This window comes from Halomonas sp. S3-1-1, assembly GCF_023757625.1.
Classification (GTDB): domain Bacteria; phylum Pseudomonadota; class Gammaproteobacteria; order Pseudomonadales; family Halomonadaceae; genus Vreelandella.
The window spans coordinates 506,100-962,520 of sequence record NZ_JALGBZ010000001.1; the positions used below are offsets into that span (position 1 = coordinate 506,100).

Sequence of the window (456,421 nt, forward strand, 5' to 3'; positions counted from 1 at the left end):
GCAGCTCCTCGGCTTCGAGCTGGGCGCTGATTTCGCGCTGCATGCCGGATACCGTCCGCTTGATTTTACCGATCCACATGCCGGTGGTGCGCGCCGCCTTCGGCAAACGCTCGGGGCCGAGCACTAACAGCCCGACGATGCCGATCAGCATGAGTTCGAGAAAGCCGATATCCAGCATGGCTTATGGGCGCTCGTCGCGCTGCTGCTCGGCCTTGCGCTTCTCTTCGGCCTGCACGTCGTAGGTGTTGCCCGGCTCTTCGTGGGCGACCTTGGCGGCATCCTTTTCAGAGGCTTTCTCTTTTTCCTTGTCCTCTTCGCTCATTGCGCTTTTGAAGCCTTTCACCGCGCCGCCCAGGTCGGTGCCGACGTTGCGCAGTTTTTTGGTGCCGAAAATCAAAATGATGATGCCCAATACAATCAAGAGCTGCCAGATACTGATGCCACCTAACATGGTCGTTTCCTCATAAGGCCTTGGCGTAGAACGCGTGGAAAGGGCGTGGGCGGTGCTAACGGGACGCTTTTTCGTCGTGGCCGGAGACCCCGAAGCGCCGCGCCAGCTCGTCGAGCACGCGCTGATGGTCGAGCTCCAAATGCGAGAGCATCACCATGCTATGAAACCATAGATCCGCGGTTTCGGCGATAAGTGCCTGGCGCGCCTGCTCGTCGCCGTGTTCGGCGTCTCTAGCGGCCAGCACGGTTTCGAACGCTTCCTCGCCCACTTTCTCCAGAATCTTGTTGAGCCCCTTGTGATGCAGCGAGGCCACGTAGGACGCCTCGGGCGCGGCGTGGCGCCGCTCGGCAAGAACCTGGGCCAGGTGATCCAGAACGGGCGTGGTCGCGGTAGTGCTCATCGAAATCCTTGGCGTTGGCGCGAATCGAACCCGCAAAAGAGGCGCGGGCGTGTTGTTGAGAATGTCGTTGAGTGTGCTGTCGAGTTAGCGTATCACAAACGCCGTCACTGCCATAAAAGCAGTGCCAGCCCGGCAGCGGCCGCGGCCAGCACCTGCCAGGGCTGCGCCAGCGCCCACTCGCTCAGCGGCTGCCAGGCAAGTGCTACGGCCACCAGCGCGATGCCAACGCGCAGGCGGTGGTGGCGCTTTTTCTGCTGGGTGAATTTCTCGTCGAGCCGGGTGATGGCGTGGGCCTGCTGGTGGCGCTGACGGTGCTCCTGCTCCATGCGTGATAGCGCCTGGTGGGCCAGCACCGGAAGCTCGGGCAACTGGTGGGAAAGCTCCGGCGCTTGGCGCTTGAGCGACTCCCAAAGCCCGCCAATGCCGGCGCGCTCTTTCATCCACTGCTCGAGATAGGGCTTGGCGGTGCTCCATAGATCGAGCTCCGGGTAGAGCTGGCGCCCCAGGCCCTCAATGTTGAGAAGCGTTTTTTGCAGCAGCACCAGCTGCGGCTGGACTTCCATGTTGAAGCGGCGAGCGGTCTGGAAAAGCCCTAAAAGCACCTGGCCAAAAGAGATGTCCTTGAGCGGCTTTTCGAGAATCGGCTCGCACACGGTGCGAATGGCGGCGGCGAACTCGTTGGCGCGGGTATTTTCCCCGACCCAGCCGGATTCGATGTGAAGCGCGGCCACCTCGTAATAGTCCTGATGGAAAAACGCCAGCAGGTTGCGCGCCAGGTAATCCTGGTCTTCCCGGGTAAGGCTGCCGACGATGCCGCAGTCGATGGCGATGTACTGCGGGTCTTCCGGGTTGTCGGCGTTGACGAAGATGTTGCCCGGGTGCATGTCGGCGTGAAAGAAGTTGTCGCGGAACACCTGGGTGAAGAAAAGCTCGACGCCGCGCTCGGCGAGTTTCTTGAGGTTGACGCCTTGCTTGATCAGCGTGTCGAGATCCGCCACCGGCACGCCGCGAATGCGCTCCTGAACCATGACGTGGCGCCGGGTGAAGGGCCAGTAAATGGTGGGCACGAAGAGAAGCGCCGAATCCTTGAAATTGCGCTTGAGCTGAGAGGTATTGGCGGCTTCCTTGTATAGGTCGAGCTCGTCGAACAGCGTCGATTCGTAGTCGCGAATGACCTCGACCGGGCGCAGACGCTTGGCCTCGGGCACCCGGGCCATCAGCTTGGCGGCTCTGTACATCAGCGCCATGTCCTGGCGCATCACCGCGTCGATACCGGGGCGGATGATCTTGACCACCACCTCTTCGCCGGTGTGAAGCGTGGCGGCGTGAACCTGGGCGATCGAGGCGGAGGCGAGAGGGGCGCGATCAAACCGGGCAAAGGCCTGCTCGAGGGACATCTCGAGCTCACGCTCCACCCGCGCCACGGCGAGCTCGCCGGGAAATGGCGGCACCTGATCCTGCAAACGTCTAAGCTCATCAGAAATGTCGTCGGGCAGAAGATCGCGCCGGGTGGAGAGCATCTGGCCGAACTTGATGAAGATCGGCCCGAGTGACTCCAGCGACAGACGCAGGCGCTCGGCGCGGGAGCGCTTGCCTACCGGAATCAGGCGCAGCGGTAAAAACCACATCATCACGCGCAGCCAAAGCGGCAGCCGCTCCATGGGAATCAGCGTGTCGAGGCGGTGGCGCGCGATAACCCACAGAATCTTGAACAGCCGCAGGCTCATGTAAAGCGCTCCCGAGCCGGGTCGGCGTTCTTGTTGAGCCCCGCGTTCAAACGCCGCGTCAGGCGATCGAGGCGCGCTTCCAGCCGGTCGGTGGCCATGTCCAGATCGGTTAGGGCGTCACGTAGCACGTCGCGCTGCGCCCGTCCCGGCAGCATCCGCGCCTCTTCGAAAACGAACTCGGAGAGATCCTGTAAAAGCTCATCTTTTGCACGCAGCCCGAAACGGTTCAGGCGGCGAACGCCTTCGGCCAGCGAGTGGGCGGGCGTGGCGCCGATCCAGCCGGCAAGCTCGCCTTCCCAGTCGAGCTCCAGATCGAAAAACAGATCGCGGGTCGCTTCCAACAGGCCAATACGCCCGCGCACCGCGAGCTTGCCGTCGAACATCAGCCGCTCGATCGAGGCGCCGCTGAGCCACTCCGAAAACGTTTCCGGGGTCAGCTCGACGGTTGCATCCGCCTCGGCTTCATCCACCTCGTCACCGGGGAGCAGGTCGACGCCGGTTTCATGGTAGGCGAGCAAAAGCGCCAAGTGCGGTTTTTCTAGCCGGACCAACAGCCGGCTGCCCGCGAGGGCCGCCAGCCGGTTGGGTGCGGCCGGGTCGCGGGCGAGCAGGGCATTCAGCGTGCGTTCGCATCCAGCCAGAAGCAGGGGCGGGGTCAATCGCATGCGCGCCTCGATTGTCGCGTCAATGGAGCAAAAAGCGTTGCGCTGCCAGGTGTCATAGCTTGATGCCGCGGTGAAGCGCGACGATACCGCCGGTGAGGTTGGTGTACTCCACCCGCTCGAGCCCCGCGGCTTCCATCATCGCCTGCAGCGTCGGCTGGTCCGGGTGCATGCGAATCGATTCGGCCAGGTAGCGGTAGCTCTCGCCGTCTTTCGCCACCAGCTCACCGATTTTCGGCAGAAAGCGAAACGAGTACTCGTCGTAGGCCTTGCTTAGAAGCGGGTTGCCAGGCTTGGAGAACTCCAGCACCAAAAGCCGCCCGCCGGGCTTGAGTACCCGCGCCATGGATCGCAGCGCGGCGTCCTTATCGGTGACGTTACGAAGGCCAAAGGCGATGGTGATGCAGTCGAAGTGGTTGTCCGGGAAGGGCAGGTTCTCGGCGTTGGCCTGCACGTACTCGACGTTGCCGCCCACGCCCTGGTCGATCAGCTTATCGCGGCCGACGTTCAGCATCGAGGCGTTGATATCGGCCAGCACCACCTTGCCGCGCGGGCCGACCATGCGCGAAAACTTGAGCGTCAGATCGCCGGTGCCCCCGGCGATGTCCAGCACCCGGTGACCGGGGCGCACGCCAGAGCGCTCGATGGTCAGGCGCTTCCATACCCGGTGAATGCCAAAGGACATCAGGTCGTTCATCACGTCGTAGCGCGCGGCCACCGAGTGAAACACATCCGCGACTCGCGAGGCTTTCTCGTCGAGCGGGACTTCCTGATAGCCAAAATGGGTGGTGCGCTTTTCCGTGGGGCTCATGAGGCGACGGGCTCCCGAGTTCGAGGCGGATATCGATGACGTTGCGATCATCGCTGGTTTAGGTTGGCTGTATTGTAGCCTTCTCCCGGCGGTTTTGTCTGCGCCCGGGTCACTTAACCGCGGCGCACGCTTCTCGCCGCAAGGCGGGCTTTCAGTACGTTAGCGCCTCAAAGCTGTTTGAACTGAATGCCCGCCGGCTCGCGAGAGGCGCCGGCGTCGCTGAGCGCCTGCAGATACTCCGCCCAGTAGGCATCCTGCTGGGTGGCGAGTTCATAAAGGTAGTCGTAGCTGTAGAGGCCGCTGTCGTGACCGTCGTCGAAGTGCAGCTTGAGTGCGTAGTGGCCAACCTGGCTGATGTCCATCAGGCCCACGTCGCGCTTGCCAGTTTGCAGCACGGCGGTGTCGGCGCCGTGGCCGCGCACCTCCGCCGACGGCGAGTAGACGCGCAGAAGCTCGATCGGCACGCGGTAGTGCCGATCCCCCGGGTAGGTGAGCTCCAGCAGGCGGTTTTTCTTGTGGTAGTGCACGTGGGTGGGAATCGGGCTATCCATCGGGTGAACTCCCCAAAGCGGTTATCGACACGGTAATGAGCAAACGGGCGAGTGAATCACCCGCCCGTTTGCGTTGTTGGTTTTAACGACGGCATGTGGCCGTCAGGCCTTGCAGCGCCGTTATAGAATGTAGCGCGACAGGTCCTCGTCAACGGCCAGCTCGCCCAGCTGTGCGTTGACATAGTCGGCGTCGACCACCAGTGGGCTATCCATATCGCCGCCCTTGAACGAGGCCTCTTCGAGCAGGCGCTCCATCACGGTGTGCAGCCGGCGGGCGCCGATGTTTTCGGTGCCTTCGTTGACCTGCCAGGAGATCTCGGCGATACGCTCGATGCCGTCCTGAGTGAAGTCGACGTCCAACCCTTCGGTGGCGAGCAGCGCCTGATACTGCTTGGTCAGCGAGGCCGAGGGCTCGGTCAGAATGCGCTTGAAGTCGTGAGGCGTGAGCGCATCGAGCTCGACGCGAATCGGCAGGCGGCCCTGAAGCTCCGGAATCAGATCCGATGGCCGCGAGAGATGAAACGCGCCGGAGGCGATGAACAGGATATGGTCGGTCTTGACCATGCCGTACTTGGTGGAGACGGTCGAACCCTCAATCAGCGGCAGCAGATCGCGCTGCACGCCTTCGCGGGAGACTTCGCCACCGCTCGACTGGCCGCTGCCCTTGGCCACCTTATCGATCTCGTCCAAAAACACGATGCCGTGCTGCTCGACCGACTCCACCGCGCGGGCCTTGATCTCTTCCTCGTTGACCAGCTTGCCGGCTTCCTCGTCGCGCAGCAGCACTAGCGCCTCTTTCACCGTGACCTTGCGATGCTCGCGCTTTTGCTGGCCCATGTTGGAAAAGAGACTCTGCAGCTGGTTGGTCATCTCCTCCATGCCCGGCGGGGTCATGATGTCCACGCCCTGGCCTTGAGAAGACACCTCGATCTCGATCTCCTTGTCATCGAGCTGGCCTTCGCGGAGCTTCTTGCGAAACGACTGGCGGGTGGCGTTCTCTTCGCGCGGCTTGTCTTCCTGGCCGCGGGGCGGCGGCAGCAGCGCGTCGAGTACGCGATCCTCCGCGGCGTCCTCGGCGCGGTGGCCGACCTCTTCCTTGGCGTGCTCGCGGACCATCTTGATCGCCGCTTCCATCAGGTCACGAATGATCGACTCAACGTCGCGGCCGACATAGCCGACCTCGGTGAACTTGGTCGCTTCGACCTTGATGAAGGGCGCACGGGCGAGCTTGGCCAGGCGCCGGGCGATTTCGGTCTTACCCACGCCGGTCGGGCCGATCATGAGAATGTTCTTGGGCGTGACTTCCGGGCGCAGATCCGTGTCGAGCTGCATGCGCCGCCAGCGGTTGCGAAGCGCAATGGCCACGGCGCGCTTGGCGTCCTGCTGACCAATAATGTACTGATCGAGGGCGTGAACGATTTCGCGGGGTGTCATCTGGGTCATGAAAAAAGCCTCAACGGTCGTCAATGTTCAGCTCTTCGAGCGTGACGTGGTGGTTGGTGAATACGCAGATGTCGCCCGCGATTTGCAGGGATTTTTCGGTGATTTCTCGCGCGCCGAGCTCGGTGTTCTCGAGAAGGGCGCGGGCGCTGGCCTGTGCGAAGTTGCCGCCGGAGCCGATGGCGATGATGCCGCGCTCTGGCTCAACGACGTCGCCGTTACCGGTGATGATCAGGGAGGCGCTGTGATCCGCCACGGCTAACAGCGCCTCGAGCCGGCGCAGCGCGCGGTCGGTACGCCAGTCTTTCGCCAGCTCCACGGCGGCCTTGGTCAGATGGCCCTGGTATTTCTCGAGCTGCGCTTCGAAACGCTCGAACAGAGTGAAGGCGTCCGCCGTGCCGCCAGCGAAGCCCGCAAGCACCTTGCCCCGGTAGAGGCGGCGCACCTTGCTGGCATTGCCCTTCATCACGGTGTTGCCAAGCGATACCTGGCCGTCGCCGGCGAGGGCGACCTGGTTGCCGCGGCGTACGGATACGATCGTGGTCATGGAGATGACTCCTTGAGGGAGAAAAGACTCCCGATAACTTATCGGCCGCCTTGCGGCCGCAACTAAAGCGCGTAAAAACCTGAGCGATTCACCACAAAATGCGGGCGGTCGATAAAAAATCAACCGCCCGCTTAGGGTTCTGCTTGGCTTTTATGACCGCGCCCACGCGGGGCGCGTTAGTTTTGCAGCTGAATCAGCAGCGGCTCGATGCCCTGGGTGGCCATCAGGTCCTGGGCGCGGTTGAGCTCGCGGGTGTCCTCGTAAGGCCCCACCTGAACGCGGTGCCAGATATCGCCGCTGGCCTGCACCTCGGTGATCTGCGCCAGCAGGCTCAGGTTGCGAAGCCGCGAGCGCAGCTGCTCGGCGTCCGCAAGCTCCTTGAACGACGCCGCCTGCAGCATGTAGCGGTTGGGCGTGGCGGGCGCCTGCGCCGCGGGCTCGGCCGGCGTTGCCGGAGCGCTTTGGGCCTGATCCTCGGGGCGAGTGTTGGCGGCGATCACCTGGGCGATCGGATCGTCGCCGGAGGCGCCGTCATTCTCGGCGTCCGCCGGCGGCGCTTCCGGGCGATTGACCGTCGAGGGCAGCGCTCCGCCCGGGGCGATGACTTCGGTTTCCGGAAGCAGGGTGTAGAACTCGAAGGTCGGCATCGAGGGCTCGGCGTCACCTTCGGTCTGGCGCGCGGCGCTGCGCTCGTCACTACCCGGCGGCTTTGGCAGCACCGTCGCCTCGGGCGTGGCGTTTTGCTCCTGCCAGGGGGCGGTGCCGTGCTGATGCTGGGCTAGAAAGAAACCCACGGCGATACCGGCCAGCGCCCAGAGCCAGCCCGGCAGACGAAAACCGCTGCCGGGCTCTTTCGGCGTTTTACGCTGGCTGGTTGCTCCGCGGCGGCTGGGCCGCTTGCGCGCTTTGGCCATGGTTTACATCTCCTCCGGGGCGCTGACCCCCATTAGATCGAGCCCGTTGCGCAGCACCTGGCGGGTGGCCAGGCCCAGCGCCAAACGCGCGTTTCGAGTCGCGTCGTCGTCGACCATCACTTTCACCGCGTTGTAGCAGGTGTGAAAGTCCGCGGCCAGATCCAGCAGATACTGGGAGATCTGCTGCGGCTCGCGGGCGCGGGCGGCCTGCTCGACCACTTCCGGGTAGCGCGCCAGGCGATTGAGCACCGCCTTCTCCTGGTCGCTATCAAGGATCGCCAGATTCGCCATCGCCTGATCGAAATCGAAGGCGCGAGATTCGGCGTCGGCCTTTCGCATCATGCTGCACACCCGGGCGTGGGCGTACTGCACGTAGTAGACCGGGTTGTCGTTGGACTGCGAGCGGGCCAAATCGATATCGAAGGTGAGCTGGGAGTCCGCCCGGCGCGCGGCGAGGAAGAAGCGCGTGGCGTCGCGCCCCACTTCGTCGATCAGATCGCGCAGGGTGACGTAGCTGCCGGCGCGCTTGGAGAGCTTCACCTCGACGCCGGAGCGGGTCACCATCACCATCTGGTGCAGCACGTAGTCCGGGTAGCCCTTTGGAATGCCGACTTCCAGCGCCTGAAGCCCGGCGCGTACGCGGGTGACGGTCGAGTGGTGGTCGGCGCCCTGCTCGTTGATTACTGTCTTGAAGCCGCGGTTCCACTTGTTGTGGTGATACGCCACGTCCGGCAAAAAGTAGGTATAGCCGCCGTCCTGCTTTCGCATAACGCGGTCCTTGTCATCACCGAAATCGGTGGTGCGCAGCCACATCGCGCCATCTTCCTCATAGGTGTGGCCGTTGTCGATCAACTGCGCGACGGTCTCCTCGACCTTGCCCTGCTCGTAGAGCGAGGATTCGAGGAAGTAGACGTCGAACGCCACGCCGAAGGCCTTGAGGTCCAAATCCTGCTCGCGGCGAAGCCAGGCGACGGCGAAATCGCGAATGGCGTCGAGATCTTCCGGGTCCGCCTTGCCGGTCACTTCCCGGTCGTCGGCAGAGACGGTCTTGCTGGCCAGATAGTCCTGGGCAACGTCATTGATATAGTCGCCGCGGTAGCCGTCTTCCGGCCAACTGTCGTCGTCCGGGCCGAGCCCCCTGGCGCGGGCCTGTACCGAGAGGGCCAGGTTCTGGATCTGGGCGCCGGCGTCGTTGTAGTAGAACTCACGGGTCACTTCAAAACCGGTGGCCTCCAGCAGTCGGCTCAGGCAGTCGCCGATCGCGGCACCCCGGCCGTGGCCTACGTGCAGCGGGCCGGTCGGGTTGGCGGAGACGAACTCGACCTGCACCTTCTCGCCCTGGCCGATGAGGCTTCGCCCGAAGGCGTCGCCGGAATCGAGCACCTGCACGATGATCTGCGCGGCGGCGTCCGTGGCGGCAAAGAAGTTGATGAAACCGGGGCCGGCGATCTCGGTGTTGGCGATCGCGTCGCTTTCGGGCAGCGCTTCGACGAGCTTCTCGGCGAGCTCACGCGGCTTCATGCCGGCGGGTTTGGCCAGCATCAGCGCCAGGTTGGTGGCGTAGTCTCCGTGGGCCTTGTCCTTGGTCGGGTCGATCTTGATCGTCGGGGTCAGATCAACAGGCAGCACGCCCTGGTGCTTGAGCGCGTCGATGGCGCCCTGGAGCAGGGAAGTGATCGTTTCTTTCATTTGAATATCCGAAATTTTGGGTGGCGGCGTGTGCGTCTAATCGTGCGCGTTCGGTAAAAAGGGGCGGTCGATGTTGACGTTTGAAAGCATCGACGCAAAAAGGCCCGGTACACGTAAAACCGCCATTATCGGCAATTGGCGCCCACTTTCAAAGCCGTATCGGGTTCGAAAGCGAGCACTCGCCGTCTTGCCTGAGCTTTTGGGCGCTTACGCCAGCGTCTGCGGGTCGATGTCGATCGACCAGCGTACGCTGCGTGCCTCGCGGTGAGCGTCCAGCCACTGGACCAGATAGTTGGCCGCAGCGTGGCGCTGGCTGCGCTTGTCCGCGGCGATCAGCACGTGCACGTGGTAGCGGTTTTGACGCCGCTCCATCGGCGCGGGCACCGGCCCCAGGCAGCGCGCCTGCACGCTGGATACTTTGAGCCACTCTCTCAGCGCCTGGGCGGCGCTTTGGGCCAGCGAAAGCGCAGCCTGCTCCTTTGGGCTCTCCAGACGTAGCAGCGCCATGAAGCCAAACGGCGGCAGTTTGGCTAGCCTGCGCTCCTCGAGCAGGTTGCGCGCAAGCGCCCCGTAGCCGTGCTCGGCCAGCTGGCCCAAGTGCGGGTCGTCCGGATGCAGGGTTTGCACCAGCACCCGGCCCGGATGGGCAGCGCGCCCGGCGCGCCCGGCCACCTGTTCGAGCAGCTGGGCGCTGTGTTCGAGCGCGCGGAAGTCCGCGCTGTAGAGCCCGCCGTCGGCGTTGATCACCACCACGAGCGTGACGTGGGGCAGGTGATGGCCCTTGGCGAGCATCTGGGTGCCGACCAGAATGCACGGCTCGCCGCGGTGAACCTCCTTGAGCACCTGGTCGAAACTGTCCTTGCGCCGTGTGCTGTCGCGGTCGATACGGTAGATCGTGGTGTCGGGAAAAAGCCCCGTCAGCGTCTCCTCGGTGCGCTCGGTGCCGGCGCCGAGCGCGCGTAAATCGCCGCTGCCACATTCGGGGCAGGCGTCCGGCAGCGCCCGCCGGCTGTCGCAGTGGTGGCAGGCCAGAAGCGGCGGCTGGCGGTGCAGCGTCATGCGCGCGTCGCACTGGTCGCAGTCCGCCATCCAGCCGCAGCCATGGCAGGCAAGGCGCGGGGCGAAGCCGCGCCGGTTGATGAACACCAGTACCTGCTTGCCGGCGGCCAGCGTCGACTTGATCGCCTTGAGCGCGCCGGGCAGAAGCCCGCCCTGGCGGCGCTGATGGCGAAGGTCCAGAAGTTCGAGTTTGGCCGGCGGGTGGCGGCTCGGGCGCTGGGTGAGACGCAGGTGGCGGTAGTCGCCGCCCAGCGCGCGCTGAAGGCTTTCGAGTGACGGCGTGGCGCTGCCCAGCAGAAGCGGTATCTGGTGATGGTGGGCGCGCGCCACGGCCAAATCGCGGGCGTGGTAGCGAAGCCCGTCGTGCTGCTTATAAGAGCCGTCGTGCTCTTCGTCGACGATGATCACCCCGGGTTTGGCCAGCGGCGTGAAGATCGCCGAGCGGGTGCCGATCACGATCAGCGCGCGCCCGTCGGCGGCGGCTTCCCAGGCGTCCATGCGCTCGGCGTCGTTGAGCCCGGAGTGCAGCGCCACCACCGGCACCTTGAAGCGGCTTTTAAAGCGCGAAAGCGTCTGCGGGGTCAGGCCGATCTCCGGCACCAGTACCAGCGACTGCTTGCCCTTGGCGGCGACCGCCTCGATCAGCTGCAGATAGATCTCGGTCTTGCCGCTGCCGGTAACGCCTTCCAGCAGGCAGGGGTGGTAGCCGTTCAGGTTTTCGTGCAGCGCGGCCAGCGCCGTTGCCTGCTCGCGGTTGAGCGCAAGCGACGGCGAGGCGAGCAGGCCCGATGCGGTGTCGACCCGCCGGCCCGCCTGGCGGGCGAGCTCCGTTGAAGTGATCAGTCCCTTGCGGGCAAGCGCGCTGAGCTGCTCTTTGGTATAGCCGTGGGCGCTGATCGCCTGGGTCGGCAGGCCATGGGCGTGCTGGCGCAAAAGCGCGTAGAGCTCGGCCTGTTTGGGGGCGTTTTTAAGCGAATCCGGCGTCTGCTCGCCGACGGCCTGCCACTGGGTGACGGTGCGTCCGGCCATGGGGTAGCCCTGACGGAGCCTTGCCGGCATGGCCAGCTGCATGGTGTCGCCCAGGCCGTGCTGGTAGTAGCGCGCGGTGAAGTGGCAAAGCCACTGCCAATCTTCTGGCAGCGGCGCCTCATCGAGCACCTCGGAAATCGGCTTTAACTTTTCGCGGGGCAGCGCGCTTTGCGCGAGCAAATTAATGACTACGCCCACCACGTCGCGCCGGCCAAACGGTACGCGCACGCGAAGCCCCGGCTGCCAGCCGCCGGCCGGCGGCTGGCAGCCGGGCAAATAGTCGAACAACTGACGCAGCGGCGAGGGCAGGGCCACCTGAAGCGCGCCGGGGGCCGTGGGCGCCTTTGGAGCGGGCGTTGAAGAAAAGAAAGCGGGCAATTGGCCTCCGGCGTAAAAGTTGCTAGAATATGCGCCCGCTACACGTTTTACCAACCCGGTTTTATGTGAGCGACTATCCGGTTAAGCAGTTATTTCAACCCCCTATGCGGTGCCTGGCAACGGATCAGGTGGCGGCATAAGCGAGTGAGGTTCACGATGAAACAAGGTATTCACCCGAATTACAACACGGTCACCGCGACGTGTTCTTGTGGCAACGCCTTCCAGGTGGGTTCTACCTCCGGTCAGGACTTTTCTCTGGACGTGTGCTCCAACTGCCACCCGTTCTACACGGGCAAGCAGAAGCAAGCGACCACCGGTGGCCGCGTAGAGCGCTTCAACAAGCGCTTTGGCGCTGCCATGAAGCGCGGCTAAAACGCCCGCTTGCCGGCACACACGTGCCGGTGCCAAAAACCCACGCCTCGGCGTGGGTTTTTTTATACCCATGAAATAATGGAAAGTTTTTCCATAAATGCTGCGGCGCATCAATAAGCAAAGCGTTATGGCTCGAGCGCTTTGCTATAAGTTCTACCAAATAGAGGCTAAAAGTTTTTATTTTTAAGCAACGTGACGTCAAATGTCGATATTCGTGTTTAGGTTGACGGCGCTTGAGGCTCTTCGGCTTTTTCTATACTCTTGAGTCACTTTTCAACTTTAGGATGACGGATTTGACCATGACAGATGCGAACCGGCAGGCAGCGCTCGACTATCACGCTAACCCCATTCCAGGAAAGCTATCGGTCGAGTTGACCAAGTCCACCGCCACCGCTCGTGATCTGTCGCTGGCTTACAGCCCGGGCGTGGCGGAGCCGGTACGCGAAATCGCCGCCGATGCCGAAAACGCCTACCGCTACACCGGCAAGGGCAATCTGGTCGCGGTCATTTCAGACGGCAGCGCCATTCTGGGCCTCGGCAACCTGGGGCCGCTGGCCAGCAAGCCGGTCATGGAAGGCAAGGGCGTGCTGTTCAAGTGCTTCGCCGGCATCAACTCGGTCGATATCGAGGTCGACGCCGAGAACCCGCAGGCGTTCATCGACACCGTGGCGCGCATTGCCGATACCTGGGGCGGCATCAATCTTGAAGACATCAAGGCGCCGGAGTGCTTCGAGATCGAAAAGGCGCTGATCGAGCGCTGCCGGGTGCCGGTCTTTCACGATGACCAACACGGCACCGCGATCGTCACCGCCGCGGGCATGCTCAACGCCCTGGAGATCGCCGGCAAGCGCATCGAAGACGTCAAAATCGTCTGCATGGGCGCAGGAGCGGCGGCGATCGCCTGCATGCGCCTTCTGATCAGCTGCGGAGCCAGCGCCGAGAACCTGGTGATGCTCGACCGGCGCGGCGTGATCCATAGTGGGCGCGAAAACATCAACGAGTACAAGGCGGAATTTGCCCGCGATACCGAGATGCGCACCCTGGATGACGCCATCGACGGCGCTGACGTCTTCATCGGCCTCTCTGGCCCTGGCCTTTTGAGCGCCGAGCAGGTCAAGAAGATGGCCAAGGATCCGGTCATCTTCGCCTGCACCAACCCGGATCCGGAGATCCACCCGGACGTCGCCCGCGAGGCGCGCCCGGACGTGATTATGGCGACCGGCCGCTCGGACTTCCCTAATCAGGTCAACAATGTACTGGGCTTTCCGTTCATCTTCCGCGGCGCTTTGGACGTGCGCGCCACGCGCATCAATGAGGCGATGAAGCTCGCCGCGGTGCACGCGCTGAAGGACCTGGCCCGCGAGCCGGTGCCGGAAGAGGTATTGAACGCCTACGAGCGCACCGAGATGAGCTTTGGCCGCGAGTACATCATCCCCACGCCGGTAGATGTACGCCTGCTCGAGCGCGTCTCCTCCGCCGTCGCTCAGGCCGCCGTGGACTCCGGCGTGGCGCGCAAGCCGTATCCGGCCCACTACCCGCTGAAGACGATCAACAACGTGTACGGCGGCTGATCCTCGACCTGAGAAGCTCCGTCGCAAAAATGCCCGCCCAAGCGGGCATTCGAGTTTAGCCACTAACGTGAATGCTCGTTTGGGTGCGGTCTCGGACTGCCCTACGCGGGGGCGCTATGAATACCTCCCTGTACGCTACTTTCGCCATCCCTGGCGAAAGACCCCCGCTACGGGCAGTCCGAGACGCGATATCCAGCGTGCTTTAGAAGTGACTGCCAATCTGAATAACAGCAAATTCAGATATTTTGAAGTCTCAACTCAAGCCTGTGGGTAGCGCGTCAGACCTTCCTGAGCGGTGGAGGCGATCAGCCGCCCTTGGCGGTCGAAGATGCTGCCGCGGGCAAGTCCTCGGGCGCCGCCGGCCCAAGGCGAGTCGATGGAGTAGAAGAGCCACTCGTCGACGCGGGTGTCCTGGTGCAGCCATAGCGCGTGGTCGAGGCTTGCGATGCGAAGCTTCGGGTCGCCGAACTCGACGCCATGGGGAATCAGCCCGGTGGTCAGCAGGTTGAAGTCCGATGAGTAGGAGAGCAGGTGGCGGTGAAGCGCCGGATCCTCGGGCAGCTCCCCTTTGATGCGAAACCAGAGCCCGCGTCCAGCCGGGGCGGCGGGAGTCGGGTTTTGGTCGAGGTGCAGAAACTCGATCGGGTGGCCGGGAAAGCGCTCGTGCTTGACGTTGCCTTCTTCGATCAGCGCTTCCGGGGCAGGCACGTCGGGCATGGTGAGCTGGTGCTCGAACCCCGGCTCCGGGCTTTGAAACGAGGCGCTGCAGAAAAAGATCGGCCGGCCCTTCTGGATCGCGGTGATGCGGCGGGTGGTGAAGCTTTTGCCGTCGCGTACGTTGTCCACCTGATAGACCACCGGGCGATGTGGATCGCCCGGGCGCAGAAAGTAGCCGTGCTGGGAGTGGGGCAGACGCTCGGGTTCCACGGTGCGCGACGCCGCTGCCAAGGCCTGGCCGAGCACTTGGCCGCCGTAGAGCTGGGGAAAGCCCAGATCCTGGCTCTGGCCGCGAAACAGCGTCTCCTCCAGGGTTTCGAGATCCAGTACGTTCAATAGCGTCTTCAGCGCGTCGTTCATTCTCGGTATCCTATGGCGTTTAGCCGCTTTCTCGATCGACTGGCTACCTTAGCGGAGTTCGCCCCGATGCGCAGCGACGAATTTTACATGTACCGGGCGCTGGATCAGGCGCACCGGGCCGCCGCCACTGGCGAGGTGCCGGTGGGGGCGGTGGTTGTCGACCCCAAAGGCGAGATCATCGGGGCCGCTCACAATGCCCCGGTCGAAAGCCGTGACCCCAGCGCCCACGCGGAAATTCGCGCGCTGCGCGCGGCGGGCGAGGCGCTTGGCAACTATCGCCTTGACGGCTGCACCCTGTATGTCACATTGGAGCCCTGTATGATGTGTGCAGGCGCCATGGTCCACGCGCGCATCGCACGGCTGGTCTACGCCGCCGCCGAGCCGCGCACTGGCATGGTCGAATCGAAGGCCAATCTGCTCGCCCAGCCCTGGTTCAATCACCGCGTCGAGGTCGAGGCCGGCGTACTGGCAGGGGCTTCGAAAAAGCTTTTGAAGGCGTTCTTTGCAGAGCGCCGCTAACCCAAAGAAGGAGCCGCGATGCACGTGCTGCTCAATACGCTGATCGTAGTGCTCACCGTCGCCTCCATGGAAGTGGTGGCGACACTGGCCCACAAGTACATCATGCACGGCTTTGGCTGGGGCTGGCACCGCTCTCACCACGAGCCGCGCACTGGCTGGTTTGAGCGCAACGACCTTTATGCGGTGGTGTTCGCGCTACTCGCCATCGTGCTGATCGCTTACGGCACCGCCGGCGCTTGGCCACTGCAGTGGATAGGCGCCGGCATGACCGCCTACGGGGTGATCTACTTCGTGCTTCACGACGGGCTGGTGCACAAGCGGTGGCCGTTTAGCCTCATCCCGCGGCGCGGCTACATGAAGCGCCTTTACAAGGCCCATCGGCTGCATCACGCGGTGAAAGGCCGCCACGGCGGCGTGTCGTTTGGCTTCATCTACGCCCCGCCGGTGGAGAAGCTCGAGGCCACGCTGCGACGGCGCAAGGCCGCTAACGCGGGCGCTGCCAAAGGCTCAATGAGCGCGGAGTCGAGCTCCGCCGAGCCCGAGACCCCAGCGCGCTAGCCCCGCCGGCCAGCAAAAGCGCGACTTTTTCACTTCGTCCGGTACTTTGACGCCCGTTCCAAGCGAGCTTGCCCGCTCGGGTCACCTTCACGCCGATTTTGCGATACGCCCCGAGCGCGGTGGCGATCGCCCAGGCCGAGCGTAGCGGCAACTGCTCGATGCCGATGCGCGCCGATGCGTAGTAGGGCTCCGCCGCCTCGATCAAGCGCGCCGAGACGCGCGCGAGCGCCTCGCGCTGATTCGGGTCGAGAATGTCTTCGACGCTCAAGCCTTCCTCACGCAGCCACTCGCCGGGCACGTAGCAGCGGCCCACTTCGGCGTCCTCGACGATGTCCCGGGCGATATTGGTGAGCTGAAACCCAAGCCCCAGATCGCAGGCACGATCGAGCACCGCCTCGTCGCGCACGCCCATGACGCGGGCCATCATCAGCCCCACCACCCCCGCCACGTGGTAGCAGTAGCGCAGCGTGTCCTCAAACGTTTCATAACGCTCGTCGCGCACGTCCATGGCGTAGCCTTCCAGATGATCGAACGCTTGAGAGGGCGGAATGGCGTGGGTCAGCGCCACCTCCTGAAAGGCGGCGAAGGCGGGCTCCTCCATCGGCTCGCCTTTGAAGGCGCGCGCGGTTTGGGCCTTGAGCTCGGCCAGGCGCGCCTCGCTCTGCGCTTTTTGCTCGCCTTCCGAGGGCGCGTTGTTGAAGCCCAGGGTTTGATCGTCGATCACATCATCGCAGTGGCGACACCAGGCGTAGAGCATCAGCGCGGCCCGGCGCGTTTGCCGGTCGAAGAGTTTCGAGGCGCTGGCGAAGCTCTTCGAGCCCGCCGCCATGGTCACGGTGGCGTGATCGAGCAGCGCCTCGCTCATGCGTTTTCCTTCTCTGACGTTAACCGCTCCACCATCAGCCCGGCGGTCGCCTTGGCAGAACCGATCACGCCGGGAATACCCGCGCCCGGGTGGGTGCCAGCGCCGACCAGATACAAATTGTCGATCTGGCTGTCCAGGTTGTGCGGGCGAAACCAGGCGCTCTGGGTCAGAATCGGCTCGATCGAAAACGCCGAGCCCTGATGGGCGCCGAGCGTATCGCGAAAATCGAAGGGTGTGAACGTGCGGTGGGTGACCAACTGGCTGCGTAATCCCGGCATGTAGTGCTTCTCCAGATAGTCGAAGATGCGCTCGCGCAGTTTCGGGCCTTCGACCTCCCAATCGAGCGCAGCGGTGCCCAGGTGCGGCACCGGGGCCAGCACGTAGTAGCTGCCGCATCCTTCCGGGGCAAGCGAGGGGTCGGTGACACACGGCGCGTGCAGGTAGAGCGAGAAGTCCTCGGCCAGCCCGTCGCTATTGAAGATTTCGTCGATCAGCTCGCGATAGCGCGGCCCAAAGCAGACCGTGTGGTGGGCGAGCTGGGTGTGGTTATGATCAAGGCCAAAGTAGAGCACGAACAGCGAGTTGCTCATGCGCTTGCCCTTGAGCTTTTGGGCCCGCTTGGCACCCACCGGGTGGTGGCCGAGAAGTTTTTCGTAGGTGTGCACCACGTCCGCATTCGACGCGACGGCCCGCGCCGGAATCTCGCGGCCATCATGGAGCGTCACGCCGCGGGCGCGGTTACCCTCCATCTCGATACGCTCGACCTTGGCATTGACCAGTATCTCGCCGCCCAGGTCCTCAAACAGCTTTGCCATGCCCTTGACCAGCGCGCCGGTGCCGCCACGGGGAAACCACACGCCCCATTTACGCTCCAGCGCGTGGATCAGCGTGTAAATCGACGAGGTGGCAAACGGGTTGCCGCCGACAAGAAGCGAGTGAAACGAGAACGCCTGGCGCAGGTGCTCGTCCTCGATGTACTGCGATACCTTGGCGTAAACGCTCTTCCAGGCCTGCAGCTTGGCAAGCTGGGGGGCGGCGCGCAGCATGTCGCGAAAGCTCAAAAAAGGCACCGTACCAAGCTTGACGTAGCCCTCGTCGAACACCGCCTTCGAGTAGTCGAGAAAGCGGTGATAGCCCTCGACGTCCTTGGGGTTGAAGTGTTCGATCTGGCGCTCGAGGTTGGTTTGGTCGTTATCGTAATTAAAGACCTCGCCGGACTCCCAGCAGAGCCGATAAAACGGCGTAACCGGCAGAAGCTCGACGTACTGGTCGATACGCTTGCCGGCCAGTTCGAATAATTCCTCGAGGGCGCTGGGGTCGGTGATCACCGTGGGGCCGGCGTCAAACACGAAGCCTTCGTCTTCGTAGACGTAGGCGCGCCCGCCGGGCTTGTCGCGGCTTTCCAAAAGCGTGGTCGGAATGCCCGCGGCCTGCAGCCGGATGGCCAGCGCCAGGCCGCCAAAGCCCGCGCCAATTACGATCGTTTTACTCATCTTTGAAGGCTCGCAGCCGAGGGGTTTGTTTAAGCACGGCCGGAATGGCCTCGCGCACCGGTACCGGGGGCTTGCCGGAGACGATGCGCGCCTTATCCAAAAGCGTGGGTCGACCGGCGTAGAAGCGCTCGATCAGGCCGTCGTTCAGCGTGTAGAAGCGCTGCATGACCTGCCAGCGCCGGTCCGGTTTGCCTGCCAGAAACAGCATGCGGTTGAGCATGCGAAAAAACCGCTGCTCACGCCAGCGCCGCCGAGCGAAATTGTCGATCAGCTCGAACAGCGACGCGGCATCAAAATGCGTCTGTGCGGCGATCGCGTCCGCCAGCGCCACCGCGTGGGGCAGCGAGTAGCCGGTGGTGGCGTGAAAGAGCCCGGCGCGCAGACCGCTTCTCGGCTGGCCCTGGGCGGCCTGCCAGAAGGCGTCGATGTCGCCGTCCAGAGTGATCGGCAGGTGGCCGTGCTCTTCGCGCTCAAGCGCTTCGAGCGCCCAGCCCTGGCGTTCGGCGTAGGCGGCGATGTTGTTGCGAGCTCGCGCCGGGTCCAGATCCGCCGCGTCGACGTAGTGGGTATCCTCGATCAACAGCGTGTACTCGTCGAGCGGCAGGCTGTAGACGAAGCGGTAGCCGCCCTGCTGGTCGACGGTAGCGTCCATCATGATCGGCCGGGTCAGCCCGTGGGGCGTTTTGATCCGCCACTGCTGGCCCAGAAACGACTGGTAGCCGATGGTCAGGTGGGGCGACGTGTCCGGGCCGCGCCCGTCGATCACCGCGCCCGCCGTGAGCGCCGTGCCGTCCTCGAGCGTCACGCCGGTCGGGGTGAGGGCGGCTACACGGGTATCGGTCAAAAGCCGCTCGCCGAGACTCTCTTCGAGTACCTCGGCGAAGCGCTCGGCGGTCACGCTCAGGTAGTCGCTTTCCAAATGCCGGTTGAACGCGGGAAAGCGCACCTCGTAGCCGGGCCAGCGGTGGGCCACCAGCGGCTCGACCCAGGCGTGCTGCTCAGAACTCAGGTCGTGCTGGTGAAACGACCAGGTGTGGTTGCCGCCGGGGCGGGGGCCGGCTTCGATCACCAGCACGTCGAGGTTCGGGTGGCGCTTGCCAAGCCGCCAGGCGATCAGGGCGTTGGCAAGCCCCGCGCCGACGAGAATGAGATCATACGACTGCTTCATGGGCGCTCTCCGTGTAAACCGGGCGGTGCGTGGTCAGCGCCTGCTCGGCGATCGCGGCGGCGCGCTCGGCCCCGCCGGCGGCGCGAAGCGGCGCCTGGAGCGCGGTGAGCCGTTCACGATAATCAAACGCGTCGAGCCGGGCGAGCTTTTGCGAAAGCGTCGCCGGGCGCGAGAAACTGAAGGCGCGCTCGCCAAGGCCGTGATACAGCACCCGGGCCGCCACGCCCGGCTGGTCGAAGGCCAGCGGCACGACCAGCATCGGCGTGGCGGTATCGATGGCATCGACCACGGTGTTGAGCCCGCCGTGGGTGATGACCGCCTCCGCGCGGGTAAGCGCTTCGCGCTGGTCGACGAAATCCACCGCTACTGTGGCCCCGGCGCGCGTAAGCGCCGCCTCTTGCGCTGCGTCCAGCTTGCCACAGTGGGCGATCAAAAGCGCTTTGCCTTGGCGTTTGCACGCCCGGGCGATTTTCTTGAAAAGCCCAAAGCGGTGGCCCTGCAGCGTGCCGAGCGAGGCGAACACGAAGCGCTCGGGAAGCGGCAGCTCCTCCAGACGCCGGTGGCGGGCGCCGGCGCCTGGCAGGCGTAGCGGGCCGACGGCGTGGAAGGTGTCGGGAAGGCGTGTACGGGGAAAGTCGAAGGCGAGCGGCGTCTGGCTGATCTGGGCAAGCGGTGACAGGCACTCGTGAAGCCCGCGGCGCGGCGAAAGCCCGAAGGCGAGGGCGTGGCGCTCGACCATCTGCGCGTGGCGGCCCATCATTCGATCATAAATGCGCTCGCTGGTGGCGTACATGCCTTGAGCGCGCTCAGACTCGGCAAGGCGAAACGGCATCACCGGCAGCGGAAGGCCTGTCTCGCGGTTGACCGGCAGCGCGCAGGCCACCGACACGAAGGGCAAGCCGAGCCCCTCGGCGACCAGGGCGCCGGCGGGCTCCATCTGATCGGCGATCACGCCTTCGATGCCGAGCGCCTCAAAGGCGGCAGGAAGCTCGCGACAGAGCATGTCGGTGGTTTCGGCCAGATCGCGAATCATGGCGAAGAGTCCGGCCCCTGAAGGGGTTGCCAGCCGGTCAAGCGTACGCGCCAGGCGCCCCTCGGGGTGGCTTTTTTGGTCCGCCGCGGAAAAGCCGATGCGCGGCTCGCTGACAAGCGGCCGAGCGTCGGCCTGGTGGACGAACGTGACCCGGTGGCCGCGGGCGATCAGGCAGGCGGCGAGCGCCTCGAGCGCCTTGACGTGGCTGTAAAGCGCCGGGGCCACGATGGCGAAGTGGCTCATAAGGGAATCCCTGTTGACCGGCTCAAGGCGCGCCGATCACGGCGAGCTGCTGGCGAAACCAGCCCTGCACGAAGGCGCGAGTGCGCCCGCCCCGGGGGCAGGCGGTGGCCAGGTGCGTGTCGGCGCGGGCCAGGTGCGCGTCCAGGCGCTCGCGCACGGCGCGCTCGCCAAGCGTTGCCACCAGCGTCGACTTGCCGGCGTCCTGGTGAAGATCCTTGCCCGTGCCCATCACGCCGTCGGCCAGGTCGTCAATCAGTTGAAAGGCCTGGCCGAGGTCCTCGGCGAACAGTGCAAGCGCCTGTTGAGCCTGCGCGTCGGCGTTGGCCGCCAGGCCCGCCAGTGACAGCGTGGCGCTAAAGAGCTTGCTGGTTTTAAGATCGTTGGTGGCGAGAATCGCATCGACGCTACGCGCGCCGGCGCCTTCGCTCAAATCCAGAAACTGCCCCTCGACCAGCCCCTGAAGGCCCACCGCGCGGGCAAGCGTGGAGACCGCCGTCGCGCGGCGCTCGCTTTCAAGCCCGGGCGCCTCGGCGGCGATGGCGTAGGCGTGGCTCAACAGCGCCACCGAGGCCAGAATGGCGACGCTTTCGCCGAACTGGCGATGAATGGTGGGGCGGCCGCGGCGAAGTTCGGCGTTATCCATGCAGGGGATGTCATCGAGAATCAGCGAGGCCGCGTGGATCATCTCCACTGCGCAGGCGAGATCGAGCAGGCCGTCGGTGTCGGCATCGGCCGTAAGGTCCTGGGCGGTCAGCAGCAGCAGCAGCGGGCGAATCCGCTTGCCCGGGGCGAGGGTGGCCTCGCGCATCGCGCGGGCGACCCGCTCGGTTTCGGGGGCCGCCGGCAGGCGCTCGTCGAGTCGCCGCTCCAGGGCCGCGCGCAGCGCCTCGATTGGGTCTCGATGGCTTGTCAGTTGGTCGGCGTCGGCATTCATTAAAGCGGTCCCTGGCATTTCGTTGTTCGTGGCCATCGTTGCACATCAAGCGGCGAGCACGCGGCAACGCGCGCGCAAAGGCCTGCGCGCCCGTGGCCATTATGAAAAAGGTTTTAACATCAACGGGCAGTGCTTGAAAGCCACCGCGCGTGAAAGTCACGGTGCTTGAAAGTCAATGTCCGTTCTGGCCGAGCACCTGGGCGTCGAACCCGCTTGGCTCCGGCGCGTTTGAATCGAGCATCGCGTGGAGAAGCTCCATGACGTGGTTGACCTCATAAAGCGTCAGCGGGCCGTCCTTGGCAAAGCGTACGCGCCCGGCGGCGTCGTGGACGACCACCGCCGAGCCGCCGCGCTCGAGATTCCAAGCGCTCTGTACCGCGCTTTGATCGTCCACCACGAACTGCACCTCGGGCACGTCGCGCTTGCTGCCCTCGACGCTTTTGCGCACGAACATCGCACTGCCGAAGACCGCATCGTCGGTGTTGACGATGGTGGTGGTCTGAAAGCGCTCGTCGGGAAAGTGGGCCGCCTCGATTGCTTCGATGATCGGCGCGTTCAGGTCCTTGGCCGAGAGCCGCCCGGCGACGTGCAGCACCACGCCGACGCTGCCGGCAAGCGCGCTGGTATCCCAGGGTTGGTAGCGAAGCGCGCCCTCCTCGAGCACGACTTCTCCGCGGTCCGCTACGCGCACCGCGGCCGGCGGCTCGCCGGTTTCAAAAGCGGCGGCGGGGGTGAGCGCTGACGCTACCCAGAGCGCGGCGGCGGCTAGCCCGGCCGCGGTTGACGTGAAGCGGTCTCGCATTGTGCTCTCCCTGGGGCAAGCGGCCCCGGTCAGGTGGTCGGTGTCGTCAAGGCGGCGCGCCGGCCTGGGCAAGGCCGGTCTGGCCGAGCTGGAAAAACTGCTGGCGGCTGCGCTCGACGTAGCTCAGCATTTCGTAATAACGGCGAATGTTGCGCACGTAGATCACCGGCTCCCCGCCGCGAGCGAAGCCGTAGCGGGTCTGGCTGTGCCAGCGGCGCTGCTGTAAAAGCGGCAGCGCCTCGCGCACGTCCGCCCACAGGTTCGGGTCGCCGCCGCGCATTTTTGCGATATCGCGGGCGTCATATAGATGCCCAAGCCCCACGTTGTAGGCGGCCATGGCCATGTAGAGGCGGTTGTCGCCGATGATCTCCTCGGGCAGGCGCTCCTCGAGGCTTCTCAAATAGCGCGCGCCGCCGTCGATGCTCTGCGCCGGGTCGCGGCGATTGCTCACGCCCAGGTCGCTGGCGGTGGGTTGGGTCAGCATCATCACCCCGCGCACGCCGGTGGGCGACACGGCGTCCGCGTCCCAGTGGGACTCCTGATAGCCCACTGCCGCCAACAGCTTCCAGTCGAAACCGGTCGCCAGGGCGGCGCGTTTGAAAAGCGGCGCGAACTCGGGCAGGCGCTGGTCCAGGTGGCTCAAAAAGGTCCTCGTGCCGACGTATTCTAGATAGTCGTCGTGGCCGAAGTAGCGGCTGATCAGGCGCTCGAGCGCGCCGTTTTCGCGCTGCTCGTCCAGAAAGCGGTCCGCGGCTTCCAAAAGCCCAAGCCCCTGGCCCGAGGGCAGCGCCCAGACCAGCGAGCGCGGCTCGCCCAGAGCGAAGCCACGCTCGACGTTGGGGAAAAACAGCCGGTTGACGCGAAACTGGTGGTCGAAAATCACCGCGGCGTCGAGCTCCTCGTTTTCGACCATCGCCAGCAGCTCGGCGATTTCGCTGCCCTCCAGCGCCTGCCACTCGAGCTTGGGAAGCGTGCCCTTAAGCGCTTCGAGCATCTGCTCGGTGCCCGAGGCGCTGAGCGTGCCGACCTTGAGCCCTTCCAGGTCGGCGGGGCCGTTGATGGCGTAGAGCCCGCGGCGATACACCACCAGCGGCTGCATGTCGATGATCGGCCTGGTGTAGTGAAGACCCGGCGTATCCGGGGCGAGCGGCAGGGCGGCGGCGCCGATGTCGCCCTGTTCGCGCACTGCGTCGAGCACCTCTTCCGGGGAGTGGCGCGCGTCGAGATTCAAGCTCACGCCAAGATACTCGGCGAAAAGGTGTAAAAGCTCGTACTCGAAGCCGGTCGGCCCCTGGCGGCCTTCATAGTAGGTGGTAGGCGTGGTGCGGGTGTGGGCGGTGATGAAATCCTTTTCCAGCACGCGGTCCAGATGCTCACGCGGCGTTTTGCCGGCGCCGGCGGGTACCAGCGTCAGCCAGACAATGCTGATGACGGCCCAGTAAAGGCGGTAGTGGGCGAGAAAATGTCGGCAGTACAGTGTCGGCATGGCGCGGGGTCGGTGTAAAACAGGCAGTCACCATACCCAGCCCGGTAGACGCTGTCACCTTGTCGATTTCGTATCAAAGCCGCTTTCCAGTATCATGTGCGCCTGTCGCACTGCGGCTTGGTGATTTCCCGCTCGAACTCTCTTAGCTTTAGAGGCCCCAGATATGCTCGAACTGCGAGGCGCGCCCGCCCTTTCTGCCTTCCGTCATGACCGGCTTTTAAAAGCGCTGCGTGAACGCGTTCCCGAAGTGACGGCGCTGGACGCCCACTACGTTCATTTCATCGACTGTGCGGCAGCACTCGACGACACCGCCCGCGCGCGGCTGGCCGAGCTTCTGGCGTACGGAAGCTTCGAGCCCCAGGACACGATCGAAAACCCGACCCGCCTGTGGGTGGTGCCGCGTCTGGGCACCCAGTCGCCCTGGTCGACCAAGGCGACCGATATCGCCCATAACTGCGGGCTTGGCAGCGTTCGCCGCATCGAGCGCGGCATCGAGTACCGGGTCGGGGGCGAACGGCTCGACGAGCAGCAGCGGGAAATCATCGCCGCCGAGCTTCATGATCGCATGACCGAAACCGTGCTGTGGGACGACGCCGAGGCCGAAAAGCTCTTCACTCGCCTGGAGCCGGCGCCGCTGGGGTCGGTCGATATCCAGCAGGGCGGGCGCGAGGCGCTGGCGGTGGCCAACGATGAGCTGGGGCTGGCGCTGACCGACGACGAGATCGACTACCTGGTCGATGCCTTCGGTGAGCTTGGCCGCAACCCAAGCGACGTCGAGCTGATGATGTTCGCCCAGGCGAACTCCGAGCACTGCCGCCACAAGATCTTCAACGCCGACTGGGTCGTCGACGGCGAGGCCACGCCGCAGTCGCTGTTCAAGATGATCAAGAACACCTTTGCAAGTTCGCCGGACAACGTGCTCTCGGCCTACAGCGACAACGCCGCCGTGATCAAGGGTAGCCAGGCCGGGCGCTTTTTCCCTCAGCCTCTGACCGGCGCTGCCGGCGAGCGCGCCCTGTACGGCGCCCATCAGGAGCCGATCCACATTCTGATGAAGGTGGAGACCCACAACCACCCCACGGCGATCGCGCCGTTTCCCGGGGCGGCGACCGGCTCCGGCGGCGAGATTCGCGACGAAGGCGCGACCGGCATCGGCGGCAAGCCCAAGGCGGGCTTGGCGGGCTTCACCGTGTCGAACTTGCGTATCCCCGAGTTCGTCCAGCCCTGGGAGGCGTTCGACTACGGCAAGCCCGAGCGCATGCAGTCGGCGCTTTCGATCATGCTCGACGGCCCCATCGGCGGCGCGGCGTTCAACAACGAGTTCGGCCGCCCGAACCTGACCGGTTATTTTCGCACCTACGAGCAGGACGTGCTCAGCGGTGACGACATCAAGCGCCGGGGCTTTCACAAGCCGATCATGATCGCCGGCGGGTACGGCAACATTCGCGCTCAGCACGTGCAGAAGGGCGATATCCCCATCGGCGGCAAGCTGATAGTGATGGGCGGGCCGGCGATGCTGATCGGGCTTGGCGGCGGCGCGGCGTCGAGCGTGACCTCCGGCACCTCGAGCGCGGATCTCGATTTTGCCTCGGTGCAGCGCGAAAACCCGGAAATGGAGCGCCGTGCTCAGGAAGTGATCGACCGCTGCTGGGCGATGGGCGACAAGAACCCGATCCGCTTCATCCACGACGTGGGCGCCGGCGGGCTTTCCAACGCCTTGCCGGAACTGGTCAAGGACGGCAACCGCGGCGGGCTTTTCGACCTGCGCGCGGTACCCAACGCCGAACCCGGCATGAGCCCGCTCGAGATCTGGTGCAACGAAGCCCAGGAGCGCTACGTGCTGGCCGTCGCCCCGGAAGACCTCGACACCTTTGATGCCTTCTGCAAGCGCGAGCGCTGCCCCTATGCGGTCGTCGGCGAGGCGCTCGAAGAGCACCATCTACAGGTGCGCGACGGCCACTTCGAGAGCAAGCCCGTCGATCTGCCCATGAGCGTGCTGTTCGGCAAGGCGCCGAAGATGGAGCGCGCGTTCACCCGCGAGCACCCGGAACGTTCTGGCGTGATGCTCGACAACCTGGATCTGCGCGAGGCGCTGGATCGCGTGCTGCGCCTGCCGGCGGTGGCCTCGAAAAGCTTTTTGATCACCATCGGCGATCGCTCGATCACAGGGCAGGTGGCGCGCGATCAGATGGTCGGCCCCTGGCAGGTGCCGGTGGCGGACGTCGCCGTGACCACGGCGAGCTTCGATACCCACGCCGGCGAAGCGATGGCGATGGGCGAGCGCCCGCCGGTGGCGCTGATCGACCCGGCGGCCAGCGCCCGTTTGGCCGTGGCCGAGACGATCACCAACTTGGCCGCCGCGCCGATCGCCAAACTCTCCGATATCAAGCTCTCCGCCAACTGGATGAGTGCGGCGGACCGCCCCGGCGAAAACCAGGCGCTGTATGACGCGGTCTACGCCGTCGGCATGGAGCTCTGCCCGGCGCTCGGTATCGCCGTGCCGGTGGGCAAGGACTCGATGTCGATGCACACCGCCTGGCAGGGCGAAAACGCTAAAGGCGAAGCTGAGGAGAAGAGCATCACCTCGCCACTGTCGCTGATCGCAACCGGCTTTGCCCCGGTGATCGATGCGCTCGCCACCCTTACGCCGCAGATCAACATGGAGCAGGAGGAGTCCGACCTGATCCTGATCGATCTGGGCGGCGGCAAGAACCGCCTCGGCGGCTCGGCCTTGGGCCAGGTGTACGGCCAGCTCGGCGACGAGTGCCCAGACGTCGACGACCCGGAGGACATCAAGGCGTTCTTCGAGGTGATCCAGGGGCTCAACCGTGACGGCAAGCTTCTGGCCTATCACGACCGAAGCGACGGCGGGGTGCTGGTCACGCTGCTGGAAATGGCCTTCGCTGCCCACGCGGGTCTGGAGATCAAGCTCGACTGGCTGATCGACGAGCCGGTCGAGGCGTTCAGCGCGCTGTTCTCGGAAGAGCTTGGTGCGGTGATCCAGGTCAACCGAGCGCACACCGAAGAGGTGCTGACCCAGTTCGCCGTGGCCGGTATCGAAACCTGCGGCGTGATTGCGCGCCCGCGCTACGACGATCAGGTGCGCGTCACGCTGTTCGAAGAGCCGCTGCTGGAAACCACGCGCCAGCTGACCCAGCGCACCTGGTCGGAGACCAGCTACCGGATGCAGGCGCTGCGCGACAATCCTGAGTGCGCGAAGAACGAATTCGACAACCTAATGGACCTGCGCGACCCGGGCCTTTCTGCGGCGCCGAGTTTCGATGTCAACGAGGACGTCAGCGCGCCGTTCGTCAACACCGCCAAACCGGCCGTGGCGGTGCTGCGCGAGCAGGGCGTCAACGGCCAGGTCGAAATGGCTTGGGCGTTCGACAAGGCGAATTTTGACGCCGTCGACGTGCACATGAGCGACATTCTCGAAGGGCGCGTGTCGCTCGACGAGTTCAAGGGGCTGGTCGCCTGCGGCGGCTTCTCCTATGGCGACGTGCTCGGCGCCGGCGGCGGCTGGGCGAAGTCGATTCTGTTCAACGAGCGCGCCCGTGAGCAGTTCCAGGCGTTCTTCACCCGCGACGATACGTTCAGCCTGGGTGTGTGCAATGGCTGCCAGATGCTCTCGCAACTGAAGCCGCTGATTCCCGGCGCCGAGAGCTGGCCCGAGTTTCTGCGCAATGAGTCCGAGCAGTTCGAGGCGCGCGTGGCCATGGTGCGGGTCGAGAAGAGCCCGTCGATTCTGCTCTCCGGCATGGAGGGATCGACGCTGCCCATCGCCGTGGCCCACGGCGAAGGCCGCGCGGCGTTTCGCGACAGCGCCCATCTGCGCAGCATGCAATCAAGCAGTCAGATCGCGCTTCGCTACATCGACAACTACGGCCAGGTCACCACGCGCTACCCGGCCAACCCCAACGGCTCGCCTTCGGGCATTACCGGGCTGACCACGCCGGATGGCCGGGTCACCATCATGATGCCCCACCCGGAGCGCGTCACTCGCGCGGTGACCAACTCCTGGCGGCCAAGCGATTGGACCGAGGATGGTGCCTGGCTGCGGCTTTTCAGAAACGCCCGCGTCTGGCTGGGCTGATACGCGGCTCGCGTTCTGGCGTTGGGCCTAGCGCATAAAAAAAGCGGTGGCAGGAAAGCCTTTCCTGTCACCGCTTTCGTTTGCAGCATGCTGGCTACTCGCGGACGCGAAGCTCGGTCTGATCGCGCCTTGGGGCGGTGGGCACGTTGAGTTCGCTTTCGAGCTCGCTGAGGGTTTGCTGGTAGCGCTCGACCAGCGCCTCATAGCGTCCAAAATCGTGGCCGCAGTCCATACAGTAAACGTGAACTGAGTCGCGGCGGGTGGCGGGCAAGCGTTTCAAGCGGCTTCCGCAGCTGGGGCAGTCGGCGCTAAAGTGATTGGCAGGCATATCGCACTCCTTAAACGTTCCGGGTTCCCCAGTATTTAAAAAATGTTAAACCATCTCTCCCTAATCGTGTGAGTCACACCCTTTTTAAAAGTTCAATAGCAGGCTAGCGACGTGATCGAGAACAATGGCGTACCTCTGCCCGAACTTCGCGATTACCAGCGCCAGGCGGTAACGCGGGTCATCGAGCATTTTCGCGCCGGGAGCGACCCCGGGGTGGTCGTACTGCCTACCGGCAGCGGTAAATCCCTGGTGATCGCCGAGCTCGCCCGCCTTGCCCGGGGGCGAGTGCTGGTACTGGCCCACGTGCGCGAGCTGGTCGAGCAGAATCACGCCAAGTACCAGGCCTACGGGCTAAAGGCGGATATCTTCAGTGCGGGCTTGAAGCGCAAGGAGGCGAGCCGCCAGGTGGTGTTCGGCTCCGTTCAATCCGTGGTGCGCAACTTGGCGGCCTTCGAGGACGATAACTTCACTTTGCTGGTGATCGATGAATGCCACCGGGTGTCGCTGGAAAAGACCTCGAGCTACCGCCAGGTGATCGAGCATCTCAGACGCCAAAACCCGTCGCTCAAGATTCTCGGGCTGACCGCCACGCCCTATCGGCTGGGGCAGGGCTTTATCTACCATCGCCACTACCACGGCATGGTGCGCGGCGACGCAGAGAGCTTTTTCACCGACTGCGTGTTCGAGCAGCCGCTGCGCCTGATGGTCAAAAAGGGCTATCTCACCGCGCCGGAGCGCCTCGATATGGCGGTTCAGGGCTACGATTTCTCGCGTTTGGTGCCGGCCCAGGGCGGCCAGTTCGCCGAGCGTGAGCTCAACGAGGTGGTGGCCAAAAGCCGCGCCACGCCCGGCATCGTCGAGCAGATCATCGAGCGCGCCCGCGAGCGCCACGGTGTGATGATCTTCGCCGCCACCGTGGCTCACGCCGAAGAGATCACGGGGTATCTGCCGGACGGCGAAGCGGCGCTGATCACCGGGGAAACGAAGGCGGTCGAGCGCGAGCGGCTGATCAACGCGTTCAAGGCGCGCGCGCTCAAGTATCTGGTCAATGTCTCGGTGCTGACCACCGGGTTCGATGCGCCCCATGTCGACGTGATCGCCATTCTGCGCCCCACCGAGTCGGTGAGTCTTTACCAGCAGATCGTTGGCCGCGGTTTGAGATTGTCGCCGGGCAAAACCGACTGCCTGGTGCTCGATTACGCCGGCAATCCCTGGAATCTTTACGCCCCTGAAGTGGGCGAGCCGCGCCCGGATAGCGATTCTGAGCCGGTGCAGGTGGTGTGCCCGGCCTGCGAACACGCCAACCTGTTCTGGGGCAAGCGCGACGGTGAGCTGGTGCTCGAGCACTTCGGTCGGCGCTGCCAAGGGCTCGTCGAGAACGAACAGGGCAAGCGCGTGCAGTGCGATTTTCGCTTTCGCTTCAAGGTGTGCGATCAGTGCGGCGCCGAAAACGACATCGCCGCTCGGCGCTGCCACGGCTGTCAGACGCTTCTGGTCGACGCCGACGACAAGCTCAAGGATGCGCTGAAGCTAAAGGACGCGAAGGTGCTGCGGGTCAGCGGCATGGACGTCGAGGCCACCATCAACGGGCGCGGCCTGCCCCGGCTCAAGGTCACCTATTTCGACGAGGACGGGACGAGCTTGAGCGAGTGGTTCGCGCTGGAAACCGCCGCCCAGCGCTACGCTTTTTACCACGCGTTTCTGCAGGACCACGCTCGCGCCCCGGGCGTCGAGTGGAAGCCCACCTCCGCCGACGAAATCGTGACCGAGCGCTGCCGGCTGCGCCGCCCGGACTTCGTGGTAGGGCGTAAAGTGGGGCGCCACTGGCAGCTTCGCGAGAAGCTCTTCGACTACCAAGGGCGCTACCGCAAGGCCTTCGATGCCGGCGGCGATGTCTCGTGAGGCGTGCGCTGTTACACTGGCGCCTGATTGAACCACCGCCTTTGCGCCAACAAGGAAAGCCACCCGCGTGAGCGAAACGCTGGAGCCTGATAACGAGATCGAATCCGCCTTCGACGAGCCGGTGGTGGAGGCGCTTGGGCGGCTGTTCGATGAGCCGATCACGAAGCTCCCGGAAGATCTCTACATTCCGCCGGAGGCGCTGCGCGTGTTTCTCGAAGCCTTCGAGGGGCCGCTGGATCTGCTCTTGTACCTGATTCGCCGCCAGAACCTGGACATTCTCACGGTCAACGTCGCCGCCATCACCCATCAGTACATCGAGTACGTGGAGCTGATGAAAGCGATGCAGATCGAGCTTGCCGGCGAGTACCTGCTGATGGCCGCGATGCTGGCCGAGATCAAATCGCGCACGCTCTTGCCGCGCCCGCCGAAGGAAGAGGGTGAGGACGAAGAGGATCCGCGCGCCGAGCTGATTCGCCGGCTACAGGAGTACGAGCGCCTAAAAGAGGCCGCCGAAACGCTGGATACGCTGCCGCGGGTGGGGCGCGACTGGTTCAGCGCCCAGGCGGGCCTGCCGCCGATCGAAACCCGGGTGATCCACCCGGATGTGGAGCTCGATGAGCTGCTCGGCGCGCTCTCGGGTATCCTCAAGCGCGCCGAGCTGACCCAAAGCCACCAGGTGAGCCGCGAGGTGCTCTCGACCCGCGAGCGGATGCTCAAGATCATGGAGGTACTCGCAAGCGACGAGGCCCAGGGGCGCTACACGCCGTTCGAAGCGCTTTTCACCCTGGAGGAGGGGCGCGGCGGCGTGGTGGTCACCTTCATGGCGATTCTTGAGCTTGCCAAGGAGGCGATGATCGACATCGTACAGAACGCACCGCTCTCGCCGATTCACGTGCGCGCCCGGCCGGCGGCGCTGGCCGATGACGACAGCGCCTTCGAACTCGAGGAGGACGAAAGCGACGCCTTCGAGGACGCCGAGGCCACTTTCGGTGCCGACGACGACCCTTTGAATGCCGGTGAGGACGAGCCGTGAGCGCTACCCCGATGAACAGCACCTTTGATAAAAGTACGACGCTGGACGAGATTCTCGAGGCGGCGCTTCTGGCCGCCGGCGAGCCGCTGTGCCTGGAGCGACTGGAGACGCTGTTTCTCGACGGCGAAAGCCCCGGGGTCAAAACGCTTCGCGAGGCGCTCGGACGTCTTTCCGAGCGCCACGAGAATGGGGCGCTGGAGCTGGTCGAAACCGCCTCGGGCTTCCAACTGCGCATTCGTCCACGCCTTTCCCAGTGGGTCTCCAGGCTTTGGGACGAGCGTCCCCAGCGCTACTCCCGAGCGCTTTTAGAGACGCTGGCGCTAATAGCCTACCGCCAGCCGGTCTCACGCGGCGACATCGAGGAGGTGCGCGGGGTAAGCGTGTCGAGCTCGATCATGCGCACGCTGATGGAGCGCGGCTGGATTCGCGTCGTCGGCCATCGCGACGTGCCGGGCCGCCCGGCGGTGTACGCCACGACGAGAAGCTTTCTCGACGATTTCGGCCTGAAAACGCTGGACGCGCTGCCGCCGATGCACGAACTGACCAGCCAGGAAGAGCTCGATATCGATGATGAGGCGCCCGCGACTCGCGACGAGATGGAATCTTCATCGGCTGAAGCGGTCGAGACACTGGACGAAAGCGCCGAAACCGGGCAGGATGCGCCCCCCGATATGGGCGACGCTTCTCATGAAGACGACGCCCAACCCCACGCCGAGACGGCGTTAACCCCGCCGCTGAGCTTTGCCGATCTTGAGGCGCGGCTCGCGGCGCGCGCGGCGGAACAACGTGACCCGCCCGCGTCGACAGACAAGAGGTCCGACGACCATGAGCCAGAATAACCAAACCCCACCCCCCGGTAGCGAAAAGTTGCAGAAAGTGCTGGCCCGCGCCGGCTTCGGCTCGCGCCGGGAGATGGAAACCGTGATCAGCGATGGCCGCGTCAAGGTCAACGGCCAAATCGCCAAGCTCGGCGACCGGGTCGAGGAGCGCGACAAGGTCAGCTTCGACGACCGCCCTGTGTCGCTGCGCCCGGAGGCCGAGGTGCCGCGCCGCGTGCTGATGTACAACAAGCCCGAAGGCGAGCTTTGCACGCGCAAGGACCCGGAGGGCCGGCGCACGGTATTCGAACGCCTGCCGCGCCTGAAAGGCGAGCGCTGGATCGCGATCGGGCGGCTGGACATCAACACCAGCGGCCTTTTGCTGTTCACCACCGACGGCGAGCTCGCCAACCGTCTGATGCACCCCTCCACCCAGGTCGAGCGCGAGTACGCCGTGCGCGTCATGGGCGAAGTGAAGCAGGAGCACATCAAGGCGATGGTCGACGGCGTCATGCTCGAGGACGGCCCGGCGCGCTTCACCGACGTGCAGGAGTTCGGCGGCGAAGGAATCAATACCTGGTTCCACGTGGTGATCATGGAGGGCCGCAACCGCGAGGTGAGAAGGCTCTGGGAGTCGCAAAACCTCACCGTGAGCCGCTTGAAGCGCGTGCGCTACGGCAACATCTTCCTCGACAAGCGGGCCAAGGCCGGCGAGTGGATCGAGCTTAGCCAGGACGAGATCGACGATTTGGCAACGCTTGCCCAGCTCGAGGCGCGCAAGGTGCCGGAGCTCACCCCGGACGAGAAAAACCGCTGGAGCCGCGACAAGCACAAGCGCCGCCCGGTGCAGGCGATGCGCAAGCCCAAGCGCCGCTGATACCTCGGCGCTGGCGCTCGCCCTCGCCCTTCACGCCCCGCCCGGGGCGTGAAGGGCGTATTGATTCGATACCTTTACCCAACTCCTTATCGAAAGCTGTCCACGATCGTCTCTTCCCAGCGTTTGGCGACGCTGGCCGGGGAGAAGTACGTTTTGAAGCGCGTCTGCGCGTTGTCTCCCAAGCGGCGGGCAAGACCGGGCTCCACCACCAAACGGGTCAGGTGTTCGGCAAACGCGGTCGTGTCATTGGGTGCGACGAGAAAGCCGGTCTCGTTGGAGGCGATCATGTCAGACGGGCCGTAACGGACATCGAAGGCGACCACCGGGCAGCGAAAGGCCATCGCCTCGAGCAGCGTCAGCGGGAACCCCTCCATCACACTGGTCAAAATGGCGCACTGCGCGTCACGATAGATGCTCGCGATGTCGTTGCAGTAGCCTTCGAGCACGACGTGACGCTCGAGCTTTAATGCCTCGATACGTGCTTTGATTTTGTCGCGCTCGCCGCCTTCGCCGTAAAGGTGAAGGCACGCCTGCGGCGCGTGCTTCACGACCTCGGCCAGTATCTCGAGCGCCTTTAGGTGCTGCTTTTCTGGCGACAGGCGCGCCACGTAAACGATTTTACTCCGCTGGTTGGGCAGTTCTTCACCGTCGGCGCTTTTCAGTGCCTTGTAGGAGGCGCTGAGCGTGTGCGGCACCGTGACCACGTTTTGGTCCGGGAAACGGCGCTCGACGTCCCGGGTTTGCGTTTGGGTCAGCGCTACCACGCCATCCGGCGTATCGCCGCCTTCCAGCAGGTCCCGGTAATGGGTCTTGAGCCGGGTGTCGGGTTCTTTACCCTGAAAGTGCGTGCTGTGCAGCGCGCCGAACACACGAATCTGCTTTTTCCGGTTTTCGCCTACCGGCGCGTTGCGCAAAAGCGCGGAGGCCTTGAAGGTAAACTTGTTCTTGTCGTTGAGCAGCCAAAGCTTATTACCCTTCAATCGGGTCGTCAGGGCATTGAGCGCGTAAAGCGAAAAGTCCGTACTGTCGCCCAAAAACGTGCACTGACCGAGGAGGTTGTCGATCGCCCCCAAGCCGGTGGCGGTGCTCTCGAAAGAAATATGAGTGGCCTGAAAAAATGACTGCCCCGTCGTGAGCGAGGCGTGTAGATAAAAGCCGGGTGCGAGCCCTTTTTCTGGCGAGGGTTCGGCTCCTTCTCTTTCGAATACCCGGAAGAACAGCGGCGTGCCCCAAGGGCTGTAGTGAATTTCGTGAGTTCGCTGGCGGGTGTGAGGATCATAAAGGCGGTGGCTACTGCGATGGCCCGTGGCGTGGTAGATATCCGCCGCGACCTTCTGGCCCTTGTCGAAGTAGTTAATGTGGATCAGCTCGCCGTGCTCTTTCGAGTAGACCTTGTAGGCAAAAAGCCGGCCCTGGCCGTTGAGGTAGCGCACGTCCTTGTGCCCTTCGACCGGGGCGGCGGTGTAGCCAGTAAAGCTCGGGTCGATCACCGGTGGGAGCGTGTCCTTGAGGGCGCTTGACGGCAGCGCTGGGTCGTCGAACCCCTGCAGGCAGTCGTAGAGGCCCTTGATACGCGTAGCGCTGTGATAACGCTCGCTACTCAGAAGTGCAGTGACGTTGCGTTGAAGCTCCGGGCGATACTGGAACGTCACGATCAAGGGGTGGACGCCCAGCTCATCGATGAACAGCGACGCCCTGGCCAGCGCCGAGTGTTCGATGCCGGTGAGCATTGTGCCCATGTCCAGGTTGAGAAACAGGATGTCCGTATCGTCCAGCAGGGGCTGTGCCATGGTGGGTCGCCTTGTCGTCAGTAGCCTAAGCTTGAAACACGTATTGTCGTGAACCGGCATCGCTGCGACAAGACTAGAACAGGCTTCCATCGAGCGGCGTTAATATTTTAAAGGGTGTTGTCAAAAAGCCTTGCCAGACATCGGGTTGATCTGTACTATATGCATCCGTTCGAGGGGGTCGTTAGCTCAGTTGGTAGAGCAGTTGACTTTTAATCAATTGGTCGTAGGTTCGAATCCTACACGACCCACCACCGACGTTTACGACGTTGGCCCTCAAGACTCGAACGCGATGCCCGCATGGCAATAACCGTGCAACAAGGCAATCTGGGTCGTTAGCTCAGTTGGTAGAGCAGTTGACTTTTAATCAATTGGTCGTAGGTTCGAATCCTACACGACCCACCAGATTCGGCGCCCCTAACAGTCACCTGTCAGGGGCGTTTTCGTTGATCTTGATGTTCCTCTCTCAGCCCGCAACGCTATCGGCGAGCGCGCGTTGCATTGTGCTCGCGCGCCTGGCCGGCTAGTTGAACGACGACAGCGCCTCACGGTAGTCGAGAAACGCCTCGCGGCGCTGGTCGATCAGTGCGACCAGCGGCGTGTCACCTTCCTGCTGGGCCACGTTTTTGGCGATGCCGAGCTGCTGAATGCCGCGGTCTACCCGGCCGGTCAACTGAAGGTACTCCGCCTGGGCCAGGTGCCCCCAGCCGTTGTGACCGCTGCGCCCGGCGGCGGTGGTCAGCAGGTTGAAGCCCTGCGGATTTTCCGGATAGCGCTCGGTGACGCGGCGTAGCAGATCGAACGCCGCCTGCGGGTCGCGCTGCAGCTGCGCTTCGGCCAAAATCAGCTGAGCCGGCAGGTAGTTCGGCATGACGCGCAGCCAGCGCTCGGCCCGCGTGATCGCCTCGTCGATGCGGTTGGCCTCGAGCGCGACCTGGGCGGCGGAGGCGGGAATCATGGCGTAGTCCGGAAGCTCGGTGGCCAGCGCGTCGAGGCTTTGGAGCGCCGAGTCTACCTGGCCGCGGCGAGCGTCGATCAGCGCGCTTAAATAGCGCCGCGCGGGCTCTTCGGCACCGCCCTGGGCCAGGCGCGACTGTGCCTGCTCCGGGGCGTTTTGATAAATGCTCAGCAGTGCCCGGGCGCGCATCAGGTTGTAGAGGGTGTTGCTTTGGTAGCTGTCCGCCACGGTGAGCTGGGCCACGCGGGCCTGGGCGTCGCTCAGGCGGCTGTCCGATACCGGGTGGGTGAGCAAAAACTCCGGCGGGGTGCCGCCCTGTAAGCGCGCCAGGCGCTGCATCGAGGCGAACATGCGCACCATCGCCTCCGGATCAAAACCGGCGGCGGCCATGGCTTGAAGCCCGACTCGGTCGGCCTCCTGCTCGAAGCGCCGCGAGTAGGCGAGCTGGTCCTGAATCAGCGCCGCTTGGGAGCCCATGGCGGTGGCGATGCCCGCATCGCCACCGCCGCTGGCGGCGATCAGCATGCCGGCAAGCAGCCCCGCCAGGGCGGGCAGCTGGGTTTGGCCGGCGCGCTCGCTGCCGCGGGCATAGTGGCGCTGGGACAGATGGCCAAGCTCGTGTGCAATCACCGACACGAAAGCGCCTTCGTCCTCGGCAAAGGCGAAAAGCCCCGAATTGATACCCACTACGCCGCCGGGCACGGCGAAGGCGTTGAGCGCGCGGTGATCGACCATTACCGTGGTGGTGTCCAGACCGCCCAGCTGGCTATAGGGCGTGAGCCGGGTCACTACGCCTTCCAGATAGTCGTGGGCGATGGCGTCCTGCCACTGGGGCGCCTGGGCGCGAAATTGCCTGAGCCAGGCACGGCCCAAACGAAACTCCTCGAGGCTCGCCGAAGGCGAGGCGCCGCCCAGACTCGGCAGATGGCTGTTGTCGAAGCCCTGACCCTGGGCGGTGGGAAAAGCGCTTGCCAATACCAGCGTAAACGCCAGGGCCGAGCGCTGCAGAAAACGACGGTGCGACATGGCATCCTCTTGTGGTCTTGCGGCTTGAATCATGGCCACGGCCCGTTGGGCGGTGAGACGTTGATTCGAACCGGGAAGTGCCGTTAAATCAAACGCGAAAGCGCATCGGTGAACACCAGGTTTATGTCACAATGCCAGCTTTGCCCAGGCATTTTAAGGGAGTCACCATGACCGATGATGAAGGGTGTGATCAAAAGGCGCCAGCGCCGCTTGCGCCAGATGCGGTCGTCGACGCCTGTGGGCTCGCCTGCCCGCTGCCGCTTTTGAAAGCCAAACAGGCGCTGGCGCCGCTCGGCCCGGGAGGGCTTCTGGAAGTCGTGGCTGACGACCAAGGCTCGTGGCGCGATATTACCTCGTTCGCCGAGCAAAGCGCGCACACGCTCGAAAGGCGCGAACACGAAAACGGTCGTTACCATTTCTGGATACGCAAGGCGGGAGGTTCGTCCTTATGACCGTGCGCAGCATCCTGAAAAGCTGGGTAGAGCGCTACTTTTCCGACGAAGAGGCGCTGATTCTGCTGCTCGTGCTGGTGGCCGGGTTTGCCGCGATCATCTGGTTTGGGCGCATGCTGGCGCCGTTTTTCACCGCGCTGGTGCTGGCCTTTCTGCTTCAAGGGGTGGTGAATATTTTTACCCGCCGCGGCGTCCCGCATCTGCTGGCGGTGATCCTCGTTTTTGTGGTTTTCGTCGGGGCGCTTTTGACCCTGGCGTTCTTTTTGATGCCGCTGATCTGGAACCAGCTCGTAGGGCTGGTGCAGGAGTCGCCGCGCATGTTCGCCAGCGGCCAGGCCTGGCTCGACGATCTTCAGGCCCGCTACCCCAACCTGATCACGCCGGATCAGATGCAGAACTGGGTGGGCGTGGCCAGCCGCGAGATCAGCCAGCTGGGTCAGCGCGCGCTGACGCTGTCGCTGACCTCGCTTGGCAACGTGATGTCGATCATTATCTACCTGGTGCTGGTGCCGATTCTGGTGCTGTTCATGCTCAAGGACCGCGAGCAGCTGGTGGGGTTCATCCTCTCGCTTTTGCCGCAAAAGCGCACGCTTTTGACGCGCATCTGGCGCGAAATGGATCATCAGATCGCCAACTACATTCGCGGCAAGTCGATCGAGATCATCATCGTCGGCACGGTGGCGTTTTTCACCTTCACGCTGTTTGGGCTGCCCTACACCGCGCTTTTGTCCGTGCTGGTCGGTTTCTCGGTACTGGTGCCGTTCATTGGCGCCGCGGTGGCTACCCTGCCCGTAGCGGCGGTGGCGGGCTTTCAGTTCGGTTTGAGCGAGCAGTTCGCCTACGTGATTCTGGCCTACGGCATCATTCAGGCGCTGGATGGCAACGTGCTCTCGCCAATTCTGTTCTCCGAGACCAATAACATCCATCCGGTCTCGATCATCGTCGCCGTGCTCTTTTTCGGCGGTATCTGGGGCTTCTGGGGCGTGTTCTTCGCCATTCCTCTGGCCACACTCTTGAAAGCACTGGTCTACGCCTGGCCGCGCCGCGACGACCCAAGCCACGCGCCGATGGATAACGCGATTTTGACCGAAGACCGCACGCCGCTGCGCTAACGGTAAAACGCCAAGCGCCCGTCCTGACAGGGCGGGCGCTTGGCGTTTGGGCGCTCTTTTTCAAAGGGCATTTAAGCGCTTTGCTGGTCGAGCGCCTGGGCCTTTTCAAGCACCTCGTCTACGTGGCCGGGCACCTTGACGCCGCGCCATTCGTGGGCCAGAACGCCGTTTTTGTCGAGCAGGAATGTGCTGCGTTCGATCCCCAGGTGCTCCTTGCCGTACATCTTCTTGAGCTTGATGACGTCAAAAAGCTGGCACACGGTTTCGTCCTTATCGGAGATCAGCTCGAAGTTGAAGTCCTGTTTGGCCTTGAAGTTCTCCTGGGCGCGCAGGCCGTCGCGGGAGACCCCGATGACGACCGTGTTGGCCGCCTTGAAGTCCTCCATGCGATCGCGAAAGTCGCCGCCTTCGGTGGTGCAGCCCGGCGTGCTCGCCTTGGGGTAGAAGTAGATCACCACCTGCTGGCCCTTGTAGCTCGAAAGCTCGACGGTGCTGTCGCTGGTGGCGGGGGCGCTGAAATTCGGGACGGGTTTACCTAATTCCACGGCCATGAGCGTGCTCCTTTTTTTCGTGAAGTGAGTGTTATGAAGTATATATCGAGAGGTGAGTGTCGTGAGATGAGCGCTCGATTACACGCAACGCGACGCACCGTGTCAAAGCCTGACCGGGCTTTGGAGCGCGGCTCGTACAAACTCGACGCGCTTTACGCTGTACAGGCTCGAATCCGCTGAGTACCATTTGGCCCTTGAGCGTGGCGGTCGAGGGCAGGGCGCAGTTAGTGCGATGCGCCGTGAAACGACGATCGATTCAACACGACGATTTTTGCAACGATGCGCCCGGGCGACCGGGCGCCGCTATCAGGTGAGGAATAGACGGATGATCACAGGCAGCATAGTCGCCCTGGCGACGCCAATGAAGGTCAATGGCGATATCGACTGGGAGGCGTTACGTCGTCTGGTGAACTTCCACCTTGAGAACGGCACCGACGCCATCGTCGCCGCGGGCACCACCGGCGAGCCGACCACCATGTCCTTTGCCGAGCACTTCGACGTCATCCGAAGCGTGGTGGAAGAGGTCAACGGGCGTATTCCGGTCATTGCCGGCACCGGCGCCAACGCCACGTCCGAGGCGGTCGAGCTTGCCCGCTACGCCAGCGAAGTCGGTGCGGACTACTGCCTGTCGGTCTGCCCTTACTACAACAAGCCCACCCAGGAAGGTCTGTACCAGCACTTTAAGGCAGTGGCCGAGGGCAGCAAACTGCCGGTCATCATGTACAACGTGCCGGGGCGCACCTGCTCGGATCTCTACAACGAAACCGTGGTGCGGCTGGCCGAGGTCGACAATATCATCGGTTTGAAGGACGCCACGGGGAACCTTGAGCGTGCCGAGGATCTAATTGCCCGCTTGAAGGGCAGCGATTTCATGCTCTACTCCGGCGACGACGCGACCGCCTGTGACTTCATGCTGATGGGTGGTCACGGCGATATTTCGGTCACCGCCAACGTGGTGCCCAACGCCATGCACGAGCTGTGCACCGCGGCGGTCAACGGCGATAGCGAGAAAGCGCACCAGATCAACACGCGCCTGATGCCGCTGCACACCAACTTAGGGATCGAGGCCAACCCGATTCCGGTCAAGTGGTCGCTCAACCGCATGGGCTACATGGACGCCGGGATTCGCCTGCCGCTGACCTGGCTTTCGGAAAAATACCACGCCACTGTGAGTGAAGCGCTGCAGTTGGCAGGCGTCGTCGAGGAGTAATCCGCGGCGCCCGACCCTTGGGCCCGGCCAGTGCCGGGCAAGAGAACTGTTGACTTAAGGTGGCTTGATGAGCTCCATGCTTGAAAGACCCGCGCTGAAATGGATACCGCTGACGCTCGTAATGGGGGTAGCGCTTGCCGGCTGCGCCCGCGAAGGCTTTTACGACGACCGTAACCTCGACTACACCGACGTGCGGCCCGCTCCGCCGCTGGTGTTGCCGGAGAGCCGCAACGAGCAGCGCTATAACGACGCCATGCCGGTGCCTCAAGCCGCGCTACAGGGAAGCCAAGTCGACGGCGCCGCCGATGTCGCGCCGCCACCGTCGCTTGCGATGGGCAGCGGCCTGCAGCCAGAGTTCGTCGAGCGCCGCCAAGTCGGAAGCGACGTCTGGCTGGTGGTCGCCGCCGATACCGGCGCGGTCTGGCCGCAGCTGGAAGCCTTCGCTCAGAGCCGGGGCCTTGGAATTCAGCGAAGCGACGCCAACCAGGGCGTGATCGAAACGCGCCAAGGGACGCTGTCGCTTCAAAGCGCGCTGCGCGCCGGCAGCAGCGAAGTGCGCTGCGAGCAGGGCGGTCGCGCCGTGGGTAACTGCCTCAACGCGCTGGAAGAGTACCTGGGCGCGCGCAGTGCGACCGCCAGCGCTTCTTCCTGGAACGCCCAGCGCCTTGCCAACGCGCGCACCGTCGAGATCCGCCAGCAAAACGGCGCCTGGGAAGTGGCCATCCCGCAAACCGCCGAGCGCGTTTGGGCCGAGCTCGACCACTACCTGACGCTCGATTTCACCGTCGAGAACCGTCGCGAGCTGCTCGAAAAATCGCCGGAAAACTATTCGTTTTTGGTCAACTACATGACCGCCTCGGAAGAGGGCCGCAACCCGATCGAGGTCGTTTTCAGCCGGGACGTTCGCCGCATGACCCAAAACATTCGCCTAGTGCTTGAGCCTCAGGGTAATCAGAGCGTGCTGCGCGCGATCAACGAAAGCGATCGCGAGCTAAGCGCTGAAGACCAGCGTGAACTCCTCGAGCGCGTTTCCGGCTACCTGCGCTAACGTTTTTATTCTATTTCGGAGCTTGTATGGAAAAGCGTGACGAACTCTACGCTGGCAAAGCAAAATCGGTTTACACCACCGATGACCCGGACCTGCTGGTTCTGACGTTTCGCGACGACACCAGCGCCTTCGACGGCAAGAAAAAGGAGTCGCTGGCGCGCAAGGGCATGGTGAACAACGTCTTCAACGCCTTCATCATGGAGCGTCTGGAAGAAGCCGGTATTCCCACCCACTTCGAAAAGCAGCTCTCTGATACCGAGAGTCTGGTCAAGAAGATGGACATGATTCCGGTGGAGTGCGTGGTGCGCAACGTCGCCGCTGGTGGTCTGGTTAAGCGGCTGGGCATCGAAGAGGGCAGTGAGCTCACCCCGCCCACCTTCGAGCTGTTTTTGAAAAACGATGAGAAGGGCGACCCGATGATCAACGAATCATTGGCGGAAACCTTCGGCTGGGCCACGCCTGAGCAGCTCGCTCAGATGAAAAAGCTCACCTTCAAGGTCAACCAGGTGCTCAAGCAGCTTTTCGCAGAAGGCGACATGATACTGGTCGACTACAAGCTTGAGTTCGGCGTGTTCAAGGGCGAGGTCGTGCTCGGCGACGAGTTCTCCCCGGACGGCTGCCGCCTGTGGGACGCCAACACCCGCGAGAAGATGGACAAGGACCGCTTCCGCCAGGGCCTGGGCGGCGTGATCGAGGCCTACGAGGAAGTCGGCCGCCGGCTCGGCATTACCTTTCCCGCCTAAGCGCTGACGCCCAGGGGCGACCCTGTGCTATTGCCTGTACGGCTCGATCGCCACCACCTCCAGGGTGGTGGCGTCGTCTTTACAGCCGCGAAATTTCACGTCCACATCGCGAAGGCGCACCCCGTAAACACGCGCCATGTCGGCGTGGTAGGCCGGGCGCGGGTCCTGGCCGATCACCTGCTCGATCAGCGCGTGAAGCGAGGCGCTGTCTTCGCGGTGGGCAAGCGCCTCCTGCGCCGCCCCGCTAAACACCACCCGCTTTAGCGCCGGCGCCTCGGGCGCGAAGCCCGCCCGCGCCTGGGGCTGCGACTCCGCCCAGGGCAGGTAAGGTTTGATATCCACGACAGGCGTGCCGCTGACCAGATCGCACCCCGTGAGGTACAGGCGCACGCCGCCGTCGAGCTCGATGCCTGCCAATTCGACCAGCGAAAGCCCCAGCCGGTTGGGGCGGTGGGTGCTGCGGCTAGCGAACACGCCGACCTTCTGGTTGCCACCAAGGCGCGGCGGGCGCACCAAAGGCGTCCAGCGTTCCGGGCTCTGGTGGAACACGAAGCTCAGCCACAGGTGGCTGAACGCCTCGAGTCCGCGCACTGTCAGCGGGTCGTTGTAGGGCGGCAAGAGCTCGAGACTTGCCCGTGCCGCGGGGGCCAGCCCCGGCTGGCGCGGAATGCCGAACTTGTCCGGATAGTCGCTGGTGATGACCCCTAGGGTCGCAAGCGAAAGAGGCGCGGCGTTGTGCATCGCGTAACCTTGTGCTGAGATGAGCGCTTGAAAGAAGGCAGGCGAGCGCCTGCCCGCTGCAAGCGACCCAGTATAAACCCTGCCATTTTATCGCGCGCGTTTGGCGCCCCGTCTGCCCGAGGTAGTGCATGTCGACCCATAACGAGCTCTCATCCTCGAAGCCCGCCGCCGCCCGAATCACCTACCGTCAGGCGCTATCGCGCGACGCCGCGGACCAGGCCGAGGTGTTTTATCATGCGGTGATGCAGGGCGCTGCCAGCCACTATGGCCTGGCCGAGCGCGAGGCCTGGGCCTGTGCGCTGCCGCGAGAGGCGAGCGCCTGGGCGGCGCGCCACGCTTTCTACACCACGATCGTCGCGGTATGTGACGGACGCTGCGTTGGCTTTTTGGAGCTCGACGTCAAAAACGCGCTCATCAATACGCTCTACGTCTGGCCCTCGCTTGCCGGGCGCGGCATCGGCAGCACCCTGCTGATTCACGCCGAGCGGCTGCTGCTCGAGCAAGGCGCCGGGCGGGTCGATATCGAGGCGAGTCTGGTGCTGTTCGAGCGTCTGGAGCGCCGCGGGTTCGAAAATCACGGCGAGCAGTGGGTCGAGCGCGGTGGCCAGTGGCTCAAGCGCTACCGCATGAGCAAGGCGCTCAGCGCCGTCGAGACCTGAGTCGCCGATTTTTAGCTCATCAAAGGAGAAAGCCCTGGTGGCTCAGTCCAGCAAGTCGGGCGTCTGGCCCGGCGCCCGCCCCATCGATTCACCCAACCAGGACGCCCGGCCAGAAGGTGAGGTATCGCTTCTCGTCGTTCACGCCATTAGCCTGCCGCCCGGCGAGTTCGGCGGCCCGGCCATCGAGGCGCTGTTCACCAACACGCTCGACCCGGGCGAGCATCCGTTTTTCGAGACGATCGCGCACCTTCGCGTCTCGGCGCATTTTCTGATTCGCCGCGACGGCGCCTGCGTGCAGTTCGTCGATACCGACCGGCGCGCCTGGCACGCCGGCCGCTCGCGTTGGTTCGACCCGCGCTTAAGCGCCGCGCGCCAAGCGCTCAACGACTTCTCCGTTGGCGTCGAGCTCGAAGGCGACGGTGAAACCCCGTTTACCCGCGCCCAGTACGAAAGCCTGGTGGCGTTGACGCGCTGGCTGATGGCGCGCTACCCGCTTTTGGATGAGCAGCGCATCACCAGTCATGCCCACGTTGCTCCGCTTCGCAAGGAGGACCCGGGCCCGGCGTTTGATTGGGCCTACTACCGCCAGCGCCTCGCACTTTCGCGCAGTGTAACGTAGCGCTGAGCGCATGAAGGCGTGAAAAAGGTGCGAGCGCACCAAAGTGATTCATTCCCAAGAGAATAAAACGGTAGTTTGACTACATTCGTGGACTTAAAATGCTTTGGAAATGCCTTCCAAAACAGCTATGTTGCGGTGCAATATGTTGTTTTGGATGGAATTTCCATTGCGCGAGAATTGGCAGAATAGCGACTTTGCGGTATCTTCTATATACAAAAGGCTAACCTGCATGGCCCCTGTGTAACTCCCCTACATTTGAAGGCGCCGTTTACCTCGCAAGCGCTTTGAATGTAGAACCAAAAACCTGTTAGACGCGCAAGCTCGGCCTCACTATCGGCCCTGGCGGCTCAACGTCGCAGCCGCCCCATCCCCAAAAGGGTAGCGGGCGTATTGTCATTTATCGTCATTCGGAGAGACCTCTATGAGTCTGGAGACAAGAGAAGATCTCGATCCGGTCGAAACCACGGAGTGGCTTGAATCCCTGGAATCGGTTCTGGATCGTGAGGGCGAAGATCGCGCCCGCTACCTGATGACCCGCCTGGCGGATCGTATGCGTCGGGACGGGATGAAGGTGCCCTTCTCGGTGACGACCCCGCACCGCAACACCATTCCGGTTCATCGCGAAGCGCAGATGCCGGGCGACTTGTTCATGGAGCGGCGCATCCGCTCGCTGATCCGCTACAACGCGATCGCTCAGGTCATCCGCAACAACCGCGCAAACCCTGGGCTGGGTGGCCACATCGCAAGCTTCATGTCCTCGGCCACGCTCTATGACGTGGGCTTCAACCACTTCTTCCGCGCCGCAAAAGACGACTTCGCGGGAGATCTGGTCTACATCCAGGGCCACGTGGCACCGGGCATCTACGCGCGCTCCTATCTGGAAGGCCGTCTCTCTGAAGAACAGATGGACAGCTTCCGCCAGGAAGTCGACGGCGACGGCCTCTCATCTTATCCGCACCCTTGGCTGATGCCGGAGTACTGGCAGTTCCCGACGGTTTCCATGGGTCTGGGCCCGATTCAGGCGATCTACCAGGCGCACGTGATGAAGTATCTGCATCATCGCGAGCTCAAGAACATGTACGACCGCAAGATCTGGTGCTTCATGGGCGACGGCGAGTGCGACGAGCCGGAATCCCTGGGCGCGATCTCGCTGGCCGGGCGTGAAAACCTCGACAACCTGATCTTCGTTATCAACTGCAACCTGCAGCGCCTCGACGGGCCGGTGCGCGGCAACTCCCGCGTGATGGACGAGCTCGAAGGCGTTTTCCGCGGTGCCGATTGGAACGTGATCAAGGTCGTCTGGGGCCGCCACTGGGACCCGCTGTTCGAAAAGGACAAGAAGGGCGTTCTGCAAAAGCGGATGGACGAAGCCGTCGACGGCGAGTACCAGAACTACAAGGCCAACGGTGGCGCTTATACTCGCGAGCACTTCTTCGGCAAGTACCCGGAGACCGAGGAGATGGTCAAGGACCTCTCCGACGAGGACATCTGGAAGCTCAACCGCGGCGGCCACGACCCGTTCAAGGTCTACTCGGCCTACCACGAAGCCGTGAACACCCAAAACGGCAAGCCCACCGTCATCCTGGCGCATACCGTCAAGGGTTACGGTATGGGTAGCGGCGACGGCGAAGCGGCCAACGAAGCCCACCAGGTCAAGAGCATGGAGTACGAAGCGCTGAAGAAATTCCGCGACCGCTTCGGTATTCCGCTGTCTGACGAGCAGCTCAAGGAAGTGCCGTACTACAAGCCCGAGGAGGATTCCCCGGAGCTCAAGTACATGCACCTGCAGCGCGAGCGTCTGAACGGCTACCTGCCGGCGCGCCAAAGCGATTTCGAGGCGCTCGAGATCCCGAGCCTCGAAGACAAGACCTTCGCCTCGCAGCTCGGCGGCTCCAAGGGCCGCGAAGTCTCCACCACCATGTCGTTTGTGCGTGTGTTGAACGGCCTGGTCAAGGACAAGAAGCTCGGCAAATACGTCGTGCCGATCATCCCGGATGAAGCGCGTACCTTCGGTATGGAAGGCATGTTCCGCCAGCTCGGTATCTACTCCGCGGCGGGGCAGAAGTACGAGCCGGTCGATAAAGGCCAGATCATGTATTACCGCGAGGACCAGAAAGGTCAGGTTCTCGAGGAAGGTATCACCGAGGCGGGCGCGATGTCGGCCTGGATGGCGGCCGCGACCTCCTATAGCAACAACCACGTCACATTGCTGCCGTTTTACATCTACTACTCGATGTTCGGCTTCCAGCGTATCGGGGATCTGGCTTGGGCGGCGGGCGATCTGCAGGCGCGCGGCTTCATGGTCGGCGGCACCGCCGGGCGCACCACGCTCAACGGCGAAGGGTTGCAGCACCAGGATGGCCACAGCTTGATCCAGGCCTCGACCATTCCGAACTGCCGTAGCTACGACCCGACCTACGGTCACGAGGTTGCGGTCATCGTTCAGGACGGTTTGAAGCGCATGTTCACCGACAAGGAGAACTGCTTCTACTACCTGACCGTGATGAACGAGAACTACGAGCATCCGGAATTTGAGGACGTGCCCACCGAGGATATCGTCAAGGGCATGTACCTGCTGCGCGAAACGAAAGGCGACAAGGGCCGCGTTCAGCTTCTGGGCTCCGGCACGATCCTGCGCGAAGTCGAAGCCGCCGCCGAGCTTCTGGCCGAAGACTGGCATGTGGGCGCCGACATCTGGAGCGTGACCAGCTTCAACGAGCTGCGCCGCGAAGCGCTGACGCTTGATCGCGAAGCCTTCCTGAACCCGGATGCCGAGGCGCAAAAGCCGCACGTCACTAAGTGCCTGGAGGGGCGCGAGGGGCCGGCCATCGCCTCGACGGACTACATGAAGCTTTACGCCGACCAGGTGCGCGCCTGGGTACCCACTGAGTACACCGTGCTGGGCACCGACGGGTTCGGCCGCTCCGACACCCGCGAGAAGCTGAGAAGCTTCTTCGAGGTGGATCGTCACTTCGTCGTCGTCGCCGCTCTGCGCGCACTTGCCGAGCGTGGCGATATCGAACGCAAGCTGGTGGGAGAGGCGATCGCGAAGTACGGCATCGACGCCAGTAAGCCTAACCCGCTGATCAGCTAAACCGCAGCCCGGCGGGTTTACCCGCCGGCTCGATCCGATTTGGAAGGAGCGCGACCTTGAGTAGCGAAATCATCAAAGTTCCCGATATCGGTGGCGATACCGATGTCGAAATCATCGAGATTGCGGTGTCAGAAGGCGACGTCATCGAAGCGGAAGACGCCCTGATCACGCTGGAATCCGACAAGGCCAGTATGGATGTGCCCTCGCCCAAGGGCGGCAAGGTCGTCAAGGTGCTGGTCAAGGAAGGCGATAAGGTCTCCGAAGGCGACGACATCCTCGAGCTTGAAGTCGAAGGTGACGGCGACGATAGCGACGACGCCGAAGAGCCGGAAAGCGCCGACGAATCAGAATCGTCAGACGAGCAGGAGAGCGCTGACGAGCCGGATAGCCAAAAGAGCGAGAAGAGCAGCTCTTCAGCCAAAAAATCCGGTGGCGGCAAGCAGACCGTGGACATCGTGGTCCCGGATCTGGGCGGCTCGGAAAACGTCGAGATCATCGAAGTCGCCGTAAGCGAAGGCGACAGCGTCAGCGCTGAAGACGCGCTGATCACGCTGGAGTCCGACAAGGCGTCGATGGACGTGCCGAGCCCGCACGGCGGCAAGATCGTCAAGTTCACCGTCAAGGAAGGCGACACCGTCTCCGAAGGCGACGTGATCGGTCAGATCGAGATCGAAGGCGAAGGCAGCGATGACGACGACACCGCTGATGAGAGTGCTGGCGATAGTGCCGACGACGAGCCCAAGGCCTCCGCCGATCAAAACGACGTTGCCACGCCGGACGATGAAGAAAGCGACGACGAGGACGATGGCGACGACGAAAGCGGCGCTACCGAGCGCAAGGAAGTCCGCGTACCGGATCTTTCCGGCTCCTCGGACGTGCCGGTCATCGAGATTGCGGCGTCTGTTGGCGACGAGATCAACGAAGAAGACGCGCTGATCACGCTGGAGTCCGACAAGGCGTCGATGGACGTGCCGAGCCCCTATAAGGGCAAGCTGGTCGAAATCAGCGTCAAGGAAGGCGATACCGTCTCCGAAGGCGACGTCATTGCCTACATCGAAGTGGCGTCCAGCGGCGGCAAAAAATCTGCCAAAAAGCAGGAGAAGAAAGCCGCTTCTGATAAGCAGGCCGAGGGCAGCGCCAAAAAGTCCGAAGCGAAGGCCGACAGCGGCAAGAGCAAGGGCGGCGACAAGGGCGGCAAGAGCGAGAGCCCCGGCGGCTCGCCGAGCCCAGAGGCGGCCATGGCGGCGCACAAGCCCCGCGATGGCAAGCTCGTCCACGCCGGCCCCGCAGTGCGCATGCTCGCTCGTGAGTTTGGCGTCGACCTGGAGCTGGTCAAGCCCAGCGGCCCGAAAGAGCGCATCCTGAAAGAGGACGTGCAGGCTTACGTCAAGCAGGCGCTGTCTCAAAAAGAGAGTGCGCCGGCTCAGTCCGGTGCTCAGGCCTCAAGCGGCGGCGCGGGTATTCCGGCGGTGCCGGAGGTCGACTTCAGCCAGTTTGGCGAAGTGGAAGAGAAGCCGATGGGGCGTTTGCTCAAGATGGGCGCGACCAATCTGCACAGAAGCTGGCTCAACGTGCCCCACGTGACCCAGTTCGACGAGGCGGACATCACCGAACTCGAGAACTTCCGCAAGTCGATGAAGGCCGAAGCCGAAGCCCAGGGCGCAAAGCTCACGCCGCTGCCGTTTTTGGTCAAGGCGTGCGCCTTTGCGCTGCGCAAGTTCCCGCAGTTCAACGTCAGCCTCAAGGGCGACGGCGAGACGCTGGTGTGGAAGAAGTACGTCCACATCGGTATCGCCGTGGATACCCCGGAAGGGTTGATGGTGCCTGTGCTGCGCGATGCCGACAAGAAGTCTCTGATCGACATCGCCAAGGAGATGGCCGAGCTTGGCAAGAAGGCGCAGAGCAAGAAGCTCAAGCGTGACGAGATGACCGGCGGCTGCTTCACCATTTCGAGCCTCGGCTCGATCGGCGGCACGGCGTTCACCCCGATCGTCAACGCGCCGGAAGTGGCGATCCTGGGCGTGTCGAAGTCGCAGATGAAACCGGTCTGGGACGGCGCTGCCTTCCAGCCGCGTTTGATGATGCCGCTGTCGCTCTCCTACGATCACCGTGCGATCAACGGTGCCGACGCTGCGCGCTTCACCGCGTTTTTGGCCGACGTACTGACCGACATCCGCCGCCTGCTGCTCTAAGCACGCAGCGACGGATGGCCAGCGGCGCCCATTTTTATGGGCGCCGCTTGCGTTTTGATTCTTCCAGCGGTGACCCGGCGCCGTTCAGGCGAAAAAAAGCCGCTCTCTGAGGCTTTTGGAGAGTTGTGCCGCTGGGGTCGCCCGGTTATTGTCTTTGCATTCTCTTTTTACTTTGAATGCTATCCACCTTTGCACGTTTTACGACTCGAGGAGCAGTGCCATGCGTTTGATCTTGTTGGGTGCCCCAGGCGCGGGTAAGGGAACCCAGGCCCGATTCATTTGCGAGCGGTTCAAGATTCCGCAGATCTCTACCGGCGACATGCTCCGCACGGCGATCAAGGACGGCACCGAGCTCGGTTTGAAAGTCCAGGAAATCATGAAGACCGGGGGCCTGGTGTCTGACGACATCATCATCGCGCTGGTGAAAGAGCGCATCAGCCAGCCCGACTGCGAGAACGGCTTTCTGTTCGACGGCTTCCCCCGCACCATTCCCCAAGCGGATGCGATGCGCGAAGGCGGCGTTAAGATCGACCACGTACTCGAAATCGCCGTGCCGGACGAAGAGATCGTCGACCGTATGGCCGGCCGACGCGTGCACTCGGCCTCTGGCCGCGTCTACCACATCGACCACAACCCGCCGAAAGAGCCGGGTAAGGACGACGTCACCGGCGAAGCTCTGATCCAGCGTGAGGACGATCAGGAATCCACCGTGCGCAACCGCCTATCGGTCTATCACGATCAGACCGAGCCGCTGGTGGACTACTACCAGCAGTGGGCCGAGGCCGAGCCGGACGCCGCGCCGCAGTATCACCGTGTGAAAGGCGTGGGCAGCGTCGCCGATATTACCCAGCAGGTGAAAGACGCGCTAAGCTAACCCTCACTAAGCGCCGACGCTCGCCGCCGGCGCCGCTTCTTTTTCGAGTGTCGAAGGCCGGGCGTTACGCGCTCGCGCCTTTTGCCGTTTGGAGTATCTAGTCGCCATGTCGTCATACCTTCTCGCCCTGGACGCCTCGTCGAGCGCCTGTTCAGCGGCGCTGATTCGCGCCGAAGGCGAGCACCGCGAGTGCTTGGCGCGCTTCGAGCACACCCCGCGCGCGCATACCAGCCGGCTTTTGCCGATGATCGACGAGGTGCTGGGGGAGGCCGGTATTACACCGAAGGAGCTCGACGGCGTCGCCTACGGCCAGGGGCCGGGGTCGTTCACCGGCCTGCGAATCGCCGCGGGGGCCGCCCAGGGGCTCGCCTTCGGGCTCGACTGTCCGCTGGTCGGGGTATCGACGCTCGAGGCGCTGGCACTCCAAGCCCATCGGCGCTACCACTTTCGCCACATCGTCACCGCGCTAGATGCGCGCATGGGCGAGGTCTACACCGCCGCCTGGCGCTGCCGAGAGGACCAGGCGAGCCTTTGCGACGAAGAGGTGGTGATCGACCCCGCACGCGTCATGTTACCGGACCAGCAAACCGACTGGATCGGCGTCGGCTCGGGCTTCGCGCTATGGGCGCAGTTCGACGATCTTTTGAAGGCGAGCATGACCCAGCACCTGACAGATCTCGAACCCCGGGCCGAGGAGATGGCCTGGATTGGCCTGCGCGGGCTGGAAGCCGGCGCAGGACGCGCGCCCATCGAGGTGCAGCCGGTGTACCTGCGAAACGACGTTGCCTGGAAAAAGCCCGCGTGAGCGCAGGCTTGGCGCCGGGCGATCCCGTACTGCCCGAAGGGCTTTCGCTTCAAACCGTGGACGGACGTTTGGCGCTTTGCGGCGACCCTAAGGTGTTTGGCCACCCGCTGAGCGTGGACTTCGTTGGTGGCAAGGCAGGACACCGGCGCCAGTTCGGCGGCGGGCGCGGCCAGCTCGTGGCCAAGGCGTGCGGGCTCGCTAAAGGCGTGACGCCGAGTATCGTGGACGCTACCGCCGGGCTTGGCCGCGACGCTTTCGTGCTGGCGAGTCTCGGCGCGCCGGTGCTGCTCATCGAGCGGGTGCCGGCGATCGCCGCGCTGCTGCGTGACGGCCTAGCGCGGGCGCTGTTGGATACCGAGGTGGAAGAGATCGCTGCGCGCATGTCGCTCAGCCACGGCGACAGCGCCACGTCGCTTGCCGCACTGATCGACGAGGCGGCGTTCGAGCCTCAGGTGATCCATCTCGACCCGATGTTCCCCCACCGCGACAAGTCGGCGCTGGTGAAAAAGGAGATGCGTCTTTTCCAGCGCCTGGCCGGCAGCGACGACGACGCGCCCAGGCTTTTAGAGCAGGCGCTGGACGTTGCCACCCACCGGGTGGTGGTCAAGCGCCCGCGCAAGGCGCCGCCGATCGAGGGGCCGGCGCCCAACCATACGCTGGCGGGCAAGACCAGCCGATACGACCTCTACGTGCACCGTTCGCTCGCCAAATCACGTTAACGCCCAAGGAATCGCCATGTCGCCTCTATGGCGCGACGGTAATCGCTTCACCCTGCTGCCGGAAGCGGCGGTATTTCTGCCTGACATGCTCGAGGCGATCGATACCGCCGAGCACTACGTGCTGGTCGAACTCTATCTGATGGAGTCCGGCGAACTCGCTGACCGACTGAGCCAAACGCTGATCGATGCCTGCGCTCGCGGCGTGCAGGTGTATCTGCTGCTCGATGGCTACGGCGCCATGGGCCTTGAAAACGCGGACCGCACACGGCTGATGCAGGGCGGTGTGGCACTGGCGTTTTTCAACCCGCTGGGGCTTCACTCGCTGGCGCGCAATTTAAGCCGCGATCATCGCAAGATCGTGGTGGTCGACGGGCGCGTGGCGTTCACCGGCGGCTTCGGCGCGGTGGACGAGTTCCTGAACGCCTGGTACGAGATCGCCGTGCGGGTAGAAGGCCCGGCAGTGGCAGACTGGGAGGCGCTGTTTCGACGGCTTTGGCGCTCGAAGCTGACCCGCCACGACAAACAGAGCCCGCGCCCGGCGCTCGCCCCGCGCTTGGCGCCGCCGCACTTCGAGGACGGCGCCCCCGGGCGGGTGATGCCGGCGCGCGGCTACCGCTACCAAGCGATTCGCCACTCGCTGCACGCTCAGGTGCGCGCCTCGAACACCAGGCTCTGGCTCTGTACGCCGTATTTTGTGCCCACCTTTGCGCTGCGACGGCGGCTGGCCCGAGCGGCCAGGCGCGGCGTCGACGTGCGCCTGCTGCTGCCAGGGCAAAAGCACGACCATCCGGGCGTGCGCTACGCGGGCCAGCGCTTTTATCAGGCGCTATTGAAAGCCGGCGTGCGAATTTTCGAATTCCAGCCGACCTTCATTCACGCCAAGTTCGTGCTGGTGGACGACTGGGTCAGCATTGGTTCCTGCAACTTCGACCACTGGAATCTTCATTACAACATGGAGGCGAACCAGGAGATCCGCTCGCCCGCCATGGCGAGCGAGGTGCAGGCGCTTTTTGAGCGCAACTTCGCCGCAAGCGACGAAGTGGACGCCCGCGCCTGGGCGGCCAGGCCCTGGCCCCAGCGCGCCCGCGAGTGGCTTTACGGGCTGCTGGACGCGGTGGTAACGCGCTTGAAATAGTGGCCTAGCGCTTTGGGCCCCTGGGCGGTTTTTTGCCGCCGGCTGGCTTTTTTGGGCGCGGCTTGGGCTTGGCGGTTTCTGGCGGCACGCGGTAGTGCAGGTACAGGTCGAGCACGAGTTCCGGCAGTTGGCCGACCAGCTCCTCCTGGCGGGCGGTATCCTTGGAAAGCTCTGCCATGTCCGGCTCGTCGTCGAAAAGCCCCGAGAGCAGCATGAAGGGCAGCAGCAGCGTGGCGGCGGCCTCTTCATCGTCCTGAAACCAGGCCGCTTCGTCGCTGAACACCGCTTCCATGAAGCCGGCGCACCAATCCCCGATCGGCGTCTCTTCCGGAGCGATGCCGTCAAGGGTCAGCTCGAACGGCAGCTCCGGCAGCCCACCCTGCTCCAGCACGCTAATCGCGTTGTCGCGAAGCCGGGTCAAAAGCGCGGTGATCTCCTCGCGCTCGGCGTCGCTCTGGTAGTTGGGCTCGCCCTGAAACAGCTCTTCGAGCCAAGTCTCGGCGGGTTGCTCGCTAGGGGCCACGGCCAGCGCCACCAGAAAGCCGTGGGCGGAGATCAAGTCCAGCGCATCCTCGTCCACCTGGTCGGAGTCGAGGAAGTCGTCGAGCCGGTCGAGCTCGTTGTCGGCCAGCAGCGGCTCCGGTGGAAGCTGCTCGGCGTGGTCACTGCTCGCATCAGAAGGCGGCTTTGCCATAAAAGGCCTCGTTCGATCGGTTTTGAGAAATTCGGCGCGAGCACTCACACTCATGAGCGTCACTTCAAGGGTCAGTTTATCATCAATGAGCCGTTCACCACTGCCCGCCTGGCCGCCGGAGCGATTAAACGCGCTGAGCGCCTCCGAGCTGCTCAAGGCCGCCCAAACTCGCGTCGACGAAGCGCTTGCCTGTGCCCGTGACGTCCATCCGGCGCTGCCCGCCCCGACGGTGTGGTTCGATTTGAAAGGCGCCAGCGCCGGCCAGGCGCACCTGGGCCGGGGCGGCCTGCGCTTTAACCAGGCGCTGCTGCTGGATAACCGCCAGGCGTACTTCGACGAGGTCATTCCCCACGAAATGGCCCACTGGCTGGTGTTTCACTTGGAAAACGGCCCGCGGCTCAAGCCCCACGGGCGCGAGTGGCAAACCGTGATGCGCGAGCTTTATTGGCTCGTGCCGCGAGTTACTCACCGCTTCGATATCGCGCACAGCCAGCGCCGGCCCTACCACTACCGCTGCGCCTGCCAGAGCCACTATTTTACCGGCCAGCGCCACGCCCAGACGCGCCGGGGGCGGCGCTATGCGTGTAAAAAATGTGGCGCAGCGCTTCGCTTTATTGCCGAAAGTGAACCAAAATAGAGCATTAAGCATCTGTTTTATATGGCAAAATGGCTACTACCAATGTCTAAGAGGAAGGGGCCTTAAGTAGGTTTATGCTGAATCATCAATAAAGGTAAGCCACGCTCCCGACGCTGTGGCTTAACGTTTTAAAATCACTGCATTTTCACGGATCGAGGCTGTGTCATGAGCGAGCATAAAAACGTCTATCCGGTGCGCGATCACATCGCTTCCAACGCGTGGGCCGATCAGAAAACCTATCAGGCTCTCTATCAGCGCTCCATCGATGACCCGGAAGGCTTCTGGGCCGAACAGGCCAAGCGGCTCGAGTGGATCAAGGCGCCGAGCACGATCAAGAACACCTCCTTTGCCCGCGACAATGTCGATATCCGCTGGTTCGAGGACGGCACGCTCAACGTCGCCGCCAACTGCCTCGACCGTCATCTCGAAAAGCGCGGCGACCAGACCGCGATCATCTGGGAAGGCGACGACCCGAAAGATTCCAAGCACATCACCTACCGCGAGCTGCACGCGCGCACCAATCAGCTCGCCAACGCGCTGAAATCGCTCGGGATCGAGCGTGGTGATACGGTGACGCTCTACATGCCGATGATCCCCGAAGCCGCCATGGCGATGCTCGCCTGCGCGCGCATCGGCGCGGTGCACTCGGTGGTCTTCGGCGGCTTCTCGCCGGACGCGGTCGCCCAGCGCGTGATCGGCGCCGATTCCAAACTCGTCATCACCGCCGACGAGTCCGTGCGCGGCGGCAAGCAGGTGCCGCTGAAAGAGAACGTCGACGCCGCGTTGACCCGCGACGGCACCGATGTGTGCAAGAACGTGCTGGTGGTCAAGCGCACCGGCGGCGATATCGAGTGGAATGAAGGCCGCGATCTCTGGTTCGATGACCTGGTCGATCAACAGTCCACCGAGTGCGAGCCCGAGGCGATGGGCGCGGAAGACCCGCTGTTCATTCTCTATACCTCCGGCTCCACCGGCGCGCCGAAGGGGCTCAAGCACACCACCGGCGGCTACCTGGTCTACGCGTCGATGACCCACCAGTACGTGTTCGATTATCAGGAGGGCGAGGTTTACTGGTGCACGGCGGACGTCGGCTGGGTCACTGGCCACAGCTATATCGTCTACGGGCCGCTGGCCAATGGCGCGACCACGGTGATGTTCGAAGGCGTGCCGAGCTACCCAAGCCACGGGCGGATCGGCGAGATCGTCGACAAGCACAAGGTCAATATCCTCTACACCGCGCCGACCGCGGTACGCGCGCTGATGGCCCACGGCGATAGCGTGATGGATTCGAGCTCGCGGGAGTCGCTGCGCATTCTTGGTTCGGTAGGCGAGCCGATCAACCCGGAAGCCTGGGAGTGGTTCTACCGCGTGATCGGCGACGAAAAATGCCCGATCGTCGATACCTGGTGGCAGACCGAAACCGGCGGCATCATGATCGCACCGCTGCCAGGCGCCATGGATCTCAAGCCCGGCTCCGCGACACGGCCGTTTTTCGGTGTCCAGCCGGCCCTGGTCGACAACGAAGGCAACATTCTCGAAGGAGCCACCGAAGGCAATCTGGTGATTCTGGACGCCTGGCCGGGGCAGGCGCGCTCGATCTGGGGCGATCACGAGCGCTTCGTGCAGACCTACTTCTCGACCTACGACAACATGTACTTCACAGGCGACGGCTGCCGGCGCGACGAAGATGGCGATTACTGGATCACCGGCCGGGTCGACGACGTGCTGAACGTCTCCGGCCACCGCATGGGCACTGCCGAAATCGAATCTTCGCTCGTGGCGCACAGCGCCGTGGCCGAAGCCGCGGTCGTGGGCTTCCCCCACGACATCAAGGGCCAGGGTATCTACATTTACGTCACCGTCAACGACGGCGTCGAGCCCAGTGAGGAGCTCAAGAAAGAGCTGACCCAGTGGGTGCGCAAGGACATCGGCCCGATCGCCTCGCCGGACGTGATCCAGTGGGCGCCGGGGCTGCCCAAGACCCGCTCCGGCAAGATCATGCGCCGGATTCTTAGAAAGATCGCCGCCAACGAGTGCGACGGTCTGGGCGACACCAGTACGCTGGCCGACCCCTCGGTCGTGGACGATCTGATCGAGCACCGCGCCTCGAAGTAGCGTTTCAAAAAGTGCGTCGATTCAGGCGCCAGGGAATGCACGCGTTAAAGTGTCAGCTATGGTAAGTTGAGCGCAGGTCATAACCGCTCGGGTGCCGGCTTCACGCCGGCACCGCTTTTTTAGCGCCAGACCACCTGTGATAAATTGTGCGTGGTGGTGCTTTTGTATCTCAAAGCCCATGGGGTACCATGCTTCAACCGAATGAGCCAGTCGCTGCGGCGAAGACTTCCCGCGCTCGTGGAACCGGAGGAATATCATGGCAGTAGCCCATAAGTTTATCGTCGCAGACGATCATCCGCTGTTTCGGGCAGCGCTCACTCAGGCGTTGCGTCAGTTGGCTCCCCAGGCCGAGATCGTCGAAGCCGATACCATGGACGCTACGACCGAGGCGGTTAGCCGCCACCCCGACGCCGACCTGATCCTGCTGGATCTGCACATGCCCGGCGCCCACGGCTTTTCCGGGCTGATCCAGCTGCGCGGCCATATGCCGGACGTGCCGGTCGCGGTGGTCTCCGGCAGCGACGAGCCCTACGTGGTTCGCCGCGCGATCGACTACGGCGCCTCCGGCTTCATTCCCAAGTCGTCGTCACTTGCGCTGATCGCCGAAGCGGTGGGCGAAATCCTGCAGGGCGAGGTGTGGCTGCCGGAAGCGCTGGCGGGGATTCTGGAAGAGACCAGCGAAGAGGAGTCACGCTTTGCCGAGGCGATCGCCTCACTCACGCCGCAGCAGTTTCGCGTGCTGAACATGCTCACCGAAGGGCTCTTGAACAAGCAGATCGCGTTCGAGCTCAACGTGTCGGAAGCCACCATCAAGGCGCACGTTACCGCGATCCTGCGCAAGCTCGGCGTACACTCGCGCACCCAAGCCGTCATCGCCGCCCAGAAGCTCGAGGTCGAGCCGCCGAAAGTCGAATCCTGAGCCCGTACGCTGTTAGAGAGCCTCGCTTATGGCCGCCATAAGCGAGGTTTTCTTTTGAGCTTTCAATGTCTTGGCCGTTACTTCGATACTTGCCGCGGGCTCGAGTGACCCGTAGCAGGGGTCTTTCGCCAGGGATGGCGAAAGTAGCGTACAGGGATGTATTTACAGCGCCCCTGCGTAGGGTTACTCGAGCCCGCTCGCTAAAACCCTGAAACTCAATCCCGCGCTCGACTCGCCTGCAGCGTCCGCGTCAGAAGCGCTCTGAGCGCCGCGGGTTTGACCGGCTTCAACAGCAACTGATAGCCCGAGCGCTTGATCAGCTCCGCCACCTCTTCGGTACGATCCGCGGTGATAACGATGCCCGGTACCGCGCCGATCAGCCGCTCGGAGAGCGCCTCCAGCGCCATCAGGCCGGTCACTTCGTTATCCAGGTGGTAGTCCGCCAGAATCGCGTCCGGATCGCCGTCCATGTTGCGCAAGATAGACTTCGCCCCGCCGATGCTGGTGGCGGTGAACACCTCGCACCCCCAGCCGCCAAGCATCGCGCTCATGCCCTCGAGAATCAGCGTCTCGTTGTCGATACACACGATCCGCGCACCGGCTAGCTTGTTGCCGCCGCGTCGGGCGGGCGCCTCGCTCGTCTCCGGCGCGGCTTCCTTGGCGGCCACGATCGGCACGCTCACCGAGAACACCGTGGCCACGCCCGGCCAGGAGCGCACCTTGATCGGATGATCCAGCACCCGGCTCATTCGGTCGGCAATCGAGAGCCCTAGCCCCAGACCTTTTTCGCTCTCCTTGTGGCGCGTGACCTGATCGAGGCGGCGAAACTCCTGGAAGATTTCGGTGAGCTTGGATTCGGGAATGCCCGGGCCGCTGTCCCACACCTCGATGTTGATCCGCTCACCCTGGCGGCGACAGCCCAGCAGCACACGCCCCTGCTGGGTATAGCGCAGCGCGTTGGAGAGAAAGTTCTGCACGATCCTTCTGAGCATCTGCGGGTCAGAGTCGACCCAAAGCGCGGTTCCCACCACCTTCAAATCCAGGCCTCGTTCGTCGGCCATGACGTCGAACTCGGCGCGCAGCGGGCGCACGATGTCCGCCAGCGCAAAGTGGCTGCGCCGCGGGGTGAGGGCGCCGGCGTCGAGCTTGGAGATGTCCAGTAGGGTGCCCAAAAGCTCCTCGGCGGCCTGCAGCGAGTTATCGATATGGCCAATGGTGCGCTGGGTGGTGCTTTCGGATTCGTTTTGCATCAGCGCCGAGGTGAACAGGCGCGCGGCGTTCAACGGCTGCAGCAGGTCGTGACTCGCCGCGGCCAGAAAGCGCGTCTTCGAGGCGTTGGCGTCCTCGGCGACCTGCTTGGCCTGGCGCAGTGCCTGCTCTGCCTCGGCGCGCACGCGGTTCTCCTGGCGCAGCGCCGCGTTGGCCTTGGAGAGGGCCTGGGTGCGCTCGCGCACGCGCTCCTCGAGCGTCTCATTGGTCTCCTTGAGCGCAATCTCCGCCTGGCGGCGCTCGGTGATGTCCTGGTAGAGCGCGAAGAAGCCGAGAATCGCCTGGCTGTCGCCGAAGTGGGGCGTGTAGGTCACCAGCATGTAACGCATGCTCGATTCCACCCGCATCGACACCTCGAAGCTGACCCGCTCACCGCCCAGCGCCCGGCGTACCCACGGAATACGCTCCTCGGCCTGTTTGACCGGCAGCACGTCCTCGAAGCGCTTGCCGATCACCGCATTGCGGTCGATGCTAAATGCCTGCTCGTAGGCGCGGTTGGTAAAAAGATACCGGCTCTCCTTGTCGAAGTAGGCGATCAGCGCCGGCACGTTGTCGGTGTAAATGCGGATGTTGTTTTCCGAGCGGATCAGCGCCTCTTCGATGCGCTTTTGCTGGGTGATGTCCTGGTAGGTGTAGACGAAGCCGCCCCCGGGCATCGGCGTGCCCTGCACCTCCAGAACGCTGCCATCCTGGCGGTAGCGCACGTAGCGGTGGGGCTGGCCCTTGCGAATATTGGCCATCAATAGCTCGACGTGCTCTTCCGGGTCGCCGGGGCCGTACTCGCCGTTGTGGGCGTTGTAGCGAAAGATGCGATCGATCGGGGCGCTGACGCGGATCAGGTGGTCGGGAAAGCGGAAAAGCTCCAGATAGCGCTGGTTCCACACCACCAGGCGCAGGTTCTGATCCACCACGCTGATACCCTGGTTGATGTTCTCGATGGTCGCCTGCAACAGTGCGCGGTTGAACTCCAGTACCTGGGAAGCCTCGTCGACGATCGAGATAACATCCGAGATCCCGATGCCGCGGCCCTGCAGCGCCGAGTTCACCACGATGCGCGCCGATGACGCGCCGAGTACCGACGCCAAAAAGCGCTCGGTGAACTGGATCACGTCGATCGAGGCGCGGGTGCCGTTGTCCAGCGGCTTGCCGGCGCGCTGGGCGTAGTCCTCGAAGGCGCGCTCGACCTGGCCGGCGCCGAGAAAGCGCTCGCACAGCACTTTCAGATCGCCCACCGTGGTCGCCCCGGTCCAGGGGCGGTTGACCGAGGTCTGGCGGGTCTCGACGCTGTCGACGAATAGCGAGGCCTGAATGCGTTCGACTACCCGCTGGGAGCTCACTTGAGAGACGAAGATGTAGCAAAAAAGATTCACCCCGAGCGAGAGCATCACGCCGTGGGTAAAGCTGTCGCCCAGGTTCAGCCCGAAAAGCGCCACCGGCGAGAGCCAGGCGATACCCAGCGGCCCGCCGGCAAGCCAGGCTTCTGGCAGTACGCCAGCGTTGATCATCGCCGGCATCAACAGGCTATACGCCCAGATCGCGAAGCCCGCGTTCATGCCCACGATCACGCCCAAACGGTTGCCGCGCTTCCAGTAGAGCCCGCCGATCACCGCCGGGGCGAACTGGGCGGCGGCGGCAAAGGAGAGCATGCCGATCGAGGCCAGCGACGTGAATTCGACGATCAGCTGGTAAAACCCGTAGGCCAGCGCCAAAACGGCGACGATGGTCAAGCGACGGGCGCGCAGTACCAGCCGGCCGTAGTCGCGGGCCTTGGTATCGAACCAGCGCAGCCGGAACAGCGCCGGAATGACGATCTCGTTGGAGATCATGATCGACACCGCCACCGCCGCCACGATCACCATGCCCGTGGCCGCCGAGAAGCCGCCGATGAAGGTCAAGAGCGTTAGCCACGTGTGGCCGGAGGTCATGGCCAGCGACAGCACGTAGGTGTCCGGCTCGACGCCGGTGTCCGAGAACAGATAGAGCCCGGCGGCGGCCAGCGGCACCACGAAAAAGGCGAAGGCCAGCAGGTAGAGCGGAAAAAGCCAGCGCGCCTTGTTGGCATCGTCCGGGTGAATGTTTTCGACCACCGCGACGTGGAATTGGCGCGGCAGGCAGAGAATCGCCAGCATCGCCAGCAGCGTTTGCGCCCAAAAGCTTTGGCCGAAATCCTGGTTGGCGAGCTGGCGCTGAAGCGCCAGCTCGCTCTCGGCATGGCTCATCAAGGTCCCAAGACCGTCGAACATCCCCCAGGTAACGAAGGCGCCGAGCACTACGAAGGCGAAGAGCTTGACCAGAGACTCGAAGGCCACGGCATGGATCAGCCCTTCGTGGTGCTCGGTGGCATCGGTATGGCGGGTGCCGAACAAAATCGCGAACACCGCCATGACGATGGCCACGTAAAAGGCGGTGTCGTTAAAAAGCGCCCCGGACGGGGCGTTGTTTTCGGTCAGCACGCTGAACGTGGTGGAAACGGCTTTTAGCTGGAGCGCGATATAGGGCAGGGTGCCGACCAGCGCTACCAGGCTTGCGAAAGCGGCCAGCGACTGGGTCTTGCCGTAGCGCGAGGCGATGAAGTCGGCGATCGAGGTAACGTTTTGGTGCTTGGCCACGCGGATCATCTTGGCCAGCACCGGCCAGAAGAGCAGAAAGGTTAGAATCGGGCCGACGAAAATACTCGCAAACGACCAGCCCGCGGTGGCTGCCTGGCCTACCGCGCCGTAAAACGTCCAGGAGGTGCAGTAGATGGCCAGCGCCAGACTGTAGATGAACGGTCGGCGGCGGCTGGCGCCTCGGGTGCGCGCCCGGCGGTCGCCAAACCAGGCGATGCCGAAAAGCACCGCAATGTAGAGTAACGAAACCGCAACGAGAAGCCCGCCGTGAAACATGCCTGTCTCCTGCCGTAAGCCCGTCCCCGGGCCTGCCTGTAGAGCCGCCCAGTTTAAGTCAAATACGCCAAAGCGTCAGGCAGTTGCGCCGTTGCAGGCGCTTTGCAGCAGCGTGGAGTCGGCGCGCAGGGTGCGAATGCCGTCGAGATCCGGTTCGCGGCGCTCGGCCGCCACCGGTACCAGCTCGCGGCTTTGGCAGTTGAGAACGTAGGCTTGAGGGATGACCAGGTCGGTGTAGTGGCGCTCGAAGTGATAGAGCATGAACTCGGCCACGTCGCCGCTGCGCGAGAGGCTTTCGCGGTCGAGCACGCTAAACTGCGTGGTCATCGGAAACACGAAGGTCCAGGGGCGCCAGATTTCGGTGCCGGTGGCGCTGTCCACGACCTCGGTGGAGGGGGGCAGCTGCGCCTTTTTATGCTCGAACCAGCTGTACTCCACGTGAATTTGATAGCCGAGCATGCCAAGCCCCGCCATGACTGGCACGATCCATTTGGGCAGCCGGTTGCCCGTGGCCTTGCGCAGAATCAAGCCGATGCCCGCCGCGGCCAGCGCCGCGAACACCGCCGCAATCAAGTGCCAAATCATAAAGAAGTTCCCAGGGTTGGTTGAAGCGCACGTTGGTGAGCGTAATAGGTCGTCAAAACAAGCGGGCTTCCCGTGGGAAGCCCGCTTGCACGCGTTGTAGTGAAGCCCGGCTATAAAGCTCGATCGCAAGACCGGGGGCAGGCTTCGATTATGGCTTAGTGGTCGACGGCAATACCAGCCCCTTTCGGGTAGCGCACGCTTTCGACCAGCTCCTGGATTTCGCGCGGCGGTGCGGCGGTGACGCTGGAGACCGCGAAGGCGACGGCGAAGTTGATCATCGCACCCACCGCACCGAAGGACAGCGGCGAGATGCCGATGAACCAGTTATCCGGTGTGTTGGCCAGCATGTTGGTGCCGGGAATGAAGAACCAGCCAAGGTAGGTGAAGATGTAGAGAAGCGTGGCCACCAGGCCCGCCAGCATGCCGCAGATCGCGCCGGTGCTGTTCATGCGGGTGGAGAAGATGCCCATCATCAACACCGGGAACAGCGACGCCGCGGCGATACCGAAGGCCAGTGCCACCGTTTGCGCCGCAAACCCGGGCGGATTCAGCCCCAGATAGGTGGCCAGCAGGATCGCGCCGCCCATCGAGATCCGCGCGGCAAGCATCTCACCTTTCTCCGAGATGTTCGGGTTGATCGTGTTCTTGATCAGGTCGTGGCTGATGGCCGACGAGATCGCAAGCAGAAGCCCCGCCGCCGTGGAGAGCGCGGCGGCGATACCGCCAGCGGCGATAAGGCCGATGACCCAGCCGGGCAGGTTGGCGATTTCCGGGTTGGCGAGTACCAGGATGTCGTTGTTGACGGTCAGCTCGTTGCCGGCCCAGCCGCGACCTTCGGCGGTCTCGGTGAAACCTTCGTTGGTGTCGTTGTAGAACTGGATGCGGCCGTCGTCGTTGGCGTCGTTGTAGACGATCAGACCGGTGTCTTCCCAGGTCTGGAACCAGGCCGGGCGGTCGGCGTAGAGGATCGGCTCGGCGGCAGCGACCTCGTAATCCTCGACCTGGCCGGTCATTTCCGGGTAGACCGTCGTCATCAGGTTAAGCCGCGCCATGGAGGCCACGGCCGGGGCGGTCAGGTACAAAAGCGCGATGAATACCAGCGCCCAGCCCGCGGACCAGCGCGCGTCGGCCACCTTCGGCACGGTGAAAAAGCGGATGATGACGTGGGGAAGACCGGCGGTACCGATCATCAGCGACAGCGTGAACAGCACCATGTTGAGCTTGTTGTCCACATCGGCGGTGTAGTCCTGGAAGCCCAGGGCGTTGACCACATCGTCGAGCTTTTGCAGAAGCGGCACGCCGGACTCGGTGTGGGTGCTGAACATGCCCAACCCAGGAATCGGATTGCCGGTGAGCTGCATGGCGATGAACACCGCCGGAATGGTGTAGGCCACGATCAGCACGATGTACTGCGCCACCTGAGTGTAGGTGATGCCCTTCATGCCGCCGAACACGGCGTAGAGGAATACGATGGCCGCAGCGATCCAGATGCCCCAAGTGCTGGGCACTTCCAGAAAACGCGAGAACGCCACGCCCGCACCGGTCATTTGGCCGATAACGTAGGTGACCGAGGCGATGATCAGGCACGCCACCGCCACCACGCGGGCGGTGCGGCTGTAAAAGCGCTCGCCGATGAAGTCCGGCACGGTGAACTTGCCGAACTTGCGCAGGTAAGGCGCGAGCAGCATGGCCAGAATCACGAAGCCACCGGTCCATCCCATCAGGAAAGTGGAGTTGGCGTAGCCGCCGGAGGCGATCAAACCGGCCATGGAAATGAACGACGCCGCCGACATCCAGTCCGCGGCGGTCGCCATGCCGTTGGTCACCGGATGAACGCCGCCACCGGCGACGTAGAAGTCCTTGGTGGAGCCGGCGCGCGCCCATATCGCGATGCCGATATAGAGCGCGAAGGAGGCGCCGACGAACAGTAAGTTGATGGCAAACTGGCTCATTGGTTTACTCTCCCAGGCCGAATTTCTTGTCGAGCTGATTCATTCTCCAGGCGTAGAAGAAGATCAGCGCGATGAAGGTCAGAATCGAGCCCTGTTGGGCGAACCAGAAGCCCAAATCGGTACCGCCTACGGGAATGGATGCCAACAGCGGGCGAAAGAGTATGGCGCAGCCGTAGGAGACGAACGCCCAAACGACCAAACAGCCAGCGATCAAGCGAACGTTGGCCTTCCAGTAAGCAGCAGCATTGGATTTGTCATCTGCTATCATGGTGCTCTCCATTTATGATTTTAAGGTTGGAAAGTGTCCAAAAGCGGCCGGCGCAAAAGTGCCTGCCGCATCGAGCGTTTAAACGGTTCCCTTCAAAGCGATTTGTATGGCGGGTTATTGCCCGCTACTTTGCGTCAGACACTCCCTCCTCGCCACCTGACGCGATAAGTCGTACGCCCTAAGGCAATGTTATCTTCAAAACTCAGGCTAATACTGGCCAATAAATGGAAAAAAGAAATCCAGACTTTGGTATCACGGACTAAAGGCGCTATTGGCAACCTGCCAAATAACGCTAAATTACTCTATACAATGGCGTTTTAAGTCGCATTGAGTACGACTTTGGTAAGGAGTCGACGATAGTCTATAAACCGAATTGACCTCCTTTTTTATTATTGCTGGCCGATGGTTGAGACTCTTTTTTAGCGTGTTTTACTAAAAGTCGATGCCTTTTTAAAAAGCAATTTATAGGCGCCGCTTTTATAGACTTTAGTGACAGGAACTCGCAACAAGAGCCAGTAATAAGGGCTAGTTACAAGAACAAACAGCTAACTTAGCACTATCCACGGATGAATACGTTTTAATCAGCTCGCGCCCATTTCCAAACGTTTTATTGCCGGATTCCGCGCGAGCGCGGCTTTTTTAAGCAGGTGACGCATGATCGAGGTCAATCTTTCAAGGCTGCCTTTTTCCCTGCTCGACGAGGCGGGCACGGCGCGGGTGCGTGACGGGCTCGATCTCGCCTACTTCGACACTGGTGACGTCATTCTCGACGCCGGCCAGCCTGGCGAAGGCGTTTTCATCATTCACAAGGGCGAGGTCGCCGAGCTCGACCCGGCAGAACCCAACGCCCAGGCGCGTATCGGTCACTACACCGAAGGCGATTTGTTCGGGGCGATCAGCCTTTTGAACGGCAAGAGCCGCTACCGCTTCGAAGCGGAGCAGGAAACGCTTTGCTACGTGCTGCAAAAGCAGACGTTCAGCGCACTTTGCCAGCACTATCCGGCCTTCGAGGCGTTCTTCAGGGAATCGCTCGCCCACAAGACCAGGCTTTTGGCCGAGCGCCGCGCGGTAGACGGCATCACCATGGCCGGCTTCATGCTGGCGCGAGTGGGTGAGTGCATGCGCGCGCCGCTTTTAGTGGATGCACGGCAGACGCTCGAGCACGCGGTGCATACGCTGCTGGAGCAGCAGGCCGATAGCCTGCTGGTGAGCGCAAAAGGCGGCTACGCCATGGTGACCAAAACGGATCTGCTGCGCGCGTTAGCGGTAGAGAAAACGCCGGCATCGACGCCGCTTATGGCGCTGACGCCGACGGGGCTGGTCACCGTTACCCCGCAGCAGTACCTGTTCGAGGCGCTGGTGCTGATGACGCGCCACCAGATCGCGCGGGTGGTCGTGATGGACGGCGAAGCGCTTTCCGGCGTCGTCGAGCTGACCGATGTACTGAGCTACTTTTCGAGTCGCAGCTACGTGGTGGGGCTTCAGATCGAAAAGGCCGGTGACTTGAAGGCGTTGGCCGAGGCCAGCCGACGCACACCGGAGCTCGTGCGGGCGCTGATGGCTCAGGGGGTGAAGCTGCGTTTCGTCATGGAGCTTCTGGCGGCGCTCAACGCCCGTATCGTGCACAAGGCCTTCGGCTTTGGCGCGCCGAACGCTCCAACGCAGCGGTGCTGCCTGGTGGTGATGGGCAGCGAAGGCCGCGGCGAGCAAATTCTCAAAACCGACCAGGACAACGCTCTGATTCTCGAAGACGACGCCAGCTGGCCAGATGCTCCAGCGGCGATGGAGGCGCTCACCCACACGCTTGTCGAACTGGGCTACCCGCCTTGCCCGGGCAACATCATGGTCTCCAACCCGGAGTGGGTCGGGAGCGTGGCGACCTGGCAGGCGCGAATCGAACGCTGGGCCGAGCGGCGCGACGGCGACAGCCTCATGAAGCTTGCCATCATGCTCGACGCCCGGGCCGTAGCAGGCAACGCCGAGCTTGCCCGCCGCGTGCGCCAGGCGCTCTATGCGCGCTGCGCCGACGATGAGCTATTGCTGAGCTATCTGGCGCGGGCGGCGCTGAGTTTTTCCACGCCGCTGACGCTGTTCGGCTCGCTGAAAAAGCGCGAGCACGGCATCGACATCAAAAAGGGCGGTATTTTCCCCATCGTGCATGGCGTGCGCACCATGGCGCTGGAGCGGCGCATCGACGCCGAAAGCACCTTCGAGCGCCTCGAGGCGCTGGTGGCCGACGGCCGTCTGGAAAGCCGCTTCGCCGAGGACCTGAGCGAGGCGCTGGCGCTTTTTACCGAGCTCCGTCTGCGCCAGCAACTGGCGGCCCAAAACGGCCAGATCGCGTCGGCCAACCACGTAGTGGTGCAGAATCTGTCGTCACTCGAGCGCGATCTGCTGCGCGAGGCGCTGCACATCGTCAAGGAGTTCAAGGCGCGCCTGACCCACCGATACCACCTGGAGTACTCATAGCGGTATGCAATTAACGAATCGACACTTTTCACTAATCAAAGGCTCGCTGCGTGGTTTGTTCAAACGCGAAAGTGACCGCCGACGACTGACTGGTTCGCCCTTCGAGTGGCTGTTTCACCCCTATCTTGGCGAAGAGCTGGTGGCGCTGGCGTTTCGCTTCGCCCCTGCCGACCCGATCCTGAGTGTGGCGGCGGTGGTGTTCAACGAGCGGCGCGTGCAGACCCAAAGCGCCTGGGTGGCAACGCTTGCCGATCGCCACACGGTGGCCAGCCGTGCGCTGCGCCGCCATCAGGTGGAGACGCCGACTCCGGCGCTCATGGCGCCCACGGCGGAAAACATCGCCACGCTTGCCGAATTCATCGGCAATCGCCCGGTGGTGGGGTGGGGGCTTGATCAAACGCTGGGGCCGGTCAACCGGCTGTTTGACCAGCGGCTGGGCTTCGAGCTGCCCAACGCCCAAATCGATATCGAACGCCTTTATCAGCGCCGTCAAAAGCGCTCACCGATCGACCCTCGGCTGGCGCCGGATCTCGACCAGGCGCTTCGTCAGGCGCGGCTGGCGCCCCCCGGTGCGGCGTCGCTTCTGGGCGAGGCGAGCGCCTGCGCGCTTTTATACATGCGCCTGACCCGCGACTCAGCGCTAGAAGCGTGAGCGGCGCTCGACGTTATTGGGTGGGGGAGGGAGTCTTGTTAGAATGAGCGCCTTATCCTCATCACCGGCAGTGCGTACATCATGCAGCAACCCGAACATTTCGACCCCGTCGCTTTGGAGGCTGTCGCGTCCAACGGTTCAGCCGACCTTCACGACGTCAAACAGAAGCGCGAATTCAACAAGTTGCAGAAAAGGCTTCGGCGCGAGGTCGGCAACGCCATTCTCGATTACAACATGATCGAGGAAGGCGACCGGGTGATGGTGTGCCTGTCCGGCGGCAAGGACAGCTACACCATGCTCGAGATTCTGCGCAATTTGCAGCGCAACGCCCCGGTGAACTTCTCGCTGGTGGCGGTGAATCTCGATCAGAAACAGCCGGGGTTCCCCGAGCACGTGCTGCCGCGCTACCTGGACGGCCAGGGCGTGGAGTACCACATCCTCGAGCGCGACACCTACTCGGTGGTGAAGGAGAAAACGCCAGAGGGCAAGACCACCTGCGCGCTCTGCTCGCGGCTTAGACGCGGCTCGCTCTACGGCTTTGCCGAAGAGATCGGCGCGACCAAGATCGCGCTGGGCCATCACCGCGAAGACATTCTCGAAACGCTTTTTCTGAACATGTTCTTCGGCGGCACGCTGAAATCCATGCCGCCGAAGCTCTTGTCCGACGACGGCAAGAACATCGTCATCCGCCCGCTTGCCTACTGCAAGGAGGCGGACATCGCCGAGTTCTCGCGGCTGATGGAATTTCCGATCATTCCCTGCAACCTATGCGGCTCGCAGCCGAACATGCAGCGTCAGAACGTCAAGGCAATGCTGGCCGAGTGGGACAAGAAGTACCCGGGCCGGCTCGAGAGCATGTTCCGCGCGATCACCAACGTCGCCCCTTCACAGCTGGCCGACCGCGCGCTGTTCGACTTCCATGGCCTCGAAGCCAAACAGGCCGAGCTCAAGGCCGGGCGCATTTCGGCGCTCAATGTGGGCTAGCCAGGCTTTATTACACCGCTTCCTCGTCGGCCAGGGTGATGAGCCTGGCCATATCCAGAATGTTCACTTCCCGCCCGGATACCGCGACCACCTGCTGGCTTTGAAGGCGGCTAAGTATTCGGCTGACCGTCTCCACCGCCAGGCCTAAGTAGTTGCCGATATCTGCCCGCGCCATGGAAAGGCGAAAGCTGTAGGGCGAGTAGCCGCGGCGGCGAAAGCGATCCGAGAGCGTGGTGAGAAAGGTCGCCAGGCGCTGGTCGGCGGTCTTGCGCGAGAGTAGGCGCATCATGCGCCGGTCATCGCGCAGCTCCTTGCTCATGCTGCGATAAAGCTGGGTGCGAAGCTCGGGCAGCTCCTCGGAAAGCGTGTCCAGATGCTTGAAAGGAATTTCGCACACGGTGGTGGTTTCCAGCGCAATCACGCTGCCCGGGTAGGTCTCTTCGTCGATGCCGTCGAGGCCCACCAGCTCGCTTGGCAGGTAGAAGTTGGTGAGCTGCTCGAAGCCCGAGCCTTCGCTGGTGATTTGCTTGAGGCTTCCCGAGCGCACCGCAAAGACGCTCGAAAAACGCTCGCCCTGATGAAACAGCGCCTCGCCTTTTTTGAGCGGCGCGCGGCGGCGGATGATCGCGTCGAACTGGCTGACGTCCTCGATCTGCAGCGCCAGCGGCAGGCACAGCGAGCTGAGACTACATGTCTGACAGCGTGGGGCCTGCAAAAGCGCCGAGCGTTGGCGGGCGGGAGTCGACATTACCATCTCCTTATAAAGCGTACGTGCCCATTATAGGATTTTTGAGTAGCGCTGGGCGAGCGGTGCCGAAAGATGAGCATCGAAAGCCATCGCCAAATGGCGGATCAACAGCCGCCCGATCGGCGTGACGCTCAGCACCGCGCCCGTGCGCTCGATCAGACCGTCACGTTCGGCCTGGGCAAGCCGTGAAAGCGCCTCACTAAAGTAAGCCTCGGCGTCGATATCAAAGCGCTCGCCGATCACAGCCAAATCCAGGCGCATATCGCACATCAGCCGCTCGATCACCGCGCGGCGAATCAGATCGTCCTGGCTTAAGCGAAGCCCCTTGCAGGTCGCCAAGTGCCCACCGTCGAGCGCTGCGGCGTAGTCGTCGAGCTTGACCGGGTTCTGGGCATAGACGTCGTCGATGCGCGAAATGGCCGATACCCCCAGCCCGATCAGATCGCACTGGGCGTGGCTCGAATAGCCTTGGAAGTTACGCGTCAGCGACCCCTCGCGCTGGGCGACCGCCAGGCTGTCCTCGGGCAGGGCGAAGTGATCCATGCCGATATGCACGTAGCCAGCGCTTGCCAGCATCTCGATGCTTTTACGCAAGATGGCGAGCTTCTCCTCGGCACCGGGAAGCTCGGCCTCATCGATGCGCCGCTGCGGCGCGAAGCGTGCGGGCAGGTGGGCGTAGTTGAAAAGCGACAGCCGGGCCGGGCCCAGCTCGATGACCTGGGAGAGCGTATCGGCAAAGCGGCGCTGGCTCTGGCGCGGAAGACCATAAATCAAATCCACGTTGAGCGAGCCGAAACCGAGCCGGTGCGCTTCGTCCATCAGCGTTTCGGTCAACTGCCTTGGCTGGACGCGGTTGATCGCTCGCTGCACGTCCGGGTCCAGATCCTGCACGCCCAGGCTCAGCCGGTTGAAGCCGAGCGACTGCAGGTGGCGCAGGGTGAACACGTCCGCCTCGCGCGGGTCGATCTCGATGGCGTAGTCGCGGTGCGGGTCGCTGGAGAGTCCGAAGCGCGCATCGAGGCGGTCGATCAGATCGCCCATTTGCGAAAGCGTCAAAAAGGTCGGCGTGCCGCCGCCCCAGTGAAGCTGCTCAACGGGCCGCGAGGTGTCTACGTGGCGCGCGGCGAGCACCATCTCCCGGTCGAGCCGCGAAAGGTACGGCTCGGCGAGCTGGCGATTCTTCGTGGCGATCTTGTTGCAAGCGCAGTAGAAGCAGATCTTCTCGCAAAACGGGATATGCACGTAGAGCGAAAGCGGGCGGCGGCTTTGGTTGCTGCGCTCGAGCGCTTGGGTGAAGTCTTCCGACGAGAAGCCGTCGTGAAAGGCCAGTGCCGTTGGGTAAGAGGTGTAGCGCGGCCCGCTCGTGTCGTAGCGGCGCACGAGCGCCTCGTCCCAGATGGGGGCAAAGGGGGCAGCGGTCACGTGGGCACAGGTCGGCATAGGGGCTCCCGGGCAGAGAAACGAACGCCAGGTTCGTTCGATGGCGGCCTAAAGAGTAACCCGAGGCGTTTGGCGGCTTCTTGCGTCAGGTCAATAAAGCTCGTTCAGCGTCAAATAAAGGCGTGACCGTCTTGCCGCAGGTTGCCCACCAGGGCGCTATTGACGCTTCCAATTCCGTTGCCCTATAGTTCGATGTTTTTAAAAATCGATTTTTCTTTCGATAAACGATAAGAAAACGATTGGCGAGACATTTAAAGATAGTGGCGAAAAGATAGTGGCGAGACATTTCCGAACGGATCATCGATCACTGCCTGCTTTGCTCCCGGATCCTGAGTTCCTGCCAACCCCTTGGCCAACTCTTCTAACCGCTCTTAAAACCAACTTGTCAGGAAACAAATGCATGAAACTTAAAACGTTGCTGACCCTGTCCGCGCTCTCTGCTGCGATCACTCTGCCCGGCGTGACTTTGGCCGCCGATAGCTACCCGGACCGTCCGATCGAATTTATCGTGCCTTGGGGGCCAGGCGGTGCCAGCGACCTGCTGATGCGTCTGGTAGGGCGCCACTTGGAGCAGGAGCTGGACACGCCGGTGCCGATCATCAACATGCCCGGAGCCAGCGGAACCGTGGGCCTTCGCGAAGCATCGCGCCGCGACCCGGACGGTTACACCATCACCCAGATCCACGAGGGGCTTTTGATGGCGCACCACGCCGGTGTGACCGATCAGAACTGGGATACCTTCGAGCCCGTCGCCATGATGACCAGCGACAACTCGGTGATTCTGGTCAATGCCGATAGCGGTTGGGAAACCCTGGACGACATGCTCGAGGCCGTGCAGGCGAGCCCGGGCGAATACCGTATGGGCGTGACGCTGGGAGGCATTCCGCATCTTTGGGCGGTGCAATTCGAAAACGCCACCGATACCGAATTTGGCTACGTCGGTTACGAGGGTACCGGTGAGCGCCTGCGCGCGTTGGCCGGCGGTCATATCACCGTGGCGATCGAGGATTATCAGTCGGCGGAAGCCTTTCTCGAAAACGGTGATATGACGGCCTTGGCCGCTGCCACCGACGAGCGTCTGGACGAGCTGCCGGACATTCCCACGCTCAAAGAGCTTGGATATGACCTGGAGTTTCTGGTGACTCGCGGCGTCGTGGTACCCAAGGGGACACCCGACTCGATCATCGAGACGCTGGAAAGCGCCCTGGAAGCCGTGGCAGAAAACGACGCGTTTGTTAATGACGTGGCCAATGCCGGCGGCACCGTACGTTTCATGAACCGCGCCGACTACACCGACTATCTCGAGCGCAACGACCAGTTCATCGAAGACAATGCCCATCTGCTCGACTAAGGTCGGCCAATACTGCATAGGACGACATCATGGAGCGTAAGAACCCCGACGCTGCGCTGCTGCCCACGTTGCAGCTGGCATCGTACGCGGTGTTTGCGGTCGGTGCGCTACTCATGGCTTCGAAGGCCGGCTCGTTGCCGGCCTCTCGCTGGGAGCCCATGAGCGCCGGTACCTTCCCGCAACTGGTCTTCTTTTCGATCGCCGTGCTCAGCGGCGCCGCGTTCGTTTTCGAGATCATCAAGCGCGGCATTCCGCGCACCTCGTTCAAGACGGCGTGGCAGCGCTTTGCAGGGCTTCAACGGGTATGGATCAACCTGGCGTTGTTCGTTGCCTACATGGCCGCCATGCCCAAGGCCGGTTTCATCGTCAGCACCTTCTGCTATCTGTTCGCGGCCCAGCTTTATTTGGCGCCCAAGCGCCCGCTGACGGTGGTGGTCGCGCTGGGCGTGGCGCTGCTGTTCTCGTTCGGGCCCTACTATCTCTTCGCTGACGTGTTCAGTATCTACCTCCCCCGCGCACGGTGGTAAGGGTGACCTCATGACAGATGCATTTCTCGCCGCCCTGGGGGGCGTCACCGAGCCCTATACACTGCTGTTGATGGCGATTGCCACCTTTGCTGGCATCATCGCCGCGGCCATCCCCGGCTTCACCATTACCATGGCGATCGTGCTGACGCTGCCGCTCACTTTCTCGATGCCGCCCATGCAGGGCATCGCGGTGATGCTGTCGGTGTACGTGGGGGGCTTGAGCGGCGGGCTGTTCAGCGCGGCGCTGCTAGGTATTCCCGGCACGCCCTCGGCGGTGGCCACCACCTTCGATGCCTTTCCCATGGCGCGAAGCGGCCAGCCCGGTCGCGCGCTCTCCCTGGGTCTGTTCGCCTCGTTCATCGGCTCGCTGATCTCGATTGCGGTACTCATCGTCGCCGCGCCGCCGCTGGCACTGCTGGCGGTGAAGCTCGGCCCTTGGGAGTATTTCGCGCTCATCGTCTTCGCGCTGACGATCATCGCGAGCCTGGTGGGGGATTCGGTCTTGCGTGGGCTGATCGCCGGATTGGTCGGTATCGCCATTGCCACCCTCGGCCCGGACCCGATCATGTCGCGCGAGCGCTTCACTTTCGGTTTTGAGCTCTTGACCGCTGGCATTCCCTTTCTGGTGGTGCTGATCGGCATGTACGCCATGAGCCAGCTGCTCTCCGAGCTCGAGCCGTCACCCGCGCGCCAGGAAGGCGCCTCCGAATCGCTCATCGGCGGTGACATGCGCCCCCACTTGCTGGAGGTGATGAAGAGCACGCTGCTCAAGCCGGTCAACGTGATTCGCTCATCGCTTCTGGGCGTTTTCATCGGCGCCGTGCCCGGCGCCGGCAGCTCGATCTCCAACCTGGTGGCCTACGACCAGGCCAAGCGTGCTTCCAAACATCCGGAAAGCTTCGGCAAGGGTGAACCGGAAGGCGTAGTGGCCTCCGAGTCCGGTAATTCGTCCACCGTGGGCGGTAGCCTCATTCCGCTCATCTCGTTGGGTATTCCCGGCTCGCCGGCGGATGCCGTGCTGATGGCGGCGATCATGGTGCACGGTATCAGCGTCGGCCCACGCCTGATTCTCGATCACCCGGATCTGGTCTACAGCATGTTCATTGCCATGGCCGTGGCCTCGGTCTTCATGCTGGTGATCGGCGTGGTGATGATGCGCGCCTTCATGCGTATTCTGAACGTTCCCAAATACATCGTCGTGCCGGTCGTACTGGCATGCTGTGCCATCGGCACCTACACCCTGAACAACCGCTTGTCGGATCTCTACCTGCTGGCGGCGATCGGCTCCATCGGCTATCTGCTCAAGAAGCTTGAATACCCGTTGGCACCACTGGTGCTGGGCGTGGTCCTGGGGCCGATCGCCGAAACCAACTTACGCCGCGCGTTCCAGACCAGCGCCGACTGGACTCTGTTCTTTACTCGTCCTATCTCGGCGCTACTGCTGGCGCTGGCGGTCGTCTCGGTGGTGTACAGCGTTTACAGTTACGTACGCCAGCGCCGGCTAATGGCCCAGCGAGCTGCCGAGGCCGACCAGAAAGGTCCTTTCCAGGACAGTGCGTCTCAAGAATGAGGACTTTTGCATGAAACTCGACCCGTATTACTACCCCGCCGCCTCTCGGCGGACCGTCACCTTCGGTAAGCGCGGCATGGTGGCCACTTCGCAAACGCTGGCCGCCCAGGTCGGCGCCGATATCCTGCGCGATGGTGGCAATGCCATCGATGCGGCCATCGCCACCGCCGCCGCGCTCACCGTGGTGGAGCCGACTTCCAACGGCATCGGCAGCGATGCCTTCGCACTGGTCTGGGTGGATGGCAAGCTTCACGGCCTGAACGCCAGCGGCAGAGCGCCGATGGGCATATCTGCCGAAGCGGTCAAGGAGCAGGGCAACGAGAACATGCCGGCCCACGGGCTGGTACCGGTGACCGTTCCCGGCGCTCCCGGCGCCTGGGCCGCGCTTTCCGAGCGTTTCGGCAAGCTGGCCTTCGAGGCATTGATGGCACCCGCCATTCGCCTGGCTGAAGAGGGCTACGCGGTACTGCCCACCGCTAGCCGCCTCTGGGAGCAGGCGCACGCCCGCTATCGCCAGTATGACCGTCCGGAGTTTGCCCCCTGGTTCGAACACTTCGCCCCCCAGGGCCACGCCCCTCGGCCCGGTCAGGTGTGGCGCTCGCCGGAAATGGCCAGCACCCTGCGCACCATCGGCGAGACCCGTGCCGAGGCGTTCTACAAGGGCGAGCTGGCCGATGCCATGGACGCCTTCTCGCGCCAGCACGGCGGCTTTCTGCGCAAGGAGGACCTGGAGGCGTTCACGCCGGAGTGGGTCGACCCGATCAGCGTTCGCTACCGCGACCACGATATCTGGGAAATTCCGCCCAACGGCAGCGGCCTGATCGCGCTGCAGGCGCTGGGCATTCTCGAAGCGCTGGGCGATGAGCCCCATGACCCGGTTGAGTCGCTGCACCGGCGTATCGAGGCGACCAAGCTGGGTTATGTCGATGGGCTTCGCTACATTACCGAGCGCGAGCACATGAGCCTCACGGTGGATCAGATGCTCTCGCCCGAGTACCTGCAAAAGCGCAGCGAGCTGATCGCGTTCGACGCCATCGACCCCACCCATGGCAACCCGTTGCTGGGCGGCACCGTGTATCTCTCGACCGCGGACGACGAAGGCAACATGGTGTCGTTCATCCAGAGCAACTTCGAAGGCTTCGGCTCAGGGATCGTCGTGCCCGGCACCGGCATCAGTCTGCAAAACCGCGGGTGGTCGTTCTCGCTGGATGAAGAGCACACCAACGTACTGCGCCCGGGTAAACGCACCTACCACACCATCATCCCCGGTTTCATCACCAAAGATGGCCAGGCCGTCGGTCCCTTCGGCGTAATGGGTGGCTACATGCAGCCCCAGGGCCACGTGCAGGTCGTGGCCAACATGCTTCAGGATCACCTCAACCCCCAGGCGGCACTGGACATGCCGCGCTGGAAGTGGACAGAAGGCAAGACCGTCGAGGTCGAGCCCGGCTTCCCGGATCACCTCATCCAGGCCCTCGAACGTCGCGGTCATCGCATCGTCAAGTGTGTCGACGGCCTCACCTTCGGCCGCGGTCAGATCATCCTGCGCGATGGCGAAAGCGGCGTTCTCCAGGGCGGGACCGAACCCCGCGCCGACGGCGCCGTACTGCCGGTGTAAGCGCGCAGCCCTCAGGCCTTGTTCTGCAAGAGATTGGCACCTGCGTCACTCTAAAACGCTCAATGCGCGCATTGAGCGTTTTTCTTTGAGCAGCCTGCGGTTCTGGGCTATTGGCTGGCCTACGCATGCTTCTCTTCAAACAGGCGGCCAAAGCGTCCAGAGCTGGTAGAGCGCGAAGCCGATGATGACGACCGCGGCCAGGGTGCGGGTGGCGGGGTGGCGAATAAGCCCGGACAAAGCTTGCGCGGCCAGGCCGGTGGCCAGAAGCGCCGGCAGCGTTCCTAAACCGAAGGCGCCCATCAAGAGCGCCCCTTGGGCCGGGGCGGCGGTGGCCATGCTCCAGGCGAGCATCGAGTACACCAGCCCGCAGGGCAGCCAGCCCCAGAGCGCGCCGAGCGCCACCGCTTGGGGCAGGTGCACTACTGGCATCAGCCGCCGGCCCAGCGGCTCGATCACGCGCCAAAGCTTTCGCCCCAGCCCTTCCAGCGTTAAAAGCCCCTTCCACCAGTTGGCGATATAGAGCGCCATTAGAATCAGCATCACTGCGGCAAAGGCCTCGAGTACCACCCGCGTCGCGGGGGCGAGGGTGATCAGCGTGCCAAGCGCGGCCGCCAAGGCCCCGGCCAGCATATAGCTTGCGATGCGCCCGAGGTTGTAGCCGAGCAGCAGCCCGGCCATGCGCGCGGGGCGGCGCATACTCGGCGGCACCGCAAAGGCCAGGGCGCTCATGATGCCGCCGCACATGCCGATGCAGTGCGCTCCGCCAAGCAGGCCGAATACCCAGGCGGCAAGCAGCGGGGGCAGGTCGAAGCCGGTCGGGTTCACGGGCGCGGCTCGTCGCGCTCGGCGGGCGCTTTCCCCGGGCGGCGTTTAGGGGGCTCGGCCAGGTCGTCGTCAAACAGGATGCGGTGGGCGGGGCCGTCGAGGTCGTCGAACTGATCGTTGTTCACTGCCCAGAAAAACGCCCAGACGGCCAGCGCCAGTAGCAGCAGCGACAGTGGAATCAAAAGATAAAGACTCGTCATGCGGGCTCCCAGTGATGCGCGGGCAGATGCTGACATTTACCGCGCGGACCCCGTTTCAGCCGCAGGGCGTTTCCCACCACTACCAGCGAGCTGAGCGACATGCCGAGCGCGGCAAGCCAAGGCGGCACAAGGCCAAGTGCGGCCAGCGGCAGTGCCAGGCCGTTGTAGGCGACCGACCAGGCGATATTCTGGCGCATCACCCGGCGGGTGGCGCGGGCAAGCAACAGCGCCTCGACGATGCGGGTCAAACGCGGGCTTAGCAGCAGCGCGTCGGCCCGGGTTTGGGCAAGATCGATGGCGCCGTTCATCGCCAGCGACACGTTGGCCCCGGCCAGCACCGGCACGTCGTTGATGCCGTCGCCGACCATCAACACGCGCTCGCCGTCGGCCTGTAACGCCTGGATGCGCGCTAGCTTCTCTTCCGGCGTGGCGCGGGCCTGCCAGGTCGCGATACCGAGCGTGTTGGCCAGCTCCTCGACGGGGGCACGCTCGTCGCCGGAGAGTAGCTCCACGTCGATACCGAGCGCCTGGAGGTTTGCCACGGTGTCGGCGGCGTCGTCGCGCAGGGTGTCTTCGAGGCGAAACCAGGCGCCCGGGGCGAAAGCGCCATCGGCGCCTTGTCGACTGAGTAATAGCCACTGGCCGGGCCCGGGCGGTGTGATGGCGTCGTTTGCTGCGAACGCCGCCCGGCCGAGGCGCCAGCGTTCGCCGTCGAGGGTAGCGCTCAGGCCCTGACTTGGGTGGCGCACGACGTCGCACGCGGTGAGCGCCGGCTCAAGAAACGGGCGAAACGCCGAGGCGATCGGGTGCTCCGAGTGCGCCTCGATGGCGGCGGCGATCTGCCGGGCGCGGGGTTCACTGAGCGCGCCGAGCGGTTGGGTCGCGGCCAAGTGCATCTCGCCGCGGGTGAGCGTGCCGGTCTTGTCGAACACCACGCGGGTCACGCCGGCAAGCGCTTCCAGCGCGTCCGCGCGGGTGATCAGCACGCCGCGCCGGTAAAGCTCGGTGTGCCCGGTGGCCAGCGCTGTGGGGGCGGCCAGCGCCAGCGCGCAGGGGCAGGTGACCACCAGCACCGAAAGCGTGACCCAGAACGCCCGGTCAGGGTCGATGAATAGCCAGGCGGTGGCCACGCAGAGCGTGACCAGTAAAAGGCGCAGCACGAAACGGTGCGCCATGGCGTCGGCAAGCCTTGCAAGCCGTGGGCGGTTTGCCGACGCCCGGTCGGTCAGATCGAGCACGCTAGCGATCGTCGATTCACGCCCGGCGTGGGTGACGCGCACGGTGAGCGCGTTCTCCACGTTCTGGCTTCCACCGATGACGCGCCCGCCGGGGCGTCTGGTCACCGGCAGAAACTCGCCGGTCAGCATCGACTCAATGAGGCTCGATTCGCCCTGCTCGATGATGCCGTCGGCGGGCACCGTGGCACCGGGTTTCACCAGAATGCGGGCATCGGGCCTGAGGTGGCTGGCCGGCACCACGCGCTGCGCGCCGTCGTCGTCCAGCCGCAGCGCGGCGGCGGGCAGGGCACGGCTCAGGGCGTTGCCGCCGGCGCGGCGGGTGCGCGCTTCGATATAGCGGCTGAACAGTAAAAAGAAGGTGAACATGGCGATGGAGTCGAAATAGACGTCGCCCTGGCCGTTGAGCACCGCGTAGACGCTGGCGCTATAGGCCAGGCCGAGGGAGAGCGCCACCGGCACCTCCATGGTCAGCCGCCGGTGGGCAAGCGCGTTGGCGGCGGTGCGGAAAAACGGCCAAGCGGAAAACGCCACCACCGGCGTGGTCAGCATAAGCGACAGCCAGTGAAACAGCGCGAAGAAGTTATCACCGAGCTCGGTTGGCCCCGCCACGTAGAGCGGGATCGAGAACATCACCACCTGCATCATGCCTACGGCGGCCACGATCAGCCGGCGAACGAGCATGCGAGCCTCCCGCTGTTGGCGGGCCAGCGCCCGGTCCGGCTCGAAGGGTATGGCCTCGTAGCCGATCGCGGCAAGCTCGGCAAAAATTTGCGAAGGCGCGAGTATGGCCGGATCCCAGCTTATCCACAGGCGGTGCTCGGTCAGATTCACCGCGCTGCCAGTAACGCCTTCCAGTGCGTTCAGGTGGTGCTCGATCAGCCAGGCGCAGGCCGCGCAGGTGATGTTCTCCACCGCCAGGGTGGCGCTGACGTCGCTTTCGCGCGGATGAACGAACTGCGCCTGCAGCTCGGGGTGATCGAATGCCGACCAGGTCTCGGCTTTGGCATGGTCGTCCGCCGGGCGGGGGGAAAGCTCGGTGCGGTAGCGGTAGTAGCTTTCGAGCCCGCCTTCGACGATGGCGTGGGCCACCGCCTCGCAGCCGGGGCAGCAAAGCGGTTTGGCCGCGCCGTCCAGGGTGATCGTCCAGGGGGCGCCAGCGGGCACCGGCGCTCCGCAGTGGTAGCACGGCTCGGTCATGGCGCCCCCGCGCGCGCCGGGGCCAATCGCACCGCCCCGTCACTTGGCAGGGTAATCTCGCCGTTGAGCCGCCAATCCGGCGCCTGGCTCGGCGTAAGCGTCACGTAGCGCCGGTAGGCAAGCCCGGTGGGGGCCTGGCCAACGTAATGGCCGCCCCGGCGGTGGGTCAGCGTCAGGCGCACGTCGCGCTCGTCCCGGGTGGGGTGAATCAGGCGCAGAGCAAGCGCCTTCGGCCGTGCCTGGCCTTCGAGTTCGAGCACCACGTCCTGGGTCACCGGGTCGACGTAGAGCGTCGCAGAAAGCCCCAGCGCCTCGGCGCGCTCGACTTTTTCGAGCACCGCGTTGATCGCTTTGCCGTGTTCGAAATAGTCCTCCTGCACCACCATGCCGTCGAAGGTTTTGAGCGCCACGACCGCAAAGCCGACGCTCATCAGCATCGACGAGAGCAGAAGCGTCAGCAAACACCAGGGCCAGAACTGACGATACCAGGGCGGCGGCGCGGGCTCGAACATGGCTTATCTCCTCTCGCCGCTCAAAAAGCGCGCTGGCCGACGCGCCAGGGGCTCGCCGGACTCGGAGGCGAGCACGAAGCTGAACGGCTGGCTGGGGGAGACACCGGCGGGCGCGCTCACGCTGATGACTTGGCTTGTGGAGCCACCGCCGGGCACCTGGATTGTGCGGGTGTCGAGCCTGGCTCCGGCAAGCGCCTCGACACTCAAGTGATAGGTGTGTGCCTGGCGGTCGCGGTTGCGCACCGTTAGCCGGTAGACGTTTTGGACCTCGCCGCCTTCGGTGACGCTGTAGAGCGTGCCGCGCTCGCGTTCGGCCTCGACGCTGACCGGCGCGCGCTGAGTAAGCGCCCACCCCAGCACGGCGAGCGTGAGCGCCAGCAGCGCAAGCGCCCCCGTTCGGTAGCGCCAGGCGCGCGGCGCTGGGCGACCCTCGAGACGGTTCTGGGTGGTGTAGCCGACCAACCCGGTGGGGCGGCCCAGGCGCGTCATGACCGTATCGCAGGCGTCCACGCAGGCCGCGCACTGGATACAGGCGTACTGCAGCCCGTCGCGGATGTCGATACCGGTGGGGCAGACCTGCACGCACAGGTGGCAGTCGACGCAGTCGCCTCCGGAAGTACGCCCACCGCCCCGCGGCTCGCCACGGGTCGCGTCATAGGCCACGGTGAGCGTGTCGCGGTCGACCATTACCGACTGAAAGCGCGCGTAGGGGCACATGTGAAGGCAGACCTGCTCGCGCAGCCAGCCGGCGTTGAGGTAGGTGAAGAACGTAAAAAAGCCGACCCAGAACAGCGCCCAGCCCTCGACCTGGAGCGTCATAACGTCGAGCGTGAGCGTTCGGATCGGCGTGAAGTAGCCCAACACCGTGACGCCGGTGGCCAGCGCCATCAGCGCCCACAACGCGTGCTTGGCGAGTTTTCGCGGGACCCAAACGGCCGGGCCGTTTTTATCGCGACGCAGGCGGCGATGGCGCGAGCCCTCCAGGCGGTGCTCGACCCACATGAACAGAAACGTCCAGACGCTTTGCGGGCAGGTGTAGCCGCACCACACCCGCCCCCAACGCCGGGTGACGAAGAACAGCCCGAAGGCGGCGGCGATGGCCAAAAGCGCCAGCAGGATGAATTCCTGTGGGTAGAACGTGGCGCTCAACAGGTGAAACTCGCGCCCGGGAATGTCGAACCAGAGGGCCGGGCGGCCCTGAACATTGATCCAGGGTAGCAGAAAAAAGCCGCCCATCAACAGCATGTTGAGCCGCCGGCGAAGCGCCTGGAACCCCCCTTTGCTCTCGCGCACGTACAGACGCCCGCGCAGGCGCGTACCGGCTTCACCGGGCGTAGCCGGTGGCGGGGTAACGTCCTGTAAGGGGATCGGCTGCATCAAACTCGGTCTCGCGAAAAGGGCTCGAAGGGCGCTTGGCGTTTGATGATAACAACAATCGCGGGCGCGTTCGTTGTTCTGGGTGATCAAGGCCCCAACGCTTATGCGACAAATGCGCGCCTAATCGCCGTCGGCGTTTTTAAACCGTAGGCTGTAAACGTAGGCGGCGACCAGGTGAACGCGCGCCTCGCCGATGAAGGGCGCCTGGGCGGGCATCACACCGCTTCGGCCTTCGGTCAGGCTCTGGCGGATGGCGTCCGCCACGCTCTGGTTGGGGGCACGGTAGAGCCAGATATCGTTGGTCAAATTCGGCGCGCCGAGTGCCAGGTTACCAGTGCCGTCTGCGCCGTGGCAGGCGACGCAAAAGCTGGCGTAGCGCTGCGCGCCGCTTTGCGCGCGGGCGGCGTCGTGCTCGCGATTCGAGAGCGCGAGGACGTGCTGGGTTAACTCCTCGATGGCCTCCTCGCCCAAGTGCGCCCAAGCGGGCATGACGCCGCGCCGGCCTTGGGTGAGCGTGGTCAGCAGCGCCTCGGGCTCGCCGCCGTAGAGCCAGTCGTCATCGGTCAGGTTGGGAAAGCCGTCGCCGCCCTGGGCGCCCACGCCGTGGCACACGGCGCAGTTGTTGGCGAAGAGCCGCCCGGCGATCTGCATGGCCTGGTCATCTCTGGCAAGCTCGGGAATCGGTACATCGTTGTAGCGGTCTAAGACCGGGCCGAAGCGCGCCTCGGCGGCGGCCATTTCCTCTTCCCACTGCGCCTGCTGGCTCCAGCCCAACAGGCCCTTGAAGTTGCCAAGGCCGGGGTAGAGCGCCAGGTAGCCAAGGGTAAACACCACCGTGGCCACAAACAGGTAGAACCACCACCGCGGCATGGGGTTGTCGAACTCCTCGATGCCATCGACCTCGTGGCCAGTGGTGCTACCAGCGGGCGCCTCGTCATCCGATTTCGCGTCGCGCCCGGCGTTGGCCGCCACCACCCAGACCACCAGTACCAGCGTGATCAGCGTCAAGGCGATCACCCAGATGCTCCAGAAGCCGGGCAGGGCGTTGTCCCATAGATCACTCACCGGCGGCCCTCCCGCTCGTCGTGCGGCTCGTCGTCGGCGAAGGGCAGGTTCGCCGCCTCATCGAACGCCTCGCGCCGGCGACGGGAGTAGGCCCATCGCACGATACCGAGAAAGGCGATGATCAAAACCAGAGTGATCAGCCCGCGAAAGGTGCCGGTCGTCATTTAGCGCGTCCCCTCCAGCACCGTGCCGAGCTGCTGCAGATAGGCCACCAGCGCGGTGATCTCCGGGGTGCCTTCGACTGCCTCGCGGGCGCCGTCGATCTGCTCGTCGGCGTAGGGCACGCCCAAACGCTTTAAGGCGCGCATCTTGGCCGGCGTGGCGGCGCCGTCGAGCTCGCGCTCGAAAAGCCAGGGGTAGGCGGGCATGATCGATTCCGGCACCACGTCGCGCGGGTTATAAAGATGCGCCCGGTGCCAGGCGTCGCTGTAGCGCCCGCCGACCCGGGCCAAATCCGGCCCGGTGCGCTTGGAACCCCAGAGGAAGTTGTGCTCGTAAAGACCTTCGCCGGCCACGCTGTAGTGCCCATAGCGCTCGGTTTCGGCGCGAAACGGGCGGATCATCTGCGAATGGCAGCCTACACACCCTTCGCGGCGGTAGATGTCACGCCCTTCGAGCTCGAGCGCGGTGAGCGGCGTAAGCCCCTCGACGGGCTCGGTGACGTCCTTTTGGAAAAACAGCGGCACGATTTCGGCAAGCCCACCAAAGCTGATCGCCACCAGAATCAGCGCCCCCAGAAGCCCGGCGTTTTTCTCGACCAGCTCATGCTTCATGGCGGGCCTCCTGATGGCGGGCTTCTTCGAGCTCGGCGCGCGAGGACTCGTTATAGGCAGCCCTGATCGTCATGTAGACGTTGAACGCCATGACCAGCGTGCCAGCCAAAAACAAAAGCCCGCCCAAAAGACGCACGAGATAGCCCGAATGGCTCGCCTCGACCGCGTCGACGAAGCGGTACATCAGCGTACCGTCGGCGTTGACCGCTCGCCACATCAGCCCCTGGATGACGCCGTTGGCCCACATCGCGATGACGTAGAGCAGCGTGCCGCACAGCGCGAGCCAAAAGTGCAGCGTGATCAGCGGTGTCGAGTACATGCAGGTGCGCCCGTAAAGGCGCGGAATCATGTGATAGAGCGAGCCGAAGGTAATCATCGCCACCCAGCCAAGCGCGCCTGAGTGAACGTGGCCGATGTTCCAGTCGGTGTAGTGGGAGAAGGCGTTGACGGTCTTGATCGCCAGCATCGGGCCCTCGAACGTCGCCATGCCGTAGAAGGTGAGCGCCACCACCAGAAAGCGCAAAATCGGATCGGTGCGCAGCTTATGCCAGGCCCCTGACAGCGTCATAATGCCGTTGATCATGCCGCCCCAGGAGGGCACCAGCAGAATGATCGACATCACCATGCCCAGCGACTGCGCCCAGCTCGGCAGCGCCGTGTAGTGAAGGTGGTGCGGGCCAGCCCACATGTAGATCATGATCAGCGCCCAGAAGTGGACGATGGAGAGCCGGTAGGAGTAGATCGGCCGCTCGGCTTGCTTGGGCACGAAGTAGTACATCATGCCGAGAAACCCGGCGGTGAGGAAAAAGCCCACCGCGTTGTGGCCGTACCACCACTGCACCATGGCATCCACCGCGCCCGCGTAGAGCGAGGTGGAGTACATTGGCGTGACCGGTAGCGCGGCGTTGTTGACGATATGCAGCACCGCGATGGTGAGAATGAACGCGGCGTAAAACCAGTTGGCGACATAAATATGCGAGGTTCTGCGCCGCTTGAGCGTCATCAAAAACACGATCGCGTAGCAAATCCACACCGCCGCCAGCAAAAGGTTGATCGGCCACTCGAGCTCGGCGTACTCCTTGGTGGTGGTGTAGCCCATCGGCAGCGATATCAGGGCCGAAACGATGACCGCCTGCCAGCCCCAGAAGGTGAAGGCGGCGAGCCGGTCACTAAAAAGCCGGGTCTGGCAGGTGCGCTGTACGATGTAATAGGAGGTAGCAAACAGCGCTGAGCCGCCGAAGGCGAAGATCACCAGGTTCGTGTGCAGCGGGCGTAGCCGGCCAAAGCTCGTCCAGGCAAGCCCCATATTCAGCTCCGGCCAGATCAACTGGGCGGCCAGCAACAGCCCCACGCTCATGCCAACGATCGCCCACAACACGGCCATGATCGCGAACTGGCGAACGACCTTGTAGTTATAGACATCGCTGTAAACGCCGCTGTAAGCGGGCGAGGCGATGCGGGGTGGCGCTTTTTGCATAGTGGATTCCATCGAACGCGAGAGGACATCAAAGCCCTGGGCGAGTCTAGCCTGGCCGGGCGCCGAGCTAAATAGCGCAGGGAGGAAAAGCCTGGTTCGGGATTCGGGCCAGATTATGACAGTTTTGATTGACGCACCGGGGGCAATTACGGCATTCTTCGACGGCGCTTTCGCAGGCCCCAAGGCCTTGGTCGCCAACACGCTAATTTGAATCAAAAATTCTTCCAGCGTATTGACACCCAACCCGAACCCTGTAGAATGCAGCGCCACGTGACCAGCGGGTGGTTAGCTCAGTTGGGAGAGCACCAGCCTTACAAGCTGGGGGTCACTGGTTCGAACCCAGTACCACCCACCATTTTTTAATGGGTTGGACACGTGTAGCAGTAATGGTTGATGTAATGCGGACCGGTAGTTCAGTTGGTTAGAATGCCGGCCTGTCACGCCGGAGGTCGCGAGTTCGAGTCTCGTCCGGTCCGCCATCATCGCTTTTATTGCCCAATGTTATCGCTATTCGGACCGGTAGTTCAGTTGGTTAGAATGCCGGCCTGTCACGCCGGAGGTCGCGAGTTCGAGTCTCGTCCGGTCCGCCATCGATAACAGCAGTAGATAAAATGTGATTAAACGTATCATACGTTAGATCATGGGTGGTTAGCTCAGTTGGGAGAGCACCAGCCTTACAAGCTGGGGGTCACTGGTTCGAACCCAGTACCACCCACCATTTAAAAGCGCATCTGAACCGCAATTAAATGGTCGTTTTAAAAGTGGACCGGTAGTTCAGTCGGTTAGAATGCCGGCCTGTCACGCCGGAGGTCGCGAGTTCGAGTCTCGTCCGGTCCGCCATTGATGTTCCCTCCTGCTTTGCCTTTTTCCCCTTTTTGTTGTCTCTATTGGCTTGAGCCTTTTTGCGCTCGAATAGCCTCTATTCACGCTTCATGCATAAAAAAACCCCAAGCCGTGGCCCAGGGTCATCGTTTTTGCGTGCCTGACGTTTAGCCGATTGCGCTCACGCCGGCTTTCGCGACTTCCACGTCCTGATCGGGTTTCACGCCAGAAACGCCGACGGAGCCGACCACTTGGCCGTCCACCATGATCGGTACGCCGCCAGAGAGCAGGCCCTTGAGCGGCGCGGAAACAAACGCCGTGCGGCCGCCGTTGATCATTTCTTCGAAGACCTGGGTCTCCTTGCGCCCAATGGCGGCGCTGCGCGCTTTCTGAGTGGCGACATCGGCGCTGAAGGGCGCTGCGCCGTCAAGACGGCGAAGGCCCAGCAGATGGCCGCCGTCGTCGGCTACGGCGATGGTGACGGCAAAGCCTTGGCGCTCGGCCTCTTGTTGCGCGGCGTCGAGCACGCGGTTGACATCGGTGTGGCCCAGTACGGCTTTGGTTTTCATATGGCGTTTCCTTTTGCGTTGTCGTGTAAGTGGTTGTCCCGGCACCCAACTGCGTGAGCGGACGCCGGATGATGAATCAGACGAGCGCGGCGTCGACGATCTCGACCCAGTGGCGAACCGGCGTACGGTTGGCGCTCGCCAGATGGGTTTGGCAGCCGATATTGGCGGTGACGATCATCTCCGGGTCACCTGCTTCCAGCGCCGCGAGCTTGTTGTCGCGAAGCTGTGTCGCGATCTCCGGCTGGGTGATCGAGTAGGTGCCTGCCGAGCCGCAGCAGAGGTGACTATCCTGCACCGGCGTGAGCGTGAAGCCAAGCCGGGTCAGCACGCCTTCGACCGCGCCGTTAAGCTTTTGGGCGTGCTGCAGCGTGCAGGGACAGTGAAACGCCAGGCGCTTTTGTGCTTGAACGCTCAGTTTCTCCAACGGCTCCTCGCGCAGAATCTCGACGATATCCCGGGCCAGGGCGCTTACGCGCTTCGCCTTTTCAGCGTAGGCCGGGTCGTCTTTCAGCATTTCGCCGTACTCCTTCACAAACGCCCCGCAGCCGCTGGCGGTTTGTACGATCGCCTCGATGCCGCGTTCGACGTGGGGCCACCAGGCGTCGATATTGGCGCGCATGCGCTCGCGCCCCGCCTCCTGGGCGTTCAGGTGGAAGTCGATCGCTCCGCAGCAGCCCGCTTCCTGAACCGGTGTTAGGCCGATATCGAGCCGGTCGAGTAGCCGTGCCGTGGCGGCGTTAGTGTTGGGCGAGAGCCCGGGCTGCACGCAGCCTTCGAGAATCAGCATCTGGCGCGTGTGGGCGCTCGCAGGGCGCTTGCCGGCATCCACCGGGGGCGGCGGCATCTTGGCTCTGAGCGGGCCCGGCACCAGCGGTTTGAAGGTCTGGCCGAGTTTTAACAGCGCCTGGAAGCGCTTGGGCTCGACCATCATCTTTCTAAGCGCGAAGCGGGTCGCGCGCTCGGAGGCTGGGCGCGGCACCCGGCGCTCGATCTCCGCGCGGCCAATGTTCAAGAGCTTGTGGTACTCGACCCCGGACGGGCAGGTGGTTTCGCAGTTCTGGCAGGTCAGGCAGCGGTCCAGGTGAAGGCGCGTCTCCTCGGTCACCTGAGTGTCGTCGTCGGCGCTCTCCAGAAGCTCCTTCATCAGATAAATGCGCCCGCGCGGGCCGTCGCGCTCGTCGCCCAACAGCTGATAGGTCGGGCAGGTGGCGTTACAAAAACCGCAGTGCACGCAGGTACGCAGAATGCGCTCGGCTTCCTGAATATGGGGTTTCTGGCGATCGGCATCGGTAAAGTGCGTTTGCATGAAAGCTCTCCTTAAAGCCCCGCGTACAGCCGGCCCGGGTTGAAAATACCGTGGGTATCGAGCTCGGCCTTGAGCCTTTTGTGATACTTCTCGACGACTGGGTCGAGGGGCGTGAACGGCGAGTCCGTCCCGCCCATGGCCGCGGGCGTAAAGCAGGTGGCGTGGCCGCCGGCCTGTTGGCAGGCGCGGCGCAGCGCCTCACCGTCACGGGTCTTGATCCAGCGCTGGCTACCCGCCCAGTCGTAGAAACTATCCGCCTCGTCAACGTCAATATCGAGCGGCGCGGTGTGGGGCGGGAGCGAGGCGCGCCAGAGCGCCTGGCCGGATTTCAGGGTAAAGAAGTCGTGTTGGTGATCGCGCAGCTGAGTCCAGAAATCATCCGCCAGCGTCTCTCCGCCCAAGCGCTCCCGTGTCGCCTTCACCGAGCTTTGGCCGCCTTCCAGGCGAAGGAACAGCGCGTTCTGGTGCCAGGCCGCACCGGTGATCGGCAGCGGCTCGCGGCCCAGTGTGGAGAGCGTCTTTAGCGCGTCATCGATACCAATGTCATCCAGACGCAGGCTGTCGGTGGCCGCCGGTAGAGGCAGCACCTTGAAGGAGATATCCGCCAGCACGCCGAGGGTGCCCTGGGCGCCGGTCATCAGCCGCGAGATATCGTAGCCGGCGACGTTTTTCATCACCTCGCCGCCAAAGCGCAACAGTTTGCCTTGCTGAGTGATGACATGAGAGCCGAGCACGAAGTCCCGCGCCGCGCCCGCCCAAGGGCGGCGCGGGCCGGAAAGCCCGGTGGCGACGGCGCCGCCAATGGTGCTGGCCTGGCCAAAACGCGGTGGCTCGAAGGGCAGCATCTGGTGCTGCTCCTTGAGCGCGGCTTCAAGTGCCTCCAGGCGCGTGCCGGCGCGCACGGTCACCACCAGCTCCACCGGGTCGTAGGTGATGATGCCGCTGTGCTCGGCCATATCGAGCGTGATGCCTTCAACCGGGCGGCCGTAAAACGCGCGGGTGTCGCCGCCCTTGATGCGTAGCGGCGCGCGGCTCTGGTAGGCGTTGGCCACCTGCTGGCAAAGGGCCTCGCTGATATCGCGATCCGGCGCCCGTGTCGCTGGGTCAGTCGCTGGTTCAGTCATGGTCATTCCTTTCTCTCGTTCGCGGCGGCCTTTTTAAAAACGCGGCAGCTCCGGGTGGGGCAGGTCGTTGTTGTGCACGTGCATGGCGCCAAACTCGGCGCAGCGCGCAAGCGTGGGGATGTTCTTGCCCGGATTGAGCAGGCGCTTGTCGTCAAACGCTGCCTTCACCGCGTGAAACACCGTGATCTCATCGGCCTGGAACTGGCTGCACATCTGGTTGATCTTCTCGCGGCCCACGCCGTGCTCGCCGGTAATCGAGCCGCCGGCGGCCACGCACAGCTCCAGGATCTTGCCGCCCACGTCCTCGGCGAGTTCGAGCTCGCCTTCCTTGTTGGCATCGAACAGGATCAGCGGGTGCATGTTGCCATCACCGGCGTGGAAGACGTTGGCGACTCTCAAGCCGCTCTCTTCAGAGAGCGCGGCAATGCCCTTGAGCACCCGGGGGAGCTCCTTGCGCGGAATGGTGCCGTCCATGCAGTAGTAGTCCGGCGACATGCGGCCCACGGCGGGAAACGCGTTCTTGCGCCCGGCCCAAAATTTGGCCCGCTCGGCTTCGTCTTTTGCCTGCTGGATGTCGGTGGCGCCGGCACGCTCCAGCACCCGGCGCACGGTCTCGCAGTCGTCGTCCACGTCCGCCTCGACGCCGTCGAGCTCGCACAGAAGAATCGCCTCGGCGTCCAGCGGGTAGCCCGCGCGCACGAAGTCCTCGGCGGCCTGAATGGCAAGTTTGTCCATCATCTCGAGCCCGCCGGGCACGATACCGGCGGCGATGATGTCCCCCACCGCGCGGCCAGCCTTCTCGACGTCGTCGAAGCTCGCCATCAGCACCTTGGCGACGGTGGGCTTGGGCAACAGCTTCACGGTGATCTCGGTGACCACGCCGAGCATGCCCTCGGAGCCGTTGATCAGCGCGAGCAGATCGAAGCCCGGCGCGTCAAACGCTTCCGAGCCGAGCGTCATGTGCTCGCCCTCGATGGTCAGCACGTCGACGCGCAGCACGTTATGCACGGTCAGCCCGTACTTCAGGCAGTGCACGCCGCCGGCATTTTCCGCCACGTTGCCGCCGATCGAACAGGCGATCTGCGAGGAGGGGTCCGGTGCGTAGTAAAGCCCGAAAGGCGCGGCGGCCTCGGAGATCGCCAGATTGCGCACGCCGGGCTGCACCCGGGCGAGCCGGGCGTCCGGGTCGACGTCGATGATTTTGTTGAAGCGCGACATGACCAGCAAAACGCCCTGCTCGAGCGGCAGTGCTCCGCCGGAAAGCCCGGTGCCCGCGCCGCGGGTCACCACCGGCACGCCGAGTTCGAAACAGCACTTCAAAAGCGCCTCGACCTGCTCGAGGTTTTCCGGCAGCGCCACCAGCATGGGCAGTACGCGATACGCCGCCAGGCCGTCGCACTCGAACGGGCGGAGATCCTCTTCGCGAGAGAGCAGTGTGAGCGTTGGGGCGGCGTGCTCGAGAGCGTCGAGCACCTCGCGCTTGTCACGGTCGATCAGCTCGCCGTCGAGGCGCGCGTCATAGAGGATATTCATATCCCCTCCTGTTATTAGGGTACTGATTTTTAAAAAACGCTACGTCACGGTATAGCCGCTAATCTGAGCTTTTTTTGTGTACCTGTCCAGCCTATGGTGCAATGGTCTGACCAGTTAATGGCTGCCCCCTTTACCGTTGGAGATACCCGCGTGACACCCTCATCCATGGAAACCTCGCTTGGCCGGCGTGCACCGGAGCACGTGGCGGCGAAAATCGAAGAGCTGATTCTTGAAGGAGTGTTTCGCCCGGGCCAGCTGTTGCCTTCCGAGCGTCGTCTGTGCGAGCGCTTAGGCGTTTCTCGCGCCTCGCTGCGTGAAGGCCTTCGCATTTTGCGCAGCAAAAGCATCATCGAAACTCGCCAAGGGCGTGGCTCCGTTGTCGCCTCGCTGCTTCCCATGCATCAGCAGGGGCCGCTGATGCACCTGTTTCGCGACCATCCGCGCACGCTGTTCGATTTGCTGGAGGTGCGCGCGCTGCTGGAAGGGGAGTCAGCGTACCTGGCCGCCCGGCGCGGCACCTCGATGGACCGCGTGCTGATCACCCGCCGCTACCAGGAGATGGCCGAGTACGTCGAATACGCCGAGCCCATCGACGTGGAGCAGCTGGCGCGCTTTGATCACGCTTTCCACCTAGCGATCTCCCAGGCCTCACACAACCCGGTGCTGGTGCACACGCTGCAAAGCCTGACGGATCTGCTGCTAAGCTCGGTGTTCGCCTCGGTCAAGCATCTTTATCACCGCCCGGCACCGCGCGCGATGATCAACCACCAGCACCAGCAACTTTTCGAAACCGTCCTCGCCGGCGACGCCGACGGCGCCCGACGCGTCGCGCTCGAGCACCTCTCCAGCATCACCGAGCTCTTGCGCGAGCTGGATCTCGAGAGCGAGCGGTTGGAGCGCTCGGCGATGCGCCTGGAAGAGTGGCGTTGATTCAGGCGGTGGCCGCGTTTTGGCCGTCGTCGCCTATGACGCCGGCCAGCGTCGCCACCTCGATTTTATTGCAGAGGTGTTCGCGCAGTACTTCGCCCAGTTTTTGACTATCGCGATTTTCCAGCGCCGTGATCATCTGTTCATGGTCGTCGACGGCAAGACGCCAAAACTGCTCGGTCATCTTCTTGGAATAGCGTACGCGTTTGACCCGCTGGCTCAGGTTGTTGTAGGTCTCCTGCAGCACCGGGTTGTCGGAAGCGGCCAGAATACGTTCGTGAATCTGACGGTTCATATCGAAGTAGTTGTTCAAATCGCGCGCGTGGTAGTACTCGAGCATGGCATCGTGAAGCGTGCGAATGTGTTTGATTTCACTGTCGTCGATATGTCGGCAGGCAAGTTCACCCGCCAACCCCTCCAGTGCCGCCATCAGATCGTAGGTATCCTTCACGCTCTTGAAGGTCAGGCGTACCACGCGCGCGCCGCGATTGGGCAGAATCTGAATTAGCCCCTCGGCGGCCAGCACCTTGAGCGCTTCGCGAAGCGGCGTACGCGAGACGCCGAACTGCTCGCAAAGCTCTTTTTCCGAGATACGTTCTCCCGGCGCGAGCTCGCCGTGTTCGATTAAATCACCGATGCGGTCGGCCACCTCTCGATACAAGTGGCGCTGTAGAATTTTGGTCATGGCACGCTCCTTTATTCTGACTTACGCCTTTCTAGCGGCCCTGTGAAAGCGTCAATCGGCGAATGGTGATTTTTTCTATAGTGGCGATGCGGTTTCTGTTCTGCAAAGATAATTATGAATTCATCGTACTGCTCGTGACAAATAACGATCCGCAAAAACCTGATTCACTCATCCCATCACAATGATAAAAGAGAGTTTTTTATGCCCATCAACGTTTATCTCGCTAGCGTTCAGCTTACCCGCTCCCAGGCAAAACGCATTCTCGAAGGCGCCGTCGATAAAGCGCGTGAGTTCGATTTACCCCCTCTCACGCTGGTGGTATTGGACGGCGGTGGTCATCTAGTGGCCGCTGAGCGAGAGGACGGCTGTGGGCCGTTACGCTTTCCAGTGGCCAATGGCAAGGCGTTTGCAGCGCTTGGTATGGGGATTGCCAGCGGCGTGATGGGGGCGCGTAATCAGGAGCGTCCCGCATTTTTGGCAAGCGTTGCCGCCGCTTCCCAAGGGCAGGTAGTGCCGGTAGCCGGCGGCGTACCGATTCTGGACGATCAGCAGCGTGTTATCGGTGCCGTTGGGGTGAGTGGCGCATCGTCCGATGAGGATCAAAGCGTCGCGATCGCCGGTATCGAAGCTGCCAATCTGGCGTTTGGTCTCGAACCCTGACGTCGCCTACGCAGGTTCATCAAGCAAACGGCGCCGAATTCGGCGCCGTTTTTGTTTTTAAAGCATTGAATTTTTCATGAAAAAAATAAATCAGGCACTCCAAAGACGAAAGTTTAATACCTAATTTTGAATTTTGAATTCAAATTGTAGGGGCTGAACGAGCAAGAACATCTAACTAATAACGCGAAAGTACGCTTGCTGAGTCTCATGGCTATCAGCGAGTGCTCGCCAGGTGCCGCTGACGCCTTGCTGCGACGGCACCGAGACAAAAACAATTATTCACTCGGAGTGCTCTATGAAATTCCTCAAACCTGCGTTCATGGCTGCGGCCATCTCCTTAAGCCTTGGTGCGTTTGGCGCATCTGCCGAAACCGAAATTCGCCTTGGCCACGTTGGCGGGCCGGGCTCGCTTTTTGAAATCACCGCCAACCGATTTGCCGAACTCGCCAACGAGCGCCTCGACGGGGTGGCCGAGGTAAGCGTTTATGGCAATAGCCAGTTGGGTAGCGATGAGTCGATGCTTCGCCGGCTACGCTTGGGCTCACTGGATTTGACCATTCCTTCGACGGTCATGAGTTCTGAAGACGCGCAGTTCGCTCTGTTCGAAATGCCTTATCTGATCGAAAACCGCGAGCATATGAAGCGCGTGCGCGACGAGGTCGTTCGTGGCCCGCTGGCGGAGGCCGCCCAAGCGCGTGGGTTCAGGGTTCTTGGCGTATGGGAAAACGGTTTTAGACAGATCACCAACAACGTTCGCCCGATCGTGGTGCCGGAGGATTTGGACGGCATCAAGCTGCGTACTCCGAGCGGCGTTTGGCGTATCGAGATGTTTAGAAGCTATGGCGCGGCGCCGTCTCCCATGTCGCTTTCCGAGGTGTTCGTCGCGCTACAGACTGGCGCGATGGATGGCCAGGAAAATCCCTTGATTCAGGCTTACTCCTCGCGCTTCCAGGAAGTGCAGGAGTATCTCTCCATGTCGAACCACGTCTACACACCGGCTTATCTGGTAGCGGGTGCGAGCTGGAATCGTTTGCCCGAAGAGGTGCGCACGGTGTTGGAAGAGGTCGCGGTCGAAGTGGAAGACTTTGCACTCGAGGAAGGCGCTCGGTTGGACGAAGAAGTTCTGGGCCTCATGGAAGAGGCGGGTATGGAAGTGAACGAAGTAGACTTCGAAGCGTTTTCCGAGGCCTCCCAGCCGATTTATGAAAAGTTCGCCAACGAGGTGGATAACGGCCAGGAATTGATCGATCAGGTTAACGCGCTGCGCGAATAACCATCATCACGCGAGGCGCCTCTCAGCCAGGCGCCTTCGGTCTCGGAGGTTTCGATGAGTACTTTTGACAGGTTCAGGAACGCCTACTCTGTCTTTCTTGAAGCGATCGTGGTGGTGCTGGTGATTGCGCTTGCCGGGGTGGTGACCATTGGGTTCGTTACCCGCTACTTGGGCTCACCACTTAGCTGGTACGACGAATTGGCGGCGGTTCTGCTGGCCTGGGTCACCTACTACGGCACGGCCCTGGCCGCCGCGAAAGGCGCCCACATTACTTGCCCCAGCGTTCTCAACATGTGTCCACCCTCCATCCGAGTGCCCGTGGCGCTGCTGGCAGAGGCGATCACCATTGGGTTCTTCGTCTTTTTGGGGCTTGCGAGCTACCAGGTCATTCTGATCCTCGACGGAGTGAATATGGTGAGCCTTCCGTCGATCTCGATGCAGCTCACTCAATCCGCCATTCCGGTAGCGTCGGTGCTTTTCATTATCGCCGAGCTGCTGCGCCTGCCGGAGATCGTCAAACACGCCCGTGGCAAGGGCTTCATCGATCACGAGCTCGAAGAAGCAGGGCTCGATGCCGATGAGGTCGAGGCCGTCAGCACACAGCATCGAGGATAGGTAATCACCATGGTTATTCTCTATATATTTCTGGCGCTGATCGTGCTGATCTTGATCAATGTCCCCGTGGCGGTCGCCCTTGCGTTGGTCGGAACCGTAGCTACGTTCATGACCTACGGCAGCATGGCGATGCCCACCGTGGGCATGACGATGTTCGAAGGCGCGACCAACTTCCCACTTATTGCAATACCGCTGTTCATTCTCGCCGGCGCCATCATGAACGCTTCGAGCATTTCCCGGCGGCTGATCGATCTGGCCATGGCGATGGTCGGCTTTATCAAGGGTGGGCTCTCAATGGTGACCATTGGGGCCTCGGTGTTTTTTGCCGAAATTTCCGGCTCGTCCGTCGCTGGGGTCTCGGCGATCGGCAGTATTCTGATTCCCGCCATGCGCAAGAAAGGCTATTCGAAAGAATTTGCCGCCTCGATCTCATCGTCGGCGGCGAGCCTAGCGATCATTTTGCCTCCGTCGATTCCGATGATTCTCTACGCGGTCATGTCGGGGGAATCGGTGGTTCAGATGTTCGTTGCGGGCATCTTCCCGGGGCTTCTCGGAGCGATGGGCCTGGCGGCGATGTGCTACTACCTGGCGCGCAAGTATAACTTCCCGTCGGAGGGGCGTTTTCGCTTCTCTCAACTCTGGCTGGCGCTGAAAGAAGCCGTTTGGGCACTATTGATTCCGGTCATCATTCTGGGCGGTATCTTCGGCGGCTTCGTCACCGCGACCGAAGGCGCGGCGCTCGCTGTGTGCGTGGCCATCTTCATCAGCGCCGTGGTGTACCGCGAGTTTACGCTCAAGAACTTCATCGATTCCTGCAAGAGCGCCGGGATACAGACCGCAGTGGTCATGCTGCTGGTCGCGGCGTCCGCCGTGGTAGGCGGCTATCTGACCGAAACTCGGGTGCCTCAGGAAATCGCCATGCAGATCAGCGAGCTGACGGACAACCGCTACGTGATACTGGCGCTTTTGAACGTCATCTTCCTGATTCTCGGCATCTTCTTGCACTCTGCCGCGGCCATCATTTTGGTGGTACCGATCGTGCTGCCGCTGGTCATCGAAGTCGGTATCGACCCGCTGCACTTTGGTTTGATCGTCACGCTCAACCTGGCCATCGGCCAGCAAACCCCGCCGGTTGCGAGCGTACTGATCGCATCGTGTTCGATCGCCAAATCGGATATTTGGGCGACATCGAAGACCAACCTGTGGTTCATCGCGGTGCTGTTCACCATTTTGATGATCAACACCTACATTCCCGCCTTCGCGCTGGCGCTGGTCAACTTCGTCTACGGCTAACCACCGACTCTGGGAGAAAAGACAATGACGCAGAAGACAAAAAAGCCTACGACTGACAGCGTGCGTTTCGAGATCAAGGAGGGCGTGGCGTGGCTGGGTTTCAACCGTCCGCAAAGCCGTAACGCCATGACCTGGGACATGTACAACGCGCTTGAGTACTACTGCGATACGCTCGCCGAGAAGAGCGGGGTCCATGCGCTGGTCTTGCACGGTATAGGGGGGGAGGCCTTCGTGGCCGGCACCGACATTACCCAGTTCGCCAGTTTCCATAAACCCGCAGACGCCATCGACTACGAGCGCCGCATCGACCGGGTGGTTGGAAAGTTGGAAAACTTTCCCAAACCGACGCTGGCGCTCATCGAGGGCGCCTGCGTCGGCGGGGGCGCCGCGCTTGCCCTGGTGTGCGATTTTCGTTACGCCACTGAGTCGATGAAATTCGGCGTACCCATCGCCAAAACGTTGGGCAATACGCTTTCGATCACCAACGTTTCGCGGCTGGTGGAAATGCTGGGCACGGCGCGGGCCAAGGAGGTGTTGATGTTGGGCCGACTCGTCACCGGTCATGAGGCGCTGTCGTTGGGGCTGGTCAACGAGTTGTTTTCACCGGATAGCATTTACGACGATGTTAAAAGCCGAGCGGCGGACTTTTTGAAACGCGCGCCGCTGACCCTTCAGGCAAGTAAGGCGTTGATCAACCGCATGCAGCAGAGCCACAGACTGGCACCGGATGCAGGCGATGATTGGGTCAGTATTTGCTACATGAGCGAAGACTTCGCCGCGGCGGTGGACAAGTTCGTCAACAAGACGCCTTTTGAGTGGTCTGGCCGCTAACGTTTTAGGGAGACACGCGCATGCAAGCGTTACACAACATGAAAGTACTCGATGTCTCGCAAATCATGGCAGGGCCTTATTGCACCATGGTGCTGGCCGATATGGGCGCCGACGTCATTAAGGTAGAAAAACTCAATGGAGGCGACGATAGCCGCCAGATGGGGCCTTACGTCAACGGCGAGTCCACCTGCTTTTCGCAAATCAACCGCAACAAGAAAAGCATCTCGCTCAACCTGAAGGACGAGCGGGGCCGCGAGATTTTTTATCAGTTGGCCGCGGATGCCGACGTCATCGTCGAAAACTATCGCCCAGGGGTTACGAAGTCGCTATCAATCGACTATGACACGATCAAGGCTATCAACCCGAGTATCGTCTACTGCTCGATTTCCGGTTACGGCCAAACCGGGCCCTACAGCCATAAAGGCGGCTTCGACCTGGTAGCCCAGGGGATGACGGGGCTCATGTCGATGACCGGCGAGCCCGGGCGCCGCCCGCTCAAGACCGGTATCGCGGTCTACGATATCGGCGCCGGCATCACCGCCGTCTACTCCATTCTCGCCGCCCACATTCACAAGATGCAGACCGGTGAGGGCCAGCACGTCGATATCGCCATTACCGAATGCGGCCTGCCCTGGTTCACCTGGGAGGCTGCCGCCTACTTTTCCGAAGGCACCGTGCCCGAGCCTACCGGCTGGCGCCATCGGGTATCGGCTCCTTATCAAGCGGTCAAGGCGAGCGACGGTTATCTGATGCTGGGCTGCGCCAACCAGCGCACTTGGGAGCGCTTTTGTTCCGACGTGCTGAAAACACCCTCGTTAATGGAGGACACGCGGTTTTTGACCAACTTCGACCGCGGCCAACACGTCGACGAGTTGGAAGCCGTTCTGGAAGCGATGATGGCCGAGCGTACTGTGGATGAGTGGCTCGCGCTTTGCGATAGCGCTGGCGTTCCCGCCGGCCCAATCAATAATTTTGCCCAAGCGCTGGACGATGAACACTATCTGGCACGCGGTATGGTCCAGGAAATGGAGCATCCGGTGATTGGTAAGATGAAAACCATCGGTTTTCCTAGCAAATTTTCCCGAACCCCGTCGGAAATTCGCTCTTCGGCACCGCTTTTCGCCCAGCACACCGACGAAGTGTTGGGAGAACTCGGCATGAGTCGAGAGCAACTCGATAACCTGCGGGAGGCAGGTTGTATCAAATAGCGTTTTTTTAAAGCCGACGTTTGAATTCATTATTCAAAGAGTGCGGCGTCGACAAGCACAGCGTTATCGACGCCATTGTTACCACGGCAGCGAGATCAACAATAAAAGGATCTATTCCATGCTCAACCTCGATTTTCATCCCACCGGCCGCCATTTTTTGCAAATTCCAGGACCGTCACCCGTGCCGGACCGAATCCTGCGCGCCATGAGCTTGCCCACGATCGACCACCGTGGCCCGGAGTTTGGCGCGCTGGGACTCGAGCTTCTCGAGAAAATCAAACGCATCTTCAAGACCGAACACCCGGTCATTATTTACCCGGCCTCGGGGACCGGCGCTTGGGAAGCCGCACTTGCCAATACGCTCTCACCTGGTGACCAGGTATTGATGTTCGAAACCGGCCACTTCGCAACGCTTTGGCACAAGATGGCGCTCAGGTTGCAGCTTGAGCCAGAATTCATCGGCCTGCCGGACTACGAGGGTTGGCGGCAGGGCGTACAAGCGGACATGATCGAGGCGCGGCTCAAGGAGGATAGCAATCACGCCATCAAGGCGGTGTGCGTTGTGCATAACGAAACCTCAACCGGCGTGACCAGCGACATCGCCTCGGTGCGCCGCGCCATCGACGCTGCCAGCCACCCGGCCCTTTTGATCGTCGATACCATTTCCGGGCTTGCCAGTGCCGACTATCGCCACGATGAATGGGGCGTTGATGTCACCGTATCAGGGTCCCAGAAAGGCCTCATGCTGCCGCCGGGCATTAGTTTCAACGCGCTGTCGCCCAAGGCGATAGAAGTGAGTAAGGGCGCGACGCTGCCCAGAAGCTTCTGGGCCTGGGATGAAATACTGGAGGCCAACAAAAACGGCTACTGGCCTTATACGCCGAGCACCAACCTGCTTTATGGGCTGAACGAGGCGCTCGACATGCTATTGGAAGAGGGCATGGAGCAGGTGTTCGAGCGCCATGCGCGCTGGGGAGCTGGCGTACGCGCGGCGGTCCAGGCTTGGGGGCTGGAGATCCAGTGTCAGGATCCAGCGCTCTATTCACCGGTATTGACGGGAGTCGTCATGCCAGAGGGGATCGATGCCGACGCGGTACGCAAGATCATCTACGAGCGCTTCGATCTCTCACTGGGCATGGGCCTTGGTAAAGCGAAGGGCAAGATGTTTCGTATCGGTCACTTGGGCGACTGTAACGACTTGACGCTCATCGCCACCCTTGGTGGCTGCGAGGCGGGCATGAAGCTTGCCGGTGTCGAGCTCAAAGCCAGCGGCGTTACGGCGGCGCTCGACTATTTCGCCGAGCATCCACACCGGTTTTCCCGCGATCAATCAGGCCAATAGGCCGGGGGGCGCCATGACATCGCTGACTCAGCCGCCACGCTCTGCCGACGCCAAAATCAAGCCGGTGAGTGAGTTCGCGGCCAGGCTTTCTCGTGAAATAGCCGGCGACGTACTCTTCGACCACGCCAGCCGCGGACGCTACTCCACCGATGCGTCGATCTATCAAATCACGCCGGTGGGGGTGGTCATTCCGCGCCACCAAGAGGATCTCACCTTAGCGCTGGATATCGCGCGCGACGCCGATGTACCGGTGCTGGCCAGGGGAGGCGGCACCAGTCAGTGCGGGCAGACCGTGGGAGAGGCACTGGTACTCGATACCACGCGCTGGCTCAACCAGGTGGTGGAATTCGACGAACAGGCACAAACCGTGGTGGTCGAGCCAGGCATGGTGCTTGATCATCTCAACGCTTGGCTCAAGCCTTACGGGCTCTGGTTTCCGGTGGATGTATCCACCAGCGCCCAGTGCACGATTGGCGGCATGGCAGGTAACAACTCCTGCGGTTCACGCTCGATCTATTACGGCAACATGGTACACAACGTGTTGGGGCTCGACGCGGTGTTGGCCGATGGCAGCGAGGTGAGTCTTGGATTCGTCGATCAGTTTGCCAGCCGTAGCCGGGAGCAGGCGCTGGCCGAAAAAGTCAGGGCCATCGCCGACAAGGTCGGCCCGGAGATTCGCGAACACTTTCCCAAAGTGCTGCGCCGGGTCGGTGGCTATAACCTGGACCTTTTCGACTGTCAAAACCCAATTCCCTACGACCCTGATCACCGTCCTAATCTATCGCACCTGCTGGTGGGCTCGGAGGGCACGCTGGCGGTCAGCCGGCGTATCAAGCTAAGACTTTCACCGCTGCCGGAAAAGAAGGTGCTGGGCGTAGTCAATTTCCCCACTTTCTACCAAGCGATGGATCTCACTCAGCACATTGCCAAGCTCGGCCCCATGGCCGTGGAGCTGGTTGATCGTACGATGATCGAGCTTTCGCTCGAGAATCCGGCGTTTCGCCCGGTCATCGAGAAAGCGTTGATCGGCCGCCCCGAAGCGATGCTGCTGGTGGAGTTCGCTGGCGCCGACCAGGCCACGCTGGTGCAAAAACTCGACGAACTCAACGATTTGATGGGCGAGCTGGGCCTTGGCGGCAGCGTGGTCAACATGATCGATGCCAGCGAGCAGAAGGCGCTTTGGAACGTGCGCAAGGCCGGGCTCAACATCATGATGAGCATGAAAGGGGATGGCAAACCGGTATCGTTCATCGAGGATTGCGCGGTACCGCTGGAACACTTGGCCGAATACACCGACAAACTGACCCAGGTTTTTCATCGTTATGGGACGGAAGGAACCTGGTACGCCCACGCCGGTGCCGGCACGCTTCACGTGCGCCCGATCCTCGATCTGCGCCGGGGCGGGGCCGAGAAGATGCGGGAAATCGCCGAGCATGCCTCGAGCCTGGTGCGTGAATACAAGGGCGCCTATTCCGGTGAGCACGGCGACGGCATCTGCCGGGGCGAGTGGGTCGCTTGGCAGTTCGGCGAAACCGTCAACGATGCGTTCAAGGAGATCAAAGCGCTCTTCGATCCCCATAATCGTTTTAACCCTGGAAAGATCGTCGATACCCCGAAAATGGACGATGAACGCTATTTTCGCTTTCCCACATGCTACGATCGCATTCCACTTACGCCAGTATTTGACTGGTCCGCCTGGAACGTTGAGCGTGATCCACTCACCGGCGAGCAGAGCCCTCCGGGGACGTCGGGCGATGCCACCCATGGTCTCGCGATGGCGGTCGAGATGTGCAACAACAACGGGCATTGCCGCAAGTTCGATGCGGGCACCATGTGCCCAAGCTACCGGGCGACTCTGGATGAGAAGCATCTGACCCGGGGGCGAGCCAACACCCTTCGGCTGGTGCTTTCCGGTCAGTTGGGGGAGGAGGGGCTGGCCGATGACAGCGTGAAAGAGGCGTTGGATCTCTGCGTCTCCTGCAAGGGCTGTAAGCGTGACTGCCCCACGGGGGTCGACATGGCCAAGTTCAAGATCGAAGCGCGCACGGCCCGAGCGCGGCTCAAGGGGCTTTCGCTTCGCGATCGCATGGTCGGTGAGATGCCGCGCTACGCGCGCTGGGCTCACCGCTTAAAGGGCGTAACGCGAACTATCGAGCGCATTCCGCTGATCGCCTCGCCGCTCAAGCGCTCGTTGGGGCTCGCGCCGCAGCGCGCCTTTCCCGTTTTCGATGGCAACTTTCTGGCAGAGCCTCACCAAAACGCACGCGAAAGCGGCCAGCGCGACGTGCTGCTATTCGTGGATACGTTCAACAACTACATGGAAAGCGACAATGCTCGAGCGGCCAAGCGTGTTCTGGAGGCTGCGGGCTATCATGTGCACTTGAACGTGCAGAAAGGGCAGCGGCCGCTTTGCTGTGGGCGCACCCACTTGGCGGCCGGTCAGTTCGACAAGGCCAAGGCTGAAGCACGGCGAACGCTCGACTACCTGATGCCTTTCGTTCAGCGTGGCGTGCCGGTGGTCGGGCTCGAGCCGTCGTGCCTTTTGACCCTACGCGACGAGTTTTTGCAGTACGGCTTTGGCGATGAGGCTCGGGCACTTGCCGACTCTGCTTACCTCTTCGAGGAATTTCTGGTCAAGGCAAAGGCTGCCGGCGAGCTTACGCTGTCGCTCCAGCCGTTGGCGACGTCTCACGCGCTGCTTCATGGCCACTGCCATCAAAAAGCGTTCGATGCGCTACGCCCGGTCGAGGAGGTGCTTGGCTGGATTCCCGGTCTCGGCGTTGAAACCGTCGAGTCGTCCTGCTGCGGTATGGCGGGGAGTTTCGGTTACGAAGCGGAGCATTTCGACGCCTCGATGAAAATGGCCGAACTCAGTCTGCTACCCGCTGTACGCGGCGCCGACGCCGATACGCTGGTAGTCGCCGATGGCACCAGCTGCCGCCACCAAATTCATGATGGTGCTCAGCGTAACGCCATTCATGTTGCCCGGGTGCTGGAGCAAGCGTTATCCTGGCATGATCGCGCGAACGGGTGACAACAATCAAAAGGAGCCTTGCATGGCCATTTATCAACTGGGTGAGCACAAGCCGGACATTGCCGACGACGTCTACGTCGCCGAGACCGCCGACGTGATCGGGCAGGTGACGCTAAAATCCCGCGCCAGCGTTTGGTATCAGGCGGTGCTGCGCGGCGATACCGAGCGGCTGGAAGTGGGCGAGCAGAGCAACATTCAGGACGGCGCGGTGCTGCACGCCGACCCCGGCTTTCCCTTGACCGTGGGTAACGGCGTGACCGTGGGTCATCAGGCGATGTTGCACGGCTGTACGGTGGAGGATGGATGTCTGATCGGCATTCAGGCGGTGATTCTCAACGGCGCGGTGATTGGCGAGAACAGCCTGGTCGGCGCCTGCGCCTTCGTGAAGGAGGGCGCGATGTTTCCGCCCAATTCATTGATCGTCGGCTCCCCAGCGCGTGTGGTGAAAACCCTGCAGGAAGGCGCGATCGACAAACTCCGGCTCAACGCCCAAAGCTACGTCGAGCGCGGCCAGGCGCACGCACAAGAGCTCAAGCGTATCGACTAGCGCTTGATGGCAATCTAAAACGCGCGCATAAAAAACCACCCCGAAGGGTGGTTTTTCGCTTTAAGTGCATCGCTTTATGATAGCAGCGGGTCGGTCAGACCGAGCAGGTAGAACGCGATGAGGCCGATGGTGCCGACAAACACCAGGTAGTAGATCGTCGGCAGAATCGTGATGCGGATCGTCGCGCCCTCGCGGCCCAGAAGGCCAACGGTGGCGGAAGCTGCCACCACGTTGTGAATGGCGATCATGTTACCCGCCGCGGCGCCAACGGCCTGCAGCGCCACCATCATCGCCGTGGAGATGCCCAGCGTCTGCGCAACGTTGAACTGGAACTCCGCCAGCATCAGGTTCGAGACGGTGTTCGAGCCGGCAATGAAGGCCCCCAGTGCGCCCACGGCGGGGGCGAAGAACGGATAGATCCCGCCCACGCCGTTGGCGACGGCTTGGGCCATCATGACCGGCATGGACACGAGATCCGCCCCGTTCACGCCGGAGTTGATCAGAATACGCACCATTGGCACGGTGAAGATCAGCACGAAGCCCGCGCCGAAGATGGTTTTAGTGGACTCCGATACCGCCGCCTTCAACTGGCCACCGTTCATCCTGTGCAGGAAGTAGGTGATCAGCACGACGGCCAGAATGATACCGCCAGGCAGGTACAGCGGCTGCACGCCGCCGCTAACACCGGCTTCGCCCAGGATGTCGGTCCAGCTCAGGTTGATCGAGGTCAGCGCGACACGTAGCGGCTCGATAGTGCGCGAAGCAACCAAAAAAATCGCCAGCAGTACGTAGGGAATCCAGCCTTTGAAGGTCGACATCGGCGCACGGCCCGCCACGTCGTCGAGTTTGATCTGCAGCTTACCGACCCACTCATCCGGCCAGGAAGTGGTCTCGGGAAAGTCCCAGGTATCCTTGGGTAGCAAAAAGCCCTTGCGCGCCGCCGGTACCACGATGGCAAGCCCCACCATGGCGCCGATCATCGAGGGAAATTCCGGGCCGAGGAAAACGCCGACCAGCATGTACGGCACAACGAAGGAGATACCGGTGAAGATGGCAAACGGGGTGATCGACAGGCCCTCTTTCCAGGACTTGTTGGCGCCGAAGAAACGCACCATCACGGTGACCAGAATCAGCGGCATCAAAAGTCCGACAATGCCGTGAATAATGGCGACTTCGCTGGTGATCAGACGGAAAAACACCTCCCAAGAGGAGCCGTTGGCGACGAGCGCGTCGGTGATGCCGTTACGGTCGAGCCCGGTGCCCACGCCCACGATGATTGGTGTACCCACCGCGCCAAAAGAGACCGGCGTGGACTGAAGCATCATGCCCACGACCACCGCGGCCAGCGCCGGAAAGCCCAGTGCGACCATCAAGGGGGCGGCAACGGCGGCGGGCGTACCAAAGCCCGAGGCGCCTTCGATGAAACAGCCAAACAGCCACGCCACGATCAGCGCCTGCACGCGGCGGTCCGGGCTGATGCCGGAGAAGCCGTTGCGAATCGCCATGATGCCGCCGGAGTGCTTAAGCGTGTTGAGCAGCAAAATCGCGCCGAAGATGATCCACAAAAGCCCGGCGGTCTGAATCAGGCCCTGAATGGTCGAGGCGGCCACGCGGGTAAAGCTCATGTCCCAAGCCGTCAGGCCAATCACGGCAGCGGTGAGAAAGACCAGCGGCATGGCGATTCTGGCGGGTACTTTAAAGCCAATCAGCAAAATACCCGCAAGCAGTAGCGGCATGAACGCCAGTAATGCAAGTATCGTTTCACTCATGGAGGGGAGCCCTTGTTTGTTCGACGGTGCTTTTATGAGTAGTCAATGCTCGGTGCTTTTGGCGCGCGAGCAGTCCCGACTAACGATACGACCAGCTTAAGGCGCTGACTACATTGGAAAATTGGTCTTACCAGTCATCGTCCGAGTTTTATGTCGTCCGGAACCTCGTGTTTTTAAATCAAGTCATTGTTTTTATTAGATCTATCCTCAGAGGCGCCAATGAGAAGTGACGTTTTTCATTAGACTAATAGATAGGGCGTCGAACAAGCGGTTGGGCAAGCATTAGGGCTTGTTTGTGGCGCGGGGAGCGACCATGCTGAACACGTCGTCTTTCAAGCGAGGTGAACCGATGGATCGTATCGTTTATGACCTGTGCGGGCGCGATGAACGCCTGCGTTTTTCGCCTTACTGCTGGCGCGTGCACCTGTCGATGGCGCACAAGGGGCTCGCCTATCGCACCGAGCCCTGGCGCTTTCAGCAAAAGGAGAAAATTGCTTTTGCCAATCACGATAAGGTGCCGGTGCTGGTCGACGGCGACACGGTGGTGACCGACAGCTTCGAGATCATGCGCTATCTGGATAAAACCTACCCGGACGCGCCGTTGCTTGGCGAAGGACAGAGCTACCAGCGCGCGCTCTTTTTCAAACTCTTCGTCGAACGCAGCGTTACTCCGGCCCTGTTTCGCATCGTGGTGATGGACTTGCTCGAGGCCATTCACCCCGACGACCGCCAGTATTTTCGTGAAACCCGCGAGGCGAACTTCAAGATGCGTCTCGAAGACCTTCACAACCCGACCCAAGGGCGTGAGCAGCTCGACAAGATGTTGGCGCCGGTGAACGCGCTGCTAAAAGAGAGCGCCTTTCTCGACGGCGACGCACCGGCGGGCGCCGACTACCTGCTGTTTGGAAGTTTCATGTGGGCCCACGTCGTATCACGCGAGGCGCTGTTCGACGAGCACCAGCCCATCTCCCGGTGGTTCGAGAAAATGCTGGCCATTCATGACGGTATGGCAGGCCAAGCACCCACGGTGCGCGAGGTATAGGTCATATCCAAACGGTAAAATGGTGCAGTGCGGCAAAAATCATGTTGCGCTGCACAAAAAGCGCTGCTAGCTTAAGGGGACACAAGGCAAATGCTTTGGTATCGACCGCCCCACATGCGCGTCGAATCGCTAACTGGCAGGAGGTTACGTGATGGATAGGACCGCAGAGAACACCAAGCAGCAGTTCGAGTCGATTTTTGTCTCGCCCATGCGCTCATACACCCTGGCGGCGCTCGATTACTACGAGCGTCTCGTCGGCGCCCAGATGGATGCCGCTCGTGCCTACTCGGACATGAGTCTCGCTCAAGCGCGTACCTGGCTTGACGTGAAGGACGCCGAAGGTTTCAAGCGTGCGATGCAGTCCCAGCAGAAAACCGCGTCTGACTTCATGGAGCGCGTCAAGGGCGACTCCGAGAAAGTCACTTCGATCGGTCAGGACTTCATGCAGGACAGCCAGAAAATGGCCGAAGAGCAGACCCAGAAAGCCGCTGATACCATCAGCCGGTAATCACTCCGATCGCTTTCGAAGCCGCGCCCTCGGGTGCGGCTTTTTCGTGGGCGAAACAAACGTAAAAGGCGCCTCAGGTTTCGCTTTTGGCGATCAGACGAAAGCGCGCGATATGGGCGATCTGCTCGACGGCAGTTTCCCGCTCCTCGTCTGGCGTATTGTTGAGCCGCGTTTCAAACGCCGCCAAAATGTCGTGGCGGTCGAGACCCTTGACCGCAATCACGAACGGAAAGCCGAACTTCTCAAGATAAGCGCCGTTTAAGGACTTAAAGCGCGCCAACTCCTCGACCGAACACTGATCGAGCCCGGCGCCGGCCTGCTCGCTTTTCGATGCGTCGGTCAATTCATCAGCTAGCGCCGCTTTGCCGGCCAAGTCCGGGTGCGCGCGGATCACCTCGATCTGACGCTCCCGTGGGGCGGCTCGCAGCACCTCGCTCATCGTTTGCGCAAGCGCGGCCGGATCGTTGTGGCGGGTATCCAGTCCCTGGCGCCAGGCCTGTTCGGCGATCCAGGGCGAGTGTTCGAACACGTCGCCGTAGGCCGCTACAAACGCGTCCAGCGAGCATTGGCTGGGAGCCGGGGTGAGCGAATCGAAAGCCTCTTGATGCGCGTTTGGCACGGCGTCTTCTCCTTGGCGTAGAGCGAATGGGCGGTGTATACAATCGATGGTATCACCACTAAGCTTTGATCAATACAAGGTGTTGACCGATAGGTCAAACGCACCGCCGATAACAGGAGAGAGGCTATGGGACGGCTGACGACCCACGTACTGGATACCGCCCGAGGCGCGCCTGGCGCGGGCATCACTATCGAGGTGTTTCGGCTTTCCGCCGGCTCTCGCGAGCACTTGGGAAGTGCGGTGACCAATGCCGACGGCCGCTGTGACGGCCCGCTTCTCGAGGGCGAGCGCTTTCTGGCCGGGGAGTACGAGCTGGTGTTTCACGCCGGCGACTATCTGCGCACCCAAGGGGTCGAGGCCACGGAGCCGCGCTTTCTGGACGTGATTCCGCTGCGCTTTGGCGTGGCCCGCGCCGACGAACACTACCACGTGCCGCTGCTGCTATCCCCCTATGGCTACTCGACCTATCGCGGCAGCTAAATACGTTAAAATCGGCACCCGATTTATTTTTGCAAGGAGAGGCCATGAGCGACGAGCAGGCCGCCATGAAACGCCGCGTGCCCGAAAGCGACGGCGACGCGCGCCACGAGTCGATTTATCGTGCGGTGAGCGACGCGATCGTCGAGCAGCGCCTAAAGCCTGGTGCGCGCCTTCGCGAGGACGCGCTATCAGAGGTGTTTGGCATCAGCCGGACCGGCATTCGCAAGATTTTGCAGCGCTTGGCGCTGGAGCAGCTCGTTACCCTGACGCCGCGCCGCGGGGCCAGCGTCACCCGCCCAACCGCGGAAGAGGCGCGAGACGTGTTCAACGCGCGTCAGCTGGTCGAGTGCGGGCTGATGGCGGACGTGGCCAGGCATATGGCCCCGGCGGATGCCGACGCGCTTCGCACCCTAGCCCACCGCGAACGCCAGGCGCTGCGTGAAGGCCAGCAGAGCGTGGCCATTCGCCTCTCGGCAGATTTTCATGTGCAGCTGGCACGCCTTTCCGGCAACGCCACGCTTGCCGACTTCGTCGAGCGGCTCTGCTCGCGCTCGTCGCTGATTCTGGCGGTGTACGGCCATCGCGGCCATCTGGGCTGCGAGTCCCACGACCACGACGACCTGATCGGTTATCTGGAAGAGGGCAAGACCGAGCGTGCCACGGCGTTCATGAGCCGCCATCTGAAAGCGATCGAAGCGTCGCTTTCGATGGTGGAAGAAGAGGAGAGCGTACCGGACCTGCGAGAGATTTTTGCCGGTTGAACGAGCAAGCGCCGGCGTCGCCAGCAGGCTTACATCAGGCTCCAGAACGCCTCGACCAGCGGGTTTTTCAGGTTTTTCTTCAACGTAAACAAGCCAATATCGTAGGGTTCAAGCGTTGGCGCCACGTCGAGCACGCGAATGCGCTCCCTGAGCGGGCTGTTATCAAGCACGATTTTAGGCACCACGCCAATGCCGAATCCCAGGCTTACCATGCTGACGATCGCCTCGTTGCCGGTGACCTGGGCATAGATACGCGGTGAAATGGCGAGCCTGCGAAACCACTCGTCCACCCGCGCGCGCGATACGCCGCTTTCCGACAAAATCATGGGAATACTCGCCCACTGTTCTGGCGTGGCCGGCGTGCCGGTGGGGGCGTTCGGCCCGGGCGGCTCCAGCGGCGCAATGAACAGAAGCGGTGAGGTGGCGATCGGCTTGAAGGCCAGCCCCCGCGGCAGGTGCGCGGGTTTGGCGGCGATGCTTAAATCTTCCTTGCCATCCAGCACGTGGGCGATGGCGTGTTCCGGGTCACCGGTGCGCAGCTTGATCTCGATCGCCGGGTAGGCGATACGAAAGCGGCGCAAAAGCTCGTGTAGAAAGCTGTAGCTGGCGGTTACCGAGCCATACAGGCTGACCTCACCGCTCAACTCCCCGGGGTTGTCGGTGAGCTCGTGGCGGATCAAATTCCACTGGCTGCTGGCCTCGCGGGCGTACTCGAGGAATTTCTGGCCTTCCCGGGTCAGCATCACGGTCCGGTTGTCGCGATTGAAAAGCGCCACGCCGAGCTCGTCTTCCAAATAGCGGATGTTGCGCGAAAGCGCCGAGACGCTCACGAAACACGCCTCGCTTGCGCGGCCAAAGTGCAGCGTCTCCGCCAGCGCCAGAAACTGTTTGAGGAGTTTGAAGTTCATCGCGCCATCATACCCCCGTTTTGTGAAAAACGGGATGTGCTGTTGCAAATATATCAATTTAAGAAAGAATCGTTTTTGGGTAGATTGGTCTTACCCACTCGGCGCTGGCGCTAACAGCGAGCGGCCGGGTCACTTTTCGTGTCGGTGTGGCTACATCGACCGCGCTTGATCACTTATCGGGATATCCAGAATGGCTAACTATTTCAATACCCTGACGCTTCGCGAACAGCTCGAGCAGCTCGCCAAATGCCGTTTCATGTACAGCTCTGAATTCGACGAGGGTGTCGAGGCGCTGAAGGGCAAGAAAATGGTCGTCATCGGCTGTGGCGCCCAAGGCCTCAACCAGGGCTTGAACCTGCGCGACAGCGGCCTGGACGTGGCCTATGCGCTGCGCCCGGACGCCATCGAGCAAAAGCGCCAGTCCTGGAAGAACGCCACGGAAAATGGCTTCACCGTGGGCACCTACGAAGAGCTGATTCCGACCGCGGACGTGGTCCTGAACCTGACCCCGGACAAGCAGCACACCTCGGTGGTCAACGCCGTCATGCCGCTGATGAAAGAAGGCGCGTGCCTCTCCTACTCTCACGGTTTCAACATCGTCGAAGAAGGTATGAAGATCCGCGATGACCTGACCGTCATCATGGTCGCGCCGAAGTGCCCGGGTTCTGAAGTGCGCGCCGAATACGTGCGTGGTTTCGGCGTACCCACCCTGATCGCCGTTCACGAAGCCAACGACCCGAAAGGCGAAGGCCTGGCGCTGGCGAAGGCCTACGCTGTGGGCACCGGCGGTCACAAGGCGGGCGTGCTGATGTCCTCGTTCATCGCCGAGGTCAAATCCGACCTGATGGGCGAACAGACGATTCTTTGCGGCATGCTGCAGACCGGCTCGATTCTGTGCTTCGACAAAATGATCGAAGAGGGCATCGATCCGGGCTACGCCTCCAAGCTGATCCAGTACGGCTGGGAAAACATCACCGAGGCGCTCAAGTACGGCGGCGTGACCAACATGCTGGACCGGCTCTCCAACCCGGCCAAGATCAAGGCGTTCGACCTGGCCGAAGAGCTGAAAGAGATCATGCGTCCGCTCTACAACAAACACCAGGACGACATCATGAGCGGGCACTTCTCGCACACCATGATGGAAGACTGGGCCAACGACGACGTCAACCTGCACAAATGGCGCGACGAAACCGCAGAAACCAACTTCGAGAAAACGCCCGCCGGCGACATGGCGATTTCCGAGCAGGAATACTTCGACAACGGCATCCTGATGGTCGCCATGGTGAAAGCGGGCGTCGAGCTTGCGTTCGAGACCATGACCGCGGCGGGCATCATCGCCGAGTCCGCCTACTACGAGTCGCTGCACGAAACGCCGCTGATCGCTAACACCATCGCGCGCAAGAAGCTCTACGAGATGAACGCGACGATCTCCGATACCGCTGAGTACGGCTGCTACCTGTACAACCACGCCTGCGTACCGCTGCTGGCGGATTTCATGAAGGGCATCAAGTCCGACGTGATCGGCAAGGGCCTCGATGTCGACGATAACGGCGTGGACAACGCGCGCCTGATCGACGTCAACGAAGCGCTGCGTGCCCACCCGGTCGAAGCCGTTGGCGCCGTGCTGCGTGGCCACATGGCCGACATGAAGAAGATCGTTTAACCCCGGGTTAAGCGTTCGTTAGTCGAGAAAAGCCGGGCTATCTTTTTGATACGCCCGGCTTTTTTGTCGCTGAATATGTCAACTCGGACTTTGTTTTCCACTCAATAAGGAATACGTTCATGGAGCCCTCGACCCGTTTGGCGAAGATTGCCTTCAACAGTGCAACGATCAGCTTCGACGATCGCTTCACCCTAAGCGAGGTCGACTGGACCATCGAACCAGGCCAGCACTGGGTCATCACCGGCGCCAATGGCGCCGGCAAATCGGCGCTGGCGGCGGCGCTGGCCGGCGTTGGAAAGCTCGAGACGGGCAGTATCGACGGGCTTCCCGCGCGCGTCGGGCTGGTCTCGTTCGAGGCGCAGGCCGAGCTTATCGCCGCCGAGCTTAAAAAGGACGATGCCGACATCATGGATGTAGTGTCGCTCGGCACGCCGGTCAGGGAGATGATTTTTGATTACTGCAGTGACGCTGAGCTTGCCGGAGAGCTGGTTGAGAAGTTCGGCCTGACGCCGCTGCTGGAGCGCGCTTTTCGCAAGCTCTCGACCGGCGAAACCCGCAAGGTCATGCTGATTCGCGCACTGGCCAACGAGCCGGCGCTGTTGATCCTGGACGAGCCGTTCGACGGGCTCGACGTCGACACGCTCGCCATGCTCCAGGCACACCTGGCCGCCATCGTCGAACGTGTGCCCATGGTGTTGGTGCTCAACCGCTTCGACGAAATGCCGGATTTCATCACCCACGTGGCCTACCTGGACAAGGACCGTCCTGAGCCGGTGAAAGGCAGTAAAAAGCGTAGCGAAGGCGGGCGGCTGGCGTTCACGGTCGACCGTCAGGATGAGGCGGCTTACAACGAGCTTTATCAGCTACTGCATTTGAAAACCAGCGACCTGCGCGTGCCCGACGCCGACCCTGCCAGCCAACTGCCGGCGCTCGACCCGAGCCAGCCGCTGGTCAAACTCACCCAGGCGACGATCCGCTACGGCGATGCGCTGATCGTCGACCGCCTCGACTGGACGATCGAGCGCGGCCAGCACTGGCAGCTGAGCGGCCCGAACGGCAGCGGCAAGACCTGCGTGCTCTCGCTGATCACGGGCGACCACCCGCAGTGCTACACCAACGATATTTTCGTGTTCGGCTTTCAGCGCGGCAGCGGCGAGAGCATCTGGCAGATCAAGCAGTTCATCGGCTACGTCTCTACGGCCCTGCAGTGGGAGTATCGCGTTAGCACCAGCTGCAGGAACGTCGTCATTTCGGGCTTTTATGACAGTATCGGCGTCTATAACAAGGCCACCGATCAGCAAAAACGAATCGCCGATCAGTGGTTGGCGCTGCTGGGTATGAGCGCGCGGGCCGACCAGCCGTTCAACAAGCTCTCCTACGGCGACCAGCGGCTGTTGCTGATTGCCCGCGCGATGGTCAAACACCCGCCGCTTCTAATCCTCGACGAGCCCTGCCTGGGCCTTGACGACATGAACCGCCAGTTGGTGCTCGCGCTGATCGAGAAAATCTGTGAAGGCGGCGAAACCACGGTGCTCTACGTCAACCACCACACCGAAGACCGGATCAAGGAGATCGACAATCACCTGACGCTGGAGAAACTCAGCGCACTTTGATAAAGGCCCGCGTAGCGCCTCGTTAAGCAGGGTAATAAGCAACGCGGGGCGGCGCGTAAATTTTCAGCGACCAAAAAAGCGGCGCCAAAAGCCGCGTCTTGGTTCCGGGTGCTTTAGCGTGCGCCGCGCGAGGTACTCGCCGTAGCAGTCAGGGAAGTGCGTTTGGCACCAGTCGGCAAGCTCGGCCGCGGTGGTGGGATGGCGCGTCGGCGCCGAGTTTGAATAAAGCGACAGCGCCTCGTTCGCCTCGAGCGCCTGCCAGAGTAGCGCGATGCACGCGCTCCCCGCGCCAACGCTCGAGGCGGCGCCGTAGCCTTCGGCATCGCTCAGGGCGCGATAGCCCGAGCGCGTGACGACCCCTTTGGCGAATTCCTGCTGGTGCGATGGCAACGTATTCATGCGAGTGATAGCGTTCTTAAGCAATGTTCTAAAGCAATGTTCTAAAGCAATGTTCTAAAGCAATGTTCTTGAGCGATGTTTTGAAAAGATGCTCTTAAGCGATGGCGCCAGCTGAGGCGATGCGTAAAGGCGTTGCAGAGCATAAATCGATCCGTAAAAAAGCGCCACCGGCCCGGGCCGGTGGCGCTTTTGCGCTTACCCTAACGCGCAACGTGTGCGTCTTAGGTGGTCTGGTGGGCGCCGATGGCAGGCGCCGCCTTGAAATTGCGCATCAGCGCATAGTAAATCAGCCCGCCCAAACCGGCACCGATCAGCCAGCCGTAGCCGCCGAGCCCGGAAAGCGCGGGTACCAGCACGGTGGAAAGTGAGAACGCCGCCGCCCCCACGAAGGCGATCAGGGCGCGCTTGTTCCAGCCCTTGGTGTAGTAGTAGGCGCTGTTTCGCTCGGAAGAGAAGAGCTCCTCCATGTTCAGGTGCTGGCGCTTAATCAGGTAGTAGTCCACCACGATGATCCCGTAGAAGGGCGCCACCACCGCGCCAAGCGCGTTCACAAAGCCCGGCACGCCGATCTGGCTGATCACCGAGACCCATAGCGCGCCCACGAAAAACGCGATGATCGCGGTGATCAAACCGCCGGTCTTGAAGCTGATCTTGCTGGGAAACAGGTTCGCCAGGTCATACGCCGGCGGGATGAAGTTCGCCACCAGGTTGATACCGACGGTTGCGGCGAAGAAGGTCAGCGCGGCGACGATGGTCAGCGGCAAGGAGTCTACCCGCTCGACGATATCCGCCGGATTGGTCAGCGCCTCGCCGAATAGCACCAGCGTGCCGGCGGTAATGATCAGCGCGATGAAGGAGAAAAACGCTACGTTCAGCGGCAGGCCCAGAAGGTTACCCAGCTTCATCTGGCGCTCGGTTTTCACGAAGCGGGTGAAATCGCCGAAGTTGATCACCACTGCCGCGAAGTAGGCGATCATGGTGCCGACGATGGCGAAAAACGCCGCCACGGCGCCGCCGTCCGGCTCGCCGCTGCCGCTGAAAATGGTGCCGATGGCGGGCAAAAGCTCATCGCCGGCCTGGTACCAGACCACGCCCATCAGCACCAGCATGACCACGTAAACGAGCGGCCCCGCCCAGTTCAAAAAGTGCTTGATGCGCTCGATGCCCTGCCAGAAGATCGCGATTTGAAACACCCACACGATCACGAACGACACCCATGCCACCGGGGAGAGCCCCAAAAAGCTTGCCCCGCTCGGCTCACCGATGAAGGCGGTGATCAATAGCGCCACCGCCGTCGAGGCGAAGTAGGTCTGCACGCCGTACCAAAAGATCCCGACGATGGCGCGCAGGATGGCGGGCAGGTTGGCCCCGCGCACTCCCAGGCTCGCCCGCACCATGACCGGAAACGGAATGCCGTACTTCACGCTCGGTTTGCCGGTCAGGTTGACCAGAAACATCACCACCACCCCAGCCAGGATGATCGCCGCCATCACCGCCCAGCCGTTCAGGCCATAGGTCAGAAAAAGCGACGCGGCCAGGGTGTAGCCGAACAGACTCTGAATGTCGTTGGACCAGACGTTGAAGATTTCGAAGGCGCCCCAGCTACGCGCCTCGGGCTTTAAAGGGGCGAGGTCTTCATTGTAAAGGCTTGGGTCGATGCGCTTTATATCGAGTCCACTCGGGGACGGTTGCTCATGCATGGTGACATCCTGTGCGGGTATTTGGCGTTGTGATTGAAACGATATAAAAAGGCCGCCCGAGGGCGGCAGTGGAACAAACGGTTATTGCGTAAAGCGCTGGCAAACGGACCAGCGCGCCATGAGCAGGTAGTACACCGCGCCCGCCGGAATCAGGCTTGCGTACCAGGAGACCGCCGAGAACATGAGTGCGGCGACGATGCCTACCGCCATGGCGATCACGGCGGCCAGGTTGACGCCTTTGTAGGGGCCTTGCGGGTCGTAGAGCTTGTCGAGATCCAGCGTGCGCCGGCGAATCAGATAGTAGTCCACCACCAGAATCGCAAAGATCGGGCCGAGAAAGGCGGAGTAGGTCTGCACGAACAGCTGAAGTCCGGCGGCGGATTCCGGCTGCACCAGCTTCCAAGGAAAGGTGGCGAAGGCCAGCAGACCGACCAGAATGGAGGCCGTTGGAAAGCGCATCTTGAACACGTCCATCAGCACGTAGGTCGGCGGCACCACGTTGTTGAGCACGTTGGTGGTCACCTGGGCAAAGGCGATGAACAACAGCGTGGTCATTAGAAGCGGCGTGTTGTCCACAGCGTTGGCGAACACCTGGATGGGGTCGGCGGTGCCGGTCGCCTCGGATACCATGTAGCCAATCAAGCCCATGAACAGCGTGCAGGGCAGAATCGACATGGCGTAAATGGTGGTCAAAAGTCCGCCGCCTGTGCCTTTTTTATGCTCGCGCGAGTAGTCGCTGACGTTGAGCATCATGGTGCTGTAGATGCCGAGAAACAGCATCGTCGCGCCCCAGAACGGCATGCCCCAGGAGCCCTCCATGGTGAACAGGCTTGCCGAAAGCTCGTCGCCGTAGCGCTGCACCGTGGCGTAGAACATGTAGGTCAGCGAGCACAGAATGAAGGCGCTACCGATATTCTCGAGCCACTTGATGCCCTGAAACCCGGTCACCGACAGCGCGATCTGCAGAAACTGAAAAGCGATGAAGAAAAATACCAGGTTGTCGAAGCCGAACAGCGTGGCCGACACCATGTTCAGCGCACCCGCGCCGATCCAGCTCTGAAAGCCGTACCACACCACGGCGGGCACCGCGCGAACGAGCCCCGGAATGCGCGTGCCGGTGAAGCCAAAGGCGGAGCGCGCCTGCACCATGAAGGGGATGCCGTACTTGTAGCCGGCGGCACCGTTGATGGCCAGCGCCACGCCGATGACGAAGCAACCGATGGCGATGGCAAGGGTGGCCTGTAGAAGGTTGAGCGTACCCACCACGCTCGAGCCCATGGCGAAGGTGCCGATCGACACGCAGCCGCCGAACCAGGCCAGAAAGTAGGAGCCGCGCCCCATGATGCGGGTTTGCTGCGGCGCCAGGCTCTCGGCGCCCATCGCTTTTTGAGCGGCGTCCACCGGCGGGTGTGACGCCTCTGAGGTCAATCCAGACGTGTTCATCGTACCGTCCTCGCAAGATATTCGACGTTATAGTTTTGCCCGATTTTCGGGCGACGCTTGCGGCGTGGCGTGCTAACGGTGTTCGTATTGTCGTTATGGGTGCTGCTTTTTATCGATCGAACGGTACTGCTTACTCAGTAATGCTGTCTGGTTGTCAGCGCTAAACGCCCGGCGACAGCTCGAGGTTCGAATAGTCGCTGAACCTGCCGGTAAAGGTTTTCGGGCGCGGGTAGTCCAGATCTCCGTATTTACTGGTTTGAAGGCCAAGCCCGACCAGCGACTCGGCAAGCTTCAACGCGGCGCTGACACCTTCGACGACCGGAAGGCCCACCTCGCGGCTGATCGCTTGGGTCAAGTTGGCCATACCGCCGCAGCCAAGTACGATGGCGCCGATACCGTCCTCGTCGCGAGCACGGCAGCACTCGGCGACGATGCGCTTGAACGCCGCGTCCGGGTCGTGTTCGAGATCGAGCACCGGAATTTCCGCGGCGCGGATACGCCGGCAGTGGTGGCTGAAACCGTACTGCTCCAGAAGGTGCTCAGCGATGATGCCGGTGCGCCCCAGGGTCGTGACGATCGAAAAGCGCGTGCTGATCAGAGTCGCCAAGTGAAACCCGGCCTCGGCGATGCCGATCACCGGCGCGCGAGTCAGCTCGCGGGCGGCCAGAAGCCCCGGGTCGCCGAAGCAGGCCACGATATAGGCATCGATCCCGCCTTCGCGCTCGCCCTTGAGCACTTCCTCGGCCACGCCCACGGCGCTCACCGCCTCGTCGAAATGGCTTTCGATCGATACCGGCCCGGCTTCGGGCTGCGTGGCGCTCAGCGTCGTGCCCTCGCTTTTCAGCGCCTCGGCGGCGCGATGAATGGCCTGGGTCATCGAGGCGGTCGTGTTGGGATTGATGATGCGTATATGCACGTTGAGCGACTCACAGGTAAACGATTAAAAGTCATCTTGTATACGAAAATAAGGCGCTTTAAATCACGGCGCAACCCTTTTAACGTTGAACCATAGTGTAAGACCCAAACGCCCTAAAGCACGGTATAAGCGCTTCGATAAGGCGTTAAAACCAGACGTATAAAAGCCGACGGGCCGCCGGCGCGTTGCGAGCGGACGTCGAACTGTTTACCTTGTATACAAAGAAGTCCCGCCAACAATCAGGGAGATACCACGATGTCCACGAAAGAGCAGACCGCCAGCTTCTATCCGCGCGATCTGGTGGGCTACGGGCAAACGCCGCCCCACGCCAACTGGCCCGGCAAGGCGAAAATCGCCGTGCAGTTCGTGCTCAACTATGAAGAGGGAGGGGAAAACTCGGTGCTGCACGGCGACGTCGGCTCCGAGCAGTTTCTTTCCGAGATCATCGGGGCGGCGAGCTATAGCTCGCGCCATCTCAGCATGGAATCGATCTACGAGTACGGCTCGCGCTCGGGCGTCTGGCGCATCCTGCGCGAATTCGAGCGCCGCGGCCTGCCGCTGACCGTATTTGGCGTGGCCATGGCGCTGGAGCGTCACCCGGACGTCGCCCACGCCTTCAAGGAACTGGGCCACGAAATCGCCTGCCACGGTTACCGTTGGATCCACTACCAGGAAGTGCCCGAACACATCGAGCGCGACCACCTGCAAAAGGCGATGGATATCTTCGAGCGCCTGTACGGCGAGAAGCCCGAAGGCTGGTACACCGGCCGCGACAGCCCCAACACCCGGCGGCTGGTAGTCGACGAAGGCAGCTTTTTGTACGACAGCGACTACTACGGCGACGACCTCCCGTTCTGGAGCCGCGTGACCGACAGCCAGGGCAGCGACCACAATCACCTGATCGTGCCCTATACGCTCGACACCAACGACATGCGCTTCGCCTCGCCTCAAGGCTTCAACACCTCGGATCACTTCTTTAGCTACCTGCGCGACGCCTTCGATGTCCTCTACGCCGAAGGCGACGAAGCGCCTAAGATGCTCTCCGTCGGCATGCACTGCCGCCTGCTGGGCCGCCCCGGGCGCTTTCGCGCGCTGCAGCGCTTTTTGGACTACATCGAAGCCCACGACCGCGTCTGGGTGACGCGCCGCGTGGACATCGCCCGCCACTGGGCCGAGCACCACCCGGCACCGGCGCTTTAAACTTGGCCGCCTGGAGAGCTATGACACCCCATATAGGACAGCGCATCACCGCCCAGTTCGAATCGCTTAGCGCACAGGAGCAGCGGGTGGCGAGCTTTATTCTGGATCACTTCGACGATCTGGCCGTCTACAGTGCGGCGGATTTGGCGCGGCTGACCGGCGTGTCGAAATCCACCGTTAGCCGCTTGTTCAAGCGGCTGGGATTCGAGAGCTTTCGCACCGTCAAGGCGCACGCCCGTCAGCTTAGAAACCTGGGTGTGCCGCTGGTCATCGAATCTGATGCCATGGCGGAAGAGGGAGGTGGCGCTCTAGCGCGTCACCTTCAGCGCGAGCAGGAAAACCTGCAGCGCGGGCTAGGCCGGTTGGATACGGACGATATAGCAAGCGCAGTCGACGCGCTCTGCTCGGCGCGCCAGGTAGTGGTGATGGGGTTTCGCAACAGCTACCCCTTGGCGCTGCATTTTCGCCAGCAACTGATTCAGGCTCGCGCTCAGGTGCGCTTGGCCCCGCAGCCCAGCCAGTCGCTTGCCGAGGAGATCGTCGATCTCACCGCTGATGACGTCGTGGTGTTGTTTGGTTTTCGCCGACGGCCTCGCGGGCTGTCCAAACTGGTGGAAGCGTTGTTACGCTCACCGGCCCGCTGTTTACTGATCGGTGACCCGACCGCTGCAGGCATGGCCGCTCGCGCCAACTGGTTTTTCGAAATTCCGCTCGAAAGTCTTTCGGCTTTTGACAGCTACGCTACAGCCAACAGCCTGATCTGCCTGCTGGCCAATTCAGTATTGCATCAGCGCCTCGCTCAAGGACGTGAACGCATCAGCCAGATCAGCGACGGTTATAGTGAACTCGATGAGCTCGAGGCTGCGGTGATGAGCGTCGATTGGGACGCGTGTCAATAATAGTGCTTGGGCATTACACGATGCACCGTTTACTGGCATCGATGCGATGGCATTTCGTATTTAATGACTTAAAAAACCGTTCTTTTTGCTCTTAACTAATTAATTAAATAATTTTTTGTTTCGACTGGTCTCCTTATTGCTGCATGTGAAACGAAAGTTTCTTTAACTCGTTCATGAAACGATTTTTTCACCGTAGCTTTAGCGACTCGACGTTAAAGGGGACCGGTACATGAGGAGAGCAGCGTGAAAGCGATTCAGCAGAGCATCCAAAATGGTGGGCTAAGCCTAGTCAAGCGTCTTCAGTCCGGTATCGTCGCTACCGGCGTGGCGACAGTTCTAGGGCTTGGCGGCCTGGGGGGCAGCGCCACCGCAAGCGCCGATGCGCTCGAAGACATCGAATCCCGTGGCACCATTCGGATCGCGGTGCCCCAGGATTTTCCACCTTTCGGCTCGGTTGGCCCGGATCTTCAGCCGCGCGGCTATGATATCGATATGGCGAATTACTTGGCAGACGAGATGGGGGTTACGCTCGAACTGATCACCGTGACAAGCGCCAACCGCATACCCTACCTGCAAACCGGCCAAGCCGATCTGGTGATTTCAAGTCTCGGTAAGAACGCCGAGCGTGAAGCGGCGATTGATTTCTCGGATGCCTACGCGCCTTTTTTCCTGGGCGTTTTCAGTGCCGACCCGGATGAGCGACTCGATACGCCGGAAGAACTTGCCGGCATGACCATAGGCGCGACGCGGGGCGCGGTAGAAGACATGGAACTCTCCAATATTGCCCCGGACTCCACGACTATTCAGCGCTTTGAGGACAATGCGACCACTATTTCGGCGTTTTTGTCCGGACAGGTCGACTACGTTGCCACGGGGAACCTGGTCGCCGCCGAAATCGCCGAACGCAATAGCAACCGCGCGCCTTCACTGATCTATCAGCTCAAGGATTCTCCCTGCTATGTAGGCATGAACAAAAACGAGCCGGCGCTTCAAGCCGAGGTTAATCGCCTGATCGACCAAGCGCTTAAGGACGGTACTCTAAACGAATTTTCCCAGCGCTGGCTCAGCGCCGATCTGCCTGATGGTTTCGGTAGCTGAGTGGCACCATGGGATCCTTGGATTTTCTCACGCTTTTGCCCTACACCAGCGACTTGCTGAAAGGGCTTCTCACGACGGTCGTATTGACCGTCGTCACCACGCTGGCGGGGATCATGCTCGCCGTAGTGGTAGCTTACTTGAGAGCGCACGGTCAGATTTGGCTTCGCCGCGGGCTAGGCACTTACGTCGAAGTCACTCGGAATACGCCGTTCATCGTGCAGCTTTTTTTCATTTTTTTCGGCCTGCCTGGGCTGGGCATTAAGATCGATGCGATCACTGCGGCGTTCATCGCCATGACACTTAATCTGGCCGCTTACAGCGCCGAGATTCTGCGTGCGGGTATTAGCGCTACGGCCAAAGGACAGCTCGAAGCCGGTCGCGCGCTAGGCATGTCGGCGCTGCAAAGCTATCGCCATATCGTGCTGGTGCCTGCGTTCGCACGGGTTTATCCATCGCTAATCAGTCAAGCGATCATCGTGATGCTCGGCTCGGCGGTAGTATCGCAAATTTCGGTGTTCGATCTGACCTACGCTGCCAACTTCGTTCAGTCGCGTAACTTCAGAAGTTTTGAGGTTTATCTGCTGATTACGCTGGTCTATCTACTACTTGCCTTCGGCCTGCGCCGCGCCTTCATGCTGGTAGGTAGCCGGGTATTCGCTTATCAGCGAGGAGAAACTCGGTGATCGAATTTACCTTTTGGGACATTCTGCGCAATCTTCTGCTGGCAGCGCGCTGGACCGTGGTGCTGTCGCTGATCGCGTTCGCCGGTGGCGCTGTGGTCGGGCTCATCTTGACCTTTCTGCGCTTGTCGAGCCAGCGCTGGCTTCAGTATTTGACGGCGCTGTACGTCGATTTGTTTCAAGGCACGCCGCTTCTGATGCAGCTGTTTTTGATCTTTTTCGGTGCCGCGGCGCTGGGCCAGCCGATTTCCGCTTGGCTTGCCGCCTCCATTGCGCTGACGCTTTTTACCAGCGCATTCTTGTGCGATATCTGGCGCGGCTGTCTGGAAGCGGTCGCCAAGGGGCAGTGGCATGCCGCTCGGGTACTCGGTATGAACTACTACCAGAGCATGCGCCACGTGATTCTGCCACAGGCACTGAGGTTGTCGGTCCCGCCCACGGTGGGGTTTTCGGTCCAGGTCGTTAAAGGCACGGCGCTTGCCTCGATCATCGGTTTCGTCGAGCTGACCAAGGCCGGCACTATGCTCAACAATGCCACTTTCGAGCCCTTCACCATTTTCGCGCTGGTGGCCCTTCTTTATTTTGCGCTCTGCTTCCCTCTGTCCTGCTACGCGCGCTATCTGGAGAAAAAGCTCTATGACGCTGGTTTGCGTTGATAACGTTCATAAAGCCTTTGGCGACCTGCAGGTGCTTAAGGGTATCGACCTCGATGTCGCACAAGGCGAAGTCATTGCCATCATCGGTCGCAGCGGTTCGGGTAAGAGCACGCTTCTGCGCTGTCTCAATCAGTTGGAGCAGCACGACCAAGGGTCTATTACGATTGCGGGAAAGGAGCTCGACGCGGGCTCCATGTCGCCCAAGGCGCTGAGCGAAAACGTCGGGATGGTGTTTCAAAGCTTCAACCTTTTCCCTCATAAAACAGTTGGGGAAAACGTCTGCCTGGCGCCGATCGTGGTGCGCGGTCAAGCGCGTAGTGATGTCGAACCCCTGGCGCGCGAAGTGCTCTCCAAGGTGGGATTGTCCGACAAGTACGACGTCTTCCCGGCCCAGCTTTCCGGTGGTCAACAGCAGCGGGTCGCCATTGCGCGCGCGCTCGCCATGCGCCCCAAGGTATTGCTGTGCGACGAAGTGACTTCGGCGCTCGACCCGGAGCTCGTGGGTGAAGTGCTGCGCGTGCTGGAGGCGCTAGCGGCGGAGGGGATGACGCTGATTCTTGTCACCCACGAGATGGGCTTCGCCCGAGACGTCGCCGACCGCGTAGTCTTCATGCACCAAGGGCGCATTCACGAGCAGGGCGTACCGGCCGAGCTGTTCGCCGAGCCGAAAACCCCCGAACTCAAGCAGTTCATCTCCGCTGTGCTTTAAATTTTCATACCCTCGATAAACGGCACTGAAGGCGACAACTTTTAAGCGCGCAGGCTGGAGGTGCCCGAACGCTTCACTACGGCGAGCAAATCTTGTATACAAGATGAGTTCGCCGTTTTCCTGTTAAAAAGAGTCAACAATGTCCAATAACTACTACGCCCCCAAGGGCGGCCATCCGCCGCAAACTCAGCTCACTGCCGACCGGGCGGTGTTCACCGAGGCGTTTGCCCTGATCCCGAAAGGGGTGATGCGCGATATCGTGACCAGCAACCTGCCGTTTTGGGAAAGCACCCGGGCCTGGGTGCTGGCGCGCCCGCTGTCGGGCTTCGCCGAAACGTTCTCGCAGTACATCATGGAAGTACAGCCGGATGGCGGCAGCGACAAGCCCGAGCTCGACCCGAAAGCCGAAGGCGTGCTGTTCGTGGTCGAAGGCGAGCTCACGCTGACCCTCGAAGGCGAGCGCCACGTCATGGCGCCCGGCGGCTACGCCTTCATTCCGCCGGCCAGCAGTTGGCAGGTGCGCAACGAGACCCGGGAGCCGGTGCGCTTTCACTGGATTCGCAAGGCATACGAGTATGTCGAGGGGATCGACGTGCCCAACGCGTTTGTGACCAACGAGCAGGAGATCCTGCCCAATGAGATGCCGGGCACCGACGGGCGCTGGTCGACCACCCGTTTCGTCGACCCGGCGGATATCCGCCACGACATGCACGTAACCATCGTCAATTTCCAGCCCGGCGGCGTCATTCCCTTCGACGAAACTCACGTCATGGAGCACGGCCTCTACGTGCTGGAAGGCAAGGCGGTGTATCACCTGAACCAGCAGTGGGTCGAGGTGGAAGCTGGCGATTTCATGTGGCTGCGCGCCTTCTGCCCGCAGGCCTGCTACGCCGGTGGCCCGGGCCCGTTTCGCTACCTGCTGTACAAGGATGTGAACCGCCACGCGGCGCTCAAGTTTTAATTCATCCGCCCCGGCTAAAGGAGCCCGATATGCTCGAACTGACCGCCGCGCCGCTGACCGCGGAAACCTTCGCCCCGTTTGGCGAGGTGATCGACGCCCGAACGTCGCCCTCGTTTGCGATCAACGCCGGGCGCACCCAGCGCCACCACGACCTGGCGCGGGTACAAACCCTTGGCGAGAACGCCCACACGTTGATCAATATTTTCGTCAGCCAGCCGGTGACGCTGCCGCTAAAGCTCACCTTTCTGGAGCGCCACCCCCAGGGCAGCCAGGCCTTTATGCCGCTGCACGGCGAGCGCTTTATCGTCGTGGTGGCACCCAAGGGTGAAACGATCGACCCGCATGATGTGCGCGCGTTCGTGACCGACGGCCGCCAGGGGGTGAACTACGCTGCGGGCACCTGGCACGCGATCAACTCGGTACTGACCCAAGAAGGCGAGTTCCTGGTGGTCGACCGGGGCGGGGAGGGCGATAACTGCGACGAATTTGCCCTCGATATCGTCGTGAGTCTTGATGAATAGCCCCGATGACCAGCCCCGACGAATAGCTGCGGGGCGTTTGGCTGTTCGTCACATTAATTTGCTAAGCTGTTAGCCAACTTCACCACCGAACAGGACTTCCATGAGCCAGCGCACTGCACCGCCCATTCGCCGTACCAAGATCGTCGCCACGCTCGGCCCCGCCAGCGACCGGGAAGGCGTTCTCGAAGCCATGTTGAAGGCGGGGGTGGACGTGGTGCGCCTCAACTTCTCCCACGGCACCGCCGACGATCACCGCGCCCGGCTGACGCGCGTGCGCGATATCGCCGCGCGGCTGGGTCGAAGCGTGGCTGCCCTTGGCGATTTGCAGGGCCCGAAGATTCGCATAGCGCGCTTCAAGGAAGGCAAAGTTGTGCTCCAGGAGGGCCAGTCCTTCGTGCTCGATATGGCGATGGACAGCGACGCCGGCGACGCGGACCGGGTGGGCTGCGATTACAAGACGCTTGCCCAGGACGTGGCGACCGGCGACCGGCTACTGCTCGATGACGGCCGCGTGGTGCTCGATGTCACCCGTGTCGAGGGCCAGCAGGTGCATACCGAGGTCGTGGTCGGCGGCAAGCTCTCCAACCACAAGGGCATCAACAAGCAGGGCGGCGGGCTCTCGGCGCCGGCGCTGACCGATAAGGACAAGGAAGATCTCAAGACCGCCGTGGAGATCGGCGTCGATTATCTGGCGATCTCGTTTCCGCGCTCGGCCGCGGACATGCAGGAAGCCCGGCGTCTGCTGGGTGACGAGGGCGCCGAGATCGGCCTGGTCGCCAAGGTGGAGCGCGCCGAGGCGGTGGCGGATGAGGCCACGCTCGACGGCATCATCGAGGCCTCGGAAGCGGTGATGGTCGCTCGCGGCGATCTGGGCGTGGAGATCGGCGACGCCAAACTTGTTGGCGTGCAAAAGCGCATGATCAAGCGCGCCCGCACGCTCAACCGCGCGGTGATCACCGCTACGCAAATGATGGAAAGCATGATCGCCGCACCGCTTCCGACCCGCGCTGAGGTGTTCGACGTGGCCAACGCCGTGCTCGATGGCAGCGATGCGGTGATGCTCTCGGCCGAAACCGCCGCCGGCGACTACCCGGTCGAAACCATCGAAGCGATGGCGCGCGTGTGTCTGGGCGCCGAGCGCGAGCGCACCGTTCAGGAGTCTGGCCACCGCATCCACGAAGGCTTCACCCAAGCCGACGAGACCATCGCACTTTCGGCGATGTACGCCGCTAACCATATGAAAGGCGTGGTCGGGATCGCCTGCATGACCGCCTCTGGCTATACGCCGCTAATCGCCTCGCGCATCAGCTCCGGTCTTCCGATCGTGGGCCTGGCCCACAACCCGGTCGCCCAGCGGCGCATGGCGCTTTACCGCGGGGTGGTTTCGCTGCCGTTCGATACCTCACAGATGAGCGCGACCGAGCTCAACGACCGCGCGCTCGAGATGCTGGTCAGCCACGGAGTGGCAAGTCCCGGCGATCACGTCATCCTGACGCGCGGCGATCACATGAACGCCCACGGCGGCACCAATACCATGAAGGTGATGTCGATCACTGACGAGCATGCGCGTACTAACGGGAGCGCCTCATGAACCTGTCGCGTCGTAAGCTCATCAAGGCCGCGCTGGGGGCGGCGCTCGTCGCCGGCGTGGCTGCCCCCGCCCTCAACGTCTTCGCCGCCGAGCCCGACACCGCGAAAGCGGCGGCAGAGGAGGCCGGGACGCTTCCGCTAACCATTCACACCGAGCAGGGCCCGCACCGCCTGGATGTCGAAGTGGCGGAGACGATCTCGCAGCGCCAGAAAGGGCTAATGGGGCGCGAGCATCTGCCTGAGGAGCGCGGCATGCTGTTTCGCTTCGAGCGTGAGCAGCCCGCGGGCAACGCCTTCTGGATGTTCCATACGCTGATCGCGCTGGATATCGCCTTTATCGACGGTGAGGGGCGGATCGTGGCGATCAACACCATGCCGCCATGTGAGTCCGAGGCTGCCCGCGAGTGTCCGGCCTATCCGGCGGGCGCGGCGTTCACTTCGGCGCTTGAGGTCAACGCTGGCTACTTCGAGGCGCGCGGTATTGAGGTGGGCGACTGCGTTTCTGTGCCGGCGCTGGCCGGTTTCTGCCGGCCCGACGCCTGATCGACCGCCCGGCGAGGTTTTAAGGCGCCGGGCGGCGCTTTTGGAAACGCAGCAGAATCAATCCCACCCCGGCGACCACCAAGCCGCCGCCGGCAAGCTTGTGCACGCCCAGGGGGTCGCCCATCAACAGTGCTCCCAGCCCTACCGCCAGCACCGGTACCAATAGCGTCATCGGCACCACCTTGTTGACCGGGTGGCGGCGTAGCAGCGCGTACCAGATGCCGTAGGCGAGAATCGACGACATCACCGCGGTGTAAAACACTGCCCCCCAGCCGGCGAGCCCTGCCGCGCGAATGGCCTGCCACTGCCCGCTCTCAAAGAGCCAGGAGCCGAGCGCGACCTGGGGCACTGCGAACAGCGCGATCCAGCCCGCCAGCGCCAGCGGTGCGATGTTTGGGCCGCGCTTGATCAAAAGCTGCGACACGGCCCAACCCAGCGCGCTCAACAGCAGAATGCCCAGCGGCAGCGGAGCGGGCAGCGTGGGGCCACCCGCCAGCACCACCACGCCGGCAAACGATAGCAGCAGTCCCGCCAGCCGCTTCGGCCCCAGCTTCTCCTTGAGAAAGATGACCGCCAGAATCGTCGCAAACGGCGTGCCCATCTGTACCAAAAGCGCCCCGGTGCCCGCCTCGGACTGGCCCAAACCGATGAACAGCATGGCAAAGTGCAGCGTGCCGAAGGTGACGGATAACAGCAGCAGAAACGGCAGTTGGGCGCGCGGCACCGGGTAGAAGGGCACCAGAATGAGCGCCACCAGCGCAAAGCGCAGCGTGGTCATGAAAAGCGGCGGGAGTTCCGCCACGCCGACCTTGATGACGACGATATTGAGCGCCCAGATGGCAATGACCAGAAGGCCCAGAAGTAAATCGCGTAGCGGCACGGCAGTGTCCTGTCGTTGAAAAGAGGGTGATTAAAAGAGGCTTCACCATCATAACAGCCCGGCTCTCTTCCCTTCGCCCTTCAAGTGCCTACAATAGGCGAGGCGCTGCGTGGGCCAACGACCGCCGCGCCTCGTTCACATCCCCTATAAAAACCAGATAAAAAGGAATCCTCATGACGCTGACACGCCACCTCTCCCGCGCAGGCCTGGGCCTGACCGGTGCCGCGCTTTTGACGCTGGCCGTTTCCGCCCAGGCGCGCGAGCTTTCCGTTTCTACGGTGCTATCCGACGCCTTCCCCTGGGGGCAGGCAGCAGAAAAGTGGGCCGAACTTTTGGAAGAGCGCAGCGACGGCGAGCTGACGCTGCGGGTTTACCCCAACTCGCAGCTGGTCTCCGGTGATCAGACCCGCGAGTTCTCCGCCATGCGCTCCGGGCTGATCGACGCCGCGGTAGGCTCGACCATCAACTGGTCGCCCCAGGTGCCAGAGCTCAATCTGTTCTCGCTGCCGTTTTTCATCCCCGATGTCGCCGCCGTCGACGCCGTGACCCAGGGTGAGGCGGGGGAGATGGTGTTCGAGGCGATCGAGTCTCGCGGCATCGTGCCGCTGGCCTGGGGGGAGAACGGCTTTCGCCAGGTTTCCAACTCCAGTGGCCCGATCAGCGCCCCGGACGACCTCGACGGGCTGAAGATCCGCGTGGTCGGCTCGCCGCTGTTCCAGGACACCTTTGCCGCGCTCGGCGCCGACCCGACCCAGATGAGCTGGACTGACGCCCAGCCCGCGCTGACCACCGGCGCCGTCGACGGCCAGGAGAACCCGCTGTCGGTGTTCGACGCCGCGCGTATCGACCAGGTCGGCCAGGAGTACCTGACGCTCTGGAATTACATGAATGACCCGCTGATCTTCGCGGTCAACCAGCAGGTGTGGAGCTCACTCAGCGAAGAGGAGCAAACCATGCTGCGCGAAACTGCCCAAGAGGCCGGTGCCTGGGAAATCGATATGACCCGCGAGCAGGAGAGCGAGCGTTTGGCGGCGATCGAGGAGCGCGGCGTCACCGTCACCGAGCTAAGCGATGACGAGTACCAGGCGTTTCGCGAGGCGACCCAAAACGTCATGGAAAAATGGGCGCCGCGCATCGGCGAGGAGCTCATGGAGTCGGCGCAGTCGGCCATCGATGCGCGCTAAGCGCCTGATCCGCTACCGGCTGTAGCCGGTAGCGCTACCCTTTAGAGGCTACCATGCAAGAATTTTCCGATGCGCGCCTCGAGCGTTGGCTGGGCTCGCTATCGTTGATCGTCATTTCGCTCATCAGCCAGGGTAACGTGGTAACGCGCTACCTGACCGGCGGCTCGTTCTCATTTACCGAAGAGTTTTCCGTATTTTTGCTGGTGGTGCTGACCTTTGCCGGCGCCAGCGTGGCACTCCGGCGCAACCGTCATATTCGTATCAGCTTTCTCGAGCGCATGCTGCCCGAAAAATGGCGCGGCGCGCTGATTCTGTTTCAGGGCGCCTGCGGGCTGCTGGTGCTGGCGCTGATCACCTGGTACGGCGGCAAGCTCGCCTTTCAGGAGTATCAGTGGGAGTCGCTCTCGCCCGGGCTTGGCCTGCCCCAGTGGTGGTATCTGGTGTGGCTGCCGGTGCTCTCGGCGCTGATGCTTTGGCGCCTCGTACAGCAGACCCGCGAGCGGCTGAGTGGGAGGCTGCGCGATGACCCCTGATATCTGGATGCTGCTCGCCTTCGCCGGGCTCCTGATCGCCGGGGTGCCGGTGGCCTTTTCGCTGGCGCTGGCGGGCTCGGTCGGCATCGTCACTGGGCTCTCGCCGGATATGCTGGCAACGCTTGGCACCAACACCTACAACAGCATCGCCAAGTACCCGCTGATCGCCATTCCGCTGTTCATTTTGACCGGGCTGATCTTCGAGCGCTCCGGCGTGGCGCTGCGCCTGGTGCGCTTCGCTCAGGCGCTAATTGGCCCGCGCCACGGCGGCCTGGCGCTAGTGGCGGTGCTAGTGTGCATGATCATGGGCGGCATGTCCGGCTCAGGGCCTGCCGACGCCGCGGCGGTGGCGATGGTAATGCTGCCGAGCATGACGAAAGCGGGCTACCCCAAGCCGTTTTCCGCCACGCTGATCGCGGCGTCCGCCTCCACCGCAATTCTGATTCCGCCGTCGGTGGCGCTGATTCTCTACTCGATCGTGGTGCCCGGCGTGGATCTTCGCGCGCTGTTCGCCGCCGGGCTCTTCCCCGGCATTCTGGCGGGGCTTTCGCTGCTGATACCAGCGATGCTGCTGGCCAAACGCTACGGCTGGGAGGGCAGCACGCCCGAGAGCGACGCCGAGCGCCTAAGCGTGGGCGCGGCGTTCAAACAGGCGCTGCCGGCGCTGTTCGCCCCGGTTTTGATTCTCGGCGGGCTGCGCTCGGGGCTGTTCACGCCGACCGAGGCGGCGGTGGTCGCGGTCGCCTACGGCACTCTGGTTGGGCTCTTTCTCACCCGAGAGCTCTCACTCAAGGATCTCTGGGCGCTTTTGGGCGAGGCGGCGATCATCTCTGGCGTAGTGATGCTGATCATCGCGCTGGCCGGCGTGTTCGCCTGGGCCGGCACCATGCTCGGTACCTTCCGCCACCTGGCGGAGTGGATGATCGGGTTGACCGACAACGGCGCGCTGCTGCTGGTACTGGTAATGCTGGCGGTGCTGATCGCCGGGATGCTACTCGATGCCATTTCGATCTATTTGATCCTGATGCCGATTCTGATTCCGGTCATGCAGCACTTCGAGTGGAACCCGGTGTGGTTCGGCATTTTACTGGCCATGAACATCGCCATTGGTCAGTTCACCCCGCCGGTGGCGGTGAATTTGATGGTCACTACGGAAGTGGCGAAGATCCGCCTCGAGCACACGCTGGGGTGGGCGCTGGTATTCGTTGCCGCCATGGCCTGCGCGATGGCCATCGTGGCGCTGTTTCCCGGTATAGCGCTTTGGCTGCCGACGGTGCTTGGCTACAACGTATGACGCGGCGTCAGCGCTTGGAAACGCTAGCGTTTAAAATGCGCGCGGCGCTAAACGTGCGTTTGTAAGCAGACTTCATATACTCAGTGAAAGCGCTGGCTAAAAGAATTTCAGGCGCTAAAAGCCAACGCAAGGGGCTGCGCCTGGTGGAATGTGTGGGGCGCACGGGGTAGGCGCTGGTCGAGGCCGCCCGCGCTCTTTTTTCGCCAAGTCGTTATTTTTTCGCTAAAGTAAACGAGCCTCGGCCGCAAAACGGCAGAGTGACTGCAAAGAGTTAAACGATTGACGCTCAAGCGTTTTGAACGGAAACACTCAGGGGACCCCGAACGGGTGGTTCAACGCGCACAGTGTCATGTAAGACGATGCTCATAAAAGACGATCTCACTCAAGACGATCTCATAAAAGACAACGAGGTGTGCCCATGAAGCGCCATGTATTTTCGACCGCTGCCTTTTCAGGCGCGCTGATTGCCGCGGCAAGCTTTGCAAGCCCGGCGGTTGCCCAGGAACGCTACATCACCATCGGTACCGGCGGTCAGACCGGCGTTTACTACGTCGTCGGCCAGTCGGTGTGCCGCATGGTCAACCGCGGCAGCGAAGAGCACAACATTCGCTGTAACGCGCCGTCCACCGGCGGCTCGGTCGCCAACGTCAACGGCATGAAAAACGGCGACCTGGACATGGGCGTCGTGCAGTCCGACGTGCAGTACCGCGCTTACAATGGCGAAGCCAACTTCGAAGAAGAGGGTCCGTGGGAAGACATGCGCGCCGTGTTCACCATGCACGGCGAGCCGCTCACCGTGGTCGCCCGTGCCGACGCTGGTATCGAGAACATCAGCGATTTCCCGGGTAAGCGTGTGAACATCGGTAACCCCGGTTCTGGTCAGCGCAACACCATGGACGTCGTCATGGACGCCTTTGGTTGGGACGAAGATACCTTCGCGCTCGCCTCTCAGCTCGACGCCGCCGAACAGGCCGCCGCGCTTTCCGACAACAACATCGACGCCATGGTTTACGTCGTCGGCCACCCCAACGGCTCCATCCAGGAAGCGACCACCACCATTGATGCCAAGCTGGTCTCGGTCACCGGTGACGAGATCGATGGGCTGATCGAAGAGTATCCGTACTACACCCGCTCCGTGATTCCGGGTGGTCTGTACCGCGGCAATGACGAAGACGTCGAAACCTTCGGCGTGGCGGCGACCTTCGTCTCCTCCACCAACGTCGACGAAGACGTGATCTACGAAACCGTGAAGGCCGTGTTCGAGAACTTCGACCGCTTCAAGCGCCTGCACCCGGCGTTCGAGAACCTGAACGAAGAAGACATGATCTCCGATGGCCTGACCGCGCCGCTGCACGCCGGCGCCGAGCGCTACTACCGTGAGCGCGGCTGGATCGAGTGAGCCGACAAGCGCTAGGCGGTAGGTACCGATAGCGCCTTGAGAAGACGATAAGCGCGGGCGCCATGGGTGTCCGCGCTTTCGTTGGAAGCGACGTTATACATCACGTCGAAAGCGTCGCTTAAGGCGCGATCGACCGGCGCGGATCTTGAAAAGGACAAGCGTATGCAAGACGAAAAAACAGCCTTGAGCACCGCGCAGCACGACCTGGACGATATGGTCGCTGCAAGCGATACCGGCGCGCGCAAACCTCTAGGGGCGCCGGGCAAGCTTTTGGTGGGTATTGCCGCCGTCTGGTCGGTGTTCCAGCTTTGGATCGCCTCGCCGCTGCCTTACATGCTGGGGTTTGGCGTGTTCAGCGCGACCGAAGCGCGCTCGATCCACCTGGCCTTTGCGCTCTTTCTGGCCTTTATGGCCTACCCGGCGCTCAAGCGCTCGCCGCGCGACCGCGTGCCGCTGCAGGACTGGGCGTTCGCCGCCGTGGCCGCGTTCTGCGGCGCTTATCTGTTCATCTTCTATGACGACCTTGCCACCCGAGCCGGGCGCCCGATCACCCAGGATATCGTGGTCGGCGTGGTGGGCATCGTCATGCTGCTGGAGGCGACCCGGCGCGCGCTCGGCCCACCCTTGATGGTGGTGGCGGCGATATTTATCGCCTATTCGCTTTTTGGCCCTTACATGCCCGGCATTCTCGCCCACCGCGGCGTCAGCCTGGGTGGGTTGATCAACCACCAGTGGCTAGGCACCCAAGGTGTGTTCGGTATCGCGCTGGGGGTATCGACCAGCTTCGTGTTCCTGTTCGTACTGTTTGGCGCGCTGCTCGATAAAGCGGGCGCCGGCAACTATTTCATCAAGGTGGCCTTCTCGATGCTGGGCCACTTCAAGGGCGGCCCGGCCAAGGCGGCCGTTGTAGCCTCGGGTATGACCGGCCTGATTTCCGGCTCCTCCATTGCCAATACCGTCACCACCGGTACCTTCACCATCCCGATGATGAAGCGGGTCGGTTTTAGCGCCGAGAAGGCCGGGGCGGTGGAAGTGTCGTCATCGGTCAACGGTCAGATCATGCCGCCGGTCATGGGCGCGGCGGCGTTTTTGATGGTCGAGTACGTGGGCATCTCCTACGTCGAGGTCATCAAGCACGCCTTTCTGCCGGCGCTGATTTCCTATATCGCGCTGATCTACATCGTACACCTGGAAGCGCTGAAGGCGGACATGCGGGGCCTGCCCTCGGGCAACCCGCCGCGCCCGCTTTTGAACAAGGTGATCGGCTTTTTGACCGGGCTTCTACTGTTGATGGCGCTCTCCATCGGCGTCTATTACGGGCTGGGTTGGCTCAAGCCGGTCCTGGGCGAGGCGACGCCTTGGGTCGTGTCGGTAGGGCTGGCGGTGATCTATATCGGCCTTTTGAAGATCGGCGCTCAATACCCGGAGCTCGAGGTCGACGACCCCAACCAGGCGGTAGTGAAACTGCCGCAAACCCGGCCGACGGTGATGGTGGGGCTGCACTACATTCTGCCGGTCGTCGTGCTGGTGTGGTGTCTGATGGTCGAGCGCCTGTCTCCCGGGCTTTCGGCGTTCTGGGCGACGGTGTTCATGATTTTCATCATGGTCACTCAGCGCCCGATCATCGCGCTCTTTAGAGGCCGCAGTCAGATGGCCACCGATATCAAGGAGGGCCTGTGGGATCTGTGGGACGGCCTGGTGACCGGTGCGCGCAACATGATCGGCATCGGTATCGCCACCGCCACGGCGGGCATCGTGGTCGGTGCCGTCTCGCAAACCGGCGTGGGCCTGGTACTGGCGGACGTGGTCGAGATTCTCTCCGGCGGCAACCTGATGGTAATTTTGCTGCTGACCGCGGTGCTGAGTTTGATTCTCGGCATGGGGCTTCCCACCACCGCCAACTACATCGTGGTCTCGGCCTTGATGGCGCCAGTGATCGTGATGCTCGGCCAGCAGAACGGGCTGATCGTGCCGCTGATCGCCGTGCATCTGTTCGTGTTCTATTTCGGTATCATGGCGGACGTCACGCCGCCGGTGGGGCTGGCCTCCTTTGCCGCGGCGGCGGTCTCCGGGGGCGATCCGATCCGCACCGGCTTCCAAGCGTTCTACTACAGCCTGCGTACCGCCGCGCTGCCGTTTCTGTTCATCTTCAATACCGACCTGCTCCTGATCGATGTCACCGTGGCCCAGGGGATCGTGGTCTTCATCGTTGCGACCATCGCCATGCTGATCTTCGCGGCCGGCACTCAGGGGTACTTCATTACCCGCAACCGCTGGTACGAGTCGATCCTGCTGCTGCTGGTCGCGTTCACGCTGTTCCGCCCGGGCTTCTGGATGGATCGACTCCACGACCCCTACGCCTCGATCCCGCCGGCACAGTTCGCCGAGGCGTTGGAGCGAGTCGATGAAGGCAGCAACCTGCGTATTCAGATCGCCGGCGAAGACGCCTTTGGCGCGCCGTTGACCACCTACATGCTAATACCGGTACCGGATGGTGAAACCGGCGAAGAGCGCATGGAGAACCTGGGGTTAGAACTCTACACCGACGGCGATCAGACGCTGGTGGACATGGTCGAGTTCGGAAGCCCCGCAGCGGATCTGGGTCTCGATTTCGATCAGGAGATCATCGAGGTGCTGGCCCCGGTGGATCGCTGGACGAAAGAGTGGATGTGGCTGCCGGCGCTGGGGCTGTTCGCGCTGGTCGTACTGCTGCAGCGCGGCCGTCGGCGAAAGGATGAGCCGACAACCGCGGCGACGTAAAACGTCAGGAGACTGCCATGTATCAGAAAATTCTGCTGCCCGTGGATCTCAACGAAGAGAGCTCGTGGAAGAAGGCGCTGCCGGTGGCCGTAACGCTGTGTCAGACCTTTGGCGCGTCGCTGCATCTGGTGAGCGTGCTGCCGGAGTTCAAGATGCCGATGGTCGGGGCGTACTTTCCGAAAAACTTTTCGCAAAAGGCCCACGAGGGGATGAAGGAGGCCCAAGCCGCCTTCATCGATGAGCACGTGCCGAGCGATATTCCGACCCAAAGCGTGATCATCGACGGCTCGCCTTGGGAGGCGATCATCAAGGTCGGCAAGAAGATCGACGCTGACTTGATCGTCATGGCCTCGCACACCAAGCGCAAATTCGCCGATTACGTGCTCGGTCCCAACGCCGAGCACGTGGTGCACCACGCGAAAATCTCGGTAATGATCGTGCGCTAAAGCATGCGTTTCACGCAGTAAGGCGGCTTCGGCCGCCTTTTTTTGTGCCAGTGACGGCAACTGCGACGTTTGGCTAATGTCGTTCCCGCGCCGGGTGACCAACACTGAGCGAGCGGTTTCAAACACCATAATGCTTAGGAGCCTTACCATGATCTACGCCAATCCGGGCGACAGCGGCGCCGTCGTCACTTTCGAAAAGCGTTACGGCAACTACATCGGCGGCGAATTCGTGGCGCCGGTAAAAGGTGAGTACTTCGACAATCTCAGCCCGGTCAACGGCCAGGTGTTCTGCGAGATTCCCCGTTCGAGCGCCGAGGATCTGGAAAAGGCGCTCGACGCCGCCCACAAGGCCGCCCCCGCCTGGGGCAAGACCTCCGCCGCCGAGCGCAGCAACATTTTGCTCAAGATGGCGGATCGCATCGAGCAGAACCTGGAGCTTCTGGCGGTGGCGGAGACCTGGGACAACGGCAAGGCGGTACGCGAGACCCTGAACGCCGACATTCCGCTGGCCATCGATCACTTTCGCTACTTCGCCGGCTGCATCCGCTCCCAGGAAGGAAGTGCGGCGGACATCGACGCCAACACCGTCTCCTACCATTTCCACGAGCCGCTGGGCGTGGTGGGGCAGATCATTCCCTGGAACTTCCCCATTCTCATGGCGGTGTGGAAACTGGCGCCTGCGCTTGCCGCCGGTAACTGCGTGGTGCTGAAGCCCGCCGAACAGACCCCGGCCTCCATTCTCGAAGTGATGAAGATCGTCGGCGACCTGCTGCCGCCGGGCGTGGTCAACATCGTCAACGGCTTTGGTGAGGAGATCGGCCAGAGCCTTGCCACGAGCAAACGCATCGCCAAGATCGCCTTCACCGGCTCCACTCCGGTGGGCTCGCACATTTTGAAGTGCGCCGCCGAGAACATCATTCCCTCCACGGTGGAGCTTGGCGGCAAGTCGCCGAACATCTACTTCGCCGACATCATGAACGCCGAGCCGAGCTTCGTCGACAAGGCCGTCGAAGGCCTCGTGCTGGCGTTTTTGAACCAGGGCGAGGTCTGCACCTGCCCGTCGCGCGCGCTGGTGCAAGAGAGCATGTACGACGAGTTCATGGCGAAGGTGCTCGAGCGCACCAAGGCGATCAAGCGCGGCAACCCGCTGGATACCGATGTGCAGGTGGGCGCCCAGGCATCGCAAGAGCAGTTCGACAAGATCATGTCCTACATGGACGTCGCCCGCGAAGAGGGCGCGGAGTTCCTCACCGGCGGCAACAAGGCGAGCCTCGACGATGACTACGACAGCGGCTACTACATCGAGCCGACGATTCTGAAAGGCAACAACAAGATGCGCATCTTCCAGGAGGAGATCTTCGGCCCGGTGGTGTCGGTCACCACCTTCAAGGACGAAGAAGAGGCGCTGGCGATCGCCAATGACACCGAGTTCGGCCTCGGCGCCGGGGTGTGGAGCCGCGATATCAACGTGGCGTTTCGCATGGGCCGCGGCATTCAGGCCGGGCGCGTATGGACCAACTGCTACCACCAGTACCCGGCCCACGCGGCCTTCGGCGGCTACAAGAAGTCCGGCGTCGGCCGCGAAACCCACAAGATGGCGCTCGAACACTACCAGCAGACCAAGAACCTGCTGGTGAGCTACGACGTCAACCCGATGGGCTTTTTCTAAACCGCCCGCTGCACTTTCGAAACACAGCGACCCGGCCACTGGCCGGGTTTTTTATGCCCGGCTTTTATAACGAGTGCTCATACCGACGCATCCAGCCAGCGCCGTGTCAGCCGCCTGGCCTGTTCGAGCTGGCGGACCACGGCGAGCCGGCCCGCTTGCCGGCGGATGCCGGTGCGCTTGAGCTTCAACACCATGCGCGGTGCTAGCCCGACCACAATGATCCCGACGCCGCGCTCGGCAAGCTCCCGGCGCAGGGTGTCGATGGCGACCAGCGCCGAGGCGTCCAGACTCGGCACCTCCTGCATCTCCAGCACCACGATGCGCACATCGCGGTCGATCACGCGAAGCGTCGCCATCGCCTTTTCGGCGGCGCCGAAAAAGAGCGGCCCGCTGACCCGGTAGTGGGCGACGCCGTCCGGAAAGGCGGCGGCGGGCGCCGGCGCCTCCAGACGACGAGTGTGGGTAAGCTTCGCCATTCGCCGGATGAATAGCGCGGCGGCCAGGCCCATGCCCACGGCCACCGCGATCACCATGTCGAACACCACGGTGAGCAAAAAGCAGATGACCAGTACCGCCACGTCGCTGCCCGGGGCGCTTTTCAGCGTGTGCACGAAGTGGCGCGCCTCGCTCATGTTCCAGGCGATGATGAACAAAAGCGCGGCGAGCGCCGCCATCGGCACGTAGCCCATGGCGCCGGCCAGCGCGATCACCGCCAGCAGCACGACCAGCGAGTGCACCAGCGCAGCCACCGGCGAACAGGCGCCGCTTTTGATATTGGTCGCGGTACGGGCAAGCGCGGCGGTGGCGGTCATGCCACCAAAGAACGGCGCGATCACGTTGCCAAGCCCTTGGCCGATCAGCTCGGCGTTGGAGTCGTGACGGGTGCGGGTCAGTCCGTCGGCAACCACAGCGCACAAAAGCGACTCGATGGCCGCCAGCAGGGCGATCGCCAGGGCCGGGCCAAGCAGCGCCTGAATCAGCGCGAAATCGACGGTCAATGGCTCACCGTTAGCGCCGGGAAGCTGCCAGGGCAGGGCAAAGCCAGGCGCGAAAGGGGGAATGCCGCTACCCGCCACGCCGTCGGCCTCCCAGCTAAAGCGCGAGGCAATGGTCGCCACCTCAGTGCCGCCCCAGGCAAGTAAGAGCGCTACCAGCGTGCCGACGCCAAGCCCCACCAATGGCGCGGGAACCGGCGTTTTCAGGCGCGGCCAGAGAATCAAGGTGGCAAGCGTGGCCGCCCCCACGCACAGATCCGCCGGCGAGAGCCCGGGAAGCGCGCGGCCGATCACCATCAGGTTATTAAGCGTACTGCTGCCAAGTTCGATGTCGTTCAAACCCAGAAAGCCGGGCACCTGCAGCAGCGCAATGACCACCCCGATGCCCGCAGTAAAGCCGAGAATGACCGGGTAGGGCACGTACTGGATCAGACTCCCCAGCCGGGCGAGCCCCAGCGCCACCAGAATCATGCCGGCCATGAGCGTGGCAACGAGCAGCCCGCCCAAGCCGTACTCGGCCACGATGGGAAACAAAATGACCACGAAGGCCGCCGTCGGCCCGGAAATATTGAAGCGTGAACCGCCGGTCAGCGCGATGATGGCTCCGGCTACGATCGCCGTGTAGAGCCCGTGCTGCGGCGCCACACCGGTGGCGATCGCCAGCGCCATCGACAGCGGCACCGCGACCACGCCTACGGTCAGCCCCGCCAGCACGTCCCGCTTGAGCTTGCCAAGCGTGTAGCCTTCGCGCCAGGTGTTCAGCAGGGCGCGGCCGGGAAGCGGAAGTTGGGCCTGAAAGCGGCGGGGAGCGCGGGACATGGCAAAGCCTCGGGATCAATGGCGAACCCGGATAAATTACGCTGCCCTAATGTATTACACAACGACCTCGCCCAACGGTCTTGCAGGCAGCGAGCTCGCTCATGCGTTTGATGCATAAAAAGACACCGCCCGGCTTGAGCCGGGCGGTGTCTTTGGAACTCAACCTGTCGGTTAGGCGTTTACTGTTCGGCCTGGGCCTCGTCGGTCGTGGCGGCCGTTTCGTCGCCCTGTTCGCCGTGGTGGCGGCCGCGTTCGCCGCGATGCTCCTGGCGTACGTCGCGCATGGCCTCACGCAGCGCCTGGTGCTCCTCGTCGGTCAGAATCTCGTCGATGCGCGCCTGGTGTTCGTCGTGCAGCGCCTTCATCGCCTCGAAAAATTCGCTGTTGGCCTCGTTGAGCGCCTGCTGCTTCTCTTCATCGATCTCGGCGCGCTGGTAGACTTCCTGGCGCTGCTCCTGCATGCGCTCGCGCATCTGCTCGCGGTCCTGGCCGTTGCCGTCGTGCGGGTGGGCCTGAGCGGTCATGGCAACCGGTACCAGCGCGGCGGCCAGCAGAGCCGGGGCGAAGAGCTTGCGAAATGATAGCGTCATGGTTTCTCTCCTTGATGCGATGCTGTCGAAGGTGACGACTGCAGTATCGAGCGGCCCGGTGTAAAGTCGTTGCACAAAGTGTGCAAACAACGTGACCTTCTCATACGCTAAGCACCCGGATAAAAGGAGTTATCGATGCACGCTTTTCGTGTGATTCGCCGCTCGCTAGGCGCAGGCAGCCTGGCGCTACTGCTCGGCGGCTGCGGCGCGACCCATCTTTCCACCAGCGGCGAAACCGCGATTGCCCAGGCTGCCATCTCCCAAACCCCGCGATCGCCCTCGGTACGCTCGACCTCGCCAAGTGTCGAGCGCTATACGCCGCCAGGCTGGCCCGAGCCGCTCACCGCCCGCGTGCGCCTGCCCGACACCCCTAACGCGGGCCTGCGCCCGGCGGCGCTGATCGTGCACGGCGGCGGCTGGCGCGGGCGAAGCCCAGCCGATATGGAGAAAATCGCCCGACAGCTGGCGGGCCAAGGCTATGTAACGTTCAACGTCGAGTACCGCTTTGCGCCGCGCTACCGTTTTCCCGCCCAGCTTCATGACCTGCAGCAGGCGATGCGCTGGATTCACGATAACGCCGAGCGCTTTGGGGTCGATACCGACCGCATCGTCGGCGTGGGCTACTCCTCCGGCGCGCACCTGGTGAGCCTTCTGGCGCTGGCAAGCCAAACCGGGCCGCTGGCCGAGCCCTATGGCGGCGAGCACACCCGACTTCGCGCCGCGGCGGTCGGCGGGCTTCCAAGCGATCTGCTGAAATTCGATGACGGAGAGCTTGTGATCAACCTGCTCGGCGGCACCCGCGACGAGGTGTTCGACGCCTACGTGCAGGCCTCACCGATTCGCCAGCTCACCCCACAGGCGCCGCCGTTTTTCCTCTTCCACGGCAACCGGGACCGGCTAGTACCGGTGGATCACGCCCGGGATTTCTATCAGGCCCTCGCGGCTCAGGGCACGCCCGCCGAGCTCTACCTGCAGCACGGGCGCGGGCACATTGCGGCTTTTCTACTGCGTGGCGGGGCGATTAAAGCAGCGATCGCGTTTCTCGATAATGAAGTGAGTCGTGAGGGTAAGAGAGGGCGTTAGACTTTAGTTGGCTTTTGCCAGCGTGCAAGGTTGGTGAAAGCTTCGTGACATAGCGTAGTGGCTCTGCAGGCGCTGGCCTGCCTATAAAAACGTATAAATCTTCATGAAAAAAGTGAGACCGCTATGCCCAATAACAGCTCCGCTCCGTTTGGTTTTAACATGAAATCGCTGCTGGCCGGCGCGACCGCCGCTGTGGCTTCGCTGGCCCTGGCGCTTCCCGCCGCGGCGGATGACTACCCCGAACGGCCCATCAACATGATCGTGGGCTTTGGCACAGGTGGCAGCGCCGACCGGCTGGCGCGCGCCATGTCGGGCTATATCTCGGAAGAGATCGGCGTGCCGGTTCAGGTCACCAACCGCCCGGGGGCGGGCACCCAGGTCGCCTCCAACTATGTTTTGAACATGCCCGACGATGGCTACACCGTGTACGCCTCTACTTTCGCGCCGTATCTGACGAACTCGATTCTGACCGGCGGCGCGAACTTCAGTGTCGACGACTTCAACTACGTCAACTTTCAGTGGTTCGACTTGGATCTGATCGCCGCCAACAGTGACAGCGGCTACGAAGATCTACCGTCGCTTCTCGAAGCCATTCGCGACGAGGAGACCCAGGTGCGTGGCGCCGTTGTGCAAGGCTCGGCGGGGCATTTGATGGTGCGCCTGTTGCTCGACCGGGCCGGTATTAACCAGGATAACTTGAATCTCGTGACCTACAACAGCGGCGGCGAAGCGCGCTCGGCGGTGGCCGGCGGCCAGGTCGATTTCGTCTCGATCAGCGCCCAAGGCAGCGAAGGTATTCGCGAATTCCTGACGCCGCTGGCCATCGTCAGCGACGAGCGCATCGAGCAGTGGGACGTGGCGCCGATCAACGAAGCCCTGGCGCCGATGGATATCGAAGTGCCGGTTCTTCAGGGCTCGATGCGCGGCTTCGCGGTGACCAGCGAAATGGAGCGTGAGCATCCGGAGCGCTTCGAAACGCTCTCCTCGGCCATTCAAAGCGCGCTGGCGCGCAAGGAGGTGCAGGATCACCTCGAGCGCAACGACATGGGCGGCGTCTGGGTCGGCCCGGAGCGCTCCAACGAACTGATGCGCGAAAACTACGAAATCTTCGAGCAGTACGCTCACCTGCTTAACTGATGTCTGAAGGCCGGCCCCGCTCTAAGGGCCGGCTTGGAGAACCACCATGTCCGCACAAAAACGCGACTATGGTGACTTTCTGGTCCTCATGGCGCTGGCGTGCTTTACGCTCTGGTATCTGTGGGATGCTTACAGCGTTTCAGCCAGCCCCCAAAACCTTCTGCTGATTCTGCCGCTATCGCTAGTGGTGCTGGTGATCATCGTGCTCGAACTCGGGCTGCGCGTGAAGCATCGCACGCTGTTTCGCCCTTCCGACGAGGACGAGCCGCTTTATAAAACGCTGCCGGTCGTGGGGTTGTTCGCCGCCTACGTACTGTCACTCGAAACCCTAGGCTTCGATATCGCCACGGTGGCGTTCATCGCGCTGTTTCTGGTGTTGAAGGGCGAGCGCAACGTCTGGCTACTGGCGGGCTTTAGCGCCGCTTTCGGGTTGGGAAGCGTGTACTTCTTTTCGCAGATGCTGCCCTATCCCATGACCCTCACGCTGCTGCCCAGCTAAGGAGCCGCCATGATCGATTTTGCCGCAGTCGAGCAAAGCCTTGCGCTTTTGTTCTCAAGCTTCAGCCCGTGGATGGTGGTCATTCCCGGTATCGTGCTGGGGCTGATTTTCGGCGCCACGCCCGGGCTTCAAATCTCCATGGCCATGGCGATCTTCTTGCCCATGACCATGTACATGGACTTCATCCAGGCGATGCTCTTTCTCACCGCCATCTTCACCGGCGGCTCGTTCGGCTCGGGCATTCCGGCCATTTTGATGAACATTCCCGGCACGTCCTCGGCGATCGCCACCGCCTTCGATGGCTACCCCATGGCGCGCAACGGGCAGCACAACGAAGCGCTAGGGGTGGCGCTCGCTTCGTCGGTGATCGGCGTACTGATGGGCTACGTGATCCTGTTCATCATGATCCAGCCGCTTTCCGTGATGGTGCTCAAGCTCGGTCCGGCGGAGATGTTCATCGTCATTTTGTGGGGCATGACGCTGATCGCGAGCCTCAAGGGTGAGCAGGTGCTCAAGGGCCTGATGGCGGGGTTCGTGGGACTGCTGGCCGGTACCATTGGCTTTAGCGAAGTGGGCCTGGCCCGCGGCACCATGGGGCAAACGTACCTGCTTGACGGGATTCCCGTGATTCCGGCGATGATGGGCATGTTCGCCGCCTCGGAGCTTTTCAAGCTGGCCAACAAGGGCTTCATCGTCGAGTCCGAGGCTTCGCGCAAGGTCGATATCAAACAGATTTTCGGCGGCTGTAAAATGGCGCTGAGCCATCCGTGGGTGATGATTCGCGGCGGCTTGATCGGCGTGTTCGTCGGCGCGGTGCCCGGGGTGGGCTCGTCGGTGTCGAATCTGCTTTCGTATGTGGAAACCAAGCGCCGGGACAGCGACCCCGACTCGTTCGGCAAGGGGAACCCCAAGGGCGTGGTGGCCTCGGAATCCGCCAATAGCACCTCCGAGGCGGGCTCGATGGCAACGCTTCTGGCGCTGGGCATTCCCGGCGGTGGCGCTACCGCAGTGATGCTGGCGGCGTTCGCCATGCACAACATCACCGGCGGGCCACAGTTCATCCGCCAGCAAACCGACGTGGTCTACGCGATCATCTTCGCCAACTTCGCCCAGGTATTTTTGCTGGTCGTCGTGGGGCTTTTGTTCATTCCGCTTCTAGCCAACATCATCAAGGTGCCGATGCGCTACCTGATTCCTTCGGTGCTGGTTCTGGCGGTGATGGGCTCGTTCGGTTTGACCGGCAACATGACCGGCCCGGCAACGGTGCTGGTATTCGCGGTGATCGGCTGGATTTTCCGCCACTACGGCTACTCGGTGCCCGCCGCGGTCATCGGGCTTTTGCTGGGCTCGCTTGCCGAGAAGTCGCTTTTGCACTCCTATCAGATCAGCGGTGGCGATTTCAGCTACCTGTTCACCCGCCCCGTGGCGCTGGGCATTCTGGCCCTGCTGGTGATTTCGCTGTTTGGCCGGCCCTTGATGCAGCGCTTTCAACAGCGCCGCGCTAGTACGGCGTAGCCAATGGCCTTGCGAACGCTGAGAACTCTCGTGTTGGGTAGTTTGGGTGGCGTCATCGCCACCCTTTTTTCATTGCCGCTGGCGTGGATGCTGGGCGCGCTCTTTCTGGTAATGGGCGCCTCGCTCGCCGGCGTCAAAACCGGGGTGGACAAGCGCTTTCACGTGGTCGCCATCGCCCTGCTCGGGCTTTTTATCGGCAGCCGTATTCAGGCCCGGGAGCTTATGGGGCTGGTGCAGTGGTATCCCAGCGTGATCGCCATGCTGGTCTACATGGCTCTCATGCTGGCCGGCGGCTACTGGATCTTCAGCCGTGCCGGCGTGGGGCGCGTCAGCGCGATGTTTTGCGCCTACCCGGGCAGTATGAACTCGGCGCTGGTGCTGGCCGAAGGCGCCAGGGGCGATCTTCGCTGGATCGCCATTTCCCACTCCCTGCGTTTGGTGACCGTGGTCTCCGGCGCGGCGCTGGTGGCGAGTCTGTTCGTCGATGAGGTCACGTTGCAAAGCGATAGTCACGCGCTGAGGCTTTGCGACATTGCCGCGCTGCTCGTCGTGCCGCTTTTCTGGTGGCTCATGAAGCGGCTTCGCGTGCCCATGCCGGAATTTTTGGGCCCCATGGCCGCCGGCGCGGTGCTGACCAACGCCGGACTCGACTACGAACTGCCGGTGTGGCTGGTGTTCGGCGCTTTTCTGGTGCTGGGCTCCTCGGTGGGATCACGCTTTTCCAACACGCGCTTTTCTCAGGTGTTCAAGGTGGGCCGTTTCGGCCTTCTTTACGCGGTTTTCGCGCTAGCCATGGCGGCGCTGATGGCCTGGCTGGTGGCGTCTGTCACGCCGCTTGCCTTCGTGGCAGTGCTGCTGGCGCTGATTCCCGGCGGGGTGGGGGAGTTGGCAGTGATCGCCACGGTCATGGGCATCGACCCGGTCTACGTGGTCTCCCACCACGTGCTGCGTCTTTTGATCCTGATTTTCATGACGCCCGCGATGGTGCGCCTGGCGGGGCCGGTGCCCTAGCGGGGAATTCGAGCCGCGCGACCAGCCCGCTGGCGTTCGGCGGGCCATGGTCTGCCCGGTTATAAAGCGAAAGCGTGGCCGCGTGGGCGGTCGCCACCTGTTCGACGATGGCAAGCCCTAGTCCGCTTCCCGGCGTTTGCGGGTTGTGGCGGTAAAAGCGCTCGGTGAGCTGGCCAAGCGTTTCGGGCGCGACGCCCACGCCGTGGTCGCTCACGGTGAGCACGGCCCGGCCGGCCTCCTCGGCGATGTGGATATCGATACTGCCCTTGTAGGTGTGTCCGCCGCCGGCATGGACGCTGGCGTTTTCGATCAGGTTGGTCACCATCCAGAGCAGCATGATCGGGTCCCCCAGCACTTTCGGCGGCTGGCCCGCTTGCTCGAAGGAGAGTTCTTGGCCCTTCTGGTAGATGGCCGTCACCGTTTGATTGCAGGCTTGGCGGCAGATCGCGACCAGGTCGACCTTCTTTAGATGGGTGTCGTCGAAGAGTTCGCTGCGCGTCTTGGCGTATTTCAAGAGCTGCTGCACGGTGTGGCTGGCGTGCTCGGCGATGCGCTGCATTTCGCTTAAATTGGCGCGGGTATCGGCTTCCCGAGTGGTTTTCAGCGATATTTCGGTGAGCGCGCGAAGCTCTGAAATGGGCGTTCGCAGCTGATGGGAAACATCGGCGTTGAGCTGCTGGGTACTCTCGATGCTGCGGCGAATACGCTGCATCAGCTGGTTGATGCTGCTGATCAACGGGTGAATCTCTCGAGGCGCGCCATCGGCGATGGGGTGGAGGTCATTGGGTGAGCGCCGACCGAGCGCCCGGCTGATCGCGGTCAACGGAGCCAGCCCGCGGTAAATGGCAAAAAGCGCCAGCGTGATGGCCAGAATACCCGTGACCACCATGAGACTACTCAGAGTGAGCATGAAGTCGTTGAGCAGGGTGTGGCGTGCTTCTTTCGACTCGGCGACGATCACTTCGATATTGGTATGGGTGCGGCTTCGGTTGAATGGAAAGGTCAACGCCACGGCGCGAAGCTCGTTGCCGGCGTAGGCGACGTCGTAAAAAAGCGGCTCATCGAGCGGACCTGGCGGGTCGCCAAGGCCGGGAAAACCCGCCACGATGCCGCCACTAATATCGCGAATGCGGTAGAAGATCTTGCCTTCTCCTCGGCTTCCCAGGGTGCTCACGCTGAAGTAGTGCATGTTGATATGAAGCTCGCCATCGACGGTATAAAGGCGCCGCTCCAAGCGATTGGCGGCATTGAGCAACATGTCGTCGAAGGTTTCGTTGATCTGGCGGGCGAGCAGTACGTGGCTTAGGCCCAGCGTGGCCAGCGCAAGCCCGGTAAAGGGCAGACCGATCCAGATGAGCAGGCGTCCGCGAATCGACGAGGGGCCCCATTTCTTTAGACGTTCCAGCATGTTCGTTCGCCGGTTAAGTGGGTTGGCACAGAGATCATCGATCAAGGGGCGCCAGATAATAGCCCAGCCCGCGCGCGGTCTTGAGGCCGAAATCCCGGCCGATCTTCTTGCGAATACGCGAAATGTAGGTCTCCACCGCGGCATAGCTGACCGGCTCATCGGTTTTCGAAAGCCGGTCGATGATTTGATCCTTACTCACCAGGCGGTTCTGGTTGATCATCAAATACTCAATGACTTCGAGCTCGCGACGATGCAGGGGCACGGGGGTGGCGTCAACGCGAAGCTCCCGGGTTTCGGGAAAGAACTCGAGCGCACCACACTGAATCGAGTCGCCGCCGAAGTGCTGAGCGCGGCGCACCAATGCGCGTGCCCGAGCGCTGACCTCATCCAGCGAAAAAGGCTTGCACAGGTAGTCGTCAGCGCCCTCTTCCAGACCGAGAATGCGCTGATCAAGCGTATCCCGAGCGGAGATCACCAGCACCGGAATCCGGTTATACTGCTGGCGCAGACGCCGTAGCAGCGTGATGCCATCGAGCTCGGGCAGCCCCAAATCGAGCAGCAACACATCGAAGCCGCCTTGGTCCAGCATATACTCCGCCTGAGCGCCATCAGCGGCGTGCGCAACATCGAAGCCCGCCTCGCGCAGAGTCGTCGCGATCGAGCGAGCCAGATTGTCGTTGTCTTCCGCGATGAGCGCTTTCATGAACGCCTCCCAGCGCTTGAAATGAAGCGTTTACCCTTCGGGCTGATACTTGTAACCCACGCCGTACACCGAGCGGATGATCTCCTGGTCGGGCAGCGCTTCGGTGATCTTTTTGCGCAGCTTCTTGATGTGGCTGTCCACGGTGCGCTCGGACACGATGCGGTTGTCGCGGTACATGTGATCCATCAGCTGCTCGCGGCTGAAGATGCGCCCGGGGGCGTGCATCATCACGCGCAGAAGCTGAAACTCGACTGCGGTCAGGCCCAAATCCTGGCTGCCCGCTCGCGCCACCCAGCCTTCGTCGTCCAGGGTAACCGGCGCGGCCGTGGCGGAGGGCTCATCGGCGGCGGCTTCGGCGGCGCGGCTTCGGCGCAGCACCGCCTTGACCCGGGCCACCACTTCCCGCGGGCTGAACGGCTTGCAGATATAGTCGTCGGCGCCCATCTCGAGCCCCACCAGACGGTCCACCTCTTCGACCTTCGCCGTCACCATGATGATGGGCAGCGCCGGCCAGCGCTGGCGGATTTCGCGGCAGAGCGTGGTGCCGTCCATGCCCGGCAGCATCAAATCCAGCAGCACCAGCGCCGGCGTATTCGCGTCGAGCCAAGGGAGCACGTCGTCGCCGTGCTCGATCAGCGTCGGCGCGAAATGGTGGCCGGTCAGGTAGTCGGCCATCAGGCGCGCGATCTTCGGCTCATCCTCGACGATGAGAAGGGAGGCGTTGGCGGGGTGCGAATCGGTCGATGACATGGGCACTCGAAACTCCAGGGTGAATATCCAACGTGACGCTAGCGCGAAGAGAGCAGCGGAAAGCGCAGCGTCCAGCAAAGCCCGCCCAGAGGCGAGACGCTGGCGGTAAGCGTGGCGTCGTGGGCGCTGGCCAGGGCACTGGCAATCGAAAGCCCCAGGCCGCTGCCGCCGCTTGCGCGGCTGCGCGAGCCCTCGACGCGGTAGAGCCGCTCGGTCAGCCGGGCTAACTCGCTTTCCGGTACGCCCGGAGCGCTATCTTGCCATATCACCACGGCCTGGTGGGCCTCGACGCTCAAACGCACGTCGAGCGTGCCCGGGGCCACGGTGTAGGCGCAGCTGTTATCCAACAGGTTGCTCCAGAGCTGGCGCAGGCGCTGCGGGTCGCCCAGCACCGTGACGTTCGGGGCGATGTCGGCGGTCAAGGTCAAGCCGCTGTCCGCCAGCCAACGGTCGGCATCCGAGAGCCGGCCCAAAAGGCTCTCGCTAAGATCCATTGGCGATAGGTGAATGTCGAGCGCGCCGGCGTCGCTTTGCGATAGCAGGCGAAGATCCGCCACCAGCCGCTCGAGCTGGTCGACCTCCTGGGCGAGCGACCCCAAATTCTCCTGGTTGAGCGCTCGCACGCCGTCCTGCATCGCCTCGATCTCGCCGCGCAGCACGGCAAGCGGCGTTCGAAGCTCGTGGGCGGTGTCCGATACCCAGCGCGCCCGGGCGCTGCGGCTCGCATCCAGCGTTTCGGCCAACAGGTTGAAGTCCTGGGCAAGCCGCGAGAGCTCGTCGCGGCCACGGGCGCGCAGGCGAATGTGGTAGTCGCCTTCGGTGAGCCGGCGCGTGGCCCCGGCCAGCGCCCGGGTGCGCCCGCCAAGCCACCAGGAGAGCCCGCCGGCTAACAACAGAGAGGCCAACACCAACGACAAAACGATAATGGAGAGATTGCGCTGCTGGCGCTCCAGAAAGCGGCTCTCCATATGCTCCATGACCTGCTGGGGCGACCGAAAGCCCAGCTCGCCGATACTCACGCGCTCGCCGCCGGAGGCGCTTTCGCTGTAAAGCGTCAGCCAGTGCCAGTCGTCTGGCTCACCCAGCGGGCGTGGGCGAACCACGAAGCGGCCTTGGGTGTCGCGCAGCGCGAAGTCCCGCGCCTCGCCCAAGGGGGAGGCGCGCTCTTCGCGCCCGCGCCCGAGTTCGAAGCGCACCACGCGGGGCCAACGATCCGGGGCGCGCTCGAGCCACGCCCAGCTTCGCTGGCTGTTCCAGCGGGTCACCAGGCCGTCGGCCAGAAGCGTCGCTCGGCGCTCCTGGGCCTGGGTCAGGTACTCGAGGAACCCCCGGTCGATACTGTAGGAGACCGCCATGAAGGTACTGGCGGCGATCGCCACGTTGACACTTAGAATCACCGCGAACAGGCGCCACCCAAGGCGCGACGGGCGCCAGCGAGACAGCGTTTGAAGCCGGGTCATGAGGAGTTACCGTTTGGGTCGGGCTGAGGGGTCGGCTGCGGCGGGGCGCTCAGGCGCTCGCGCAGGTTTTCGAGCCCAAGGTACAAACAAGGCACCAGAATGAGCAGAATGGCGGTGGCGAAAATCATCCCGAAGCCCAGCGAAATCGCCATGGGAATCATGAAGCGCGCCTGACGCGAGGTTTCCAGAATCATCGGTGCCAGTCCTAAAAAGGTGGTGAGCGTGGTCATCATGATCGGGCGAAGCCGCCGGGTGGCCGCGGCGACGATCGCCTCGCGCGCCGCCATGCCTTCGCGGCGCTTGCGGTTGGCGTAGTCGATCAGCACCAGCGCGTCGTTGATGACCACCCCGGAGAGCGCCAGCATCCCGAGCAGGCTGATGATCGAAAGCCCAAAGCCCATGACCATGTGGCCCGCCACCGCGCCGACCAGGCCAAAGGGAATGGCGGCCAACACCAACAGCGGCTGCAGGTAGCTTCTAAACGGAATGGCGAGCAGGGCGTAGAGCGCGGCGAGCATCAGCCACATGGCGGTTCTAAGCGTGGCCAGGTTGTCGGCGGTATCCTGCTGGCGCCCGCCAAGCGTCACTTCGAGCCCCGGCCAGGTGTTGGTCAGGGTGGGGAAGACATCCTCCTGAAGCGTGGCGAGCACCTGGTTAATGGTCTGGTCGTTGTCGGAGTCGGCGGTCACGGTGATGATGCGCCGCCCGTCGATACGCGTCAGGCTGCTCGAGGCCTGGCTCAGGGTGATGTCCGCCGCCCGCGACAGCGGAATGCTCAAGCCATCGGCGGTGCGCACCGGCAGGCGGTAGAGCTCGTTCAAGCTCGCCCGGTCCTGCTCCGGCAGGCGCACCTCGACGCTCACCTCCTGGCGGCCGATGAACTGCTCGACGGCGGTGGCGCCCTGCAGCGGGCCGCGGAGCGCCTGGGCCAGGTCGCTGCCGGTCAGCCCCAGCGCTCGGCCTTCGGCGGAAAGGCGCATTTCGAGCTGCGGCTTGCCGTCGCCCAGGCCGCTGTCGATATCGGTCAGGCCGTACTCGCCGAGCTGCTCGGCCAAGCGGGTGGCCGCGGCTTCGAGCACCAGGGTGTCCGGGTGGGAAAGGCGCAGGCTGAGCGCGGCGCCGCTGCCCGGCCCGCCCACGTCCGAGGCGAAGCGCACCGACTGCGCGCCCACCAGGTCGCCGCTCACGTCGCGCCAGCGTTCGGCGATGCGCGATGGCGGCCACTGGTCGAGGCTTTCGCGGGCGATGTCCAGCGTCACTTCCAGGCTTTCACCGTCCAGCCGGCTGCGGGTGCTGGCGAACGCAAGCGTCGGCTCTTCGGCGCTGAGCGTCTCGGCGGCGTCGATCAACTGCTGGCCGAGCTCGCGGCTGACGCTGATATTGCTGCCGATCGGCAGGGTCACGGTGGCCCGCACCTGGTCCGACTCGACCCGGGGCATCAGCGAAAAGCCGAGCCGCCCGCTCATCGCCCAGGCCAGCGCCACCACCAGCAGCGTAACGCCCAAACTCACGCTTAGAAGCCGCTGGTTCAGCGCGCGCTGCAAAAACGGCTCGAAGCGGCGGTAGGTAAACGCGTGCAGGCCGCCTTGCAACGTGTGGCGAACGCGCTCCAGCGGGCGCTGCCAGGCCGGGGTCTTGCGCGGCTTGTGGCTGTGGGCCAAGTGCGCGGGCAAAATGAACAGCGCCTCGGCCCAGGAGATCAAAAAGACCGTGACCACCACCACCGGCACGGTGGCGAAGATCATTCCCAAAAAGCCCGGCAAAAACAGCAGCGGCATGAACGCCACGATATTGGACAGAATGGCGAAGGTGAGCGGCACCGCGATCTCTTTGGCGCCCTTGACCGCCGCGTCGCGCAGCGAGTAGCCCTCTTCGCGGTAGCTGTAGATGTTCTCGCCCACCATGATCGCATCATCCACCACGATGCCGAGCGCGATGATGAAGGCGAACATCGACATCATGTTCAGCGACACCCCGATCCAGGGCAGAAACAGCATCGCCCCTAAAAACGCGGTGGGAATGCCGAGCGTTACCCAGAACGCCAGGCGCGCCTCGAGAAACAGCGCCATGAGAATCATCACCAGCGCCAGGCCCATCCAGGCGTTCTTGAGCAGAAGCCCCAAGCGGTCCTCGTACACCTCGGAGCTGTCGCGGGCCACGTCCAGATGGATGTTCGGGGGAAGCCCGGCGCGCAGACGCTCCAACTCGCTCTGCACCGCCCTGGAGACGCTGGTAGGCGTCTGGTTGCCGACCTGGAAGACCTCGACGGACAGCCCTTGCTGGCCGTTATAAAACTCCTCGCGGTCGGTTTCGGCGAAGCCTTCGCGCACCTGGGCGATCTGGCCAAGCTCGACCGGCGCGCCCTGGGTAGTGGTGAGAATCGGCAGGCGCGCGAACTCGGCGGCGCTTTGGCGCCGGCCCTGGTAGCGAATCAGCCACTCGCCTTCGGCGGTGGTGAGCTGGCCGCTGGCCAGGTCCAGTGCTTCCTCGCCGATGCGCGCGGCCAGCGCCTGGTGGTCGAGCCCGTAACGCTCGATCGCCTCGTCGTCCAGCAGCACCTGAATTTCGCGGTCGCGGTTACCGGAAAGCTCCGCCCGGGAGATGCCGCTATTGGCCTGAAGCTCGGCGCGCACGTTCTCGGCGGCGTCGTGCAGCGCGGCCAGGCTGGCATCGCCATACACCTGCAAACTCACCACGCCGCGGGAGTAACCGGCCAGGCTAAAGCGCGGCGGGTCGGCGGCGTTGGGGAAGGTGGTGATCCCATTCACCGCCTGCTGGATCTCCTGGTAGACGCGCATCACCTCTACACCGTCGATCAGCGTGGCCTGCACCACGCCGCTGCTTTCGTTGGCGGTGGCGGTCAGCTCATCGATCCCTTCGACGTTGGACATCGCCGACTCGACCGGTAGTAGCAGACTCTGTTCGATATCTTCCGGCGTGGCGCCGGGGTAGCTGATGGAGACTTGAACGGTTTCGCTTTCAAAGTCGGGAAAGACCTCCTTCTTGATGGCAAGCGAGGCCATCAAACCGCCGACGATGAACAGCGCCATCATCAGGTTCGGCGCGACGCCGTGATCCACCATCCAGGCAATCGGGCCTTTGCGCGTCATGGCGTGCTCTCCTCATCCGGGCGGGCCGGCGTCTTAGCGGATTGGCGCGGGCGCACCGCTTGGCCAACGCGCGGCTGGGCAAGCCCGGCGGTGACCACGCGCTGACCCGGGCTCAGGCCGTCGCTTATCAGCGCCTGCTCTTCGCCGCGGTAGGCGAGCGTCACCGTCGAGTTCTGCAGCCGGTCGTCGTCATCGAGCCACCACACTACGTCGCCCGGGCGCAGCGCCGAGGAGGGCAGGGCGATCAGCGCCTCGCGGGCGGTGGTGTGATAGCGAAGGCGCATGACATCCCCTAGGCGCAGCGCCGGCCCGTTTTGGTCCAGCGCCAGCGGGTCCTCGACGGAGACGAGCAGCTGCGCCTGCAGGCCGTTCTCTTCGAGATTCGGCAGAATCGAGGTCAACTCGCCCTCGCGGCTTTCCCCCGCCGGCCAGCTTTGGCTGGTGAGCGTGACGCGATCGCCGGGTTCGAGCCAGGCAAGCGTGTCGCCAGGAAGCGAGGCGCGCACCCAAAACTGCTCGACCCCGACCAGGCTCAGCACCTCGGTGCCTTGGCTTAGAAGGCTGCCGGCACCGAGCGTGCGCTCGGCGACCATCGCCCGCCAGGGCGCGGTGAGCGTGGCGCGTTCCAGATTCAGGGCGGCCTGATCGCGCAGCACCCGGGCCTGGGTCAGCGCGGCTTCGGCCTGGCGCTTTTGAGGTTCGCGCAGCACCAGCGCACGGCGCTCGGCGGTGAGCTCGCGGCCAAAGCGGGCGTAATCACCCTCTGCGCGCTGCTGCTCGGCGCGCTCGAGCGCCACGCCGGCCTCGGCGGTGGCCACCTGGGCCTGGGCGTCCTGCAGCGCAAGCTCCAGATCCGCGCGGTCGATATAGGCAAGCGGGGCATCGGCCTCCACGACCTGGCCGGGCACCACGCCCTCGGCGAAGCGCTTGAGCTCGCCAGCCACTCGGCTTGAGATCATGGTCGATTTCTCTGCCTCCACCCGGCCAAAACCCGAAAGCAGCGGCGCCTGAACGCGGCGCTCGACGCTGATCACATCGACCAGCGGCGGTGACGCCGGCGGCGGCGGGCGGCGCTCGATACGCGGGGGCTGAGTGAGAATCCACCAGGCCAGGGCCAGGCCGCCAGCCAGAATCAAAAGCGCCATTATGGCGCCCAAACGCACCCGGCCCTGCTGGCGGGCCGACGTTTTATCAAGAAGGGTCATTACCGCACGTCATCCGTTGGCTGGAAGCTAAAAATGCTGGAAGATAAGCGTAGTATGCTAGCATCTACTCCAGTTAAGCAGTGATTAGGCAAGTAATGTGTAAAGAGCGTGCAACCTGACGCATTGATAACCGCACCTGCGCCTAACGACTCGATCCTAATAAATAGACCGGCTTCACGTTGATTGATTGCCTTGACCGACAGGCCTGGACGATATGAAAAACACCTCGACCCGCGACAAATTGATCGATACCGGCGCCGAGCTGATCGCTCAGCACGGTTACAACGCGACCGGCATCAACGCCGTGCTCAATTCCTGTGGGGTACCCAAGGGCTCGTTCTACCACTACTTCTCCAGCAAGGAGGATTTCGGGCTGGCGGTGATCGAGCGCTTCGCCGACGACTACGCCGAAGGGCTGGCAGCCCTTTTGGAAGACGAGAGCCTGGCGCCGCTCGAGCGCCTGCGGCGCTACTTCGCCCGTGGCCGGGACTACATGCAGACCTGCAACCACGAAACCGGCTGCCTGATCGGCAACTTGGGCCAGGAGCTTTCAGGCCAAAGCGACGTCTTTCGCGACGCGCTGAATACGGTCTTCCAGCGCTGGGAACGACACTTCGTGGCCTGCCTAGAGGCCGCTCAGGCCCAGGGCGCGGTGAGCCCCCGGGCCGATGTCCAGGCGCTGGCAAGCTTCATCCTGAGCGGTTGGGAAGGGGCGATTTTGCGCGCCAAGACGCTCAAGTCCGTCACGCCCATGGAGCAGTTCGAGTCGATTCTCTTCGAGTACGTACTGATCGACACCGTGGCGCGCCAAAGCGCCTAGGGGCTATCTGAAAAGTCGGCGCTCACGATCAGCGCGGCGTTGACCCCGCCGAAACCGAATCCGTTGCAGAGCACGTGGCGCGTCTTGTGCGCCGTGGCCGAGGTGACGAAGTTCAGATCCTCCATCGCCGCGTCGCACTGTGTCAGGTTCAACGTCGGCGGCAGCGTCTGCTCCCTGGCTGCGAGCACCGAGAAGATGCTCTCCACGCCACCCGCCGCGCCCAGCAAATGCCCGGTCGACGCCTTCGTCGCGGTAATGGGAATTGCGCTCAGCGCGTCGCCGAAAACTGCTCTTAGCGATGCGATTTCCGCGCGATCGCCCACCGGGGTCGAGGTGGCGTGGGCATTGATGTGGTCGATATCGCCTTTCTCCAGTTTCGCCATCTTGAGAGCCGCCTCGATCGCCAGCGCCGCGCCGCTGCCGTCCTCGGGGCCGGCGGTCAGGTGGTGGGCATCGGCGCTGGTGCCGTAACCGCTAATGATCGCCAGGGGCGTGGCGCCGCGCGCCGTCGCGTGCTCCAGCGTTTCGATCACCAAGAGCCCCGCGCCTTCGCCCATCACGAAGCCCGAGCGTTGTTGGTCGAAGGGGCGCGAGGCGCTGGTTGGGTCATCGGCTTCGGTGGAAAGCGCCTTCAGCGCGTGAAAGCTCGCCAGCGACAGCGGATCAATACACGCCTCGGCGCCGCCGACCAGCGCCACGTCAGCCTCGCCGCTTCGAATCAGGCGCATGCCGTCGCCAATGGCCTGCAGCCCCGCGGCGCACGCGGTCACCGGGCAGCCCAGCGGCCCCTGAAAGCCGTAGCGGATCGACAGGTTGCCCGCAGCCAGGTTGGCGAGAAACGCCGGCACCGTGAACGGCGACAGCTTGCGATGGCCGCGCTCGTTAAGCGTTTTTTGCGCCTGAGTAATGGTAGGGAAACCGCCAATGCCCGACCCTACGATGGTGGCGGTGCGGCGTTTCTGAGCCGGGTCGGTGGGTAGCCAATCGGCTTGGGTCAGCGCCTCGTCGGCGGCGGCCAGCGCGTAGAGGCTGAAAAGATCCAGCTTGCGCCGCTCCTTCGGGTCGGCGATGGCATCGAGGTCCAGCCCGTGGTCCGGATCGTCGACGAGGCTCTTGACGGTGCCTGCGACCTTGATGGGAAAGCCGTCGGTCGAGAAGCGCTCGATGGCATCGATGCCGGAGTGGCCTTCGAGCAGCCGTTGCCAGTTCGTATTGACGCCGCTGCCCAGAGGACTGACCATACCCATGCCGGTGATAACAATAGGTGATTGCATAGCGGTTCCTGAGTGGTTGATTTGGCCACCCTAGCAAGCAGCACCATATGATCAAGATAATATGACGCGCAGGTTTATCGAGGCCGCGATGCCCACGTTCAAAAGTCAAAAGCTCAAAAATCAGAAGTCGAAAACCCGAGAGCGAATTCTGGCCAGTGCGACGGAGCTTTTCAGCCGCAACGGTTTTCAAAAAGTCTCCATCGGCCAGATCATGAAGCTGGCCAGGATGACCCACGGCGCGTTCTACGCGCACTTTGCCTCCAAGGAAGCGCTGTATCACGAATCAGTTCGCCAGACGCTGGAAGAGAGCCGCGCCGCAAGGCTGGTGAAGGGGCCGCTGTCGCTGCAGCACCTCACCGAGCTGGTGAACAACTACTGCCATCTGCAGGAGCTGGAAACCCGGCAAAAGCCAGGTTTCGAAGCGGTGCTGTTCAACGAGCTCGGCAGCGAGAAAGCCGAGATTCGCACGCTGTTCGAAGCCTCTTACCTGCGCATGAAAAAAATGCTCGAGATGCGCCTGCGCGCGCTTGGCAAGCTCAAGCAGCTGCCGCTGGCCGATGATCGCCAGGCCATTGCGAACACCTCGCGCGTCATTCTTGCCTCGCTCATCGGCGCGGTGGCCGTGGCCAAGAGCCTGCCTGACGAAGCCGAACGCAAGGCGATGCTCGTGGCCACCCAGCGCCATATCTTGCAACTGCTGGGCGTCAGCGACGCCGAAGCCCAGCGAATGACCATGGCATGAAAAAGGTGGCCCGCAGGCCGCCTTGTGCGTTCAATGCGCCGTATCAGGTATTCAGAATCACGCCGCCGTTCAGGTGAATGGTTTGCCCGCTCATGTAGGAAGAGTCTTCGCTTGCCAGGTACACGTAGGCGGGGCCCATTTCGCTGGGCTGGCCGGCGCGCTTCATTGGCACCTGACCGCCAAAGCTTTCGACCTTCTCCTCACTCATGCTGGCGGGAATCAGCGGGGTCCACACCGGGCCCGGCGCTACGGCATTGATCCGGATGCCGCGCTCCATCAGCGACATGGCCATCGAGCGCATCAGCCCCTGAATGGCGCCCTTGGTCGCGGTGTAATCGATCAGGGTATCGTTGCCCTTGAAGGCGTTGATCGACGAGGTTTCGATGATGGTGTCGCCTTCACTCAAGTGCGGCAGGGCCGCTTTGATCATGTAGAAGTGGCTGAAGATGTTGGTCTGGAAAGTGCGCAAAAGCTGGTCGTCGGGAATATCGGTGATGTCGTCCCAGTCGTACTGCTCGGCGGCGTTGTTGATCAGCACGTTGAGCTTGCCGTACTCATCAAGGGTCTTTTGAATGACCTCGCGGCAAAAGACCGGCTGGGCCACGTCGCCTTTGAGCACCAGGCAGCGCCGGCCTTCGGCTTCCACCAGGCGCTTGGTCTCTTCGGCGTCTTCATCCTCTTCCAGATGCACGATCACGCTGTCGGCGCCTTCGCGGGCGAAGTGCACCGCCACGGCGCGGCCGATACCGCTATCGCCGCCGGTGATGATCGCCACCTTGTCCTTGAGCTTATCGGAGCCGCGATAGCTTTCGCGGATGTACTCCGGCGCCGGGCGCATGGCGTGTTCGTCGCCGGGCTGTCTGTCCTGATGCTGCGGGGGCTGTTTCTGCTCGCTCATGTTGATTCCCTCCTTCGTAACCGTTTCGACGCGGTGTATAGCGATGGCCGACCCCGTCCTGGGTCGCGCCATCGTTTACCTTAGTCGAACGTTACGAAAGGGCCAAGCCGGCCCGCTTTTCCGTCCCGCTTGAAGGGATTTTTACTTAACCCTTTTTTTAGAAAAGAGCGGTCTACTTGTTTTCAAGCAAATGCCTGGGTTTTTAATAAGTTAGTTAAAGTAGCTTTTTAATAATAACTAGCACGATGTTTATTGAAGTTTATACTTTTATTAAGCGCATGATATGTCGGCGTTTTTATTTTTTATAAATAAACGATCAAAGTTTTTATTAAAAGACTTGTTTTTAAATTGACAGTTATTAACCCCCCGCTATAGTTCATAAGTGATCTGCGAGGAGTTTTAAAAGAAAAAGTTAACCCATGTTATAAAAAGGATGGCGTTTTTAAACGCTAAAAGTTCATTTTGTTCACTACCCCGGCTGCAAAGAGTGCAGCGCATGGAGGATGCAATTAATGAGCGATCAAGGAAAGTATTCCCACCCCGATGCCAGCGGCGCGAAAAGCACTGACACCTCTCATCAACACGATACGCTCGATACCGAACGGCTCAAAAGCCAGGGCAAAGAGGCTGCCCATGATCTGGGCGACGCTGCCCAACACCAGGCCGAGCACTTCTACGAGCAGCAGCGCGAACTCATCGCCAAACAGGCCGGCCGGTTTACCAGCGTCATGAACAAGGCGGCCGACGAGTTCGAAAGCCAGCACCAGCCGTTTTTCTCGCAGCAGGCGCGCAAGGCGGCAGAGCTTGCCGACGACTTCTCGAACCAGTTTCGCGATAAGGACCTCAAGCGCGTTTTCCACGACGTTCAGGGCTACAGTCGGCGCGAACCGGCAGTGTTTATCGGCGGTGCCATCGCGGCGGGCTTTTTAGTTGCCCGTTTTCTGCGAAGCTCGCAGCATCACGATTCCCAACGGAGCGGTTCTCAAGGCTATGGTTCTCAAGGCTATGGTTCTCAAAGCTATGGTTCTCAAAGCTATGGTTCTCAGGGCTACGGCTCTCAAGGCTATGGTTCGCAAGCCTATGACGCCAGACGCCAGAACCCTCAAGACGACCCCCGCCATTACGGAGCCGAGGGCTACGGCGCGCTGCATCGCGGCTCGTCCTACGGTGGCCCGGACGATTACAGCGAGCGCCATACGGATATGAACGACGCCGGGTCGCGCTTTGCCTCCCAACACCCTTCGTCTCGCCACCCGTCGGCCTTTGATAACGACGGCCCACGCCCGGGCAGCAGCGGCGTCGAGCGCGACCCAAGCGAGCCTTTTAACCCAGGTGAAGCGCGGCCGATGATCACGCCCAGGCCCGGCGGCGACCCGCTGCCCGGCGATCGCGACCCTTACCGCACACCGCGATAGACCTCCACGCGTTTAACGCTCAACGATTGGCCAGTACGAACGAGGCTTATATGGAAACGCAGCGCAATAGCACGACGCAGGGAGCGTCCGTCGGCTCGCTTTTAACGACGTTGACCCGCGAGGTAACCGATCTGGTTCGAGGCGAAGCCGAGCTCGCCAAGGCCGAGGTATCGGAAAAGACTCATCAGGCCCTGACCGGCATTGCCGCAATTGCCGTGGCCGGCGCGGTGATCTTCGCCGGCTTTCTGGTGCTGCTGGCATCGGCGGTCGCCCTGCTCAACGAAATCCTGCCGCCGGACATGACCCCCTGGCTTTCGGCCGCCATCGTCGGCGTCGTGACCGCCGTCATCGGGTTGGTCATGCTCAACGTAGGGCTCAACAAGATCAAAGCGCAGCGCCTGACGCCGCAGCGCACGCTGAAGAGTCTTCAGCGGGACAAGGAGCTAGCTCAGGAGCACGAGCATAACGTCAAGGAGGCGTTGAAATGAGCGATCACAAGGATCACCGCACCCCCGAAGAGATCGAAAAGGACATTCAGCACTCCCGCGAGCGGCTCGACTCTACGCTTGGCGAGCTGGAGGAGCGCTTCTCGCCCCAGCGGCTACTCAACGCCTCCTACGACTACCTTCGCCACGGCGGCGCCAACGAGTTCTTCGCCAACCTGGGGACGACCATCAAGGAGAACCCGGTGCCGTTTCTAGTCACCGGTGCCGGGCTTGGCTGGCTGTTGACCGCCCAGCGCAGCGGCGCTCAGCAGGGTGACCACCGCTACGCCAATTCCGAAGCCTACCCGCACAGCGGCCCCCAAGGGCGCTTCGATTCGCGGATGAACCGCCCGCCGATGTCGGAGCCGTTCTCCAACCCGATGGGCCGCCATAGCGGTGAAAACGTCGATGCCTATACGGGCGGCGCGCGCCCGGCGGGCCTTGAAGGCGATGCACCGTTTGACCGCCCCGAGCGCAGCGCCTTTTCTCATCCGCCGGCGTTCGATGACAGCGACCGCCCGTATGCAGGTTTCGACCAGAGCGCGGGCATGACCTCGGGCATGAAAGAGCGCGTCGTCGACGGCGCCCGCCACATGGGCCACAGCGCCAGTGACGCTGCCCATCATATCAGCGAGCGGGCTCACCACATGGGAGGCAGTATGCGCGACACGACCTCAGGCTTGTACCGTTCCACCCAGCACGGCATGCACGACGCCGGGCAGTGGGCCAAGGATGCCGGCCGCCACTCGTCGGACTTCATCCAGGAGCACCCGCTGGTGGCCGGGGCGCTAGGCTTTGCCATTGGCGCCGCGCTCGGCGGGCTTCTACCCTCAACACGACGGGAAGACGCTTACATGGGCGAATACCGCGACCGCCTGGTGGGCGAGGCCGCCGAGATGGGCCACCAGCAGGCCGACAAGATGCAGCACTCTCTTCACGAAAGGACCGAGAAGATGAAAAACGACACGGACAAGGATCAGCACCAGAAAGATCAGCACAAAAATGAGCATCAGGAGCACGACACTCGCCATACGCCGAGCGACACCGACAGCGAGCACATGCGCTACTCCGACGAAGCGATGCCGGGGCACAACGCCGCCTCGGGCCTGGGCGGCAACCCGGGCAAGGAGCCCACACCCCACGACAAGGACAAGAGCAAGAAAGAGCACGGCCTGGCCGACTCCGACACGCCCTCTGGCAACACCCAGGGCGACGACACGCTCGAGCCGCCCGAGCGTTAAACAAGGTGTGAACGCGCGTTAATGTTGATGTAAACATCAGGAAAAAACACGCTGATAGCGCCCGGCCACCGCCGGGCGCTATTTTTTGTGGCGGCGTTTGACCTCCACGCTCAGGCGGCCTTCACCCAAGCGTAGCGACAGCGTCTGGCCAGGCGCCGTGTCCTCGGCGCGGCGCACGACCTGGCCGGCGCTGTCCTGGGCGATAGCGTAGCCTCGGCCCAGCACGGCCAGCGGGCTCACCGCGTTGAGCTCGCGGGCAACACTCGAAAGCCTTGCGCGGCGCGCCTCCAACGTGCGCTCCACCGCGCTTTTCAGGCGGCGGTCGAGCTGGGTCAGGCGCGCCTGCTCGGCCTGGTGTAGCCGCGCCATGTCCTGGCTTGCCAGCCGTTTGGTGAGCTGGGCCACGCGGCTCTGCTGCTGACCAAGCGTTTGATTCATGGCGCGCTGCAGGCGCTGGGCGAGTGAATCGACGTGCTGCCGGCGCTGTGCGAGCTGCTCGCCGGGGTGTTTGAGCCGGGCGCGCAGGTGATCCAGCCGCTGGCTTTCACGCTGAAGGCTGGCGCGAACGGCGCGGGTCAGGCGCGCCTCGCTTTGCTCCAGCGCCTGCAAAAGCGCCCGGCCATCCGGCACCAGCCGCTCTGCCGCCGCCGAGGGCGTGGGGGCGCGCACATCGGCGGCGAAGTCAGCAAGCGTGGTATCCACCTCGTGACCCACCGCGGACATCACCGGCAGGCGCGAGTTGAAAATCGCCCGTGCCAGGTGTTCGTTGTTGAACGCCCACAGATCTTCCAGACTGCCGCCGCCGCGGGTGATCAGCACGGCGTCGCGCGCCGGGTCCAACCGCGTTTGGCGGTTTAAAAGCGCCAGCGCCGAAATCATCGCCGGTGCCGCGTCTGCGCCCTGCACCGGCACGGGAATGAGCGTCACCTCAGCAAGCGGCCAGCGCGCTTTGAGGACCGCCAGCACATCGCGAATCGCCGCGCCGCTGGCCGAGCTCAGAATCAAAAGCTTGCGCGGCGGGTAGGGCAGGGGGCGGGCGTTGGCAAACACGCCTTCACCGTCGAGCTGCGCTTTTAGCCGCTCGAAGGCCGCCAACAGCTCACCGAGCCCTGCCGCCTGCACCGCCTCGGCGATCAGCTGGTAGTCGCCACGCGGCTCGAACAGCGACACCTTGCCTCTGAGCTTCACCTGGTCGCCGTCGCGCATCGGCGCGGCCACGAACCGCGCGCGCTGGCGAAACAGCGCGCAGCGCACTTGGGCGCGGTCGTCCTTCAGCGTGAAGTAAATATGCCCGGAGGCGGGTTTGGAAACGTTCGAAAGCTCGCCTTCGACCCACACCTCGCCCATGTCGCGCTCGAGCGCCTGGCGCGCTTGCTTGTTGAGGTCGCTGACGGAAAGGGCGGTAGGCGGTTGAGCACTCATGAAGGCGTTTCCAGATCGATTCGGGAATTCATACATCAGGCCACGTAACATAGCGCATTTATTGCCCACCAGCACTTGGGCGGCATCACCGGCTATCAGGAGACGCCATGGACCACCACGCCACACCGCTGATCGCTTTTTATCGCGGCGAGGCCAGCGACCATAAAGGGCGACAGGTCGACGAACTTTGGGGCTTGTCGCCTTTCTGGCTGGAGCACACCCACGACTATATTCAGTGGCTGTTTCCGATTCCCGAGGCAGGGCGTTTCAACGGCTTCGCGCCCACGCTCACCGGCGAAGACCGGCAAGCGTTCGCCGACGACGCAGGGCTTCGAGCGCGGCAGCAAACGTCGCTGGATGTCATGCTGAGCTTTTTTGGGCTGGAGCGAGAGAGCGAGACGATCACGGCCACCCCAAACCTGAACATGCGCGAGCACATCTGGCTAAAAGCCGGCGGGCACAATCACCTGCGCATTTCGCGGATGATTCGCTCGCTGGCGTACTGCCACCAGCCGACACTGGCCGCGAGCGTTCAGGAAGCGGTCATTCGTATTGGAAAAAGCCACGGTATCGTATCGGATACCTCGACCAGGTACTGGATCGAAGCCACCGCGTAGCGAGTACAGCACCATTGATGGTGGCGCTTGTTCGAAATTAGCCACCGCGCGAGCACACCATCACATTGATGACGCACACCCTAAAACGCTATAATGGTCGATTAATTTTCCTCGCCCCATCTTCCCACTGTTCAATGGGTGTTGCCGCTATGCTACGTATGGCCCAAGAAGCGCTTACGTTCGATGACGTACTCCTCGTTCCTGGCTTCTCCGACGTTCTTCCCAAGGATGTCAGCCTCAAAACCCGCCTGACCCGCAATATCACGCTCAATATTCCGCTGGTTTCCGCCGCCATGGACACGGTGACCGAAGCGCGACTGGCGATTGCGATGGCCCAGGAAGGCGGCATCGGCATCATCCACAAGAACATGAGCATCGCGCAGCAGTCCGCCGAGGTCCGCAAGGTCAAAAAGCACGAAAGCGTGATCGTGAAAGACCCGGTCACCGTGAGCCCGAACGCGAAGCTCGAAGACCTGCTCAACATGGCGAACGAGTTCGGCTTCTCCGGCTTCCCGGTAGTCGAAGGCGAAACGCTGGTCGGTATCGTCACCGAGCGTGACATGCGCTTTCAGCCCAACGTAGGCGACAGCGTCGCCGACATCATGACCCCGCGCGAGCGCCTGGTTACCGTCTCTGAAGGTACCGATCTCGAAACCAGCAAAGCCAAGATGCGCGAGCACCGCATCGAAAAAATGCTGATCGTCGACGACGCCTTCCATCTGCGTGGCCTGGTCACCTTCCAGGACATCGAGAAGGCGCGCACCTACCCGAACGCCGCGAAAGACAGCGACGGCCGCCTGCTGGTCGGCGCCGCGGTCGGTACCGGTCCGGAAACCGCTGACCGCATTACCGCGCTTGCCGAAGCCGGCGTGGATGTCGTCATCGTCGATACCGCCCACGGCCACTCTCAGGGCGTGATCGACCGCATTCGCTGGGTGAAAGAGCACTTCCCCGAGATTCAAGTCGTCGGCGGCAACATCGCCACCGCCGCCGCCGCCCGCGCGCTGGCCGAAGCCGGCGCCGACGGCGTGAAAGTGGGCATCGGCCCGGGCTCGATCTGCACCACGCGCATCGTCGCCGGTGTCGGCGTGCCGCAGATCACCGCGGTCTCCAACGTCGCGGCCGCGCTCAAGGAGTTCGACATTCCCCTGATCGCCGACGGCGGCGTGCGCTTCTCCGGCGACCTGGCCAAGGCGATTGCCGCTGGCGCCAGCGCCGTAATGGTCGGTGGCCTGCTGGCCGGCACCGAGGAAGCCCCGGGCGAGGTCGAGCTTTATCAGGGCCGTACCTACAAGGCGTATCGCGGCATGGGTTCCATGGGCGCGATGTCGCAAAGCCAGGGCAGCGCGGATCGCTACTTCCAGGACAAGAGCGCCGGCGCCGAGAAGCTGGTGCCGGAAGGCATTGAAGGCCGCGTGCCGTACAAGGGCATGATGAGCGCCATCGTCCATCAGATGATGGGCGGGCTGCGCGCCTCCATGGGCTACACCGGCTGCCATAACGTCGAAGAGATGCGCACCAAGCCGGAGTTCGTGCAGATCACCGGCGCCGGCTTCAACGAATCGCACGTGCACGATGTGCAGATCACCAAGGAAGCCCCCAACTACCGGGTGAGCTAACCCCGGGGTCAGTATTGATGCGGCGGGCCTTGGCCCGTCGCTTGCTTTTAGAGCCTTATTAAAGCCTTCGCGGCCGCGCTTACACTGCTTGAGAGATACCGCCATGACCGACATTCACGCCCACAAGATTCTGATCCTCGATTTCGGCTCCCAGTACACCCAGCTGATCGCCCGCCGCGTGCGCGAGATCGGCGTGTATTCCGAAGTGCGCGCCTTCGATATCACCGAAGAGGAGATCCGCGAGTACAACCCGAACGGCATCATCCTCGCCGGTGGCCCGGAATCCGTGACCGAACTGGAATCTCCGCGCGCACCGCAGTGCGTGTTCGAGCTGGGCCTACCGGTCTTCGGTATCTGCTACGGCATGCAAACCATGGCCGAGCAGCTCGGCGGCAAGGTGGAAGGCTCGCAAAAGCGCGAGTTCGGCTACGCCCAGATCCAGATCGACGAAGACAACGCGCTGTTCAACGGCATCAAGGACCACGTGGATGCTGAAAGCGGCAAGGCGCTGCTGGATGTATGGATGAGCCACGGCGACAAGGTAGCCCAGGCGCCCGCCGAGTTTACCGTAACGGCTTCCACCTCCAGCTGCCCGATCGCCGCCATGGTGTGGGAAGAGAAGCAGTTCTATGGCGTACAGTTCCACCCGGAAGTGACCCACACGTTGCAGGGCCAGCGCATCCTCGAGCACTTCGTGCTGGATATCTGTCAATCCGAGAAGCTCTGGACCCCGGCGCAGATCATCGAAGACCAGGTTCAGCGCGTGCGCGAGCAGGTGGGCGACCGCCACGTGCTGCTCGGTCTTTCCGGCGGCGTCGACTCCTCCGTGGTCGCGGCACTTCTCCACAAGGCGATTGGCGACCAGCTCACCTGCGTCTTTGTGGATAACGGCCTGCTGCGCAAGGCAGAAGGCGACCAGGTGATGGAAACCTTCGCCAGCCATATGGGCGTGAAGGTAATCCGCGTGGACGCCGAAGACCTGTTCCTCGACAAGCTCAAGGGCGAAAACGACCCGGAAGCCAAGCGCAAGATCATCGGCAACACGTTCATTGACGTGTTCGACGACGAGGCCAGCAAGATCGAAGGCGTGGAGTTCCTGGCCCAGGGCACCATCTACCCGGACGTGATCGAATCCGCCGCCAGTAAAACCGGCAAGGCGCACGTGATCAAATCCCACCACAACGTGGGCGGTCTTCCGGAAACCATGAAGCTCAAGCTGGTCGAGCCGCTGCGCGAGCTGTTCAAGGACGAAGTGCGCAAGCTCGGCCTCGAGCTCGGTCTGCCGTATGACATGGTCTACCGCCACCCCTTCCCGGGGCCGGGTCTGGGCGTGCGCATTCTCGGCGAAGTGAAAAAAGAGTACGCCGATATCCTGCGTGAAGCCGACGCCATCTTCATCGAAGAGCTGCGCGCCTCCGGCTGGTACGAGAAAACCAGCCAGGCCTTCGCCGTGTTCCTGCCGGTCAAATCCGTCGGCGTGGTCGGCGACGGCCGCCGCTACGAATGGGTCATCGCACTGCGCGCCGTCGAAACCATCGACTTCATGACCGCCCGCTGGGCGCACCTGCCCTACGAGCTGCTGGAGAAGGTGTCCAACCGGGTGATCAATGAGCTGGAGGGGGTTTCTCGGGTGACTTATGATGTGAGCAGTAAGCCGCCGGCTACTATTGAGTGGGAGTGAACGAGTAGCATTGCAATAGAATAGTATGGAGGCTAAGCCGTTGGTTTTTAATCAACGGCTTTTTTATTATACGATAATAACTAAAATTAATATTGACTTTTTGTGGCTATAGCTGTTAATAATTCTAATTATTATTAAGGGGGGTGGCTGTGAGTACATTCAAACTGAAAATACTAGCTATCATTATATTCTCTTTTGCTTCTTACGCATGTTTTTCTGCCTTATTGCCTCAGAGTAGTTCTTCAATAGAACTTACCTCTGAAGCGACATATGAGGAGCCATCACATCATAACGATCTTATCGGAAGGATTGAGAGCTTAGAGGAAGTAATCGGTAGCATTCTTATAACAAGTGATTATCACGTTAGAGAAAAAATGAGCTACTCTGACTGGGCAGCTATAACCTTGGCTTGCGTTGCTATTTTAGTAACTATTCTAGGGGTTTTGATTGCTTTGCTTTCGGTTTGGGGGTATAGGAATATAGCTAGAGAGGCTAAGACATCTGCTGAAAATGTTTCTAACACTATATCTTCCGCCATTGCTCAACAGCAAGTGGAAAATTGTATCAATGATATAGCTAAAGAAGAATTGATTAAATTAATTGACAGCGGTGATCTTCAAAAGCATCTAGAAGATGCAGTAGACTTAATATATAGAAACTATGCTTTAACTGGCGGTTCAAATAATGGCTTTAGTAAATATCCTGAGATAGATGAAGAAGGTAAAGCTGAATGAAATACTCACCTGAATGGAATCAGCTACCAAACGATAAGCGTTTTATAATTGAAAATTTACAAACTACTCTTCCTGTCAAATTAGGGGTAATAGCAAAGGAGTTTGGCTTAGAAGTTAAAACAGCGACTTTACCTCCGAATATATCTGGTGAAATAAAAGAGAAAGATGGTAGGATTTTTATTAGAGTAAATAGACATGATGTAAAGGCTAGGCAAAGATTTACTTTAGCTCATGAAATTGCGCATTTTTTGTTACACCGGCATCTTTTAAAAGATGGTATACAGGATGATGCTCTGTATAGATCAAAACAGTCGGACAAAGTTGAGGCTGAAGCAAATCGGTTAGCTGCCGATATATTAATGCCTTTAAAGGCTTCGTTAGAGTTGATAAAAGAAAAGAGTGATCTTTTTAAAGGAGATATTTTGTACGAAGAGGTGGCTAATGAAATGGGTGTTTCAACTACGGCTTTAAAAATTAGATTAGGTAAGATATAAGATACCATGAATATTGTAGCTAATTATAAATATATACCTATTATGTCACTGCAACCTGCGGAAATGGCTGCCTTGGAAGAGTTGGCCGAAAAAGATAAAGATATTATTTTACCCTTTATATGTTTGAAGGGATGGGTGAGTTCTCATAAGTTAGAGAACTCTCTTATGCGGATTGATAGATCTATAGGTAAGCGTAATCTGATTCTTGATATAGATAAGGAATTCTTATCTAATAACCAAAAAAAGAATCCTAAGCGAGAGGTAGTTGCTCAGCTGGAATCTTTTTTAGATTCTAGTGAGGGTTATAAAAATTGGACAGTGTTTGTCAAGGATAATGAAAATTACATCCCTGCTTTACAGTTGGATGATCTATCGCAGCTAGATCTTCAAGTTAAAAATTTTATAAGTTTGAAGCGTTTTTTTGTAGTAAGGATTTGTCTTGAGGAGGGGAAGCGAATTTCCTCTGAAAATTTAAGGTTTGTAATAAAAGTTTTGCTAGAAAATAGTGTTAGAGAAACATTGTTTATTTTTGACCTTGGTGATCTAAGTAGAAAGGAGCTTTTAGAGCGTCATCAATATTCAGAGCTTGTTAAAAGTGTTTATCAACGTTTTAATGAAGCCACCTTCTGTGTTTCTGGTACTTCTTTCCCTTATAGTTTTGCTGGCTCTTATCGTGGTGAATTGCCAATATATGAGCGTCAGATTTTCGACTATATTGAAAAAGAAAATCAAAGTGCTAAGATGATTTACTCCGATAGGGCAAGTACTAGAGCGGGTAAAATGGGTGGCGGTGGAGGCCCTACTCCGGTACGATTAGATTATCCACTAAAGCACGATTGGCGTTTTATTAGGAAAGAAAATAACGGAGCGAGGAGTAAGGAAGATTTATATCAAGAAGCTGCTTTAGAAATGATGAAGTGCGATTATTGGAGTCAAGCGGTTCGAGTGTGGGGGACACAAATGATTGAACGAACCAGCCTCAGGGATCCTTATGCAATAACTTCACCACAAAGAGCCACTGCAGCAAGAATAAATATACACCTATTTCAACAGTTATATTATCATTATAATATTGAAAATGTAGATACTGAAGAGGACTGGGAGGATTAAAGAGAAAAAGAGTCAATGCATAATCTCAGGTTTTCAATGCTTGGCTCTTGATTCAAGATTTTTTCTTTACGAGCATACTGTTTTAAAATTCTTAGATCTTCTGTAGAAACATTTTTGTTAAAGATTTCTTGCTTAAACATAGAGTAAACTGGTCCATAACGTTTTTTAAGCGAGGATAAGCAAGCCTCTCTTAAAATATAAGCTGGCTCTTTTTCAAGCAATCCCTCAAGCTCACTTCTTTTTAAGTTTTTAGTATTTAATTTTAAAGAATTTGCTAATTGCTTTAGTTCGGATACGTTCATTAAATCAATGATTTTCTTTTTATTAGTTAATATTTTTTTATTTCCTCTTTTTATTTTCTTAAAATTTCGGCCGCTAATTACCCAAAGCCCAACATTGCTCGGTAACTTTTTTTGAAGTTGTTTAGAGTGCTTTTTTGCAGATATTACGGTTACTTTATCAAAATATTCTAAATACTTTTCTACTTGGCCCTCTATTCTTTTTAAAGAATCTGCTTCGCTTTTTATTTCAAATGCTTCAAAGAAGTTTTTTGAAATCAATGCTAAGTCAACACGTCGAGATGATTTGTCAACTGTGAACTCATTGATTATGATATCGCTTTCATTAAGCTTTTTTGAAGTTAAAAGCTCGTTTATTAGCATTGCTTTGATGTGTGACTCTAATAGTCTATGCATAAAATAATTTTCTTTCTGAACGCAACTTCTAATGAGGAGGCTTATTATAGTTGAAGTGAAATTGTTGTTCAATCTTTCTCTTTTAAATTTCAGCTCATATAATAGTTTTTATTTTCTATCATGAATATTTGCAGTGTTTTATGTTGTTTTAGGTGCATTAGATTTTTATCGTATGATTACAATTTGATATGGCAAAGCTTAATGTAGAGCTCATAGCTACAACAATTGGCTCATTATTTAGAATAAATAGGAGTGCTAATCATCGTCAGAAAAATTAGTAGTAGAATGAATAAGTATTATCCAAAATAAATGAATCTAACTTATGCCTTTAGTGTGATGTAATCATTCTGCTACGAGATTTTGTAAAGAGTAGAAAAAGATGGTATTAAGTCAAGCGGGTGTGAGAGTGGAATGAAGATACTCATCCAGAATGCAATTTGGACCAGCCGATTTAAGTGAGGTGCTAGACTAAGCGTTACTTTCGTTTGCGTTTTTCACAGTTGCTCGCTTTCTTCAACCGATTTATCTCGATTATCTGCCTTTGCAGTTATCGCGATAAAGCGCTTTTTTCAGCGCCATCGCCAGCTCCTCGGTAGCGCTGTTGTAGTAAAAGCTCTCAGGCTCGGCGCCGGAAAGCGCATAGTTGCCGCATACCCGGTAGTTCTTATTGACACGCTTCAAGTCGGAGAGGTCGGCCAGCTCCTGATGACCTAAGCGTTCGTCGATCGCCTCGGCAATCTGGTTATCGCGCTGGTTCTCGGAGTAGATCTGACTGCCGAATATCAAACCCGCTACAACGAAAATCGAAGCGACGGGAATCCAGAGGTTATGCATAACGTGTTAGTAATAGAATTTAAAAGCGCGCGAGTCGGCAGGTAAATGATTTAGCAGGATAATAATTTTTTTAGCCGTCAATTTTTATTGGTTGGTGAGTGCTTTCAGCGCTAACGTTGCCGATTTCGCAGCACCATTACCCCCGCGATCAGAATCATGCCCATAGCCAGCCATGCCTGGACGTCGGGCACTTCTCGAAATAGTAGGTAGCCCCACAGACTGGCAAAAACTAGATAGGGGTAATCAAAGGTTCCTACCAATGCGGAAGGGGCGATTTGGTAGGCTTGGCCACGCCGGTATTCACGGCGATCCACAGCAGCGCGCAGGCGCTCACGATCAACAGCGTTTCGGGAACCAGCCGTTGCCATTCACCAAACAGAAAAGGCGCGCACTCAGGAAGTGCGGCGGTGTCATAGATGGCTACTAGCACGCTTAAAAGACAGCCTAACGCCAAAAAGGTTAGGTTCAATCGTTTGCGTTTAGATACCGGTGGTAAGCTCCCATCGTGCGAACAGTCCGGTGTCGTTCAGCCCAGCATGCAATAACCGAGATGAAAATACTGCCCTGGCTCGCGATGAGTTCGCGGAGTAAATGTTACGGGGTAATAACGCCGCGCTATTCAAGCGTCAGGTCGCCACCGTATTCAATGCACCTAGACTCATTGGTCACGGGATCAGTGAACTCGAAGCCCTTAGAAAGTAGCTGCAAGGGGCGCGTGACGTCATCCGGCGAGAGCGGCTGTAGCACCGGGTAGTAGCGGTCGTTCAAAATCGGCCAGCCGAGAGCCTGCATGTGTAGGCGAAGCTGGTGGCGGCGCCCGCTGACGGGATGCAATTCGAAAAGCGCTTGGGTGTCGGTTTGCTGCACGCAGCGGATCACCGAGTGACTGTTGGCGTCGCCCTCACCAATCCGCATGCGAAAGCGCTGCTCGCTTGTCTCGATGCGATTCTTTACCTCCCACTCTCGACCCACCCATGACGTAGCACCGTCTACCTCGGCGATGGCCTGGTAGGTCTTGTGAATCTGACGTGACGTGAACAGCTGGTGATACAGCGGGCGGGTTTCGGGATTCAGCGAACACAGCACCAATCCGGCCGTCACGCGATCCAGACGATGCACCGGCTGCAGCGTCTCGATCCCCGTGCTTTGTCGCAGACGCTGTTGCAGGCACTCGTTGACGTAGCGCCCGACGGGCGTGACGGGCAGAAAGTGCGGTTTGTAGGCCACCAGAATGTGCTCGTCCCGATAGACCGTATGCTCGGCGAAGGGAATGCTCGGCTCGCTTGCCACTTCGCGGTAATAAAACACGCGAAGCTGTGGCTTGAAGAATGAGGCCGGTGTAATCCATGAGCCGTCATCGCGATGCACCTTGCCGGTGGCCATGCGCTCACGCCATGTCGCTTCATTGATGGCCGGAAACGCGAGCAGCAGATACTCAAGCACCGTCGACACACCGGGATTGACCTGAGGCAGGCTCAGCTTCGAAGGGCGTTGGGATATGGACATGGGATGCATCACCGATCGGGAAGGGGCTGGGTGGCGGTCGCGCTAGTGTAACCGAGAGGGGCATTCGTGTCGGGCGAGACATGGTGGCGCTGGATAAGTGGCAATGAGTTGGCCGTAGGTGGGCCAACTCACCGATGGTGATAGATAGGGATAACAAGGGAAAGACGCCTGACATCCTGTGTCAGGCGCCCCGTAGCATTACGCGGTTGCCATACTCAAGCGGGGAACCGGCTTGTCATTGATCGGAAGATGAATCAATGCAGAGATAAACGCCAGTATGATCGCCGACCACCAGATCGGGCCATAAGACCCGTAGTAGTCGTAAATGATCCCCCCGGCCCATGCCCCCAGAAAGCTGCCTACCTGATGAGAGAAAAATACCAGGCCATAGAGCGTCGACAGGTAACGAGCGCCAAAGATCTGACGAACCAGCCCCGATGTGATCGGCACGGTGCCCAACCAGCAAAACCCTATCGCAGCGCCGAAAATGAGCGCTGTCATGTCAGTAGTCGGCAGCATCACGAAGGCAGCGATCACGGCCGTACGCACGAAGTACAGCGCAGACATCACATAACGTTTGCTGTAGCGGTCTGCCATGGCCCCCCAAAAATAAGAGCCACCGATGTTGAAGATGCCTACATAGGCCAGCGCCATGGCCGCGGTCGAGGCCGAGATGCTTTTATCCGCCAGATAACTTGGAAGGTGCGTGGCGATAAACATCACATGAAAACCACACACAAAAAAGCCGATATGAATTAACCAATAGCCCTTGTGTGTGAAGGCTTCCATCAAGGCATCCTTCAGTGTCTGCAAGTCATCTTGTACAGGGTGTGCGGTAGATGTGTCCTGCTTTGCCGTTTTGATGAACAGTGCAAACACCACCATGAAACTGCACATGACTGCGAATATCTGCAGGGCACCTTGCCAATCGGAAATACTTAATAACGTCTGAGCACCCGGAATCATTGCAAACATGCCAAACGAGCCTGCTGCCGTAGTCAAGCCAAAGGCCTTGGCTGCATGTTGTGCAGGCACCACTTTCGCAACGGCACCCAAAACGATCACGTAACTGGTGGCACTCAATCCAAACCCGACCAGCACACCCAGAGACAGGTACATCATGGTGGGTTCGGTGGTGATCGAGGTCAGGTACAGGCCCAGGGCGTACGCGATGGCACCTGCAATGATAATGCGCTTTGGCCCCCAGCGGTCGGCCGCCATGCCCACAAACGGCTGGAAGGCGCCAAACAGTAGATTTTGTAATGCAATGGCAAAGCTGAAGAACTCACGGCCCGTCTGGAAGTAGTCGGAAATGGGCGTCATGAAAATGCCAAAGGACTGCCTGATCCCCAGGCTGGTAATCAAGATCCCTATGCTCAGCCAAACCAGGAGTGGAAATCGAAAAATAGTCATAAGTTGCTCTTGTTATACCTTGAGTGATTAGAGTGTTCTTCGTTTACGCTTACCGTTCTTGATCGCCACTTTTAATGGCGTGCACCGCCACCTTTTCCATGGCCCTGGTGAACCATGGAAAAGTAATGGCAGCTGCAAAACAGATAAAAAACTTCAGTAACTTCGAAGACGTGGACTGAAGAAAGGTGCGTATACGAGCGTCATTCGAAGCCTAAGGAGTATCGGGGGGTAACTCAAATGATAAAAAGTGCAGTGATCCATGCAGATTTTACATACGACACACGGGGCGTGAGGCTAGCGCTGTGCTTGGGGTGAAGGCGGGCAAGTCGGCGGATTGCCCTAAATCGATATGACTAGCTCGTGCAGATCGGCCTCGATGCTCGACGTGCATATGTAACGAGCCAGTGTTGCTTTCATTGTTGCTCTGTCCGGGGCATGGCATCAGCCTCGGCATCCAAACCCATGTCCATCACACGTTTGGCGATGAGCTTGCCACACTCTTCCTTGACGAGGTTTCTCAACCACTCCTGTGAGGGCGAGTGATCACAGCGTGGGTGCCAAATCATGGAATAATCGAACGGCGTAAAGTGAAAGGGCAACGGCTTCACGACCAGGTTATGACGCTCGGACACCAGATAGGCCAAATCGGCAGGCACCGTAATGATGAGGGGCATCGTATCCACAATCGCCAGTGCCGCTTCCAGGTGATAGGCCCTTAACACCGTGCGCCGCTTGGGCTTGTCTTTTAGCGCCTGTTCGATCAGCGATTTAACCCCGTCACTGATGGCAATCAGGGCATGAGGAAAATTCAGATAATCGTCCAGACACATATCTCTATCCGCGAGTGGGTGCTGTTTGGATAACAGGCATGACACGCCAACACGGCCCAATGTTTCATATTGCAAGGGCTCAATAGAGTGAATAGGGCGACAAATGGCTAAATCCGCTCGACCGTACGTTAGTTGCTCTTTTACATGCTCATCTTGTAATGGCAGGAACTCGAGCGCGATGTTGGGGGCTTCCTGATATATGCGGGGCAGGGCAAATGGCAAGATGGTTTGCATCGCATAATCAGTAGTGACGATTGTAAATGCCTGATCACACGAGCCGGGGTCAAACTCGATGGGAGACAAAAGCTGACTCAGAAGTCCGAGAGGTTCGTCCAGCGCTTTGTTCATCGATAACGCTTTCTCGGTCGGGATCAGGTTCTGCCCCTGGCGGGTAAACAGCGGGTCTGACAGCAAGCCGCGTAACCGCCCCAGTACTCGGCTCATTGCGGACTGGCTCAGGTTCAAACGATTTGCAGCTCTGCTGACGCTGCGTTCCTCGACCAGAATCTGCAACGCGACCAACAGGTTAAGGTCCCGACGATAAATCTCTTCGACGTTCATGCTCGGCCTTGATGGTTATAACAATAGTGGCTTTTAAATTAGGTGTTTATACAAAAATATACCGTGGGGTAGGGGCACGTGGTTGCAGAAACCCCGTGCAGGCCACTTTTTGGTATTAAACATTTCCTACCCGGCCCATGCACGTATTCAGGATGCTGATGGGCCGAATGTGTCGCAAACCATAACGGCAATGACGCACGCGGTTGCATTGATGCTTGGTTCGAGCCGGGCTGGCTGATTACGGCGGCTGGCGACAGACGCCGCTACGAGTGGGACATTGCCATTCGCGCAGTCGAGACCATCGCTTTCACCAGCACCAACGAGGGCTTGAAAAAGGCGAGCATGCGGTATCTTGAAGCGCGTCTTTTATTATGATGCTGAAGCTAAATTTCTTATGAAGTTACCGATCGGTAATTAAGGTTGAAGCCTCTATTCAGATGTGTTGATCGCCTGACCGGCTTGCCATAAGACGTGTTCACCTTGGATAAACCGTTCTTTCAATGCTTCTCTGTGCCGTCATTTCAAGGTTGCCTGTAAGCACACCCTTTGAGTTCGACTGCATCGGGTGAACCGAGAGTACACCTGAAGAGAAAAAGTTAAAGAAAAAGGTATGAAGCATACGACCACTACCATTCGAGCTGAATATCGAACTCGTTCGGCTCATGGTTCGAGCCGAATAGGTGCTGTAATCGGCTCAACTTTCATTAGGTACTGCTGACCCGAGCAGCCTGTAGCGCGCTTCGTTTGCAAGAGCTTCGTTCTCGACCAAGGGCAATGTTGCTGTACGTCGCTCGAGCGAGAACTTTTCCAATATCGCACCTTTCATGTGCTTTAGGCACTTATGTGGTGCGACGAAATGGCTTTTGAAAGCGTTCAGTACCCTAAATACCGCCCTTTTAAAAATGGCATGAACCTTGCTTTTCATTTAGGTAAGTAAACAGTTACTTAACTCAATCACCGTAGAGCGCTACCTCCATTGGCGCCTTGGCAGAGGGTCTTATCATGAAAATGCAACTCCATAACGCCAAACTGAAAGCAATCGCGTATAGCGTGGCACTGGGCGCCTTGACCCTTGCCAACACCGCGAGCGCCAATATACACATGAAATTCCACCACGACCTGCCGGAAGATAGCGCCCAGCACTTGGCGGCTGAGCGCTTCAAGCAGGCCGTGGAGGAGCGCAGCGACGGTGAGATCACCGTGCAGCTCTTTCCCAACAATACGCTGGGTGACGATGTCGAGGTGACCCAGCAGATGCAGATGGGCGCGGTGGAAGCAGCGATCATTCCCACGGCCAAGCTTTCGGGTTTCGTGCCCGCCATGCAGATCGTCGATCTGCCGTTTTTATTTCCCTCGCCGGAAGTCGCCCATACCGTGCTCGACGGTCAGGCCGGCGACGATCTGCTCGCCACCACCGAGCAGGTGGGCCTGAAGGGCGTCACGTTCTGGGAGAGCGGCTTCAAGCAGTTCACCTGCAACCACGCGATCGAGGGCCCGGAAAGCTTCGAAGGGCAGAAGGTGCGGGTGATGCAGAGCCCCATCATCATGGAGCAGTTCAGCGCCATGGGCGCTAACCCAGTGCCCATCGCCTTTGGTGAAACCTACAACGCCTTGCAGCAGCGGGTGGTGGATTGCCAGGAAAACCCGCTGGTGTCGATTACCCAGATGCGGTTTTTCGAAGTGCAGTCGGACGTGGTCATCAGTAACCATGCGTATCTGGGCTACGCGTTCCTGTTCAGTCAGCGCTGGTTCGATGGTCTGAGCGAGGACGACCAAGCGCTATTGACCGAGGTTGCGCGCGAAGCCACCACTTTCCAGCGCGAAGAAACCGCCCGTCGCGAAGAGGGCTACATCGCTACCATCGAAGCCAGTGGTACCAACGTAAGCTCCCTCGACGACGAGCAACTGGCGGCGTTTCGTGAGGCAACCGCCTCGGTGCACGAGGCCTTCGCCAGCGAAATCGGCGCCGATCTAATGGACGAGTTCCAGCAAGCGATCGCCAACGCCGAGTAATACGCCCCGCAAGAGGGCCGGTATCCCGCTGGCCCTCTTTTCTTTGAAGTGTTCCTGATAGGGAGTGCGCCATGCGCAAACTTGATGCTTGGCTGTCGCGCAGCGAGGAAGTCGTGATCGGCCTGCTGATTCTCTCCGCCGCGCTCATCCTCTTTGCCAACGTGGTGGCCCGCTACGTGTTCAACTTCGGGTTCTCCTGGGCGGAGGAGCTGGTGCGTTACCAGATCGTCTGGATGGTGCTGCTGGGCGCCAGTGTGGCGGCCCGCCAAGGCATTCACATCGGCATCGATATTCTGCGCCGCTTCAGCCCGCCGTCCATCGCGCAGGCGCTGGAACTGCTGGTGCACGCGATCTCGATCGCTTTCTGCGCCTTTCTGGTGTTTTACGGTATCGAGCTCACCGAGCAAACCCACCGGTTCGGCCAGGTCAGCTCGGCGCTGCAGGCGCCCATGTGGGTCGTGCAGTTGGCCATTCCCGTCGGTGCCTTGCTGATGGGCATTCGCTTTACCCAGCACTTCTTCCGCGCTTTGCTCGGCCGTCGGCAGGCCAGCGCCCACCTCGATCAGATTGGATGAACCCATGGTTATCACGTTTTTAGTGCTGCTGGCGGCGTTGATGCTGGTAGGGGCACCGATCTTCATCGCCCTGGCCGGCTCGGTCATGGCGACGATGGGCAGCTTCAGCCACATTCCGCTGGCCATCGTCGTCGAGCGGCTGTTCGCGGGGCTGGACAAGTTTCCGCTCATGGCGATTCCGTTTTTCATCCTGACCGGTAGCCTGATGAGTGCCGGCGGGCTCTCACAGCGGATCATCCGTTTCGCTAATTTGCTGGTGGGGCGCTTTACTGGCGGCATGGGGATGACGGCGGTGTCATCGAGTATGTTCTTCGGCGCCATTTCCGGCTCCAGCCCTGCAACGGTGGTCGCGGTGGGGTCGCTACTCTACCCGGCGATGCGTAAGGAGGGCTATTCCGGGCCGTTCTCCATTGGTTTGCTGGTCTCCTCCGGCTCGCTTGGCATCATCATTCCGCCTTCGGTGGTGATGATCGTCTACGCGGCGGTCACCGGGGTATCGGTTGGCGCGCTGTTCATGGCGGGGGTGGGCGCGGGGCTTTTATACGCCGCGTGCTTTCTGCCGTACTGCTGGTATCGCGCCAGGAAAGATGGCGTCGCCCCGATGGACCCGCCCAGCTGGCGCGAGGTATTGGCCGGGCTGAAAGACGCTTCCTGGGGGCTTGGCGTGCCTGTCGTGGTGCTGGGCGGCATTTATCTGGGCATCTTCACGCCTACCGAGGCCGCTGCGGTGTCGGTGGTCTACGCGCTGTTAGTTGCGGCGCTGATCTACCGCGAAAAAAGCGTCAAGGAGCTGTTTCAGAGCATGATCGACGCGGCGACCACGACTGCTCAGGTGATGATCATTCTCGCGGCGGCCTCGGTACTGGCCTGGTTTCTGACCAGTAATGGCTTGGCCACTCAGCTCGCCAACGCCATCCTGTCGCTCTCCGAGAACCCTTACCACATCTTCTTGCTGATCAACGTGACCGTGTTGATTGCCGGCATGTTCCTGGATGCCTCTTCGATCATGGTGATTCTCGGGCCGCTGTTTTACGCGGTGGGCACGCGCATCGGTATCGACCCGGTCCACTTGGGGGCAGTGCTCACCGTGAACGGGGCGATCGGCATGTTCACGCCGCCCTTCGGGCTCAACCTGTTCGTGGCGGGCACACTCGAGGGCGTCGATTACGTACAAACGGTGCGCGGAGCGCTGCCCTTTATCGGCATCGCGCTCATCGCCTTGGTGCTGCTGACCTACCTTCCTGCGGTCAGCATGTGGCTACCCAATATGGTGTACGGCGGCTAAACGCCTGAAACAAGGATGACGATAGTGACAACTTCCCCGAATACGGCCCCAAGCGCCTTGGCGCACTCCCAGGAGGGCGTGGTGACCAGCCCGCACACCCTGGCAACTAGAGCCGGGCGCGAGGTACTACGCCAAGGGGGCAATGCCGTCGAGGCGGCGATCACCATGGGCGCTTGCCTATCGGTGACCTACCCGCACTTCACCGGCTTGGGTGGCGACGCTTTCATGATCATCGCCGACGCCCAGGGCGGGGTGCGCACGCTTTCCGGTATTGGCCAAGCGCCCCAAGCCAGGATCGAGCACAAAGGCGCGCTACCCGATAGAGGGCCGGGGTCGCTCTTGACCACGGCGGCCACGGTAGACACTTGGGGCCAGGCCCACGATATCTCGCGTCAACACTGCGGCGGACGGATGAACTGGCAGGCCTTGCTGGACCCGGCTATTGGACTTGCTGAGGAGGGCTTTGAGGTCACGCCCTCACAGCGCTTCTGGCTCGATTTCCGCCGTGACGAGATGGCGACGATGCCCGGCGTGCAGTCGCTATTCATGGCGGAGGGCAAAATGCCCGAGCCGGGCGATATTCTGCGCCAGCCGGCGTTGGCTGCGTCGCTGCGCTCGGTGGCCGCCCATGGCTACCGGGATTTCTATGAAGGCGAACTGGGCGCTAAGATTGCCGCAGGGCTGGCGGCGGCAGGCTCGCCGCTAACGTCGGAGGACCTGGCGGCGACGCGGGCGCGAGTCGAGTCGCCGCTCTCTATACCTTACCGGGGCGGCGAGCTGCTGGCCCACCGCCCGCCTACCCAAGGCATGACCACGCTGGAGATCATGGGTATTCTCGAGCGTTTCGATTTTGCCGGCATCGAAGAGGGAAGCGCGGACTATTACCATCTGCTGGTCGAGGCGGTGAAGCGCGCCTTTCTGGATCGAAACGCCCACTTGGGCGACCCGGATTTTGCATCGATACCCTTCGAAGAGCTGCTTTCACCACCTCATCTCGACGCTCAGGCCGCCCATATTGAGGCAGACAACGCGCTGGCGTGGCCCCACGCTTACCAGCATGGTGATACGGTGTACCTGGCCGCTTCGGACCGTTTCGGCAACGCCGTTTCGATGCTGCAGACGATCTACTACGACTGGGGCAGCGGCGTCAGCGTGGGCGATACGGGCATTTTGTGGCACAACCGGGGGGCGGCGTTCAACACGGATCCATCCCATCCCAACGCGCTGGCACCGGGTAAGCGGCCTTTTCATACTCTGAACCCGGGCATGTACCGCGTCGATGGTAAGCCGCGCCTGCTGTACGGCACCCAAGGGGCGGATGGCCAGCCGCAAACTCTGGCAGCGGTGCTGACCCGCCTGATCGATTACGGCCTGGACCCGCTTACCGCTCTGAAAAAACCACGCTTTCTGTTGGGGCGCACGTTTTCCGACGGGCGTGATACGTTGAAACTGGAAGAGGATGCGGGGGCGGCGGTCTTTGCAGAGCTTTCCCGTCGTGGCCACCAGGTTAGCCCGCTGCCCGCCCAGAGCGCGCTGGCCGGTCACCCCGGGGCTGTGCTAATCGACCCCTCAAAAGGGCTATACGCGGCCCACGACCCGCGCAGCGATGGTATTGCGTTAGGGCAATAGCGCGAGACACTACAAGAGCACAAGGATGTATGAATGAGTGAAAGCGAGGCGCTTGGCGTATCGTCGAACGCACAGACCGGCAAACCCCGCCGTAACGCCCATGAGACGCGCGAGCGCCTGCTACAGGCGGCCACGGATGAATTCTGCGAGTGCGGTTTCGACGGGGCGCGGATGCAGCGTATCGTGCGCGCCGCGGCGTGCAACGTGCGTATGGCGTACCACTACTTCGGCGACAAGGAAGGCCTTTATCTGGCGGTGTTAGAGCGCGTTTACGAGGAGCTGCGGGCCAAGGAAAAAGCGCTCAACCTGAGCGATCTTGAGCCGGTCGCAGGTATGCAGGCGCTGGTCGAGTTCACCTTCGATCACATGGCCGAGCATCCGGAGTTTACAAGCCTCGTGCGCAACGAGAACCTGCTGGGTGGTCGCATGCTACGTAAATCCGCCAGGGTAGTGCAGCAAACTACCCCGCTGGTGGGCATGATCCGTGACACACTCGTACGCGGCGAAGCGGCGGGGGTGTTTCGTAGCGCCGTTGACCCCACCCAGCTCTATATCTCGATCCTTTCGTTGTCGATCATTCACATCAACCAGCGTGACACGTTATCGATCATTTTCGAGCAGGATCTAACCGACGCGAAGTGGTTGGCCGAGCGACGAGCGCACGCCGTCGAGGTCATTCTCTCTTATCTCCAGATCACAGGTGGGCCATCAGGCGATAAACGCTGAGCGAATGAAATGTGGGGTATGAAAAAACCTAATAGCGCTCCTTTATGTCGCGCAAGGCCGCCAACAACGAGCCACCTGCTTCAACGCTGGCGTCAAGGGCCGATGTCAACCGCGAAGGAGGCGACGTTTTTCAATGGCTAATTCGTTTAGGATTGAGGGCACTTAACGCCGACCCGCACCCCGTCATAACCACTCCTCGCCACATTCGTACACAGCGAATACCACTGACAGCCAATACACGCCTGCCGATTGCGCCCGGCGCGAAACGCCGCCCTTAGCGATGCCAGCGTGGCGCTACCCAGTTCAATGGTATCGCCAACGGCCAGCGGGCGGCCCAGCGTTTCGCCGATATCTTCAAGCGCGGCGCTGTCCCGCGCGATGACGCTGTCGTTCAGGCAGTGGGGCACCTCGCACGCGGGGGCCAGCAGCGGGGCGCAGATGTCATCCGGCCCTGCGACCAGTTCTACCGGCTCACCAAGGGAAAGGCGCGCGGCGAGCCGGTCGTAGTTGGCCACGAAGGCGGCGCTGTAGCCCTTGCCTACATAGGTGAGCAGGCAGAGCAGGTGGTGGCCGCGTAGCCGGATGGTCACGCGTTATCGCGGTGGCGGCTGGCGATCAGCTTGAGCGTCACGGTAGCCAGGGCCGATTTCAGCACGCTGCCGACCAGGAACGGCGTCACACCCAGCGCGATGGCTTGTTCCATGCCGACGAACTGTGAAAGCCAGGCACCGCCGGCGACCAGGCAAAGCACGTGGGCCAGCATCATGGCTGCGAAGGCAAGTGCGGGGCGCTGGCCGTTCCAGCCGCGCTGGGCCAGCCAGCCCGTTAGCGCCGCGCACAGCGGGAAGACGAACAGATATCCCGCCGTCGGCCCGGCAAATGCTACCCAGCCGTTCGCACCGCCCGCCAGCACCGGTAGACCTACGGCGGCCTGACCCAGCCACGCAAGCGTGGTCACCGCGCCCAGGCGCCAGCCGTAAAGCGCCCCGACCAACAGTACCCCGAAGGTTTGCATCGTAACGGGCACCGGCACCATGGGCACTTGTACGTAGGAGCACAGCGTCAAAAAGAGAGAGCCCAGCACGACCGCGACTATCTTCCAACTCAGCGAGTAGTGAGACAGGGCCGAAGGCGTAGGGAGTGTGAAAGAACGAGACGTATCGTACATGTTGGCAGTAACCTTTTTTATCCAGTTGGGTTTACTGCGTGATTCTAGCTACGATGTTAACTACGGTCTAGTTAATTGGTTTACAGGTGCGCTCGACCAAATGTCGGGAAGGTCACTTCGAAACGCTCGCGCAGTTATCCTGGTACAGCTCGTCGTCACTGCCTACCGCGAGCCGCTCGGTCGCGCTGTTGTAGTAAAAGCGGCCGCCCTCGGCGCCTGAAAGTGCATAGTCGCCGCACACCCCGTACCCCTTGTTGACGCTCATCAGGTTGGAGATCTCGGCTGGCGTTTGGCGCTCAAAACGCTGCGAAATCGCCTCGGAAATGTGGGCATCGCGCTGAGCCTCGGAGTAGGCCTGGCTGCCGAAGATCAGGCCCGCTACGACGACAATGGCGACGACGGGAATCCAGAGGTTGTGCATGGCGTGTCCAGTAAGAGTGTGAAAACGAATGGCATCATCATAAAAATTATCGAGCCGGATAATAGCGTTTTGCTCGCCGAATTTCATTGCCTGGCAGCGGCCACAATCTCTGAAAGACAAGACGCCAATCGAAGCTCGGTATCGGGCTTTGAGTGTTCCAATATCGAGACAGTTTGTCCAATTATACGGTCTATTGGATGTCTCGCGGATCAATTATCTTCAGATGGTCAGTCCAACAGACTCTGAGGAGCGAAGAACCATGACCATTCTAGTGATCGGTGCCACCGGCCGTGTCGGCCGCCACGTTGTCGAACAGCTTGTTACCCGCGATACCCGCGTTCGGGTGCTGACCCGCGATGCCGCCAAGGCATTCTTTCCCGAAGGCGTCGAGGTGGTACAGGGAGAGCTACTCGATATCGACGCGCTGCGCCGCGCCTTTGATGGCATCAGCACGCTGTTTCTGCTGAACGCGGTCACGGACGATGAATTCACCCAAGCGATCATTACCCTCAACATCGCGCGGGAGGCGGGAGTGGAGCGCGTGGTCTATCTCTCGGTGTTTGGCGCCGATACTGCCGTTAACGTGCCCCATTTTGCGGTCAAGTCCGGCGCGGAACGGATGCTGGCGGCGATGGGCTTTGGCGCCACCATCCTACGCCCGACCTACTTCATCGATAACGAGGTCATGGTGAAGGACGTGATCAAGGAGCACGGCGTTTACCCCATGCCGATCGGCCGCAAGGGCGTGGCCATGGTGGATGCCCGCGATATAGGCGAAGTGGCGGCGCTCGAGCTGCTACGGCGGGAGCGTTCGCCGAGCAAGCTGCCGCTTGAAACCATCAACCTGGTCGGCCCCGACACGCTGACTGGCGACGACATCGCCACGATCTGGTCACGCGTGCTGGAACGCCCTATCGCCTATGGCGGTGATGACCCAAGCGGGTTCGAGCAATCGATGGCGGCGTTCATGCCGGCCTGGATGGCCTATGAAATGCGGTTAATGGCCGAGCGCTACGTCAGCGACGGCATGATTCCGGAGAAGGGCGATGTCGAGCGGTTGACGACGCTGCTTGGCCGGCCGTTGCACCGCTACCACGACGCTGCTCGTGTGCTGATGGCGTCCTGAACGGCGTCGCACTCTTTCCTTTACTGAAACACAGGAGTTCATCATGCCCACTATCCTCATCACTGGCTGCTCATCCGGCTTTGGCCTGGCGACGGCTCGCCACTTCGCAGCTCGCGGCTGGCGCGTCGTGGCCACCATGCGGACCCCCGATGAAAGTATTTTGCCGTCATCAGTCAACCTGCGTACCTTGGCGCTCGATGTCACCGACCCGGCCAGTATTGCCCGGGCGGTAGCGGCAGCCGGCCCTATCGATGCGCTGGTCAACAATGCCGGCATTGGCCTGCTCAGTACCGTCGAGGGAACCTCAATGGCCGTTGCTCGGGAGCTTTTCGAGACCAACACGCTGGGCACGATCGCGATGACCCAAGCCGTATTGCCGCAGATGCGTGAGCGCGGCGCGGGTACGATCGTCAACGTTACCTCGAGCGTGACGCTGATGCCGCTCCCGCTGCTCGCGCTTTACACGGCGAGCAAGGCGGCGGTGAATGCGCTGAGCGACAGTATGGCGATCGAGCTCGAACCCTTCGGTATCCGCGTGCGTACGGTGTTGCCGGGCCGGGCGCCGGATACGGCGTTTGCCGCCAACGCGGGGCCCCGAATGGCCGGCGGCATCCCGGAGGCTTACGGCCCGCTGGCGGAACGGGTATTCGCCGCCTGGCAGGAGGAAACCGGCGCGCTAACATCCGCCGAGGACGTGGCACAGGCCATCTGGCGCAGCGTCACTGACGCCGGCAGCCCGGCACGCCTCGCCGCGGGGGCGGACGCCGTTGCCCTGATGCAGGCCGTGTAGTTACCCCACACTGCGGCAACGTAGCCGTGTGATTCTGGCGTCCAGGAAAGCCATGGCGGCGTGGAAAACCTGCGCCGCCGGGGCAGCGGCGATCAAATCGTGTCGCAAGGCTGGCTTATGGGTCGATATAGGCCGCGAGCTCTTCGGGCTCACCCGAGGGAAAGGCGCTCTTCAAGTGGGTCAAAAAGGCGGAAACCCGCGCATTGAGCAGTCGGCGCGACGGGTAGAGCGCCCACAGGTCGATCGCCGGGCCGTGGACGTCGCCCCAAGCGATGAGCCTGCCCGCCTCGAGGTCCCGGCTGACCAGCGACAGCGGCAGCAACCCCGCGCCGGCACCGGCGCGAACCGCATCGCGCATCATCGTCATCGACGAGAGGCGCAGAACGGGCCTAACGTCGACTCGAGCCGTGGTGCCGTTGGACGTCAGTTCCCAGGTCGAGACCGGCGGGCCACCGGCGCGCACCACCGCGGGAGCCGTTTGATCAACCGCCGGTTTGGGGAGTTGCGAGCTTGCCACCGCGACCAGACGGTCACGCAGAAAGCGGCGTCCGTACAGGCGTTCGTCCTCTTCGGGATTTACTCGAATCACCAGGTCATAGCCTTCATCGATCATCTCGACCGGGCGGTCCTCGGAGGTGACCTCGAGCTGCACCTCCGGGTAGGCCAGGGCGAACTCCGCCGCCAGTCGGCCCATAGCTAGCTGGCAGAACAGCAGCGGGGCGCTGATGCGCAGCCGCCCCCGGGGCCGGTCGCCGCCGGAGGCGATGGCGAGCATGGTTTCATCGAGCTCGGCCAACAGCGTACCGGTGCGCTCGTGAAGCGCTTTTCCCTCCTCGGTCAGTGTTAGCAGGTGCCCGCCGCGCTCGAACAGGCGTAGCCGCAGGCGGCGCTCCAGCTCGGCCACTCGTCGTGAAAGCGTCGCCTTGGGCCGGCCACTCGCCCGCGCCGCGCGCCCGAATCCGCCGTGGCGCGCAACGAGATTGAAATCCACTAGCTCAGACAGGTTCATGACGGGGACAGGTTCATGGCGGTGTTCCAGAAAGGATACGAGGCTTTCGATTCTAGCCTTTACGCGCCGCTGATGACACGAGGCGCGTGGCAGGTAGGCCGCCTCGGGGCCTCTCGGTTTGGTGGGCCTTAGCCCTTCAATCGCTCTTCATGCGGCGTATCGTCGTAATCCGGGCTCAGCCATTTGCGCAGCCTGTGGTAGCCCTTGATCACCAGACAACAGACCAGGCCGGTGACGATGAAATAGCCAACGAGCGCCAGGAGGAATGTAGTAATGGAGCTGCGAGCCACCAGCGTGAGCACAAAAGGCTGCATGATGACCAGGAGCGTGAGCGCTACCCAAAGGCCCATCCCCAGGGCCCACTTGAGCTGATACCAGAGCAGAAAGTAGCGCCCGTATTTCGCAAGCGCCCCGTGAATATTGATGTAGGGCGAATAGTTCAGCACAACGGCGAAGCCCGACGGCTGTCGCTTGAGCGTTTTGGGGGTCCAGCGTGCGAGAAACGCTTGTACCTTTTGGCGCGGGGCAAGGTCGATCATGGCCACCGTCAGCGAGACTGGGCGGCCGACCGAGCGGGCGTAAAGATCCCTCGCGCTAGGTGGCCACATGATCCGAGTGTCGTCGATGAAGTAGCGATGATAGACAGAACCTCGAACGTTGATCCGGACCATGGTCAGCGTGCCGTGAAGCCGAGTGGTCGTGCCTCTCTGCCTCAGCGCCTGCCTGAGCCCGAGTGCGAGGAAAAGCGTGCCAGCGGCAAGGAAAAAGAGGCTCAGCATCAGCATGAAAAGGCCCGCCAATTTCGGTAAGCCCTGTGGGTCGACCACCAGCGCTGCGGGCAGCGCCAGGCCAAGCAGCCAACAAAGCCCACCGAACAGCAGCGCCACCCATTTAAGCGCGACCAAGCGCAGGTAAACCGTGCACACATGGTTTTTTTCCAGAGCCGTCAGGGGGCGGGCGTTGTGATTCACGAGAACTCCTGATGATCTAAAGCGGGGTGATGACGAGACAGTCAGGCTAAAACGGGGCGCTTTGCTGGAAGGCGGCGCTTACCCCTTCAGCTTTTCCTCGTGCGGCGTATCGTCATACGCCGGATTCAGCAACTTGCGCAGCGCCTGGTAGCCCTTGACGGTAAAGAACGTCACTACGCCGCTGCCGATGACGCAGCCCGCAATGATCAGAAGCTGCACGAAGTGGCTTTGCCTAATCAGCCAATCGGTGGAGTCGGGGTGCAGCGTCGGTAACAGGGCAAGAGTGACAGACAAGCCAATGACCACGGCCACCTGAAACTGGTAGCGAAGCAGGTAATAACGCCCGTAGGTTTCGAGTACGCCATGCACGTTGATGACGCGCTGGCATTTGAGCACCACGCCCAAGCCCCGGCTTTTCTCCTTGTTCGGGTCGATGCCAAAGCACTTCACGAACGCCTTCAGCCGGGGGCGGCTTTTGATATCGATCATGGCCACCGTCAGTGTGATCGTGTGGTCGATCAAGGGCTTGTAGAGACGTTCGGCCCCAGGCGGCCAGGAAAGCTGAACGTCATCGATGAAATAGGTGTACACGGTATAACGCCCGCCGCCGTTGCCTGCGCTGGCGGTACGTTTTTCTTCGATCAGCCGACCGCGCACTTGGGTCGTCGTGTGCCTGAGTGTGGTAACTCGCCCCAGACCATGCGCTATGCACAAGACGCCCAGCACCGCGACGACCAGATCCAGCACGATCAGAAAGCCGATCAGCAGCACCGGCGCACGGATATCATCCATCACGAACGCCACCGGCAGTATCACGCTGAGCACGAGAAAGAAGCTGCCCAACAGCACCAGTAGCCATTTGAAGAACACCACGCGCAGATAGACCGTGCGGGCGTGGTGCTTTTCCAGAGCCGTCAGCGGGCGGGTTTGGTTGCTCAAGCGGGGCTCCTTGTAAGTTTAAAGAGATGTTGGGGGCATGATGGCCAGCTGCCATCGCTTACCCCTTCAACCTTTCCTCGTGCGGGGTTTCATCGAAACCCGGGTCGAAGCGTCGGCGCAGCGCTTTAATCACTTTGCCTACAAGCAGGGTGATCATAAAAGCTCCAGCCACATAGCCCACAATAGCCAGCAGGCTCAGGAGAAAGTTGGTACGTACCAGAAAATGAGTCGTGGCGGGCTGTATTAGAATGAATAGGGACAGCGCCACGATAAAGGTGACGACCGCCGTCAAGCGGGCGCGATAGCGCAGCAAATAGCGGCGCCCGTATTGGGCGAGCGCGCCATGGATATGAATGGCCTTTTCATACTCGAGCACCACGCCCACCTGCCTGGGCCGTGCTCTGGCGGACCCGACCCACTCGCGCAGTCGCGTCCATGTGCTGCCATGGGTGATCTCGATTACCGCAATCTTCAACTCGATGTACTGGCCTTCCAGAGGATCGACGATGGCATCGGCGCCGGCGGGCCAGCGAAGCTCGATATCGTCGATGAAGTCGACGTAACGCGTATGGCCCACGCCGGTTACGGGGTTCATCTGCCGGCGGCGTTTGCGCACTAGCGTTCCCTGCAGCGCAGTGGCGGTGCTGGCGAGTGTGACGTGGTGCCGGGCGTAAAGGATCGCCAGGGTGCTAAGCGCTGCAAGGAGCAGAGTGGCCAACCCAATCATCATGATTTCTGAAAGCACCAGCCTCTTGCCATCGAGGAAGAAGGCAACGGGGAGTCCCAGACTAAGCAGTAGAAACACGCTGCCACCCATAAGGATCAACCCGTCCTGCAGCTTCAAACCGGTATACACCGTGCGGGCGTGGTAGCGTTCGAGATCGCTGAGCGGACGGGATTGCTGGCCCACGAGGCCTCCATGGCGGTGTTGATGAGCGAGTCAGGGTATCAGAACGGCGGCAGCGGCGGCATGGGAACGGCGTCGCTCGTCGTAACCAACGATGAGTTTATCCAGCGGCCAGGGCGGCGCTTGTTTGAAGACGCTTAAGTCTATCGCGTCAGCCGCGCCCACTCGCGTTATGCTTGACGCATGGCATGTGCCCTCACAGACGGAGAACGCCCCATGATGGGTGGCTTGTTAGGCTTACTGGATGATATCGCCGCATTGGCGAAGCTGTCGGTGTCGTCGCTCGACGACGTGAGTACCGCCGCCGGGCGCGCCACGGCGAAGGCGGCGGGGGTAGTGGTCGACGACACGGCGGTGACGCCGCAATACCTGCAAGGGATCAAGGCAGAGCGCGAACTGCCGATCGTGAAAAAGATCGCGCTGGGCTCGATTCGCAACAAACTGCTGATCATTCTGCCGGTGGCGCTGTTGTTGAATCACTTCCTGCCCATGCTGCTGCCGATCATTTTGATGCTGGGCGGCACCTACCTGGCTTTTGAGGGCGCGGAAAAGGTATGGCACCGGCTGAGTGGGGTGGAGGAAGACAAGACGCCCGCAGTCATGAAGGGGCCGGAGGCCGAGAAACGCATCGTCAGCGGCGCCATTCGCACCGACCTGATCCTGTCCGCCGAAATCATGGTGATTGCGCTATCGACGGTGGCCCACCAGGGGTTCTGGTCGCAGCTGGTGAGTTTGATCGTGGTCGCGCTGGTGATCACCGTGCTGGTGTACGGCGTGGTCGCGGGACTTATCCGCATGGACGATATCGGCTTAAGGCTTGCCCAGCGGGAAAGCTCGGCGATGAAGAAGCTGGGGCGGGGCATGGTCGCGGCCATGCCGAAAGTGCTGGCAGCTATCGCGCTGGTGGGTACCGTAGCCATGCTTTGGGTGGGCGGTCATATTCTGCTGGTCAATTTAGGGGCCGAGGGCGTGGGTTGGCTCAACGCGCCTTATGACTGGGTGCACCACATCGAACTCGACATCCGCGAATCCGCCGGCACCCTGGGCGGAGCGCTGGGATGGAGCTTCAATACGCTGTGCTCGGCGGTCATCGGTTTTGGAGTGGGGTCAGTGGCGGTGGCGATCATGCATCTCGTGACGGGCCACAAGGCGCACGCCGAATAAGCGCAATGAGTCACTCACCGCATAACCCAGTGCCCGCCTTTTACGGCGGGCATTGCACGCAAGGCCTGAACCCTGTGGGTATTATGAGCCTTCCACTTGGGCGCGTTTGACCACCATGAGCCGGCTGGCCGTGCGCACGGTCATCACGATGGCGCTGGCCGCTACCACGACCAGAAACAGCCCCAGCGCCAGCATCGCCTTGAAATCGAACAGATCGAACAGCAAGAGTCCGGCGATACAGCCGGAGAGAAACGAGAAGATCGTGGTCAGGTGCGTGTACAGCTGCTTGCGGGAAAAGCGGCGGTCGAGTGCTGTGTCCTGAGAGAAGCGCGATGAGATAAAAGAGCCCAGCGCGATGCCCGCATCGGTCAACGTGCCGGTGACATGGGTGGCGCGCACGCGGCCGTTGGAGAGCTGGGTCGAGGTGGCATTATGGACGCCCATCAAAAAGCCCAGCGCCAGCAGCACTTCCGAGTTGAAACGCGGCGAGTACATCAGAATCTCGAACAGCGAGACTGCGGCCAGCGCCGCGCCTTCTACCAGCAAAATCAGGCAAAAAATGGTCCTGATTCGTTGACCCAGCACCACGACGATGCGCGCCAGCATGCCGCCCATGACGAAGGCGACCAGCAGCGTGGCCAAAAACAGAAAGCCGTGCGTATCGGCGCTGGCCACTTCATCGGAGATCTGCGAGACGTTACCGCTCATGTGGGAAGGGAGAAAACCGAAGGCGCCCAAGGCCATCGCGTTGAGAATGCCCGCCGCCGTCGCCAGTACCAGCGCCAGGTAGCGGTCCTCGGTGTGAGAGCGAACTTTTTTCTTCTTGATCAGCAAGGTAGACCTCCAACGTCCGTGTAGCAGTCATCTTTACGACGCCCGGGCGAAGGAATAGTTCTCGTTTGGGGACTAAGGTGAAAAGATACTGCGCCGTTGTTCCAATGAACTTCATCCAACCGTTCACGCCTCAGACAGCGCCTGCAGGCCCACTGCCGTCAAGCCACAAAAGTGCAGTCATGGCACTAGGGTGCCAGGAAAAACGACATCAGCACAACCGCAGTGATACTCCAAACAGTGAGGGGTGCGTGCGATTTAACGCGCGAAGAAGAGCGTCGTGATCGTTTATTTCGTTTAATTTTCGTTTATTAGGTTTTCTCCTATAGCCTATATGCGGTTTAAAAGCGATATGGCTTTAAAGCCCGATAGTCCCTCGCCGATAGATAGCTATAACCCAAATTAATTCAGGCTCATAAGGTCCAAAAATACGTAGAAATTGTTAAGCCTAAGAGTGTTGGGCCTTGCAGTGTGGATGAGCGCAGAGGACATTCTGAAGCAGGTAACGCGAACTCGGTGGGCGTCTCTTCTTTGGAGCAGGGCGCGCTGCTTACCCGTTCACTCATGATTTATGGATTTCGGGTTTTGAAAAGCGCGGCGAATCGTCGCTTTATGGCCGATTATCTTGCAGTGAATGGGTGCCTATAGTGGATGGACGGTATGGAGTCGAAAACGGGAAACCCTGAATGCTGAGGAATCTTCAAAAACTCTGGTCACCAGGTGTGGCGGACAACCCCGTGCAACTGCGTCGACAAATCGAGCTGTGTAACCAGCTGGGTCTGTTTGCATTCGTCATGTGTATCTTTTACCAGACTTTCTTCGTGCTTTCCGATTTCGCCCTCTACAGCACTTTTTTCACCATCAATATGCTGTTCATGGGCGCTTACGCTTCGGTTTTATGGATCAATCATCGACGCTGGTATTCGGCGGCGCGTCTCGTTTTTATAGCACTGGTCATGACACAGCTGTTCATCAGCGCGTTCTACTTAAGTGTCGATGCCGGAGTACCTCTTTTCTATATCACGCTGGCCGGGACGCTGTCTTTTCTGTTTCCCCGTGACCAACGATACCTTTCCATGAGTTTGACGCTGCTCAGCGTGGCGCTTTTCGTGTTGGCGAACGTTTTGTTTCCTTCCGGAACGGCCTATACGCCGGTGCCACTGCCTTGGGTCGATCTACTGCACGGTTTTAGCGTCGTGAGCGTTTTGCTTGTGCTGGGTACGCTGCTTTTTCACTATCGCCATCAGTTCGAGATCACCGAAAGCGAGCTTTTGATCAACAACCACGCGCTCGAAACGCTCAGCAATACCGACCCGCTGACGGGGCTTGCGAACCGACGAGTACTGGACGAAACCTTACGGCGCGAATGGCTACGGCTCACGCGCCAGCCTGGGGCGCTTTCGGTCATCATGTGCGACGTGGATCATTTCAAACACTACAACGATCGCTTTGGTCATGGTGGTGGCGACCGGTGTCTGCAGCGCGTAGCGCTGGTGCTCCAGGCCGAGCTTGCCCGGCCGGCGGATCTTATCGTGCGCTACGGGGGGGAGGAGTTTGCGTTGGTGCTACCGGAAACTGACGAGCGAGGCGCGCGCTACGTGGCATATAAGCTTTGCCAAGCAGTTCGACGACTCGAAATACCCAACCCCGGTGCGGCTACCGGCTTTGTCACCGTCAGCGTCGGCGTATCGAGTATTCATGCGCTGAACTGCAAAGGCTTGAATGGGGAAGAGGGTGAGAGCCTGCTCAAGTGCGCTGATCAGGCGCTTTATCAGGCCAAGAGTCTTGGTCGCGACCAGGTCGTTTTTTTGGCGTACTCGGCAGAGTAGCGGCGCTTTAGGAGTGCAAGTAATGCTCGATAAATGGATAAAGCTAAGCGCCGTCAATACAAAACATTTGCCCGCCAAGCGCCAGCGTCAGATTCTGGTGTGTGATCAGTTGGGTATCTTTGCTTTTTTTACGCCTTTTCCTTACCAGTTTTTCTTCATTTTTTACGACCTCGCTTACTTTAGCGAGATGTTCGTCATCAATTGGATGTTCATGGCCACTTACGCGGCGGTGCTGCTACTCAATCGTCGCGGAGAGTACGGGGCGGCACGCAACTTGCTCATGCTGTGCGTGAGCACTCACATGCTCGTTTCATCACTCATGTCAGGGGCCGGTGTAGGCGTCAACCTTTTCTTTTTTACTCAGGCCTCCGTGCTGGTGTTTCTGTTTCCCACGCTTCGCTGGATAGGGTTGATCGCCTGCCAGCTCGCATGCGGTGCGCTCTATCTCGGCACGCAGCTATTGTTGACGGCTGAGGTCGCGATTGCGCCGGTCCCCTATCCGTGGGTGGATGCCATGTACGTGTGCAGCGCATCTGGGGCGCTACTGCTGATGGTAGTCCTGCTCAATATGTTTCGACGCCAGATCGAGAACACTGAAAAAGAGCTTTTGAAGACCAGCCAACTACTTCAGGTACGCTCGAGCACTGATCCGCTGACCGGGCTCGCCAATCGGCGCGCCCTCGATGAGGCCCTGCGCGCCGAGTGGCTGCGGCTCGCGCGTCACCCCGGTACGCTCTCGGTCATCATGTGCGATGTCGATCATTTCAAGGTCTATAACGACTATTTTGGTCACGATGGGGGCGACGAGTGCCTGCGTCAGATTGCTGGGGCGATCAAGGAGGCGCTCGAGCGTCCTTCGGATTTAGCCGTACGCTATGGCGGTGAGGAGTTCGCGGTCGTGCTGCCAGCCACCGACGAACAGGGCGCGCGATACGTGGGTGAAAAGATCAACGAAGCGGTGCGACGCTTGACCATCCCTAATCCTCACGCGAAAGAGGGTATCGTGACCGTTAGCGTAGGCGTGTCGAGTTCCACTTGCTTTAGCAGTACGCATTTCGATCAAAGCGGCGAGCGCCTGCTCAGGTGCGCCGATCAGGCGCTTTACCTGGCCAAAAAAAACGGACGCGATCAAACGGTCTACATGAGCTGCCACTCGCTCGCTTGCAGCGTCCCTTGATCTTTTATTTTGCGCTGAAATTTTTTAGTTTTTCTTTTCCAGGGCGCCAGCAATGCTAAAGAAAGTCGAATGGGTTTGGGCGGCAGGTGTGGCCGGTAATACCGTGCAGCGGCGTCGCCAAATCGAACTGGCGAACCAGATAGGGCTCTTTGGCGCGGTAGCGACCGCCCCTTATCAACTGTTCTATTATTTCTACGATTTTGCCTATTTCTACGGCGTTTTTATCGCCAATATCGTTTTCACTCTGGGGTATCTATCAGTACTCGCCCTCAATGCAAGCCGGCGCTACGAGCTGGCGCAGCGAACGCTGTTGATCAACGTCAATATCCAGATGTTCGTCGTCACCGCGTTTATTGGGGCCGATGCAGGTGTCAATCTTTTTTACTTCACCATTGCTGCGGTACTGGTGTTCATGAACCAGCGCGGACGACGGCTATATATCGCACGCATGGCGCTTCTCGGAACACTTTATATGGCGTCGTACTTTCTGTTTACGCCGTCCAGAGCGCTATCGCCGGTCCCTGAACCTTGGGTGAACGTTATGTACGTTGGCAGTGGTGTTGGGGTGCTGACGCTATTGGGTATTTTTCTTTGTCTGTTTCGCCAGCAGATCGATCAAGCCGAGCGCGAATTGATGACGTTGAGTCGCCATTTCAAAACGCTAAGCAATACTGACCCGCTGACAGGGCTTGCAAACCGGCGAGTGCTGGACGAGGCGTTGGAGCGCGAGTGGTCGCGGCTTTCACGAGATTCCGGCGCGCTCTCGATCATCATGTGCGATATCGATCACTTCAAGCGCTTCAACGACCGCTACGGTCACGACGCGGGCGATGAGTGCCTCAAGCGCGTCACCGCCGCTTTAAAGGAGGTGCTTTCAAGGCCCTCGGATCTGATCGCGCGCTATGGCGGCGAAGAGTTTGTCATCGTGCTGCCGAATACCGCCGCTCCAGGGGCGCTCCACATTGCCAGCCGGCTGTGCAAGGCGGTCGAAGCGCTTAAAGTACCCAACGAAGACTCGAGCACGAGTGCCTGGGTGACACTGAGCGCCGGCGTATCGAGCACTGACAACGCCGTAAAGCTGCGCGCAAGCGTTGGTGGTGGTGTGCTGTTAAAGGGCGCCGACCAGGCGCTTTACCAAGCCAAGACCAGCGGACGCAATCGAGCCGTTTACTTGCCATCTTCCACAGATACCCTCAAACCGAGCGGCGGTTTAAGGCAGCGCACTAAAGAAAACGACGAGCGCTTTTGACGCTCGCCATTTTTTAGTGAGAAGCGCTTTCTACGCCCCAGAGTGCAGCGTCAGCGGTGTCTTGTGGGATTCCTGATCGGCGTCTAGGCCGATCATTTCATCGTAGGGCACCTGCTGGACGAGATAGAGCGGCACGTTTTCCAGCCCGCCAGCTTCAGTTAGACGTTTTCGCGCGTCGGTAAGCGACTGCGGGCGTATGGGCTTGCCGTGTTGGTCGACCAATACATGCTCTTCGTCATCGTCGGTCATGGCGCGAAAGACGAACACGTCGCCTTCGTGAGATTCGATATGCAGTTCCTTGATACTCGACTGACCGGCAAGTTTTACGAACTCGTCGAACGTCATGATGGCCTCCTTGGCTACGCTTTCTTGATTTCGGTATGCAGTTTGAGAACGCGGCTGCCGTCCTCTTGCTTGATCAGATAAGCGGGGTTTTTCTCGCTACCTTTGCGGGTCACCTCGCTGCCCTGAAGTTTGCGCGTCACTTTCTCGCAGTACTTTTTAGTCACTTGGCCCTCGGCCCAGTTGTCACCCCATTTCCATTTCACCCACTCGCGCTGCTTGAAGTCCGCCATCGAAGAGATCCTCGAAAACTGTACGTTGTACAATTCTTGTACATTTTAAAGGTTTTGGCAATGGCGAGTTCAATACGGAGCTCTTGTCGGGCGTACCGAGGTTGGAGTGGTCAAGTGAGCGAAGGTTGCACGCACCGTGCCGGTATTGCCGTAGAAACATAAAACCCCCTTCAACCGTGGAGGTTGAAGGGGGCAGAAGTGCGCGGGTCAATGCGTTATCGGGGCGCCGGGCGCATCGTTCTCAGTGTAAGGGTTTCAGCCTAAGGTTTAGCCCTTGAGCTTTTTCAACAGCGCCTCGGCGGTTGCCTCGGAAGAACCGGGGTTCTGGCCGGTGATCAAAAGGCCGTCTTCCACCACGTAGGCGCTCCAGTCGTCGCCCTTGCTGTACTCGCCACCTTTTTCCTTGAGCATGTCCTCGACCAGAAACGGCACCACCTTCGTGAGTCCCACGGCTTCTTCTTCGCTATTGCTAAAGCCGGTCACCTTGCGCCCGGCGATCAGCGGTTTGCCGTCGCTTCCACGCACGTGGCGCAGCACGCCGGGGGCGTGGCACACCGCCGCGACCGGCTTGTCGGCGGCCAGGGCGTCTTCGATCAGGCGGGCCGAGGTGGCGCTTTCGGCGAGATCCCACAGCGGGCCGTGGCCGCCGGGGTAGAAGATCGCATCGAAACCGCTGACGTCGATATCGTCGAGCTTTTGGGTGTGGGCCAGCGCGTGTTGCGCGTCAAGATCCTGCTTGAAGCGGTTGGTGGCGTCGGTCTGGGCATCCGGCGCGTCGCTCGATGGGTCCAGCGGCGGCTGCCCGCCGGCGGGGGAGGCCAGGGTCAGCTCGGCGCCGGCATCCAGAAAGGTGTAGTAGGGTGCGGCCAGCTCTTCGAGCCAGAAACCGGTTTTGTTGCCGGTGCCGCCGAGTTTATCGTGAGAGGTCACGACCATCAGAATGTTCATCGCTGACTCCTTGCGTGGTCAAACGTGGGCAGATAAAGGCTCACTTGAGCGTAGGCGCCCCGGCCCGCTGTCGCCAGCGGGCCGGGGCGCCTAGGGTAGCGTTGGTTAACTCTCCGGCAGACCGTCGAGCAGCAGCACGCGGTAGTCGGCGCCTAGAAAGCGGTGCTTTCGAGCCGCCTGATAACCGGGGCTGTGGTACCAGGCGCGGGCGGCGTCCATGTCGGGGAAGCGCAGAATTACGCCGCCCTCCATGGCACTGCCTTCAAGCACTTCGAAATCGCCGTAAAACGCCAGCGGCTCGGGGTCGTGGCCTTCGCGGGCGGCCTTGGCCTTGTCGGCGTAGGTCTGGAACTCCTGCTCGTCGTGGGTGCGTTCTCTGATCAGTACAACGTAGGCGGGCATGCGATTACTCCTGTCATGAGCCGGATGGCGAGGCCTTTAGGCATACGGCTTGGTGCCAATAAGAACCCTGAATTCTGGCCCGAGATCATCAGGGCGTCCACCGCCGCGTGTTGTTGCCCGTCGCCGCCATGGTAAAGTAGCGCCTCTTTTCTTCGCTTTAGAGCCCCTTGTATGCATTTGGATCTTTACCAGGTCGATGCCTTTGCCGACCGGCCGTTCGCAGGCAATCCCGCCGCCGTTTGCCCGCTCGACGCGTGGCCGGACGATGCCCTGCTACAGGCCATCGCCACGGAAAACAATCTCTCGGAAACCGCGTTTTTTGTACCCGAGGGGGCGGGGTACCGCCTGCGCTGGTTTACGCCGACGGTCGAGGTGGATCTGTGCGGTCATGCCACTTTGGCCGCCGCTTGGGTGATCTTCAACGCGCTGGGCGTGAGCGTTGATACGCTTGCGTTTCAAACGCGAAGCGGCGAGCTTTTGGTGGCGCGAAACGGTGAGGAGCTGGCCATGACGTTTCCCGCCAAACCGCCCGTTTCGCTTGCTCTGGAAGACGAGGTCGCCGCCGCGCTGGGGCTTTCCCGGGTCGACGAGCTGCTGATCGCCGACGATATCATTGCTGTGGTGGAAAACGCTCGGGTCGTCGCCTCGATCACGCCGGACATGGCGAAACTCAAGGCGCTGCCGGGCAGGGGCATCGCGGTGACCGCGCCGGGCGTGGAGGAAGATTTCGTCTCGCGCTGGTTCGGCCCGAAGGTCGGCGTTGAAGAGGACCCGGTCACCGGTTCGGCGCATACCTCACTTGCGCCATACTGGGCCGAGCGTCTGGGTAAGCACTCACTGACGGCGCGTCAGGGCGGCGCGCGTCAAGGAACGCTGCGTGTGCGTCTTGAAGACGAGCACGTTGTGATTCAGGGGCGGGTCGCGCCGTACCTGAAAGGCACGATCACGCTTTAACGCTCTTGGCCACTAACGATGTTGAGCCGCTAACGCTCTTGCCAAAGCGCCATGGCGTTGCCATCGACCGGGCCCTGGGCAGGCAGGTCAACGGCAGCGGCCCGGGCTTTCAAGGCGTCGAACTCCTCCGGGTTGCCGCGCTCCAAATCGGGTTTTTGGCCGGGCGGGTAGGCGCCGACCATGCAGAAATCGTCTTCGTCCTGCAGGCAGGCGTGGCCGGTGCCTGCCGGCAGCACCAGCACATCGCCCGGGGCCAGCGTAATGGTGGGCCCGTCAGGGCCGCCCAGCTGCGCCCGGGCACGGCCGCGAAATACGCCCAACGCTTCGTGAGCATCGGCATGAAAGTGCTGAAAATCGTAGAGATGATAGCGCCAGGCAGGCGGCCAGCCGTTTTGCTCGAATAGCGTTTCTAACGCTTGGGCGTACCGTTCCGGTTCCGTAATCACCCCGCGATAGATCAGCACCGGCAGTCGCGAGTTGGGAAAGCCGTTTTTTGGATCGCTTTCGAGTTCAACCATTTCGGGAGGTGGCATAAGGCGACCCTTTATTGCAGCGTGTAGTTTCAGTATAGACACGTCAGCGGGCCGGGGCGTCGAGAAACCCGGCGAGCGCCTTGGCTACCCGGTCAGGTGCTTCCATGGGCGCCAAGTGGGCGCAGTCGAGCCACTCGAGCCAGCTACGAGAGAGACGCTTGGCAAGAAAGCGCGATGCGCTCGGTGCCACCATGTGGTCGAGGCGGCTGCCCAGCACCAGCGTTGGATGATCGATAAAAGCGAGATCCGGCGTAACGTCAAGCGTCATGTCTAGTGCTATTTGCTGAATCATGGCGGGCCAGCATGTATTGGTGACGATGGCCTCGCGCATCTGGCGAAGTTCCTCATGGCTCAAATCGGCGATGAAATCGGCGCTGAAGCCGGTCAACAGAATCAGTCCGGCCAAAGCGGGGCGGTCGTGCATGGCGAGGCGGTGCCAGAGCGAAAACTGCTCTACCGAGCGCGCATCCTGGGCGTGGGCAAAGCCGTTGACCAGTGCCAAGCGCTTTACGCGACCGGGAAAGCGCTTGGCCAAGCGCAGTGCGAGCGCCGCTCCGAGTGAAAATCCCGCGAGATCGAAGCACTCGAAGCCGGCATCGTCTACGGCAGCCATGACGCTATGTACCAATGTATCCAGATCGAGCGCTCCAAGGCTGGGAGCTGACAACCCGGAACCGGGGTAGTCCGGGCGCATCAGCTGTCGATTTATCAAATAGGGCACCACACCCGACCAGTTCGCTTCGCCATCGCCGCCGGTGCCGTGCAGCAGTACCAGCGGGGCTCCTTCACCCTGTAGGCGGTAACCGATGGTCGATTGATTCGATGTCACGTAGTACACGGTGTCGCTCATGACGAACTCCTGGGCAAAAGAAAGACGTCAGGGTAAAGTCTGACAGTGCTGTCAGAGTCAAGGCGGTAGCCAAAAGCCAGGAGGTCGACATGCGAATAGGTGAAGTAGCCAAGCGAAGCGGCGTCAGCGTGCGAATGCTGCGTTATTATGAACAGGTGGGACTCTTGGCGCCCGGGCGCGAGGCACAGGGTTATCGACGGTTTTCCGATACCGACGTGATTCGTGCCGGGCGCATTCGCCAGCTCAGTGACGCGGGATTGACGGTCGAGGCCATTGGCGAACTTCTCCCATGTGTAGTGGACGAGCGTCCAGCGTTCGACCCCTGCCCCAGAATTCGGTCACGCTTGGCACAGGAAGTAGCTAGCTTGGACCGGCGCATAGAGCAGCTTGCACGCTCGCGCGCGGTGCTGAGCGACTACTTGGGTTCACTGGATACATGAAAGCGGTGTTATCGATGCGGGTAGAGTGGTCAGCGCGCCGGTAGACTAAAGTAGAGTAACGCAAAGGGCTCCGCGGGCACGGAACCTTGATACGCTAGCAGGCCGTAGACGCACTACGCCTCTTCGTTTCCCGTCTCAAGCATCAAGGCGATTTCATGATCATTTCAAGCCCGTCGGATTACCGGCAAGCCGCCAAGCAGCGCATTCCCCGCTTTCTGTTCGATTACCTGGACGGCGGCTCGGTGACCGAGAGCACGCTGCGTGGCAACGTCGAGGCGTTGCAGGGCATTCCGCTGCGTCAGCGGGTATTGAAAGGCGGCGGCACGCCCACACTCGATACCGAGATTCTGGGAAGCCAGTGGAAGATGCCGGTGGCCCTTGCCCCGGTGGGCGCGACCGGTCTGTACGCCCGGCGCGGCGAAGTCCAGGCCGCGCGCGCCGCCGAGAAGGCGGGCATTCCTTATACGCTCTCGACTGTGTCGGTCTGCTCGATCGAGGAGGTGGCCCGCGATGCCCACGGCGAGCAGTGGTCGCAGCTTTATGTATTGAAGGATCGCGGCTTCATGAAAAACGCCCTGGAGCGTTCCTGGGCGGCGGGCATGAAGACACTGGTGTTCACCGTGGATATGCCGCTGCCCGGCTCGCGCTACCGTGATCGCCGCTCCGGCATGTCCGGGCCCAACGCCAAACTTCGCCAGTACGCCCAGGCGATCACCCACCCACAGTGGGCCTATGACGTAGGGCTCAAGGGCAAGCCACTGTCGTTTGGCAACATCGAGGCCTACACCCAGCGCACGATGGGCATGGACGACTACATGGGCTTTCTGGCCAAGAACTTCGACCCCTCGATCAGTTGGGACGAACTCGCCTGGATTCGCGAAAGCTGGAAGGGCAAGCTGATCATCAAGGGGCTTTTGGACAAGGATGACGCCCGCGAGGCGCAGCGCATGGGCGCTGACGGCATCGTGGTGTCGAATCACGGCGGCCGCCAGCTCGACGGCGCGATCTCCACCGCTCAGGCGCTGCCCCACATCGTCGAGGAAGTCGGCGACGAGCTCACCGTGCTTGCCGACTCCGGCGTGCGCTCCGGGCTCGACGTGGTGCGCATGCTCGCACTCGGTGCCAAGGGCGTGCTGCTCGGTCGCGCCTACGCCTATGCGCTCGCCGCCAGAGGCGAGGCGGGGGTATCGCACCTTCTGGAGCTGATCGCCGCGGACATGCGCGTGACCATGACGCTGATCGGCGCCAACTCACCGGCCGAGATCAACCAGAGCCACCTCGACGCGGTGGTCAAAGAGATGAAGATGAGCGAGTAGCGCCGCTTCCTAACCGCCACGGCAACGCCCCGCCTTCACCGCGGGGCGTTTTCGTACTCAGGCGTTAAAACCTCGGGCGGTGACTCGGCCCGCGATTTAGCCTTCACGCCGCCGTGGCGCCCCAGCGGTATCATCATCGGCTTGCCGGTGACCGGGTCACTGATCACCCGGCTTTCCAGACCGAACACCTCACGCACCATCGCCTCGGTCAGCACGCTTTCGGGCGGCCCCGCCGCGTAGACGCGCCCGCCCGCCATGGCGATCAGCGTATCGGCGTAGCGGGCGGCCAGGTTCAGTTCGTGGAGTACCATCACGACGGTGGTGCCGCGGGTCTGGTTGAGCTCGGTGAGCAGGTCCAGCACCTCGATCTGGTGGTTGATGTCCAAAAACGTAGTGGGCTCGTCGAGCAGCAGAACGTTGGTCTGCTGGGCCAGCGCCATGGCGATCCACACTCGCTGGCGCTGGCCGCCGGAGAGCTCGTCCACCGCGCGCTCGGCCAGCTCGCCAAGCTGAGTGGCGGCCAGCGCGTTGGCCACGGCGGCTTCATCGGTGGCACTCCAGCGCTTGAAAAGCCCCTGGTGCGGGTGGCGGCCGCGGCTGACCAGCTCCAGTACGCTGATACCTTCCGGGGCGATGGGCGACTGCGGCAGAAAGCCAAGATTGCGTGCCAATTGGCGGCTTGCCAGCGTATGAACCGCTTGGCCGTCCAGCAGTACGCGGCCCTGCACCGGGGTGATCAGCCTTGAGAGCACGCGCAAAAGCGTTGACTTGCCGCAGGCGTTGGCCCCAACGATGGCGGTGATATGGCCAGGCGTCACATCGACACTCACGTTTTCGAGGACGCGGCGCTCGCCATAGCCGGCAGTGAGCCCTTCAGCCTGCAGAGACGATGCGTTCATAAGGCGCCCTTGCGTTGATTATCGCGAACGATCAAATAGATCAGATAAGGCGCGCCGAGCACGCCGGTGACGATGCCCACCGGGTAGCGGGCGGGCAGCCAAAACTGCCCGGCGTAGTCGCTGGCCAGCACTAAAAGCGCCCCCACCAGTGCCGAGGGCAGGAGTAGCGAACCGTTTTGGCCCACGATGCGTGCGGCGATTGGCCCGGAAAGAAACGCAACGAACGCGATGGGCCCGGAGACCGCCGTGGCAAAGGCCACCAGACCCACCGCCGTGAGCACGGTGATGATGCGGGTAGCGTTCAGGCGCACGCCGAGCCCGGCGGCCAACTCGTCGCCCATGCGCAGCGTTTCCAGGTCGTGTCGGCGGCCCAGCAGCAGTCCGCCCAGCACTACGAGCGCGCCGGCCAGCGGCAGCGCCTGTTCCAGACGTACGCCGTTGACGCTACCGGTGATCCAGCGAAGCGCTTCCTGCAGCGACCAGCTCGGCGCCTGCATCAGAAGATACGCCGTCACGCTTTGCAGCATCGCGGCAAGCCCTATACCGATGAGAATCAGCCGCGCGCCGGTCACGCCGTCGCGCCAGGAGAGCAGGTAGATCAAAAGCGCCACGCCAAGGCCTGCGGCGACGGCCGACAGCGCCACGGCCGGGCCGCTCAATGACAGCACGACGATAGCGAACACCGCGCCGGCGCTGGCGCCGCTGCTGATGCCGATGATATCGGGGCTGGCCAACGGGTTTCGCAGCAGCGTCTGAAAGGCCACACCGCCCAGACCGAAGCAGGCGCCGGTCAGAAGACACGCCACCGCCCGGGGCAGGCGCAGTTCGCGTACGGTAAAGCCCGCACCGGGTATGTCGGCGCCGGCCAGCACGCGCGCCACGGTTGCAAGCGGCGTGAAGGATTGGCCCAGCGCCAGCGTCAACAACGCGCCGGCGGCCAGACTGGCGGCCAAAAACGCCATGATGATCGTGCGCCGCCGGGCCTGGGCGCGGCGGATCTTTCGTAAATGGTCGATCTGGTGGGGGCAGGCGTGCCTCATAGCGCGCCCACCTTGCGGTTTCGCACGATCCAGATAAACACTGGCGCGCCGATGAACGCGGTGACGATGCCCACATCGAGCTCCGCCGGGTGGGCTACCAGCCGCCCGGCGACATCCGAAAGCGTTAGCAGGGCCGCCCCGGCGAGGGCGGAAAACGGTAACAGCCAACGGTAGTCACTGCCCACCAGCAGGCGGCAGGCGTGGGGCACGACCAGCCCCACGAAGCCGATGGGCCCGCATACGGCGGTCGTCGCGCCGCATAAAAGCACGGCCGCCAGCGCGGACAACAGCCGGGCCAGCATCACCTTTTCACCGAGCCCGGCGGCGGTGTCGTCGCCCAGCGCCAGCAGGTTGAGCTTGCGTGCCGCCGCCAGGGCGACGATAAAGCCGACCGCCAGAAAGGGCACAATCGGTAGGAACTGACGATACGTGGCTCCGCCAACGCCCCCCACCAGCCACGACTGCACCAGCCCCGCGATATCGCCGCGGGGCAGGATGACCGCGGTGGTCAGTGACGTAAGCGCGGCGGTGATCGCCGCCCCGGCCAGCGCCAGGCGCAGCGGCGTGGCCCCACCCCGGCCAAGACTTGCAATGGTATAGACCGCCACGGCGGCAAGGCCTGCACCCGCCAGGGCGCAGGCGATGAAGCTCAGGCTCGTCTGGATATTGAACCACGCGATTGCGACCACTACGGCAAGTGCGGCACCCGCGTTCACGCCCAAAAGGCCGGGGTCGGCCAGCGGGTTGCGCGTCAGCCCCTGCATGACGCCGCCGGCCACGCCTAACGCGGCACCGGCGAGCAGCGCTAAAAGTGTTCGCGGCAGGCGGCTGGCCACGGCGGCGTCGCCCACGCTCTGGATTTGGCCGGTGAGCGCGGCGTGAATTTCCGCCCAACCAACGTCGCGCGCCCCCAACGCCACGGACAGCGCGGCGGCCCCCATTACCAGAATGACGAGCAGTGCGCCGGTGGTCAGCCGTCGGGTTCGGTATTGCCGGCTCGCGCCCAATACGCGCGCCGTGGCCGGGTTATTCGACCTTGCCAGCGGCGTCGGCGAGCAGCGTTGCATAGTCGTCCAGTACCCAAGCAATCGACATCGGGGTCGGGTTGGCGGCGGTCCCCAAGGGGCTGTCATCCAGCATCACGACCGCACCGTTCGCTACGGCGGGCAGGCGCGAGGTCAGCGGGTTGGCCTTGAGCTCCTCCAGCAGCGATTCACCGCCGTAGGTCACCAGAATATCCACGTCGTCGAGTTCGTCGATCAGCTCGGCACTGAGGCTACCGGAAAACTGGCCCTCGGCGGAGTGATCGAGCACCACCTGGGGAGAGGTAAGCCCCAGGTCATGAAAGAACTGCACCCGTGCATCGTTATCGGAGTAGAAGGCGATCCGCCCCAGGTTATTGGGGTCCAGGTGGGTGACGAACATCGCCGTCTTGCCCTCGAGCGCCGGGTAGCGCGCGGCTGTCTCGCGAATCTGCGTCTCGAGCTCATCGATCAGCGCTTCGCCCTCTTCATCCATGCCCATACCGGCACTGTTCAGGCGAATCATGTCGCGCCAGCTCGTCGCCCAAGGACCTTCGCGGTAGGCCACTACCGGGGCGATCTGGCTGAGCGTGTCGTAATCACTCTGGCTGAGCCCGGAATAGCCGGCCAGAATCACGTCCGGGCGGCTGGCGGCCACGGCTTCGAAGTCGATGCCATCTCCCTCATCGAAAAGCACCGGGGCACGCGCATCGAGCGCGTCCAGGCGCGCCTCCACCCAGGGCAACAGGCCATTCCCATTCTGGTCGCCGAAGTTGGCCGCGGCAAAGCCCACCGGCACCACGCCGAGTGCCAGCGGCACTTCGTGGTTCGCCCAGGCAACGGTGGCGACACGCTCGGGCTTTTGTTCGAGCACGGCGGTACCCAGCGCACTCTGGATTTCCCTTGGATAGTCATCAGCGAAAACCGGGGCGACACAGAGCAGCGCGGCGGCCAGAGCGGTCAGGCATAACGAGGTGCGTATCGATCCTGTGCGGGCGTTCATGGGGCTCTCCTTGGGATAGTCTTTCAAGCGGGCCTTCAACGACGCGGCCGCCCGGGCACTGTGCCCGGGCGGCCGCGAGGGACGTGAATGGCTTAGAACGCGTAGCGCAGCGTCGAGGAGATGCTGCGCGGCTCGCCGTAAACGCCGTAGCCGTTGACGTGGCTGTAGTACTTCTCGTCGAACAGGTTATCCACGTTGACCTGCAGGCTGAGTGCCGGGGTGAACTCATAGCGGCCGAACAGGTTGGTCAGCGTGTAGCTGCCCTGCTCGAAACGCTCGGGCAGGCCCGCCGGGGTGCTGAGGTTGCTGGCGGTCAGGCTGCTTTGCCAGTTGACGCCACCGCCCAGGGTCAGCTCACGAAGCTGTGGTACGTGGTAGCTTGCAAACAGCTTGAACAGCGAGCGCGGCTGGTTGAGGTTGAAGTCGTCCTCATCAGAGGTGGCGGTGAAGTGCGAGTAGCCCACGGTCATGTCGAGATCGTCGGTCACCGCACCGCTGAGTTCCACCTCGAAGCCTTCGCTCACAATGCCATCGACGCCTTCGTAAAACGTTTCGGTCTGGCCGGGCAGCCCCGGTAGCGCCGCGGCGACGTTGTCCTGCTCGATGCGAAACACGGAGGCCGAGCCGTTCAAAAGGCCATCGAACCAGGCGGCCTTGAGACCGGTTTCATAGTTCTTGCCCTCGACCGGGTCGATATAGCTGCCACCGATATCGAGATAGTTCTGCGGCTCGAAGATTTCGGTGTAGCTGGCAAACGCCGAGTAGGTGTCGTTAATGTCATACACCAGCCCGCCGTAGGGCGTGACTTCGTACTTGCTCTGACTGTCCAGGCTACGGAACTGGGTCATGCCCTCCCACTCGGTGTAACGGGCGCCGGCGATCAGCGTCAGCGGGTCAGCCAGCGAAAAGCGCGCCGCCGAGTAGACGGCTTTTTGGCGCGTGCTCGAGGCCTCGGACGGCGCAAACGGCGCCCAGCCTTCATTGGGCGCGGCGCCGTTCCAGTTGTTGAAGTCCTCAACCGCGAAACCGTCGATGAAGGTGTTCTCGTAGTCGTTGGTCTGGTCGCTGTAGCTGCCGCCAACGACCAGCTCGTGCTCGCGGCCGAACAGCTGGAAGGGGCCGCTTGCCTGGGCATCGACGGAGTCGACCTCGCGGTGGCCACGGTTCCAGCCGGTGTAGAAAAACACGCCGCTGCCGTCCGCTCGGTTGGGTACCGCCCCCTCCACGTAGGGGTAGGCGAGCTTGCCGTCCATGTCCGTCTCTTCGTGGGTGCCGACCACCCGTGCCTGCCAGCCGTTGCCGAACTGGTGGCTGATCTCGGCGAAGACCTTCTCGGATTCGAAGTCGTAGTAGGACCAGTCCGGTGCGACGCTGAACGAGCGCGAGTAGTCGGTCGGGGTGCCGTCATCGAACCACAGCGGAAGCCCGCCCCAGGTGGGCGAGGAGGTGTGGCTGTCCTGATAGTCGAAGCCGAGCGACACGGTCGTAGCGTCGGTGACGTCCGCGTCGATCACGCCATAGCCGAAGGTGCGGCGCTTGTCTTCGCGATCAAGAAACGCACCGCCTTCCTCATAGCCGCCAATAAAGCGCGCGCGCACGTCGCCGGAGGCGGTGAGCGGGGTGGAAAGATCCACGGTGCTGCCGCGCTTGTCCCAGCTGCCCAGCGTCCCTGAGACAGAACCTTCGAACTCGCGACTGTCGGCGCGCTTGCGCACGAAGTTGACCGAGGCGCCGGGGTTGCCCGAGCCGGTGGTCAGGCCGTTGGCGCCGCGAATGACTTCCACGCGGTCGTAGATCGCGGTGTTGAGTCGGCCTTCGCCGAAGTACCAGCGGCCGTCGCGGTTGAGCGTGGGAATGCCGTCGTACTGGTAGCTGTTGATCCGAAAACCGCGTGAGTTGAAGCTGACCCGCTCGCTGTCGATCTTGTTGGTCGAAATACCGGTGGTGTTGGCCAGCACGTCTTCGACCGAGTCCAGGTTCTGATCGCGAATGCGCTGCTCGGTGACGATGCTGATCGCTTGGGGTAGCTCTCTTTGTGTGAGCGTAAGCCCCGTGCCGGCGGTGGTGCTGCGCCGCGTGTAGCCGATGTTCTCGTAGAGGTTGGTGGCGGTGACCGTCACGGTTTCGAGCGTTTGAGACTCGTTTTCAGCCTGTGCGAACGCCTGACCGGCACACAGCAGGCAGCTTGACGCCAGAACCGTGACGGTCGCATTGGCGACGAAAGGTGCGGTTTTCATAGGATCCCTTGAAGTAAGGTGTGCCGATGCTCGTCGGCAGTTTTTATGCATATCGCTGCTATAAATAGTATAAAAACGATCGTTTAATGTAAATGCACCTGATAATGATTGTTTTTTGTAAATGAGACTATTTGTTTCTTGATGAGCTTCAGCCGCGATAAAAAAGCGTTGCTATTAAATTTTTGGAAGTGCCGAGCGTTACTTGAATAAATATTCATTTATGGATTTTTTTATATATCATAATAATCTTTTATAATCTTTGTTTTAACAGAATGATAGGGACATACAAAGGATGACAAAACGCTCTCTCTTGAAAACGGCTACCTTGGCCGCTCCATTGCTTGTGCTTAGCTCTTCTGCTTTTGCAAGTTATGCTTACTACGTGGGGAAAAATCATACCGCCGATGGGGCAGTGATGATTGGCGGTACCGGTGAGGAAGTTTCCAGTCACTGGCTGCACATCGAATCCGCCGCCGATCACGCGTCCGGTGACACCGTCAGCGTCGGCGTCACCGACGAGGCGTCCATGCCTGGCGAGCTGATCGATATTCCCCAGGTCTCGCGTACCTTTCGCTATCTGTCGATGTCCTACTCCGACTACAAGGGCTTTCCAGCGCCGCTGACCAACGGCGGTATCAACGAGCACGGCGTGGCCGTGCGAGACGTCTGGGCAACCAATCGCGAAGAACTCGTGAACATGACCGCCGATCCTCAGCGAGGACCGCAGTACAGCGACTTGGCGCGACTGGTGCTGGAGCGGGCCACCACCGCGCGTGAGGGCGTCGAGCTGATCGGTGAACTGATCGCCGAGCACGGCTACTCGACCTACGGCGGCAACACCCACCTGATTGCCGATGCCGACGAAGGCTGGGTGGTCTGGGAGTTCGCCGGAAGCCAAGGGCTGTGGGCCGCCGAGCGACTGGGCGACGACGATATTCGCGTGCTCTACCCGGGATACATCGAAGACTTCCCCGTCGATTTCGCCGACGATCCCGACTTCATGGCATCGGACAACCTCGTCTCCTTTGCTGAAGAGCAGGGCTGGTACGAAAGCGGAGACGCTTTCAATGTGTTCGCCATTTACGGTCGTCAGGGGGCCGAAGCACGCACCGGCGGTTTCAAGTACATGTCACAGGCGGATATTGAAGACGAACTTCAGGATCTTGCACCGCTTACCGAGCGCGACATGATGGACATGGTGCGCGATCAACGTATCGCCGACGACGAAGCGGGTTACGGCCAGGTCGCGACACTCAAGGCCGATACCGACCCGGACATGCAGAGGATCTGGGTTGCGCCCACCGGCTCGCTGGCCGCGCCATTCATTCCCTGGTGGCTGGGCGTCCAGGAGGTGCCGATGGAGTACGGTCAGCACCGCTACCTCACCAAGGCAGCGCCTTCGACGTTCTTGAACCCTGATTTCCAGGTGCAGGAGGGCAGTCACTTCGCTGGCCGCCGCTTCAAGCAGGTGATGTATCTGATGTGTGAACAGCCCGAGCGCTTCCACGAGGAGGTGACCGAACTGCTGGAAGGATTCGAGCAGGCGAGCTTCAATGATCTGGAATGGGTAGAGAGCGCCGCCGAGCTTTTGATCGAGCAAGACAAGCGCGCCGAAGCGCAGCAGCTTCTGACCTTCTTTAGCCAGCAACGTGCCAGCGAGGCGCTTGACTTGGGGGATACGCTTGTCGACTGGCTGTACGCGTCGCTGACGTTGAGCGGTCAGAATCGCTTGCCGGAAAGTGCTCTGATCAACGATCAGGGTGGCGAAACCGTCAACTGCCTTGTGGACGCTGATCCGGACAGACCGCGCGATGCTCAGTAACGCTTTGCACAGCGCTTCAAAGCCTCCCCGGCACCGGGGAGGCTTTTTTATTATCAGTCGGTGGGCTTCGAGTGAGGCAGTTGGTGCTCATAAAGCGTTTGAATGATCCGGCACTCGGCGGTCGTGCCGCCCCGGCACTGATCCACCACTTGGCGCAGCTCGTCGGCCAGCGCCTGAAGCGCGCGAATACGTTCTTCCAGATGCGTCAAGTGGCGGCTGGCGATATCGTCGGCGATGGCACAGCTGTGCTCCGGCTGATCTGACAGCGTCAGCAACTCCTGAATGGTGCTCAAATCGAGCCCCAGTTCTCGGCCGTGGCGAATGAAGCCGATACGCGACAGTGCCTCGTCGCTGTAGTACCGATAGCCCTGCTCGCCGCGAGCGGGCGGCTTCAATAAACCGAGCTTCTCGTAATGGCGGATGCTTTCCGGTGAGCAGCCCGTGCGCTGGGCCACCTCGCCGATGCGGTAGACGTTGCTCATGGCTTGACCCTGTAACGGTTACAGGGTCCAGGCTAACGCTTGTACCCTCGCTCTACAAGCAGGAGCTCACGATGAACACCATTAATACCTTATTGAGCGTTGCCCTTAGCGCCGCTCCCTGGCTGCTGCTAGGGTTATTTGTCGCCGGGCTGATCAAGGCCTTTCTTTCCGAGCAGATGCTCACGCGCTGGCTGGGTGGTACCGGTTTGGGCAGCATTTTGCGCGCTGCCGTCATCGGGATGCCGCTACCGCTATGTTCCTGCGGCGCCATTCCCACCGCCATGGCGCTGCACCGGGGCGGGGCGGGGCGCGGCCCGACCACCTCGTTTTTGATCAGCACGCCGGGCGTGGGGGCCGACTCCATCTTTTTGACCAGCGCGCTGCTCGGCCCCTTGATGGCGCTTTTACGCGTGGTGGGGGCGTTAGTGACCGCGATCATCACCGGCGTATTGATCAGCTTTACCAAAGAACGCGCGGTGGCCGTTAACGCGGGGCCGAGCGGCGGCTGCTGTGGCTCGCACGATACTCACGACCACGACCACGACCACGACCACGACCACGACCACGACCATGAGAATAGCGCGGCCAGCGACGCGCCAGAGACGCTTATGGGCCGCTTACTGGGCGGGCTTCGCTACGCCTTTAGCGAGCTGCTGGACGATTTCAGCGTCTGGATCTTTGCCGGGCTGCTGCTGGCCGGCGTACTGATGGCCTGGGTATCGCCGGACGCGTTGGCCGGACTCTCCGGAGGGCCGCTGGCGCTGGCAGTGATGGCACTCGTGGGTATTCCGCTTTACGTGTGCGCCGCCGCGGCCACGCCGATCGCCGCGGGGCTCTTGCTCGCCGGCATCACCCCGGGCATGGCGCTAGTCTTTCTGCTGGCCGGCCCGATCACGAGTTTGGCCACACTGGCCGTCTTTCGCCGCGAACTCGGCACTACGGCGCTGGCGATCTACATGGTCAGCATTTTCGTGGTGACGGTGGCGCTGGGCGCGCTGGTCGATGCGGTGCTGACGCACGTCGATATCGACCCGGTCAGCCAGGCGGGGCAGGTACAGGCGCTGCTGCCTTCGGGTATCGAATGGGTGGCGCTAGCGGTGCTGAGCTTTTTTGCCCTGCGTCCGCTGCGCCGCCGGGTGTTGGGGTTTTAGAGAAGAAAAGCGTTAGCGCGGCTCATTCGGCGCCTCGATCGGTTCGGGCGTGATGTCGATGGGCTCGCGCAGCGCCTGTTTTTGCTCCAGCGTTTCGAGCGCGATTTGATAGCACTCCTCGATATGTTTGGTGCCCATGTACTTCATGGCGGTGTAGCTGATGGTACCGGCCACGGCGCTGCCAATGACCGGGACGAATTTCGACGTTCCCTTGGCGGCGATCTTGAACCCCATCTTCTGCAGCAGGTTGATGATCAGCTTGCGGGTGATGTACTTGCCCGCCATCTTGCTGCCCACGTTGGAAATCGCGGTCATCACCATGACCTTCGACTGAGTATCCAGGTCATCGATCTGCTCCGGCGTCAGGCCAAAGCGCTCGTTGATTTGCGGAATCAAGCGCAGAAGAATCGCCACGTCGGAGCCGATGTCCACGCCCGGAATTGGGATGATGGCGGCGCCGGCGGAAAGGCTCGAGCTGCGGTTCACCTTCTTTTGACAGGCCGCTTTCGCGCTTTCGAGTTCTGCGATGGTTTCGATCATGGTGCCTTTCTCCTTGCATCGGCGTTGCGAAGTCGCGCATCGCTGCCTTCCCTGCAGCGTTACCCGGTTAAAGCGAATGCCCGCGCGCTCATCTTCACGCCCGGCCTTCAAAGCGTAGCCAATAAGAAAAGAGCTCACACCATGATTCGTTCAAACGATGCCCGGATATGATGCGCCATGGTCTCGCGCGCGATTAAAGGCTCACCCGTGCGAATAGCGTCAACGATGGCATCGTGCTCCTGAGCGACCTGCTGAGCGTGCAAAATCAGGTCGCTTTCAGATTTTTTCTGATGAAAGCGAGCACCGAATATTACGCCGGTTTGCAGGGTCAACAGCGAACTCAGCAAAAACTTGTTGCCGGCGATCTTGGCGATCTGCAGATGGAAATCAAAATCTTCCTGGGAGCCCTGCTTACCGTGACGAAACATCCGGCGTAGCGCCCAGGCTTTCTCTTCGATACGGGTGACTCCCTCAACGCTCTGGTGGGTGGCGGCGAGCGCTGCAGATTCGGTTTCGATCAGCAGGCGAAAGTCGAACAGCGCCGCAAGGTCGTTTTGGTCATTGACGAAGTTCGGTGCGTCCAGCTCCGTCACTGGTCGGGCGGCGACGAACAGGCCGGCCCCTTGGCGAGAGACGATCAATCCCTCGGCTTTCAGACGTGCGGTCGCGCTTCTCACCGCGCTGCGGCTGAGTTCGTAGCGCCGCGAGAGTTCGGCCTCGGTCGGAAGCTTGGCGCCGCGCAGGTACTGACCGCGCACGATCCAGTGGTGCATGTCGTCGTAGAGCGCGGCCACCTTTTCGACTTTCGTCTTTGTTGTCATGCCTGCCGTTCCGTTTTTTGAATTTTTAGCTTTTAAAAACAATTGGTTGACGTTTTTTATAGGTATCGATAATAAACAAATTGCTGGGGTCCGTCATTTTACGTGTACTGGAGGCTGGCTGTTCGTCTTAACAAGGAGATAACAATGCGTGTACGCCAACCTCTCACCGCACTGGCCCTGTCGCTTTCGCTGGTCTCGGCCGCCCAGGCCAACGATTTCGTGTTTGGTCATATCTACGAGGCAAGCCATAGCCATCACAAATGGGCGCAGTGGGCCGCCGAGGAGATCGAAAAGCGCAGTGAAGGCCGCCACACTGTCGAGGTATTTCCCTCGTCACAGCTGGGTAATGAAGTCGAACTCAACGAAGGGCTGGACTTGGGTGTCGTCGACATCATCTATACCGGCAATGCCTTTGCCGGCAACGCCTACCCGCCCATTGCGCTCGGCAGTGCCCCTTTCGTGTTCAGGGATTTCGATCACTGGCTCGCTTACGCGAACAGCGATCTTTTCCAGGAGCTCGCTCAGGGCTATGAAGACACCACCGGCCACGTGCCGCTGGGGTTGATCTACTTCGGTCAGCGCCACGTAACGGCCAACGAGCCCAAGCTGACGCCGGATGACATGCAAGGCATGAAGATTCGTGTGCCCGATGCGCCGCTTTTGCTGATGTTCCCGCGCGCCGTGGGCGCCAACCCCACGCCGATCGCCTTCTCGGAAGTCTATCTGGCGCTTCAGCAGGGCGTGGTCGATGGCCAGGAGAACCCGCTGCCGATCATCCAGGCGATGAAGTTCGATGAGGTACAGTCGGATATTTCGCTGACCGGTCACATCTTCGATAGCCAGCCGATCATCATGAGTGGCGATGCCTGGTCGCAGCTGTCTGAAGAAGATCAAACCATGTTCCGGGACGTTTTCCGGGAAGCGGGCGAGCAGGGTAGCCTGGATATCCAGCAGCAGGAGCAGGCACTGGTGTCCTGGTTCGAGGAGAACGGCACTCGTGTTCACGAGGTGGACCGCGCCCCCTTCGCCGAACTCGTGCGCCCCTACCTCACCGCCGATGACGTGGGCTGGAGCGTTGAGCAGCTCGAGCGCCTGGAGGCGATCGAGTAATGAACGATGATCAGGGCCGCCATCACGACCCGGTGGCACGCCATGACGCTTTTGGCCGCGAATCCGCGGCCGATCATGGCGCTCAACGCGCGCTCGACCCCGCGCCGAGCGTTTCCGCTATTGAACCTGCCCCGCCCAAGTGGGTGTTCGAGGATCACGTGGCGTTGGGCGTGCTGATGTTGCTGGGCGGGGTCGTGTTCGCCCAGTTTCTATCGCGCTACGTCTTCAACCACTCGATCGGCTGGACCGAGGAGGGCGCTCGCATGCTGCTGGTGCTTTTGGTCTTTATCGGCGCCGCCGGGGCGGCATCGAGGCGCGGGCATATCTACGTGGAAATTCTCGAGCTTGTGCTGCCCGAGCGTGGCAAGCGCTGGCTGAAAGGCTTCAACAACCTGCTGAGCGCGGTCTTTTTCGCCTACGTGGCCTGGCTTGCCTGGCAGGTGGGTCAGCGGGTCTGGAACTCCAGCATGAGCACGCTGCCGATCTCCAAGGGGTGGATCTATACGGTCGTGGCCGCTGCCCTTTTGATGATGGCGTATCGGCTCGCGCGCCAGGGCATCAGCCACTGGCGGGGAGGGGCATCGTCATGATCATTCTGCTTTTCGCAGCGCTTGGCGTGCTGCTGCTGATCGGCGCGCCGGTGGCAGTGGCGCTGGCCGGGTCGTCGCTGATCTACCTGCTTGCCGCCGACCGCATTCCGGACATCGTCCTGATCCAGCGTATGGTGGGTGGGGTGGACAGCTTTCCGCTGCTGGCGGTGCCGTTTTTCATCCTCGCCGGCAACCTGATGAACGTGTGCGGCGTGACCGAGCGTATCTTCAATTTCGCCGATTCCATGGTGGGTTGGATGCGCGGTGGGCTTGGCCACGTCAATGTGGGCGCCTCGGTCATTTTCGCCGGCATGTCGGGCGCTGCGATCGCCGATGCCGGCGGGCTCGGGGCGGTCGAGATCAAGGCGATGCGGGAAAAGGGCTATGACGTCGATTTCGCCGTGGGCATCACCGGCGCCTCCTCGACGGTCGGGCCGATCATCCCGCCGTCGCTGCCGCTGGTGGTATACGGCGTGGTGGCCGGCGCCTCGATCGGCCAGCTGTTCGTTGCCGGTATCGTGCCGGGGCTTCTGATCGCGGGGCTTTTGATGCTGATGGTCGCGGTGATCTCGCATCGGCGCGGCTACCCGGTCGGTGAGCGCTTCTCGATTCGGCGGCTGGTCTCGAGCTTCATTCACGCGGCGCTGTCGCTGCTGATTCCAGTGATCATCGTGGGCGGTATCGTGCTGGGCATCTTCACGCCCACCGAAAGCGCAATTGCTGCGGTGGCCTACGTGCTGGTGCTGGCCACGCTCGTTTACCGCAGCGCCGGCTGGCGCCAGATCATCACCGTTTTCCGGGAAACCATCGAAATGACGTCGGTGGTGCTATTGATCGTCGCGGCGTCCTCGATATTCGCCTGGATCCTCACTCGTGAAGGCGTGCCGACGGCCTTTGCCGGGGCCGTCATGGCGGTGGCCGACAACCCGATTTTGATTCTGATTCTGATCAATCTGATTTTGCTGGTGGTTGGCTGCTTCATGGAGACCGTGGCGGCGATCACGATCCTGACGCCGGTGCTCTTGCCGCTGGCCGTGCAGGCCGGTGTCGACCCTGTGCAGTTCGGTATCATCATGGTGCTCAATTTAATGATCGGGCTTTTGACGCCGCCGGTGGGGCTGGTGCTGTTAGTACTGGCGCGGGTGGCAGATATCTCGTTTCCCCGCGCTGTGCGGGCCACCGTGCCGTTCATCGCCGCTCTGCTGGTATCGCTGGTGCTGATCACCTTCATTCCGGCGCTCACGCTCTGGCTGCCAAGCCTCATCTAATTCGGAGTTTTCGCATGACTTCATCTCTCCATGGCGCCCGAAGCAGCGCTACTATCAATGGCGCCCGAAGCAGCGCCACCACCGTGTCGGATGCGCGGATCGAGTCGATCGATATGGTGCCCATCGCAAGCTTCCTGCCGGCCGACGGCGGCTACGGCAGCGCGCGTGAAATCGGCCACGCGCGTATGGCAACGCTGGTCTTCGTACGCTTCGCCTCGGGCATTGTGGGCATCGGCGAGTGCTACGGGCCGCCGAAAACCACGCTTGCCTACCTAGATATTCTGCGCGAGGCCTACGTCGGCCAGAGTGCCTTCGATCACCGGGTGATCTGGCGGCGCATGACCAACGTGCTTTATCACGTGCGCGCCCAGAGCCAGCTCGCCGCGGCGGTCAGCGGGCTGGATATCGCGCTGCACGACGGGATCGGCCAACTGCTGGGGCTGCCGATCTACCGCCTGCTCGGCGGCGAAGAGCAGGCATCGGTCCAGGTCTACGCCTCCGGCGGCTACTTCCACGAACCTAAAGCGCTCCCGCTGGAAGCGCAGCTCGAACGCGTGGCCGGTAAGTTTGAGGGTTACAAGATCAAGATCGGCCGCGGCATCAAAAGTGATGTCGAGCGCATGAGCACCGCGCGACGCATCCTGGGCGATGACGTGGCCATCATGGCGGACATCAACGGCGCCTACACCGCGGATATCGCGCTGGAAGCCATGGAGGCGCTCGCGCCGTATCGCCCCTACTGGATCGAAGAGCCCGTTGCGCCGGAAGATCTGCCCGGGTTCCGGCGGCTGGCCTCGCGCCGGTCGGGGCGCATCGCGGCGGGGGAGGCCTCGGTCAACGCGGTGGAGTTTCGCGAGCTGGCGGCGACCGGCGGGGTCGATGTGCTGATGCCGGATCTCAACCTGTGCGGTGGCTTCGTCGAGGCGCTACGTATCGCCGACATGGCGCAGTTGAACGGTCTGAGGGTATCGCCTCACGTATGGGGGAGTGCGGTGGGCATCGTGGCCGCCGCGCACTACGCCGCCGCGCTTGCGCCGCACCCGCACCCGGCACGCGATCACACCCCGACCTGGGTCGAGTTCGACGTCTCCGCCGACAACCCGCTACGCGAGGCGCTCTTGAGTGAACCGCCATGCCTGGATCACGGCCAGTTGGCGCTGCCGAAAGGGCCGGGGCTGGGGATCGACATCGACCGCGAGCGACTCGCCGCGCTCACCATCGACGTGTAGGAAAACTGGAAAGAAAAAGGGGCGCTGACCGTCTGGCCAGCGCCCCTTTTTCGTCAACGTATCGTTTTACAGCACCGTTCTAACGAACCGTTCTGGTAACACCATTGTGATCGAACGGCCCGGTAGCGACGTTACTCCTCGGCGGTTGGTTGCTCGTCGCCAGTGTCGGTGTCGTCATTGTCAGTATCGCCATTATCGATGTCGTCGGTATCGCTGGAGGCCGGCTCGCTTGCGCTGGACGTCTCGTTGGCCTCGGTGTTTTCCGCGTCGTTGCTGGCGGCGGTCACGACCGGGTTGTCCGGGGCGATGCGCCATACCACGTTGGTCAGGTCGTCGGCGACGATTACCGCGCCGTCCGGGGCGACGGTGACGCCGACCGGGCGGCCGCGAGCGTTGCCGTCCTCGGTCAAAAAGCCGCTGACGAAATCGATCGGATCACCGGCGGGCTGGTCGTTCTCGAACGGAATGAAGACCACCTTGTAGCCGGCTGGGTCGGCGCGGTTCCAACTGCCGTGCTCGCCAACGAACACGCCGTCGGCGTACTCATCGCCCACCTCAGGGATGGAGAACGCCACGCCCAGCGGCGCCACGTGGGAGCTTAAGCTGTAATCCGGAGCGATCGCGGCATCGACCTTTGCCTGATTCTGGGGCTGAACGCGCGGGTCGACGTTCTGGCCCCAGTAGCTGTAGGGCCAGCCGTAGAAGCCGCCTTCCTGCACCGTGGTGAGATAGTCCGGTACCAGGTTCGGGCCCAGCTCGTCGCGCTCGTTGACCACCGCCCAGAGCTGATCGGTGCCGGGCTGGATGGCGAAGTCGGTGGGGTTTCGAAGGCCGGTGGCGTAGGGGCGGTGAGCGCCGGTCTCGGCATCGATTTCCCACACCTCGGCACGATTGACCTCGGCGTCCATGCCGCGCTCGGTGATGTTGCTGTTCGAACCGATGCCGACGTACAGGTACTGGCCGTCGGCGCTGGCGACCATCGCCTTGGTCCAGTGGTGATTGATCTCGGCGGGAAGCTGCGCGATCACTTCCGGCGCGCCGCTGGCCTGGGTTTGGCCCTCTTCGTAGTCAAAGCGTACCAGCGCGTCCTGATTGGCCACGAACAGGTCATTGTCGATCAGCGCCAGGCCGTAAGGGGCGTTCAGGTCCTCGGCGAAAACGGACTGCTCATAGGTACCGTCGCCATTGGGGCGCAAAAGCGTCAGACGATCGCCGCTTTCGACCGAGGTGTTGCCCTTGCTTTTGATCACCCCGGCGATGAAATCCTTGGGCTTGAGCTGCGGCGCGTTTCCGCCGCTGCCTTCGGCCACCAGTATATCGCCACCCGGCAGCACGATGGTCTGGCGCGGCACCAGAAGATCGGTGCCGATGGCGGAGATCGTATAGCCTTCAGGCACGGTGGGGAGTTGATTGCCCCACTCGGCGGGCTCCGGCACGGTCATGCTCGGTAACAGGCCGCGCTCGGGCTCCGGCAGCGTTGGGTTGGGGCCGTAAGGCTGCTCGACATCGGCGGCATTGACGCCAGTGGCGACCAGCAGGGCGGAAAGAGGCGCCAGATAGCGGGCGCGAGGCTTAAGGCGAAAGGCATTCATGAGGCGACTCCGGCGGCGCGCGTGCGGGTAAATCCGAGAAAAAGAGCGACCAGGGTCAGTACGACCACGACGATCGAGAGCATCAGGCCGGCGGGCATCATCGCCCAGGCGTCTTTAGCGTGAACCAGCGCGTTGATGAAGCCGAGCACCCAGCTCACCACCAGCACCGCCAGATACACAAGCGACAGCCCCTTGCCCCGCTCGGCGCGAAAAACGCCGATCAGCGCGGCGAGAATCGCGAAACCGTTGAAGACCAGCCCCCCGGCGATCATCCAGGACGCGAACGTGCCCCACTGGATGTGATAGCTGGTGAAATAGGCGTAGTCGCTCAGGGCGGCGCCGAGAAAAAGCGGGAGCATGCCCGCCAACAAAACGGCGTGAAGCGGATGAATGCCGCTATAAGCCCTGGGGTGTGCAGTCGTCTGCATGGTGTTCCTCCTTGATGAATGACCCGGTGCGGTGCGCCGGACAGGTCTGCTCTACGGCAGGCTTTCATGGGCCCGTGTAATGACCGCCTGCTTGAGTATAGAAGACGTTGTGCCAGGGCAGACAACATTCCTTCCACACTCGGAGATGAGTGCATGAAAGAAGAGCGCATTCACGTGATCCGATGCCGCGCTGTTCGTTAATTGACACGACGAAAGTTTTTTGCTTTCGCGTAACTTGTTATTTACTAGCGGTAATTGATTGCTCAACTAATGTCTAATGAGGCGTTAATTCTAATCGAATCAGTGGCTTTTGGATGGTTTCCAGGTTTTTTCGGAATTTTATATTGTTTTTTATTATCGCCCCGATAGGATGCCGAAAAAGAAAACGATATTTTCGAAAAAGAACACGTGCGCCTGCTTGTACCTCTAAGTAGGGCAGGCGCACGAGCCGATAAACGCACCGGTTGGAACGCCATGCTTGGAACCATTTTTTTTCATGAAATCGCCGGAACGGCCATATTGACGCTGCTGGGCTGCGGGGTAGTGGCGAACGTGCTGTTAAACGGCACCAATGGCAAGGGAAGCGATGGTATCGTTATCTTTTTTGGCTGGGGTTTGGCCGTGTTTTGCGCGGTGTACGTCGCCTTCGATACCGGCGCGCACATCAACCCGGCGGTGACGCTGGCGCTCTTGGTGGGTCCGGCCAGCGAGTACGCGCCGAATATTCCGATCACCGCCGCCACCACGCTTGCCTACTTTAGCGCCGAGTTCATCGGCGCGTTCATCGGCGCGGTGGTGTGCTATCTGGCTTATAAAAAGCACTACGACGCTACCGACCAGGCGCCTGCGATTCTCGCCACGTTTTCGACCGGGCCGTCCATTGCCGCTTATGGGTGGAACCTGGTGACCGAGATTATCGGTACCTTCGTGCTGATCTTTGTCATTATCATGTTCGGTAACACGCCCTCCGGGCTTGGCCCGCTGGCGGTGGCACTGTTGGTGGTATCGATCGGCGCGTCATTGGGTGGGCCCACCGGCTACGCGATCAACCCCGCCCGCGATTTGGGCCCGCGTATTGCCCACGCGCTACTACCCATCAAGCACAAACAGGGCAGCAACTGGGCCTACGCTTGGGTGCCCATCGCAGGGCCCCTGATTGGCAGCACGCTTGCCGGGCTTGCCGCCCACGTCTACTAGCGCGGCTCGACGCCCGTTACCCTATTTCTTACGCCAACGTTTGAGAGACAGTTCATGAGCCAGAAAAAATACGTTCTCGCTATCGACCAGGGCACGACCAGCTCGCGGGCAATGCTATTCGATCATGAAGGCCGGGTCGCTAGCACGGCGCAGCACGAGTTCGAGCAGATCTTTACACGGCCTGGCTGGGTCGAACACTGCCCGCGCGAGATCATGACCAGCGTACTGACCACGCTGACCGAGGTGATCAATCAAAGCGGTGTAGATGTTGCCGACATCGCCTCAATCGGCATCACCAACCAGCGTGAAACCACCGTGGTGTGGGACAAGAACACCGGCCAGCCCGTGCACAATGCCATCGTCTGGCAGTCGCGCCACTCCGCCGAAATTTGCGACGAGCTGCGCGAGGCCGGCCACGCGGACATGATTCGCGAAAAAACCGGCCTGGTGATCGACGCCTACTTCTCCGCGACCAAGCTCAAGTGGATCTTCGACAACGTCGCCGGCGTCAAGGAGAAAGCCGAGCAGGGCGAGCTGCTGTTTGGCACCATCGATTCGTGGCTGATTTGGAATCTCACCGGCGGCAAGGTGCACGCCACCGACGTCAGTAACGCCTCGCGCACCATGCTGTTCAACATCCGCGAGCGCAAGTGGGACCCGGAATTGCTCGAGCTGTTCGGCGTGCCGGAATCGATGCTGCCGGAGGTGACGTCGTCGAGTGAAGTGGTGGGCCAGATTCTGCCGAAGTACCTGATGGGCCAGGAAATTCCGATCGCCGGGATCGCCGGCGATCAGAACGCGGCGCTGTTCGGTCAGGCCTGCTTTACACCGGGCATGGCCAAGAACACCTACGGCACCGGCTGCTTCACGCTAATGAATACCGGCACCACCGCCACGCCGTCGAAAAACGGCCTGCTCACCACCGTTGCCTGGGAAGTGGACGGCACTCTCGAGTACGCGCTGGAAGGTAGCGTGTTCGTGGCCGGCTCGGTCATTCAGTGGCTGCGCGACGGCCTGCGCATGCTCGGCAAGGCCTCGGACTCCGAAGCCTACGCCGTGCGCGCCAAGGATAACGATGGCGTCTACATGGTGCCGGCCTTTACCGGCCTGGGCGCGCCGTACTGGAACTCCAACGTGCGTGGCGCGATGTTCGGGCTCTCTCGCGGGACGCAAAAGGAGCACTTCATCCGCGCCGCGGTGGAGTCGCTGGCCTATCAAAGCGCTGACGTACTCACCGCCATGCAGGCCGATGCCGATATCGCGCTGACCGAGCTTCGTGCCGACGGCGGGGCGATTGCCAACGACTTTCTGGGCCAGTTTCAGGCCGATATTCTCGGCGTCGACGTGCTGCGCTGCGAGGTCAACGAAACCACCGCGCTGGGCGCGGCGTACCTGGCGGGGCTGGCCGTGGGCTTCTGGAAATCCCGCGAGGAGATCACCGAGCAGTGGGCGCTGGAGAAGCGTTTCAGCCCTGAAATGAAAGCGGACAAGCGCGACGCGCTCTACGCCGGCTGGAAAAAGGCGGTCAACGCCACCATGGCGTTTCACGTCGACTCCTGATCTATCGCAATAGCGCAAAAGCCTCTGGTTCACCCGGAGGCTTTTTTCGTAGGGGGCGGGCCTGTGTCAGAGCGCCCTTGGCGTAGTATCCTGACAAGCGCCGAAAGCTTAGATGAGACACCCCATGACGAGAGCCGAGCTTTACCGCCAGCTGGCGCCGGAAGCCCGCAGACAGCGAGGGCTTTCCGGCGTCAATCGGGTAATCTGCGGGCTGATCATTCTGGCGTCATTGACGGCCATTCTCGAAACCGAACCGACGCTTCGTGAGCCGGCGGCGGCGCTTTTTACTACGCTCGAGGCGCTGTTCGTCGTTCTTTTCTCTATCGAGTATCTGATTCGCCTGTACGCGGTGGGGGAGGATGCGCGCTATCGCGGCGTGACGGGGCGGCTTCGCTATATGGTGACGTTCTGGGCGCTGCTGGATCTGGTCGCGATTCTGCCGTTTTTCATTGGCTTCGTGCATCAGGACAACGCTTTTTTGCTGCGCCTTTTGCGCCTGGCGCGCATCCTACGGCTGGCGCGATTGGGGCGCTTTAGTCGCGCCTGGTCGTCGCTTTCCTGCGCGCTAAAAACGCGCGCCTATGAGCTCTGGCTAAGCGCAGGTGTGGCAGGGCTGTTGCTTTTGTTCTCGTCGGCCTGTCTTTACGTGGTGGAAGCCGACGTGCAGCCGGAGGCCTTCGGCAGCGTTCCTCGGGCGCTTTGGTGGAGCATCGCCACGCTGACCACGGTCGGCTACGGCGACGTCACCCCGATCACGCCACTTGGCAAGATCTTTGCCGGGCTGACCGCCGTGTCGGGCATCGGCCTCATCGCCATGCCCACGGGCATTCTGGCCGCGGCATTCAGCGAGGCGTTCAGGAAAAAGTAGCGCTCGTCCCGCGCCTTGTAACGTCTGTCGCTATCGTCTTTCGCCCGCTGCTATCCAGGGGACGTCTGGTTCGCCCCTTTCCATTTGATGGATCGCCATAATTAGCTAACACTTATTCGTGTTCGCCATTTCAATCTGGCCGGTAGGGCCACCCCGCTTTGGGGCTCGTATTTACAAGGATCACGTCGTCATGTTCAAAGCTCGCGGATTGACGCGCATTGCGCCGCGTAATATCGCCTTGGCCGTGTGCCTTACGCTGCTGGTGGTATCGCTGGTGGGCGTTTGGTATTCGTTGGCGTGGCTCATCGGGGTGGTTGTGTTCGGCGCGCTGACGGCGCTGGGGATTCATGACCGGGTGCAAAAGCGGCGCACGGTGAGCCGCAACTACCCGATCCTTGCCCACTTTCGCTATTTCCTGGAGTCCATCGGCCCGGAGATCCGCCAGTATTTCATCCAGTCGGATTTGGATGAACGCCCGTTCTCCCGCGAGCAGCGGGCGATGGTGTACCAGCGCTCCAAAAACGAAGGCGATAAAAAGCCCTTTGGCTCGCTGCTGCAGATGTATCACTCCGGGCACGAGTGGATCAATCACTCGGTGTTGCCGAGCAAGGTCGAAGAGAGCGATTTCCGCGTTCGGGTCGGCGGCAAGCGGTGTACCCAGCCCTATCGCGCCAGCGTGTTGAACATCTCCGCCATGAGCTTTGGCTCGCTTTCCGGCCACGCCATCGAGGCGCTGAACGCCGGAGCGGCGAAGGGCGGTTTCTATCACGATACCGGCGAGGGCTCGATTTCCCGCTATCACCGCATGCACGGCGGCGACCTGGTGTGGGAGATCGCCTCGGGCTACTTCGGCTGTCGCCATGACGACGGCACCTTCAACGAAGAGCGCTTTGCCGAGAACGCCAGTATCGATCAGGTCAAGATGATCGAGATCAAGCTCTCCCAGGGCGCGAAGCCCGGCCACGGCGGTATTCTGCCGGCGGCCAAGGTGACCAAGGAGATCGCCGAGGCGCGCGAAGTGCCGATGGGCCAGGACGTGGTATCGCCCGCCGCTCACTCCGCGTTCTCGACGCCCATGGAGCTGATGGACTTTATCGGCCGGCTGCGGACGCTCTCAGGCGGCAAGCCCGTTGGCTTCAAGCTGGCGATTGGCCACCCCTGGGAGTGGTTCGCGATCGTCAAGGCGATGCTCGAATCCGGTGAGCGCCCGGACTTCATCGTCGTCGACGGCGGCGAAGGCGGCACGGGAGCGGCACCGCTGGAGCTGATCAACCACATGGGCGTGCCGCTGACCGAAGCGCTCATGCTGGTACACAACAGCCTGGTGGGGGCGGGGCTTCGTGACGAGATTCGTGTCGGCGCGGCGGGCAAGGTGATGTCCGGCTTCAACATCGCCCGCACCCTGGCCCTGGGCGCCGACTGGTGCAACTCGGCCCGTGGGTTCATGTTTTCATTGGGCTGCATTCAGGCGCTCAACTGCCACTCGGACAAGTGCCCGAGCGGCGTGGCGACCCAGGACCCCCGGCGCAGCCGCCACCTGGATGTCGCCGACAAGACCGAGCGGGTCTACAACTTCCACAAGAACACTTTAAAAGCGCTGGCGGAAATGCTGGGCGCCGCGGGGCTTCACCATCCGAGCGAGCTCGGCCCGCATCACATCATCCGCCGGGTATCGGACAACGAGATTCAGTCTTACGACCAGCTGTTCACGTTCTTGAAACCCAATGAGCTGCTCGAATCGACCTGCGAGCACACGGTGTTCAAGAAGTACTGGGAGGATGCGCGCTCCGACTCGTTTATGCCCCCCAACGTGAGCGAGCGACTGCCGGCGATTCACCTGGAGTGAGTGACGCCAGCCTGATGAGCGAAGTGGTTGGCGAGAAAAACGCTACTTCGCCGCCAGCCGCTGGCGAAACCGGGGCAGCCTTCGCGCGACCGGAGGAAGCCTCATGGCGAGTAGAAGGGCGCCGATCGCGGCATAAATTGCCCACTCGCCCATGTCCGCCCGTACCACCCAGAAAAAGTGCAGAAGAATTAGCGCCAGAATCGGATAGGCGAGCTTGTGAAGCGTTTTCCAGCGCTTGCCGAGCTTGCGCATGGCGGCGCGGTTGGAGGTGGCCCCCAGCGCCGCCAAGCCCAGAAGTGCGAGCATGCCGACAATGATATAAGGGCGCTTGACGATTTCGGCACCGAGCAGCGCCCAATTAAGCCCCAGAATGAACAGCGCGTAGCAACAAAGATGCAGCGTCGCGTAGGCCAGCGTCCAGAGCCCGAGCTGGCGGCGAATCAGCGCGAAGCCTTTCCAGCGAGTGAGTTTGGAAAGCGGCGTGAGAGAAAGCGTCAACAGCATCAGCCAAAGCCCGCCGATGCCGATGTTCAACAGCAAATAGCGCCCCGGCTCCGGGCCAGCGGCGTTTTGATAAACCTGAAAACCCCAGTAGATCAGCGGGGCGAGGGCAGCAAGAAACACCGTCCCTCGCCATAGCCGCCATTTGGCTTCCTGCTTTGCCATGGTTACCTGCTTTGGTCGTCGGTGAGATTAATAGTTGACGCTCAAATCCATGCCGGCGTAGAGCTCGGCGACCTCGTCTTCGTAGCCGTTGAACATGCGTGTGTCGATGTTGTTGGGGCTGAACAGGCTGTTGGGCAGCCGACGCTCGCTGGCCTGACTCCAGCGCGGGTGATCCACGTTCGGATTCACGTTGGCGTAGAAGCCGTACTCGTTGGGAGCTAAAAGCTGCCAGGAGTTGACCGGCTGCTCCTCGACCAGCGAGATGCGAACGATCGACTTGATGCTCTTGAAGCCGTACTTCCAGGGCACCACCAGGCGCAGCGGCGCGCCGTTTTGATTGGGCAGTTCGCGCCCGTACATGCCGAGTGCCAGAATCGTCAGCGGGTGCATCGCCTCGTCCAGGCGCAGCCCTTCGACGTAAGGCCAGTCGATCAGCGCAAACGACGAGCGCTGGCCGGGCATCTGCTCCGGGTCGACCAGGGTCTCGAAGCGCACGTACTTGGCCTTACTGGTCGGGTCGGCGCGGCGGATCACGTCGGCAAGCGGTATGCCGAGCCAAGGGATCACCATCGACCACGCCTCGACGCAGCGAAGCCGGTAGATGCGCTCCTCGAATTGCGAAGGGCTGGCAAAATCCTCGAGGGTGAAACGCCCGCCGTTATTGACCTCGCCGTCGACCACCACGCTCCAGGGCTCGGTTGAAAGGCTACCCGCACGTTTGGACGGGTCGCTCTTGCCGGTGCCGAACTCATAGAAGTTGTTGTAACCGCTGGCGTCCTCGAACGGCGCCAGCGTGTCCTTGTCCGGGTCCGCCGGCGTCACCGCCCGCCACTGGGTCTGATCGATCTTCTCACTGAGCCAGGCCGGCGCATCGCCGCTCGGCACGTCGGTGTACGCTTCGCTTGCCTTCACGCGTCCGGAAAGCGCAAGGCCCGCGCCGACGCCGGCCACGCCGCCCAGAAAGCGCCGCCGGCTCAGGTAGACGGATTCGGGCGTCACATCGGATTCGTGCAGGTCACCGGGTTTGGCGATTTTGATCAGCATGGTGCTCTCCCTGACGCAGGCCTCGAGGCGAAGTGCCGACGGGCGCGTTCAATTCAGTTTTTATGCTTAGGGCCGCTTTGTCTAACCTTTTTGGCCGCTCATTTGGATGAGCGGCTTGGCTAAAAGTTCGTTGAACGCTTTAACGTCGAACCTCTCACGCTTGGCTTTTAGCGTCGGCCGGGGCGTCTTTCGAGCGATCCGCCGGGGCCGCCATGGTCCTGGCCAGGCGGTCGAGCGAAAGCGACAGCCGCTCGATGAGCCCGGTCAATAGCGCCAGCCGCGCCGGGCTATCGTCGGTGTGCTCTTCCAGGGCGGCCTTTAGATCCTGGCCCGCTGCCTCGAGGCCTTCGAACGTGTGGCCCCGGGCGCTTTGCTCGAAGCCCTGGGCCAGCGCCTTGAGCAGCGCCTGGTGGGCGCTTTGAATGGCCGGATGCTCGGCGCTGTCGAAGCGGTGGCGAAGGCGCAAAATGGCGGTGCCGATATCGAGCCCGGTCAGGCCCAGTGCAAAGAGGTGACGCTGCTCCTGGGGCAACACGTCGTCGTGCTGGGCGAGCTGCAAAAGGCGGTCTGCCATGTGGCCACTGAAACGGGTTTCGCCCTGGGTGATCGAGCGCCGCCGCAAGCCGTGAATATCCCTGGAGATGGCGCGAATCAAACGCCGCCTTCGAAGGCTGGTGCCAAGCCCCGGCAGCAGGCGAAACGCGGTGACCACCGTGGTCAAGCCAATGATCGCCGCCACCGCGCGGTTGGCGAAGCTGTCGAAAGAGAAGTCCATGTCGTTGCCCGGCATGGTGAGCAGAATGTTGAAGATGGTGAACGCCAGGCAGTACCCCATGGTGGCCGGGTTGGCCGCGCCCAGAAGCCCCAGAAACAGCGGCGTACCGAACACCACCGCCATCAGCGGGAAATCGTGCACCTGGGCGAGCAGCACGTGGCCGAACAAAAACGCGCTGGGAATGGCGGCGAGCATGCCTTTGTAGAACATCAGGGTAATGGCCACCGGGTTGTCTCTGCTTGCAAAAAACGCTGAGAACAGCGTGCCGAGCATCATGGCGACCATGGCGCTATTCCAGGCCGTCACGATCCAGAACGTCGCAAGCCCGGCGAATACCAAGCCAGAGCGCAGCCCGTTGATCAAGGCCGCCAGCCGGTCGCGGTGCCAAGCCAGCGGCCCGGCCTTGAGCGTGTAGGTGCCGGGGGAGGCAATCGCCTCGCGGGCGTCGAGCATGATCATCGCGTGGCCTAGCACTTCGCGCAGCCCCAGCCGCAGGCGCCGGTCCAACGGCGCAAGCGTCGGGTCGTCGCTTTCGTGCACCTGGCCCCGCAGCGCCTGCAGGTAGCGCCGCGCGCCGGCCACGCCTTGCACGTGCTCGGCGTCGGTGAACCCCTGGGCGAGCTCGCGGGCGATGGCCACGCTTTTAGGGTCCAGCCGCTCGGTATGATCGGACAACAGCTGATCCAGCGCGTGAAGGCTCGCCAAAAAGCGCAGCGTGCGCCGGGTGAGCACGTGGGAGGCACGAATGCGCCCGGGGCCTTCCGGGCCTTCGAAGCGGGCGGCCTGGCTGTCGGTTTCGAGCTGGGTCAGCGCGCCGAGGCTTTCGCGCAGCGCCTTGAGCAGCTCGTCGCGATCCTCGCTCGTTTCAAGGCGCAGCGCGGCGTGATAAAAGGCGCGATTGATGACCGTATCGGCCTGGTCGGCGAGATGTTGCCCCACCCTCGAAGGCCACAGCAGCGAGCTTACGAGGGTGGCGCAAATCGCGCCCAGGCCAAGCTCGGTCAGCCGCGCTATGGCCACGTTGAAAATGCCGGCCGGGGTGCTGCCACCGGCGATCACCACGATCAGCATCGCCGTCACCGCGGCCATCAGGCAGCCATAGGTGTAGTTGTTGCGCCAAAGCGAGCCCACGTAAGTACACAGTACGATCCAGAGCGTCAGCGTCATGATCGCCGGCACCCGGGCTTGGGCGAACAGCGCCATGATGACGATACCGACCACGGCACCGATGAAGGTGCCGCCCAGCTGGCAGATGCCTTTCTCGATCACCATCCCGCTCATCGGCCGTACCTGGAGAAAGGCGGCGGAGATCAGCGCCCAGTAGGGGCGCTCGAGATCGAAGGCGAAGGCGACGTAAAGCGCCAGCATCATCGCGAGCGTGGTTTTGATGGCGAACTTCACCGCCGCGGGTTCGGGCATCAGGTAGGTTTTAACGAGCGGCGACATGGGGCTACGCGCCGTCCGGGCGAATACGTACCGTGGCGGTCATGCCCACGCTCAAAAGCGTATCAGAAGGCACCTCGTCGAGCGCGATGCGCACAGGAATGCGCTGGGCCAGGCGCACCCAGTTGAAGGTGGGCGTCACCTGGGGCAGAAGCTGCGCGTTGAGCGTGGTGTTGGCATCGGCGATGCCGCGCCCGATGCCCGCCACGCGACCGTTGAGGCGGGTATTGCCTTGCATCAGCGTGACGTCGGCGGGGTCGCCTACGCGGATCGAGGCCATTTTCGTCTCCTCGAAGTAGCCCACCACGTAGTAGGAGTCCTCGCGAATCAGCGCCATGACCGGCGTGCCGCGGCTGACGTAGTTGCCTTCGCTGAACTGTACGTTGAGCACGTGCCCGCTCGCCGGCGCCGTGACGCTGGCTCGCTCGAGATCGAGCCTAGCGGCATCGAGCGACGCCTGAGCCTGCTCCAGATCCGCCGCGGCCACCTGGGAGTTGATCTGGGCGATCTGCTGGTTCTCTTCGCTGATCGCGCGGCTGTTGCCCAGCCGGTTGCGTCGGCTTGCCTCGGCCCGGTTGAGCTCGAGGGTGGCCTGACGGTGGTTGACTTCGGCCTGGGCCTGGTCGACGGCGGCCTGATAGCGCGCCTGGTCGATCTGAAACAGGGCGTCATCCTGGTCGACGTAGTCGGTATCGCCCACGCTGAGCGTACGCACCCAGCCGGAAACGTCCGGTGCGATGGTGATGACGTCGGCGTGTACCCGGCCATCCCGGGTCCAAGGGGTATACAGGTAGTAGCGCCAAAGCCAAGTGCCGGCGGCGATGGCCAGCGCCACCATGATCAACGTAAGCAGTATGCGAAGCGAGGAGCGCATCAAAAGGTCCCTGGCAAAACGGTGAAAACGAAGGCGATCAGCGCCGTGAGAATGACGAATAGCGAGACATCGAACCAGGCTTCGAACCACAGCGCCCTGGAGGCCAGCACGACGTGTAGCAGCGTGCGTATGAGCAGGGTCAGGATAAACCCGAGCAGCGCATAAACGAGCAGTGGGCTAATATAAATCCCGCCGAAGGTGATCTCTTGAAGACCCATGATGTCCTTATTGGTACTGATGATCAGTACGTCATACGCTGCACCGAGGCGGCGTTTGACGGTAGGTAAACGATTTAGTGTAGCGGTTAACTCATGTTGTCGCGCTGATTGGACGCCGTTGCGTTAAGCTTTGCGCCCTTTCGACCGGGCCCTGGTCGATACGAGGCCGGCGCGACCGGTCGTGACTGTAAAGTGCCGCCGTTAGTTGTCGTACCCTGGTTGTCGTACTCTCGCCTGGCCGTATTATCAATGGAAATCCGAATGAAACGAAGTATGTTATGGCCCTTGCAGATGCTTTGTCTGCTCGCCCTGCTGTGTATCGGCGCAAGCTACGCCCTGGCGCAAACGTCCGGCAACGACGACGGGCTCTGGTTCTCGGTCGATGAGATCAACCCGGGGCTTGGCGAGCTTCCCGAAGACGTCTCCCGCGTGACGCCGCGAGACACGATCCGAAGCTTTCTCCATTTGACTCGTGATGAGAACTACGCCGCCGCGGCGCACATTCTCAACCTCTCCGATATCGAGCTGGGCGAGCAGCGCGAGCGCGGCGCCGAGCTTGCCATGCAACTCTCAGAGGTGCTCAAGCGCGGCGACTGGCTCTCTACTTCCAGCCTGCCTGCCCGGCAGGATGCAGTGATCGAAAGCTCCCCCGGAGAAAACCCGATGGCCGGTAAGCCGCGCCGGGATATCGAGATCTCGGCGCTTGAAGCCGGTGGCGAAACCTATGACATCCGGCTGGGGCGCTACCACGTCGAGGATGAGGAGCCCGTCTGGCTGATTATGCCCGAAAGCGTGGCCTCCATTTCGATCCTCTACGACGCTTTCGGCCCCTCCTGGGTCGAAGAGCAGCTCCCCGAGCGCTTCAAGGTGTCGCTGGGCCCGCTCATGGTCTGGGAGTGGATCGCCATTCCGCTGTTTCTGCTGCTGATCGCCGCGCTTGGCTGGGTCGTCAACAAGGTCGTCGTGTGGTTGGCGCACGTGCTGCCCGCGGGCGGTATCAGCATCTTTGTGACGCGCATCAAGCTGCCCGTTTCACTGCTGGTGATGGCGTTCATCACCCGCACGATGCTGGACTACGTGGTGTCGTTTTCCGCCATGGCCACGACCACGTTTCGGGTGCTGCTGGTCATGGTGATCGCCTGGAGCCTGGGCTCCATCGCGCTGCGCCTGGTCGATACCATTTTGCTCAACATGGCGCGTAAGCTCGTGGGCGAAATCGACGACACCAAATCCCGCGACGAACGCCGCTTTCTCACCTCGCTCTACGCCACGCGCCGAGCGATCATTTTATTCACCGTCGTGGGCGTGTCGCTCTACGTGCTGAGCCAGATCCAGCTGTTCGAGACCCTCGGGCTTTCCATTCTGGCCTCCGCCAGCGTGCTGGCGGTGCTGGTGGGTATCGCGGGGCAGGCGGTGCTGGGCAACATTCTCTCCTCGTTCCAGCTCTCCCTGGCCAAGCCCATCCGGGTGGGCGATCTGGTCATGTTCGAGGGGCAGTGGAGCTACGTCGAAGGGATCTTCTACACCTACATTCGCCTGCGGGTCTGGGACGAGCGGCGCCTGATCGTACCGGTGACCTACTTCGTCTCCAAACCCTTCGAGAACCTGTCGGTTAAAAGCTCCAAGCTCTATCGCTACGTGGAACTGACGCTGCATATCAGCGCCAACATCAATACGTTGCGCAAAAAGTTCATGGAGTACGCCGAGCAGCAGGAGCACGTGGTCGAGAACCACCGCTTGATGTGCGCGGTCACGGCGCAAAACGGCTCGCAGCAAACCCTGACCTGCTACTTCGTCACCTCCGAGCCGCTTCTGGGCTGGTACACCGAGGTCGAACTCAGAGAGAAGATGCTGACCTTCATCCGTGATCATCATCCCGAATGGTGGCCGCGCGACATCATGGTGGTTAGCCGCGAGGACATCGCCAAGGGCGAGGGCGCCAAAATGCAGAAAACCATCATGGCCACGTCCGAGCCCAAGCCGGAAAGCGACGACTGACCGGCGGCCATGCAAAAGCCTCGCGGCGAACGCCGGCGGGGCTTTTTTGGGTCTTCAGGTCGCGTCAGTGCTTAGGAGAAAACGCGAAAACGCTCGCTGTCGTCCATGAAGGTTTTCTCGCCGAATTCGCCTTCGTGGGAGCCAAACGGCATCTGCGCGCGAAGCTTCCAGGTGGCAGGCAGGTTCCACTCCTTGGCGACCGCCTCGTCGATGATCGGGTTGTAGTGCTGCAGGCTCGCGCCGATGTTGGCCTGGGCCAGCGCGGTCCACACCGCGAACTGCGCAATGCCGCTGGCCTGATCGGACCATACCGGGAAGTTATCGGCGTAGAGCGGAAACTTCTCCTGCAGGTTTCTGACCACGTCCTGCTCTTCGAAAAACAGCACCGTGCCGGCGCCCGCGGCGAAGCCGTTCACTTTCTTTTCAGTGGCATCGAAGGACTCTGGCGGTACCATTTCACGAAGCGTGTCCATCACGATTTCCCAGAACCGGTCATGTTGCTCGTTAAACAGAATGACGGCGCGTGAGCTTTGCGAATTGAACGACGTGGGGGCAAGCTTCACCGCCTGTTGAATCAGTTTGGACGCCTCGTCCTGACTCAGCGAAATGTCCTTGCCAATCGCGTACTGGCTGCGACGAGTTTCGAAAACGCTAATGGCGGGATTGGTCATGCGAACTCTCCTTGTAGGTTGAGGATGGGGGCTGCACCCCCAGGATGGGCGTAATTTAGATCATCGCGGTTTCGTAATCCATGTAGAAAAGTCAGCGTTACGGATGAATAAAATTATTGGGTCCGTCAACGCAGCACAGTAGAGAGGAGGATAAAAGCTATTTGGGTAAGCGGGAGATGACGCCTTCGACAGGAAGGAGGTGTTTTTCCAGCAAAGAGGCTACTTCATCTGTATCGTGATTGGCGAGGGCGGCGATAATCTTTTGGTGCTGTTCGGTTACAACGCTTAGCCGGTCGGGACGTATCGACAGCGCTGTATAGGCAACACGCATTTTCCTTTCTTGTATCGATTTATACACATCTGATATAACAGGATTACCGATGGCATCCACCATGGCGCCATGAAACCCGCTGTCGTTAATGATATGTTCGTAAAAATCGATATCGTGAGTGTCTACTATCATCGCTTCATGGTAGGTGTACATAGCGGGCGGAACATCGATCTTTTCCTTGCATATCCTCATTGCAGCGTGAATCTCGATTAGTCGCCGCGTCTCATAGATATCGATAATTTCCTGGCCGGTAATTTGGCGTACGCGTGCGCCCTTGCGCGGTATCAAGTCGATAAAGCGTTCGGCCTCCAAGCGCGAGAATGCTTCACGCACGGGGGTTCTTGAGACACCTAACTCATCGGTGACTTCTTCTTCTTCTATGAACTCTCCACCTAATATATCGCTTTTAATAATCTTGTTGCGGATGTGAAAGTAAACCTTCTCTTTTATAGAGGGGGGATTTCGTTTGGCTTTTTTTCTGTCCATTTAAAAACCTGAAAGATAACGATTGAATGACATTGGCGTGCTTTTTCCATTGTAACAGGGTTTGATAACGTCATTTATGCTTGCTCCTTTCCAAAGAGTTGTAAGTTTTAAATTCACGACAGGAGGTCACCGGAAAACCCCGGCTTCTTTATCAAGAGTGCCGGGAGCTTTTCTGTTTCAGGAGGCGCCGGAAAGGCTGGGTAGAAGAGTGACGATTCCGGGTACAAGAATCAACAGAGCCACAACGACGAAGTCGGCGATGATGAAGGGGAAAACCCCTTTGAACGCATCGCTGATGGGAATTTCCTTGACCGTACCCGAGTAAACAAAGACATTCATCCCCACGGGCGGCGTGACGAGCGCCATCTCGGCGACTTTAACGATGATCACCCCCAGCCAGATACCGTCGAAACCATAGCTGGTCAGTATGGGGTGCAAAATGGGGCCCGCAATGAGAATCATCGAAATGCCATCCAAAAACATGCCCAAAGGCAGTAGTAAAAGTAAGCAGATGATGAGGACGCCGTAGGGGGGGAGATCGGCGGATACCACCCAATTGACCAGCGAGGTGGATGCGCCAGACAGCGCAAGGAAATAAGTAAATACGCCAGCACCGGTCAGTAGCAAAAACGTCATGGCCGTTAGGCCGATGGTCTCGCTCAATGGCTCTTTGATGGCGCTAAAGAGATTGGCAAATTTGACGCGAATGGCAAAGATGATTAGCGCCGCCAAGGCACCGAAAGACGCAGCCTCTGTCGGGGTGGCTATACCTAGGTAAATGGTACCGATCGAGACCATAAAGATGATGAATAGATATGCTCCACCCATGATATCGAGTGCCGATTTTGGGGTGGCCGCGTTGGCCTTCGTAGAGGGCGTGTTCGAGGCAGCGTGAGTATGATCCGAGCGGCGTTCAAAAAACAGTACCAGCACCACGATAGTTGATGCGTAAGCAGCAATGGTCAAAAGGCCCGGGCCAATACCGGCGAGAAGCAGTTGGCCGATAGACTCTTCGGTGATGATGCCGTAAAGCACTAACACGATTGAGGGCGGAATCAGCACCCCCAGCGTGCCGCCTGCGCATACTACCCCGGCAGCCAAGCGGATATGATGTCCGGCCTGGGTAATGGCGTCGGTAGAGACCCGCGCCAAGGTGGCAACTGTCGCCACGCTCGATCCGGTGACCGCGGCAAATAGGCCGGAGCCCGCCAGCGAGGAGAGAGCGGCACCGCCGGGGAATTTGGCGAGTAGGCGCGAGGCGATATCGAAGCCGGCTTGTGCCAATCCTGCGCGTACCGCTAAAACGCCCATCAAAATAAAAAGCGGAATGATGACCAGGGAGTAGTTGAACGAAGTGGTGTAGGGCGCGTTAGTGACGGCGGAAATGGCGGCATCCGTGGTTCTTAGCACCATGACACCAATAAGCCCCGATAGCATCAGCGACAAGCCGACATGAAAGCGTATCGCGAGCAGGCAAAGAAACGTCACGAGTACAAGCACGAGCGCCATTATACTGTCTGGAGACATGTTCGTTATCCTGTAGAATCTATATTATAGTTTGCTCACCGGGAGTTTTTTCACGCAGGACTTTTTACCCGTGTGGTTGATCAGTGCGGTTGAGCGAGTGTCGATAAATTCTTGGCGCGTGCTTAAAAAGTTACGCCTTATTGTTCCCGCTGCTTACTTTTGAGTTCTTCAATGCTCGATAGTAGGGCCACGACGAAATAGAACGAAAAAGACCCAAATACAACCAGTTTGGCTGGCCAAGTGGGCAGCCTTAAAATGCCGTTAGTCGTTTCTTGACGATCGATCGAGGATAAAAGAACGTTAAAAAGCCCCCAGGCAACGATCACGAAAAGACCAAGCAGCAGAATTATTCGAACCGCGCAGAGCACTTTTCGTGAGCCAAAAGGGAGCTTCTCTTCTATGAGGTTAACGGCCACGTGCCGGCCATCGATTTCCGCAGAGGCCAAGCCTAAAAAGGCAATGGTGACTAGCAGCAGGGTCGAGATTTCCACGGTGCCTAAAATAGAAGCGCTCAGTACGTTTCGTGAGACCACATCGGCGACCGTTAGTAGAATCACACCAAGCAGGAGCAGGCCGGCCGCCATACTCAGCGATGACGCTATTTTGCGAGTAACGTGGGAGGTTTTCATCTCGCTCTCTCCAGGCAGCTTAACAGGGGATCCGCATAAGAGGTCTCGCGCTCTTCCTCATCGATGATACGCCGATAGTCTTCGAGCACGGACTGGGCGTCGTAGCTCCTGCGCGCGTAACGGTCGATCCAGTTCGACGCTATGTCGACCTGCTCGCTCCAGCGCTCGATATCCGCATCGGCAAACTCAGAGAGTACGGCGTTGGACGCTAGAAGGTCGTTGCACGCGACTTCGCCGGCGGCGTCCATCTCCTTGAGGCCGACATCGATGCTCTGCGCGGACGCCTGTTCGATCGCCTCTTGATACGCCTGCGGCATCGACTCGAAGAGCTCGACGTTCATGATCACGATGGAGCTTGCGAAAGTGCCGATTCCTGGGTTGACCAAGTAGGGCGTCGCCTCGGACAGACTGAAGGCCGGCAGGTTGGCTGCGGCAATGGCGGAGTACCCGTCGATGATGCCCCGTTCCATCGACTCGTAGATATCGTTGGCGGTCATGGCTACCGGGTTTACGTTAGCGGTTAACAGAACTTCCGACGTGAGGCCTCCCGACCTGATAGAGCGTCCGCGCAAGTCCGCCGGGCTATCGGCGGGCTCGTTCAGGCCGAGCACGACGGCGCCAAGCGGCAGGGGAAAAAGCAGCTTGGCCCCCTGACGGTCGAAATCCTCTCTAAAGGTGGTGTTCTCGTTGTAAAGGCGCTCTATGGCCGTCATTTGCGCTTTGGGGTTCTGGGTTTCGAATGGCAACTCGGTGACGGTGTACATCGGCAGGTCCGAGGCGGCGTACATCGAACCTACCTGGGCCAGATCGGTACGTCCGTCGAGAGTCGCTTGAAGTGCCGAATCGGCGCCAATGAGGCTTTGGCTATAGTGAAATTCGACCTGTACCTTGCCATCGGTCAGGCGCTCTATCTCCTCGGCCCAGCGCTGCACAGTTTTCGACTGATCGGAATTGGCGCTGGAGTAGGTGCTGTAATGAAGCACGTAGTCGGCACTCTTCTGAGTGCAGCCGGCGAGTGCGCCGGCCATAAGAACCGAGAGTGTGGTTAAAACCGCTTTTGTAGTTGTAGTCTGAAAGGCCATGGGTTTACTCCATTGCCGAGACTTTGAAACGGCGTAGTTCGAGGGCGGGGTTAACGGCTCTTACGTTACTCAGCCGCTCGGCAGTCAGCTCGGCCACCCCGACGCCTTCCGCCTCGCCTAGTGCACTCAACGCAATACCCATCGGGTCGATAATGGCGCTGTGACCCGAGCCTGTCGGCGCACACTGATCCGCCGCCAACACATAGATCGTATTCTCGATAGCGCGCGCACGAATGAGAGTGTTCCAGTGGTACTCCTTGAGCGGCCCAGGAATCCACTCGGCGGGTAGTGCCACCACGTTGGCGCCCTGGTCGACCAGTGACCGAGTGGTTTCCGGGAAGCGAAGGTCGTAGCAAGTGTGCATACCCACGGTGTAGCCGTCTATTTCAAACAGCGAGCCATTATTGGGTGCTGCGGCGTTGACCCGGTCCGATTCACGATATCCAAAGGCATCGTAAAGGTGCACTTTGCGGTACACGGCCTGGATCTCGCCCTGATCCATTGCCACAAGAGTATTGTGGATACGCCCATCACCTGCCGTTTCGTTGATACCGGCCACCACCGCGATTCCTAGCTCTTGAGACAGTTTGATGAGCTGTGTGAGGCTCGGCCCGTCCAGCGACTCGGCGTTATCGACGAAACGATCATCCATTTTGGGAACGGTGTAGATGGCGTATTCGGGCAGGATAGCAAGCCGAACGCGTTGACTCTTCGCTTGGCGAAGTAGCTTCTCGATCGTCGCGAGGTTTTCGGCCTTGTCTTCGGTCGGCGCGTATTGAATGACGGCAGAAATCAGTGACATTAGCGGGTTTCCTCTTCCATCTTTTTAAAATCGGTCAGTGCCTGGCTAAAGCCACTCAACAGCGCACCATATTGCATGGTCAGCACGATGGTCGCGGCTTTTTCCTCAATGGCTACTTGGCGCTCGGCTTCGCTCCAGGCCGGGAGTATCCAAGGCTTGTTGGCTTTGCAGGCGGCTCTCGCCAAATGGCGAATATCGTTCAGGTCGCCTTCGCTCACGCTATAGGCGCCGCGGCCCCGACGCATGCTCAGATCGGATGGGCCAATGAAAATACCGTCGACACACTCGAGGGCAAGGATCTCTTCAACGCTGTCAAAGGCGCTGCCATCCTCGATCATGGGGAAGCACTGGTACTCACGATCCTGGGTGGCCAGCCAATCATCGGAAAAGCCGCGATAGCCGGAAACCCGACCGCCAGCAAAGCTTCTGTCACCCAGCGGAGGGAATTTCGCATAGCCGCAGATCTGTTGGGCGTGCTCGGCGGACTCGATATGCGGTATGGCCACGCCGTTAGCTCCGAAATCGAGTGCCTGTTGAATCGGCCCGCGCTCGGGGCCCAACACTTTGACGATCACGCGCATGCCGCGGGCGCGGATAGAAGGAATGAGCCAATCCAGCGCCGCCAAATCGAACAAACCGTGCTCGACGTCCAGCACGATAGTGTCGTACCCGGCCAACTGTGCAATTTCTACCGCCGCCGTTGAAGGTTCTGTCAGCCAAATGCTCAAACTTGGTTTACTCATCGCTTTACCTCGATTGCTATTTCATGGTTTATTTGTGTATACATGAAGTATAAATAAAATATACATATAGTTTAGTCAATAGAAGTTTCACACCATTGGAAGTGTATATAGCCCAAAGCGTGAAGTAACAGTCTATTTATAAAGAATTAATCGGCCATAGGAAAAACTGTGGGTGATAACAGCAGCAAAAAATAATAAACGTGTAATGGCTCGCTGAGGAACATGGTTTGCGGCCAGCAATGTAAGAGGAAAGAAAGGGTTCGAGAGCCATGTGCGGGCTCCCGAGCCAACCGTAAAATAAAATTTATTTAACGATCAAGTGAGGCGATATTCGTCAACGTCAAAAAGCCGTCTGCATCCAGGTAGCCGTCGTCGTCGGTGACAAGCCAGGTGTCGCCATCGATCTCCTTGAGCGCTTTGGCCGTGCGCGCCTCGTCGTTTAGGTAGCCCTGCATAACTTGGGGGCCGCTGATCAATATTCGGCCGACGGTGTCGGTAGGCTTTTCTTGAAAGCTATTAACGTCGACGATCTTGATGCTGGTGCCTGGCAGCGGCATGCCCACGCTTCCCACCCGCGCGCCGCGCTGCACCTGCAGGTAGTTCACGTCGAGCGCGTCCGGCAGGTTGACCGTGGCGACCGGGGCGGCTTCGGTAACGCCATAGCCTTCGAAAATCAGTTTGCGGAACTTGCGCTCGAAGGCGTCCCTGAGCTCATCATCCACCGGCTCGCCGCCCGCCACGACTACGCGAAGGCTATCGAGCATGAGCGGATGCACGTCGTCGCTTTGCGCCAGCCGCTTCAAAAACGCCGCGTCCGTGCACAGTACGCTGACCTGGTAGCGAGCGAGGGCCCGGGCAACGCCGACGCTGTCGTCGGGCTCTTCGTGGCACACCAACGGTAGCCCTTCGATCAGCGGTAAAAGCTGGGTGGCGGTCAGCCCGTAGGCGTTGAACGGCGCCAGAGTCGTCATGATGGCGTCGCCCTGCTCGGTGTTGAGCGCATCGGAGAGCTGCTTGACGTTGGCCATCAGGTTACGGTGGCTGAGCTTGACGCCCTTGAGGCGCTCGGGCGTGTCGCCGGTAAACACGATGGCTGCCGTGGCGCTGGGCCGCCGCGCTCGGCTATAAAGCCCAATCAGCACCGCGGCCGGCAGACATCTGATCGCCAGCGCGGTTTTGATCCGCTCGCCTCGCCCGGGCGTCAGGTCCTCGAGATAGACTACCTGCCGGCCGGCAAGGCGGGCGGTGACGTCCACCCCGCGGCTGTCAAGGTGCGCGATGAACGCCCGCGAGGTGACGATCGTGGTGATATTGGCGCGAGCGAGTACCGCCTTGAAAACGTCATCGGCCTCGGCATCGAGGTGCACCGGCGTCTTGTTCGCCGTAAGCGCGGCCATCGTGGTCAGCACGCCTTCGATACTCAAGGGCAGCAGCAGTCCCAGCGGCGCCTGGGGGCTGAGTGGGGCAAGCCAGCGGGCGAGCATGAAGCTTTTGCCCAGTGCCTGGCGGGCGCTGAGCGAGCGGCGAGCGGTATCGATCATCGCCGGCTCTTTCGGGCGGCGTTTTACGCTTTTGATCCAAGCGTCGCCCAGTGTATCGAGATCCTCCAGAGCGTAATGCCAGGAGCGAGTCGCCTGATCGAAAATGCGTCGCTTGAGCACGTCCGCCGGGGTGTTTTTGGCCAGCGCCTCGCCAAAGGCGACCACGATCGAGCGGTGAAGCGGCGCCTTGCGCAAAGTCTTGAGCCGCTCGGAGGAGCGCGAGAACTGGCTGCCCCACAGCCCGCGCAGATAAAACGGCACGATGACCACGTCCGGATTGGCCTTTTCACAGGCGCGCTGGTAGCCGCGGCGAAACGCGCCGAGCTGCCCGGTGCGGCTGATCGCGCCTTCGGGAAACAGGCATACCACCTCGCCGGCGTTGAGCTGCGCCGCCACCGCCTCCAGCGCCTTCTCAGCGTTTTCGCCACGCTCGATCGGAATGCAGCCCAGCGCTTTCAAAAAGCCGCGCAGGTACCAGCGCTCATACACGCTTTTGAGCATCACAAAGCGCACCGGCCGGGGGCAGGCGATCTGCACCATCGCCCAGTCGATCCAGCTGATGTGATTGCCCAGCAGAAGCACCCCGCCCTGAGAGGGCAGATTTTCCAGGCCGTGAACCGAGACCCGGTAGTGGCGGGTGAGCAGAAAACTCAGCACGAAGCGCACCAAACTCTGGGGGAGTTTCACCAAGGTATAGGCGCCGCCCAGCAGCGCCACGGCGGCGATCAGGGCCAGCAGGTAGCGGCTATCGAGCCCGGCCAACGCCATCAGCGCGGTGACGATCAAAAAGCCGAGCATGGTCAGATGCTGGAACGCGTTGCTCGCCGCGAGCACGCTGCCAAGCTCGCGCTCCTCGACGTGAAACTGAATCAGCGCGTTGAGCACCACGATGAAGAGCCCGCCCATGGTGCCCAGAAAAACAAAGTTAATCGCCTGGACCAAAGGGGAGGTGATGAACGGCAAGCACGTAAGCCCCAGCGCCATGCCGAGCGCGCCGATCGGAATCAGGCCGGTTTCGAGACGGTTTTTCGAAAAGCGGCTGGCAAGCATCGAGCCCAGCGCGATGCCCACACCGCTGGCGGCGAGAATGCCCTGCAGCGCCGACGTGCTCTCGACGCCCAGCGCTCCCTTGGCGTAGGCGGGAAAGGTGGCCAGCAGCACCTGGCCGACGGACCAGAACGTGGCAAGCCCGATGATGCAAAGACGCAGCACCGGCTGGCGCGCTACGCGGTGAAGGCTTTGGCGCGTCGAGCGAGCGCTCAGGGCGCGTTTGTACTGGCGCTGCGCCGCCGGCTGCGCCGGTTGATCCGGCGCCAAACGGTAAAGCGCCACCACCTGCAGTAAACTGCCCGCTACCAGCAGCCAGCCAAGCGGGGCGGCGGCGGTTAGTATTTGGCTCGGCGTTGCGACGTTCGAGCCGACTATCTGTTCGAACAGCGCGGTGAACACGAAGGTGGCGCCCAGAATCGCCGCGATGGTGATGGCCTGCACCAGGCCGTTGGCCTCGGCCAGGCGCTGCTTGCCGAACAGGCCCTTGATCAGCGCGTACTTCGCCGCCGAGTAGAACGTCGACTGAACCGCCAGCAATAGCGTCAGCGTAAGCGCCAGCCAGAAAAGCCCGGCGTAGTAAGCCGCGGTGATCGCAAGCGAAACGCCAAGCGCCAGCCAGCCAAACGCGCGCAGCACCCGCACGCGGGCGAAGGCGCTGGCGGCGAAACCTGCCGGCATGAAAAGTACGATGAACGGCAGCAGAATCAGCGCATTCAAAAGCGCCGTTAGCACGATCTGGGCGCTGCCCTCGACGCTTTTGAACAGCGTGTTCTGAATCACGACCTTGTGGCCCAGATCGATGAAGGCGTTGAGAAAGATCGCGATCAGGTAGGGCCAAACGCCCTGGACGCTTAACACGTGCCGCATGAAGAGTCAGCCTCGTCGTTTTAAAGTGCCTAGACTTTCTTGTAAGCGCGCCTCGGGTGCAAGCTTTTCGATCGATGGCGCGCTTTTAGTACTCGATATGATGTGAGCGCCGTTCATGGCGGCGCCGCTTTTTGGCCGGCTTTTTGGTACGCTACGCCTTTTGCTTTTTAGCCTGGTTGGTAAAGCCGGTAGGCGACAGGGCCGCGTTTTCGAACTCGGCGCCGTGCCGGGCTCACTCTCCATTCGATGAAGACCCGCTTTTATGTCGACGACTCCGTTTCAATCGCTTGCGTGCCCGCTCGACGGTCAGCCGCTCTCTCTTGCCAGCGGCGCCTGGCGCTGCGCGGCGGGACACAGTTTCGATATCGCCAAACAGGGCCACGTGAACCTTTTGCCGGTGCAGCAAAAGCGCTCCGTCGACCCCGGCGACAGCAAGGCCATGGTGGCCGCGCGCCAGCGCTTTCTGGGGGCTGGCCACTATCAGGTCATCGCCGATGCGGTCAGCGCCGCTGCGCTTGAGGGGACATCAGAAAACGAGCCATTGGCGTGTCTGGACGCCGGCTGCGGGGAAGGGTACTACCTGCGCCGCCTGGCACAGGCGTCTGATGTAGCGCTTTCGCTGATGGGGCTGGATATTTCGAAGTGGGCGGTGCTCGCTGCCGCCCGGCAAAGCCGCCCGCCGTCGCCGGCGTTGGACATTCGTTGGGCGGTCGGTAGCAACGCCAGCCTGCCGGTGCAGAGCCAAACCCTTGACCGGCTGCTGTGCATGTTCGGTTTTCCCGTGGCGAGCGAATTCCAGCGCGTGCTGAAGCCTGGCGGCGTCTGGCTACAGGTTGAGGCCGGACCCGAGCATCTGCGCGAGCTGCGCGAAGTTATCTATCCCCGCCTTAAGGCGCCGCGCGCAGATGATGCCCCGACGCCCGCCGGATTCGAGCTCGCGAGCACCCGTCGCATTAGCGACCGCTTTACGCTGGAAAGCGCCGAGGAGATTGCCGATCTACTAACGATGACCCCGCATCTTTACCGGGCCAGCAGTGAAGGGCGGGAGAGGGCGCAGGCGCTTGAGAGGCTGATCCTGACTATCGACGTGGTGATCAAACGGTGGGTCAAGGCGTGATAACGGGCGCTGGTGGGTAGTGCCCAAACGCGACAAGGCCCGCATAAGCGGGCCTTGTGATGCAGGCTAAAAGCCCGCTCAAACAGTTTAATCTAAAAGATTAAGAAGTCTGCTTGATGTTAGAAGCCTGAAGGCCTTTCTTACCCTGGGTTACGTCGAAAGATACAGTTGCACCTTCCTGCAGGGTTTTGAAGCCGTCAGCTTGAATTTCGGAGAAATGAGCAAAAAGGTCGTCGCCGCCGTCAGAAGGAGCGATGAAACCGAAACCTTTAGTGTCGTTGAACCATTTAACTGTGCCAGTTGCCATGTCTAAATCCTTTCGCGCAAAGTGCGCTGTTATAACGTTCCTGGTATTACCCAGATGAAGTGGCGGGTGAAACAAGGAATACAATATCAGGCTGCCGAAAAGATCGTACGCTTCTGAAACCATGCTGCTTGCTAACCACTGGCCACACATTGTCACGATTGAGCCGATGCGTCAAAGCCTTTTTGCAATTATTTTCATACCTGGGCGGCAATTTTCCAAGCGGCTGCCGATCTCAGCGCCGGTGCGCCCTGGCAACGAGCAGGAGCTGCAAAAAAGCGCCCAGCGCGGCAGCACCGGCCGCCGCCAGCGCCAGATGCCAGGGCGATAACCCACCGGCGAGGATCAGTCCGCCGGCCCCCGCTCCCAGGGCGCTGCCGAGATACAGCGCGGATTCGTTCAGCGCCACTGCCAAATGCGCATCGCCGAAAGGGGCACGAACCTGCATGAGTCGGTTATTTTGCGGTACCTGAAGCGCCCAGCCCACCGCGCCCCACAGGGCAATGGGTAAAAGCGCCATCAGTGGATGCTGAATCGCGGCCAAGGGCAGAGCGATCAGCGCCGTCGTCAGCACTAGCATGATGACCAGGGTGACGCGCGCCTCCAGGTAGCGGTCGACGAAGGGGCCGATCAGAAAGCTGCCCGCGATGCCGCCCACGCCCCATACCCAAAGATAGAGCGCGATAGACGAGACGCCGCCGAAGGCGGGCACGGCCATGAACGGTGCGATAAAGGTATACATGCCAAGACTTGCGATCGCCGCCAGCAGCGACACGCTCAGAATGCCAAGCGTTGCCGGATGCTTCAAAATAGCGAGCTTTTGCCGCAAGGGCGTTGGCGCGGGGGCGGGCAGGCAGGGCAGCTTGATGAAAAGCCCGATGGTTGCGATCGCCCCCAGCGCTGCCACGAGCCAAAAGGCCGCCGCCCAGCCGAGTCGCTCGGCCAGCGCTAGGCCCAGGGGTACCCCCAGCACCGTGCCGCTGGCCATACCGCCCATGATCATCGCCAGCGCTTGGCCTCGGCGCTCCTCGCGGGAAAGGGCTCCGGCCGCTGCAATACCCAGTGCCAGGTACACGCCCGCCGCGACCCCTGCGGCGCTACGCCAGATCAGCAGCGCGATGAAGCTGGTACTCACCGCGCAGAGCGCGTTGGCCAGCACGAACACCACCAGCGCAGCGATCAACCCCTCGCGCTGAAAGCGGCCGGGCAGCAGCGCCACGACCACCGGCGAGCCCACGGCGTATGCCAGCGTGAAGGCCGTGACCAGCTGGGCCGCCGCCGCCTCGGGAATGAAGAGCTCTTGAGTGATTAGCGGTATCAGCCCTGCGGTGACGTAGGACGCCACCCCCAAGGCAAAGGCGCCTAACGCGATCAGCGTCACGCTGAGTCGCGTCGAGAAACGGGTAGCGTCCGAAGACGAATAGGGCGATCGAGAAAAGAGAGGCATGGTCGCTCCGGTCGGGCGTGAAAAAATGAACGCCGCCATTTTGAAGCGCGCTTTAGAGGGGTACAATTTAACCCTTTATGCTATTACAAAAGGTATCCGTGTGGCCCAACCACGAACGCTTGCGCGCACCCGCCCCGAGCTTGGCGCGTTTTTGAAAAGCCGCCGCGAGCGTATCGCTCCTGAGTCGGTAGGGCTTCCCAGCGGCGCGCGCCGGCGCACTCCCGGGCTTCGCCGTGAAGAGGTGGCCGCACTTGCTGGCGTCGGCGTGACCTGGTACACGTGGCTCGAGCAAGGCCGCGATATTCGCGCCTCGAGTGACTTTCTCGAGCGCCTGGCGCGTATCTTCAAGCTCGATGCGATCGAGCGGCGTCATCTGTTTTTGCTGGCCCACCAGCGGCTTCCCTCGGAGCCCGGCAAGACCTGGTGCGAGGTGCCGCCGCTGGTGAATCGGCTAATGGCGGATCTGCCGACCCGCCCAAGCTACGTGCTCAACCTGCGCTGGGACGTGCTGGCGTTCAACCCGGCCGCCGACGCGCTGTTTGGCTTCTCCCGCCACGCGGTGCAGGCGCGCAACCTGCTGTGGCTGCTGTTCACCGACCCGGCCATCCGAGCGATGTTCGACCCTTGGCAGCCCCAGGCGCGGCAGATGCTTGGAAGCTTCAAGCGCGACGCCGCCCGCGCCCCGTCGGACCCGGCGCTGAACGCCCTGGTCGAGACGCTCAGCCAAGTCGACGAGGCGTTTTGCGACTGGTGGCCGGACCAGGAGATTCACGGGCCGTGCTTGGGTGTACGCACGCTTAACGTGGCGCCCATTGGCGCGGTGGAGGTCGAGCATATTTCATTGACCATCGACGAGGAGCGCCACCTGCGACTGGTCTACTACGCGGCGCGGGATGACGCGCTGGAGACACTGCTAAGCGAGCACGTGGCGCCTGACAAGGGGTAAAGCGTGGCGGGGCGGCTATACTCTCGCCCAGCCGGCGCTTTATGAGGCGGTATTCATTTGAGTAAGTTGGGGCAAGAATCATGAAAACGTTACTGCAGGGCTACCTACGCACCTCGCTGATTCTGCGCGTCAGCATTGCGCTGGTGCTGGGCGTACTCACCGGGCTGTTCGGCGGCGAAACGCTGATCGCGTGGCTTGCGCCGCTTGGCGATTTGCTGCTGCGTCTGTTGACCTTTTTGATCGTACCGATCGTGCTGTTCACGCTGATGGTAGGCATCAACCAGTCTCAGGAGGGCAGCGTTGGGCGCATCGGCGGCAAGGTGCTGCTCTATTATCTCGCCTCGTCGGCGCTGGCGATCGTCGTGGGGTTGGCGGTGGCCTCGCTGTTCGACCCGGGTAGCAACACCACGCCTCAGGAGAACATGAGTTTCTCGGTGCCGGAGAACCCGGGCGTGGTCGAGGCGCTTTTGAACATCGTGCCAAGCAACCTGTTTGGTGCCTTCGTCGAGCTGAACATGCTGGGTATCATCTTCACCGCGCTGGTGTTCGGCATCGCGCTTTTGAAGATGCGCCAGACCTCGCACCAGCGCGCACTGGGCGAGCGCCTATACGAAGTGCTGCAGGCGTTGAACGAGGTGACGCTCAAGGTAATGGCCGGAGTGCTGCACGTCGTGCCGATCGGCGTGTTCGCCATCGTTGCCGGTACCGTGAGCCAGCAAGGGCTTGGCACGCTGTTGGCGCTGGGCGATATGGTACTGGTGCTTTACGTGGCGCTGGCCGCGCAGCTGGCGCTTTACTGCGTGGCGCTGCGCTTTTTTGGCGTGCGCCTTCGCACCTTCTTTCGCGAGGCGCGAACGCCGCTGGCCACGGCGTTTGCCACGCAAAGTAGCGCCGGGACGCTACCACTCACTGTTAACGCGGCGCACCGGCTGGGCATTTCAAAAAGCATCTACGGTTTTAGTCTGCCGCTGGGCGCGACCATGAACATGGATGGCGCCGCCATTCGCATCGCGATCTCGGCGGTGTTTGCCGCCAACGTCATTGGCGCGCCGCTGGATTTCGCCAGCATGGTGCAGATCGTGCTGATCGGTACGCTGGTATCCGTCGGTACGGCCGGCGTGCCTGGCGCCGGGATCATCATGATTTCCACCGTTTTCACCCAGGTGGGGCTACCTATCGAAGTGGTGGGGCTTTTGACCGCGATCGACGCGCTAGTGGGCATGGGGGCAACCGCGCTCAACGTGACCGGAGACCTGACCGGCACGGCGCTGGTGGCGCGCAGCGAAGGCGAGGCGCTCAATGGGGCGGGTGAAGCCCGTGACGAGACGCCTAAAGCCTCATAATCAAAGCTTGGGAGCCTGAACGAAAATCCGGACAAAAAACGGGGCGCTCAAGGCGCCCCGTTTTTTTCGATCTTGTCACCGGCGGGTGAGGGTCAGTACTTCAGGATCACATACAGCGCGTGAATGATGCCGGGAATGAAGCCAAACACCGTCAGCAGAATGTTGAGCCAGAAATGGCCTTTCAAGCCGACTTCCATGAAGACGCCCAGCGGGGGCAGCAAAATGGCGAAAAGTATCTTGATCGGGTCGGTGGCGGTCAGGGCCATAAAGCCTCCAATGCTTATTCAATAAACGAGCAACGGCCTGTCGCTCGGCTTAGCCAAAAGTGTAGTTGCCCTTGGGGCAGTGTGCGAATGTTAAACGTTTATAGCGGCGGCTATTTAAGTTTGCCCCGGCGGCTCGCCATCTCTAGCCTGACCCCGTATCCTGCGCTTCTTTCACGATTGCCGGGCCTTGCGCCCAGGCGTTACTGCGCTCATTACCCCATCGAGGCCCCATGAAAATATTGCTGCCGCCCACCTTTTTTCTGGCAAGCGCCATGGGCGTTCAGCCCGTGCTGGCCCAGACGTCTCCCGACGAGCAAGCGGTCACCCTTGCGCCGGTCCAGGTAAGCGCGCCAAGGCTTGCCCGCGAGCTCTACGCTACCCCGGCGGCGATATCGACGCTTGAAGAGGACGAGATTCACCGCGGCCAGCAGCGCGTGCGGCTGGACGAGTCGCTCGTTCGCGTGCCCGGAGTGTTCGTGCAAAACCGCGATAACTTCGCCCAGGGCCAACGCATCGCTATTCGCGGCTTCGGCGCCCGCGCCCCGTTTGGCGTGCGCGGTATCACCGTGCGTGTCGACGGCATTCCCTACACGCTGCCCGACGGCCAGGCGGCGCTTGACGCCATCGACCTGGACAGCGCCGAGCGTATCGAGGTGATTCGCGGGCCCTCCTCGGTGCTGTACGGCAACGCCGCCGGCGGGGTGATCGATATCACCACCGCCGACGGGCGTAGCAATCCAGTATCCAGCGTGCGTGTCGAGGCGGGCAGCGACGGCTATCAAAAGCTCGCGCTTCAAAACGGCGGCCAGAATGGCGACTGGTCCCACCATGTGAGCCTTTCTGGCTTGAACGTGGACGGCTACCGCGATCAGAGCTCCACCGAGAAGTATCTGCTCAACGCGAAGCTTCGCCGCGAGCTGGGAAGCGAGCGGGCGCTGACCGCGATCTTCAACCTGCTTGAAAACCCACGCTCGGAAGACCCGGGCGCGCTCAACGCCCGTGAAGTCGCCCGGGGCCGCGACTTGGCCGCGCCCAATTCGGTCGCGCTGGACGCACACCAGAACGTCGACCAGCAGCTGGTTGGCCTGCAGTACGAGGATTTGAGCGCGGGTCCCGGCGAGCTCTATGTGAAAGGCTTCTACGCCCGGCGCGATTTCGAGCAGCAGTTGCCTTACGTGGGCGATAGCCGGCTGGGCTATGAGCGCGACTACCTGGGCGGCAGCGCCGAGTACCACCACGCCATCGAGCTGGGGGCGCTGCCGCTGGATTACGTCGTCGGGGTCGATATCGCCCGCCAGGAGGACGACCGCTTTCGCAATGACGTCAGCGGCGCCGGGGCGGTGGGCGAGCAGGTCGCCCGCGAAAAGCAGACCGCTACCGCCGCCGGCGCGTTCGCCCAAGGCGATCTTGGCCTGACGGATCGGCTCACGCTGTCGCTGGGCGCACGCTTCGATCGTGTCGAGCTCGAGGTCGATGACCATTACCTCGAGGACGGCGATCAAAGCGGTGATCAGACCTTCAACGAGTGGAGCGGCTCGGCGGGGCTCAGCTATCGCTACCGCCCGCAGCATCAGGTCTATCTCAATACCGGCACGGCCTTTGAGACGCCCACGTTTGCCGAGTTCGCCAACCCGGCCGGTGGCGGCTTCAACCCCAGTGTGGAGCCGCAAAAATCCTGGAATCGCGAGGTGGGGCTTCGCGGCTACGTCGCCCCGCTTGCGCTCGACTACGATCTCGCGCTCTTTTCAGTGCGCGTGCGTGACGAGCTGGTGCCGTTCGATGAGGGTGGGCGCACGTTCTACCAGAACGCCGGTAACACCGACCGCGACGGCATGGAGCTCGCGCTTGGCTGGCAGTTTTTGGATCAGTGGCGACTCGATAGCGCCCTGACCCTGGCGCGCTACACCTTTGATGAGTTCGCCACGCCCACGGCGAACTTCGACGGCAACCGCATTCCGGGGCTGCCGGAGCAGACCTGGATCAGCCAGCTCACCTGGGAGGGTGTGAATGAGCGCTTCGCTACGCTCGAAACCGAGTACATCGGCGATCTGCTGGCGGATAACGCGGGTGACGTGGAGGCGGACAGCTACTGGCTTATGAACCTGCGCGTCGGCGACGGCTGGCAGCTCGATGAGCGATCAAGGCTCAACGCCTATGTCGGCCTGCGCAACGTCTTCGACCGGGAGCACTATTCCAACGTGCGCTTGAACGGCACTTTTGGGCGCTATTATGAACCGGCCCCGGGGCGCAGCGTTTACGCCGGAGTGGAGCTTTCGTTCTAAACTGCCAGGAGTGCGTTACAAACAAAACGGGCAGCCCAAGGGCTGCCCGTTTTGCGTTGAAGGCCAGGCGTGACGCCCGGCCAAAGGAGGCGATTACTCTGGCAGCGCGTAGCCGATCACGTAGTCGCCCATTTTGGTGCCGAAGGTGCCGTGACCGCCGGCGCTGACCACCACATACTGGCGGCCGTCGGCGCCGGTGTAGGTCATCGGCGTTGCCTGACCGCCGGCGGGCAGGCGCGCCTTGAAGACCTCTTCACCAGTTTCATGGTTGTAGCCGCGCAGGTACTGATCCAGCGTGCCGCTCATGAAGGTCACGCCGCCCGCCGTGGTGAGCGGGCCACCCAGCGCCGGGACGCCGACCGGCAGGCCAATCGGCAGGCCCAGCGGCATGCTGTCGCGGGTGGTGCCGTTGGGGTGCTTCCACACCACTTCGGCGTTTTGCAGGTCGATCCCCGCCACGTCGCCCCAGGAGGGCGCCTGACAGGGCAGGTTGAAGATCGACAGCAGCGGGCCGAGCTCGACGGCGTAAGGCGCGCCGGCGTTGGCTTGCAGCCCCTGTTCGCTGGCCGAGCTCTGTTCGCCTTCGACTTCCTCACGCGGCACCAGGGTAGAAACGAACGCCAAGTACTTGGCGCCGGTGAACAGCGTCTGACGCTCGGGGTCGACCGCCACGCCGCCCCAGTTCATAACGCCGACGTTACCCGGGTAGATGATGCTGCCCTCGAGCGACGGCGGCGTGTACTGGCCTTCGTAGCGCAGCGAGTTGAACTGGATGCGGCACATCATCTGATCAAACGGCGAGGCACCCCACATGTCGCGCTCGGTGAGCGGCGCGGGCAGCAGGTTCAATGCCGAGCGAGGCTGGGTTTCAGCGGTCCAGTCCCCCTCGACCGCGCCTTGGGGGGCGGGCACTTCTTCGATCGGCACGATCGCCTCGCCGGTTTCCCGGTTGAGCACGTAGAGGCTGCCCTGCTTGGTGGGTTGGATAACCGCCGGCTGGACGCCGTCAGCGGTGTCTAGGTCAATCAGCACCGGCTGGGCGGGCGTGTCCATATCCCACAGATCGTGGTGAACGAACTGGTAGACCCAGGCGACCTGGCCGGTTTCGAGCTCCAGCGCTACGAGCCCCGCACTATAGGTTTCGTCGTTTTCGCTGCGGTTACCGCCGAACTGATCCGGCGTGGCGTTACCCATGGGCAGGTAGATGAGCCCCAGCGTTTCGTCGACGCTGATCGGCGCCCAGACGTTGGGCGAATTGCGGGTATAGGTCTCATCGTCGGCGATGGGGGCGGTGTCGTCCGGGTTGCCGCTGTCCCAGTTCCAGACGAGTTCGCCGGTGCGCACGTCGAACGCGCGAATCACCCCAGAAGGCTCATCGACAGAGCTGTTGTCGGTCACGTGGCCGCCCAGAATCACCAGGTTCTCGGTCACGGTGGCGGGGGAGGTGGAGTAGTAGCCGCCCGGATCGAAGCTGCCGATGTTTTGCGTCAGATCCACTTCGCCGTTTTCGCCAAAGCCTTCGCAGGGCTCGCCGGTATCGGCGTTAAGCGCGATCAGACGGGCATCGGCGGTGGGTAGATAGAGCCGGCGGGGGCACATCACGTCGGTTTGGCTCAGCATCGGCGCGGCAGTGTCTTCGGTGGCCGTCGGGGCGCTCAGCCGCTCGAGTATCGCCACGTCGATGGCGAAAGCGTCGCGCTCGGCGAACAGCAGCGAAGGCGTGGCATTCTCGCCGCCGGCTACATCGCTGGTCGTCGCGTTATCCGACTCGATGTTGACGTCGTTATCGGCAGCGTTATCCGCATCGTTATCGGAATAGTTGGCCGCGTCAAAGTAGGCGAGCCCGCGGCAGGTCATGTGCGCCCAGCCGGAGAAGTCGTCGGCGCCTTGGGTGCTGATCTCGGGGTCGAACTCCCAGATCGTCTCGCCGGTTTCCGGCGACAGGGCCATGGCGCGGCTGTGCGAGGTGCAGATATAAAGCTGGTCGTTGACCTTCAGCGGCGTGTTCTGATTGGTGATTTCCGGCGGCGCGTTGGGGCCGGGCTCATCGCCGGTCTGGATGCGCCAGGCTTCCTCGAGCTCACCGATATTGTCGAGTGTGATCTGATCGAGCGACGAGTAGTGGGTGCCGGCGTTGGTGCCGCCGTAAGCCGCCCAGTCGTCACCCGCGACCTGAGCGGGGTTGGCCTCGGCGTTGGCGCGGTTATCGACAAGCGAGCCTTCGACTACGCCCGGGGCGGTGAACTGGCTGGCAATCGCAACCGCGATAGAGGCGATGACGCCAAGCCCTAGTGCCAGGCTCCCGCCGCGTGAATCCAAGGGCTTGCGCCACCAGGGCAGCAGCATGACGATGGCGATCAGACACGGGATGGCCACCCGCGGCACCAGCGGCCACCAGTCCAGCCCCACTTCCCACAGCGCCCAAACGAGGGTTCCCAGCAGCGTGGCGGCGTACAGCCAAAGTGCCGCGCCCTTGCGCAGCGCGAGCAGGATGCCCGTGGCTAGCACGGCGATACCGGCGATCAGGTAGTAGGCGCTGCCGCCCAAACTCAATAGTTTGCCGCCGCCCACGGCTAGCGCCAGACCCGCAAGGCCGAGCACGACCCCGAGAATCACGGCCGGCCAGGCGCTGCGGGCGCGTTTGTGTTCGTTCATACAATGTCCCTGTTACCACGCATGATGGGCAAGCGACCCGTGAGGATTCTCGCCCGCTTGATGCGCTAACCCATCGGCCGGGGGAGTCGATAAGACGCCTCATTCAGCGGCTCGAAAGGGCAATGGGTTAGCGCACGCTCTGTGGCGGACATTTTAATCGTCAATAGGATATTGGTCGAACGGGTTTGGCGATTTTCACGAAAAAAGCCGCCGCGAATACGCGGCGGCCTGCTGGGTGTTGAAGAGGTGCTGTCGGCTCGGGTGGCGGTTAGCCTTCGAGCTTGACCAGCATTTTGCCGGTATTGGCGCCTTCGAACAGTGCGAGGAAGGCGTCCGGGGTGCGCTCGAGGCCCTCTTCCACGGTCTCCTTGTAGTCGAACTTGCCCTCGGCGACCTGGGGCGCCACTTCGTTGAGGAAATAGCCGTAGTTCGACCAATGGTCGGCGACGATGAAACCCTGCATTTTCGCCTTGCGCACCACCAGTTGCGAAAGGTTGCTCGGCCCCGGGGCGGGCTTCTCGGCGTTGTAGCTGTCGATCATGCCACACACCGCGATTCGCGCGCCTTCGTTGAGCTGGGAAAGCGCCGCCTCCAGGCAGATGCCGCCAACGTTCTCGAAGTAGACGTCGATGCCTTCCGGGCTTGCCAGGCGAATGGCGTCGCTCAGCTCGCCGGCAGTGCGCTCTTTATAGGTGACCGGCTCCACGCCCACCGATTCGAGCCAGGCGAGCTTGTGGGCCGCGCCGGCGATACCCACCACGTGGCAGCCCTTGGCCTTTGCCAACTGCGCGACCAGCGAGCCGACCGCGCCGCTGGCCGCGCTTACCAGCACGTTGTCGCCGGGCTTGCACTCGGCAATGCGGTTAAGCCCGGTCCAGGCGGTCATCCCTGGCATGCCAAGAATCCCCAAATACGCCTGCTCCGGAACGTCGTGGTCCGGCAGCTTGAAGACGCCTTCGGCAGAGCCCTGAGCGATATCGCGCCAGCCGCCCATGTGACTGACCCGGTCGCCGACTTTAAGCTTCTCGTCGTTGGATTCGATCACCTCACCGATCGCGCCGCCGTCCATCGGCTTGCCGAGCTCGAAGGGGGGGACGTAGGTATGCACGCCGCTCATCCGTCCGCGCATGTAAGGGTCGACCGAGAGCCAGCGGTTGCGAACGCGCACCTCGCCTAGGCTAAGCTCGGGAAGCTCTTGGGTTTCGAGTTTAAAAATCTCGCGGCGGGGTAGCCCTTCCGGGTAATCGGTTAGCGTAAAGTAGCGTGACTGCATCAAAGCCTCCTGCGTAGATGAATCGTCTCGCGGCGCCGCAAAGCGGCCGTGTCCCGTTAAAGACTATAGGTCCTCTGACAAGTTCGCCAATCGCTAATAAATAAAACCTGGTGAGATTAAAACGATAAAAGCGGCCCGTGGGTGGGGCCGCTTTTTTATCATCGAGCAAGGCGGGATCAACAGAGGGTAGAACGTAGCTCAAGGGGTATCGTACATCGGGGAGTACGCTAGCCGTTAAGTCCACAATGCTTGGGCGTGGTTAGCGGGTTAGTTGACCACCGTCAGCAGCACCGGGGCCGTCCCGCGACGTACGATGCCGAGCTGGCGCGCCGCGCGCTTGGAAAGGTCGATGATTCGGCCTTTGACGAAGGGGCCGCGGTCGTTGATCAGTACTTCGACTTCCTGCCCCGTATCCGGGCGGGTGACCAGTACCTTGCTGCCGAAGGGCAGGCTCGGGTGAGCGGCGGTCAGCGCCTGCTGGTCGAAGGCTTCGCCGCTGGCGGTTGTCGCTCCCTGGAAGCGGTCGCTGTAGAAAGAGGCCACGCCTTGCTGGTCGACGCTCTGGGCGAAGGCGGTGCTGGACGCCATCGTTAATAAAGCCGCGAATAAACCTTGTTTGATGATTTTTGCATGAACTCCCATTGGAGTACCTCAGCTATTGATCTCGATCCGGCATTCTTTAATCAGCGGGTGAATATAACTAAAGGGGGTTGCCTGAAGGCTTCGCGATGGTAACGCTCCAATCAGCATTGGGCAAGCTTTGCGATAATCGGCGAAGATGTACCCCAAGTTTCGAATTTAGTTCACCAAAAATTATTTAAATTGGCCACCGCCGTTTAAGTGCTTCTTTTGTGTAGCACTTGTTCACGTTACAAGGAAACGCAAAACCATCGGTGCGTTTTATAAGGATCGTGTGATATAAAAAGGTCCGCGTAGCACTATTGCGTACTTCAAACGTCATTCAACGGAATTTTTTCAATGGCTAATAGTTCATCGTTAACACTCGTAGTGGGCGTGCTGGGCGGCGCGCTCGCCGGGTTTCTCGTGGCCCAAGTGGTGCCGGACGTTTCCGGCTTCTCGGGCCAAGCCGATACCGACGAAACCGAGCAGGCACTCCCGATCGATTCCATCGAAGGGCTCGGTAGTCTGACCCTCGATGAGCGCCTTCGCGGTGAGCTCACCACCAGTGGCGAGCTCAACGGCAACGACGGCAGCCGCTCGCTGTACTACCGCCTGGCGCTCGACGAAGACTCGCTGGTCGAGCTGGATCTGAACGGCGCGCTCCAGGGGACCGTCACGCTTTACGACGACCACCTTCAGATGCTGAGCAGCGGTGCGCCGCTTCGCCATCGCATCGAAGAGGCCGGCGACTACCTGGTCGTGGTCAGCGGTATGGATGCCAGCAGCTACGGCCCGTTCACGCTCTATCCGCGTACCGTCGAAATCAGCGACAGCGATACCCTGACCGTGGACGAGCCGGCGGATTACTGGATGCAGTCCGACGAGGAAGTCGTAACGCTGACGGTCGAGGAAGCGGGGCTTTACCAGATCGATATGCGCTCCGATGAGTTCGATGCCTACCTGACCATCGAAGGCCCCAACGGCTACCGTCGTAACGACGACGACAGCGGCGGCGACCTCGACGCTCAGATCACCGACTTCCTCGCCCCGGGCGAGTACACCGTCAAGGCGCAAACCTACGGTAGCGGAAACGGCATGTATACGCTGTCCGCCACGCTCAGCGAGCAGGCCGGCGACTTCCGCAACGACGGCCCGATTGCGCCGGGCGAATCGCTGACCGGCTGGTATAACAATGCCCCGCTCGAGTACACCCTCGAGATCGAAGAGGCGGGGATGTATCAGATCGACATGCGCTCAAGCGACGTCGACGCCTTTTTGGAGCTGCACGACGACGACGGCTACTCCCGGGAAAATGATGACGGCGGCGACGGCTACGATGCGCGCTTGGCAGACTTCCTCGCACCGGGCACTTACCGTATCGTCGCCCGCACCGCTTTTGAAACCACGTCTGGCGGCCAGTTCACGCTCGCCGTGGAAGAGAACGAGCTGCCCGAGGGCACCGAGCTTCAAAACGGCGGCGAGCTGACGCCCGGTGAAACGCTCAGCGGCTGGTACAGCGGCGAAGACGTGACCTACCAGCTCGAGGTCGAACAGAGCTCGGCGGTAACGATCGCGCTGGACTCTAACCACTTCGATACCTATCTCGAGCTGACCGGAAACGGCGTGTCCGAGTCCAATGACGACGGCGGCTCCGGCACCAACGCCCTGCTTGAAACCTCGCTGCTGCCAGGCACCTATACCGTGCATGCCCGCGGCTATAGTGCCAGCGAAAGCGGATTGTTCGAGCTGACGACCGAGCTCGAACCGACCGATATCGAACCGGACGCCTGATACCCAAGCGGCACCGCCGGTCACGCTAAACGCCCTTGTTCGCTTTGTGCGGCAAGGGCGTTTACATTTAAGGGGTCGAGCATGGCTCGGCGCTAAAGATGTCACGCGCGGCCGCTCGAATCCGGCGTGACACCAAAGGGATAGAACTCAAAAGAGAAAATATCATGCCACGTCTAACAGTGGGCGCGCTGGTCGCAGTGACGCTGCTGCTCAGCGGCTGCCAAAGCTATCAGTCTGCGCCGGTCGAGCCCTACGCGATCGCCACCCTAGCCCAGGAGAAGCAGTTCGTCGCCCCCGACTGCCCGCTCGATCAGTGCCCCCAGCTGCGGGTCTCCGCGCTCGAGTTTCCCAAGTCCGAGATGCTGTCGCGCGAGCTTCGCCGCCGGCTGATCGCGCTGGCCCCCCTTGAGGACGAAAGCGCTTCGACGCCGAATGTCCAAACGACCTGGGCGGGCTACGCCAACGCCTTTTTCGATCAGGCCGAGCGCCAGGGCTCCACGTCCGAAAGCGGGGCGAGCGAGGCGCTGCTGGAGGCCGACGAGTATGGCCACCACAACGACCTGCTGACTCTGGAACTCAATAGCTACGTCTACTTTAGCGGCCAGGCGCACGGCCTTCCCGCCACCGAGTTCATGGTGATCGATGAGCGCTCCGGGAATACCGTCGGGCTAAGCGATATGTTGATCGAAGGCCGCGAGGCCGCTTTCGAGCGGCTGGTCACCGAGGCGCATCAGCGCTGGCTTGACGAGAACGAGCAGGACGCCACGTTCGCCGCCAACTGGCCGCTTAGCCAGTCCCGTAACGTTGCTCCGCTCGAGGACCGCTGGGTGGTGAAGTTCAACGTCTACGAGATCGCCCCTTACGCCGTGGGTCAGCCGGAGCTCGAGATTCCGCTGGAGGCGCTGCGCGGCATCGCCAAACCGCGCTATCTCGACCAGTAATCGCGCTATCTTGACCAATCACCGAGTCGCTTGACGCAAGTTGACAGCGCCGTCGCTCGACGGCGCTTTGTGATATTAGCGGCCCGCCTTCAAGCAGCCTGCCACGACCAGTACGGCGGCCATTGGCAGGCGCCAGTCGAGCACGCTCATGCCGGCCAGCACCAGCAGCAGGCCGGCGAGAATCGGCACGCCGTAGGCCAGGCTTCCCACCAGGTTTGAGTGGCCCAAACGCAGCGCCTTGTCCCAGGCGACCATGGCAATGCCGTAAGGCCCCAGCCCCAGCGCGATACCCGCCAGCAGCGCCTCGCTTTGCGGCAGCGTCAAATCGTTTTCGAGTAACAGGCTCGCGCCCGTGGCTAACGCGCAGGCGATCAACAAAAGGCGCGGCAGAAGCGGCGTCAGCGCCACCGGCGCGCTCTGGCCAAACCAGGAGTAGAGCGCCCAGCAGCAGGCCGAAAGCAGCGCGATGGCGTAGCCGGTGAGCTCGCCGTTGAACCCGCCGGAAAGCGCCTGAGGCAGCATCAAAAGCGAGGCGCCGAAAAACGCGATCAGCGCGCCGATGACGCCTTCCAGGCGCAGCCGCTTGTGGCGGCTGTACTGGCTCAACAGTACGAACAGGACCGGCCAAGTGTAGGTGATCAGCGCCGCGTCGGCGGCCGGTGCCAAACGCATGCCGATGAAGTAGCTGCTGACCGCGCCGGTAATCAACAGCGGTACCCCAAGCCAGACGCTCATCGCCCAGAGCGGGCGCATCGTGTTCATTCCCGTTTTGCGGCTCAGCGGCAGCGTCGCAAGTGCGCCTGCCAGCAGCGTCAGCGCGGTCAGCTGCAGCGGTGACGAGGTCTGAGCCATGCCGGCCAGCAGAGGGGCAACGCTCCAGAGCGCCACCGCGATCGAGGCGGCTGCGATGCTGTAGCCGCGAGCGGGCAGGGTAGGGAGATGAACGCGAAACATGATGGCTCCTTCACTAACAATCGATGCGGATAGACAAACCTTGCTTTCTTTAGGTGGGGGTCAGCATAATCGCTTGTGACATATCACAATATCGATCTTTAATGATGATGCCTATCAACAGCGGTGATATATGCGCGCACCCATTTTCGACTTGTCGCTGCTTCGCACCGTCGTGGCGATCGCCGATACCGGCAGCGTCACCGCGGCCGCCAAGCGTTTGGCCTATACCCAGTCCACGGTAAGCATGCAGCTACAGCGCCTGGAAGGGCAGCTGGACTTAACACTTCACGAACGCGAAGGTCGCCGGATTCGCTTTACTCAGGAAGGCGAGCGGCTTTTAGCCCACGCCAGACGCTTGCTGGCGCTCAACGATGAAGCCTTTAGCGACATGCAGGCCCGACAGGTCACCGGCGACCTGACCTTAGGGATTCCCGAAGATTACGCGTCGCTTTTACCATCGGTGTTCGCCTACTTTCACCAGCTTTACCCGGCGGTGGGGTTGACGGTGATCTGTGGAACCAGCGCGCACTTGGTTGAGCAGGTCAAAAACGCCGATATCGATTTGGCACTGGTCACGCGCCAGCGCAATTCGCCTGGCGGCGAGGTCATTCGGCGCGAGCCGCTGTTATGGGCGGTGGGCATGAACCAGCAGCCGCTTCTAAGTGACCCGATTCCGCTGGCGCTCTACTCGCCAGGCGCCGACGTGTTTCGCGAAGTGGCCGAGCAGGCGCTTCAGGCCGCCGGGCGGGACTGGCGCGTGGCCTATACCAGCCAGTCGATGGCCGGGCTTGCGCCGATCGTCACCGCCGGGCTTGCCGTCGTGGTGGTCACGCGCAGCATGCTTACGCCTTCGCTTCGCCCGCTGGACGAAGCGAGCGGGCTACCTACGCTTCCAATGATCGAGCTGGCGCTGCACCGGGCGCCGCACCGACCGACGGAGCCCGCCAAGCGGCTGGGCGAGTTAATTCGCGAACAGCTAGCGGCAATTGGCGAAGCGTTATAAGGTTAAGGGCAGTTTCATCCACAGGCTTGTTTTCACCCACAAGCTTGTTTTCAGACAGAACCTGGGCGTCAGGAGCCACCGATGCACGAGCTGGACCACTACATTTATCCTCACCGCGTGCTGCACTGGCTGGTCGCCGCGGCGGTGCTCGTGTCGCTGGCCACGGGATTGACCTTGGGCACCTGGGGCTTCGAGCGTACCGCCAGCGCGCTGGGCACTACCGTGACCAACGTGATGTACACCGGTCACAAGACGCTGGGCGTGACGATCCTTTTGCTGATGACGCTACGAATCATCACCCGGGCCGCGTTCGTGGTGCCGGATCACGATCCGCCCTTGAACGCCTTCGAGCGGGTGGTGAGTAAAAGCGTGCACCATCTTTTGTATATCGCGCTGGTGCTGATGCCGCTGATCGGTTGGGCGGCCACCGCCACCGGCGGCTATCCGGTCGAGTTCTTCGTCTGGCACCTGCCGGGCTTTTTGAGCGAGAACGCGGCGCTTTCCCAAACGCTCTTTGGCTGGCATGAAGCATTAGGCTGGGCGATTCTGGTGCTGGTCGTGCTGCACGTAGGCGGGGCGCTCTTTCACTGGCGGATCAAACGCGACAACGTCGTGAAGCGGATGAGTCTTTTCGACTGACCCACAGGCGGTCGAGACAAGGGATCGGTACGCGAACGCGGCCGGTCCCTTTTTCGTTAGCGCCTGTTGAAAAGCGGCGTGAGCGAGGCGGAGGTTTGGTGTAAATGCAAATCACTCACTTTTGTTGACTTGCGGGCCGAGTGCGTCACAATTCGTCGTCCAGTCAACGGGGGAGGTGAGAATGGAGTTGCTGCGGGTGGTCTTTACGCACTACCGCTGGCCCTTTTTAGGCGCCATCGGGCTGAGTCTTTTCAGCGCCGGGCTGGGCGTCGGGGTCATCGCGTTCATCAATCAGCGCCTGATCGTCGCCGACAGTACGCTGTCGGTGCTGGTACCGTTTCTCGGGCTCTTGACGCTGCTGCTGGCGGTCACTCTGGCCACTCAGCTGGCGCTGACGCTACTGGGCCACTACTTCGTCTACAACCTACGCAGCCGGCTATTGAAGCGCATTCTGGATACCGATATCGAGCGCATCGAGCGGGTGGGTAACGCTACTCTTCTGGCGAGCCTTTCGAGTGACGTGCGCAACATCACCATTGGCTTCGTGCGCCTGCCGGAGCTCGTGCAGGGCGTGGTGATGACCGTGGCGTGCGTGGCGTATCTGGCGTGGCTTTCGCCGGAGATGGTGCTGGTCACCGTGCTCTGGATGGCGGCGACCATGGGCATCGGCTGGTGGCTGGTGTCGAAGGTGTATCGCCACTTTCATCTGGTGCGCGAAAGCGAGGATCTCTTATACCGCGACTACCAGACCGCCATCGAAGGGCGCAAGGAGCTCACCCTCAACCGCGACCGCGCCCGGCGCTTTTTCGACGAGACCTACACCGCGAACGCCAAAACCTACCTGTATCACATCATTCGCGCGGACACTTACCACCTGAGCGCCGGCAACTGGTCGAACATCATGATGCTCGGCGCCATCGGCGTGGTGTTCTTCATGGCCAACGTGCTCGGCTGGGCGAGCCCGGCGGCGGCGGCGACCTTCGCGCTGACGCTGCTGTTTTTGCGCACTCCGCTGATTCAGGCGATCGGCGCCTGGCCGACGCTGATCAGCGCCCAAGTCGCGTTCGACAAGCTCAAAAGCCTGGAGCTCGCCGAATACCGCGCCGACTTTGCCGTCAAGGACACGCTGCGCGACTGGCAGTGCATCCGCCTGGTGGACGTGACCTACGCCTACCCGGGAGACGCAAGCGGCCAGGGCGCGTTCAAGGTCGGCCCGGTGAACTTGACCCTGCACCGCGGCGAGCAGGTGTTTCTGATCGGCGGCAACGGCAGCGGCAAGTCGACGCTTGCGCGCCTCTTGTCGGGGCTCTACCGCCCGCAGAGCGGCTACGTTCAGATCGACGATACGCGCATCGACGCGCACAACTGGGACGCCTTTCGCGCGCGCTTTTCGAGCGTATTCACCGACTTTCACGCGTTTGATCAGCTCATGGGCGAAGGCGGCGGGCCGTCAGACCCGGTGCTGGTCGAGCGCTGGCTCGAGCGGCTGCAAATAGCGCACAAGCTCGAGTGGGCGGGCGCGCGCGTCACCAATACCCAGCTCTCCCAGGGCCAGAAAAAGCGCTTGGCGCTGCTGCTCGCCATCGCCGAGGAGCGCGACGTGCTGCTGCTCGACGAATGGGCGGCGGATCAGGACCCGCAGTTTCGCCGGCTTTTCTATCGCGAGCTGTTGCCCCACCTGAAAGCGATGGGCACGACGGTCTTCGCCATCAGCCATGACGATAGCTACTTCGTGCACGCCGACCGGCTGCTGGAAATGTCCGCAGGTCATTTGTTCGAGCTCGAAGGCGAGCAGCGCGCTCAGGCAAGCCTTGACGCGGTGGCGCAGATCACGCAGCCGTGAAAAACGCGCGGGAGAAGGGTGTGATCAGCGTCGTACTTGGCGGTCGCACCCTTCGAGCGGGCAGTTGCTGCAGACCTCGAACTCATCGAGCAGGTAGCGTAGACAGCAGAGCTTGCGCACCTGCTTGACTTCATCCGAGCCCTTGGGCTGGTAGCTTCGTACCGGCTGGTAGAGCGGGTTGCGCTGGCCGCCCAGGGTGCGCGACTCCAAAAGGGCGCGGGCGGCGGCGAGGGCATTCGGGCGAACGCTTGGGTGATCGGCCAGCAGGTTGACGTAGTAGTCGAGATAGCCGCCGGCGTTGCTCCAGAACACGCGCGGGGCCAGCCCCACCAGCGTCGACAGGCGCTCGATCAGCGGCGCCCAGTGCCCGTCGATCAGCGTCGAGAAGCGCTCGACCGGATCATCGGTGGTCATCGATTCACCTTCGCGGGCAAGCCAGAGCCCCGTCACGCAGCCTTCCTCGTTGGGCAGCACGTACACATCATCCAGCGCCACCGGCGGGTTTCGGTCGAGCAGCAGGTGAGAAACGACGGTGGGCACGGTGAGCGAGCTAAACAGCCACTTCGACCAGAGCGAGGTGACCGCGCGGCGATCACCGCCGGCAAAGCGCGCCGCGTAAGGTGCGATGCTCTGCTCCAAAAGCGCCGGGTTGCGCCAACGCGACGCCTTGATGGCGCCCGCGGGCGGCGTACCGCCTATGCGCGGCGGCGTCAGGTGCGCCAGCCGGTCGGTGTAGCACTCGGCGAGCGTGGTGGGGCGTAGCATGTCGGGTTCGCTGAAAGCCAGGGGCATCGTCGCACTCCAGGGGCATCGAGACATTGACCGGTCAACGCCTAGATTAATCGATAATGGTTATCAGTTAAACCGCGTGCGACGAATTCCGCACGCGTATCGGCGCGTTTAATGGGCCACGGCGATGGGGGAGCGCCCACCGGGGCGGTCGATCACCTGCATGGGCAGCCCATAGATCGCCTCCAGGGTTTGGGCGTCCATCAACTCGTCCGGCGTGCCGTGCGCCAGCAGCCGGCCGCTGTGCAGAGCCAAAAGCTTGTCGCAGTAGCGAGCGGCCATGTTGATGTCGTGCAGCACGATGATCACACCCAGATCGAGCTCGTCGCAGAGCTTTCGCGTCAGCGCCAGCACCTCGATCTGGTGGGCAATATCGAGTGCGGCCAGCGGCTCGTCGAGCAGCAAAAAGCGGCTACCCTGTGCGAGCAGCATGGCGAGCCAGACGCGCTGGCGCTCGCCGCCGGAGAGCGTATCCACCATCCGGTCGGCGAAGGCGTGGGTGTGGGTCAGGGCGATGGCGCGTTCAATGGCGTCCCGGTCTTTCTGGGTATGACGGCCCAAAAGCCCGTGCCACGGGTAGCGGCCAAAACCGATCAGCTCGCGGGCGGTCAGGTTGTCGGCGCTGGGCAGGTGCTGGGGCAGATAGGCAACCTGGCGGGCGAACTCGCGGTGCCCCCACTGGGCGAGCGGGCGCTGGTCGAACAGGATATCGCCGCCGGAAAGCGCATTCTGCTGGGCCAGCAGCTTGATAAGCGTCGACTTGCCCGAGCCGTTGTGGCCGATCAGCCCTACGACCTTGCCCTGCTCGAACGTGTGAGAGATGGAGTGAAGCAAGGGCTTGCCGGCAACGGTAAAGCGGGCGTTCAGCACGTCGAACATGCGCGGCTCCCGGGTGTATGAGCAAATGAATCGTCCAATTGTAGTGTTAATACTTATCATTTAGAATCCTGGCGTCGAATTATTTCTTTTTGTTCTTTCCTTCTCTTTCTGTGGCCGGCTTTTCATGACAGCGCATGATTTAGTTTTTATCGTTTCTCCAGGCGTTTGTTAGCCGTGCCGTCGATACCCCACCTACGCAGCACTGTGACGTTTGGTCTGCTCGGCCTGCCTTTGGCCGTGCTGCTCGCCACCGCGATGATGGCTCAAGGCGGATTGGACGCGAGCCTGGAGGGCCTGTTTGACCCAACACTTTCCAGCGTCGAGGCTCAGCTTTTGCATTTTGCCTGGTGGCCACGGCTTTTGATCTCGCTACTGGCCGGCGCGGCGTTGGCGCTGGCCGGCGTGTTGATGCAGCAGGTGTTGCGCAACCCGCTGGCTTCACCGACCACCCTGGGGGTGGCCAGCGGCGCTAGCCTAGCGCTGATGCTGGCCACGCTGCTGGCGCCGGGGATTTTGGCGTTTGGGCGTGAATGGGTGGCGCTTGGCGGCGGTGCGGCGGCCATGGCGCTGGTGTTCGGGCTTGCCTGGCGGCGGCGCCTGGCGCCGGTGGTGGTGGTGCTGGCGGGGCTGGTAGTCAATCTCTATTTAGGGGCGCTGGGCACCGCGGTGCTGCTGTTCAATCATGAAACCCTGGCGGGGCTTTTGATCTGGGGGGCGGGGTCGCTTGCGCAAAATGGCTGGGAGGGCGTGGTCACGCTCTCGATACGCCTGGCCCTCAGCGCGGTGGCCGCGGCGCTGTTGATTCGCCCGCTGGTGGTGCTGGAGCTCGACGACGCCAGTGCCAAAAGCTTGGGGTTTTCGCTCAAGTACCTGCGCCTGGCCGGGCTGGGCGTGGCGGTGTTCATTACCGCAAGCGTGGTCAGCGTGGTGGGCATCATCGGTTTTATCGGCCTGGCGGCGCCGAACATCGCGCGTATGGCCGGTGCCCGGCGCCTTGGCCCGCGGCTGGTATTTTCAACGCTTCTGGGCGCGGTGCTGCTGGCGACTACGGATCTTTTGCTACAGCGCTTCTCTGGCCAGCTCACAACGCTTTTACCCACCGGCGCGGTGACCGGAGCGCTGGGCGCGCCGCTGCTGCTGTGGCTGATTCCGCGCTTGAAGCTTGGAAGCGATCGCCCGCCCGAGGCCTCCCACGTGGCGCTGCGTCGCCACGCGGCACCGGGGCGGCTGGCGGCGGGGCTTTTGGTGGCGCTTGGTGGCGCGGTACTGCTGGCCCTGATGGTCGGCCAAAGCGGGCAGGGCATGAGCGTCGTTTCGCCTTTCGACGCCGCAGTCATGGAGTGGCGCGCCCCGCGGGTGATCGCGGCGGCGGCCAGCGGGCTGATGCTGGCGGTAGCGGGTACGCTCTTGCAGCGGCTTTCCGGTAACCCAATGGCGAGCCCGGAGGTGCTGGGCATCAGCGGCGGCTGCGCGATCGCGCTGATACTCGGTATTTATTGGCTGCCGGCGTCGAGCAGCGCGCTGCTGGTCGGCGCGGGCACGTTCGGGGCGCTGGCCACGCTTGGATTTTTGATTCTAATCAACCGCAAAAGCGGTTTTGCGCCGGAGCGGCTTCTGCTCAGCGGCGTGGCCATCGGGGCGCTTTTCGACGCGGTGCGCGGGGTGATTCTGGCCGGCGGCGACCCGCGCGGCCAGCAGGTGATCGCCTGGCTTGCCGGCTCCACCTACTACGTCGATGTGCCAAGCGCGGCGCTGGTCGGCGCGGCGGCGGCGGGGCTTTTGCTGCTGGCGCTGCCCTTTACCCGCTGGCTCGACATTCTGCCGCTGGGGGCGGCGACCGCGCAGGGGCTCGGCATCGCGCTCAATCGCGCGCGGTTGGCGCTGTTGCTGCTGGTGGCGGTACTCACCGCCTGCGCGACGCTGGTGGTCGGGCCGCTGTCGTTCATCGGCCTGCTGGCCCCCCACATGGCGCGGCTGATGGGCTTTTCCCGCGCCTGGTGGCACCTGCTGGGCGCTGCCCTGATCGGCACGCTGTTGATGGTGCTGGCGGACTTCATTGGCCGCCAGATCATGTTCCCCTACGACATTCCCGCGGGGCTGGTCGCCTCGCTCATCGGCGGCGCCTACTTCATGTGGGGGCTACGCCGGCTTTGAGTACGATTACGTCCAGTACCTACGCCTGGCGGTCAAAATACGCTTTTATCACCGCGATCACGCGCTCGATGTCGTCGTCGTCGATATCGCGATGCACCACAAAACGCGTGGCGTAGACCAGATCGAGCAGAATATCGTGCTCCTTGAGCCACGCGGCGAGCGGGGCGATATGGCCCTTCTCGACCTGGGTGAACACCATGTTGGTCGCTTGAGACGTCACCGTCAGCCCAGGCATCGCCGCCAGACCCTCGCCCAAGCGCGCCGCGCGGCGGTGGTCGTCTTTTAACCCTTCCACGTGGTGATCGAGCGCGTACTGGCAGGCCGCGGCGATCAGCCCGGATTGGCGCATGCCGCCGCCGACCACCTTGCGCCAGCGCCGCGCCTTTTTGATGAACGCGTGGGAGCCGACCAGCGCCGAGCCGATTGGCGCGCCGAGACCCTTGGAAAAACAGAGCGACACGCTATCGAACGGCCGGCACATCGCCTCAAGCGAGCTGTCCGTAGCCACTATGGCGTTGAACAGCCGCGCGCCGTCCAGGTGGGTGGCGAGGCCGTGATGTCGGGCAAGCGCAACGGCGCTCTCAACGTAGTCGGCGGGCAGCACCTTGCCGGCGATGGTATTCTCCAGCGCCAGCAGTCGGGTGCGGGCGAAGTGGGGGTCGTCGGCCTTAACCGCGGCCTCGACTTTCTCGAGCGGCAGTGTGCCGTTCGGCGCGTTTTCGATCGGCTGGGGCTGAATGCTGCCCAGCACCGCCGCACCGCCGCCTTCATAGCGGTAGGTGTGGGCGCTCTGGCCGACGATGTACTCGTCGCCGCGCTCGCAGTGCGCCATCAGCCCCACCAGGTTGCTCTGGGTGCCGCTGGGGAAGAGCAGGGCGGCTTCTTTTCCGGCGCGCTCGGCCAAATCCTGCTGGAAGGCGTTGACGGTGGGGTCGTCGCCCCACACGTCGTCGCCCAGGGCGGCGGCGAGCATCGCCTCGCGCATGGCTTGGCTCGGGCGGGTGACGGTATCGCTGCGTAGATCGATCACGGGGCTGGCTCCTTTGATGGCTGGCGCTTTACTTGCCGCAGGCTACGGACAAGACGAGCGCCAGCCGCTATGGTTAACAGAACCATAGGTAACAAAACAATGGTTCACAGTACAGCCACGTGAAGGCGATAAAATGGATCTGAAAAGCGGTTATCCGTTCTGGGCGGTGAAAAATGGCCTGCTTGTCTCTTTTCCTCAATTGGAGCGCGACCACGCCTGCGATGTGCTCGTCATCGGCGGCGGCATCACCGGCGCGCTGATCGCCGATGAGCTTTGCCAGCACGGCCACCACGTGGTGGTGGTCGAGCGCCGCGACATTGGCTGGGGCAGCTCGGCGGCGAGTACCGCGCTTTTACAGTACGAAATCGACACTCACCTGGTCGACTTGACCAAGCGCTACGACGAGCGGCACGCGGTGATGGCGTACCAGGGCTGCGCCGATGCCATTTTGACCCTCGAGCGCTTGGCCGGGGAGCTCGGTAACGTCTCTTTCGAGCGTCATGAAAGTCTCTACTACGCCACCAGCGAAGAGGACGTACCGGCGCTCAAAGCCGAGTTCGCCCTGCGCGAGAAGCACGGCTTCGACATGGAGTGGTTGGATCGCGAGGCGCTTTATGAAGCCTACGGCATCGAGGCCCCCTGTGCGATCCTGTCGCGGCTGGCCGCCAGTCTCGACCCTTATCTGATGGCGTACCGGCTTTTTGAGCGCGTGCGAAGCTTGGGCGGCGAGGTGTTCGATCGCACCGAGGTGGACACCATCGACCCCGTTGCTGACGGCGTGCAGGTGCGCCTTAAAAACGGCGCGACGCTCAATGCGGGGAAAGTGGTGATCGCGGCGGGCTATGAGTCTCAGCGCTGGCTGGACGCACCGGTAGCGAAAAATCGCAGCAGCTACGCCTTCGTGACCGACCCCATTGCGCCGGAAAAGCTCGGCAAGCTGCGCCATACGCTGGTGTGGGAGTCGGCCAGGCCCTACCTTTACATGCGCGCCACCGACGAAGGACGGCTTCTGGTCGGCGGCGACGACGACGACACCGATATCCCGGCGCGGCGCGACGACCGTGTGATGGACAAGGCGCACGGTCTTGCCCGCAAGGTCGAGGCTCTATGGCCGGATCTCGAGATCAACCCGACCTTTAGCTGGGCTGGCACCTTCGCCGAAACCGAGGATGGCCTGCCTTATTTCGGTGCCTGCAAACGGTGGGGGCCGCACGTCTATTTCGCCCTGGCCTACGGCGGTAACGGCATCAGCTACTCGATGATGGGCGCGCCGCTTCTGCGCGCGCTGATCGAAGGCGCGCCCCACCCGCTGGCCGACTTTTTCTCTTTTGAACGCCTTCTCAGCGAGTCCGCCGATGAACCCGGTTCTGTACCTGCGCGCGCTTGAGCGAAGCGATCTGCGCTTTATCCATGAGCTCAACAACAACCAAAGCGTCATGTCCTACTGGTTCGAGGAGCCTTACGAGTCCTTTGACGAGCTCGAGGAGCTTTACAATAAGCATATCCACGACAACGCCGAGCGTCGTTTCGTCGTGCAGGACGCCGCTGGCGTTTCCATCGGGCTGGTCGAGCTGATCGAGATCGACTACATCCATCGAAGCGCCGAGTTTCAGATCATCGTCGCGCCGGAGTACCAAGGGCGCGGCTACGCGCGCTCGATGATCCATCAGACGCTCGGTTATTCATTCACCATTTTGAACCTGCACAAGGTGTATTTGATCGTCGCCGTCGAGAACACCCGCGCGGTGCACCTGTATCGTGACTGCGGCTTCATCGAGGAAGGGCATCTGGTGCAGGAGTTCTTCATCAACGGGCGCTATCGCGACGTCAAACGCATGTACGTTCTGCAAGAGGCGTATCTGAGCGCACAGCAAGCCGAGCGGTAGAGCGCGCGAAAAAAAGCCGGCGCGCGGCGCCGGCTTTACGAGAAAGGTTATCGCGGCTGCGAGCCTAACCGATGTGCGCGGCGAATTTCTCCGCCGCCTGGCGCTGCCAAAGAGCCTGCTGCTCCCAGAAACACCATACTTCATTATTACCGCCTGTCAGCCCACGGCGATCGCTTTCGCGATAGCCGTGCATCAGGGTATCGGTCATTGCGTGTCCTCCTGTTGCGAACCGCAGCGACAGTATAGCGCATTCATGCTGCATTGCAGCATGAGTCGGTGTTGGTGAAAGTCGGCAAAAGCCCGTTAAAGCAACTAGGCTTTAACGGGTCTTGTATCATTACTGCGAATGGAGTCGCCCAATGAGCGCCAATGTAGCCGAAATTCTCGTCAATACCCTGCAAAATGCCGGCGCCAAACGCTGTTACGGCGTGGTGGGCGATTCGCTCAATCACTTCACCGATGCGCTCAGGACGAGCGAGATCGAGTGGGTCGGCGTGCGCCACGAAGAGGTCGGGGGCTTTGCTGCCGGCGGCGAGGCCTACATGACCGGTGAGCTTGCGCTGTGCGCGGGCTCCTGCGGCCCGGGCAGCCTGCACTTCGTCAACGGCCTGTTCGACGCCCACCGCAATAATGCGCCGGTCGTGCTGATCGCCAGTCAAATTGCCCTTGGTGAGGTCGGCAACCACTTCCCTCAGGAAGTGGATCAAAGCGCGATTTTCAAACAGTACAGCGTGTTTTGCGAAACCATCGCGTCTCCCGAGCAGGCCGGGCGCACCGCGGCCATGGCTGCCCAGGCGGCGATCGCCAAGCGCGGCGTGGCGGTGCTGATCGTGCCCGGCGACGTCATGACCCAAAAGCCCTCCAATGAGCTGACCTTCAAGGCCCACACCTTCGACTACTCGATTCGTCCCAGCGCCGAGGCGCTGGTACCGGCGGTGCGCGAACTCAATAAAGGCGGCAAGATCACCATCTTCGCCGGCGCCGGCTGCGAGGACGCCCGCGACCAAGTGATGGCGCTGGCGGAAAAGCTCAACGCGCCGATCGCCTGGACCTCGCGGGCCAAGAACTACATCGAGTACGACAACCCTTACCAGGTCGGTATGACCGGCGTATACGGGCTGGAAGGTGGCTATCACGCGGTGGCGGAGTGCGACACGCTGCTGCTGCTCGGCTGCAGCTTCGCGTTTGCCCAGTTCTACCCGGACGGGGCGAAGATCATTCAGGTCGACCATGAACCGACCCAGATCGGCAAGCGCTACCCGGTGGATGTCGGCATCATCGGCACCATCGCTGAAACCTGCGAGGCGCTGGTGCAAAGCGTCCAGGCCAACGAGCACACGAGCTGGCTCGACAAGTGCCTGAAGCGCTATAAAAAATCTCTCGAGAAGTCGGCGCACGACACGAAGAGCAACACGACGATTCACCCTCAGGAGCTGACACTCGCCATCGACCGGTTAAGCGATGAAAACGCGTTGTTCACCGCCGACACCGGCAGCGTCAACGTCTGGATGCTGCGCCATATCCACACCGGGCCGGAGCGCAAGACGCTGTCGAGCCTGCAGCACGGCACCATGGCCAACGCCTACCCTCAGGCGTTGGGCATTCAGCTCGCCTACCCGGGCCGTCAGGTGATCGCCCTGTGCGGCGACGGCGGGCTCTCCATGCTGATGGGCGATCTTCTGACGCTGGCGCAGCATCAGATTCCGCTGAAAATCGCGGTGTACAACAACCAGTCGTTGAGTTTCGTCGAGCTCGAGCAGAAGGTGGAGGGCATGCTCGATGCCTACACCGAGCTTCAAAACCCCAACTTCGGCGATGTCGCTCGCGCCATCGGGCTCTGGGGTAAACGCGTCGAGCGCGAGGACGAGCTCGACGCCGCGGTGACCGAGTGGCTGGCGCAGCCCGGCCCGGCGCTTTTAGACGTGATGACCAACCCGATGGAGCTGGTCATGCCGCCCAAAGTGGAATCCGGCCAGGTCGCCGCCACCGCGCTTTACTCCGCCAAGGCGGTGCTCAGCGGGCGCATGGACGAGGTCGTCCACCTGGTGAAGAGCAACTTCCTGAAACGCTAGCTATTCGGCCGTCAGCATCAGGCCCGCCCGCGTCAAAACGGGCGGGCAGCCATCTCAAGGATACGCCATGCGTCTGCACGTACTCTCGGATCTGCACCTCGAGCACTTTCCCGGCGGGCGGGTAATTCCCGACGTCGAGGCGGACGCCCTATTGCTCGCCGGCGACATCCACCGCGCCGCCGAAGGCCTTGGGTGGGCGCGGACGCGCTTTCCCGAGCTGCCCATCCTCTACGTGCCCGGCAACCACGAGTTCTACGACACCCACCTGACCGAGCACCGCCAGACCCTGGCCTGCGAAGCCAGGTGCCTGGGCATCGAGCTATTGGACAACCGCGCGGTCACCCTGGGGGGCGTGCGCTTTTACGGCACCACGCTCTGGACCGATTTCAACCTGTACGCGGAGAATCCCGCCCGCAATTTCGACGCGTGCGCGGAAAAAGCCCGCCGGCTGATGTCGGACTATCAGATCATCACCGACGGGCAGGGCGAGGTTTTCACCCCCGAGGCGAGCCAGGCGCTTCACCGCGAGGCGCTCGACTGGCTAACCCAGGCGCTCAACGAACCTTTTGAGGGCCCGCGCGTGGTCATAAGCCACCACGCGCCGCTTCGCGACTGCATTCCCCTGCAATACGTCGGCGATGTGCTCTCCCCGGCGTTCGCTTCGCACTTGGCGGGGCTAATGGGGCGCATGGATCTCTGGATTCACGGCCACGTGCATGAGCCTGTGGATCTGGTACAGGAAGGAACGCGGGTGGTGGCAAATCCAGGCGGGTATCCGGAGGAGGTGGGCCGTTATCGCTTTCGCGAGGATTTGGTTCTGAACCTTTAGCGTAGCGATCCTCTTGATGCCTCTATAAATAAAGCCTGATTCGGTTTTTAGAACCAAACTTCGTCTTTTTACCGTTTAACGTTAATCAGGGATTAAACTTTGGTCGCGTTTTCGGTTTTTACGCTTGCTCCGCTTCTTGCTTGTTCTTAATCTTCTACTTGTATGATGTATTATTAATAGCTTCTAAAGTACCGCCTGACGTACGCCAGACGTTGTTAACCAGAAGGTGGTCGAAGGTCGCCAAGGGCCTTAAGCCGAAGAGCCGTTCTCTTTAAAGCAACAACTCACTATGAACGCAAAAGGTACGCTTATGCTAACCAAAAAAACGCTGATGAGTGTTAGTGTCGCTGGTCTTATGACAGGGCTCGCCCTTAGCTCCAGTGTCGCCATGGCCCAGGATGCCCAGCTGCGCGGCAACGTCCGTGTCGTGATCGGGTCGACCTCGACCGGGGGCGACACTTACCAAAACGCCAGCATCGTGGTCGACCGGCTGGCCGAGCATCTCGGTTTGAACATGAAAGTCGATGCCGTTGGCGCAAGCTCTGCGTTTCGCACGCTGGACAGGGATTCTCGGGGCAATACCCTGATGATTTTTCATGATCAGTCCTACCTTGGCTATCTCTACGGCGTCGAAGGCTACGACGACGTTTTCGAGAACTACACCGTTGGGCCGACGATCGCCATCAACCCCGGCAATGCTTACCTGGTGCCCATGGACTCGCCCTACCAGACGCTCGACGATGTCGTCGAGGCGGTAGGTAACGGCGAAACCGTGCGCGTGGCCATTCAGCCCGGCGGCGTTTCAGAGATCGGTTACAGCGCGCTTAAAAACGCGATCGCAATCGAGTATCCTGGCCAGGAAGAGAATCTGGTTGCCGTCAATACCGGCTCTCAGTCCGACAAGAACCAGCAGCTGTTCGATGGCCAGGCCGATATCATCAACGGCAGCGTTCAGGCCAACGAGCAGTACACGCGTCTGCCCGAAGACGACCAGAAAGCGATGCGCTTTATCTGGCTGACGGCGCGTCAGGACACCATCGAACAGGCGCCGGAAGAGGGGCTGGGTCAAACAAGTCGCGAACAGCTTCTGGAGTACGTCGAGCCCAACGTGACGGTCTCCATGGGCGATGACGAAAACTTCACCTTCGATAAAGAGTTCTTCTTCCTTTACAACAAGGACATGGATCAGGGCATCGTCGATCAGATCGACGAAGCGCTGGCCGAGATCTACGACGAAGGCGAGATTCAGCAAGCGCAGCTGGACGCTTTCTTCATCCCCGATTTCAAGCCTTCCGCTGAAGCCTCCGAGTATCTGCAAGAGAAGATGTCGCGCTACGAAGAGATCATCAGCAACCTCGATTAAGCAAACGGTGACCGGTGGGCCTGTCCACCGGTCGCTCCTCCCCAACTAGGCGCGTGGCGGACTTGCTCCCGAGAGCCCGGCGCGCGCCGAGTTTACGTTCTTGGAGCCGTTATGGCGTCAGATCCGTTGAGCGTTTCGATCGACTTCGAAACGTCGCACCTGTTTTTCCCCCACATCGTTCACTGGGTATTGGCCGGGCTATTCGCGCTCATTCTGGTCACGAAAGTGGTGCCTTTTTTGGCCGCCGTCAAACGCGGAGAACGCACGCTGCCGATTATCGGAGAGTCGAGAGATTCCGCGCGCTTTTTCGGCACGCTGGCGCTGATCAGTGCCTACTTCTACCTGATGGCCGTGGTCGGCGATCTGTTTCCCTATACCGGGTACGGCTTTTTGTTCGTGTCGATGGCCTTTGTGCTGGCCATGTCACTGATGTATCTCCACGAGTGGACGAAAAAAGCGCTCATCATCGTCGTGATCAATGCCATTGTCGCGCCGACGCTTGCCTGGTTCGTGCTCGCCAAGCTCTTCACCATTACTCTGCCGTGACCGGAGCGGGTATATCGCCATGGAATTTCTAACCTTTATCGATCTCTCCTTTTTAATGCTCGTCAGCTTTGGCACCCTCGTGGGTATCATCTTTGGCGCGATTCCGGGCATGACCGCCACCATGGCGGTGGCCGTTTGTTTGCCGCTGACCTATGCGTTGGGCTTGAATCACGGGCTGGCACTGCTGCTGGGCCTTTACGTCGGCGGTATTTCCGGCGGCATGGTTCCAGCGGTGCTGTTGAATATTCCCGGCACGCCGTCCTCGATCACCACCACCTTCGATGGCTACCCCATGGCCCAGAAGGGCGAAGGTGAAAAAGCGCTGCGCGTCTGCGTGATCGCCTCATTGGTCGGTGGGCTCGTCAGCGCGCTGGTGCTTTTCTTGTTTGCCCCGCTTCTGGCCGACTTTTCGATCAAGTTCTCCTACGTGGAGAAGTTTCTCATCATTTTGCTGGCGCTTTCCGTCATCGCCTCGCTGTCCAGCAGCATGCTGATCGGCATCTTCAGCGGCGTGATTGGTATTTGGCTTAGCCTGATCGGCGATTACAGCGTCTCCGACGGCGGCAACGGCCACACACGACTGATGTTCGATTTCATGGAGCCGTACCTGTTCGAGGGCTTTTCACTGCTGCCCGTGCTGATCGGTATTTTCGGTATCTCCACCATTTTGCTCGAGGCGGAAAAGGGCGTGAAGCGCGATATGGCCGGTGAGCGCATCAAGATCGGCAAGGAAGGCGGCTTCTCGTTATCGATTTTCAAGGGCAGCTTCACTAACCTGACGCGCTCCTCGTTCATCGGCACCTTCGTCGGCATGCTGCCGGGCGTGGGTGGCAGCGCGGCGTCCGTACTCGCCTACACCCAGGAAAAGAACCTGGCGAAGGACTCTTCGCAAATGGGCAAGGGCGCCCCGCAGGGCCTGATTGCATCAGAGTCGGCCAATAACGCGCTGACCGGCGGCGCCTTGATTCCGCTTTTGTCGCTGGGTATTCCGGGCGACTCCACCACTGCCGTTTTGATCGGCGCCTTTACGCTTCAGGGCATCCAGGTCGGGCCGCTGTTCATTCCGGAAAACCACGACACCTGGTACGTCATGATGACGGCGCTGGTGCTGGCGAACTTCATCATGTTCGGGCTGATGTTCTTTGCCATCAAGCACATCGCCAAGGTGGTGATGGTGCCCAAGCATATTCTGTACCCGCTTATCGTGATGATGTGCGTGGTCGGGGCGTATGCCATCAACTACGGCATCATGTTCGATGTCTGGACACTGCTGATCTTTGGCGTGCTGGGCTATCTGATTCAGAAGATCGGGCTTGAAGTGGCGCCTCTGATCATCGGGTTCATTCTGGGTAGCCAGGCGGAAGTCTATTTCGTCAAGAGCCTGGAATCCTTTGGCACCTACAGCATCTTCTTCACCAAGAGCCCCATCGCTATGGTGCTCTGGGGACTGATCGCCGCTTCCGTGCTGTTTGCCATCGTGATGGGCTTCAAGTCCCGCGCCCGGCAGAAAGTGGAGCTGAGTCAAATGCATGACCCTTCGCACACCGATTCAGGAGCGCATCATGACTCTCGTAACGACTAATTCACGCGTGATTCAGGTACACCCGAGCGACAACGTTGCCATCGTGATCGAGCACGGCGGCCTCGAGGCGGGTGTGAGAATCAACGACGACTGCACCACCACCATGCCGATCCCGCAGGGCCACAAGGTGGCGCTCAGGCCGATCGAGCAAAACGATGACATTCTGCGCTACGGCGAAGTGATCGGCACCGCGGTTGTGGCGATCGAGCGCGGCGCGCACGTCAACGAGCACAATGTGCGTCTGCCGATCGCCCCGGCGCTCGAGGAGCTGCCGCTGGCAACGCGCGAGCCCCCGGCGCAGGAGCCGCTCGAAGGCTATACCTTCGAGGGCTTTCGCAACCCCGACGGCAGCGTCGGCACCAAGAACGTGCTGGGCATTACCACCAGCGTTCAGTGCGTTGCCGGCACGGTGGAGTACGTGGTCGGGCGGATCAAGCGCGAGCTGTTACCGCGCTTTCCCAACGTCGATGATGTGGTCGGGCTCAACCACAGCTACGGCTGCGGCGTGGCGATCAACGCACCGGCCGCGATCGTCCCCATTCGTACGCTAAAGAACATCGCGCTTAACCCCAACTTTGGCAACGAGATCATGGTGATCGGGCTTGGCTGTGAAAAACTCCAGCCCTCGACGCTGCTCGAAGACCGGCCGGTCAAGATTTACGAAAATACCGAAGCCGCCGACCCCGACGCCAACGTGCTGAGTATGCAGGACGAGAGCTTTGAAGGCTTTGGCGAGATGGTCGACGGCATTCTGGCCATGGCCGAGCGCCATCTCGAGCGCTTGAACAAGCGACGCCGCGAAACCTGCCCGGCCTCGGAATTGGCGGTTGGTATGCAGTGCGGCGGCAGCGACGCTTTTTCCGGCGTAACGGCCAACCCGGCGGTGGGCTTTGCCACGGATCTGATCGTACGCGCCGGCGGCAGCGTCATGTTCTCGGAAGTGACCGAGGTGCGTGACGCCATTCACCTGCTGACCCCGCGCGCCATCGACCGCGAGGTCGGCCAGGCGCTGATCGATCAAATGTCCTGGTACGACGACTATCTATTACAAGGCCAGGCCGATCGTAGCGCCAACCCGTCCCCGGGCAACAAGAAGGGCGGTTTGAGCAACGTGGTCGAGAAGGCGTTGGGCTCGGTCATCAAGTCCGGTAATTCGCCGATTGTTGACGTCATCGGCCCGGGGGAGCGCCTGCGGCGCAAGGGGCTTACCTTTGCGGCCACGCCGGCCAGCGACTTCATCTGCGGCACGCTCCAGCTGGCCGCCGGCATGAACCTGCAGGTCTTCACTACCGGGCGCGGTACGCCTTATGGGCTTGCCATGGTGCCCGTGCTCAAGGTCGCGACCAACTCGCATCTGGCGCGCCGCTGGCACGATATCATCGACCTGGATGCCGGGCGTGTCGCTACCGGCGAGGCCAGTATCGAAGATCTGGGCTGGGAGCTTTTCCATCTGATCCTCGATGTCGCCAGCGGCCGTAAACAGGCCGCCGCGGACAGGCTCGGCATTCACAACGACCTGGTGCTTTTCAACCCGGCGCCGGTTACCTAAACACCTTTTATCGTTTCTTCTGGTTCTAACAAGAGAGTCAATCGTCATGTTTCCCAAAATCAAATCAATGAAGGTCGTCCCGGTTGCCGGCTACGATGGTTTTCTGCTTAACCTCAGCGGTGGCCACGCGCCCTGGTTTATTCGCTGCGTTGTGATTCTTGAAGACGATGCGGGTAACAAAGGGGTAGGGGAGATCCCTTCAAGCGAAGGCATTCTCAAGGGGCTGGAGCAGTGTCGCGATATCGTTGAGGGCTCGACCATCAACGCGTTCAAACAGACGCTGAACAGTGCCCGCGTGGCGCTTTCAAAAAACGGACGCGAAGAGCGCGGTCGCCAAACGTTCGATCTGCGCGTGGCGGTTCACGTCATCACCGGGCTCGAGTCGGCGCTTTTGGACCTTTACGGCCAGGCGGTGGGCCTGCCGGTGGCGGATCTATTGGGTCAGTACGGCCGTCAGCGCGATGAAGTCGAGGCGCTTGGCTATCTGTTTTTGCTTGGTGACCCGGGCAAGACGGACTTGCCCTACCCAAAAGCGACCGACCCGAAAGATGCCTGGGACGAAGTGCGCTACCAGGAGGCACTCACGCCGGACGCAGTCGCGAACCTGGCCAAGGCGGCGTTCGATCGCTACGGCTTCAAGGACTTCAAACTCAAGGGTGGCGTGCTCAGGGGCGAGGAAGAGGCGGACTGCATCCGCGCGCTGCACGATGCGTTCCCGGAAGCGCGCTTGACGCTCGACCCGAACGGTGCATGGAAGCTGGATGAGGCCGTACGGGTGCTGGACCCGATCAAGCATCTTCTGAGCTATGCCGAGGACCCCTGCGGTCAGGAAGAGAGCTACTCCGGCCGGGAAACCATGGCCGAGTTCAAAAAGCGCACGGGTCTGCCGACCGCGACCAACATGATCGCGACGGATTTCAAACAGCTGCAGTACGCCGTTCAGCTCAACGCCGTCGACATTCCGCTGGCTGACTGCCACTTCTGGACCATGCAGGGTGCGGTCATGGTCGGTGAGCTTTGCAACGAGTGGGGCATGACTTGGGGCTCGCACAGCAACAACCACTTCGATATTTCGCTGGCCATGATGACTCACGTGGCCGCAGCCTGCCCCGGCGAGATCACCGCCATCGACACTCACTGGATCTGGCAGGACGGCCAGCGCATCACTAAAGAGCCGTTCCTGATTCGCGACGGCAAGCTGAGGGTGCCGTCAACGCCGGGCCTCGGGGTCGAGCTCGACGAAGAGAAGCTGATGCAAGCGCATCGACTCTACAAATCTCTGGACGTGACCCAGCGCAACGACGCCATGGCGATGCAGTACCTGGTGGCGGGCTGGGAGTTCGATCCCAAGCGCCCGGCGCTGGTTCGCTAACAAGCGAGTTTTTATAAGGTAAGTGTAAGGGCCATTAGGCGTTCAATGTCTGTTTGGCTCTTATTTTTATATGTTAGCGTCATCCGGTAAAAATTATAAAAGCGCTCAAGGCTGCATTTAAAAGCGGCCGCCCGGTAAATCTGAAGACTATTTACAGGTCATTTTAAGCTTGTAAAAGCTTAGCCTAAAGTCTAGAGGCGTATTTGTATGATGTATGACAATATGAATTTATATACTGCTACTGCCTGGTTTTAAGCGCTCTGCGTCGGGGCACTGCACCACCGTCAGCTTGCTAAACTAACAAGAGGATTTGTAATGAATTTTTCTAAACAAGAGCTTAAAGCCTCCATTACCGATGGCCTGCTGTCATTTCCGGTGACCGATTTCGATGCCAACGGCAAATTCGATGCCGACAGCTATCGCAAGCGCTTGCTGTGGCTGAAGGAGTACGAAGTCTCCGCGCTGTTCGTGGCTGGCGGTACCGGTGAGTTTTTCAATATTACCTTGGACGAGTTCCGTGAAATCGTCGAAGTCGCGGTCGAGACGATCGGCGGCCACGTGCCGATTATCGCCAGCGCCGGCCAAAGCGCCGAGCTTGCCCAGCAGCACGCGAAAATCGCTCAGGAAGCCGGCGCCGACGGCATTCTGCTGATGCCTCCTTACCTGACAGAGTGCTCTCAGGAAGGCATCGTTGAGTACGCGGCAAGCGTCTGCCAGTCGACGGACCTTGGCGTTATCTATTACAACCGCGCCAACGGCTATTTGAACGTCAACGCCGTCAAATCGCTGGCCGACCAGTGCGACAACCTGATCGGTTTGAAAGATGGCAAGGGCGACATGCAGGCGCTCAACATCACCATCAAAACGCTGGGCGACCGCTTGGGCTACGTCGGTGGCGTGCCGACGGCCGAAATCATCGCCGAAGCGTACCTGGCGATCGGCGTCAGCACCTACTCGTCTGCGGTCTTCAACTTCGTGCCCGATATGGCCGTCAAGTTCTACAAGGCGCTGCGTCAGGGCGACAGCGAGTTCGTTGCCAAGGCCACGCGCGAGTTCTTCATTCCTTTCGTTACGCTGCGCGACACCACGCCTGGCTACGCGGTGAGCCTGATCAAGGCCGGCGCTGACATCGTGGGCTATCCCGGTGGCCGCGTACGTGCGCCGCTGACCATGCCCAACGGCGATCAAGTGAATCAGCTGAGAAAGCTCGTCGAGAAGGCCAAGTCGCTTTAAGCGTTTAAAAAGCTCGCCGGGTAACGCCGCCTGCCCGGTCTTGCCCGGCGAGTGCAAAATGACGGTCCATGCTACATGGCCCGGTGGAGACGTGTATGCCCACCCCAAATACGCCCACGATCACCGACATGCGTGTCATCCCCATTGCCGGGCGTGACAGCATGCTGCTCAATATCGGTGGCGCCCACTCGCCGTACTTCACTCGTAATCTGATTATCCTCACGGATAGTGCCGGCAACGTCGGCGTGGGTGAAGCACCCGGTGGCGATACGATCCAACAGTCGCTGGAGAAATCGCGCGAGCTGGTCGTGGGCCAGTCCCTTGGCAAGCTTCGCTCGCTGGTCGCCTCGCTCAACCGTGACGGCCAGAGCGCTGACTTTGAGGATTTCGGCAAGGGCTCCTGGACGTTCGAGCTTCGCGTCAACGCCGTCGCCGCCCTTGAAGCTGCCTTGCTGGACTTGATGGGCAAGTTTTTGGGCGTGCCTGTGGCTGAGCTCTTGGGCAACGGCAAGCAGCGCGACGCGGTCGATGTGCTGGGCTATCTCTTTTTTATCGGCGAGGGCCACTCGACACCGCTGGATTTTCGGCGGGGCACCGACGGGGCGACGCACGATTGGTATCGCCTGCGCGACGAAGCGGCCATGACCCCGCAGTCGGTCATCGAGCTCGCACAAGCAGCTCATGACCGGTACGGCTTCAAGGATTTCAAGCTCAAGGGCGGGGCGCTTCACGGCGAGCAGGAGATCGAGGCGGTCACGGCGCTCCACAACGCATTTCCCGAGGCGCGTACCACCATCGACCCCAACGGTGCCTGGTCACTCCAGCAAGCGATCAGCCTGTGCAAGAACCTGCACGGCGTGATTGCCTACGCCGAAGACCCGTGCGGGGCGGAGCAGGGGTTCTCGGGCCGCGAGATTTTAGCCGAGTTCCGCCATGCGACCGGCCTACCGGTGGCCACCAACATGGTCGCGACAAACTGGCGTGAAATGGCGCACGCGCTAATGCTGCGCTCGGTCGATATACCGCTGGCGGATCCGCACTTCTGGACGCTGTCTGGCGCGGTGCGCGTCTCTCAGCTCTGCCAGGACCATGGCATGACCTGGGGCTCCCACTCCAACAACCATTTCGATATTTCGCTGGCCATGTTCGCCCACGTGGGGGCGGCGGCGGTCGGTCGCACGACGGCGCTGGATACTCACTGGATTTGGCAGGAAGGCGACGCGCGGCTGACCCACAATCCGCCGGAAATCAAAAATGGCCAGGTCGCGGTCACCGATGCGCCGGGCCTTGGAATCGATATCGACATGGCCGAAATCGAGAAAGCTCACGCGCTCTATCGCAGCCTGCCCGCTGGTGGCCGCAACGACGCCACCGCCATGCAGTACCTGATCGACGGATGGACATTTGATCCCAAGCGCCCAGCGCTGGTTCGCTAAACGTTGATGCCCCGGGCACTGCTCGTTCTGCGTCCGGATTGCTAAACCTTTTGGGTTGGCGTTTGTGGCCGTGGCGGTTGGATTGCTGGTGCTGACATTTTGGCAAAGCTATTGCTCGAGTCAGGCGCGCGCCGCGTTCGAGCAGGGTGGCGATTAGCCACCCAATGCCTGATACAAGCGTGCGGGTCTACTAAACCGTACGAGTTCGATTGTGAGCTACACTTTTCGTCTTCGGACGCAAGGATCATGAGCTCGCTTGGGTTGTCTGATGCAAACGTTAGACAGCCAGAAAAACCACTCTCATCGCAGGAGGCAAGATGAATCTAACAGGTGAAATGCTGATCGGACAGAAAGCCGTCAAGGGCTCTCGTGATCCCATTCAGGCCATCAATCCGGCTACCAATGAGCGGCTGGAGCCTGGCTATGCTGGCGGTACGCAAGCAGAGGTAGATCAAGCCTGCCAGCTTGCATGGGATGCTTTCGATGCGTATCGGGAAACATCGCTTGAAGACCGCGCTGTCTTTCTCGAAACCATCGCTGATGAAATCGAAGCGCTGGGCGATGCGCTCGTCGAGCGGGCCGTGGCTGAATCCGGACTACCCCAGGCACGTATTCAGGGCGAGCGCGGCCGTACCTGTGGCCAGCTTCGCATGTTCGCCAAGACGGTTCGCGCCGGCGAATGGCTGGACGTTCGCGTGGACCCGGCCATGCCGGATCGTCAGCCGATGCCGCGTGGTGACTTGCGTCAGCGCCACATCGCGCTGGGTCCGGTCGTGGTGTTTGGTGCCAGCAACTTCCCGCTGGCCTTCTCCGTTGCTGGCGGCGATACGGCGTCTGCACTCGCTGCGGGCTGCCCGGTGATCGTCAAGGCGCACGCGGCTCATCCGGGAACCGGTGAGCTGGTCGGTCGCGCCATTCAGGCTGCGGTGAAGAAGTGCGGCCTGCCGGAAGGCGTTTTCTCGCTGATGTTCGGCTCGGGCCGTGAAGTCGGCACTGCGCTGGTCAGCGACGAGCGTATCAAGGCGGCCGGCTTCACCGGTTCGCGCAGCGGTGGTATCGCGCTGTGGAAGGCCGCTCAGTCGCGTCCGGAGCCCATTCCCTTCTACGCGGAAATGAGCTCGATCAACCCGGTTTTCCCGCTGCCGGCGGCGCTCAAGGCGCGCGGCGAGGAAATGGGCAAGGCCTTCGTTGGGTCTCTCAATATGGGCGCGGGGCAGTTCTGCACCAACCCGGGCCTGGTCATTGCACTCAAGGGGCCGGAGCTTGATGCCTTCCTGAAAGCGGCAGGCGAAGCCGTCGAGAAAAGCGGCGCGCAAACCATGCTCACGCCCGGCATTTTCGAAGCCTACGAGCAGGGCGTACAGAGCCTGCAGGAGAGCGGTAAGGCTCAGGAAGTGGCGCGTGGGCAGAAGGACGAAAGCCCCAACCAGTGCCAGGCGGGGCTATTCAAGACCAGCGCTCAGGATTTCCTCTCAAGCGAAGCGCTACAGGGCGAAGTCTTTGGCTCGACGTCGCTGGTGGTCGAGTGTGCCGACGAAGCCGAGCTCAAGAAGGTCGCCGAGCACCTCGAAGGCCAACTGACCGCAACGCTTCAGATGGACGATGCGGATCTGGACGCGGCGCGCAAGCTTCTGCCCACGCTCGAGCGCAAGGCGGGGCGTATTCTGGTCAACGGCTGGCCGACCGGCGTCGAAGTGTGTGACGCCATGGTTCACGGCGGTCCGTTCCCGGCCACATCCGACTCGCGCACGACCTCGGTGGGTACCGCCGCGATCCACCGCTTCCTGCGCCCGGTCTGCTATCAGGACCTGCCGGAAGGTCTGCTGCCCGAAGCCATCAAGAACGACAATCCGCTCAAGCTGCGTCGTCTGGTGGATGGCAAGCGCGAGCAGTAATCAACGCGTTTGACCGAGCTTGCTTTGAGACCGAGCTTGCGTTGATTGATTGTATCAAGGCCACCTTCGGGTGGCCTTTTTAGGTTCTATCGAGCGAAAAAGTGGTGCGAAGCCACGTTTTGGGTTGACGACAAAATAACGATGTCCGAACACAGGAGAGCCCTCATGGCCGATGTCAGTTTCGATACGATACCCTGCGCGATACGCTCGAAGAAGCGCTGTTGAAGGGGGCTCAAGGCGTGTTTGCGCGCGGTTTCACGCCGAAAGCACGCGCGACGGCGTCCACTCCCATGGCATTGGGCTTATTCCCCGGTTCATCGAGTACGTGACGAAAGGCTGGGTCGACGTGAACGCATCGCCTGAGAGCGTGCATGCGCTCGGCGCGATAGAGGTGCTGGATGGGCGCATAGGCATCGGCGTCATCAATGCGCTGCACGCCACCGAACGGGCCATTGAGCTTGCCAAAGAGCACGGAATGAGGCTGGTGGCGCTGTGTGACACCACCCACGCTGGCTCGTTTGCTCTGGTATATAGGGCGTATCACCGACGTGCGCAAGGTTGGATCTTCATATAGACAATTTTTTACAATGAGATTGTTTAAATAGGGCGTTTTTATTTACTGATCATTAGTGACCGTTACTACACGATCATGTTTTTAGTGGGAAAAATGCTTACAGGTTCAAAGTGATCTCTATCTTATTGAGTAAAAGGAATAAATGTATCTCAGTTGATTAATCGAGTTTTAAAGAGTCAAAGCCGTATTAAAAAGCCAGTGTTTTAGCTTCAAAATTTAAAAAAAGCTATTGCTCTCTATTGAAGGCTGGACTGCCTGCTTTCGCAGAGAGCCGGGTCTTGAAACTTTAGTCTATTTAGACTTTTTACTACTTGCCCGAAAAAAATATCTTGGCTAATTTGAGCAATAGTATTTGTATGATGTACTACAAAGTATCGCAAGAAACCTGGCAAGTAAATCCTGTTTAAAAATGGGCTTTTGCCGGTGTTATAACAGTTCTCAAAAAACTCGTAAAAAAGGCTTTGAAGGCATCACAGCAGGTGCAATCACGTTTTAGAAAGATCATTGATGCAAGTCGTCCGTATCGATAGGCAAGTGGACACACCCCTACTTGCGCCGAGCGTCTGATGTGTCAGTTCGCTTAATGAAAGCTGTAAAAACAACGACATAACAAGAGGTTTCAAGCGATGAAAACAGCACTAATCCGTCGTCAAACGGTCATGGCGTTTACCAGCGTCACACTTTTGGCCGCCGCCGTTTCTGCCCAAGCCGAGGATTGGCGCGGCTGGAATATCCATCCGGATGGCTATCCTAATACCGTAGCGCTGGAAGCGTTCGCCGAAGCCGTCGACGAGCGCACGGAAGGGCGCGTGTCGCCGCGCGTTTACAATAATGGCGTACTGGGCGATCAGTCCGACGCCATCGAGCAAACCCGCAACGGCGCGCTTGATTTCGCCAACTTCAACATGGGGCCGATGGGGCCGATCGTGCCCGAAACCAACGTCTTCTCGCTGCCGTTTCTGTTCAACGATGTCGATCACATGCACACGGTCATGGACGGTGAAATCGGTGAGCGCTTTGCCGATGCACTCGAAGACAAGGGCCTGGTCGTACTCTCCTGGTTCGACTCCGGCGCGCGCAGCCTTTACAACACGCAGCGCCCCATTCACACGCCTGAAGACGTCCGCGGCCTGAAAATTCGGGTCATGAACAACGACCTTTACGTGCAGATGATGGAAGCGCTCGGTGGCAACGCGACCCCGATGGCCTACGGCGAGGTATATCAAAGTTTGACCACCGGCGTTTTGGACGGCGCCGAGAACAACTATCCGTCGTTTGAATCCAGCAACCACTACGAAGCCGCCGGCTACTTCTCGCTCACCGAGCACCTGATCATTCCGGAGTGTTTGTGCGTGGCCAAGGCGAGCTGGGATGCGCTCTCCGAGGAGGACCAGGAGATCGTTCGCGACGAGGGCATGAAGGCCTCCGAGATGCAGCGTGAGCTGTGGGTCGAAAGCTCGGAAGAGAGCCGCCAGATTGTGCTGGATGCCGGCGTCGAGATCAACGAAGTCGACGACAAGCAAGCCTTCCAGACGCTGATGGAGCCGATGTACGAAGAGTTCATCGCTAACAACCCCGGCACCGGCGAGCTGATCGAAGAGATACGCGCCGCGCAGTAATCTTTCGTTTAATCATCTCCCGGCGGCTCAAGCCGCCGGGAGATAAAAGGAACGGTGTCGTGAGTATAGAAACTAAAACGCCAAGCGATCAGAAGGACCGGGCTTCAAGGGGCTCACTCGATCGCGCGCTGGATGGAATGGCCGGCCTCTGCGTCGGCGTGGCGGGCGTAATGCTGGTCGTTTTGATCGTGACGTTCGGCTGGCTGGTGTTCGGGCGCTACGTGCTCAACGATACGCCGACCTGGGTCGAGCAGACCTCGCTGGTGCTAGTGGTCTACATCACCTGCCTTGGCGCTGCCGCCGGGGTTCGGTATCGAAGCCATCTCAATATCGATTTCGTTCGTGAAAGCTTTCCGCCGCTTTTGCGTGGGCTGATGCATCACATTTCTGACCTGTTCGTGCTGGTGTTCGGCGGATTCATGGCGGTTCAAGGGTGGCAGCTGGTCATGAGCAATACCCAGCGTGCGATCCCCATGATCGGCCTGCCGGAAAGCTATCGCGCCGCGCCGCTGGTGATTTGCGGCGTCCTTATTGCGCTGTTCGCGGCTGTAGATATCCTGCAGCGGTTAATGCCTCGCTCCACCGAGAGGACCTGACATGGGCCTTTTCATTCTGTTCGGACTCTTCTTTTTGGGTCTGGTTGCCGGCGCGCCGGTCGCTTTTGCCGTGGGGTTGGCGGCGGTCGCCACATTTCTTTATGAAGGGCTGCCGCTGTTCGTAGCCTTTCAGCGCATTCTTTCCGGCATTTCGGTTTTTTCGCTGCTGGCGATTCCGTTTTTCATTTTCGCCGGTGAGCTGATGCTGCACGGCGGTATCTCGACGCGTCTGGTGCGGCTGGCCTCGGCCATGGTCGGGCGGATGCGCGGCGGGCTGGGCATGGTCAATATCAGTTCCTCCATGCTGTTTGGCGGTATTTCCGGCTCGGCGGTGGCGGACACCTCGGCGCTGGGGTCCATCCTCATTCCGGTGATGAAGGAAAAAGGCTACGACGCCGACTACGCGGTCAACGTCACGGTGACCTCCTCTGTTGCCGGCGTGGTGATTCCGCCCAGCCACAACATGATCCTTTACGCAGTAGCGGCCGGCGGCGGAATTTCGGTCACGCAGCTCTTTATTGCGGGCATCGTGCCGGGCATCTTGATGTGCTTGAGCCTAGCGGTGGCGGCCTATATCGTTGCCGTGAAGCGCGGCTACAAGGGCGAAGCCTTTCCAGGGTGGCAGGCGCTGCTGTTGAGTCTGGTCGCATCGATTCCGGGGCTAATGACCGCGGTAATCATTGTCGGCGGCGTGCTATCTGGCATTTTGACCGTGACCGAGTCCGGCGCTTTTGGCGCGATCTACGCGGTCATCGTGACGGGGCTCGTCTATCGCGAGCTGACCTGGGCCTCCTTCAAGGCTGCGGTCATCCAGTCGGTCAAGACCACCTCACTGGTCATGATTCTGGTCGGCTGCGCCTCGGCGTTTTCATACCTGCTGGCGCTCTACAACGTGCCGGAGATGCTGACCACGGGGTTGGTGGCCATATCCGATCGGCCGCTGGTCATCTTTTTGATGCTCAACATCATTTTGCTGCTGCTGGGCATGATCATGGACATGGCGGCGCTGATTCTGATCTGCACGCCGATCTTTTTGCCCGTGGCCATGCAGTTCGGCATGGATCCGATCCAGTTCGGCATCATCCTGATGATGAACCTGGGGCTGGGCCTTTGTACGCCGCCAGTCGGAGCGTGCTTGTTCGTTGGCTGTGTGATCGGCAAGATCAAGATTGAGCACGCGGTACGCACCATTTGGCCATTCTTTTTGGCGCTGTTCGTAGCGCTGATGCTGGTCACCTATATCCCGGCTGTGTCGCTGACGCTCCCAGGTCTTTTTAGATAGCGCCAATTGGCGGGGGCGCGTGATGTTCGCATCATGGCGCTACCCGGCAACGCCGAACAGCGCGTGTATTGCCTTTGACGTCACAACCATTTTATAAGGAGTCGGTATGTTGAATCGTTTACTGGTCACGGGAGCCGCCGGGGGCTTGGGCAAAAGTCTGCGCCCACATTTAAAAACGCTTGCAAGCCACGTTCGCCTTTCCGATATCATCCCGCTCGAAAACGCCGAGTCCCATGAGGAGCTCGTTCAAGCCGATTTAAGCGACCCGCAAGCGGTGACGGAGCTGGTGCGCGGCTGCGATGGCATTATTCACCTTGGCGGTATGTCGGTAGAGAGTCCGTGGCAGGATATCCTGAACATCAATATCGCCGGGACCTATAGTCTTTATGAGGCGGCGCGCCTTAACGGCAAGCCGCGTATCATGTTTGCCAGCTCCAACCATACGATCGGCTTTTATGAGCGTCATCAACGCATCGACAGCCAAGTGCCCCAGCGGCCCGACTCGCTTTACGGCGTTTCCAAGTGTTTTGGCGAGAACCTGGCAAGTCTGTATTACGACAAGTTCGGCGTCGAAACCCTGAGCGTTCGTATTGGCTCCTGTTTCGAAAAGCCCGTAGATACCCGCATGATGGCGACCTGGCTCAGCCTCGACGATTTCGTCAGCCTGCTCAAGCGCGCGTTCATGACGCCGCGGCTGGGGCACACGGTGGTTTACGGCGCCTCGAATAATGCAGAACAGTGGTGGGACAATACCCATGCAGGCTTTCTGGGCTGGGTGCCCCGGGATAGCTCCGAGCCCTGGCGCGAGGAAACCGAGGCAAAGGACCAAGGGATCGATGGCAATGACACGGCGGTGCGCTATCAGGGCGGCAAATTTGCGTCCATCGGCCATCCTGACGACGCGCAGTAGCCACAGCCCCGCGTTTTTAAGTTAGAGTGCTAATAACCAATCATAAGGAACGGATAGCGGGTATGGCCAGGCCAACATCGGAGATAGCAGCGTTTAAAGTCAAGCGGGTGACCCAAAATGGAAGTCTGGCCGTTAATGTGGCGGATCAGTTGGAAGCGCTGATCGTTCAGGGAAAGGTGGCCGTTGGCGACAAGCTTCCCACGGAAAATAGTCTATGCGACTCCTTTGGCGTTAGCCGTACGGTCATTCGCGAAGCCATTACCCACCTCAAGTCGCTTGGGCTGGTCGAAACCCGCCGGGGCGTCGGCACCTCGGTACTGCGCGCCTCGAAAATCGAGGCGCTGCCCGCCGAGCGTATCAACCCAACTACCGTCGAGGATATCCTGCATCTGTTGGAGCTGCGCCTGGCGATCGAGCCAGCGGCCGCCGAGCACGCCGCGCTGCGCCATGACGACGACGATAAAGCGCGGCTGGAAACTCAGCATCGCGCCTTTGAAAACGCCTGCGCCGCGCGCTCCCAGGCGCGGGAAGAGGATTATCTTTTTCACTTCGCCATCGCGCGGGCGACGAAAAATCCCTTCTTTCAATCCTTTTACGAGCAGTGGAGCCAAAGCGTGATTCCCCGGGCCAAGCTGGTCAGCAGTGAAATCAACCCGCTCTCGTCCCAGCGCTATCTGGAACGCGTCCAACAGGAGCATACGCGCATCCTCGAGGCGATCCTCGCCCGCGACGGTCAGGCGGCTTTCGAGGCGATGAAGCAGCACCTTGGCCGCGCCCGCGACACCTACGCGCAGTATCGCGACCAGGTGTAAAACTTTTCTTTTCAGCACCTGCCGGATGTTCATTCGACCTTACGGCTGTTTTGGCACGCAAGAAACCACGCTTTTGGGCACTTCAGGCAAGTACTTTGGCGTTTCGATCTCGACGCTAAGCGGGCGGTTTTGCTCGTTGACGGGCGCCTTAATCACGGTCTTGATCTATCCGGTGGCTCAGTCCTTTCAATTAAGCTTGTGGACCGGAAAAGTGGTCCATTCAGGCTTTCTTAGAAAGATCTGGAACATTGGCCATTACATGGTTTTGTGCAATGGCTTGTTTACATTTCATGGTATAGGCCGTCGCTAGACTAATGGATGAGTGTCATGTGAAACAGAAGCTATTAATGTGTTCAAACATATTATGTATTACAAGATAGGAAGAAAGAAGTTTGTATTTTCAGGAGGTAAGCGCTTGGCAGTCATGAGACCGCCTAAAAACACGTTTCATTTCGTATCCACGAAAGCCCGAAAGTTCGAGTCTTCTTTTTTTGATTGCCGGAATTCATAACAAGCTCGTGGTCATCACCATTGAGAAACTTCCGGCCATTCCCAGTTCGATAAAACATATCCAACGACATGTACTGGAGTGTGGTATGAACCGTTTAATCAGGTGTGTGCTTGGTCTAGCCATGATAGCGATGACCCTGAGTGCCCATGCGAATACGCCAAGCGACCAGCTCATCATTGCGCTGAAAATGAGCAATATTCTCTCGCTCGACCCTGCTGCGGCAACGGGTAATGATATCGCGTTCGTCAACGCCAACCTTTACGACACGCTCATCGAGCTGGACCCCGAGGATCCCACGCATATTCAGCCGGCGATCGCTAGTGAGTGGGAGATCGCCGATGACGGTATGGCGATCACTTTCACGCTACGCGACGACATTCGCTTTCACTCGGGTAATGCACTGACTGCGCAAGACGTGGTGTGGAGCTTCGAGCGCGTACTGGATCTCAACCTGGCGCTCGCGACGACCTGGAAGGCACTGGGTTTCACGCAGGACAATGTTTCAGAACTTTTGTCCGTGGCCGGCGATTATCAGGTCGAAATCGCCTTTCCTCGGCAGCTCGACCCCAAACTGGTGTTGTATACCCTCGCGACCAGCCCAAGCGCCTTCATCCTCGATCGTGATCTCGTTCTGGAACATGAGCGCGATGGCGATCTGGGTAACCAATGGCTCACCACGAACGCGGCGGGAAGCGGTGCATTTGAGCTGGATCTGTGGATTCCCCAGGATCGAATCATCATGAAGAGCAATGATCGCTACTGGGGGCAGGTGCCGCAAATACAGCGGGTGGTCATGCGTAATTTGAAAGAGTCCCAGACCATGCGACTGATGATCGAGCGCGGCGATATCGATGTCGCCATCGGCATGTCGGTGCCGGATATTCGCTCACTCGAAGACAGCGACGGTGTCGAAATTCAGACGACCCAACGGGGAACGCTTTACTACGTGGCGACCAGCATGAAAAACGAGATTCTTGCCAATGAACAGGTCAGAAGGGCCATTCGAGGCACGATCAATTACGAAGGCATTAACAATAGCATCATGCCTTATTACGGTATCTTCCATCAGCGGCCCGTCAAGCTTGGGCTACCCGCCACGCTGCCCGAACCGGACTACGCTCTTACCACCGAGCAGGCCAGGGAACTACTGGCCGAAGCGGGCTATGAAGATGGTTTCAACACCACGATAAGAGCGCTAAACGAGTCTCCTTTCATCAACGTCGCCATCAACCTGCAAAGCAGCCTCGAACGAATTGGCATCAACGCAGAGATACTCAGCGGTACCGGTAATCAGGTCTATGGCGCCATGCGTGATCGCAGCTTCGACATTATCGTTGGCCGCGGCGGCGGTGGCTTTGCTCCGCACCCGGATTCCAATCTAAGGCCCTTGCTTCTCAATCCGGATAATTCCGATGCCGCACGGCTAACCAACTTTCAGGGCTGGCGTACGGGGTATCAGAACCGGCGTATCAATGAGCTGATTACTCAGGCCGTTTCCGAAGCCGATGACGAGGTGCAAACCGCGTTGTATGAAGAGGTTCAGTCGATCTACGAAGAAGATATTGGTGCCCTGTTTCCCTTCTCGCAAATGATCAACACGGTTGCCGTCAGAGAGGAAGTGGAGGGCTATCTGGACGACCCCGCTGCCATGACAAGGTTGAGAAGCGTCACCAAGCGGCTCGAATGATTCAATCGTCATCGATATAGGGAGTTAAAACAATGACAAGATCACGCTATCTGAGCGTTGTCAGAAAAGTGGGTGTGATATTGATCACGCTGCTTGGACTGCTCACCATGACGTTCGTAATTGGCAGGCTGATGCCCATCGACCCCGTGCTTGCGGTGGTCGGCCCCGACGCGGATTCCTCTACCTACGAGCAGGTTTTTCGCGAGATGGGGCTGGACCGGCCTATCTGGGTTCAGTATCAGTACTACCTGCAGGACATGCTTTCGGGAGATTTCGGCCGCGCCATCCTTACTGGCTACCCGGTCGTCAGCGATATCCTGCGAGTACTACCGGCCACGATCGAGTTGGCCTCGGTCGCTATTCTCTTCGGCGTCGGGCTTGGGGTGCCGCTGGGGGTGTACGCCGCAACACATAGAGGCCGCTTGGGCGATCACCTCACCCGGCTCATTACCCTTTTCGGCTATTCGACCCCGGTGTTCTGGGTCGGCATGGTCGGGCTGATCATTTTCTATGCTTGGCTAAATTGGGCCGGCGCCGCCGGCCGAATCGGCTTCGCCTTCGACGGTATGTTCACACAGTACACCGGGTTCTACCTGATCGATACGCTACTGTCGGGAAACTGGGAGGCCTTCGTCAGCGCAGTACGCCATATCGCGCTACCGGCGCTGATACTCGGGCTTAACTCTGTCTCTTTCATCGGCCGCATGACGCGCAGTTTCATGCTGGAGCAGCTTTCTCAGGAGTACATCAAGACCGCCCGCGTCAAGGGGCTGTCGGAGCGTAGCGTCATCTGGAAGCACGCCTTCAAGAACATTCTTGTTCAGCTACTCACAATCGTGGCGCTGGCCTACGGCGGGCTGCTGGAGGGTGCCGTTCTGATCGAAACGGTCTTTGCCTGGCCAGGCTTTGGGCAGTATTTGACGGATAGTCTGTTGATGGGCGACATGAACGCCGTCATGGCCTCCGTGCTGTTCATCGGGCTTGTCTTCGTGTTCTTGAACTTGCTGTCCGATGCCCTGTACAAGCTCTTCGATCCGAGGACCCGATAATGAAAAATATCCAGACCTTGAAGAATGCCCCTTTTCCGGCAAGAGAGAGGCACGCTCCTGGGCAATCGAAAGGGGCGCTATTTTTCAAAGCGTTAAAAAAACTCTGCAAGAATCCGCTGAGCGCCTCTGGTGTCGTGATCGTGGGGCTCCTTTTGGTGCTGACCATTGCCGCTCCCATGATCGCCACGCATGATCCGCTCACCCAGGATCTTTCCCGCGTGCTGTCGGCGCCTTCCTGGGCTCACTGGTTCGGTACCGACGAATATGGCCGGGATATTTTTAGCCGCGTCGTGTACGGCTCTCGAGTCACGCTCTACATCATCTTTCTTGTGACGATCATCGTCGGGCCGATCGGCCTGATGATCGGTACCATGTCAGGCTACTTCGGCGGCTGGGTCGATAGTACGTTCATGCGCATCACGGACATCTTCATCTCGTTTCCCAGCCTGGTACTGGCGCTGGCTTTCGTGGCCGCACTAGGCCCAGGTCTCGAGCATGCGGTGATCGCTATCGCGTTGACTGCCTGGCCTCCTGTGGCCCGGCTGGCAAGGGCAGAGACGTTGACGTTTAGAAATGCCGACTACGTCGTGGCCGCGCAGCTTCAGGGCGCATCCTCCTTTCGCATTCTGTTTCACTATATCTCGGTGATGTGCCTGCCTTCGCTGATCGTTCGGCTCACCATGAACATGGCGACCGTTATTTTGACCGCCGCGGCGCTCGGTTTTCTGGGGCTGGGGGCGCAGCCGCCGCTTCCCGAATGGGGCGCGATGATTTCAACCGGGCGTAGCTACATGCTCGAAAGCTGGTGGCTGGTGGCGTTTCCCGGTGCCGCCATCATGCTCGTGAGTCTGGCCTTCAATCTGCTGGGCGATGGTCTACGTGATCTGCTCGACCCGCGTACCGACTGAGGAGCATCCATGAACGTATTATCTGTAGAACGACTCAATGTCACGTTTTGCACAGACGAAGGTGACAAGCACGCGGTGCGCGATGTGTCGTTCACGCTCAATAACGAAAAGCTGGCGATCGTGGGCGAGTCGGGGTCTGGTAAGTCCACCGTCGGGAAGGCGATTCTTCGGTTGAACTCGCCCTCTACGCGGGTGACTGCCGACACGCTGCGTTTCAAGGAGACGGATATCCTGACCTGCAGCGAGCGTGAAATTCGCGCCCTGCGCGGCCAGCATATCTCGATGATCATGCAGGACCCCAAGTTTTCGCTGAACCCGGTGGTGACCGTTGGTGACCAAATTGCCGAGGCTCTGCGTGTCCATCGTCGCATCTCCAAACGTCAGGCGCGTGAGGCCGCCATCGCCATGTTGCAGGAGGTGAGTATTGCGGACCCGGAGCACGTCTACGGGCAATATCCCCACGAGATATCCGGCGGAATGGGCCAGCGCGTGATGATCGCCATGATGGTCATTCCCGAGCCCGACATCATCATCGCCGATGAGCCGACCTCGGCGCTCGATGTTTCCGTGCAGCAGGACGTGTTGAATATTCTGAACAGGCTGATCGAGAAAAAGAACATCAGCCTGATCTTCATCAGCCACGATCTCAACCTGGTGAAGAAGTTCTGCGACCGTGTGCTGGTTATGTACGGCGGGCGTGTCGTCGAATCGATTCGAGCCGACGAACTCTCCAACGCCTCACACCCCTATACGCGGGGGCTGATGGAATCGCTGCCGAGCCTTCGACATCGCCGGGAGACCCTGCCGGTCATGACGCGCGATCCCGCTTGGCTTACTCAGGAGCCCCTTACATGATCTCGATTGATTCGCTTTCGTTCGATGTCTCTAGCCTTACGCGGCATAAACGTATACTCAGCGATATAACACTCAACGTTCGAGAAGGAGAGTGCTTCGGACTGGTCGGTGAGTCCGGCTCCGGCAAGACCAGTATCCTCAAATGCTTGGCGGGCCAGTTCAAGGGCTGGAAAGGCCGTATCGAGGTGAAAGGAGCGTCGATTGCCGACACCTCGTTGAAAGAACGTAGCAACACCATGCAGATGGTTTTTCAGGACCCCTATGGCGCGTTGCATCCTCGCCACACCATTCGCAAGATACTTAACGAACCGCTGGTCATTAAAGGGCTCTCCAATCGAGCAGAGCGGGTCGAAAAGGCCTTGAAGGACGTAGGGCTGGACGAGACGTTTCTGCCTCGCTACCCCCATCAGCTTTCCGGCGGGCAAAGACAGCGCGTCGCCATCGCACGGGCCATGATTCTCAATCCAAGTGTCATTCTTCTCGATGAGCCGACCTCGGCGCTCGATGTGTCGGTGCAGGCCGAGATTCTCAATCTGCTTGCTTCGCTTCACCGGCGCCATCAATTGACCTACCTGATGGTTTCCCACGATTTGGGCGTCATCGCGCATTTGTGTGAACGCGTAGCCGTCATGAAGGCCGGCGAGATCGTCGAAGTGGTGTCGAGAGAGGATCTGGTCGAAGGCAATGTCACACATCCCTATACGAAAGGACTTCTGCAGCACGCCTTCAGTCGAGAATAAGCGCTGACCGGCGCATTGCGATGCGCCGGCCACGTATGGTGAATTTTCAGGGGGATCGAGCGGGCCATCCTATCTATGCTTTATCTCATCTGCTCGTCCAGCCAATCGAAAGCGGCGTCCTGCATGTCTCTGGTAAAGACGTGTCCTTTATTCTCCCAAAGGCGAGTGGTCAGGTTGGCATCGGCGTCATAGGCACTCCAGACGACTCGCATTCTGTCCATTGCGCCCTGGACAGCGCTGGGCGGGAAAAGGGCGTCCTCCTCGCCGGCGTAGACGAGCATGGGAGAAGGCGCGGCCAGCGCGGCGACATCCGGAAAGTCGACGAGTCTGAGCAGGGAAGGGTGCAGCATGTTGAAGGCGGACTGGCCGCGCAGCTGGTTGTTGCCCGGTACCATCAGTTCACGACTTTGCGCCATCCAACTGTTGGCGATCGTCGCGCTGATATCCGGTGACAGGGCGGCGACCTGCCAGGCTCTGAAAGCGCCCATCGAAAAGCCGACCGCCGCCACTCTGTCGGGGTCCGTGTCAGCAAGCCCGGCCAGAAAGGCCGCCGCACGTATATCTTCAAGTGCTATCAGACCCGCAAGCGATGAGCCCAGATTGAAAAGGTTGGCTGCCAGCGCCTGCTGCGCGTCGTAACCGTTGCCCTCTCGATCGCCCCAGCCAAGTGCATCCGTGGCCAGCACGACGTAGCCACGTTCGGCCAGCGCCTCACCGGGAAATCTTCCTGAGAAGAACTTGTCTGCCCACTCGGTAGCCGAACTCAGGCGCTGATCATCGTACCAGGGCGCGATCCATTTCTCCTTGCCGATATCGAAGCGCGAACCGTGGTCATGCAGCATCATTGCCGAAGGAAAAGGCCCTTCACCCTTGGGAATCAGTAATAGCGCCATCACGCGACTTTCATCGGTGATATTGAAGGCGACACGGCGTGCAATATAGGTACCTCTATCCACTTCGTCGATGGTCTCTGGATCGAAAGCTCGAGAAGCGGTGTAAGGTAAAATGCTGGCGCGCACCTCGGGCAGCACGCGCTCGCGCCAGACGTCAGGGTCACCGCCTTCGTAGGCGAGCGGGAACGTCATACGCTCCTTGAGCGCCTCAAAGAAAAGCGGCAGGTTGTCTTCAGTAACACCGTGCGGTTCCGCCAGCGCCGTATGCGCCGTTGCCAGCATCAGCGCCGAGGCCAACAGTCTTCTCATAACGTCTTCTCCAGGAGCGAGTGGCCATCGGGAAGGGCGCCGATTCTATCGAGCCAGCCCGCCAGAAGGTCTGGCCACCCAGCGGCAGGCAGGGGGGCAGCCCCGGCGATCCCGAAGCCGTGACCGCCATCGCGAAAGACATGCAGTTCCGCTTTCACACCAGCCTGTTGCAGGGCGCTGTAGAACGCGACAGCGTTCGCCGGCGATACCGATGGATCATCATCGGCGTGAACGATGAACGTTTCGGGCGTAGATGTATCGACGTGCTCCTCGGGCGAACGGGCGTACTTCTGCTCGGGGGTAGGCGTTTTGCCCAGAAGGGCGTCGCGCGAGCCGGCATGCACGCCTGCATCCTGCATGGTGACGACCGGATAGACCAGCATCACGAAGTCGGGGCGTGCGGAAATGCCCTGCTCGTCTTCACGTGGCGTGTAGAGGTTTTTGTCGTAGCCTGTGGCAAGCGAGGCGGCCAGATGGCCGGCCGCTGAAAAGCCCATGAAACCGATCTGCTGCGGATTGAGGTTCCATTCACTGGCATGGGCGCGCACCAAGCGTATCGCGCGCTGGGCATCAGCCAAGGGCGCATCGCCACGGCCGGCGTGCCCCTCATCGGGCAGACGGTAACTCAAAAGGAAGCAGGTGACGCCGAGCGGCGCCAGCGCCTTGGCGATTTCGAGCCCCTCCTTGTCCAGTACGATCCGCCGGTACGAGCCGCCCGGGGCAATGACGATCGATGTGCCGTTGGGCCGCTCGGGCACCCATGCTGTCAAACCGGGCATCGCGATTCCGGTCATCGCCCGGTTCGCGCGAAACGGGGTAGCCGAGCGCTCCTCGATGTCCGGCGTCAGATCGGCCGGTGTGCCTGGCGGGCGTTCGTCCCAAAGCGGAAGTACCGCCTCATGCTGGACTGTTTTGGCCATGAAGCCTCCCTTGATCGTTCAATCGCGCCGGTCTCTGGCGCTAGAAAAGGCCGACGCTAAAAAAAGCGCCCGAGGTCATGACGTCGGGCGCTGGGGGGATCAGTCGAAGACCAGTCGCTGTAATTCCAGTGCGCGCTCGCGCCGCTCCGAGGCGGTGTGGGCATCGCGCTGCAAGAGCGTCTGGATCTCATCGAGTGTTTGCGCATCGTAGGGCGACGCGACGCCGGGTGAGTCGCCCTCCTGAATGAACCAGTTATCGTCTCTGATATCGCCATGCACGCTATCGCTGTACTGGCTCTCACTCACGAGATGCAGTGACACGTTGCGCGAGAGGGTGGCTGACTCGAGCTCGTCACCGTAAGGACTTTGACGAACGATGAAGTTGAAGCGGTCGTTGTCGATCGCCACATTATTGACGATGGAAAGCGCCCCCGAGTTAAAGTTGTCGGTAAAGCCGTCCATGCCGTTGTTGAACGACAGGTTACCTTCCACGGTGTGGGCTACGGGCAGGCCTTCTCCGCCGAGCTTGAAACCGTTGCCGAGGTTGCCTCCGGTTTGTGGTCTGTCCAACGTCTGGCCATTGTTGAAGGCGATGGAGTTGGTGATGGTCACGGCGCCATTGGGGCCATCTTCGACCTTGTTGAAAAGATCCCAGCCGTCATCGATGTTGTGGTGAGAAAGGCAGTGGTCGAAAGAATTTCCCTCACCGATGCGCATCTTGGCGGCGAAGCCGTCGGCATTGATGCCCGATGCGTCCATATTGTTGTAACTTTCGCTGTAGCGCACCGTGTTGTGGCTCGCCCAGAGCGCGCGGCCGACATCGTCGGGTGAGGTGATCTGAAATCCGGTGTCCGGCGCGCTGTGGGTCACGATATGCTCAAATACGTTATGGCTGCCGTGGACGATCAGTCGCTCACCAGCCACCTCCAGATGATCCAACTGCCAATAGCTGGCGTTATGCGACACCATCTCGGTAAATCGTACGTTGGCGTCTTCTCCCGTCAGCCTTTTCAAGGCATTAGGAGAGCCGCTAGCGCTGACGGGGATCTCGATCGCTCCGTAATCGCCGTCGGCCAAGTGGATGGTGCCCCCGGGCGCCACGCGTGCAATGGCCGAGGAAAGGTCCAGCGGGTTTTCCTGGCTTCCAGGCTGATCGGCACGGCCATCGGGTGAAACGTAAAGATCGTAGGGGTCGGCGACGCTTATCGGTTCTAGCATGATCGTGGTGCTTTGAGCGCTACCCGGGCCTTCGGAGGGCTCGAAGGTTAGCTCTACCTCGGTGGGTTCAGTGACGTCGATCGGCAGGCGAAACAGCTGGCCGGCCTTGACCGCTTGGACCTCTCCGAGTGGTTCACCCCCTTGGGCAACGCTGAATGTACCGGCGTAGTTGGCCAGCGCCTGTAGCGTGTAATCCGGGGCCGTTACGACCTTTGGCGAGGCGACGGACCAGACCAACGGCGTTTGCGGCGGCTGATACGCCTCGGCTTGCCGGGTATTGGCGTCAGAAAGCTCGAGGGCGATATCTGACACGCCTAGCCGTGCGTTTCGAGCGGCAAAGAACCCTACGTATTGGTGGTCTGGATCCTGTACCTCGACCAGATTGGCGGGCGCTTCACTGAGTTCGTGGCGATGGGTGTGATCGCCGTCGTCGAGCGTGACTATAAAATGCTCGTCGGTGCGCGCTAGGCTCATACGGTAGCTGCGCTGATCACCGTAATCCAATCCTTCGGAGTAATCCTCCTTACTTAGCAAGTTGCCCGGATTGCCCCAGGGGTCCTGAATGCCTTCGCGATACACCGCCGTGGCGTTGGCCAGCCCATCATTTTCTCGCGTGTGCGAGCGCAGTAGATTCATGACCATGTTGGAGGCCGCGGGAAACTCTTCATGACCCAAGGGTTGTGGGTTGGCGCGTGGCGCACCGAGCACGTCGCGCACGATGATACCGGCGCCTTCCTGACGGTTGGGCGTGGCGCCTGTCTCGGGCCCCAACTGCTCGAGAGTGAGTGTTGCCGTGAGCACGAAGTTCTGGTCGGTTGGCAGTCTCGTGTAGTAGAAGGTGCCTCCCTCATGGGAATTGGCCAGTTTGCCCCCGCGGCTTTCTATCGTCACGTAATCGAGAAGTTCGCCCGGCGATACGAGCGCGTCATCGTGTGTTACCTCGTTGGTGCCTATCTTGTCGGGAAGGATCGTGGAGCCGAAGTTCAGGTCGGTTGACTGACCGAAGGTGGTGCTTTGCCAGACGAGGTTTGATGTTTCCTCGGCTTGGGCTAGTGAGACGATGAGGGCGGGCGTTATAAGGGTGCAGGCCAGCGTGGCTACTTTCATCATGGATCAACCTTGTGCGTTTATGATTGTTTTAGCGCCGTGTATCGGTACCTCGTATACCAGCCTCTTGACGGCGGCATTTAAGAGCTTTTAAAAATAATACATAGTATGTTTTGAGGCAAAAATTAGCTTTAAGTATGAGGGGCGCATGTTCTCAAAAGATTTGCTTTTAGCGCATTTCTACCCAACCGGGACTATCACCGACGCTTAATCAATCCTGTGGAGTCAGCTCATCGGTATCAAGGTCGATACGGTACCTTGCGATATGATTGGAGAACTGGATGGCGGCAACGAGATAGTGATCATTGCTTGTAATGGCGAAGTTGCATGGGCGGTTTTCAGTAATGCAGTGCTTCTCGAATTCGAGCGTGCCATTGGATTGGGCACTAAATAGCTGCAGCGTCGATGTCGCTTTTTTCTGAAGCATAAATGAAGCGCCCGTTCGCCGTGACATGGATGTCCGCCGCTCGAAAGGCGCTGGCTGGGCGTGCATAAAGTCTGTTGGCACCTGTCTCAACCCTGAGGCGCTGTACTCCAAGACGTTGATGGTACCGTTGTGCTCAGCGATGATGTAAGCGACGGTCATGGCGGGATGATGGGCAATATTCCGTGGTCCGGTGCCCGCTGGTAGAGCAAGTTTGGCGACGAGTCCAGGCATCTTAAAGGCGGGGTCGATCAACATTCTCGAGCATCGGTAGGCGTGTATGACCTCTATATTCATGCTTGCGCGTCGCCATGGATAACTCAGCGGTATAAATATCCCCGCTATGGGCACAGCCGATATAAATGATCTGATTGTCTTCGCTAGTTCGGGCGCTTGGCTTGTCAGCTCTTAAAAAAATTTATCGATTGGAAGTAGTTCATCGGTCGTTTCATACCATTGTCTATATTGTTGTGAGTGTGAGGTATCTTTAATATTAAACATATTATGTATGACATTGGGTTTAATGCTGGATGTCAATCAAACGTAAACAAGGGTCTCGCAAATATGAAAATCGAAGCCATTTCCGTCGATGTCATTCGCTATCAAACCAAGCTGGGGCGGGATAGTGCGGGCCATGCCCATGCCGGCCACCCCAGCGAGGCTCAGATCGCCATGCTCAGCGTTACGGCGGACGACGGCAGCAAGGGTTACGCCTTCGCGCCGAAAGAGCTGATTCGTCCCTATATCGTGGAGCAGTATTTCAAGAAAGCGGCGCTTGGCAAGCCGGTTCACGCGCGCGAGATGGTGTGGCAGGACCTTTGGCTTCGCCAGCGCGGTAGCGGTGCGCAGTTGACCGACCGCGCAATGGCGATTCTTGATCAGGCGCTGTGGGATTTAGCGGGTCGTCAGCTTGGTGTGCCGGTCTATCAACTGTTGGGCGGTGCCCGTACGAAGGTCAAGGCGTATGCCAGCACCATGTGTGGCGATGAAACCCCGGGCGGCTTATCGACCCCCGAGGAGTACGCTCGTTTCGCTCAGGATCTGGTGGCGCGCGGCTATCAAGGGATCAAACTGCATACATGGATGCCGCCGGTCAGCTTCGCTCCGAGCGTAGAGATGGATATTCGCGCCTGTGAAGCCGTGCGTGAAGCCGTGGGGCCAAATATCGCCCTAATGCTGGACGGCTACCACTGGTACAACCGGCTGGACGCATTGAAGGTCGGGCGCGCACTGTCTCGACTGGATTTTGCCTGGTTCGAAGAACCGATGCCCGAAGATTCCATGGAGTCCTACCGTTGGTTGACCCAGCAGGTGGATGTGCCGGTGATCGGGCCGGAAACCCTCGGTGGCAAGCATCAGAGTCGCGCCAGCTGGGTGCAGCACAATGCCTGCGACATATTGCGCGCCGGTGTTGCCAACGGTGGCGGCATCACGCCTTGTATCAAGGCCGCGCACCTGGCCGAAGCGTTCGGCATGGATTGCGAGATTCATGGCAACGGCGCTCCCAACCTGGCGGTAGTCGGTGCGATTACCAACTGTCAGTGGTATGAGCGCGGTCTGCTGCATCCTCACCTGGATTACGACGAAGCGCCGGGTTATCTGAACGTCATTGTCGATGAAATGGACGAACAAGGCTTCGTTCACTTGCCCGATCGTCCGGGCCTGGGTGAGAGCATCAACTTCGATTATATCGGGGACAACACGCTGGAAAGCTACTGATCCCGGGGACTTTCAAGGGCTCGGTCACAACGTAAACTGCAAGACGCCAGCTTCACTATTCGGCAACGCCGATGTTCCAATAATAAAGTATAAGGGGCTCTTCATGAGCATCGATGTCTGGGTAATACTCATCTACCTCGTCTTTCTCGTGGTCATTGGTTGGGTGTTCAAGAACTTCAACACCAATACCAGTGACTATTTCCGCGGTGGCGGTAACATGCTTTGGTGGCTGGTCGGCTCGACTGCCTTTATGACGCAGTTTTCCGCCTGGACGTTCACGGGAGCGGCTTCTCAGGCTTACGTGAGCGGCTTTGCCATCATCTTTCTGTTCATGGCCAACGCCGCCGGTTACTTCCTCAACTATGTCTATTTCGCTCCGCGATTCAGACAATTACGTGTGGTCACCGCTGCAGAGGCGCTGAAGATGCGCTACGGCAAGCCCAGTGAACAAACGTTTATCTGGTTCAGCATGTTCGATGGACTGGTATCCGCTGCCACGTGGCTGAGTGCGCTTGCCATCATTACCTCGGCGGTGTTCGATGTGCCGCTTCAGACGGTCATCTTGCTGGCGGGCATCGCCGTGGTCGCGATGTCGGTGACCGGCGGAGCCTGGGCCGTGGTGGCTTCCGACTACGTCCAAATGCTCATCATCATGTCGGTGACGTTCGTCTGCTTCTTCGTAGCCTGGGGCAATACCGACAGCATCGGCAGTATCGTCTCGAGCTATGACGGCGAGTTCCTGACCGGCAGTGGCTACGGATATGCCTGGCTCTTCGGCTTTTGGGTCTTCATGTTGATCATCAAGCAGATCTTCATGATGAACAATACGCTCAACGGCTATCGTTACATGTGCGCCAAGAACAGCAAGAATGCACGCTATGGCGCGCTGTTCACGCTTTGTTTGGCCTTGATTGGACCGGTGGTCTGGTTCTTTCCGGCGTGGTTCATGCACGCCTACAATCCGGATTTCGCTCAGAACTTTGGCATGCTGGGAGCCAGCGCCAATGAGGCGGTCTTCGTGGCGTTCGTCAGCGAATACATGCCCGCCGGTATGCTGGGACTTTTGATGGCCGCGATGTTTGCCGCCAGCATGTCCTCCATGGACTCGGGGCTGAACCGTAACGCTGGCTTCTTCGTACGCAATTTCTATCTCTCGGTTATCAAACCGCATGCGAACGAGCAGGAAATGCTGCGAGTCTCGCGCATCGTCACGCTGATTTTTGGCGCCATCATCGTCGGTATCAGTTTGTTCATCAACTCGCTCAAAAGCATGAGCCTGTTCGAGATTCTGTTAACCGCCAGCGCCTTGATCACCTTCCCGATTACCATTCCGGCCATGCTCGGCTTGATCGTGCGCAAGACACCGGATTGGTCGGGCTGGGGAACACTCGTGGTGGGCTGCATGGTTTCCTACGCAGTTGGTGCCTGGTTGAGCCCGGAGCTGGTGAGCAGCGTGATGGGCATGGAAATCAGCCCGCGCGAGTGGTCTGACTTCCGCGTCGCGTTTGCCATTGGCGCACACGCTATTATCACCGGCGGCTTCTTCCTGCTCAGCAGCCTCTTCTACAAGTCCGAAGCACACTCCGAAAAGCGTGCGGCCGAGCGCGAGGAGATGTGGCGTCGCTGGGAAACGCCTGTCGAAAGTACCGATGCCGATCCTGCAGCCGATGCGGTGGACTATGGCCAGAAAATCATCCTGGGACGTCTGATTCTGATCGGCAGCATCATGGTCATGGGGCTTTCGCTACTGCCCAACTCCACCAATGGTCGCCTCGTGATGCTGTTGTGCGGCGCACTTCTCATGATTCCTGCAGTGCTCATGCTCTTTTCGGCCCGATCCAGTAAGCGAGCCATGAAAGAGTCCGAGGAGAAGGGGCAGGTCGCCTACAGATAGGCAAAACACCAAGAGGGCATCATCAATTTAAAACGCGAGGCGAGGGTGTCCTCAAAGGTAATACGTCATAAATGATATCAACGAGTCATTTTTTGCTAGACCAAAACGCTCGCGACAACAACAAACTTTTCAACAAGGTGGTTTTTATGAAAAACAATAAGCTGGTTATCGGACTTCTTGCGCTTGCGGCTTTCTCGAGTAGCACTGCTTACGCTAGCTCGACAACGATATCGACCAAATACGAGCAGACCTTCCGAGAAAGTCAGGACTTCAAGGTGAAGTTCGGGGTTGGGCACGTGTTCGATAACGACATCGGTATTGCTTTCGAGCATCAGCGTCGCTGGAGGGATGAAGTTAGCGGAAGACCTGAATTAGCGGAAAACCTGTTCGGGTTCGGTTATACCTATTCGTTGGATGAAGATAACCGCTGGTCGATCCAGCCCAAGATCGAATACAAGTTCAATCCGGGATCGGAAACCATGCGCCCCATGGTCAGGCTCAACTACAGGGTCAATGACGACTGGCGAGTCGGGGCGCGCTATCGCTATGAGTATCAGACGTTTAGCGAAGGCGGCGGAGACCGCTCTCGCATCAATCGAATCGATGGCTATATCGGCTATGCGCTGACCGATCAGATCGGCCTGGCTTGGAACTCAAGCTACGCCTACGTGCTCGGCGACACGGGCAGCATGTATACCGGTAGCAGCGACCGCTGGGAACATGAGTTCGGCGCAGCGTACCGGGTCAACTCGGCAAATACATTGGCGGTAACTTACAAGCGAAAGGATGAGACCCGTGAAGGGGCTTCCTTCAATGCCGGTGAACACAACGATGCGGTGCAACTGACCTATAGCTACAGGTTTTGAATCCGGTATCCTGGCGAGTCGAGGCTGGATAGTCTGTATCGGCTGCAAGGGACTGGGGTACATCCCCAGGAGCGGTTTTATATTGATCCAGCTTTGGCTTCCCCTTATGGTTGTGTGATGTATCACAACGAGACATCATGTAGGAATTTCTTCCATGCATTTTTCACGTGAAAAAACATTGGCCTCCATTTCAAATGGCCTGCTTTCATTCCCGGTCACGGACTTCGATAGTCAAGGGCGTTTCGCCCGCGAAAGCTATCAGGACCGGCTGAAGTGGTTTGTAAGCCATGACATTTCTGCGGTGTTCGTTGCCGGAGGAACAGGGGAGTTTTTCAGCCTGTCGCTTGATGATTTTCGCGATGTCGTCACCACGGCGGTCGAAACCATTGGCGGAAAGCTTCCTATTATCGCAAGCGCCGGTCAAAGCGTAGAGCAGGCCCAGGCGCAAGCGAAAATCGCCGAAGAGGCCGGCGCTGACGGTATCCTGCTGATGCCACCTTACCTTACCGAATGTCCCCAGAACGGGTTGGTAGAGTACGCGCGCGCGATTTGCGCCAGCACCTCGCTGAACGTCATCTACTATAACCGCGGTAACGGCGTCCTGGATGCCGCCTCTGTCAAAAAGCTGGCAGACGCCTGCCCGAACTTCATCGGGCTCAAGGATGGCAAAGGCGATATCCAGGCGCTGAACAAAATCGTCAAAACCGTGGGCGATCGGCTCGCCTATATCGGTGGTGTCCCTACCGCTGAGATATTTGCCGAAGCTTACCTCTCGATCGGCGTGAACACGTATTCATCAGCAGTGTTTAATTTCGTACCTGAGATGGCTTCGATGTTCTATAAAGCGCTGCGAGCCGGCGAACATCAAACCGTCAAAAAAATTACTCAGGACTTCTTCATACCCTTTGTGGAACTGCGCGATCAGAAAAGAGGCTACGCCGTCAGCCTGATCAAGCTAGGCGCGGAAATCATTGGTAAACCGGCCGGACAAGTACGAGCGCCGCTGGTGATGCCGACGTCGTCAGAGCGTGATCAACTTTCCAGACTGATCGACATTGCCCGACAAAGTTAAAACCAGGTCGCGATTATTATTAAGTCAACAGGAGCCATGATGTCGATTCCAGAAAATACCCGACCGTTAACTGGTCCCGCTCCGCGTTTAAAAGCACCCGCGGGCGCAACCGATTGCCATGCCCATATCTTTCTGGCGGGCTTTGAAGCCCAAAAAGGAGGGCCGGCCATCGCGGAGCTCGCAACGGTGGAGAACTACCGGGAACTGCAGCGTTGGCTGGGGCTTTCGCGGGTGGTCGTAACACAGCCCAATGCTTATCAGGCGAACAACGAGGCTTTGGTTCAGGCGCTGAAACTGCTTGGCCCTGACGTGGCGCGGGCGATTGCGGTCATAACACCACGGACTTCACAACAAGAGCTCGAGCGGCTTCACGAGCTCGGAGTACGCGGCGCTCGCATCATGCAACTCCCCGGCGGTGCAGTAGGAATCGACCACATGCTGGCCGTCGAGAAAGTCATTCAGGGGATGGGATGGCATTTGATGGTGCAGTTTAACGGCCGTGATTTGCCCGACTACCTCGATGAACTGCAAAAGATCGAGGGCCGCTACATTATTGATCATATCGGCAAGTTCATTGATCCGGTAGACGCCGATGATCGGCGCGTCGACGATATCCTGCGTCTGATCGACAAAGGTAACGCTTGGTTCAAGCTGTGCGGTGCCTATGAAACCAGCCTGACCGGCGGGCCGGATTACTCCGATGTATCGCCCATCGCCAAGCGTGTGATCGACCACGCGCCGGATCGCGTCATCTGGGGCTCTAACTGGCCGCACGTCGGCGTCAAGCGTGAGCAGTACCCAAGTGACGCCGAACAGCTGGATATTCTGCTGGATTGGGCCGACGAAACAACGCGTCAGAAAATCCTGGTCGATAATCCGGCACTGCTCTACGACTTTTAATGCTCAATACGATTCGATTTCAAACGTAAAAACCGAAGGAGATCACGATGCTCGACAGATTATTGGTAACGGGCGCCGCCGGTGGTGTTGGCAAGGCGATTCGTCCTTATCTTCAAAAGCTTGCTAAAAACGTTCGCCTTTCCGACATCTCCGATATCGCCGACGCCGCTTCTCATGAAGAGGTTGTCACGTGTGATCTGGCCGATTACGAAGGCGTCAAGGCATTACTCGACGGTTGCGATGGCGTTATCCACTTGGGCGGTGTATCGCTCGAAAAACCCTGGCAGGGCATCCTACAGGCGAACATCATCGGCACCTACAACCTTTACGAAGCCGCGCGTCACTTGGGCAAACCGCGCATCATCTTCGCAAGCTCCAACCATACCATTGGTTTCTACGAGCGCACTCGCAAGATCGACACTCAAGTGCCGCATCGCCCGGACTCCATCTACGGTCTTTCCAAGTGCTTTGGTGAAGACCTCGCCAGCCTCTATCACGATAAATTTGGCATCGAGACGCTGAGCGTACGTATTGGATCCTGCTTTCCCAAACCCGCCGATACTCGGATGCTAGCGACGTGGCTTCACGTCGAGGATTTGATGGGTATGTTCGAGCGGGCCTTTCAGGCACCCAAGCTTGGCAATACCGTCATCTACGGCGCATCAAACAACGCCGAGCAGTGGTGGGACAACCAACTGGTTTCATTTCTGGGATGGAAACCCGAGCACAGTTCCGAGCAGTGGCGCGAAGAGGTCGAGGCCAAGGGCGATGTTCCGGCCGCTGATGCCGCTGAGGTGGTTTACCAAGGCGGGAAGTTCGCGTCGGCCAGTCATCCCGATGACTGATCGTCATATGTATGATTAAAAACTGCAGCAAATACGATATAGTATCGAACATGAGGGAGGGCGCAATAAAACCCTGAATTTCAGTTTTCAAGTGAGAGTCGGACAAGAATGAAAAAGCTGGGCATAGAACCTTTGGTTCATGGTGGCAGCCTGTCGCGACAGGTATCTCAACAGCTGGAAGATATCATCGCACGCGAGGAAATTCCGGTAGGGGACAAGCTGCCGCCCGAAGGCGCACTCTGCGACATGTTCAGCGTAAGTCGTACCGTCATACGTGAAGCCATCACTCACCTGAAATCGCAGGGGCTGGTTGAAACCCGTAGGGGGATCGGCACGCGGGTCTTGCGTTCTACACCCGAAACCCGCGCACCCGAGAAGAAAATACGGCTGCGAACGATCGAGGACATTCTGAATATTCTCGAGCTGCGGTTGACTATCGAGCCCGAAGTTGCCGCGTTGGCCGCCAGGCGTCACGATGATGAAGACAAGGAGCGTCTTATCAGGTTGCATGAGGAATTCGTTCAGGCCTGCCAGCATGCCACACAGGCACGTGACGAAGACCTTGCTTTTCACGCGGCTATCGCGCAAGCCACCCACAACCCGGCTTTCGTGACGATCTATGAGCAGTGGGATGTAGGCACCATACCGCGGGCAAAGCTCATGTCGGTTCAAGCCGATACGCAGACGACCCATCAGTATCTGGCGAAAGTGAGCCGAGAGCACGCTGATATTCTCGAAGCGATTCTGGCACGAGATGCCAAGGCGGCCAACGCCGCCATGTTTCAGCATCTCAACCGTGCTTATAAGACCTACTATACATACAAGTAGATGCATTTGAGGGTGACGCCCTAATGGAATCTATCCAAAGAGCGGCCATGCCATTGGAAGGGCAGGTTCTTGGTCGACCAGCGAACGGTCATTAACACATGCACTTAACTGAGAAGACTTCGATACCCGCCGCATAATCTCGCTCGAAGCTTGGGCTGGCTTATTTGGAACAATTGCGAACGAGATTGAAACACCCGTTGAATAGTTGAACCTGTTGGACTTTTACGTACGCGCCGATGAGTGGCTTGATGTGCACATCGATCCTGCGCTTCCAGATTACCCATAGCCAACAGGAGAGAAACCATATGAGCGAAACGATCACCTTGTCGCTTGAGGAGGCGAAGTCCTTAAGCCTGACCGTTCTCCAGCATCACGGCTATAGCCAGGCCCACGCCGACGCCATTACGCGCAGCGTGCTGGCCGCTCAGCGTGACGAATGTCACTCCCACGGCCTTTACCGGCTGATCAACTGCGTCGAGGCCGCGCGAAACGGCGCAGTGAATACTCACGCCCAGCCGAGCATCGTGGATCAGGCGCCAGGGGTTCTGCGCATCGACGCCCATCAGGGGTGCTCATTGCTCTCCTTTGAAATGGGTAAGCCGCTGCTGGCCGAAAAGGCGCGTCAGAGCGGTTTGGCGGCGCTTGCCATCAACAACTGCTTTCATTTTTCAGCGTTGTGGCCCGAGGTCGAAGCGCTTTCAAGCGAAGGGCTGGTGGCGATCGCCATGACCCCGACCCACGCCTTCGTGGCGCCGGCCGGGGGCGTTGCGCCGCTTTTGGGCACCAATCCCATCGCCTTTTCCTGGCCGCGCCCGGGCGGCTCGCCCTATACGTTCGATTTTGCCACCAGCGTCGTGGCGCGCGGAGAAATAGAACTGCATCGGCGTGCGGGCAAGGACATTCCTGATCACTGGGCGATGGACGCCGAGGCTAATCCAACAACCGACCCTGTCGCCGCGCTGGCCGGTGCCATGCGCACATTCGGGGGCTACAAGGGCTCGGCGCTTTCAACCATGATCGAGCTGCTGGCCGGGCCGCTGATCGGTGACGTATTCGGCCATGAAACTCAAGCGGCGAACGCCGAACAGACCGGTAAACCGTTTCATGGCGAGCTAATCCTGGCGCTGTCTCCAGACGCGTTTCTAGGCGAGCACGCGGCGCAGCATCTGGAGCACGCCGAAGCGCTGTTCGACAGGATTATGGGCCAGGGCGCCCGGCTTCCTTCCCAGCGCCGCTTCGAGGCGCGCCAGAACAGCCTACGAAACGGAGTAACGCTCCCCAAAACACTGGTTGACGAACTGAAAGCGCTGGTGAGCTGAGGACGGAGGCTTATAGTGAGCAACGCTCGCTTTTTAGATGTTTTTGCGCAACGTTATTGGGCATCTCACCGTGTGCCCGAACTCATTAAAAGGCTTGGAAAAACCTCAAGGCGCGAGCGTCTTTCATATAGGCGACGTTCAGCCGTCGCCAAGGTGTTGTTTCCTGGTCGGGATAGAAAAGCTGTCCGGGTGACAAGAGAATGTCGTGGTCGCGAGCGAGCTCATCGAGTCTCGTCCTATGTTTCCCGGCCGGTTTCGCCCATACGAACATCCCGCCTGTCGGCGCGGTGAATATTTCCCAACGCGCCTGATGAAGTAGTAGCTGGATTGCCTCGCCCATATAACGTTCGAGACGGGTAGCCAAGCGCTCGGTCAGTCGACGGTAGCTGCCATTTTCAAGCATTAGCGCCACCACCGCCTCGGCAAAGGGCGCGCCCACGATGCTGGTGAGCATCTTGATGCTCACCAGCGGCTGGACAAGCGCAGGCGGCGCGGCGATAAACCCCACGCGCAGTGACGCGGAAAGGCTTTTAGAGAAGCTCCCCAGATAGATCACGCGATTCAAACCGTCCAGCGAAGCCAACCGCGTACTCGGGGTGGACTGAAAGTCGGCATAGATATCGTCTTCGATCAGCTTGAAGCCGTGTCGTTCGGCCAGGCGTAGCAGTTGATGGGCGACGGCGGGAGAGAGCGTGCTGCCCGTTGGATTATGAAACACGCTATTGATGTAAAAAAGCGTGGGGCGGTGGGTCTCTAACAACGTTTGCAGGTGTTCGATATCCGGCCCATCGGTCAAGCGCGGCACCCCAACAACGCGAACGCCGTGCAAATGCAGAAGGCCGAAGAGGTTGTAGTAGCCCGGCGACTCCACGAACACCGTGTCGCCGGGCTTTACCAATAGCCTGAGCAGAAGATCCAGCGCGTGACTGCCGCTGGCGGTGGTGACGATTTGCTGGGCGTTGACGTGAATCGCCAGCGCCCGCAGGCGCTCCTGCAATAGCGCCCTAAGATGTGGCGAGCCATGGGGCGTGCCGTAATCAAGCAGCGCCGAGCGGTCCGTTCGGGTTACTTGTCGCACGGCGTAGGTCAGATCACTGCTTTCCCTCCAGTGGCTGGGCAGCCAGCCGCAGCCCAGGTTGAGCGCTTCATCTTGCTGATTGAAAAGCCCCCACAGACCGTTGGTGATCTCCCGAAACGGGCTGGCATCGCGACTCGGCGTGGTCACGAAAAAGCCGCTGCCGGGTTTGGCACGCACGTGGCCACTGGCCACCAAGCGCTCGTAGGCCTCGATCACCGCGTTACGACTGACTCCAAGGGTGCCGGCCAACTGGCGAATGGACGGAAGGCGAGAGCCGCTGGCGAGATTGTGTTGATCGATCCATTCAACGATACCGGTCTCGAGCTGACGCGGGAGAGGGGTGCTGCCCTCGCGATCCAGGATGAGTTTCATGCGTTGCCCGTCGATGCCACTGTTCCTCCAATACGCCTGTACAGTGCTTTGAAAACAAACCGCAGTGTATCTTACTCAGCGAGGTTCGAGGTGAGAACGTAGCTTTCTTTAGCCATCGAGGAAGCGAACCCATGAGAGAGAATCGCGCGCTGCGCTTGGCATTGGGAGTCTGCATGGTGACCAGCGCGGTCAATCTTTACGCCCCGCTTTACGAGCGTCTAGCCGCGGCATCCGGGGTGGGCGTAACGGCCACCACGGTGGCCTTTGCCTGCTACGTGGCGGGCGTTATTCCGGTGCTGTTTGGCCTCAACGGCTTGGCTGAGCGGGTGGGTTACAAGGCGCTGATCGTCGCCGCGCTTTTGCTCAGCCTGGCCGCGACGCTGTTGATGCTCATTGTGCCTTCCATGATCACACTCGGCTGTGCACGCTGGCTGCTGGGCGTTGCCATGGGGCTGGTGTCCAGCATCGCGCCAGGCTATATGCAGTGGCTGTGGCGCGGCGAGCCTTCGCAAAAAGCGCTGGGTTACGTGACCCTGAGTAGCGCCCTGGGGTTTGGCCTTGGCGCTGCGCTGACCAGCGTGGCACTGCTTTACTCGCCGCAGGCCGCGCCCTGGAGTCTGGGGCTTGCCCTTGGTGCGGGCGTGGTGGCGCTGGCCGGCGTAATGAAGCTGCCCAGCCCTGTGCCTGTCGGTCAACAGACCGGCTCTTCGATGCTGCGCCTACCCGGCTATCCGCCGGGAGCGCTCGCGTTTGGGCTTGCCATACTGCTTGCCTGGAGTACCGTTGGGCTTGTAATCGCTATTCTGCCCTCAGCGCTTGCGACCCATCAACTGGGCGCGTATAGCGGCTTTGCGGTCTTCGGCGTGTGCAGTGCCGGCGTCTTGTTTCAGCCTTGGACTCGCGCGCTCTCCCCGGCAAGCGCCGTCCGGCGTGGGTTGGTGGTACTGCCAATTGCTTATTCTCTCATTATTTGGGGGACACTGGAGGGCGTCGTGCTGGCGGTGCTCTTGGGGGCGTTTTTTGCCAGCAGCGCCTGCTACGGGTTTATTTATCTGGGCGGTCTAAGCGGCGTACTGGCCAGGGCTGGCGAGCGCACCACCCAGGCCAGCGCCGGTTTCTTTTTGCTGGCTTACATCGGTTTCAGCCTGCCCGTGGTGACGACAGGTTGGTTGATAGACGCGTTTGGCCACCGCATGGCGTTTGGCATCTTTGGTGCGCTGCTGCTGGTGGGGAGCGCGTTGCTGTTTATCATGATTACCCGGCAGGCACGGCGTCTGGCCGAGCCAGCGAAGGCGGGATACTAACGCGTGGTCACCTCAAGTGCGTGAGTGAGTTGTTCGACGAACAGCGCGATCTCTTCATTGTTAATGCACAGCGGCGGGCGAATCTTTAGGGTATGGCCGAAGCGGCCCGCCGCCCCGATCAGCACGCCGTTCTCCTTGAGCGAATTGATCACTCGAGCGGTCAGCGCCGCGTCGGGGGCGCCCTCGGGCGTGGCGAGATCGAGACCGACGAACAGCCCCGCGCCGCGCACCGCAGCAATCGCCTCGAAGCGGGCGACGAGTGCTGCCAGCGCCGCCTTTAGGGTGTCGCCCTGGCGCCTGGCGTTGTCGATCAGCGATTCGTTTTCCAGCACGTCGAGTACCGCCATGCCGGCGGCGACCGCCACCGTTGAACCGCCGAAAGTATTGAAGTAGCCCACCTCGGCATTGAGCGCCGCCAGCAAATCGTCACGCGCGGCAAGCCCCGCCATGGGAAAGCCGTTGCCCATGGGTTTTCCCATCGTCACGATATCCGGCGTCACACCGTGACGGGAAAAGCCCCACATGCCGGCGCCGGTACGCCCGAAACCGGGCTGCACTTCGTCGGCGATCAACAGCCCGCCTTTGGCCTGCAGCCAGGTAACGCCGGGCGCCATAAAGCCGGGCGGGTCGGCGACGATGCCGTCGCTCGAGAAGATCGAATCCACCAGCAGCGCGGCGCAGCCGTAACCCCGGGCATCCAGCATTTCTACCCCGCGCTGCACATGCGCCTGAAACCAGGCGGCGGGGTCGGAGGTGCCTAACATATCGGCAATGGGGATCACGTAAACACTGTCCGGCGGGGCGCCCTTTTTGTAGGAGGAAGGCGAGACCTCAGTCACCGCCGCGGTGTTACCGTGGTAGGCCGCTTCCGATACGATAACGCCGCGTTTTCCTGTCCAGTGGCGCGCCAGGCGCAGCGCCAGGTCGTTACTTTCGCTGCCAGTGCAGGTGAGTACCAGACGTGAAAGCGAATCGGGAAGGGTGGCCAGCAGGCGCTCGGCGTAGCGGTGAATGCCCTCGTGCAGATAGCGCGTATGGGTGTTGAGCGTACCCATCTGCGCGGCCACGGCTTGGGTGACGTGCGGGTGGCTGTGGCCGATCGAGGGGACGTTGTTGTACATGTCGAGATAGCGCCGGCCCTGGTCGTCGAAGAGCCACACGCCTTCGCCGCGCACCAGGTGCAGGGGCTTTTCATAAAAGAGCATCGAGGTCGGGCCGACGGTGGCCAGGCGCTTTTGCACCAGCTCGCCCAGCGTCGTCTCGTTGGGGTCGAGCTGCTCGAGACGGAACGCGTTTTGGTCGAGAATGCCGCGGGTATCGCTCATGGTGGTCTCCTCAAACGCGAGCGGCGTCGCGCGCGGTGCTCAGGTAGGCGCGCGCGAGCGTGGCGGTACCCGCAATGAAGTTCTTCTCAAGCGCCTGGGCGGCCTGGCTGTCGGCGTGGGTGGCAAGCCAGGCGCTCAGCATGATGCGGCGAATCATGATGAACGTGTCGAGCGCGGCAACGTCCTCGGCATCGAAGTCGCCAACGCGCCGATAGCCGCGAATCCACGCTTCGCGAAGCGTTGGAATCAGCGGGTCGAGCTCGAAAAAGCTGATGGCGGCGGCAAAATCGAACGCGTACCAGCAAAAGCCGCAGTCGTCGAAGTCGATCACTGCCAGCTCGCGACCCTCGACCAGCAGGTTGGCCAAACGCAGATCGGCGTGGATGAGCCCGTAGCGTTCTTCGCGCGCCTCATACGTGTCGATGACGCGGTGAATCTGCTCGATCGCCTGGTCGATTGCGCGCTCATCGGCGTCTAATAGTCCCGGCGCACGGCGCCAGTCGCCCCAGAGCGCCTCGGTGCCGATCATCGAATCCAAATGCCAGCGCTTGCGCACGAAGCCCGCAGGCGGCTCCCAGCGCCGGCTGTGGTCGTGCAGCGTGGCGGTGAGGGCGCCGAGCTTTTCGAACCAGGCGGGCAGCGTGTCGTCCATGGCTGGGGCGTCACCGGGCAGGTGTTCGAAGGCCACCGCGTGAAAGCGCTGCCCGTCGAGGTCGAACGTGACGACCGGGCTCCGGCCGGTGGTCGGCAGCGGCGCGGGTGTCGTGATGCGCCCGTCGGCGCGCAGCGCCGCCGTCCAGGCAAGCTCCGATTCGATCTCTTCCCGGCTGTGGTAATCCGGGCGGTGAAGGCGTAGCACGTACCGGCGCCCGGTCCGCGGGCAGCGCGCCAGAAACGTCGCGTTTTCCGAGGTGGTCAGAAGCTCGATGTGGGTGTCGGCAGGCAAGCGCCACTCGCCAAGCGAGGCGCTCAGTTGCTCTTCGAGTCGAGCCAGCAGAGTCGAGGTATACATCGCGTCTCTCCTTGGGGCACTAACTCAGGTGCGCGAGGCGGCGGTGGTGTGGTCAAGCTTCTCGGCGGCCTGCTCGGCGTCGAGAATCAGCGCCAGCTCCTCGTCGGCGGTTTTCGCCACCAAGTGGTGCCTGGCGTAGGCGAAGTAGTAGGCTGCGCCCAACAGGAACAGCACGATGGTGTAGTTGAATGCGCGCGGGTCGAACGCGTACACCCCGGTCAGCGCAACGAGCGAGAGAGTTAGCGCGATACCGGAGGTCACCACGCCGCCGGGCGTTTTGTAGGGGCGAGCAAGCTCCGGGCGGCGCAGGCGCAAAAGGATATGGCTCAGCGCCATGAGCGCGTAGGAGAGGGTTGCGCCGACCACCGCCATGGCCAGAATGAGATCGCCTTCACCGGTCAGCGAAACCAGAAACCCGAGCGCGCCGGGCACCACTAGCGCCCACACCGGCGCCTTGCGCTTGCTGGTCAGTGACAGTGCCTTGGGCAGGTAGCCGGCCCGTGAGAGTGCGAACACCAAGCGGCTGTAGCCGTAGATGATCGAGAAGAACGAGGCGATCAAGCCGGCAAGGCCCAGCACGTTGATCGCGGTGGCAAGCCCGGGGCGCCCGGTCACGTTCAGCGCATCGACCAGCGGTACGGCGCTGTCGGCAATGACGTCGGCGCCCGCCGCACCGGCGAGCAGGAAGGTGACCAGAGCGGCGGTGAAGAGTAGAAACGCCATGGCGGCGATGATGCCGCGCGGCATGTCGCGCGCGGGCTCGCGCGCCTCTTCGGCGGCCAGCGGCACGCCTTCGACCGCCAAAAAGAGCCACATGGCGAACGGCAGCGCCGCCCACACACCGTACCAGCCAAAGGGCAGCCAGCCGCCTTCGCCGTCGGTGGCGGTGATCAAAAACAGGTTGGCGCTATCGAAATCGCCCACTAATGCCACGGCGGTGGCGAGAATCGCGATGACCGCCAGCGCGCTGATGGCCACCATGACCTTCAGCGCCTCGCCGACGCCGGCCAGGTGGACCCCGATGAACACAGCGTAAAAGAGCGCGTAGACGAAAGGCCCGTTGAGGCCCACGAGCTCCTCGACGGCGGAACCAATGAAGATCACGATGGCCGCTGGCGCCAGAGCGTACTCGATCAATACGGCCAGCCCCGTGAGATACCCGCCGGCCGGGCCCATGATCTGGCGGGCGAAGCTGTAGCCGCCGCCGGCGGCGGGAATCGCCGCCGACATTTCAGCGAGCGAAAGCACCAGCGTGAAATACATGATCGCCATCAGCACGGCGGCGATCAAAAAGCCGCCCCAGCCGGCCTCGGCCAGGCCAAAGTTCCACCCGGCGAAGTTGCCGGAAATGACGTAGGACACCCCGAGCCCGGCCAGCAATAGCCAGCCGGCGGTGCCTTTTTTGAGCTGGCGCTTGGCCAGGTACTCCTGATCGACTGCGTTCCCCATGGGTATTCTCTCCGTTATTAGATGACGCGGAAGGCCGCGCCGTTGCTCTTTTTCTGCGCCTTTTACATCGTTTCGCGCAAACATGATGTAAAAGGAATGAATATTGCTTGTTATTTGAGAGTAGAGAGCCTCATCCGAGAGCGGTATCGAAATTTGGCAAAAGTGGCCCGGGCAGCGTGATGATAACCAGTGCAGCAACCAATAGCGCCGCGGCGCGCAATCCCGCCAAGCGCTGTGAGGCGAGTACCCTGGCGCCGCTGGCGTTTGGGAGCAAACCAACCGGCTTCGCCCCGTTGCCCCATAATGGCCCAGCGGGCCCTGCGCCTGCACCCAAGCGGCGCAGCATCGTCAGCCGCGAAGTCAACGAGCAGGCGCTCAACCTGACGCGCTGGGAGCAGGAGTACAACCAGTGCAGCGCCGGTCACTTTACCGGGCGGGTGGACGAGTGCTGCTTCGACGGCGTGCAGGTCATCAATGAATATACCCGCCTAGCGCTTCACCAGCACTGTGCGCCCTGGCAGGACTCGCTTTGGATCGGGCTACCAGTTCGTCATGAAGGCGTGCGCATCGATGGACAGTGCGTCGAACGCAACGAAGTGTTGTGGCGCATGGGCAGCCGTGCGTTCGAACTGATGACGCCGGACGATTGCCATCTCATGAACATGCTGGTGCCGCTTGAGGAACTCTTCGAGCTCGCCGAGCGTGAAGGCGTGAATATGGCGCACTTGAGCTTGGCCTCGACGCCGCGCCTTGCCATCGATGATCGTCGTATCCGCTGGTTCACCGAGCAGGTCACGCGCATTTTGGGTGGCAGCGGCGCGGCCTCTGACGGCCTGCCGGAGAAAGAAGCGCTGCTTCACGGCGTGCTCGCCCTGCTCGGGCACGCGCGGCTGGATACCCGCGCCGCGCCCAGCTACGCCCGGCGGCGCGCGGTGGTCGACCGCGTTCAGGCCTACCTTAAAAGCGTCGAGCAGGCGCCGGTGAATATCGCCACGCTTTGCAGCGTCGCCTGTGTGAGCCGGCGCACGCTGCAGTACAGCTTCGAGAGCATTTTGGGGATCAGCCCGGTTCAGTTTCTACGCGCCACGCGCCTTAACGACGTGCGTCGCGAGCTTTTGTCTCAAAGCGGCGTCACCATCTCGGATGTCGCTGCCAACCACGGCTTTTCCCACTTTAGCCAGTTCGCCACCGACTATAAAAGCCTCTTCAACGAGCGCCCGTCCGATACGCTCAAGCGCCGGCTGCATTAGTGCCTGTATCGAGTCCGGTCAATGAATTTGGCGAACCAGCAGCCCGCTGGTGGGCGCGGCCCAGCGGGTATCGACGGTAAAGACGACGTCGCACACCGAGGGTGAATAGTGGCGGCGCACCTGCTCGTCGACCCGGTCGCGAAGCTCATCCTGTGTGGTGAGCGACATCGAATCGTCTTGCTTGGGCAGCACTACGTGCACCATCACGTATAAAAGCCGCCCCGGACGCACGATACGCACGCGTACCTCCAGCGCCTCGACGCCTTCGAGCCCCTGAGCCACGGCTGCGCGAACCGGCGCCGCTATATCCTCCGTGGGCGCCTTGTTGACCAGCTCACCGAGCGCTTGGCCCGCCATGCGAACCGGCACGCCCAGGCAAAGCAGTACCACGGCGATGACCAGAATCGAGTCGATGTAGGGCAGAACGCGCTCGAACTCCAGGTACTGAAACAGCACCACCAGACAGAAGGCCGAGAGCACCGCTGCGGAGATGATACTGTTCACCACCCAGTTGAGCTTGTCCGCGGCGACCAGCGGGCTTGCGACATGGCGCTCGCTTTTATGCATTACCCAAGCGGTCAGCGAGCAGACGAGCGTGGCAAAGATGGCGTAGAGCACGGCGATGCCCGCCGCGATCTCCCGCCCGCCGGTCAACAGTGCCGCTATGGCGTCCACCAGCGCGAAGATCGAAACCCCAAAAATCAAAAGCCCCTTGCACAAATTGACCAGCGACTCGAAATAGCTGTAGCCGAACGGGTAGGCATCGCTGTCCGGCTGACTCGCCAGCCGGCTTACCTTGATGGTGACCAGCGCCACCACGAAGTAGATCAGGTTGAAAAGCCCGTCCAGCAGGATGGCCTGGGAGTTGGTCGCAAGCGTTGCAGCGATGCCGACCACGCCGATCAACAGCGCCATCAAGGCGGAAAATCCCAGAGTACTCGCTTCTGTCTTCACCGATGCTGGCTCTCCTGTAGCAAGGTTGGCGTTAATTTGACACCGCCTCAGCATAGCAATTTTCCCGCCCGGCGACGTTTTGGAAAGCTTTTGGGAGTTGTACTAGCCTTTAAAGACAAGCCGTTAGCACGTTCAACCACGTGTTCACACGACTGCTCAACCAATCTGGAGGGTGACTCAATGCCGCTTTTGAACGCTGGAACCGAACAGGGAACGCCGGTCGAGATTTATTACGAGGTTCACGGAGCGGGCAAGCCCGTCGTTCTGATTCACGGCTGGCCGCTCAGCTCCCGCTCCTGGGAGCCGCAAGTGCCGGCGCTGGTCGAGGCGGGCTACAAGGTGATCAGCTATGATCGCCGAGGTTTCGGCAAGTCGACCCAGGCCGACGGCGGCTACGACTACGACACCTTGGCGGCGGATCTCAAGAAGCTTCTTGATGCGCTCGACGTTCACGACGCCACGTTGGTCGGCTTCTCCATGGGCGGCGGCGAAGTGGCGCGCTACATCGCTCACTACGGCACCGAGCGCGTCAGCAAGGCGGTGCTGGCCGCCGCCGTGCCGCCATACTTGTACAAGTCCGACGACAACCCGGAAGGTGGCCTCGACGATGCGACCATCAACGAGTTTCTCGACGGCGTGCGTGGCGACCGCTTAGCGTTTTTGGAAGACTTCACCAAAAACTTCTTCACCGCCGGCGACAAGAGCGACCTGATCAGCGAACCCAATCGCCGCTACCACCGCGACATCGCGGCGTTCGCCTCGCCAAAAGCGACGTATGATTGCGTCAAGGCGTTCAGCTATACCGATTTCCGCGACGATTTGCCAAAGATGAAGCTGCCGACCCTGGTGCTTCACGGCGACGCCGACGGCATCGTGCCGCTCGAGGTCAGCGGCAAGCGTGCCAGCGAAGTGTTGCCGAACTCAAAACTCGAAGTGATCGAAGGTGGGCCCCACGGGCTGAACGTCACCCACGCGAAAGCGTTCAACGAGGCGCTGATCGCGTTTCTCGATAGCGAATGAAGAAGTCGCTACATTTGCTCACATGAAAACGCCGCCCGGATAAGGGGCGGCGTCTTTTATTCATGACTCCCTTATGCGAGTGTCTGCCTTGACTGAGCGCTACGCTGCAGCACTAGAACGGCGACGATGATCCCGCAACCGATCATGGTGCCATAAGCACCGGGCACCAGCGTTAGCGTCGCGGCCACTAGCAGCAGCAGCCGTACGATCCAAGGGGTGTGCACGAAACCGTGGCCCACCATGGCTACGTTGAGGGCGGCCAATGCCAACAAGCTGATCAAGGTGACGAGCAGCTGGTCGTACCAGGCGCCTTCAAGCATCAATAGCTCCGGTCTTGCAACGAACAAAAACGGCAGGAAAAATCCCGGCAATCCGATCTTGACGGCCTGTATGGCGGTAGCGAAGTAGGAGGCCTCGGCGATGCGTGCGGCGATCAGCGACGCTACGGCCACGGGAGGCGTCAGTGCCGAGAACACCGCGAAATAGAGCACGAACATGTGGGCCGCCATCATGCTCAGGCCCATGTCGATCAGCGCCGGTGCGGTGAGCAGGGCAACCAGGATGTAGGCGGCCGAGGTAGGCAGGCCCAGCCCGAAGATCAAGCAAGCCACTGCTGCGATCAGCAACAGAATACCCAGGTTGCCATCGGCCAAGCCGAGCATCAGGTACGAAAGTTTCTGGGCGAAACCGGTTGCGGTGAGCACCTCGACGAAGATACCGATGACCGCCACGATGACCGCGATGGTCGCACCGCTGAAGCCACCATCGCGTAACCCATCCACGATGCGTGCCGCCGCACTGCCGACACCTGCTAACGGGTTCTGGTAGTGACGCACTGCGCTGCTGATGATTTCCAGCACCACGATGGCCAGGCAGCCATAGGCCGCCGCATAGGAAGGGGGCATGCGGCTGATCAGTAGATAGACCAGAATCGCGATGGCGACGAGCAGGTGCCCGTAGCGCGCCAGCAACACCTTGGCTGGCAGAGAGGGAGTACCCTCGTTATCGTGGCGGGTTGGCAGAAGACCGTCCCTTGCTGCTTGAAGGTGTACCGCCAGCAGCAGATAGAAGTAGTAGAGCCCGGCCGGGATGGCCGCGGCGAGTATCACCTGGTCATAGGCAAGCCCGGTCACCCCTACCATCAAAAAGGCGGTCAGCCCCATGACAGGTGGTGTCATTTGCCCCCCGGTAGACGCCACGGCCTCCACCGCGCCGGCGAACGAGCCTTTGAAACCAGTCCGCTTCATGGTGGGAATGGTCATGGTCCCGGTGCTGGCGATGTTCGCCACGGTACTGCCTGATATCATCCCCATGAAAGCGCTGGCCAGCACGGCGATCTTGGCTTGGCCGCCCTTGGAGTTACCCGCTAGTTTAGTAGCGAACCCCATGATGAAATCGATTCCACCGGTGGATTTCAACAGCCCGGCGAACACCATGAAGATGAAGATGGTGCCGGCAGAAAGCTCAGTGAGCGAGCCGAGTACGCCTTGGAAGTTGGGAATCGAGGCGTAGGAAACCAGCCGCTCGAATCCCATGCCGCCGTGATAGAGCAGCTCGACCGGGATTCGATTGCCAAAGTAGCCGTATAACAAACCGATGATGCCGATCACCGGAATTGTCGCCCCCCACTGCTGCCAAGCGGCGACGAGACATACCCCGATCAACAGGCAGCCGACCACCACGTCGGCGGGCTCTGGCCCGAAAACGCGATCGGTGATGAGTCCCTGGTACTCAATCAGGACATAGCCCATCGTATACCCGGCCACCGCGAAACCCGCAGCGTAGACCAGGCGCATCCAACGGCGTGTCGTATCGCCCAGTGCCGTGGCGAAAATGATCAGCAGTGCAAGCCCAAGGTGGAGCGCCTTGAACTGGCCCGATGGCAGGTAGTAATCGAAAACCTGAAACAAGTGCGTGGCAACCATTACCAGGGTGAGCACAAGCACCAGGTTGGCGGTGTTGAGATACCCGCGCTTTTCACTGAGTAGCTTAGGAGTCATGGTGATGAGGATCACAAGATGGATTCGCGAAATACGTGTCGCCGTGCGCGACGACACGTAAGCAGGCAGCGTTAGGCGGAGACAGGCTCAGCGACGATCAACTCGTCGCGCCATACGCCCTGTTCCTGAAAGTAGCGCGCAGCGCCTGCATTGACCGGGTACTCGGCGAGCAGGTACTCGACGGCGAAATCAACGCTAACGTCCTGCAGCTGCGAGCCGATTCGACGCACCTGCTCGGCGTTGTCGAAGACGGCCTTGCAGACGGCGTAAACGTCATCGTCAGAGACGCCAGCGTGAGTCGCCAGCAAGCCCGAAATAGCGGGCATTAGCATCTCCCCTTCGACCTTGTTCCACTGCTCGCTGGAGACGATCGTGGCCAGCAGGCCGGTGTTGATCTGCTGGGCACGCTCCAGAACCTCGGGCTCGATCGGCAGTACGCGAAACTCGACGGTGCTGTCGATCTCGGCCAGTGCCGGCGAGGGGCGGCCGTTGGTGAGGGTAGAAGGGATGGCGTCCACCGCTCCAGACTGGAAAGCACTAAAGGTGTCGTTCCATGAGCCGTAGGTCCAGTCCACCTCATCGGCGACGCCGGCGGCCTCCAGGATCGTCTGATGCATGATGGCGGTCGCCCCGCCTGCGGTCGAAGGCATGACTCGCTTGCCTGCCAGGTCGGCCAGCGAGTGGATATTGGAGTCCGCGCGTACGATCAGTGGAATGTTCCAAACGGTATAGGCAAATACCTGACGCGCGTCGATCGGTGCGCGGAAGGGGCGCTCACCCTTGGTGGCCGGCGGCCAGTCGGTAGAGGTGGTCTGGCCGAAGTCGATCTCCTGACGGCTGGCCATCACCAGGTTTTCGGCACCTCCCGAAGTGGCAAGGGTGGTCGAGCGCAAATCGCTATTGCGCTGTACCGTCTGGGCCAGCGCCTCAATGATGATATAGCCCGTGGAGCCCAGACTCGCCGAGCCCCAGCGAAGCTCGCGGGTGGGAGCAGCTTGCAGAATACCCGGGAAAAGAGCGATACCGACACCCAGTGCTCCTGCCTTGAGCAACTGGCGGCGGCGAAGGTCGACCAGTGAGGGAAGTTGTTTCTCTGTCATGTCATCACCTTTGTTCTTGATGGGAGGGCGCCTCTTTAAAGAGGTCTCGGGACGGTGTAGCCGTTCAAATACGGTGATCTTGTACTGCGTGACTGCTGAGTTCGATGTCTCGGTGATCGGGTTGGATCTCGAAGCGCTGGTAGGTGGTGGGCTGGCCCTTTTGGGTATAGCCCCGCACTCGCCAGAGCATGCCCTGGTGCACCTTGTCGTCGAGTTCGAGGGCCGCGCGGGCATCGCGGGAAAAATCGTGTACCCCCATCTGATGCTCGAAGCGGGAGGTCAGAATGCGCTTTTGCTGAAAAAGGTACTCGTGGAGCGATAGCCCATCGAATTCGCCGGGAGGCTTGTTCATCAGCGCATCCGCATAGGCCAGCGGCATGAAAAGCTCGTTGTAGGTCCAGGGCTCTCCCTCTACCTGAAGACGGCGCTTGATCAAGGCGCAGTGTGTGGCGTTACCCAGAAACCGTGCAATGGAGGGGGCGGGCGTGACCTCGAAGATGCCCAAGCCTTGCAGGGTCAAATCCAGGGGGCGGCCCTGGTCCATAAAGCGAAAGACGCGAATATCCTCGAACTTCACCTCAGGATCTCGAATGAAGGTCCCGCGTCCATGTTCACGCACCACGATGCCGTCATCGGAGAGCGCCTTCAGGGCTTTCTGCAGGGTGCCAAGGCTTGCGGGAAGGCGCGAGGAGAGCGCCTGCTCTGAAGGCAGCTTGTCCCCGGGAATCAAGACGCCTGCATGCACAGCGTCTTTTATCGCGTTGTAGAAGCGTGCGTACTTGGGGACGCCCCTGTGGAGGGTGTCGCTGAAATGAGGCAGCGAAACCTGAACGATCTTTTCTAAGGTCATGAGCGATACTCAAGCCGACATGGTTGTAAATAGTCATGTTATAAATAGCTATATAGCTTTGATGATCCTGCCTGCAAAACGTGATAGTTTCAAGGGCTGAACCTTTCAATTTTTGATTCAAGGATCTCTTTATGCCGCCCTTCACGACTCGTCCCGAAATCAAGGGGACGTTCGGTGCCGTTACCTCTACTCACTGGCTGGCCTCGAGTGTGGGCATGGCAATATTGGAAAAAGGCGGGAATGCGTTCGATGCGGCAGTCGCTGCCGGCTTCGTGCTGCAGATCGTCGAGCCGCATCTGAACGGCCCTGGTGGCGAGGTGCCCATCATCGCCATGCGTCATGACGATAATGCTCCACGGGTGATCTGTGGGCAGGGCGTGACGCCTCGGGCGGCTACGCCAGAAGCGTTCGCCGCGCTCGGGCTGAAGATGGTGCCGGGCACCGGGCTTCTTCCTGCCGTGGTTCCCGGTGCCTTCGATGCTTGGATGCTGCTGCTGCGCGATTACGGCACCTTGAGTCTCGAAGAGGTGCTCGCGCCCGCCATCGGCTACGCCGAGCAGGGGTTTCCGCTGCTGTCGCGCGCGGTGTCCTCGATCGTGCCGGTGATCGACTTCTTCAAGCAGCACTGGCCCAGTTCCGCCGAGCAGTGGCTGGTCGATGGCCAGGCGCCCAAGGCGGACAAGCTCTTTCGCTCACCGCGGATCGCAGCCACCTACCGGCGCATTCTTGGCGAGGCGCAGATGGCGGGGAGCGACCGTGAGGCGCAGATCGAGCGCGCGCGGGAGGTGTTCTACAAGGGGTTTGTGGCGGACGCCATTGACCGCTTCTATCGCGAGCCGTTGATGGACAGCACCGGCAAGCGGAACGCAGGGCTTCTGACCGGCGACGACATGGCGCGCTGGTCGGCCACCTTCGAGCTGACGGTTAGCTATCGTTATCATGGCACGCAAGTGCACAAGGCCGGTCCCTGGACCCAAGGGCCGGTCTTTCTGCAGCAGCTGGCGCTCTTGAAGGGAACCGACTTCCAAGCCATCGATCCAGAAAGCCCCGAGTTCGTGCATCGCGTCGCCGAGGCGGCCAAGCTCGCCTTCGCCGACCGCGAGGCTTGGTATGGTGATGGAGAAGGGGGCGCCTCGATCGAGACGCTGTTGAGCGACGAGTACAACCGGGCGCGGCGCCAGCTGATCGGCGAGCAGGCCTCCAGTGAGATTCGCCCGGGCCTCGAGGGGGAGGCGCGCATCGCCGCCATCCTGGCGCTCGCCGGCAGCGAGCCGACCATCGGCCCGGGCGGGGGAGAGCCCACTTTTGCGCCGTTGCCAGGCGTCGAGGGAGATACGGTCCACCTGGATATCGTCGACCGTTTCGGCAACATGGTCTCGGCAACACCGAGCGGCGGCTGGCTGCAAAGCTCTCCCAGCGTACCGGAACTCGGCTTCTCGATCTCCACCCGCGCCCAGATGACATGGCTCACGCCGGGGCTTGCCAGTACGCTGATGCCCGGCCGACGCCCGCGTACTACGCTGACACCGACCCTGGTGACCCGCAACGGCAAACCCTATCTCGCACTGGGGTCTCCGGGCGGGGATCAGCAGGATCAGTGGAGCCTCACCACCTTCTTGCGCATCGTCCACTACGGCTTCGATCTACAGCGCGCCATCGACGCGCCGCAGTTCCAGATTCGCCACTTCCCCGCCTCTTTTCATCCCCGTGAAAGTGCCGTGGGGAGATTGATGATCGAGGGACGTTTCAGCGAGCAAACGCTCGAGGCGCTGCGGGCGAAAGGCCACGATGTGGCCGTGATGGACGACTGGGCCCTGGGGCGGGTCTGTGCGGTCGCCCGAGACGATGACATGGTGCATGGCGCCGCCTCGGCGCGCCACATGCAGGGCTACGCCGTGGGACGCTAGGGCGGCCAGCAGAATAGTGATTCGACCTGCCTCGTTCTCACGCCTCGATCAATACCCGGTCGCCGTCGAAACGCACCGGCCAGGTGCGAAGCGCCACGCTCTCGTCTTCCAGGCACTGGCCGTTGCTCAGGCGAAAGTGCTGCTTGTAAATCGGCGAGGCGATCACCGGCTCGCCGTCGAGGTCGCCGACGATCCCCCGGCCGATCACGAAGGCGTTGGAGAACGGATCGAAGTGATCCAGCGCGTAGAGTTCCGGCGTGTGGCTCGGCAGGTAGAAAAGCGCGATTTGGCAGGGCTTGCTTTGGGGCGTTTCGCGCCAGGCCACCACGCCGGAAAACGCTACCAGGTCCGATCGGTGGCAAAGGGGCTGCCAGGCGGGCGCTGATACACCCTTGAGCGCGAGAGCGGCTGAGGTCATAACGGTCTCCATGAAAGGCAATCGGTCGATGATCACGCCGGGCGCAGCTGGCCGCGCTCGGAGGTCATGATGATGGACGGGTCGGGGCGTTCGTCGTTGACGAAGCTTCTAAAGCGCTTGAGCTTTTCCGGGTCGCTCAGGGCGTTGGCCCACTCGCACTCGTAGCGCTCGATCAGGGTCTGCATTTGGCGCTCGAGCTCGTCACCAATGCTTAAACTATCTTCCAGAATTACTTCCTTGAGGTAATCGAGCCCGCCTTCGAGGTTCTCGCGCCACACCGAGGTACGCTGCAGCCGGTCGGCGGTGCGCACGTAAAGCATCAAAAAGCGGTCGATGGTGCGGTAGAGGGCCTCGTCGTCGAGGTCGGTGGCGAAGAGCTCGGCATGGCGCGGGCGCATACCGCCGTTGCCACAGACGTACAAATTCCAGCCGTTCTCTGTAGCGATGACGCCGATGTCCTTGCTCTGCGCCTCGGCGCACTCGCGGGTGCAGCCGGAGACGCCGAACTTGATCTTGTGCGGGGCGCGCAGGCCCTTGTAGCGATGCTCGAGCTTGATCGCCATGCCGACGCTGTCCTGTACACCGTAGCGACACCAGGTGCTACCCACACAGGACTTCACCGTGCGCACGGACTTGCCGTAGGCGTGGCCGGTTTCGAACCCTGCTTCGATCAGCTCGCCCCAAATCGCCGGCAGGTCGTCCAGGCGTGCGCCGAACAGGTCGATGCGCTGGCCGCCGGTGATCTTGGTGTAGAGATCGAACTTCTGCGCCACCTGGCCCAGCACCACCAGTTTGTCCGGGGTAATCTCGCCGCCGGCGATGCGCGGCACCACCGAGTAGGTGCCGTTTTTCTGCATGTTGGCCATGAAGGTGTCGTTGGTGTCCTGCAGCGGCACGTGGGCGGCGTCCATGATCGGCTCGTTGAAGCAGGAGGCAAGAATCGACGAGACGGTGGGCTTGCAGATATCGCAGCCAAGGCCATGACCGCGGCCTGCGCTTCCGTGCTTCTCCATCAGCTCGCTAAAGGTCTTGATGCCCTCCACGCGCACGATGTCGAAAAGCGCTTGGCGGGTGTAGGCGAAGTGCTCGCACAGCGAGTGATCCACCTCGACACCCTGGGCGGCAAGCTCGTGATCCACGACCGACTTTAATAGCGTGGCGCAGCCGCCGCAGCCGGTACTCGCTTTGGTGGCGCCTTTGACGCCGCCCAGGTCCAGCGCGCCTTCGTTGATCGCCTCGCGAATGCCGCCCTTGGTCACGTTGTGACACGAGCAGATCATGGCGGTGTCAGGCAGCGCGTCCGCCCCAAGCGCCGGCGCCGCGCCGCTTTGCGGCAGAATCAGCGAGGCGGGCTCCTTGGGGAGCTCCAGGGCGTTGGCGTAGTACTGGAGCAGCGTGTCGTAGGCGGCGTTATCGCCGACCAGCATCGCGCCGAGGAGCTTTTTGCCGTCACTCGACACCACCAGCTTGCGATACACCTGGGTGAGCGGGTCAAGGTAGCGAAACATGCGCGCGCCGGGGGTGCGGTCGCCGTGGGCGTCGCCAATGGCGCCGACATCCACACCCAAAAGTTTCAGTTTGGTGCTCATGTCGGCGCCGCCAAAGCGGGCCTCGCCCCCGGTCAGATTAGCGGCGGCTACCTTGGCCATTTGATAGCCCGGCGCCACGAGGCCAAAGATGCTCTGATTCCAAAGCGCCACTTCGCCGACGGCGAAAATAGCCGGATCACTGGTGCGGCAGTGATCGTCGATCATCACGCCGCCGCGCTCGCCAAGCGTAAGCCCGCAGGCGCGGGCCAGGTCGTCCTGGGGGCGGATCCCGGCGGAGAATACGATCAGGTCGGTTTCGAGTATCTTGTCATCCTGAAACACCATGCGCAGGCGGCTCTGCTCGCCTTTTTCGATGCGCTGGGTAGCGCGCTCGGTCAGCACCTGTACGCCCAGCGACTCGATCTTTTCCTTCAACAGCGCGCCGCCATCGGTGTCCACCTGCATCGGCATCAGGCGCGGGGCGAATTCCACCACGGCGGTGTCGAGGTTCAAGCCGCGCAGCGCATTGGCAGCCTCGAGGCCCAAAAGCCCGCCGCCGACCACCACGCCGTTGGTGGCATGCTCGGCGGCGTCGCGAATGGCGTCGAGATCCTCCAGCGTGCGGTAGACCAGGCACCCCTGCTGGTCGCGCCCTTCGATGGGCGGTACGAACGGGTAGGAACCGGTGGCGAGCACCAGGTGATCATAGGCGTAGCGCCCCTGACCGGTGATCACGTGCTTCGCCTCGCGGTCGATTTCGAACACCTTTTCGCCGGATTTGAGCGTGACGCCCTGAACGTCGTAATAGTCGGCGTCACACAGCGCCAGCGACTCGGCGTCGCGGCCGGTGAAGTACTCGGAGAGATGCACGCGGTCGTAGGCGCGGTGGCGCTCCTCGCCAAACACGGTGATAGCAAAGCGCTCGCAGGCGCCGGCCTCGACGAGCCGTTCGACCAGGTGGTGGCCGACCATGCCGTTACCGATGATCAGCAGGTTCTGTTTGGTTGTCATGGTTAAGCCGCCTCTTGGGTGGGGGAGGGCTGGGCGGTGTCCGCCGCCAACAGCGTTTCTACGTCTGCCTGGCCGAACACCAGCGCCGGGCGGGCCGAGCTCAAATCCGCCGCTTCCAGCGCCTGGTGGAAATACCACGGGCCCTGAGCGGTATCGCCAAACAGCACCGCGCCTTCGATTCGCCCGTTTTTGAGCAGCAGGCGGCGGTACTCTTTGGCTTCGGGGTCGCAGTAGTAAAGCGTGTCGTGCGCGTCGCTTTGCTCTACGGGGCCGAAGGCGTAAAGGTCGATGCCGCTAATCTTGAGCCGGGTAGCGGTGGGAGCCTCGACGTAGGGCGTGATGGGGGCGCCGCTGAGCACCTGGGCGAGCGTATCCACCTGGCGCCAGATCGGCTCGACCAGGCCAAAGGTGTGCGACTGGAACTGGCAGCACTCGCCGATAGCAAAAATCGACGGGTGCGAGGTGCGAAGGTGGTGATCCACCAAAATCGCGCGCTCGCAGTCGAGCCCGGCGCGCTGGCCAAGCGACATGTTGGGCGTTACGCCGGCGGCGATGATGACGCTTGCGGCCTCGAGGGTGCGGCCATCTTCTAGCGTTACCCCGGCAACGCGCCCTTGGGCGTCGCTTTCGATCGCGACGATCGAGGCGTTGGTGTGAATGGCAAGCCCGCGGCGCTCCAGCGTGGTTTTTAAAAGCCCGCCGGCGTAGGTGTCCAACTGGCGGTTCATCAGCCAGGCGCTGCGGTGCAGCACGCTGACCTCGAGCGCATCGCCGCCGCGTTTGCGCAACCCTTCCGCGGCCTCGAGCCCCAACAGGCCCCCGCCGACAACGACGCTTTTACCGCCGAGCCCGGCTATGGTATCGAGCGCGCCGGCATCACTCACGTTGCGAAAGGCGTGAACTCCGTCGAGCTCGATGCCGGGAATCTCGGGCAGCGCCGGCAGTGAGCCGGTGGCGAGCACCAGCTCGTCGAAGGCGATCCGGCCATGGACGGTATCGACGTAACGGCCAGCGGTATCGATGGCCAGCACCCGCTCGTTCAGGCGAAGCGTAATGGCGTTATCGGCGTACCAGCGCGCCTCGCGCAGGGTGAGCGCGTCGCGGCTCGTTTCACCGCTCAAAAGCGGCGACAGCAGAATACGGTTATAAGCGGGCACCGGCTCTTCACCGATGACGGTGATGTTTGCCGGCCGGCCGGGCGCTTTGACCAGCGTTTCGAGCAGGCGGTGACAGGCCATGCCGTTACCCACGATAACCAAATGACGCGGTTCGCGGTCGAGACGCTCGTCGTCACGGCAAGCGTTTGAATATGTAGAAGAGCGCATGGGTCCTCCTTGTTCGGGGCGACGCCGGTACGGGCACCAAAACGAAAAACGCCCCTAACGCCGCCGGTGAAAGCGGGATTAGGGGCGTCGTTGCCCAAATATCGAATCAGGCGCGAAATGCCTTCGTTGGCGGCGCGCTCTATTACTCAAGGCAAAAAACTCGCCAGGCGCGCTACCGCAGCTGTTTTAAAGCCGTTTTTCAGTGGCTTGAGTATTTTTTGAATAGCCGCTACCGTTAATCGCTCAATGTCAGTTGCGCTCTTGTGGTGCGCAGGGCGTTTACGCTGCACGCCAATGGCTCTTGGCCTATCAACTGAATGAGCCTGACGCTTAAAATTCCTTTTTCACCGATTTTTAATGTGACTGTTTTAAAAAGGTTATTTTGATTTATTAGAGATTGGGCCCGGCGTTTGCAGTGAAGGTGAAGTAACAAACATACAAAGCGTTATGAGCGGTTTTGCGCACTCCAATAATAAGCGCAGCCCGATAACAAAAAAGAGCGGCGACCAATAAGTTCAAGCGCCCACAAATCGATGAATACGGCACCTGCTCGGTGTCCCTGAGACAACGGCGTCCAGGCAAGCTTCTAAAGAGGCTTCCTGGGCGCTTTTTGCGTTTGGACCAAAAACGCGGGAGATTCGATGCACAAAGCGCCAGAGAGTACGCATACCGTATCCACCACCTGCCCTTATTGCGGCGTCGGGTGTGGCGTCAGCGCGACCGTTGAAGGCGGGCGCGTCTGCTCTATCGAAGGAGACGCCGCGCACCCGGCCAACTACGGGCGGCTCTGCGTCAAGGGCAGCGCCCTGGGTGAAACACTGGGCGAGCAGGGGCGGCTGTTGCAGCCGCGCCTCGACGGCGCCCCCGTCAGCTGGGATCAGGCGCTTTCGGCGCTGGTCGAAAGGCTCACCGCGCTGCAGTTGGCCCACGGGCGTAATACCGTGGCGGCGTATCTCTCCGGGCAGCTTTTGACCGAGGATTATTATCTTGCCAATAAGCTCTTCAAGGGCTTTCTCGGCACGCCGCACCTGGATACCAACTCGCGGCTCTGCATGGCCTCGGCGGTGGCGGGCTATAAGCGCGCCTTCGGTGCCGACGCGGTGCCGTGCAGCTACGAGGATCTGGAAGAGGCGGAGCTTCTGGTGCTGGTCGGCTCGAATCTGGCTTGGAACCACCCGGTGCTCTATCAGCGGGTGAAGCTCGCCAAGGAGCGCAACCCACTGATGCGCGTGGTGGTGATCGACCCGCGGGTGACCGATACCTGCGATATCGCCGATCTCTACCTCGGGCTCAAACCCGGCAGCGACGCCACGCTGTTCAACGGCCTGCTCGCCTTCATGGCCGAGCGCGGCCACGTCGATCGTATCTATCTCGAGCGCCATACTGACGACTTCGATCAGGCGCTCGAAGCGGCGCAAAAGAGCGCCCCAAACGTGGCGGACGTCGCGGCGGCCTGCGATATCGATGCCGAGCGCCTCGAGACATTTTACTACTGGTTCGCCCGGCACCTGCACGTGGTCACGCTCTACTCCCAAGGGGTAAATCAGTCCACCAGCGGCACCGACAAGTGCAACGCGATCATCAACGTCCACCTGGCCGGCGGTAAGCTCGGCCTGCCCGGCGCCGGGCCTTTTTCGATCACCGGCCAACCCAACGCCATGGGCGGGCGCGAGGTGGGCGGGCTGGCCAATCAGCTCGCCGCCCACATGGATTACCACACCCCGGGCGCGCGCGGCTGCGTGACCCGGTTTTGGGCGACCGAGTCGCTCACGCCACGGCTTCCCGCCGCACCCGGTTATAAAGCCATCGAGCTTTTCGAGGCGATCGAGCGCGGCGAGATCACCGTGCTGTGGGTGATGGCGACTAACCCGGCGGTGAGCCTGCCGGACGCTGCGCGGGTGCGCCGGGCGCTCGAAAAATGCCCGCTGGTGATCGTCTCCGACTGCGTGGCGAACACCGACATGCTGGCGTATGCGGACATCGTGCTGCCGGCGAGCGGCTGGTCGGAAAAGGACGGCACCGTGACCAACTCCGAACGGCGCATTTCGCGCCAGCGTGGCCTGCTCCCGCCACCAGGCCAGGCGCGCCACGACTGGCAGATTCTATGCGACGTGGCTGGTCGCCTCGGCTTTGGCGAGGCGTTTTCCTACGCCCACCCTTGGGAGATCTTCGACGAGCACGCAAGGCTCTCCGGCTTTGAAAACCAAGGCGCCACCTGGCGGCTGTTCGATATCTCGGCGCTGGCCGGGCGCGACCGGGCCGCTTATGATGCGCTGTCGCCGATTCAGTGGCCGGTTACGAAAAGCGCCCCCCGCGGCACGGCGCGGCTATTCGAGCAGGGCGTTTTCGCCACGCCAAACGGGCGCGCCAGACTCGTTCCCATTACGCCGGCGCCGCCGCAGCAGGCGCTTTGCGCGCGCTATCCGCTGCGCCTCAATACCGGGCGCATTCGCGATCAGTGGCACACCATGACCCGCACCGCCCGTGCGCCTCGGCTGATGAACCATCGCGGCGAGCCGTTCATCGAGCTGCACCCGGCGGATGCCGAGCGAGCAGGGCTTGGTGATCAGGCGCTGGCGACCCTTGGCTCTAAAGATGGTGAGTACCGCGGGCGCGTGCGTATTTCAAGCGCCCAGCGGCCGGGCGAGGTGTTCGTGCCCATGCACTGGAGCGATCAGTTCACCGGCGCCGGGCGCAGCGGGGCGCTGCTTGTCGGGCGCACCGACCCGGTCTCCGGCCAGCCGGAAACCAAGCACGGCGCGGTCGGCATTAAGGCGCTCGCGCCTGCGTGGGAAGCCACGCTGATCCTGCGCGAGGGTGCTCTGCCGCAAGAGATGCCCTGGCAAGGCCTCGTGTACTGGGCGCGTATCCCAATGGCCGGCTGCGTGCGCTTTCAACTGGCGAGCGCCATTGATGTGCGCGACTGGCCTGCCCAGGTAGAGGCGTGGCTGGGCGCGCCCGCCACGCTTTTCAGCGAAGACGCGGCGGCGAACAGGTTTCGTGGCGCGGGTGTGTATAATGGCCGTTTGGTCTGGTGGCTCATGGTGGGCCCGCCTAAAGAGCTTCCCGGCACCGAGTGGCTGTCGGCGCGGTTCAACGAAAACGCGCTGGCCCCTGAATATCGCCGGCGCGTGCTGGCCGGCTGCGACAGCGGCGCCCAGGACACCGGCCCCATCGTGTGTAGCTGCCACCAGGTGGGCGAGCGCGTCATCAAAAAAGCGATACGCCAGGGCGACGACAGCGTCGAGGCGCTGGGCGCGCGGCTTGCCTGCGGTACGCAGTGCGGAAGCTGCCTGCCGGAACTCAAATCACTACTGGAAGAGGAGCGGGGCCGTGCGCGTTTTGAACAAGCACCTGCGACACAAATGGCCTGAAGCGCTCGCGCGCGTGGGCAAGCACGTATGGTCCTCGGTTACGCCCGCGAAGGAGCGGCGGTGCCTGCCGATGCGTGGCGAGTGCGAGAAGGGTACGGTGTATCTGGTTGGCGCCGGCAGCGGCGACGTGGAGCTTCTTACGCTCAAGGCCGCGCGACTTTTAATGCAGGCCGACGCGGTGGTCTATGACCGGCTGGTCGAGGACGACGTGCTCGCGCTGATCAATCCCGGCGCCGAGCGCTACTACGTGGGCAAGAGCCGCGGCCACCACAGCGTGCCCCAGGCCGAGATCGGCGCGCGGCTGGTCGCGCTTGCCCAGGCAGGGAAATCGGTGGTGCGTTTGAAAGGTGGTGACCCGGGCGTGTTCGGACGTATGGGTGAAGAGCTTGCGAGCTTGGCCCAAGCGAACATCAGGGCGCGCATCGTGCCGGGTATTACCGCGGCCTCGGCGGCGGCGGCCAGTATGGGCATTCCGCTGACCGACCGCGGTCACGCCCAGCAGCTTCGCTTCGTCACCGCCCAGCTCTGCCGTGAAGGCGGCGCGCCGGATTGGGCCGCCCTTGCGCGCAAGGACGAAACCCTGGTGTTCTACATGGGGCTTTCGAAAGTCGAGGCGATCTGCCAAAGCCTGCGCCAAGCGGGCTTGCCGGACGACTGGCCGGTCATGCTGGTGGCCAACGCCAGCCAGCCCGAGCAGCGCTCGCTTCTCGGAACGCTCGAGAGCATGCCCGCAAAACTCGCCGCAAACCCGCTGCCGTCGCCGTGTTTGATCGTGGTGGGAAGCGTGGTGCGCATGGTGGAGCAAAGCCCCGCGGCGCACTCAGCGGGCATCGTCGAAACGATCGACCCGTCGTAGCGTCGGGAAGAGCTTCATCCAGGTGCCCACCACAGCGAGCGTGCCCACCCCGCCAATCAGCGCGGCGGGTATAGCGCCTATCGCCGCCGCCATGCTGCCCGCGCGAAACTCCCCAAGCTCGTTGCTCGAGCCGATGAACAGCATGTTCACCGCGTTCACCCGCCCGCGCATGGCGTCCGGCGTTGCCAGTTGAATCAGCGTGGTGCGCACGTAGACGCTGACCATGTCCGCCGCCCCGGCGACCAGCATGGCGAACATCGAGACCCAAAACAGATGCGACAGCGCGAACACCAGGTTCGCCAAGCCAAACACGGCCACGGCGGCGAACATCACGTGCCCCGCCCGGCGGGTGATCCCCTTCACGCCGAGATAGAGCCCCATCAGCAGCGCCCCGACGGCGATGGCACTTCTAAGCGCGCCAAGCCCCTGGGCGCCAACCTGCAGCACTTCCTGGGCATAGATGGGCAAAAGCGCCACCACGCCGCCGAGCAGCACCGCGAACAGGTCCAGCGAGATCGCCCCGAGTATGACCGGTTGATGGCGAATGTAGGCGATGCCCGCCGAGAAGCGCTCCCAAGCGGTGCTTTCGAGCGCCTTCGCTTTCTCAACAAAACGCACCGGCACCCACAGCAAAAAGACGAGCGCGGCGATGAAGCAGCCCAGACACACCGCGTAGGCCAGCCGCCCGCCGCCGAGCGCGTAGAGCACCCCGCCGAGCAGCGGCCCGGTGATCACGGCAATTTTCATGATCGAGCTGTTCAGCGCAATGGCCTGGGGCAGCTGCGCGCGCGGTACCAGGTTGGGTAGCATGCTCTGAAGCGTCGGGCCGGTGAACGCCCGCCCGCAGCCAAACAGCGCCAGCACCAGATAGATCGGCACCACGTTCTGCGGGTCGGTCTGCGCGATGAGCAGAAGCAGCGCGCTACAAAACCCCTGCACCGCCCAGCTAAGCTGCAGAATGCGCTTGCGCGCAAAGCGGTCCACCACGTCGCCGGCGGGCAGCAGCAGAAGCACCATGGGAATGAACTGGGCAAGCCCGACGTAGGCCAGCGACATGGCATCGCGGGTGATGTCGTACACCTGCCAGGCCACCACTACCGCCTGGATCTGCATGGCGAACACCGCCGCCAGCCGCGACAGCAGAAAGCTCAGAAAACCAGGCTGGCGGTGAAGGGGCAGGGCAGTGGTGTCGAGGGTGGGCATGGCGGGCTTTTCGTTAGCAGGCGAATAGAGCAGTCTACCTCAACCGCGGGTGGCGCGCCTCGCTCGTGGGTTGAAGTCGGCGCGAGCTGCCCCATATCTTGAGTGTGTCGATGGCACACGTACGTGTCTCACTGGAAAAGGATGACTGATCATGACCGCAAGCACACTACCCAATCCCGGTTTCGGTACCTATCGCTTGGAAGGCGACACGCTCAAGCAAGGCATTCATACCGCGCTTGAAGCCGGTTACCGGCATATCGACACCGCCCAGTTCTATGGCAACGAGTCGACCGTCGGCGAAGCAATTCGTGACTCGAGCGTACCGCGGGGCGACATCTTTCTGACCACCAAGGTGTGGTTCGACCAGCTCGAGCCGGCGGCGCTGAAGGCGAGCGTCGATGAGTCACTTTCCAAACTCAAGACCGAATACGTGGATCTTCTGCTGATTCACTGGCCGTCACCCAATGACGAGGTGGCGATGCGCGACTATCTCACCGCGCTAAAGGAAGTAAAGGCGGAAGGTAAGGCGCGCCATATCGGCGTCTCCAACTTCACCATCGCCCAGATCGACGAGGCTATCGATATTTTGGGCGAGGGCGAAATCCTCACCAACCAGATCGAAGTGCACCCATTCCTGCAAAACCGAAAGCTGGTCGAGCATTGCAAGGCTCACGGTATCGAGGTGACCGCTTTTATGCCGCTGGCAGTAGGCAAAGTGATGGACGACCCGGTACTCAAGCAGATCGCTGGCGTACACGGCGTCAGCCCGGCGGAGATCACCATGGCCTGGATCAAGGCGCGTGGACTTGCAACCATTCCGTCCTCTACCAAGGCGCGCAATATTCAAAGCAACATCAAGGCCTTCGACATCACACTGACCGAAGCCGAGATGAACGACATCGCCACGCTTGATCGCGGTGAGCGCATTGCCAATCCGGACATGGCGCCGGAGTGGGATGAGTAGCGCCTACGCTGTCGGCGCGCAGGTTTCCAGCCGGTAGCCGGACTGATAAACGCTTCTCAAGCGCAGCCCGTGGCGGCCGTCGAGCTCCAGCTTGCGCCGCAACCGGCTCACGTGAGTATCGACGGTGCGGGTCGGCAGGTCCCCCTTGAGGCCCCATACCAGCTCCAGCAGGTGCGGCCGAGTGAGCGTGGCCCCGGGCTTACTGAAGAGAAGCGCGGCCAAGCGGTACTCGCGCTCGGTCAGATCGGTGGGCTCGGCGTTGAGATAAATCTGGCGCTGATCGCTATCCACCGAGTAGGCATCGCAGATATTCGCGGCGGCCGGCGCTGGCGCCTGCCAGGTGCGCCGGCCGAGCGCGTTGATCCGCGCCAGTAACTCCTTGGGGCGCAGCGGCTTGGCGAGAAAGTCGTCGGCGCCCTGTTCCAGCGCCTGCACCACGTCTTCCTCCTGCTGGCTTGCCGTAATGAATAAAATCGGGCCCTTCCAGCCATCGTTGTGCCGCAGGTGGCCTACGACGTCCATGCCGCAGCCGTCGGGCAGTCGCCAGTCGATGATCAGAAAATCGAAAAGCTGCTGATCCATGCGCCGTCGAAGTTCGCTTGCGCGCCCAAACAGCGATACCTGGTGCTGCTCGGCCGCTAAACACTGCTCGATATACGCCTGCTGATCCGGGTCGTCTTCCAATACACCAATATGCATGGGTGAGTCCTCGCTGTCTGGCTTCGCTCTCGGCCAAAAGGCTCCCTTGTCTCGCCGCCGAGCATTTCGACACAAAGGTTCACAGTTAGGCGTTGAACGGCCGATATATAATCAAGGCTTCGAGATCCGCGTCTTATCAGGAGTCTTTTAACCATGCGCTACCCGATCGCTCTTGCCCCTGCGTTACTGTTACTCTCTTTATCGGCCGCTGGCGAAAATCTTGAGCCGCCGCAGGGACCTGTGCTGCTCGTCGTGTCGGGACATCTCGACAACACCAACGTAGGTGACGAGGCGCATTTTGATCGCGCGATGCTGGAAGCACTCGAACAGCACGAAACCCACACGCATACGCCCTGGCACGACGGCGCCGTCAATTTCTCGGGCCCCTTGGGCCGCGCGCTACTCGAAGCCGTTGGCAGCGACAGCGATCAGGTGCGGGTCACGGCGCTGAACGACTACGCGGCGACGATACCGGTCAGCGACTTCTATCAGTACGACCTGATCTTTGCGATGCGCGCCGACGGTGAGCCGCTTCGCGTACGCGACCAGGGGCCGCTGTTCGTCATCTACCCCTTCGACGATGATCCGGATCTTTTGAACGAAATTACGCTCAACCGCTCGGTGTGGCAGGTCAATCGGCTCAACATCGAGTAAGCCAATACGGGAAGGCTGCCCGATGAAGATACTTCAGCGCTACTTTTCCAATGGGGCCAGAATCGCCACGTTTTCGGCGATTCTTTTCTTTTTCTCGGCGCTGGCCACCGGCGGTATGATCTATTACCGCCAGTACGCGTTGGAAAATCGCCTGCTCGAAAACCTACTCTGGTCCGCCTATCAGTTCGACCGCGAGGCGCAGGAGTTTCGGCTAGAGCTTTTACAGGCGGCCCCCGAGAGCGCCTCGGCCGAGACGCTTTTGACCCGCTTCGAAATTCTCTATAGCCGGCAGATGCTGCTTCAGCGCGGTGACATGGGAAAGGAGATCGATCGAGTTGAAAGTTTACGCACGCGAGTAGAAAATTCCCTTATCGAGATCACGGCGCTGGATACGCTGCTGGAGGACCTGTGGGACAACCCGGAAGGGCTCTCACCGGCGCTGCTCGAATCGCTGCGTGCTCGGGCAACGAGCCTGCAAGCGCTGACTGCGGAAGTACTGGTCGAAACCAATACGAGCGTCGTGCAGGCACGCGCCCAGGAGCGGGAGAGCTTGAACCGGCTCTATGGGCTTGCGCTGATACTGATTACGCTGTTGATGCTCTCCGGCGCCCTGCTGGTGCGGGCGCTGGTACTCGAAGGTCGCTCGAATCTGGCCAAGGCGCGGGCACTGGAAAAGCAGAGCCTGGAGCTCAACGCGACCGCGCAAAAAGCCGAAGCCGCCAGTCGCGCCAAGTCGGAATTCATGGCGATCGTCAGCCACGAAATACGCACCCCGCTCAACGGCATCGTCGGCATGGCTGATTTACTCACAGATGAGGTTAAAACGCCGGCGGCCAACGACTATCTGTCGGCCATCAAGCGAAGCGCCGATAGCCTTCGCTGCGCGATCAACGATATTCTGGACTACACCAAGATCGAGTCCGGCTATCTGGATCTCAACTCCCAGCCCTTCGATCTACATCAGTGCATCGACGAGCTCTGTACAGGCTACGCGCTGCAGGCTCAGTCCCAAACCGTTGCGTTCGACTACACTCAGGCCGCCGATCTTCCGCGCTACGTAGTAGGTGACCGCGCGCGCATCCGCCAGATTTTGATGAATCTGATCAACAACGCGCTGAAATTCACCGAAGATGGGTTCGTCAAATGTGCGGTGACCGTTTCAGCGCCGGGCCTTGTTCGCTTCGAGGTACGCGATACCGGCTGCGGGATCAGCGAGCAAAACCAGGCCCGGCTTTTTTCGGCCTTTTCACAAGTCGATACATCAATGTCCCGCCGTCATGAAGGCACAGGGCTAGGGCTTGCGATTTGCAAGCGGCTGGTCGAATCGATGGAGGGCGAGATCGGCGTCATCAGCGTGGAAGACGTAGGCAGCCGCTTCTGGTTCACGCTGGCGCTGCCGAGCGCCGAGGCAGTGGAAGTCTACGCTCCCCAAAGCAAGCGGCCGTGCAACATACGTGATCGGCACGTTCTGGTGGTCGAGGACAACCCGCTTAATCAAACCGTCGCATGCCAAATGCTCGAGCGGTTGGGCCAGCGGGCAAGCGTCGCTGAAAACGGTGAGACAGCGCTGGCCCTGCTGGCCAAGGGGCATGAAGAGATCGATCTGGTGCTCATGGATATGCAGATGCCGGTGCTGGACGGGCTGCAAACCACCGAGCAGTGGCGTGCCTGGGAGCGCGAGCATGATGTCGAGCGTCTTCCCGTCGTGGCCATGACGGCTAACGTCATGCCGGAGCATCGAGCAAGCTGCATGCAAAGCGGCATGGACGACATGATCCATAAACCCTTCACCCGCGACGAGCTGTATCAAGTGCTCTGCCGCCATCTCGCGACATCGCCCTCGCGCGCGCCGTTAGCCGAGCTATCCGACGAGGTCACAGAAATGACGGAGCCAGCGTGCACTATAGATAGTGCGGCACCGTCGATGGCCGGCCTGGTCGACCCGGATACTTGCACAGAGCTCAAGGAGACATTCGACGCCGCAGCGCTGGATAACCTTTTGATGACCTTTCTGAATCGCCTGGACGAGCGCCAGGAAAAACTTTCGAGTCATCTCGAGGGCGAGCGACGCGAGGCGTTTCAACAGGAGGCGCACTCGCTCAAGGGGGCGGCGTCATCGCTTGGCTGTTCGGCCATCGCCGAGTGGGCAGGCCAGATGGAGCGCCGGGCGCCCGAGGCGCCCCTGGAGGAGTTGAGCGGCGGGGTGGAACGTCTGCCTGCCTTGAAAACGTTGACTCAGCAGGCGCTCGAGAAGGAGGGCGTACTGGCGGGTTGAGTCGGCTCGTGTGAGCGCTGCTCGCCCAGCCACTGCTCAAAAGCCGCCGCGCTTTGCGGCCGGGCGAGGTAATACCCTTGCCCCAGGCTGCACCCCGCTTCAACCAGCAGATCGAACTGCGCTTGTGTTTCGATGCCTTCAGCGACGATTTCGAGCCCCATGCGTTTGCCCAGGTCGATCACGGAAAGCGTAATCGCGCGCGCGGCATCGTCCTGCTCCATCGCCGAAACGAAACTGCGATCCACCTTGAGCTCGCCGAAGGGAAGCCGGTAAAGCTGTCTCAGCGAGGAGTAGCCCGTACCAAAATCATCCAGCGACAGGCGACAACCCAAGTCGCGCAGTGCCTCCAGTACGTGGCGCGCATAGCCCAAGCATTCGATACCCACCGACTCCGTCAATTCCAGCGTGAGGCGTACCGGTCCGGTGGTGTAATGGTTTTTGAGCCGTCTGAACGACTCGATGACGCCTTCCTCCTTGATAAAATCCGCCGGGATGTTGACGGCAACGTTCAAACCCCAACCCTTGTCCTGCCACCTGGCCTGCTGGGCCAGCGCAAGTTCGAGCACTCGCCAAGTCAGCGCGCCTATCAGGCCGTGCCTTTCTGCCATCGGGATAAAGCTATCTGGAAACAGCAGCCCAAGCGTTGGATGCTGCCATCGCACCAGGGCCTCGACTCCCACGATATGGCCACGCTGTAAATCCTGCTGGGGCTGGTACACCAGAAAAAGCTCGTTGGATGCTATCGCCCGAACAAGTTCTTCCCTGGTAGGCGCCCTGGCAGAGGTTTTTAACGGCGATAAAAATGCGAAAAGACCCTTTAAGAAACTGGATTTGGGTAAAAAGCCCAGCATTTTGAGACCTTTCGACCGACCAACCTCCATGGCACGCGTCACGATATCGGAGGCATTGGTGCTAATTAGAAGGATCGTCGCATTGAGCCGCAAGTCGTGCAGATAGTCCAGAATGTCGAGCCCTGTGAACTCTCCAAGCTCAAGGTCGAGCAGGATAAGATCTACGTGAAGTAGTGAGGGCTGACGCACCAGCTCTCCCAGACTTCCTACCGTCTCGACTTTGAAGCCGCGCTGCTCCAAAAGCAGCTTACTCAAAAGCTGAACGTCCTTATCATCGTCGATGATTAACGCCGTGGAAGCCATGGCATTTCCTTAAAGTATTCTTTCTTATCAATAATTCGTTGGGAGCTTTCAGTCCATATTAACGCCCGGGGATGAAAGTGAGACACCCGCGGGCGTTTCAAGTACAAGTAGCGATTCATTAAAAGGCCGTCCATTCAGGCTCCGCTGCGACGCTTGGAAGAACGCGCTCGCGAGGCGTTACAGGTCGAGCCGCGCGAGTCGTTAACTCGGGAGCCTCGGCCTTTGAAGGCGCCTGGCTTAGCTTGAACGCGCCCACGAGCTCGCCAAGCCGGGCGGCCTGAACACTAAGCTCTGCCGCCGCCGCGCTCGACTGTTCGACCATCGAGGCGTTGTGCTGTGTCATACCATCGAGTTCGCTGACGGCATCGTTGACCTGACCGATCCCCACGCTCTGCTCTCGTGCACCGGCGCTGATTTCCGCGATGACGTCAGAGACGCGCTCGATACTTTTTACCATTTCCACCATCAGCCGCCCGGTATCCTTGACCTGGTCGACGCCTGCCTCGGTTCGGCTCATGGAGTTAGTTATCAGCGCGGCGATGTTCTTGGAGGCTTCACTCGAACGGCTGGCAAGCATGCGCACTTCCTGAGCGACCACTGCAAAGCCTCGGCCATGCTCGCCAGCCCGCGCCGCTTCCACCGAGGCGTTGAGTGCCAGAATGTTGGTTTGAAACGCGATGCCCTCAATCAGCGTGACGATATTGCTGATTTCCGATGAGGACGTACTGATGTCCTCCATGGTCTGCTCGACGCTCTGCATGGCCTGCTGGCCCTGTTGTGCGAGCTCACGCGTAGAAAGCGCCAATTGGTCGGCTTGCTGGGCCGAGTCCGAGGCGGCTTTAACGACCGCAGAGATCTCCTCCATCGAGGCTGACGTCTGCTGCAAGTTGGCGGCGGCCTGCTCGGTGCGCGCGGAAAGCTCCTGACTGCCGGTAGCGATCTCCGTCGAGGCGTGTGCAAGGCTTGTAGTGCTCGCACTGACGCTTTGAAGCGTCTTGTCGATATGGCGAATGAAACCGTCGAAGGCGTGCGCCAGCTCACCGATCTCATCGCGGCGCTGGCTATCGATACGGGCGGTCAAATCGCCATCACCGTTACTGATTTCATCGATACGTCGGCTGATCTGGCGAAGCGCCCTGGACATCATCCGAGGGCCCAGCACGGCGACCAGTGACGCGATGACGAATACCGCTAAAGCAAAGAGGAACGTCGCCATCTGTTGCGACTGAATACGCTCGACGACTGCCGCCTCGGCTTCGTGAATGGCGGTTTCGATACTCGCCCCCGCGATGTCATAAACGGCGCGCAGCTCGTTGAAGCGCTGGAGCGATTCACCGTTCATCAGCGCCAGTGCGTCGGCCAGCTGGCCCCGTTGGTGCAGCTCGAATACCTCTGATGCGCTCGAGTGCCAGTCATTGTAAAGCGCCTCGAAACCGCTGGTTTGCGAGGTCAGCGCCGGGTAGTCCTGCATCCGTTCGAGATAGAGCGCCATTCGCTCCTGGGCCTGCTGCGCGTTGTCGCGAAACTCGTTGAAAAGCTCGTTGGCGCGCTGCGAGTCTGCGGTCGTAAGCAGTGTCGTTACTTCGGCAAGCCTTGCCTGGTAGAGGTCGCGATCGCCGTTGAGCGAGGCCGTTGAGGCAGGAATATAGTGGTCGATAAACGTATCCAGGCGATGTTTGATCGTATTGACCAAGTGCGTGTCAGCCAGTACGACCGCAAGAAGAGACACGGCAACGGCAATGAACACCAGCGCATACTTCACTTTTATAAGATGGAAACGTTTCATGATAAATACCCATTAGGTAGGAGGTAATGAGTAGAAAGTAGTCTTAAAGTGTGAGCTTTGGCGAGCGCGCTGCAACAGTGTTCACACTTGTTTACCTTTTGATGCGCCTGAGTTGACAGGCGCGATAGAATCTCACTTAAATATTTTGAGTATGCTATTGATAACCCTCTGCCTGTAAACGAAAAAGCTGCGCGTAGCGGCCATTCTCTGCAAGTAACGCTTCGTGGGTGCCGCGTTCGATAATGTGGCCCTGATCGATCACTAAAATCAGATCCGCGCTTCGCACGGTGGAGAAGCGGTGCGAGATCAAAATCGTCATCTTGTCGCGGCTATGGGCGCGGAAGCGTGCGAACACATCGGCCTCGGCGGCGGCGTCCATGGCGGCGGTAGGCTCATCGAGCACTAAAATATCCGCCTCCTTGCGCATATAGGCGCGCGAAAGGGCTACTTTCTGCCACTGCCCGCCGGAAAGCTCCTGGCCATTTTTGAACCAGCGCCCAAGCTGAGTTTGATAGCCGGCGGGCATCTGTTCGATAAAACCATCGGCCAACCCAAAGTGCGCCGCTTGTTGCCAGCGGGTCTCGTCATCAAAGGCGTCGATGTCACCCACGCCCAGGTTTTCGCCCACCGGTAGCTGGTAGCGCACGAAATCCTGAAAGATCACGCCCACGCGCTTTCTTAGCGTCTGCGCATCCCAGTCGCGCAGATCGCTGCCATCGAGCAGTATGCGCCCCTCAACGGGCGAGTAGAGCCGAGTCAACAGCTTGATCAGCGTCGTCTTCCCCGAGCCGTTTTCGCCCACCAGCGCCAGGCTCTGGCCCGGTGCCAGGTGCAGTGAAATATCGCGAAGCACAACGCGCCCGCCCGGGTAGGCGAACGTGACGCTCTCGAAGCGCAGTCCGTCGCCCGGCACCTTGCCCTCGGTCAGCGTACCGCCTTCCGCTTCGGTGGGGTGCTCCAGGTAGTCGTAAAGGTTGGAGAGGTAGAGGTTGTCTTCGTACATGCCGCTAATGGCGGTGAGAATCGCGGAAAGCGCCGATTGCCCCTGCTTGAAGACCATCAGATACATCGTCATCTGGCCCAAAGTAATCGCGCCGACTACGGTTTCGAGTACCACCCAGCCATAGGCGATATAAAACGTAGCGGTGCCCAAAAGCCCCAGCAGAAACCCCCAGCCTTCGCGCTTTAGAGTCAGTCGGCGATCCTCGGCAAACAGACGATCGAAGATGGCCCGGTAACGGCTTAGAAACAGGGGCTCCAGACCGAAGAGTTTGACCTCCTTGATGCTGTCCTCGCGCGCCAACACCGTTTCCAGGTAGCTCTGCATACGCGTTTCCGGCGAGCGGCGGCGAAAAAGGCGAAAGGCATCGCCGGAGAACTTCGCCTCGGAGACGAACACCGGCACGGCGCCGGCGGCCAGTATCAATAGCGCCCAAGGCGAAAACTGCACCAGCAGCACGCTAAAGCTACCCAGCGAGATCGCGTTTTGCAGAAAGCCGAAGGTTTTGGTCACCAGCGCCAAAGGCCGGGTCGAGGCCTCGCGCCGGGCGCGGGTTAGCTTATCGTAAAGCTCGGAGTCTTCGAACTGGGAAAGCGACAGCGTGCCCGCTTTCTCCAGAATCAGCACGTTGACCTTCTGACCCAGCATCGCGCGCAAAAGCGACTGCTGAGCGGCGAGCCCGCGCTGGGCCAGTGCCATCAGCGCGATGATCAGCGCCTCGAGGGCCACCAGCCAAAGCACCGGCGCCAGAATGATCCAAAGCACCGGGTCCTCGGCGGTCTCGAAGGCTTGCATGGCGCCGACCACGCCGTCGACGATCAACTGGCCCACCCAGGCTGCGACTGCCGGTAGCACTCCGGCTACCAGCGTGCATAATGCAAGCCCCAGCGTCATCCAGCGCGAAGTGTCCCACACTAGCGAAAGCGCCCGCCGGCTGTAGCGAAACACGCTGAAGAAGCCGGCAAGCGACGATGAAGAGCCCAACAAGGCCATGGCTACTCGACCACCTTTAACGCGAAGAAAAGCGCCATGATGCAACGCTTTGCCCCGGACCACCAAGTGATCCTGCGTTTAGCACCTTAAAGCGGCAGCACCGCGCCATCGGTGCGCGGCTCGGTACCGCCCTGGAGCACGCCGGACTCGGCATTGCGCAAAATGACCTGGCCGCGGCCGAAGCTGATCGAATCGGCGACCTTGACGATTTTATGCCCGCGCCGGGCAAGCGCCAGCGCCAGGTGGTTGGGGAAGTCGGCTTCGACCTCGATGGTTTTGCCTTCGACCCATTTCCAGCGCGGCACGTCCAGCGCCGCCTGGGCGTTGAGCCCGTCGTTCAAAAGCCCGGTGACGACCTGCACGTGGCCCTGGGGCTGCATGTAGCCGCCCATGACGCCGAAGGGGCCGACCGCCTGATCGCCTTTGGTGATAAAGCCGGGGATGATGGTGTGGTAGGTACGCTTGTTGGGTGCGAGTGCGTTGGCGTGGTCCGGGTCGAGCGAGAAGGAGCTGCCGCGGTTTTGCAGGCTGATACCGGTTTCCGGGACGACTATGCCCGAGCCAAAGCCGTGGAAATTGCTCTGAATGAACGACACCATGTTGCCTTCATCGTCAGCGGTGGCCAGATACACCGTGCCGCCTTGAAACGGGTTGCCGTGGGTCGGGTCGACGGCCTGCTCATCGATCAGCGCGGCGCGCGATTTCAGGTACTCAGGGCTCAACAGCTGCTCGGTGGTGTGCGCCATGGCGCCGCGCTCGGTCAAATGCTTGAAGCCGTCCATGTAGGCGAGCTTGGTCGCCTCGATACGCCGGTGCAGGGTCTCGACCGTATCGCTGCTCTCTTCGAACTGGTCGAGCATACCGAGCGCCTGCAGTACGATCAGGCCGCTGCCGTTGGGCGGAATCTCCCAGATGTCATGGCCCTGGTAGCGCACGCCGATCGGGTCGACCCACTCCGGCGCGTAGCCGGCCAAGTCCTCCTTGCGCAAAAAACCGCCGTGTTCGCGGGAGAACGCGTCGATGCGCTCGGCGAGCTCGCCGGTGTAAAACGCCTGCGCGCGGGTCTCGGCAATCGCCCTGAGGCTTTTGGCGTGGCCGGGAGAGGCCCATATCTCGCCGGGCTGCGGGGCGTGGCCGTTGGGCGCGAAAGTGTCGAACCAGGGTGTGAAGGCGGCGTCGTCATAAGCGCCGTAGGTCTTAACCGCCTCGGCCCACATCTGATGAATCACCGGCGTGACCGCAAAGCCTTCCTCGGCAAGCGCGATGGCCGGTGCCAACAGTTCGGCGAAGGGCAGCTTGCCAAAGCGCTCGGACAGCGCCGCCCAAGCGGCCGGCGCGCCGGGAATGGTGACCGGCAGCATGCCGTGACTCGGTATCCGATCATGCCCCAGCGCCTTCATTGCCTCGATCGTGGCGGCCTTGGGCGCCTGACCGCTGGCATTCAGCCCGTGCAGCTTGCCATCCACCCAGACGATCGCAAAGGCGTCGCTGCCGATGCCGTTGGAGGTTGGCTCCACCACGGTCAGCGCCGCCGCCGTCGCGATTGCCGCGTCCACGGCGTTGCCGCCCTGCTGTAAAATGGTGATGCCCACCTGGGCGGCCAGCGGCTGAGACGTCGCGACCATGCCACGCTTGCCAAACGTGGTCATACGCCGTGAGGCGCTGGGGTAGTAGAGAGCGTCATGTTGCATATCGAGATCCTTTTGAATCAGCCCAGTAAAAGGGCTCCGTAGATCAGCGCGCCGATCACCACAAACGCCGGGTGGACTTTCAGCCACACCAGCGCTGCAGCGGCCACGGCGCCGATGATCAACGTATGAACGAGACCGGCGCTTTCCATGCCTTGCAGAAAGAAGCCCAGGGTGAGCCAAGCCATCATGACGGCGATGACCGGGCGCACCCACTGGCTCATGCGTTTGACGCGTGGCGATTCGCGGTGACGGTAAAGAAGCCCAAGCGCCCCGAGCATGAGCAGAAGCGACGGCACCACGGTGGCCAGCACCGCCACCAGCGCCCCCAAGGCACCGGCAACCTCATAACCGATGTAGCCGGCCATCTTGGTGGCGATAGGGCTTGGCAGCGCGTTGCCTAGCGCCAGGGTTTCGGCGAAGCCTTGAGAGGTCATCCAGCCGTAGCGGCCGACCACCTCGGCTTCGATCAGCGGAATGATGGCGGGGCCGCCGCCATAGCCGATGATGTTGGGAATGAAGAACGCCAGAAAAAGCTCCCAGTAGATCATGCGGACTCCTCCGAGGACGTTTGTCGGGCAGCTTTGGGCTTGCGTTTGGGCGCGAGCAGCGCCGAGACGAGCAGGGCGCCGATGATGAGCCCCGGGTGTACCCCAAGCCCGTAGATCAGCCCGCCGGCTACCAGGGCGAGGACGATACTGGCAAGCCAGCCAAGCGAGGCTTTGGATTTTTCCAGGAAATCCCAGGTGAGCTGCCCCATCATGATCATGACCACCGGAATCACCGCTTGGCCCATGCCGCGAATCCAGCCGACATCGCGGTAGCGGCTGAACACGCCGAGCATCACGATCATGGCCACGATCATCGGGCCGATCACGGCCAGCACTGAAACGAGGCAGCCGGCAACGCCGCCTACCCGATAGCCGATATAGCCGGGTATCTTGGTCGCGATCGGGCCGGGCAGGGTGTTACCGATCGCCAGAACGTCGGCAAACTCTTCATCGGTGAGCCAGGCGTTGCGCTTGACCACCTCGGCGTGGATCAGCGGAATCATCGACGGTCCGCCGCCGAAGCCGAAAATGCCCACGCGGAAAAAGGCCCAGAATAGTGCCGGTAGTGTCATGGAAGTGATCGCTCTTGTACGTCGTCGTTGTGTCGAAGGCTTTTGCGAAAAGCGGTGCGCCCTCGTTAAAGGCGTTTTATCATATCTTTCATAAAAAAATCGATTATTTTTAAAAGCGGATTGCCGCGCCGATTTGTATTATCGCGTATCTTGTGTCACCACGTATTTCGTATCACTGCCTGGAGAGGCCACCATGAACAATGATGCGCTGCCGCCCGGCGGCACGGCGTCGAGCCGCATTTTTGAGACGCTGCGCCAGGATCTGGTGCGCGGGCGCTTCGCCGCAGGTGAGAAGCTGGCGATCAACGCGCTGAGAGAGCGCTATCAGGTGGGGCTTAGCCCGCTGCGCGAGGCGCTGAACAAGCTCGCCGCCTTTGGGCTGCTGGTGCAGGAGAACCAGCGCGGTTTCCGGGTGCCCGGGCTTAACGAAGCCGAGCTCGAAGACATCGCGCGGCTTCGCATCGAGCTCGAGGGTATGGCGTTCGAGCGGGCCATCGTTCAGGGCGATGCTCAGTGGGAGGCGGATCTTCTTGGGGCGGCCCACCGGCTCAAGCGCGCGGATAAAACCCAGGACATGGGCGAGGCCTGGGAGGCGCTGCATACTCGGTTTCACCGCACGCTGGTAGCGCCCTGCGGCTCAGCGTGGCTGATTCGCTTCATCGAGCAACTCCACGACCAGTTCGATCGCTATCGCCGGTTGGGCGCCAACCCCCCGGTGATCCGCCAGCCGCTGGACGACCAGCACCAAAAACTGGTGGAGCTGGCGCTTGCCCGCGATGCCCAGGCCGGCCGTGCGCTGATGGGCGATCATATTCGCCAATCTTTTGACGTGGCGCTGGCGCACTACCGTCAGCACACGTAGGCTGGCGGCTCTAACGGGCAGTGACGACAGACGCAGTGACACAGAAGAGGCCGACATGGCGGTAACGGATGATGTAGTAATCGAACAAACGCTTTGCTGGGTACGAACGTTTATCGTCGCGCACGATATTTGCCCCTTCGCCAAGCGTGAGCTCGACGCGGATCGCGTGCGTGTGCAGGTGGTACGCTCCAAAAAGATCGAAGTGGCGCTCGAGGAGCTGGCCGCGGAGCTCGAGTGGCTAACCCAACACGACGAGGTCGAAACTACGCTTCTGGTGCTGCCGACGCTGTTCAAGAGCTTCGATCACTACCTGGATTTTCTGGAGCTCGCCGAACACCTGGTCGAAGAGCTCGGATTCGAAGGTGTCTTTCAACTGGCAAGCTTTCACCCGGACTACTGCTTCGCCGATGCCGACCCGGAAGACGCCGCCAACTACACCAACCGTTCACCCTACGCCATGGTACATATACTGCGCGAGGCGAGCGTCGAGAAAGCGATCGCGTTTTACGGCGACACCGATGCGATCCCCGAACGCAACATCGAGAAGCTAACGGCCATGGGAAGCGATGCCGCCCAGGCCGCGCTCGAACGGTGCTGTGACGCTAGCGGCCGGGGCGATGAATGACCAGCCGGTGCTTGCCCTGGCTTTTCGCCGCGTAGAGCGCGCTATCGGCCAGTTTTAGCACCGTTTCGATGTGCTCGCCGTGTTGCGGCCACCAGGCCGCGCCGAGGCTACAGCCTACGGTGGCCGTTTGCCCCTCTACGAGTTGAATGGGGCGCTCGATGGCATTAAGCAGACGCCTTCCCACTTCATGAGTGAGTGGCTCGAGATACTCCGGTTGGGTCTTGAGCACCATCACGAATTCGTCACCGCCCAAGCGTGCCACCACGTCGCCGCTTCGCAGCGCGTTTTTCAGCCGGTAGGTGATCTCGATGAGCAGCAGGTCGCCGGCGTGGTGGCCAAGTTCATCATTTACTCGCTTAAAACCGTCCAGGTCGATGTAGATCACCACCATATTCTGTAGGTGGCGCTGCGCCTCGGGCACGGCATGCTGCAGGTATTGCATCAAAAAGGCGCGGTTAGGCATGCCGGTCAGTGGGTCAGTGTTGGCCAGATCCTCAAGCCGGCTGATGGTCTGGCGTTGATCCGAAAGTCGGCCAACCATGTTGCGCAGCGAAACCGAAAGACGCTTGAATTCGCTGGCGCCGCGCTCAAGCGGGATGATACTCGCTTGCTCCCCCTCTTCGATACGATCGGCGGCGCGCGCCAGACGCTTGATCGGTGCAACGATGGAGGAGGCCACACACCACCCAACTGCCGCGAAAACGAGTGCCAACAAGAGGCCGATACTCATGATCGACGTTTGCAGCCGCTGGGCCGGAGCAAAGGCGTTACTAATGGGTTGGCGGCTGATTGCGACCCAGCCCAAGCCGCTGAAATCCTCGAAACCGCCACTGCGAGCGTAACCGGTCACGTAACGCTGGCCGTCGGGCCAGGTTTCGACCGCCCAAGTTGGCGTGGTATCTCCCAAGCTTGGGACGTGTTTAAGCGATGCAAGCGATTGGCCCAGCATATCGTCGGAACCGAGCAGTACCGTTGCGTCCTGCGAAAGCAATAGTATGTCGGTATCGCTTTTTGCCTTTACGTGCGAGAACAGGGTGCGCTCGATGTACTCCGCCCACTCCCAGCTCAAGTGCACCGCGAGTACACCGCTAAAGCGATCGTTGCGGTCATGCACTGGGGTTGCGATATCGACGAATTTGAGTGCCTCACCGGTAGGGCTTGGAAGCAGGCTCGCTAACAAAACCGCTTCATGCACGTCGCCCACCCAAAGCTTATGCTGGCCTTCGAGAAATACCGGACGCTGTGCGATGGAAACGCCTTCTAAAATACCGTTGGTGGCCGCGCGCACCGTCCCTTGCGTATCGGTTAGACCGATCCAGGAGACGACATTGAAACTGTCCTGCAAGCGCTCGAGCTGACGTTGCAGCATCCGAGAATCGTTTTCTGTTCCGAGCGTTTGCATGGCCAGTAAAAGTTTTACCTGCTTGACGCGCGCATCCATGATGCGATCAAGCAGGTTGACCATCTGATAAGCCTCTCGGGAAGAAGCCGAGCCGATCTGCGCTTTAAGCTGCTGAGCCGACTCGCGCGATGCAACCCAGCCAAGCATCAACGTCGTCGCAAACACCAGCGCGGCGATCAGGGCGATAAAGCGCGTGCGCAGTGAAAAGCGCGAGGACCACTCTGCGAAAAAATGCCCCATGGGAGAACGTCGGCCAGCCGGTTGAGAAGAGCAGGCGACATATTGCCGCCGGATATGCCTGTGAAGCTACCCTAAAAGTGCGCCGTTTGCATGTAACCGATTGCAACCATGGGTAAAATTATTGGAGCGCCGAGCCAAGCCGTCATCCCGGAAGCCGTAGTGGAGCAGTCGAGGCTACAAAAACTTGTGCATCACGTAAGTATCGACCGGCCCAAACGTCGGGTGGCGAAAGGCACCGGGCACCGTCCCTACGATTGCAAAGCCGAGCCGCTGCCACAGCGCCACCGCTATCTCGTTGCTGGCCACCACGGCGTTGAACTGCATGGCGCTGAACCCAAGCGCCTTACCGAGGGTTTGCGAGTGCTCGCACAGCGTGCGGGCAACGCCCTGACCGCGAGCGGCGGGGGAGACCATGTAGCCGCAGTTGCAGACATGATTGCCCGGGCCTGCCGCGTTGGCTTTCAGGTAGTAGGCGCCCAGTATTTCGCCCTCACTGTTCTTAATCACGCGGGTGGCTGCTGGCGCTTCGCACCAGAGCGTGTAGGCCGAGTCGAAGTCGATCGAAGGATCGATGGCGTAGGTCTGCTCCGCCTTGACGATGTCGTGGAAAACCGGCCAAAAGGCGGTGAAGTCCTCGCGGGTCATGGGAGCGATGGTGTGATCAGACATGGCGCTATCCGCTAAGATTGAAGTTTTCAGGCAGCGACGCTCAAAGCCGCTGCCGCTATAGAAGAAACGACGCTAGCGCGCGGCGTCCATGACGATTTCGTAGCTTCTCAGCCGATCCTGCGGGTCGAAGAAGTCGCTGTTGATCATCAACTCGTCGGCGCCGGTACGTGCCTGGAAAGCCTCGAGTTCCGCCTTGACGGTATCCGGGCCGCCGATGATGGCTGCGCCTAAAAACTGGCTGACCTGAGCCTGCTCCATCGGCGTCCAGTCGAGCTGCTCGACCGGCGGCTGCGAGGTGGTGGGCCGTCCGCGAATCAGGTTGAGAAACTTCTGCTGAGCGGTCGTCGCCAGGTAGTGCGCCATCTGGTCGGTATCGGCGGCGATCACCGGCATGCCGACCATGGCGTGGGGTTTGTCGAGCACATCAGAAGGGCGGAAATTGTCCCGATAAAGGCGCAGTGCTTCGAACAGATAGCCCGGCGCGAACTGGGCGGCAAAGGCGAACGGCAGCCCCAAGCGCGCGGCGAGCTGGGCGCTGTAGCCGCTCGAGCCTAGCAGCCAAATCGGCACGTGAGTGCCCTGGCCGGGCACCGCATTTACCTGCTGATGCGGGGCGGCGTCGCCCAGGTAGCGCGTCAGCTCGTCGAGCTGGGCGGGAAAGTCGTCCACCCCGGCTTGGGCGCTTCGACGCATGGCGCGCATGGTGGCGCCATCCGAGCCCGGCGCCCGGCCAAGGCCTAAATCGATGCGCCCGGGGTAGAGCGTTTCCAGCGTACCGAACTGCTCGGCGATGACCAGCGGCGCGTGATTGGGCAGCATGATGCCGCCACTTCCTACGCGAATCGTCGAGGTTTGGCCCGCGACGTGGCCGATCAGCACCGAGGTAGCTGCGCTGGCAATGCCGGCGATGTTGTGATGCTCCGCTAGCCAGTAGCGCGTGTAGCCCAGCGCTTCGGCGCGCTTTGCAAGCTCGACACTGTTGGCAAAGGTCTCCGCGGCGCTGCTGCCTTCGCGAATGGGCGCCAGATCCAGTACCGATAGGGCGGTCTCGGCGAGTTGGCTCATGATTCACCTGCACGTTGAGTGAGAAGCGGCTGACGAACGCCTTTTCATTAAATTCATTAGCGCGCTTGTTAATACACTGTTATGCGGGCGAGCCAAGCCTAAAACAAGGGAGCGGTATCGATAGCTCGCTGGTGACGCTATCGATACCGCCGAACGAAAAAGCGGGGGTAGCTATTCTCGCAGTGGAGTGGGGCGAATGAGAATCTCGTTGACGTCGACATGGGCTGGCTGGTTCAGCGCGTAGACGACGGCGTTGGCGATATCCTTGTCCTCCAGCGCCTGTTCCGGGGGCTCGTCGAAAAACGGGGTATCGACCATGCCGGGTTCGATCAGCGTGACGCGAATGCCGGTACCGCGAAGCTCTTCGCGAAGATTGTAGCCAATGCCCGTAACCGCCCACTTGGTGGCGCTGTACATCGAGCCTGGAATGGTGGTGCGCCCGGCGGCGGAGCCGGTGAGCAGTACGTGGCCAGCGGAGCGCTTGAGCGCCGGCAGACAGGCCTGAAGCGTCAGCCCCACACCGTACACGTTGGTAAGGATCATATCTTTCCACTGCTGATGGTCGGCTTCGCTGAAGCCGCCACTAGAGCCGCCTTGCCCGGCGTTGGCGAACACTGCGTCAATTCGGCCAAAGGTTTCCAGTGCCAGTTCGACCATGGCGCGCTGCTGCTCCATATCGGTGACGTCGAGCTCGACGGTCAACAACTTTTCCCGTCCCAGTTCCTGAGCGAGGGCTTCGAGCTTATCCGTCGAGCGCGCGGCGAGTATTAGCTTGTAGCCTTCACGCGCGGCTGCGCGCGCCGTGGCGGCGCCGATACCGCTCGAGGCACCGGTGATGAGAATGACACGGTCATGCATGGGTAGCGCTCCTTGCCAATGTTTCAAGGGGCCTTTTAGCATGGCCAATGGGCCTTGATGTTGCAAACCGGCCAGCCCGGCCAAGGCCCGTCATCACGGCGCTTGGCGGGACAGCATGCTCGAAAGGTCCAAAATCGACTGCGCCATGCTCGCCATGCTTTTGCTCTGATCCATCGAGGTCTTGCGTAAAAAACGGTACGCCTGCTCTTCGCTCATCGACTGGTGCGCCATGATCAACCCTTTGGCCCGCTCGATCAGCTTGCGCTCCCGAAGCGCCTTGCGGGTGTTTTCCAGCTCATCGCTAAGCCCTTGAAGGCGGCTGGACTGGGCGTGGGTTAGCTCGATCAGCGAGCGGCCGAGCGGCGAGGAGAGCGCACTGAGCGTGAGATCACCGAGCGCGCGATCTTCGCCCAACGCCAGAAGCTGCTCGCACGGCGCAGGCTGTGCCCGCACGCGGGGCGTGTGCGCCTCATCAAAAGCTCGCTGCGCCGCTTCGATTTTTACGTGGCATAGCGCGGCCAGCTCGTCGATCGCGGTGTCCTCCACCTGCTTCAGGCTATCGATACGCTGCGTGGTGAGCGCGTACCAGGTTTCGCTCATGCGTGCGTCGCTATTAGAGCGGGCGCGTTCGCCGCGGTGGGCGCTGTCGCGTAGCGTCTCGATGTAAGTAAGCGTTTGCTTACAAAGCGACTGGTGCCAGCTCTCCCGAGCGGTGGCGCCAGCGAACTCGAGAAAGGTATCGAAGCAGCGGTTTTGATCCTGGGTCAGCCGTTCGAGCAGTGCCCGGTGCGGCTCGTCAAAGTGCCCGTAGGTAAAGCCGAAGGCGCCGCAGGCGCGCTCCTGGCCCGCAAGCTCCTTGCCCTGCATCAGGTGAAAGATGGCGACAAGCGCGCGGGTGATGTCCGGATCGGCGGCGGTGTCCGCGGCTTCAAACACGATCGCCAAAAGCCCGCCGATCAAGTCGTTGAAGGCGCGGGTGGCGCCGTCCGGCGTTAGCTCGCGCGCGTCGATCGCCGCGCGCAGACGAGGCAGGTCATCGAGCGCCAGCCAGACGGTGGCGATGCGACGCAAAAGCCGCGCCCCAGCTTCGGGGCGCGGCTTTTCGCAAAGCGCTTCAAGGCGCGTGCGCATTAGCGCTTCGGCCTGCTGGCCGCAGGCCATGAACTCGGTCCGCCGGGTCGCGAACTGTTTGCCCTTGGAGGCAAGATAAATGGTCGAGGCGCCGCGCTCACGCTGAAGCACGTGAATGAAACGGCTGATGTCGCCCACCATGTCGCACGCGGCCGCCAAGTGGCGCAGGTTGTCGATATCAAAGCGCAGCGCCATGAGTAACAGTGTGCGACCAGAAGCCATGAGGCGCTCCTTGTGTGGCCGGCCCTGCGGCGTTGCAGGGCCGGGAGTGAGTGTCTAGCGCAGCGAAAGCGCCCCCGCGCCGGTTTGCTCGCCGAGCGCGTTTTGATAGGCCTTTGCCTCTTCGGCTTCCGTGGCATCACTAAAGCGCACCACCAGCACGCTGCCCGCCAGCATCAGTACGCACAGGCCCAGATAGAAAAGCCCTTGCTGATAGGTCAGGCTTTCGCTTCGAAACAGAAACGCCGCCAGTACCGCGCCGACGTTACCGCCGGCGCCGACGATACCCGCCACCGCGCCGAGCGCCTTTTTATTGATGAACGGCACCACGCCGAACGTGGCGCCTTCGGCCATCTGCACGAAGAGGCTGAACACGAGCATGATGCCGATCGCAAAGCTCAGCACGTGCATCTGAGAGAAGGCGATCAGCGCGATGCCCTCGCACACCAGCGCGATGAAAAGCCAGCGCACCCGGCCTTTCAGCCCCCCATGCTTGGCGAACAGATCCGAAAACACGCCGCCCAGGGTGCGCGCGAAGATGTTCATCAGGCCAAACAGGCCCGCGATCAGGCCGGCGGTGGCCAGCGTTAGCTCGAAGTGGTCGAAAAAGTAGATCGCGGCGATGTTATTGATGGTGAGCTCGACCCCGAAGCAGAGCCCGTACACGACGAACAGTGCCCACACGCGGATATCCTTCGCCGCGGATAAAAAGCTGTTCATCGCACCGTATTCGCCGGAGGCTTCCGGCAGTTCGCTGCGGGCTCTAAGCTCGGCGAAGCTGCCGTTCGGCGCATCCTGGGTGAAGAACCAGTAGCCGATACCGGTAAAAAAGAGCACCACGCCCGGCACCACCATGGCCAGGCGCCAACCGAGCGTCTCGCTGACACCAAGCATCAAAAGCCCCGAGAAGATTAGCGGCATCAGAATTTGGGTCGTGCCGCCGCCCAGGTTACCCCAGCCGGCGCTGGTGGCGTTGGCCGTACCGACCACGTTGGGGGCGAACATTACGGTGGTGTGGTACTGGGTAATGACGAACGAGGCGCCGATCGCGCCGATCGCCAGGCGCGCCAGCAGGAAGGTTTCGAAACTGTCGGCCAGGCCAATGCCCATGACCGGAAGCGAGCCCACCAGCAGCAGCCCAGTGTAGGTCTTGCGCGGGCCCAGACGGTCGCACAGCACGCCTATCAAGAGCCGAACGATCACGGTGATCGCCACCGAGGCGATGATGGTGTTACCGACCTGGGTTTGGGTGAGCGACAAGTCCTCGCGGACCACCGCCATGAGTGGGGCGATGCCGAACCAGCCGAAAAAGCAGATATGAAAGGCAAACCAGGAAAAGTGAAACGCGCGCATCTGCGGCGTCGAAAAGCTGAACAGGCGTATACGATTAGCCTTGTTGCGAATATCCATGAGGACCTCACCAAGCGCGAACGAGTTTTAGACCGCCGCGCGTTTGCGCTGGCGGCGTACGAGAGGACGCCTTCGCCCTTGAAGGCCTACTCGACGCACTCGTACCCGTTGGGCCTGGTCCACGCCTGTCGTTGTCGATAAACACAAAGCAATTATGTCGCCAGCCAGCGATTTTTATCGAAATGACAGCGTATTAGCGTTTTGAAGGGAAGGGTGGGCGCGCCGTGATACGGCGTCACTGCATCAAAATGGGGCGCCCGGGGCGGCTATTCGTTCATGTAGACGGTATCGATATCGAGCGTGGAGCGCTCGCCAAGGGCATCGAAGTTTTCTTCCAGCCAGCGTTCGGCGGCGGTGCGACCCAGCTCGAACAGGTGGCACAAAAAGGGCCATTCGGCGTTCATCTTGCTCGACACCGACAGATCCTCGAGCGCTTGCTCGCCGCTGATGCGGTGAAACAGCGCCTGCTGGTAGCAGTTTTCGATGCCCTGCTCGTCGAGGGCGTGCTTGAGCAGGGCGATCATGCGGATCTCCTTGATCAGTGCAGCGTTGAAGGTGATCTCGTTCAAGCGGTTCATGATCGCCGAGGCGGTGGTCGGCAGGGTGTCACGGCTAATTGGATTGATCTGCACCAGCATGATGTCGCGGGCGCCGCACTCCTCCATGAGCGGAAACAGCGCAGGGTTGCCCATGTAGCCGCCGTCCCAGTAAGCCTCGCCGTCGATTTCCACGGCCTGAAAAACGAAGGGCAGACAGGCGGACGCCATGACCGCGTCCAACGTCATCTCCTCGCGGCGAAAGACGCGCTGCTTGCCGGTGCGTACGTTGGTGGCGGTGACGAAAAGTTTGAGCTGATTGCAGCTACGTACCCGGTCGAAGTCGATATGCTCATCGACGATGGTGCGCAGTGGGTTGAGGTTCAGAGGATTGAGCTGATAGGGCGAGACGAGCCGGCTCATCAAATCCATGGCGATATAGCCTGGCGACTGATCGAGACTCCAGTTGCCGGTAAGGATATCCAGCGGCGAGCGGCGGATCGGGCTTGTCATGCCAGCGCGGCTGACCGCCTGCCAAAAGTCGCGCAGCGCCTGGCGGGCGGTCTCCTTGTTGCCTCGGGTCAGCGCATCGGCCATGACCACCCCGTTCATGGCGCCGGCGCTGGTACCGCTAATACCTTCGATCTCGATGTGGTCATCTTCCAGCAGGCGGTCGATCACCCCCCAGGTATAGCCGCCGTGGGCACCGCCGCCCTGTAGCGCCAGGTCCAGCGTTTTCGCGTTCGCCATGCCAGCTCCTCGCTTGGTTGAAAGGCAAGCCTAAGCCTGGCATAAAACCCCCGAGACGAAAGCGAGCGCTTCAACGGCGCCGCACTGCGGTCTTGACCTGCCGGCTAGCGCGTCGCGGCAGCGAGCTGGTAAATGCCGGCACCGCCGCTTGGACAGCGCAAAAACGCGGAGTTTTCCATCCATTGCGCGTCCGGGTAGTAGGCGAACACGTACTGGTTCTCCTTTAGGCTATCGATCAGCGGGTAGGTGACCTCTTCGCGTACCGCCGGGCAGCCGTGGCTTCGGCCCAGCCGTCCGGTCTGGGTGATGAAGTCGTCGCTGACGTAGCTTGCGCCGTGAATGACGATGGCGCGATCGAAGGCCTGGTCGTTGACATCGGCCTCGAGCCCGTCCAGGCGCAGCGAGTAGCCGTTGCGCCCGTAGTAGCTGTTCATGGTCCGAAAGAGCCCGATGCTGGACTGATGGCTCTCCGGGATGTTGGAGAACACCTCGGCATTGGCGTCGCCGGAGCCTTGCCCGTGGGACACGAGTTCCTTGAACAGCAACTGGTTGTGCGCCAGATCGAAGACCCACAGGCGTTTTTCGGTCGAGGGTAGCGAATAGTCGATGACGGCCAAGCGCTCGGCGCCGGGGTCGGCGCAGGAGAGCGCTTGGGCGGCAAGCTCGAGCGCTCTGGGGGTGGCCTCCGGCGCGAGTAGCTGAAGCTGGTGGTTGAGTGAAGAGACGCCGGCGGGTTTCGACGCGTCCATTTGAGCATAAAAAGGAGAGGAGTCCGCGTGAATCGCGGTGCTTGCCAGCGGGGTAGAAAGAACGAGTAAACTTGAAAAAAAGCCTAATCCGAGCCGCATAGTGTCAGACCTACTATCATTAGGGATACGCCGAGCGATAAAGCCATTGTTGGTCGCGCCAATGCCCGCCGAGCCTGTTCGCAAGAGGCTGTTTTCGGTAGCCTACGCTTGCAGGTTCCTTTTACAGGATGGGAGCGCCGAGTTCGAGGCTGAAAACGGCGTTGGCCAAACCAAACATCGGTGTGCGCATGTTGTATCTTTATTGGGTTGGCATGCGACACCGCATAGTAACCCATGGAGGGGTTATGAACGAGAATCCGTCGATCCACCACTGGGCGATGCGCGCCGTTATGGTTGCCGCGCTGTTGCCGCTGCCGCACGCCATCCATCATGCCTATGCCGACACGTTGGCTCAACCAGCGCTTGCCCAGCAGTTAAACGCCTACGCCAACGATCAGCCGCTCCAGCAGTTCTATCAGGGCCGTGAAGATCAACTGGTATGGCAAGACGCTGCGCTCGTTGAGTCTCTCGCGGCAGCGATTGCGCGACTCGACGAAGACGGCCTGACCCCCAGCGACTACCGCGGCGCGGAGCTCATCGACGACTTTCAACTGAGCCAGCAAGCAGGAAGCAACGCTCAGGCGCGCTTCGATATCAAGGCCACCCAAGCGCTGCTGCTGGCACTCGACCATCTTTCACGTGGCAAGGTGGATCCACAGACGCTCGCGTCACAATGGAGCGGGGAGCGCCCGGCGCGTGCTTACAGCATGAGCCGGGTACGCATGGCGCTGGCCCAGGGCGATGTGGAGGCGGCGTTTGAGGCGGCTCGGCCTCAGACGAGTGCCTACCGAGAGCTTCGCCAGACGCTAAGTGACTACCGCGCGCTCGAGCGCCGCGGCGGGGCGCCGGCGCCTTATCTCGGCGGCCGCGAAGCCGCGCTCAGACTTGGCGACACCGATGATGAAGTCGTCACGCTGCGCGAGCGGCTCGCCCTCTGGGGCGAAAGTGGTCTGGTCACCGCCGATGAAGACGCCTACCCCATGATCGACGCCCGAGTGCGCGACGACAATCAGCGGCGTTTCGACGCTACGGTGGAAAGCGCGGTCAAGCGCTTTCAGCGCCGCCATCAGCTCGAGGCGGACGGTGTCGTCGGGGAGCGCACCCGGCATGCGCTCAATACGCCGCTGTCGGCGCGTATCGATCAACTGCGCATAAATCTCGAGCGGGCGCGCTGGCTGGCGCATTTCGACGGCGAGTCACGTGTATGGGTCGATGTGGCCGGCTACCAACTCCACTACCAGCGGCCCAACGGCCAGCAGTGGAATGCCCGAGTCGTGGTGGGCTCGCCTCAGCGCGCTACCCCCATGATTCACTCCTCGATCAGCCATCTCACCATCAACCCGACCTGGACGATTCCGCCGACTATCATGCGTGAGGACGTGCTGCCGCGAGTACGCAGCAGTACCGATTATCTCTCTGCGCGTAACATTCAGGTGTTGAGCCCCGGCGGCGAGCGGCTGGACCCGTCGTCGGTCAACTGGCAAAGCCCTGGAGGCGTCATGCTTCGCCAAGTTGCGGGCAGCAGCAATCCGTTGGGGCGCCTGGTCGTGCGCTTTCCCAACGACGACATGATCTATCTGCACGATACGCCCTCAAAAGCGGCGTTTGGGCGCGCCGACCGTGCGCTGAGCTCTGGCTGTATCCGGGTCGAGGGCATCAGCGAGCTGGCGCAGCTGCTGCTTCGTGACAGCGGCAGTCAGCATCAGGTCAACTCCTTGATACAGCGTGGGCGCAGCGATCAGAACGTGAGCCTGCCTCAGCGCATTCCGGTACAGCTTCACTACCTAACGGCCTGGCCCAACGCCGAGGGGGACATCGAGTTTCGCGACGATATCTACCGCCACGACGATGCGCTTCTCGCAGCGCTAAGCCGTCCGGTTTAACCCTGGCTGCCACCGTCGAGCGTCAATAAGCATTGAGCGTAAAAAACGTAGAAGGAAAAAAGCGTGGAACGAAAAAAGCCGCCTCGATAGGCGGCTTTTTCGTGCGCGGTGATTAAGCTATTCGCCGCGCTGGTAGTTGGCGACGCTAACGGTGCCGGTTTCGCCGCTTTCAAGCGCGGCCAGCATGGGCTCGGCCTGGTTCTGGAACGCGATCAGCGTGTCGCCGGAGAGGCCTGAAGATTCCGGCAGGTCCACGGTCATGGCGTTGACCGGCGAGTTGTTCACGATGACTTCGTAGTGCAGGTGCGGGCCGGTACTGCGGCCGGTGTTGCCGGAAAGCGCGATGCGCTCGCCCATGGTGACGCGCTCGCCGACGCTGACCAGAGGCTTGGAGAGGTGCAGATAGCGCGTGCGGTAGCCGTTGTCGTGGCGAATGACCACGTAGCGGCCCGCAGCGGCGTGGTTGGCGACCCGCTCGACGCGGCCGTCCGCCGGCGCAACCACTGACGTGCCGATGGGCATGGCGAAGTCAGTCCCATTGTGCGGGCTGATCCGACCGGTCACCGGGTGGTGGCGCTGCGGGTTGAAGTTGGAGGAGAGCCGGTAGCTGCCCTCAAAAGGATAGCGCGCGAAGCCCGGCTCCAAACCGCTGCCTTCCGGGGTATAGAAGTGATCGTCCGCGGCGTTACGTACCATGGTCAGATCCATGCGCTCGCCTTCGTACTGAACCGCCAGCACGCGCGAATCCAGCGTTTCGCCGTCGATCATGTCGGACTCGACCAGCACGCTAAAGCGGTCGCCCCGGCGGCTGTCACGACGAAAATCGAGCTTCTGCTCGAGCAGATGGGTCAGTTCGGTCACCGAGCCGCTCGAAAGGCCGGTCGCCTGAGCGGAGCGTGCGAAGCTGCCGCTGACGCTGCCGGCGAACAGGCGTTGTACCGGCTCGCCTTGGCGCTCGATCACGGTCGAGGCGAAGGCGTTGTCGTCACGCTCGAGCAGCACGCCGTCGCGGATATCCTTCATCATGCGAAGCGAAAGCAGACGGCCATCTTCGTCTACCTTGTAGTCGAAACTGTTACCCGCGCGCCAGTTAGTCAAAATCTGCGGGTCCGGCATGTCGTCCAGAAGCGCGACGACTTCGCTGTAGCCTAGCCCCAGCTCGTTTTGCGCCACCAGAGCGAAGGTTTCGCCGGACTCGACGATATGAGTTTTCCACTCGGGAACGTAAGGCTCTTCGGCGGCGAGTTCGAGATCGAGAAACGAGATGTCGTCGAACAGTTCGATGCCGTAGTCCTCGTAAGAGGTGGCGTCATCGATATCGACGGCGTCGACAGAAGAGGCATCGGCAATTTCGACCGGGCCGTAGCCGCTCGGGTCGTCGATATTGAGCATGCCACTAGTCAGCGTACCGAACACGACCGCCATGTGAATGGCGCCGTCGTCAAGCTGGGGCCGGGCGTCGATTTCGCTGGCCATTGAGGCTTCGGCGGTCGCAATGACGTCGAGATCCACGATTTCGCGAGGCGCGAGATCCTTGAGCGGAATTTGTTCGCGAGTGGCGTCGATGGCGCGAGAGGCGCGGTCGATCGCTTCGGCAACCGGACGACGCTCCTGATGCAAGGAGGGGACCGTTGCAACGGCGTCGCTTGAAAGCGGAACCAGCACGCTTTCCAGCGAAGTACGGGGGGAGTTCAGGTCTTGATACGTCGTTAACAGCTTCTGTGTGCCCAGCACTGTGACCATCGTAGCCACGGGTAAAAGTAATAATTTATGCGTGCGAGGCAGCGAATGGAGGATTCGCAACATGGGTAAATTGACCGCCGAGTTCGAAGTTAAAATGAACGTAAAAGTGAACAAGCTCGGGAACAATACCCCATGGGGTAGGGGGTGAATAGACTGTGTTTCCATACAGAAAGAGAACTTTTGCGTTTGTGCAAAAGCCCGTGAGACGGGGCATTCAAAGGAAACAGTGTTTGCTAATTCTGCTTCAATGTTTGGGCCTATTTCGCCATCGCTGAAAACAGCTTGTACAAGGACAGCCGCTTGTATCGTTTCACCTTTAAGATATAGACAAGAGTGGCGGCTTGTAAAGTTCGATGTACAAGATCGGTTCAATGGTGGCTGACGGTTTTATCCCTTCGGCTCCGTAAAAGGACGAAGTTCACCGCTCGTTTGGCATACAGCGAGTACAATCTGCGTCGCGCTTTTTGTACAAGAGTGCTTGCCAGGTGTTCGCTATCGAGCGCGGTTGATTAGCGGTTCGGCTTGCCTGTTAGGCCGCTAATTAAACGTGCGCTAGAAATGAAGGGTACACATTCCGATATTTTGTTTTTTTTTGTAACGTTCGAGTTTACTCGATAGTGAAACGCTCGCGCCAGTAATATCAAGCGATGTTATACATATTAAAAGAAAAGTTCCCTTATTTTTTTAATTTTTTAATTTTTTAATTGGAAGGAGAGCGTAACGTGTCTATTCGCCGTCGCTGCCATTCTGGTATGGTTTTTTCGAAGGCCAAGCGCACAAATACGCTTTAAGCGTCGAGGAAATCGAAATGTCTCGGGTAACCCTTGCTCAGTGGCACATGCTCGCTGCGGTTGTGGATCATGGCGGTTTTGCACGCGCCGCTGAAGCCATCCATAAAAGTCCTTCCACACTCAATCACGCGGTGCACAAACTCGAAGAGCAGCTGGGCGTGCAGGTGCTGGAGCCGGTCGGGCGGCAGGTGCGGCTGACCGAGGCCGGCGAGCTTCTGCTGCGTCGGGCGCGTCAGCTCATCGAAAGCGCCGCTTCTATCGAGGATATTGCCTTAAGCCTGGCCGAAGGGCTCGAAACCGAAGTGACCGTCGCCATCGATCAGGTATTCCCGGCCGACGCCCAGGCCAAGGCGCTGGAGCGCTTTTCCGAAGCCTACCCGCAGGTGCGGGTTCAGCTTTATGAAAGCGTGCTCAACGGCGGCGTCGAGATGCTGTTCGACGGCAGCGCGGACTTGGTGATTTCCGGTATGGAAGTGCCTGGCTTTCTGGGCGAGCCGCTGGTCAACGTGCGCTTTATCGCGGTGGCCCACCCGTCGCACCCGCTTCACGGGCTGGAGCGCTCGCTCGATCTACGTGATTTGGCGCAGTATCGCCAGCTTGTAGTGCGCGACTCGGCGACTCGGGAGTCCGTCGATGCCGGCTGGCTCAAGGCCGAACAGCGCTGGACGGTGAGCCATCTCAACACGTCGCTGGACATGATCAAGCGCGGGCTCGGTTTCGCGTGGATGCCGATCACCCGCATCGCCAACGAGCTCGAGCGCGGCGAGCTCAAGGCCTTGCCGCTTTCCGCTGGCGGCACGCGCGAAGCGCCGTTTCAACTGATCTTCAAGGACCGTGACCGGGCGGGCCCCGCGACTCACGCGATGGCCCAAGTGCTCAAAGAGGCGGTCGCCGAGCGCTGCACACGCGATTCTATTTTCTCGAACGATAAAGGGTAAAACATCCGCTTGAGCCGTTTTCATGGCGCGCTATGCTCTAGGGCATCAACTCAATGCAGCTAAAGGAGCCGCCCAATGGGACTATTGGTGGAAGGTGAGTGGGTCGATCAGTGGTACGACACTAAAAAACACGGCGGCGAGTTCGTCCGGGAATCGGCCAAGCTGCGCGACTGGGTTGGCGAAACCGACGATGCGGATCGCAAAAGCTTTCCCGCCGAGCAGGATCGTTATCATCTTTATGTATCGCTGGCCTGCCCCTGGGCGCATCGCGCACTGATCATGCGCAAGCTCAAGGGCCTTGAGGAGCTGATTGGCGTCTCCCACACAAGCCCTTTGATGCTCGATCACGGCTGGACCTACCAGAAGAACGAAGGCTCGAGCGGCGATCGGGTCAACGGGGTGGCTTATCATTTTGAACTCTACACCATGACCGAGGCCGACTACACCGGGCGCGTGACGGTGCCTGTGCTCTGGGACAAAAAGCGTAGCGCCATCGTCAATAACGAGTCGGCAGAGCTTGTACGCATGTTCAACGGCGCCTTCGATACGCTGACCGGCAACGATCTGGACTTCTACCCGAGCGACCTGCGTGACGTCATCGACGAGGTCAATGAAGATGTCTACGATAACGTCAACAACGGCGTCTACAAGGCGGGGTTCGCTACCGAGCAGTCGGTCTATGAGAAGCACGTCAAGGCACTGTTCGACTCGCTTGACCGACTCGAAGCACGCCTGGAGAATCAGCGCTACCTGGCCGGGGAGTGGCTCACGGAGGCGGACATTCGCCTCTTCACGACGCTGATTCGCTTCGATGCGGTCTACCACGGCCACTTCAAGTGCAACGTTCGGCGCATAGAGGATTACCCGAATCTCTCGAACTATCTGCGAGAGCTTTATCAGTGGCCGGGCGTGTCTGAGACCGTGAATATGGATCACATCAAGCGCCACTACTACTACAGCCACGAGTCGATCAACCCCACGCGTATCGTGCCGGTTGGGCCCGCGCTCGATCTCGAGCGCCCCCATGACCGCGAGCGCTTGAGCGGGCAGGGCATTCGCCGCCGCTGATCAATTTGTTCCTAAATTAAAAAGGCCGCCCTGAAGGGCGGCCTTTTTAGTGAGATATCTTAAAAAACATCGTTGACGATTTACTGCTGGGGCTGCGGCTCGTCGTCGTTGTCGAACGCTTCACGAGTGGACTGCCACGCGCTTTGGGCGCCGTCGCGGGTGGTCTGCCACGCATCGCGTGCGTTGGCTTGGGTCTGTTCCCACCAGTCGCGATCATAGGCCGGGAAATCCTCGACCTCTTCCGGCGTAGCGTTCAGCATGATGCGATGTTCGGTTTCACCATCGCCTTCGGTACTGGTCTCGAGCGAAAAGTAGTCGGTATCGACCACGATTTCACGCCCGCCAAGGCCGAGTACCGCGCCGCTCTCGATCACCAAAGCGGTGATACGCATGTCATCGTCGAACAGGATATCGTCGACATCGCCGATCTCTTCGCCGGAACCATTAGCGAAATAGACGTCGGCATCCAGAATGTCGTCTGCGGAGTAAACGCCTTGCGGCTCCTGAGACGCTTGGGCGCTCAGCGTGGTGCCGGCCAGTAAAGCTGCACTCACGGCAGTCAATAACAGTGATTTCTTCATCGCGTTACTCCTTTAACCCGGGAGGGTTTAACTCAAACCTGACTCTTCGTTGATTGGACCCGCCTAAATAAAGTGACGGGGCGGGTCCTGAAGAGCGGTTGTCGCTGATTGCTACGGCTAGCTGACGAATGTTTAAGGCGAGCCGCTTAGAGCGAGTCGGCCCAGTCGTCGGCACGTCTTTCGGCTTCTTCACGCTCGAGGCCGTACTTTTGCTGCAGCTTACCTACCAGCTGATCCTTCTTGCCGGCAACCTGGTCCAGCTCGTCGTCGGTGAGTTCGCCCCAGCTGGAACGCGCCTTGCCTTTGACTTCGGTCCATTTACCTTCGATCTGATCCCAGTTCATGGTCTCTCTCCTTGATCGTATAACGCGGTATTGCCACTAAAACTTTAGACCATATGTCGACAAGCGCAAGCGCGGCTGTCCAGGTTGGGTAAAGTAAAAAAACTGGTCAGGGGTGTTTAAGGGTGTTAGTATTCGCGCTCCTCGCATGTGTTGACCCCTCCATCATGACGCTAAGCGTTTGACTGCCACGACGCAGTACGCTTGCAGGAACATCCCCACGCGATGTTCGATGCTGTGAAGATGGCGCGTTTTTAGTATTTCACCAACCGGGTGAAATCGACGCAGAAGGTCGCCACAGAGGTTGGCGCGTTTCATTGTTTTGCCAACCGAATGCCAGGTGCGACCGGCGTCTTTGACTCCTTTAGCCATTCAGCCGCAAGGCGGCGTTTGCCTACAGCGCGACTGCGCTTTTCAACGTGTCGAAGACGCTTTAGATGTTTTTTGCCGGCCATGCCGGCCTACCAAGGTGTGATTAATGACCTCGACTTCTGTCGCCTCGCCGAGCTTCGGCGATCTGGCTTTGTTGCCTGCCGTTCTCTCTGCTGTTGAAGCACAGGGTTACCAAACCCCCTCGCCGATCCAGGCGCAAACCATTCCTGCGCTGCTGGAAGGCCGTGACATGTTGGGCCAGGCCCAAACCGGTACCGGTAAAACCGCGGCGTTTGCACTACCGCTTTTGTCACGTATCGACCTCGACCGCCGCGCGCCTCAGGTGCTGGTCATGGCGCCGACCCGCGAGCTCGCTCAGCAGGTCGCGGTCTCGTTTACCAAGTATGGTCAAAACCTCAAGGGCCTGGAAGTCGCCACGCTGTGCGGCGGCCAGGAGTACCGTGAACAGTTGGGCGCACTCAAGCGCGGCGCTCAGGTCGTGGTCGGCACCCCGGGTCGTATCATCGACCATCTGGACCGTGCGAGCCTGAAGCTCGACGGCCTGTCGGCACTGGTGCTCGACGAAGCCGACGAAATGCTGCGCATGGGCTTTATCGACGACGTCAAACGCGTGGTCGCCGATACCCCGAAAGATGCCCAGCGTGTCTTCTTCTCGGCAACACTGCCGACGGAAATCGAGCGCATCGTCAACCGCTATCTGGTCGATCCGGTCAAGGTCGCCATCGAGTCGAAGACCACCACCGGCGAGAACATCGAGCAGCGCATCGTGCGCGTCGATGGTGGTGCCAAACTCGAGGCGCTGTCGCGCATTCTCGAAGTCGAGCCCGTCGATGCGGCGATCGTGTTCGTGCGTACCCGTGCCGCGTGTACCACTCTGGTCGAGCAGCTGACCGCGCGCGGCATCAACGCCGCTGGCCTTTCCGGTGATCTGGATCAGAGCCTCCGTGAGCGCACCATTACCCGCTTGAAGCGTGGCAAGGTCGACGTGTTGATCGCCACCGACGTGGCGGCGCGTGGTCTTGACGTTCCGCGTATCACTCACGTGGTCAACTACGACCTGCCCCAGGACGCGGAAGCCTATACCCACCGTATCGGTCGTACCGGCCGCGCCGGGCGCAGCGGTATCGCGATCACCTTCGCCGGTTTCCGCGAAGGCCGTAAGGTCGGCTGGATGGAACAGGCTACCGGTCAGAAAATGACCGAGATGCCGCTGCCCGATGAAAGCGCCATTCGCGCGCACCGTGATGAAGTGTTCCATCAGCGCGTAGTCGCTGCTTTGACCGCGGGCGCCGAAGAGCAGCGCACGCTGGTCGAGCGTCTGGTCGCCGAAGGCCATGACCCGATCGAGCTCGCCTGCGCTTTCGCCGCTATGGCGCGCGCCGACGAAGCGCCGATCGGTCGCCTGCAGGCACCGCGCAAGGAGCGTCCGGCTCGTGAAGGCGGTCGTGACGGCGCCAAGCCGCAGCGCCGCGAGCGTTCGAGCACGCCGAGCGAAGGCATGACGCGTTACCGCGTCTCGGTCGGTCACAAGGATGGCGTCAAGCCGGGTCAGCTGGTTGGTGCGTTGGCTAACGAAGGTGGTATCGAAGGCGCGCGTATCGGCCGTATCGATATTCGCAACGCCTTTTCGGTAGTCGAGCTTCCGAGCAACCTGCCGTCCACGATTCTGGCCAAGATGGCCCGCGCTCGCGTCGCCGGTCGTCCGCTGGAGATCAGCGAAGACAGCGCGCCGGAACGCGCGCCGCGCCGTCGTCGTGACGAAGGCGGCGATGCGCCGGTTCGTCGCCGCGAACGCGCCTGATCAAATAGCGCTTTTTCGCACGACCCAAAACCCCGCTTTCGAGCGGGGTTTTTTATTGCCCGCTAGACTGCTTGATCAACATCGCTAAAGGAGTAAAGAGCCATGGAGGCACCGCTACACGACTGGAATCTCGAGCCCAAAGCCGCCGTCGCGCTGCAAAGCGAGCTGGCCGGACGGCTGGAATCCAGTGATCGTATCGATGAGGTCAACCTCATCGCCGGGGTCGATATCGGCTTCGAGGATCAGGGCGAGACCACCCGCGCCGCGGTGGTGCTGCTGAAGTGGGACGCCGAAAAGGCGCCGGCTCTGGAGGTGGTCGAGCAGGTCGTTCATCGCGAGCCGACCCGCATGCCCTACGTGCCCGGGCTTTTATCGTTTCGTGAAATTCCGGCAGCTCTGGGCGCTTTCGACAAGCTTTCGCAAACCCCGCAGTTGGTGATGGTCGACGGGCAGGGCATCGCGCACCCCAGAAGGCTGGGCGTGGCCGCCCACCTTGGACTATGGCTCGACCTGCCCACCATCGGCGTCGCCAAGTCGCGTCTTTACGGGCGCTTTGATGAAGTGGGCAGCGAGCGCGGCGACTACAGCGCGCTGACGGCCAAGGGCGAAACCCTGGGCGTGGTGCTGCGCTCGCGGCAAAACGTCAAGCCGATCTTCGTATCACCGGGCCATCGCGTGTCGGTCGACACCGCGCTGGGTTGGGTGATGTGCTGTCTTGGACGTACCAAACTGCCCGAGCCCACCCGGCTTGCCGACCGGCTCGCCTCTCGGCGTGACGAGAAGCGGGCAGTTAAAGCAGCCGGCTAAAGCGCTCGAGCAGGCTGGAGGCTTCCGGCGTTTCGCGAAGGCGGTTGATCAGCTCGCTCACATCGTCGCCCTGGTCGATGAGCGCGTCCTTAACGCGCTCGATGTAGGCGCGCAGTATGTCGGCGTTGAATTCCGGGTGAAATTGAACGCTCCACTGGCGAGTGCCGTAGCGGATCGCCTGGTGATGGTCGTGGTGGTTGTAGGCCAGAACGACGCCGTCATCCGGCGCTTTCAGCACGGTTTGGCCGTGGGTGAGGTGCGCCATGAAGCGGGTCGGAAGCTGGCTAAAGAGCGGGTCGGCGTTGGAGGCCTCATTGCGCTCGATTTCGAAGGTGCCCGCTTCGCGACCATCGGGATGGTTGCCTGCTTTTCCCCCAAACGCCTCCGCCATGAGTTGATGGCCGTAGCAAACACCCAGCATGGGAATGTCGCGCTGCCGGGCGTCTCTTAGCCAGGGTTTCAACGCCTCGCTCCAGGGCTCGGCGTCGCTGACCATACTATTGGAGCCGGTGATCACGATGCCGTCCAATCCGTCTAGGCAAAAGGGCGCGCTTTGTACTCGTGGGTCCCACACCTGGAACGTGACGTTTTGCGTGGCACGCGTCATGGGCGCTTCAAAAAGGGCGTCAAAATCGCCGTGGCGTTCGGTCACTTCAGAAAACGCGTCGCCGGTCTTAACGATCAGTACGGAGGGCATGGCATACTCTTTGTGGTGAATACGAAGTGCGTTCGACAGCGTCTGGCACGCGTGTTCATGATAAGTGGGTCCAGGATGGTACGAGCAGCCATATCGTTCAGGGCATAAGCCCGATACGCCGGTGGGGTTCGACACCTCGACCCGGTTCACAATGACATTGACGATAGAGAGCCATCAGTATGCAGCAGATTACCCGGGGCGGCACCCCCATGGACGTGGCCGGCGTTCTTCCCAGAGCCGGTGAAAAGGCCCCCAGCATGACGCTGACCAACCGCGATCTCGAAGACGTGACGCTTGAAAGCTTCGCTGGCAAGCGCAAGGTGCTCAACATCATCCCGAGTATCGACACGCCCACCTGTGCGACCTCGACGCGCCACTTCAACGAGCTGGCCTCGAGCCTGCCGGACACCGTCGTACTGGTGGTCTCCGCCGACCTGCCCTTTGCTGCGGTGCGCTTTTGCGGCGCCGAAGGGCTCGATAACGTCGAGACGCTCTCCACGTTTCGCCAGCAGGAATTTCTCGAACAGTGGGGCGTAGCGCTAACCAACAGCCCGATGAAGGGGCTCTGCGCTCGCGCCGTGGTGGTGCTCGACCAGCACGATACCGTGCTGCACAGCGAGCTGGTCAGCGAACTCAAGAACGAGCCGGACTACGACGCCGCTATTGCTGCACTCAAGGCTTGAGGTTTAATGCTTGAGCTTTAAGCCGTGAGCTTTAAGCCGTGAGTTTTAAGGTCTAGCGGCGCTTTTTTTCGCCGCCTTCACCAGCGCGCTGATCAGCCGCTGCTGGGGGCGGTTGAAAATCAGCCACTCCGGGTGCCACTGCACGCCGATCAAAAAGTCGTGGTTTTCGGACTCGATGCCCTGCACCAGCCCGTCGCGGTCGCGCGCAACGATTTTGATACCGCGCCCGGCCGCGTTTACCGCCTGGTGGTGAAGGCTATTGACCCGGCACCAGCTCACGCTTAAAAGCCCGTGCAGTTTGCTGCCGGTGACGATATCCACCGTTTTTCTGGGCAGTACCGTGCGCCGGCGCTTCAAGCCTTCGTGCGTGGTGTAGATGTCCGGGTCCAGCGTGCCGCCCTGGTGCACGTTGATCAGCTGCGCGCCGCGACAGATGCCCAGCACCGGGGTGTGGCTTGGGATGAAGCGGGCAAGCAACGCAAGCTCGAGCTCGTCGCGGGCCGGGTCGAGGCGGACGTTGAGCTGCACTTCGCCACCGTAGAGGTGGGCCTGGATATCGTCACCGCCGCCGATGATTAGGCCATCCAGCGCCTCGGGCCTCGGGCGCGACGGTGAAAGCCGCACAGGCTTTCCGCCGTGCCGCCAAACGGCGAACCAGTCGAACCACCAGGCCAAGTGGCTTTTTCGATCGGAAGTCGTGATGCCAATGAGCGGACGCGTCATAAAAACCGTATCTCGTCTACTAATGTCAGCGACGCTTGAACAAGCGCAGCAGGGTGTTTTTCAGGCGCGTGGTCAGGGATTGGGCATTGCGCGCGATATACTCATCGCAGCGTTCGTCGAGCGCTTGTCGGTCGGCGGCGAGCTTTTCGACTTCGGCCCAGCGGTTCCATTCGACCGCCGAGCCCCAGCCGGGCTTCGAGAGTTCGGCGTTGGGCAGTCGGTAATGAAAAGTCGGGCGCGGTTTGGTCAGCTGATTGTGCAACAGCGCGTGAGGATGCTCCGGGCGCAGGTGGGCAAACAGCGGCAATAAATCCAGCTCGCGGTTTCGGGTCTCATTGAAATGCAGATAGTCGTCGATGAAACCGTCGAGATCCGGCGCGTAGTCGCGGTCGAGCACCTTGAGGGCATACTCTTTGGGGAACGGGTTGGCGTGAGGCAGCACTTCTCGGGTAATGTCCACCTTGATCTCATCGCGCAGCCACTGGGCCAGCAGCAGATAGGCGCGCAGCATCGAGAGCAGATAGTCGACATCGAGCGCAGCGGCTTCCGGATTCAAATGCAGGCCAAAACCGTAGAGTAGGCTGGCGTCGGTCCCCTTGGCACCTTTTTCGCGCAGCGTCTTGAACAGCGTATCGAGCTCTTCGAGTTCGTCCCAGGGCACCGGCGGGCAGACGATTTCGGTGGGCACGAGCCCGGTGACCATATCGCCGATCAGCTCGCGGGTTTTGCGATGAAACTCGACGCGTCTAAGATGTTGCTGGCGCGCCCATTCACTATCGTCGGCATGCGCGTCCTCGACCAGCGCCTGGTCAGGGTGAGCGTACTGGGTGTCGAGTTCGATGCCAAAAGTACCCCAGCGCGTTTCGCTCACCAGTAGCCTGTGCGGGCTGACCACGTTAAGCTCGCCCCCGAACAGCGTCTGAACGAGCTGTGCGGTCTCTTGCGGGGGCAGTCCCGCAAATTCGATTTCCACGCCTACCCGTCGCGTTTGGCCGCGGCGGGTCGAGCGGTGGGGGGGCGCCTGGAGCGTCATCTCTATATCCTTGAGGTGAACGTTTAAGCTGTCAGCCTATCATAGTCAGGCGGCAGGCTAAGCGGTATTCGTTCCGGCCGGTGGATACATCGCGCCCCAACGCCGACTACCCACACCGGCTCGCAGCCATTACGCCCGGAGGAGCATGTGCGAAAGCCCTGGTTGATCACGTTCGTTTTAGGTATCGCGCTTTGGGCGCTTTTGGGTGTGGGCTCCGCGCAGGCGCAAGGCGTGAGCCTGCCCGGCCTCACCGGCAGCGAAAGCAGCAGCGACGAGCAGGCGTCGGTCAGCAGTGACGAGTTCCAGGATTCGCTGTCCGATGTCATCAAACTTTTAGAGAACGAGGATCAGCGCCAAGCGCTTTTGCAATCGCTTCGCGAACTGCAAACCACATCCGAGGCTGCCGAGGAGCAGAGCCCTGACCGTCAAGGGCTGCTAGGGGCACTGGCGGACACGCTGAGCGATCTGGGCGACCAGGCGCAGTCCGGCCACTCGCCGGTGGACGAGTGGTCGCGCCAGCTCTTACAAGGGGCGCAGGATCTGCGCGCGCTCAACGATGGCACCAACCAGGGCGAGGCGATCCGAGAGGTCGTCGAGGCTGCCATTTTGGCCGCCATCTGGGTATCGCTTTTGATCTCCATGATCGCCTTTGGGCGGCTGATCGCGACCCGCCGCGACTGGCCGCTGGATCTGCCCCGCGATCCCAAAGCCCGGCTTTTGGTAGTGCACTTCTTTCGCCGCATGCTGCCCTGGGCGCTCTCCTTTGCGATCGTGCTTGGCATCGGCCAACTTTTACCCTACAGCCCCGGGCGCACGCTGGTGCTGGTCGTCGCCTATATCTGCCTTTGCGGGCGGGCGCTGTCGGTGGTGTTCGAAACAGTCATCGCGTTTTTTAGTCGCGGGCACCGCTTCACTGCGGTACAGCAGCTGCAAAACCAGGCGCTGCGCGGGCTTTTCTTGATCGGCGCGCTGATCGCGCTGGGCGACGCGGTCAATTCGGCTCGGCTGGTCGACCTGCTAGGCGGCGAGCTTGCAGGCCTGGTGTCGGTACTCACTAACATGCTGGCGGCGCTTTTAGCGGCGCGCTTCATCATCAAGTTCAAGCGCCCGATTCGCCACCTGATCTGCAACCGCCCCTACAAGCAGCGCCGCGACGCCAGCGCCGCGGTGGAGATGGTGCGCACCTTGGGCGGGCTTTGGCACATTCCGGCGCTGTTGATGGTGGGCGGCTCGCTGTTGGCGATCTTCATCACCGTAGGGGATGTGGCCACGGCGCTGGCCCGCTCGATCGTCTCGGCGAGCCTTCTGGTCGTCACGCTGGTCGTGACTGGGCTTTTGCGCCGCCAGGCCGAGCGGCTGACCAAGCGCCGCCATCGCCGCCGCCACAGCCAGTACCGCAAGCGCCTGGAGCGCTTTGGCTTCGTGCTGGCGCATCTTTGCGCGTGGATGGTGTTCGCCGAGCTCTCTATGCAGGTGTGGGGTGGCTCGCTGTTCGGTCTTGGCCAGCAGGCGGTGGCCAGCGCCCGCATCGGTCAGGCCTTGGTGAGTTTGGGCGCCACCGTGTTGATCGCCTGGCTTGTGTGGATTTTCGCCGACACCGCCATTTCACGAGCGCTGACCTCGTCGGCGCGCTCGCGCGGGCGGCGGGTCAACCAGGCCCGCGCCCAGACGATCACGCCGATGATCCGCAACGTGATCTTCGTCACCATTTTGATCATTGCGGTAATCGTGGGCCTGGCCAATATCGGCGTCAACGTCACGCCGCTGCTGGCCGGTGCCGGTGTCATCGGTCTGGCGATCGGTTTCGGCGCCCAGACCCTAGTGCAGGATTTGATCACCGGCATCTTCATTTTGATCGAGGATTCGCTGGCCGTGGACGATTTCGTCCAGATCAACAGCCACATGGGTACCGTCGAAGGCCTGACGTTAAGAACCGTGAAGCTGCGCGATCTCGACGGCGTGGTGCACATCATCACCTTTAGCCGAATCGAGTCGATCCACAATATGTCGCGCCAGTTCGGCATCGCCTTGATGCGGATACGCATTCCCTATGACATGCGCATTGATGATGCCATCACGCTGATGCAGGAGACCGCCCAGGAGCTCAGAAAGGACCCGATGATGCGCCACTACATCTGGTCACCGCTGGAGATGCAGGGCGTGCAGGGCTTCGAGGATGGCTGCCCGATTCTGCGCATGCGCTTTCGCACCGCCCCAGAGATGCAGTGGGACGTATCTCGGGCGTTCAACCTGATGCTCAAGCAGCGGATGGAAGCTCAGAACATCGATCTTGGCGTGCCGCGGCTCAGTCTCAGCATGGAGCCGCGCTCCCAGGAAGAGATCGAGGAGAGCGCCGGTACCGATTTCTTCATCGATGCCAGCGGCGAAGATCCGCAAGGCCCGCGTCAGCGCCCCACACCGCCCCAGCCCGCCCCACGCCCTACGCAGGCGGAGAAGCGCAAGGACGAGCGCACATCACAGCAGGCTACATCGCAGCGGACTACATCGCAGAGGACTACATCGCAGAGGACTACGTCACAAAAAACCAAGCCACGCGAGCAGGGGCAGCCCCAAAGCGAGGCCTACGCCAGCCCCCATGGCGAACACGGTGATGAGTAGCCAGACGCCTTGAGCGCTGCGCCAGCGATCGAAAAACGACACCGCGGCGGCGATGCGACGACCGAGCGTCTCGACGCGCGGCGGGGCGGTGTCCGCCGGCATCGAGAAGTCGTTGGCTGCGTCAATTTGCCAGTGCGGGGCATGGGTGAGCCCTAGCCCGGCGCGTAGCCGGCCGATGTCGCCAAGCGTTTGGTGCAGCTCATCGTAGCGCGCGCGGTGGCTTTCAACGCCCAACGCCGCCTCGGCGTCGCGACGAAGGGCGCTGTTGGGGCAGCGGCTCAATGCCGAATCGAGCGTGGGCTGGTCGGCGGCTGGCGAAAGGGCGAGGCGTTGGTAAAGATCGCGCATGGCAGGGGTCTCGGTTGTTCGGTCTCGTCAGGTGCTCGCCTTGATCAGATAATCATAGGCGTTTTTGATCCGTTGAAAACGCTGGGAGGCCAGCGCCACGTGGTGCTCGCTTTTGGCGTAGGCGCGGTCCGGGTGGTGAAGCTGCGCCAGGCGCCGGTAGGCGCGGCGGATCTCTTCGCGCGTAGCGCCGGGGGAAAGGCCCAGCACCGCCAGCGCCCGGCGGCTTTTGTAGGCGCCAGACGGGTCCGGTGTGCTTCTGGATGCGCGTTCATGGCGTTCGCGCTCGCGGCGCGCCTGCTCGTTGGCCTGCTCGGCTTTTTCCCGCGCCTTTTCCCTTTCGCGGGCGCGCTGCTGCTCGGCCTGCTGTTCGGCTCGGGCGCGTTCGGCCTGGGCCTGCCGAAACGCGGCGTCCTCGCGCAGCCAATAGTCGCTTCGGCTGATGTCTTCGGCCGGCGTGAGCGCGTGGCCGGTCAGCTCGCTAAAAAGCGTGGCGAGAGCGGTGGGCTCGAAGGACAGCAGGTCGGCCAGAAAGCGCAGCACGTAGTGGTTGGAAGGCGACAGCGCGCCGTCGTCGGTGGCAAGCCCGATGGCCTGCTGCAAAACGGTCAGCCGCCGCGCCGGGGTCGACTCGTCGCGTACCACCTCGGCGGCCAGCTGCAGCGCGCTCACGTCCTGCTCACCGGCGATCTCGAGCAGCTGTTTGAGCCCGATGGCGTGGCGAAATTGTGCCCCCGCCCGGGCCAGGCGTTGAAGCCGCTGCGTCGGCGAGAGTTCCGGGCGCTTGCACAACACCCAGGCCAGCAGCAACAGCGCCGCCGTGTCCACCCGGCTACGGCTTTCGATCAGCACTCGCTCGAAACGAGAGAAGCGGGCGGCGGACATTCGGGCTCCCTGCGGTGATGAAGAGTCAACGAGCAATACTCGCCCGCCCCTTGATCGATGGCAAGCCCCATTCTGGTCTATGCTAAGAGATCATTAACAAGGTCAATGCCTTAAAGAGCTGCTGATGCGCTCTTAACGCGAGGGAGTCCGCGCCCAGGTGATCAACGTCGAGCGTAAAAATAGCTTCCAGCTTCGCCTGACTCGGCGGCTTAAAGAGGAGACGTCGCACACGCTGGATGTTTATCTGTTCGTTCCGGGCGAGCTTGGGCTGAGCACCCAGTTGGTGAGCGAAGACGCCTTTTTCCACAGCGCCCTTCACGTCTCGCGTACCTATCACAGCGACCAGTACCACCTGCCGCTGGTGCACAGCCGGTTGGCGAGCCGCAACCGGCTGGGCAGCGAATCCTATCGGCTGAGTTTGAGCCTGTACGCCTACCAGTACGTGATCGCCCTCGAGCAGGCGGTGCAGACGGTGCTATCGGATACCCGCTCGCTGCGCCTCGACAAGAAGGAGCCGCCAACGGAGTCCGAGTATGAGGACCGCCAGGCGCTGCTGGACAAGGTCGACGAGGTCAACGAACTCAGCGAAGGCATTCTCAAGCGGCTGCGACGCAACGAACCCAGCGACGAAACGCTCTATAAGTACTTCGCCAACATCGACAACTACCTCTCCTGGTTCACCGAACAGCAGCGTTTGGCGCTGGTGGCGCACTTGCCACGGGGCGGGGTTTTCAACCCGGTGCGCGCGAAGCTGATCGAGCTTTGCGAAGTCGAAAACGCCCACCGGCGCGAGCGACAGTACAACGCCGAGCGCGTCATGGCGGATCCGACCCGCATGTCCAACAAGATGCGCCTGTTGCGCCGGCTGATCGAGTACCCGATCACGCTCAAGCAGGAGTCGCTGGAGCTTGGCCAGGGTGAGCAGCGCGTGGTTAAGGGGCTCGCCACGGCGGTGGTCATGGTGTTCGTGATGATGGGAATTCTACGGCTGCGCGATGTGGTGGGCGATGTCACCGCGCTGTTCGTGCTCGCCATGGCGCTTTTGTACGCCATGCGCGAGGTGTTCAAGGATGATTTACGCAATACCCTGTGGCGGCTTCTGCGTAAGGGGCGCCCCAAGTGGCGCCGCCAGTACAAGGACGCCACGCGCGACGTGATGGTGGGGCGCCAGCTCGAGTGGTTCAACTACAAGCGTTTCAAGTCGCTGGACGAGGAGATCAAGAATCTGCGCCATCGAAGCGTCACCCAGCGCGAGGAGCAGGTGCTGCACTACCGTTCGCGCTCGCGCATGTCACCTACGCGCTTTTTGAGCGGCTACGAGCACACCCGCGAAACGCTGACGCTGGATATTTCGCTGCTCACTCGGCTGATGAGTAAGGGCAAGCACCATATCTACCGGTTGAAGGAGGGGCAGGCGGTGCGGGAAAGCGTCGAGCGGCGCCACCTGTTCAACCTGGTGATTCGCGAAACCGGCAGCGAAGATACCCCGCACCTGGCGCGCTGGAAAGTGGTTGTCAGCCGCTCGGGGATCGTCGACGTCGAACGGGTCGATGAGAAAATTGCCCCTGCCAACGAAAAGCGCCCCTAAGGGCGCTCAACGATTTACCGCTTACGTTTCACGGCTCACGCTTTAACCTGTTCGATCGCGCGCTCGAGCTTGTCGACGCTGCGCTCGGTATGGTGCAGCTTGTCCAGACCGAACAGTCCGATGCGGAAGGTCTGGAAGTCGTCGCCTTCGTCGCACATTAGAGGCACGCCGCCGGCGACCTGCACGCCGGCTCCGGCCAGTTTGCCGACGATGCCGGCGTCGCCCGTGTAGCTGACCACCACGCCCGGCGCCTGGAAGCCCTCGGCGGCTACGCTGTCAAAGCCTTGGCGGGCCAGCATGGCGCGTACCTCGATCCCTAGGTCGATCTGCTCCTGCTTCACCTTGTCGAAGCCGTACTCGCGGGTCTCCTGCATGATGTCACGCAGGGTGTGCAGGGCATCGGTGGGCATGGTCGCGTGGTAGGCGTGGCCGCCTTTCTCGTACGCCTGCATGATGGCGTGCCACTTGCCCAGGTCGCAGGCGAAGCTGTTGCTTTGCGTTTGCTCCAAGCGCTCGACGGCGCGGCTACCCAGCATAACCATGGCGCAGCAGGGCTGGCCGCTCCAGCCTTTCTGCGGGGCGCTGACCACCACATCAACGTTCAAATCCTGCATGTCGACCCACAGCGTGCCGGCGGCGATGGCGTCGAGAACGAATAAAGCGCCTACCTCGCGGGCAGCACTGGCTACCTCGCGGATGTAGTCATCCGGCAGCAGCACGCCCGCCGAGGTTTCTACCTGGGGGGCGAAAACCACCGCGGGTTTTTCTGCGCGAATGCGCTCGGCGACCTCGGCGGCCGGCACCGGCGCGAAGGGCGAGCGGGTATTTGAGGGGTCGAGGCGGCGCGCCTTGAGCGCGGTGTGGTCGTCGGTCAGCCGGCCCATCTCGATGATCTGCGTCCAGCGGTAGCTGAACCAGCCGTTGCGTATCACCAGCACTTTTTCATCGAGAGCGAACTGGCGGGCCACCGCTTCCATGCCGAAGGTGCCGCTGCCGGGCACGATGACGCTGGCGTCGGCGTTGTACACCTCCTTGAGCGTGGCGGAGATATCGCGCATCACGTCCTGAAAGCGCTGGGACATGTGGTTCAGCGAGCGGTCGGTGTAGACCACGGAGTATTCGAGCAGACCGTTGGGGTCGACGTTGGGCAACAAAGCCGCCATGGCGTTTCTCCTGAGACAGGCGATAAGGAAAGGGGCCTCAGCATACGAGGATTCGAAAATCGGCGCCAGCCGGGCTCGACCGGCGCCTGATACGGGCAGGCGTTAGCGTGGCGGCAGCTGCTCGGGGCCGAAGGCGTCCGGCAGCAGCGTCTCCATGGTGTAGGTCTTGAGCACGCGGCCGTCGCGGGAGACGACCTGTATTTCGGTGTCCGGGGTGGCGAACTCGCGAATGCGCTGGCGGCAGTCGCCGCAGGGCGTGCACAGGTGCTCGCCCGGGCCCATCACATAGACGCGGGAGAGCGTTTGCTTGCCGCCGGTCACCATGGCGGAAATCGCCGACCCTTCGGCGCAGATGCCTTTATAGTGCGCTACCTCGACGTTGCAGCCGACGAAACGCTCGCCGTCCGGGGTCTCCATCACGGCGGCCACCGGGTGGTCGGAGTAGGGCACGTAGGCGCGCCCGAGCGCCTGGGTGAGCGACTCGAGCAGTGCGTTTTCTACCTTCATGGTCTCTCCCTGGCGCTTAGCGCACGCCCTTGTCGCGCAGTACGGCGTCGAGCGCGACGGTCATCATGTCGTTGAAGGTCGTCTGGCGATCGGCGCTTGAAAGCGAATCGCCCTTGAGGATGTGATCCGAGACGGTACAGATCGTCAGCGCCCGGGCGCCGAACTCGGCGGCCACGCCGTAAAGTCCCGCCGCTTCCATCTCCACGCCGACGATGTTGAAGCGCTTCATCAGTTCGGCCATGTGCGTTTGCGGGTTGTAGAACAGATCCGCGGAGAAGATGTTACCCACCTTGACCGGCACGTTCTGGTCCTTGGCCGCGGCAACGGCGTGGCTCGCCCACTCGAAATCGCCAAGGGCGGCGAAGTCGTGGTCGTTGAAGCGCATGCGGTTGACCTTGGAGTCGGTGCTGGCGCCGAGGCCGATCACCACGTCGCGCACGTTGACGTCGTCGCGTACCGCCCCGCAGGAGCCTACGCGAATGATCGACGTCACCCCGTAATCGGTGATCAGCTCCTTGGCGTAGATCGAAACCGACGGAATACCCATGCCGTGGCCCATCACCGAGACGTCCACGCCCTGGTAGGTGCCGGTGAAGCCGAGCATACCGCGCACGTCGTTCACTTGGCGCACGTTCTCCAGATACGTCTCGGCGATGTACTTGGCCCGCAGCGGGTCGCCGGGCATGAGCACGGTATCGGCGAAATCGCCTTGTTCTGCGTTGATGTGCGGCGTTGCCATGAAAACTCCTTGAGTAACCGGTTGAAGATCACGCGACGCGGGGCAAAAAGCTCTCGCCGTCGTCGAGGGCGCGCAAAACGAAGTAGTCGGCCAGGGTCTGGCCGATATCGGCGAAGGTGTCGCGCTTGCCAAGCGGGCCCGGTGCAAAGGTGGCGCCGCGTACCAGAATCGGCACGTATTCGCGGGTGTGCTCGGTGCCTTTCCAGCTTGGGTCGCAGCCGTGATCCGCGGTCAACACCAGCAGGTCGTCCTCGTCGAGGGCGTTTAAAAGCTCCGGCAGGCGAGCGTCGAAGTGCTCGAGCGCGCTCGCGTAGCCCGCGATATCGCGGCGGTGGCCGTAGAGCGAGTCGAAGTCGACGAAGTTGGCCATGATGAACGTTGGCTTGTCGCGGCGGTCGGTACGCGCGATTTCGCCAAGCGTTGCCTCCATCAGCGCGTCGTGGCCGCTCGCCTTCACTTTGTGGGTGATACCGCAGTGGGCGTAGATGTCGGCGATCTTGCCAATCGACACCACCTCGCCGCCAGACTCCTGGAGCTTTTGCAGCACCGTGGGCGTGGGCGGCTCGATGCTGTAGTCGCGGCGATTGCCGGTACGCTCGAAGCTACCCGCGTTCTCACCGACGAAGGGGCGGGCGATGACCCGGCCGATGTTGTAGGGCTCGAGCAGCTCACGCACGGTTTCGCACAGCGCGTAAAGGCGCTCGAGGCCAAAGTGCTCCTCGTGCGCGGCGATCTGGAACACCGAGTCTGCCGAGGTGTAGACGATCGGCTTACCGGACTGGACGTGCTCCTCGCCCAGGCGCGCGATGATCTCGGTGCCCGAGGCGTGGCAGTTGCCGAGCGTGCCGGGAAGCTCGGCCTGCGCGACGATTTGCTCCAGAAGTTCCGGCGGAAAGCTCTCTTCCTTATCGAGGAAGTAGCCCCAGTCGAAGCGCACCGGCACGCCGGCGATCTCCCAGTGACCGGAGGGCGTGTCCTTACCGCTGGAGATCTCCTGGGCGTGGGCGTAGGCGCCGGTCAGCTCTTCAGGCAGCTCGACGCCTTCAGCGACGCTGCCAGTGGCATCACGATGGGCGTGGAACAGGCCGAGCTTGGCCATGTTGGGCAGCTTCAAGGGGCCGCGTCGATCGTCGGTGTCGGCTTCGCCGCGGGCGCAGGCGGCGGCAATGTGACCCAGCGTATCGGCGCCTTCATCGCCGAACGCGGCGGCGTCCGGCGCCGAGCCGATGCCGAAGGAGTCGAGTACCACTACAATTGCGCGTCGCATTAGGCTTCTCCTCTAAAGGTGTCCTGAATCAGCGTGTCGGCGTCGACGGCGTTCTGGCCGAGCGTGATCGCGGCCTTGAGCTGCTCGGCGGCGCGGTTGGCGGCCTCTTCGCTCGCCGCATGCACCATCGCCAGCGGCCGGTCGCCGTCAACGCGCGCGCCAATGTCGGCAATCTCGCTAAAGCCGACGCTGTGATCCACTTTGGCATCGTTGCGCAGGCGCCCGCCGCCAAGCTCGACCACGCTCATGCCTACCGCGCGGGTGTCGATGCGGCTCACGATACCGCCGTCATCGGCGTAGACCGGCTTCACCACGTTCGCTTTTGGCAGGTAGTGCTCCGAGCGCTCCATGAAGTCGTTCGGGCCGCCGAGCTCGGACACCATGCGCGCGAAAATTTCGGCGGCGGCGCCGGAGCTCAACGCCTTGTCGAGTTTGGTCAGCGCCTCGTCGCGGCTGGCGACGAGCTTGCCGGCCACCAGCATCTCCACGGCCAGCTCGCGGGTGACCTCCATCACGCGGCTATTGGACCGCTCACCGCGCAGAAGCGCCAGGGTCTCGACGATTTCCACCGCGTTACCGGCACATGGTGCCAGCGGCTGGCTCATGTCGGTCAAAAGCGCAGTGGTCGGCGTGCCGGCTTGGGTGGCCACGTTGGCGATGCTTTCGGCGAGCTCGCGGGATTTTTCCGGCGTTGGCATGAAGGCGCCGCTGCCGACTTTAACGTCCATTACCAACGCATCCAGGCCCGAGGCGAGTTTCTTGCCGAGGATCGACGCAGTGATCAGCGGGATCGACTCGACCGTGGCGGTGATGTCGCGCACGCCGTAGATGCGCTTGTCGGCAGGCGCAAGGTTGCCGGTCTGGCCGATGATGGCGACCCCGGTGGATTTCACCACCTGGCCGAAGCGCTCGGGAGCGGGGTAGGGGTCGTAGCCGGGAATCGATTCGAGCTTGTCGAGCGTGCCGCCGGTGTGACCCAGTCCGCGCCCGGAAATCATCGGAACGTAAGCGCCGCAGGCGGCGACCCAGGGGCCGAGCACCAGGGACACCAGATCACCGACGCCGCCGGTGGAGTGCTTGTCGACCACCGGGCCTGGCAGGTTCAGGGAGTCCCACTGCATGACGTGGCCGGAGTCGCGGGTGGCGGTGGTCAGCGCGACCACTTCCTCACGGCTCATGCCGTTTAAATACACCGCCATGGTGAAGGCGCCGATCTGGGCGTCGCTGATGCGGTCGTCCGCCACGCCCTGAACGAAGTGCTTGATCTCCTCAAGCGGCAGCGCCTGGGCGTCGCGCTTGAGGCGGATGAATTCCTGGGGGAGCAGGTGTGCCATGATTAGTAGCCTCCTTCTTGCATCGCAGCATCGGCGTCAGGGTTCAGGGTCATCAGCACGTCACCCAAAAGGCTCGAGGCGCCGAAGCGAAAGTGCTGGGGGTTGATCCAGTGCGGGCCCATGATGTCGGCCGCGAGTTTTAGGTACTCGGCGGCTTCCTCGACGGTGCGCACGCCGCCGGCGGCCTTGAAGCCGACATCCTGACCGCTCTCCTTGATCGCGCTAAGCATGATCTCGGTGGCTTCGAGCGTTGCGTTGGTGGCGACCTTGCCGGTGGAGGTCTTGATGAAGTCCGCGCCGCCTTCGATGGCGAGTTCGCTGGCGCGCTTGATCAGCGCCGGCGTTTTCAGCTCGCCGGTCTCCAGAATCACTTTCAACAGCGCTTGGCCGCCGCAGGCCGCCTTGCACATTTCGACCAGCTCGCGGCCGGTCTCTTCATCGCCGGCCATCAGCGCGCGGTAGGGAAAGACCACGTCGACTTCATCGGCGCCAGAGGCCACGGCTTCACGGGTTTCCCGCGCCGCGCCCATGATGTCGTCGCCGCCGGCGGGGAAGTTGGTGACCGAGGCGATTTTTACCTGGTCTTTCAAGTTGTGCGCGGTGAGCGCGCGCGCCGCGGTGACGATGAACTGCGGGTAGACGCAAACGGCGGCTGGGGTCCCGACCGGGGTTTTGACCATCTGGCAAAGCGACTCGATGCGCGCATCGGTGTCGTCGTCGTTGAGGCTGGTGACGTCCATCAGGGCGAGCGCTTGTTTAGCGGCTTGAATCAGGTCGGAAGAGGCAGTCATGGCGTTCTCGCGTTGGTATTAAGAAAAGGTGTTAAGAGAAACAGTGTAAAAAGCATGTGCACAAAAAGCATGCCGATAAAAAACGAACGGGCACTGCGCTTGGCCGTGCCCGTTCAGTTTAGCGCTAGCAGCGGCGGGGCCTACGCCGCGACATTACCCAAGGCAATGAAAAAGCCCGCGATCGACGCCGACATGAGATTCGAAAGCGTCCCCGCGAGTACGGCTTTGACACCGTAACGGGCAATCTCGTTGCGCCTTGTCGGCGCGATGCTGCCAAGCCCGCCCAGCAAAATGGCGATCGAGGACAGGTTGGCGAAGCCACAAAGCGCAAAGGACAAAACGGCCTGGGTGTGCGGCGTCATCATCTGACCCGTCGCGGCCACCACCTGTTCCCCATCGATGTAGGGCGCCAGATTAATGAAAGCAACGAACTCGTTGACCACGATTTTTTGACCGATGAAGGAGCCGGCAAGCGTCGCCTCGGACCAAGGCACGCCGAGCAAAAACGCCAGCGGCGCAAAGAGCCAGCCCAGAATCAGCTCCAAGCTCAGCGATTCGAAACCGAACCAGCCGCCGACCCCGCCCAGAATGCCGTTGACCAGCGCGATCAAGCCGATGAACGCCAACAGCATCGCGCCCACGTTGGCGGCCAGCATCAGCCCGGAGCTTGCCCCGGAGGCCGCGGCGTCGAGCACGTTGACCGGCTTGTCCTCCTGCTCCTTGAGCTCCTCGTCCACTTTGGTAATGCTATCGGCATCCTGGTTGTCCCGGGTTTCCGGCATGATCAGCTTGGCGAACAAAAGCCCGCCGGGTGCGGCCATGAACGAAGCGGCGACCAGGTACTCCATGGGAATACCGAGCTGAGCGTAGCCCGCGAGCACCGACCCTGCGACCGAGGCAAGCCCGCCGCACATCACGGCAAAGAGCTGCGACGGCGTCATGCGCGCGATGAACGGACGCACTACCAGCGGCGCCTCGGTTTGGCCTACGAAGATGTTGGCCGTGGCCGAGAGCGACTCGGTGCGCGAGGTGCCCAGCGCCTTCTGTAGCGCCCCGCCCAGAATCCGAATGATCCACTGCATGATGCCCAAGTAGTAGAGCACGGCAATTAATGAGGAGAAGAAGATGATGACCGGCAGAACGCGCACGGCAAAGACGAAGCCGATGCTTTCGACGTCGGCAAGGCCGCCGAACAGAAAGTCGATACCGTCGTTGGCGAAGACCAGCACCTGGCTCACCCCGGCGGAGATCGTCTCCAGAAAGACCTGTCCGAAGGGAATGTAAAGCACGAACGCCCCGATACCCGCCTGAATGGCAAAGGCGCCGAGCACCGTGCGCAGGCGTATGGATTTGCGATCATAGGAGAAAATCAGGGCGATGATCACCAGGGTGGCCATGCCGACCAGGCTCATAAGGAGTGTCATAAGGAGATCCCTTGAGTTCGCGAGGCGCGCCTCGGGTTACAGGAAGTTGAGCTTGACCGAATAGATCATCGCATTTTGATACACGTCTGGCGCGCCCAACTTGTTGTCCGAGTAGCGGTACTGAATTCCAGTGGTGATCAAGTCCGCCGGATGCCACCAAAGACCGACCGCGCCGTTGGTACCGGTGCTGCCCGCGGTGCCGTTGACGTAGTTCTGCTCGAGGTAGTCGCTGTCGCGATCAAAGGTCTGCTCGTGCCAGTTGGTGATGCCAAAGCCTTGGCCGAACGCGGTGAAATCATACCCCGCGACCCAGCCGGCCATGTAGCCGTTCATGCCAGTGTAGCCGTCACTTTGCACCCGCGCCGGGCCGATGAAGGGCTTGAACCAGAAGCCGTTATCGAAGGTGGCGCGGTAGCCGAAACCGAGGATTTGATCCTGCTCGCGGCCGTTGAAGCCGTAGTCGCGGAAATCGTAGATGTGCGCGTAGATCGAGAAGGGCGTGTCGCCTAAGTAGATATGCGAGGTGACCTTGCCCGCGGTGCGAAAGTTGTCCTGGCCGTTGCTCGATTCGTCGAACTGGTCGTTGGTCGGGTTCTCGAAATCGAAAAAGCCGTAGAATTCACCCCAGCTAAAGCCTACGCCGCCTTCAAGTTCGACATAGGTGAAATCGCTCTTGGCAGCGTTACTCGCCGTGCGGCGTTCGGTACCGTTGGACCAGTCCAGGTAGTTCACCGAGACGTTGCCAAACGACCAGAGCCGGTCGAGCGTTTGCGGCTCGGACTCATCGGCCAGTGCGCAAGGCGCGATCAAGGCGCCGGCGAGTAGAGTAAGGGCGCCACGGGTTGCCGTGCGTCGCGAATCAAGGATAAAGCGTTGAGCAGTCATATGGCCTCAAATAGTCGGAATAGCGCCGTCGCCCTGTGTTTTTATAGGGTGCGAAATCAGTGTGCGCTGAAGTGTGGTCATCGGTGCGGGCTGGCGAATGTTATAATTATAACATTTAGTGTTATTCCGTTAACACCGAATTGCAACCATTGTTTGAAACCATTGTTCAAAACCAGTGTTTGAAAGCAGTGTTTGTAGTCATCGCCAGTAACCGTTATTGGTAGTCATCGTCTGCAACCAACATTTGTAACCATGATTGGCAGCCGTCGTTTGCGATCAGGGTTTGAGCGAGGTCAGAAAAAGCATGAGCGATCGTCGTGAGGAGCGACTCAATCTTTTAACAGAGGCGCTGATCAGCGAAGGCACGCTGCATCTGCGCGATGCTGCGACACTCTGCGGCGTTAGCGAAATGACCATCCGGCGCGATCTGCACACCTGCCCTGAGTCGATCAGTCTGATCGGCGGGCGGTTGATCAAGGCATCGACCCAGGCGAGCGCTTACGATCTCATCGAGCAGCAGGCGTTGGGGTATCCGGCCAAGTACCGGCTTTGCCAGCGCGCGCTTTCGTTCATCGACGAGGGCGATACGCTGTTCATCGACTGCGGCTCGACGCTGCTACCGCTGCTTGGTTTTTTAGCACGTTTTAAGGCGCTCACCGTTGTCACCTATGCGCTCAACGTGGCCACGAGCGTGGCGGGGCTTCCCAACGTGCGGCTCATCGTGTTGGGAGGGCTCTACTATCCCGCCTCTCAGTCTTTTGGGGGAGAGCGGCTGGCCGAGCAAATTCGCGGCCTTGGGATCAACAAGGCGCTGATAACGGCGGCCGGCGTTGGCGACGACCAGGGCGTGAGCTGCTTTCATTTTCACGAAGTCGCGCCCAAGCAGGCGGCCATCGCGACCGCTGAAAAGCGAATTTTACTCGCCGATACGCGCAAAATGGGTGTTGTTCGACCGGCCTATTTTGCTACCCTTGGCGACTTCGATGTATTGGTGACAGATGATGAGCAGGTTTCAAAGCGATTTGAGGCCGGCTTGGCCTCTATGCCGGACATCGCAATCACCTGGCCTTAAGCGCGATCACTAACGGTTTTGAACGAGCAGGGTGCGGCAATGCGTCGCTTTCTGCGCGCACGTAATCGGTAGAAAATGTTCGTGCTTGTGTTTGTGCGTGAAACGCACGCCAGGTTCGCTACCAACCCCATGCGGTAGCGCATATTTTTCCCGGTGTTATCAGGCGTTGTTCTAGTGCCCTGGGAAAAATATGGGGTGCTAGTTGGTCTGCTATATGGCATATCGTTTGGCTTGCTGTCTGGCGACTAGTTTTGAAACGCAACTCTGACGAGATCGCACCATGCAACAACCCTCCCAATGGCGCAGGCGTGGCACTTTCTTCGTGCTCCTCGCGCTGTGCTTGCTCCTTGCAGGCTGTAGCTCGGCCCTGATGGACCCCAAGGGCGATATTGGTGAAGCACAGCGTTCGCTGATCTTGAGCTCCTTTGGTTTGATGATGATCGTAGTTATTCCGGTCATCGTGCTGACGGTCGCTTTCGGCTGGCACTACCGTCGTAACAACACCGTCGCGCAATACCTGCCGGATTGGGCGCACTCCAACGTGATCGAGGCCATCGTGTGGCTGGTGCCCGTTGTCATCGTCGCGATTCTGGCGGTGATTACCTGGCGCTCTTCTCACGAGCTCGACCCGCACCGTCCGCTGGAAAGCGATGAACCCACCCTCGAAATCCAGGCGATCTCGCTGGATTGGAAATGGCTGTTTATCTATCCCGAGCAGGGCATCGCCACGGTCAACGAAGTCGCCATGCCGGTCAATCGCCCGGTACGCTTTCGTGTGAGCTCCGGCTCGGTCATGAACTCGCTGTTCATTCCGCGCCTGGGTACTCAGATCTACGCGATGGCGGGTATGGATAACGATGTTCACCTCGTCGGTAATGAAATCGGCACCTACTGGGGTCGTTCGACCAACTACAGCGGCGCAGGTTTCGCTGGCATGGTCTTCGATGCGCTGGTGACATCCGATGAAGACTTCGATACGTGGGTAGAGCAAGTGCGTGCAGAGGGTGAGCCGCTGAGCTACCCGGAAGGCTACTCCGAGCTTGCCGAACGCTCCTCGTTCGTCGATGTCCGGTACTTCTCGGACGTGACGCCGGAGTTCTACGAGCGGCTAGTAAGCAGTTTCCATACGGGAACCGACCCTGAGACGGAAACGCAGGACGCAGACCGTGCACCGGCCGTTGATACCAATGAAGCCTATCAATCGACCGACAACCAAGAGGGTGAGCGGTCAGACGACGACCAGCTCATCAGCAACGAGGCGGGAGGGTAAGCCGTGTTCGGTAAACTAAGCTTAGAAGCAATCCCCTTACACGATCCTATTATTGTGGTCGTGGGTTTGGGAATGGTTGTGGGAGCCATCGCGCTGTTAGGCGCACTCACTTATTTTCGTAAGTGGGGCTGGCTTTGGAATGAGTGGTTCACTTCGGTAGACCACAAGAAACTCGGTATTATGTATTTCGCGGTCGCATTGGTCATGCTGCTGCGCGGCTTTGCCGACGCCATTATGATGCGTAGCCAGCAGGCCTTGGCCGCTGGCGGCTCGATGGGCTTTTTGCCACCGGATCACTACGACCAGATCTTCACCGCCCACGGCGTGATCATGATCTTCTTCGTGGCGATGCCGATGGTCATCGGTTTGATCAACCTGGTCGTACCGCTGCAGATCGGCGCGCGCGATGTTGCCTTCCCGTTCTTGAACAACCTGAGCTTCTGGCTGTTCGCCGTGTCGGCGCTTTTGATCAACATCTCGCTGGTACTGGGTGAATTCGCCAAAACCGGTTGGCTCGCCTACGCGCCGCTATCGGGGATAGAGTACAGTCCCGGGGTCGGGGTGGATTACTGGATATGGGCGCTACAGATATCCGGTATCGGTACGACCCTGACCGGTATCAACTTCTTCGTGACCATCCTGAAGATGCGCACCAAAGGCATGACCATGTTCCGCATGCCGATCTTCACCTGGACCGCTCTGTGCGCCAACGTACTGATCATCGCCTCTTTCCCGATTCTGACCGCGACCATCGCGCTGCTGACGCTTGACCGCTACTTCGGTATGAACTTCTTTACCAATGAGCTTGGCGGCAACGTGATGATGTACGTCAACTTGATTTGGGCATGGGGTCACCCGGAAGTTTACATCCTGATTCTGCCGGCGTTTGGTGTCTTCTCTGAAGTCATCGCGACCTTTGCGCGTAAGCGTCTGTTTGGCTACCACACCATGGTGTGGGCGACCGTTGCCATCACCGTGCTTTCGTTCATCGTTTGGCTGCACCACTTCTTCACCATGGGGGCCGGGGCCAACGTCAACGCCTTCTTCGGCATCATGACGATGATCATCGCCATTCCGACCGGGGTTAAGGTCTTCAACTGGATCTTCACCATCTTCCGCGGTCGTCTGGAACTGACCTCGCCGGTGCTGTGGACGCTTGGCTTCATCATCACCTTTACCCTGGGTGGTATGACCGGTGTCATGCTGGCGCTGCCGGCGGCGAACTTCGTGCTGCACAACAGCCTGTTCGTTATCGCGCACTTCCATAACGTGATCATCGGCGGCGTTGTATTCGGCATGCTGGCGGGTCTGACCTACTGGTTCCCGAAAGCGTTCGGCTTCACGCTGAGCGAGAAGTGGGGCAAGCGCTCCTTCTGGTTCTGGATCACCGGTTTCTACACCGCGTTCATGCCGCTTTACGTGCTGAGCTTCTACGGTGCAGCGCGCCGCATGCAGTCCTACCCGAACGCCGAATGGCAGCCCTGGATGATCGTTGCCTGGGTTGGTTCGGTGCTGATCGCTATCGGTATCGCCTGTACCCTGATTCAGTTCTACGTCAGTATTCGCGACCGTCATAAGAACCAGGATGTGACCGGTGACCCGTGGGATGCACGTACCCTTGAGTGGTCTACGTCTTCACCCCCGCCGTTCTACAACTTTGCGCACGAGCCGGTAGTGGGTGATATCGACAGCTTCTGGACGCAAAAGCAGCGTGGCATCGAGCAGGCTGAAGAGAAGGACTACAAGGACATCCACATGCCCAAGAACACCTGGGCTGGCCCGATCATCAGTGTCTTCGCCATGATCTTTGGTTTTGCGATGATCTGGCACATCTGGTGGCTGGCGATCGTCGGCGCCGTGGGTACGCTGGTGAGCTTCATCGCGCGCGTGTTCAACGACGACATTGACTACTACGTGCCGGCCGCCGAAGTCGAACGGATCGAGCAGGCGCACCTCAAGCGTTTGGAGGCACATTCGTAATGGCGACAGATACAATGCACCATGGCGCCCATGCCGATGAACACCACGATCATGATCATCATGACGTAGCGGGTACGAAAGTATTCGGCTTCTGGGTCTACCTGATGAGTGACCTGGTGATCTTCGGCACGTTGTTCGCCACCTACGCCGTGCTCATGGGGGGCACGGCAGGTGGGCCGAGCGGCGCTGATATCTTCGAGCTGCCGCTGATCCTGTTCGGCACCTTTGCGCTTTTGATCAGTAGTTTCACCTTCGGCATGGGCGTTCTGGCAATGAACGCCAACCGTGTCGGCCAAGTGAAAATGTGGCTGATCGTCACGTTCGTACTGGGCCTGATGTTTTTGGGCATGGAGCTCTACGAATTCAATCACCTGATTCATGAAGGCTATGGCCCGGATCGAAGCGCGTTTTTGTCGGCGTTCTTCACGCTGGTCGGCACGCACGGTCTGCACGTGACCTTCGGCATGATCTGGATTCTGGTGATGCTGGTTCAGCTTCAGACCAAGGGCATCAATCCTGCGACGCGTCCGCGCATTCTGTGCTTGAGCCTGTTCTGGCACTTTTTGGACATCGTCTGGATCTGCGTCTTCTCCTTCGTCTACCTGATGGGAGTGCTTTGAGATGAGTTCTTCTTCTAGCCAACCGTCGGCCGATCACGGCTCCACCAAGTCCTACGTACTGGGTCTGATCCTGTCGCTGGTACTGACGATCATTCCCTTCGGGGCGGTCATGATGGGGCTGTTCAGCACACCGGTCACGGTCTGGATCATCGTGATCACGGCCGTGATGCAGATGCTCGTTCAGCTGGTCATGTTCATGCACCTGAACACCAAGTCGGACGAAGGGTGGGGCATGATGTCCTTCGTGTTCACTGTCTCTATTCTCGCCCTCGTGGTAGGAGGCTCCCTGTGGATCATGCATCATCTGCACATCAACATGATGATCGGCTAACCACGATGCCTAGCCGGCGGCAGGATCTGCTGGAACTAACTAAACCCGGTATCATCGGCGGCAATCTAATTGCCGCCATCGGGGGCTACTTCCTGGCCGCCCAGGGGCAGTTCGATCTGGTGACCTTCGCCGCCGTGCTGCTCGGTATCGCGTTGATCATTGGGTCGGCCTGTGCTTGCAACAACGTAATCGACCGGGATATCGACGCTTTGATGGCGCGCACGCGCCATCGCCCGCTGGTTCGCGGTAGCGTGTCGATCACCCAGGCGCTGGGGCTCTCGGCGCTGTTGGGCGTTTGCGGCGTGGTGTGTCTGGCGCTGGGCACCAACGGCCTGACCGTGGCGCTGGCCGTGATCGGTTGGGGCGTTTATGTGGGCATTTATAGCCTTTACATGAAGCGCCACTCCGAGTACGGCACGCTGGTGGGCAGCCTTTCCGGCGCGATGCCGCCGGTAGTGGGTTACTGCGCGGTGACCGGCACGTTCGACAGCGGCGCGATTGCGCTGTTGGTGATCTTCTGCCTGTGGCAGATGCCGCACTCCTACGCGATTGCGATCTTTCGCTACGCGGACTATCAGCGTGCCTCCATTCCGGTGCTGCCGGTAGTGCGCGGTATCAAGACCGCCAAGCACCACATTCTGGGCTACATCGTGGCCTTCATCCCGGCCTCGTTGGCGCTGGGATTGGCAAGCCAGGCGGGCCTCGGGTATCTCTGCGTGGCGCTGGTGATGGGCTTTTACTGGCTCTACCTGGCGCTTCGAGGCTACCGCCTGGAAGACGACGTGCGCTGGGCACGTCAGGTATTTGGTGTATCGATTCTCACCATTACCGCGCTGAGCATTATCATGGTGCTCGAAGCGGTGGTACCGATGGCCTAGTTGGCTCGCCTTTCAAGGCTTGCGCGAAAAACGCCCGAAGGCCTGGCCTTTGGGCGTTTTTTTATGGGCGACGCAACGCCTGGTTTCCTATCTTCTCAAGACTTTCTGTTTTCTCGCACCCAAGCGTCGAGCCGGTGCGTGTAACATGGGCCGTCGAGTCGCCCTTAACACTTTTCAAGGCCAATTTTCGCCATGCAAACGACGTCTTCGCCTCTGCCGCGACACCTTGCCATTGCGCTGCTGGTCACCGTGGCCTGCATGTTCGCGGCCAATCACGTCTCGGCGCGGCTCGCTTTCGACAATGGAACCGGCCTCTTGCTGGCCATACTGACGCGCTCCGGGGTGGCGTGTAGCATTTTGCTCACGCTGGTCATTCTCAAGCGCAAGCGGCTTTGGCTGCCTAGGCGCACCTGGCCCTGGCAGCTGATGGTCGGTGCCTTGATTACGGTGCAGAGCCTGGCGCTCTACTCGGCGGTGGCGCGGCTTCCAGTGGTCATCGCGCTGCTGCTGACCAACACCTTTCCCATTCAGCTTGCGCTGCTGACCTGGCTTTTAGGCGGGCCCAGGCCGACATTTCGCCAGTGCGTCATCATGGGCATCATCCTGCTAGGGTTGCTGGTGGTGCTCGACATTCCCGCTTGGCTGATACAGGCCGAGGCGCTGGGAAGTGATTGGACGCTGGGCATCGGTTTTGGGTTGCTCTCGGCGTTCGTGTTCGCAAGCGCTCTCTGGGTCACCGAGCACCGGCTTTCCGGAGTGGGCAGCACGCTAAGAAGCCTTCTGACCATGCAGACGGTGTTTATCGCCATGCTCGCCGGCGCCGCGCTGGGGGTCGTTCCGGGCGGGATGGATCTGCCGGAAAACTCCCAGGGCTGGACCGGGCTCGTGCTGCTGGCGTTTTTGTATGGCGCCGGCTTTTCGACGCTTTTGATCTGCGTGCCGCGCCTGGATATGGCGCGCAATGCGCCGGTCATGAACATCGAGCCGGTGGCCTCATTGGTGTTCGGATATTTTGTTTTGGGACAAACACTTGGGCCGGTTCAACTGCTGGGTGGGGCGGTCGTGGTGGGGGGGATCGTAATTCTCAGCCTTTCGAAAGTGCGCTGATCATTTGCGTTTTGCGTCGGGTTTGGTCACACTTGAATGCGTAAGGAAACACTGTTTTTTAACTGAGGTACTCCCTATGAAGATGACCGTTTTATCACTCACCTCTGCCGTTTTGCTGGGTGCAGGTACGTTCGCGGCATCGGCCCAAGCGCAGTCTTTTAACTATCCGCAAGGCTACATCGGCGGCGATGCCATGTTCTGGAGCCTGGACCCGGAGCGCGGCTCTTCGCGCGACGACGTGGGCCTGCGCATCCGCGGTGGTTCTCAGTTCAACGACTACTTCGCGCTGGAAGGCCATTTGGGTACCGGCGGCTCCGACGGCGGCGCCGAGCTCGACTACCTGGCCGGTATCTACGCCAAGGGGATCGCACCCATTGCACCCAACGTACGCCTTTACGGCTTGGCGGGTATGACGGAAGTGGACTTCGACCTGGACCGTGAAAGCGGCTTCTCCTACGGCGGCGGCGCGGAAGTGGATATCGCCCCGAACCTGGCGATCAATGCCGATTACATGCGCTACCTCGACGAGTCCGCCTACGACTTCGACGCGGCAAGCGTCGGTCTTCGCTACCGCTTCTAAACGGTTTAGTCATCGTCAACGCAGCGACTCAGAACCCCACCCACGCGGTGGGGTTTTTATGGGCGAACGAAAATCGAGTATATTGTTAGCATGCTAATAATGGTGTAAGCTAAGGCATTGTTTGAACAGACCCCGGCCACGCCGGGGTTTTTTGATGAGTGAATTCCGATGTCTCCCGATCAGCGCTTTACCCGATGGGTAAGGGTAGCTTTGGCTGCCTTTGCTCTTTTGTTCGTCTATTTTCTGGTGGCCGACAGCTTCATGCCGTTGACCCCGCAGGCGCGCATCATGCGCCCGGTTACGCGCATCGCCCCGGAGCTCAGCGCACCGGTGGTCGAAGTGGTCGTACGCGATCACCAGTTCGTCGAGAAGGGCGACGTGCTGTTTCGCCTCGACGCCGCGCCCTACGAAATCGCCGTGGAGAAAGCCCAGCTCGACGTCGAGCAGGCCGCCCGGGAGAACGACCGCTTGCAGGCCGACCTGGCCGCAGCGCGGGCTTCACTCAGCGCTGCCCGGGCAAGCGCGAGCGAGCTCAACAGCGAACGCGAGCGCGCGCAGTCGCTGGTGGGGCGCCAGAGCATTTCGCGCCAGCAGTACGAGCAGCGGGTATCGGCGGCGAATACCGCCAACGCCGACGTGCGCGCCGCCGAAGCGAAGATCACCAGCCTCGAGGCGCAGCTTGGTGAAGAAGGGGATGCCAACCTGCGCCTGCGCCAGGCCCGCAATGCGCTGGCCAACGCCCGATTGGATTTGGAGCGCACCGAGGTGCGCGCCTTCGAGGCGGGGCAGGTGACCAACCTGCAGCTTCAGGCCGGCGACTACGTTCAGGCGAGCCAGCCGGTGCTGGCGCTGGTCGGTAACGGTGCTGACATCGTGGCGGACTTTCGTGAAAAGAGCCTGCGCCACGTGCGCGTGGGCGATGAAGCGAAGGTCGTGCTGGACGCGCTGCCCGGCCATATTTTCGCCGGCCACGTGACGGCGCTGGATGCCGGTGTGCGCGAGGGGCAGGTCAGCGCCAACGGCCAGCTCGCGGATATTCCCACCTCTGACCGCTGGGTGCGCGATGCTCAGCGCCTGCGCCTGCACGTAGCACTCGACGCGCCGCTCGAGCAGATGCCGCCGAGCGGCGCCAGGGCCAGCGTTCAGCTTCTACCCGGCGAGCATACGCTGGCGCCCCCGTTCGCCTGGCTGCAGGTGCACTTGATCAGCTGGCTGCACTATGTCTACTGACCCTGTGTCTACTGAGCCGTCCGAGCCCACTGGCACGAGCGGCCCGAAAACCGTACCGGCCGGTTCACCGACCGGCCAGAGCCGCCGTCGCGCTTGGTCGATCATGCCCTGGAGTGGAAAACGCGGTGCAGGGTCGCCTGCGAAAAGCCCTCGCGCGGCGATTCTCGATGAAAACGGCCTGCGCCAGTGTCTGCGGGTCGCCGGTGGAGCCACGATTGGCTTTGTGATCAGCAAGCTGATGGGCTGGAACTACGGCGTTTTCTTTACCGTGTTTCCGATGTTTCTGCTCGGCATGGTGCCGCTGCTCAACGCCGGGATCATCCGCCAGTTTCTGGGCAACGCCGCTTTCAACGTGGTCGAGGTCAGCCTGATCATCGGCCTTTTGCAGCATATGCCGGTGGTGATGACGCTGGTGGTGCTGGGTATCTTTTTGTTTCGCTTCAACCTGATGGCGAAAGGGCCACTGTTTCTGTACGCGGCCAACGGCGTGGTCACGCTCAGTATCCTGCTGCACTTCGCAAGCTACCCAGGCGTGGATCTGAGCGAACTTTTGACCGCGAACCTGCTGGCGAGCGTGCTGGCGGTGATCATCGCCATGCTCATGCACACGCTCTTTCCTGACGTCTCGCCGCGACAGCCGCCGCCACGCGCGGAGAAAACCGCTGCGCAGATTCGTCATGAAACGCTGCTGGGCGGCATTACCGCCACGCTATCGTTTGTCGTGTTTCAGACGTTCGATCTGCGCGATTCGCTCTCCGCGCAGATGGCGACGGTGCTAGTGCTGTTCGCGATGGGCTATGCCGGCGCCCAGGTGTCATCGATCAGGCGCATCATCGGCACGCTTTTGGGCTGTAATATGGCGCTTTTGATTCAGCTTCTGCTTTACAGTCAGAGCCACCACTTTTTGCTGGTGATCATGATTTACTGGTTGGGATTGATGCTTTTTGCTCGCGAACACGTGCGCGAAGCCGGTGGCTCCGGCGTCGGATTTGGTGGTATGACGACGCTGGGTATTTTGTTCGGCCAGTCGCTCGGGCCGAGCCAGGACCTTGTTTATAGTGCCCTTTATCGGTTCTCCTCCATGTTCGTGGCGCTGGCGATCACGCTGATGGTAATGTCGTGCCTTCACTCCTTGCTCAATGTCTGGACGGCCACTGCGCTGCCAAAAAGAAATTGAGGCAACTTTTTTCGCACCGTCTACTCTAAGAAATACCTGCACTGCTGATAGACATCGACGTCTTCCTCGCATGCAGCGTATTTCCTACTAACGGATTAGAGGTAATCATCATGTCAGGTGCAAACGAAGACAAAGCGAAAGGTGCTGCTAACAAGGCCGCTGGCAAAGTGAAGGAAGCCGTGGGTAAAGCCACCGGCAGCGATAAGACCGAAGCCAAGGGTCACGCTCAGCAGGCAAAAGGCGAAGCGCAAAAAGGTAAAGGCGAGCTGAAAGACGCTGCCAAGAAGTAACGACACCGTCAAAATATTAAACAGGGGCCTTCGGGCCCCTGTTTTGCTTTCTAAGTTTGATGCTCGCGAACCATTTGTTCAAGCCCGCTCAATCGGCCATCTCGATGGCAAAGCTCGTTTCAAGCCCCGCATCACCCACCGATACCCGCACTTCCAGGCTGTCGTAGATCTCCCCATAATGATTAAGCCATTCGATGTCGTCTTCCGAGACGTTTTCCTGGGGCGATTTGGTCAGCAGGTCCGCCAGGGCCGTGTAAAGATCACCGGTCGCGAAGATATTCAGCAGCAGGTCGTCATCGGCGGCCGGCGCACGTAGCCCGCGTGTTACTTCTGCCGGGTCATCGAGGCCAACGCCCAGGGCCAGCGCCGATTCCGACATTGCCGCGTAAAGGCTCGATACCTGGGGAGGCAATTGGCGGCTCTTGATACGCTGGGGCTCGCCGTTGGGTGTGAGCGCAACCTCGTTGAGCTCAGGCAGGAAGGCGGCGGCGTTTTCCAATAGCGTTAAGGGATTCGATGACGCCAGGGTCAAAAGCCCTGTGGCCATGGGGTCGCCCTTGGCAAGGTAGATCCGATCGATACGCGTATTGAGCCCCGAAAGCGCCGGGGCGATCATCATCGCCATCGGGTCGCTCGTCAGCGCGCTGGTCTCGTCCCACAGGGTGTTAAGCTCCTGGAGGTCGTCGCAGCTAAACGGCGCCTCGCGAATTTGGCGCGCGTAGGTGTCGGCGAGCTCCAAAAGCACCGGCAGGTCGAGCCCCAGCCCGAAGCTTGCCAACCCTTCTCGCTGGCCCAGCCCCGGCACCGGTGTCACCAGCCGGCGAAGGTCGCGCACGATCTCGTCGTCGGTTTGTACAATCATGTTGACCTCCGAGCGGCCCCTCAAATCGTACGCGCGCGAGCCCACCGTCAGGCCGGGAAAGCGCCCGGTCAAACGGTCGATATCGGCTTGGCAAGCGCTCAGATCCAGCGGCTCTTCGCCGAGGGCATCCAGCAGCGCGCGCGTCGCGGGGTGGCTGGGCGAGCCGAGCTCACTCAACACCCGCGCGGTCCGGATCTGCCCCGTGCCCAGCGGCGTGAAGCCGTAGCGGCGCTCGATCTCGGCAAGCTCGCCGGAGTCTTCCATGCTCTCATCCGGCAAGCGCTTGCCAAGTATTTGGGCGAGTAGCTCGTCGCTGGCATCCCCGGGTATCAAGGAGACCAGCGCTTGGCCGTCGACGATGGCGAGCATGAGTTCGACGTCGTCTTCCGGCGTGATCCGCCAGTAGTCGGTGCCTTCGACACGGCCGGTGCGCGGCTCAAGTCCCGCCCGCTCCACCACTCGCTCGAAGGTATCGCGAAACGCCGCTTCGTCTTCCAGCTCGAAGCGCATCACCGGCAAAATGCCCAGCCCGTAAAGCGCGACGTTCGGCGAAACGTTGATGCCGCGAGCGTGAAAGTCCGCCAGCGTGTCAACGTCTTCGAACTCTTCGCCCAGCGCGATCATCAGCGACAAAAAGGCCTGCGCCTGCTCGTTAGGCTCATTTCGCCGCTGCTCGCGCAGCATCTCCAGGTCTCGCTCGAGCCCATCGCCCAGCAGCATCGTGCGCTGATAAAACTCGAAAACCTCTTGCTGGTCCAGCGTCTCCCGCGTGGCCATGAAGTAGGGGGCGTTGGCCGGAATATAGCCGAGCATATCGGTCTCGGCGGCCTGAGCATCGAGGCTTGCGCCGCCAACCAGCAGCGCGAGGGAGGTGAACAGCGGTACTTTTTTCATCATGTTAAATCCACTAGCGTGTACACGTTGGCTGATGGGAGTAGCGGTTTAAAAGCATAACCCGCCTGATGCACGACGGGGGCATGCACCTTTAAAAAAATGCCCCCGACCGCGCTAACGGTCAGGGGCATTCGGCGTGGCGCCTGGCGCTACACCTTCTGGTAGAGCGCGCTTCCTTCGCGGCGGAATTTCTCCGCCTGCTCTTCCATGCCTTGCTGCGCTTCACTGACCGGGTCGCGATCCTTGTAGGTATCGCGCACTTCCTGGCTGATCTTCATCGAGCAGAACTTCGGCCCGCACATGGAGCAAAAGTGCGCCACCTTCGCCGAATCCTTGGGCAGGGTTTCATCGTGATATTCCCGCGCGGTGTCCGGGTCCAGCCCCAGGTTGAACTGGTCTTCCCAGCGGAACTCGAAGCGCGCTTTCGAGAGCGCGTTGTCACGGCGCTGCGCTGCCGGGTGGCCCTTGGCGAGATCCGCCGCGTGGGCGGCAATCTTGTAGGTGATGATGCCGGTTTTGACATCCTCCTTGTTGGGCAGGCCCAGGTGTTCCTTCGGCGTCACGTAGCAGAGCATCGCGCAGCCGAACCAGCCGATCATCGCCGCCCCGATGCCGGAGGTGATGTGATCGTAACCGGGCGCGATATCGGTCACCAGCGGTCCGAGCGTATAGAAGGGCGCCTCGTCGCAGTACTCGAGCTGCTTGTCCATGTTCTCCTTCACCAGATGCATGGGTACGTGGCCGGGGCCTTCGATCATCACCTGCACGTCGTGCTTCCAGGCGATGTGGGTCAGCTCGCCCAGGGTTTTCAGCTCCGCCATCTGCGCTTCGTCGTTGGCGTCGGCAATCGAGCCCGGGCGCAGGCCGTCGCCGAGTGAAAACGCCACGTCGTACTGCTTGCAGATCTCGCAGATCTCCTCGAAGTGGGTATACAGGAAGCTCTCCTGATGGTGATAGAGGCACCACTTCGCCATGATGGAGCCACCGCGGCTGACGATGCCGGTGACACGATTCGCGGTCAGCGGCACGTAGCGCAGCAAAACGCCTGCGTGGATGGTGAAGTAGTCCACGCCCTGTTCCGCCTGCTCGATCAACGTGTCGCGGAACACCTCCCAGGTGAGGTTTTCTGCCACGCCGTTGACCTTCTCCAGCGCCTGGTAGATGGGCACGGTGCCGATGGGCACCGGGGCGTTGCGGATGATCCACTCGCGGGTTTCGTGAATGTTCTGGCCGGTGGAAAGATCCATGATGGTATCCGCGCCCCAGCGGATGCCCCAGGTCATCTTGTCGACCTCCTCTTCGATGGAGGAGGTCACCGCCGAGTTGCCCAGGTTGCCGTTGATCTTCACCAGGAAGTTGCGTCCGATGATCATCGGCTCGCTTTCCGGGTGGTTGATGTTGTTGGGAATGATCGCCCGGCCGCGGGCCACCTCGTCGCGCACGAATTCCGGGGTGATCTCCTCGGGAATGCTGGCGCCAAAGTTCTGGCCGCGGTGCTGGTGGCTCAGAATGCGCTCAACTTCCGCCGTTCCAAGCGTTTGGCGGCGCTGATTCTCGCGAATGGCGATGAACTCCATCTCCGGAGTGACGATCCCCTGGCGGGCGTAGTGAAGCTGCGTCACGTTTTGGCCTGCTTTCGCCCGCCGCGGCGTGCGCTTGAGATCAAACCGCAGCTGGGCAAGCATGGGGTCGTTGGCGCGGCGGTTGCCGTACTCCGAGGTCAAGCCCTCGAGAAATTCGGTATCGTCGCGCTCCTCGATCCACGCTCGGCGCAGCTCTGGAAGCCCCTGGCGCAGATCGATCTGCGCGGCGGGGTCGGTATAAGGGCCGGAGGTATCGTAGACCAGCAGCGGCGGGTTCTCCTCGGCCGCGCCACTGGTGGTGGTCGGCGACAGCGTAATTTCGCGAAACGGCACGCGAATGTCGGCCCGCGAACCCTCGATATAGCGCTTGGTGGAGGCGGGCAGCGGCGCGATGGCGGCGGCGTCGACTTTGGCGGTTTCAGCCAGGAAGTTCTGGGTGCGGCTCATGATGAGAGTCTCTCGTTATGGTTATCGTTAGGGTCGCGCTAGTCGGTCAGGTCCAGACCCATCTGCCAGAAGTCGATCTCCAGGCGCGTGGCATCGCGAAATATTTTTGAAAGCGCTTCAAAGCGTGCCGGGGTTACCTCGGCCAAGCGCGCGTTCAGCCATTCAAGCTCTGCCCGCATCGCCGCCTGGAACTCCTCGCCTTCGTACATGGCGATCCAGGCGTCGAACGGATTATCGCCGCCGCGCACCGTGGTGCCTTGGGCGTTGAGCCAGTTGGCGATCTCGCCGTAGCCGACCAGGCACGGCGCGAGCGCCACGTGCAGGTCCAGCAGGTCGCCGCGGCTGCCGGTATCCAGCACGTAGCGGGTGTAGGCCATCGTTGCCCGCGCCTCGGGGAGCGCCGCCAAATCTTCTTCCGAGATACCCCACTCGCGGCAAAAGCCGATATGCAGCCCAAGCTCCACGTCCACGATCGCTTTCATGCCCTCATGGGCCTGGCGCAGGTCGGCAAGCGTGGGGCTTTTGTAGGCGGCCAGCGCGTAGGCGCGGGCAAAGTGAATGAGAAACAGGTAATCCTGTTTCAAGTAGTGGCGAAACGACTCATCGGCCAAGGACGCGGTGCCCAGCTGGCGCACGAAATCGTGCTCGATGTAGGCGCGCCAGTCGTCCTGGCAGGCGGTGGTCAGATCGGTAAAGCAGTAGCCCATATATCCTCCGGGGTAGAGATCCGAAGGGCAGGCGAGAAGATCGAGGAAATGGCACGGAAGGGGAATGAAGCATTGCACCGTCGCCATCGCTTGATCCCTACGCCGGTACCCGCGCTTTTTTTGAATAAGCGCATTAGCCGGATCAGGTTCAGCGGGACCAGCGCTTGGCACCCTTAAAAGAGCACGCCCTGCGCCATCTCAGCCGGATATCACCGGCACCCCGTCAAGCAAGTAGTCTCGGCGAGTCTAGGGCTGGGCGGGGAGAGATGCAAGAAGGCTACGTTCAGATTTGCTTTGCCCCCTCGAGAATCAATGGGGTAGATTTACTCAAGCGAGGGTATCAACTCAATGAACTGGTCAAGCTGTTCATCGACATTGAGAAGCCAACCGTACAAACAATATTGAGCACCCATTAAGTCCAGGAGTCGCTTTGGATATACGCATTGATGATTTAAAGAGTCCGGAAGTGATCAGCTTGATAAGCGAACACCTTGCTTCAATGGCACCCACGGCGCCGCCCGAGAGTCGTCATGCCCTTGATCTGGACGGGTTGCGAAGCCCCAACATTACCTTCTGGGCGGTATGGGACGGCTCGCAACTTGCAGGTATCGGCGCCCTGAAACGTCTTTCTCGAGAGCATGGCGAGATCAAATCCATGCGCACGGCAAAACGCTACCTGGGCCAAGGCGTTGCATCCCGGTTGCTTTCACACATCGTCAATGAGGCAAAAAGGAATGGGTACGTTCGGTTGAGCCTGGAAACCGGTTCAATGGAGTATTTTGAGCCAGCAAGGAAGCTATACGCTTCGTTTGGCTTCGAGTCATGCCCACCTTTTGAAGATTATGTAGGCGACCCGAACAGTGTATTTATGACCAAATATATCGGTTGAGTCAGTTTCAGCGGAGATAGCGTTAACATACCCAAAGACACACTCCGCAACATCGTTGGCAAATATCAAACCTCGACAGGCCGTTTACCTGGCGGTGTTAAGGCGTAGGAGAGGAGGTGCACGAGGTGGGCGGTGCTACGAGTCAACCTGATTGATGGCACTGCATGTTGCTATGCTGGAAGCATCGACATTGAACAACGATAGCAAACGGGCCGGGAAGCCTTCTGCCGCGCCTCTCAAACGAGAGCCACCTCACCGATGTTAAGACGAGCCTTTATCAATGCGAAGGAAGGCTATAGCGTTTCACCCGCAAGGAAGCCCGAACCCAATCCATTAGTTTCATGAGGATAGCCCTTTGTATTCGTCATTTGTGTATTTATATACAGTATTATTGGAAATGGCAAATTGAGACAGCACGCGAATTTTGGATAGGCAGCCAAAATTTGCTTTGCTAGCAATAGAATCAATGAGGTAGATTTGATCAGAGCGGCTGCATAATCACTGTTAGGCTCACGGTAGAAAGCTCAATCATGAACAAAGATAAAGAAAGCCAAAGCCTATCGAATAATCTTGCCTTGACAATCGCAAAGTCAGGCGACCTAGAGCTTCCAGCTGAGATTCTTGAATTCACGATTGATCAAGTAGTAGATGAGGGTATTCTCAAAGACATTCCCGTGGTGGGTTGGATCGCTAAGGGCGTTTCCGTAACTCGTTCAATTTCGGATCGCATATTTCACCATAAAGTGCTTAGGTTTCTGGTGGCGCTTGAAATGACTAGCCAAAGAGATCGCCAAGACTTTCTCAAGAACATTGAAGAGGATCCGGAATACCGACGAAAAGTTGGGGAGCATCTGATCATTGTTATCAACAAAATAGATGCTTTTGAAAAGACCTCGCTCCTGGCCAAGTGCTTCGATCATTTCATAACTGAAGATATCGACTTCGACTACTTCGTCGACTTATCTAACATCATCGAAAGGGCTCCCCTTTCGGACCTAAAAGCCTTGTGTGTGCCGCCAAGCCAACGAGTTGCATTTAGCAGCGCGGGTATCGCGGTAGCATGTGGTCTGCTCGAGTTCGATATCGAGCCTTCCAATCACGAAGAAGGTCAACCTGAATTGGGGACGAGGATATCTAAGTACGGGAAAGATCTCCGAGACATTTTTCGTGGACAGCTTCGTAACCGAATAGCAAAAGAAAAAGCACAAAGAGAGGCCCTGTTCGGGAAGGAGGAATGGTGAGCCCGGAGAAGATATGGCTAACAATCGCAGGCACAGCGACGGATTTTTCGTTGCGGCTGCGCCTCCACTACAAATCCGCGCGTGCTGCGGGCGTTATGTTTAAAAAAGTAGGTCTGAAATGGCAAGAGTTCGAGTATATCCTCACAATGACTTACTGAACTTGGCGCACTATCAACGAGAAGTCATTAACGACAAGGTGGCGCAAGGAATCGAGGATGCGATCTCGCTCGATTGTCTCAGCTGCATAATTTCGATGGCGTTTTCAGTGGAAGCAATTGTTAATTTCGTTGGTCATCAGAAAGTTCACGGATGGAGAGAGCGGCGTCCTTACCGGGATAAGGTCAACGAAGTTTGTGAGGTTGCTGGACTTGTTTATGATGAGACTGCAGAGCCATTTTCAACGGTATGGCAGTTGAAGGAAACGCGCGACATGATCGCACATGGCCAGCCTTTCGAAGGAAACGTTAACGTTCGTACTAGGGAAGAGCTTCACACTACTATGGAGTGTCCCTGGGATCAGCACCTCACCCCGGAATATATCAATAGTGCATATGAGCAGCTCAAAGAATTTGAACATAGCCTCTTTGAAGGCGCAGGTATCTCACTGGCGTTTACGCTTACATCATCTGTTAGGGCAAGTAGCGAAACATAACCAAGCCAAGCACGGCGACGTCTTTTCGTTACGGCTTCGCCTTCACTACAAAGCCGCGCGTGTTGGCGGCGTTATGTTTCAAGGAGGCAAAGTGCTCAAACTGGAAGTTGATCGTTATAGCGTTCATGCTGGCGACGATATTTCGCCACATGCCGTATCAATCTATGTGCATGAGGATATGAGCATTGAAGATCTTTTGGTTAAAGCCTCCAAGAAGTGTGCTTTGCCAAAAATATCAGGCGGTAAAGCTACATGGTTTGCATATTCGGATGCAGAGCCAAAACAGTACCTTGGTGTTATAGCTCAGCAGTGGAAATCACCTAAAGTGCTCTCTTCGAGTACAGTAGGTTCTACATTCCCCATACAAGCAGCCAAGCTAGTATTTCGCTATTGGTGTCAGTCTGACCCTGATCAGGTTTTTGACGCACTTGCCAACAACAAAGAGTTACCAGGTAGGTTCGCGTAAAAAACACAACAATCACAGGCACGGCGACCAAATACTCGCTACTCGCTCGCATTTGGCGCGTGCTGTAAACGTTAGAAGGACATATGCAAAAGATTGAGTCGGTCGCATAATTTCTTGGTGTTGTCGATAAATTCGGCAAGCGAGGAGTGCTCTATCGGGGGCATACCAAGGAGTCTTACAAGCTTATACCATCTATAGGTAGGTATCGTAATAAATCTATAGAGCGATGTTTTGATTTAGAGAAAAAGGAGAAAAATTCACTTTCTATCTTTGAGGCAGAGTATAAGCAATACATTGATGTAACGCTCAAGACGAAATGGGAGTTAATTGCACTCGCTCAGCATTACGGCTTGCCTACGAGGCTTCTCGACTGGACTTTATCTCCCCTTGTTGCACTGTACTTTGCCGTCGAAAAGAATATGGACGAAGATGCAGCATTATTTTGTTTGCAGCATGATGAGTGGCTTTATGGTGATAACGCATTTAAAAACGATCCTTTCACTATTCCTAGACCCATAGTCTATATGCCTGACCACATAACGCCGCGCCTCAGGGCGCAGCAGGGGGTATTTACAGTGCAGCCTAATATTGATAGTGAGCTTAGTCTTCCAAATATTAAAAAGTACATCATCCCAAAAGAAAAAATTAATGATATAAAGTGGCAGTTATTCACTTACGGAGTAACACCAAAGGTAATATATCCTGATGTGGATGGTCTTTGTGCTGATTTGAAATGGTCGCAGCTTGAAGGCTTTTAACAATCTCAGGCACAGCGACGGGTTTTCCGTTACGGCTACGCCTTCACTACAAACCCGCGCGTACTGTAAACGTTAGGCATCAAAGGTTATAAATGTACAGTTCGATATTGATACTATTGTATGGTTTTTTGGTTTCGCTCGGTGCAGTTGCGGGTACTTGCACACAGGGAGATGATGGGCGTTTTTATGCTTCGATAATGTATGGCTCAATACTGTTCATTCTCATCATAGTCAAACTTCTTCGTAGAAATAGAGATTCAATATTTATATGGATTACACCCTTGATTGCTTTGTTAACAGCTATGTCGGTAACTTATTTCTGGGCACCTTTAGTAATTGAAACAACGATTGAAGGTCATCATTTGTGTGGCAAAGAATTTGATTCTCATTTGGGGGAGCTTGATGTCTGGTCTAGAAGCATACCAACGCTACATATTGTTTTCTCGTTAGCTATTTTCATGCTTTCATTTTGGGAGTTAATTAGGTGCAAAATGGGTAAGTAGGTTGTGGCGGCAAGATGCCTAACAAGCTGCTCAAGAGGGATTCGCAACGCGTGGCATTTTTGTTATGCGTTGATTTTAGAGATTAAGGTGGTTTGCAGCGGCTTCGGTATTGCGTTGCTCATCCCTTAGCAGGGCGTTAGCGCCCATTTTCATATAAGAAGGAGGTCTTATGTTTCCATTAGAAGTGTTCGTTACTTATACGTTGGCATGTTTATTACTCGTCATCTCTCCAGGGCCCGATAACTTGCTCGCTATTGGTCGAGGTTTAAGTCAAGGGCGGTTGGCGGCAGTAGTGTCGGGTATGTCTTCTGGGGCGGGTATCTTATTTCATGTTGTCGCAGCAACTTTCGGGCTAACTCTTCTAATTCAAACCTCGGAAGTAGCGTTTTACGTTGTTAAACTAGTTGGTGCTGTATACTTAATTTGGTTGGGCGCAAAGGTTCTTCGCTCGAGAAGCCTGTTCTCATTAGAACCTGCAAAAAAACAATCTTTGCGAGTTGTTTTTTCCACTGGCTTTCTATCAGCCGCGCTTAACCCGAAGCCGGGCATGTTTGTTCTTGCTTTTGTCCCTCAATTTGTAAATCCAAGCTTAGGGTCAGTGACGAATCAAATGATCGGCTATGGAATTTGGTTTGCGATATTAACAGCTGTTGGCTTTAGCTTAATGGGTTTTTTTTCGTCCCAGTTATCCGAGTGGTTTAGGGGTAAGACTAAATTAATGTCATGTTTAAATATTGGTGCAGGTATCACATTTGTTTCTTCAGGGTTAGCCGTGGCGCTTATGAAGCAGCGATAGTCTGAGCGCTAACAAAGCATTTAAGAGTGGTTCGCAACGCTTGGCATTTTATAGCCAAGCGATGCTCACACCTTAATGCGGCGTTAGAATAAAGAAATTGGAATTTACTTTTCAATCGGATGTTTATAATGGAAATAAATTATATTTTAATTATCACAGCTGCTTTCTTTGTAGTTGCTAGCCCTGGCCCAGCCACTTTATCAATTGCAGGGACATCTATGAACCGAGGTCGTTTACATGGAGCAACTCTGGCAGCTGGTATTTTAACTGGGTCTTTATTCTGGTCGTGTTCTGCAGCATTTGGCCTTAGCGCTATTATGTACACAAATGCATGGTTGTTTGAACTTGTAAGGTATGTTGGAGCATGTTATTTAATATTTTTAGCCTACAGGGCAGCTCGCTCAGCAATTAACCAAAAAGACATGGAAATAAATGGTATTCAACACTCTTGTTTAATGAAGATATATCTTCGAGGTGTTGCAATTCATTTAACTAATCCAAAAGCAATTTTATTTTATGGGTCACTATACGCCATAGTCATACCATCAAATACAGCTCCAGAGGACCTATTTAAAGTAATAGGTGTTGTTGGCTTGGAAAGCCGAATAATTTTCCAATGTTACGCATACGTATTTTCAATATCTAAAGTACGCAGAGTATATTTAAAGCTTCGTCGATGGTTTGAAGAATTTTTTGCCATTATATTTGGCATCGCTGGTTTTAAAATATTAACAGCTAAGCTCAATACTTAGTAATTATAACAAGTGTGTCAAATCGACGCATTTACGCTGCGCTTCAATGCGCAATTTACACAAGCGTTAAATGTACAGAAGGAGATCCCCAATAGGGCTGAAGGGAAGCTGTTTGTGTGGCGAGATAAGTTACGAACTCGACTCTGTGGATATGCCGATTGTGCATTGTCACTATAAGACTTGTCGTAAAGCCCATGCGGCCCCATTTGCATCCACTGCGGGAGTAAGGCGCGAGAATTTCCGCTGGCTCAGCGGAATCAACTCAATTTCTAGGTTCGAATCATCTCCTGGCAAATTGCGCCATTTCTACAAACGCTGTGGTTCTCATTTGGTCGCCGAGAGGCCTGCACAGCCACACGTAATTGTTCGGGTAGCCACTCTGGACGATGACCCCGGTTTGAAGCCCGAGGCCCATATTTGGGTGTCGCACGACGTGCCATGGCTTGAGTACGATAGGGTGTGTCAGCATAGCGAATGGCGCGATGACATTTAACAAATCAATCAAGTTCGTTCCCGGCCCGGCGGCCGTCCACCGGACGCCCCTGTCGGGTCGCCGCTTATTTTTGGCGTTAAATGAGGGGGGAGAATATGGCGTCCAAGGAAGAAGCCCAAAACTTCGTCGATGAATTGAAGACGAAGCTCAGAGAGCCAAAGGATTTCACTTTCTTTATCCCCGGCTGGGAGCCTGTTGATTCAAAGCAGGGCCTTTGGTGGACAACAAGCCAGCTCTGGGAAGGTTTCTATGTTGCCTACCAAGTTGATTCTGAAAAAAAAGCGGCACACCTCAAGACTTGGGAGTTTGGTGAAGATGAGCCAGATTGGCCGAGTTATGGCACAGGCATTTAACAAGTGCAGGTTGTCGGACAAGTACTACGCTACGCTCTGTACCTGCCGCAACTGCAAGCGTTAGCGCCCGCAATGCCGGATACGTTGGGAGCTTGATGATCAAGATTGAAATACTGTCGGTTCGGAACCCGCAGTGGGCAAACGAAGGCCGCACGACCATTAACTGCTTGGTGAGAACTAACATTCTCCACTTGGAAGTGCCATTTACTGCCACTCCCTACGACTCAGAAGCTCACGGGCGAGAAATTTTCGTCAGATGTCTTTCAGGCGAGTTTGGCGAAATTGCACCGATGGAATCTAAGCCTGCGACACAACCCCTGCCACAATCTGAGCTTCCTGCAAACTATCATCGTCTTGAGAGATTTCTTCTCGGGGCCAATCGAGAGAATAGACGTCAATCTTTTCGTAGCGTCGTCATCGTTTGGGGCTCCATGCTCGATAATCTTCTTGATGAAATGCTTGAGGTAAAAGCATCTCGGGCGTCATCCGCAGGAGAAGCTGTAGGTAAGCCTCCAAAGACTCTCAGTGCTCGGATCAATAAAGCCCTTAATGCACGTTTAATAGATCAGGAAGAGGCTAGCAGGTGTCATCACATAAGAAGGATACGGAATGCGGCAGCGCATGAATGGGAGTTGTCCTTAGTGACTGGGGATGTTTTGCCATCCCTTCGAGCGCTTCATGAAGCGGATCACTCTAAAGTGCTAGTCTTCCATGAAGACTTAGAATTCCTACTGCAACAGGTGTATAGCAGCTCCTGCGCGATGCTTGTGATGAAATTCATTGAACGGCTGGCAGCGATTGGACGGTAAATCTTTGAGCACTAACCAGGCAGTCAACGGGACCGCTCTTTCGCGGCGCCTTCGGCTCTGCTCCAAAGCGGCCCGTTACCTTCGGATTATATATGAGAAGGAACTCAGATGAGCTTAAAAGAACACTTTGAATTACTAGCTTCCTACAACCAGTGGATGAACTCGAAGGTTTATGCGGCTGCAGGACAGCTTCCTGCGACAGATCTGGTGAAAGACCGTGGGGCGTTTTTTGGCTCCATCCTTGGAACTCTGAACCACATCCTTGTTGGCGATACCATTTGGCTCAAACGTTTTGCGACTCATCCGTCCTGCCTGAACTCATTGCGGGAGGTCGCCGACCTGCAAAGCCCAGGAAGCCTGGATCAGGTACTCTTCGAAGATATTGGTATCCTATCTGAGCAGCGAATCTGGCTGGATCGCCAGATTGTCAACTGGATAGCCGAGCTATCCGAAGGTGATTTGGATTTCGTTCTAAGCTACCGAAACACCAAGGGGATTGCTGCCAATAAACGATATTCGAGCCTGGTGCTTCATTTCTTTAACCATCAGACTCATCACCGAGGGCAAGTCTCTACTTTGCTATCACAGGCAGGCATGGATGTCGGGGTTACTGACCTGTTGGCTCAGATTCCGGAGGAAGCTCATGCATAACCAGGCTAGGCACGGCGACGCCTACTGCATTGCGGCTTCGCCTTCATTTCGTAGCCGCGCATGCTGGCAGCGTTAGGCACAATTATGAGTTGTTACGAAGAATGCGATTGTAATTGTGGTCAGGAAGGAAAGGAATTTGACAGGATAATTCTGTCAGAGACAAATTTTGATGTAACTGCATCTCAACTTGCGCATAGCAGTATGGGATGGTTCTGTGGGTTTGACGACTTGCATGACAATCAGTGGCCAATTTCCAAGGATGGTGGTGTCTATTTGCTTTGGGAGAAAAATGACTATTGTCCAGTGCACGAAAATTTTCACTCTAAAGCGTTATACGTGGGTAAGGGGCGAGTGAAAGCAAGAATTTACGCTCATGCTAAAAACAAAGGATTTACCGAGGAAAATATCGTTTATTTTACTTTCCTGGAAATGCCCAATAGAAAATCAAAATATATCGAACAGCTTCTTCTGGATTTATACGACTTCCCATTAAATCGTGCAGAAAACAACGGGCGTGGCAAACTATGTGCTTATATATCGCAAGAAGAAGCCGATTTTGGTTCATAGAATTGCCTAACAAAACAAACCAGTTCGCGGCTAGCGCCGCCGGACTCGCTACCGCTCGCCGCTGTTTGTGGCGTTGGATGCTCAAGGGATCATCGTGCAGACATTAGAGCTAAAAATCCCACCAGTTATTCTGGTGCTTTTTACCGCAAGCCTTATGTGGACATTGGCGGTAGCTGTTCCGAGTCTTGGTTTCACTTTGTCCGCTTCTCCACTTGTAGCGCAGGTGTTTGCGGCAACTGGAATTGCTTTTGCGTTACTTGGTGTATGGGAATTCCGCTCAGCGGGCACAACCGTCGACCCGCGAGTGCCAAATCAATCCGTCAGCCTTGTCGTGCGCGGGGTCTATCGAATAAGTCGAAACCCGATGTACGTTGGGTTCTTGCTCGTTCTGAGTGCCTGGGTCATTTTTCTCAGCAATCTAGCAAGTCTTGTACTGCTTCCGGCATTTGTTATTTATATGAATCGATTCCAAATCGTCCCAGAAGAGCGACACATGCGGGAAAAGTTTGGTGAGGCTTACAGGCAGTATGAAGCAAAGGTGCGCCGGTGGGTTTAACGCCCAACAAGTCACTCAAGTGCATTTCAGGCGGCCGGCGGCCGTCTCCCTGGACGCCGCTTAATATTGGTGTTAAATGTTGATAATCGATAACGATAAATTATCGCCGTACGAACGGCGTGCGATCAATCTCGAAATGGCGCTGCGGCTTGCCCGTTTGTTTGATGATTCGCCGGAATTCTGACTGAATACGCCGTTATCCCATTGATTTTGGATGGCTGCACCATCGATAAAGAAAGAGGTGTATCGGATCAAGCCGTCGCATAAACAGGTCGGGCGCTTAATGTTAAAAGCACCGCTTTTCGTTGCGTTGATCGGAGCGTTAATCACCATGTCGACTGGAGCAGACACGGCAGGCCTTGATTTTCGGACCCTTTTTTCGAAACTGCCGCCTACATCTGAAATACCCTCGCGTGATGCGTTTGAAGCGCGCGACGAAACACGTCTATGGTATCGGCACTATCCGAGCGAGTCGGATACCGCGCTCATCCTTGTGCACGGGTCCGGAACCGACAGCCAGTATCTCTCTTTTTTCGCCCAGACCCTGGCAGAGTCGGGAATCGCTACTGTCTATACGCCAGATATGCGCGGGCATGGCCTGTCTCCCGTCAAGCGCGGCGACATCGATTATATCGAGCAACTGGAAGATGACCTGGCCGACTTCATTTCGCACGTTAGGACGGTCAATGACAGGCTGGAGACAGTCGTTGTTGGTGGTCATTCCTCCGGCGGGGGGCTGGCCGTACGTTTTGCGGGCGGCAAACATGGCGATCTTGCATCAGCGTATCTTTTGCTCGCTCCGTATCTTGGTCACGATGCGCCAACGGTGCGGGAGAACGCGGGCGGCTGGGCAGCTCCGAATCTCTCCAGGATCATTCCGATTTCCATGTTGAATGGCCTTGGAATCACTCTTTTTAACGGCGTCCACGTGCTGCAATTCGATTTGCCCTCCGACTATCGCGATGGCTCCGAGACACTGTCCTATTCATACAGGCTGATGACCGGATTCGGCACCTCGGATTTCAGAACGGATCTGGGCGCGGTAGAAGTGCCTCTTCTTCTCGTAGCCGGTTCAGAGGACGAAGCACTCGTTGCGTCCGAGTTCGAGGGTACTGTTAAGCCACTGGTACCGCACGTACTCGTTGAGACGGTTAATGGGGCGTCCCACTTGGGCCTCGTTGTGGATGAGGAAGCGATAGACATCGTTCGCAGGTGGGTTCGAAGGCTATAGTGGTGTCACTACGCGCTTCATCCGACACCGCAAAACCGTGCTGGTATCGGAAGAGGACTGGTCGGCCATTCAGGAAACGCTTTACCTGCTCTCCGTACCGGGTATGCGGGAGTGGATGTGTGAGGAGGTGGATACCCCTTTGGATGACTGCTTTGGGAAGCCGAACTGGTGACATGGGCGTTGGTTTCCATCAGGCAGACGCAGAAGGATGCCAAAAAGTTGGCATCCAGCGGCCTCAAGCCTAAAGCCCGGGAACTTCTAGCATTGATAGCGGAAGATCCTTACCGCAAACCGCCCCCTTTCGAGAAACCCGTTGGTGATCTTGCCGGGGCGTATTTGCGACGCATTAATATTCAGCATCGTTTGGTCTACCAGGTGCTTGAAGATGAGCGAGTGATCAAAGTGCTAAGGCTTTGGAGCCACCACGCATAATGAATCATCAGACGATGTTGCCGAATATTTCTCCAACGCTTCGCGGCTTTTACGGGTTGGAGCTCACTGCGGGCGTTTGATCAACAAACGCCCGAAGTAGGGTTTATCCTCTGTACTGGCGCTGGCTCAACCGCCCCAGCGCCATCAACACCCCAAACTGCACCACCAGCCCCACGACCAGCAGTACCCACACCGACGCGACTACCATCGAGGCCAAGTACAGCAGCCCGCTGATGCTGGCAGGCACCAGCGCGTAGGGAATTTGCGTGCGCACGTGGGCGATATGATCCGAACCCGCGAAGATCGAGGCCATTACCGTGGTATCGGAAATGGGCGAGCAGTGGTCGCCGAAGATCGAACCGGAGAAGATCGCGCCAATGGCCATGCTGACCAGCGCCACGTCGCCGCTGGAAAGCTCGAATGCCAGCGGCACGGCAATCGGCGTGAGAATCGCCATCGCGCCCCAGGAACTGCCGGTGGCGAACGAGATCACCATGGCGATCAAGAAAATCAGCAGCGGCAGAAGGGCGGGCGAGAGCCAGTCGCGGGTCGCATCGATCACGTGTTCGCCGGTGCCAAGCGCCCCGGTCACCGTGCCGATGCTCCAGGCCAGCACCATGATCACCAAGGCTGGCAGCATGGTGCGAAACCCGGCCAGCAGCGTTTCTTCACAGTCCTTTAGCGTCTGGCGCTGGAAAAGCGCCATGATCATGCCGGTCATCACCATGGCGAACGCCGCCCAGGAAAGTGCCACGCTCACGTCGGTATTCTCCAGCGCGTCCATGAGCGTTGCGCCCTCGGCGCCGCCGCCGGTGTACCAAAGCCCCCAGCAGGCCACGCTAATCAGCACCACCAACGGCAGCAGAAAGTGCCAGAGCCGCCCGCGACCTTCGGGCACCTCGCCCAAGTCCGCATCCACGTTGGAAAGCGGCGTATCGCCGGGCGCTACCAGCTCTCCGGTCTTCTCGGCGCGGCGCTGGGCATTTGCCATGGGGCCGAAATCCCCGGCCAGCAGAATCATCGGCACGGAGGCCAGGCAGAGCAGGGCGTAGAAGTTCCAGGGAATCGACAGCAGAAAGAGCCGATAGGGCTCCGCCGAGGCGAAGCTCAGCCCCACGAGTGCTCCGGCAATCAGCGAGACCTGATAGCCGATCCAGTCCGATACCGGCCCCAGAGTGGCCATGGGCGCGGAGGTCGCATCCATCACCCAGGCAAGCTTCTCGCGGGACTGGCGCTGGCGTGCGGTCAAATCGCGCGTGGCGTTACCCACGATGACGGAATTGACGTAGTCGTTGAAAAAGATGACCACGCCCAGCGCCCAAGTGAGCAGCAGCGAGGCCCGCCCGGAGTGAATGCGCTTGGCAAGCGCACGGGCCAACGCCTGGGAGCCGCCGGTACGATGCATGAAGGCCGCCCCCGCGCCGAGCAGCGCCACCAGCACCAGAAAGCGGGCGTTCCATTCGTCGGTCATCACCTCGGCGAACCAGTCGAAAGTTTGCCCTACGGCGGCGATGGGGTTGCCCGCCACCAGCCAGCCGCCGATCCAGATGCTTACGAATAGCGAAACGTTGACCCGGCGGGTGGCAAGGGCCAAGGCAACCGCCACAATGGGCGGCAGTAACGAAATGAGTGCTTCCATGCGATCGTTCCCGTTCATTATTGAAGTATTTGTATTGTTAGCATGCTAAAGCTTTCTGGTGCAAAGGGCAGGCTTGAAAACCATTCAAAATAAGCGGTTGCAATGTCGATAGTCACTGGGCTCACAGCTTTTTTGAAATGCGCTTTAATCCGGAAAAGGGCGTTGAAAATAACCAGCGCGAGAAATGTATGACAACGCCGTGTTTCCGGCTAAGATTCGACTGAAAACAGTGGCAGGCCAGGTATCGTGAGGACATGTACCTGCCTTTAGTCTGGGGTTCAATGAGCCGCTAGAGCTCAGCAAGGTTTGGTTTTGAGTGTCGAGTGGCCAAAAAATCGCAAGGTATAACGTTATGCTACACGTCGGGTCAGGCGCTGTTTGAAAGCGCCATGAGCCGTTAACGGCGATAAAAGGTGGCAGCGTTACGGGGAGGGGGTTTGGGAATAAAGCAGGATCATTATCGCGTCCACTGGTTGACGGGGCAGTTCTGCGACCCTGACCGGGAATCAATATATCGCCAGTCCATTCAGCAGCGCCTGAGTAACGAGTACAGTCTGGCCCTGAGCATTGCGGCGTTTGCCTATGGCATTTTCGTGCTATCGGATTATTTTCTACTGGGGCCAGTTCCTGGGTTTTTTCTGCTTTTGGCCCTGCGTCTTGCGGTCGTGAGCGCTTGCTTGCTCATCGCCGTCAAAATTCGGCGCGGTCGAGGGCGCCGTGGCGTGAGCGGGTGGTACGCGCTACCGCTATGGCTGATTGCGACCGGCATCATTTTGATCGTGCCCTTACGCCCTGAAAGTTATTCCACTCAAATTACCGCGGCCGTCGTTGCGGCCTTGGCGTTCTATCTCCTCATCCCCAATCGGCTGACCGTGGTGACGTTGGTCAGCCTGTACCTGACCCTTGGCTTTTTGACGGCTTTGGTGGTATTCACGAACGCTAATGTGGTCGATGTCATCCGCACCGCAATTCTTTTATTCATCGCCAACGTTGTAGGGTTTTTCACCCTGCTGCGGTTAGAGAGGCTGCAGCGCACCCAGTTTGCGCTACTGCGGGATGAGCGCGACCAAAACCAGGCGCTGCATGAAGAGATCACCAAAGGCAAGTTGCTCGAAGAGCAGCTGCGCATGAGTGCCGAGCGCGACGCGCTGACGAAGCTTAACAATCGCGGTCATTTCATGAAGCTGGCCGGAAAAATGCTGCAACGCGCCCAGTCCGGCCAAACGCCCTTTAGTCTGTTCATGATCGATGTAGATCACTTCAAGCGCATCAACGACACCTGCGGCCACTGCCATGGCGACAAGGTTTTAGCGGAAATCGCCGAAGTGTGCGAAGTCTCCCTGCGCCCAACGGATGTGATCGGGCGCTTTGGCGGCGAGGAGTTCATCGTGGCGCTGCCCGACACCAGCCTCGACGATGCGCAAAGAGTGGCCGAGCGGTTGAAAAAGGAGGTGTCCAACCTGTCACTTCCGGGCGAAATGGGCACTCAAGGCCCCAGTGTGACGATCGGCGTGGCAGCCTCCAACGCTGACGGGAAGAATCTCGAGTCCTTGATCAAACAGGCCGATCAGCTGCTCTACATTGGCAAACGAGCCGGCCGAAATCAGGTCGTGGTGGGCCGTGATGGTGATGGTCGAGGAGCCGGCGAAGCGTATTAATAACGCTTTTGCGTTGATTCTCGGTTCTTTAACTATGGGTGTTGAAGGCCGTATTCAATAAAATATATCCTGGTACGACCTGATGAATACTATGTTTAGTAAAGTTTAGGGTAAATTACATTAGAGAAATATAAAATTACTATTTCTATATTCACTAAACGCACATTTTTCGCTCAGCGAACATCAAGTGAGTGCTTTTTCTAACTACAACTCTCATCGATAGGCCATAAAATGAAAACAGCCATTTCAACACTATCTTTAGCGGTGCTTTTGTCCGGGTGTGCTGGTGTTTCTCAAAGCAGTCACTCCGATGATTCGCTCCTGAACAGTTTTGATATCCGCGATTATCGAATCATCGATTTATCCCGTGTTCAAAGCGCCGATATGCCGGCTGCCTCAGTACTGAAACTCCCGGAGCAAGAGTTTTTTATGAGCATCGAGCAAGGCGATGATTACAATATCGAAGTGATCTCCTACGCGCCGCACACGGGAACCCATGTGGATGCGCCTTATCACGTCATACAAGACGGTATGACGGTAGAGGGTTTTGACCCCGCTGTGTTGATAGGCAGAGCCAACGTTATTGATCTTCCAGTATCCGGCGACTATTTGATCAGTTTGGCCGATATTCAGACATGGGAAGCGAACCACGGGGATATCGAACAAGGTGAAGGGGTTTTATTCGATACACAGCAGGATGCGCTGTGGCCGTTAGGCAACGCACAATATATCGATCAGGGCTATCCTACGCTCTCTGTCGAGGCCGCTCGGTATCTAGTCACGAAAGATATCGGTTATATCGGGGTGGAAAGCATTTCTCCCGACGGTCCGGAGCCTGACGCGCATAGGGTATTGTTGGAAAACGGCATTCTTGTGGTGGAAAACCTGAAGGATCTCGACAAAATTGGCTCTTCCAAAACGTTTGTTATCGGTACGGTACCTGCGGTGGAGGGCGCCTCTGGCGCGTGGGTGCGTCTATTGGCTTTAGAGCCCGCTCATCAATAAAGCGGTATCCTGCAAACTCAACCAGCACCTGCTTATTGTTATCAGGTGCTGGTTGAGTTTTTCTTATGAAGAAAGGGCGTGAAAAAACGTTCGAGCTTTACCCCAGTATCTGGGGGTTCATCTGCCACACGCTCCAGGTCAACGCACAGGCCAGGCCCACCCACGCGAGATAAGGCACCAGCAACATCCCGGCGAAGGCCTTGAGTCGCCAGAACATGATCAGCGTCACCAGAATCAGCGCCCATAGCGCCAGCACGGCCACGAACGCAATCGCTCCCAACTGCCACACGAAAAACAGCCAGCTCCACAGCGCGTTGAGCGCAAGCTGTATCACGAATACGGTCAGTGCCGGTTTCGCGCCGGGTTCACGCCAGCCAAGCCAAGCGGCGATACCCATCAGCCCATAAAGCGTCGTCCACATCGGCCCGAATAGCCAGGCCGGCGGCGCCCAGCTGGGCTGCTCGAGCGATGCATAGAAATCTGCTGCATTGATGGAGGCGACGGCGCCAATGGCGGCGGCGATATAGGCCAGCACCAGCCAACCGGCCAAGCCGAGAATCTGCTGCTTGCGGGAAAGTGTGCGCATTCGTGTATCTGCCGATGTCAGGGAAAACGGTGTCAATCGTAGTGCAACCTGGCGAACTCGGCTACGGGCGGGTCTGTTAAAGTACGAAACCGCCTGCCCGGCTTGCTAGGGCGTTTGAAACCGATACGGAGAATGACTCGATGAACCCGCCACAGCCCAATAACCCTCTTCACGGCGTGACCCTTGAAACGATAGTGACTCGCCTGGTCGAGCACTACGGCTGGGAGGCTTTGTACGAGAAAGTGCGCATCAACTGTTTTAACAATGACCCCGCCATCAAGTCCTCGCTCAAGTTTCTGCGCAAAACGCCCTGGGCGCGCGATAAAGTGGAAGCGCTGTATATCGAAACGTTTAGCGCCTGATTAAAACCTGGTATAGCTTCATTAATTCGCGCGCCGGTCATGGCCACGCGCTCTAAGTCTGAAAAAGGAGTTTTATATGCGTGACCGGTCGTCCTGGAAGCCACTGACCATCGCGGGCGTTGTTTTGCTCATGAATAGTGTCGTGTTTTGGGTGATGACGCTGGCGCTGGACGGCTCGGCGCTTTGGGGAGCGGCGCTGGGCTGCCTGATCGCCGGTGCCCCGCTGCTCATCACCGGGCTGATATCCCGTCGCCGGTACTCGGCTTGAAAGCGGTCAACGCTGACCTGATCGTTGGAACCCAATAACTCAAGAGCGCTTCATGAAACATCTGTTCTGGCTCATTGAGGGCAAGATGGCCGGTCGCGCCCGATCGCACTGTCGGCGCTTGGCTGGGAGCCGTTTGCCCACGAGGTACTCGCGCTGGTCGAATCGCAGCGCTGCTAGTTGCGAATGACGTGAACATTGCACGCTCTTAAGGCGCCCGCCCAATACCGAAAACCCTGCCATACTCTCCTGAGCCACTTATTCACGGACGAAAGGAGCGATACAGTGCCTACTTCCTTGTTTACCCGTACGCTGCTGGCCGGCGCGATCACAAGCGCGTTCGCCACAAGCGCCATGGCCAGCGCCGATGAGATGCCCACCTTCGACGGCGAGCTTTCCGGTTTCGAGTACGCCTACCCGGTCGAGCGGTTCGAATTCGAATCCCAGGGCCAGGAGATGCAAATGGCCTACTTGGACGTTGCGCCTGAAGAGGGCAGTGCCAACGGCCGCACCATGGTACTGCTGCATGGCAAGAACTTCTGCGCCGGTACGTGAGAGGCGACGATCGAGGCGCTGACCACTGCCGGCTACCGCGTTATCGCGCCAGACCAAATCGGCTTTTGCAAATCCACCAAGCCCGAGCGCTACCAGTTCAGCTTCCACCAGCTGGCCGCCAACACCCACGCGCTGCTCGACGAGCTGGGTGTGGAAAACGTGACCGTGAAGGGGCACTCCATGGGCGGCATGCTGGCCACCCGTTTTGCGCTGATGTACCCGGAAGCGACCGAGCAATTGGTGCTGGCCAATCCGATCGGCCTGGAAGACTGGAAAGCGCTGGGCGTGCCGTACCAGAGTATCGATGACGGCTATCAAAGCGAGCTGGAAACCACCGCTGAAGGCATTCGCGAGTATCAGCAAAGCACCTACTACGCGGATACCTGGGAGCCGGAATACGACCGCTGGGTCGAGATGCTGGCGGGCATGTACGCAGGCGAAGACGGCGAGTGCGTGGCCTGGAACCAGGCGCTGACCTCGGACATGGTCTTCACCCAGCCGGTGGTGTATGAGTTCGGTGAGCTCGAGGTGCCTACGCTCCTGCTGATTGGTGAGCAGGACAATACCGCCATCGGCAAGGGCCGCGCCTCGCAAGACGTTCAGGCCACCCTGGGCCGTTACGATGTGCTCGGCGAACAAGCGCGCGATGCCATTCCCGATGCCACGCTGGTCGAATTTCCCGAGCTTGGTCACTCGCCGCAGATCCAAGCGCCGGCGCGCTTTCACGAGGCGCTACTCGAAGGGCTCAATCGGCAGTAGGCGTCACCCCGGCGAGGGCGTATCAAGCCCGCGCCGGGTTATCGCTTTAGCATGTGGCTCTTAACGCCTATCTGATGCGCCATCGGTTGCGGCATCGCTGGTCTCCTCCAGGTCTTCGAGCGGCTCGCCGTCCTCGTTTTGTAGCTGGTGATCGAAGGCCGCTTGAAGGCCGGGTTCTTCTTCCGGCGCGTCATCCGCCTCCTGATGAATATGGCCTGGAAACAGCGGCGAGAGTAGCGCAATGACGATGCCCAGCACGGCGATGATCGAGAACGTAACGGCGTAATCAAACGCGTTGATCAGCGCGCCGATGGTGGGCGAGCCGGTCGCCTGCCCCAGCGATACTGCCAAAAACGGCAGTACCGGCCCTATTGATAGCCGCCCGGGCAGCAGGCGAATGCCGGTCATCAGGTAGAGCCCGGTCAGGCTCATGTAGGCCAGCCCAAAAATTAGCGCCGAAAAGATCGCCAGCAGGGGCTGCGAGGGGCTGGCGGCCAGCAGTAAAAGGCTTGCCGAGAGCATCATCAGCATCAGCGACTGGGTGATCGGCGGGTTGTTACGGTCGGCCAGATCCGCGACGAAGGCGCCGCCTAATCCCGCAAGCCCAACTGCGAACCACAGCCAGCCGGTCGTGCTGGGTGGCAGGCCGCCCAGCGTGATGGCCAGATCCGGAGCGAAAATCCAGTAGGCGGACGAGACGAACCCCATCAAGAAGGCGAACAGGGTAAGTCGTGAAAGCCGCGACCAAGGAAGCTCGCGAAGCGGCGGCGGCGGGGCGGCGTTGGCCGGCACGACCGGCGACACCGACGGCAGGAAAAACCAGGTGGCTACCACGCCTGCCGCGGCCAGCACGGTGAACGACAGATACGCCAGCCGCCAGGCATCCGCCATCCACAGCACCGTGGGCACGGCGACGATGATCCCCACGCTGGTGCCGGCGTTCATCACGGAGCTTACGCGTGCATGCAGCGAACGCTTTACCATCGCCTGCATGCCTGTGGTCAGCGCCGGCATCATCAGGCCGGTGCAAATGCCGCAGGCAAATACGCCGCTGCCCAGCGTGAACGCGCTGTGGGCCTGGCTGATGAGCACGAGCCCCGCCACCCCAAACACACCTGAAAGTATCGCGGCCAGGCGCGCGCCCAAACGGTTGGCCACGGGAGGAGCGGCCAGCGTGGCCAGCACGAAGCTGATCAGCGGAAGCGCGCCGATCAGGCCGATCGCCGAGGTGCTCAGCGAAAGCTCATCGCGAATGGGCGGCACGAACAGCCCGAAGGCGAACCGTGCCAGCCCGTAGCTGATGGCCACCAGGCCAGCCCCAAATACTGCGAAGGAGGTACTCGAGATAGCGCGCATGATGTTCCTTCTCACAAGAGGACTAAAAGCGTTACACGAGCGAACCGAGTCAGCGCGCGAGATCGCCGTATGAGGGCGAATGTAGATGATTGATGCGTTAAACGCAGTGGGATTAGACGAATGGCTTTATCAACGCCCGGAAGCCGAGCCCTGCTTGCATTCGCGGCGGTGGTAAGAGACAAGATGACGACCCGTTTGAAAGGAGCCCCCATGCCCAACGATGATTGCTTGAATCTCGTCCGTCCGACCGGGCAGCGCCCATGCTAACGCCGCTGTTTCTGGATACCCGCGACGGGCGTCATTTTTCGAATCAGGCCTGCGAGACGATCGAGCAGGTCTGCCGCGAGGCCGAGCCCGAGATCCGCGCGCACCTGCCGACGCTTGCCGAGCACATCGAGCTTGCCTGCCAGACCGGGAAAACGGTGATTCCCGAAACCGGTGAGATGGGGCTGGCGCTGACCGCCACCCGCGTGGGCTGGACGGTGGACGCCGCACGCGAAGGCGGCGTCGATGCGATCGCCCGGGCGCAGCTTTACTACACGCTCTTTCACGAGTGCCATCACCTGGCGCGGGGCTGGACGGTTCATCGCGAGGCGCCGGTAGTCGACTTCATGGAAGGCGTGGTGAGCGAGGGCCTGGCGACCGTATTCGAGCGCGACGTGGCCGGGCGGCAAACGCCCTGGGGCGACTACCCGGACGAAGTCGAGACGTGGGTGCAGGAGCTTCTAGCGCTGCCTGCTGGCGCGCACTATGTCAGGTGGATGATTCAGCACGAGGATGGGCGGCGCTGGATTGGCTATCGGGCCGGCACGTACATCGCCGATTTGGCCATTCGCGCCGTAGGCCTCTCAGCGGCGGCACTGGTGCACGTTCCAACCAAAGACATTCTCGCGATGGCCGGTATCAGGCGGTCAACCCAATAGCGCGTCGGTTAAATCGCGGCGGCTTGCGTGATACATTTCTAATATAAGTGTCGCCGCCGCTTTGGCCTCTCACGCGCACAACGGGATACTCTTTTGCTTACTCCTGTCATACAGCAAGAACCCACCGGATGCGGCATCGCATCCGCCGCCACGATTCTCGGCCTTACCTATGAAGATATGAAGGCCCGCGCCAACGCGATGGGCATCTACGCCGAGGATGAGTCGCTCTGGTCGAGCACCGATTACGTGCGCCGTCTGCTCGCGCACAAACACGTCGCGACCTCACCGAAAGAGCTTCCGTTCACGGGCTGGCAGGCGCTGCCGGATCTGGCGCTGATTGCGATCAAGCCCCACCAGCGTGACGGCAAGCACTTCTGGCACTGGGCGGTATTTCAGCGCGAAAAGGGGCAAGCGGTAGTGCTGGATAGCGCCAGCTACCTACCCGCCAACCTGCGTACCGATTTCGATGCCATGCATCCGGCCTGGTTCATCGCCGTGACGCCGCCTGCGCGTGCGGACTTCGAGATCACCACGAGCACCCAGTCCGACTACCCGGCATTGATCGCACTTTGGGAAGCTTCGGTGCGCGCCACCCACGATTTTCTGGCCGAAGAGGATCTATTGATGCTCAAGCCGCTCATCTTCGAGCAGTTTTTCGACGCGCTGACGCTTCGAGTGGCGAAAGCGCCAAACGGCGAGATTCTGGGCTTTAGCGGCGTGGCGGCGGGCAAGCTCGAAATGCTCTTCATCGCACCGGCGGCGCGGGGCAAGGGCATCGGCCAGGCGTTGGTCGACTACGCCCGCCGGGAGCAGGGCGTAAGCCGGGTCGATGTGAACGAGCAAAATGTGCAGGCGCTCGGCTTTTATCAGCGGCTGGGCTTTACGGTGCTCGACCGTTCGCCGCTGGATGGGCTAGGCAAGCCGTACCCGCTGCTGCACATGGCGCTCGCAAAAGGGAATGACGAAGGCGCCACTGCTTGAGGTCGAGTTAGCTAACGCGGGCGCCGCCATCGACATTCACCACGCTTGCATTGATGAAGTTGTTTTCCAGAATGGCCAGCGCGGCGTGGGCGATATCCTGCGCCTGACCCCGGCGCCCGGCGGGGATATTCGCCGCCTCCACAGGCGCGCAGGCCTTGTCCCACGTGGCGCTGTCGACCACGCCTGGGCAGATCACGTTGAAGCGTTTGGGCTTCATCTCGATGGCCAAATTCGCCACCAGGCTCTCCAGCGCCATGTTGATCGACCCGACCAGCGAGGTGCCCTCGGTCTGGCGGTAGGCGGCCACGCCGGAGAAGAACAGCACCGAGCCGGCGGGGCTCAAATGCTCGGCGGCGGCGCGGGCGAGGTTGATCGGCCCCATCAGCTTGGAGGAAATCATCGTTTCGATCTCGCGATCCTCGAGCTGCACAAACGGCTTGAAGGTCAGATCCGCCGCGCTGCATACGATGAAATCATAAGGGCCGTGCTCCTTGAGCGCGCTTTTCACGGCCTCGGCATTACCAATGTCCAGCGCGTAGCGCCCCAAACACTGATCGCCGAGCAGGTCAGCGACGCGGTCGAGCTTTTGCGTACATCGCCCGGCAATCGCGACCTGCGCCCCGCGAGCGGCGGCCATCAGCGCGATCGCCGCACCCATGCCGGAGCTTCCGCCCGCCACGAACAGCCGCGCGCCATCCATGGCGCCCAGCCCGTCACCGCCTCGCGGAAGATTCGTTGCCATCGTACTGTCCTTGTGTGAGGGTGTTGATGATTCGACGTTCAAGCCGCTATCAGAAGCGTTTTCACCGATCGCCAGCGCTTGATCGCGCGAGCGCTGGCAGCAGTGACTTCAATGTAGCAAAGGAGAGAGCATGGAATGCATTCGCGGGCTGAACGAGGGCGAGTTTGGGCTGGAAGGCGAGGTGTACAGCGCGCTGTTTGAGCGCTACTTTTCCCTCGTCAGCGAAGAGCACGATGTCGATTTTATCCAGCGCTGTGCCGCTCACTTCGATACGCTGGAGGCGCCGATCATCGACCATCTTTGCCGCTCATCGATTCGCTACTGCGACGCTTTCTTGAGCGAAATCGGCGAGCCGCTCATCGAGTTCGCCACCCCCCGCGATGTCCTGAAACTGATCACACCCAGCGTCATGATCGTGCCATACCCCGAGCAATCGACGCCGGTGGTACATCTTGAACTCGAATGCCAGTGGGAGCCGGAGCACGGCATGGAGTGGATCATCCGCGAGAATCAGGTGCTCTACGTCGGCCCCTTCAATGGCGAAAACCCTTGGCAGGGTTTCAGCCCCAAAGCGGCGTGGAATTTTGCCTGACCACATAATTTGCTCGTCACATGTGCTCTTTGGTTAAGTTATGTAGTATCAGGTAAATACTCATCTTGCTTAACGCTTTTCCATCAATCGGCACTCGCCTCACTGCGTAGACTCGGCTCTAAATGTGGGCGCCATTATCCGTGCGCCTTACCCATCTTCATCGAGAGGCTACTGCATGTATCGTATTGCGACTGTTGTATTGACTGGGTCCTTGTTGATGGCTACCAGCGCGGTGTCGGCGGCGGACCGTTGGTCTGTGGCGGGTAGTGCCGGGACCACGGGGTTTGGCGCCAACGCCAGCTGGCGTTTTCATGATCATATGGCGCTGACCGCAGGCTATAGCGGATTCAACTACGACGACCTGGACCACACCAACCGCGATTTCACCTACACCGGCGAAGTCGACATGGATATCTATAGTCTGAAGCTGGACGTCTACCCGTGGGCGGAAAATGGCTTTTTCGTTTCGGCGGGGGTTGTCAAACCAGAGGTTCAGCTTAAGGCGGTAGGGCGCGTCACAGGCGATGAGGTGTACGATCTCGATGGAATTTTGGTCGATGCCGATAGCCTTCGCTTGGAAGGGCTGGGAGAGCTTTCCAACGGTCTCGAGCCCTACCTCGGTATTGGCTGGCGCAACAGTGCAAAGCAGGGGTTAGGCTTTTTTGCCGAAGCCGGCGCCTTCTGGATCGATCCCCGCGTTACGCTTACTCCACGAGGAGAGGCGTTGGATATTCCTGGTACCCGAGCGGCCGCCGAGCGCAATGCCCGCGAGCAGGAAAACGACCTGCGCGACGATCTCAACAAGTTCAACATCTACCCGGTGGCCGTTGTGGGTATCGAGTACACGTTCTGATCCCAATAGGACAAGCGCGGTTCATCCTCGACGCATAAGATCACGGGGCGCCTTGGCGCCCCGTGATCGTTTTGATCTTTTGCCGAGTGGTTCAGCTACACAGCATCACGTCTCGCCCCCTCCATGAACGATCCTTTTGGCTCGGCGCTCAGCCTGATAGCCAGCGCTTTGGCTTCGTCGAACGCTTGATTCAGCGATTGGCGGTGGCGCTCGTCGTTGAACTCCTGATACTCCGCGCCGATCTCGTGAAAGGTCTCGACCCCCAGGTAGTGGCTCAACGTTTTAACATGCGGGCCCAAGTGGTTCATGTGTTCGCGCACACCGCCTTTGCCAAAGCCGAACTCACCGCTTGAGGTCAGTAGTATCAGCGTCTTACCCGAGAGCATCGGCGCCAGCGGTGTATCGCCGCGTGCCAAGTCAAAACTAAACGTCTTGTTGATGCGAATGACCTGATCGAACCACGCCTTCAGCGGCGCGGGCATGCCGTAGTTGTACATGGGCGACGAGATCACGATGAAGTGCGCGCGGGTCAGTTCATCGATCATCCGGTCGGAAAGCGCCAGGTGCCGACGCTGCTCCTCGCTCCGATTAACCTCGGGCGTGAACACGGCGCCTATCCAGCTCTGATCGATGAAGGCGGGCGGTTCGATACCGACGTCACGGTGAATGATCTCGTCGTCGGGCGCTACGCCTTGCCACGCGTCGATGAACGCGCGGGCGATCTTTTTGGAAAGGGAATCATGGCCGGGTATGGGGTTGGATACTTTGCGAACGCTGGCGTCCAGATGAAGGAGGGTACGCATGGTGAGATCTGCCGTTGCTAAAAGAAGCCGCCATGCTGGGCTTCAAAGCGACACGGGACAAACGAGTAACAACGGCGTATAGATGAGTTAAAATCACCCAGGTTTTTAGAACGGGACGCCAGTAAAGTGAAAATGTCACTACACGCCATCAAGGCGTTCGAGTCTGCGGCGCGCTTGGGCAGCTTCAAGAAGGCCGCGGAAGAGATGGTCATCGCGCCTACTGGCGTGTCCCACCACGTGGCCAATCTGGAAAAGCGGCTCGGCGTTCGGCTCTTTCTTCGCCACCACCGTCAGATCACGTTGACTCCGGCAGGGCAGCGGCTGTCCGAGGCGACGACCAGCGGGTTTCGAACCATCGAGACGGCGCTTGACGACATCGCTCAACGCGCCTCGCACCTGCGCGTGGAGACTACCTCCTCGTTTGCGGCGCTTGTGCTGATTCCTGGGCTTCACGACTTTCAACGCCGCTACCCGGATCTGGAGGTGAACGTTTCGACCGGCGAAACGATGGGCTCCCCGGTTAGCCAGCTCTGCATCCGGCTGGGCGACGCGCGCCGGGTGGAGGCTGCCTGTGTACTGAAGAAGGAGCGCTTCGGCCTTTATGGAGCGGCGTCCGTCGTCGAGGCGATGAAAGACACCCAGCCGATGCCGGTCTACCTGACCCGCTGGAAAAACGAGCGCCTTCCGTCACCGCCCTGGCCTCAGTGGCTGGCGCAAAGCGGCCTCGCCGGTGAGGCGTTCGAGACTATCGGTTTCGATCAGGAGCTTTACGGGATAGCCGAGGCGGTGGCCGGGAAGGGTCTGGTGTTCTGTTCCCAAACGCTGGTGGCCGAACACGTCAGCAACGCCACGCTGGTCGAGGTGGCCTTGCCGGTCGACTCACCTCTTTGCTACTACACGCCGGCACCCTGGCGGGACTACAGCCTGAACCACCAGGCGCTGCTCGAGTGGCTGAAAACGCTGATCAGCTGAACACGCCGGTATGTTCGGCCAGCACGGCGCAGCCGATGCCGATCAGCACGACGCCGCCGATTAGCTCGGCCCAGTGGCCGACGAAGCGGCCCAACCGGTGGCCGAGCACCGTGCCGATCGAGGCCATCAGCGTGGTGGCAAGGCCAATGGCGAGGCTCGTGGTGACGATATCGACGTCGATGAAGGCGAGACTAGCGCCCACGGCCATGGCGTCCAGGCTGGTGGCGGTGGCGGTCAGTATCAAAAGCCAGAGCGTTTGCCGGCGATGCCCAATCTTCTCTTCCTTGTTAAGCCCGGCATAAACCATGTGCGCGCCGATGGCCGCCAGCAGCGCAAACGCTACCCAGTGATCCCAGGCCTGCACGAAGCGCTGCGAGGCCACGCCCGCCGCCCAGCCCAGTAGTGGGGTAATGGCCTCCACCAAGCCAAAGACCAGCCCGATGCCCACCGCGTGGCGAAAGCGCGGGCGGCGAAGCTCTGCGCCTTTGCTGATCGAGGCGGCGAACGCATCTGCCGACATGGAAAAAGCGAGCAGGACAAGAGCAACGGGCGTCATGGCGGGGGAACTCGTGTGGCTTAAGAAGCACTTCTAAACGTTAGACGGGCAGGGCGGCGAACCCTGCCGTTCAAGTATCGAGATACTAGCACGGCAGCCTATTGCACTGAGGGGATGTCTCGAAAAATAAACTTTATAACCAATAACTTGTATAGCCTTGGCTAACTATTTAAGCGCTGGGTGAATACTTGGAATCGGGGCCAGTAAGGGCCTGTTGTCATTGAATTTGAGGCCGCTTGAGTCTTGCAAAGCGGGGTTGAAAAATTATTTCTTTTGATCGAGTTCAAAACGTCTTATAAGGAATAATATTTCTCTTTAAAAGATAAAAAGGAAACAAATTGCTTATTGATCGTTTCGATTTAAAAATTCTTGAACAGCTTCAGCGGGATGATAGCGTATCTATTGCGCAGTTGGCCGAGAAAGTGGGGCTTTCTGTCACCCCTTGCTGGCGCCGTATTCAGCGCCTGGAAAAAGAGGGCGTGATCGAGAAGCGTATCGCCGTATTGAACCCCCACAAGCTCGATCTCGGCCTGACCGTTTTCGTGATGATCAAGACCGACAAGCACACTCAGGCCTGGCTGGACGCCTTTCAGGACGTGGTCCAGTCCTTCCCCGAAATCATGGAAGTGAACCGTTTGGCCGGCGAGTTCGACTATCTGCTCAAGGTCATCACGCGCGACAACGCTGCCTACGACGCTTTCTATAAAAGACTCATCGCGAGAATAGAGCTCAGCAATGTCACATCCTGCTTCTCCATGGAACAAGTCAAGAAAACCAGCGAGCTGCCCCTCGGCGGCGTCTGACTGGATGACGACCCTTGCCGATGACGTCATCGGCGAGGGCGAGTCTATCGCTGGCCCCTTCGGCCCGCGCCCGCTGCTTTACGCCGACTACACCGCCTCCGGGCGCGCGCTGGGCACCGTCGAGCGGGCGATGCGCGAGCAGGTGCTGCCGTACTACGCCAACACTCATACCGAAACTTCCTACACCGGGCGCATCACCACGCGTCTGCGCGAGGACGCCCGCCGCCAGATCGCGAACGCCGTTAGCGCCACCGACGACTACGCCGTGATCTTTGCAGGCGCCGGTGCCACCGCCGCTATCGACCGCTGCTGGAAGATGCTGGGCCTCGCCCGCTTTGATCAGACATCAGACGAGGCTCGCCCGGTCGTGTTTTTGGGGCCTTACGAGCACCACTCCAACGATCTGGCGTGGCGCGAGTGCGACGCCGAGATCACTCGCGTTCCGCTCGACGCGGCGGGGCTGATCGATCTGGACGCGTTGGAAAAAGCGCTTTTGCGTTTTCCGGGCCGGCGGCTGATCGGCGCTTTCAGCGCGGCCTCCAACGTCACCGGCGTCAAGAGCGACGTAGCGGCGATCGCCCGGTTGATGCACGCCCATGGCGGCATTGCGCTGTTTGATTACGCCGCCAGCGGCCCCTACGTGCCCATCAACGTGGCCGGCACCGGCCGTGGCGATCACCTGGACGGCGTGTTCGTCTCGCCCCACAAGTTCGTTGGCGGGCCGGGAAGCTCCGGCGTGCTGATCGTGCGCCGGGCGCTGTGTGTCAACACCGTACCCTCGGTCGCCGGGGGCGGCACGGTGTCTTATGTCACCGCAAAGGGCCATCGCTACGTCAGCGATATTCAGCGCCGGGAAGAGGGCGGCACGCCGAACATTCTGGGCGACATTCGCGCCGGGTTCGCGTTTCGCATCAAATCGTTGATCGGCGAAGAGCGGATCGAGACGCGCGAGGCGGAACTTGCCAAGCGTGCGCTGGAGCGCTGGTCGCGCATCGACAACCTGACGCTGCTGGGCCCGAGCGATGCGCCGAGGCTTTCGATTTTCTCGTTCAACGTGCGCGCCGGCGAGCGCGAGGTGCACCATAATCTCATCGTCGCGCTGCTAAACGACCTGTTCGGTATTCAGGCGCGCGGCGGCTGTTCCTGCGCCGGCCCTTACGGTCACTCGCTTTTAAATATCGACGCCGACACCGCCTTCGAGCACGAATCGTTAGTTCAAAATGGAAGAAGCTTATATCGTCCGGGCTGGGTAAGACTCGGATTTCACTTCTTTTTTAGCAATGAGACGGCTAACTATGTAATATCGGCGGTCGAATTTATTGCACGTCACGCGGCCTTACTCATGAAGCTTTACAGCGTCGACGAACGCTCGGGCACCTGGACGGTGCGCGACGGCGTTTATCCGACCCCCTCGATTGATACCGCGGCCAAGACGCTGGACGCGCTGCTCGAACCTGCGAGCGCGCGCAAAGCGTTGGCAGACGAAAGCGACCCCTTTGCCGAGGCCGAACACCTTGTCGAGCTGGCTAAACGCGCCGCGCCTCCCGCCGACCCTCACGGCTTCGATACCCCGATACGCTGGTTCTGGTGGCCTCATGAGGCCGAGGACGCCGTGCACTCCCAGGATAAGATGACACCATGACGACGACTTCTTCCCCTACGCTTTCGGGTGCCGGTTTGGAGGCGCTCAACGAGCGCGTACGCTTTGATCTCGCGTGTCTTAACCTGCCACCCGCGAACTGGGTGCCCGCCCGCACCGGTGAACAGGGCGAGCACGTTCACGACGTCATCATCATCGGCGGTGGCCAGTGCGGTTTGGTGGCGGCGTTCGCGCTGATGTCCGGCGGTATTCGCAACCTGCGCATCTTCGATCGTAACCCGGAAGGGCTCGAGGGGCCGTGGCTGAACTACGCGCGCATGGAAACCCTGCGTTCGCCCAAGACCCTGCCCGGGCCGAGCTACGGCTTTGCTTCGCTGACCTTCCGCGCCTGGTATGAGGCGCAGCATGGAAATGACGCTTGGGAGACACTCGACAAGATTCCGCGGCCCACCTGGATGGCGTACCTGAGCTGGTACCGCGAGGTGCTGGCGCTGCCGGTCGAAAACAGCGTCAACGTCGAGCGCGTCACGCCCGAAGGCGATCTTCTGCGCCTCGAGCTGTCCGGCGCTGGCGCACCCGCCGAAACGGTGCTGACGCGCAAGCTGATCATGGCGACCGGGCGCGACGGCACCGGCGCGCCGAAGATCCCCGGCTTCGTCGAGGGCCTGCCGGAGAAGGCCTGGGCGCACACCGCCGACGACATCGACTTCAAGGCGCTGGAAGGCAAGCGGGTGATCGTGGTCGGCGTGGGCGCGTCCGCGGTCGACAACGCTGCCGAGGCGCTGGAGCACGGCGCGTCCGAGGTTCGCTTTCTGATCCGCCGCGCCCAGATGCCGACCATCAACAAGATGATGGGTATCGGCTCGTTCGGCTTTACGCACGGCTACGCCGGGCTCAGTGATGCCTGGCGCTGGCGGATCATGCACTACTCGTTCATCACCCAGACGCCGCCGCCGCGGGGCTCGACGATGCGCGTCAGCCGCCACGAAAACGCTTTTTTCCACTTCGAGTGCGGCGTCGAAGCAACGCGTATGGAGGGCGACGAGATCGTCGTCACCACCCGCCAGGGCGAGGTGCGCGGCGATTTTCTGATTCTGGGCACGGGCTTCGAGATCGACCCGCTGGCGCGCACCGAGCTTGCCGGCTACGCTGACCGCATTTTGCTCTGGCGCGACCGCTACCAGCCCCCGGAAGAGCTGGCCCACGACGAGCTGGGTAAATTTCCCTACGTGGGGCGCGATTTCGCCTTTCAGGAGCGCGAACCCGGCAGCGCCCCCTGGCTTTCGAACATTCACTGTTTCAACTACGGGGCGTCGGTCAGCCTTGGCAAGGTGAGCGGCGATATTCCCGGTATCAGCGAAGGCGCGAGCTGGCTTGCCAGCGCCATCGCCTCGCGCTTTTACCAGGAGGACGTGGAGCGCCACTGGCAGCAGCTACAGCACTACGATGCCCCGGAACTCCAGGGCGACGAATGGACGGCTTCGCCGCTACCCAATGATTGATGGTCCGCTTGCCCAAGGAGTGTATCAATGGCACATGTAATCGAGACCGCGGCCAACGTATCGGACAGCGGTGCGCTGTTCGAGGCGCTGACCATGCGCGGCAAACTGATGGATCTTACCGAGCAGTCCCACGACGCCGCGCTTTTGCCCTCCGATGAAGGCGGCGTGCCGCGCGCCGCGCGCGCCGCACTGGCCTGCCGCATGGCGAAAATCTGTCGCCAGGCTGGGCTCGTTAGCCACTACCAAGCGCTGCTGGAAAGCTACGGTGCCGATGCCGACCCGCATCGATTGGCCGACCCCGACGCCACCCCCGGCGCGGATGCCCCGCGCCTGGCGGCGATGGTGACCTATGTGGATCTGGTCACGCGCTCGCCGAAGGACGCCACCAAAGCCGATATCGAAGCGCTGCGCGAAGCCGGGCTCGTCGATGCCGACATCGTACGCCTGGCCGGGCTGGTCGCCTTCGTCAACTATCAGCTGCGCGTCACCGCGGTGCTGAGTGTCATGGGAGAAACGCAATGAGTCGCGTCATTCACAAGTTCACTACGCGCATTCCCACCTGGCGGCCCCATGTGACGCCGGTCGATTTCGACAACGCCAACGAAGCCCAGCGCGAGGCGCTCAAGGAGACGCCGTCCAACACCAAAATTTCCGACTACGTGCTGGTACTGGCCCACGACCCGGAATCGCTGCGTATTCGGACCTCCTTGTTCAATGGCATCATGTACGACAAGGGTGGGCTTTGCCGCGAGGAGCGCGAGCTCGGCGCCGTGGCGGCCTCGGTGGTCAACCGCTGCATCTACTGCGCGGCGGTGCACGCCCATCGTTACAACAACATCGTCGGCGATGATGCGGTGATGAAGGATATCTTCCTGCGTGGCAAAGAGGCCGAGCTCGACGAGCGGACTCGCGCTATTCTGCGCTTTGGCATGCGCCTTTCCGAGACGCCGCCGAACGTCGATCAGAGCGATATCCAGGCGCTTCGCGACGTCGGGCTCGACGAGCAGGAAATTCTGGATTTGACGCTGTCGACGACGCTCTTCGGCTGGGCCAACCGGCTGATGCATACGCTCGGCGAGCCGGTGTCCAACGCCTGAGTCGTCACCGTTCATTACCAGCCACCGTTCACTAATGATCACAAACCGCCTGACAGGGGAACTATCATGACAAAACGCTCTTTTTCGACGCTTGCGGTACTCGGCGCGGTCACGATGATGGGGGCCACACCGGCGTTGGCCGAAACGCTGCGCATTGGGACGGTGGTCAGCGCGCCGCACCCCTGGATCGATGCCGCCGAAGCGTTCAAGGCTGAAATCGAGGAAGCCACCGATAATCGCATCACCGTGCAGATCTTCCCGGGCGGTCAGATCGGCAACGACCAGACCATGGTCGACGAGATTCGCATTGGCACCACCGACATGATCATTGGCGGGGTCATGAACGTTTCGCCTTACGTGCCGGACTTCGAGATCTTCAGCCTCAACTACCTGTTCGAAGACATGGACATGTTCCGCGCCGCTACCGCGCCAGACTCGCCGGTGTTCGAGTACTTCGACAACGCCGTGACCGAAGCTGATGTGGGTCTCAAGCTTCTGAGCCTGACCGGCGGTGGCACGCGCAACCTGAGCACCAACGTTGGGCCGGTCACCGAGCCTTCTGATCTGGAAGGCGTGAAAATGCGCGTGACCGGCTCGCGTTTGGACGCCGACATGTGGCAGGCCTACGGGGCGTTGACGACGTCGCTGCCTTGGACGGAAATCTACACCGGCATGCAGACCGGCGTCGTCGGCGCGTTCGAAAGCACCATCAGCGGCTACTTCTCCAGCCGCCTGTACGAAGTGGCGCCGTACCACGCCAAGACCGAGCACCAGATCATGATGAGCCACATCTCGATCGGCGAGAACCGCTTCAACCGCTTCTCTGAAGAGGACCAGGCGCTCATTATCGAAGCTGCGCAGCACGCCGGCGAGGTGGGTACCGACAAGGGCGAAGAGTACGACGCCGAGTTCATCGATCAGTTCGAAGACCTGGGCGTGACGGTCACCGAGGTGGACAAGCAGGCCTTCATCGACCGGGCGCTGCCGCTTCACGACGAGTTCGCCGAAGAGCGCGGTTTGACCGAGCTGCTCGAGACGATTCGCGACCTTTAAGAGACGCCGCACATCGCGCGCCTTCCGCTTTGCGGGAGGCGCCGTTGGCTGGAAAGGATGAACGCATGCGATTGATCAATGATGTGCTGGAAAGGGTGCTGACGCTGATTGCCGGCAGCCTATTTGCGATCTTCATCCTGACGGTGCTTTACCAGGTGTTTGCCCGCAGCGTGTTGGCCATTTCAGTCTCCTGGACCGACGAGATCGCCATGTCCTGTTTCGTCTGGGCGGTGTTTCTTGGCGCCGCGGTGGCGCTGCGCCGGCGCCAGCACTACGTGGTCGACGTCTTCCCCTCGCACTTCGTCGTCACCCAGCGCGCGCTACGCCTGTTTGGCAGTATCGCCTGCCTGCCGGTCATCTACGTGCTGGTGGTCAACGGCAACGTACTGGTGGACATGGGCTGGCACCGCCGCTCGGTGGCGCTCGGCACGCCGATGTCCTACGTGTTCGCCGCCATGCCCGTGGCCGGTGTGGCGATGTTTCTGTTCTCCATCGAAATTCTTTTGAAAGACATCAAGATGCTGGCCCGCGGAAAAGACGCCGCAAGCCAAAGCGAGGCCATCGATTCATGACTCCCTTACTGACCCTGATCGGAAGCTTTTTGCTGTTGATCGCTCTGAGCGTGCCGATCGCCTTCGCCATTGGGCTTGCCTCCATCATCACCATTTTGCAGCTGGGCCTGCCGTTGACCTCGGTGGTCAACCAGATGTTCGCCAGCATCAACTCCTTTCCGCTGCTGGCAGTGCCGTTTTTTCTGCTGCTGGGGCGGCTGATGAACGACGGCGGTATCACCGACCGCCTGCTGCGCTTCGCCGACAGCACCGTGGGCCATGTCCGGGGCGGGCTTGGTCATATCAACGTCATGGTGTCGATGATGTTTGCAAGCCTGTCCGGCTCGGCGGCGGCGGATACTGCAAGCGTCGGCGCGGTGTTGATTCCAGCGATGAAGAAATCCGGCTACCCGGCGCCTTTCGCCGTCGCGCTGACCGCGGCGTCCTCGGTGCTCGGCGGCGTCATTCCGCCGTCGATTTTGATGGTGATCTACGGCGCCTTCGGCAACGTTTCTGTTGGCGCGCTGTTCATGGGCGGGGTACTGCCCGGTGTGCTGGTCGGGCTGATGCAGATGGGCTACGTCTACTACATTGCCAAAAAGCACGGCATCAAGGCGACGGGCAAGTTCTCGTTTGCCCAGATGGGGAGAACCGCGGTCACCGCGACCCCGCCGATGCTGCTGCCGCTGATCATTCTGGGCGGCATCACGCTGGGCGTCTTTACCGCGACCGAGGCAGCGTCGGTCGCAGTGCTGCTCGGTATGCTGCTGGCGTTCGTGTTCTACCGCGCCATTCGCTTTCGCCAGCTGCCCGGCATTCTCAGCGACTCGGTGGTGGCGTTTTCGCTGCCGATGTTCGCCGTGGCCTCCGCCGGCATCATGGGCTGGCTGATCTCGTATCTGGGCATCGCTCAGGAGGTCGCCAACTTCATCCTCTCGGTCACCGAGACGCGTATCGGCATCATGCTGATGGTGATGGTCTGCATGCTTATCATCGGCACGGTGCTGAGCCCGGTCACGGCGGTCATCATCTTTTTGCCAATCATCCAGGGGCTTTGCATTGCCGCGGATATCAACCAGGTGCACATGGCGCTGGTGGTGATTCTTTCGCTCACCCTTGGGCTGATCACGCCGCCTTACGGTATTTGCCTGTTGATCGCCACCCAGATCGGCGAGGTTTCCATGCCGCGCGCCTTCATGGCGGTCATGCCGCTGATCGGTCTGATTCTTTTGGTAATCATCGCGGTGATCCTGCTGCCCGGTATCTTCATGTACCTGCCGCAGATGATGTTTCCCAAGGCTTTCTAGCCGCGCTATAGCGCGACGGCGCCCCGCCCGGTCAACCGGGCGGGGCGCTGTCGTTTTTGGCGGTGGGTCAAACGTTTATCGGCCAGGAGGGGCTCAAATCGGTGAGACCGTCACCCGGCGAATCAGCGCGGTGACCGCCATGGACTCTTCGAGCGCCAGGGCGTCGCACGCCTTTCGCGAAAGCTGCGCGCGAAGCGTCTGCGTGCCCACGCGCAGGCGGATCTCGACCTGATGAGGCGTTTGCGCCAGGCACGTCATCGCCTCGATCACGGCGGGTAGTGTGTCGAGCTCACTGGTGGCAGGCTCGACTGATCGGGACAGGCTAACGTCGCGGGCTTTTACGTGCAGGCGAACGCGCTGCCCCCTATCCAGCGCCGGCGCGGGGATTGAAAGCCTCGCGTGGTCCTTGGGTGCGCCTGAGTCGAGAGCCACCTGGGTGAGCCCATAGGCCGCGTCGTGATCGACAACAATCGCATCAAGCAGCGAGGCGGCCTCGAACGCCTGCAGCGTCTGGGTAAGATCCAGGCGCTGCAAAAGCGCGCTCAGGGTGTCGCTTGCCACCACGCGCCCGGCGCTCATCACGACCAGGTGGTCGGCGATGGCGGCGATCTCGTCGGCGTCGTGGCTGACGTACACCACCGGAATGTCTACCTGGCGCGTGAGCCGTGCGATATAGCGCAGAAGCTCCTGCTTGCGCGCGCCGTCGAGCCCGGTCAGCGGCTCGTCCATCAGCAGTAGCTGCGGGTCGCTCAAAAGCGCCCGGCCGATGGCGACCCGGCGCGCCTCGCCGCCGGACAGCGCCCCGGGCATGCGCTCGAGCAGGTGCCCAATCCCCAAAAGCTCAACGATGTCGTCAAAGCGCGGCGCCGCGTGCGCCGGCATGGCATAGGTGAGATTGCCGCGCACCCGGTAGTGGGGGAAAAGCCGCGCTTCCTGGAACACCACGCCCACCCGGCGCTGGTGGGCGGGCACGAAAACGCGCGTGGCGCTGTCCACCAGCACCCGCTCGCCAAGCTGGATTCGGCCGGCGGTGGGGCGTTCTAGCCCGGCGACCAGGCGCAGCAGGCTGGTCTTGCCGCTGCCTGAGGGGCCGAACACGCCGGTCACGCCGGCCCCGGGCAGTTCAAGTGCGGCGCCGAGGTGAAACGCCCCCAGGCGCTGGTTGACCTCAAGCGTTAAACCGGCGGCCGAAGGGCGGTCAGTAGGCATCGCGCTCCTGCACTCTCTGTTTGGTTCGCCTGGCCAGCCACTCCGATGCGATCAGCGACACCAGCGCGATGAGAATGGCCAATACGCAGAGCCTGGCCGCGGCGCTTTCTCGCCCCGGGCTCTGGATCAGCGTGTAGAGCGCCAGCGGCAGCGTGCGGGTTTCGCCAGGGATGTTGGAGGCAAAGGTAATCGTGGCGCCAAATTCGGACAGCGCCCGGGCGAAGGCGAGCATGGTGCCGGTCAAAAGCCCCGGCACCGCCAGCGGCAGGGTGATCGTGGTGAAGACCCGCAGCCGCCCGGCGCCCAGCGTTCTGGCCGCGGCTTCGAGCTTCGGGTCCACCGCCTCGAGCGACAGGCGCAGCGCGCGTACCAGCAGCGGAAACGCCATCACGCCGCTGGCTACCGCCGCGCCCTGCCAGGTAAACGGCAGCGATACGCCTAGCGCGCTATAAAGCCACGCCCCGATGACCCCTTGGCGGCCCAGCGCCACCAGCAGCAGATAGCCCACCACCACCGGCGGCAGTACCAGCGGCAGATGGATCAACCCGTCGACCAAGGCTTTGCCGCGAAATTCGAAGCGCGCCAGCCACCAGGCAATGACGATGCCCGGCGGCAAAATCCAGGCCACCGCGGCCAGCCCGATCAACAGGCTCAGCTGAATCGCTTCCCACTCCGCAGGCGTTAGCATCAGGGCCGGCTGATGGCGGTGTCGAAGCCGTAGGCTTCAAAAATATCCAGTGCCGCGTCGCTTTTAAGCCAGTCGCGAAGCGTCTGTGCGGCGTCGTTTTCGCTCTCGCCTATCAGCGCCGCCGGGTAGGTAATGGGCGCGTGGCTATCCGCCGGGAAAAGCCCCAGTACGCGCACGGCGTCGCTTGCGAAGGCGTCGGTCTGATAGACCACGCCGGCCGGCGTTTCGCCGCGCTCGATCAGCGCGAGAGCGGCGCGCACGTCACTTGCTCGGGCCAGGCGCGGCTCCAGCGCCTCCCACTCACCGAGCGTCTCCAGCGCCTGCTTTGCGTAAATGCCCGCCGGCACGTGGTCCGGGTCGCCCACCGACAGGCGATCACCCGCGCCGAGCAGATCCTCGATTGGCGCGCCGCTGCCTGGGATGAACGTCTCGGGGGCGGCGTCGCTGGCGCTGACCAGCGCCAGGCGGTTGTGCAGCAGATCCTCACGCGCGCTGACGTCAACGCCTTGCGCTTCGAGCCAGTCCATCCAGTCGACGTTGGCGGAGACGAACACCTCGGCGGGGCTGCCGCTGGCGATCTGGCGCGCCAGCGTCGATGAGGACGCGTAGACCGGTGTGACGTCGATATCATGTGTCGCCTCGAAGGCGGCGATGGCCTCGTTCATGGCATCGGTCAGCGAGGCGGCAGCGGCGATCTGAACGTTGTCGGCGGCGTGAGCCGACAGCGGCGCGCAGACCAGCGCAAGGGCAGCGAGCGTGCGGGGCGAGGCGAGACGCATTGTATGAATTCCCGTTATTTCCGTTTGGATATAGCGGAGACTAAAGCCAACCGGATCAATGATCAAGCGCCGTTATCACAAGCGCTCGTCTCGGCCGCTTCAAACGCCAGAAGATCGAGCAGGGCGCGGGCGTCCTCGGCGTCTTCCGCGGCCAAGCGCCGCTCCAGGGCGCGAAAGTGGCCGATCACCTGGCGCCCGGTGGCGCTGAGTCGCGCGCCGCCACGCTCGTTGCCCCCGGCGTGGGTCTCGACCAGCGGCTCGAGAAAGTGGCCGTTCATGGTTTCGATCAACTGCCAGGCTTTTTTGTAACTCATGCCAAGTACGCGCCCGGCGCTCGAGATCGAGCCAGTCTCGTCGATGGCTTCCAGCAGCGCCACCTTGCCCGGGCCTAGAATCACGTCGCGGTGCAGCGCCAAGCGCAGTTGAAAAGTAGGGGTAGGGTGGTGGGTACGCGTCACAGCGGTCTCCGACAGGGTCACGGCGCCCAGTGTAGCAGCTGCCTGCTACCGCGGGGCGAGCGTTCAGGATCCATTGCGGCGCCGGTAAAGCCACCGAACGTCGACCCCGAACGAGTAAAGCGAGGCGATCAGCGCGCTCAGCGCCAGAAGCGACGCGACGGTGTGGCTGGTCAGCGGCGTGAGCGCTAGAAGCAGCGCCACCACCTGCCACACGCACACCGTCTTGCGGCGAAAGCTTTCGAACAGTGGCGCGCTCAGCCATTCAAGGCGCCAGCTTGCCAGCACAAAGGCGTAGCGCATGCCGCCGATCATTAACACCCACGCACCGAGCGACTCGAGCTTCAACAGCGCAACGCACAGAAGCAGAATCATGAGCGCGTCGAGCTCCATATCGAAGCGCGCGCCGAAACGCGAGTGGCTATTGGTCCTGCGCGCCACGAACCCATCGACGCCGTCGAGCGCCAGCGACACCAGCGCCACGGCGAGCCATAGCCAGATTGCCTCGATAAAGGCGTGCTCGGCCAGCGCCCCGGCCACGATGGCGACCAGGATGGCGCGGGCCAGCGTCACCCGGTTCGCCCAGCCAAGCGGCCCGCGATCCCAGAAGCAAAGCGTCAGCCAGGCGATGACGCCGTAAAGCGCCGCCGTAATCGCCCAGGTCGCCGGGGATACGAGCAGCGGCGAAAGGCCCTTGCCGGAGGCGATCAAAAATCCTGCCCCCAGCGCCAGCTCGAAAGCGGTAAAAAGGCGTGGGTGCGTGCTGGCAAGGGGTGATACGAAGGGCATGGCGACTCACAAAGCGGCGCTCGACCGCGCGATCGTTATCAAAATTATGCTGCATTGGGGTGTGACGATGAGCGAGCTCGCGCCCCAATGCGAACGTTACTGAGCAAGCGTTTTGACCGAGGTGGGCGCTCAAGCTTCCAGGCTACCGCCACCGAAGGCAAATGAAAAGCACCGATGGCATTGAAAAGTGACGAAAACCTGGCAATGCTTGAATGATGAGCGATAAGAACGGATTAATCACAGGGAATTGTTTTTATGCCGCTGACGGAAACCGCCAGTGCTCTTTGGATCACACGCCCTCAAGCGGCCGAGATCCGACCTGAAACGCTTGAGGCGCCGCTGGATGACCAGGTTCAGGTGCGTGCGCTGTATAGCGGCGTCAGCCGGGGAACGGAGTCGCTGGTGTTTAATGCCCGGGTGCCGCCAAGCGAGTACGCCCGCATGCGCGCGCCTTTTCAGGCAGGCGACTTCCCAACGCCGGTGAAGTACGGCTACTGCAGCATCGGCGTGGTCGAAAAGGGGCCAGAAACGCTGCGCGATAAAACCGTTTTCTGTCTCTACCCGCATCAAACCCGCTATGTCGTGCCAACAAGCGCGGTCGTGCCGCTACCGGACGGCCTGCCAGCGCAGCGCGCGGTGCTCGCCGCCAACATGGAAACCGCCATCAACGGCGTGTGGGACGCAAACGTCATGCCCGGCGAACGGTTCTGCGTCGTAGGGGCCGGCGTTGTCGGCGCGCTGGTGGCCTATCTCTGTGCGCAAATTCCCGGCACCCGCGTGCATCTCATCGACATCAACCCGGAGCGACAGGCGCTGGCAGCCGCGCTAGGGGTCGGGTTCTGCACCCCGGATAGCGCCCCTACCGACCAGGACGGCGTAATTCACGCCAGCGGCCACGGCGAAGGGCTGCGCCTGGGCCTGTCGCTTTTAGGCAGCGAAGGGCGCCTAATTGAGATGAGCTGGTTTGGCGAAGGCGACACCGCGCTTGCCCTCGGCGGCGCTTTCCACTCACAAAGGCTCTCCATCAAGGCAAGCCAGGTCGGCCAACTGCCCGCCGCGCTAAAGCCGCGCTGGGACTACCGCCGGCGCCTGGGGCTTGCGCTCGAGCTTTTAAAGGATGAGCGGCTCGATCATCTGATCAGCGGCGAGTGCACGTTCGACGAGTTCCCCCAGGTGGCGCCTTCATTGTTCGGCCCTCAAAGCCAGGCGCTTTGCCACCGCATCACCTATTCCGTGACCGGCTAAATCCCGCGCCGCTTACGCCCATTCATGTCTAACGACATTAGAAAAGGATTTTCCATGTACCGTTTATGCGTTCGCGACCACTTCATGATCGCCCACAGTTTCAACGGCGAAATTTTCGGCCCGGCCCAGCGCACCCACGGCGCCACCTACGTGGTCGATGTAGTCTTTAAGCGGCCAGAGCTCGATACCGACGGACTGGTGATCGACATCGGTCTTGCCAGCGAAACGCTCAAGGACGTGCTGGCGGGCTACAACTTCCAAAACCTGGACGAGGTGCCCGAGTTCAAGGGCAAGAACACCACCACCGAATTCATGGCCGGTGTGATTTTCAATGCGCTAGCCAAGGGGATCAAGGAGGGCAGGATGGGCACCACCGCCCAGGGCATTACTCATATGGAAGTGAAGCTTCACGAGTCCCACGTGGCGTGGGCAAGCTACGAAGGCGCGCTATGAGCGAAAGCGGCGCTTTGAGCGAAAACCGCGCGTTGAGCGAGCGCTTTACGCTGCTGGTGGCCGGCGCGCTCGACCAGCGCACCGGCGGCTACATGTACGACGCGCGCATGGTCGAGGCGCTGCGCAGCCAAGGTCACCTGGTCGAGGTGGCCGAGCTCGGCGGTCAGTTTCCGCTGGCCTGCGACCGGGCCGCGGGAGAGTTCGCCGAGGCGCTTGCCAAACTCGACGACGGCGAGCGCGTCATCATCGACGGGCTGGTCATGGGAAGCCTGCCGGACATCGTCGCCACCCACGGCGCGCGTTTGGATATCACCGCGCTTCTGCACCATCCGCTCGGTGACGAGCAGGGCCTAAACGAAGAGACCCAGGCGCGGCTGCACACAAGCGAGTTGGAAGGGCTTCAAAGCGTGACTCGCATCGTCGTCACCAGCCGCTTCACCGCGCGTCGGTTGGATGAGCTTGCACAAAGCTATCAGCTGCCTTTGAGTGCACCCATAGCGGTGGTCGAGCCCGGCGTCGAGCCGGCCCCGGTTAGCCCGGCGCCGTTAAATGGCGAGCCGATTCGGCTTTTGTGCGTGGCCACGCTCACCCCGCGTAAGGGCCAGGACGTGCTGGTCGAGGCGCTGGCCGGGCTCGAGACGCGCCATTTTCAGTGTGATCTTTACGGCGCCCCGCGCGACGAGGCGTTTGCCGCCGAGGTCGCGGCGCTGATCGAGCGCCACGGGCTGTCACAAGTCACGCTTCACGGTGAGTGCGACGCCGAAGCGCTGGAAGCCGCCTATCGCGGTGCCCACGCGCTGGTGCTGCCGTCCTGGTACGAAGGTTACGGCATGGTGGTGACCGAGGCGCTAGCGCATGGCCTGCCGGTGATCACGACTACCGGCGGGGCGCTGGCGGATACGCTGCCCGACAACGCCGGCCTCGGCGTGCCCCCAGGCGACAGCCTGGCGCTGGGGGAGGCAATCGAGCGCTTTTTGAGCGACGCTTCGCTACGTGCGCGCCTTTATGAAGGCGCGCGTGAGGCGCGCGAGGCGCTCGATGACTGGCAGGCCGCCGGCGCCGCATTCACCCAAGCGCTGATGCGCCCGGCACACTTCTCGGCGGGCAGCCGTTTCGCCGCCGATTGGCTGACGCTTAGAGAAAGCGTCGACTTTGGGGCGCGAAGCCGCGAGCTTGCGCAAAAGGCCGACGAGTGGCTCGGCCGCGAGCCCGGTGAGGCGGTCATCGCCGATCTCGGCTGCGGGCGCGGCAGCAACCTGCAGTTTCTCGCGCCGCTGATTCAAGGCGCGCACACCTGGCAGCTGTTCGATCACGACGAGCAGCTTCTCGATGAAGCGAAAGCGCGGGCCGAGGCGCTTGGCAGCGCGAGTAATGAGCCGGTATCCGTCGAAGTTCACTGCGCCTCGATTGCGGACCTGGATCACCCGGCGCTAGCTTCCGTTCGGCTCGTCAGCGCCTCGGCGCTTTTGGATCTGGTCTCACAGGAGTGGATCGAGTCGCTGGCCGAGCGGTGCGCCGACCAGCGTCAGGCGGTGTTGATCGCGCTGAGCGTGACCGGCCAGTGGTGCTTTCTCGATGAGCGCGGCGAGACGCTCGAGGACGGTGACGATCTGTGGGCGCGCTCGCTTTTCAACGCCCACCAGGCTCGCGACAAGGGGCTTGGCAGCGCGCTCGGCGGTGCGGCGCAATCGGCGCTTGCCCAGGCGCTCGAAGCCCGCGGCTACCGCGTCGAGCAGGCCGATACGCCCTGGCGGCTGGAGGCCGGCGACAGCGAACGGCGGCCGTTGGCGTGCTCGCTCATCGAAGGCTTTGCCGAGGCGATGACCGAGCAGGCACCGATGGAGGCGAGCCGGATCGCCCAGTGGCGCGATGCGCGCCTGCAAGGCGTTCGCGCAGGAACGCTCGGGGTCTGGGTCGGCCACCGGGATCTGCTCGCCCTGCCCGCGGACAAGGCGTAGCCGATGCGCGCGCTCGCCTGGCTCAAGACCGCCTGGGTGCAGCGGGCACTGGTGAGCCTTGCGCTGCTGGGCGCGGTGGCGCTGTGGGTCAACCCCGGCGATATCATGCGCGAGGTCACGCGCTTTTCGCCGGGCTGGGCGGGGCTGGCGCTGCTCATCAGCGTGGCGCAGGTGATGCTGAGCGCCTGGCGCTGGCGGCTCACCGCCGCGCGCCTGGAGGTGCCGCTTCGCTACCGCTACGCGCTCGCCGAGTACTATCTGGCGCTGCTGGTCAACCAGCTGCTGCCCGGCGGCGTGCTGGGCGATGCCGGCCGCGCCCACCGTCACGCCACGCAATCCGCTAGCCGTGCAAGCGCCTGGCGCGCGGTAGTGCTCGAGCGCGCCTCGGGCCAGGCCGCGGTAGCGCTTTTGATGGTGCTGGCGCTTTGTACGTCGCCGCTTTGGCACCGCTCGCTGGGAGTGACTAGCATCGTGGCGCTGGTGGCGTGCCTGACACTTGTCGGTATGGGGCTGGTGGCACTCGGGGTGGGGCTCTCTCGCCGCCAGGCGTTGCCGGCTTGGTGTAGCGCGTTTGGGCGCGATCTGCGCCGAAGCCTTTTAGGGCGCAGCGTTTGGTACTGGCAGTTATCTTCATCCCTTGCCATTGTTATTAGCTACGGCCTGGTCATGGTCTGTGCGGCCCGCGCCATCGGGGTCGAGCAAAGCGCCTTGAGCATTCTGGCGCTAGCGCCGGTGCTGCTGCTGGCCATGCTGATTCCGCTGTCGATCGCCGGCTGGGGACTGCGTGAGGGGGCGGCGGCCACGATCTGGATGTTCGTCGGGCTGCCGTCCTCCCAGGGCGTGGCCATTTCGCTCGCTTACGGAGTACTGGTGATGCTTTCTAGCGTGCCGGGCATCTGGGTCGCCCTAAGCCGTCGCGGCCGGGCAACCCCGTCAAACGGTGGCGGCGTTCAGACAAACATCGAACAGCGTATCGTCACCGCAGCGGAAGGTGCGCATCCGGGGGCGCAGCGCGCTCTCCAGCGTATCGATCGGCGTCATTTTGAGCCCCGGCCGGCCGGAGCCGATCAAAAGCGGGGCCACCATCAGGTGCAGCGCGTCGATGGCGCCGGCCTCAATGAATTTCGAAATCGTGATGCCGCCGCCTTCTACCAGAATACGTTGGTAGCCGCGCTCGTGAAGCAGCGCAACGACATCAGCGGGGGCGAACTGGCCGGCGTCATCGAGGGCCAGCACGCACTGCGTAGCGCGACTTTCCAACGTCTCGACGCCGGGGCCGGTCACGTGCAGCGTGGGCGGCTCGCTACTTTGCAGCACGCCGAGCGTAGCGGGCGCGCGCCCGCGCGGGTCGAGCACCACGCGCACCGGGTGGCTCCCCTCGACGTGACGCACGGTGAGCTGAGGGTCATCCGCCACCGCGGTGCCCGCGCCGACCACCACGGCGTCCGCCAGCGCTCTGAGCCGGTGCAGGTGCACCAGGCTCTCGAAGCCGTTGATGTAGTGGGAGTGGCCGCTTTCGGTGGCGATACGCCCGTCAAGGCTCTGACCCAGCTGCGCCAGCGTCCAGCGCTTGCGCACCGCCAGCGGCGCCAGGCATTCCAGCATCGAGCGCGCCTCGATGGTCAGGCCCGCGGTGTCATCGCACTGCCAGTGACCTTCGCCGTCGACGCGAAGCGGGCCGTTCAAAATGCCGGCGCGCCGGTCGAGCAGCCAGCGCCAGGCGGTTTCACCCTCGATCGACCCGTGCTCGCCGCCGGAACCGGCACCGTCAGAACCTACAACACCGTTGGAGTGGGGCATGACGCCTCCATGAAGAGAACAACGTGGAATCATGCCAGGGGCACACGCCCTGCGCAAGCAGCGACCCTTGCTCGCTCGACCAGGCAACCAGGAGGCCTACATGTATCACATTGAACGCGCTATTTTCGACATTCGCCGCGGGCTTCCCGTCATTCTGAAAACCGGCGATCAGCGCCTGCTGGTGCAAGCGCTGGAAGGCAGCGACTCGGTCGATACGCTGGCGAGTCTGTCGGGGTCACGGCCCTCGATGGTGCTGACACGCCACCGGCTCGAGGCCATGGGCATGTCGCTCAAGGCCGAGGCGGCGAGCCTGCCGCTTCACGAGCAGATCAGCGAAAGCGACCTGCACCGGCTGGCGGTGGCCAAGGGCGAGACGAGTTCATCGTCGACGCTGCTCACCGGGCTCAAGCCCGCCGGCAGCGGCGAGCGCGCCGCCCTGACGCTGATGCGCCGGGCGCTGCTCATTCCCGCCGCGCTCTGCGCCGAGATCAGCGACGCCCAGGCAGCGGCGGTCGACCAAAAGCTCGCGAAGGCCGAGCTTTTGGAGATCGACGCCGACGAGGCCGCCAAGTGTCTGGCCGGGGCGCCGGGGATGCTCAAGCGCGTCAGCGAAGCGCGCATTCCGCTGGAGGAGGCGGTCGAGAGCCGCTTCGTGCTGTTTCGCGAGCCGGACGGGCTGCGCGAGCACGTGGCGGTGGTGATCGGCGAACCCGAACGCATGGAAGGCCCGGTACCGCTTCGCATGCACTCGGCCTGCTTGACCGGTGATCTGTTCGCTAGCCTGCGGTGCGACTGCGGTGAGCAGCTGAGAAACGCGGTGGCGGACATTCAGGCGATGGGCGGCGGGGTGCTGTTGTATCTGGCTCAGGAAGGGCGGGGGATCGGTCTTGCCAACAAGCTTCGCGCCTACACCTTGCAGGACGGCGGGCTCGACACCGTCGATGCCGACCAGGTGCTCGGCTTTGGCGACGATGAGCGGCAGTACGCGGTAGCGGTGGATATGCTGCGGGCGCTTGCCATCGACAAGGTGCAGCTACTCACCAACAACCCGCTCAAGATGCAGGCGCTGGAAGCCGGCGGCGTCGAAGTCGCCTCGCGTCAGGCGCTTTACGGCAGCGTCACGGATCAAAACCACCGCTACCTGAGCGCCAAGGCCAACCGCGCGGGCCACCTACTGGATGAAGTGCTGGAAAGCCGCGGCCATTAAGCCGTTGTCAGCGCGAGCGCTCGGCGCCCGCGCTGGCTTTTAAGGGTGAGAAAGACTCAAGAATTGCCCTGAGCCGGCTCGAAAGGGGGGAGCGCCGCGGTTTCCTCGATCACCCGGGCAAGCGTTGCGCCGTAGTGTTCGACCAGACGCTTGCCAAGCGCGGCCTCGGCATTCGATGCGTTGCCCGCCACGCCCTGAGTACTCAAATCTTCGCCCAGCCAGGCAAACGCCGCCGCGCCTTCGGGGGCGACCAGGTGGTTTGGGGTTTGCGGGCGCGCAGGCTCCGCAGGCCGGTAGCCCTGCAGGTCGACCAGCTTTGGGGCCAAGTGCAGCATCATGGCGGTTTCCAACAGCCCGCCGTGCAGCCCAAAGCGCAGCTCGTCGGCGTCGATGGCGCCCTCGAGCGTTGGCAGGCGGGTGTAGGTCGCTTTTACCACGCGCATGTCAAAGCGCTTTCGTAGCGTGAGCGCGGCCAAATCCATCACCGCCTTGTTACCGCCGTGGCTATTGATCCACACCATCTTCTTGAACCCCGCCCGCCACACGCTTTCGCCCAGCGCCTCGAGCGTGGCGATGGCAAGCGAAGGCGGAAGGCTCAGCGTGCCGGCGAAGCTTGCGTGCTCATCGCTTGCGCCGACGGCAAGCGGCGGTAGACACACCGCGTCGATGGTGGGGTCGAGCGCGTCCAGCGCCGCACGTTGAAGCCCCTCACCGATGATCAGGTCGGTGGCGAGCGGCAGGTGTGTGCCGTGCTGCTCGATGGCGCCTAGGGTGAGCACCGCGACCGCATCGTCGGCAGCCACCGCTTTGAGTTGGGGCGCGCTCAGCGCTTGCCAGTGGTAGATCATGCAATTCCTTGTCAGAGTCAGACGTGGTTGGCCACCAGCGGATGGTCGATGCGGCAGGCGTAAAGATCGCCGGAGGCGAGCCCGTCGGCGCCGTCGTCGAGCCAGCGCCGAATGGCACCCGGGGTTTGCCACGTGGCAAAGCGAAAGGCGCGCTGCTCGCCGGCAATGGCGTTGAAGCGGTAATCGCCGAGCCGGGTGAGCTCCTCGATACAAGCGTGGCTTACGTGCAACACGCCGGCGACGAACTCCACTGACAGCGCCGCTACGGCGTGGCTCAGGCCCTTGAGCACGTCGGCCTCGAATCCTTCTACGTCGATCTTGATGAAGCAGGGCATGCCGAAACGCTCGATGAGCCGGTCCACCGTGGTCACCTCGACGCGCAGCGTGCGCTCCCAGGCAATGTGCTTGAACGCCGGGTTCTCCGTGCCGATGCGCCCGCGCCAGTCGTGGGCGAGGGTCGAAAGGGTCGGGTTGGCGCTACTGATCGCGATCTCGGCGTGACCCGACTCCACGCCCGCCGCTACCGGCAGCAGCGTGATGTCGTCGTGTTTGATGATACGGCGAAACCAGCGCGCCAGCGCCGGCTGCGGCTCGAGTGCTACGACCCTGGCGCCGAGTGCCTGAAACGCGGCGCTGCGATCGCCCAAGTGGGCGCCGATATCGAAAGCGACCTCGCCGGGTACGATGAACGGATGATAAAGCCGTTTGAGCCCTTTTTGCCGCCCGGGGCGCCAGTAGATGATCAGCGAGCGCGCCAAGCCGCCACTGCTTCTAAGCCGTTGACCGAGCGCAAGGCGCATCAGTGGGGCTCACGGGCCGAGGCGCTGGCAGGGCGGTTGTCGAAACATCGAAACGACTGACACGGCATGTCGCCTACCAGCTCGCCGGGAAGCGGAGCGATGACGCCTTCGAGCGGGGCGTGGCCGGGCGTATCGCCTCGGGCGCCGAGGGCGGCGAAGTCGTCCAGAAGCGTGGGGCGGTAGCTAATGCTGGGCGTTTTCAGAAGCCCCAGCCGGTGGCTGACTACGCCGCCCCAAGTACCGCTACTGGAGTATTTGACGATGGGCGTGGCCAGCACGAGTCCCGCCCAGGCCGGTGTCAGCCAGAAAAAGGCGTGCAGCGAGCACGCCGCCATGGCGCCGGCCCAAAGTACGCCGCACACCGTCATCCAGTAGGTGTGGCGCCAGGCTTCGCGCCAGGCAAGCGAGCGCTCGCCGCGGTGCTGGGTTTGCCACTCGACCGAGCGGCCAAGCAGCACGTTGACGATGAACAGGCTGTGCCAGGCCATCATCAAGGGCGCGATGAGCGCGGCGAAGGCGAGCTCGAACAGCACGCTAAGCGTCAGTTTGAAACGTCCGCCGAAGGCGCGTGGGCACTGCGCCAATGTCAGCAGATAGCCCAGAAGTTTTGGCGCGAGCAGCATTAACAGGGTGATCCACAAAAGCCCGAACGACAGTAGCGGGGGGAGCTCGGAGTTTTGAGGCGGCGCGAGGGCCTGCACGCCAACCAGCAAACTCGTGCAGACCAAAAGCCCTAGCCACACGATCGATGAGAGATAAGCAAAGGCGCCAAACAGAAAGTGCAGCCGGCTAATGGGGTGAAACCCGGCGCCAGAGAGCAGGCGCAGGTGCTGCAGGTTGCCCTGCAGCCAGCGCCGGTCGCGCTTGGCGAAATCGAGAAAGTTACTCGGCATTGCCTCGAAGCTGTTGTGCGAGGCGCCGGTATGCGGCGCCTGTCGCGATACCGCCGTGGTGGCGGAGGTATCCAGCAGCACCTGCCAGCCGCCGCGTTTCAACAGGGCAGCTTCGACGAAGTCGTGGCTTAGAAGCTCGCCGCCAAGCGGCGCCTTGCCGGGCAGGGCAGGGAGCCCGGCGTGGGCCATGAACGCGCGGGTGCGAATGATGGCGTTGTGGCCCCAGTAGTTGGCCGCATCGCCTTGCCAAAAGCTTTGCCCGGCGGCGAGCATGGGGCTGTAAAGCGCCGAGGCGTACTGAAGGCAGCGGCCGAACAGCGTGCGCTGGCCTACCGGGATCGGCACGGTCTGGATTAAACCCACGCGGGGCTCGCGCTGCATGCGATGCACCATGTGCAAGAGCGTGGCGCCGCTCATGAGGCTGTCGGCATCGAGCACCACCATGAAGTCGTAGCGCCGGCCCCAGCGCCGGCAGAACTCGGCAATGTTGCCCGCCTTGCGCCCCTCGTTTTTCTCGCGGCGGCGGTAGTAGACGTTGATCTGGCCGGCCAGACGCTGCTGTAGCGCCGCCACGTGGGCCGCCTCTTCGCGGGCCTGGGTGAGAGTTTGGGTGTCGCTTAGGATGAACACGTCGAAGTGCTCGCCGATGGCGAGCTCGCCGCCGCCTTCGCTGCGGGCTTGGCTCAACAACGAACGGCAGGTCGCCTCGAGCCCGGCGATGGTCGACACCGGCGGCTCGGCGTAGATCGGCATGACCAGCGCGGTCTTGCTCAAAAGCCGGTAGGCGCTGGGCGGGGTCGGCCGCTGGCGGCGCAGCGACAGCGGGTCCAGGCGCAGCGCGCAGAGCACGAACCCGCACACCGCGCCCCAAAAGGCCATGGCGATCCAGCTAAAGGTGAGCGCGAATAGCGCCAGCAAAGCGATTTGCCACCCCAGCGCCAGATCCTCGACGACGTGGTACATCGCCACCAGCCCCACCACGCTGGTGGTGAGCACGGCCAGCGTATAGAAGGCGCGGCGCCAGAAAAGCCCGGGAATGGCGACGGCGGTGGTCGGCTGTTCAGTCATCAGGAGTCCATACGTAGTTCCAGGTTTCGCTGATCGGCTCGCCGTTCAGCTCGAGCCGCAGGCGGATGTCGCTCATCGCGTTGGCCGGAACGCGAAAGCTCGCGCGCCAGCGGTTTTCCGGCAGTGCGAGCACGTGGGCTTCGCGCGCCTCGACGTCACCCGCATCGATGAAAAGCGTCACCGGGGCGTCGTCGTTTAGGCCTTGAAGCGCGGCGCCTTCGAAATCCACGATGAATTGACGCTGCTCTTTCGAGGCCGGGTCGCTGGCGAGCCCCGCCTGGCCCTGACGAGTACGAAAGACGTGCGCCAGTTGATTGGCCTCGGGCGTGTCGTTCAGGGTGAAGGTGCGGTAGTGAAGCGCAAGCGACTCGCCGGCCTCGAGCGGGTCATCGAAGACCCAGTAGGCGACGATGTTGTCGTGGGTCTCGTCCGGTGTAGGCAGTTCGACGAGCTCGACATGGCCCGGGCCCCAGTTCGCCAGCGGTTCGACCCACTGGCTTGGGCGGCGATGGTAACGCGCTTCCATGTCCAGGTAGCGGTTGAAATCACGCTCGCGCTGCATCAGGCCAAACCCGGCCGGGTCGTCGTCGCTGAAAAGCGACAGGCGCGTGTCGTCCGGATTCGAGAGCGGGCGCCAGATCCACTCGTTTTGGCCGGTGTGCATCAAAAGCCCGTCGGAGTCGTGCACTTGGGGGCGGAAATCGTCCGGCCGATTAGCGGTGACATCACCGAAGGTGAACATGCTGGTCAGCGGCGCGACGCCGAGCTTGCCGATATCCTCGCGGGCAAAGAGCTCGGCTTCGACCTCGAGGTTGGTCTGCTCGCCCGGTGTGAGCGTGAAGCGGTAGGCGCCGCTGATCGAGGGGCTATTGAGCAGCGCCAGAAAGGTGAGCGTCTGATCGCCCTCCCGGGGTTTGAAAAACCAGAACTCGCTAAACCGGGGAAACTCTTCGGGCTTGCTCGAGGCGGTATCGATGGCGAGCCCCCGGGCGGAAAGGCCGTACACCTGGTCGCGCCCGACCAGGCGAAAGTAGCTCGCACCCAAAAACGCGGCGACTTCGTCGCGGTAGTCGGAGCCGTTGATCGGGTAGTGCAGGCGAAAGCCAGCGTGGCCGCTATCGGCCAGGTCTTCGCTGGAAAGTGTTTGGGCCTCGCCCTCGTAGCGGAAATCGTCGCGTTCAAAAGGCAGCGGTTCGCTCTGGCCATCGTCGATGACGTTCAGGGTAATGGGTTCCTTGAACAGAAAACCGCTGTGAAAGAGCTGCAGCGAAAACGGGCTGTCGTCGCGCCAGTAGGCGCGTTCGGGATCGAAGCGAATCTGGCGGTAGGTATCGTAGTCCAGGTTCTCGAGAGCGCTTGAAAGCGGGGTGTCGGGGGGCATGTACGGGGCTTCGGCCAGCGTTTTGGCGCGCTCGATGACGTCATCGAAAAAGGTGTCGTTTGCTTGGGAGATCGAGGCGTTCGCCAGGCCAAGCGCGATAAGCCACTGTGTGCCAATACGACCTTTCATAAACGGGGTCCCTTCCTTCAAAGGCCATGGGTAATCAATTACCTGGCACCGGAATCGGTTTTTATCACTATTTTTATCACTATGATGGCAGCCGGCGTTTTGACTATCGTTATGTTCCCGGGCAAGCTCGACCGCCCTTGTCCAACGTTCAAACCACTATAGCGATGCGTGAGCGTTTAACGAAAGTTCGTGCGCCACGCGTTCACTATAAAGGGAACTCTTCGCCCCGCCTACAGGGTTTTTTCTCATGCCGTTGATGATGCCATGCTTCGCGTTCTAATCGCCGCCATTGCCCTGAATATCGTGCTGGTCGCGCCGCTTTGGTGGCGCTTTGAACACCTGGGGATGCCGCTGGTCGCGCTCGAGGTGTGGATGCTCGCCCCCGCGTTGGCGCTGATTCCCGCTCGCGGTTGGCGTCGGCTGCTGGCGGCGCTGGTCATTGTGTGGGTGGGGCTGGCCAGCACTGCCAACTTGGGCGATGCCGCCACCCACGCCGCTTTCGGCCGCGCGCTGAATCTGTATCTCGACGTGCCGCTCGTGCGCTCGATCTATCATCTGCTCTCTGGCAACGTTGGCCAACTCGCCGGCACTCTGATCATGGCGCTGGGCGCGCTGTCACTCGCGGGCGTGCTGCTTTCGATCTACGCGCTGCTTGTGCCCCAGCGTGCGCTCTCGCTCGAGCGACGGCCGGGGAAGGCGGCGGCCGCGCTCGCGGCGCTAGCGCTGGTGCTTTGCGGGCTCCACTACCGGGGGCTGCGAGTCGTCGAGCGTGCGGCGCTGCCGCTCATCGACACCACGCGCTTTCAAATCGAGCAGGTACGGGCGACCCACCAGGCGCGGCTGGCGTTCGAGGCCGAGCTCGAGCAGCGCCCGCTCGAGGCCCAGGCGCTGCCCGGGCTTGCCGGGCGCAACGTGCTGCTGACCTTCATCGAGTCCTACGGGGTGAGCGCGCTGATCGAGCCGCGCTACGCCGAGCTGATTCGATCGACCCTCGATGAGATGGAGACACGCCTCGAGGCGCGGGGGATCGGCGTGGTCTCGGGGCTATTGGAGGCGCCGATACGCGGCGGGCAGTCCTGGCTTGCCCACGCCAGCGTGCTCAGCGGGCGCTGGATCGACAACCAGCTCTGGTACCGGCTGATGCTCGAAAGCCCCCACGCGAGTTTGGTCGACGACTTCCACGCCACCGGCCAGCGCTCGCTGACGGTCATGCCGGGCATTACGCTGGCCTGGCCTGAGGGGATCGCCTACGGCTTTCAGGAGATTCGCACCGCGCGCAATATGCCCTATCAGGGCCCGGCGCTGAACTGGGTGACCATGCCGGATCAGTTCACGCTGGACTACGTGGCGCGGCGCCAGCTCGACCGGGCGCCGCTGTTCGCCCAGATCACGCTGATCTCGAGCCACGCGCCCTGGACGCCGATTTTGCCGGTGCTCGAGAACTGGGCGATGATCGGCGACGGCTCGATCTATGGCCCTTGGGAAAACGCCGCCGACCCGCCCGAGGTGCTATGGCAGGACCTGGAGCGCATTCGCGATCACTACGGCTGGTCGGTGAACTACTCGGTGGCAAGCGTGGCGGGTTTTGCCGAGCGCGCGCTGGATGAAACGGGGCTTCTGATCGTGATGGGCGATCATCAGGCCGCGCCCTTGATCACCGGCGAGAACGCAAGTGCTGCTGTGCCGGTTCATGTGTTTAGCCGCGACCCCAAGCTTTTGAACGCCTTTCGCGAGCGCGGCTTCGTCGACGGGGCGCTACCGGCGCTCGACAACGCCGAACGCGCGTCCCGCATGAGCGAGCTGCGCCACTGGCTGCAGGAGGATTTCGGCGAAGGTGCCACGCCTGATACCGCGGAGGCGGCGAGCGGAACGGCTCAGTAAAGGCGGTAGCCCTTGACGTTGGCGACGCCCTGGGTCTCCTCGACGACCTTGCGGTAGCGCTTGTACTCCCACTGATACTGCGCCGGGGCAAGTGCAATCGAGGCCTCGACACTGGCGTTGACGCCGGTGGCCGACACCACGTCCTCCTCGCTATAAACGCGCTCGTCGGCGTCGAGAAAGTGAATCGCAAAGCCTTTGCCCGGCAGACGCAGCGCCACGCCGGTCACCACCCGCGCCTGGGTGCGGGCGACGAGCTTGGGCAAGAGTGTGGCGGTATAGGCGCTGCGCCCGAAAAACGGCGCGAACACGCCGCTGCCCCAGCTCGGCTCCTGGTCCGGCAAAATGCCGATCGCCTCGGAGCGCTTGAGCGCTTTCAAAAGCGCAGCCACGCCGCGCGGGTTGGTCGGCACGAGGCTCGCCCCCATGCGCTCGCGGCCGTGGCGGATGATCGGCTCGAGCTCCCCGATCTTGGGCGGCTCGTACATGGCGGTGAAGGGAAAGTGGCTCGACAGCCAAAAGTTGAGTACTTCCCAGTTGCCGAAGTGGGGGGCGAGCACGATCACACCGCGCCCCTCAGAACGGGCGCTGTCGAGCTTTTCGCGCCCGTGTACCTCGAGAATGTGCGCCTCTACCGTGTCGGGCGGGGCAAGCCAGGCGTGGCCCAGCTCCAGCATGGTGGCCGCCGAGTGGCAAAGGCTTTGGCGGGCCAGCGCCTTGCGCTCGCGGGTCGGCATGTCCGGGTAGACCACGGCCAGATTGGTGTGGGTGACCCGGCGCTCGCGCTTGCTGAGCCCGTAAACCGCCGGGCCTAAAAGCCGCGCCCCGCGCCAGAGCGAGGCGAGCGACCAGCGCGACAAGCGCCGCCACAGCCCATTGATGGTGCGCGCCTGCAGCGCCTGCAGGCGAGAAGAGGTCGTGTCACTCATTGTCTACAACAGCCACCCGTTGACGTCATTCGGCGGGCGCTTTTCCTGAATGCCCTTGAACCCTTTCACGCAGCGCACGATGAACCACACCGCGACCGCCAGCAGCAGCGGAAAGCCGATCAGCACCAGAGTGAGCAGCGAGGCCACGCTTAGATACAAAAGCCCGATCCAGAAGGTGCGGATCTGGTAGCGGTAGTGCTCATCGAGCCAGTGCGGGCCGTTGCCGTGATAGACGTAGGAAACGATAACGCCGACGATCACGGTAAAGCCGGTGAAAAAGTTGGCCAGATAGAGCGCGTAGACGACCAGCGCGACGGTGGTATCGGCCTTGGGGGCCGGCTCGCGCGGCTCATCATGAACGCGCTCGTTGACGACTTCGCCCTCGATGGGCTCTTCCTTCGCGTTGTGGCGCATGCGCGCTCCCTTCACTCAAAGATGTCCGCCTCGCGGGCGCCCGGGCCGCCCATGATAGCGTGCCGGGCGGGGCTTATCATTACGTCAGCAGCGATTCAGCGCCCGAGCGGGCGGCAGATTTCCAGCAGATTGCCGTCCGGGTCGCGCAGATAGACCGACTCGATGGCGCCATTGGCACCCTGGCGCTCCACCGGGCCAAGCTCGATCTCGACGGAAAGCGCGGCCAGGTGATCCATGAACTCGGCAAGCGGCAGCTGACAGCGCAGGCATAGATCCAGGCTGCCGGGGGTAGGGGTGGCGGAGATCGGCGCGATGTCGGTGTCGGTCTCGTGCAGTCTGAGCGCGGTGTCGCCCAGCATCAAATCGACCCGCTGGGCGTCGCGGTAGCGCACGTCGAGTCCCAGCACGCGGGAGTAGTAATCCACCGCGCGCCCCATGTCGGTCACCGTGACTACCAAATGGTCCAGGCCTGAGAGCATGCCACCTTCCTTCGATCCGTTTTGAAAGCCCTATCTTACCCTGGCCGCCTTCGCCGGGCATGCAAAATGACGCCTGCACCAGCGTGGTGCGTCGCGGCGCGTATCCAGGGAATAAGTTCAAGCGATAAAAAGCGTTGACTTTAGGGCCTTGCACGTAATAATTGCGCGCCCTTTTTCCTGCCAGACTGTGTTTTCCAATCGATTTTTACCGATCGGTTGTTAAAGCAAGCGACGGTCGGCAGCGAAGGGGCCGATGGGTTTCAGCGCTTTTGAACAGGGCAGGGTGAGGTGGGCATGTCGCGGCAACTGTTGGCTATGGCGCTTGCGCCGCTTTTAGGACTTTTCATTCTGGGCATCGGCAACGGCTTTCTGGCCACGCTGATCACCCTGCGCCTGGACGCGGCGGGCGAATCCGCCACGCTGATCGGTATCGTCTCGTCGGCCTACTTCATCGGGCTCGCCTTTGGCGCCATGTTCAACGACCGCCTGCTGCTGCGCATCGGCCACATTCGCGCCTACGGCAGCTTCGCCTCGCTGGTGGCGGTCACGGTGTTGCTGCAAGGGCTCTTCTTCGACCCCTGGGCCTGGTTCGCGCTGCGCCTTATCGGCGGCTGGGCCACGGTCGGGGTGTATCTGGTCATCGAGAGCTGGCTGTTGACCGCCGGCGATCAAAAGGTGCGCGGCCGGCTGCTCGCGCTCTACATGATCTCACTTTACGCCGCCGGCGTGGTGGGCCAGCTGCTGCTCGGCGTGACCAACGCCATGGGCGACTCCGCCCCCTTCATGGTGATTGGTCTTTTAGCGTCGCTCTCCGTGCTGCCCATGGCGATGATTCCACGCGTATCGCCCTTGATCGAGCACGCCGAGCCCTTGCCGCCGCACCGGCTGATCACTATGACCCCGACCGGAGTAATGGGAAGTTTGGGCTCGGGCATGGTGGTGGCCGCGGCCTACTCGTTGCTGCCGCTTTATTTGCAGCGCATTGGCATGAGCGTGAGCCAGGTCGGGCAGATGATGGCGGTGGTGATTCTCGGCGCGATGCTGCTTCAGTACCCGATCGGGCGCTGGTCGGATCGTCACGACCGCCAAATGGTGCTGATCGGGATTAGCGCGTTTTGTATCGTCATTTCCGGGGCGATGCTGTGGCTGCCACTTTCTACTCCCTTGCTGGCGGTATTGCTGTTTCTGCTCGGCGGCGGCGTGTTCGCCTTCTACCCGGTGGCGGTGAGCCACGCCGCTGACCGCGCCCCGGCGGGCGCTCTGGTGCGCATGAGCCAGGGCCTTTTGCTGATCAACTCCATTGGCGCCACTATCAGCCCGCTTCTGATCTCGCCGGTGATGACGGCGGTGGGCGATACCGGGCTTTTTTGGGCCTTCGGCGCGATGAGCCTGTTCTTTTTGCTGTTCTTTGGCTGGCGGCGCAGCGTGCGCCCGGCGCCGCTGCCGGTGGCGCCGTTCACCGCCACGACCCCGATGTCCAGCGCCGGCGCCGAGCTCGTCATCACCGAAGAACTGGTCCAGGGGGCGCTGGAGCACGAGCACTTGGAGGATCTCTCTCAGGTGCTGCCGGAGGTTGACGTGGCGGAGCCGGTGGTCGGCCCGCCAGCGGCGGACGAGGCGCACGTCACCTACTTTGACGATGTCGAAACCGTCGAGCTTCACCGCTCCCACCGCGCGCCTTGAGCGCCGCTTGCCGGCTGACGTGATACCTTGGATGAATAGTGTCAAAACGCTCGTTTGACTACCATGAGTCGATCGTGCGGTCTTAACGGCCAAGCGCTTTAAGACGCGCCTGGCCGTCACTCTATTCAAGCCAAGGGGTTGCCATGAAGGATTATGTCGCGCCGGTTCGTGATCTGCGCTTCGTTCTCGAGGAGATGCTTTCGCATCGGTCGCTGTCGCTGCCCGGTTTCGAAGAGGCCTCGCCGGATCTGGTCGAGGCGGTGCTCGAAGAGGCCGCCAAACTGGCCGGGGACGTCTGGGGCCCGCTCAACCGAGTAGGCGATCAGCAGGGTGCGACGCGCCACCCGGACGGCAGCGTGACCACCGCCGAGGGCTTCGCCGCTGCCTACCAGGCCTATGTCGAAGGCGGCTGGAACGGCATCGGCGTCTCCAATGCGCTGGGTGGGCAGAACCTGCCGGAAGTGGTGGCAAGTGCGGTGCAGGAGATGCTCCACGGCGCCAACATGGCCCTCGGCCTTTGTCCTATGCTCACCGCCGGGGCGATCGAAGCGTTGGCGCATCACGGAAGCGACGCGCTCAAAGCGGTTTATCTCACCCCGCTGGTCGAGGGCCGCTGGACCGGCACCATGAACCTGACCGAACCCCAAGCCGGGTCCGATCTCTCCAAGGTACGCACCAAAGCCGTTCCCGAGAGCGATCACTACCGCATCAGCGGTCAGAAGATCTATATCACCTGGGGTGAACACGACGCCGCCGAAAACATCGTCCACCTGGTGCTGGCGCGCAAGCAGGGCGCCCCGGAAGGTAACAAGGGCATTTCGCTGTTTCTGGTGCCGAAGTTTCTCGTCAATGACGACGGCTCGCTCGGCGAGCGCAACGACGTCGTCTGCGCGTCGCTCGAGCACAAGCTCGGCATTCACGGCTCGCCCACGTGTACGCTCAGCTTCGGCGAGCAGGGCGGGGCCGTGGGCTATCTCGTCGGCGAAGAGGGCCGCGGGCTCAACCACATGTTCACCATGATGAACGAGGCGCGCCACAAGGTCGGTATCCAGGGCATTGGCGTGGCCGAGCGCGCCTGCCAGCACGCCCTGGCCTACGCCAATGAGCGCGTGCAGGGCAAGCTTTCCCAGGCGCGCGGCGGCGTCGAGACCACCATTGGCGAGCACTTCGACGTCAAGCGGATGCTGCTTTCGATGCGTGCGCGCACCGACGCACTTAGGGCGCTGGCGCTTTACTGCGCCGGCCAGCTCGATATCGCGCGCAAAAGCGAAGATGCCAGCGAGCGCGGCGCGGCCCAAGCGCTGGTGGATGTGCTGATCCCCATCGTCAAAAGCTTCTCCACCGACCAGGCCGTGGAAATCGCCTCTACCGGCATTCAGGTGCACGGCGGCATGGGCTACGTCGAGGAGACCGGCGCCGCTCAGCTTCTGCGCGACGCCCGCATCGCGCCGATCTACGAAGGCACCAACGGCATTCAGGCCCTCGATTTGGCCGGTCGCAAGCTGCAGCGCGACGACGGCCAGGCGATGACGCGGCTGATCGAGCGGGTCGAGCAGACCGCTCAGGCGCTCGGTGATGACGCCGCGCTTGCAAGGCTTGGCAGAACACTTGGTCAAGGTGCCGAGGATCTGCGCGCGGCGATGGCCATCTTGCTCGAAGAGGGCCGGCACGAGACGCGCGGCGTCGACGCCGTGCAGGCCTACGCCACGCCGTTTCTTACCCTGGCCGGCCACGTGCTGTGCGCCTGGCAGATGGGCGAGGCGGCGCTGATCGCAAGCCGCGCCGACCAGAATGATCCGTTCTATCAGGCTAAGCTTGCCAGCGCCCGCTTTGCGATCACCCAGTGGCTGCCGGTCGGCCTTGCCCAGCGCGCGGTGATCGAGGCGGGGTTCGAGTGTCTGGAAGCGTTCGATAGCCGCGCCCACTAGGGCGAAACGGCGCCGGGCGTGCGACGCCCGGTACCCGACCATTCCAACACAATAAAGACAACAGGATGCCTCCATGAACACGATCTTCGAGCAGGATCTGCCGCCGACCCCGGCGAACTACGTGGCGCTATCGCCGCTGACGTTCATCGAGCGCTCGGCGGCGGTGTATCCGGACTACCCGGCCGTGGTCTACGGTGGGTGTCGACGCAGCTGGGCCGAGACCTGGTCGCGCTGTCGCCAGCTTGCCAGCGCCCTTGAAAAGCGCGGCATCGAACCCGGCCAGACCGTGGCCGTTATGCTGCCCAACGTACCGGCCATGTTCGAGGCGCACTTCGGCGTGCCGCTGGCCGGCTGCGTGCTCAACACGCTCAACATCCGTTTGGACGCCCACGCCATTCACCACATGCTCGCCCACGGGGAGGCGCGGGCGGTGCTGGTCGACCCGGAGTTTGGTGACGTCATCAAACAGGCGGTGGAGGGGCTTACCGACAAGCCGCTGCTCATCGACGTGCGTGACGATGAGTTTTTCGGCGAGTCGGCAGGCATCGGCGAGGTAGAGTACGAGGCGCTGCTGCAAGAGGGCGACCCGGGCTACGCCTACCGGCTACCGGAGGACGAGTGGCAGGCCATTTCGCTGAACTACACCTCCGGCACCACCGGCGACCCCAAGGGCGTGGTGTATCACCATCGCGGGGCGTATCTCAACGCGGTGAGCAACATCATGGAGTGGGCGATGCCCCACCATCCGGTCTATCTCTGGACCCTGCCGATGTTTCACTGCAACGGCTGGTGCTTTCCCTGGTCGATCGCCGCCCGCGCCGGGGTCAACGTGTGCCTGCGCAAGGTGGATCCGGCGCGCATCAACGCGCTCATTGTCGAAGAGGGCGTCACCCATTTTAGCGGCGCGCCCATCGTGCTCAACGCGCTGGTGAATCTGCCCGATGCGCAAAAGCGCGTCTTCGATCATCCGGTCAAGGCGACCACCGCTGGTGCTGCGCCGCCGGCCTCCATCATCGCAGGCGTCGAGAAGCTGGGTATCGAGGTCACTCACGTTTATGGGCTGACCGAGGTGTACGGCCCGGTGACGGTGTGCGCCTGGCGCGAGGCTTGGGATGCGTTACCGCTCGAGGCGCGGGCCAAAATCAAGGCCCGCCAGGGCGTACGCTACCACATGCTCGAGGCGCTGTACGTCGCCGACCCGCAGACGCTCGAGCCCGTTCCCCGCGACGGCCAGACCATCGGCGAGATCCTGATGCGCGGCAACAACGTCATGAAAGGCTACTTAAAGAACCCGGAGGCGACCCAAAAGGCGTTGGCCGGCGGCTGGTACCACACCGGCGATCTGGCGGTGTGGCACGAGGATGGCTACATCGAGATCAAGGACCGCTCCAAGGACATCATCATCTCCGGCGGTGAAAACATCTCGACCATCGAAATCGAGGACGTGCTTTACAGCCATCCGGCGGTGGAAGCTGCGGCGGTGGTCGCCCGGCCCGACGAAAAGTGGGGCGAAACGCCCTGCGCTTTTGTCACCCTGAAGCCCGATGTCATCGAGGTGGGCGAGGCGGACATGATCGACTACTGCCGAACGCGCCTGGCCGGATTCAAGGTGCCCAAAACCGTCGTGTTCAGCGAGTTGCCCAAGACTTCGACGGGCAAGATTCAAAAGTTCGTGCTGCGCGACCAGGCGCGAGGACTCGATGGATAGGGCTGCGTGTTTGACAGCTCTACGAAAAATGCCAACTCTAACGCCCACCCACCCGTTTAAATGAAGGAGCCGGTATGAGCGAGAACGTGATCGAAAAACAGGACAACGACGGCATCGTCACGCTGACGATCAACCGTCCCAAGGCGCTGAACGCGCTCAACAGCGACGTACTCGAAGCGCTGGATACTCACCTCAACGAGCTCGAGCGTCAGCCCAACCTGCGCCTGGTGCTGCTGACCGGCGCCGGCGAGAAAGCGTTTGTGGCCGGGGCGGATATCACTGAAATGCGCGACAAGACCCCCGAGCAGGCGCGCGCCTTCGCTGCTCAGGCGCTTTCCACCATCAAGCGGCTGGAAACCTTGCCGGTACCGGTGGTGGCGCTGGTCAACGGGTTCTGTCTGGGCGGCGGCTGCGAGCTGGCGCTGGCCTGCGACTGGGCAGTGGCAAGCGACAACGCCGTGTTCGGCCAGCCCGAGGTGCTGCTCGGCGTGATTCCCGGTTTCGGCGGCACCCAGCGCCTGCCGCGCCGCGTCGGACCGGCGCTGGCGATCGATCTGGTGACCACCGGGCGCAAAATCGACGCTCAAGAGGCGCTTCGCATTGGGCTGGTCAACCGCGTCATGACCCAGGACGAGCTTTCAAGCTACGCCGAGGAGCTCACAAAGCAGCTCAAGGGCAACGGCCGCCAAGCGGTGCGCGCGGCCAAGCAGGCAGTTCACGACGGGTTGGATCAGGATCTGGACAGCGCGCTGGCGCTAGAAACCAGCCTGTTTGCCTTCTGCTTCGCGGGTGAAGAGCAAAAAGAGGGCATGAGCGCTTTCGTCGAGAAGCGTAAGGCCAACTTCTAGCGCTCGCTTGAAAGCAGCGAACATGAAAAGCGGGCCACCTGGCCCGCTTTCTCGTTGATGTGCCCATTGATGAGGCGTGGGTGTGACGTTAGAGAAGTGGCGTTAGAACAGCGCGAAAATCAGACAGGCGAAGATGAAACCGACCAAAGACTCGAGCGCCTGCTGCACCGTCCAGGTCTTGAGCGTGGTCTTGACGTCCATGCCTAGAAGCCTTCCCACCAGCCAGAAGCCGGAGTCGTTGACGTGGCCGGCGAAGACCGAGCCCGCGGCGGTGGCAAGCGTAATCGCCACGACCTGCATGGCGCTGAAGTCGGCGCCGATGACGCTTGGTGCCATCAGCCCTGCGGCGGTCACCAGCGCCACGGTAGCCGAGCCTTGGGCCAGGCGCAGGATGACCGCGACCAGATAGGCCGCGACGATCACCGGCAGGCCCAGATCCCCGAGCGAGTTCGATAGCGCATCGCCAATGCCGGAGGCGCGCAGCACGCCGCCGAACATGCCGCCGGCGCCGGTGATCAGCACTACCGAGCAGATCGGCGCCAGCGCCGAATCGAGCACTTTCTCAAGCGCGTTGCCCTCGACCCCGCGGCGATGGCCCAGCACCAGCATGGCCACGAGCGTCGAGATCAAAAGCGCCACCGGGGTCGTGCCGATCGCGCGTAAAAGCGAAAACCAGGCCTGGTTTTCATCCACCGCGCCCAGCGAGCGCAGAAAATCGAGCCCGGTGTTCATGAAGATCAGCAAAAGCGGCAGCAGCAGCATGAACAGCACCGTGCTCACGGCGGGCGGGTTGGTGATCTCCTCCTCCTTGACCTCGCCAAAGAGCGTGTTGCTCAGCACGAAGGGGTGGCGTTTGGCCACGAACTTGCCCCACAGGTAGCCGGATAACCACCATATCGGAAAGGCGAGCACCACGCCGGTCACCATCAAAAGCCCCGGGTTGGCATCATAAAACTCCGAGGCGGTAACCGGCCCCGGGTGCGGCGGCAAGAACACGTGCATGACCGAAAACGCGGCGGCGGCGGGCAGGGCGTACAAGAGAATCGGCCCGCCAAGGCGGCGCGCCACCGCGAAAATGATCGGCAGCATGACGATCAATCCGGCGTCGAAAAAGATCGGAAAGCCCATTAAAAGCGAGGCGATACCTAGCGCGAAGGGGGCGCGCGCTTCACCGAACAGCGCGATCATGCGATCCGCCAGCACCCGCGCGCCGCCGGAGTACTCGACCAGCTTGCCGAGCATGGCGCCAAGGCCGACCAGCAGCGCCACGGCCCCGAGCGTGCCGCCAAAACTTTGCACCAGCGTCGGTACGATGGCCTCGAAAGGAATGCCGGTAGCCAGCGCCGTCAAAAGGCTCACCACGATCAGGGCGAGAAAGGCGTGCGCCTTGAATCTGATGATCATCAACAGCAGTAGCAGCACGGCGGCGGCGGCAATGCCCAGCAAAGGGCCTGCCGACATCGTTTGTGTCCATCCGTCCATAAGCAGGCTCCGGGGTCTTGAGTGGGACGATTAACGCGTAATGTTATCGGTAACATAGAGGCGTACGCATGGTAGATCATCCCAACGTACTGCAGACACTCGACCTTCGTTTAAGACCCGCGTAAGCGAATCCGTTACACTGACCGCCAAACGACTCTGGATACGACCGATGGCTTTAAGTGCGACCCCCTATAAAGTGGATCTGAATCTGACGGATTTGGATCGCAACGTGTTCGAAACGCTGCGCTTCACCGTGGCCCGCCATCCTTCTGAGACCGAAGAGCGGCTCTGCGCGCGGCTGCTGGCGTATGTTCTCTGGTACAGCGAAGCGCTGGGCTTTGGCCGGGGGCTTTCCGATGTCGACGAGCCGGCGCTTTGGGAGAAAAGCCTGGACGGGCGCGTGCTGCACTGGATCGAGGTAGGCCAGCCCGACGCCGAGCGCCTGACCTGGTGCTCGCGGCGCGCCGAGCGGGTATCGCTGCTCGCCTACGGGCGCACGGAGCAGTGGGAGTCGAAAGTGCTGCCCGGCGTGTCGTCGCTCAAGAATCTGCACGTGGCGAACTTGCCGGAGCAGGCGCTGGCGCAGATAGCGACAGCGTTGCCGCGAGCGATCAACTGGGCGGTCATGATCAGCGACGGCGCCCTTTACGTGACCGATGATCGTGGCCAGCACGAAATCACCCCGCAGTGGCTCGTGCGAGAGCGCGAGCGCTAAGAAACCGATTCATGCGTTTGGAATAGGGGGAGGGCGGGTTTTGCCGTGCCCCAGGGCCCATCAAGGCTTAGTTTCCACCAAAGTCCAGGGGCCATCAAAGTCGCTTGCCGAACGCTTGTTTGATTACATACAATCGAAAACGTTTATAAGTGGCCTTGTTCAGCGTGGCGGCGTTTCTCTCAGCCCGTTTATCGCAGTCACGCTCATAGCGACTATGTTAATAGAGACTATATTCATAGAGGCTATGCTTACCCGATCCCCGAGTCCCCAAGGAAAGAGACATGCGCATTCTTTCTGCCGCAAGGCGGAACCCGCTAGCCCTGGCCGTAACGCTGGCATTGACGTCGCCACTGGCGTTGGCAGACGACAGCGCCTTTACGTTCAAGATCGAAAACGACGGCCTGGCAAGCAACGCCGACGGCCATTTCACCAGTGGATTCGAGCTCAATTACGGCTACACGCCGGCGCCGACTAGCTGGACACAGCGGCTGGCGGCGGCGCTGCCCGATCCGATCATCGGTGAAGCCGACCAGGCGGCATTTCGTCTGGTGCATCAAATCTATACCCCGGATGATATTGAACAGCCGCAGTTGATCGAAAGCGATCGCCCCTACGCCGGCCTCGTGTTCGGCGGCGTGTCGCTCTACGAAGATACCCCGATCACCTCGAGCATCACGCGCTCAACGGATTTGCATTTGGACGTGGGGCTGGTGGGGCCGTCGTCGCTGGCCGACAGCATTCAGCGCGAGGTGCACCACGTCACCGGCAGCGATCGCCCGCGCGGCTGGGATAACCAGCTAAGCGACGAGCCGCTTTTGAACCTTACCCTGCGCCGCCAGTGGTGGGTCGATACGCCCTTGGCCGGCAAGCAGTTTGCCCACGGGCCGAGCGTGGGTGCGGCGCTGGGAAATCTCTACACCTACGCCAGCGCCGGTTACAGCGTACGCTGGGGCGACGACGCCAGCGGCGTACCGACGCTGACGCCCAACCCGGGCAACCGTGGGCAGTTCGACACGACCCGCGGGTGGCAGTGGTATCTGTTTGCCAGCGTCGACGGCTACTACATGGCGCACAACCTGACGCTGGACGGCAACGTGTTCTCGTCGAGCCATTCGGTGGATCGCAAGGAGTGGGTGGGCGACGCCTCCGCGGGGCTGGCGCTTGGCTGGAACGACTGGCAGGTCAACTACGCCGTACTCGCGCGCACGCGGGAGTTCGACGGCCAGCAAAGCCACGACGATATCGGCTCGATTACCCTGACCAAACGTTTCTAAATCACCGGGGCGATCTATCCTGAGAGTGGTTACACCTTCAGAGGATCGCTTCATGCCGAAAGCGCCGTTTCCCCACACCCCGGATGGCCGTTACTTCGTGGCCAAAAACCGACTGTGGCGCGCCACCAATCCAAGCCTTGACGAGGACGAAGAGCAAACCCACGTCAACGCGCTAATGAAGGCGCGCCGCGCGGTCAAGACCGCCAAGGACCAGGAGGACGACGAGGCGCTCAGAAAAGCCCGAAGCGACGTGCAAAAGGCGAAGGTCGCGCTTGGCGAGCGCGGCCCGGTGTGGTGGGACGACGGCGCGCCGGACGAAAACGAGCGCGCCCCGGAAAACAGCTCCTACGCCGAGTGGTGGCGCGAGTATCAAAAGCGCCACGGCGATAAGACCTGACGCAATCGACGCTGCTCGCTTTGGCACCTTGGCTTGAGTGACTACACTCAACGTCCATGGATCAAAAAGCGGCGATTACCGATGGATATGATGTTCTTTAGCGGCTGGGAAAGCCTGGTACGCACGCTGGTGGTCGGGGTGCTCGCCTATGTCGTGCTGATCGCGTTTTTGCGCGTCTCCGGCAATCGCACGCTCTCCAAGATGAACGCCTTCGACATGATCGTTACGGTGGCGCTGGGCTCGACGCTTGCCACGGTGCTGCTTTCAAAGGACGTGGCGCTGGCCGAAGGCACGCTGGCATTGGCGCTTTTGATTGCGCTTCAGTACCTGATTACCTGGCTGAGCGTGCGGGTCGGCTGGATCAAGCGTGCCGTCACCGGCGAGCCCTTGATGCTTTTCTACGAAGGCGAGTTTCTGACCCGGGCGCTCTACCGGGCGCGGGTCACCGAAGACGAGGTGCGCTCGGCGGTGCGCGCAAGCGGGCTTGCGAGCGTGGCCGACGTGTCCGCGGTGGTGCTCGAAACCGACGGCTCGCTCAGCGTGGTGACCCAAACGCTTGCCCGGGAGCGCTCGAGTCTTGAGGACGTGCGCCGCCCGTGAC

General features: G+C 61.1%; 416 protein-coding genes, 7 tRNA genes, 1 pseudogene and 1 riboswitch (1 of these 425 running past the window's edge). Of the genes and pseudogenes, 234 read left to right on the top strand and 190 right to left on the bottom strand.

All coding sequences use genetic code 11. The features are described 5' to 3' along the window. From tatB to MQW23_RS02520, 12 genes are all read right to left on the bottom strand, one after another. Positions 1-178 carry the start of a Sec-independent protein translocase protein TatB gene (gene tatB / locus MQW23_RS02465; RefSeq protein WP_252106233.1) on the bottom strand. It extends 248 nt beyond the left edge of the window, so only the first 178 of its 426 coding nucleotides appear in the window; it begins with the start codon at positions 176-178; its stop codon lies off the left edge, out of view. 3 nt (positions 179-181) lie between these two features. Next, positions 182-451: a Sec-independent protein translocase subunit TatA gene (tatA, locus tag MQW23_RS02470; protein ID WP_252106234.1), complete on the bottom strand. Its 270-nt coding sequence runs from the start codon at positions 449-451 to the stop codon at positions 182-184. 55 nt (positions 452-506) lie between these two features. Continuing rightward, positions 507-851, bottom strand: coding sequence for a phosphoribosyl-ATP diphosphatase (locus MQW23_RS02475; protein ID WP_252106235.1), 345 nt, complete (start codon positions 849-851; stop codon positions 507-509). Positions 852-955: 104 nt separating this feature from the next. Beyond that, the gene (gene ubiB / locus MQW23_RS02480) at positions 956-2,578 is read right to left on the bottom strand and encodes a ubiquinone biosynthesis regulatory protein kinase UbiB (RefSeq protein ID WP_252106236.1); all 1,623 of its coding nucleotides are present in this window, start codon (positions 2,576-2,578) and stop codon (positions 956-958) included. Next, complete coding sequence (locus MQW23_RS02485; RefSeq protein WP_252106237.1) at positions 2,575-3,243, bottom strand: ubiquinone biosynthesis accessory factor UbiJ; 669 nt, start codon at positions 3,241-3,243, stop codon at positions 2,575-2,577. Before MQW23_RS02485 ends, ubiB begins: the two co-directional genes overlap by 4 nt. A gap of 52 nt (positions 3,244-3,295) precedes the next feature. After that, complete coding sequence (gene ubiE / locus MQW23_RS02490; protein WP_252106238.1) at positions 3,296-4,051, bottom strand: bifunctional demethylmenaquinone methyltransferase/2-methoxy-6-polyprenyl-1,4-benzoquinol methylase UbiE; 756 nt, start codon at positions 4,049-4,051, stop codon at positions 3,296-3,298. Positions 4,052-4,218: 167 nt separating this feature from the next. Then, entirely contained in the window at positions 4,219-4,602 is a 384-nt protein-coding gene (locus MQW23_RS02495) for a gamma-butyrobetaine hydroxylase family protein (RefSeq protein ID WP_252106239.1), read from the bottom strand. 120 nt (positions 4,603-4,722) lie between these two features. Further along, positions 4,723-6,045, bottom strand: a complete 1,323-nt coding sequence (hslU, locus tag MQW23_RS02500; RefSeq protein WP_252106240.1) for an ATP-dependent protease ATPase subunit HslU — start codon at positions 6,043-6,045, stop codon at positions 4,723-4,725. A gap of 10 nt (positions 6,046-6,055) precedes the next feature. Next, positions 6,056-6,589, bottom strand: a complete 534-nt coding sequence (hslV, locus tag MQW23_RS02505) for an ATP-dependent protease subunit HslV (RefSeq protein WP_252106241.1) — start codon at positions 6,587-6,589, stop codon at positions 6,056-6,058. Positions 6,590-6,765: 176 nt separating this feature from the next. After that, entirely contained in the window at positions 6,766-7,503 is a 738-nt protein-coding gene (locus MQW23_RS02510; RefSeq protein ID WP_252106242.1) for an SPOR domain-containing protein, read from the bottom strand. Positions 7,504-7,506: 3 nt separating this feature from the next. Continuing rightward, complete coding sequence (gene argS / locus MQW23_RS02515; RefSeq protein WP_252106243.1) at positions 7,507-9,192, bottom strand: arginine--tRNA ligase; 1,686 nt, start codon at positions 9,190-9,192, stop codon at positions 7,507-7,509. 207 nt (positions 9,193-9,399) lie between these two features. Next, entirely contained in the window at positions 9,400-11,658 is a 2,259-nt protein-coding gene (locus tag MQW23_RS02520) for a primosomal protein N' (RefSeq protein ID WP_252106244.1), read from the bottom strand. Positions 11,659-11,814: 156 nt separating this feature from the next. Between MQW23_RS02520 and rpmE the strand changes: the two genes are divergently transcribed. Further along, positions 11,815-12,030 (top strand): 50S ribosomal protein L31, encoded by a 216-nt coding sequence (rpmE, locus tag MQW23_RS02525; RefSeq protein WP_252106245.1) that lies wholly within the window; start codon positions 11,815-11,817, stop codon positions 12,028-12,030. Positions 12,031-12,329: 299 nt separating this feature from the next. Then, complete coding sequence (locus MQW23_RS02530; RefSeq protein WP_252106246.1) at positions 12,330-13,601, top strand: malic enzyme-like NAD(P)-binding protein; 1,272 nt, start codon at positions 12,330-12,332, stop codon at positions 13,599-13,601. A 258-nt stretch (positions 13,602-13,859) separates the two neighbouring features. Here MQW23_RS02530 and MQW23_RS02535 read toward each other — a convergent pair whose 3' ends face one another. Beyond that, positions 13,860-14,678 carry an acyl-CoA thioesterase gene (locus tag MQW23_RS02535; RefSeq protein ID WP_252106247.1) on the bottom strand — a complete coding sequence of 273 codons (819 nt, stop codon included), beginning with the start codon at positions 14,676-14,678 and terminating at the stop codon, positions 13,860-13,862. 66 nt (positions 14,679-14,744) lie between these two features. Between MQW23_RS02535 and tadA the strand changes: the two genes are divergently transcribed. Beyond that, positions 14,745-15,197, top strand: coding sequence for a tRNA adenosine(34) deaminase TadA (gene tadA, locus MQW23_RS02540; RefSeq protein WP_252106248.1), 453 nt, complete (start codon positions 14,745-14,747; stop codon positions 15,195-15,197). An 18-nt stretch (positions 15,198-15,215) separates the two neighbouring features. After that, positions 15,216-15,755, top strand: a complete 540-nt coding sequence (locus MQW23_RS02545; RefSeq protein WP_252106249.1) for a sterol desaturase family protein — start codon at positions 15,216-15,218, stop codon at positions 15,753-15,755. Here MQW23_RS02545 and crtB read toward each other — a convergent pair. From crtB to mltF, 7 genes are all read right to left on the bottom strand, one after another. Continuing rightward, positions 15,682-16,620: a 15-cis-phytoene synthase CrtB gene (crtB, locus tag MQW23_RS02550; protein WP_252106250.1), complete on the bottom strand. Its 939-nt coding sequence runs from the start codon at positions 16,618-16,620 to the stop codon at positions 15,682-15,684. The two genes, MQW23_RS02545 and crtB, sit on opposite strands and share 74 nt — an antisense overlap. Continuing rightward, positions 16,617-18,113, bottom strand: coding sequence for a phytoene desaturase (locus MQW23_RS02555; protein WP_252106251.1), 1,497 nt, complete (start codon positions 18,111-18,113; stop codon positions 16,617-16,619). Before MQW23_RS02555 ends, crtB begins: the two co-directional genes overlap by 4 nt. Beyond that, entirely contained in the window at positions 18,106-19,281 is a 1,176-nt protein-coding gene (gene crtY / locus MQW23_RS02560) for a lycopene beta-cyclase CrtY (protein WP_252106252.1), read from the bottom strand. The genes MQW23_RS02555 and crtY overlap by 8 nt, the downstream gene beginning before the upstream one ends. After that, on the bottom strand, positions 19,265-20,557 hold the full coding sequence (locus MQW23_RS02565; RefSeq protein ID WP_252106253.1) for a glycosyltransferase: 1,293 nt from the start codon (positions 20,555-20,557) through the stop codon (positions 19,265-19,267). The genes crtY and MQW23_RS02565 overlap by 17 nt, the downstream gene beginning before the upstream one ends. A 22-nt stretch (positions 20,558-20,579) precedes the next feature. Then, positions 20,580-21,491 (bottom strand): polyprenyl synthetase family protein, encoded by a 912-nt coding sequence (locus MQW23_RS02570; RefSeq protein ID WP_252106254.1) that lies wholly within the window; start codon positions 21,489-21,491, stop codon positions 20,580-20,582. A gap of 172 nt (positions 21,492-21,663) precedes the next feature. Next, a complete protein-coding gene (locus MQW23_RS02575; RefSeq protein WP_252106255.1) occupies positions 21,664-22,293 on the bottom strand; it encodes a YtfJ family protein in 630 nt (209 codons plus the stop codon). Positions 22,294-22,339: 46 nt separating this feature from the next. Then, positions 22,340-23,779 carry a membrane-bound lytic murein transglycosylase MltF gene (gene mltF / locus MQW23_RS02580; RefSeq protein WP_252106256.1) on the bottom strand — a complete coding sequence of 480 codons (1,440 nt, stop codon included), beginning with the start codon at positions 23,777-23,779 and terminating at the stop codon, positions 22,340-22,342. Positions 23,780-23,942: 163 nt separating this feature from the next. Between mltF and purL the strand changes: the two genes are divergently transcribed. Next, positions 23,943-27,875, top strand: a complete 3,933-nt coding sequence (gene purL / locus MQW23_RS02585) for a phosphoribosylformylglycinamidine synthase (protein ID WP_252106257.1) — start codon at positions 23,943-23,945, stop codon at positions 27,873-27,875. Between the two features lie 94 nt (positions 27,876-27,969). On the opposite strand, the gene MQW23_RS02590 is transcribed toward purL, so the two are convergent. Then, complete coding sequence (locus MQW23_RS02590; RefSeq protein ID WP_252106258.1) at positions 27,970-28,203, bottom strand: TFIIB-type zinc ribbon-containing protein; 234 nt, start codon at positions 28,201-28,203, stop codon at positions 27,970-27,972. Between the two features lie 111 nt (positions 28,204-28,314). Between MQW23_RS02590 and radD the strand changes: the two genes are divergently transcribed. The 4 genes from radD to rluB all read left to right on the top strand — a co-directional run bounded on the left by radD (position 28,315) and on the right by rluB (position 32,833). After that, positions 28,315-30,105 (top strand): DNA repair helicase RadD, encoded by a 1,791-nt coding sequence (gene radD, locus MQW23_RS02595; RefSeq protein ID WP_252106259.1) that lies wholly within the window; start codon positions 28,315-28,317, stop codon positions 30,103-30,105. Positions 30,106-30,184: 79 nt separating this feature from the next. Further along, positions 30,185-31,138 carry a segregation and condensation protein A gene (locus MQW23_RS02600; RefSeq protein ID WP_286086848.1) on the top strand — a complete coding sequence of 318 codons (954 nt, stop codon included), beginning with the start codon at positions 30,185-30,187 and terminating at the stop codon, positions 31,136-31,138. An 11-nt stretch (positions 31,139-31,149) separates the two neighbouring features. Continuing rightward, the gene (scpB, locus tag MQW23_RS02605) at positions 31,150-31,977 is read left to right on the top strand and encodes an SMC-Scp complex subunit ScpB (protein ID WP_252106735.1); all 828 of its coding nucleotides are present in this window, start codon (positions 31,150-31,152) and stop codon (positions 31,975-31,977) included. Beyond that, the gene (gene rluB / locus MQW23_RS02610; RefSeq protein ID WP_252106260.1) at positions 31,964-32,833 is read left to right on the top strand and encodes a 23S rRNA pseudouridine(2605) synthase RluB; all 870 of its coding nucleotides are present in this window, start codon (positions 31,964-31,966) and stop codon (positions 32,831-32,833) included. The genes scpB and rluB overlap by 14 nt, the downstream gene beginning before the upstream one ends. A gap of 86 nt (positions 32,834-32,919) precedes the next feature. Here rluB and MQW23_RS02615 read toward each other — a convergent pair whose 3' ends face one another. Then, a complete protein-coding gene (locus MQW23_RS02615) occupies positions 32,920-34,623 on the bottom strand; it encodes a glycosyltransferase (RefSeq protein ID WP_252106261.1) in 1,704 nt (567 codons plus the stop codon). A gap of 175 nt (positions 34,624-34,798) precedes the next feature. Here MQW23_RS02615 and MQW23_RS02620 point away from each other — a divergent pair. Next, positions 34,799-34,874, top strand: a tRNA-Lys gene (locus tag MQW23_RS02620). A 75-nt stretch (positions 34,875-34,949) separates the two neighbouring features. After that, a tRNA-Lys gene (locus MQW23_RS02625) sits at positions 34,950-35,025 on the top strand. Between the two features lie 118 nt (positions 35,026-35,143). Here the strand turns inward: MQW23_RS02625 and MQW23_RS02630 are convergent. Further along, complete coding sequence (locus MQW23_RS02630) at positions 35,144-36,604, bottom strand: M48 family metalloprotease (RefSeq protein ID WP_252106262.1); 1,461 nt, start codon at positions 36,602-36,604, stop codon at positions 35,144-35,146. A 167-nt stretch (positions 36,605-36,771) separates the two neighbouring features. On the opposite strand from MQW23_RS02630, the gene MQW23_RS02635 reads away from it, so the two are divergent. Both MQW23_RS02635 and MQW23_RS02640 read left to right on the top strand, forming a co-directional pair. Next, positions 36,772-37,056, top strand: a complete 285-nt coding sequence (locus MQW23_RS02635; protein ID WP_252106263.1) for a sulfurtransferase TusA family protein — start codon at positions 36,772-36,774, stop codon at positions 37,054-37,056. Then, positions 37,053-38,168 (top strand): AI-2E family transporter, encoded by a 1,116-nt coding sequence (locus MQW23_RS02640; protein ID WP_252106264.1) that lies wholly within the window; start codon positions 37,053-37,055, stop codon positions 38,166-38,168. The genes MQW23_RS02635 and MQW23_RS02640 overlap by 4 nt, the downstream gene beginning before the upstream one ends. 71 nt (positions 38,169-38,239) lie before the next feature. On the opposite strand, the gene MQW23_RS02645 is transcribed toward MQW23_RS02640, so the two are convergent. After that, positions 38,240-38,719: a peroxiredoxin gene (locus MQW23_RS02645; protein ID WP_252106265.1), complete on the bottom strand. Its 480-nt coding sequence runs from the start codon at positions 38,717-38,719 to the stop codon at positions 38,240-38,242. 325 nt (positions 38,720-39,044) lie between these two features. Between MQW23_RS02645 and dapA the strand changes: the two genes are divergently transcribed. From dapA to purC, 3 genes are all read left to right on the top strand, one after another. Further along, positions 39,045-39,929, top strand: a complete 885-nt coding sequence (gene dapA, locus MQW23_RS02650) for a 4-hydroxy-tetrahydrodipicolinate synthase (RefSeq protein WP_252106266.1) — start codon at positions 39,045-39,047, stop codon at positions 39,927-39,929. A 67-nt stretch (positions 39,930-39,996) separates the two neighbouring features. Continuing rightward, positions 39,997-40,977: an NlpB/DapX family lipoprotein gene (locus tag MQW23_RS02655; protein WP_252106267.1), complete on the top strand. Its 981-nt coding sequence runs from the start codon at positions 39,997-39,999 to the stop codon at positions 40,975-40,977. A 26-nt stretch (positions 40,978-41,003) separates the two neighbouring features. Further along, complete coding sequence (gene purC / locus MQW23_RS02660) at positions 41,004-41,720, top strand: phosphoribosylaminoimidazolesuccinocarboxamide synthase (RefSeq protein WP_252106268.1); 717 nt, start codon at positions 41,004-41,006, stop codon at positions 41,718-41,720. A gap of 27 nt (positions 41,721-41,747) precedes the next feature. Here the strand turns inward: purC and tsaA are convergent, their stop codons facing one another. Continuing rightward, on the bottom strand, positions 41,748-42,461 hold the full coding sequence (gene tsaA / locus MQW23_RS02665) for a tRNA (N6-threonylcarbamoyladenosine(37)-N6)-methyltransferase TrmO (protein WP_252106269.1): 714 nt from the start codon (positions 42,459-42,461) through the stop codon (positions 41,748-41,750). A 128-nt stretch (positions 42,462-42,589) separates the two neighbouring features. Between tsaA and MQW23_RS02670 the strand changes: the two genes are divergently transcribed. The 8 genes from MQW23_RS02670 (at position 42,590) to MQW23_RS02705 (ending at position 52,558) form a co-directional block, all read left to right on the top strand. Beyond that, a complete protein-coding gene (locus tag MQW23_RS02670; RefSeq protein ID WP_252106270.1) occupies positions 42,590-43,120 on the top strand; it encodes a GNAT family N-acetyltransferase in 531 nt (176 codons plus the stop codon). Between the two features lie 37 nt (positions 43,121-43,157). Then, positions 43,158-43,739 (top strand): 1,6-anhydro-N-acetylmuramyl-L-alanine amidase AmpD, encoded by a 582-nt coding sequence (ampD, locus tag MQW23_RS02675; RefSeq protein ID WP_252106271.1) that lies wholly within the window; start codon positions 43,158-43,160, stop codon positions 43,737-43,739. A gap of 421 nt (positions 43,740-44,160) precedes the next feature. Then, positions 44,161-46,833 (top strand): pyruvate dehydrogenase (acetyl-transferring), homodimeric type, encoded by a 2,673-nt coding sequence (gene aceE, locus MQW23_RS02680; RefSeq protein ID WP_252106272.1) that lies wholly within the window; start codon positions 44,161-44,163, stop codon positions 46,831-46,833. Between the two features lie 56 nt (positions 46,834-46,889). After that, a complete protein-coding gene (gene aceF / locus MQW23_RS02685; RefSeq protein ID WP_252106273.1) occupies positions 46,890-49,025 on the top strand; it encodes a pyruvate dehydrogenase complex dihydrolipoyllysine-residue acetyltransferase in 2,136 nt (711 codons plus the stop codon). A 220-nt stretch (positions 49,026-49,245) separates the two neighbouring features. Next, positions 49,246-49,899, top strand: coding sequence for an adenylate kinase (gene adk / locus MQW23_RS02690; RefSeq protein WP_252106274.1), 654 nt, complete (start codon positions 49,246-49,248; stop codon positions 49,897-49,899). A 106-nt stretch (positions 49,900-50,005) separates the two neighbouring features. Then, a complete protein-coding gene (gene tsaB / locus MQW23_RS02695) occupies positions 50,006-50,704 on the top strand; it encodes a tRNA (adenosine(37)-N6)-threonylcarbamoyltransferase complex dimerization subunit type 1 TsaB (RefSeq protein ID WP_252106275.1) in 699 nt (232 codons plus the stop codon). After that, on the top strand, positions 50,701-51,423 hold the full coding sequence (locus tag MQW23_RS02700) for a class I SAM-dependent methyltransferase (protein WP_252106276.1): 723 nt from the start codon (positions 50,701-50,703) through the stop codon (positions 51,421-51,423). Before tsaB ends, MQW23_RS02700 begins: the two co-directional genes overlap by 4 nt. Before the next feature lie 16 nt (positions 51,424-51,439). Further along, positions 51,440-52,558: a phospholipase D-like domain-containing protein gene (locus MQW23_RS02705; RefSeq protein WP_252106277.1), complete on the top strand. Its 1,119-nt coding sequence runs from the start codon at positions 51,440-51,442 to the stop codon at positions 52,556-52,558. Between the two features lie 4 nt (positions 52,559-52,562). Here the strand turns inward: MQW23_RS02705 and MQW23_RS02710 are convergent, their stop codons facing one another. Then, complete coding sequence (locus MQW23_RS02710; RefSeq protein WP_252106278.1) at positions 52,563-53,252, bottom strand: YecA/YgfB family protein; 690 nt, start codon at positions 53,250-53,252, stop codon at positions 52,563-52,565. 85 nt (positions 53,253-53,337) lie between these two features. On the opposite strand from MQW23_RS02710, the gene MQW23_RS02715 reads away from it, so the two are divergent. The 3 genes from MQW23_RS02715 (at position 53,338) to MQW23_RS02725 (ending at position 56,923) form a co-directional block, all read left to right on the top strand. Beyond that, complete coding sequence (locus MQW23_RS02715) at positions 53,338-53,889, top strand: SprT family zinc-dependent metalloprotease (protein ID WP_252106279.1); 552 nt, start codon at positions 53,338-53,340, stop codon at positions 53,887-53,889. A 165-nt stretch (positions 53,890-54,054) separates the two neighbouring features. Further along, a complete protein-coding gene (gene acs, locus MQW23_RS02720) occupies positions 54,055-56,004 on the top strand; it encodes an acetate--CoA ligase (RefSeq protein ID WP_252106280.1) in 1,950 nt (649 codons plus the stop codon). A 256-nt stretch (positions 56,005-56,260) separates the two neighbouring features. Beyond that, complete coding sequence (locus tag MQW23_RS02725; protein ID WP_252106281.1) at positions 56,261-56,923, top strand: response regulator; 663 nt, start codon at positions 56,261-56,263, stop codon at positions 56,921-56,923. Positions 56,924-57,138: 215 nt separating this feature from the next. Here the strand turns inward: MQW23_RS02725 and MQW23_RS02730 are convergent, their stop codons facing one another. From MQW23_RS02730 to MQW23_RS02745, 4 genes are all read right to left on the bottom strand, one after another. After that, complete coding sequence (locus MQW23_RS02730) at positions 57,139-61,077, bottom strand: hybrid sensor histidine kinase/response regulator (protein WP_252106282.1); 3,939 nt, start codon at positions 61,075-61,077, stop codon at positions 57,139-57,141. A gap of 75 nt (positions 61,078-61,152) precedes the next feature. Next, on the bottom strand, positions 61,153-61,662 hold the full coding sequence (locus MQW23_RS02735) for a hypothetical protein (protein WP_252106283.1): 510 nt from the start codon (positions 61,660-61,662) through the stop codon (positions 61,153-61,155). 155 nt (positions 61,663-61,817) lie between these two features. Beyond that, positions 61,818-63,614, bottom strand: a complete 1,797-nt coding sequence (locus MQW23_RS02740; protein WP_252106284.1) for a sodium:solute symporter family protein — start codon at positions 63,612-63,614, stop codon at positions 61,818-61,820. A 4-nt stretch (positions 63,615-63,618) separates the two neighbouring features. Next, positions 63,619-63,879 carry a DUF4212 domain-containing protein gene (locus MQW23_RS02745; RefSeq protein WP_252106736.1) on the bottom strand — a complete coding sequence of 87 codons (261 nt, stop codon included), beginning with the start codon at positions 63,877-63,879 and terminating at the stop codon, positions 63,619-63,621. Between the two features lie 657 nt (positions 63,880-64,536). Here MQW23_RS02745 and MQW23_RS02750 point away from each other — a divergent pair. The 3 genes from MQW23_RS02750 (at position 64,537) to ttcA (ending at position 67,987) form a co-directional block, all read left to right on the top strand. Next, positions 64,537-66,351 carry a putative nucleotidyltransferase substrate binding domain-containing protein gene (locus MQW23_RS02750; protein ID WP_252106285.1) on the top strand — a complete coding sequence of 605 codons (1,815 nt, stop codon included), beginning with the start codon at positions 64,537-64,539 and terminating at the stop codon, positions 66,349-66,351. A 55-nt stretch (positions 66,352-66,406) separates the two neighbouring features. Then, entirely contained in the window at positions 66,407-67,003 is a 597-nt protein-coding gene (locus MQW23_RS02755) for a 3'-5' exonuclease family protein (protein ID WP_252106286.1), read from the top strand. Between the two features lie 81 nt (positions 67,004-67,084). Beyond that, positions 67,085-67,987, top strand: a complete 903-nt coding sequence (gene ttcA, locus MQW23_RS02760; RefSeq protein ID WP_252106287.1) for a tRNA 2-thiocytidine(32) synthetase TtcA — start codon at positions 67,085-67,087, stop codon at positions 67,985-67,987. A 10-nt stretch (positions 67,988-67,997) separates the two neighbouring features. Here ttcA and fnr read toward each other — a convergent pair whose 3' ends face one another. After that, positions 67,998-68,735 carry a fumarate/nitrate reduction transcriptional regulator Fnr gene (gene fnr / locus MQW23_RS02765; protein WP_252106288.1) on the bottom strand — a complete coding sequence of 246 codons (738 nt, stop codon included), beginning with the start codon at positions 68,733-68,735 and terminating at the stop codon, positions 67,998-68,000. 30 nt (positions 68,736-68,765) lie between these two features. Then, complete coding sequence (gene hemN / locus MQW23_RS02770; RefSeq protein ID WP_252106289.1) at positions 68,766-70,175, bottom strand: oxygen-independent coproporphyrinogen III oxidase; 1,410 nt, start codon at positions 70,173-70,175, stop codon at positions 68,766-68,768. Positions 70,176-70,575: 400 nt separating this feature from the next. Between hemN and MQW23_RS02775 the strand changes: the two genes are divergently transcribed. From MQW23_RS02775 to MQW23_RS02790, 4 genes are read left to right on the top strand one after another with little or no spacing between them, the layout of a single operon-like run. After that, on the top strand, positions 70,576-71,526 hold the full coding sequence (locus tag MQW23_RS02775; protein ID WP_252106290.1) for a tripartite tricarboxylate transporter substrate binding protein: 951 nt from the start codon (positions 70,576-70,578) through the stop codon (positions 71,524-71,526). 29 nt (positions 71,527-71,555) lie between these two features. Then, positions 71,556-72,053, top strand: a complete 498-nt coding sequence (locus MQW23_RS02780) for a tripartite tricarboxylate transporter TctB family protein (RefSeq protein WP_252106291.1) — start codon at positions 71,556-71,558, stop codon at positions 72,051-72,053. A gap of 10 nt (positions 72,054-72,063) precedes the next feature. Then, a complete protein-coding gene (locus tag MQW23_RS02785; protein ID WP_252106292.1) occupies positions 72,064-73,623 on the top strand; it encodes a tripartite tricarboxylate transporter permease in 1,560 nt (519 codons plus the stop codon). 10 nt (positions 73,624-73,633) lie between these two features. Next, positions 73,634-75,241 (top strand): gamma-glutamyltransferase family protein, encoded by a 1,608-nt coding sequence (locus MQW23_RS02790; RefSeq protein WP_252106293.1) that lies wholly within the window; start codon positions 73,634-73,636, stop codon positions 75,239-75,241. A 135-nt stretch (positions 75,242-75,376) separates the two neighbouring features. On the opposite strand, the gene MQW23_RS02795 is transcribed toward MQW23_RS02790, so the two are convergent. The 9 genes from MQW23_RS02795 to ccoN all read right to left on the bottom strand — a co-directional run bounded on the left by MQW23_RS02795 (position 75,377) and on the right by ccoN (position 83,905). Further along, on the bottom strand, positions 75,377-76,066 hold the full coding sequence (locus MQW23_RS02795) for a sulfite exporter TauE/SafE family protein (protein ID WP_252106294.1): 690 nt from the start codon (positions 76,064-76,066) through the stop codon (positions 75,377-75,379). Then, positions 76,063-76,266: a cbb3-type cytochrome oxidase assembly protein CcoS gene (ccoS, locus tag MQW23_RS02800; RefSeq protein WP_252106295.1), complete on the bottom strand. Its 204-nt coding sequence runs from the start codon at positions 76,264-76,266 to the stop codon at positions 76,063-76,065. The genes MQW23_RS02795 and ccoS overlap by 4 nt, the downstream gene beginning before the upstream one ends. After that, positions 76,263-78,701, bottom strand: a complete 2,439-nt coding sequence (locus MQW23_RS02805) for a heavy metal translocating P-type ATPase (RefSeq protein ID WP_252106296.1) — start codon at positions 78,699-78,701, stop codon at positions 76,263-76,265. Before MQW23_RS02805 ends, ccoS begins: the two co-directional genes overlap by 4 nt. Beyond that, on the bottom strand, positions 78,698-79,213 hold the full coding sequence (locus tag MQW23_RS02810; RefSeq protein ID WP_252106297.1) for a FixH family protein: 516 nt from the start codon (positions 79,211-79,213) through the stop codon (positions 78,698-78,700). Before MQW23_RS02810 ends, MQW23_RS02805 begins: the two co-directional genes overlap by 4 nt. Positions 79,214-79,216: 3 nt before the next feature. Further along, on the bottom strand, positions 79,217-80,590 hold the full coding sequence (ccoG, locus tag MQW23_RS02815; protein ID WP_252106298.1) for a cytochrome c oxidase accessory protein CcoG: 1,374 nt from the start codon (positions 80,588-80,590) through the stop codon (positions 79,217-79,219). Positions 80,591-80,710: 120 nt separating this feature from the next. Beyond that, positions 80,711-81,655, bottom strand: a complete 945-nt coding sequence (gene ccoP, locus MQW23_RS02820; RefSeq protein WP_252106299.1) for a cytochrome-c oxidase, cbb3-type subunit III — start codon at positions 81,653-81,655, stop codon at positions 80,711-80,713. Continuing rightward, positions 81,652-81,819: a cbb3-type cytochrome oxidase subunit 3 gene (locus MQW23_RS02825; RefSeq protein ID WP_442908571.1), complete on the bottom strand. Its 168-nt coding sequence runs from the start codon at positions 81,817-81,819 to the stop codon at positions 81,652-81,654. The genes ccoP and MQW23_RS02825 overlap by 4 nt, the downstream gene beginning before the upstream one ends. Beyond that, positions 81,820-82,428, bottom strand: a complete 609-nt coding sequence (ccoO, locus tag MQW23_RS02830; RefSeq protein ID WP_252106300.1) for a cytochrome-c oxidase, cbb3-type subunit II — start codon at positions 82,426-82,428, stop codon at positions 81,820-81,822. Next, a complete protein-coding gene (ccoN, locus tag MQW23_RS02835; protein WP_252106301.1) occupies positions 82,418-83,905 on the bottom strand; it encodes a cytochrome-c oxidase, cbb3-type subunit I in 1,488 nt (495 codons plus the stop codon). Before ccoN ends, ccoO begins: the two co-directional genes overlap by 11 nt. A 279-nt stretch (positions 83,906-84,184) precedes the next feature. Between ccoN and MQW23_RS02840 the strand changes: the two genes are divergently transcribed. The 5 genes from MQW23_RS02840 (at position 84,185) to MQW23_RS02860 (ending at position 84,745) form a co-directional block, all read left to right on the top strand. After that, a tRNA-Val gene (locus tag MQW23_RS02840) sits at positions 84,185-84,260 on the top strand. 47 nt (positions 84,261-84,307) lie between these two features. Further along, positions 84,308-84,384 (top strand) — tRNA-Asp (locus MQW23_RS02845). A gap of 34 nt (positions 84,385-84,418) precedes the next feature. Then, positions 84,419-84,495, top strand: a tRNA-Asp gene (locus MQW23_RS02850). Between the two features lie 52 nt (positions 84,496-84,547). After that, positions 84,548-84,623: transfer RNA gene (locus MQW23_RS02855), tRNA-Val, on the top strand. A 45-nt stretch (positions 84,624-84,668) separates the two neighbouring features. Next, positions 84,669-84,745 (top strand) — tRNA-Asp (locus tag MQW23_RS02860). Positions 84,746-84,894: 149 nt separating this feature from the next. Here MQW23_RS02860 and MQW23_RS02865 read toward each other — a convergent pair. From MQW23_RS02865 to glcD, 4 genes are all read right to left on the bottom strand, one after another. Continuing rightward, entirely contained in the window at positions 84,895-85,296 is a 402-nt protein-coding gene (locus MQW23_RS02865; protein ID WP_252106302.1) for a heme-binding protein, read from the bottom strand. 76 nt (positions 85,297-85,372) lie between these two features. Continuing rightward, positions 85,373-86,602: a glycolate oxidase subunit GlcF gene (glcF, locus tag MQW23_RS02870; RefSeq protein WP_252106303.1), complete on the bottom strand. Its 1,230-nt coding sequence runs from the start codon at positions 86,600-86,602 to the stop codon at positions 85,373-85,375. A gap of 11 nt (positions 86,603-86,613) precedes the next feature. Continuing rightward, positions 86,614-87,726 (bottom strand): glycolate oxidase subunit GlcE, encoded by a 1,113-nt coding sequence (gene glcE, locus MQW23_RS02875; protein ID WP_252106304.1) that lies wholly within the window; start codon positions 87,724-87,726, stop codon positions 86,614-86,616. A gap of 33 nt (positions 87,727-87,759) precedes the next feature. Beyond that, positions 87,760-89,259: a glycolate oxidase subunit GlcD gene (gene glcD, locus MQW23_RS02880; protein WP_252106305.1), complete on the bottom strand. Its 1,500-nt coding sequence runs from the start codon at positions 89,257-89,259 to the stop codon at positions 87,760-87,762. 165 nt (positions 89,260-89,424) lie between these two features. Between glcD and glcC the strand changes: the two genes are divergently transcribed. Next, the gene (glcC, locus tag MQW23_RS02885; protein WP_252106737.1) at positions 89,425-90,189 is read left to right on the top strand and encodes a transcriptional regulator GlcC; all 765 of its coding nucleotides are present in this window, start codon (positions 89,425-89,427) and stop codon (positions 90,187-90,189) included. 1 nt (position 90,190) lies between these two features. Here the strand turns inward: glcC and MQW23_RS02890 are convergent, their stop codons facing one another. After that, positions 90,191-90,871 carry a GntR family transcriptional regulator gene (locus MQW23_RS02890; RefSeq protein ID WP_252106306.1) on the bottom strand — a complete coding sequence of 227 codons (681 nt, stop codon included), beginning with the start codon at positions 90,869-90,871 and terminating at the stop codon, positions 90,191-90,193. 201 nt (positions 90,872-91,072) lie between these two features. On the opposite strand from MQW23_RS02890, the gene MQW23_RS02895 reads away from it, so the two are divergent. From MQW23_RS02895 to MQW23_RS02935, 9 genes are all read left to right on the top strand, one after another. Then, positions 91,073-91,531, top strand: coding sequence for a GlcG/HbpS family heme-binding protein (locus MQW23_RS02895; RefSeq protein WP_252106307.1), 459 nt, complete (start codon positions 91,073-91,075; stop codon positions 91,529-91,531). Between the two features lie 295 nt (positions 91,532-91,826). Next, positions 91,827-92,804, top strand: coding sequence for a TRAP transporter substrate-binding protein (locus MQW23_RS02900; protein ID WP_252106308.1), 978 nt, complete (start codon positions 91,827-91,829; stop codon positions 92,802-92,804). 54 nt (positions 92,805-92,858) lie between these two features. Next, on the top strand, positions 92,859-93,419 hold the full coding sequence (locus MQW23_RS02905; RefSeq protein WP_252106309.1) for a TRAP transporter small permease: 561 nt from the start codon (positions 92,859-92,861) through the stop codon (positions 93,417-93,419). A gap of 9 nt (positions 93,420-93,428) precedes the next feature. After that, positions 93,429-94,712 (top strand): TRAP transporter large permease, encoded by a 1,284-nt coding sequence (locus tag MQW23_RS02910; protein ID WP_252106310.1) that lies wholly within the window; start codon positions 93,429-93,431, stop codon positions 94,710-94,712. Positions 94,713-94,736: 24 nt separating this feature from the next. Further along, positions 94,737-95,543, top strand: coding sequence for an enoyl-CoA hydratase (locus tag MQW23_RS02915; protein ID WP_252106311.1), 807 nt, complete (start codon positions 94,737-94,739; stop codon positions 95,541-95,543). A gap of 20 nt (positions 95,544-95,563) precedes the next feature. Beyond that, positions 95,564-96,751, top strand: coding sequence for a CaiB/BaiF CoA transferase family protein (locus MQW23_RS02920; protein ID WP_252106312.1), 1,188 nt, complete (start codon positions 95,564-95,566; stop codon positions 96,749-96,751). 118 nt (positions 96,752-96,869) lie between these two features. After that, entirely contained in the window at positions 96,870-98,093 is a 1,224-nt protein-coding gene (locus MQW23_RS02925) for a pyridoxal-phosphate-dependent aminotransferase family protein (protein ID WP_252106313.1), read from the top strand. Between the two features lie 13 nt (positions 98,094-98,106). Further along, complete coding sequence (locus tag MQW23_RS02930) at positions 98,107-101,127, top strand: FAD-binding and (Fe-S)-binding domain-containing protein (RefSeq protein ID WP_252106314.1); 3,021 nt, start codon at positions 98,107-98,109, stop codon at positions 101,125-101,127. A gap of 22 nt (positions 101,128-101,149) precedes the next feature. Then, positions 101,150-101,674: a gamma carbonic anhydrase family protein gene (locus MQW23_RS02935; protein ID WP_252106315.1), complete on the top strand. Its 525-nt coding sequence runs from the start codon at positions 101,150-101,152 to the stop codon at positions 101,672-101,674. Between the two features lie 74 nt (positions 101,675-101,748). Here MQW23_RS02935 and MQW23_RS02940 read toward each other — a convergent pair whose 3' ends face one another. After that, positions 101,749-103,443 carry an L-lactate permease gene (locus tag MQW23_RS02940; RefSeq protein ID WP_252106316.1) on the bottom strand — a complete coding sequence of 565 codons (1,695 nt, stop codon included), beginning with the start codon at positions 103,441-103,443 and terminating at the stop codon, positions 101,749-101,751. 313 nt (positions 103,444-103,756) lie between these two features. Between MQW23_RS02940 and MQW23_RS02945 the strand changes: the two genes are divergently transcribed. Both MQW23_RS02945 and MQW23_RS02950 read left to right on the top strand, forming a co-directional pair. Next, on the top strand, positions 103,757-104,485 hold the full coding sequence (locus MQW23_RS02945) for a glutathione S-transferase N-terminal domain-containing protein (RefSeq protein WP_396238418.1): 729 nt from the start codon (positions 103,757-103,759) through the stop codon (positions 104,483-104,485). 151 nt (positions 104,486-104,636) lie between these two features. Beyond that, positions 104,637-104,993, top strand: coding sequence for a phasin family protein (locus MQW23_RS02950; RefSeq protein WP_252106317.1), 357 nt, complete (start codon positions 104,637-104,639; stop codon positions 104,991-104,993). A gap of 73 nt (positions 104,994-105,066) precedes the next feature. On the opposite strand, the gene uraD is transcribed toward MQW23_RS02950, so the two are convergent. Beyond that, entirely contained in the window at positions 105,067-105,612 is a 546-nt protein-coding gene (gene uraD, locus MQW23_RS02955; protein ID WP_252106318.1) for a 2-oxo-4-hydroxy-4-carboxy-5-ureidoimidazoline decarboxylase, read from the bottom strand. Between the two features lie 126 nt (positions 105,613-105,738). On the opposite strand from uraD, the gene uraH reads away from it, so the two are divergent. Beyond that, positions 105,739-106,092 carry a hydroxyisourate hydrolase gene (gene uraH / locus MQW23_RS02960; protein ID WP_252106319.1) on the top strand — a complete coding sequence of 118 codons (354 nt, stop codon included), beginning with the start codon at positions 105,739-105,741 and terminating at the stop codon, positions 106,090-106,092. Between the two features lie 44 nt (positions 106,093-106,136). Further along, positions 106,137-106,853: a GntR family transcriptional regulator gene (locus MQW23_RS02965; RefSeq protein WP_252106320.1), complete on the top strand. Its 717-nt coding sequence runs from the start codon at positions 106,137-106,139 to the stop codon at positions 106,851-106,853. Positions 106,854-106,882: 29 nt separating this feature from the next. On the opposite strand, the gene ilvY is transcribed toward MQW23_RS02965, so the two are convergent. Then, on the bottom strand, positions 106,883-107,761 hold the full coding sequence (gene ilvY, locus MQW23_RS02970; RefSeq protein ID WP_252106321.1) for an HTH-type transcriptional activator IlvY: 879 nt from the start codon (positions 107,759-107,761) through the stop codon (positions 106,883-106,885). A gap of 190 nt (positions 107,762-107,951) precedes the next feature. Here ilvY and ilvC point away from each other — a divergent pair, with 190 nt between their 5' ends. Further along, on the top strand, positions 107,952-109,424 hold the full coding sequence (gene ilvC / locus MQW23_RS02975) for a ketol-acid reductoisomerase (protein WP_252106322.1): 1,473 nt from the start codon (positions 107,952-107,954) through the stop codon (positions 109,422-109,424). Positions 109,425-109,543: 119 nt separating this feature from the next. Beyond that, positions 109,544-111,037, top strand: a complete 1,494-nt coding sequence (modF, locus tag MQW23_RS02980) for a molybdate ABC transporter ATP-binding protein ModF (RefSeq protein WP_252106323.1) — start codon at positions 109,544-109,546, stop codon at positions 111,035-111,037. Positions 111,038-111,100: 63 nt separating this feature from the next. Here the strand turns inward: modF and MQW23_RS02985 are convergent, their stop codons facing one another. From MQW23_RS02985 to MQW23_RS03000, 4 genes are all read right to left on the bottom strand, one after another. After that, complete coding sequence (locus MQW23_RS02985) at positions 111,101-111,436, bottom strand: hypothetical protein (protein ID WP_252106324.1); 336 nt, start codon at positions 111,434-111,436, stop codon at positions 111,101-111,103. 221 nt (positions 111,437-111,657) lie between these two features. Beyond that, a complete protein-coding gene (locus MQW23_RS02990) occupies positions 111,658-113,136 on the bottom strand; it encodes an NCS1 family nucleobase:cation symporter-1 (RefSeq protein WP_252106325.1) in 1,479 nt (492 codons plus the stop codon). An 81-nt stretch (positions 113,137-113,217) separates the two neighbouring features. Then, a complete protein-coding gene (locus MQW23_RS02995; RefSeq protein WP_252106326.1) occupies positions 113,218-114,579 on the bottom strand; it encodes an NCS1 family transporter in 1,362 nt (453 codons plus the stop codon). Between the two features lie 160 nt (positions 114,580-114,739). After that, positions 114,740-115,495, bottom strand: coding sequence for an aspartate/glutamate racemase family protein (locus MQW23_RS03000; RefSeq protein WP_264297465.1), 756 nt, complete (start codon positions 115,493-115,495; stop codon positions 114,740-114,742). A 255-nt stretch (positions 115,496-115,750) separates the two neighbouring features. Between MQW23_RS03000 and puuE the strand changes: the two genes are divergently transcribed. The 10 genes from puuE (at position 115,751) to MQW23_RS03050 (ending at position 124,352) form a co-directional block, all read left to right on the top strand. Next, on the top strand, positions 115,751-116,695 hold the full coding sequence (gene puuE, locus MQW23_RS03005; protein ID WP_252106327.1) for an allantoinase PuuE: 945 nt from the start codon (positions 115,751-115,753) through the stop codon (positions 116,693-116,695). Between the two features lie 20 nt (positions 116,696-116,715). Then, complete coding sequence (locus MQW23_RS03010; protein ID WP_252106328.1) at positions 116,716-117,594, top strand: MurR/RpiR family transcriptional regulator; 879 nt, start codon at positions 116,716-116,718, stop codon at positions 117,592-117,594. A 243-nt stretch (positions 117,595-117,837) separates the two neighbouring features. Further along, on the top strand, positions 117,838-118,692 hold the full coding sequence (locus tag MQW23_RS03015; RefSeq protein ID WP_252106329.1) for a transporter substrate-binding domain-containing protein: 855 nt from the start codon (positions 117,838-117,840) through the stop codon (positions 118,690-118,692). An 8-nt stretch (positions 118,693-118,700) separates the two neighbouring features. Continuing rightward, positions 118,701-119,375, top strand: a complete 675-nt coding sequence (locus MQW23_RS03020; protein WP_252106330.1) for an amino acid ABC transporter permease — start codon at positions 118,701-118,703, stop codon at positions 119,373-119,375. Then, a complete protein-coding gene (locus MQW23_RS03025) occupies positions 119,372-120,028 on the top strand; it encodes an amino acid ABC transporter permease (RefSeq protein ID WP_252106331.1) in 657 nt (218 codons plus the stop codon). Before MQW23_RS03020 ends, MQW23_RS03025 begins: the two co-directional genes overlap by 4 nt. Next, positions 120,009-120,737: an amino acid ABC transporter ATP-binding protein gene (locus MQW23_RS03030; RefSeq protein ID WP_252106332.1), complete on the top strand. Its 729-nt coding sequence runs from the start codon at positions 120,009-120,011 to the stop codon at positions 120,735-120,737. The genes MQW23_RS03025 and MQW23_RS03030 overlap by 20 nt, the downstream gene beginning before the upstream one ends. A 139-nt stretch (positions 120,738-120,876) precedes the next feature. Further along, the gene (locus tag MQW23_RS03035) at positions 120,877-121,698 is read left to right on the top strand and encodes a bifunctional allantoicase/(S)-ureidoglycine aminohydrolase (protein WP_252106333.1); all 822 of its coding nucleotides are present in this window, start codon (positions 120,877-120,879) and stop codon (positions 121,696-121,698) included. A gap of 29 nt (positions 121,699-121,727) precedes the next feature. After that, positions 121,728-122,219, top strand: coding sequence for an ureidoglycolate lyase (locus MQW23_RS03040; RefSeq protein WP_252106334.1), 492 nt, complete (start codon positions 121,728-121,730; stop codon positions 122,217-122,219). 100 nt (positions 122,220-122,319) lie between these two features. Next, entirely contained in the window at positions 122,320-123,810 is a 1,491-nt protein-coding gene (gene pyk / locus MQW23_RS03045) for a pyruvate kinase (RefSeq protein ID WP_252106335.1), read from the top strand. Next, on the top strand, positions 123,807-124,352 hold the full coding sequence (locus MQW23_RS03050) for a DUF192 domain-containing protein (RefSeq protein WP_252106336.1): 546 nt from the start codon (positions 123,807-123,809) through the stop codon (positions 124,350-124,352). Before pyk ends, MQW23_RS03050 begins: the two co-directional genes overlap by 4 nt. A gap of 19 nt (positions 124,353-124,371) precedes the next feature. Here MQW23_RS03050 and MQW23_RS03055 read toward each other — a convergent pair whose 3' ends face one another. Next, positions 124,372-125,232, bottom strand: coding sequence for a DMT family transporter (locus MQW23_RS03055; protein WP_252106337.1), 861 nt, complete (start codon positions 125,230-125,232; stop codon positions 124,372-124,374). Positions 125,233-125,405: 173 nt separating this feature from the next. Between MQW23_RS03055 and MQW23_RS03060 the strand changes: the two genes are divergently transcribed. The 7 genes from MQW23_RS03060 (at position 125,406) to exaC (ending at position 134,517) form a co-directional block, all read left to right on the top strand. Then, the gene (locus tag MQW23_RS03060) at positions 125,406-126,416 is read left to right on the top strand and encodes a DctP family TRAP transporter solute-binding subunit (RefSeq protein WP_252106338.1); all 1,011 of its coding nucleotides are present in this window, start codon (positions 125,406-125,408) and stop codon (positions 126,414-126,416) included. A 53-nt stretch (positions 126,417-126,469) separates the two neighbouring features. After that, positions 126,470-126,949 carry a TRAP transporter small permease gene (locus tag MQW23_RS03065; RefSeq protein WP_252106339.1) on the top strand — a complete coding sequence of 160 codons (480 nt, stop codon included), beginning with the start codon at positions 126,470-126,472 and terminating at the stop codon, positions 126,947-126,949. Next, entirely contained in the window at positions 126,939-128,243 is a 1,305-nt protein-coding gene (locus MQW23_RS03070) for a TRAP transporter large permease (RefSeq protein ID WP_252106340.1), read from the top strand. Before MQW23_RS03065 ends, MQW23_RS03070 begins: the two co-directional genes overlap by 11 nt. 418 nt (positions 128,244-128,661) lie before the next feature. After that, positions 128,662-129,642, top strand: coding sequence for a TAXI family TRAP transporter solute-binding subunit (locus MQW23_RS03075; protein WP_252106341.1), 981 nt, complete (start codon positions 128,662-128,664; stop codon positions 129,640-129,642). Positions 129,643-129,804: 162 nt separating this feature from the next. Then, positions 129,805-132,402: a TRAP transporter permease gene (locus MQW23_RS03080; RefSeq protein ID WP_252106342.1), complete on the top strand. Its 2,598-nt coding sequence runs from the start codon at positions 129,805-129,807 to the stop codon at positions 132,400-132,402. A 17-nt stretch (positions 132,403-132,419) separates the two neighbouring features. After that, entirely contained in the window at positions 132,420-132,848 is a 429-nt protein-coding gene (locus tag MQW23_RS03085; RefSeq protein ID WP_252106343.1) for a universal stress protein, read from the top strand. 148 nt (positions 132,849-132,996) lie between these two features. Further along, the gene (gene exaC / locus MQW23_RS03090; RefSeq protein ID WP_252106344.1) at positions 132,997-134,517 is read left to right on the top strand and encodes an acetaldehyde dehydrogenase ExaC; all 1,521 of its coding nucleotides are present in this window, start codon (positions 132,997-132,999) and stop codon (positions 134,515-134,517) included. 77 nt (positions 134,518-134,594) lie between these two features. On the opposite strand, the gene dauA is transcribed toward exaC, so the two are convergent. Further along, entirely contained in the window at positions 134,595-136,331 is a 1,737-nt protein-coding gene (gene dauA / locus MQW23_RS03095) for a C4-dicarboxylic acid transporter DauA (RefSeq protein WP_252106345.1), read from the bottom strand. A gap of 179 nt (positions 136,332-136,510) precedes the next feature. Further along, on the bottom strand, positions 136,511-136,921 hold the full coding sequence (locus MQW23_RS03100) for a hypothetical protein (RefSeq protein ID WP_252106346.1): 411 nt from the start codon (positions 136,919-136,921) through the stop codon (positions 136,511-136,513). A 135-nt stretch (positions 136,922-137,056) separates the two neighbouring features. Between MQW23_RS03100 and MQW23_RS03105 the strand changes: the two genes are divergently transcribed. The 5 genes from MQW23_RS03105 (at position 137,057) to MQW23_RS03125 (ending at position 142,166) form a co-directional block, all read left to right on the top strand. Beyond that, positions 137,057-138,004, top strand: coding sequence for an alpha/beta hydrolase (locus tag MQW23_RS03105; RefSeq protein WP_252106347.1), 948 nt, complete (start codon positions 137,057-137,059; stop codon positions 138,002-138,004). Positions 138,005-138,127: 123 nt separating this feature from the next. Beyond that, entirely contained in the window at positions 138,128-139,141 is a 1,014-nt protein-coding gene (locus tag MQW23_RS03110; protein ID WP_252106348.1) for a Bug family tripartite tricarboxylate transporter substrate binding protein, read from the top strand. 46 nt (positions 139,142-139,187) lie between these two features. After that, the gene (locus MQW23_RS03115) at positions 139,188-139,640 is read left to right on the top strand and encodes a tripartite tricarboxylate transporter TctB family protein (RefSeq protein ID WP_252106349.1); all 453 of its coding nucleotides are present in this window, start codon (positions 139,188-139,190) and stop codon (positions 139,638-139,640) included. Between the two features lie 9 nt (positions 139,641-139,649). Continuing rightward, positions 139,650-141,155 carry a tripartite tricarboxylate transporter permease gene (locus tag MQW23_RS03120; protein ID WP_252106350.1) on the top strand — a complete coding sequence of 502 codons (1,506 nt, stop codon included), beginning with the start codon at positions 139,650-139,652 and terminating at the stop codon, positions 141,153-141,155. Between the two features lie 3 nt (positions 141,156-141,158). Further along, positions 141,159-142,166 (top strand): AbrB family transcriptional regulator, encoded by a 1,008-nt coding sequence (locus MQW23_RS03125; RefSeq protein WP_252106351.1) that lies wholly within the window; start codon positions 141,159-141,161, stop codon positions 142,164-142,166. On the opposite strand, the gene MQW23_RS03130 is transcribed toward MQW23_RS03125, so the two are convergent. The 6 genes from MQW23_RS03130 to MQW23_RS03155 are packed head-to-tail and all read right to left on the bottom strand — an operon-like array spanning position 142,123 to position 150,802. Then, complete coding sequence (locus MQW23_RS03130; protein ID WP_252106352.1) at positions 142,123-143,574, bottom strand: sensor histidine kinase; 1,452 nt, start codon at positions 143,572-143,574, stop codon at positions 142,123-142,125. The two genes, MQW23_RS03125 and MQW23_RS03130, sit on opposite strands and share 44 nt — an antisense overlap. Positions 143,575-143,608: 34 nt before the next feature. Continuing rightward, positions 143,609-144,277 (bottom strand): response regulator transcription factor, encoded by a 669-nt coding sequence (locus MQW23_RS03135; RefSeq protein WP_252106353.1) that lies wholly within the window; start codon positions 144,275-144,277, stop codon positions 143,609-143,611. A gap of 30 nt (positions 144,278-144,307) precedes the next feature. Beyond that, a complete protein-coding gene (locus MQW23_RS03140; protein ID WP_252106354.1) occupies positions 144,308-145,027 on the bottom strand; it encodes a response regulator in 720 nt (239 codons plus the stop codon). A 38-nt stretch (positions 145,028-145,065) separates the two neighbouring features. Then, on the bottom strand, positions 145,066-146,487 hold the full coding sequence (locus MQW23_RS03145; RefSeq protein ID WP_252106355.1) for an ATP-binding protein: 1,422 nt from the start codon (positions 146,485-146,487) through the stop codon (positions 145,066-145,068). Next, entirely contained in the window at positions 146,484-149,597 is a 3,114-nt protein-coding gene (locus tag MQW23_RS03150; protein ID WP_252106356.1) for an efflux RND transporter permease subunit, read from the bottom strand. The genes MQW23_RS03145 and MQW23_RS03150 overlap by 4 nt, the downstream gene beginning before the upstream one ends. Beyond that, positions 149,594-150,802: an efflux RND transporter periplasmic adaptor subunit gene (locus MQW23_RS03155; RefSeq protein WP_252106357.1), complete on the bottom strand. Its 1,209-nt coding sequence runs from the start codon at positions 150,800-150,802 to the stop codon at positions 149,594-149,596. The genes MQW23_RS03150 and MQW23_RS03155 overlap by 4 nt, the downstream gene beginning before the upstream one ends. A gap of 214 nt (positions 150,803-151,016) precedes the next feature. Between MQW23_RS03155 and MQW23_RS03160 the strand changes: the two genes are divergently transcribed. After that, positions 151,017-151,622, top strand: a complete 606-nt coding sequence (locus MQW23_RS03160) for a TetR/AcrR family transcriptional regulator (protein ID WP_252106358.1) — start codon at positions 151,017-151,019, stop codon at positions 151,620-151,622. On the opposite strand, the gene fabF is transcribed toward MQW23_RS03160, so the two are convergent. Continuing rightward, positions 151,619-152,896, bottom strand: a complete 1,278-nt coding sequence (fabF, locus tag MQW23_RS03165; protein WP_252106359.1) for a beta-ketoacyl-ACP synthase II — start codon at positions 152,894-152,896, stop codon at positions 151,619-151,621. The genes MQW23_RS03160 and fabF overlap by 4 nt on opposite strands. Positions 152,897-152,984: 88 nt before the next feature. Between fabF and MQW23_RS03170 the strand changes: the two genes are divergently transcribed. Then, a complete protein-coding gene (locus MQW23_RS03170; RefSeq protein WP_252106360.1) occupies positions 152,985-153,638 on the top strand; it encodes a TetR/AcrR family transcriptional regulator in 654 nt (217 codons plus the stop codon). Positions 153,639-153,681: 43 nt separating this feature from the next. On the opposite strand, the gene MQW23_RS03175 is transcribed toward MQW23_RS03170, so the two are convergent. After that, complete coding sequence (locus MQW23_RS03175; RefSeq protein ID WP_252106361.1) at positions 153,682-154,536, bottom strand: SDR family oxidoreductase; 855 nt, start codon at positions 154,534-154,536, stop codon at positions 153,682-153,684. 512 nt (positions 154,537-155,048) lie between these two features. Between MQW23_RS03175 and MQW23_RS03180 the strand changes: the two genes are divergently transcribed. The 3 genes from MQW23_RS03180 to MQW23_RS03190 are packed head-to-tail and all read left to right on the top strand — an operon-like array spanning position 155,049 to position 157,677. Then, a complete protein-coding gene (locus tag MQW23_RS03180; protein ID WP_252106362.1) occupies positions 155,049-155,951 on the top strand; it encodes a hypothetical protein in 903 nt (300 codons plus the stop codon). A gap of 50 nt (positions 155,952-156,001) precedes the next feature. Further along, complete coding sequence (locus tag MQW23_RS03185) at positions 156,002-156,439, top strand: phage holin family protein (RefSeq protein ID WP_252106363.1); 438 nt, start codon at positions 156,002-156,004, stop codon at positions 156,437-156,439. Next, positions 156,436-157,677, top strand: coding sequence for a DUF3618 domain-containing protein (locus MQW23_RS03190; RefSeq protein WP_252106364.1), 1,242 nt, complete (start codon positions 156,436-156,438; stop codon positions 157,675-157,677). The genes MQW23_RS03185 and MQW23_RS03190 overlap by 4 nt, the downstream gene beginning before the upstream one ends. 78 nt (positions 157,678-157,755) lie before the next feature. On the opposite strand, the gene xseA is transcribed toward MQW23_RS03190, so the two are convergent. Beyond that, a complete protein-coding gene (gene xseA / locus MQW23_RS03195) occupies positions 157,756-159,099 on the bottom strand; it encodes an exodeoxyribonuclease VII large subunit (protein WP_252106365.1) in 1,344 nt (447 codons plus the stop codon). A 107-nt stretch (positions 159,100-159,206) separates the two neighbouring features. On the opposite strand from xseA, the gene MQW23_RS03200 reads away from it, so the two are divergent. The 6 genes from MQW23_RS03200 (at position 159,207) to MQW23_RS03225 (ending at position 165,354) form a co-directional block, all read left to right on the top strand. After that, positions 159,207-159,716 carry an opioid growth factor receptor-related protein gene (locus tag MQW23_RS03200; RefSeq protein WP_252106366.1) on the top strand — a complete coding sequence of 170 codons (510 nt, stop codon included), beginning with the start codon at positions 159,207-159,209 and terminating at the stop codon, positions 159,714-159,716. A gap of 149 nt (positions 159,717-159,865) precedes the next feature. Next, complete coding sequence (guaB, locus tag MQW23_RS03205; protein WP_252106367.1) at positions 159,866-161,335, top strand: IMP dehydrogenase; 1,470 nt, start codon at positions 159,866-159,868, stop codon at positions 161,333-161,335. A gap of 103 nt (positions 161,336-161,438) precedes the next feature. Beyond that, positions 161,439-163,016, top strand: a complete 1,578-nt coding sequence (gene guaA, locus MQW23_RS03210) for a glutamine-hydrolyzing GMP synthase (protein WP_252106368.1) — start codon at positions 161,439-161,441, stop codon at positions 163,014-163,016. Positions 163,017-163,165: 149 nt separating this feature from the next. Beyond that, positions 163,166-163,750: a hypothetical protein gene (locus MQW23_RS03215; RefSeq protein WP_252106369.1), complete on the top strand. Its 585-nt coding sequence runs from the start codon at positions 163,166-163,168 to the stop codon at positions 163,748-163,750. Further along, positions 163,747-164,244, top strand: coding sequence for an ImmA/IrrE family metallo-endopeptidase (locus MQW23_RS03220; RefSeq protein WP_252106370.1), 498 nt, complete (start codon positions 163,747-163,749; stop codon positions 164,242-164,244). Before MQW23_RS03215 ends, MQW23_RS03220 begins: the two co-directional genes overlap by 4 nt. A 6-nt stretch (positions 164,245-164,250) precedes the next feature. After that, positions 164,251-165,354: a beta family protein gene (locus MQW23_RS03225; protein ID WP_252106371.1), complete on the top strand. Its 1,104-nt coding sequence runs from the start codon at positions 164,251-164,253 to the stop codon at positions 165,352-165,354. Here MQW23_RS03225 and MQW23_RS03230 read toward each other — a convergent pair. The 6 genes from MQW23_RS03230 to MQW23_RS03255 all read right to left on the bottom strand — a co-directional run bounded on the left by MQW23_RS03230 (position 165,351) and on the right by MQW23_RS03255 (position 171,193). Beyond that, positions 165,351-166,049, bottom strand: coding sequence for a sce7726 family protein (locus MQW23_RS03230; protein WP_252106372.1), 699 nt, complete (start codon positions 166,047-166,049; stop codon positions 165,351-165,353). The two genes, MQW23_RS03225 and MQW23_RS03230, sit on opposite strands and share 4 nt — an antisense overlap. A gap of 531 nt (positions 166,050-166,580) precedes the next feature. Continuing rightward, on the bottom strand, positions 166,581-166,883 hold the full coding sequence (locus MQW23_RS03235) for a hypothetical protein (RefSeq protein ID WP_252106373.1): 303 nt from the start codon (positions 166,881-166,883) through the stop codon (positions 166,581-166,583). A gap of 253 nt (positions 166,884-167,136) precedes the next feature. Continuing rightward, the gene (locus MQW23_RS03240) at positions 167,137-167,313 is read right to left on the bottom strand and encodes a hypothetical protein (protein WP_252106374.1); all 177 of its coding nucleotides are present in this window, start codon (positions 167,311-167,313) and stop codon (positions 167,137-167,139) included. A gap of 185 nt (positions 167,314-167,498) precedes the next feature. Then, a complete protein-coding gene (locus MQW23_RS03245; RefSeq protein ID WP_252106375.1) occupies positions 167,499-168,389 on the bottom strand; it encodes a pseudouridine synthase in 891 nt (296 codons plus the stop codon). Positions 168,390-168,587: 198 nt separating this feature from the next. Continuing rightward, a complete protein-coding gene (locus MQW23_RS03250; protein ID WP_252106376.1) occupies positions 168,588-169,802 on the bottom strand; it encodes an MFS transporter in 1,215 nt (404 codons plus the stop codon). A 413-nt stretch (positions 169,803-170,215) separates the two neighbouring features. Then, positions 170,216-171,193, bottom strand: coding sequence for a LysR family transcriptional regulator (locus MQW23_RS03255; RefSeq protein ID WP_252106377.1), 978 nt, complete (start codon positions 171,191-171,193; stop codon positions 170,216-170,218). Between the two features lie 1,002 nt (positions 171,194-172,195). On the opposite strand from MQW23_RS03255, the gene MQW23_RS03260 reads away from it, so the two are divergent. The 5 genes from MQW23_RS03260 (at position 172,196) to MQW23_RS03280 (ending at position 177,421) form a co-directional block, all read left to right on the top strand. Then, complete coding sequence (locus tag MQW23_RS03260; protein ID WP_252106378.1) at positions 172,196-173,206, top strand: TRAP transporter substrate-binding protein; 1,011 nt, start codon at positions 172,196-172,198, stop codon at positions 173,204-173,206. Positions 173,207-173,277: 71 nt separating this feature from the next. Then, the gene (locus MQW23_RS03265) at positions 173,278-173,781 is read left to right on the top strand and encodes a TRAP transporter small permease (RefSeq protein WP_252106379.1); all 504 of its coding nucleotides are present in this window, start codon (positions 173,278-173,280) and stop codon (positions 173,779-173,781) included. A 4-nt stretch (positions 173,782-173,785) separates the two neighbouring features. Further along, a complete protein-coding gene (locus MQW23_RS03270; RefSeq protein ID WP_252106380.1) occupies positions 173,786-175,066 on the top strand; it encodes a TRAP transporter large permease in 1,281 nt (426 codons plus the stop codon). Between the two features lie 24 nt (positions 175,067-175,090). Continuing rightward, a complete protein-coding gene (ggt, locus tag MQW23_RS03275; protein WP_252106381.1) occupies positions 175,091-176,695 on the top strand; it encodes a gamma-glutamyltransferase in 1,605 nt (534 codons plus the stop codon). Positions 176,696-176,728: 33 nt separating this feature from the next. Beyond that, entirely contained in the window at positions 176,729-177,421 is a 693-nt protein-coding gene (locus tag MQW23_RS03280) for a TetR/AcrR family transcriptional regulator (protein ID WP_252106382.1), read from the top strand. Positions 177,422-177,567: 146 nt separating this feature from the next. Here the strand turns inward: MQW23_RS03280 and MQW23_RS03285 are convergent, their stop codons facing one another. The 3 genes from MQW23_RS03285 to MQW23_RS03295 form a co-directional block, all read right to left on the bottom strand. Further along, positions 177,568-178,011: a DUF1284 domain-containing protein gene (locus tag MQW23_RS03285; protein ID WP_252106383.1), complete on the bottom strand. Its 444-nt coding sequence runs from the start codon at positions 178,009-178,011 to the stop codon at positions 177,568-177,570. After that, a complete protein-coding gene (locus MQW23_RS03290) occupies positions 178,008-178,589 on the bottom strand; it encodes a biotin transporter BioY (protein WP_252106384.1) in 582 nt (193 codons plus the stop codon). The genes MQW23_RS03285 and MQW23_RS03290 overlap by 4 nt, the downstream gene beginning before the upstream one ends. Positions 178,590-178,701: 112 nt before the next feature. After that, complete coding sequence (locus MQW23_RS03295; protein ID WP_252106385.1) at positions 178,702-179,010, bottom strand: hypothetical protein; 309 nt, start codon at positions 179,008-179,010, stop codon at positions 178,702-178,704. A 259-nt stretch (positions 179,011-179,269) separates the two neighbouring features. On the opposite strand from MQW23_RS03295, the gene MQW23_RS03300 reads away from it, so the two are divergent. Continuing rightward, the gene (locus tag MQW23_RS03300) at positions 179,270-180,136 is read left to right on the top strand and encodes an SDR family oxidoreductase (protein WP_252106386.1); all 867 of its coding nucleotides are present in this window, start codon (positions 179,270-179,272) and stop codon (positions 180,134-180,136) included. Positions 180,137-180,179: 43 nt separating this feature from the next. Next, a complete protein-coding gene (locus MQW23_RS03305; RefSeq protein WP_252106387.1) occupies positions 180,180-180,926 on the top strand; it encodes an SDR family oxidoreductase in 747 nt (248 codons plus the stop codon). Positions 180,927-181,041: 115 nt separating this feature from the next. Here MQW23_RS03305 and MQW23_RS03310 read toward each other — a convergent pair whose 3' ends face one another. The 4 genes from MQW23_RS03310 to MQW23_RS03325 all read right to left on the bottom strand — a co-directional run bounded on the left by MQW23_RS03310 (position 181,042) and on the right by MQW23_RS03325 (position 184,755). Then, the gene (locus tag MQW23_RS03310) at positions 181,042-181,935 is read right to left on the bottom strand and encodes a LysR family transcriptional regulator (protein WP_252106388.1); all 894 of its coding nucleotides are present in this window, start codon (positions 181,933-181,935) and stop codon (positions 181,042-181,044) included. 128 nt (positions 181,936-182,063) lie between these two features. After that, entirely contained in the window at positions 182,064-182,906 is an 843-nt protein-coding gene (locus MQW23_RS03315; protein ID WP_252106389.1) for a hypothetical protein, read from the bottom strand. Between the two features lie 78 nt (positions 182,907-182,984). Then, positions 182,985-183,845, bottom strand: coding sequence for a hypothetical protein (locus tag MQW23_RS03320; protein WP_252106390.1), 861 nt, complete (start codon positions 183,843-183,845; stop codon positions 182,985-182,987). Positions 183,846-183,903: 58 nt separating this feature from the next. Beyond that, positions 183,904-184,755, bottom strand: coding sequence for a hypothetical protein (locus MQW23_RS03325; RefSeq protein ID WP_252106391.1), 852 nt, complete (start codon positions 184,753-184,755; stop codon positions 183,904-183,906). Between the two features lie 9 nt (positions 184,756-184,764). On the opposite strand from MQW23_RS03325, the gene MQW23_RS19405 reads away from it, so the two are divergent. Together MQW23_RS19405 and MQW23_RS03330 are read left to right on the top strand one after the other, a co-directional pair. After that, positions 184,765-184,893: a hypothetical protein gene (locus MQW23_RS19405; protein WP_264297466.1), complete on the top strand. Its 129-nt coding sequence runs from the start codon at positions 184,765-184,767 to the stop codon at positions 184,891-184,893. Positions 184,894-184,968: 75 nt separating this feature from the next. After that, the gene (locus MQW23_RS03330; protein WP_252106392.1) at positions 184,969-185,916 is read left to right on the top strand and encodes a DUF808 domain-containing protein; all 948 of its coding nucleotides are present in this window, start codon (positions 184,969-184,971) and stop codon (positions 185,914-185,916) included. An 81-nt stretch (positions 185,917-185,997) separates the two neighbouring features. On the opposite strand, the gene MQW23_RS03335 is transcribed toward MQW23_RS03330, so the two are convergent. Continuing rightward, positions 185,998-186,750: a YoaK family protein gene (locus tag MQW23_RS03335; RefSeq protein ID WP_252106393.1), complete on the bottom strand. Its 753-nt coding sequence runs from the start codon at positions 186,748-186,750 to the stop codon at positions 185,998-186,000. Between the two features lie 683 nt (positions 186,751-187,433). Between MQW23_RS03335 and MQW23_RS03340 the strand changes: the two genes are divergently transcribed. The 3 genes from MQW23_RS03340 to MQW23_RS03350 are packed head-to-tail and all read left to right on the top strand — an operon-like array spanning position 187,434 to position 191,002. Next, entirely contained in the window at positions 187,434-188,576 is a 1,143-nt protein-coding gene (locus MQW23_RS03340) for a GGDEF domain-containing protein (protein WP_252106394.1), read from the top strand. Between the two features lie 22 nt (positions 188,577-188,598). After that, positions 188,599-189,753: a diguanylate cyclase gene (locus MQW23_RS03345; protein WP_252106395.1), complete on the top strand. Its 1,155-nt coding sequence runs from the start codon at positions 188,599-188,601 to the stop codon at positions 189,751-189,753. A 52-nt stretch (positions 189,754-189,805) separates the two neighbouring features. Next, positions 189,806-191,002, top strand: a complete 1,197-nt coding sequence (locus tag MQW23_RS03350) for a GGDEF domain-containing protein (protein WP_252106396.1) — start codon at positions 189,806-189,808, stop codon at positions 191,000-191,002. 30 nt (positions 191,003-191,032) lie between these two features. Here MQW23_RS03350 and MQW23_RS03355 read toward each other — a convergent pair whose 3' ends face one another. The 4 genes from MQW23_RS03355 to MQW23_RS03370 form a co-directional block, all read right to left on the bottom strand. Continuing rightward, on the bottom strand, positions 191,033-191,347 hold the full coding sequence (locus MQW23_RS03355) for a DUF6482 family protein (RefSeq protein ID WP_252106397.1): 315 nt from the start codon (positions 191,345-191,347) through the stop codon (positions 191,033-191,035). A 14-nt stretch (positions 191,348-191,361) separates the two neighbouring features. Then, on the bottom strand, positions 191,362-191,577 hold the full coding sequence (locus MQW23_RS03360) for a hypervirulence associated TUDOR domain-containing protein (protein ID WP_252106398.1): 216 nt from the start codon (positions 191,575-191,577) through the stop codon (positions 191,362-191,364). A gap of 267 nt (positions 191,578-191,844) precedes the next feature. Next, a complete protein-coding gene (locus MQW23_RS03365; RefSeq protein ID WP_252106399.1) occupies positions 191,845-192,525 on the bottom strand; it encodes a type 1 glutamine amidotransferase domain-containing protein in 681 nt (226 codons plus the stop codon). A 105-nt stretch (positions 192,526-192,630) separates the two neighbouring features. After that, complete coding sequence (locus MQW23_RS03370; protein ID WP_252106400.1) at positions 192,631-192,927, bottom strand: DUF1330 domain-containing protein; 297 nt, start codon at positions 192,925-192,927, stop codon at positions 192,631-192,633. A 171-nt stretch (positions 192,928-193,098) separates the two neighbouring features. On the opposite strand from MQW23_RS03370, the gene MQW23_RS03375 reads away from it, so the two are divergent. Further along, on the top strand, positions 193,099-193,881 hold the full coding sequence (locus MQW23_RS03375; protein ID WP_252106401.1) for a PhzF family phenazine biosynthesis protein: 783 nt from the start codon (positions 193,099-193,101) through the stop codon (positions 193,879-193,881). Positions 193,882-193,910: 29 nt separating this feature from the next. Here the strand turns inward: MQW23_RS03375 and MQW23_RS03380 are convergent, their stop codons facing one another. Together MQW23_RS03380 and MQW23_RS03385 are read right to left on the bottom strand one after the other, a co-directional pair. After that, positions 193,911-194,414: a cupin gene (locus tag MQW23_RS03380; RefSeq protein WP_252106402.1), complete on the bottom strand. Its 504-nt coding sequence runs from the start codon at positions 194,412-194,414 to the stop codon at positions 193,911-193,913. A gap of 43 nt (positions 194,415-194,457) precedes the next feature. Continuing rightward, positions 194,458-195,264 (bottom strand): alpha/beta fold hydrolase, encoded by an 807-nt coding sequence (locus MQW23_RS03385; protein ID WP_252106403.1) that lies wholly within the window; start codon positions 195,262-195,264, stop codon positions 194,458-194,460. 89 nt (positions 195,265-195,353) lie between these two features. Between MQW23_RS03385 and MQW23_RS03390 the strand changes: the two genes are divergently transcribed. Continuing rightward, complete coding sequence (locus tag MQW23_RS03390) at positions 195,354-195,704, top strand: MerR family transcriptional regulator (protein ID WP_252106404.1); 351 nt, start codon at positions 195,354-195,356, stop codon at positions 195,702-195,704. Between the two features lie 155 nt (positions 195,705-195,859). Beyond that, positions 195,860-197,020 carry an FMN-dependent L-lactate dehydrogenase LldD gene (lldD, locus tag MQW23_RS03395; RefSeq protein ID WP_252106405.1) on the top strand — a complete coding sequence of 387 codons (1,161 nt, stop codon included), beginning with the start codon at positions 195,860-195,862 and terminating at the stop codon, positions 197,018-197,020. Positions 197,021-197,055: 35 nt separating this feature from the next. Here lldD and MQW23_RS03400 read toward each other — a convergent pair whose 3' ends face one another. The 5 genes from MQW23_RS03400 to fhuE all read right to left on the bottom strand — a co-directional run bounded on the left by MQW23_RS03400 (position 197,056) and on the right by fhuE (position 203,221). After that, positions 197,056-197,919 (bottom strand): ABC transporter ATP-binding protein, encoded by an 864-nt coding sequence (locus MQW23_RS03400; RefSeq protein WP_252106406.1) that lies wholly within the window; start codon positions 197,917-197,919, stop codon positions 197,056-197,058. Next, the gene (locus MQW23_RS03405; protein WP_252106407.1) at positions 197,916-198,959 is read right to left on the bottom strand and encodes a FecCD family ABC transporter permease; all 1,044 of its coding nucleotides are present in this window, start codon (positions 198,957-198,959) and stop codon (positions 197,916-197,918) included. Before MQW23_RS03405 ends, MQW23_RS03400 begins: the two co-directional genes overlap by 4 nt. Beyond that, complete coding sequence (locus MQW23_RS03410; protein WP_252106408.1) at positions 198,956-200,026, bottom strand: FecCD family ABC transporter permease; 1,071 nt, start codon at positions 200,024-200,026, stop codon at positions 198,956-198,958. Before MQW23_RS03410 ends, MQW23_RS03405 begins: the two co-directional genes overlap by 4 nt. Then, on the bottom strand, positions 199,986-200,984 hold the full coding sequence (locus MQW23_RS03415; RefSeq protein ID WP_252106409.1) for an iron-siderophore ABC transporter substrate-binding protein: 999 nt from the start codon (positions 200,982-200,984) through the stop codon (positions 199,986-199,988). The genes MQW23_RS03410 and MQW23_RS03415 overlap by 41 nt, the downstream gene beginning before the upstream one ends. 92 nt (positions 200,985-201,076) lie before the next feature. Next, a complete protein-coding gene (gene fhuE / locus MQW23_RS03420; RefSeq protein WP_252106410.1) occupies positions 201,077-203,221 on the bottom strand; it encodes a ferric-rhodotorulic acid/ferric-coprogen receptor FhuE in 2,145 nt (714 codons plus the stop codon). 292 nt (positions 203,222-203,513) lie between these two features. Here fhuE and MQW23_RS03425 point away from each other — a divergent pair, with 292 nt between their 5' ends. After that, positions 203,514-205,043: a C69 family dipeptidase gene (locus MQW23_RS03425; protein ID WP_264297467.1), complete on the top strand. Its 1,530-nt coding sequence runs from the start codon at positions 203,514-203,516 to the stop codon at positions 205,041-205,043. A gap of 53 nt (positions 205,044-205,096) precedes the next feature. Here the strand turns inward: MQW23_RS03425 and MQW23_RS03430 are convergent, their stop codons facing one another. Then, a complete protein-coding gene (locus tag MQW23_RS03430) occupies positions 205,097-205,525 on the bottom strand; it encodes a MerR family transcriptional regulator (protein ID WP_252106412.1) in 429 nt (142 codons plus the stop codon). 71 nt (positions 205,526-205,596) lie between these two features. On the opposite strand from MQW23_RS03430, the gene MQW23_RS03435 reads away from it, so the two are divergent. Next, positions 205,597-206,676: an SO_0444 family Cu/Zn efflux transporter gene (locus MQW23_RS03435; RefSeq protein ID WP_252106413.1), complete on the top strand. Its 1,080-nt coding sequence runs from the start codon at positions 205,597-205,599 to the stop codon at positions 206,674-206,676. 12 nt (positions 206,677-206,688) lie between these two features. Here the strand turns inward: MQW23_RS03435 and MQW23_RS03440 are convergent, their stop codons facing one another. Together MQW23_RS03440 and MQW23_RS03445 are read right to left on the bottom strand one after the other, a co-directional pair. Beyond that, positions 206,689-207,216, bottom strand: coding sequence for a hypothetical protein (locus MQW23_RS03440; protein WP_252106414.1), 528 nt, complete (start codon positions 207,214-207,216; stop codon positions 206,689-206,691). 134 nt (positions 207,217-207,350) lie between these two features. Continuing rightward, positions 207,351-208,037 carry a FadR/GntR family transcriptional regulator gene (locus tag MQW23_RS03445; RefSeq protein WP_252106415.1) on the bottom strand — a complete coding sequence of 229 codons (687 nt, stop codon included), beginning with the start codon at positions 208,035-208,037 and terminating at the stop codon, positions 207,351-207,353. 144 nt (positions 208,038-208,181) lie between these two features. Between MQW23_RS03445 and MQW23_RS03450 the strand changes: the two genes are divergently transcribed. The 4 genes from MQW23_RS03450 to MQW23_RS03465 are packed head-to-tail and all read left to right on the top strand — an operon-like array spanning position 208,182 to position 212,234. Then, positions 208,182-209,147, top strand: a complete 966-nt coding sequence (locus MQW23_RS03450; RefSeq protein WP_252106416.1) for a sialic acid TRAP transporter substrate-binding protein SiaP — start codon at positions 208,182-208,184, stop codon at positions 209,145-209,147. After that, the gene (locus tag MQW23_RS03455) at positions 209,147-209,737 is read left to right on the top strand and encodes a TRAP transporter small permease (protein ID WP_252106417.1); all 591 of its coding nucleotides are present in this window, start codon (positions 209,147-209,149) and stop codon (positions 209,735-209,737) included. Before MQW23_RS03450 ends, MQW23_RS03455 begins: the two co-directional genes overlap by 1 nt. Next, positions 209,734-211,005, top strand: coding sequence for a TRAP transporter large permease (locus MQW23_RS03460; RefSeq protein ID WP_252106418.1), 1,272 nt, complete (start codon positions 209,734-209,736; stop codon positions 211,003-211,005). The genes MQW23_RS03455 and MQW23_RS03460 overlap by 4 nt, the downstream gene beginning before the upstream one ends. 14 nt (positions 211,006-211,019) lie before the next feature. Beyond that, positions 211,020-212,234, top strand: a complete 1,215-nt coding sequence (locus MQW23_RS03465) for a mandelate racemase/muconate lactonizing enzyme family protein (RefSeq protein ID WP_252106419.1) — start codon at positions 211,020-211,022, stop codon at positions 212,232-212,234. 131 nt (positions 212,235-212,365) lie between these two features. On the opposite strand, the gene MQW23_RS03470 is transcribed toward MQW23_RS03465, so the two are convergent. Together MQW23_RS03470 and MQW23_RS03475 are read right to left on the bottom strand one after the other, a co-directional pair. Next, positions 212,366-213,826 carry a PQQ-dependent sugar dehydrogenase gene (locus tag MQW23_RS03470; RefSeq protein WP_252106420.1) on the bottom strand — a complete coding sequence of 487 codons (1,461 nt, stop codon included), beginning with the start codon at positions 213,824-213,826 and terminating at the stop codon, positions 212,366-212,368. Continuing rightward, positions 213,823-214,254 (bottom strand): DUF2231 domain-containing protein, encoded by a 432-nt coding sequence (locus tag MQW23_RS03475; RefSeq protein ID WP_252106421.1) that lies wholly within the window; start codon positions 214,252-214,254, stop codon positions 213,823-213,825. Before MQW23_RS03475 ends, MQW23_RS03470 begins: the two co-directional genes overlap by 4 nt. Positions 214,255-214,728: 474 nt before the next feature. On the opposite strand from MQW23_RS03475, the gene MQW23_RS03480 reads away from it, so the two are divergent. The 4 genes from MQW23_RS03480 (at position 214,729) to MQW23_RS03495 (ending at position 219,725) form a co-directional block, all read left to right on the top strand. Continuing rightward, entirely contained in the window at positions 214,729-215,451 is a 723-nt protein-coding gene (locus tag MQW23_RS03480) for an MIP/aquaporin family protein (RefSeq protein ID WP_252106422.1), read from the top strand. Positions 215,452-215,505: 54 nt separating this feature from the next. Next, the gene (glpK, locus tag MQW23_RS03485) at positions 215,506-217,011 is read left to right on the top strand and encodes a glycerol kinase GlpK (protein WP_252106423.1); all 1,506 of its coding nucleotides are present in this window, start codon (positions 215,506-215,508) and stop codon (positions 217,009-217,011) included. A 124-nt stretch (positions 217,012-217,135) separates the two neighbouring features. Next, on the top strand, positions 217,136-217,879 hold the full coding sequence (locus tag MQW23_RS03490; RefSeq protein WP_252106424.1) for an ion transporter: 744 nt from the start codon (positions 217,136-217,138) through the stop codon (positions 217,877-217,879). Positions 217,880-218,069: 190 nt separating this feature from the next. Next, positions 218,070-219,725 carry an FMN-binding glutamate synthase family protein gene (locus MQW23_RS03495; RefSeq protein ID WP_252106425.1) on the top strand — a complete coding sequence of 552 codons (1,656 nt, stop codon included), beginning with the start codon at positions 218,070-218,072 and terminating at the stop codon, positions 219,723-219,725. A 42-nt stretch (positions 219,726-219,767) separates the two neighbouring features. Here the strand turns inward: MQW23_RS03495 and msrQ are convergent, their stop codons facing one another. From msrQ to MQW23_RS03520, 5 genes are all read right to left on the bottom strand, one after another. Next, the gene (gene msrQ / locus MQW23_RS03500; protein ID WP_252106426.1) at positions 219,768-220,391 is read right to left on the bottom strand and encodes a protein-methionine-sulfoxide reductase heme-binding subunit MsrQ; all 624 of its coding nucleotides are present in this window, start codon (positions 220,389-220,391) and stop codon (positions 219,768-219,770) included. A 27-nt stretch (positions 220,392-220,418) separates the two neighbouring features. Next, positions 220,419-221,435: a protein-methionine-sulfoxide reductase catalytic subunit MsrP gene (msrP, locus tag MQW23_RS03505; protein ID WP_252106427.1), complete on the bottom strand. Its 1,017-nt coding sequence runs from the start codon at positions 221,433-221,435 to the stop codon at positions 220,419-220,421. A 154-nt stretch (positions 221,436-221,589) separates the two neighbouring features. Continuing rightward, on the bottom strand, positions 221,590-223,656 hold the full coding sequence (locus MQW23_RS03510) for an FUSC family protein (protein WP_252106428.1): 2,067 nt from the start codon (positions 223,654-223,656) through the stop codon (positions 221,590-221,592). Between the two features lie 4 nt (positions 223,657-223,660). After that, positions 223,661-224,527 (bottom strand): efflux RND transporter periplasmic adaptor subunit, encoded by an 867-nt coding sequence (locus MQW23_RS03515; RefSeq protein ID WP_252106429.1) that lies wholly within the window; start codon positions 224,525-224,527, stop codon positions 223,661-223,663. After that, the gene (locus tag MQW23_RS03520) at positions 224,527-224,745 is read right to left on the bottom strand and encodes a DUF1656 domain-containing protein (protein WP_252106430.1); all 219 of its coding nucleotides are present in this window, start codon (positions 224,743-224,745) and stop codon (positions 224,527-224,529) included. The genes MQW23_RS03515 and MQW23_RS03520 overlap by 1 nt, the downstream gene beginning before the upstream one ends. Before the next feature lie 261 nt (positions 224,746-225,006). On the opposite strand from MQW23_RS03520, the gene MQW23_RS03525 reads away from it, so the two are divergent. Then, on the top strand, positions 225,007-226,743 hold the full coding sequence (locus MQW23_RS03525; protein ID WP_252106431.1) for a mechanosensitive ion channel family protein: 1,737 nt from the start codon (positions 225,007-225,009) through the stop codon (positions 226,741-226,743). A gap of 71 nt (positions 226,744-226,814) precedes the next feature. Here MQW23_RS03525 and MQW23_RS03530 read toward each other — a convergent pair whose 3' ends face one another. The 8 genes from MQW23_RS03530 to MQW23_RS03565 all read right to left on the bottom strand — a co-directional run bounded on the left by MQW23_RS03530 (position 226,815) and on the right by MQW23_RS03565 (position 236,472). Beyond that, entirely contained in the window at positions 226,815-227,414 is a 600-nt protein-coding gene (locus MQW23_RS03530; RefSeq protein ID WP_252106432.1) for a nitroreductase family protein, read from the bottom strand. A 157-nt stretch (positions 227,415-227,571) separates the two neighbouring features. Then, entirely contained in the window at positions 227,572-228,231 is a 660-nt protein-coding gene (locus MQW23_RS03535; protein WP_252106433.1) for a GntR family transcriptional regulator, read from the bottom strand. Positions 228,232-228,408: 177 nt separating this feature from the next. Then, a complete protein-coding gene (locus tag MQW23_RS03540; RefSeq protein ID WP_252106434.1) occupies positions 228,409-229,758 on the bottom strand; it encodes a TRAP transporter large permease in 1,350 nt (449 codons plus the stop codon). A gap of 137 nt (positions 229,759-229,895) precedes the next feature. After that, positions 229,896-230,387 carry a TRAP transporter small permease gene (locus tag MQW23_RS03545; RefSeq protein WP_252106435.1) on the bottom strand — a complete coding sequence of 164 codons (492 nt, stop codon included), beginning with the start codon at positions 230,385-230,387 and terminating at the stop codon, positions 229,896-229,898. Beyond that, entirely contained in the window at positions 230,384-231,469 is a 1,086-nt protein-coding gene (locus tag MQW23_RS03550) for a C4-dicarboxylate TRAP transporter substrate-binding protein (protein WP_252106436.1), read from the bottom strand. The genes MQW23_RS03545 and MQW23_RS03550 overlap by 4 nt, the downstream gene beginning before the upstream one ends. Before the next feature lie 4 nt (positions 231,470-231,473). Continuing rightward, a complete protein-coding gene (locus MQW23_RS03555) occupies positions 231,474-232,271 on the bottom strand; it encodes a carbon-nitrogen hydrolase family protein (RefSeq protein ID WP_252106437.1) in 798 nt (265 codons plus the stop codon). Next, entirely contained in the window at positions 232,271-233,014 is a 744-nt protein-coding gene (locus tag MQW23_RS03560; RefSeq protein ID WP_252106438.1) for an HpcH/HpaI aldolase family protein, read from the bottom strand. The genes MQW23_RS03555 and MQW23_RS03560 overlap by 1 nt, the downstream gene beginning before the upstream one ends. 308 nt (positions 233,015-233,322) lie before the next feature. Next, positions 233,323-236,472: an MFS transporter gene (locus MQW23_RS03565; protein ID WP_252106439.1), complete on the bottom strand. Its 3,150-nt coding sequence runs from the start codon at positions 236,470-236,472 to the stop codon at positions 233,323-233,325. 262 nt (positions 236,473-236,734) lie between these two features. On the opposite strand from MQW23_RS03565, the gene MQW23_RS03570 reads away from it, so the two are divergent. Beyond that, positions 236,735-237,589, top strand: a complete 855-nt coding sequence (locus tag MQW23_RS03570) for a putative RNA methyltransferase (RefSeq protein WP_252106440.1) — start codon at positions 236,735-236,737, stop codon at positions 237,587-237,589. Positions 237,590-237,689: 100 nt separating this feature from the next. Here the strand turns inward: MQW23_RS03570 and MQW23_RS03575 are convergent, their stop codons facing one another. Then, a complete protein-coding gene (locus tag MQW23_RS03575) occupies positions 237,690-237,896 on the bottom strand; it encodes a cold-shock protein (protein WP_252106441.1) in 207 nt (68 codons plus the stop codon). A 232-nt stretch (positions 237,897-238,128) separates the two neighbouring features. Continuing rightward, complete coding sequence (locus tag MQW23_RS03580; protein ID WP_252106442.1) at positions 238,129-239,340, bottom strand: MFS transporter; 1,212 nt, start codon at positions 239,338-239,340, stop codon at positions 238,129-238,131. A 100-nt stretch (positions 239,341-239,440) separates the two neighbouring features. Here MQW23_RS03580 and MQW23_RS03585 point away from each other — a divergent pair, with 100 nt between their 5' ends. Then, positions 239,441-240,286, top strand: coding sequence for a helix-turn-helix transcriptional regulator (locus tag MQW23_RS03585; protein WP_252106443.1), 846 nt, complete (start codon positions 239,441-239,443; stop codon positions 240,284-240,286). An 80-nt stretch (positions 240,287-240,366) separates the two neighbouring features. Beyond that, positions 240,367-241,629, top strand: coding sequence for a dicarboxylate/amino acid:cation symporter (locus tag MQW23_RS03590; protein WP_252106444.1), 1,263 nt, complete (start codon positions 240,367-240,369; stop codon positions 241,627-241,629). A gap of 92 nt (positions 241,630-241,721) precedes the next feature. On the opposite strand, the gene MQW23_RS03595 is transcribed toward MQW23_RS03590, so the two are convergent. Further along, entirely contained in the window at positions 241,722-241,895 is a 174-nt protein-coding gene (locus tag MQW23_RS03595; protein WP_252106445.1) for a YqaE/Pmp3 family membrane protein, read from the bottom strand. Between the two features lie 230 nt (positions 241,896-242,125). Here MQW23_RS03595 and MQW23_RS03600 point away from each other — a divergent pair, with 230 nt between their 5' ends. After that, the gene (locus MQW23_RS03600) at positions 242,126-244,177 is read left to right on the top strand and encodes a TonB-dependent receptor family protein (protein WP_252106446.1); all 2,052 of its coding nucleotides are present in this window, start codon (positions 242,126-242,128) and stop codon (positions 244,175-244,177) included. Positions 244,178-244,270: 93 nt separating this feature from the next. On the opposite strand, the gene MQW23_RS03605 is transcribed toward MQW23_RS03600, so the two are convergent. From MQW23_RS03605 to MQW23_RS03615, 3 genes are all read right to left on the bottom strand, one after another. After that, on the bottom strand, positions 244,271-246,832 hold the full coding sequence (locus tag MQW23_RS03605) for a glucose/quinate/shikimate family membrane-bound PQQ-dependent dehydrogenase (RefSeq protein WP_252106447.1): 2,562 nt from the start codon (positions 246,830-246,832) through the stop codon (positions 244,271-244,273). A gap of 268 nt (positions 246,833-247,100) precedes the next feature. Continuing rightward, the gene (locus MQW23_RS03610) at positions 247,101-248,105 is read right to left on the bottom strand and encodes an NADP-dependent oxidoreductase (protein WP_252106448.1); all 1,005 of its coding nucleotides are present in this window, start codon (positions 248,103-248,105) and stop codon (positions 247,101-247,103) included. A 267-nt stretch (positions 248,106-248,372) separates the two neighbouring features. Further along, positions 248,373-248,693, bottom strand: a complete 321-nt coding sequence (locus MQW23_RS03615) for a septal ring lytic transglycosylase RlpA family protein (protein ID WP_252106449.1) — start codon at positions 248,691-248,693, stop codon at positions 248,373-248,375. Between the two features lie 390 nt (positions 248,694-249,083). Between MQW23_RS03615 and MQW23_RS03620 the strand changes: the two genes are divergently transcribed. Then, on the top strand, positions 249,084-250,517 hold the full coding sequence (locus MQW23_RS03620; protein WP_252106450.1) for a hypothetical protein: 1,434 nt from the start codon (positions 249,084-249,086) through the stop codon (positions 250,515-250,517). 164 nt (positions 250,518-250,681) lie between these two features. Beyond that, positions 250,682-251,458, top strand: a complete 777-nt coding sequence (locus MQW23_RS03625) for an RsiV family protein (protein ID WP_252106451.1) — start codon at positions 250,682-250,684, stop codon at positions 251,456-251,458. A 75-nt stretch (positions 251,459-251,533) separates the two neighbouring features. Here the strand turns inward: MQW23_RS03625 and MQW23_RS03630 are convergent, their stop codons facing one another. Continuing rightward, positions 251,534-252,412: a DMT family transporter gene (locus MQW23_RS03630; RefSeq protein WP_252106452.1), complete on the bottom strand. Its 879-nt coding sequence runs from the start codon at positions 252,410-252,412 to the stop codon at positions 251,534-251,536. Positions 252,413-252,542: 130 nt separating this feature from the next. On the opposite strand from MQW23_RS03630, the gene MQW23_RS03635 reads away from it, so the two are divergent. The 3 genes from MQW23_RS03635 to MQW23_RS03645 all read left to right on the top strand — a co-directional run bounded on the left by MQW23_RS03635 (position 252,543) and on the right by MQW23_RS03645 (position 255,897). Then, a complete protein-coding gene (locus tag MQW23_RS03635; protein WP_252106453.1) occupies positions 252,543-253,415 on the top strand; it encodes a LysR substrate-binding domain-containing protein in 873 nt (290 codons plus the stop codon). 81 nt (positions 253,416-253,496) lie between these two features. Next, positions 253,497-254,054 (top strand): cytochrome b, encoded by a 558-nt coding sequence (locus tag MQW23_RS03640; protein ID WP_252106454.1) that lies wholly within the window; start codon positions 253,497-253,499, stop codon positions 254,052-254,054. A gap of 181 nt (positions 254,055-254,235) precedes the next feature. Beyond that, positions 254,236-255,897 (top strand): multidrug ABC transporter permease/ATP-binding protein, encoded by a 1,662-nt coding sequence (locus MQW23_RS03645; RefSeq protein ID WP_252106455.1) that lies wholly within the window; start codon positions 254,236-254,238, stop codon positions 255,895-255,897. Between the two features lie 24 nt (positions 255,898-255,921). Here MQW23_RS03645 and fhuF read toward each other — a convergent pair whose 3' ends face one another. Together fhuF and MQW23_RS03655 are read right to left on the bottom strand one after the other, a co-directional pair. After that, positions 255,922-256,689, bottom strand: a complete 768-nt coding sequence (gene fhuF, locus MQW23_RS03650) for a siderophore-iron reductase FhuF (RefSeq protein ID WP_252106456.1) — start codon at positions 256,687-256,689, stop codon at positions 255,922-255,924. Positions 256,690-256,797: 108 nt separating this feature from the next. Then, a complete protein-coding gene (locus MQW23_RS03655; protein WP_252106457.1) occupies positions 256,798-257,565 on the bottom strand; it encodes an ATP-binding cassette domain-containing protein in 768 nt (255 codons plus the stop codon). 174 nt (positions 257,566-257,739) lie between these two features. On the opposite strand from MQW23_RS03655, the gene fhuB reads away from it, so the two are divergent. Further along, the gene (gene fhuB, locus MQW23_RS03660; protein ID WP_264297468.1) at positions 257,740-259,719 is read left to right on the top strand and encodes a Fe(3+)-hydroxamate ABC transporter permease FhuB; all 1,980 of its coding nucleotides are present in this window, start codon (positions 257,740-257,742) and stop codon (positions 259,717-259,719) included. Positions 259,720-259,738: 19 nt separating this feature from the next. On the opposite strand, the gene ltaE is transcribed toward fhuB, so the two are convergent. Then, the gene (ltaE, locus tag MQW23_RS03665; RefSeq protein ID WP_252106458.1) at positions 259,739-260,749 is read right to left on the bottom strand and encodes a low-specificity L-threonine aldolase; all 1,011 of its coding nucleotides are present in this window, start codon (positions 260,747-260,749) and stop codon (positions 259,739-259,741) included. A 133-nt stretch (positions 260,750-260,882) separates the two neighbouring features. Here ltaE and MQW23_RS03670 point away from each other — a divergent pair, with 133 nt between their 5' ends. Beyond that, positions 260,883-262,136, top strand: coding sequence for an NAD(P)/FAD-dependent oxidoreductase (locus tag MQW23_RS03670; protein WP_252106459.1), 1,254 nt, complete (start codon positions 260,883-260,885; stop codon positions 262,134-262,136). After that, positions 262,105-262,635 carry a spermidine N1-acetyltransferase gene (gene speG, locus MQW23_RS03675; protein ID WP_252106460.1) on the top strand — a complete coding sequence of 177 codons (531 nt, stop codon included), beginning with the start codon at positions 262,105-262,107 and terminating at the stop codon, positions 262,633-262,635. The genes MQW23_RS03670 and speG overlap by 32 nt, the downstream gene beginning before the upstream one ends. A 64-nt stretch (positions 262,636-262,699) precedes the next feature. On the opposite strand, the gene MQW23_RS03680 is transcribed toward speG, so the two are convergent. Further along, positions 262,700-262,843 carry a hypothetical protein gene (locus MQW23_RS03680; protein WP_252106461.1) on the bottom strand — a complete coding sequence of 48 codons (144 nt, stop codon included), beginning with the start codon at positions 262,841-262,843 and terminating at the stop codon, positions 262,700-262,702. Positions 262,844-262,994: 151 nt separating this feature from the next. On the opposite strand from MQW23_RS03680, the gene MQW23_RS03685 reads away from it, so the two are divergent. The 21 genes from MQW23_RS03685 to MQW23_RS03785 all read left to right on the top strand — a co-directional run bounded on the left by MQW23_RS03685 (position 262,995) and on the right by MQW23_RS03785 (position 288,055). Next, positions 262,995-264,707 (top strand): thiamine pyrophosphate-dependent enzyme, encoded by a 1,713-nt coding sequence (locus MQW23_RS03685; protein ID WP_252106462.1) that lies wholly within the window; start codon positions 262,995-262,997, stop codon positions 264,705-264,707. Between the two features lie 67 nt (positions 264,708-264,774). Beyond that, a complete protein-coding gene (locus tag MQW23_RS03690) occupies positions 264,775-265,536 on the top strand; it encodes a metallophosphoesterase (RefSeq protein ID WP_252106463.1) in 762 nt (253 codons plus the stop codon). Between the two features lie 310 nt (positions 265,537-265,846). Beyond that, positions 265,847-266,899, top strand: coding sequence for a type 2 periplasmic-binding domain-containing protein (locus MQW23_RS03695; protein ID WP_252106464.1), 1,053 nt, complete (start codon positions 265,847-265,849; stop codon positions 266,897-266,899). Between the two features lie 111 nt (positions 266,900-267,010). Further along, on the top strand, positions 267,011-267,445 hold the full coding sequence (locus tag MQW23_RS03700) for a tripartite tricarboxylate transporter (RefSeq protein ID WP_252106465.1): 435 nt from the start codon (positions 267,011-267,013) through the stop codon (positions 267,443-267,445). 19 nt (positions 267,446-267,464) lie between these two features. Continuing rightward, the gene (locus tag MQW23_RS03705) at positions 267,465-269,027 is read left to right on the top strand and encodes a tripartite tricarboxylate transporter permease (RefSeq protein WP_252106466.1); all 1,563 of its coding nucleotides are present in this window, start codon (positions 267,465-267,467) and stop codon (positions 269,025-269,027) included. Then, complete coding sequence (gene garD, locus MQW23_RS03710) at positions 269,008-270,576, top strand: galactarate dehydratase (RefSeq protein WP_252106467.1); 1,569 nt, start codon at positions 269,008-269,010, stop codon at positions 270,574-270,576. The genes MQW23_RS03705 and garD overlap by 20 nt, the downstream gene beginning before the upstream one ends. A gap of 46 nt (positions 270,577-270,622) precedes the next feature. Beyond that, positions 270,623-271,948 (top strand): enolase C-terminal domain-like protein, encoded by a 1,326-nt coding sequence (locus tag MQW23_RS03715; RefSeq protein ID WP_252106468.1) that lies wholly within the window; start codon positions 270,623-270,625, stop codon positions 271,946-271,948. A 315-nt stretch (positions 271,949-272,263) separates the two neighbouring features. Further along, on the top strand, positions 272,264-273,181 hold the full coding sequence (gene kdgD / locus MQW23_RS03720) for a 5-dehydro-4-deoxyglucarate dehydratase (protein WP_252106469.1): 918 nt from the start codon (positions 272,264-272,266) through the stop codon (positions 273,179-273,181). Between the two features lie 95 nt (positions 273,182-273,276). Further along, the gene (locus MQW23_RS03725; RefSeq protein ID WP_252106470.1) at positions 273,277-274,617 is read left to right on the top strand and encodes an enolase C-terminal domain-like protein; all 1,341 of its coding nucleotides are present in this window, start codon (positions 273,277-273,279) and stop codon (positions 274,615-274,617) included. Between the two features lie 317 nt (positions 274,618-274,934). After that, positions 274,935-276,512 (top strand): aldehyde dehydrogenase (NADP(+)), encoded by a 1,578-nt coding sequence (locus MQW23_RS03730; protein WP_252106471.1) that lies wholly within the window; start codon positions 274,935-274,937, stop codon positions 276,510-276,512. A 172-nt stretch (positions 276,513-276,684) separates the two neighbouring features. Continuing rightward, positions 276,685-277,086 (top strand): Ldh family oxidoreductase, encoded by a 402-nt coding sequence (locus MQW23_RS03735; protein ID WP_252106472.1) that lies wholly within the window; start codon positions 276,685-276,687, stop codon positions 277,084-277,086. A 626-nt stretch (positions 277,087-277,712) separates the two neighbouring features. Next, complete coding sequence (locus MQW23_RS03740) at positions 277,713-278,705, top strand: TRAP transporter substrate-binding protein (protein ID WP_252106473.1); 993 nt, start codon at positions 277,713-277,715, stop codon at positions 278,703-278,705. A 59-nt stretch (positions 278,706-278,764) separates the two neighbouring features. Further along, positions 278,765-279,301 carry a TRAP transporter small permease gene (locus tag MQW23_RS03745; protein WP_252106474.1) on the top strand — a complete coding sequence of 179 codons (537 nt, stop codon included), beginning with the start codon at positions 278,765-278,767 and terminating at the stop codon, positions 279,299-279,301. A gap of 1 nt (position 279,302) precedes the next feature. Further along, positions 279,303-280,583: a TRAP transporter large permease gene (locus MQW23_RS03750; protein WP_252106475.1), complete on the top strand. Its 1,281-nt coding sequence runs from the start codon at positions 279,303-279,305 to the stop codon at positions 280,581-280,583. A gap of 106 nt (positions 280,584-280,689) precedes the next feature. Continuing rightward, the gene (locus MQW23_RS03755) at positions 280,690-281,493 is read left to right on the top strand and encodes an NAD-dependent epimerase/dehydratase family protein (protein ID WP_252106476.1); all 804 of its coding nucleotides are present in this window, start codon (positions 280,690-280,692) and stop codon (positions 281,491-281,493) included. Between the two features lie 62 nt (positions 281,494-281,555). Continuing rightward, a complete protein-coding gene (locus tag MQW23_RS03760) occupies positions 281,556-282,305 on the top strand; it encodes a FadR/GntR family transcriptional regulator (RefSeq protein ID WP_252106477.1) in 750 nt (249 codons plus the stop codon). Positions 282,306-282,937: 632 nt separating this feature from the next. Beyond that, positions 282,938-284,503 carry an ABC transporter substrate-binding protein gene (locus tag MQW23_RS03765; protein WP_252106478.1) on the top strand — a complete coding sequence of 522 codons (1,566 nt, stop codon included), beginning with the start codon at positions 282,938-282,940 and terminating at the stop codon, positions 284,501-284,503. A gap of 32 nt (positions 284,504-284,535) precedes the next feature. After that, positions 284,536-285,552 (top strand): ABC transporter permease, encoded by a 1,017-nt coding sequence (locus MQW23_RS03770; RefSeq protein WP_252106479.1) that lies wholly within the window; start codon positions 284,536-284,538, stop codon positions 285,550-285,552. Further along, positions 285,552-286,460, top strand: coding sequence for a nickel transporter permease (gene nikC / locus MQW23_RS03775; RefSeq protein WP_264297469.1), 909 nt, complete (start codon positions 285,552-285,554; stop codon positions 286,458-286,460). The genes MQW23_RS03770 and nikC overlap by 1 nt, the downstream gene beginning before the upstream one ends. Positions 286,461-286,469: 9 nt before the next feature. Next, complete coding sequence (locus tag MQW23_RS03780) at positions 286,470-287,315, top strand: ABC transporter ATP-binding protein (protein WP_252106481.1); 846 nt, start codon at positions 286,470-286,472, stop codon at positions 287,313-287,315. Further along, positions 287,312-288,055, top strand: coding sequence for an ABC transporter ATP-binding protein (locus tag MQW23_RS03785; RefSeq protein ID WP_252106482.1), 744 nt, complete (start codon positions 287,312-287,314; stop codon positions 288,053-288,055). Before MQW23_RS03780 ends, MQW23_RS03785 begins: the two co-directional genes overlap by 4 nt. Before the next feature lie 80 nt (positions 288,056-288,135). Here the strand turns inward: MQW23_RS03785 and MQW23_RS03790 are convergent, their stop codons facing one another. The 4 genes from MQW23_RS03790 to MQW23_RS03805 all read right to left on the bottom strand — a co-directional run bounded on the left by MQW23_RS03790 (position 288,136) and on the right by MQW23_RS03805 (position 293,184). Further along, the gene (locus MQW23_RS03790; RefSeq protein ID WP_252106483.1) at positions 288,136-289,257 is read right to left on the bottom strand and encodes a dienelactone hydrolase family protein; all 1,122 of its coding nucleotides are present in this window, start codon (positions 289,255-289,257) and stop codon (positions 288,136-288,138) included. Next, a complete protein-coding gene (locus MQW23_RS03795; protein WP_252106484.1) occupies positions 289,254-290,177 on the bottom strand; it encodes an alpha/beta hydrolase in 924 nt (307 codons plus the stop codon). Before MQW23_RS03795 ends, MQW23_RS03790 begins: the two co-directional genes overlap by 4 nt. A 99-nt stretch (positions 290,178-290,276) precedes the next feature. Further along, positions 290,277-292,505 carry a right-handed parallel beta-helix repeat-containing protein gene (locus MQW23_RS03800; protein ID WP_252106485.1) on the bottom strand — a complete coding sequence of 743 codons (2,229 nt, stop codon included), beginning with the start codon at positions 292,503-292,505 and terminating at the stop codon, positions 290,277-290,279. A 208-nt stretch (positions 292,506-292,713) separates the two neighbouring features. Continuing rightward, positions 292,714-293,184, bottom strand: a complete 471-nt coding sequence (locus tag MQW23_RS03805) for a beta-propeller fold lactonase family protein (RefSeq protein WP_252106486.1) — start codon at positions 293,182-293,184, stop codon at positions 292,714-292,716. 306 nt (positions 293,185-293,490) lie between these two features. On the opposite strand from MQW23_RS03805, the gene MQW23_RS03810 reads away from it, so the two are divergent. The 8 genes from MQW23_RS03810 to MQW23_RS03845 all read left to right on the top strand — a co-directional run bounded on the left by MQW23_RS03810 (position 293,491) and on the right by MQW23_RS03845 (position 302,369). After that, positions 293,491-294,645, top strand: coding sequence for an enolase C-terminal domain-like protein (locus MQW23_RS03810; RefSeq protein WP_252106487.1), 1,155 nt, complete (start codon positions 293,491-293,493; stop codon positions 294,643-294,645). Positions 294,646-294,748: 103 nt separating this feature from the next. Continuing rightward, positions 294,749-296,539 (top strand): sodium:solute symporter family transporter, encoded by a 1,791-nt coding sequence (locus MQW23_RS03815; protein WP_252106488.1) that lies wholly within the window; start codon positions 294,749-294,751, stop codon positions 296,537-296,539. 146 nt (positions 296,540-296,685) lie between these two features. Beyond that, a complete protein-coding gene (locus MQW23_RS03820; RefSeq protein ID WP_252106489.1) occupies positions 296,686-297,405 on the top strand; it encodes an oligogalacturonate-specific porin KdgM family protein in 720 nt (239 codons plus the stop codon). 154 nt (positions 297,406-297,559) lie between these two features. Further along, positions 297,560-298,477: a 5-dehydro-4-deoxyglucarate dehydratase gene (gene kdgD / locus MQW23_RS03825; protein WP_252106490.1), complete on the top strand. Its 918-nt coding sequence runs from the start codon at positions 297,560-297,562 to the stop codon at positions 298,475-298,477. A gap of 39 nt (positions 298,478-298,516) precedes the next feature. Next, complete coding sequence (locus MQW23_RS03830; RefSeq protein WP_319022794.1) at positions 298,517-299,377, top strand: amidohydrolase family protein; 861 nt, start codon at positions 298,517-298,519, stop codon at positions 299,375-299,377. Between the two features lie 47 nt (positions 299,378-299,424). Further along, complete coding sequence (locus tag MQW23_RS03835; RefSeq protein WP_252106492.1) at positions 299,425-300,222, top strand: NAD-dependent epimerase/dehydratase family protein; 798 nt, start codon at positions 299,425-299,427, stop codon at positions 300,220-300,222. Positions 300,223-300,330: 108 nt separating this feature from the next. Next, positions 300,331-301,050, top strand: coding sequence for a FadR/GntR family transcriptional regulator (locus MQW23_RS03840; RefSeq protein ID WP_252106493.1), 720 nt, complete (start codon positions 300,331-300,333; stop codon positions 301,048-301,050). A gap of 305 nt (positions 301,051-301,355) precedes the next feature. Further along, positions 301,356-302,369 (top strand): Ldh family oxidoreductase, encoded by a 1,014-nt coding sequence (locus MQW23_RS03845; RefSeq protein WP_252106494.1) that lies wholly within the window; start codon positions 301,356-301,358, stop codon positions 302,367-302,369. 85 nt (positions 302,370-302,454) lie between these two features. Here the strand turns inward: MQW23_RS03845 and MQW23_RS03850 are convergent, their stop codons facing one another. Continuing rightward, the gene (locus MQW23_RS03850) at positions 302,455-303,819 is read right to left on the bottom strand and encodes an aminotransferase-like domain-containing protein (RefSeq protein WP_252106495.1); all 1,365 of its coding nucleotides are present in this window, start codon (positions 303,817-303,819) and stop codon (positions 302,455-302,457) included. A gap of 131 nt (positions 303,820-303,950) precedes the next feature. On the opposite strand from MQW23_RS03850, the gene MQW23_RS03855 reads away from it, so the two are divergent. Next, the gene (locus MQW23_RS03855; protein WP_252106496.1) at positions 303,951-305,123 is read left to right on the top strand and encodes an MFS transporter; all 1,173 of its coding nucleotides are present in this window, start codon (positions 303,951-303,953) and stop codon (positions 305,121-305,123) included. On the opposite strand, the gene MQW23_RS03860 is transcribed toward MQW23_RS03855, so the two are convergent. From MQW23_RS03860 to eat, 3 genes are read right to left on the bottom strand one after another with little or no spacing between them, the layout of a single operon-like run. Next, the gene (locus MQW23_RS03860; protein WP_252106497.1) at positions 305,120-306,448 is read right to left on the bottom strand and encodes an aspartate aminotransferase family protein; all 1,329 of its coding nucleotides are present in this window, start codon (positions 306,446-306,448) and stop codon (positions 305,120-305,122) included. The genes MQW23_RS03855 and MQW23_RS03860 overlap by 4 nt on opposite strands. 10 nt (positions 306,449-306,458) lie before the next feature. Continuing rightward, entirely contained in the window at positions 306,459-307,460 is a 1,002-nt protein-coding gene (locus MQW23_RS03865; protein ID WP_252106498.1) for a phosphotransferase enzyme family protein, read from the bottom strand. Positions 307,461-307,484: 24 nt separating this feature from the next. Further along, positions 307,485-308,909 (bottom strand): ethanolamine permease, encoded by a 1,425-nt coding sequence (gene eat / locus MQW23_RS03870; protein ID WP_252106499.1) that lies wholly within the window; start codon positions 308,907-308,909, stop codon positions 307,485-307,487. A 179-nt stretch (positions 308,910-309,088) separates the two neighbouring features. Here eat and MQW23_RS03875 point away from each other — a divergent pair, with 179 nt between their 5' ends. Further along, positions 309,089-310,159 carry a helix-turn-helix domain-containing protein gene (locus MQW23_RS03875; protein WP_252106500.1) on the top strand — a complete coding sequence of 357 codons (1,071 nt, stop codon included), beginning with the start codon at positions 309,089-309,091 and terminating at the stop codon, positions 310,157-310,159. Positions 310,160-310,177: 18 nt separating this feature from the next. Here the strand turns inward: MQW23_RS03875 and MQW23_RS03880 are convergent, their stop codons facing one another. Then, positions 310,178-311,113 carry a cation diffusion facilitator family transporter gene (locus MQW23_RS03880; protein WP_252106501.1) on the bottom strand — a complete coding sequence of 312 codons (936 nt, stop codon included), beginning with the start codon at positions 311,111-311,113 and terminating at the stop codon, positions 310,178-310,180. Between the two features lie 180 nt (positions 311,114-311,293). Between MQW23_RS03880 and MQW23_RS03885 the strand changes: the two genes are divergently transcribed. Next, a complete protein-coding gene (locus MQW23_RS03885; RefSeq protein ID WP_252106502.1) occupies positions 311,294-312,133 on the top strand; it encodes an alpha/beta fold hydrolase in 840 nt (279 codons plus the stop codon). Between the two features lie 71 nt (positions 312,134-312,204). On the opposite strand, the gene MQW23_RS03890 is transcribed toward MQW23_RS03885, so the two are convergent. From MQW23_RS03890 to MQW23_RS03900, 3 genes are all read right to left on the bottom strand, one after another. Further along, positions 312,205-314,133 (bottom strand): TRAP transporter permease, encoded by a 1,929-nt coding sequence (locus tag MQW23_RS03890; RefSeq protein ID WP_252106503.1) that lies wholly within the window; start codon positions 314,131-314,133, stop codon positions 312,205-312,207. A 71-nt stretch (positions 314,134-314,204) separates the two neighbouring features. Beyond that, the gene (locus MQW23_RS03895) at positions 314,205-315,233 is read right to left on the bottom strand and encodes a TAXI family TRAP transporter solute-binding subunit (RefSeq protein WP_252106504.1); all 1,029 of its coding nucleotides are present in this window, start codon (positions 315,231-315,233) and stop codon (positions 314,205-314,207) included. A gap of 64 nt (positions 315,234-315,297) precedes the next feature. Then, positions 315,298-316,083 (bottom strand): GntR family transcriptional regulator, encoded by a 786-nt coding sequence (locus tag MQW23_RS03900; RefSeq protein WP_252106505.1) that lies wholly within the window; start codon positions 316,081-316,083, stop codon positions 315,298-315,300. 131 nt (positions 316,084-316,214) lie between these two features. On the opposite strand from MQW23_RS03900, the gene MQW23_RS03905 reads away from it, so the two are divergent. Next, positions 316,215-317,990, top strand: a complete 1,776-nt coding sequence (locus tag MQW23_RS03905; RefSeq protein WP_252106506.1) for a gamma-glutamyltransferase family protein — start codon at positions 316,215-316,217, stop codon at positions 317,988-317,990. Between the two features lie 37 nt (positions 317,991-318,027). On the opposite strand, the gene nirD is transcribed toward MQW23_RS03905, so the two are convergent. The 4 genes from nirD to MQW23_RS03925 all read right to left on the bottom strand — a co-directional run bounded on the left by nirD (position 318,028) and on the right by MQW23_RS03925 (position 322,563). Beyond that, positions 318,028-318,408 (bottom strand): nitrite reductase small subunit NirD, encoded by a 381-nt coding sequence (nirD, locus tag MQW23_RS03910; RefSeq protein WP_252106507.1) that lies wholly within the window; start codon positions 318,406-318,408, stop codon positions 318,028-318,030. 32 nt (positions 318,409-318,440) lie between these two features. Next, positions 318,441-320,948 carry a nitrite reductase large subunit NirB gene (gene nirB, locus MQW23_RS03915; protein WP_252106508.1) on the bottom strand — a complete coding sequence of 836 codons (2,508 nt, stop codon included), beginning with the start codon at positions 320,946-320,948 and terminating at the stop codon, positions 318,441-318,443. Between the two features lie 2 nt (positions 320,949-320,950). Continuing rightward, complete coding sequence (locus MQW23_RS03920; RefSeq protein ID WP_264297470.1) at positions 320,951-322,273, bottom strand: NAD(P)/FAD-dependent oxidoreductase; 1,323 nt, start codon at positions 322,271-322,273, stop codon at positions 320,951-320,953. Between the two features lie 146 nt (positions 322,274-322,419). Next, on the bottom strand, positions 322,420-322,563 hold the full coding sequence (locus tag MQW23_RS03925; protein ID WP_252106509.1) for a hypothetical protein: 144 nt from the start codon (positions 322,561-322,563) through the stop codon (positions 322,420-322,422). A 351-nt stretch (positions 322,564-322,914) separates the two neighbouring features. Here MQW23_RS03925 and MQW23_RS03930 point away from each other — a divergent pair, with 351 nt between their 5' ends. Together MQW23_RS03930 and cobA are read left to right on the top strand one after the other, a co-directional pair. Next, complete coding sequence (locus tag MQW23_RS03930) at positions 322,915-325,647, top strand: nitrate reductase (protein ID WP_252106510.1); 2,733 nt, start codon at positions 322,915-322,917, stop codon at positions 325,645-325,647. Then, positions 325,607-326,503 (top strand): uroporphyrinogen-III C-methyltransferase, encoded by an 897-nt coding sequence (gene cobA / locus MQW23_RS03935; protein WP_442908573.1) that lies wholly within the window; start codon positions 325,607-325,609, stop codon positions 326,501-326,503. The genes MQW23_RS03930 and cobA overlap by 41 nt, the downstream gene beginning before the upstream one ends. On the opposite strand, the gene MQW23_RS03940 is transcribed toward cobA, so the two are convergent. Further along, entirely contained in the window at positions 326,468-327,706 is a 1,239-nt protein-coding gene (locus MQW23_RS03940) for an MFS transporter (protein WP_252106511.1), read from the bottom strand. The two genes, cobA and MQW23_RS03940, sit on opposite strands and share 36 nt — an antisense overlap. A gap of 151 nt (positions 327,707-327,857) precedes the next feature. Between MQW23_RS03940 and dkgB the strand changes: the two genes are divergently transcribed. After that, complete coding sequence (gene dkgB / locus MQW23_RS03945; protein WP_252106512.1) at positions 327,858-328,670, top strand: 2,5-didehydrogluconate reductase DkgB; 813 nt, start codon at positions 327,858-327,860, stop codon at positions 328,668-328,670. A 3-nt stretch (positions 328,671-328,673) separates the two neighbouring features. Here the strand turns inward: dkgB and MQW23_RS03950 are convergent, their stop codons facing one another. Continuing rightward, the gene (locus MQW23_RS03950) at positions 328,674-329,369 is read right to left on the bottom strand and encodes a response regulator transcription factor (RefSeq protein WP_252106513.1); all 696 of its coding nucleotides are present in this window, start codon (positions 329,367-329,369) and stop codon (positions 328,674-328,676) included. Positions 329,370-329,522: 153 nt separating this feature from the next. On the opposite strand from MQW23_RS03950, the gene MQW23_RS03955 reads away from it, so the two are divergent. After that, positions 329,523-330,023, top strand: a complete 501-nt coding sequence (locus MQW23_RS03955; protein WP_252106514.1) for a putative pterin-binding protein — start codon at positions 329,523-329,525, stop codon at positions 330,021-330,023. Positions 330,024-330,045: 22 nt separating this feature from the next. Then, on the top strand, positions 330,046-332,298 hold the full coding sequence (locus tag MQW23_RS03960; protein WP_252106515.1) for an ATP-binding protein: 2,253 nt from the start codon (positions 330,046-330,048) through the stop codon (positions 332,296-332,298). On the opposite strand, the gene MQW23_RS03965 is transcribed toward MQW23_RS03960, so the two are convergent. From MQW23_RS03965 to MQW23_RS03990, 6 genes are all read right to left on the bottom strand, one after another. Further along, entirely contained in the window at positions 332,259-333,452 is a 1,194-nt protein-coding gene (locus MQW23_RS03965) for an EAL domain-containing response regulator (protein ID WP_252106516.1), read from the bottom strand. The two genes, MQW23_RS03960 and MQW23_RS03965, sit on opposite strands and share 40 nt — an antisense overlap. 118 nt (positions 333,453-333,570) lie before the next feature. Continuing rightward, positions 333,571-335,238, bottom strand: a complete 1,668-nt coding sequence (locus MQW23_RS03970) for a methyl-accepting chemotaxis protein (protein WP_252106517.1) — start codon at positions 335,236-335,238, stop codon at positions 333,571-333,573. A gap of 154 nt (positions 335,239-335,392) precedes the next feature. Continuing rightward, positions 335,393-337,231: an ABC transporter ATP-binding protein gene (locus MQW23_RS03975; RefSeq protein ID WP_252106518.1), complete on the bottom strand. Its 1,839-nt coding sequence runs from the start codon at positions 337,229-337,231 to the stop codon at positions 335,393-335,395. Between the two features lie 86 nt (positions 337,232-337,317). Beyond that, positions 337,318-338,922 (bottom strand): gamma-glutamyltransferase family protein, encoded by a 1,605-nt coding sequence (locus MQW23_RS03980; protein ID WP_252106519.1) that lies wholly within the window; start codon positions 338,920-338,922, stop codon positions 337,318-337,320. A 17-nt stretch (positions 338,923-338,939) separates the two neighbouring features. After that, on the bottom strand, positions 338,940-339,470 hold the full coding sequence (locus tag MQW23_RS03985; RefSeq protein ID WP_252106520.1) for a chromate transporter: 531 nt from the start codon (positions 339,468-339,470) through the stop codon (positions 338,940-338,942). Continuing rightward, positions 339,467-340,042 carry a chromate transporter gene (locus MQW23_RS03990; RefSeq protein ID WP_252106521.1) on the bottom strand — a complete coding sequence of 192 codons (576 nt, stop codon included), beginning with the start codon at positions 340,040-340,042 and terminating at the stop codon, positions 339,467-339,469. The genes MQW23_RS03985 and MQW23_RS03990 overlap by 4 nt, the downstream gene beginning before the upstream one ends. Positions 340,043-340,235: 193 nt before the next feature. Here MQW23_RS03990 and MQW23_RS03995 point away from each other — a divergent pair, with 193 nt between their 5' ends. After that, positions 340,236-340,904: a GntR family transcriptional regulator gene (locus MQW23_RS03995; protein WP_252106522.1), complete on the top strand. Its 669-nt coding sequence runs from the start codon at positions 340,236-340,238 to the stop codon at positions 340,902-340,904. 55 nt (positions 340,905-340,959) lie between these two features. After that, a complete protein-coding gene (locus MQW23_RS04000) occupies positions 340,960-341,529 on the top strand; it encodes a DUF1415 domain-containing protein (protein ID WP_252106523.1) in 570 nt (189 codons plus the stop codon). On the opposite strand, the gene MQW23_RS04005 is transcribed toward MQW23_RS04000, so the two are convergent. The 8 genes from MQW23_RS04005 to MQW23_RS04040 form a co-directional block, all read right to left on the bottom strand. Next, on the bottom strand, positions 341,507-343,171 hold the full coding sequence (locus MQW23_RS04005; protein ID WP_252106524.1) for a sensor domain-containing diguanylate cyclase: 1,665 nt from the start codon (positions 343,169-343,171) through the stop codon (positions 341,507-341,509). The two genes, MQW23_RS04000 and MQW23_RS04005, sit on opposite strands and share 23 nt — an antisense overlap. Before the next feature lie 174 nt (positions 343,172-343,345). Then, positions 343,346-343,840, bottom strand: coding sequence for a GNAT family N-acetyltransferase (locus MQW23_RS04010; protein WP_252106525.1), 495 nt, complete (start codon positions 343,838-343,840; stop codon positions 343,346-343,348). Positions 343,841-343,912: 72 nt separating this feature from the next. Beyond that, positions 343,913-344,905, bottom strand: coding sequence for an LLM class flavin-dependent oxidoreductase (locus tag MQW23_RS04015; RefSeq protein ID WP_252106526.1), 993 nt, complete (start codon positions 344,903-344,905; stop codon positions 343,913-343,915). Positions 344,906-345,076: 171 nt separating this feature from the next. Continuing rightward, the gene (locus MQW23_RS04020) at positions 345,077-345,763 is read right to left on the bottom strand and encodes an SDR family oxidoreductase (RefSeq protein ID WP_252106527.1); all 687 of its coding nucleotides are present in this window, start codon (positions 345,761-345,763) and stop codon (positions 345,077-345,079) included. 93 nt (positions 345,764-345,856) lie between these two features. Next, positions 345,857-347,116 carry a nitrate regulatory protein gene (locus MQW23_RS04025; protein ID WP_252106528.1) on the bottom strand — a complete coding sequence of 420 codons (1,260 nt, stop codon included), beginning with the start codon at positions 347,114-347,116 and terminating at the stop codon, positions 345,857-345,859. Positions 347,117-347,170: 54 nt separating this feature from the next. Continuing rightward, complete coding sequence (locus MQW23_RS04030; RefSeq protein WP_252106529.1) at positions 347,171-348,523, bottom strand: MFS transporter; 1,353 nt, start codon at positions 348,521-348,523, stop codon at positions 347,171-347,173. A 266-nt stretch (positions 348,524-348,789) separates the two neighbouring features. Next, positions 348,790-349,809 carry a patatin-like phospholipase family protein gene (locus MQW23_RS04035; RefSeq protein ID WP_252106530.1) on the bottom strand — a complete coding sequence of 340 codons (1,020 nt, stop codon included), beginning with the start codon at positions 349,807-349,809 and terminating at the stop codon, positions 348,790-348,792. A gap of 104 nt (positions 349,810-349,913) precedes the next feature. Next, positions 349,914-350,558 (bottom strand): murein L,D-transpeptidase catalytic domain family protein, encoded by a 645-nt coding sequence (locus tag MQW23_RS04040; RefSeq protein WP_442908574.1) that lies wholly within the window; start codon positions 350,556-350,558, stop codon positions 349,914-349,916. 344 nt (positions 350,559-350,902) lie between these two features. Between MQW23_RS04040 and MQW23_RS04045 the strand changes: the two genes are divergently transcribed. Next, positions 350,903-352,540: a L,D-transpeptidase family protein gene (locus tag MQW23_RS04045; protein WP_252106532.1), complete on the top strand. Its 1,638-nt coding sequence runs from the start codon at positions 350,903-350,905 to the stop codon at positions 352,538-352,540. Positions 352,541-352,657: 117 nt separating this feature from the next. On the opposite strand, the gene MQW23_RS04050 is transcribed toward MQW23_RS04045, so the two are convergent. Continuing rightward, the gene (locus tag MQW23_RS04050; RefSeq protein ID WP_252106533.1) at positions 352,658-354,346 is read right to left on the bottom strand and encodes a peptidoglycan DD-metalloendopeptidase family protein; all 1,689 of its coding nucleotides are present in this window, start codon (positions 354,344-354,346) and stop codon (positions 352,658-352,660) included. 745 nt (positions 354,347-355,091) lie between these two features. Here MQW23_RS04050 and MQW23_RS04055 point away from each other — a divergent pair. Continuing rightward, positions 355,092-356,012 (top strand): LysR family transcriptional regulator, encoded by a 921-nt coding sequence (locus MQW23_RS04055; RefSeq protein ID WP_252106534.1) that lies wholly within the window; start codon positions 355,092-355,094, stop codon positions 356,010-356,012. Positions 356,013-356,087: 75 nt separating this feature from the next. Continuing rightward, a complete protein-coding gene (locus MQW23_RS04060) occupies positions 356,088-357,080 on the top strand; it encodes a glutathione S-transferase family protein (protein ID WP_252106535.1) in 993 nt (330 codons plus the stop codon). An 80-nt stretch (positions 357,081-357,160) separates the two neighbouring features. On the opposite strand, the gene MQW23_RS04065 is transcribed toward MQW23_RS04060, so the two are convergent. Beyond that, a complete protein-coding gene (locus MQW23_RS04065) occupies positions 357,161-357,661 on the bottom strand; it encodes a PRC-barrel domain-containing protein (RefSeq protein WP_252106536.1) in 501 nt (166 codons plus the stop codon). Between the two features lie 146 nt (positions 357,662-357,807). Then, positions 357,808-358,005, bottom strand: coding sequence for a CsbD family protein (locus tag MQW23_RS04070; RefSeq protein WP_252106537.1), 198 nt, complete (start codon positions 358,003-358,005; stop codon positions 357,808-357,810). A gap of 475 nt (positions 358,006-358,480) precedes the next feature. Here MQW23_RS04070 and MQW23_RS04075 point away from each other — a divergent pair, with 475 nt between their 5' ends. Further along, positions 358,481-360,196 carry a DEAD/DEAH box helicase gene (locus tag MQW23_RS04075; RefSeq protein WP_252106538.1) on the top strand — a complete coding sequence of 572 codons (1,716 nt, stop codon included), beginning with the start codon at positions 358,481-358,483 and terminating at the stop codon, positions 360,194-360,196. 102 nt (positions 360,197-360,298) lie between these two features. Continuing rightward, positions 360,299-361,003, top strand: coding sequence for a deoxyribonuclease V (gene nfi / locus MQW23_RS04080; RefSeq protein ID WP_252106539.1), 705 nt, complete (start codon positions 360,299-360,301; stop codon positions 361,001-361,003). Here the strand turns inward: nfi and MQW23_RS04085 are convergent. Further along, the gene (locus MQW23_RS04085) at positions 360,987-361,700 is read right to left on the bottom strand and encodes a glutamine amidotransferase (protein ID WP_252106540.1); all 714 of its coding nucleotides are present in this window, start codon (positions 361,698-361,700) and stop codon (positions 360,987-360,989) included. The two genes, nfi and MQW23_RS04085, sit on opposite strands and share 17 nt — an antisense overlap. 179 nt (positions 361,701-361,879) lie before the next feature. Between MQW23_RS04085 and tpx the strand changes: the two genes are divergently transcribed. Further along, positions 361,880-362,383: a thiol peroxidase gene (gene tpx / locus MQW23_RS04090; protein ID WP_252106541.1), complete on the top strand. Its 504-nt coding sequence runs from the start codon at positions 361,880-361,882 to the stop codon at positions 362,381-362,383. A gap of 45 nt (positions 362,384-362,428) precedes the next feature. Here the strand turns inward: tpx and MQW23_RS04095 are convergent, their stop codons facing one another. Both MQW23_RS04095 and MQW23_RS04100 read right to left on the bottom strand, forming a co-directional pair. Next, a complete protein-coding gene (locus tag MQW23_RS04095; RefSeq protein WP_252106542.1) occupies positions 362,429-363,106 on the bottom strand; it encodes a gamma-glutamyl-gamma-aminobutyrate hydrolase family protein in 678 nt (225 codons plus the stop codon). Positions 363,107-363,131: 25 nt separating this feature from the next. Further along, a complete protein-coding gene (locus tag MQW23_RS04100; protein ID WP_252106543.1) occupies positions 363,132-364,139 on the bottom strand; it encodes an amidoligase family protein in 1,008 nt (335 codons plus the stop codon). 147 nt (positions 364,140-364,286) lie between these two features. Between MQW23_RS04100 and MQW23_RS04105 the strand changes: the two genes are divergently transcribed. Further along, positions 364,287-366,758: a mechanosensitive ion channel family protein gene (locus tag MQW23_RS04105; protein ID WP_252106544.1), complete on the top strand. Its 2,472-nt coding sequence runs from the start codon at positions 364,287-364,289 to the stop codon at positions 366,756-366,758. Here MQW23_RS04105 and MQW23_RS04110 read toward each other — a convergent pair. Together MQW23_RS04110 and MQW23_RS04115 are read right to left on the bottom strand one after the other, a co-directional pair. After that, a complete protein-coding gene (locus MQW23_RS04110; RefSeq protein WP_252106545.1) occupies positions 366,675-367,106 on the bottom strand; it encodes a hypothetical protein in 432 nt (143 codons plus the stop codon). The genes MQW23_RS04105 and MQW23_RS04110 overlap by 84 nt on opposite strands. Before the next feature lie 27 nt (positions 367,107-367,133). Further along, positions 367,134-367,988, bottom strand: coding sequence for a J domain-containing protein (locus MQW23_RS04115; protein ID WP_252106546.1), 855 nt, complete (start codon positions 367,986-367,988; stop codon positions 367,134-367,136). A gap of 157 nt (positions 367,989-368,145) precedes the next feature. Here MQW23_RS04115 and MQW23_RS04120 point away from each other — a divergent pair, with 157 nt between their 5' ends. After that, positions 368,146-369,576: a hypothetical protein gene (locus tag MQW23_RS04120; protein WP_252106547.1), complete on the top strand. Its 1,431-nt coding sequence runs from the start codon at positions 368,146-368,148 to the stop codon at positions 369,574-369,576. A gap of 35 nt (positions 369,577-369,611) precedes the next feature. On the opposite strand, the gene MQW23_RS04125 is transcribed toward MQW23_RS04120, so the two are convergent. The 8 genes from MQW23_RS04125 to MQW23_RS04160 form a co-directional block, all read right to left on the bottom strand. Next, positions 369,612-370,739 carry an aminotransferase class V-fold PLP-dependent enzyme gene (locus MQW23_RS04125; protein WP_252106548.1) on the bottom strand — a complete coding sequence of 376 codons (1,128 nt, stop codon included), beginning with the start codon at positions 370,737-370,739 and terminating at the stop codon, positions 369,612-369,614. A 102-nt stretch (positions 370,740-370,841) separates the two neighbouring features. Next, the gene (gene cdd / locus MQW23_RS04130; RefSeq protein WP_252106549.1) at positions 370,842-371,246 is read right to left on the bottom strand and encodes a cytidine deaminase; all 405 of its coding nucleotides are present in this window, start codon (positions 371,244-371,246) and stop codon (positions 370,842-370,844) included. A gap of 16 nt (positions 371,247-371,262) precedes the next feature. Continuing rightward, on the bottom strand, positions 371,263-371,985 hold the full coding sequence (gene deoD, locus MQW23_RS04135) for a purine-nucleoside phosphorylase (RefSeq protein WP_252106550.1): 723 nt from the start codon (positions 371,983-371,985) through the stop codon (positions 371,263-371,265). 28 nt (positions 371,986-372,013) lie between these two features. Then, positions 372,014-373,252: a phosphopentomutase gene (locus tag MQW23_RS04140; protein WP_252106551.1), complete on the bottom strand. Its 1,239-nt coding sequence runs from the start codon at positions 373,250-373,252 to the stop codon at positions 372,014-372,016. Beyond that, positions 373,252-374,586, bottom strand: a complete 1,335-nt coding sequence (gene deoA / locus MQW23_RS04145; RefSeq protein WP_252106552.1) for a thymidine phosphorylase — start codon at positions 374,584-374,586, stop codon at positions 373,252-373,254. The genes MQW23_RS04140 and deoA overlap by 1 nt, the downstream gene beginning before the upstream one ends. A 2-nt stretch (positions 374,587-374,588) precedes the next feature. Further along, positions 374,589-375,377, bottom strand: a complete 789-nt coding sequence (deoC, locus tag MQW23_RS04150; protein WP_252106553.1) for a deoxyribose-phosphate aldolase — start codon at positions 375,375-375,377, stop codon at positions 374,589-374,591. A 140-nt stretch (positions 375,378-375,517) separates the two neighbouring features. Then, positions 375,518-376,801, bottom strand: a complete 1,284-nt coding sequence (locus MQW23_RS04155) for a NupC/NupG family nucleoside CNT transporter (protein ID WP_252106554.1) — start codon at positions 376,799-376,801, stop codon at positions 375,518-375,520. Between the two features lie 36 nt (positions 376,802-376,837). Continuing rightward, positions 376,838-377,686 (bottom strand): outer membrane protein OmpK, encoded by an 849-nt coding sequence (locus MQW23_RS04160; protein ID WP_252106555.1) that lies wholly within the window; start codon positions 377,684-377,686, stop codon positions 376,838-376,840. 304 nt (positions 377,687-377,990) lie between these two features. Here MQW23_RS04160 and MQW23_RS04165 point away from each other — a divergent pair, with 304 nt between their 5' ends. From MQW23_RS04165 to MQW23_RS04215, 11 genes are all read left to right on the top strand, one after another. Further along, on the top strand, positions 377,991-378,758 hold the full coding sequence (locus tag MQW23_RS04165) for a DeoR/GlpR family DNA-binding transcription regulator (RefSeq protein WP_252106556.1): 768 nt from the start codon (positions 377,991-377,993) through the stop codon (positions 378,756-378,758). A 280-nt stretch (positions 378,759-379,038) separates the two neighbouring features. Next, complete coding sequence (gene cyoA / locus MQW23_RS04170) at positions 379,039-380,028, top strand: ubiquinol oxidase subunit II (RefSeq protein WP_252106557.1); 990 nt, start codon at positions 379,039-379,041, stop codon at positions 380,026-380,028. A gap of 3 nt (positions 380,029-380,031) precedes the next feature. Further along, complete coding sequence (cyoB, locus tag MQW23_RS04175) at positions 380,032-382,008, top strand: cytochrome o ubiquinol oxidase subunit I (protein WP_252106558.1); 1,977 nt, start codon at positions 380,032-380,034, stop codon at positions 382,006-382,008. Next, positions 382,008-382,628 carry a cytochrome o ubiquinol oxidase subunit III gene (gene cyoC / locus MQW23_RS04180; protein ID WP_252106559.1) on the top strand — a complete coding sequence of 207 codons (621 nt, stop codon included), beginning with the start codon at positions 382,008-382,010 and terminating at the stop codon, positions 382,626-382,628. Before cyoB ends, cyoC begins: the two co-directional genes overlap by 1 nt. A gap of 1 nt (position 382,629) precedes the next feature. Beyond that, positions 382,630-382,959 carry a cytochrome o ubiquinol oxidase subunit IV gene (gene cyoD / locus MQW23_RS04185; RefSeq protein ID WP_252106560.1) on the top strand — a complete coding sequence of 110 codons (330 nt, stop codon included), beginning with the start codon at positions 382,630-382,632 and terminating at the stop codon, positions 382,957-382,959. Then, the gene (cyoE, locus tag MQW23_RS04190) at positions 382,917-383,837 is read left to right on the top strand and encodes a heme o synthase (RefSeq protein WP_252106561.1); all 921 of its coding nucleotides are present in this window, start codon (positions 382,917-382,919) and stop codon (positions 383,835-383,837) included. Before cyoD ends, cyoE begins: the two co-directional genes overlap by 43 nt. Positions 383,838-384,029: 192 nt before the next feature. Further along, positions 384,030-384,944 (top strand): EamA family transporter, encoded by a 915-nt coding sequence (locus MQW23_RS04195; RefSeq protein WP_252106562.1) that lies wholly within the window; start codon positions 384,030-384,032, stop codon positions 384,942-384,944. A 76-nt stretch (positions 384,945-385,020) separates the two neighbouring features. After that, positions 385,021-385,524, top strand: coding sequence for a porin family protein (locus MQW23_RS04200; protein ID WP_252106563.1), 504 nt, complete (start codon positions 385,021-385,023; stop codon positions 385,522-385,524). A gap of 168 nt (positions 385,525-385,692) precedes the next feature. Then, positions 385,693-386,754, top strand: a complete 1,062-nt coding sequence (locus tag MQW23_RS04205; protein ID WP_252106564.1) for an HlyD family secretion protein — start codon at positions 385,693-385,695, stop codon at positions 386,752-386,754. Positions 386,755-386,857: 103 nt separating this feature from the next. Continuing rightward, positions 386,858-387,931, top strand: a complete 1,074-nt coding sequence (locus MQW23_RS04210; RefSeq protein ID WP_252106743.1) for a DUF2955 domain-containing protein — start codon at positions 386,858-386,860, stop codon at positions 387,929-387,931. A 110-nt stretch (positions 387,932-388,041) separates the two neighbouring features. Further along, positions 388,042-388,221 carry a CsbD family protein gene (locus tag MQW23_RS04215; RefSeq protein ID WP_252106565.1) on the top strand — a complete coding sequence of 60 codons (180 nt, stop codon included), beginning with the start codon at positions 388,042-388,044 and terminating at the stop codon, positions 388,219-388,221. Positions 388,222-388,309: 88 nt separating this feature from the next. Here the strand turns inward: MQW23_RS04215 and MQW23_RS04220 are convergent, their stop codons facing one another. The 3 genes from MQW23_RS04220 to tenA form a co-directional block, all read right to left on the bottom strand. Next, the gene (locus MQW23_RS04220; protein ID WP_252106566.1) at positions 388,310-389,980 is read right to left on the bottom strand and encodes a hypothetical protein; all 1,671 of its coding nucleotides are present in this window, start codon (positions 389,978-389,980) and stop codon (positions 388,310-388,312) included. Between the two features lie 146 nt (positions 389,981-390,126). Continuing rightward, a complete protein-coding gene (gene thiC, locus MQW23_RS04225) occupies positions 390,127-392,007 on the bottom strand; it encodes a phosphomethylpyrimidine synthase ThiC (RefSeq protein WP_252106567.1) in 1,881 nt (626 codons plus the stop codon). A 38-nt stretch (positions 392,008-392,045) separates the two neighbouring features. Further along, on the bottom strand, positions 392,046-392,714 hold the full coding sequence (gene tenA / locus MQW23_RS04230; protein WP_252106744.1) for a thiaminase II: 669 nt from the start codon (positions 392,712-392,714) through the stop codon (positions 392,046-392,048). A 77-nt stretch (positions 392,715-392,791) separates the two neighbouring features. Continuing rightward, a riboswitch (TPP riboswitch) is annotated at positions 392,792-392,947 on the bottom strand. A 197-nt stretch (positions 392,948-393,144) separates the two neighbouring features. On the opposite strand from tenA, the gene MQW23_RS04235 reads away from it, so the two are divergent. From MQW23_RS04235 to MQW23_RS04315, 16 genes are all read left to right on the top strand, one after another. Beyond that, positions 393,145-393,603, top strand: a complete 459-nt coding sequence (locus MQW23_RS04235) for a GNAT family N-acetyltransferase (RefSeq protein ID WP_252106568.1) — start codon at positions 393,145-393,147, stop codon at positions 393,601-393,603. 530 nt (positions 393,604-394,133) lie between these two features. Beyond that, positions 394,134-394,844, top strand: coding sequence for a hypothetical protein (locus MQW23_RS04240; RefSeq protein WP_252106569.1), 711 nt, complete (start codon positions 394,134-394,136; stop codon positions 394,842-394,844). Positions 394,845-395,004: 160 nt separating this feature from the next. Next, positions 395,005-395,496, top strand: coding sequence for a hypothetical protein (locus MQW23_RS04245; RefSeq protein ID WP_252106570.1), 492 nt, complete (start codon positions 395,005-395,007; stop codon positions 395,494-395,496). A gap of 91 nt (positions 395,497-395,587) precedes the next feature. After that, the gene (locus tag MQW23_RS04250) at positions 395,588-395,962 is read left to right on the top strand and encodes a hypothetical protein (RefSeq protein WP_252106571.1); all 375 of its coding nucleotides are present in this window, start codon (positions 395,588-395,590) and stop codon (positions 395,960-395,962) included. Positions 395,963-396,108: 146 nt separating this feature from the next. Beyond that, positions 396,109-396,720, top strand: coding sequence for an FRG domain-containing protein (locus tag MQW23_RS04255; protein WP_252106572.1), 612 nt, complete (start codon positions 396,109-396,111; stop codon positions 396,718-396,720). Between the two features lie 672 nt (positions 396,721-397,392). Further along, positions 397,393-398,019, top strand: coding sequence for a LysE family translocator (locus MQW23_RS04265; RefSeq protein WP_252106574.1), 627 nt, complete (start codon positions 397,393-397,395; stop codon positions 398,017-398,019). 128 nt (positions 398,020-398,147) lie between these two features. Then, positions 398,148-398,771: a LysE family translocator gene (locus MQW23_RS04270; protein WP_252106575.1), complete on the top strand. Its 624-nt coding sequence runs from the start codon at positions 398,148-398,150 to the stop codon at positions 398,769-398,771. A gap of 70 nt (positions 398,772-398,841) precedes the next feature. Further along, positions 398,842-399,264, top strand: coding sequence for a GFA family protein (locus MQW23_RS04275; protein WP_442908575.1), 423 nt, complete (start codon positions 398,842-398,844; stop codon positions 399,262-399,264). Positions 399,265-399,359: 95 nt separating this feature from the next. Continuing rightward, a complete protein-coding gene (locus tag MQW23_RS04280; protein WP_252106576.1) occupies positions 399,360-399,617 on the top strand; it encodes a hypothetical protein in 258 nt (85 codons plus the stop codon). A gap of 95 nt (positions 399,618-399,712) precedes the next feature. Continuing rightward, on the top strand, positions 399,713-400,426 hold the full coding sequence (locus MQW23_RS04285; RefSeq protein ID WP_252106577.1) for a DUF4145 domain-containing protein: 714 nt from the start codon (positions 399,713-399,715) through the stop codon (positions 400,424-400,426). A gap of 108 nt (positions 400,427-400,534) precedes the next feature. Continuing rightward, positions 400,535-401,077, top strand: a complete 543-nt coding sequence (locus tag MQW23_RS04290) for a DinB family protein (protein WP_252106578.1) — start codon at positions 400,535-400,537, stop codon at positions 401,075-401,077. A 60-nt stretch (positions 401,078-401,137) separates the two neighbouring features. Continuing rightward, a complete protein-coding gene (locus tag MQW23_RS04295) occupies positions 401,138-401,644 on the top strand; it encodes a hypothetical protein (RefSeq protein WP_252106579.1) in 507 nt (168 codons plus the stop codon). Between the two features lie 94 nt (positions 401,645-401,738). Continuing rightward, positions 401,739-402,200 carry a methyltransferase family protein gene (locus tag MQW23_RS04300; protein WP_252106580.1) on the top strand — a complete coding sequence of 154 codons (462 nt, stop codon included), beginning with the start codon at positions 401,739-401,741 and terminating at the stop codon, positions 402,198-402,200. Positions 402,201-402,414: 214 nt separating this feature from the next. Continuing rightward, on the top strand, positions 402,415-403,431 hold the full coding sequence (locus MQW23_RS04305) for an alpha/beta hydrolase (RefSeq protein WP_252106581.1): 1,017 nt from the start codon (positions 402,415-402,417) through the stop codon (positions 403,429-403,431). Positions 403,432-403,468: 37 nt separating this feature from the next. Then, positions 403,469-403,603: a type II toxin-antitoxin system Phd/YefM family antitoxin gene (locus MQW23_RS04310; protein WP_442908576.1), complete on the top strand. Its 135-nt coding sequence runs from the start codon at positions 403,469-403,471 to the stop codon at positions 403,601-403,603. Beyond that, positions 403,600-403,863: a Txe/YoeB family addiction module toxin gene (locus MQW23_RS04315; protein ID WP_252106582.1), complete on the top strand. Its 264-nt coding sequence runs from the start codon at positions 403,600-403,602 to the stop codon at positions 403,861-403,863. The genes MQW23_RS04310 and MQW23_RS04315 overlap by 4 nt, the downstream gene beginning before the upstream one ends. Positions 403,864-403,966: 103 nt before the next feature. Here MQW23_RS04315 and MQW23_RS04320 read toward each other — a convergent pair whose 3' ends face one another. Beyond that, the gene (locus MQW23_RS04320; protein WP_252106583.1) at positions 403,967-405,502 is read right to left on the bottom strand and encodes a Na+/H+ antiporter NhaC family protein; all 1,536 of its coding nucleotides are present in this window, start codon (positions 405,500-405,502) and stop codon (positions 403,967-403,969) included. Positions 405,503-405,939: 437 nt separating this feature from the next. Here MQW23_RS04320 and MQW23_RS04325 point away from each other — a divergent pair, with 437 nt between their 5' ends. Together MQW23_RS04325 and MQW23_RS04330 are read left to right on the top strand one after the other, a co-directional pair. Continuing rightward, positions 405,940-407,160, top strand: coding sequence for a GGDEF domain-containing protein (locus MQW23_RS04325; protein ID WP_252106584.1), 1,221 nt, complete (start codon positions 405,940-405,942; stop codon positions 407,158-407,160). A gap of 231 nt (positions 407,161-407,391) precedes the next feature. Further along, a complete protein-coding gene (locus MQW23_RS04330) occupies positions 407,392-408,165 on the top strand; it encodes a cyclase family protein (RefSeq protein ID WP_252106585.1) in 774 nt (257 codons plus the stop codon). Positions 408,166-408,262: 97 nt separating this feature from the next. Here MQW23_RS04330 and MQW23_RS04335 read toward each other — a convergent pair whose 3' ends face one another. Continuing rightward, complete coding sequence (locus tag MQW23_RS04335; protein WP_252106586.1) at positions 408,263-408,751, bottom strand: TspO/MBR family protein; 489 nt, start codon at positions 408,749-408,751, stop codon at positions 408,263-408,265. Positions 408,752-408,891: 140 nt separating this feature from the next. Here MQW23_RS04335 and MQW23_RS04340 point away from each other — a divergent pair, with 140 nt between their 5' ends. From MQW23_RS04340 to MQW23_RS04355, 4 genes are all read left to right on the top strand, one after another. Next, entirely contained in the window at positions 408,892-409,113 is a 222-nt protein-coding gene (locus MQW23_RS04340; RefSeq protein ID WP_252106587.1) for a VF530 family protein, read from the top strand. Positions 409,114-409,189: 76 nt separating this feature from the next. After that, on the top strand, positions 409,190-409,381 hold the full coding sequence (locus MQW23_RS04345; RefSeq protein WP_252106588.1) for a hypothetical protein: 192 nt from the start codon (positions 409,190-409,192) through the stop codon (positions 409,379-409,381). Between the two features lie 282 nt (positions 409,382-409,663). Then, a complete protein-coding gene (locus tag MQW23_RS04350) occupies positions 409,664-409,933 on the top strand; it encodes a hypothetical protein (RefSeq protein WP_252106589.1) in 270 nt (89 codons plus the stop codon). An 18-nt stretch (positions 409,934-409,951) separates the two neighbouring features. Then, on the top strand, positions 409,952-410,692 hold the full coding sequence (locus tag MQW23_RS04355; protein WP_264297474.1) for an alpha/beta fold hydrolase: 741 nt from the start codon (positions 409,952-409,954) through the stop codon (positions 410,690-410,692). A 60-nt stretch (positions 410,693-410,752) separates the two neighbouring features. Here the strand turns inward: MQW23_RS04355 and MQW23_RS04360 are convergent, their stop codons facing one another. Next, entirely contained in the window at positions 410,753-412,048 is a 1,296-nt protein-coding gene (locus MQW23_RS04360; RefSeq protein WP_252106590.1) for an MFS transporter, read from the bottom strand. A gap of 260 nt (positions 412,049-412,308) precedes the next feature. Here MQW23_RS04360 and MQW23_RS04365 point away from each other — a divergent pair, with 260 nt between their 5' ends. Further along, positions 412,309-412,971: a DUF2268 domain-containing putative Zn-dependent protease gene (locus MQW23_RS04365; RefSeq protein ID WP_252106591.1), complete on the top strand. Its 663-nt coding sequence runs from the start codon at positions 412,309-412,311 to the stop codon at positions 412,969-412,971. Positions 412,972-413,064: 93 nt separating this feature from the next. Beyond that, on the top strand, positions 413,065-413,952 hold the full coding sequence (locus MQW23_RS19505; protein WP_319022795.1) for a GNAT family N-acetyltransferase: 888 nt from the start codon (positions 413,065-413,067) through the stop codon (positions 413,950-413,952). Between the two features lie 7 nt (positions 413,953-413,959). Here the strand turns inward: MQW23_RS19505 and MQW23_RS04380 are convergent, their stop codons facing one another. After that, positions 413,960-414,694, bottom strand: a complete 735-nt coding sequence (locus MQW23_RS04380) for an SDR family oxidoreductase (protein WP_252106592.1) — start codon at positions 414,692-414,694, stop codon at positions 413,960-413,962. A 130-nt stretch (positions 414,695-414,824) separates the two neighbouring features. Here MQW23_RS04380 and MQW23_RS04385 point away from each other — a divergent pair, with 130 nt between their 5' ends. Both MQW23_RS04385 and MQW23_RS04390 read left to right on the top strand, forming a co-directional pair. Beyond that, positions 414,825-415,286 (top strand): DUF6985 domain-containing protein, encoded by a 462-nt coding sequence (locus tag MQW23_RS04385; RefSeq protein WP_252106593.1) that lies wholly within the window; start codon positions 414,825-414,827, stop codon positions 415,284-415,286. A 217-nt stretch (positions 415,287-415,503) separates the two neighbouring features. Further along, the gene (locus tag MQW23_RS04390; RefSeq protein ID WP_252106594.1) at positions 415,504-416,139 is read left to right on the top strand and encodes a hypothetical protein; all 636 of its coding nucleotides are present in this window, start codon (positions 415,504-415,506) and stop codon (positions 416,137-416,139) included. Positions 416,140-416,234: 95 nt separating this feature from the next. Here the strand turns inward: MQW23_RS04390 and MQW23_RS04395 are convergent, their stop codons facing one another. Then, positions 416,235-416,942 (bottom strand): FMN-dependent NADH-azoreductase, encoded by a 708-nt coding sequence (locus MQW23_RS04395; RefSeq protein ID WP_252106595.1) that lies wholly within the window; start codon positions 416,940-416,942, stop codon positions 416,235-416,237. A gap of 132 nt (positions 416,943-417,074) precedes the next feature. On the opposite strand from MQW23_RS04395, the gene MQW23_RS04400 reads away from it, so the two are divergent. Further along, positions 417,075-417,914, top strand: coding sequence for a LysR family transcriptional regulator (locus MQW23_RS04400; RefSeq protein WP_252106748.1), 840 nt, complete (start codon positions 417,075-417,077; stop codon positions 417,912-417,914). Here the strand turns inward: MQW23_RS04400 and MQW23_RS04405 are convergent. After that, entirely contained in the window at positions 417,907-418,470 is a 564-nt protein-coding gene (locus tag MQW23_RS04405) for a manganese efflux pump MntP (protein WP_252106596.1), read from the bottom strand. The genes MQW23_RS04400 and MQW23_RS04405 overlap by 8 nt on opposite strands. Before the next feature lie 338 nt (positions 418,471-418,808). Between MQW23_RS04405 and MQW23_RS04410 the strand changes: the two genes are divergently transcribed. From MQW23_RS04410 to MQW23_RS04445, 8 genes are all read left to right on the top strand, one after another. Next, positions 418,809-419,273 carry an Lrp/AsnC family transcriptional regulator gene (locus MQW23_RS04410; protein ID WP_252106597.1) on the top strand — a complete coding sequence of 155 codons (465 nt, stop codon included), beginning with the start codon at positions 418,809-418,811 and terminating at the stop codon, positions 419,271-419,273. Positions 419,274-419,277: 4 nt separating this feature from the next. Next, the gene (locus MQW23_RS04415; protein WP_252106598.1) at positions 419,278-420,915 is read left to right on the top strand and encodes an aminotransferase class V-fold PLP-dependent enzyme; all 1,638 of its coding nucleotides are present in this window, start codon (positions 419,278-419,280) and stop codon (positions 420,913-420,915) included. Then, positions 420,912-422,375: an NAD(P)-binding domain-containing protein gene (locus MQW23_RS04420; protein WP_252106599.1), complete on the top strand. Its 1,464-nt coding sequence runs from the start codon at positions 420,912-420,914 to the stop codon at positions 422,373-422,375. Before MQW23_RS04415 ends, MQW23_RS04420 begins: the two co-directional genes overlap by 4 nt. A gap of 27 nt (positions 422,376-422,402) precedes the next feature. Next, a complete protein-coding gene (locus MQW23_RS04425) occupies positions 422,403-422,897 on the top strand; it encodes a CMD domain-containing protein (protein WP_252106600.1) in 495 nt (164 codons plus the stop codon). Next, positions 422,894-423,472: a peroxidase-related enzyme gene (locus MQW23_RS04430; RefSeq protein WP_252106601.1), complete on the top strand. Its 579-nt coding sequence runs from the start codon at positions 422,894-422,896 to the stop codon at positions 423,470-423,472. The genes MQW23_RS04425 and MQW23_RS04430 overlap by 4 nt, the downstream gene beginning before the upstream one ends. Before the next feature lie 66 nt (positions 423,473-423,538). Continuing rightward, entirely contained in the window at positions 423,539-424,525 is a 987-nt protein-coding gene (locus MQW23_RS04435; protein ID WP_252106602.1) for a TRAP transporter substrate-binding protein, read from the top strand. A gap of 65 nt (positions 424,526-424,590) precedes the next feature. Further along, positions 424,591-425,097, top strand: a complete 507-nt coding sequence (locus tag MQW23_RS04440; RefSeq protein WP_252106603.1) for a TRAP transporter small permease — start codon at positions 424,591-424,593, stop codon at positions 425,095-425,097. Continuing rightward, the gene (locus MQW23_RS04445; protein ID WP_252106604.1) at positions 425,094-426,383 is read left to right on the top strand and encodes a TRAP transporter large permease; all 1,290 of its coding nucleotides are present in this window, start codon (positions 425,094-425,096) and stop codon (positions 426,381-426,383) included. The genes MQW23_RS04440 and MQW23_RS04445 overlap by 4 nt, the downstream gene beginning before the upstream one ends. Positions 426,384-426,476: 93 nt before the next feature. Here MQW23_RS04445 and modC read toward each other — a convergent pair whose 3' ends face one another. The 5 genes from modC to MQW23_RS04470 all read right to left on the bottom strand — a co-directional run bounded on the left by modC (position 426,477) and on the right by MQW23_RS04470 (position 430,303). Next, positions 426,477-427,592: a molybdenum ABC transporter ATP-binding protein gene (gene modC, locus MQW23_RS04450; protein ID WP_252106605.1), complete on the bottom strand. Its 1,116-nt coding sequence runs from the start codon at positions 427,590-427,592 to the stop codon at positions 426,477-426,479. Beyond that, positions 427,582-428,280 carry a molybdate ABC transporter permease subunit gene (gene modB / locus MQW23_RS04455; protein ID WP_252106606.1) on the bottom strand — a complete coding sequence of 233 codons (699 nt, stop codon included), beginning with the start codon at positions 428,278-428,280 and terminating at the stop codon, positions 427,582-427,584. The genes modC and modB overlap by 11 nt, the downstream gene beginning before the upstream one ends. Then, positions 428,280-429,059, bottom strand: a complete 780-nt coding sequence (gene modA, locus MQW23_RS04460; RefSeq protein ID WP_252106607.1) for a molybdate ABC transporter substrate-binding protein — start codon at positions 429,057-429,059, stop codon at positions 428,280-428,282. The genes modB and modA overlap by 1 nt, the downstream gene beginning before the upstream one ends. Positions 429,060-429,121: 62 nt before the next feature. Beyond that, entirely contained in the window at positions 429,122-429,517 is a 396-nt protein-coding gene (locus MQW23_RS04465; RefSeq protein ID WP_252106608.1) for a winged helix-turn-helix domain-containing protein, read from the bottom strand. A gap of 63 nt (positions 429,518-429,580) precedes the next feature. Further along, entirely contained in the window at positions 429,581-430,303 is a 723-nt protein-coding gene (locus MQW23_RS04470) for a CDP-alcohol phosphatidyltransferase family protein (protein ID WP_252106609.1), read from the bottom strand. A gap of 255 nt (positions 430,304-430,558) precedes the next feature. On the opposite strand from MQW23_RS04470, the gene MQW23_RS04475 reads away from it, so the two are divergent. From MQW23_RS04475 to MQW23_RS04490, 4 genes and pseudogenes are all read left to right on the top strand, one after another. Further along, entirely contained in the window at positions 430,559-431,548 is a 990-nt protein-coding gene (locus MQW23_RS04475) for a zinc-dependent alcohol dehydrogenase (protein ID WP_252106610.1), read from the top strand. 54 nt (positions 431,549-431,602) lie between these two features. Further along, a complete protein-coding gene (locus MQW23_RS04480) occupies positions 431,603-432,001 on the top strand; it encodes a 6-pyruvoyl trahydropterin synthase family protein (protein WP_252106611.1) in 399 nt (132 codons plus the stop codon). Beyond that, positions 431,998-433,959, top strand: a complete 1,962-nt coding sequence (locus MQW23_RS04485) for a glycosyltransferase (protein ID WP_252106612.1) — start codon at positions 431,998-432,000, stop codon at positions 433,957-433,959. The genes MQW23_RS04480 and MQW23_RS04485 overlap by 4 nt, the downstream gene beginning before the upstream one ends. A gap of 3 nt (positions 433,960-433,962) precedes the next feature. Next, positions 433,963-434,817: pseudogene (locus tag MQW23_RS04490) on the top strand (lysylphosphatidylglycerol synthase transmembrane domain-containing protein); the annotation flags it as partial. A 75-nt stretch (positions 434,818-434,892) separates the two neighbouring features. On the opposite strand, the gene MQW23_RS04495 reads toward MQW23_RS04490, so the two are convergent. Continuing rightward, positions 434,893-435,792 (bottom strand): RibD family protein, encoded by a 900-nt coding sequence (locus tag MQW23_RS04495; protein WP_319022797.1) that lies wholly within the window; start codon positions 435,790-435,792, stop codon positions 434,893-434,895. 67 nt (positions 435,793-435,859) lie between these two features. On the opposite strand from MQW23_RS04495, the gene ribA reads away from it, so the two are divergent. Continuing rightward, on the top strand, positions 435,860-436,966 hold the full coding sequence (gene ribA / locus MQW23_RS04500; RefSeq protein WP_252106613.1) for a GTP cyclohydrolase II RibA: 1,107 nt from the start codon (positions 435,860-435,862) through the stop codon (positions 436,964-436,966). Positions 436,967-437,022: 56 nt separating this feature from the next. On the opposite strand, the gene MQW23_RS04505 is transcribed toward ribA, so the two are convergent. From MQW23_RS04505 to MQW23_RS04520, 4 genes are read right to left on the bottom strand one after another with little or no spacing between them, the layout of a single operon-like run. Then, positions 437,023-437,814 (bottom strand): creatininase family protein, encoded by a 792-nt coding sequence (locus MQW23_RS04505; RefSeq protein ID WP_252106614.1) that lies wholly within the window; start codon positions 437,812-437,814, stop codon positions 437,023-437,025. 17 nt (positions 437,815-437,831) lie between these two features. Next, positions 437,832-438,614, bottom strand: a complete 783-nt coding sequence (locus MQW23_RS04510) for an FkbM family methyltransferase (protein ID WP_252106615.1) — start codon at positions 438,612-438,614, stop codon at positions 437,832-437,834. Continuing rightward, positions 438,614-440,575: a glucans biosynthesis glucosyltransferase MdoH gene (gene mdoH, locus MQW23_RS04515; RefSeq protein ID WP_252106616.1), complete on the bottom strand. Its 1,962-nt coding sequence runs from the start codon at positions 440,573-440,575 to the stop codon at positions 438,614-438,616. The genes MQW23_RS04510 and mdoH overlap by 1 nt, the downstream gene beginning before the upstream one ends. Further along, positions 440,568-442,085 (bottom strand): OpgD/OpgG family glucan biosynthesis protein, encoded by a 1,518-nt coding sequence (locus MQW23_RS04520; RefSeq protein WP_252106617.1) that lies wholly within the window; start codon positions 442,083-442,085, stop codon positions 440,568-440,570. Before MQW23_RS04520 ends, mdoH begins: the two co-directional genes overlap by 8 nt. Before the next feature lie 264 nt (positions 442,086-442,349). Here MQW23_RS04520 and MQW23_RS04525 point away from each other — a divergent pair, with 264 nt between their 5' ends. Beyond that, positions 442,350-443,966, top strand: coding sequence for an alkaline phosphatase family protein (locus tag MQW23_RS04525; RefSeq protein ID WP_252106618.1), 1,617 nt, complete (start codon positions 442,350-442,352; stop codon positions 443,964-443,966). On the opposite strand, the gene MQW23_RS04530 is transcribed toward MQW23_RS04525, so the two are convergent. The 3 genes from MQW23_RS04530 to MQW23_RS04540 all read right to left on the bottom strand — a co-directional run bounded on the left by MQW23_RS04530 (position 443,960) and on the right by MQW23_RS04540 (position 445,785). Next, positions 443,960-444,892, bottom strand: coding sequence for a lysophospholipid acyltransferase family protein (locus tag MQW23_RS04530; RefSeq protein ID WP_252106619.1), 933 nt, complete (start codon positions 444,890-444,892; stop codon positions 443,960-443,962). The two genes, MQW23_RS04525 and MQW23_RS04530, sit on opposite strands and share 7 nt — an antisense overlap. Positions 444,893-444,895: 3 nt before the next feature. Continuing rightward, positions 444,896-445,306, bottom strand: coding sequence for a DUF4870 family protein (locus MQW23_RS04535; RefSeq protein WP_252106620.1), 411 nt, complete (start codon positions 445,304-445,306; stop codon positions 444,896-444,898). A gap of 95 nt (positions 445,307-445,401) precedes the next feature. Then, a complete protein-coding gene (locus MQW23_RS04540) occupies positions 445,402-445,785 on the bottom strand; it encodes a VOC family protein (RefSeq protein WP_252106621.1) in 384 nt (127 codons plus the stop codon). A gap of 294 nt (positions 445,786-446,079) precedes the next feature. Between MQW23_RS04540 and MQW23_RS04545 the strand changes: the two genes are divergently transcribed. The 4 genes from MQW23_RS04545 (at position 446,080) to MQW23_RS04560 (ending at position 451,952) form a co-directional block, all read left to right on the top strand. Beyond that, a complete protein-coding gene (locus MQW23_RS04545) occupies positions 446,080-447,468 on the top strand; it encodes an MFS transporter (protein ID WP_252106622.1) in 1,389 nt (462 codons plus the stop codon). 143 nt (positions 447,469-447,611) lie between these two features. Further along, positions 447,612-449,396, top strand: a complete 1,785-nt coding sequence (locus MQW23_RS04550) for an acyl-CoA dehydrogenase (RefSeq protein WP_252106623.1) — start codon at positions 447,612-447,614, stop codon at positions 449,394-449,396. Between the two features lie 73 nt (positions 449,397-449,469). Then, positions 449,470-451,104, top strand: a complete 1,635-nt coding sequence (locus tag MQW23_RS04555) for an acyl-CoA synthetase (RefSeq protein ID WP_252106624.1) — start codon at positions 449,470-449,472, stop codon at positions 451,102-451,104. Between the two features lie 74 nt (positions 451,105-451,178). Continuing rightward, positions 451,179-451,952: an enoyl-CoA hydratase-related protein gene (locus tag MQW23_RS04560; protein ID WP_252106625.1), complete on the top strand. Its 774-nt coding sequence runs from the start codon at positions 451,179-451,181 to the stop codon at positions 451,950-451,952. 102 nt (positions 451,953-452,054) lie between these two features. On the opposite strand, the gene MQW23_RS04565 is transcribed toward MQW23_RS04560, so the two are convergent. Further along, positions 452,055-453,413 carry a GntP family permease gene (locus MQW23_RS04565; RefSeq protein ID WP_252106626.1) on the bottom strand — a complete coding sequence of 453 codons (1,359 nt, stop codon included), beginning with the start codon at positions 453,411-453,413 and terminating at the stop codon, positions 452,055-452,057. A 190-nt stretch (positions 453,414-453,603) separates the two neighbouring features. Between MQW23_RS04565 and MQW23_RS04570 the strand changes: the two genes are divergently transcribed. From MQW23_RS04570 to MQW23_RS04585, 4 genes are all read left to right on the top strand, one after another. Then, positions 453,604-454,149 (top strand): YaeQ family protein, encoded by a 546-nt coding sequence (locus tag MQW23_RS04570; RefSeq protein WP_252106627.1) that lies wholly within the window; start codon positions 453,604-453,606, stop codon positions 454,147-454,149. 281 nt (positions 454,150-454,430) lie between these two features. After that, positions 454,431-455,423 (top strand): lipid A deacylase LpxR family protein, encoded by a 993-nt coding sequence (locus MQW23_RS04575; RefSeq protein ID WP_252106628.1) that lies wholly within the window; start codon positions 454,431-454,433, stop codon positions 455,421-455,423. Positions 455,424-455,475: 52 nt separating this feature from the next. Next, positions 455,476-455,820 (top strand): hypothetical protein, encoded by a 345-nt coding sequence (locus MQW23_RS04580; RefSeq protein WP_252106629.1) that lies wholly within the window; start codon positions 455,476-455,478, stop codon positions 455,818-455,820. 81 nt (positions 455,821-455,901) lie between these two features. Further along, complete coding sequence (locus tag MQW23_RS04585; protein WP_252106630.1) at positions 455,902-456,420, top strand: DUF421 domain-containing protein; 519 nt, start codon at positions 455,902-455,904, stop codon at positions 456,418-456,420. The last annotated feature ends 1 nt before the right edge of the window (position 456,421 follow it).

Coding starts and splice junctions, on each gene's coding strand:
- tatA (WP_252106234.1), bottom strand. CDS start 451: ATGTTAGGTGGCATCAGTATCTGGCAGCTCTTGATTGTATTGGGCATC.
- MQW23_RS02475 (WP_252106235.1), bottom strand. CDS start 851: ATGAGCACTACCGCGACCACGCCCGTTCTGGATCACCTGGCCCAGGTT.
- ubiB (WP_252106236.1), bottom strand. CDS start 2,578: ATGAGCCTGCGGCTGTTCAAGATTCTGTGGGTTATCGCGCGCCACCGC.
- MQW23_RS02485 (WP_252106237.1), bottom strand. CDS start 3,243: ATGCGATTGACCCCGCCCCTGCTTCTGGCTGGATGCGAACGCACGCTG.
- ubiE (WP_252106238.1), bottom strand. CDS start 4,051: ATGAGCCCCACGGAAAAGCGCACCACCCATTTTGGCTATCAGGAAGTC.
- MQW23_RS02495 (WP_252106239.1), bottom strand. CDS start 4,602: ATGGATAGCCCGATTCCCACCCACGTGCACTACCACAAGAAAAACCGC.
- hslU (WP_252106240.1), bottom strand. CDS start 6,045: ATGACCCAGATGACACCCCGCGAAATCGTTCACGCCCTCGATCAGTAC.
- hslV (WP_252106241.1), bottom strand. CDS start 6,589: ATGACCACGATCGTATCCGTACGCCGCGGCAACCAGGTCGCCCTCGCC.
- MQW23_RS02510 (WP_252106242.1), bottom strand. CDS start 7,503: ATGGCCAAAGCGCGCAAGCGGCCCAGCCGCCGCGGAGCAACCAGCCAG.
- argS (WP_252106243.1), bottom strand. CDS start 9,192: ATGAAAGAAACGATCACTTCCCTGCTCCAGGGCGCCATCGACGCGCTC.
- rpmE (WP_252106245.1), top strand. CDS start 11,815: ATGAAACAAGGTATTCACCCGAATTACAACACGGTCACCGCGACGTGT.
- MQW23_RS02530 (WP_252106246.1), top strand. CDS start 12,330: ATGACAGATGCGAACCGGCAGGCAGCGCTCGACTATCACGCTAACCCC.
- MQW23_RS02535 (WP_252106247.1), bottom strand. CDS start 14,678: ATGAACGACGCGCTGAAGACGCTATTGAACGTACTGGATCTCGAAACC.
- tadA (WP_252106248.1), top strand. CDS start 14,745: ATGCGCAGCGACGAATTTTACATGTACCGGGCGCTGGATCAGGCGCAC.
- MQW23_RS02545 (WP_252106249.1), top strand. CDS start 15,216: ATGCACGTGCTGCTCAATACGCTGATCGTAGTGCTCACCGTCGCCTCC.
- crtB (WP_252106250.1), bottom strand. CDS start 16,620: ATGAGCGAGGCGCTGCTCGATCACGCCACCGTGACCATGGCGGCGGGC.
- MQW23_RS02555 (WP_252106251.1), bottom strand. CDS start 18,113: ATGAGTAAAACGATCGTAATTGGCGCGGGCTTTGGCGGCCTGGCGCTG.
- crtY (WP_252106252.1), bottom strand. CDS start 19,281: ATGAAGCAGTCGTATGATCTCATTCTCGTCGGCGCGGGGCTTGCCAAC.
- MQW23_RS02565 (WP_252106253.1), bottom strand. CDS start 20,557: ATGAGCCACTTCGCCATCGTGGCCCCGGCGCTTTACAGCCACGTCAAG.
- MQW23_RS02570 (WP_252106254.1), bottom strand. CDS start 21,491: ATGAATGCCGACGCCGACCAACTGACAAGCCATCGAGACCCAATCGAG.
- MQW23_RS02575 (WP_252106255.1), bottom strand. CDS start 22,293: ATGCGAGACCGCTTCACGTCAACCGCGGCCGGGCTAGCCGCCGCCGCG.
- mltF (WP_252106256.1), bottom strand. CDS start 23,779: ATGCCGACACTGTACTGCCGACATTTTCTCGCCCACTACCGCCTTTAC.
- purL (WP_252106257.1), top strand. CDS start 23,943: ATGCTCGAACTGCGAGGCGCGCCCGCCCTTTCTGCCTTCCGTCATGAC.
- MQW23_RS02590 (WP_252106258.1), bottom strand. CDS start 28,203: ATGCCTGCCAATCACTTTAGCGCCGACTGCCCCAGCTGCGGAAGCCGC.
- scpB (WP_252106735.1), top strand. CDS start 31,150: ATGAACAGCACCTTTGATAAAAGTACGACGCTGGACGAGATTCTCGAG.
- rluB (WP_252106260.1), top strand. CDS start 31,964: ATGAGCCAGAATAACCAAACCCCACCCCCCGGTAGCGAAAAGTTGCAG.
- MQW23_RS02615 (WP_252106261.1), bottom strand. CDS start 34,623: ATGGCACAGCCCCTGCTGGACGATACGGACATCCTGTTTCTCAACCTG.
- MQW23_RS02630 (WP_252106262.1), bottom strand. CDS start 36,604: ATGTCGCACCGTCGTTTTCTGCAGCGCTCGGCCCTGGCGTTTACGCTG.
- MQW23_RS02635 (WP_252106263.1), top strand. CDS start 36,772: ATGACCGATGATGAAGGGTGTGATCAAAAGGCGCCAGCGCCGCTTGCG.
- MQW23_RS02640 (WP_252106264.1), top strand. CDS start 37,053: ATGACCGTGCGCAGCATCCTGAAAAGCTGGGTAGAGCGCTACTTTTCC.
- MQW23_RS02645 (WP_252106265.1), bottom strand. CDS start 38,719: ATGGCCGTGGAATTAGGTAAACCCGTCCCGAATTTCAGCGCCCCCGCC.
- dapA (WP_252106266.1), top strand. CDS start 39,045: ATGATCACAGGCAGCATAGTCGCCCTGGCGACGCCAATGAAGGTCAAT.
- MQW23_RS02655 (WP_252106267.1), top strand. CDS start 39,997: ATGAGCTCCATGCTTGAAAGACCCGCGCTGAAATGGATACCGCTGACG.
- purC (WP_252106268.1), top strand. CDS start 41,004: ATGGAAAAGCGTGACGAACTCTACGCTGGCAAAGCAAAATCGGTTTAC.
- tsaA (WP_252106269.1), bottom strand. CDS start 42,461: ATGCACAACGCCGCGCCTCTTTCGCTTGCGACCCTAGGGGTCATCACC.
- MQW23_RS02670 (WP_252106270.1), top strand. CDS start 42,590: ATGTCGACCCATAACGAGCTCTCATCCTCGAAGCCCGCCGCCGCCCGA.
- aceE (WP_252106272.1), top strand. CDS start 44,161: ATGAGTCTGGAGACAAGAGAAGATCTCGATCCGGTCGAAACCACGGAG.
- adk (WP_252106274.1), top strand. CDS start 49,246: ATGCGTTTGATCTTGTTGGGTGCCCCAGGCGCGGGTAAGGGAACCCAG.
- tsaB (WP_252106275.1), top strand. CDS start 50,006: ATGTCGTCATACCTTCTCGCCCTGGACGCCTCGTCGAGCGCCTGTTCA.
- MQW23_RS02705 (WP_252106277.1), top strand. CDS start 51,440: ATGTCGCCTCTATGGCGCGACGGTAATCGCTTCACCCTGCTGCCGGAA.
- MQW23_RS02710 (WP_252106278.1), bottom strand. CDS start 53,252: ATGGCAAAGCCGCCTTCTGATGCGAGCAGTGACCACGCCGAGCAGCTT.
- MQW23_RS02715 (WP_252106279.1), top strand. CDS start 53,338: ATGAGCCGTTCACCACTGCCCGCCTGGCCGCCGGAGCGATTAAACGCG.
- acs (WP_252106280.1), top strand. CDS start 54,055: ATGAGCGAGCATAAAAACGTCTATCCGGTGCGCGATCACATCGCTTCC.
- MQW23_RS02725 (WP_252106281.1), top strand. CDS start 56,261: ATGGCAGTAGCCCATAAGTTTATCGTCGCAGACGATCATCCGCTGTTT.
- MQW23_RS02730 (WP_252106282.1), bottom strand. CDS start 61,077: ATGTTTCACGGCGGGCTTCTCGTTGCGGTTTCGTTACTCTACATTGCG.
- MQW23_RS02735 (WP_252106283.1), bottom strand. CDS start 61,662: ATGATTTGGCACTTGATTGCGGCGGTGTTCGCGGCGCTGGCCGCGGCG.
- MQW23_RS02740 (WP_252106284.1), bottom strand. CDS start 63,614: ATGAGCCAGTTTGCCATCAACTTACTGTTCGTCGGCGCCTCCTTCGCG.
- MQW23_RS02750 (WP_252106285.1), top strand. CDS start 64,537: ATGATCGAGGTCAATCTTTCAAGGCTGCCTTTTTCCCTGCTCGACGAG.
- ttcA (WP_252106287.1), top strand. CDS start 67,085: ATGCAGCAACCCGAACATTTCGACCCCGTCGCTTTGGAGGCTGTCGCG.
- fnr (WP_252106288.1), bottom strand. CDS start 68,735: ATGTCGACTCCCGCCCGCCAACGCTCGGCGCTTTTGCAGGCCCCACGC.
- hemN (WP_252106289.1), bottom strand. CDS start 70,175: ATGCCGACCTGTGCCCACGTGACCGCTGCCCCCTTTGCCCCCATCTGG.
- MQW23_RS02775 (WP_252106290.1), top strand. CDS start 70,576: ATGAAACTTAAAACGTTGCTGACCCTGTCCGCGCTCTCTGCTGCGATC.
- MQW23_RS02780 (WP_252106291.1), top strand. CDS start 71,556: ATGGAGCGTAAGAACCCCGACGCTGCGCTGCTGCCCACGTTGCAGCTG.
- MQW23_RS02785 (WP_252106292.1), top strand. CDS start 72,064: ATGACAGATGCATTTCTCGCCGCCCTGGGGGGCGTCACCGAGCCCTAT.
- MQW23_RS02790 (WP_252106293.1), top strand. CDS start 73,634: ATGAAACTCGACCCGTATTACTACCCCGCCGCCTCTCGGCGGACCGTC.
- ccoS (WP_252106295.1), bottom strand. CDS start 76,266: ATGACGAGTCTTTATCTTTTGATTCCACTGTCGCTGCTGCTACTGGCG.
- MQW23_RS02805 (WP_252106296.1), bottom strand. CDS start 78,701: ATGACCGAGCCGTGCTACCACTGCGGAGCGCCGGTGCCCGCTGGCGCC.
- MQW23_RS02810 (WP_252106297.1), bottom strand. CDS start 79,213: ATGTTCGAGCCCGCGCCGCCGCCCTGGTATCGTCAGTTCTGGCCCTGG.
- ccoG (WP_252106298.1), bottom strand. CDS start 80,590: ATGCAGCCGATCCCCTTACAGGACGTTACCCCGCCACCGGCTACGCCC.
- MQW23_RS02825 (WP_442908571.1), bottom strand. CDS start 81,819: ATGACGACCGGCACCTTTCGCGGGCTGATCACTCTGGTTTTGATCATC.
- ccoO (WP_252106300.1), bottom strand. CDS start 82,428: ATGAAGCATGAGCTGGTCGAGAAAAACGCCGGGCTTCTGGGGGCGCTG.
- ccoN (WP_252106301.1), bottom strand. CDS start 83,905: ATGCAAAAAGCGCCACCCCGCATCGCCTCGCCCGCTTACAGCGGCGTT.
- MQW23_RS02865 (WP_252106302.1), bottom strand. CDS start 85,296: ATGAAAACCAAAGCCGTACTGGGCCACACCGATGTCAACCGCGTGCTC.
- glcF (WP_252106303.1), bottom strand. CDS start 86,602: ATGCAAACGCACTTTACCGATGCCGATCGCCAGAAACCCCATATTCAG.
- glcE (WP_252106304.1), bottom strand. CDS start 87,726: ATGACTGAACCAGCGACTGACCCAGCGACACGGGCGCCGGATCGCGAT.
- glcD (WP_252106305.1), bottom strand. CDS start 89,259: ATGAATATCCTCTATGACGCGCGCCTCGACGGCGAGCTGATCGACCGT.
- glcC (WP_252106737.1), top strand. CDS start 89,425: ATGGAAACCTCGCTTGGCCGGCGTGCACCGGAGCACGTGGCGGCGAAA.
- MQW23_RS02890 (WP_252106306.1), bottom strand. CDS start 90,871: ATGACCAAAATTCTACAGCGCCACTTGTATCGAGAGGTGGCCGACCGC.
- MQW23_RS02895 (WP_252106307.1), top strand. CDS start 91,073: ATGCCCATCAACGTTTATCTCGCTAGCGTTCAGCTTACCCGCTCCCAG.
- MQW23_RS02900 (WP_252106308.1), top strand. CDS start 91,827: ATGAAATTCCTCAAACCTGCGTTCATGGCTGCGGCCATCTCCTTAAGC.
- MQW23_RS02905 (WP_252106309.1), top strand. CDS start 92,859: ATGAGTACTTTTGACAGGTTCAGGAACGCCTACTCTGTCTTTCTTGAA.
- MQW23_RS02910 (WP_252106310.1), top strand. CDS start 93,429: ATGGTTATTCTCTATATATTTCTGGCGCTGATCGTGCTGATCTTGATC.
- MQW23_RS02915 (WP_252106311.1), top strand. CDS start 94,737: ATGACGCAGAAGACAAAAAAGCCTACGACTGACAGCGTGCGTTTCGAG.
- MQW23_RS02920 (WP_252106312.1), top strand. CDS start 95,564: ATGCAAGCGTTACACAACATGAAAGTACTCGATGTCTCGCAAATCATG.
- MQW23_RS02925 (WP_252106313.1), top strand. CDS start 96,870: ATGCTCAACCTCGATTTTCATCCCACCGGCCGCCATTTTTTGCAAATT.
- MQW23_RS02930 (WP_252106314.1), top strand. CDS start 98,107: ATGACATCGCTGACTCAGCCGCCACGCTCTGCCGACGCCAAAATCAAG.
- MQW23_RS02935 (WP_252106315.1), top strand. CDS start 101,150: ATGGCCATTTATCAACTGGGTGAGCACAAGCCGGACATTGCCGACGAC.
- MQW23_RS02940 (WP_252106316.1), bottom strand. CDS start 103,443: ATGAGTGAAACGATACTTGCATTACTGGCGTTCATGCCGCTACTGCTT.
- MQW23_RS02945 (WP_396238418.1), top strand. CDS start 103,757: ATGCTGAACACGTCGTCTTTCAAGCGAGGTGAACCGATGGATCGTATC.
- MQW23_RS02950 (WP_252106317.1), top strand. CDS start 104,637: ATGGATAGGACCGCAGAGAACACCAAGCAGCAGTTCGAGTCGATTTTT.
- uraH (WP_252106319.1), top strand. CDS start 105,739: ATGGGACGGCTGACGACCCACGTACTGGATACCGCCCGAGGCGCGCCT.
- MQW23_RS02965 (WP_252106320.1), top strand. CDS start 106,137: ATGAGCGACGAGCAGGCCGCCATGAAACGCCGCGTGCCCGAAAGCGAC.
- ilvY (WP_252106321.1), bottom strand. CDS start 107,761: ATGAACTTCAAACTCCTCAAACAGTTTCTGGCGCTGGCGGAGACGCTG.
- ilvC (WP_252106322.1), top strand. CDS start 107,952: ATGGCTAACTATTTCAATACCCTGACGCTTCGCGAACAGCTCGAGCAG.
- modF (WP_252106323.1), top strand. CDS start 109,544: ATGGAGCCCTCGACCCGTTTGGCGAAGATTGCCTTCAACAGTGCAACG.
- MQW23_RS02985 (WP_252106324.1), bottom strand. CDS start 111,436: ATGAATACGTTGCCATCGCACCAGCAGGAATTCGCCAAAGGGGTCGTC.
- MQW23_RS02990 (WP_252106325.1), bottom strand. CDS start 113,136: ATGCATGAGCAACCGTCCCCGAGTGGACTCGATATAAAGCGCATCGAC.
- MQW23_RS02995 (WP_252106326.1), bottom strand. CDS start 114,579: ATGAACACGTCTGGATTGACCTCAGAGGCGTCACACCCGCCGGTGGAC.
- puuE (WP_252106327.1), top strand. CDS start 115,751: ATGTCCACGAAAGAGCAGACCGCCAGCTTCTATCCGCGCGATCTGGTG.
- MQW23_RS03010 (WP_252106328.1), top strand. CDS start 116,716: ATGACACCCCATATAGGACAGCGCATCACCGCCCAGTTCGAATCGCTT.
- MQW23_RS03020 (WP_252106330.1), top strand. CDS start 118,701: ATGGGATCCTTGGATTTTCTCACGCTTTTGCCCTACACCAGCGACTTG.
- MQW23_RS03030 (WP_252106332.1), top strand. CDS start 120,009: ATGACGCTGGTTTGCGTTGATAACGTTCATAAAGCCTTTGGCGACCTG.
- MQW23_RS03035 (WP_252106333.1), top strand. CDS start 120,877: ATGTCCAATAACTACTACGCCCCCAAGGGCGGCCATCCGCCGCAAACT.
- MQW23_RS03040 (WP_252106334.1), top strand. CDS start 121,728: ATGCTCGAACTGACCGCCGCGCCGCTGACCGCGGAAACCTTCGCCCCG.
- pyk (WP_252106335.1), top strand. CDS start 122,320: ATGAGCCAGCGCACTGCACCGCCCATTCGCCGTACCAAGATCGTCGCC.
- MQW23_RS03050 (WP_252106336.1), top strand. CDS start 123,807: ATGAACCTGTCGCGTCGTAAGCTCATCAAGGCCGCGCTGGGGGCGGCG.
- MQW23_RS03060 (WP_252106338.1), top strand. CDS start 125,406: ATGACGCTGACACGCCACCTCTCCCGCGCAGGCCTGGGCCTGACCGGT.
- MQW23_RS03065 (WP_252106339.1), top strand. CDS start 126,470: ATGCAAGAATTTTCCGATGCGCGCCTCGAGCGTTGGCTGGGCTCGCTA.
- MQW23_RS03070 (WP_252106340.1), top strand. CDS start 126,939: ATGACCCCTGATATCTGGATGCTGCTCGCCTTCGCCGGGCTCCTGATC.
- MQW23_RS03075 (WP_252106341.1), top strand. CDS start 128,662: ATGAAGCGCCATGTATTTTCGACCGCTGCCTTTTCAGGCGCGCTGATT.
- MQW23_RS03080 (WP_252106342.1), top strand. CDS start 129,805: ATGCAAGACGAAAAAACAGCCTTGAGCACCGCGCAGCACGACCTGGAC.
- MQW23_RS03085 (WP_252106343.1), top strand. CDS start 132,420: ATGTATCAGAAAATTCTGCTGCCCGTGGATCTCAACGAAGAGAGCTCG.
- exaC (WP_252106344.1), top strand. CDS start 132,997: ATGATCTACGCCAATCCGGGCGACAGCGGCGCCGTCGTCACTTTCGAA.
- dauA (WP_252106345.1), bottom strand. CDS start 136,331: ATGTCCCGCGCTCCCCGCCGCTTTCAGGCCCAACTTCCGCTTCCCGGC.
- MQW23_RS03100 (WP_252106346.1), bottom strand. CDS start 136,921: ATGACGCTATCATTTCGCAAGCTCTTCGCCCCGGCTCTGCTGGCCGCC.
- MQW23_RS03105 (WP_252106347.1), top strand. CDS start 137,057: ATGCACGCTTTTCGTGTGATTCGCCGCTCGCTAGGCGCAGGCAGCCTG.
- MQW23_RS03110 (WP_252106348.1), top strand. CDS start 138,128: ATGCCCAATAACAGCTCCGCTCCGTTTGGTTTTAACATGAAATCGCTG.
- MQW23_RS03115 (WP_252106349.1), top strand. CDS start 139,188: ATGTCCGCACAAAAACGCGACTATGGTGACTTTCTGGTCCTCATGGCG.
- MQW23_RS03120 (WP_252106350.1), top strand. CDS start 139,650: ATGATCGATTTTGCCGCAGTCGAGCAAAGCCTTGCGCTTTTGTTCTCA.
- MQW23_RS03125 (WP_252106351.1), top strand. CDS start 141,159: ATGGCCTTGCGAACGCTGAGAACTCTCGTGTTGGGTAGTTTGGGTGGC.
- MQW23_RS03130 (WP_252106352.1), bottom strand. CDS start 143,574: ATGCTGGAACGTCTAAAGAAATGGGGCCCCTCGTCGATTCGCGGACGC.
- MQW23_RS03135 (WP_252106353.1), bottom strand. CDS start 144,277: ATGAAAGCGCTCATCGCGGAAGACAACGACAATCTGGCTCGCTCGATC.
- MQW23_RS03140 (WP_252106354.1), bottom strand. CDS start 145,027: ATGTCATCGACCGATTCGCACCCCGCCAACGCCTCCCTTCTCATCGTC.
- MQW23_RS03145 (WP_252106355.1), bottom strand. CDS start 146,487: ATGACCCGGCTTCAAACGCTGTCTCGCTGGCGCCCGTCGCGCCTTGGG.
- MQW23_RS03150 (WP_252106356.1), bottom strand. CDS start 149,597: ATGACGCGCAAAGGCCCGATTGCCTGGATGGTGGATCACGGCGTCGCG.
- MQW23_RS03155 (WP_252106357.1), bottom strand. CDS start 150,802: ATGACCCTTCTTGATAAAACGTCGGCCCGCCAGCAGGGCCGGGTGCGT.
- MQW23_RS03160 (WP_252106358.1), top strand. CDS start 151,017: ATGAAAAACACCTCGACCCGCGACAAATTGATCGATACCGGCGCCGAG.
- fabF (WP_252106359.1), bottom strand. CDS start 152,896: ATGCAATCACCTATTGTTATCACCGGCATGGGTATGGTCAGTCCTCTG.
- MQW23_RS03170 (WP_252106360.1), top strand. CDS start 152,985: ATGCCCACGTTCAAAAGTCAAAAGCTCAAAAATCAGAAGTCGAAAACC.
- MQW23_RS03175 (WP_252106361.1), bottom strand. CDS start 154,536: ATGAGCGAGCAGAAACAGCCCCCGCAGCATCAGGACAGACAGCCCGGC.
- MQW23_RS03180 (WP_252106362.1), top strand. CDS start 155,049: ATGAGCGATCAAGGAAAGTATTCCCACCCCGATGCCAGCGGCGCGAAA.
- MQW23_RS03185 (WP_252106363.1), top strand. CDS start 156,002: ATGGAAACGCAGCGCAATAGCACGACGCAGGGAGCGTCCGTCGGCTCG.
- MQW23_RS03190 (WP_252106364.1), top strand. CDS start 156,436: ATGAGCGATCACAAGGATCACCGCACCCCCGAAGAGATCGAAAAGGAC.
- xseA (WP_252106365.1), bottom strand. CDS start 159,099: ATGAGTGCTCAACCGCCTACCGCCCTTTCCGTCAGCGACCTCAACAAG.
- MQW23_RS03200 (WP_252106366.1), top strand. CDS start 159,207: ATGGACCACCACGCCACACCGCTGATCGCTTTTTATCGCGGCGAGGCC.
- guaB (WP_252106367.1), top strand. CDS start 159,866: ATGCTACGTATGGCCCAAGAAGCGCTTACGTTCGATGACGTACTCCTC.
- guaA (WP_252106368.1), top strand. CDS start 161,439: ATGACCGACATTCACGCCCACAAGATTCTGATCCTCGATTTCGGCTCC.
- MQW23_RS03220 (WP_252106370.1), top strand. CDS start 163,747: ATGAAATACTCACCTGAATGGAATCAGCTACCAAACGATAAGCGTTTT.
- MQW23_RS03225 (WP_252106371.1), top strand. CDS start 164,251: ATGAATATTGTAGCTAATTATAAATATATACCTATTATGTCACTGCAA.
- MQW23_RS03230 (WP_252106372.1), bottom strand. CDS start 166,049: ATGCATAGACTATTAGAGTCACACATCAAAGCAATGCTAATAAACGAG.
- MQW23_RS03235 (WP_252106373.1), bottom strand. CDS start 166,883: ATGCATAACCTCTGGATTCCCGTCGCTTCGATTTTCGTTGTAGCGGGT.
- MQW23_RS03245 (WP_252106375.1), bottom strand. CDS start 168,389: ATGTCCATATCCCAACGCCCTTCGAAGCTGAGCCTGCCTCAGGTCAAT.
- MQW23_RS03250 (WP_252106376.1), bottom strand. CDS start 169,802: ATGACTATTTTTCGATTTCCACTCCTGGTTTGGCTGAGCATAGGGATC.
- MQW23_RS03255 (WP_252106377.1), bottom strand. CDS start 171,193: ATGAACGTCGAAGAGATTTATCGTCGGGACCTTAACCTGTTGGTCGCG.
- MQW23_RS03260 (WP_252106378.1), top strand. CDS start 172,196: ATGAAAATGCAACTCCATAACGCCAAACTGAAAGCAATCGCGTATAGC.
- MQW23_RS03265 (WP_252106379.1), top strand. CDS start 173,278: ATGCGCAAACTTGATGCTTGGCTGTCGCGCAGCGAGGAAGTCGTGATC.
- MQW23_RS03270 (WP_252106380.1), top strand. CDS start 173,786: ATGGTTATCACGTTTTTAGTGCTGCTGGCGGCGTTGATGCTGGTAGGG.
- MQW23_RS03280 (WP_252106382.1), top strand. CDS start 176,729: ATGAGTGAAAGCGAGGCGCTTGGCGTATCGTCGAACGCACAGACCGGC.
- MQW23_RS03290 (WP_252106384.1), bottom strand. CDS start 178,589: ATGTACGATACGTCTCGTTCTTTCACACTCCCTACGCCTTCGGCCCTG.
- MQW23_RS03295 (WP_252106385.1), bottom strand. CDS start 179,010: ATGCACAACCTCTGGATTCCCGTCGTCGCCATTGTCGTCGTAGCGGGC.
- MQW23_RS03300 (WP_252106386.1), top strand. CDS start 179,270: ATGACCATTCTAGTGATCGGTGCCACCGGCCGTGTCGGCCGCCACGTT.
- MQW23_RS03305 (WP_252106387.1), top strand. CDS start 180,180: ATGCCCACTATCCTCATCACTGGCTGCTCATCCGGCTTTGGCCTGGCG.
- MQW23_RS03310 (WP_252106388.1), bottom strand. CDS start 181,935: ATGAACCTGTCTGAGCTAGTGGATTTCAATCTCGTTGCGCGCCACGGC.
- MQW23_RS19405 (WP_264297466.1), top strand. CDS start 184,765: ATGGCGGTGTTGATGAGCGAGTCAGGGTATCAGAACGGCGGCAGCGGC.
- MQW23_RS03330 (WP_252106392.1), top strand. CDS start 184,969: ATGATGGGTGGCTTGTTAGGCTTACTGGATGATATCGCCGCATTGGCG.
- MQW23_RS03340 (WP_252106394.1), top strand. CDS start 187,434: ATGCTGAGGAATCTTCAAAAACTCTGGTCACCAGGTGTGGCGGACAAC.
- MQW23_RS03345 (WP_252106395.1), top strand. CDS start 188,599: ATGCTCGATAAATGGATAAAGCTAAGCGCCGTCAATACAAAACATTTG.
- MQW23_RS03350 (WP_252106396.1), top strand. CDS start 189,806: ATGCTAAAGAAAGTCGAATGGGTTTGGGCGGCAGGTGTGGCCGGTAAT.
- MQW23_RS03355 (WP_252106397.1), bottom strand. CDS start 191,347: ATGACGTTCGACGAGTTCGTAAAACTTGCCGGTCAGTCGAGTATCAAG.
- MQW23_RS03360 (WP_252106398.1), bottom strand. CDS start 191,577: ATGGCGGACTTCAAGCAGCGCGAGTGGGTGAAATGGAAATGGGGTGAC.
- MQW23_RS03365 (WP_252106399.1), bottom strand. CDS start 192,525: ATGAACATTCTGATGGTCGTGACCTCTCACGATAAACTCGGCGGCACC.
- MQW23_RS03370 (WP_252106400.1), bottom strand. CDS start 192,927: ATGCCCGCCTACGTTGTACTGATCAGAGAACGCACCCACGACGAGCAG.
- MQW23_RS03375 (WP_252106401.1), top strand. CDS start 193,099: ATGCATTTGGATCTTTACCAGGTCGATGCCTTTGCCGACCGGCCGTTC.
- MQW23_RS03380 (WP_252106402.1), bottom strand. CDS start 194,414: ATGCCACCTCCCGAAATGGTTGAACTCGAAAGCGATCCAAAAAACGGC.
- MQW23_RS03385 (WP_252106403.1), bottom strand. CDS start 195,264: ATGAGCGACACCGTGTACTACGTGACATCGAATCAATCGACCATCGGT.
- MQW23_RS03390 (WP_252106404.1), top strand. CDS start 195,354: ATGCGAATAGGTGAAGTAGCCAAGCGAAGCGGCGTCAGCGTGCGAATG.
- lldD (WP_252106405.1), top strand. CDS start 195,860: ATGATCATTTCAAGCCCGTCGGATTACCGGCAAGCCGCCAAGCAGCGC.
- MQW23_RS03400 (WP_252106406.1), bottom strand. CDS start 197,919: ATGAACGCATCGTCTCTGCAGGCTGAAGGGCTCACTGCCGGCTATGGC.
- MQW23_RS03405 (WP_252106407.1), bottom strand. CDS start 198,959: ATGAGGCACGCCTGCCCCCACCAGATCGACCATTTACGAAAGATCCGC.
- MQW23_RS03410 (WP_252106408.1), bottom strand. CDS start 200,026: ATGCAACGCTGCTCGCCGACGCCGCTGGCAAGGTCGAATAACCCGGCC.
- MQW23_RS03415 (WP_252106409.1), bottom strand. CDS start 200,984: ATGAACGCCCGCACAGGATCGATACGCACCTCGTTATGCCTGACCGCT.
- fhuE (WP_252106410.1), bottom strand. CDS start 203,221: ATGAAAACCGCACCTTTCGTCGCCAATGCGACCGTCACGGTTCTGGCG.
- MQW23_RS03425 (WP_264297467.1), top strand. CDS start 203,514: ATGACAAAACGCTCTCTCTTGAAAACGGCTACCTTGGCCGCTCCATTG.
- MQW23_RS03430 (WP_252106412.1), bottom strand. CDS start 205,525: ATGAGCAACGTCTACCGCATCGGCGAGGTGGCCCAGCGCACGGGCTGC.
- MQW23_RS03435 (WP_252106413.1), top strand. CDS start 205,597: ATGAACACCATTAATACCTTATTGAGCGTTGCCCTTAGCGCCGCTCCC.
- MQW23_RS03440 (WP_252106414.1), bottom strand. CDS start 207,216: ATGATCGAAACCATCGCAGAACTCGAAAGCGCGAAAGCGGCCTGTCAA.
- MQW23_RS03445 (WP_252106415.1), bottom strand. CDS start 208,037: ATGACAACAAAGACGAAAGTCGAAAAGGTGGCCGCGCTCTACGACGAC.
- MQW23_RS03450 (WP_252106416.1), top strand. CDS start 208,182: ATGCGTGTACGCCAACCTCTCACCGCACTGGCCCTGTCGCTTTCGCTG.
- MQW23_RS03455 (WP_252106417.1), top strand. CDS start 209,147: ATGAACGATGATCAGGGCCGCCATCACGACCCGGTGGCACGCCATGAC.
- MQW23_RS03460 (WP_252106418.1), top strand. CDS start 209,734: ATGATCATTCTGCTTTTCGCAGCGCTTGGCGTGCTGCTGCTGATCGGC.
- MQW23_RS03465 (WP_252106419.1), top strand. CDS start 211,020: ATGACTTCATCTCTCCATGGCGCCCGAAGCAGCGCTACTATCAATGGC.
- MQW23_RS03470 (WP_252106420.1), bottom strand. CDS start 213,826: ATGAATGCCTTTCGCCTTAAGCCTCGCGCCCGCTATCTGGCGCCTCTT.
- MQW23_RS03475 (WP_252106421.1), bottom strand. CDS start 214,254: ATGCAGACGACTGCACACCCCAGGGCTTATAGCGGCATTCATCCGCTT.
- MQW23_RS03480 (WP_252106422.1), top strand. CDS start 214,729: ATGCTTGGAACCATTTTTTTTCATGAAATCGCCGGAACGGCCATATTG.
- glpK (WP_252106423.1), top strand. CDS start 215,506: ATGAGCCAGAAAAAATACGTTCTCGCTATCGACCAGGGCACGACCAGC.
- MQW23_RS03490 (WP_252106424.1), top strand. CDS start 217,136: ATGACGAGAGCCGAGCTTTACCGCCAGCTGGCGCCGGAAGCCCGCAGA.
- MQW23_RS03495 (WP_252106425.1), top strand. CDS start 218,070: ATGTTCAAAGCTCGCGGATTGACGCGCATTGCGCCGCGTAATATCGCC.
- msrQ (WP_252106426.1), bottom strand. CDS start 220,391: ATGGCAAAGCAGGAAGCCAAATGGCGGCTATGGCGAGGGACGGTGTTT.
- msrP (WP_252106427.1), bottom strand. CDS start 221,435: ATGCTGATCAAAATCGCCAAACCCGGTGACCTGCACGAATCCGATGTG.
- MQW23_RS03510 (WP_252106428.1), bottom strand. CDS start 223,656: ATGTCGCCGCTCGTTAAAACCTACCTGATGCCCGAACCCGCGGCGGTG.
- MQW23_RS03515 (WP_252106429.1), bottom strand. CDS start 224,527: ATGCGCTCCTCGCTTCGCATACTGCTTACGTTGATCATGGTGGCGCTG.
- MQW23_RS03520 (WP_252106430.1), bottom strand. CDS start 224,745: ATGGGTCTTCAAGAGATCACCTTCGGCGGGATTTATATTAGCCCACTG.
- MQW23_RS03525 (WP_252106431.1), top strand. CDS start 225,007: ATGAAACGAAGTATGTTATGGCCCTTGCAGATGCTTTGTCTGCTCGCC.
- MQW23_RS03530 (WP_252106432.1), bottom strand. CDS start 227,414: ATGACCAATCCCGCCATTAGCGTTTTCGAAACTCGTCGCAGCCAGTAC.
- MQW23_RS03535 (WP_252106433.1), bottom strand. CDS start 228,231: ATGGACAGAAAAAAAGCCAAACGAAATCCCCCCTCTATAAAAGAGAAG.
- MQW23_RS03540 (WP_252106434.1), bottom strand. CDS start 229,758: ATGTCTCCAGACAGTATAATGGCGCTCGTGCTTGTACTCGTGACGTTT.
- MQW23_RS03545 (WP_252106435.1), bottom strand. CDS start 230,387: ATGAAAACCTCCCACGTTACTCGCAAAATAGCGTCATCGCTGAGTATG.
- MQW23_RS03550 (WP_252106436.1), bottom strand. CDS start 231,469: ATGGCCTTTCAGACTACAACTACAAAAGCGGTTTTAACCACACTCTCG.
- MQW23_RS03555 (WP_252106437.1), bottom strand. CDS start 232,271: ATGTCACTGATTTCTGCCGTCATTCAATACGCGCCGACCGAAGACAAG.
- MQW23_RS03560 (WP_252106438.1), bottom strand. CDS start 233,014: ATGAGTAAACCAAGTTTGAGCATTTGGCTGACAGAACCTTCAACGGCG.
- MQW23_RS03565 (WP_252106439.1), bottom strand. CDS start 236,472: ATGCGGCACGTGTTAAGCGTCCAGGGCGTTTGGCCCTACCTGATCGCG.
- MQW23_RS03570 (WP_252106440.1), top strand. CDS start 236,735: ATGTCGACGACTCCGTTTCAATCGCTTGCGTGCCCGCTCGACGGTCAG.
- MQW23_RS03575 (WP_252106441.1), bottom strand. CDS start 237,896: ATGGCAACTGGCACAGTTAAATGGTTCAACGACACTAAAGGTTTCGGT.
- MQW23_RS03580 (WP_252106442.1), bottom strand. CDS start 239,340: ATGCCTCTCTTTTCTCGATCGCCCTATTCGTCTTCGGACGCTACCCGT.
- MQW23_RS03590 (WP_252106444.1), top strand. CDS start 240,367: ATGAAAACGTTACTGCAGGGCTACCTACGCACCTCGCTGATTCTGCGC.
- MQW23_RS03595 (WP_252106445.1), bottom strand. CDS start 241,895: ATGGCCCTGACCGCCACCGACCCGATCAAGATACTTTTCGCCATTTTG.
- MQW23_RS03600 (WP_252106446.1), top strand. CDS start 242,126: ATGAAAATATTGCTGCCGCCCACCTTTTTTCTGGCAAGCGCCATGGGC.
- MQW23_RS03605 (WP_252106447.1), bottom strand. CDS start 246,832: ATGAACGAACACAAACGCGCCCGCAGCGCCTGGCCGGCCGTGATTCTC.
- MQW23_RS03610 (WP_252106448.1), bottom strand. CDS start 248,105: ATGCAGTCACGCTACTTTACGCTAACCGATTACCCGGAAGGGCTACCC.
- MQW23_RS03615 (WP_252106449.1), bottom strand. CDS start 248,693: ATGGCGTCCAGCACCGCCTTCGCCCAGAGCGTCGACCAGCAAGGCGTG.
- MQW23_RS03620 (WP_252106450.1), top strand. CDS start 249,084: ATGGCTAATAGTTCATCGTTAACACTCGTAGTGGGCGTGCTGGGCGGC.
- MQW23_RS03625 (WP_252106451.1), top strand. CDS start 250,682: ATGCCACGTCTAACAGTGGGCGCGCTGGTCGCAGTGACGCTGCTGCTC.
- MQW23_RS03630 (WP_252106452.1), bottom strand. CDS start 252,412: ATGTTTCGCGTTCATCTCCCTACCCTGCCCGCTCGCGGCTACAGCATC.
- MQW23_RS03635 (WP_252106453.1), top strand. CDS start 252,543: ATGCGCGCACCCATTTTCGACTTGTCGCTGCTTCGCACCGTCGTGGCG.
- MQW23_RS03640 (WP_252106454.1), top strand. CDS start 253,497: ATGCACGAGCTGGACCACTACATTTATCCTCACCGCGTGCTGCACTGG.
- MQW23_RS03645 (WP_252106455.1), top strand. CDS start 254,236: ATGGAGTTGCTGCGGGTGGTCTTTACGCACTACCGCTGGCCCTTTTTA.
- fhuF (WP_252106456.1), bottom strand. CDS start 256,689: ATGCCCCTGGCTTTCAGCGAACCCGACATGCTACGCCCCACCACGCTC.
- MQW23_RS03655 (WP_252106457.1), bottom strand. CDS start 257,565: ATGTTCGACGTGCTGAACGCCCGCTTTACCGTTGCCGGCAAGCCCTTG.
- MQW23_RS03670 (WP_252106459.1), top strand. CDS start 260,883: ATGGATCTGAAAAGCGGTTATCCGTTCTGGGCGGTGAAAAATGGCCTG.
- speG (WP_252106460.1), top strand. CDS start 262,105: ATGAACCCGGTTCTGTACCTGCGCGCGCTTGAGCGAAGCGATCTGCGC.
- MQW23_RS03680 (WP_252106461.1), bottom strand. CDS start 262,843: ATGACCGATACCCTGATGCACGGCTATCGCGAAAGCGATCGCCGTGGG.
- MQW23_RS03685 (WP_252106462.1), top strand. CDS start 262,995: ATGAGCGCCAATGTAGCCGAAATTCTCGTCAATACCCTGCAAAATGCC.
- MQW23_RS03690 (WP_252106463.1), top strand. CDS start 264,775: ATGCGTCTGCACGTACTCTCGGATCTGCACCTCGAGCACTTTCCCGGC.
- MQW23_RS03695 (WP_252106464.1), top strand. CDS start 265,847: ATGCTAACCAAAAAAACGCTGATGAGTGTTAGTGTCGCTGGTCTTATG.
- MQW23_RS03700 (WP_252106465.1), top strand. CDS start 267,011: ATGGCGTCAGATCCGTTGAGCGTTTCGATCGACTTCGAAACGTCGCAC.
- MQW23_RS03705 (WP_252106466.1), top strand. CDS start 267,465: ATGGAATTTCTAACCTTTATCGATCTCTCCTTTTTAATGCTCGTCAGC.
- garD (WP_252106467.1), top strand. CDS start 269,008: ATGACTCTCGTAACGACTAATTCACGCGTGATTCAGGTACACCCGAGC.
- MQW23_RS03715 (WP_252106468.1), top strand. CDS start 270,623: ATGTTTCCCAAAATCAAATCAATGAAGGTCGTCCCGGTTGCCGGCTAC.
- kdgD (WP_252106469.1), top strand. CDS start 272,264: ATGAATTTTTCTAAACAAGAGCTTAAAGCCTCCATTACCGATGGCCTG.
- MQW23_RS03725 (WP_252106470.1), top strand. CDS start 273,277: ATGCCCACCCCAAATACGCCCACGATCACCGACATGCGTGTCATCCCC.
- MQW23_RS03730 (WP_252106471.1), top strand. CDS start 274,935: ATGAATCTAACAGGTGAAATGCTGATCGGACAGAAAGCCGTCAAGGGC.
- MQW23_RS03735 (WP_252106472.1), top strand. CDS start 276,685: ATGTCAGTTTCGATACGATACCCTGCGCGATACGCTCGAAGAAGCGCT.
- MQW23_RS03740 (WP_252106473.1), top strand. CDS start 277,713: ATGAAAACAGCACTAATCCGTCGTCAAACGGTCATGGCGTTTACCAGC.
- MQW23_RS03750 (WP_252106475.1), top strand. CDS start 279,303: ATGGGCCTTTTCATTCTGTTCGGACTCTTCTTTTTGGGTCTGGTTGCC.
- MQW23_RS03755 (WP_252106476.1), top strand. CDS start 280,690: ATGTTGAATCGTTTACTGGTCACGGGAGCCGCCGGGGGCTTGGGCAAA.
- MQW23_RS03760 (WP_252106477.1), top strand. CDS start 281,556: ATGGCCAGGCCAACATCGGAGATAGCAGCGTTTAAAGTCAAGCGGGTG.
- MQW23_RS03765 (WP_252106478.1), top strand. CDS start 282,938: ATGATAGCGATGACCCTGAGTGCCCATGCGAATACGCCAAGCGACCAG.
- MQW23_RS03770 (WP_252106479.1), top strand. CDS start 284,536: ATGACAAGATCACGCTATCTGAGCGTTGTCAGAAAAGTGGGTGTGATA.
- nikC (WP_264297469.1), top strand. CDS start 285,552: ATGAAAAATATCCAGACCTTGAAGAATGCCCCTTTTCCGGCAAGAGAG.
- MQW23_RS03780 (WP_252106481.1), top strand. CDS start 286,470: ATGAACGTATTATCTGTAGAACGACTCAATGTCACGTTTTGCACAGAC.
- MQW23_RS03785 (WP_252106482.1), top strand. CDS start 287,312: ATGATCTCGATTGATTCGCTTTCGTTCGATGTCTCTAGCCTTACGCGG.
- MQW23_RS03790 (WP_252106483.1), bottom strand. CDS start 289,257: ATGAGAAGACTGTTGGCCTCGGCGCTGATGCTGGCAACGGCGCATACG.
- MQW23_RS03795 (WP_252106484.1), bottom strand. CDS start 290,177: ATGGCCAAAACAGTCCAGCATGAGGCGGTACTTCCGCTTTGGGACGAA.
- MQW23_RS03800 (WP_252106485.1), bottom strand. CDS start 292,505: ATGATGAAAGTAGCCACGCTGGCCTGCACCCTTATAACGCCCGCCCTC.
- MQW23_RS03805 (WP_252106486.1), bottom strand. CDS start 293,184: ATGTTGATCGACCCCGCCTTTAAGATGCCTGGACTCGTCGCCAAACTT.
- MQW23_RS03810 (WP_252106487.1), top strand. CDS start 293,491: ATGAAAATCGAAGCCATTTCCGTCGATGTCATTCGCTATCAAACCAAG.
- MQW23_RS03815 (WP_252106488.1), top strand. CDS start 294,749: ATGAGCATCGATGTCTGGGTAATACTCATCTACCTCGTCTTTCTCGTG.
- MQW23_RS03820 (WP_252106489.1), top strand. CDS start 296,686: ATGAAAAACAATAAGCTGGTTATCGGACTTCTTGCGCTTGCGGCTTTC.
- kdgD (WP_252106490.1), top strand. CDS start 297,560: ATGCATTTTTCACGTGAAAAAACATTGGCCTCCATTTCAAATGGCCTG.
- MQW23_RS03830 (WP_319022794.1), top strand. CDS start 298,517: ATGTCGATTCCAGAAAATACCCGACCGTTAACTGGTCCCGCTCCGCGT.
- MQW23_RS03835 (WP_252106492.1), top strand. CDS start 299,425: ATGCTCGACAGATTATTGGTAACGGGCGCCGCCGGTGGTGTTGGCAAG.
- MQW23_RS03840 (WP_252106493.1), top strand. CDS start 300,331: ATGAAAAAGCTGGGCATAGAACCTTTGGTTCATGGTGGCAGCCTGTCG.
- MQW23_RS03845 (WP_252106494.1), top strand. CDS start 301,356: ATGAGCGAAACGATCACCTTGTCGCTTGAGGAGGCGAAGTCCTTAAGC.
- MQW23_RS03850 (WP_252106495.1), bottom strand. CDS start 303,819: ATGAAACTCATCCTGGATCGCGAGGGCAGCACCCCTCTCCCGCGTCAG.
- MQW23_RS03855 (WP_252106496.1), top strand. CDS start 303,951: ATGAGAGAGAATCGCGCGCTGCGCTTGGCATTGGGAGTCTGCATGGTG.
- MQW23_RS03860 (WP_252106497.1), bottom strand. CDS start 306,448: ATGAGCGATACCCGCGGCATTCTCGACCAAAACGCGTTCCGTCTCGAG.
- MQW23_RS03865 (WP_252106498.1), bottom strand. CDS start 307,460: ATGTATACCTCGACTCTGCTGGCTCGACTCGAAGAGCAACTGAGCGCC.
- eat (WP_252106499.1), bottom strand. CDS start 308,909: ATGGGGAACGCAGTCGATCAGGAGTACCTGGCCAAGCGCCAGCTCAAA.
- MQW23_RS03875 (WP_252106500.1), top strand. CDS start 309,089: ATGATAACCAGTGCAGCAACCAATAGCGCCGCGGCGCGCAATCCCGCC.
- MQW23_RS03885 (WP_252106502.1), top strand. CDS start 311,294: ATGCCGCTTTTGAACGCTGGAACCGAACAGGGAACGCCGGTCGAGATT.
- MQW23_RS03890 (WP_252106503.1), bottom strand. CDS start 314,133: ATGACTCCTAAGCTACTCAGTGAAAAGCGCGGGTATCTCAACACCGCC.
- MQW23_RS03895 (WP_252106504.1), bottom strand. CDS start 315,233: ATGACAGAGAAACAACTTCCCTCACTGGTCGACCTTCGCCGCCGCCAG.
- MQW23_RS03900 (WP_252106505.1), bottom strand. CDS start 316,083: ATGACCTTAGAAAAGATCGTTCAGGTTTCGCTGCCTCATTTCAGCGAC.
- MQW23_RS03905 (WP_252106506.1), top strand. CDS start 316,215: ATGCCGCCCTTCACGACTCGTCCCGAAATCAAGGGGACGTTCGGTGCC.
- nirD (WP_252106507.1), bottom strand. CDS start 318,408: ATGACCTCAGCCGCTCTCGCGCTCAAGGGTGTATCAGCGCCCGCCTGG.
- nirB (WP_252106508.1), bottom strand. CDS start 320,948: ATGACAACCAAACAGAACCTGCTGATCATCGGTAACGGCATGGTCGGC.
- MQW23_RS03920 (WP_264297470.1), bottom strand. CDS start 322,273: ATGCGCTCTTCTACATATTCAAACGCTTGCCGTGACGACGAGCGTCTC.
- MQW23_RS03930 (WP_252106510.1), top strand. CDS start 322,915: ATGCACAAAGCGCCAGAGAGTACGCATACCGTATCCACCACCTGCCCT.
- MQW23_RS03940 (WP_252106511.1), bottom strand. CDS start 327,706: ATGCCCACCCTCGACACCACTGCCCTGCCCCTTCACCGCCAGCCTGGT.
- dkgB (WP_252106512.1), top strand. CDS start 327,858: ATGACCGCAAGCACACTACCCAATCCCGGTTTCGGTACCTATCGCTTG.
- MQW23_RS03950 (WP_252106513.1), bottom strand. CDS start 329,369: ATGCATATTGGTGTATTGGAAGACGACCCGGATCAGCAGGCGTATATC.
- MQW23_RS03955 (WP_252106514.1), top strand. CDS start 329,523: ATGCGCTACCCGATCGCTCTTGCCCCTGCGTTACTGTTACTCTCTTTA.
- MQW23_RS03960 (WP_252106515.1), top strand. CDS start 330,046: ATGAAGATACTTCAGCGCTACTTTTCCAATGGGGCCAGAATCGCCACG.
- MQW23_RS03965 (WP_252106516.1), bottom strand. CDS start 333,452: ATGGCTTCCACGGCGTTAATCATCGACGATGATAAGGACGTTCAGCTT.
- MQW23_RS03970 (WP_252106517.1), bottom strand. CDS start 335,238: ATGAAACGTTTCCATCTTATAAAAGTGAAGTATGCGCTGGTGTTCATT.
- MQW23_RS03975 (WP_252106518.1), bottom strand. CDS start 337,231: ATGGCCTTGTTGGGCTCTTCATCGTCGCTTGCCGGCTTCTTCAGCGTG.
- MQW23_RS03980 (WP_252106519.1), bottom strand. CDS start 338,922: ATGCAACATGACGCTCTCTACTACCCCAGCGCCTCACGGCGTATGACC.
- MQW23_RS03985 (WP_252106520.1), bottom strand. CDS start 339,470: ATGATCTACTGGGAGCTTTTTCTGGCGTTCTTCATTCCCAACATCATC.
- MQW23_RS03990 (WP_252106521.1), bottom strand. CDS start 340,042: ATGACACTACCGGCACTATTCTGGGCCTTTTTCCGCGTGGGCATTTTC.
- MQW23_RS03995 (WP_252106522.1), top strand. CDS start 340,236: ATGAACAATGATGCGCTGCCGCCCGGCGGCACGGCGTCGAGCCGCATT.
- MQW23_RS04000 (WP_252106523.1), top strand. CDS start 340,960: ATGGCGGTAACGGATGATGTAGTAATCGAACAAACGCTTTGCTGGGTA.
- MQW23_RS04005 (WP_252106524.1), bottom strand. CDS start 343,171: ATGGGGCATTTTTTCGCAGAGTGGTCCTCGCGCTTTTCACTGCGCACG.
- MQW23_RS04010 (WP_252106525.1), bottom strand. CDS start 343,840: ATGTCTGATCACACCATCGCTCCCATGACCCGCGAGGACTTCACCGCC.
- MQW23_RS04015 (WP_252106526.1), bottom strand. CDS start 344,905: ATGAGCCAACTCGCCGAGACCGCCCTATCGGTACTGGATCTGGCGCCC.
- MQW23_RS04020 (WP_252106527.1), bottom strand. CDS start 345,763: ATGCATGACCGTGTCATTCTCATCACCGGTGCCTCGAGCGGTATCGGC.
- MQW23_RS04025 (WP_252106528.1), bottom strand. CDS start 347,116: ATGGCTTCTGGTCGCACACTGTTACTCATGGCGCTGCGCTTTGATATC.
- MQW23_RS04030 (WP_252106529.1), bottom strand. CDS start 348,523: ATGGATATTCGCAACAAGGCTAATCGTATACGCCTGTTCAGCTTTTCG.
- MQW23_RS04035 (WP_252106530.1), bottom strand. CDS start 349,809: ATGGCGAACGCGAAAACGCTGGACCTGGCGCTACAGGGCGGCGGTGCC.
- MQW23_RS04040 (WP_442908574.1), bottom strand. CDS start 350,558: ATGGACGCGTCGAAACCCGCCGGCGTCTCTTCACTCAACCACCAGCTT.
- MQW23_RS04045 (WP_252106532.1), top strand. CDS start 350,903: ATGAACGAGAATCCGTCGATCCACCACTGGGCGATGCGCGCCGTTATG.
- MQW23_RS04050 (WP_252106533.1), bottom strand. CDS start 354,346: ATGTTGCGAATCCTCCATTCGCTGCCTCGCACGCATAAATTATTACTT.
- MQW23_RS04055 (WP_252106534.1), top strand. CDS start 355,092: ATGTCTCGGGTAACCCTTGCTCAGTGGCACATGCTCGCTGCGGTTGTG.
- MQW23_RS04060 (WP_252106535.1), top strand. CDS start 356,088: ATGGGACTATTGGTGGAAGGTGAGTGGGTCGATCAGTGGTACGACACT.
- MQW23_RS04065 (WP_252106536.1), bottom strand. CDS start 357,661: ATGAAGAAATCACTGTTATTGACTGCCGTGAGTGCAGCTTTACTGGCC.
- MQW23_RS04070 (WP_252106537.1), bottom strand. CDS start 358,005: ATGAACTGGGATCAGATCGAAGGTAAATGGACCGAAGTCAAAGGCAAG.
- MQW23_RS04075 (WP_252106538.1), top strand. CDS start 358,481: ATGACCTCGACTTCTGTCGCCTCGCCGAGCTTCGGCGATCTGGCTTTG.
- nfi (WP_252106539.1), top strand. CDS start 360,299: ATGGAGGCACCGCTACACGACTGGAATCTCGAGCCCAAAGCCGCCGTC.
- MQW23_RS04085 (WP_252106540.1), bottom strand. CDS start 361,700: ATGCCCTCCGTACTGATCGTTAAGACCGGCGACGCGTTTTCTGAAGTG.
- tpx (WP_252106541.1), top strand. CDS start 361,880: ATGCAGCAGATTACCCGGGGCGGCACCCCCATGGACGTGGCCGGCGTT.
- MQW23_RS04095 (WP_252106542.1), bottom strand. CDS start 363,106: ATGACGCGTCCGCTCATTGGCATCACGACTTCCGATCGAAAAAGCCAC.
- MQW23_RS04100 (WP_252106543.1), bottom strand. CDS start 364,139: ATGACGCTCCAGGCGCCCCCCCACCGCTCGACCCGCCGCGGCCAAACG.
- MQW23_RS04110 (WP_252106545.1), bottom strand. CDS start 367,106: ATGCGCGATCTTTACCAACGCCTCGCCCTTTCGCCAGCCGCCGACCAG.
- MQW23_RS04115 (WP_252106546.1), bottom strand. CDS start 367,988: ATGTCCGCCGCCCGCTTCTCTCGTTTCGAGCGAGTGCTGATCGAAAGC.
- MQW23_RS04125 (WP_252106548.1), bottom strand. CDS start 370,739: ATGGCGGCTTTGTTGCCCAACGTCGACCCCAACGGTCTGCTCGAATAC.
- cdd (WP_252106549.1), bottom strand. CDS start 371,246: ATGAAGGTAGAAAACGCACTGCTCGAGTCGCTCACCCAGGCGCTCGGG.
- deoD (WP_252106550.1), bottom strand. CDS start 371,985: ATGGCAACGCCGCACATCAACGCAGAACAAGGCGATTTCGCCGATACC.
- MQW23_RS04140 (WP_252106551.1), bottom strand. CDS start 373,252: ATGCGACGCGCAATTGTAGTGGTACTCGACTCCTTCGGCATCGGCTCG.
- deoA (WP_252106552.1), bottom strand. CDS start 374,586: ATGGCACACCTGCTCCCCCAGGAATTCATCCGCCTCAAGCGCGACGCC.
- deoC (WP_252106553.1), bottom strand. CDS start 375,377: ATGACTGCCTCTTCCGACCTGATTCAAGCCGCTAAACAAGCGCTCGCC.
- MQW23_RS04155 (WP_252106554.1), bottom strand. CDS start 376,801: ATGACACTCCTTATGAGCCTGGTCGGCATGGCCACCCTGGTGATCATC.
- MQW23_RS04160 (WP_252106555.1), bottom strand. CDS start 377,686: ATGACTGCTCAACGCTTTATCCTTGATTCGCGACGCACGGCAACCCGT.
- MQW23_RS04165 (WP_252106556.1), top strand. CDS start 377,991: ATGAGCGATCGTCGTGAGGAGCGACTCAATCTTTTAACAGAGGCGCTG.
- cyoA (WP_252106557.1), top strand. CDS start 379,039: ATGCAACAACCCTCCCAATGGCGCAGGCGTGGCACTTTCTTCGTGCTC.
- cyoC (WP_252106559.1), top strand. CDS start 382,008: ATGGCGACAGATACAATGCACCATGGCGCCCATGCCGATGAACACCAC.
- cyoD (WP_252106560.1), top strand. CDS start 382,630: ATGAGTTCTTCTTCTAGCCAACCGTCGGCCGATCACGGCTCCACCAAG.
- MQW23_RS04195 (WP_252106562.1), top strand. CDS start 384,030: ATGCAAACGACGTCTTCGCCTCTGCCGCGACACCTTGCCATTGCGCTG.
- MQW23_RS04200 (WP_252106563.1), top strand. CDS start 385,021: ATGAAGATGACCGTTTTATCACTCACCTCTGCCGTTTTGCTGGGTGCA.
- MQW23_RS04205 (WP_252106564.1), top strand. CDS start 385,693: ATGTCTCCCGATCAGCGCTTTACCCGATGGGTAAGGGTAGCTTTGGCT.
- MQW23_RS04210 (WP_252106743.1), top strand. CDS start 386,858: ATGCCCTGGAGTGGAAAACGCGGTGCAGGGTCGCCTGCGAAAAGCCCT.
- MQW23_RS04215 (WP_252106565.1), top strand. CDS start 388,042: ATGTCAGGTGCAAACGAAGACAAAGCGAAAGGTGCTGCTAACAAGGCC.
- MQW23_RS04220 (WP_252106566.1), bottom strand. CDS start 389,980: ATGATGAAAAAAGTACCGCTGTTCACCTCCCTCGCGCTGCTGGTTGGC.
- thiC (WP_252106567.1), bottom strand. CDS start 392,007: ATGAGCCGCACCCAGAACTTCCTGGCTGAAACCGCCAAAGTCGACGCC.
- tenA (WP_252106744.1), bottom strand. CDS start 392,714: ATGGGCTACTGCTTTACCGATCTGACCACCGCCTGCCAGGACGACTGG.
- MQW23_RS04240 (WP_252106569.1), top strand. CDS start 394,134: ATGAACAAAGATAAAGAAAGCCAAAGCCTATCGAATAATCTTGCCTTG.
- MQW23_RS04265 (WP_252106574.1), top strand. CDS start 397,393: ATGTTTCCATTAGAAGTGTTCGTTACTTATACGTTGGCATGTTTATTA.
- MQW23_RS04270 (WP_252106575.1), top strand. CDS start 398,148: ATGGAAATAAATTATATTTTAATTATCACAGCTGCTTTCTTTGTAGTT.
- MQW23_RS04275 (WP_442908575.1), top strand. CDS start 398,842: ATGTACAGAAGGAGATCCCCAATAGGGCTGAAGGGAAGCTGTTTGTGT.
- MQW23_RS04280 (WP_252106576.1), top strand. CDS start 399,360: ATGGCGTCCAAGGAAGAAGCCCAAAACTTCGTCGATGAATTGAAGACG.
- MQW23_RS04285 (WP_252106577.1), top strand. CDS start 399,713: ATGATCAAGATTGAAATACTGTCGGTTCGGAACCCGCAGTGGGCAAAC.
- MQW23_RS04290 (WP_252106578.1), top strand. CDS start 400,535: ATGAGCTTAAAAGAACACTTTGAATTACTAGCTTCCTACAACCAGTGG.
- MQW23_RS04295 (WP_252106579.1), top strand. CDS start 401,138: ATGCTGGCAGCGTTAGGCACAATTATGAGTTGTTACGAAGAATGCGAT.
- MQW23_RS04305 (WP_252106581.1), top strand. CDS start 402,415: ATGGCTGCACCATCGATAAAGAAAGAGGTGTATCGGATCAAGCCGTCG.
- MQW23_RS04320 (WP_252106583.1), bottom strand. CDS start 405,502: ATGGAAGCACTCATTTCGTTACTGCCGCCCATTGTGGCGGTTGCCTTG.
- MQW23_RS04330 (WP_252106585.1), top strand. CDS start 407,392: ATGAAAACAGCCATTTCAACACTATCTTTAGCGGTGCTTTTGTCCGGG.
- MQW23_RS04335 (WP_252106586.1), bottom strand. CDS start 408,751: ATGCGCACACTTTCCCGCAAGCAGCAGATTCTCGGCTTGGCCGGTTGG.
- MQW23_RS04340 (WP_252106587.1), top strand. CDS start 408,892: ATGAACCCGCCACAGCCCAATAACCCTCTTCACGGCGTGACCCTTGAA.
- MQW23_RS04345 (WP_252106588.1), top strand. CDS start 409,190: ATGCGTGACCGGTCGTCCTGGAAGCCACTGACCATCGCGGGCGTTGTT.
- MQW23_RS04360 (WP_252106590.1), bottom strand. CDS start 412,048: ATGCGCGCTATCTCGAGTACCTCCTTCGCAGTATTTGGGGCTGGCCTG.
- MQW23_RS04365 (WP_252106591.1), top strand. CDS start 412,309: ATGCTAACGCCGCTGTTTCTGGATACCCGCGACGGGCGTCATTTTTCG.
- MQW23_RS04380 (WP_252106592.1), bottom strand. CDS start 414,694: ATGGCAACGAATCTTCCGCGAGGCGGTGACGGGCTGGGCGCCATGGAT.
- MQW23_RS04385 (WP_252106593.1), top strand. CDS start 414,825: ATGGAATGCATTCGCGGGCTGAACGAGGGCGAGTTTGGGCTGGAAGGC.
- MQW23_RS04390 (WP_252106594.1), top strand. CDS start 415,504: ATGGCTACCAGCGCGGTGTCGGCGGCGGACCGTTGGTCTGTGGCGGGT.
- MQW23_RS04395 (WP_252106595.1), bottom strand. CDS start 416,942: ATGCGTACCCTCCTTCATCTGGACGCCAGCGTTCGCAAAGTATCCAAC.
- MQW23_RS04400 (WP_252106748.1), top strand. CDS start 417,075: ATGTCACTACACGCCATCAAGGCGTTCGAGTCTGCGGCGCGCTTGGGC.
- MQW23_RS04405 (WP_252106596.1), bottom strand. CDS start 418,470: ATGACGCCCGTTGCTCTTGTCCTGCTCGCTTTTTCCATGTCGGCAGAT.
- MQW23_RS04415 (WP_252106598.1), top strand. CDS start 419,278: ATGACGACCCTTGCCGATGACGTCATCGGCGAGGGCGAGTCTATCGCT.
- MQW23_RS04420 (WP_252106599.1), top strand. CDS start 420,912: ATGACGACGACTTCTTCCCCTACGCTTTCGGGTGCCGGTTTGGAGGCG.
- MQW23_RS04425 (WP_252106600.1), top strand. CDS start 422,403: ATGGCACATGTAATCGAGACCGCGGCCAACGTATCGGACAGCGGTGCG.
- MQW23_RS04430 (WP_252106601.1), top strand. CDS start 422,894: ATGAGTCGCGTCATTCACAAGTTCACTACGCGCATTCCCACCTGGCGG.
- MQW23_RS04435 (WP_252106602.1), top strand. CDS start 423,539: ATGACAAAACGCTCTTTTTCGACGCTTGCGGTACTCGGCGCGGTCACG.
- MQW23_RS04440 (WP_252106603.1), top strand. CDS start 424,591: ATGCGATTGATCAATGATGTGCTGGAAAGGGTGCTGACGCTGATTGCC.
- MQW23_RS04445 (WP_252106604.1), top strand. CDS start 425,094: ATGACTCCCTTACTGACCCTGATCGGAAGCTTTTTGCTGTTGATCGCT.
- modC (WP_252106605.1), bottom strand. CDS start 427,592: ATGCCTACTGACCGCCCTTCGGCCGCCGGTTTAACGCTTGAGGTCAAC.
- modB (WP_252106606.1), bottom strand. CDS start 428,280: ATGCTAACGCCTGCGGAGTGGGAAGCGATTCAGCTGAGCCTGTTGATC.
- modA (WP_252106607.1), bottom strand. CDS start 429,059: ATGCGTCTCGCCTCGCCCCGCACGCTCGCTGCCCTTGCGCTGGTCTGC.
- MQW23_RS04470 (WP_252106609.1), bottom strand. CDS start 430,303: ATGCCCTTCGTATCACCCCTTGCCAGCACGCACCCACGCCTTTTTACC.
- MQW23_RS04475 (WP_252106610.1), top strand. CDS start 430,559: ATGCCGCTGACGGAAACCGCCAGTGCTCTTTGGATCACACGCCCTCAA.
- MQW23_RS04480 (WP_252106611.1), top strand. CDS start 431,603: ATGTACCGTTTATGCGTTCGCGACCACTTCATGATCGCCCACAGTTTC.
- MQW23_RS04485 (WP_252106612.1), top strand. CDS start 431,998: ATGAGCGAAAGCGGCGCTTTGAGCGAAAACCGCGCGTTGAGCGAGCGC.
- MQW23_RS04495 (WP_319022797.1), bottom strand. CDS start 435,792: ATGATTCCACGTTGTTCTCTTCATGGAGGCGTCATGCCCCACTCCAAC.
- ribA (WP_252106613.1), top strand. CDS start 435,860: ATGTATCACATTGAACGCGCTATTTTCGACATTCGCCGCGGGCTTCCC.
- MQW23_RS04505 (WP_252106614.1), bottom strand. CDS start 437,814: ATGATCTACCACTGGCAAGCGCTGAGCGCGCCCCAACTCAAAGCGGTG.
- MQW23_RS04510 (WP_252106615.1), bottom strand. CDS start 438,614: ATGCGCCTTGCGCTCGGTCAACGGCTTAGAAGCAGTGGCGGCTTGGCG.
- mdoH (WP_252106616.1), bottom strand. CDS start 440,575: ATGACTGAACAGCCGACCACCGCCGTCGCCATTCCCGGGCTTTTCTGG.
- MQW23_RS04520 (WP_252106617.1), bottom strand. CDS start 442,085: ATGAAAGGTCGTATTGGCACACAGTGGCTTATCGCGCTTGGCCTGGCG.
- MQW23_RS04525 (WP_252106618.1), top strand. CDS start 442,350: ATGCTTCGCGTTCTAATCGCCGCCATTGCCCTGAATATCGTGCTGGTC.
- MQW23_RS04530 (WP_252106619.1), bottom strand. CDS start 444,892: ATGAGTGACACGACCTCTTCTCGCCTGCAGGCGCTGCAGGCGCGCACC.
- MQW23_RS04535 (WP_252106620.1), bottom strand. CDS start 445,306: ATGCGCCACAACGCGAAGGAAGAGCCCATCGAGGGCGAAGTCGTCAAC.
- MQW23_RS04540 (WP_252106621.1), bottom strand. CDS start 445,785: ATGCTCTCAGGCCTGGACCATTTGGTAGTCACGGTGACCGACATGGGG.
- MQW23_RS04545 (WP_252106622.1), top strand. CDS start 446,080: ATGTCGCGGCAACTGTTGGCTATGGCGCTTGCGCCGCTTTTAGGACTT.
- MQW23_RS04550 (WP_252106623.1), top strand. CDS start 447,612: ATGAAGGATTATGTCGCGCCGGTTCGTGATCTGCGCTTCGTTCTCGAG.
- MQW23_RS04555 (WP_252106624.1), top strand. CDS start 449,470: ATGAACACGATCTTCGAGCAGGATCTGCCGCCGACCCCGGCGAACTAC.
- MQW23_RS04560 (WP_252106625.1), top strand. CDS start 451,179: ATGAGCGAGAACGTGATCGAAAAACAGGACAACGACGGCATCGTCACG.
- MQW23_RS04565 (WP_252106626.1), bottom strand. CDS start 453,413: ATGTCGGCAGGCCCTTTGCTGGGCATTGCCGCCGCCGCCGTGCTGCTA.
- MQW23_RS04570 (WP_252106627.1), top strand. CDS start 453,604: ATGGCTTTAAGTGCGACCCCCTATAAAGTGGATCTGAATCTGACGGAT.
- MQW23_RS04575 (WP_252106628.1), top strand. CDS start 454,431: ATGCGCATTCTTTCTGCCGCAAGGCGGAACCCGCTAGCCCTGGCCGTA.
- MQW23_RS04580 (WP_252106629.1), top strand. CDS start 455,476: ATGCCGAAAGCGCCGTTTCCCCACACCCCGGATGGCCGTTACTTCGTG.
- MQW23_RS04585 (WP_252106630.1), top strand. CDS start 455,902: ATGGATATGATGTTCTTTAGCGGCTGGGAAAGCCTGGTACGCACGCTG.